This window comes from Virgibacillus dokdonensis (assembly GCF_900166595.1).
GTDB classification, from domain to species: domain Bacteria; phylum Bacillota; class Bacilli; order Bacillales; family Amphibacillaceae; genus Virgibacillus; species Virgibacillus dokdonensis.
Window position 1 is genome coordinate 1 of record NZ_LT745763.1, and the last position, 461,373, is coordinate 461,373.

The 461,373-nt window shown below is 37.4% G+C and carries 403 protein-coding genes, 13 pseudogenes, 2 CRISPR repeat arrays, 2 riboswitches and 1 other annotated feature (1 of these 421 only partly in view); of the genes and pseudogenes, 261 read left to right on the top strand and 155 right to left on the bottom strand.

Annotated elements, in window-relative coordinates; genetic code table 11:
• Positions 1–3 precede the first annotated feature (3 nt).
• Positions 4–572: direct repeats of the CRISPR family, unit length 32 nt; unit sequence ATTTCAATCCACGCACCTATACAAGGTGCGAC.
• A gap of 463 nt (positions 573–1,035) precedes the next feature.
• Genes B2C77_RS01860 through cas2 form a run of 7 tightly spaced genes read left to right on the top strand, consistent with a single transcriptional unit; the run spans position 1,036 to position 8,916 of the window.
• Entirely contained in the window at positions 1,036–3,465 is a 2,430-nt protein-coding gene (locus B2C77_RS01860) for a CRISPR-associated helicase/endonuclease Cas3 (protein ID WP_077702148.1), read from the top strand.
• Positions 3,466–3,507: 42 nt separating this feature from the next.
• Entirely contained in the window at positions 3,508–4,218 is a 711-nt protein-coding gene (gene cas5c / locus B2C77_RS01865) for a type I-C CRISPR-associated protein Cas5c (RefSeq protein WP_077702149.1), read from the top strand.
• Positions 4,219–6,102, top strand: a complete 1,884-nt coding sequence (gene cas8c, locus B2C77_RS01870; RefSeq protein WP_077702150.1) for a type I-C CRISPR-associated protein Cas8c/Csd1 — start codon at positions 4,219–4,221, stop codon at positions 6,100–6,102.
• On the top strand, positions 6,099–6,944 hold the full coding sequence (cas7c, locus tag B2C77_RS01875) for a type I-C CRISPR-associated protein Cas7/Csd2 (RefSeq protein WP_077702151.1): 846 nt from the start codon (positions 6,099–6,101) through the stop codon (positions 6,942–6,944). Before cas8c ends, cas7c begins: the two co-directional genes overlap by 4 nt.
• Complete coding sequence (gene cas4 / locus B2C77_RS01880; protein ID WP_077702152.1) at positions 6,934–7,590, top strand: CRISPR-associated protein Cas4; 657 nt, start codon at positions 6,934–6,936, stop codon at positions 7,588–7,590. The genes cas7c and cas4 overlap by 11 nt, the downstream gene beginning before the upstream one ends.
• Entirely contained in the window at positions 7,587–8,618 is a 1,032-nt protein-coding gene (gene cas1c / locus B2C77_RS01885; RefSeq protein WP_077702153.1) for a type I-C CRISPR-associated endonuclease Cas1c, read from the top strand. Before cas4 ends, cas1c begins: the two co-directional genes overlap by 4 nt.
• A 7-nt stretch (positions 8,619–8,625) precedes the next feature.
• Positions 8,626–8,916, top strand: coding sequence for a CRISPR-associated endonuclease Cas2 (cas2, locus tag B2C77_RS01890; RefSeq protein WP_077702154.1), 291 nt, complete (start codon positions 8,626–8,628; stop codon positions 8,914–8,916).
• A gap of 169 nt (positions 8,917–9,085) precedes the next feature.
• Positions 9,086–10,655: direct repeats of the CRISPR family, unit length 32 nt; unit sequence GTCGCACCTTTCATAGGTGCGTGGATTGAAAT.
• Between the two features lie 126 nt (positions 10,656–10,781).
• Here the strand turns inward: cas2 and B2C77_RS01895 are convergent.
• Entirely contained in the window at positions 10,782–11,342 is a 561-nt protein-coding gene (locus B2C77_RS01895; protein WP_077702155.1) for a TetR/AcrR family transcriptional regulator, read from the bottom strand.
• A 182-nt stretch (positions 11,343–11,524) separates the two neighbouring features.
• Between B2C77_RS01895 and B2C77_RS01900 the strand changes: the two genes are divergently transcribed.
• Positions 11,525–12,451 carry a DsbA family protein gene (locus B2C77_RS01900; RefSeq protein WP_077702156.1) on the top strand — a complete coding sequence of 309 codons (927 nt, stop codon included), beginning with the start codon at positions 11,525–11,527 and terminating at the stop codon, positions 12,449–12,451.
• Positions 12,452–12,518: 67 nt separating this feature from the next.
• Here the strand turns inward: B2C77_RS01900 and B2C77_RS01905 are convergent, their stop codons facing one another.
• Positions 12,519–13,412 (bottom strand): LysR family transcriptional regulator, encoded by an 894-nt coding sequence (locus tag B2C77_RS01905; protein ID WP_077702157.1) that lies wholly within the window; start codon positions 13,410–13,412, stop codon positions 12,519–12,521.
• 107 nt (positions 13,413–13,519) lie between these two features.
• Here B2C77_RS01905 and B2C77_RS01910 point away from each other — a divergent pair, with 107 nt between their 5' ends.
• The 3 genes from B2C77_RS01910 (at position 13,520) to B2C77_RS01920 (ending at position 15,795) form a co-directional block, all read left to right on the top strand.
• A complete protein-coding gene (locus tag B2C77_RS01910; protein ID WP_077702158.1) occupies positions 13,520–14,542 on the top strand; it encodes a YeiH family protein in 1,023 nt (340 codons plus the stop codon).
• A gap of 206 nt (positions 14,543–14,748) precedes the next feature.
• Complete coding sequence (locus B2C77_RS01915) at positions 14,749–15,315, top strand: maltose acetyltransferase domain-containing protein (RefSeq protein WP_077702159.1); 567 nt, start codon at positions 14,749–14,751, stop codon at positions 15,313–15,315.
• A 195-nt stretch (positions 15,316–15,510) separates the two neighbouring features.
• On the top strand, positions 15,511–15,795 hold the full coding sequence (locus B2C77_RS01920; RefSeq protein WP_077702160.1) for a phospholipase: 285 nt from the start codon (positions 15,511–15,513) through the stop codon (positions 15,793–15,795).
• A 332-nt stretch (positions 15,796–16,127) separates the two neighbouring features.
• Here B2C77_RS01920 and B2C77_RS01925 read toward each other — a convergent pair whose 3' ends face one another.
• Positions 16,128–16,841 (bottom strand): GntR family transcriptional regulator, encoded by a 714-nt coding sequence (locus B2C77_RS01925; RefSeq protein WP_237342818.1) that lies wholly within the window; start codon positions 16,839–16,841, stop codon positions 16,128–16,130.
• Positions 16,842–17,359: 518 nt separating this feature from the next.
• Here B2C77_RS01925 and B2C77_RS01930 point away from each other — a divergent pair.
• From B2C77_RS01930 to B2C77_RS01960, 7 genes are all read left to right on the top strand, one after another.
• Entirely contained in the window at positions 17,360–19,093 is a 1,734-nt protein-coding gene (locus B2C77_RS01930) for a class I mannose-6-phosphate isomerase (protein ID WP_438272972.1), read from the top strand.
• 602 nt (positions 19,094–19,695) lie between these two features.
• The gene (locus B2C77_RS01935) at positions 19,696–20,091 is read left to right on the top strand and encodes a PTS sugar transporter subunit IIA (protein WP_077702162.1); all 396 of its coding nucleotides are present in this window, start codon (positions 19,696–19,698) and stop codon (positions 20,089–20,091) included.
• Between the two features lie 16 nt (positions 20,092–20,107).
• On the top strand, positions 20,108–20,593 hold the full coding sequence (locus B2C77_RS01940; RefSeq protein WP_164085419.1) for a PTS sugar transporter subunit IIB: 486 nt from the start codon (positions 20,108–20,110) through the stop codon (positions 20,591–20,593).
• 25 nt (positions 20,594–20,618) lie between these two features.
• A complete protein-coding gene (locus B2C77_RS01945; protein ID WP_077702164.1) occupies positions 20,619–21,410 on the top strand; it encodes a PTS mannose/fructose/sorbose/N-acetylgalactosamine transporter subunit IIC in 792 nt (263 codons plus the stop codon).
• A 1-nt stretch (position 21,411) separates the two neighbouring features.
• Entirely contained in the window at positions 21,412–22,218 is an 807-nt protein-coding gene (locus B2C77_RS01950) for a PTS system mannose/fructose/sorbose family transporter subunit IID (protein WP_077702165.1), read from the top strand.
• Positions 22,219–22,764: 546 nt separating this feature from the next.
• On the top strand, positions 22,765–23,931 hold the full coding sequence (locus B2C77_RS01955; RefSeq protein ID WP_077702166.1) for a TraB/GumN family protein: 1,167 nt from the start codon (positions 22,765–22,767) through the stop codon (positions 23,929–23,931).
• A gap of 256 nt (positions 23,932–24,187) precedes the next feature.
• Positions 24,188–25,642: a DASS family sodium-coupled anion symporter gene (locus B2C77_RS01960; protein WP_077702167.1), complete on the top strand. Its 1,455-nt coding sequence runs from the start codon at positions 24,188–24,190 to the stop codon at positions 25,640–25,642.
• Positions 25,643–25,993: 351 nt separating this feature from the next.
• Here B2C77_RS01960 and B2C77_RS01965 read toward each other — a convergent pair whose 3' ends face one another.
• The 3 genes from B2C77_RS01965 to B2C77_RS01975 all read right to left on the bottom strand — a co-directional run bounded on the left by B2C77_RS01965 (position 25,994) and on the right by B2C77_RS01975 (position 28,327).
• Positions 25,994–26,710, bottom strand: coding sequence for a response regulator (locus B2C77_RS01965; RefSeq protein WP_077702168.1), 717 nt, complete (start codon positions 26,708–26,710; stop codon positions 25,994–25,996).
• Positions 26,682–27,365: an ATP-binding protein gene (locus tag B2C77_RS01970; RefSeq protein ID WP_141130656.1), complete on the bottom strand. Its 684-nt coding sequence runs from the start codon at positions 27,363–27,365 to the stop codon at positions 26,682–26,684. The genes B2C77_RS01965 and B2C77_RS01970 overlap by 29 nt, the downstream gene beginning before the upstream one ends.
• A 68-nt stretch (positions 27,366–27,433) precedes the next feature.
• Positions 27,434–28,327, bottom strand: coding sequence for a PAS domain-containing protein (locus B2C77_RS01975; protein ID WP_077702170.1), 894 nt, complete (start codon positions 28,325–28,327; stop codon positions 27,434–27,436).
• A gap of 528 nt (positions 28,328–28,855) precedes the next feature.
• Here B2C77_RS01975 and B2C77_RS01980 point away from each other — a divergent pair.
• The 13 genes from B2C77_RS01980 (at position 28,856) to B2C77_RS02040 (ending at position 41,104) form a co-directional block, all read left to right on the top strand.
• The gene (locus tag B2C77_RS01980) at positions 28,856–29,581 is read left to right on the top strand and encodes a GntR family transcriptional regulator (protein WP_077702171.1); all 726 of its coding nucleotides are present in this window, start codon (positions 28,856–28,858) and stop codon (positions 29,579–29,581) included.
• A gap of 588 nt (positions 29,582–30,169) precedes the next feature.
• Positions 30,170–30,592, top strand: coding sequence for a phosphonate C-P lyase system protein PhnG (gene phnG, locus B2C77_RS01985; protein WP_077702172.1), 423 nt, complete (start codon positions 30,170–30,172; stop codon positions 30,590–30,592).
• 131 nt (positions 30,593–30,723) lie between these two features.
• A complete protein-coding gene (phnH, locus tag B2C77_RS01990) occupies positions 30,724–31,323 on the top strand; it encodes a phosphonate C-P lyase system protein PhnH (RefSeq protein WP_077702173.1) in 600 nt (199 codons plus the stop codon).
• Complete coding sequence (locus B2C77_RS01995) at positions 31,324–32,442, top strand: carbon-phosphorus lyase complex subunit PhnI (protein ID WP_077702174.1); 1,119 nt, start codon at positions 31,324–31,326, stop codon at positions 32,440–32,442.
• Positions 32,432–33,298, top strand: a complete 867-nt coding sequence (locus tag B2C77_RS02000; protein ID WP_077702175.1) for an alpha-D-ribose 1-methylphosphonate 5-phosphate C-P-lyase PhnJ — start codon at positions 32,432–32,434, stop codon at positions 33,296–33,298. The genes B2C77_RS01995 and B2C77_RS02000 overlap by 11 nt, the downstream gene beginning before the upstream one ends.
• Positions 33,291–34,130, top strand: a complete 840-nt coding sequence (locus tag B2C77_RS02005) for an ATP-binding cassette domain-containing protein (RefSeq protein WP_077702176.1) — start codon at positions 33,291–33,293, stop codon at positions 34,128–34,130. Before B2C77_RS02000 ends, B2C77_RS02005 begins: the two co-directional genes overlap by 8 nt.
• A gap of 13 nt (positions 34,131–34,143) precedes the next feature.
• Positions 34,144–35,325 carry a phosphonate metabolism protein PhnM gene (gene phnM / locus B2C77_RS02010; protein WP_077702177.1) on the top strand — a complete coding sequence of 394 codons (1,182 nt, stop codon included), beginning with the start codon at positions 34,144–34,146 and terminating at the stop codon, positions 35,323–35,325.
• Between the two features lie 20 nt (positions 35,326–35,345).
• Entirely contained in the window at positions 35,346–36,068 is a 723-nt protein-coding gene (gene phnL / locus B2C77_RS02015; RefSeq protein ID WP_077702178.1) for a phosphonate C-P lyase system protein PhnL, read from the top strand.
• Entirely contained in the window at positions 36,058–36,873 is an 816-nt protein-coding gene (locus B2C77_RS02020) for a PHP domain-containing protein (protein WP_077702179.1), read from the top strand. The genes phnL and B2C77_RS02020 overlap by 11 nt, the downstream gene beginning before the upstream one ends.
• 490 nt (positions 36,874–37,363) lie before the next feature.
• Positions 37,364–38,407, top strand: a complete 1,044-nt coding sequence (locus tag B2C77_RS02025; protein ID WP_077702180.1) for a PhnD/SsuA/transferrin family substrate-binding protein — start codon at positions 37,364–37,366, stop codon at positions 38,405–38,407.
• Positions 38,408–38,684: 277 nt separating this feature from the next.
• The gene (phnC, locus tag B2C77_RS02030; RefSeq protein ID WP_077702181.1) at positions 38,685–39,449 is read left to right on the top strand and encodes a phosphonate ABC transporter ATP-binding protein; all 765 of its coding nucleotides are present in this window, start codon (positions 38,685–38,687) and stop codon (positions 39,447–39,449) included.
• Positions 39,450–39,461: 12 nt separating this feature from the next.
• On the top strand, positions 39,462–40,247 hold the full coding sequence (phnE, locus tag B2C77_RS02035) for a phosphonate ABC transporter, permease protein PhnE (RefSeq protein ID WP_077702182.1): 786 nt from the start codon (positions 39,462–39,464) through the stop codon (positions 40,245–40,247).
• A complete protein-coding gene (locus B2C77_RS02040) occupies positions 40,247–41,104 on the top strand; it encodes a PhnE/PtxC family ABC transporter permease (RefSeq protein ID WP_077702183.1) in 858 nt (285 codons plus the stop codon). The genes phnE (B2C77_RS02035) and B2C77_RS02040 overlap by 1 nt, the downstream gene beginning before the upstream one ends.
• 268 nt (positions 41,105–41,372) lie before the next feature.
• On the opposite strand, the gene B2C77_RS02045 is transcribed toward B2C77_RS02040, so the two are convergent.
• On the bottom strand, positions 41,373–42,548 hold the full coding sequence (locus B2C77_RS02045; RefSeq protein ID WP_077702184.1) for an IS4 family transposase: 1,176 nt from the start codon (positions 42,546–42,548) through the stop codon (positions 41,373–41,375).
• Positions 42,549–43,243: 695 nt separating this feature from the next.
• Here B2C77_RS02045 and B2C77_RS02050 point away from each other — a divergent pair.
• Complete coding sequence (locus B2C77_RS02050; RefSeq protein ID WP_077702185.1) at positions 43,244–45,139, top strand: PrkA family serine protein kinase; 1,896 nt, start codon at positions 43,244–43,246, stop codon at positions 45,137–45,139.
• Positions 45,140–45,448: 309 nt separating this feature from the next.
• Positions 45,449–46,615, top strand: a pseudogene (gene yhbH, locus B2C77_RS02055) (sporulation protein YhbH).
• 193 nt (positions 46,616–46,808) lie between these two features.
• Here yhbH and ymzB read toward each other — a convergent pair.
• The 5 genes from ymzB to B2C77_RS02080 all read right to left on the bottom strand — a co-directional run bounded on the left by ymzB (position 46,809) and on the right by B2C77_RS02080 (position 51,205).
• Entirely contained in the window at positions 46,809–47,159 is a 351-nt protein-coding gene (gene ymzB, locus B2C77_RS02060; protein ID WP_077702186.1) for a protein YmzB, read from the bottom strand.
• Positions 47,160–47,633: 474 nt separating this feature from the next.
• Positions 47,634–48,527, bottom strand: coding sequence for a metal ABC transporter permease (locus tag B2C77_RS02065; protein ID WP_077702187.1), 894 nt, complete (start codon positions 48,525–48,527; stop codon positions 47,634–47,636).
• Positions 48,524–49,393, bottom strand: coding sequence for a metal ABC transporter permease (locus B2C77_RS02070; protein ID WP_077702188.1), 870 nt, complete (start codon positions 49,391–49,393; stop codon positions 48,524–48,526). The genes B2C77_RS02065 and B2C77_RS02070 overlap by 4 nt, the downstream gene beginning before the upstream one ends.
• A gap of 3 nt (positions 49,394–49,396) precedes the next feature.
• The gene (locus B2C77_RS02075; protein ID WP_077702189.1) at positions 49,397–50,149 is read right to left on the bottom strand and encodes a metal ABC transporter ATP-binding protein; all 753 of its coding nucleotides are present in this window, start codon (positions 50,147–50,149) and stop codon (positions 49,397–49,399) included.
• Between the two features lie 120 nt (positions 50,150–50,269).
• Positions 50,270–51,205, bottom strand: a complete 936-nt coding sequence (locus tag B2C77_RS02080; protein WP_367946632.1) for a metal ABC transporter solute-binding protein, Zn/Mn family — start codon at positions 51,203–51,205, stop codon at positions 50,270–50,272.
• A gap of 461 nt (positions 51,206–51,666) precedes the next feature.
• Here B2C77_RS02080 and B2C77_RS02085 point away from each other — a divergent pair, with 461 nt between their 5' ends.
• Positions 51,667–53,073 carry a SpoVR family protein gene (locus tag B2C77_RS02085; RefSeq protein WP_077702191.1) on the top strand — a complete coding sequence of 469 codons (1,407 nt, stop codon included), beginning with the start codon at positions 51,667–51,669 and terminating at the stop codon, positions 53,071–53,073.
• A gap of 480 nt (positions 53,074–53,553) precedes the next feature.
• Complete coding sequence (locus B2C77_RS02090) at positions 53,554–54,129, top strand: YpjP family protein (protein ID WP_077702192.1); 576 nt, start codon at positions 53,554–53,556, stop codon at positions 54,127–54,129.
• 224 nt (positions 54,130–54,353) lie between these two features.
• Here B2C77_RS02090 and B2C77_RS02095 read toward each other — a convergent pair whose 3' ends face one another.
• Complete coding sequence (locus tag B2C77_RS02095) at positions 54,354–55,058, bottom strand: NAD-dependent protein deacylase (protein WP_077706797.1); 705 nt, start codon at positions 55,056–55,058, stop codon at positions 54,354–54,356.
• A gap of 118 nt (positions 55,059–55,176) precedes the next feature.
• Positions 55,177–56,232: a YkvI family membrane protein gene (locus B2C77_RS02100; protein WP_077702193.1), complete on the bottom strand. Its 1,056-nt coding sequence runs from the start codon at positions 56,230–56,232 to the stop codon at positions 55,177–55,179.
• Between the two features lie 814 nt (positions 56,233–57,046).
• On the opposite strand from B2C77_RS02100, the gene B2C77_RS02105 reads away from it, so the two are divergent.
• The 5 genes from B2C77_RS02105 to arsC all read left to right on the top strand — a co-directional run bounded on the left by B2C77_RS02105 (position 57,047) and on the right by arsC (position 60,851).
• Positions 57,047–58,297, top strand: coding sequence for a hemolysin family protein (locus tag B2C77_RS02105; protein WP_077702194.1), 1,251 nt, complete (start codon positions 57,047–57,049; stop codon positions 58,295–58,297).
• 89 nt (positions 58,298–58,386) lie between these two features.
• Entirely contained in the window at positions 58,387–58,647 is a 261-nt protein-coding gene (locus B2C77_RS02110; RefSeq protein ID WP_073008002.1) for a metal-sensitive transcriptional regulator, read from the top strand.
• 105 nt (positions 58,648–58,752) lie between these two features.
• A complete protein-coding gene (locus B2C77_RS02115) occupies positions 58,753–59,097 on the top strand; it encodes an ArsR/SmtB family transcription factor (RefSeq protein WP_077706798.1) in 345 nt (114 codons plus the stop codon).
• A 13-nt stretch (positions 59,098–59,110) separates the two neighbouring features.
• A complete protein-coding gene (locus B2C77_RS02120; RefSeq protein ID WP_077702195.1) occupies positions 59,111–60,409 on the top strand; it encodes an arsenic transporter in 1,299 nt (432 codons plus the stop codon).
• 13 nt (positions 60,410–60,422) lie between these two features.
• Positions 60,423–60,851 (top strand): arsenate reductase (thioredoxin), encoded by a 429-nt coding sequence (arsC, locus tag B2C77_RS02125; protein WP_077702196.1) that lies wholly within the window; start codon positions 60,423–60,425, stop codon positions 60,849–60,851.
• A gap of 228 nt (positions 60,852–61,079) precedes the next feature.
• Here the strand turns inward: arsC and B2C77_RS02130 are convergent, their stop codons facing one another.
• From B2C77_RS02130 to B2C77_RS02150, 5 genes are all read right to left on the bottom strand, one after another.
• Positions 61,080–62,171 carry a sensor histidine kinase gene (locus tag B2C77_RS02130; RefSeq protein ID WP_164085421.1) on the bottom strand — a complete coding sequence of 364 codons (1,092 nt, stop codon included), beginning with the start codon at positions 62,169–62,171 and terminating at the stop codon, positions 61,080–61,082.
• A complete protein-coding gene (locus B2C77_RS02135; protein ID WP_077702198.1) occupies positions 62,152–62,841 on the bottom strand; it encodes a response regulator transcription factor in 690 nt (229 codons plus the stop codon). Before B2C77_RS02135 ends, B2C77_RS02130 begins: the two co-directional genes overlap by 20 nt.
• A gap of 169 nt (positions 62,842–63,010) precedes the next feature.
• A complete protein-coding gene (locus tag B2C77_RS02140; RefSeq protein ID WP_077702199.1) occupies positions 63,011–63,616 on the bottom strand; it encodes a redoxin domain-containing protein in 606 nt (201 codons plus the stop codon).
• A gap of 12 nt (positions 63,617–63,628) precedes the next feature.
• Entirely contained in the window at positions 63,629–64,372 is a 744-nt protein-coding gene (locus tag B2C77_RS02145; RefSeq protein WP_077702200.1) for a cytochrome c biogenesis CcdA family protein, read from the bottom strand.
• Positions 64,369–65,016, bottom strand: a complete 648-nt coding sequence (locus B2C77_RS02150; RefSeq protein WP_077702201.1) for a hypothetical protein — start codon at positions 65,014–65,016, stop codon at positions 64,369–64,371. The genes B2C77_RS02145 and B2C77_RS02150 overlap by 4 nt, the downstream gene beginning before the upstream one ends.
• 245 nt (positions 65,017–65,261) lie before the next feature.
• Here B2C77_RS02150 and B2C77_RS02155 point away from each other — a divergent pair, with 245 nt between their 5' ends.
• The 4 genes from B2C77_RS02155 (at position 65,262) to B2C77_RS02170 (ending at position 68,122) form a co-directional block, all read left to right on the top strand.
• On the top strand, positions 65,262–65,543 hold the full coding sequence (locus tag B2C77_RS02155; protein ID WP_077702202.1) for a hypothetical protein: 282 nt from the start codon (positions 65,262–65,264) through the stop codon (positions 65,541–65,543).
• 461 nt (positions 65,544–66,004) lie between these two features.
• A complete protein-coding gene (locus tag B2C77_RS02160; RefSeq protein WP_077702203.1) occupies positions 66,005–66,886 on the top strand; it encodes a LysR family transcriptional regulator in 882 nt (293 codons plus the stop codon).
• Positions 66,887–67,210: 324 nt separating this feature from the next.
• A complete protein-coding gene (locus B2C77_RS02165; protein WP_077702204.1) occupies positions 67,211–67,729 on the top strand; it encodes an acyl-CoA thioesterase in 519 nt (172 codons plus the stop codon).
• 24 nt (positions 67,730–67,753) lie between these two features.
• On the top strand, positions 67,754–68,122 hold the full coding sequence (locus B2C77_RS02170) for a hypothetical protein (RefSeq protein WP_077702205.1): 369 nt from the start codon (positions 67,754–67,756) through the stop codon (positions 68,120–68,122).
• 17 nt (positions 68,123–68,139) lie between these two features.
• Here the strand turns inward: B2C77_RS02170 and B2C77_RS02175 are convergent, their stop codons facing one another.
• The 5 genes from B2C77_RS02175 to B2C77_RS02195 form a co-directional block, all read right to left on the bottom strand.
• Positions 68,140–69,495: a sodium/glutamate symporter gene (locus tag B2C77_RS02175; protein ID WP_077702206.1), complete on the bottom strand. Its 1,356-nt coding sequence runs from the start codon at positions 69,493–69,495 to the stop codon at positions 68,140–68,142.
• 362 nt (positions 69,496–69,857) lie between these two features.
• On the bottom strand, positions 69,858–71,207 hold the full coding sequence (locus tag B2C77_RS02180; protein ID WP_077702207.1) for a glycosyltransferase: 1,350 nt from the start codon (positions 71,205–71,207) through the stop codon (positions 69,858–69,860).
• Positions 71,208–71,526: 319 nt separating this feature from the next.
• Complete coding sequence (locus B2C77_RS02185; protein WP_077702208.1) at positions 71,527–72,237, bottom strand: GntR family transcriptional regulator; 711 nt, start codon at positions 72,235–72,237, stop codon at positions 71,527–71,529.
• A 71-nt stretch (positions 72,238–72,308) separates the two neighbouring features.
• Positions 72,309–73,049 carry an SIS domain-containing protein gene (locus B2C77_RS02190; protein WP_077702209.1) on the bottom strand — a complete coding sequence of 247 codons (741 nt, stop codon included), beginning with the start codon at positions 73,047–73,049 and terminating at the stop codon, positions 72,309–72,311.
• Positions 73,050–73,384: 335 nt separating this feature from the next.
• Positions 73,385–74,155, bottom strand: a complete 771-nt coding sequence (locus B2C77_RS02195; RefSeq protein ID WP_077702210.1) for a sporulation protein — start codon at positions 74,153–74,155, stop codon at positions 73,385–73,387.
• A gap of 265 nt (positions 74,156–74,420) precedes the next feature.
• On the opposite strand from B2C77_RS02195, the gene B2C77_RS02200 reads away from it, so the two are divergent.
• Positions 74,421–75,701: a glycosyltransferase gene (locus B2C77_RS02200; RefSeq protein WP_077702211.1), complete on the top strand. Its 1,281-nt coding sequence runs from the start codon at positions 74,421–74,423 to the stop codon at positions 75,699–75,701.
• Between the two features lie 83 nt (positions 75,702–75,784).
• Here the strand turns inward: B2C77_RS02200 and B2C77_RS02205 are convergent, their stop codons facing one another.
• The 8 genes and pseudogenes from B2C77_RS02205 to B2C77_RS02240 form a co-directional block, all read right to left on the bottom strand.
• The gene (locus tag B2C77_RS02205) at positions 75,785–76,606 is read right to left on the bottom strand and encodes a PRD domain-containing protein (RefSeq protein ID WP_077702212.1); all 822 of its coding nucleotides are present in this window, start codon (positions 76,604–76,606) and stop codon (positions 75,785–75,787) included.
• 373 nt (positions 76,607–76,979) lie between these two features.
• Positions 76,980–77,468, bottom strand: a complete 489-nt coding sequence (locus tag B2C77_RS02210) for a PTS sugar transporter subunit IIA (RefSeq protein ID WP_077702213.1) — start codon at positions 77,466–77,468, stop codon at positions 76,980–76,982.
• Between the two features lie 386 nt (positions 77,469–77,854).
• The gene (locus B2C77_RS02215; RefSeq protein WP_077702214.1) at positions 77,855–78,808 is read right to left on the bottom strand and encodes an ABC transporter permease; all 954 of its coding nucleotides are present in this window, start codon (positions 78,806–78,808) and stop codon (positions 77,855–77,857) included.
• Positions 78,801–79,715 (bottom strand): ABC transporter ATP-binding protein, encoded by a 915-nt coding sequence (locus tag B2C77_RS02220; RefSeq protein WP_077702215.1) that lies wholly within the window; start codon positions 79,713–79,715, stop codon positions 78,801–78,803. Before B2C77_RS02220 ends, B2C77_RS02215 begins: the two co-directional genes overlap by 8 nt.
• A gap of 546 nt (positions 79,716–80,261) precedes the next feature.
• Complete coding sequence (locus B2C77_RS02225) at positions 80,262–81,206, bottom strand: ABC transporter permease (RefSeq protein WP_367112758.1); 945 nt, start codon at positions 81,204–81,206, stop codon at positions 80,262–80,264.
• A gap of 1 nt (position 81,207) precedes the next feature.
• Positions 81,208–82,132 (bottom strand): annotated as a pseudogene (locus tag B2C77_RS02230) (ABC transporter ATP-binding protein).
• 834 nt (positions 82,133–82,966) lie between these two features.
• Positions 82,967–83,620: a lysoplasmalogenase gene (locus B2C77_RS02235; RefSeq protein WP_141130660.1), complete on the bottom strand. Its 654-nt coding sequence runs from the start codon at positions 83,618–83,620 to the stop codon at positions 82,967–82,969.
• A gap of 382 nt (positions 83,621–84,002) precedes the next feature.
• Positions 84,003–84,395 carry a hypothetical protein gene (locus tag B2C77_RS02240; RefSeq protein ID WP_077702217.1) on the bottom strand — a complete coding sequence of 131 codons (393 nt, stop codon included), beginning with the start codon at positions 84,393–84,395 and terminating at the stop codon, positions 84,003–84,005.
• A gap of 239 nt (positions 84,396–84,634) precedes the next feature.
• Here B2C77_RS02240 and B2C77_RS02245 point away from each other — a divergent pair, with 239 nt between their 5' ends.
• The 7 genes from B2C77_RS02245 to B2C77_RS02275 all read left to right on the top strand — a co-directional run bounded on the left by B2C77_RS02245 (position 84,635) and on the right by B2C77_RS02275 (position 90,958).
• Positions 84,635–85,654 carry a LacI family DNA-binding transcriptional regulator gene (locus tag B2C77_RS02245; RefSeq protein ID WP_077702218.1) on the top strand — a complete coding sequence of 340 codons (1,020 nt, stop codon included), beginning with the start codon at positions 84,635–84,637 and terminating at the stop codon, positions 85,652–85,654.
• A 2-nt stretch (positions 85,655–85,656) separates the two neighbouring features.
• Positions 85,657–86,214: a 6-phospho-3-hexuloisomerase gene (hxlB, locus tag B2C77_RS02250; RefSeq protein ID WP_077702219.1), complete on the top strand. Its 558-nt coding sequence runs from the start codon at positions 85,657–85,659 to the stop codon at positions 86,212–86,214.
• Positions 86,215–86,232: 18 nt separating this feature from the next.
• Entirely contained in the window at positions 86,233–86,859 is a 627-nt protein-coding gene (locus B2C77_RS02255) for a bifunctional 4-hydroxy-2-oxoglutarate aldolase/2-dehydro-3-deoxy-phosphogluconate aldolase (RefSeq protein WP_077702220.1), read from the top strand.
• Positions 86,860–86,920: 61 nt separating this feature from the next.
• The gene (gene rpiA, locus B2C77_RS02260) at positions 86,921–87,598 is read left to right on the top strand and encodes a ribose-5-phosphate isomerase RpiA (RefSeq protein ID WP_077702221.1); all 678 of its coding nucleotides are present in this window, start codon (positions 86,921–86,923) and stop codon (positions 87,596–87,598) included.
• A gap of 162 nt (positions 87,599–87,760) precedes the next feature.
• Positions 87,761–88,726, top strand: a complete 966-nt coding sequence (locus B2C77_RS02265) for a sugar kinase (protein ID WP_176087260.1) — start codon at positions 87,761–87,763, stop codon at positions 88,724–88,726.
• 356 nt (positions 88,727–89,082) lie between these two features.
• Positions 89,083–90,459, top strand: a complete 1,377-nt coding sequence (locus B2C77_RS02270) for a DUF2254 domain-containing protein (protein WP_077702223.1) — start codon at positions 89,083–89,085, stop codon at positions 90,457–90,459.
• Between the two features lie 73 nt (positions 90,460–90,532).
• On the top strand, positions 90,533–90,958 hold the full coding sequence (locus tag B2C77_RS02275; protein ID WP_077702224.1) for a pyridoxamine 5'-phosphate oxidase family protein: 426 nt from the start codon (positions 90,533–90,535) through the stop codon (positions 90,956–90,958).
• 302 nt (positions 90,959–91,260) lie between these two features.
• Here the strand turns inward: B2C77_RS02275 and B2C77_RS02280 are convergent, their stop codons facing one another.
• Both B2C77_RS02280 and B2C77_RS02285 read right to left on the bottom strand, forming a co-directional pair.
• A complete protein-coding gene (locus tag B2C77_RS02280) occupies positions 91,261–91,947 on the bottom strand; it encodes an ABC transporter ATP-binding protein (protein ID WP_073007915.1) in 687 nt (228 codons plus the stop codon).
• Positions 91,948–91,950: 3 nt separating this feature from the next.
• Positions 91,951–93,018 carry an ABC transporter permease gene (locus B2C77_RS02285; protein ID WP_077702225.1) on the bottom strand — a complete coding sequence of 356 codons (1,068 nt, stop codon included), beginning with the start codon at positions 93,016–93,018 and terminating at the stop codon, positions 91,951–91,953.
• A 249-nt stretch (positions 93,019–93,267) separates the two neighbouring features.
• On the opposite strand from B2C77_RS02285, the gene B2C77_RS02290 reads away from it, so the two are divergent.
• The 8 genes from B2C77_RS02290 to B2C77_RS02325 all read left to right on the top strand — a co-directional run bounded on the left by B2C77_RS02290 (position 93,268) and on the right by B2C77_RS02325 (position 101,266).
• Positions 93,268–93,969, top strand: a complete 702-nt coding sequence (locus B2C77_RS02290) for an HAD family hydrolase (RefSeq protein ID WP_077702226.1) — start codon at positions 93,268–93,270, stop codon at positions 93,967–93,969.
• Positions 93,970–94,227: 258 nt separating this feature from the next.
• The gene (locus tag B2C77_RS02295; protein WP_077702227.1) at positions 94,228–95,196 is read left to right on the top strand and encodes a ring-cleaving dioxygenase; all 969 of its coding nucleotides are present in this window, start codon (positions 94,228–94,230) and stop codon (positions 95,194–95,196) included.
• 371 nt (positions 95,197–95,567) lie between these two features.
• Complete coding sequence (locus B2C77_RS02300) at positions 95,568–96,347, top strand: MurR/RpiR family transcriptional regulator (protein WP_077702228.1); 780 nt, start codon at positions 95,568–95,570, stop codon at positions 96,345–96,347.
• Between the two features lie 230 nt (positions 96,348–96,577).
• Complete coding sequence (pfkB, locus tag B2C77_RS02305) at positions 96,578–97,495, top strand: 1-phosphofructokinase (RefSeq protein WP_077702229.1); 918 nt, start codon at positions 96,578–96,580, stop codon at positions 97,493–97,495.
• A 7-nt stretch (positions 97,496–97,502) separates the two neighbouring features.
• Positions 97,503–98,906: a PTS fructose transporter subunit IIC gene (locus B2C77_RS02310; RefSeq protein WP_077702230.1), complete on the top strand. Its 1,404-nt coding sequence runs from the start codon at positions 97,503–97,505 to the stop codon at positions 98,904–98,906.
• Positions 98,907–98,926: 20 nt separating this feature from the next.
• Positions 98,927–99,391, top strand: a complete 465-nt coding sequence (locus B2C77_RS02315) for a PTS sugar transporter subunit IIA (protein WP_254843920.1) — start codon at positions 98,927–98,929, stop codon at positions 99,389–99,391.
• A 1-nt stretch (position 99,392) separates the two neighbouring features.
• Entirely contained in the window at positions 99,393–100,265 is an 873-nt protein-coding gene (locus B2C77_RS02320; RefSeq protein ID WP_077702231.1) for a class II fructose-bisphosphate aldolase, read from the top strand.
• Between the two features lie 146 nt (positions 100,266–100,411).
• Positions 100,412–101,266 (top strand): Cof-type HAD-IIB family hydrolase, encoded by an 855-nt coding sequence (locus tag B2C77_RS02325; protein WP_077702232.1) that lies wholly within the window; start codon positions 100,412–100,414, stop codon positions 101,264–101,266.
• Between the two features lie 388 nt (positions 101,267–101,654).
• Here the strand turns inward: B2C77_RS02325 and B2C77_RS02330 are convergent, their stop codons facing one another.
• Positions 101,655–101,927 carry a YesK family protein gene (locus tag B2C77_RS02330; protein WP_077702233.1) on the bottom strand — a complete coding sequence of 91 codons (273 nt, stop codon included), beginning with the start codon at positions 101,925–101,927 and terminating at the stop codon, positions 101,655–101,657.
• A 381-nt stretch (positions 101,928–102,308) separates the two neighbouring features.
• Between B2C77_RS02330 and B2C77_RS22285 the strand changes: the two genes are divergently transcribed.
• Positions 102,309–102,443, top strand: coding sequence for a hypothetical protein (locus tag B2C77_RS22285; RefSeq protein WP_257790356.1), 135 nt, complete (start codon positions 102,309–102,311; stop codon positions 102,441–102,443).
• Positions 102,406–102,897, top strand: a pseudogene (locus tag B2C77_RS21930) (DUF3916 domain-containing protein). The gene B2C77_RS22285 and the pseudogene B2C77_RS21930 overlap by 38 nt, the downstream one beginning before the upstream one ends.
• A gap of 154 nt (positions 102,898–103,051) precedes the next feature.
• On the opposite strand, the gene B2C77_RS02340 reads toward B2C77_RS21930, so the two are convergent.
• The gene (locus B2C77_RS02340; protein WP_077702234.1) at positions 103,052–104,545 is read right to left on the bottom strand and encodes a potassium/proton antiporter; all 1,494 of its coding nucleotides are present in this window, start codon (positions 104,543–104,545) and stop codon (positions 103,052–103,054) included.
• Positions 104,546–104,782: 237 nt separating this feature from the next.
• Between B2C77_RS02340 and B2C77_RS21515 the strand changes: the two genes are divergently transcribed.
• Complete coding sequence (locus tag B2C77_RS21515; protein WP_162985912.1) at positions 104,783–104,920, top strand: hypothetical protein; 138 nt, start codon at positions 104,783–104,785, stop codon at positions 104,918–104,920.
• A 340-nt stretch (positions 104,921–105,260) separates the two neighbouring features.
• Positions 105,261–106,301: a zinc-dependent alcohol dehydrogenase family protein gene (locus B2C77_RS02345; RefSeq protein ID WP_077702235.1), complete on the top strand. Its 1,041-nt coding sequence runs from the start codon at positions 105,261–105,263 to the stop codon at positions 106,299–106,301.
• 696 nt (positions 106,302–106,997) lie between these two features.
• Here B2C77_RS02345 and B2C77_RS02350 read toward each other — a convergent pair.
• Entirely contained in the window at positions 106,998–108,113 is a 1,116-nt protein-coding gene (locus B2C77_RS02350) for an IS4 family transposase (protein WP_077702236.1), read from the bottom strand.
• 188 nt (positions 108,114–108,301) lie between these two features.
• On the opposite strand from B2C77_RS02350, the gene B2C77_RS02355 reads away from it, so the two are divergent.
• The gene (locus B2C77_RS02355; RefSeq protein ID WP_077702237.1) at positions 108,302–110,020 is read left to right on the top strand and encodes a methyl-accepting chemotaxis protein; all 1,719 of its coding nucleotides are present in this window, start codon (positions 108,302–108,304) and stop codon (positions 110,018–110,020) included.
• Positions 110,021–110,226: 206 nt separating this feature from the next.
• Here B2C77_RS02355 and pstB read toward each other — a convergent pair whose 3' ends face one another.
• The 4 genes from pstB to B2C77_RS02375 form a co-directional block, all read right to left on the bottom strand.
• Positions 110,227–111,084 (bottom strand): phosphate ABC transporter ATP-binding protein PstB, encoded by an 858-nt coding sequence (pstB, locus tag B2C77_RS02360; protein ID WP_077702238.1) that lies wholly within the window; start codon positions 111,082–111,084, stop codon positions 110,227–110,229.
• A gap of 90 nt (positions 111,085–111,174) precedes the next feature.
• Entirely contained in the window at positions 111,175–112,059 is an 885-nt protein-coding gene (gene pstA, locus B2C77_RS02365) for a phosphate ABC transporter permease PstA (protein ID WP_077702239.1), read from the bottom strand.
• Positions 112,060–112,965 (bottom strand): phosphate ABC transporter permease subunit PstC, encoded by a 906-nt coding sequence (gene pstC / locus B2C77_RS02370; protein ID WP_414930293.1) that lies wholly within the window; start codon positions 112,963–112,965, stop codon positions 112,060–112,062.
• Positions 112,966–113,192: 227 nt separating this feature from the next.
• On the bottom strand, positions 113,193–114,188 hold the full coding sequence (locus B2C77_RS02375) for a PstS family phosphate ABC transporter substrate-binding protein (protein ID WP_077702241.1): 996 nt from the start codon (positions 114,186–114,188) through the stop codon (positions 113,193–113,195).
• 266 nt (positions 114,189–114,454) lie between these two features.
• Between B2C77_RS02375 and B2C77_RS02380 the strand changes: the two genes are divergently transcribed.
• A complete protein-coding gene (locus tag B2C77_RS02380) occupies positions 114,455–115,141 on the top strand; it encodes an endonuclease III domain-containing protein (RefSeq protein WP_254843921.1) in 687 nt (228 codons plus the stop codon).
• A 164-nt stretch (positions 115,142–115,305) separates the two neighbouring features.
• Here B2C77_RS02380 and B2C77_RS02385 read toward each other — a convergent pair whose 3' ends face one another.
• From B2C77_RS02385 to B2C77_RS02395, 3 genes are read right to left on the bottom strand one after another with little or no spacing between them, the layout of a single operon-like run.
• Positions 115,306–116,031, bottom strand: coding sequence for a P-II family nitrogen regulator (locus tag B2C77_RS02385; RefSeq protein ID WP_254843922.1), 726 nt, complete (start codon positions 116,029–116,031; stop codon positions 115,306–115,308).
• Positions 115,991–116,761, bottom strand: a complete 771-nt coding sequence (locus B2C77_RS02390; protein WP_077702243.1) for a DUF1538 domain-containing protein — start codon at positions 116,759–116,761, stop codon at positions 115,991–115,993. The genes B2C77_RS02385 and B2C77_RS02390 overlap by 41 nt, the downstream gene beginning before the upstream one ends.
• A complete protein-coding gene (locus B2C77_RS02395) occupies positions 116,758–117,450 on the bottom strand; it encodes a DUF1538 domain-containing protein (protein ID WP_077702244.1) in 693 nt (230 codons plus the stop codon). Before B2C77_RS02395 ends, B2C77_RS02390 begins: the two co-directional genes overlap by 4 nt.
• Positions 117,451–118,383: 933 nt before the next feature.
• Between B2C77_RS02395 and B2C77_RS02400 the strand changes: the two genes are divergently transcribed.
• From B2C77_RS02400 to B2C77_RS02410, 3 genes are all read left to right on the top strand, one after another.
• On the top strand, positions 118,384–119,649 hold the full coding sequence (locus B2C77_RS02400) for an argininosuccinate synthase (RefSeq protein ID WP_077702245.1): 1,266 nt from the start codon (positions 118,384–118,386) through the stop codon (positions 119,647–119,649).
• Between the two features lie 333 nt (positions 119,650–119,982).
• A complete protein-coding gene (locus B2C77_RS02405; RefSeq protein ID WP_237342823.1) occupies positions 119,983–120,354 on the top strand; it encodes a CidA/LrgA family protein in 372 nt (123 codons plus the stop codon).
• A complete protein-coding gene (locus B2C77_RS02410; RefSeq protein ID WP_077702246.1) occupies positions 120,347–121,036 on the top strand; it encodes an LrgB family protein in 690 nt (229 codons plus the stop codon). The genes B2C77_RS02405 and B2C77_RS02410 overlap by 8 nt, the downstream gene beginning before the upstream one ends.
• Before the next feature lie 513 nt (positions 121,037–121,549).
• Here the strand turns inward: B2C77_RS02410 and B2C77_RS02415 are convergent.
• Positions 121,550–122,611 carry an NAD(P)/FAD-dependent oxidoreductase gene (locus B2C77_RS02415; protein ID WP_077702247.1) on the bottom strand — a complete coding sequence of 354 codons (1,062 nt, stop codon included), beginning with the start codon at positions 122,609–122,611 and terminating at the stop codon, positions 121,550–121,552.
• A 247-nt stretch (positions 122,612–122,858) separates the two neighbouring features.
• On the opposite strand from B2C77_RS02415, the gene B2C77_RS02420 reads away from it, so the two are divergent.
• The 4 genes from B2C77_RS02420 to B2C77_RS02435 all read left to right on the top strand — a co-directional run bounded on the left by B2C77_RS02420 (position 122,859) and on the right by B2C77_RS02435 (position 126,636).
• Positions 122,859–123,326 (top strand): PaaI family thioesterase, encoded by a 468-nt coding sequence (locus B2C77_RS02420; RefSeq protein WP_077702248.1) that lies wholly within the window; start codon positions 122,859–122,861, stop codon positions 123,324–123,326.
• A gap of 152 nt (positions 123,327–123,478) precedes the next feature.
• Positions 123,479–124,123, top strand: a complete 645-nt coding sequence (locus B2C77_RS02425) for a LytTR family DNA-binding domain-containing protein (RefSeq protein ID WP_077702249.1) — start codon at positions 123,479–123,481, stop codon at positions 124,121–124,123.
• 131 nt (positions 124,124–124,254) lie between these two features.
• Complete coding sequence (scpC, locus tag B2C77_RS02430) at positions 124,255–125,769, top strand: succinyl-CoA:acetate CoA-transferase ScpC (protein WP_077702250.1); 1,515 nt, start codon at positions 124,255–124,257, stop codon at positions 125,767–125,769.
• Positions 125,770–126,051: 282 nt separating this feature from the next.
• Positions 126,052–126,636, top strand: coding sequence for a D-glycero-alpha-D-manno-heptose-1,7-bisphosphate 7-phosphatase (locus B2C77_RS02435; protein ID WP_077702251.1), 585 nt, complete (start codon positions 126,052–126,054; stop codon positions 126,634–126,636).
• Positions 126,637–126,777: 141 nt separating this feature from the next.
• Here the strand turns inward: B2C77_RS02435 and htpX are convergent, their stop codons facing one another.
• Positions 126,778–127,653, bottom strand: coding sequence for a protease HtpX (gene htpX, locus B2C77_RS02440; RefSeq protein ID WP_077702252.1), 876 nt, complete (start codon positions 127,651–127,653; stop codon positions 126,778–126,780).
• 638 nt (positions 127,654–128,291) lie between these two features.
• Here htpX and B2C77_RS02445 point away from each other — a divergent pair.
• From B2C77_RS02445 to B2C77_RS02460, 4 genes and pseudogenes are all read left to right on the top strand, one after another.
• Positions 128,292–129,485: an IS256 family transposase gene (locus B2C77_RS02445; RefSeq protein WP_077701822.1), complete on the top strand. Its 1,194-nt coding sequence runs from the start codon at positions 128,292–128,294 to the stop codon at positions 129,483–129,485.
• A gap of 307 nt (positions 129,486–129,792) precedes the next feature.
• On the top strand, positions 129,793–130,395 hold the full coding sequence (wrbA, locus tag B2C77_RS02450) for an NAD(P)H:quinone oxidoreductase (RefSeq protein WP_077702253.1): 603 nt from the start codon (positions 129,793–129,795) through the stop codon (positions 130,393–130,395).
• Between the two features lie 220 nt (positions 130,396–130,615).
• Positions 130,616–130,795: pseudogene (locus B2C77_RS02455) on the top strand (IS1595 family transposase); the annotation flags it as partial.
• Positions 130,796–130,862: 67 nt separating this feature from the next.
• Positions 130,863–131,024: a Fe3+ hydroxamate ABC transporter substrate-binding protein gene (locus B2C77_RS02460; protein ID WP_077702254.1), complete on the top strand. Its 162-nt coding sequence runs from the start codon at positions 130,863–130,865 to the stop codon at positions 131,022–131,024.
• A gap of 671 nt (positions 131,025–131,695) precedes the next feature.
• On the opposite strand, the pseudogene B2C77_RS22455 reads toward B2C77_RS02460, so the two are convergent.
• The 3 genes and pseudogenes from B2C77_RS22455 to B2C77_RS02490 form a co-directional block, all read right to left on the bottom strand.
• Positions 131,696–131,892 (bottom strand): annotated as a pseudogene (locus B2C77_RS22455) (protein rep); the annotation flags it as partial.
• Between the two features lie 28 nt (positions 131,893–131,920).
• Complete coding sequence (locus B2C77_RS02475) at positions 131,921–132,172, bottom strand: phosphatase (RefSeq protein ID WP_162985911.1); 252 nt, start codon at positions 132,170–132,172, stop codon at positions 131,921–131,923.
• 991 nt (positions 132,173–133,163) lie between these two features.
• Positions 133,164–133,443, bottom strand: a pseudogene (locus B2C77_RS02490) (protein rep); the annotation flags it as partial.
• Between the two features lie 166 nt (positions 133,444–133,609).
• Between B2C77_RS02490 and B2C77_RS02495 the strand changes: the two are divergent.
• Positions 133,610–134,395, top strand: a complete 786-nt coding sequence (locus tag B2C77_RS02495; RefSeq protein ID WP_077702257.1) for an ion transporter — start codon at positions 133,610–133,612, stop codon at positions 134,393–134,395.
• Between the two features lie 304 nt (positions 134,396–134,699).
• Here the strand turns inward: B2C77_RS02495 and B2C77_RS02500 are convergent, their stop codons facing one another.
• Positions 134,700–135,722, bottom strand: a complete 1,023-nt coding sequence (locus B2C77_RS02500) for an LLM class flavin-dependent oxidoreductase (protein ID WP_077702258.1) — start codon at positions 135,720–135,722, stop codon at positions 134,700–134,702.
• 578 nt (positions 135,723–136,300) lie between these two features.
• Between B2C77_RS02500 and gltB the strand changes: the two genes are divergently transcribed.
• The 3 genes from gltB (at position 136,301) to rlmN (ending at position 144,077) form a co-directional block, all read left to right on the top strand.
• Complete coding sequence (gene gltB, locus B2C77_RS02505) at positions 136,301–140,902, top strand: glutamate synthase large subunit (protein WP_077702259.1); 4,602 nt, start codon at positions 136,301–136,303, stop codon at positions 140,900–140,902.
• 394 nt (positions 140,903–141,296) lie between these two features.
• Positions 141,297–142,784, top strand: coding sequence for a glutamate synthase subunit beta (locus tag B2C77_RS02510; protein WP_077702260.1), 1,488 nt, complete (start codon positions 141,297–141,299; stop codon positions 142,782–142,784).
• A gap of 225 nt (positions 142,785–143,009) precedes the next feature.
• Positions 143,010–144,077, top strand: a complete 1,068-nt coding sequence (gene rlmN / locus B2C77_RS02515) for a dual-specificity RNA methyltransferase RlmN (RefSeq protein ID WP_077702261.1) — start codon at positions 143,010–143,012, stop codon at positions 144,075–144,077.
• A gap of 160 nt (positions 144,078–144,237) precedes the next feature.
• Here the strand turns inward: rlmN and B2C77_RS02520 are convergent, their stop codons facing one another.
• The 3 genes from B2C77_RS02520 to B2C77_RS02530 form a co-directional block, all read right to left on the bottom strand.
• Positions 144,238–145,833 carry an IS1182 family transposase gene (locus B2C77_RS02520; RefSeq protein ID WP_077702262.1) on the bottom strand — a complete coding sequence of 532 codons (1,596 nt, stop codon included), beginning with the start codon at positions 145,831–145,833 and terminating at the stop codon, positions 144,238–144,240.
• A gap of 223 nt (positions 145,834–146,056) precedes the next feature.
• A complete protein-coding gene (locus tag B2C77_RS02525; protein ID WP_141130664.1) occupies positions 146,057–146,269 on the bottom strand; it encodes a hypothetical protein in 213 nt (70 codons plus the stop codon).
• A gap of 156 nt (positions 146,270–146,425) precedes the next feature.
• Complete coding sequence (locus tag B2C77_RS02530; RefSeq protein ID WP_077702264.1) at positions 146,426–146,818, bottom strand: thiol-disulfide oxidoreductase DCC family protein; 393 nt, start codon at positions 146,816–146,818, stop codon at positions 146,426–146,428.
• A 348-nt stretch (positions 146,819–147,166) separates the two neighbouring features.
• On the opposite strand from B2C77_RS02530, the gene B2C77_RS02535 reads away from it, so the two are divergent.
• Positions 147,167–149,212: a catalase gene (locus B2C77_RS02535; protein ID WP_077702265.1), complete on the top strand. Its 2,046-nt coding sequence runs from the start codon at positions 147,167–147,169 to the stop codon at positions 149,210–149,212.
• Positions 149,213–149,863: 651 nt separating this feature from the next.
• Here B2C77_RS02535 and fdhD read toward each other — a convergent pair.
• Complete coding sequence (gene fdhD / locus B2C77_RS02540; RefSeq protein ID WP_077702266.1) at positions 149,864–150,667, bottom strand: formate dehydrogenase accessory sulfurtransferase FdhD; 804 nt, start codon at positions 150,665–150,667, stop codon at positions 149,864–149,866.
• A 124-nt stretch (positions 150,668–150,791) separates the two neighbouring features.
• Positions 150,792–153,143, bottom strand: a complete 2,352-nt coding sequence (locus tag B2C77_RS02545; protein WP_077702267.1) for an FdhF/YdeP family oxidoreductase — start codon at positions 153,141–153,143, stop codon at positions 150,792–150,794.
• A gap of 175 nt (positions 153,144–153,318) precedes the next feature.
• Here B2C77_RS02545 and B2C77_RS02550 point away from each other — a divergent pair, with 175 nt between their 5' ends.
• The 4 genes from B2C77_RS02550 (at position 153,319) to B2C77_RS02565 (ending at position 158,626) form a co-directional block, all read left to right on the top strand.
• Complete coding sequence (locus B2C77_RS02550; protein ID WP_077702268.1) at positions 153,319–153,954, top strand: DUF421 domain-containing protein; 636 nt, start codon at positions 153,319–153,321, stop codon at positions 153,952–153,954.
• Between the two features lie 985 nt (positions 153,955–154,939).
• Positions 154,940–157,171, top strand: coding sequence for a ribonucleoside-diphosphate reductase subunit alpha (locus B2C77_RS02555; protein WP_077702269.1), 2,232 nt, complete (start codon positions 154,940–154,942; stop codon positions 157,169–157,171).
• Positions 157,156–157,638, top strand: coding sequence for a flavodoxin (locus tag B2C77_RS02560; RefSeq protein ID WP_077706802.1), 483 nt, complete (start codon positions 157,156–157,158; stop codon positions 157,636–157,638). The genes B2C77_RS02555 and B2C77_RS02560 overlap by 16 nt, the downstream gene beginning before the upstream one ends.
• Positions 157,583–158,626, top strand: coding sequence for a ribonucleotide-diphosphate reductase subunit beta (locus tag B2C77_RS02565; protein ID WP_077702270.1), 1,044 nt, complete (start codon positions 157,583–157,585; stop codon positions 158,624–158,626). Before B2C77_RS02560 ends, B2C77_RS02565 begins: the two co-directional genes overlap by 56 nt.
• Positions 158,627–158,870: 244 nt before the next feature.
• Here the strand turns inward: B2C77_RS02565 and B2C77_RS02570 are convergent, their stop codons facing one another.
• From B2C77_RS02570 to B2C77_RS02585, 4 genes are read right to left on the bottom strand one after another with little or no spacing between them, the layout of a single operon-like run.
• Entirely contained in the window at positions 158,871–161,318 is a 2,448-nt protein-coding gene (locus B2C77_RS02570) for an ABC transporter permease (protein ID WP_077702271.1), read from the bottom strand.
• The gene (locus B2C77_RS02575; protein ID WP_077702272.1) at positions 161,311–161,973 is read right to left on the bottom strand and encodes an ABC transporter ATP-binding protein; all 663 of its coding nucleotides are present in this window, start codon (positions 161,971–161,973) and stop codon (positions 161,311–161,313) included. The genes B2C77_RS02570 and B2C77_RS02575 overlap by 8 nt, the downstream gene beginning before the upstream one ends.
• Positions 161,974–162,016: 43 nt before the next feature.
• A complete protein-coding gene (locus B2C77_RS02580) occupies positions 162,017–162,631 on the bottom strand; it encodes a VanZ family protein (RefSeq protein ID WP_077702273.1) in 615 nt (204 codons plus the stop codon).
• A 1-nt stretch (position 162,632) separates the two neighbouring features.
• Entirely contained in the window at positions 162,633–163,040 is a 408-nt protein-coding gene (locus tag B2C77_RS02585; RefSeq protein ID WP_077702274.1) for a hypothetical protein, read from the bottom strand.
• Between the two features lie 875 nt (positions 163,041–163,915).
• Here B2C77_RS02585 and B2C77_RS02590 point away from each other — a divergent pair.
• On the top strand, positions 163,916–164,950 hold the full coding sequence (locus B2C77_RS02590) for a MerR family transcriptional regulator (protein ID WP_077702275.1): 1,035 nt from the start codon (positions 163,916–163,918) through the stop codon (positions 164,948–164,950).
• A 121-nt stretch (positions 164,951–165,071) separates the two neighbouring features.
• Here the strand turns inward: B2C77_RS02590 and B2C77_RS02595 are convergent, their stop codons facing one another.
• Together B2C77_RS02595 and B2C77_RS02600 are read right to left on the bottom strand one after the other, a co-directional pair.
• Positions 165,072–165,986: an N-acetylmuramoyl-L-alanine amidase family protein gene (locus B2C77_RS02595; RefSeq protein ID WP_176087262.1), complete on the bottom strand. Its 915-nt coding sequence runs from the start codon at positions 165,984–165,986 to the stop codon at positions 165,072–165,074.
• Positions 165,987–166,829: 843 nt separating this feature from the next.
• On the bottom strand, positions 166,830–167,360 hold the full coding sequence (locus B2C77_RS02600) for a flavodoxin family protein (RefSeq protein ID WP_077702277.1): 531 nt from the start codon (positions 167,358–167,360) through the stop codon (positions 166,830–166,832).
• 332 nt (positions 167,361–167,692) lie between these two features.
• Here B2C77_RS02600 and B2C77_RS02605 point away from each other — a divergent pair, with 332 nt between their 5' ends.
• Both B2C77_RS02605 and B2C77_RS21520 read left to right on the top strand, forming a co-directional pair.
• Positions 167,693–167,998, top strand: a complete 306-nt coding sequence (locus B2C77_RS02605; RefSeq protein ID WP_077702278.1) for a DUF4306 domain-containing protein — start codon at positions 167,693–167,695, stop codon at positions 167,996–167,998.
• A gap of 22 nt (positions 167,999–168,020) precedes the next feature.
• Positions 168,021–168,182: a hypothetical protein gene (locus B2C77_RS21520; protein WP_164085428.1), complete on the top strand. Its 162-nt coding sequence runs from the start codon at positions 168,021–168,023 to the stop codon at positions 168,180–168,182.
• A gap of 446 nt (positions 168,183–168,628) precedes the next feature.
• Here the strand turns inward: B2C77_RS21520 and B2C77_RS02610 are convergent, their stop codons facing one another.
• From B2C77_RS02610 to B2C77_RS02630, 5 genes are all read right to left on the bottom strand, one after another.
• Positions 168,629–169,870, bottom strand: a complete 1,242-nt coding sequence (locus B2C77_RS02610; RefSeq protein WP_077702279.1) for an ABC transporter permease — start codon at positions 169,868–169,870, stop codon at positions 168,629–168,631.
• On the bottom strand, positions 169,863–170,795 hold the full coding sequence (locus B2C77_RS02615; protein WP_077702280.1) for an ABC transporter ATP-binding protein: 933 nt from the start codon (positions 170,793–170,795) through the stop codon (positions 169,863–169,865). The genes B2C77_RS02610 and B2C77_RS02615 overlap by 8 nt, the downstream gene beginning before the upstream one ends.
• Before the next feature lie 96 nt (positions 170,796–170,891).
• Positions 170,892–171,746 carry an ATP-binding cassette domain-containing protein gene (locus tag B2C77_RS02620; protein ID WP_077702281.1) on the bottom strand — a complete coding sequence of 285 codons (855 nt, stop codon included), beginning with the start codon at positions 171,744–171,746 and terminating at the stop codon, positions 170,892–170,894.
• Positions 171,743–172,138 (bottom strand): GntR family transcriptional regulator, encoded by a 396-nt coding sequence (locus B2C77_RS02625; protein ID WP_077702282.1) that lies wholly within the window; start codon positions 172,136–172,138, stop codon positions 171,743–171,745. The genes B2C77_RS02620 and B2C77_RS02625 overlap by 4 nt, the downstream gene beginning before the upstream one ends.
• A 61-nt stretch (positions 172,139–172,199) precedes the next feature.
• Complete coding sequence (locus tag B2C77_RS02630) at positions 172,200–172,904, bottom strand: hypothetical protein (RefSeq protein ID WP_077702283.1); 705 nt, start codon at positions 172,902–172,904, stop codon at positions 172,200–172,202.
• Positions 172,905–173,424: 520 nt separating this feature from the next.
• Between B2C77_RS02630 and B2C77_RS02635 the strand changes: the two genes are divergently transcribed.
• Positions 173,425–173,955 carry a DoxX family protein gene (locus tag B2C77_RS02635; protein ID WP_438272973.1) on the top strand — a complete coding sequence of 177 codons (531 nt, stop codon included), beginning with the start codon at positions 173,425–173,427 and terminating at the stop codon, positions 173,953–173,955.
• A 248-nt stretch (positions 173,956–174,203) separates the two neighbouring features.
• Positions 174,204–174,605: a nucleoside triphosphate pyrophosphohydrolase gene (locus B2C77_RS02640; RefSeq protein ID WP_331804664.1), complete on the top strand. Its 402-nt coding sequence runs from the start codon at positions 174,204–174,206 to the stop codon at positions 174,603–174,605.
• Positions 174,606–174,777: 172 nt separating this feature from the next.
• On the opposite strand, the gene B2C77_RS02645 is transcribed toward B2C77_RS02640, so the two are convergent.
• The gene (locus B2C77_RS02645) at positions 174,778–175,155 is read right to left on the bottom strand and encodes a PH domain-containing protein (protein WP_073006819.1); all 378 of its coding nucleotides are present in this window, start codon (positions 175,153–175,155) and stop codon (positions 174,778–174,780) included.
• A gap of 216 nt (positions 175,156–175,371) precedes the next feature.
• Between B2C77_RS02645 and B2C77_RS02650 the strand changes: the two genes are divergently transcribed.
• On the top strand, positions 175,372–175,974 hold the full coding sequence (locus B2C77_RS02650; protein WP_077702284.1) for a superoxide dismutase family protein: 603 nt from the start codon (positions 175,372–175,374) through the stop codon (positions 175,972–175,974).
• A 588-nt stretch (positions 175,975–176,562) separates the two neighbouring features.
• Here the strand turns inward: B2C77_RS02650 and gntK are convergent.
• Positions 176,563–178,116, bottom strand: a complete 1,554-nt coding sequence (gene gntK / locus B2C77_RS02655; RefSeq protein ID WP_077702285.1) for a gluconokinase — start codon at positions 178,114–178,116, stop codon at positions 176,563–176,565.
• A 151-nt stretch (positions 178,117–178,267) separates the two neighbouring features.
• A complete protein-coding gene (gene gnd / locus B2C77_RS02660; protein ID WP_077702286.1) occupies positions 178,268–179,167 on the bottom strand; it encodes a phosphogluconate dehydrogenase (NAD(+)-dependent, decarboxylating) in 900 nt (299 codons plus the stop codon).
• Between the two features lie 379 nt (positions 179,168–179,546).
• Here gnd and B2C77_RS02665 point away from each other — a divergent pair, with 379 nt between their 5' ends.
• The 6 genes from B2C77_RS02665 to B2C77_RS02685 all read left to right on the top strand — a co-directional run bounded on the left by B2C77_RS02665 (position 179,547) and on the right by B2C77_RS02685 (position 186,391).
• The gene (locus B2C77_RS02665) at positions 179,547–180,401 is read left to right on the top strand and encodes a MurR/RpiR family transcriptional regulator (protein ID WP_077702287.1); all 855 of its coding nucleotides are present in this window, start codon (positions 179,547–179,549) and stop codon (positions 180,399–180,401) included.
• Positions 180,402–180,781: 380 nt separating this feature from the next.
• On the top strand, positions 180,782–181,537 hold the full coding sequence (locus B2C77_RS02670) for a MurR/RpiR family transcriptional regulator (RefSeq protein ID WP_101933282.1): 756 nt from the start codon (positions 180,782–180,784) through the stop codon (positions 181,535–181,537).
• Positions 181,538–181,679: 142 nt separating this feature from the next.
• On the top strand, positions 181,680–183,281 hold the full coding sequence (locus B2C77_RS02675) for a PTS transporter subunit EIIC (protein ID WP_077702288.1): 1,602 nt from the start codon (positions 181,680–181,682) through the stop codon (positions 183,279–183,281).
• A 21-nt stretch (positions 183,282–183,302) separates the two neighbouring features.
• The gene (locus tag B2C77_RS02680) at positions 183,303–184,628 is read left to right on the top strand and encodes a 6-phospho-alpha-glucosidase (RefSeq protein ID WP_077702289.1); all 1,326 of its coding nucleotides are present in this window, start codon (positions 183,303–183,305) and stop codon (positions 184,626–184,628) included.
• A gap of 256 nt (positions 184,629–184,884) precedes the next feature.
• Entirely contained in the window at positions 184,885–185,055 is a 171-nt protein-coding gene (locus tag B2C77_RS21300; protein ID WP_123059367.1) for an HAD family hydrolase, read from the top strand.
• Between the two features lie 142 nt (positions 185,056–185,197).
• Positions 185,198–186,391 carry an MFS transporter gene (locus tag B2C77_RS02685; RefSeq protein ID WP_077702290.1) on the top strand — a complete coding sequence of 398 codons (1,194 nt, stop codon included), beginning with the start codon at positions 185,198–185,200 and terminating at the stop codon, positions 186,389–186,391.
• 372 nt (positions 186,392–186,763) lie between these two features.
• On the opposite strand, the gene B2C77_RS02690 is transcribed toward B2C77_RS02685, so the two are convergent.
• Positions 186,764–188,632: an FtsX-like permease family protein gene (locus tag B2C77_RS02690; protein ID WP_077702291.1), complete on the bottom strand. Its 1,869-nt coding sequence runs from the start codon at positions 188,630–188,632 to the stop codon at positions 186,764–186,766.
• An 18-nt stretch (positions 188,633–188,650) separates the two neighbouring features.
• Positions 188,651–189,415, bottom strand: a complete 765-nt coding sequence (locus B2C77_RS02695) for an ABC transporter ATP-binding protein (RefSeq protein ID WP_077702292.1) — start codon at positions 189,413–189,415, stop codon at positions 188,651–188,653.
• Positions 189,416–189,698: 283 nt separating this feature from the next.
• Here B2C77_RS02695 and B2C77_RS02700 point away from each other — a divergent pair, with 283 nt between their 5' ends.
• Positions 189,699–192,863, top strand: a complete 3,165-nt coding sequence (locus B2C77_RS02700; RefSeq protein ID WP_077702293.1) for a DEAD/DEAH box helicase — start codon at positions 189,699–189,701, stop codon at positions 192,861–192,863.
• A gap of 397 nt (positions 192,864–193,260) precedes the next feature.
• On the opposite strand, the gene B2C77_RS02705 is transcribed toward B2C77_RS02700, so the two are convergent.
• Together B2C77_RS02705 and B2C77_RS02710 are read right to left on the bottom strand one after the other, a co-directional pair.
• On the bottom strand, positions 193,261–194,541 hold the full coding sequence (locus tag B2C77_RS02705) for a hypothetical protein (RefSeq protein WP_077702294.1): 1,281 nt from the start codon (positions 194,539–194,541) through the stop codon (positions 193,261–193,263).
• A 588-nt stretch (positions 194,542–195,129) separates the two neighbouring features.
• Positions 195,130–196,359: an IS4 family transposase gene (locus B2C77_RS02710; RefSeq protein ID WP_077702295.1), complete on the bottom strand. Its 1,230-nt coding sequence runs from the start codon at positions 196,357–196,359 to the stop codon at positions 195,130–195,132.
• 489 nt (positions 196,360–196,848) lie between these two features.
• Here B2C77_RS02710 and B2C77_RS02715 point away from each other — a divergent pair, with 489 nt between their 5' ends.
• The 9 genes from B2C77_RS02715 to B2C77_RS02755 all read left to right on the top strand — a co-directional run bounded on the left by B2C77_RS02715 (position 196,849) and on the right by B2C77_RS02755 (position 206,415).
• Positions 196,849–197,883, top strand: a complete 1,035-nt coding sequence (locus B2C77_RS02715) for an NAD(P)H-dependent flavin oxidoreductase (protein WP_077702296.1) — start codon at positions 196,849–196,851, stop codon at positions 197,881–197,883.
• 287 nt (positions 197,884–198,170) lie between these two features.
• The gene (locus tag B2C77_RS02720) at positions 198,171–199,172 is read left to right on the top strand and encodes a TAXI family TRAP transporter solute-binding subunit (protein ID WP_077702297.1); all 1,002 of its coding nucleotides are present in this window, start codon (positions 198,171–198,173) and stop codon (positions 199,170–199,172) included.
• 204 nt (positions 199,173–199,376) lie between these two features.
• Positions 199,377–199,913 (top strand): DUF1850 domain-containing protein, encoded by a 537-nt coding sequence (locus tag B2C77_RS02725; RefSeq protein WP_077702298.1) that lies wholly within the window; start codon positions 199,377–199,379, stop codon positions 199,911–199,913.
• Positions 199,906–201,906, top strand: coding sequence for a TRAP transporter permease (locus tag B2C77_RS02730; protein ID WP_077702299.1), 2,001 nt, complete (start codon positions 199,906–199,908; stop codon positions 201,904–201,906). Before B2C77_RS02725 ends, B2C77_RS02730 begins: the two co-directional genes overlap by 8 nt.
• Before the next feature lie 409 nt (positions 201,907–202,315).
• Entirely contained in the window at positions 202,316–203,491 is a 1,176-nt protein-coding gene (locus B2C77_RS02735; protein ID WP_077702300.1) for an amino acid deaminase/aldolase, read from the top strand.
• Positions 203,491–204,834, top strand: a complete 1,344-nt coding sequence (locus tag B2C77_RS02740; RefSeq protein ID WP_077702301.1) for a D-arabinono-1,4-lactone oxidase — start codon at positions 203,491–203,493, stop codon at positions 204,832–204,834. Before B2C77_RS02735 ends, B2C77_RS02740 begins: the two co-directional genes overlap by 1 nt.
• Positions 204,835–204,941: 107 nt before the next feature.
• Positions 204,942–205,364: a hypothetical protein gene (locus tag B2C77_RS02745; RefSeq protein ID WP_077702302.1), complete on the top strand. Its 423-nt coding sequence runs from the start codon at positions 204,942–204,944 to the stop codon at positions 205,362–205,364.
• Between the two features lie 3 nt (positions 205,365–205,367).
• Entirely contained in the window at positions 205,368–205,997 is a 630-nt protein-coding gene (locus B2C77_RS02750) for a lysozyme family protein (protein ID WP_367946633.1), read from the top strand.
• 37 nt (positions 205,998–206,034) lie between these two features.
• Positions 206,035–206,415: a RidA family protein gene (locus B2C77_RS02755; RefSeq protein ID WP_077702303.1), complete on the top strand. Its 381-nt coding sequence runs from the start codon at positions 206,035–206,037 to the stop codon at positions 206,413–206,415.
• Between the two features lie 168 nt (positions 206,416–206,583).
• On the opposite strand, the gene B2C77_RS02760 is transcribed toward B2C77_RS02755, so the two are convergent.
• The 3 genes from B2C77_RS02760 to B2C77_RS02770 form a co-directional block, all read right to left on the bottom strand.
• On the bottom strand, positions 206,584–206,829 hold the full coding sequence (locus tag B2C77_RS02760) for a YuzB family protein (RefSeq protein ID WP_073006865.1): 246 nt from the start codon (positions 206,827–206,829) through the stop codon (positions 206,584–206,586).
• Between the two features lie 77 nt (positions 206,830–206,906).
• Positions 206,907–208,268, bottom strand: a complete 1,362-nt coding sequence (locus tag B2C77_RS02765; protein ID WP_077702304.1) for an MATE family efflux transporter — start codon at positions 208,266–208,268, stop codon at positions 206,907–206,909.
• A 538-nt stretch (positions 208,269–208,806) separates the two neighbouring features.
• Positions 208,807–210,018, bottom strand: a complete 1,212-nt coding sequence (locus B2C77_RS02770) for an MFS transporter (protein ID WP_141130666.1) — start codon at positions 210,016–210,018, stop codon at positions 208,807–208,809.
• 287 nt (positions 210,019–210,305) lie between these two features.
• Here B2C77_RS02770 and B2C77_RS02775 point away from each other — a divergent pair, with 287 nt between their 5' ends.
• The 6 genes from B2C77_RS02775 to B2C77_RS02800 all read left to right on the top strand — a co-directional run bounded on the left by B2C77_RS02775 (position 210,306) and on the right by B2C77_RS02800 (position 216,974).
• Positions 210,306–211,232 (top strand): DUF1002 domain-containing protein, encoded by a 927-nt coding sequence (locus tag B2C77_RS02775; RefSeq protein ID WP_077702306.1) that lies wholly within the window; start codon positions 210,306–210,308, stop codon positions 211,230–211,232.
• 562 nt (positions 211,233–211,794) lie between these two features.
• Positions 211,795–212,628, top strand: a complete 834-nt coding sequence (locus B2C77_RS02780; protein ID WP_077702307.1) for a 3D domain-containing protein — start codon at positions 211,795–211,797, stop codon at positions 212,626–212,628.
• 964 nt (positions 212,629–213,592) lie between these two features.
• The gene (locus tag B2C77_RS02785; RefSeq protein WP_077702308.1) at positions 213,593–214,495 is read left to right on the top strand and encodes an ABC transporter ATP-binding protein; all 903 of its coding nucleotides are present in this window, start codon (positions 213,593–213,595) and stop codon (positions 214,493–214,495) included.
• Positions 214,488–215,231, top strand: a complete 744-nt coding sequence (locus tag B2C77_RS02790) for an ABC transporter permease (protein WP_077702309.1) — start codon at positions 214,488–214,490, stop codon at positions 215,229–215,231. Before B2C77_RS02785 ends, B2C77_RS02790 begins: the two co-directional genes overlap by 8 nt.
• 5 nt (positions 215,232–215,236) lie before the next feature.
• A complete protein-coding gene (locus B2C77_RS02795; protein WP_077706806.1) occupies positions 215,237–216,379 on the top strand; it encodes a sensor histidine kinase in 1,143 nt (380 codons plus the stop codon).
• The gene (locus B2C77_RS02800; RefSeq protein WP_077702310.1) at positions 216,372–216,974 is read left to right on the top strand and encodes a response regulator transcription factor; all 603 of its coding nucleotides are present in this window, start codon (positions 216,372–216,374) and stop codon (positions 216,972–216,974) included. Before B2C77_RS02795 ends, B2C77_RS02800 begins: the two co-directional genes overlap by 8 nt.
• Positions 216,975–217,080: 106 nt before the next feature.
• Here B2C77_RS02800 and B2C77_RS22290 read toward each other — a convergent pair whose 3' ends face one another.
• On the bottom strand, positions 217,081–217,215 hold the full coding sequence (locus B2C77_RS22290; protein WP_257790354.1) for a hypothetical protein: 135 nt from the start codon (positions 217,213–217,215) through the stop codon (positions 217,081–217,083).
• A 492-nt stretch (positions 217,216–217,707) separates the two neighbouring features.
• Between B2C77_RS22290 and B2C77_RS02805 the strand changes: the two genes are divergently transcribed.
• Positions 217,708–218,898 carry a glycine C-acetyltransferase gene (locus B2C77_RS02805; protein ID WP_077702311.1) on the top strand — a complete coding sequence of 397 codons (1,191 nt, stop codon included), beginning with the start codon at positions 217,708–217,710 and terminating at the stop codon, positions 218,896–218,898.
• Between the two features lie 99 nt (positions 218,899–218,997).
• Positions 218,998–219,945, top strand: coding sequence for an L-threonine 3-dehydrogenase (locus B2C77_RS02810; protein ID WP_077702312.1), 948 nt, complete (start codon positions 218,998–219,000; stop codon positions 219,943–219,945).
• A 309-nt stretch (positions 219,946–220,254) separates the two neighbouring features.
• Here B2C77_RS02810 and B2C77_RS02815 read toward each other — a convergent pair whose 3' ends face one another.
• Positions 220,255–221,877, bottom strand: coding sequence for an ABC-F family ATP-binding cassette domain-containing protein (locus B2C77_RS02815; protein ID WP_077702313.1), 1,623 nt, complete (start codon positions 221,875–221,877; stop codon positions 220,255–220,257).
• A gap of 850 nt (positions 221,878–222,727) precedes the next feature.
• Here B2C77_RS02815 and B2C77_RS02820 point away from each other — a divergent pair.
• Entirely contained in the window at positions 222,728–223,336 is a 609-nt protein-coding gene (locus B2C77_RS02820) for a hypothetical protein (protein WP_077702314.1), read from the top strand.
• 109 nt (positions 223,337–223,445) lie between these two features.
• On the opposite strand, the gene B2C77_RS02825 is transcribed toward B2C77_RS02820, so the two are convergent.
• The 4 genes from B2C77_RS02825 to rarD all read right to left on the bottom strand — a co-directional run bounded on the left by B2C77_RS02825 (position 223,446) and on the right by rarD (position 228,955).
• A complete protein-coding gene (locus tag B2C77_RS02825; protein ID WP_077702315.1) occupies positions 223,446–224,066 on the bottom strand; it encodes a YpmS family protein in 621 nt (206 codons plus the stop codon).
• Between the two features lie 5 nt (positions 224,067–224,071).
• Positions 224,072–224,941 carry an SGNH/GDSL hydrolase family protein gene (locus B2C77_RS02830; RefSeq protein ID WP_077702316.1) on the bottom strand — a complete coding sequence of 290 codons (870 nt, stop codon included), beginning with the start codon at positions 224,939–224,941 and terminating at the stop codon, positions 224,072–224,074.
• An 836-nt stretch (positions 224,942–225,777) separates the two neighbouring features.
• Complete coding sequence (locus B2C77_RS02835) at positions 225,778–227,529, bottom strand: PLP-dependent aspartate aminotransferase family protein (RefSeq protein ID WP_077702317.1); 1,752 nt, start codon at positions 227,527–227,529, stop codon at positions 225,778–225,780.
• Between the two features lie 289 nt (positions 227,530–227,818).
• Positions 227,819–227,938: riboswitch (SAM riboswitch) on the bottom strand.
• Between the two features lie 105 nt (positions 227,939–228,043).
• Positions 228,044–228,955, bottom strand: coding sequence for an EamA family transporter RarD (gene rarD, locus B2C77_RS02840; RefSeq protein WP_077702318.1), 912 nt, complete (start codon positions 228,953–228,955; stop codon positions 228,044–228,046).
• Between the two features lie 524 nt (positions 228,956–229,479).
• On the opposite strand from rarD, the gene cls reads away from it, so the two are divergent.
• From cls to B2C77_RS02855, 3 genes are all read left to right on the top strand, one after another.
• Positions 229,480–230,928, top strand: a complete 1,449-nt coding sequence (gene cls / locus B2C77_RS02845; protein ID WP_414930254.1) for a cardiolipin synthase — start codon at positions 229,480–229,482, stop codon at positions 230,926–230,928.
• 189 nt (positions 230,929–231,117) lie between these two features.
• The gene (locus tag B2C77_RS02850) at positions 231,118–231,642 is read left to right on the top strand and encodes an acyl-CoA thioesterase (protein ID WP_176087263.1); all 525 of its coding nucleotides are present in this window, start codon (positions 231,118–231,120) and stop codon (positions 231,640–231,642) included.
• Positions 231,643–232,020: 378 nt separating this feature from the next.
• Entirely contained in the window at positions 232,021–233,433 is a 1,413-nt protein-coding gene (locus B2C77_RS02855) for an alanine/glycine:cation symporter family protein (protein WP_414930256.1), read from the top strand.
• An 82-nt stretch (positions 233,434–233,515) separates the two neighbouring features.
• Here the strand turns inward: B2C77_RS02855 and B2C77_RS02860 are convergent, their stop codons facing one another.
• Complete coding sequence (locus B2C77_RS02860; RefSeq protein WP_077702321.1) at positions 233,516–233,845, bottom strand: winged helix-turn-helix transcriptional regulator; 330 nt, start codon at positions 233,843–233,845, stop codon at positions 233,516–233,518.
• Between the two features lie 452 nt (positions 233,846–234,297).
• Here B2C77_RS02860 and B2C77_RS02865 point away from each other — a divergent pair, with 452 nt between their 5' ends.
• Positions 234,298–235,536 (top strand): aminopeptidase, encoded by a 1,239-nt coding sequence (locus B2C77_RS02865; protein ID WP_077702322.1) that lies wholly within the window; start codon positions 234,298–234,300, stop codon positions 235,534–235,536.
• A 432-nt stretch (positions 235,537–235,968) separates the two neighbouring features.
• On the opposite strand, the gene recQ is transcribed toward B2C77_RS02865, so the two are convergent.
• Positions 235,969–238,104, bottom strand: coding sequence for a DNA helicase RecQ (gene recQ / locus B2C77_RS02870; RefSeq protein ID WP_141130668.1), 2,136 nt, complete (start codon positions 238,102–238,104; stop codon positions 235,969–235,971).
• Positions 238,105–238,368: 264 nt separating this feature from the next.
• Between recQ and B2C77_RS02875 the strand changes: the two genes are divergently transcribed.
• Entirely contained in the window at positions 238,369–238,932 is a 564-nt protein-coding gene (locus B2C77_RS02875) for a hypothetical protein (protein WP_077702324.1), read from the top strand.
• 181 nt (positions 238,933–239,113) lie between these two features.
• Here B2C77_RS02875 and B2C77_RS02880 read toward each other — a convergent pair whose 3' ends face one another.
• Together B2C77_RS02880 and brnQ are read right to left on the bottom strand one after the other, a co-directional pair.
• Positions 239,114–240,229, bottom strand: coding sequence for an IS4 family transposase (locus B2C77_RS02880; RefSeq protein ID WP_077702325.1), 1,116 nt, complete (start codon positions 240,227–240,229; stop codon positions 239,114–239,116).
• 170 nt (positions 240,230–240,399) lie between these two features.
• Positions 240,400–241,698, bottom strand: a complete 1,299-nt coding sequence (brnQ, locus tag B2C77_RS02885) for a branched-chain amino acid transport system II carrier protein (protein WP_077702326.1) — start codon at positions 241,696–241,698, stop codon at positions 240,400–240,402.
• Positions 241,699–242,863: 1,165 nt separating this feature from the next.
• Here brnQ and B2C77_RS02890 point away from each other — a divergent pair.
• Positions 242,864–244,723 (top strand): cation:proton antiporter, encoded by a 1,860-nt coding sequence (locus B2C77_RS02890; protein WP_077702327.1) that lies wholly within the window; start codon positions 242,864–242,866, stop codon positions 244,721–244,723.
• 264 nt (positions 244,724–244,987) lie between these two features.
• Here the strand turns inward: B2C77_RS02890 and B2C77_RS02895 are convergent, their stop codons facing one another.
• Positions 244,988–245,170 carry an SE1832 family protein gene (locus B2C77_RS02895; protein WP_077702328.1) on the bottom strand — a complete coding sequence of 61 codons (183 nt, stop codon included), beginning with the start codon at positions 245,168–245,170 and terminating at the stop codon, positions 244,988–244,990.
• 95 nt (positions 245,171–245,265) lie between these two features.
• Here B2C77_RS02895 and B2C77_RS02900 point away from each other — a divergent pair, with 95 nt between their 5' ends.
• Positions 245,266–246,102 carry a GNAT family N-acetyltransferase gene (locus tag B2C77_RS02900; RefSeq protein ID WP_077702329.1) on the top strand — a complete coding sequence of 279 codons (837 nt, stop codon included), beginning with the start codon at positions 245,266–245,268 and terminating at the stop codon, positions 246,100–246,102.
• Positions 246,103–246,320: 218 nt separating this feature from the next.
• Here the strand turns inward: B2C77_RS02900 and B2C77_RS02905 are convergent, their stop codons facing one another.
• Entirely contained in the window at positions 246,321–247,409 is a 1,089-nt protein-coding gene (locus tag B2C77_RS02905; RefSeq protein WP_331804731.1) for an AI-2E family transporter, read from the bottom strand.
• 319 nt (positions 247,410–247,728) lie between these two features.
• Between B2C77_RS02905 and B2C77_RS02910 the strand changes: the two genes are divergently transcribed.
• The gene (locus tag B2C77_RS02910; RefSeq protein WP_077702331.1) at positions 247,729–249,462 is read left to right on the top strand and encodes a phospho-sugar mutase; all 1,734 of its coding nucleotides are present in this window, start codon (positions 247,729–247,731) and stop codon (positions 249,460–249,462) included.
• Positions 249,463–249,841: 379 nt separating this feature from the next.
• Entirely contained in the window at positions 249,842–250,630 is a 789-nt protein-coding gene (locus tag B2C77_RS02915; RefSeq protein ID WP_077702332.1) for a TerC family protein, read from the top strand.
• 140 nt (positions 250,631–250,770) lie between these two features.
• Here B2C77_RS02915 and B2C77_RS21525 read toward each other — a convergent pair whose 3' ends face one another.
• Complete coding sequence (locus B2C77_RS21525; protein ID WP_176087264.1) at positions 250,771–250,935, bottom strand: hypothetical protein; 165 nt, start codon at positions 250,933–250,935, stop codon at positions 250,771–250,773.
• Positions 250,936–251,197: 262 nt separating this feature from the next.
• Positions 251,198–251,908: a Na-translocating system protein MpsC family protein gene (locus B2C77_RS02920; RefSeq protein WP_077702333.1), complete on the bottom strand. Its 711-nt coding sequence runs from the start codon at positions 251,906–251,908 to the stop codon at positions 251,198–251,200.
• A gap of 262 nt (positions 251,909–252,170) precedes the next feature.
• Between B2C77_RS02920 and chrA the strand changes: the two genes are divergently transcribed.
• The 3 genes from chrA to B2C77_RS02935 all read left to right on the top strand — a co-directional run bounded on the left by chrA (position 252,171) and on the right by B2C77_RS02935 (position 257,183).
• Entirely contained in the window at positions 252,171–253,349 is a 1,179-nt protein-coding gene (gene chrA, locus B2C77_RS02925) for a chromate efflux transporter (RefSeq protein ID WP_077702334.1), read from the top strand.
• Positions 253,350–254,038: 689 nt separating this feature from the next.
• Entirely contained in the window at positions 254,039–255,430 is a 1,392-nt protein-coding gene (locus B2C77_RS02930; protein ID WP_077702335.1) for an L-cystine transporter, read from the top strand.
• A gap of 646 nt (positions 255,431–256,076) precedes the next feature.
• Complete coding sequence (locus B2C77_RS02935) at positions 256,077–257,183, top strand: ion channel (RefSeq protein ID WP_254843926.1); 1,107 nt, start codon at positions 256,077–256,079, stop codon at positions 257,181–257,183.
• A 132-nt stretch (positions 257,184–257,315) separates the two neighbouring features.
• Here the strand turns inward: B2C77_RS02935 and ligD are convergent, their stop codons facing one another.
• Positions 257,316–259,115, bottom strand: a complete 1,800-nt coding sequence (gene ligD / locus B2C77_RS02940; protein ID WP_077702336.1) for a DNA ligase D — start codon at positions 259,113–259,115, stop codon at positions 257,316–257,318.
• 278 nt (positions 259,116–259,393) lie between these two features.
• Here ligD and ku point away from each other — a divergent pair, with 278 nt between their 5' ends.
• From ku to B2C77_RS03040, 21 genes and pseudogenes are all read left to right on the top strand, one after another.
• A complete protein-coding gene (gene ku / locus B2C77_RS02950; protein ID WP_077702338.1) occupies positions 259,394–260,245 on the top strand; it encodes a non-homologous end joining protein Ku in 852 nt (283 codons plus the stop codon).
• Positions 260,246–260,484: 239 nt separating this feature from the next.
• Entirely contained in the window at positions 260,485–260,643 is a 159-nt protein-coding gene (locus B2C77_RS21530) for a hypothetical protein (RefSeq protein WP_164085434.1), read from the top strand.
• Between the two features lie 112 nt (positions 260,644–260,755).
• A complete protein-coding gene (locus tag B2C77_RS02955) occupies positions 260,756–261,229 on the top strand; it encodes a GreA/GreB family elongation factor (RefSeq protein WP_077702339.1) in 474 nt (157 codons plus the stop codon).
• A gap of 278 nt (positions 261,230–261,507) precedes the next feature.
• Positions 261,508–262,623, top strand: coding sequence for an IS4 family transposase (locus tag B2C77_RS02960; protein WP_077702340.1), 1,116 nt, complete (start codon positions 261,508–261,510; stop codon positions 262,621–262,623).
• A gap of 750 nt (positions 262,624–263,373) precedes the next feature.
• Positions 263,374–263,793: a DUF5391 family protein gene (locus B2C77_RS02965; RefSeq protein WP_077702341.1), complete on the top strand. Its 420-nt coding sequence runs from the start codon at positions 263,374–263,376 to the stop codon at positions 263,791–263,793.
• Between the two features lie 163 nt (positions 263,794–263,956).
• Positions 263,957–264,847, top strand: coding sequence for a LysR family transcriptional regulator (locus tag B2C77_RS02970; RefSeq protein ID WP_077702342.1), 891 nt, complete (start codon positions 263,957–263,959; stop codon positions 264,845–264,847).
• Between the two features lie 561 nt (positions 264,848–265,408).
• Positions 265,409–266,137, top strand: coding sequence for a 3-oxoacyl-ACP reductase FabG (gene fabG, locus B2C77_RS02975; RefSeq protein ID WP_237342827.1), 729 nt, complete (start codon positions 265,409–265,411; stop codon positions 266,135–266,137).
• 17 nt (positions 266,138–266,154) lie between these two features.
• Complete coding sequence (locus B2C77_RS02980; RefSeq protein ID WP_077702343.1) at positions 266,155–267,366, top strand: acetyl-CoA C-acetyltransferase; 1,212 nt, start codon at positions 266,155–266,157, stop codon at positions 267,364–267,366.
• A 335-nt stretch (positions 267,367–267,701) separates the two neighbouring features.
• Positions 267,702–269,336, top strand: a complete 1,635-nt coding sequence (locus B2C77_RS02985) for an acyl CoA:acetate/3-ketoacid CoA transferase (RefSeq protein WP_077702344.1) — start codon at positions 267,702–267,704, stop codon at positions 269,334–269,336.
• A 17-nt stretch (positions 269,337–269,353) separates the two neighbouring features.
• Complete coding sequence (locus tag B2C77_RS02990) at positions 269,354–270,574, top strand: MFS transporter (protein WP_077702345.1); 1,221 nt, start codon at positions 269,354–269,356, stop codon at positions 270,572–270,574.
• 32 nt (positions 270,575–270,606) lie between these two features.
• Positions 270,607–271,719 carry an alpha/beta fold hydrolase gene (locus B2C77_RS02995; RefSeq protein ID WP_077706810.1) on the top strand — a complete coding sequence of 371 codons (1,113 nt, stop codon included), beginning with the start codon at positions 270,607–270,609 and terminating at the stop codon, positions 271,717–271,719.
• Between the two features lie 243 nt (positions 271,720–271,962).
• Positions 271,963–272,670, top strand: a pseudogene (locus tag B2C77_RS21935) (site-specific integrase); the annotation flags it as partial.
• Between the two features lie 103 nt (positions 272,671–272,773).
• Positions 272,774–273,319, top strand: a complete 546-nt coding sequence (locus tag B2C77_RS03000; protein ID WP_077702346.1) for a sigma-70 family RNA polymerase sigma factor — start codon at positions 272,774–272,776, stop codon at positions 273,317–273,319.
• Positions 273,288–274,304: a DUF4179 domain-containing protein gene (locus B2C77_RS03005; RefSeq protein ID WP_077702347.1), complete on the top strand. Its 1,017-nt coding sequence runs from the start codon at positions 273,288–273,290 to the stop codon at positions 274,302–274,304. The genes B2C77_RS03000 and B2C77_RS03005 overlap by 32 nt, the downstream gene beginning before the upstream one ends.
• A 262-nt stretch (positions 274,305–274,566) precedes the next feature.
• Complete coding sequence (gene moaA / locus B2C77_RS03010; protein ID WP_077702348.1) at positions 274,567–275,613, top strand: GTP 3',8-cyclase MoaA; 1,047 nt, start codon at positions 274,567–274,569, stop codon at positions 275,611–275,613.
• 118 nt (positions 275,614–275,731) lie between these two features.
• Positions 275,732–275,965, top strand: coding sequence for a molybdopterin converting factor subunit 1 (moaD, locus tag B2C77_RS03015; protein ID WP_073006949.1), 234 nt, complete (start codon positions 275,732–275,734; stop codon positions 275,963–275,965).
• Positions 275,966–276,235: 270 nt separating this feature from the next.
• On the top strand, positions 276,236–276,829 hold the full coding sequence (gene mobA, locus B2C77_RS03020) for a molybdenum cofactor guanylyltransferase (RefSeq protein ID WP_077702349.1): 594 nt from the start codon (positions 276,236–276,238) through the stop codon (positions 276,827–276,829).
• 13 nt (positions 276,830–276,842) lie between these two features.
• On the top strand, positions 276,843–277,355 hold the full coding sequence (locus B2C77_RS03025; RefSeq protein ID WP_077701818.1) for a MogA/MoaB family molybdenum cofactor biosynthesis protein: 513 nt from the start codon (positions 276,843–276,845) through the stop codon (positions 277,353–277,355).
• Positions 277,356–277,472: 117 nt separating this feature from the next.
• Positions 277,473–278,279: a molybdate ABC transporter substrate-binding protein gene (modA, locus tag B2C77_RS03030; RefSeq protein WP_077702350.1), complete on the top strand. Its 807-nt coding sequence runs from the start codon at positions 277,473–277,475 to the stop codon at positions 278,277–278,279.
• Positions 278,276–278,944, top strand: coding sequence for a molybdate ABC transporter permease subunit (gene modB, locus B2C77_RS03035; RefSeq protein ID WP_073006960.1), 669 nt, complete (start codon positions 278,276–278,278; stop codon positions 278,942–278,944). The genes modA (B2C77_RS03030) and modB (B2C77_RS03035) overlap by 4 nt, the downstream gene beginning before the upstream one ends.
• 302 nt (positions 278,945–279,246) lie before the next feature.
• Positions 279,247–280,414 (top strand): annotated as a pseudogene (locus B2C77_RS03040) (IS256 family transposase).
• A 331-nt stretch (positions 280,415–280,745) separates the two neighbouring features.
• Here the strand turns inward: B2C77_RS03040 and B2C77_RS03045 are convergent.
• The gene (locus B2C77_RS03045; protein WP_077702351.1) at positions 280,746–281,306 is read right to left on the bottom strand and encodes a flavoprotein; all 561 of its coding nucleotides are present in this window, start codon (positions 281,304–281,306) and stop codon (positions 280,746–280,748) included.
• On the bottom strand, positions 281,296–282,486 hold the full coding sequence (locus B2C77_RS03050) for a radical SAM/SPASM domain-containing protein (protein WP_254843927.1): 1,191 nt from the start codon (positions 282,484–282,486) through the stop codon (positions 281,296–281,298). The genes B2C77_RS03045 and B2C77_RS03050 overlap by 11 nt, the downstream gene beginning before the upstream one ends.
• Before the next feature lie 504 nt (positions 282,487–282,990).
• Here B2C77_RS03050 and B2C77_RS03055 point away from each other — a divergent pair.
• Positions 282,991–284,241 carry an MFS transporter gene (locus B2C77_RS03055; protein WP_077702353.1) on the top strand — a complete coding sequence of 417 codons (1,251 nt, stop codon included), beginning with the start codon at positions 282,991–282,993 and terminating at the stop codon, positions 284,239–284,241.
• A 45-nt stretch (positions 284,242–284,286) separates the two neighbouring features.
• On the opposite strand, the gene B2C77_RS03060 is transcribed toward B2C77_RS03055, so the two are convergent.
• Complete coding sequence (locus tag B2C77_RS03060; protein ID WP_077702354.1) at positions 284,287–284,829, bottom strand: winged helix-turn-helix domain-containing protein; 543 nt, start codon at positions 284,827–284,829, stop codon at positions 284,287–284,289.
• A 370-nt stretch (positions 284,830–285,199) separates the two neighbouring features.
• On the opposite strand from B2C77_RS03060, the gene B2C77_RS03065 reads away from it, so the two are divergent.
• Complete coding sequence (locus B2C77_RS03065; RefSeq protein WP_077702355.1) at positions 285,200–286,810, top strand: IS1182 family transposase; 1,611 nt, start codon at positions 285,200–285,202, stop codon at positions 286,808–286,810.
• Positions 286,811–287,066: 256 nt separating this feature from the next.
• Here B2C77_RS03065 and B2C77_RS21535 read toward each other — a convergent pair whose 3' ends face one another.
• Complete coding sequence (locus tag B2C77_RS21535) at positions 287,067–287,210, bottom strand: hypothetical protein (protein WP_176087265.1); 144 nt, start codon at positions 287,208–287,210, stop codon at positions 287,067–287,069.
• Between B2C77_RS21535 and mobA (B2C77_RS22460) the strand changes: the two genes are divergently transcribed.
• The 14 genes and pseudogenes from mobA (B2C77_RS22460) (at position 287,211) to B2C77_RS03130 (ending at position 298,845) form a co-directional block, all read left to right on the top strand.
• A complete protein-coding gene (mobA, locus tag B2C77_RS22460; protein WP_367946634.1) occupies positions 287,211–287,561 on the top strand; it encodes a molybdenum cofactor guanylyltransferase in 351 nt (116 codons plus the stop codon). It abuts the gene before it with no gap.
• A gap of 176 nt (positions 287,562–287,737) precedes the next feature.
• Positions 287,738–288,055: pseudogene (locus B2C77_RS22625) on the top strand (transposase); the annotation flags it as partial.
• Positions 288,056–288,097: 42 nt separating this feature from the next.
• Positions 288,098–288,412 (top strand): transposase, encoded by a 315-nt coding sequence (locus B2C77_RS22630; RefSeq protein ID WP_438272974.1) that lies wholly within the window; start codon positions 288,098–288,100, stop codon positions 288,410–288,412.
• A gap of 117 nt (positions 288,413–288,529) precedes the next feature.
• Complete coding sequence (gene modA / locus B2C77_RS03080; RefSeq protein WP_077702358.1) at positions 288,530–289,336, top strand: molybdate ABC transporter substrate-binding protein; 807 nt, start codon at positions 288,530–288,532, stop codon at positions 289,334–289,336.
• Entirely contained in the window at positions 289,333–290,001 is a 669-nt protein-coding gene (modB, locus tag B2C77_RS03085; RefSeq protein WP_077702359.1) for a molybdate ABC transporter permease subunit, read from the top strand. The genes modA (B2C77_RS03080) and modB (B2C77_RS03085) overlap by 4 nt, the downstream gene beginning before the upstream one ends.
• A 268-nt stretch (positions 290,002–290,269) precedes the next feature.
• Complete coding sequence (locus B2C77_RS03090; RefSeq protein ID WP_077702360.1) at positions 290,270–291,337, top strand: amidase; 1,068 nt, start codon at positions 290,270–290,272, stop codon at positions 291,335–291,337.
• 29 nt (positions 291,338–291,366) lie between these two features.
• Positions 291,367–292,299: a GntR family transcriptional regulator YhfZ gene (yhfZ, locus tag B2C77_RS03095; protein ID WP_077702361.1), complete on the top strand. Its 933-nt coding sequence runs from the start codon at positions 291,367–291,369 to the stop codon at positions 292,297–292,299.
• Between the two features lie 28 nt (positions 292,300–292,327).
• Complete coding sequence (locus B2C77_RS03100) at positions 292,328–292,705, top strand: PRD domain-containing protein (RefSeq protein WP_077702362.1); 378 nt, start codon at positions 292,328–292,330, stop codon at positions 292,703–292,705.
• A 1-nt stretch (position 292,706) separates the two neighbouring features.
• Entirely contained in the window at positions 292,707–293,063 is a 357-nt protein-coding gene (locus B2C77_RS03105) for a DUF2620 domain-containing protein (protein ID WP_077702363.1), read from the top strand.
• Between the two features lie 22 nt (positions 293,064–293,085).
• Complete coding sequence (locus B2C77_RS03110) at positions 293,086–294,378, top strand: YhfT family protein (RefSeq protein ID WP_077702364.1); 1,293 nt, start codon at positions 293,086–293,088, stop codon at positions 294,376–294,378.
• Positions 294,379–294,405: 27 nt separating this feature from the next.
• Complete coding sequence (locus tag B2C77_RS03115) at positions 294,406–295,323, top strand: phosphotriesterase family protein (RefSeq protein WP_077702365.1); 918 nt, start codon at positions 294,406–294,408, stop codon at positions 295,321–295,323.
• Positions 295,323–296,447, top strand: coding sequence for an aminotransferase class V-fold PLP-dependent enzyme (locus B2C77_RS03120; protein ID WP_414930255.1), 1,125 nt, complete (start codon positions 295,323–295,325; stop codon positions 296,445–296,447). The genes B2C77_RS03115 and B2C77_RS03120 overlap by 1 nt, the downstream gene beginning before the upstream one ends.
• A 33-nt stretch (positions 296,448–296,480) precedes the next feature.
• A complete protein-coding gene (locus tag B2C77_RS03125; protein WP_077702367.1) occupies positions 296,481–297,641 on the top strand; it encodes a YhfX family PLP-dependent enzyme in 1,161 nt (386 codons plus the stop codon).
• A gap of 4 nt (positions 297,642–297,645) precedes the next feature.
• A complete protein-coding gene (locus B2C77_RS03130) occupies positions 297,646–298,845 on the top strand; it encodes a phosphopentomutase (protein WP_077702368.1) in 1,200 nt (399 codons plus the stop codon).
• A gap of 404 nt (positions 298,846–299,249) precedes the next feature.
• On the opposite strand, the gene moaC is transcribed toward B2C77_RS03130, so the two are convergent.
• Positions 299,250–299,744: a cyclic pyranopterin monophosphate synthase MoaC gene (gene moaC, locus B2C77_RS03135; RefSeq protein ID WP_077702369.1), complete on the bottom strand. Its 495-nt coding sequence runs from the start codon at positions 299,742–299,744 to the stop codon at positions 299,250–299,252.
• Between the two features lie 149 nt (positions 299,745–299,893).
• Between moaC and B2C77_RS03140 the strand changes: the two genes are divergently transcribed.
• From B2C77_RS03140 to B2C77_RS03160, 6 genes are all read left to right on the top strand, one after another.
• Entirely contained in the window at positions 299,894–300,421 is a 528-nt protein-coding gene (locus B2C77_RS03140; RefSeq protein WP_077702370.1) for a MerR family transcriptional regulator, read from the top strand.
• Complete coding sequence (locus B2C77_RS22295) at positions 300,418–300,546, top strand: hypothetical protein (protein ID WP_296361115.1); 129 nt, start codon at positions 300,418–300,420, stop codon at positions 300,544–300,546. The genes B2C77_RS03140 and B2C77_RS22295 overlap by 4 nt, the downstream gene beginning before the upstream one ends.
• A 116-nt stretch (positions 300,547–300,662) precedes the next feature.
• Positions 300,663–301,199: a hypothetical protein gene (locus B2C77_RS03145; RefSeq protein ID WP_176087267.1), complete on the top strand. Its 537-nt coding sequence runs from the start codon at positions 300,663–300,665 to the stop codon at positions 301,197–301,199.
• Positions 301,171–301,599 (top strand): N-acetyltransferase, encoded by a 429-nt coding sequence (locus tag B2C77_RS03150; protein ID WP_073006983.1) that lies wholly within the window; start codon positions 301,171–301,173, stop codon positions 301,597–301,599. Before B2C77_RS03145 ends, B2C77_RS03150 begins: the two co-directional genes overlap by 29 nt.
• 390 nt (positions 301,600–301,989) lie before the next feature.
• Positions 301,990–302,739, top strand: coding sequence for a MerR family transcriptional regulator (locus B2C77_RS03155; RefSeq protein ID WP_077702372.1), 750 nt, complete (start codon positions 301,990–301,992; stop codon positions 302,737–302,739).
• A gap of 160 nt (positions 302,740–302,899) precedes the next feature.
• Positions 302,900–303,406: a hypothetical protein gene (locus B2C77_RS03160; RefSeq protein ID WP_367946635.1), complete on the top strand. Its 507-nt coding sequence runs from the start codon at positions 302,900–302,902 to the stop codon at positions 303,404–303,406.
• Positions 303,407–303,780: 374 nt separating this feature from the next.
• Here B2C77_RS03160 and B2C77_RS03165 read toward each other — a convergent pair whose 3' ends face one another.
• From B2C77_RS03165 to B2C77_RS03180, 4 genes are all read right to left on the bottom strand, one after another.
• The gene (locus B2C77_RS03165; protein ID WP_077702374.1) at positions 303,781–304,371 is read right to left on the bottom strand and encodes a cupin domain-containing protein; all 591 of its coding nucleotides are present in this window, start codon (positions 304,369–304,371) and stop codon (positions 303,781–303,783) included.
• A gap of 415 nt (positions 304,372–304,786) precedes the next feature.
• On the bottom strand, positions 304,787–306,316 hold the full coding sequence (gene ahpF / locus B2C77_RS03170; RefSeq protein WP_077702375.1) for an alkyl hydroperoxide reductase subunit F: 1,530 nt from the start codon (positions 306,314–306,316) through the stop codon (positions 304,787–304,789).
• A 12-nt stretch (positions 306,317–306,328) separates the two neighbouring features.
• Entirely contained in the window at positions 306,329–306,892 is a 564-nt protein-coding gene (ahpC, locus tag B2C77_RS03175; protein ID WP_077702376.1) for an alkyl hydroperoxide reductase subunit C, read from the bottom strand.
• A gap of 507 nt (positions 306,893–307,399) precedes the next feature.
• Positions 307,400–308,881 carry an alanine/glycine:cation symporter family protein gene (locus B2C77_RS03180; RefSeq protein WP_077702377.1) on the bottom strand — a complete coding sequence of 494 codons (1,482 nt, stop codon included), beginning with the start codon at positions 308,879–308,881 and terminating at the stop codon, positions 307,400–307,402.
• 279 nt (positions 308,882–309,160) lie between these two features.
• Between B2C77_RS03180 and B2C77_RS03185 the strand changes: the two genes are divergently transcribed.
• The gene (locus B2C77_RS03185; RefSeq protein WP_077702378.1) at positions 309,161–310,810 is read left to right on the top strand and encodes a M20/M25/M40 family metallo-hydrolase; all 1,650 of its coding nucleotides are present in this window, start codon (positions 309,161–309,163) and stop codon (positions 310,808–310,810) included.
• An 86-nt stretch (positions 310,811–310,896) separates the two neighbouring features.
• Here the strand turns inward: B2C77_RS03185 and B2C77_RS03190 are convergent, their stop codons facing one another.
• From B2C77_RS03190 to B2C77_RS03225, 8 genes are all read right to left on the bottom strand, one after another.
• Positions 310,897–312,051 carry an iron-containing alcohol dehydrogenase gene (locus B2C77_RS03190; protein WP_077702379.1) on the bottom strand — a complete coding sequence of 385 codons (1,155 nt, stop codon included), beginning with the start codon at positions 312,049–312,051 and terminating at the stop codon, positions 310,897–310,899.
• Positions 312,052–312,503: 452 nt separating this feature from the next.
• Complete coding sequence (locus B2C77_RS03195) at positions 312,504–313,904, bottom strand: glycoside hydrolase family 1 protein (RefSeq protein WP_077702380.1); 1,401 nt, start codon at positions 313,902–313,904, stop codon at positions 312,504–312,506.
• Between the two features lie 15 nt (positions 313,905–313,919).
• Complete coding sequence (locus B2C77_RS03200) at positions 313,920–314,816, bottom strand: ROK family protein (protein WP_077702381.1); 897 nt, start codon at positions 314,814–314,816, stop codon at positions 313,920–313,922.
• Positions 314,817–315,018: 202 nt separating this feature from the next.
• A complete protein-coding gene (locus B2C77_RS03205) occupies positions 315,019–315,861 on the bottom strand; it encodes a MurR/RpiR family transcriptional regulator (protein ID WP_077702382.1) in 843 nt (280 codons plus the stop codon).
• A gap of 472 nt (positions 315,862–316,333) precedes the next feature.
• A complete protein-coding gene (locus B2C77_RS03210) occupies positions 316,334–318,982 on the bottom strand; it encodes a glycoside hydrolase family 38 N-terminal domain-containing protein (protein ID WP_077702383.1) in 2,649 nt (882 codons plus the stop codon).
• Between the two features lie 20 nt (positions 318,983–319,002).
• The gene (locus B2C77_RS03215) at positions 319,003–319,467 is read right to left on the bottom strand and encodes a PTS sugar transporter subunit IIA (RefSeq protein ID WP_077702384.1); all 465 of its coding nucleotides are present in this window, start codon (positions 319,465–319,467) and stop codon (positions 319,003–319,005) included.
• A gap of 3 nt (positions 319,468–319,470) precedes the next feature.
• Positions 319,471–320,937: a PTS fructose transporter subunit IIC gene (locus B2C77_RS03220; protein ID WP_077702385.1), complete on the bottom strand. Its 1,467-nt coding sequence runs from the start codon at positions 320,935–320,937 to the stop codon at positions 319,471–319,473.
• Positions 320,938–322,074: 1,137 nt separating this feature from the next.
• Positions 322,075–322,821 carry a phosphatase PAP2 family protein gene (locus B2C77_RS03225; RefSeq protein WP_077702386.1) on the bottom strand — a complete coding sequence of 249 codons (747 nt, stop codon included), beginning with the start codon at positions 322,819–322,821 and terminating at the stop codon, positions 322,075–322,077.
• A 98-nt stretch (positions 322,822–322,919) separates the two neighbouring features.
• Between B2C77_RS03225 and B2C77_RS03230 the strand changes: the two genes are divergently transcribed.
• From B2C77_RS03230 to ftsW, 3 genes are all read left to right on the top strand, one after another.
• Positions 322,920–323,558 carry a DUF1232 domain-containing protein gene (locus B2C77_RS03230; RefSeq protein WP_077702387.1) on the top strand — a complete coding sequence of 213 codons (639 nt, stop codon included), beginning with the start codon at positions 322,920–322,922 and terminating at the stop codon, positions 323,556–323,558.
• Between the two features lie 19 nt (positions 323,559–323,577).
• Positions 323,578–324,738, top strand: a complete 1,161-nt coding sequence (gene rodA, locus B2C77_RS03235; protein WP_077702388.1) for a rod shape-determining protein RodA — start codon at positions 323,578–323,580, stop codon at positions 324,736–324,738.
• Between the two features lie 175 nt (positions 324,739–324,913).
• Positions 324,914–326,074, top strand: a complete 1,161-nt coding sequence (gene ftsW / locus B2C77_RS03240) for a putative lipid II flippase FtsW (RefSeq protein WP_077702389.1) — start codon at positions 324,914–324,916, stop codon at positions 326,072–326,074.
• On the opposite strand, the gene B2C77_RS21940 is transcribed toward ftsW, so the two are convergent.
• Positions 326,071–326,412, bottom strand: a complete 342-nt coding sequence (locus B2C77_RS21940; RefSeq protein WP_237342828.1) for an ankyrin repeat domain-containing protein — start codon at positions 326,410–326,412, stop codon at positions 326,071–326,073. The two genes, ftsW and B2C77_RS21940, sit on opposite strands and share 4 nt — an antisense overlap.
• A gap of 243 nt (positions 326,413–326,655) precedes the next feature.
• Between B2C77_RS21940 and B2C77_RS03250 the strand changes: the two genes are divergently transcribed.
• The gene (locus B2C77_RS03250) at positions 326,656–327,111 is read left to right on the top strand and encodes a GNAT family N-acetyltransferase (RefSeq protein ID WP_077702390.1); all 456 of its coding nucleotides are present in this window, start codon (positions 326,656–326,658) and stop codon (positions 327,109–327,111) included.
• Positions 327,112–327,201: 90 nt separating this feature from the next.
• Entirely contained in the window at positions 327,202–327,681 is a 480-nt protein-coding gene (locus B2C77_RS03255) for a nucleoside deaminase (RefSeq protein ID WP_331804776.1), read from the top strand.
• 204 nt (positions 327,682–327,885) lie between these two features.
• On the opposite strand, the gene B2C77_RS03260 is transcribed toward B2C77_RS03255, so the two are convergent.
• The 9 genes and pseudogenes from B2C77_RS03260 to B2C77_RS03300 all read right to left on the bottom strand — a co-directional run bounded on the left by B2C77_RS03260 (position 327,886) and on the right by B2C77_RS03300 (position 336,308).
• Complete coding sequence (locus B2C77_RS03260; protein ID WP_077702392.1) at positions 327,886–328,737, bottom strand: class II fructose-bisphosphate aldolase; 852 nt, start codon at positions 328,735–328,737, stop codon at positions 327,886–327,888.
• Between the two features lie 88 nt (positions 328,738–328,825).
• Positions 328,826–329,359 carry a YjbQ family protein gene (locus B2C77_RS03265; protein ID WP_077702393.1) on the bottom strand — a complete coding sequence of 178 codons (534 nt, stop codon included), beginning with the start codon at positions 329,357–329,359 and terminating at the stop codon, positions 328,826–328,828.
• Between the two features lie 16 nt (positions 329,360–329,375).
• Positions 329,376–330,050, bottom strand: a complete 675-nt coding sequence (locus B2C77_RS03270; RefSeq protein WP_077702394.1) for a triose-phosphate isomerase — start codon at positions 330,048–330,050, stop codon at positions 329,376–329,378.
• 43 nt (positions 330,051–330,093) lie between these two features.
• On the bottom strand, positions 330,094–330,381 hold the full coding sequence (locus B2C77_RS03275; protein WP_077702395.1) for a PTS sugar transporter subunit IIB: 288 nt from the start codon (positions 330,379–330,381) through the stop codon (positions 330,094–330,096).
• 71 nt (positions 330,382–330,452) lie between these two features.
• Positions 330,453–331,790: a PTS galactitol transporter subunit IIC gene (locus tag B2C77_RS03280; protein ID WP_206193306.1), complete on the bottom strand. Its 1,338-nt coding sequence runs from the start codon at positions 331,788–331,790 to the stop codon at positions 330,453–330,455.
• Between the two features lie 16 nt (positions 331,791–331,806).
• Positions 331,807–332,274, bottom strand: a complete 468-nt coding sequence (locus B2C77_RS03285; protein ID WP_077702396.1) for a PTS sugar transporter subunit IIA — start codon at positions 332,272–332,274, stop codon at positions 331,807–331,809.
• A 22-nt stretch (positions 332,275–332,296) separates the two neighbouring features.
• Positions 332,297–332,728 carry a PTS sugar transporter subunit IIA gene (locus B2C77_RS03290; RefSeq protein ID WP_141130671.1) on the bottom strand — a complete coding sequence of 144 codons (432 nt, stop codon included), beginning with the start codon at positions 332,726–332,728 and terminating at the stop codon, positions 332,297–332,299.
• 5 nt (positions 332,729–332,733) lie between these two features.
• On the bottom strand, positions 332,734–334,212 hold the full coding sequence (locus B2C77_RS03295; RefSeq protein WP_077702398.1) for a BglG family transcription antiterminator: 1,479 nt from the start codon (positions 334,210–334,212) through the stop codon (positions 332,734–332,736).
• Positions 334,213–334,706: 494 nt separating this feature from the next.
• A pseudogene (locus tag B2C77_RS03300) lies at positions 334,707–336,308 on the bottom strand (fatty acyl-CoA synthetase).
• Between the two features lie 397 nt (positions 336,309–336,705).
• Between B2C77_RS03300 and B2C77_RS03305 the strand changes: the two are divergent.
• The 4 genes from B2C77_RS03305 to B2C77_RS03320 all read left to right on the top strand — a co-directional run bounded on the left by B2C77_RS03305 (position 336,706) and on the right by B2C77_RS03320 (position 339,583).
• On the top strand, positions 336,706–337,131 hold the full coding sequence (locus tag B2C77_RS03305) for a hypothetical protein (protein ID WP_077702399.1): 426 nt from the start codon (positions 336,706–336,708) through the stop codon (positions 337,129–337,131).
• A gap of 52 nt (positions 337,132–337,183) precedes the next feature.
• A complete protein-coding gene (locus tag B2C77_RS03310) occupies positions 337,184–337,966 on the top strand; it encodes a hypothetical protein (protein WP_077702400.1) in 783 nt (260 codons plus the stop codon).
• A gap of 111 nt (positions 337,967–338,077) precedes the next feature.
• A complete protein-coding gene (locus B2C77_RS03315) occupies positions 338,078–338,482 on the top strand; it encodes a hypothetical protein (RefSeq protein WP_141130672.1) in 405 nt (134 codons plus the stop codon).
• Positions 338,483–339,019: 537 nt separating this feature from the next.
• Entirely contained in the window at positions 339,020–339,583 is a 564-nt protein-coding gene (locus tag B2C77_RS03320; RefSeq protein ID WP_077702402.1) for a sigma-70 family RNA polymerase sigma factor, read from the top strand.
• Between the two features lie 328 nt (positions 339,584–339,911).
• Here the strand turns inward: B2C77_RS03320 and B2C77_RS03325 are convergent, their stop codons facing one another.
• Positions 339,912–340,256, bottom strand: a complete 345-nt coding sequence (locus tag B2C77_RS03325) for a helix-turn-helix domain-containing protein (RefSeq protein WP_077702403.1) — start codon at positions 340,254–340,256, stop codon at positions 339,912–339,914.
• A gap of 213 nt (positions 340,257–340,469) precedes the next feature.
• The gene (locus B2C77_RS22300) at positions 340,470–340,598 is read right to left on the bottom strand and encodes a hypothetical protein (protein ID WP_257790355.1); all 129 of its coding nucleotides are present in this window, start codon (positions 340,596–340,598) and stop codon (positions 340,470–340,472) included.
• Between the two features lie 313 nt (positions 340,599–340,911).
• On the opposite strand from B2C77_RS22300, the gene B2C77_RS03330 reads away from it, so the two are divergent.
• From B2C77_RS03330 to B2C77_RS03340, 3 genes are all read left to right on the top strand, one after another.
• Positions 340,912–341,247, top strand: coding sequence for an immunity protein CdiI family protein (locus B2C77_RS03330; protein ID WP_077702404.1), 336 nt, complete (start codon positions 340,912–340,914; stop codon positions 341,245–341,247).
• 24 nt (positions 341,248–341,271) lie between these two features.
• Positions 341,272–341,880, top strand: a complete 609-nt coding sequence (locus B2C77_RS03335; RefSeq protein WP_077702405.1) for a hypothetical protein — start codon at positions 341,272–341,274, stop codon at positions 341,878–341,880.
• A 114-nt stretch (positions 341,881–341,994) separates the two neighbouring features.
• The gene (locus tag B2C77_RS03340) at positions 341,995–342,507 is read left to right on the top strand and encodes a hypothetical protein (protein WP_077702406.1); all 513 of its coding nucleotides are present in this window, start codon (positions 341,995–341,997) and stop codon (positions 342,505–342,507) included.
• Between the two features lie 61 nt (positions 342,508–342,568).
• Here B2C77_RS03340 and ucpA read toward each other — a convergent pair whose 3' ends face one another.
• Positions 342,569–343,351, bottom strand: a complete 783-nt coding sequence (ucpA, locus tag B2C77_RS03345) for an SDR family oxidoreductase UcpA (RefSeq protein WP_237342855.1) — start codon at positions 343,349–343,351, stop codon at positions 342,569–342,571.
• Between the two features lie 555 nt (positions 343,352–343,906).
• Between ucpA and cyoE the strand changes: the two genes are divergently transcribed.
• The 4 genes from cyoE to B2C77_RS03365 all read left to right on the top strand — a co-directional run bounded on the left by cyoE (position 343,907) and on the right by B2C77_RS03365 (position 350,288).
• Entirely contained in the window at positions 343,907–344,827 is a 921-nt protein-coding gene (gene cyoE / locus B2C77_RS03350) for a heme o synthase (protein ID WP_077702408.1), read from the top strand.
• Between the two features lie 425 nt (positions 344,828–345,252).
• On the top strand, positions 345,253–346,590 hold the full coding sequence (locus B2C77_RS03355) for a hemolysin family protein (protein ID WP_077702409.1): 1,338 nt from the start codon (positions 345,253–345,255) through the stop codon (positions 346,588–346,590).
• 52 nt (positions 346,591–346,642) lie between these two features.
• On the top strand, positions 346,643–349,279 hold the full coding sequence (locus B2C77_RS03360; RefSeq protein WP_077702410.1) for a cation-translocating P-type ATPase: 2,637 nt from the start codon (positions 346,643–346,645) through the stop codon (positions 349,277–349,279).
• A 226-nt stretch (positions 349,280–349,505) separates the two neighbouring features.
• Positions 349,506–350,288: an MBL fold metallo-hydrolase gene (locus tag B2C77_RS03365; RefSeq protein ID WP_077702411.1), complete on the top strand. Its 783-nt coding sequence runs from the start codon at positions 349,506–349,508 to the stop codon at positions 350,286–350,288.
• Positions 350,289–351,096: 808 nt separating this feature from the next.
• Here the strand turns inward: B2C77_RS03365 and B2C77_RS22465 are convergent.
• Positions 351,097–351,195, bottom strand: a complete 99-nt coding sequence (locus tag B2C77_RS22465) for a putative holin-like toxin (protein WP_367946636.1) — start codon at positions 351,193–351,195, stop codon at positions 351,097–351,099.
• Positions 351,196–351,363: 168 nt separating this feature from the next.
• Here B2C77_RS22465 and B2C77_RS03370 point away from each other — a divergent pair, with 168 nt between their 5' ends.
• From B2C77_RS03370 to B2C77_RS03400, 7 genes are all read left to right on the top strand, one after another.
• Positions 351,364–352,143 carry a class I SAM-dependent methyltransferase gene (locus tag B2C77_RS03370; protein ID WP_077702412.1) on the top strand — a complete coding sequence of 260 codons (780 nt, stop codon included), beginning with the start codon at positions 351,364–351,366 and terminating at the stop codon, positions 352,141–352,143.
• A 560-nt stretch (positions 352,144–352,703) separates the two neighbouring features.
• Positions 352,704–354,581: an anaerobic ribonucleoside triphosphate reductase gene (locus B2C77_RS03375; protein WP_077702413.1), complete on the top strand. Its 1,878-nt coding sequence runs from the start codon at positions 352,704–352,706 to the stop codon at positions 354,579–354,581.
• The gene (nrdG, locus tag B2C77_RS03380; RefSeq protein ID WP_077702414.1) at positions 354,581–355,063 is read left to right on the top strand and encodes an anaerobic ribonucleoside-triphosphate reductase activating protein; all 483 of its coding nucleotides are present in this window, start codon (positions 354,581–354,583) and stop codon (positions 355,061–355,063) included. The genes B2C77_RS03375 and nrdG overlap by 1 nt, the downstream gene beginning before the upstream one ends.
• Before the next feature lie 459 nt (positions 355,064–355,522).
• Positions 355,523–355,708: a hypothetical protein gene (locus B2C77_RS03385; protein WP_073007055.1), complete on the top strand. Its 186-nt coding sequence runs from the start codon at positions 355,523–355,525 to the stop codon at positions 355,706–355,708.
• Positions 355,709–355,718: 10 nt separating this feature from the next.
• On the top strand, positions 355,719–355,973 hold the full coding sequence (locus tag B2C77_RS03390) for a spore coat protein (RefSeq protein ID WP_077702415.1): 255 nt from the start codon (positions 355,719–355,721) through the stop codon (positions 355,971–355,973).
• A gap of 245 nt (positions 355,974–356,218) precedes the next feature.
• A complete protein-coding gene (locus B2C77_RS03395) occupies positions 356,219–357,076 on the top strand; it encodes a DUF72 domain-containing protein (protein WP_077702416.1) in 858 nt (285 codons plus the stop codon).
• Positions 357,077–357,181: 105 nt separating this feature from the next.
• Positions 357,182–357,754, top strand: coding sequence for a P-loop NTPase family protein (locus tag B2C77_RS03400; protein WP_077702417.1), 573 nt, complete (start codon positions 357,182–357,184; stop codon positions 357,752–357,754).
• Here B2C77_RS03400 and B2C77_RS03405 read toward each other — a convergent pair.
• The 4 genes and pseudogenes from B2C77_RS03405 to B2C77_RS03420 form a co-directional block, all read right to left on the bottom strand.
• Complete coding sequence (locus B2C77_RS03405) at positions 357,683–358,414, bottom strand: TspO/MBR family protein (protein ID WP_077702418.1); 732 nt, start codon at positions 358,412–358,414, stop codon at positions 357,683–357,685. The genes B2C77_RS03400 and B2C77_RS03405 overlap by 72 nt on opposite strands.
• Positions 358,415–358,698: 284 nt before the next feature.
• A pseudogene (locus B2C77_RS21945) lies at positions 358,699–358,824 on the bottom strand (carbohydrate ABC transporter permease); the annotation flags it as partial.
• Between the two features lie 81 nt (positions 358,825–358,905).
• On the bottom strand, positions 358,906–360,585 hold the full coding sequence (locus tag B2C77_RS03415; protein ID WP_077702419.1) for a glycoside hydrolase family 13 protein: 1,680 nt from the start codon (positions 360,583–360,585) through the stop codon (positions 358,906–358,908).
• A gap of 336 nt (positions 360,586–360,921) precedes the next feature.
• Entirely contained in the window at positions 360,922–361,947 is a 1,026-nt protein-coding gene (locus B2C77_RS03420; protein WP_077702420.1) for a substrate-binding domain-containing protein, read from the bottom strand.
• 379 nt (positions 361,948–362,326) lie between these two features.
• Between B2C77_RS03420 and B2C77_RS03425 the strand changes: the two genes are divergently transcribed.
• From B2C77_RS03425 to thrS, 3 genes are all read left to right on the top strand, one after another.
• Entirely contained in the window at positions 362,327–363,037 is a 711-nt protein-coding gene (locus tag B2C77_RS03425) for a hypothetical protein (protein WP_077702421.1), read from the top strand.
• A gap of 339 nt (positions 363,038–363,376) precedes the next feature.
• Positions 363,377–364,102, top strand: a complete 726-nt coding sequence (locus B2C77_RS03430; RefSeq protein WP_077702422.1) for a hypothetical protein — start codon at positions 363,377–363,379, stop codon at positions 364,100–364,102.
• Positions 364,103–364,328: 226 nt separating this feature from the next.
• Positions 364,329–364,552, top strand: a binding site (T-box leader).
• Between the two features lie 236 nt (positions 364,553–364,788).
• Complete coding sequence (gene thrS, locus B2C77_RS03435; RefSeq protein ID WP_141130673.1) at positions 364,789–366,705, top strand: threonine--tRNA ligase; 1,917 nt, start codon at positions 364,789–364,791, stop codon at positions 366,703–366,705.
• 551 nt (positions 366,706–367,256) lie between these two features.
• Here the strand turns inward: thrS and B2C77_RS03440 are convergent.
• From B2C77_RS03440 to B2C77_RS03460, 5 genes are all read right to left on the bottom strand, one after another.
• The gene (locus tag B2C77_RS03440) at positions 367,257–368,807 is read right to left on the bottom strand and encodes a polyamine aminopropyltransferase (protein ID WP_077702424.1); all 1,551 of its coding nucleotides are present in this window, start codon (positions 368,805–368,807) and stop codon (positions 367,257–367,259) included.
• 170 nt (positions 368,808–368,977) lie between these two features.
• On the bottom strand, positions 368,978–369,373 hold the full coding sequence (locus tag B2C77_RS03445; RefSeq protein WP_077702425.1) for a DUF350 domain-containing protein: 396 nt from the start codon (positions 369,371–369,373) through the stop codon (positions 368,978–368,980).
• 310 nt (positions 369,374–369,683) lie between these two features.
• Positions 369,684–370,283: a DUF4247 domain-containing protein gene (locus tag B2C77_RS03450; protein WP_077702426.1), complete on the bottom strand. Its 600-nt coding sequence runs from the start codon at positions 370,281–370,283 to the stop codon at positions 369,684–369,686.
• 139 nt (positions 370,284–370,422) lie between these two features.
• On the bottom strand, positions 370,423–371,091 hold the full coding sequence (locus B2C77_RS03455; protein WP_073007083.1) for a PspA/IM30 family protein: 669 nt from the start codon (positions 371,089–371,091) through the stop codon (positions 370,423–370,425).
• Positions 371,092–371,124: 33 nt separating this feature from the next.
• Positions 371,125–371,634, bottom strand: a complete 510-nt coding sequence (locus B2C77_RS03460) for a DUF4178 domain-containing protein (protein ID WP_077702427.1) — start codon at positions 371,632–371,634, stop codon at positions 371,125–371,127.
• 305 nt (positions 371,635–371,939) lie between these two features.
• On the opposite strand from B2C77_RS03460, the gene B2C77_RS03465 reads away from it, so the two are divergent.
• Together B2C77_RS03465 and B2C77_RS03470 are read left to right on the top strand one after the other, a co-directional pair.
• A complete protein-coding gene (locus B2C77_RS03465; RefSeq protein WP_077702428.1) occupies positions 371,940–372,584 on the top strand; it encodes a pentapeptide repeat-containing protein in 645 nt (214 codons plus the stop codon).
• A gap of 22 nt (positions 372,585–372,606) precedes the next feature.
• Positions 372,607–372,918, top strand: coding sequence for a CHY zinc finger protein (locus B2C77_RS03470; RefSeq protein WP_077702429.1), 312 nt, complete (start codon positions 372,607–372,609; stop codon positions 372,916–372,918).
• Positions 372,919–373,148: 230 nt separating this feature from the next.
• Here B2C77_RS03470 and B2C77_RS03475 read toward each other — a convergent pair whose 3' ends face one another.
• The 5 genes from B2C77_RS03475 to B2C77_RS03495 all read right to left on the bottom strand — a co-directional run bounded on the left by B2C77_RS03475 (position 373,149) and on the right by B2C77_RS03495 (position 378,515).
• On the bottom strand, positions 373,149–373,934 hold the full coding sequence (locus B2C77_RS03475; RefSeq protein WP_077702430.1) for an energy-coupling factor transporter transmembrane component T family protein: 786 nt from the start codon (positions 373,932–373,934) through the stop codon (positions 373,149–373,151).
• Positions 373,915–375,567, bottom strand: a complete 1,653-nt coding sequence (locus B2C77_RS03480) for an ABC transporter ATP-binding protein (protein ID WP_077702431.1) — start codon at positions 375,565–375,567, stop codon at positions 373,915–373,917. The genes B2C77_RS03475 and B2C77_RS03480 overlap by 20 nt, the downstream gene beginning before the upstream one ends.
• Positions 375,564–376,145 (bottom strand): ECF transporter S component, encoded by a 582-nt coding sequence (locus tag B2C77_RS03485; RefSeq protein ID WP_077702432.1) that lies wholly within the window; start codon positions 376,143–376,145, stop codon positions 375,564–375,566. Before B2C77_RS03485 ends, B2C77_RS03480 begins: the two co-directional genes overlap by 4 nt.
• Positions 376,138–376,755: a YkoF family thiamine/hydroxymethylpyrimidine-binding protein gene (locus B2C77_RS03490; RefSeq protein WP_077702433.1), complete on the bottom strand. Its 618-nt coding sequence runs from the start codon at positions 376,753–376,755 to the stop codon at positions 376,138–376,140. Before B2C77_RS03490 ends, B2C77_RS03485 begins: the two co-directional genes overlap by 8 nt.
• A 530-nt stretch (positions 376,756–377,285) precedes the next feature.
• Positions 377,286–378,515 (bottom strand): IS4 family transposase, encoded by a 1,230-nt coding sequence (locus B2C77_RS03495; RefSeq protein ID WP_077702295.1) that lies wholly within the window; start codon positions 378,513–378,515, stop codon positions 377,286–377,288.
• Between the two features lie 236 nt (positions 378,516–378,751).
• Positions 378,752–378,854: riboswitch (TPP riboswitch) on the bottom strand.
• Positions 378,855–379,228: 374 nt separating this feature from the next.
• Here B2C77_RS03495 and lhgO point away from each other — a divergent pair.
• The 17 genes and pseudogenes from lhgO (at position 379,229) to nhaC (ending at position 397,196) form a co-directional block, all read left to right on the top strand.
• Positions 379,229–380,416, top strand: a complete 1,188-nt coding sequence (lhgO, locus tag B2C77_RS03500; RefSeq protein ID WP_077702434.1) for an L-2-hydroxyglutarate dehydrogenase — start codon at positions 379,229–379,231, stop codon at positions 380,414–380,416.
• Between the two features lie 87 nt (positions 380,417–380,503).
• Positions 380,504–380,716: a response regulator gene (locus tag B2C77_RS21310; protein ID WP_141130674.1), complete on the top strand. Its 213-nt coding sequence runs from the start codon at positions 380,504–380,506 to the stop codon at positions 380,714–380,716.
• Positions 380,686–381,216 (top strand): response regulator, encoded by a 531-nt coding sequence (locus tag B2C77_RS03505; protein ID WP_254843928.1) that lies wholly within the window; start codon positions 380,686–380,688, stop codon positions 381,214–381,216. Before B2C77_RS21310 ends, B2C77_RS03505 begins: the two co-directional genes overlap by 31 nt.
• A gap of 421 nt (positions 381,217–381,637) precedes the next feature.
• A complete protein-coding gene (locus tag B2C77_RS03510) occupies positions 381,638–382,633 on the top strand; it encodes a TAXI family TRAP transporter solute-binding subunit (RefSeq protein WP_077702436.1) in 996 nt (331 codons plus the stop codon).
• A gap of 1 nt (position 382,634) precedes the next feature.
• On the top strand, positions 382,635–383,102 hold the full coding sequence (locus B2C77_RS03515; RefSeq protein WP_077702437.1) for a DUF1850 domain-containing protein: 468 nt from the start codon (positions 382,635–382,637) through the stop codon (positions 383,100–383,102).
• A gap of 125 nt (positions 383,103–383,227) precedes the next feature.
• Positions 383,228–385,378, top strand: coding sequence for a TRAP transporter permease (locus B2C77_RS03520; RefSeq protein WP_077702438.1), 2,151 nt, complete (start codon positions 383,228–383,230; stop codon positions 385,376–385,378).
• Between the two features lie 215 nt (positions 385,379–385,593).
• Positions 385,594–385,968 carry a hypothetical protein gene (locus B2C77_RS03525; protein ID WP_077702439.1) on the top strand — a complete coding sequence of 125 codons (375 nt, stop codon included), beginning with the start codon at positions 385,594–385,596 and terminating at the stop codon, positions 385,966–385,968.
• Positions 385,914–386,714 carry a membrane protein insertase YidC gene (yidC, locus tag B2C77_RS03530; RefSeq protein WP_077702440.1) on the top strand — a complete coding sequence of 267 codons (801 nt, stop codon included), beginning with the start codon at positions 385,914–385,916 and terminating at the stop codon, positions 386,712–386,714. The genes B2C77_RS03525 and yidC overlap by 55 nt, the downstream gene beginning before the upstream one ends.
• Before the next feature lie 858 nt (positions 386,715–387,572).
• Positions 387,573–388,070 carry a GNAT family N-acetyltransferase gene (locus tag B2C77_RS03535; RefSeq protein WP_077702441.1) on the top strand — a complete coding sequence of 166 codons (498 nt, stop codon included), beginning with the start codon at positions 387,573–387,575 and terminating at the stop codon, positions 388,068–388,070.
• Positions 388,071–388,154: 84 nt separating this feature from the next.
• Complete coding sequence (locus B2C77_RS03540; RefSeq protein WP_077702442.1) at positions 388,155–388,526, top strand: hypothetical protein; 372 nt, start codon at positions 388,155–388,157, stop codon at positions 388,524–388,526.
• A 679-nt stretch (positions 388,527–389,205) separates the two neighbouring features.
• Positions 389,206–390,552: an aminotransferase family protein gene (locus B2C77_RS03545; protein WP_077702443.1), complete on the top strand. Its 1,347-nt coding sequence runs from the start codon at positions 389,206–389,208 to the stop codon at positions 390,550–390,552.
• Between the two features lie 490 nt (positions 390,553–391,042).
• Positions 391,043–392,452 carry an APC family permease gene (locus B2C77_RS03550; RefSeq protein WP_077702444.1) on the top strand — a complete coding sequence of 470 codons (1,410 nt, stop codon included), beginning with the start codon at positions 391,043–391,045 and terminating at the stop codon, positions 392,450–392,452.
• 377 nt (positions 392,453–392,829) lie between these two features.
• Positions 392,830–392,928 (top strand): annotated as a pseudogene (locus B2C77_RS22305) (GntR family transcriptional regulator); the annotation flags it as partial.
• Positions 392,902–393,399: a GntR family transcriptional regulator gene (locus B2C77_RS03555; RefSeq protein ID WP_303046192.1), complete on the top strand. Its 498-nt coding sequence runs from the start codon at positions 392,902–392,904 to the stop codon at positions 393,397–393,399. The pseudogene B2C77_RS22305 and the gene B2C77_RS03555, both read left to right, overlap by 27 nt.
• A gap of 345 nt (positions 393,400–393,744) precedes the next feature.
• Positions 393,745–394,242, top strand: a complete 498-nt coding sequence (locus B2C77_RS03560) for a thioesterase family protein (protein WP_367946637.1) — start codon at positions 393,745–393,747, stop codon at positions 394,240–394,242.
• 15 nt (positions 394,243–394,257) lie between these two features.
• Positions 394,258–395,385, top strand: coding sequence for a Leu/Phe/Val dehydrogenase (locus B2C77_RS03565; protein ID WP_077702447.1), 1,128 nt, complete (start codon positions 394,258–394,260; stop codon positions 395,383–395,385).
• A gap of 389 nt (positions 395,386–395,774) precedes the next feature.
• On the top strand, positions 395,775–397,196 hold the full coding sequence (gene nhaC / locus B2C77_RS03570; RefSeq protein ID WP_077706813.1) for a Na+/H+ antiporter NhaC: 1,422 nt from the start codon (positions 395,775–395,777) through the stop codon (positions 397,194–397,196).
• Between the two features lie 702 nt (positions 397,197–397,898).
• Here nhaC and B2C77_RS03575 read toward each other — a convergent pair.
• Positions 397,899–399,443 (bottom strand): ABC-F family ATP-binding cassette domain-containing protein, encoded by a 1,545-nt coding sequence (locus tag B2C77_RS03575; protein ID WP_077702448.1) that lies wholly within the window; start codon positions 399,441–399,443, stop codon positions 397,899–397,901.
• A gap of 609 nt (positions 399,444–400,052) precedes the next feature.
• Between B2C77_RS03575 and B2C77_RS03580 the strand changes: the two genes are divergently transcribed.
• The 5 genes from B2C77_RS03580 (at position 400,053) to qoxD (ending at position 404,796) form a co-directional block, all read left to right on the top strand.
• The gene (locus B2C77_RS03580) at positions 400,053–400,559 is read left to right on the top strand and encodes an SdpI family protein (protein ID WP_077702449.1); all 507 of its coding nucleotides are present in this window, start codon (positions 400,053–400,055) and stop codon (positions 400,557–400,559) included.
• A gap of 395 nt (positions 400,560–400,954) precedes the next feature.
• On the top strand, positions 400,955–401,920 hold the full coding sequence (gene qoxA / locus B2C77_RS03585; RefSeq protein WP_077702450.1) for a cytochrome aa3 quinol oxidase subunit II: 966 nt from the start codon (positions 400,955–400,957) through the stop codon (positions 401,918–401,920).
• A gap of 47 nt (positions 401,921–401,967) precedes the next feature.
• Positions 401,968–403,914, top strand: a complete 1,947-nt coding sequence (gene qoxB / locus B2C77_RS03590) for a cytochrome aa3 quinol oxidase subunit I (protein WP_077702451.1) — start codon at positions 401,968–401,970, stop codon at positions 403,912–403,914.
• Positions 403,914–404,510, top strand: coding sequence for a cytochrome aa3 quinol oxidase subunit III (gene qoxC, locus B2C77_RS03595; protein ID WP_077702452.1), 597 nt, complete (start codon positions 403,914–403,916; stop codon positions 404,508–404,510). The genes qoxB and qoxC overlap by 1 nt, the downstream gene beginning before the upstream one ends.
• 1 nt (position 404,511) lies before the next feature.
• Positions 404,512–404,796: a cytochrome aa3 quinol oxidase subunit IV gene (gene qoxD / locus B2C77_RS03600; protein ID WP_077702453.1), complete on the top strand. Its 285-nt coding sequence runs from the start codon at positions 404,512–404,514 to the stop codon at positions 404,794–404,796.
• 77 nt (positions 404,797–404,873) lie between these two features.
• Here qoxD and B2C77_RS21545 read toward each other — a convergent pair whose 3' ends face one another.
• Both B2C77_RS21545 and B2C77_RS03605 read right to left on the bottom strand, forming a co-directional pair.
• Entirely contained in the window at positions 404,874–405,020 is a 147-nt protein-coding gene (locus B2C77_RS21545; protein WP_170861730.1) for a hypothetical protein, read from the bottom strand.
• A gap of 19 nt (positions 405,021–405,039) precedes the next feature.
• Positions 405,040–406,299 (bottom strand): helix-turn-helix domain-containing protein, encoded by a 1,260-nt coding sequence (locus B2C77_RS03605; RefSeq protein ID WP_077702454.1) that lies wholly within the window; start codon positions 406,297–406,299, stop codon positions 405,040–405,042.
• Positions 406,300–407,276: 977 nt separating this feature from the next.
• On the opposite strand from B2C77_RS03605, the gene typA reads away from it, so the two are divergent.
• Complete coding sequence (gene typA / locus B2C77_RS03610; protein ID WP_077702455.1) at positions 407,277–409,097, top strand: translational GTPase TypA; 1,821 nt, start codon at positions 407,277–407,279, stop codon at positions 409,095–409,097.
• 325 nt (positions 409,098–409,422) lie between these two features.
• Positions 409,423–409,695: a YkvA family protein gene (locus tag B2C77_RS03615; RefSeq protein ID WP_077702456.1), complete on the top strand. Its 273-nt coding sequence runs from the start codon at positions 409,423–409,425 to the stop codon at positions 409,693–409,695.
• 384 nt (positions 409,696–410,079) lie between these two features.
• On the opposite strand, the gene B2C77_RS03620 is transcribed toward B2C77_RS03615, so the two are convergent.
• Positions 410,080–410,259, bottom strand: coding sequence for a hypothetical protein (locus tag B2C77_RS03620; RefSeq protein WP_073007230.1), 180 nt, complete (start codon positions 410,257–410,259; stop codon positions 410,080–410,082).
• 531 nt (positions 410,260–410,790) lie between these two features.
• Here B2C77_RS03620 and B2C77_RS21315 point away from each other — a divergent pair.
• Together B2C77_RS21315 and B2C77_RS03625 are read left to right on the top strand one after the other, a co-directional pair.
• Positions 410,791–411,051: a hypothetical protein gene (locus B2C77_RS21315; protein ID WP_141130675.1), complete on the top strand. Its 261-nt coding sequence runs from the start codon at positions 410,791–410,793 to the stop codon at positions 411,049–411,051.
• Positions 411,048–412,316 carry an IS1182 family transposase gene (locus B2C77_RS03625; RefSeq protein ID WP_254844028.1) on the top strand — a complete coding sequence of 423 codons (1,269 nt, stop codon included), beginning with the start codon at positions 411,048–411,050 and terminating at the stop codon, positions 412,314–412,316. Before B2C77_RS21315 ends, B2C77_RS03625 begins: the two co-directional genes overlap by 4 nt.
• A 232-nt stretch (positions 412,317–412,548) precedes the next feature.
• Here B2C77_RS03625 and B2C77_RS03635 read toward each other — a convergent pair whose 3' ends face one another.
• The 3 genes from B2C77_RS03635 to B2C77_RS03645 all read right to left on the bottom strand — a co-directional run bounded on the left by B2C77_RS03635 (position 412,549) and on the right by B2C77_RS03645 (position 414,700).
• Entirely contained in the window at positions 412,549–413,502 is a 954-nt protein-coding gene (locus B2C77_RS03635; RefSeq protein ID WP_331805576.1) for an ABC transporter permease, read from the bottom strand.
• A 1-nt stretch (position 413,503) separates the two neighbouring features.
• A complete protein-coding gene (locus tag B2C77_RS03640; RefSeq protein ID WP_077702459.1) occupies positions 413,504–414,421 on the bottom strand; it encodes an ABC transporter ATP-binding protein in 918 nt (305 codons plus the stop codon).
• 120 nt (positions 414,422–414,541) lie between these two features.
• The gene (locus B2C77_RS03645; RefSeq protein WP_077702460.1) at positions 414,542–414,700 is read right to left on the bottom strand and encodes a YfhE family protein; all 159 of its coding nucleotides are present in this window, start codon (positions 414,698–414,700) and stop codon (positions 414,542–414,544) included.
• A gap of 213 nt (positions 414,701–414,913) precedes the next feature.
• Between B2C77_RS03645 and B2C77_RS03650 the strand changes: the two genes are divergently transcribed.
• The 4 genes and pseudogenes from B2C77_RS03650 (at position 414,914) to B2C77_RS03660 (ending at position 418,496) form a co-directional block, all read left to right on the top strand.
• The gene (locus B2C77_RS03650) at positions 414,914–416,053 is read left to right on the top strand and encodes a CapA family protein (RefSeq protein ID WP_077702461.1); all 1,140 of its coding nucleotides are present in this window, start codon (positions 414,914–414,916) and stop codon (positions 416,051–416,053) included.
• Positions 416,054–416,368: 315 nt separating this feature from the next.
• Positions 416,369–416,611 (top strand): annotated as a pseudogene (locus B2C77_RS21320) (transposase); the annotation flags it as partial.
• A 683-nt stretch (positions 416,612–417,294) separates the two neighbouring features.
• A complete protein-coding gene (locus tag B2C77_RS03655; protein ID WP_077702462.1) occupies positions 417,295–418,107 on the top strand; it encodes a DUF368 domain-containing protein in 813 nt (270 codons plus the stop codon).
• A 68-nt stretch (positions 418,108–418,175) separates the two neighbouring features.
• Entirely contained in the window at positions 418,176–418,496 is a 321-nt protein-coding gene (locus B2C77_RS03660) for a thioredoxin family protein (RefSeq protein ID WP_077702463.1), read from the top strand.
• A 401-nt stretch (positions 418,497–418,897) separates the two neighbouring features.
• On the opposite strand, the gene B2C77_RS03665 is transcribed toward B2C77_RS03660, so the two are convergent.
• On the bottom strand, positions 418,898–419,524 hold the full coding sequence (locus B2C77_RS03665; RefSeq protein ID WP_077702464.1) for a VOC family protein: 627 nt from the start codon (positions 419,522–419,524) through the stop codon (positions 418,898–418,900).
• A 224-nt stretch (positions 419,525–419,748) separates the two neighbouring features.
• Between B2C77_RS03665 and B2C77_RS03670 the strand changes: the two genes are divergently transcribed.
• The 5 genes from B2C77_RS03670 to B2C77_RS03690 all read left to right on the top strand — a co-directional run bounded on the left by B2C77_RS03670 (position 419,749) and on the right by B2C77_RS03690 (position 424,332).
• Positions 419,749–420,312 (top strand): GNAT family N-acetyltransferase, encoded by a 564-nt coding sequence (locus tag B2C77_RS03670; protein ID WP_077702465.1) that lies wholly within the window; start codon positions 419,749–419,751, stop codon positions 420,310–420,312.
• Between the two features lie 123 nt (positions 420,313–420,435).
• Complete coding sequence (locus B2C77_RS03675; protein ID WP_077702466.1) at positions 420,436–421,128, top strand: response regulator transcription factor; 693 nt, start codon at positions 420,436–420,438, stop codon at positions 421,126–421,128.
• Entirely contained in the window at positions 421,125–422,477 is a 1,353-nt protein-coding gene (locus tag B2C77_RS03680; RefSeq protein ID WP_077702467.1) for a sensor histidine kinase, read from the top strand. The genes B2C77_RS03675 and B2C77_RS03680 overlap by 4 nt, the downstream gene beginning before the upstream one ends.
• Before the next feature lie 101 nt (positions 422,478–422,578).
• Complete coding sequence (locus B2C77_RS03685) at positions 422,579–423,181, top strand: PepSY domain-containing protein (RefSeq protein ID WP_077702468.1); 603 nt, start codon at positions 422,579–422,581, stop codon at positions 423,179–423,181.
• A gap of 602 nt (positions 423,182–423,783) precedes the next feature.
• Positions 423,784–424,332 (top strand): PepSY domain-containing protein, encoded by a 549-nt coding sequence (locus tag B2C77_RS03690; RefSeq protein WP_164085441.1) that lies wholly within the window; start codon positions 423,784–423,786, stop codon positions 424,330–424,332.
• A gap of 246 nt (positions 424,333–424,578) precedes the next feature.
• On the opposite strand, the gene B2C77_RS03695 is transcribed toward B2C77_RS03690, so the two are convergent.
• The 5 genes from B2C77_RS03695 to B2C77_RS03715 all read right to left on the bottom strand — a co-directional run bounded on the left by B2C77_RS03695 (position 424,579) and on the right by B2C77_RS03715 (position 430,076).
• Positions 424,579–426,159 carry a bifunctional metallophosphatase/5'-nucleotidase gene (locus B2C77_RS03695; RefSeq protein WP_077702470.1) on the bottom strand — a complete coding sequence of 527 codons (1,581 nt, stop codon included), beginning with the start codon at positions 426,157–426,159 and terminating at the stop codon, positions 424,579–424,581.
• A gap of 434 nt (positions 426,160–426,593) precedes the next feature.
• Positions 426,594–427,394, bottom strand: a complete 801-nt coding sequence (gene phnE / locus B2C77_RS03700; protein ID WP_077702471.1) for a phosphonate ABC transporter, permease protein PhnE — start codon at positions 427,392–427,394, stop codon at positions 426,594–426,596.
• Positions 427,394–428,185, bottom strand: coding sequence for a phosphonate ABC transporter, permease protein PhnE (phnE, locus tag B2C77_RS03705; RefSeq protein WP_077706814.1), 792 nt, complete (start codon positions 428,183–428,185; stop codon positions 427,394–427,396). Before phnE (B2C77_RS03705) ends, phnE (B2C77_RS03700) begins: the two co-directional genes overlap by 1 nt.
• A gap of 20 nt (positions 428,186–428,205) precedes the next feature.
• Positions 428,206–428,982, bottom strand: coding sequence for a phosphonate ABC transporter ATP-binding protein (gene phnC, locus B2C77_RS03710; protein ID WP_077702472.1), 777 nt, complete (start codon positions 428,980–428,982; stop codon positions 428,206–428,208).
• 137 nt (positions 428,983–429,119) lie between these two features.
• Positions 429,120–430,076 (bottom strand): phosphate/phosphite/phosphonate ABC transporter substrate-binding protein, encoded by a 957-nt coding sequence (locus B2C77_RS03715; protein ID WP_077702473.1) that lies wholly within the window; start codon positions 430,074–430,076, stop codon positions 429,120–429,122.
• 532 nt (positions 430,077–430,608) lie between these two features.
• Here B2C77_RS03715 and B2C77_RS03720 point away from each other — a divergent pair.
• The 7 genes from B2C77_RS03720 to B2C77_RS03750 all read left to right on the top strand — a co-directional run bounded on the left by B2C77_RS03720 (position 430,609) and on the right by B2C77_RS03750 (position 436,297).
• Positions 430,609–431,502, top strand: coding sequence for a diacylglycerol/lipid kinase family protein (locus B2C77_RS03720; RefSeq protein WP_077702474.1), 894 nt, complete (start codon positions 430,609–430,611; stop codon positions 431,500–431,502).
• Between the two features lie 174 nt (positions 431,503–431,676).
• The gene (locus B2C77_RS03725; protein ID WP_237342692.1) at positions 431,677–432,372 is read left to right on the top strand and encodes an ABC transporter ATP-binding protein; all 696 of its coding nucleotides are present in this window, start codon (positions 431,677–431,679) and stop codon (positions 432,370–432,372) included.
• Positions 432,369–433,784, top strand: coding sequence for a hypothetical protein (locus tag B2C77_RS03730; RefSeq protein WP_077702475.1), 1,416 nt, complete (start codon positions 432,369–432,371; stop codon positions 433,782–433,784). Before B2C77_RS03725 ends, B2C77_RS03730 begins: the two co-directional genes overlap by 4 nt.
• A 1-nt stretch (position 433,785) precedes the next feature.
• The gene (locus tag B2C77_RS03735; protein ID WP_269467138.1) at positions 433,786–434,244 is read left to right on the top strand and encodes a MarR family winged helix-turn-helix transcriptional regulator; all 459 of its coding nucleotides are present in this window, start codon (positions 433,786–433,788) and stop codon (positions 434,242–434,244) included.
• Between the two features lie 136 nt (positions 434,245–434,380).
• Entirely contained in the window at positions 434,381–434,698 is a 318-nt protein-coding gene (locus B2C77_RS03740; protein ID WP_077702476.1) for a glutaredoxin family protein, read from the top strand.
• A 47-nt stretch (positions 434,699–434,745) separates the two neighbouring features.
• Positions 434,746–435,258: a hypothetical protein gene (locus B2C77_RS03745; protein ID WP_077702477.1), complete on the top strand. Its 513-nt coding sequence runs from the start codon at positions 434,746–434,748 to the stop codon at positions 435,256–435,258.
• Positions 435,259–435,586: 328 nt separating this feature from the next.
• Positions 435,587–436,297 carry an alpha/beta hydrolase gene (locus B2C77_RS03750; protein WP_077702478.1) on the top strand — a complete coding sequence of 237 codons (711 nt, stop codon included), beginning with the start codon at positions 435,587–435,589 and terminating at the stop codon, positions 436,295–436,297.
• A gap of 511 nt (positions 436,298–436,808) precedes the next feature.
• Here B2C77_RS03750 and B2C77_RS03755 read toward each other — a convergent pair.
• Positions 436,809–437,663: a DegV family protein gene (locus B2C77_RS03755; RefSeq protein WP_077702479.1), complete on the bottom strand. Its 855-nt coding sequence runs from the start codon at positions 437,661–437,663 to the stop codon at positions 436,809–436,811.
• Between the two features lie 116 nt (positions 437,664–437,779).
• Complete coding sequence (locus tag B2C77_RS03760) at positions 437,780–438,697, bottom strand: DMT family transporter (protein WP_077702480.1); 918 nt, start codon at positions 438,695–438,697, stop codon at positions 437,780–437,782.
• A gap of 501 nt (positions 438,698–439,198) precedes the next feature.
• On the opposite strand from B2C77_RS03760, the gene cshA reads away from it, so the two are divergent.
• The 3 genes from cshA to B2C77_RS03775 all read left to right on the top strand — a co-directional run bounded on the left by cshA (position 439,199) and on the right by B2C77_RS03775 (position 442,849).
• Positions 439,199–440,662 (top strand): degradosome RNA helicase CshA, encoded by a 1,464-nt coding sequence (cshA, locus tag B2C77_RS03765; protein ID WP_077702481.1) that lies wholly within the window; start codon positions 439,199–439,201, stop codon positions 440,660–440,662.
• Between the two features lie 245 nt (positions 440,663–440,907).
• The gene (locus B2C77_RS03770; RefSeq protein WP_077702482.1) at positions 440,908–441,387 is read left to right on the top strand and encodes a PH domain-containing protein; all 480 of its coding nucleotides are present in this window, start codon (positions 440,908–440,910) and stop codon (positions 441,385–441,387) included.
• Positions 441,380–442,849, top strand: coding sequence for a PH domain-containing protein (locus B2C77_RS03775; protein ID WP_077702483.1), 1,470 nt, complete (start codon positions 441,380–441,382; stop codon positions 442,847–442,849). Before B2C77_RS03770 ends, B2C77_RS03775 begins: the two co-directional genes overlap by 8 nt.
• A gap of 120 nt (positions 442,850–442,969) precedes the next feature.
• On the opposite strand, the gene bla is transcribed toward B2C77_RS03775, so the two are convergent.
• Together bla and B2C77_RS03785 are read right to left on the bottom strand one after the other, a co-directional pair.
• Positions 442,970–443,863 (bottom strand): class A beta-lactamase, encoded by an 894-nt coding sequence (gene bla / locus B2C77_RS03780; protein ID WP_077702484.1) that lies wholly within the window; start codon positions 443,861–443,863, stop codon positions 442,970–442,972.
• A gap of 159 nt (positions 443,864–444,022) precedes the next feature.
• Positions 444,023–444,793, bottom strand: coding sequence for a rhomboid family intramembrane serine protease (locus tag B2C77_RS03785; protein WP_077702485.1), 771 nt, complete (start codon positions 444,791–444,793; stop codon positions 444,023–444,025).
• 284 nt (positions 444,794–445,077) lie between these two features.
• Here B2C77_RS03785 and acpS point away from each other — a divergent pair, with 284 nt between their 5' ends.
• The 14 genes from acpS (at position 445,078) to B2C77_RS03855 (ending at position 456,554) form a co-directional block, all read left to right on the top strand.
• Positions 445,078–445,440, top strand: coding sequence for a holo-ACP synthase (gene acpS, locus B2C77_RS03790; protein WP_077702486.1), 363 nt, complete (start codon positions 445,078–445,080; stop codon positions 445,438–445,440).
• 129 nt (positions 445,441–445,569) lie between these two features.
• Positions 445,570–447,090: a bifunctional ADP-dependent NAD(P)H-hydrate dehydratase/NAD(P)H-hydrate epimerase gene (locus B2C77_RS03795; protein ID WP_077702487.1), complete on the top strand. Its 1,521-nt coding sequence runs from the start codon at positions 445,570–445,572 to the stop codon at positions 447,088–447,090.
• Positions 447,091–447,261: 171 nt separating this feature from the next.
• On the top strand, positions 447,262–448,272 hold the full coding sequence (locus tag B2C77_RS03800; RefSeq protein WP_077702488.1) for a LolA family protein: 1,011 nt from the start codon (positions 447,262–447,264) through the stop codon (positions 448,270–448,272).
• A 432-nt stretch (positions 448,273–448,704) separates the two neighbouring features.
• Positions 448,705–449,823, top strand: coding sequence for an alanine racemase (alr, locus tag B2C77_RS03805; RefSeq protein ID WP_331805574.1), 1,119 nt, complete (start codon positions 448,705–448,707; stop codon positions 449,821–449,823).
• A gap of 443 nt (positions 449,824–450,266) precedes the next feature.
• Positions 450,267–450,551, top strand: a complete 285-nt coding sequence (locus tag B2C77_RS03810) for a CopG family ribbon-helix-helix protein (RefSeq protein WP_077706817.1) — start codon at positions 450,267–450,269, stop codon at positions 450,549–450,551.
• A 4-nt stretch (positions 450,552–450,555) separates the two neighbouring features.
• Entirely contained in the window at positions 450,556–450,915 is a 360-nt protein-coding gene (locus B2C77_RS03815) for a type II toxin-antitoxin system PemK/MazF family toxin (RefSeq protein WP_073013075.1), read from the top strand.
• Positions 450,916–451,248: 333 nt separating this feature from the next.
• Complete coding sequence (rsbRA, locus tag B2C77_RS03820; RefSeq protein WP_077702490.1) at positions 451,249–452,118, top strand: RsbT co-antagonist protein RsbRA; 870 nt, start codon at positions 451,249–451,251, stop codon at positions 452,116–452,118.
• Between the two features lie 5 nt (positions 452,119–452,123).
• Positions 452,124–452,480 (top strand): STAS domain-containing protein, encoded by a 357-nt coding sequence (locus tag B2C77_RS03825; protein ID WP_073013079.1) that lies wholly within the window; start codon positions 452,124–452,126, stop codon positions 452,478–452,480.
• Positions 452,481–452,483: 3 nt separating this feature from the next.
• Positions 452,484–452,885 (top strand): anti-sigma regulatory factor, encoded by a 402-nt coding sequence (locus B2C77_RS03830; protein WP_073013081.1) that lies wholly within the window; start codon positions 452,484–452,486, stop codon positions 452,883–452,885.
• Between the two features lie 210 nt (positions 452,886–453,095).
• Positions 453,096–454,109, top strand: coding sequence for a PP2C family protein-serine/threonine phosphatase (locus tag B2C77_RS03835; protein ID WP_077702491.1), 1,014 nt, complete (start codon positions 453,096–453,098; stop codon positions 454,107–454,109).
• Positions 454,110–454,377: 268 nt separating this feature from the next.
• Complete coding sequence (locus B2C77_RS03840; protein WP_077702492.1) at positions 454,378–454,713, top strand: STAS domain-containing protein; 336 nt, start codon at positions 454,378–454,380, stop codon at positions 454,711–454,713.
• Positions 454,713–455,195, top strand: a complete 483-nt coding sequence (rsbW, locus tag B2C77_RS03845; protein WP_077702493.1) for an anti-sigma B factor RsbW — start codon at positions 454,713–454,715, stop codon at positions 455,193–455,195. Before B2C77_RS03840 ends, rsbW begins: the two co-directional genes overlap by 1 nt.
• Entirely contained in the window at positions 455,167–455,958 is a 792-nt protein-coding gene (sigB, locus tag B2C77_RS03850) for an RNA polymerase sigma factor SigB (protein ID WP_077702494.1), read from the top strand. Before rsbW ends, sigB begins: the two co-directional genes overlap by 29 nt.
• Positions 455,959–455,960: 2 nt before the next feature.
• Positions 455,961–456,554, top strand: a complete 594-nt coding sequence (locus tag B2C77_RS03855) for a SpoIIE family protein phosphatase (RefSeq protein WP_077702495.1) — start codon at positions 455,961–455,963, stop codon at positions 456,552–456,554.
• A gap of 197 nt (positions 456,555–456,751) precedes the next feature.
• Here B2C77_RS03855 and B2C77_RS03860 read toward each other — a convergent pair whose 3' ends face one another.
• On the bottom strand, positions 456,752–457,981 hold the full coding sequence (locus B2C77_RS03860) for an IS4 family transposase (protein WP_077702295.1): 1,230 nt from the start codon (positions 457,979–457,981) through the stop codon (positions 456,752–456,754).
• Between the two features lie 621 nt (positions 457,982–458,602).
• On the opposite strand from B2C77_RS03860, the gene B2C77_RS03865 reads away from it, so the two are divergent.
• Positions 458,603–460,759: a Tex family protein gene (locus B2C77_RS03865; RefSeq protein ID WP_077706818.1), complete on the top strand. Its 2,157-nt coding sequence runs from the start codon at positions 458,603–458,605 to the stop codon at positions 460,757–460,759.
• A 183-nt stretch (positions 460,760–460,942) separates the two neighbouring features.
• Here the strand turns inward: B2C77_RS03865 and B2C77_RS03870 are convergent, their stop codons facing one another.
• On the bottom strand, positions 460,943–461,373 hold the final stretch of the coding sequence (locus B2C77_RS03870; protein ID WP_077706819.1) for a catalase. The gene runs 1,015 nt beyond the window's last position; 431 of the gene's 1,446 nt are visible here — the last part of the coding sequence; the start codon falls outside the window, past its right edge; it ends in the stop codon at positions 460,943–460,945.

Here is a 461,373-nt window from a genome sequence, read left to right on the forward strand (position 1 = left end):
AAAATTTCAATCCACGCACCTATACAAGGTGCGACGTTGCAAAAAACTACACTAAATTATTTAAACAAATTTCAATCCACGCACCTATACAAGGTGCGACTACAGCTTCGTAAATACCAACTTCAGAAATAACCATTTCAATCCACGCACCTATACAAGGTGCGACGGGGGTGACTGCTATTGGGTTAATAAATTGGATGTTTGATTTCAATCCACGCACCTATACAAGGTGCGACGTACCTTTGTAATTCTTTTGGTAGTTTTGATTGTTTATTTCAATCCACGCACCTATACAAGGTGCGACGATATTAAATGGCTTGTCGAACAAGCAGAGCGTTTAATTTCAATCCACGCACCTATACAAGGTGCGACAGGCGGAGGCGATAGAGTTCGGAAGGCAGTTGGTAATTTCAATCCACGCACCTATACAAGGTGCGACCGGCGACGGTTGGGCACATCCGAAGGGTTACGTAATATTTCAATCCACGCACCTATACAAGGTGCGACGAGATACGCCAAGAAAGGCGTAGATTAAAGAACATTTCAATCCACGCACCTATACAAGGTGCGACTGCGATTTCCTCCTATAAAATCCAATTTTATGGAATTAATTAGGTTTTTATAAGTGTAAATCAAGTAAGTAAAGGCTTGTATTGCAATTTTTTGTTATATATAATCCATATTTTTCTATTTCATTGGTGCGAATCCCCCGGGGATTTCATGTGCACTTGGGGTTCGCACTAAAAGTATAAAAGCCCTTCTACTAATTATTGTAGTATATTGTGGCTAAATTTCAATATTTTTATCATTTCACTATGTATAAAATTTTTTGGTTTTACAGTATTAGGAGAACAATGTTTTCTCCATAAGACTTAACGATAAGTCAAATTTCTCTAATGTAGCTAGAAAAATTAAAAATATATACTTATTCATCCGTAGTCAATAGAAAAGGTTTATGGTACAATTTACCCAAGAACAACATGGCATTATTTTCCTATCTAACCTTATAAAATATACACGATAGGCTGTGATTACATGAATTTTATTGCACATATTCGACAAAGTGACAACGAAGTTCAAACTGTAAAGGATCACTTGTTAGAAGTCCAAGCATTGGCAGAAAAGTATGGTGAGCCGATAGGGATGAAACATTTGTGTGGGCTTGCAGGATTGCTTCATGACTTTGGCAAGTATAGCCAGGAATTTCTTCATTATATTCATGCTGCTGTATATCATCCGAAAGATGCCCCTAAACGAGGCAGTGTTGACCATTCCACGGCTGGTGCAAAACTACTATATACATTATTACACACAAAAGATATGACACCTAATAAGGCGCTAGTGGCTGAGGTTGTCGGTAATGCTATTATATCCCATCACTCTTATCTACATGATTTTTTAACCCCTGAACTAGAGTCAAAATATTTAACTCGCGTTCGTGATAAGCCTTTGCATGAGTTTGATCAAATGAAAGAGAACTTTTTCGAAAATATTATGAATAAGAATGAACTTGACCAATACATAGAAAAAGCAACCCAAGAATTACTTCCATTTATTCAAAGCGTTCCTAGGAAAGATACAGAAAAACAGTTCATGTTTGTTACAAAGTTTGTGTTTAGTGCACTTATTGATGCAGATCGTACGAATACGAGGTTATTTGAAGAAGATGAAACACCATCGAATCCTGATCATAAGGCATTGTTTGAAACGTATTACGAACGATTACATGAAAAAATAACGGCATTTCAAAACCATCCAAATGCAAATACACCCATTAATCGCTTGCGTTCAAAAATGTCAGAGCAATGCGAAGTAGCTGCGGAAAAAGAGTCTGGTATTTATACGCTGTCTATTCCTACAGGTGGAGGGAAAACATTAGCTAGTTTGCGATATGGATTAAAGCATGCTTTGTTACATCATAAAAAGCGAATTATCTATGTCGTTCCATATACCACCATTATTGAACAAAATGCGGAAGAAGTACGAAGTATATTAAAAGATACAGAAAACATTTTAGAGCATCATTCTAATGTTATCTTAGATGATGATGATAATGATGAGCATCTAGACGGTACGATGACAGAAAAACAGAAGTTGAAACTAGCTAAAGATAATTGGGATGCGCCAATTATTTTTACAACGATGGTACAGTTTTTAAATGTATTTTACGCAAAAGGAAGTCGTAATATTCGTCGCTTACATCATTTGAGTGAAGCAATTATCGTCTTTGATGAAGTGCAAAAAGTGCCTGTCAAATGTATTTCGTTATTTAATGAAGCGCTTAATTTCTTAAAAAATAATTGTAAATCAAGTATCTTGCTTTGCACAGCAACGCAACCAGCGTTAGATTTTGTGCAAAATAAACTAGAAATTAAGACAGATGCGGAAATCGTTGAAAATTTAACGGATGTGGTTGACGCTTTTAAACGAGTGGAAATTATAGACAAAGCAACCGATAGAGCGGTATTAACGAGTGATTTAGTCTCATTTATTGATCAACAGTTAGAACGTGTTCAAAGTGTACTCGTTGTGTTAAACACGAAAAAAGTTGTGAAAACGCTTTATGAAGAGTTGCAACAAAATAGAGGTGATGACACCAAGATTTATCATTTAAGTACGTCCATGTGTGCGGCACATCGAAATGATATTTTAAGCAAATTAAGACAGGACTTGGATAATAATATTCCGGTTATTTGTATTAGCACCCAGCTAATTGAGGCTGGCGTAGATATTAGTTTTGATTGTGTTATCCGATCTTTAGCTGGTTTAGATTCGATTGCTCAAGCTGCAGGACGTTGTAATCGACATGGGGAAAAGGATATGCAGGAAGTATACGTGATAGATCATCAAGAAGAACAGCTAAAGCATTTAAAAGAGATTGAAATTGGGAAACAAATTACGAGGCGCATTTTAATTGATATGAAGCGAAACCAAAATGAGCATGGGGGCAATATCCTCTCGCCACAAGCGATGGAATGCTATTTTCAGGAGCTTTACTTAGCTTTTGCTAATGATTTGAATTATTTCATCCCAGCTTTAAAGAAAGACATGATGGAATTATTAACTGCTCCAAAAAATGAATTTAGCTATGTACAGGCATACCGAAGTAAGTATAGTGCTGAGGTGCCGTTATTTATTACAAATAGCTACCGAACAGCTGCCGAACATTTCCATGTTATCGATAACGTGACAACTTCTGTTATTGTTCCTTATGAGCATGGGGGGAAAGAATTGATAACAGAATTGAGTGGCAATATATCAATGGAAGATTTAGGACGCATTATGCGATATGCACAGCATTATACGATTAACCTTTACAAATATGAGCTTGATTTAGTCATGAAAAATAACGGTTTAGTTTCTTTCTTTGATGGGAAAATCTATGCATTAGCAGATGGTGCCTATAGTAGTGAATTTGGATTTGATGTAGAAGGCGATAGTTCGGATGAAGTGTATATGTTTTAAAGGAGCAAATATTACAAATCCACTTTGAAAGGGGGTGAACGAATGCGAAATGCAATTGAATTTGAAGTGTGGGGAGACTATGCCCTGTTTACCGACCCGCTTACGAAGATAGGTGGGGAAAAATTGACGTATCAAGTACCTACATACCAAGCGTTAAAAGGAATTGTGGAGTCCGTCTACTGGAAGCCGACAATCGTTATGGTCGTAGATGCTGTACGAATTATGAACCCAATTCAAATGGAATCAAAAGGCATTCGCCCAATTGAATATAAAGGTGGAAATACGTTAGCTAACTATACGTACTTAAAACAGCCAAGATATCAAGTCAGGGCGCATTTTGAGTTTAACCTTCATCGTCCTGATATGGCTTTTGATCGAAATGAGAACAAGCATTATAGCATTATGAAACGTGCTTTAAAAGCTGGCGGAAGAAGAGATGTATTCCTTGGTGCTAGAGAATGTCAAGCGTATGTTGAACCGTGCGTGTTTGGTGAAGGAGAAGGATTTTACGACAATTATGAGGAAATTCATTTTGGGACCATGGTGCATGGAGTGAATTACCCAGATGAGACAGGGGATAACCAAATGGAAGTTCGCCTTTGGAATGCTGTGATGAAGCATGGCGTCATCACATTTCCACGACCTGAGGAATGTAGTCTCACTCGTCCAATAAAAAAGATGAAAGCAAAGCAATTCAATGAAACCAATGTACAATCGGCTAATGCATTACTTGATGAGATAGGAGGTGAGTAAATGAGTTGGCTACACCAATTATATGAGACGTATGAAGCGAATTTGGATCGTGTCGGTGAAATTGAAAAAACAAGAGGCAATAAAAGTTATACATTACTACCGATTTCTCATACGACACAAAATGCGCATATTGAAGTCACTGTAACTGAAGATGGGGAGTTTCATTCAGCCACTGTTTTAGATAAAGTGAATACATTAATTCCTACTACGGAAAGCTCTGCAAGTAGGTCAGGCTCTAAAGTAGCACCCTATCCACTTCACGATAAATTAAGCTATGTTGCTGGTGATTTTGTAAAGTACGGTGGAAAAATAAAAAAAGAAGAGCCATTTGCTAGTTACATAGAACAACTAGAAGAATGGGTGACATCACCGTACGGCCATCCAAAAGTAAAAAGTATCTTTACATACTTACAAAAGAAACAACTCATTAAAGATTTAGTGGCAGCAAATATCCTTTTTTTAGATGAACAAGGTCAGTTGATCGGGAAATGGAATAAGAAGTATGAATCCTTACACGGAGAAAAGCCGGCTGTTTTCTCTGCTATTACGGGCGGACAAGAGAGCGCCTTTGTTCGATTTAATGTATACTCGCCAACCAAACACTTAACCAATGTGTGGGAAGATAAAGAAATCTATGAATCCTTTATTCATTATTATAATAATTTAGTTGTCGAAAAGGATATTTGTTTTGTAACCGGAACATGGCAGGCAAGTACGGAAAGACACGCCAATAAAATAAGGCATGCTGCAGATAAAGCGAAATTAATATCTGCAAACGATACAAGTGGATTTACGTTTAGAGGTCGATTTAATAAAAGTTTGGAAGCGGCAAGCATTAGCTATGACGTGTCGCAAAAAGCGCATAATGCTTTGAAGTGGTTAATTCTACGCCAAGGCTACATGCTCGATGAACGTGTTTTTCTAGTTTGGGGAAACGATCAATTGCAAACTGTCATGCCAATTGATGATACGTTTTCGATTCATCCAACTGCAGCGGTTGTAGAGGAAAGCAAAACAAACACATTAGATCATTTTGCCAATGAAGTTGCTAAAGCATTTGCAGGCTACAAACATGATTTATCGATTACATCCAATGTAACGATATTAATTGTCGATTCGGCTACGACTGGGAGATTAGGAGTCTTATACTATCGAAATATGAATAAAGAATTTTATTTACAGAGATTAGAACATTGGCATTCTACGTGTGTTTGGGAGCATCGGTATCGCAAAAATGAGGATGGCAAGTTTGTGACATTTTTTGGAGCGCCAGCAACGAAAGACATTGCATTCGCTGCTTATGGTTCACGAGCAAGTGATAAATTCGTGAAAGATTTAATGTCAAGAATGCTACCGTGTATTGTTGATAACAGAGAAATACCGACAGATATAGTAAATAGTACATTTTACCGAGCGTCTAACCCAGTCGCGATGGAAAAATGGGAGTGGGAAAAAACGTTAAGTATCGCATGTGCATTAATTAATAAAAGGGAGGGAATGGATGTGGCTTTAGATCGTGAATTGGATGATCGTGATTATTTATTTGGCCGATTATTAGCGTTAGCGGATGTACTAGAAAGAAGGGCATTGGATCAAGATGAGACACGTGCTACGAATGCGATTCGTTATATGAATGCTTTTTCTAAACATCCTGCTCGTACTTGGAAGACGCTTCAGGAAAGTATACAGCCATATCAAGCTAGACTTGGAAAGCGAGGTAATTATCTGGCTAGTTTAATTGATGAGGTTGGCTCGAAATTAACGATAGAAAATTTCAACGACAAACCGTTGTCAGGAAAATATTTATTAGGGTTTTATAGCCAACGTAGGGATTTGTACCAAAAAAAGACAGTAGAAAATAATAGCGAGGAGAATGGGAAATGACGATATTAGATCATAAAATAGATTTTGCGGTAGTTTTATCTGTAAACAATGCGAACCCAAATGGAGATCCATTAAATGGTAATAGACCTAGGCAAAACTACGATGGGCATGGAGAAATCTCCGATGTTGCCATTAAGCGTAAAATTAGAAATCGCTTTTTAGATATGGGTGAGAAAGTATTTGTGCAATCGAATGATTATAAAGTAGATCAATATAAAAGTCTAAAAGACCGTGCTGATGCTCATGAAGAGCTTAATAAAGCTTCTAAAGCAAAAGATAATGAAACGTTTGCTAGATTAGCGTGTGAAGAGTGGATTGATGTACGTAGTTTTGGACAAGTGTTTGCTTTTAAAGGTTCTGATGTATCTGTTGGTGTTCGAGGACCAGTATCTGTTCATACCGCAACAAGTAAAGACCCCGTTGATATAACAAGTATGCAAATTACAAAAAGTGTCAATTCCGTTACTGGGGATAAAAAAGGGTCAGATACGATGGGGATGAAGCATCGCGTGGATTTTGGGTTATACGTTTTTTATGGAAGTATCAATACGCAATTAGCAGAAAAAACAGGTTTTTCCACAAAAGATGCTGAGAAGCTAAAGCAAGCGTTAATTAATTTGTTCGAAAATGATGCGTCATCAGCAAGGCCAGATGGAAGTATGGAAGTTCACCACGTTTATTGGTGGGAGCATCATTCTAAGTTAGGACAATACTCATCAGCTAAAGTACACAGAACAGTAAAAATTAAATCAGATAAGGAATCTCCTAAGAGCTATGATGACTATTCCATCACTGTTGAAGAATTGGACGGGCTACCTGTAGAGGTATTGGATGGCAAATAAAGAAGAAGACTTTTTAATGCTTTCTGGGATTCAACATTTCGAGTTTTGTCGTCGTCAATGGGCGCTAATCCATATTGAGCAACAATGGGAAGAAAACGTGAAAACAATTGAAGGACATTACTTACATCGCAAAGCGGACGAGCCGATGATACGTGAAAAGAGGGGCAATAAATTAATTATCAGAGCTTTGCCAGTAAAGTCGAAAACGTTAAAAATAAACGGGATTTGCGATGTAGTTGAATTTATACAAGATGAAAGGGGTATTGACATTCACGGGGAAGAAGGAAGTTATCTTCCCTTCCCTGTGGAATATAAACGAGGACGACCGAAAAGAGATGATGCGGACATCTTACAATTAACTGCTCAAGCGATATGTTTAGAAGAGATGCTACTCTGCCAAATAGAAAAAGGGTTTATGTATTATCATGAGATCAAGCACAGGGTGGAAGTTCCTTTTACCGATTATCTTAGACAAAGAGTAAAAGACATTACGGCTGAGATGCATGATTATTATCAGAGACGGCATACGCCAAAAGTGAAGACAGGTTCCTTTTGCAAAAGCTGTTCCCTGCAGCATATATGTTTGCCAAAGCTCATGAATAAACGATCGGTAAAAAGTTATATTGAAGGGAAAATAAATGAATGAGGAAGCTTCTTAACACGCTTTTTATTACGCAATCAGATGTTTATTTATCTCTGGATGGAGACAATATTGTCTTATTAAAGGAACAAGAAAAATTAGCGAGATTGCCACTTCATAATTTAGAATCCATTGTATCGTTTGGGTATACAGGTGCAAGTCCTGCATTAATGGGTTACTGTGCAAAACGTAACATCTCGATCGTTTTCATGACCATGAATGGAAGTTTTCTTGCTAGAGTAATTGGGGAGAGTAAAGGAAATGTTGTTTTAAGAAAACGTCAATATCAGCTTTCTGAAGACGAAGACCAATCAGCTATTATAGCTCGCAACTTTATTGTAGGAAAAATTTTCAATCATAAGTGGATGATTGAACGAATGACTCGGGATTACCCTTTGCGAATTGATGTAGCTGCGTTTAAAGAAGTGTCAGTCCAATTATCAAATGTGATGCAAGAAGTAAGAGCTTGCCGTGATTTAGAAAGCTTAAGAGGATGGGAAGGGCAGGCTGCGTATAGTTATAATAAGGTTTTTGATCAAATGATACTGCAGCAGAAAGAAGTCTTTTTCTTTCATTCTCGTTCACGAAGACCGCCTTTAGATAAGGTGAATGCCATGCTGTCATTTGCATATACACTACTTGCGAATGATATGGCAGCAGCACTGGAATCCGTTGGTCTTGATGCATATGTTGGATTTTTACATCGTGATCGTCCGGGAAGAGCTTCATTAGCCTTGGATGTTATGGAAGAGTTAAGGGGAATTTATGCCGATCGGTTTGTTGTTTCAATGGTTAATAAGAAAACAATCAAAGAGGAAGATTTTCTACGTAAGGAGAATGGTGCGGTTATTATGACGGATGATGGAAGGAAAAAGTTTCTATCAGCTTGGCAAACGAAAAAGCAAGAGAAGATGACGCATCCTTATTTAGGAGAAAAAATAACATGGGGATTGGTTCCTTATGCGCAATCACTATTGTTAGCACGCTATCTACGGGGAGACTTAGACGAGTATCCACCATTTTTGTGGAAGTAGGGATAAAATGTTAGTATTGGTTACATATGATGTTAACACGTCAAGTGATGGTGGACAAAAACGATTACGAAAAGTAGCTAAAGTATGTCAAAATTATGGTCAGCGTGTTCAGCATTCTGTTTTTGAATGTATTGTTGACGATACACAATTTGCGACATTAAAAATTAAACTTAGAGAAGTAATTGATGAGGAAAGAGATAGCTTGCGTTTTTATCGGTTAGGGAACAATTATAAAACGAAGGTAGAACATGTTGGGGCAAAAGAAACTATTCATTTAGAAGATCCATTAATTTTTTAGTGCGAACCCCAAGTGCACATGAAATCCCCGGGGGATTCGCACCAATAAAAGTGGAAAATATGGTTTGTTTTTAACAAAATTTAGCTGTTTTAGATGTAAATCACCTAATTCCCTATTATAAAAACCCATTTAATTCCATAAACAAGGAATTTTATAGGAAGAAATCGCAGTCGCACCTTTCATAGGTGCGTGGATTGAAATAACGAAATAAGTCGCTGACCATCCATCATAACCAAGTCGCACCTTTCATAGGTGCGTGGATTGAAATCATTGCTTCCTCGAGAGTATTTAATGTGTTTAGTGTCGCACCTTTCATAGGTGCGTGGATTGAAATGCTTGCCCTTTCGTCTAGTAAATCCTCTGGCAACCGTCGCACCTTTCATAGGTGCGTGGATTGAAATCCTAGCCTATGATCTAAAATTTGATAAATTATATGTCGCACCTTTCATAGGTGCGTGGATTGAAATTCACCGAAAATTGGAACGGCCATGAAATAAGGTTGTCGCACCTTTCATAGGTGCGTGGATTGAAATAAAAATTGGTACATTAGGCCAATGTTTTTTTAGTACGTCGCACCTTTCATAGGTGCGTGGATTGAAATTCACTGACGAATTATTACAACAAACGGAAGAAGTAGTCGCACCTTTCATAGGTGCGTGGATTGAAATCTTTTTAAACCAACTCATTACATCATCCAGTAAAGTGTCGCACCTTTCATAGGTGCGTGGATTGAAATCGACACTAATAGATTTGGAGTTGGGTCGACAGTGGGGTCGCACCTTTCATAGGTGCGTGGATTGAAATTGCGAGTATTACCTTCGGCTTTTTAGCGTCTGCAGTCGCACCTTTCATAGGTGCGTGGATTGAAATCTTAGTGATTTTAATTACCTAATTAAAAGTAAGTTGTCGCACCTTTCATAGGTGCGTGGATTGAAATAACGAATTAAAAGCGCTGATACAAGCGGATGCAGTCGCACCTTTCATAGGTGCGTGGATTGAAATCCCGAATCTCTCTTTGTAACTGTAAGAAAAACCGTCGCACCTTTCATAGGTGCGTGGATTGAAATTGTAATTTCCGCAGGCTCATCATCGTCGGCTTGCGTGTCGCACCTTTCATAGGTGCGTGGATTGAAATCATTAATAATTATACATCAGAATTGATACTTAATCGTCGCACCTTTCATAGGTGCGTGGATTGAAATCGACCGTTCGAGGTTTTTTATTTGAGACGCTCTTATCGGGTCGCACCTTTCATAGGTGCGTGGATTGAAATAATTCAAACATATATACCCCATTAAACATAAAGGCGTCGCACCTTTCATAGGTGCGTGGATTGAAATGCCGACCCCCTGAACGGCAAGCGCCCCAATTAAGTCGCACCTTTCATAGGTGCGTGGATTGAAATCTTGCAGACTTTCGCTTAAAAGGTCTGTCCATGGTGTCGCACCTTTCATAGGTGCGTGGATTGAAATCTCGACTACCCTCCCCTACTTATAAAAGACGAAAGGTCGCACCTTTCATAGGTGCGTGGATTGAAATTTTTTGGTTGATAATTGCTTTTGCTGTTGCTATTGTCGCACCTTTCATAGGTGCGTGGGTTGAAATCAAACGGTTATATAAACAATGAAAGAAATATTGTAGTCGCACCTTTCATAGGTGCGTGGATTGAAATGGCACTCTCGGAGCAGCTATCGCATTTACGGCTAAGTCGCACCTTTCATAGGTGCGTGGATTGAAATCGACAACTCGATCATTTTATCCTCAGTTAAAACAGGTCGCACCTTTCATAGGTGCGACAAATATCTTCACAGCATTCATTCAACCCGTTCCGCTATTTTTAGGAGATGAACCATATATTTTCCATCTTATTGCTTTTTGTTAACCCCATGGAGAATGTAAGGAATGATTGGTTGAATAAATGCTTTTCTCGATTGCTGACTGTTTGTTCGCCATTCAACAGAAACACCATACATACCCCAGCTTAGCATGATGGCTGTGTTTTTTAAGGCGGAACTTTCAGAAATGGAGTGCTGCTTTAATAATATGGGATAAAATATGTTCGTTAACTTATCTATAATGATACGAGATATGGTATCCTCATAGCCTGATTGGCAGCGGTGAGCCAATGAATCCCAAAAGTTAGTAATAGCAATAAAAGTACTAATAATCATATCTTCATTGATTTCTTCATAATCACTTAAATCAAAAGTTATATTTGTTATTAATCCCTCTTCTAAAGCCTGCTCCAACAGATCAAACTTATCTTCAAAATGATAATAAAAAGTAGCTCGATTAATAGTTGCTTCATTCGTAATATCCGTAACTGTGATATCTTTAAATTCTTTTTTATTAGAAAGCGTGATGAAAGAATCCATAATTAATTTTCGTGTCCGACGCATTCGAGGATCTGTGTTTGGATTACTCATATATTTTTCCTCCTCTTTTTCAACGATTTATTAATAGTGTTGGATAAGCAACATATCCAACGAAATATCGATACTAATGAATTAAATTATGTACTACAATACGAATAGAAAGCAACTAACGTACCTTCAAGAGTTGAGGAAAATGTTCATAGATAGTTTTTTAAACGAGGAGGTTTTCAAATATGTCAAACAAGGATCAAATGATCTGTGATTTGGAGACGGGCGTGTGCGGTGAGGTTGAAGACAAAGAAATGGAAATGATGGATTTCGACCAACCGGATAATTCAATAGATTTGTACTATGTGACGGATCCTATCTGTTCACACTGTTGGGCATTAGAACCTGTTCTTCGCAGATTTGTGAAGCAATATGGTTCGTATGTTAATGTTCGAGTTGTAATGGGAGGGTTATTGGAAAAATGGGAAGGGTTTGGCGACCATAAGAATGGCATTTCTAAGCCGGAAGATGTAGCTTTACATTGGAAAGAAGTTGGTGAGCATAGTCGAATGCCAATTGACGGTACACTTTGGTACGATAACCCTGTTCAATCTTCCTACCCTCCTTCCCGTGTGTATAAAGTCATTCAAAAACAGAGTGAAGCATTAGCGGAAGTATATCTGCGTCGAATTCGAGAAGCTGTATTTGCGTTTAATCAAACGGTTTCTGAACGCTCTGTGCTTGTTGACATTGTAAATAGAATGGGATTGGATGGAGTAACAATCGTTGATGAAGCTGGGTCTGCTCGTGCGCAACAGTTATTGAATGAAGATTTTCAGCTTGCAGCAAGGTTAGGTGTCAGAGGTTTCCCTACAATCATTATGATGAATGAAGAAAATAAAGGAGTTAAAATAGTAGGTGTTAGAGAGCTGAATAACTATATTGCTGGATTACAGAAAGTGATAGGTGTGGAGGATTTAAAAGCAGAGAGCCGACCTTCCCTACCCACTTTGTTGCAGGAGGAAAGGCTCTTATTCGCGAAGGAAGTTGAGGAAATGTATGATTTATCTCCGACTGATTTCCCTGATTTTGTAAAAAAAGAGCTGCCTACAAATCAATATCACATGAAAGAAGTTTTAGGGGAGACGTATTTATCCAGTATAGAATCATAGATGCCTTTGTGGATGCTAGTGTTGCAGTAGGAGGTAGCAAGACATTCCTACTGCATGCTGTTTTGCGTTATTTAGCATAAGGCCATTTCTGTTGCAACATATTGATAAAAGTGACTACGTTTCGCTTGTTTTTCATAATAGGTGAATAAACATAGGAAAATGTCCGTCTGAAATGCATGTCTTCCATCTGCAAAATGGCGAGTTGTTTTAATTGAACATCCCGCTCAATCACACTGTAAGAAAGTAAAGAAAGTCCCATCCCATTAATAACACTTTCCTTTACCCCTTGATTACTACCAATGGTAATAATGGATTTCACTTTTAATCCGTTGGAGCGAATGACATGCTCTAAATACTCGCGTGTCCCCGACCCTTTTTCACGGGAAATCCATGCTTGGCTTTGCAAATCTGAAGTAGTTACTTCCGCCTTATTTGCTAATTTATGCTGATGAGGTGCAACAACCCATAATTCATCTTCCATAAACGGGCATACAGCTAGTTCTTTATCACTCGTTTGTCCTTCAATAAGTCCAATATCCACCTGAAAATGTTTTGTTTGCTGGACAATTTCCTCTGTATTTCCAATAACTACTTCCAATTCAAGCTCGGGGTAAGCTGTATGTACATCTGCAAGTAAAGCTGGCAATATATACTCCCCGATCGTAAAGCTGGCACCTATCTTTAACCTACCTTTTACGATTTCTTGTTGTTCTAATATATCACGTTTGGTTTGTTCATAAATCTTCAAAATTTGTTTGGCGCGTTCATACAGGATTTCCCCTGTTGGTGATAGTTGCAATGATTTTCGGGAACGAACTACTAATTCTGTTGCTAGTTCACGTTCCAGATTCTTTATATGTAAGCTGACACTCGGCTGCGATATGTGTAAGACTTCCGCTGTTTTGGTGAAATTTTTAACTTCTGCCAAAGTAATGAAAGTACGTAAAGCATCATAATACATGTAGCCATCCCCTTTTTTATTAAGAAAGATAATAATAACAATTATTTATATGTATTTTACTAATAATATTTCGTTCGGTAAAGTAAAAGGGAGAGAGATAAAAGGATGTGAATGTGGTGGAGAATAAAGAAAAGAGAACGGGACGTCTTGCATTTATTCAAGGAATAGGCATTACATTAATCATTGCTATTATAGCTAACTATGTTGCGAAACTGCCTTTTTTATCGATTATGGGTCAGCTTGTTATTGCTATTATTATAGGTATGCTATGGAAGCAGATAGTTGGTGTTCCAAGTCATCTCCAAAAAGGAGTTACATTTTCTAATAAAAAGCTACTCCGTTTCGGGATTATTTTATTAGGTATGCGACTCAACCTAGTAGATATCTATGAAGCGGGAATAAGTGTATTTATGATTGCAGCTATTTGTTTGGTATTTACTTTAATTGTTGTCTACGGATTAACAAGGTGGTTTGGAGTAGGCAAACGACTAGGGATTTTAACAGCATGTGGGACAGCGATTTGTGGTGCTGCAGCAGTGGTTGCGGTTGCACCACAAGTAAAGGCAAAAGATGATGAGACAGCTGTTGGTGCAGCTACAGTTGCAGTGTTAGGAACACTGTTTACGTTAATTTACAGTGTAATTTATACGATGTTACATTTATCGCCGACTGGATACGGCATTTTTACAGGTGCTACACTGCACGAAATAGCACATGTGATAGCGGCGGCTGATGTTGCCGGAAGTGAAGCTGTAGATTTAGCTGTTATTGTTAAATTAACGAGAGTGGCATTATTAGTTCCGGTTGTGATTGTCGTAGGTTACTTGTTTCAGCGAAGCGGGGAAGAAACGGGTAAAAAAGTATCGATGTCCATTATTCCTTGGTTTATCTTAGGTTTTCTTGCAATGAGTGGATTTAATACACTTGGCATTGTATCACAATCTGTTGCGGATTTGATTGTTGCTACTGCCTATTTGCTTATTGCCATGGCGATGGCAGGTCTTGGCTTGAATGTTGATTTAAAGACGTTTCGAAGACTTGGAATGAAGTCTTTTGCAGCGGGGGTTGTTGGATCTGTTTTGCTTGTAGTATTAGGGTACTCACTCGTCATGCTATTTCAACTAAATTAAAACATGTGTTCAGTCGTAAAAATATATCTTTTTAACGTCTCATGAAGTTGGTATCTATTATATCGTATGTGAATCATGGTTGAGTAGAAAAAATAGGCTTGTTGCCAAGTTTTATAGCGAAAAAACACTGTCGTTTTTTTATACGATAAACCTTTAGACTTTCCTATAGTATAATAAAAGCAAAAGACAGCGAGGAGCTACCATAAATGACATCAGAAAAACAAAAAATGATTAAAGGTGAATTATACAATCCAGCTGATCCAATACTTGCCCATGATCGAGAAATTTGCCGAATGAAAACGCGGCTGTTTAATCAAACAATAGAAACGGAGCTAGCAAAACGTAAGGAGTTGTTACAAGATTTATTTGGTTCTACGGGAAATGAACTCTATATCGAGCCAACATTTCGTTGTGATTACGGGTATAACATTCATGTAGGCAATCATTTTTACGCTAATTTTGATTGTGTCATGTTAGATGTTTGTGAGATTAAGATTGGCGATAACTGTATGCTGGCTCCAGGAGTACATATTTATACAGCGACACATCCCTTAAAAGCGGATGAAAGAAATGCCGGGAAGGAGTATGGAAAGCCTGTAACAATTGGCGACAATGTTTGGATTGGTGGGCGTGCTATTATTAATCCAGGCATAAGTATTGGCACTAATGCTGTCGTTGCCTCAGGTTCAGTCGTAGTAAAAGATGTTCTCGCAAATACGGTTGTTGGTGGAAATCCAGCTAGAGTGTTAAAGCAAATGGATAATAATTCATAGGATGTTACAGGCGCTATTATGAAAACATTATAGCGCCTTATCGTATAAGATTTATGCATAAAGAGTCAACAATTTTAATAAAAAAAGGTGTTAATGATGCTCTTTTTAATTAAAAAGTACAGGGCATTCGCAGCGGCTAATTGATGCACACGGGAATATAGTATTGTAAAAGCTTTTAGGGAGGGGGTTTTTACAATGCGGAGACAGCGTAAGGCAGCCTTCTGTTTTCCGGGCGGATACCGCTGGTGTGGTCCTGGATGCAGTGGTCCGGGTGAACCCATCAATGATGTAGATGCAATTTGCAAGGAACATGATTTGTGTTATAGACGTACTGGAGATCACTGTAAATGCGATCAAGCATTTCTTGAGCGGATGCAGTTGAAAATCGATCCTACAACTGTAAAGGGAAGGCATGCTCGTACCATGTATCATTACATGAGATACCAAAGCTTATTTACGTGTGGGTTTAGAAAAATGTAATATGGTCTCAGTTAATAACCATGAAATGTTTAAAGCCCCTATAAAAGAGTAGACTGTTCTATGAGAAGTTTCATCGCGCATGGGATGTTTTTTCAAAAAAGGGTTATTTTGTTAGTTAACTAGCTGAAAACATCCGCATTATCTTAAGATCAGTCACTCTTTCGGAATACTACAAAACTGTTTCTATCACCCGTTTTAAGGTTGTATCAACCTGCCGCTATCTCGTCTGAAATAATGTTATCTTGCTTTAGGCATACCCACTTTAAATATAAGGAAAATGTTCTTAGTCATGAATTATAATCTCATTCGAGGGTGGTTGAACTCTATAACTTTTAATTAAAGTCCAAGTAATATTTATAGGATTTCCCGATATAGTAGTTTATTGTGTATTCATAAAAATTTTTGGGTTTACATGAAGTGAAACGTGTTCGTTTTAAAACAGGTTCATGTTTGGTGATACTTAATGCTGTACGTACTTCATAATTAGGTAGAACCGCTTCTACAACTTCACTATTATCTTTCACTTGAATTCCGTGTTGATGAAGGTAAGAGTAAAAAGAATCATAATAATCATTGGGATCTAAAGAGAAATTTTCATCCTTTTTAAAGTATGATACGGAATAAACAAAGGCTTGTTTCGAATCTCCTCGTATCCTTTTTAAGATCATTACTTTATCGCCGATATTAGTGTTTAAGTACATGGCAAGCTTTTTATCAGCATCGGTTATCTCTAATTTGACATCCATTGTCCGTGCTTTTTCACCTAATTCTCTCATCTCTTCTGTGAAGCTTTTTACAACGGTGAAATTATCTGAAGGTTCAACGAAATCGGTTACAAAGGTTCCCTTAGCTCTTTGGCGACGAAGCAAATCTTCTTTCACCAATTCATCGATTGCCTTTCTTATTGTAATTCTACTCACATCATATATTTTACACAATTCCACTTCGGTTGGGATTTTATTCCCTTCTTTCCATTTCCCCATTTTAATATTATCTCGCAAACGATCTGCAATTTGAACATATAATGGGATTGCATTACTAGCCAAAATGTTTCCTCCTATCTATATGAAGTATTGTTATAACATTATATCATATCGAGTGGTATAGTTCATACAAAATACATAAGAGAACGGAATTAATTACCAAAAACATAAATGTTTAATTGCATTGTCCAACAATGGGAACAGTTGAGCAAAACGAATAGATTTGTTGTATAGAATTCAACAACAGATAGCTTACAATGGAAATTACTCTTATTTTGGAACCTCCTCGTTTAGGGACATGCGGTCATCATAAGGCGAAGTAGCTTTCAACGCCATGAAGGTAAGGTCGTGTCCCATCCCAGACACAGATTATGTGCATTTCCTTTGTTTTTAGATTCATTTTCCTCTGTATTTCTGCGCTTTAATATATTTTCTTTTCCCAGCTTGAAGATATGAATAATTTAGGTAAGGTTTACAAAAAAATATAATATCTATTGCAACCTATATTTAAGTCTGATATTATTTACATTAATGTTATATGGTTATAACATTATTACAATAAAGTAAAGAAGGGAGCAGTTATTATGGCTTATGATTTATATCCTCAAATTGATATGAAGGGAGGTATTGATCTATATACTGGATATGATGAAATATGGAAAAAAGTAGATGATGCAATAAAACAAAGAAAAGCTAATGTTATTACAATAGAATGTTATCCAGGAACCTTGGAAGAAGAATTGGAGCAGTTAATAAATCAGCTAAAACCAGACCTAATCATTCACGCTGATGAAATCTTTTTATCCAGTGAGGAAATTACTGCTAAAATACAAGATCATTTAACAGACGATCGTGTATTTGGAGTTATGAGCAATCATGCTTTAGCTGACTTTATAGACGAAGAAAAATTTGATAAAACATTGGCTAAAATTAATCATGCTAGAGATAAAAAAATTGTTATATATGGAGTGGGCGCATCGTTAGTAGCTCCTTCTGATTTATTGCTTTATACAAACTTAGCAAGATGGGAAATTCAATTAAGATATAGAGCTAAGAAAGTTTGTAATTGGAAGGCCAATAACTGGGAGGAGGAAACGCTTCGTAAGGTAAAACGTGCTTACTATTTTGACTGGAGAATTGCGGACAAGTTAAAGAAGAGTCTATTTGATAAAGTTGACTTTATGTTAGATGTTAACAAAGAGAACCAGCCTAAAATGATAGCAGGACATGATTATCAGATGGCTTTGTCACAGGTGGTTCAAAGACCATTTCGCTTAGTTCCTTATTTTGATTCTGGGGTTTGGGGTGGCAAATGGATGCAAGAAAAATTTAATGTAGCAAAAGACAAAATAAATTTGGCATGGTGCTTCGATTGTGTTCCTGAAGAGAACAGTATATATCTTGGCATAAACGGAGAAAAGTTTGAAATACCCGCTAATGATATCGTTTACCAGCGTCCAGTTTCGTTACTAGGTGAAAAAGTATATGGAAGGTATGGAACAAGCTTTCCAATTCGATTTGATTATTTGGATACAATGGGTGGCGACAACTTAAGTTTGCAAGTGCATCCAAAGGTAGAATATGCTCAAGAAACATTTGGGCTGCACTATACTCAAGATGAAAGCTATTACATTTTAGAGGCTGAGGAAGATGCTGTTATATATTTAGGTGTAAAAAACGGAGTTGAAAAACAGTCTCTAGTAGATGCCTTAAAATCGTCACAGGAAGAAGGTAATCGATTTCCGGATGAAGATTTTATTTATCGTAAAAAGATAAAGAAACATGACCATTATTCTATACCAGCTGGAACAATTCACTGTAGCGGTAAGAATAGTGTTGTTTTAGAAATTAGCTCTACCCCTAATCGTTTTACTTTTAAACTATGGGATTGGGAGAGAGTGGATTTAGATGGCAAGCCGAGACCGATTCATTTAGAGCATGGTGAGAAAAATATTGATATCTCTAGAGATGAAGACTGGGTTGAGAAGGAAGTAAGTAACCAAGTAGTTAAAATCGCAGAGGGCGATGGTTGGACAGAAGAAAAAACAGGGCTTCATATAAGAGAACCTATTGAGACCAGACGTCATTGGTTTTCATCAGAAGTGATGCATGAAACGCAAGACAGCGTCAATGTATTAACGCTTGTTGAAGGTGAGGAAATTATTGTTACAAGTGTTAATGCATCATTTGAACCTTTTGTTATTCATTACGGTGAGACATTTATTGTTCCTGAATGTGTGAAGCAGTATAAAATTTCTCCTCATGGTCCAAGTGTGGGAAGCACAGTAGGAACAATAAAAGCGTTTATTAGGTGAAAATGGTATGAATTTTATCGCTTTTTGTAAGTACTTTTAGTTACAGCGTCTACATGCCAATTCATTTACATCGCCTAGATTATATCGATACGAAATATTCAGTAGGAGGTGGGTGAAATCTCCTACTGAATGGAGGTAGCACTTCGTTTATAGGGTTTTGAATCGTGATTTCGATGGTACGTTGCGTTTCGTCTTATCTATGTTGTGCAAACTAAATGGGCAAAGTGAAGGTAAGGTCGGATATAGAAAAAATAGTCACACTGTATAAGTTGTTGCATATCTTTGTGACACAAAGACAAGCTATATAAAGAAGTATCAAACGTAGTTGTAACAATACTGTAACAAAAAACAATAGAAAGCGTTTTAAAATAATGTTATTATAACTTTATAAAGTTATAACAATATGATGAAAGGAGGTTAAGTATAAAGCGCTACATTTTGTTACACGGCGAAGGGAATGGAAATATCATTGCTTCCTGTGTAAGAACGCATAACAAAAGCAATAATTATCGTAAAAACTTGGATTATGCGAAAAGCTATTGTTTTCTTATCTCTAGACCATAATCTATAACGTTCTTAATAGTGAAAAAGGAAGTGATTAAGTGATAGGAGTATTAGTAACTTCTCATGGGCCTTTTTGCGAGGCTTTAATTAAAACAGGCGAAATGATTACAGGACAACAGGATAATGTCAGTCACATCTCGCTAGATGATAAAGGTGTTAGTGATTTCGCTGCGAGGCTGGAAGAGAAATTAAATGTGATGACTGAAGAATATGATGAGGTCGTTATTTTATGTGATATAAAAGGCGGAACTCCTTGTAATGAAAGCATAAAATATGCGTTAACTTATAAAAATAATCTTGCTATTATAGCAGGAGTAAATTTACCAACCTATTTAGAAATTATAAATGGTACAGGCTTTATGAAAAGCATCTCTGAATTAACAGATTTTGTGAAACAAACTTGCTTCAAAACAATTGAAATTATTGAGATATAGAATGGAGTAGATGAAAATGGCAATTACATTAGTTAGGATTGATGATCGAGTTATACATGGGCAAATAGTAGCTAGATGGTCTAGATTTAAGCCTTGTAATGGAATTCTAATAGTTAATGATAGCATTGCTCAAGACCCGATCCAAAAAAAGATATTTACAAATGCAGCCCCAGCAGAAATTAAAGTTGGCGTTTTTACCGTGAATGAGAGCATAGAGAAAATTAAAAAAGCTAGAGAATCAAAAAAGAATTATTTTTTAATTGTTAAAACACCTGTAACATTGCGAGAAATTGTAGAATCAGGTGGTGATTTTGGGACTGATATTAATGTTGGCCCGATTAGTGCAATAGCTGGTGGGAAAACGGTAGCAAAAAATGTAACCATATCAGAAGAAGATAAGTCTGCTTTTGACTTTTTAGAGAATCATGGAAAGACCATTCAATTTCAGTTAATCCCCGATGAAAAAGCTGTTAAATGGTCAAAAGTTAAACAGAACTTCTAATTTTTAAACGGAAGGAAAGATGAATATGGATCTACTATTGTTAATCCAAGGACTGTTGATAGGTATCTTTTGTTATTTAGGGTCTGTTTCGTCTCCTTGGTTAATGGGTGTTACTGGTGGTTATTATGTATTAGGAAGACCATTAGTAGCTGGTTTGATTATTGGTCTTATTTTAGGAGATGTTACCACTGGAATTATTCTAGGTGTAGCTGTTCAGGCTGCTTTTATAGCAACCATTAGTACAGGAGGTACACAAAATTCAGAAATAACTTATGCCGCATATGGTGGGATAGCCCTTGGTCTTTTATCAAACGCAGATACTGGCGTTGCTGTTACGTTGTCAGTCGGTATTGGAACGCTAGGGTTAATCCTGCACAATTTAATGATGATTGTAAATTCAGTGTGGAATAAAAGAACGGAAAAAGCGGCCGCTGAAGGCAATGCAACCAAGATTATATATAACAACGCCGTATATCCACAATTGTTGAACTTTGTCCTTAGGGTAGTACCTATAACACTTGCTGTTTATTTTGGACAAGGATTTATAACAAGAGTTTTAGATATTATCCCAAAAGATGTAACTCAAATTATGACCGTATTGGGTGGACTACTTCCTGCTTTAGGAATAGCTTTATTAATGAATCTGCTTATAAAAGAAAACAAACAATTGATTTTCTTTCTCACAGGATTTGTCATTATCGTTTTCTTTACGGATAGTATGATTGCGCTAACAGTGTTTGGTGTATTAATAGCTTATATCGTTTTCCTTAGCTTAGGTCAATCACAAATTGAAACAGATGATGATGGGGTGATATAAAATGCCGAAATTAGATAAAAAAGATTTAAAAAGAGGTTGGAGAAGCTGGGCTATGTTCCATTTATCTTCTATGAGTTTTGAAAAATTAGAAGCAAATGGTTTTGCACATTCCATGATACCGATTTTAAAGAAATTATATAAAGATGATCCAGAAGCTTATAAGCAAGCTTTGGAACGACATACGGCTTTTTACAATACCGAACCACAAGTAGGAAGTTTAGTGAATGGTGTTGTAGCATCAATTGAAGAAGAAAGGGCTAACGGCAAAGAAGTTAACGATGAGATGATTCATAGTGTCAAAACTGGATTAATGGGCCCAATTGCTGGAATGGGTGATTCAATTATTCAGGGTATTATCATTCCAATATTACTTTCTATAGGAATGGGGATTTCGGCTAATGGAAATCCGGTAGGGGTTTTTGTTTACATTGTAGGGTATCTATCTATCATTTTAACCGTATCGTATTTATTATATATGCGTGGTTATAAAATGGGAGTTCAAGCTGTTGATGAATTATTAGGAGCCAACTCAGAAAGATTAAGAAGCGCATTCACTTTACTGGGTGTCATGGTGGTAGGTGGTTTAGCTGCCTCTTTTGTAAAATTAAATACCATTTTACAGATTCCAAATGGTGAGGAAGTATTAGAATTCCAAAAAACGCTAGATGGATTTTTCCCTAAGTTGTTACCTCTTATTGCCGTTTTGGTTTGCTGGTATTTGATCTCTAAGAGAAAATGGAGTGCAACAAAAGTACTGTTATTTTTAATCGTAATATCCATCGTTGGTGTGTTGTTGAATGTATTTTAGGACTTCTCGTTTTAAATAGGGACTCGAATCTCTTTATGTAAAAATATTTGGCTACAACTAGTCCCTTATGTCACTTTTTAATGTAGCGATGTAGCATGAAAAAGACGAATTAGTCTGTCTGTTATTTGTGAGGACTGCAAACCATTTTATACCTTTTATACAGTCCCTTATTTGGAAAAAGGTTAAAAAAATTGTTGCCTTTAGCTCTCAGTGGATATACACTTCGTTGCTAAAGACGGAAATCTTAACTTCTTCGGCAATAGTAAGTTGCTTACTTTGTACTATAAAAACCATCATGGAGGTTAAGTGTATATCCACTGTTTATTGCATATACGTAGCTAGCTAAGTTGTTTTCTGTTTTGATTTTATATTCAGTTAAATGCGACAAAAAATGTCCTTTCTCTAATAAACTGCGAATTTTAAGCATTATGATGCAAACTTTTCGAAATTTTTTGGGCTAGATCGTTTTCCCTTGAACTTCCAATAGAGGTATAATTCACGTATAATAAAATTAGTTTACATGTTGGGAGTAAAGGAAGGGAATATATGACAGAGGACAATATAACACGGATATATTTGAACAATAAGGAATATATTCTAATTGGAACGGCTCATGTTTCTAAACATAGTGCGGAACAAGTAAAAGAAGTAATTGAAGCCGAAAAACCAGATACAGTATGTGTAGAGCTTGATGAACAACGGTATCAATCCATCAAAGATGATAACAAGTGGAAAAACATGGATATATTTAAAGTGATAAAAGAGAAGAAAGCTTCTTTATTGTTAATGAATTTAGCGATCTCTTCTTTTCAAAAACGAATGGCAAAGCAGTTTGGTATTAACCCCGGTCAAGAAATGATTCAAGGGATTGATTCTGCACAAGAAGCAAATGCAGAACTTGTGTTAGCAGATCGTAATATACAAATCACCTTTGCAAGAATATGGAATAATATTGGATTAAAAGGAAAAGCGATGTTGTTAACGCAAGTGATTGCGAGCATTTTTAGTAAAGAGACAATTTCTGAGGAAGAATTAGAAAAAATGAAGCAACAAGACACGATTCATACGGTGTTGCAAGAGTTTACAGACACTTTCCCAAAGCTAAAGAAACCGCTCATCGATGAAAGAGATCAATATTTAGCTCAAAAAATTAAAGATGCACCCGGGGAAAAGGTCGTTGCTGTGCTTGGTGCCGCTCATGTGCCGGGGATAAAGGAACAAATACAAAAGGATCATAATTTAAATAAACTACGAGAGTTGCCTCCAAAATCAAAACTGCCTAAAATTATCGGTTGGTCAATCCCGATCCTTATTTTGGCAATTATTGCGTATACGTTTTATGCTAATCCACAAGCTGGTTGGGAACAAACAGTAAGCTGGGTCATTTGGAATGGCGGATTATCAGCATTCGGTGCATTAATTGCGTTAGGGCATCCGCTTACTATTTTAACGGCATTACTCGTTGCTCCGATCACTTCTTTAAACCCATTACTTGCAGCGGGATGGTTTGCTGGCTTCGTGCAAGCATATGTAAGAAGACCGCATGTTCGTGATTTTGAGAATTTATCTGAAGATGTATTTACGGTTAAGGGGTTTTGGCGCAATAAAGTGACGAGGGTGTTACTTATTGTAGTACTAGCAAATCTCGGTAGCTCTTTAGGTACATTTATTGGTGGTGTTGACGTCATTCGTGTGTTTTTGGAAAATTTATAACTATAGCTCTTACCTAAAAGTACGTTTAGCTGAATGATTATTAATTAAGATTCAGTCAATATAGCAAGGATTATAATAGTGTTCCTAATAACCTAACAGTGAGTTTATGTTGCTGTTAGGTTATTTGCGCTAGATAAAAGTTTGAATAGAATGTGAATTACGTAACTAATTAAAGTGTTTCGCAACAAATGTCATCGCTTACATGTGGGTGAAATGTCTTACAATAAAGGTGAGAAAGGAGAAGGGAGAGGGTATTATGAACCGGAAAAATTGGATTGGTATTGGTTTAGCTTTTCTTGTCTTATTTATTATTTTATTATTACCAAACCCTGATTCACTTCCACTTGTCGGGCAAAGGGTGCTTGCAGTTTTGGCGTTTGCGGTCGTTTTGTGGGTGACAGAAGCAGTGCCTTATCCGGTAAGTGCAGTAATGATTATCAGTTGGTTAGCTATCTTAGTTGGCCTATCTCCTACCATTGAAGACCCCACCATCATGTACGGGACAAAAGAAGCATTAGGAATGGCAATTGGAGGTTTTAGCTCAACAGCTGTAGGGCTGGTTGCAGGAGCTCTATTTTTGGCGGCTGCTATGGAGATTACAGGACTACACAAGAGAATTGCGTTGTTTATTATGTCAAAAATAGGCACGAAACCAAACCGTTTAGTAATGGGAACGATTACTGTAAGCTTTGTACTTGCACTATTTGTTCCAAGTGCGACAGCGCGAGCAGGTACCATTATTCCAATATTATTAGGAATCGTTGCCGCATTTGGTTTAACAAAGCAGAGTAAGCTTGCGGCATTATTAGTTATTACTGCTGTTCAGTCCATTTCCATCTGGAATGTTGGAATTAAAACAGCTGCTGCGCAAAATATGGTAGCGTTAGGATTTATGCAATCGGAATTTGGTATGGATGTAGCTTGGGGGAAATGGTTCATGTATGCTGCTCCATGGTCAATATTGATGTCTGTCATGTTGTTTTTCGTCATGACAAAGCTGATCAAACCAGAAGAAACGAACCTTGCTGGTGGCGATAGCATTCAATCTCAGCTTCAAGCGTTAGGGAAAATGAAGCCAAATGAGTGGCGATTAATATCTATTTCCGTTGCATTGTTGTTCTTATGGTCTACGGAAGGCATCTTTCATCCGCTGGATTCCACCACAGTTACCATTATTGCTGTTGCGATCATGCTACTTCCTAAAGTAGGTATCTTTACGTGGAAAGAAGTGCAAGCAAAGATTCCTTGGGGAACGTTGGTCGTATTCGCAACCGGAATATCACTCGGAATGGTGTTATTAAGTACAGAAGCAGCTACATGGTTATCTTCTAACACATTTGAAGCAATGGGGTTAGCTGGCATGTCAATTGTAGCTATTGTAGCTATCTTAGCATTATTTAATATTCTCATTCATTTAGGATTTGCGAGTGCAACCAGTTTGGCATCTGCGTTAATCCCGATTGTTATTGCGCTAGTAACAGGCATGGAATCGACATCATTCAATGGACCTGGACTTGTGCTCATCATGCAATTCGTAATTAGTTTCGGTTTCTTACTTCCTGTGAACGCACCACAAAATATGCTTGCATATGGAACAGAAACATTTACAGCAAAACAATTATTAAAATCTGGTATACCAATAACGGTAATCGGTTATCTTTTCATTATCTTATTTAGTGCAACGTATTGGCAATGGGTCGGATTATTGTAAAGAATAGGAAGTGTTTCTGAAGGTGTAACGAACCGGTATATTTCACGTAACTATAGGAAAGTATAATAGTTTAAAGGTTTGTAGTATAAGAAAAACAAAGTCTTTCGCCACAAGACTTTGTTTTCCTGCTAAAATAAACCTCCAACAGAAATCCTATGCTTGCGTAACATGTTTAGCCTAAGCTCAGCTCCAACAGTTTACAATACTTGAAGGGATCGTTCTCCTTCATTTATTGAAGGATTCAATTTTGTTGCTTAGCTTTGGTGTCCTCGTATTATACGAAGGGGGTGTTTTAGTTTTATCCTCATCTTATGTTGCTTTATTACAGGATTGTTCTCTTATGATATAAACTTATTCTAAGTATGTTGCAATCAAAGCTTGTCGATGTGGCAAGCATTTATACATGGTTAATGGTCGTCCGACATTGCCATAGGAAATATATGATGTAATAACATGTTGCTGTTTCAAAAAAGATAGATATTTACGGATAGAAATTCGTGACATGCCAATTTTATTAGCTAATTGTTCGGTTGAAAATCCTTTATCGCCAAAATTTTGCGTACAATCCCATATTTGCGACAGCGTTTCTGGAGCTAACCCTTTTGGTAACGCAGGCTGTTCAATATCTCTTTCAGGCAAATCCCCTCCAAGTAATTGATCTAATTCCGATTGGCTCAGTTGCTTTTTTTCTTTTACGATTCGTTGTTTTTCTTGATAGCTTAAGAGCGCATGCTGAAATCGCTCAAACTGAAAAGGTTTAATAATGTAATCAGACACTCCATTTTGTAAAGCATACTGAATGCTATCCGTATCCGATGCTGCTGAAATGATAATCACATCAATGCCTTTTTCATATTTACGAATATAGCTCAATAATTCAAGCCCTGTTTGTTGCGGCATATAAATATCGAGCAAAATGAGATCTATCGGTTGCTGTTTAATAAAGTCCCTCGCTTCAGCTACAGATGTGACCTGCCCTTCAAGGTGAAACCCTTCTATTTGTTTTAAGTACATAGCGTTAATATGAGATACCATAGCATCATCTTCTACGATTAGTACGTTGATCATTGTCATCCCCCACCATTGGTATTGCTAGTGTAATGTTAAATACAGTTCCGTTTCCTGCCGTAGTTGAAACGTTTATCTTGCCTTGAAGTTTTTGCACAGTTTGATATGTAAGAAACAGTCCATAGCCTCGATCCCCTCCTTTCGTGGAAAACTTTTTATCAAAAAGATTGTCGAGATGATCCTTTGCTATTCCTGGTCCATTATCTTCTATTTTAATATGAATGGTTTGATCTATGGAATAAAGGAAAAGTTTAACGGTTTTATGTTTGTTATTGGATGCTAAAACAGCTTCAAAACCATTTTCGATTAAACTTCCTAAAATAGTAATTAATTCATGGATGATTGGTGCAGTAAATTCCTTTTTTAGAAAGCTGCTTTCTTCCAATTCAAAGGTGATATTACTTTCTCTAGCTTTACTCATTTTTCCGATTAAAAAGCCTGCTAATGCTGGATGTTTCAATCGTTGCGAAATATAGCCAACTTCTTCATCAAATTGATCTACCATACTAGGAATCATCGTTTCTAATTCTTTATATTCTTTTAAATGAAGCATGCCTAAAATAACATGTAATTTGTTCTTGAATTCATGGGATTGCGCTCGTAAAGCCTCTGTATAGTTTTTAATTCCTACCATCTCATCCAATAGTTTCTGCACCTCTGTTTTATCCCGAAAAGTAGCGATGCCGCCAACGATTTTGTCGTCAATATAAATGGGAGAGCAGTTTAATAATATTTTTTTCCGTAAAAGAGGGCTTCTCCATTCTCGGAAGCTATTCCTGTCTGAATGGTCTGTTGCAATGTAGGCATGTAATTTCTTACAGGTCGACCGATTAATTCCAATTCTTTTGTTAACGCCATAAGTTTTAACGCTTGTTGGTTAACGCGTGTAATTTCACCAGACTGATTGACTACTAAAATCCCTTCTTTGACAGACTCTAACATCGTGTCACGTTCCTTCGTTAACTGAGCAATTTCTACAGGTTCCATTCCGAACAATATTTTTTTAACGTATTTACTAATGAAGTAGGCGCCAATTACACCGAGCAGGAGTTGGAAAATAGCTCCTAATAAAATCATGCGCTGCCCTTCTTCAATTTGATCTTCCACTTTATCCATTGATAATCCGGCTACAACTACGCCAATTTGTTTGTTTTGTTCATTCTTAATTGGCGTAAACACACGCATACCTAGCCCGAGCGGTCCCTTTTCAATGGAAGTATATTCTTTTCCTCCAAGTGAAGATTTAGCGTCTTCTCGGTTGTAAAAAGATTTTCCAACTTCAGACGGAATAGGGTGGGATAAGCGAATTAGATTCATATCTAGAACGACAAGAAAACCGATATTTGATAACGCTTTTAATTCATTCGCATATTCCTGAATGTTAGCTCGTTGCTTTTCGTTTTGCAAACCCTCTATCACAAGGTCAGACTGTGCAACGAGGCGGGATATAGTGTATAACCTTTGGGAAATCGTATCTTTTGTATTTTCTGTGATATACTTACTAAAAAACCCGTTCATGATAATGACAGACAATGAAACAATGAAAATAATTAACAATGTAATCGAGGTTTGCAGCTTCATGGCTCTGCCTTGTTTGATGGGAGATCGTTTTTTCATTCGTTTTCCCTCGCAGTAAAATGGCTCTTTTCATCATTATATAGGACTTTATATGCAGTGGCACATGAATTGATTTTATCCTGTAAGGTACCTTCAGCATGTCGAAGAAAGAAACAGTAGCTAATACCTTTGTGCAAAGATAAGAAAGTATAAAATTTGTTGCTTTGGGATACGGATTCAACGAAATAGCCACGTCTGGCTCCAGCGCCCAGCAACTAGGCGACTTCACGAAAGCGCCCTAAGCTAAGTCATCATCGGTTCGTTCTAAATAGGAAGGCCGACTAAAGACGGGCTTGCCGGAGGGCGCCGGCATACTCCTGTTGCAGGAGCATGATTCCTAAAACTTTCGTTGATTCGTTCCAGTCGCTACGTTGCTAAACGGGCGCCCCGAGCCTTTGTTCGTTGCCTAACAATGAATGTGGAAGAACAAGGGTTCCGCTAATGGAAAGAGTCGATGCAAAACATAATGAACGAGACAACATGACAGGATTACAAATATGTTGATATAGTTGGTAGGGAGGTATTTACATGCCGATAGATAAAGAAACGCAAATTATTGACGATATAATGGAGAAAATTATTACGAAGGCGATGAAGCCTGGTGAAAAGCTTCTATCAGAAAATAAACTTGCAGATCAGTATAACGTGCCACGCATTACTGCTAGAAATGCATTAACAACATTGGAGGCTCGTGGATATATTTATTCTGTGCAAGGTAAGGGGCGTTTTTTAAAAGAAACTGCCAAACCAATTCAATTACATTTGACAGGAAACAGCAGTTTTACCGAAAAGATGCAGCGTGCTGGTTATCGATTGACAACGAAAAATATGTATTGCACAAAAATCAGCTATGATAGTAAAGTGTACGACGCGTTACGGGCTAGCAGGGAAGCAGAGATTTATAAAATTGGGCGACTTCGATTAATTGATGACGAACCGATAGCTATTCATCAATCATACGTTAATCAGCAGCAATTTCCAAACATTGCTCAAGAAGGACCGCAAATATTATCCATGTTTGCTTACTATCGGCAATTGGGATATGAAGCATTTACAAGTAAGCAGTCTTTATTAAGTATTACGTTTCCAACTTCCTATGAACAAAAATTGTTTTCATGCGGTAGTATGGTCCCTCTTATTGTACTAGAAACCGATTGCATTGATGTAGAAACACAAAAAGTATTGGAATATACGAAAATACTGTATCGTAGTGATAAATTTAAATATGATATTACAATGAATGAAAGTCGGTGAGGCATGTTAGAGGGGCCTTATCGACTTTTTAGTTGTCTAGGAAATTATAAAATTTTGCAGCTGTAGATAAACTTACTAAGTTATTTAGCCACGTCCGGCTCCAGCGCCAATCAACTAGGCGACTTTACTCCATTGCCCTACGATAAGTCATCATCGGTTCGTTCTAAATAGGAAGGCCGACTAAAGACGGGCTTGCCGGAGCATGATACCTAAAACTTTAGTTGATTCGTTCCACTCGCTACGTTGCTAACCGGGCGCTTGCGCCTTCGTTCTTGGTTTATAGGGGTTTACTGGAAAATAGATGAAGTTCACAAAAAATTCGCTTAAGTTTAAAATTTTACCTAGCTCTAGGTAAGCACATGTGCGTAATAGTACGCTTTTATCTCAATTTGCCCCTACTCTAATAAATTGGAAATGCCTAACTGAACAAGTCTAAGTGGGCGATAACAGCAGTAAATCGTCAACAAGTCGTTTATTAAATGGTATCGCCTTTCAATTATAAACCACCCTTTACAAATACTTTACGATATCTTAAAACACAGCAACTTGGCAACAAGTTAATATGAACTTGTAAAGGAGGTTATCTGAATGAGAAGGCGAAGAAGATCAGAGATTCTTGTGCAAGCAAATCCCAACCTGGCGGCAAGTCTGGCAAACGATATTAAGCAGACGTATACCTACAAGGAAATCGTTGCCCCAAGACATGGATTAACAATGGTGAAAATGCGGGAAAGCGCACAGAAATCCTTATTCTATATAGGTGAAGTACTCGTTACGGAAGCAAAAGTAGAAATTCAAGGGGAAATCGGCATCGGCATTATACAAGGTATGCACGATGAGGTAGCAACTCAATTAGCTATTATTGATGCAGCTTACAATGCACAGTTACCTGAAACGCTGTCTTGGACGGACACTTTAGAGGCCGCTGAAGCAGAAATAAACCGTAAAAAAATAAGACAACAAGCAGAATTAATGGAAACCAAAGTAAACTTTGAAACGATGGATGTTTAACATTTTCTTGGCATGATCAAGAAATGTAGATAAAGTTTTTCTGAAAAATACACGAGCAATAGAGAATGCAACCTATGGCAAGGAATTGTTTGTTAAAAATGTTAAAAATATAAGAGCAGGAGAGAGATTGTATGCCGATAGATCAAGTTCATGACTTACAAAAGGTGTATCGCAAATTATTAGATCGTATGGCTCGTCCAGGAAAGCTAGCTAATTTACAAGCTTTTCAAGAGAAAGTGGACTATGAGGTAGCGTGTTATGATGCAACGTTGCTCATTGCGATGACGTTATTGGATGGAGAAGTGTCATTTCATGTGATTTCTGAGAATAAGCAGCTCGTCGAAGAAAAAATCGCTGCCTATACTTTAGCCAGACATGCATCTATGGAAGAAGCCGATTTTATTATTGTGTTACAGGACGCTACCGAGGCTTCCATTATTGAAGGAATGGCTACTTGTAAAACAGGGAATTTAGTTGATCCGCAGTATTCTGCTACATGGGTAATGGAAAGTCAAACGCCGTTGTCTAATCAACCGCAACTACTATTAACAGGTCCTGGAATTCAGAGGCAAACAGATTTACATACAAGTTTCGTGCCAAGCATTTGGCAAGCTAGGAGTGAAGCAGTGCAAGAATATCCTTTAGGCATCGATCTTATGTTCACGGATGACATCATGCAGATTGCTTGTGTTCCTAGGACAACAACGGTTTCTGTACAGGAGGTGGAGTAGATGGGTTATGTAGCGGTCAAAGGTGGAACAAAGGCAATTGAAGCTTCTATTGAAAGGTTAACGTACGATCGTTTACAAGAAAGAGAAGTTGTTGAAGTGAAAACGATCATGGCAACAATGCGTGCCCTTGTCGATCAGGTAATGTCAGAAAGTAGCTTGTATTCTCCATTTCTTGCAGCGCTAGCTATTAAGCAAGCAGAAGGTAGTATGGAAGAGGCTGTATTCATTATGCGCGCACATCGTTCAACATTACCGAGACTGCATTATAGTAAGATTGTAGAATCCGAGTCTATGTGCGTAGAACGCCGTATTTCCGCCAGTTTTAAGGACATTCCTGGTGGGCAAATATTAGGCTCTACGACAGACTACACGCACCGTTTACTTGACTTTTCGTTAGCTTCAGAAACAAAGCTAGGAATTGATCAATGGATGAAAAACTATTTGGATAAACTGGAGCAAGTAGTATCTCCACACGATGAAGTATTGTTTTTTCCGAAAGTAGTCAATTATTTACGCCAAGAGGGACTATTTGGAGGTCATGAATTAGATGATACACCTCCGACGGATATTACAAAAGAAAACCTATCTTTTCCAGCTTCGCGCAGTGCTCGATTACAAACATTAACACGTGGGCAAACAGGTGCCGTGACAGCTCTTGGGTATGCCTCTTTACGCGGATACGGTCAGGTGCATCCAACGGTCGGTGAAGTCCGTGTTGGCATGCTTCCGATCTATGTCGGGCATCCGAATGAGCCTGAACAGACAGAGGAAGATAGCTATTATATTGGTGAAATCAAAGTTTCCGAAGTCGAATCGTTTGTCCCTGTCTCTGTCAAAAATGAACAAAATGAAGAGGAACTTGATTTTGAAATTGGTTACGGGGTTTGTTACGGACAAAATGAAACAAAAGCAATTGCGATGAGTATTCTTGACCAATGTTTAGAGCACCCTGAAGCTAGTTTCCCGACACATGATGAAGAGTTCGTTCTATTACATATCGATTCGGTAGAAGCAACAGGGTTCATATCGCATTTGAAACTCCCACATTATGTCACTTTCCAATCGAAGCTGGATAGTGTACGTGAGGTTAAAAGAAAGGGAGAGAGTGATGAAGAATAAAACACATTTTGCGTTTTTTGATGAAGGGTCAAAGAAGGAAATTCGCCGCACGACGTTAAAAGCAGTCGCGATCCCTGGCTATCAAGTCCCATTCGCTTCAAGAGAAATGCCAATTGCAAGAGGTTGGGGAACAGGTGGATTACAGTTAACGTTATCGTTAATTGGTAGAGAAGATAGTTTAAAAGTAATTGACCAAGGTGCAGATGAGTCAGTGAATGCCGTTAGTATAAAAAAGTTAGTCCAACAAACTACCGGTGTGGAACTAACCGACCAGACAGAGGACGCTTCCTTAATCCAATCCAGACATCGGATTCCAGAAGTTCCACTAACCGAGGAGCAAATTTTAGTATTACAAGTCCCAACGCCAGAACCGTTACGTGATGTAGAAGCTAGTGAGTATGTAACCAAACGATTACATGCAGAAGAAGAATATAGCGGCGCGTGGCTCTTATTATTTGAGCAAATTATGAAATACGGTAAAACAGCAACAGGTGCCGATCATCCTGTCTATGTAAATGGACGCTACGTGATGGCGCCAAGTCCCATCCCAAGGTTCGATAATCCGAAAATGCATACATCGAAAGCTTTGATTTTGTTAGGGGCAGGAAGAGAGAAGAAAATCTATGCTGTGCCACCTTATACGGATGTAGCGTCACTTGCTTTTGAAGATTATCCGTTTACCGTGGAAACATTTTCAGATCAGGCATGTCATTTATGCGGTGCAAATGATGTGTTCCTTGATGAATTGGTCGATGAAACAACAGGAAAAGCTTATTATCAGTGTAATGATACGAGCTACTGTATAGATAGATTGAACAGCCAAGAGCAAGTGGAGGTGGAACATCATCATGCATGAAGAACCAATATTGCAAGTTCGGAACTTAAATAAACAGTTTGGTAACGGGTGTACCCATTGTCGTAATAAAGTAGACCGACAGTTGGAGAAAAATTATTGCCCTATTTGTGGAACAGTTTATGCATGTCAGGATGTATCTTTGGACTTGTTTCCAGGAGAAATACTTGGCATTGTTGGCGAAAGTGGTAGTGGGAAATCAACAATGATGCAATGCCTTTACTTTGATGCGCCCGTTACTTCTGGGGAAGCTTTTATCTATAATGGCGAATTAAATGGGCAAAATGTCTTTCAATTATCCCCACAGAAGCAACGGTATATTCGTAATCATAAATACGGAATGGTCTATCAAAATCCAGTCAATGGGTTGAAGATGAACTTTTCTTCAATTGGAAATATTGCCGAAAAACTGATTGCAGCGGGAAATCGTCATGTCTCATCCATGGAAAGTACGGGAAACAAACTGCTTGAACATGTGCAAATTCCGTTGTTTCGCTCGAAGGAAGAGCCGCAAAACTTTTCTGGAGGAATGCAACAGCGGGTGCAAATAGCAAAAGCATTATCGAATAATCCGCCGATTCTATTTTTAGATGAAGTAACGACAGGGCTTGATTTGTCTGTACAGGCAAATGTGCTTGATTTGATTAAACAGATTCAGAGAGAGTGGGGAATTAGTATGATTGTCGTTTCCCATGATCTGGCTGTTATTCGGATGCTAGCAGATCGAACGATGGTGATGCTGAATGGTTCCGTCATTGAAGAAGGGTTAACGGATCAAATCTTAGAAGATCCACAACATGCTTATACGCAACGTTTAGTTTACTCGTTATTATAGGAGGTCACCTATTGTGTATGTCATTCATAATGGAAACGTCATTACCGAAGAAACAATCTTGGAAAATTATGCCGTCGTGGTAGAAGGGGATATGATTCAAGCGATCATTCCTGAAGCAGAAGTCGATAACTACGCCCATGCTGAAAAAGTAAATGCCAATGGGGGTTTTATTTCTCCAGGATTTATTGATATTCATTCCGATTATATTGAAAGTCTTGCTTCGCCAAGGCCGACCAGTATGATGGATTTTAATATTAGTTTAAGAGAAGCAGAGAAGATTTTGGTTGGGCATGGTATTACAACGATGTTCCATTCGCTATCGTTTTATAGAGAAGATGCGTTTGACCATAAACCCATCCGACAGCCTGAAAATGTCCAACGCATGGTAGATGCCATTGCAAACACGCATCATGAACTACATTTAATCCGTCATCGCCTACATGCGCGGTTTGAAATTGACAATATTATGGAAGTCGATCAGTTAATCCGCAATATGGAAGCAAATAAGGTCCACTTGCTATCGTTTATGGATCATACACCTGGGCAAGGACAATACCGTGATTTAGAAGTGTATAGGGAAACATTGCAAGGCTATCGTGATTTATCTGACGAGGCTGTACAGACCATTATTCAAGAACGACAAAACGTCGAGTGTATGACCATTGAACGCATGCAGGAGGTTGCCAAGTTGGCTATTTCCAAAGGGATAGCAGTGGCTTCACATGATGATGATAATGTGGATAAGCTACATCTTGTGCAATCATTTGGCACAACGATTAGCGAATTTCCAATTACGATGGAAATTGCGAAAAAGGCGAGGAAACTGGGACTGAAGACAATAGCTGGTGCTCCTAACGTATTACTTGGCGGTTCGCATTCCGGCAATTTGTCAGCTGCTGAAGCAATTAAAGAAGATTGTATTGATATTTTATGCAGCGATTATTACCCGGCAGCCTTACTGCACGCTATCTTTTCTTTAAGTGATAACGACGGAAATGATTTGCATGACATGTTTATGAAAGTAACGTTGAATCCTGCTAAAGCTGTACGAATGGATAATGAAATTGGTTCCATTAAACCGGGGAAAAAAGCAGATATGCTAGTGATTGAACGAATGGATGATGGTTATCCAATGTTAACAGCGACGATGGTAAACGGCGCCTTAATCACGACAACAAATTATCGAATGAATTAATGTAAAGGAGGCTTTTGGCAATGGCAATGCTGCAAGTAAAAGATTTTGGCAAACGATTTACAATTCATCACTTGGGAAAAACGAGGCAAGCAGTGGAACATATTCATTTTTCACTGGAGCAGGGAGAATTTCTTGGGATTGTTGGTAAAAGTGGTAGTGGTAAGTCAACGATCTTAAAAAGCATATATCGTACTTACCGTCCTGATGAGGGAAGCATAATTTATGATTCGGCACGCTATGGGTTCATTGATTTAACGAATGCAACAGAGCGAGAAATTCTTTACTTACGTAAGCATGAAATCGGCTATGTGTCGCAATTTTTAAATGTAATGCCACGGACAACATCAAGGGAGCTTGTGGAGAAAGCACTGTTGGAAATGGGAGCAACAGAACAGGCAGCTAAAATAGAAGCAGAAAAGGCGTTAACGCATTTTGAGCTAGATCCCAAACTTTGGGACCATTATCCAAATACATTTTCTGGTGGAGAAAAGCTGCGGCTGAATATTGCCATGGCAACCGTGAAGAAGCCTCGCTTGTTATTACTTGATGAGCCAACAGCCAGTTTGGATCAGCAATCGAAAATAAAAGTACGTGAAATCATTGAAAAATTGAAAGCAAGTGGAACGACGTTAGTTGGTATTTTTCACGACATCGAATTTATGGATGGCTTATGTGATCATGTGTTTGATATGCAATTCAGTCAAGATAAATCTGTGAAAGAAGGCGTTATTCATGAAAGCTGACCTGCATGTGCATAGCACGTATTCCGATGGCTCGGATCACGTAGAAAGGGTGTTGGAGCAGGCAGCGAAAAATGGCGTTTCGCAAATGAGCTTTGTGGATCACGATAGCATCGATGGTTTAAACGAAAAACAAGCTTTAGGGAATACATATGGCATTGAAGTCATTCCCGGAATTGAAATCTCAGCCTATGATTTTAAACGAGATCGTAAAGTGCATATCCTTGGCTATGATTTTTACCAAGATGCCAAGAACATGGAAGCACTCTGTAAAACGGTGCGCAATAGAAGGCAGGCGCATACACTTTGGCAAATCGAGCAGATAAATCAACAGGCATATCAAATTGACCCGCAAACCGTGATCAAAATAGCACGACCGAGTAGAACGATTTACAAGCAGCATGTGATGCAGCAAATCACATCAGCCGCTTATGAATCTGAGCCTTATCAAGCGTTATACCGCAAACTTTTTAAAGGGGAAGGTCCAGCATCTGGTGATATCGAATATGTAGACGCGTTTCTTGCTGTAGAAGCAATTGTAGCTGACGGTGGTATCGCTGTTGTTGCCCATCCTGGGCAACTCGATTCTTATGAGCTTATCCCCGAACTTGTCGAGGTTGGCTTGGGCGGTATTGAACGCAATCATCCTGATCACACAGCAGAAGACCACCAACGCATTGAACATTTAGCGCACACATATGATTTGATCATGACTGGCGGGACGGACTATCATGGTAGTTTTGGCATGCCGATAGAGGTAGGGGAAATTACAAGTCCTTCTTTTCTGAGTCGTACGTTAATAGATTGACTTTCTTCAAAAAGAGCAAGAAATGACCCATATGTTTGGTGGTTTGTTTTAAACGAAAAAGAAAAGCTGGCTTATCGCTGAGACTTTATGACGAGGCAGTCGTTTATCCCGATATAAGCTGCTGTAAGCCTTCCATTTCAAGAATTGGAGATGTGAGCGCTGAACAAGTCTAAGTGGGAGTAACAGGGCCTAAATTATTAATTCATTCAGAGGCTTTTAGGTCATACCCTTGCTTTGCTAGCCAAACAATGGGGGAAAAGGAAGTCTCGCTGATTGATATTTTACTTTATCTTATAATGTAAATAATATTAATTTATTAAATTTTATGTAAATATATTGTAAATATAAACTCTATTCAGTCAAGTTATGTTTTAATAGTAGAGGAAAAGAAGGCAAGCTACCCATTAGGGAGGGAATATTCACTTATTCGTGCATACGAAATCGAAAAATTGCTTTATCAACTAATCTATGAATAAGAAGGAGCGTTAACATGAAAAAGACGTTAACTAGATTTGGTGTTTTGCTTTTATTAGCTATATTTGCTGTTGGTTGTTCGGAAGGAAACGCTAGTACGGAAGAGGGAAAAGCAGAAGTAGATAATGTGATTGATGTTGTATGGTATCCAAATGAGTCAGGAGAAGATTTGAAATCCTCTCGTGATGAAATTGGCAAAGTAATTGCTGATGCTACTGGAAAAGAAGTAGAGCACCACTTAACAACAGATTATGCGATTGCAATTGAGACGTTAGTGAATAATAACGCGGATGTAGCATTCATGGGTGCACAAGGTTATATTGAAGCGAATGAAAATAACGATGCAGTGCAGCCTATCGTCGTTCCAACTGGTCCTTCTGGTACGTTAGACGATGCTGTTTACCATAGCTGGTTAGCTGTTAATGTGGATGATCAAGAAAATTATAAACAAGATGGTGAATATTCTCTAGATACAATAGCAGATAAGAAATTTTCTTTCGTTTCTAACAGCTCCACTTCTGGTTTTAAAGTACCATCAGCTGGGATTCTTTCCCACTTCACAGAGCAAGAGGAGTACAAAGATTTAACCGAAGAAGATTTAATGGAAGGTGGCCCTCTATTCTCACAAGTACTGTTTGGTAACTCCCACCAAGGTTCGGCAGTCAATTTATTAGATGGGAATGCCGATGTAGCAGCGTTTTGTGATACATGTGTAGAAAACTATGTAGAAGTAGCTGAAGGAGAAGAAAATGAAGTCGGCTCTATTTATAAAGTGAAAGACGACGCAGAACAACCTTTTAATAAAGTAGTAGGAAAAGAATTTACGTTAATGAGTGTAACACCAGTGCTTAATGCGCCATTTGCCGCAAATATGGATACATTAGGTGAAGAAGATTTTAAAAAGCTTCAAGAAGCATTGACCTCCGATGAAGTTGCGAGTAATGAAGGTATTTTTGTTCCAGAAGACGCTGAGCAATCGGCATTATTCTTTAAAACAGATAAAGAACGCTTTGCACCAGCAGAAGATGATTGGTTTGACCCTATTCGTGAACTTCAATAAGCAAGTCTTTAATCAAGTGGGGGGGGGTTATGCTTATCCCCCACTGATTGTTAGTATACCAAGGGCATAACTTAACAACCTCTTACAAAAAAAGAGGATGTAGATGCTGTTGCCTCACTTATACGCATCTTTACACAATAGGAATGTTGAAAATTTTAGGGTCGTATAAGAGCATAATTTCGGTCTAAGACGTGACGATAAGCCAAGTTTTTCTAAACATGTTTAGCAAAAAGAAGCGGAGGGATTCTCTGCTCACATTATAGGAGGGAGCCTATTCATGGCACTTTTACAAATTGCAAGACTAAGTAAGTCGTACGATAACGAGACGAAGGTATTAAAAGATATTTCTTTTACCGTAAAAGCTGGAGAATTTGTTTCTATTATCGGTCCATCTGGTGCAGGGAAATCTACTTTATTACGTTGTGTGAATCAAATGGTACCTATTAGTAGCGGGGAAGTGATCTTTGATAATGCTCCTGTGACACAATTGAACAAACGTGCACTACGCCAATTGCGTACAAACATTGGAATGGTGTTTCAACATTATAATTTAGTTCCACGTTTAACAGTAATTGAAAATGTGCTGCATGGACGCTTAGGCTATAAGACGACTTTGCAAGGCATAATGAGCCGTTTTACAGAAAAAGAAAAAGAGCAAGCTTTTTATCTGCTTCGCAAGCTTGGCATTGAAGAACATGCGTATAAGCGTTGTGATCAGTTAAGTGGAGGACAGCAGCAACGAGTTGGCATTGCCCGTGCATTGATTCAAGGTCCGAAACTTGTCCTTTGTGATGAGCCGATTGCGTCACTTGATCCAAACTCTTCTAAAATTATTATGGATCATTTAAAGTCCATTACTTCCGAGCTAGGCATCACTTGTCTTGTCAATTTGCATCAAGTGGAAGTCGCACAACAATATTCAGATCGCATTATCGGTCTAAATCAGGGAGAAGTTGTATTTGATGGAACCAATTATCAGCTGACCGAGGAGAAAACGAATCGTATTTATGGAACGGAAATGCGAGAATTAATAACAGTGTGAGGGGAAATGGTCGTGAGTGAAAAGGTAATGCAAAAACGAAAATGGCAAATGACGATAGCATTAATCATTATTATTGCCATTACGTATTTATCTGCAGCAATAACGAAATTTAATTTCATAGATGGGTTAGTAGCTTTTCCAGAAGCAATTGGTTGGATGTTTTCGAATCTACTTATAACGCAAGAATCGTTAGAGAAGCTACCGACTGTTTTAGATAAGCTTGTGGAGACCATTTTCATGTCAATTGCAGCAACGACAACGGCTGCAGTTGTTTCCATTTTCCTTGGTATTATGGGATCAAAAACAACGAGCATCAATGGCTTTTTAAGTACATTTGCCCGGTTTATTGCTTCCGTATCACGTAATATACCTGTTGTTGCTTGGGCGCTTATTTTATTACTTTCCTTTGGTCAAAATTCATTAACGGGGTATTTAGCGTTATTTGTAGGAACAGTTGGCTTTTTAACGAGAGCTTTTATTGAGTCCATTGATGAAGCAAGTCATAGTGCGGTGGAGGCTTTAACAGCTACAGGTGCCACTTATTTTCATATTGTAAATAAAGCCGTCATCCCACAAAGCTTACCGCAAATGATCAGTTGGATATTATTTATGATTGAAACGAATATTCGTAGTGCCACCTTAGTAGGTATTTTAACAGGGACAGGTATTGGCTATACATTTGATATGTATTATAAATCGATGAATTACAATGTCGTTGCTCTCGTTACCTTTAGCATTGTAATCGCCGTAATTATCATTGAGTTGATGTCAAACTATATACGGAAGGTGATTATGTAATGGAAACAGTAGCGAACCCTACGTATATGAAGCGAAAGAGAAATGGACGTATTTCTATTAAAGCTGGAAGTAAATCGGAACGCGTTATCCGTCTGACAATGATGTTGCTTTTTGTTTTAACCGTTACTGCATTTCTGCTTTTTGATTACACAGGGTTGGAGTTATGGACCGCCATTGTAGAAACGGGACAAAACTTAAAAGTGATGTTTTTTGAACCAGCGCTAAATCATTTTACTTGGGCAGAAGCGCTTTATCAAGTTGGGGTTACCCTTGGTCTTGCTGTTTTGTCTACGATTATTGGTGCTGTTATTGCGTTCTTTTTAGCGCTTATGGCTGCAACTAATTTATCGAAGGAATGGGTGACGAAGGTTGTTCGTGTTATTGTCGCCTTTATTCGAGCGGTTCCAACTGTATTATGGGTACTTATTTTCGCCATTGCTGCTGGACTCGGAAGTGAAGCTGCCGTTTTAGGAATGTTGTTTCATTCCATTGCGTATCTTGTAAAAGCTTTTTCAGAGGCGTTTGAAGAAGTGGATAAAGGTATTTTAGAAGCATTAAGAGCGACAGGTTCAAGCTGGTGGCATGTTGTAATACACGGCATTATGCCTTCCACGTTTACATATATATTATCTTGGACTTTCCTCCGCTTTGAAATCAATTTTGCTGTCGCAGTTGCTATGGGAGCTGCTGCCGGAGCTGGCGGTATCGGCTTTGAATTATTTATGGCTTCAGGATTCTATTTTGATCTTAGCGAAGTTGGATTTATTACATACGCTATCCTGATCATTGCGATTATTTTAGAAGTGTTTTCCACCCAATTAAAAAATCGCTATTTCCCATCTAGCGTAAGGAAGTAACTATTTTTTACCGACGGAGGCCTTCCGTCGGTTTTTACTTGTCTAGGAAATTACACTAGCGTTGCATAAAAAGTAATGCTTCAAGTCAAGCGTTAATTTTCCATTTGAGACATATGTAACAGAATTTTCTGATATATGTTATTTGTACACAATGAAAAAAAGACAACAGGCATGAGAGGTAGCCCTTCATCCATTTTTTGAATAGTATATACTTTTAAACGAATGGATCGTATGTTAAATCATCTAAGTGTAACACGTCTCCTGTCTCCTATTGTGCTAGGGTCTCTGCAAAAATTCGCTCATTGTCCCACCTTCGTCGTCCACTGGACTCTCGCTCTGGTTCTTTACGTACTTTCAAAATAAAGGTTGCCATGGATTGATCGTAACCATCCTTTATCCAACGCAACATTTCCAGCAAGGTTCCTTTGAAACCTATTTTATTTTTCATTAGGATGATCAGGCAAAAGGTAATCATTGCAAGATAGACTTGATTATAAACGGCATTTTCACTCTTACCATATAATGTTGTAATGACCAAGTGTTGCTTGATCCATTTGAAAAACAACTCTATTTTCCAGCGGTTTCGGTAGATATAGCTGATTTCTTGCGCACTGCGCTTGGCGTCGTTACACACAATCCGAATAGGCTTGCCATTACTATCTGTTGTCTCTATCAATTGTAATGGATGTTTCATGTTTCCGATTGTCACCATGGCATGGCGTGTGATGGGAGAAGATGGATCCACGAGTAACTCTTCCACGACGTGTACCACTGTATTGGCTTTGATACGCGTTGCAAATTTTATTCCTTTTTCCGAATAGGCATCGAACTTCGCAAAGTTGAAGTACCCGCGATCGAATACATGAAGCACATCTAACTGATAAACAATTAATTCATCCAGCTGTGTCTCATCCGCTGGTCGGGCTGGCGTTAGAATCATCTTATCTAGCGAGAGCGTATCATTGCACAACCTAATTGAAGTGTGCATTTTAATCCCGGCTTTTGTTTCTCGAAAATCAGCCCATTCATAGCCACTAAGACACATGGAAATAGTCGATGAATCAATCAAATGCAGCTGAAGCAATGCCTTTCCTGCTTTCACAGGTCCTAGTGTATACTGTACCTTTTGAATGAGATGACGAAGAATAGCTTCTGGTATTTCATGTGGGATTTGTCTATTCTTACGCGAGAGTTGTGACTTACTGATACTGTCTATACCTACTAATCGCTGCACCGTTTTTTTGCGTGAAACAGACTGACTGATTACTGCAAGATTTTCTGATTTTTTAAGTTGTGCGTAAATAAATAAGCGAATATAGGCAATGGTATCTAGCTTTTTCACATACTTGTCTACCCCTTCTATATCAATCATTTTTTGAATAACTTTTGTATCTAATGGATGAATGTATTCCTTGAATACCATTTTTATGGTATGATTGTCCATGAAAGACTCCTTATAATTTGGGATTTGGACAGGACTACCATACCCTAATTATAAGGTTTTTTTATGCGTTTTTGTATTGATAATTCCTATTATTCTTAGTATTGACACGAGTTGTTTTTTCTTGACTACTTTATAAAAAGTTTATGCAACGCTAGTGAGGAAATTATAAAATTTTGCAGCTGTGGATAAACTTACTAAGTTATTTATCCACGTCCGGCTCCAGCGCCCAGCAACTAGGCGACTTCACGAATCGCCCTACGATAAGTCATCATTGATTCGTGCAACACCGCCTCACCATAATTCCTAAAACTTTAGTTGCTTCGTTCCACTCGCTACGTTGCTAACCGGGCGCTTGCGCCTTTGTTCTGCAGGCATAAGCACATTCTCTAGGGTGGCGAATCGAGTCACGAAGGCAGTAACTGTTTACTCCTTGGACTGGATAATAAGGCTGACTTTTTACACTATAAGAAAGTATAACGTTTTTAGTGTTTATAGCATCCACAAGAATTGGCGACAAGAAACCGATGAAACACAAGCTGGGCGGTTCTTCTAAAACAGGCAAAGAAGGGGGCGTACGATTACACAGCATGAGCTAATTTACGCTTCCTGTCATCCGATGCAATTTAATAGGCAAGGAATCATAAAGTATTTGCCTGCATAGGCTATAGTAATTGAGCACTGGATGGAGGAATGACATGGATATTCTTAACAAAGTAAAGCAGTATCGAGAAGAAGAACAGCAGTTAAAGTGGGAAGGGACATTTGGGGAGTATTTAGACATCATTAAACAACGTCCAGAAGTAGCGCAAACTGCTCATTCACGAATTTATAATATGATTAAAAGTGCAGGTATTACGGAACGAGATGGCAAAAGAATGTATGAATTTTTTGGTGAAGAAATATTTGGTTTGGAAGAAGCAATTGAGCGGCTTGTAGAAGAATATTTTCACCCTGCAGCGAAACGGCTCGATGTACGTAAACGTATTTTATTATTAATGGGACCCGTAAGTGGTGGAAAATCAACGATAGTTACCATGCTAAAACGCGGATTGGAAAAGTATTCGCGTACGGATGAGGGAGCGGTTTATGCAATAAAAGGTTGCCCCATGCAGGAAGATCCTCTCCATCTAATTCCACCGCATTTACGCCAAGAATTTTTTGAGGAATATGGGATACGCATTGAAGGAAGTTTATCACCGCTAAATACGATGCGATTGGAAAAGGAGTATAATGGAAAAATAGAGGATGTACGCGTAGAACGTATTTTTTTCTCTGAGGATAAACGAGTAGGAATTGGTACGTTTAGCCCGTCTGATCCAAAGTCACAAGACATTGCAGATTTAACTGGAAGCATTGATTTTTCTACCATTGCAGAATACGGTTCAGAATCAGATCCACGAGCTTATCGATTCGATGGGGAATTGAACAAAGCGAATCGAGGGATGATGGAATTTCAAGAAATGCTCAAGTGTGATGAGAAATTTTTATGGCATTTATTATCCTTGACGCAGGAAGGGAATTTTAAAGCGGGTAGGTTTGCGCTTATCAGTGCAGATGAATTAATTGTCGCCCATACAAATGAAGCGGAATATCGCTCTTTTATTGCGAACCAAAAAAATGAAGCCTTGCATTCACGAATTATCGTGATGCCGATACCGTACAATTTAAAAGTTAGCGAAGAAGAAAGGATTTATCAAAAAATGATTCATGAAAGCGATATGGCTCATGTCCATATTGCGCCACATGCATTAAGAGTAGCTGCTATTTTTTCTATTTTAACGAGATTGGAAGATTCAAAGAAACCAGGTGTTGATTTAATTAAAAAAATGCGTCTGTATGACGGTGAAAGTGTAGAAGGATATAATCAAGCAGATGTGGATGAGCTAAAGGATGAATTTCCGGTCGAAGGGATGAATGGGATTGATCCCCGTTATGTTATCAATCGTATTTCCTCTACAATTATTCGTAAAGAAGTCCCAGCAATTAATGCTTTAGATGTGCTCCGTTCCTTAAAAGAAGGACTTAGTCAGCACCCTTCTATTTCGGATGATGATAAGGAAACGTATATGAATTATATTTCGGTTGCTAGAAAGGAATACGATGAAATAGCTAAGAAGGAAGTGCAAAAAGCGTTTGTATATTCCTATGAAGAGTCAGCAAAAACATTAATGGATAACTATTTAGATAATGTAGAAGCGTACTGCAATAAAAATAAGTTAAAAGATCCGTTGACTGGGGAAGAGATGAATCCGGATGAAAAGTTAATGCGTTCTATTGAGGAACAGATTGGCATTTCAGAGAATGCTAAAAAGACGTTTCGTGAAGAGATCCTCATTCGGATATCGGCGTTTGCCCGCAAAGGAAAGCGGTTCGATTACAACTCTCATGAGCGATTACGTGAAGCGATTCAGAAAAAATTGTTTGCTGATTTAAAAGATGTTGTAAAAATAACGACGTCTTCTAAAACACCAGACGAATCGCAGCTGAAGAAGATTAATGAAGTCATTGCTCGTCTAATCGATGAATACGGCTATAATTCCGTATCAGCTAATGAGTTGCTTCGTTATGTAGGCAGTTTGTTGAATAGGTAGTGGTCGATGAATAAAGGCATCCTCTTTTACCAAACGAAGAGGGTGCTTTTGTTATATGGAGCTTTATATTATTCGATACACAATGATTTTTCGATAAGCTACTTTTTCTAATATAGGAACGTATAAAAGTGTAAAGGTTTATAGTATAAGAAAAACTACTCATAAGACTTGATGACAAGCCAAGTTTTTCTAATAAGCTTTATAAAATAAATTATGTCCAAACAGTCAAAATAATGCAATAATATTCCTCTTCATGCATAGGATATAGAAACGTATTACTAGTTTGAATAATACGAAGGAGGGGATGCGATGCATGAGGAAAAAGGAAATTTTGTCGTTTCAAAGGAAAATTGGTCCCTCCATCGCAAAGGTTACCAAGACCAAACGCGTCATATGGATAAGGTGAAGGAAGCGATAAAAAATAACTTGCCTGATTTAGTAAGCGAAGAAAATATTATTATGTCTGATGGGAAACAAGTAATGAAAATCCCAATTCGTTCATTAGATGAGTATAAAATTCGTTATAACTACGATAAAACGAAACAAGTAGGACAGGGAAAAGGGGATAGTAAAGTTGGTGATATTATTGCAAGGGCACCTGGAGGCGATGGTCAGGCCGATGGGAAAGGAAAAAAGGCGGGCGATCAGCCAGGGACAGATTACTATGAAGCAGAAGTATCCTTAGAAGAAATTGAGCACGCCTTATTTCAACAGTTGGAGCTCCCCAATCTACAAGAAAAGGAACAAGCTGAGATCATAACGGAAAAAACAGAATTTAATGATGTACGTAAGAAAGGGTTAATGGGAAATATAGATAAGAAGCGCACTATTTTAACGGCGATCAAGCGTAATGCTACAGAAGGAAGACCAGGAATTACGCCAATATATGAGGATGATTTGTGATTTAAAACATGGAATGATATAACAAAACCAGAGTCTAAAGCGGTCGTTTTAGCTATGATGGATACAAGTGCTTCGATGGGGATTTTTGAAAAGTATGTAGCCAGAAGTTTCTTCTTTTGGATGACGAGGTTTTTACGTACAAAATATGAAACAGTGGATATTGAATTTATTGCCCATCATACAGAAGCAAAAGTTGTGTCAGAGGCAGATTTTTTTTCCAAAGGAGAGAGCGGTGGCACCATATGTTCTTCTGCTTATTTAAAAGCATTGGAACTTATCAAAAAAACGTATTCTCCTTCACGCTATAATATATATCCTGTTCATTTTTCAGATGGAGAGAATATGACCTCTGATAATCCGTTATGTATCGAGCTAGTAGGAGAGTTAATGCGTTTTTCAAGTATGTTTGGCTACGGAGAGGTGAACACTTTTCACAGGAAATCGACGTTAATGCGTACGTTTGATCAATTGGATAACCCGAAATTTCGCTATTATATCGTAAAAGAGAAAAAAGATATTTATGGGGCACTAAAGGCATTTTTTACCCAACAAGTTGTAACAGCACAAACGTAAGGAAAACCAATTGGATATTGTGTTGCATTCCCAGTGCATAAACGGTGGTTGCTGTTTGTGCACTGGTTTTTATTTCCTATCTTCCTGTTGTTAGAAAACTTGCTGTTAAGCACATTGTATCTGTATGTTGCAAGATAAATGGAAAAAAACAGTGTCTCTAAACTACCTATTTGTCTTGCTAACTTCCAAAGACTTACTGGAAAATTTCAATTGTATAGATAGCCCGATCCGTCACCAAAGCAAAGCGCTCGCCGTCAAATTGGTATAATGATGAGTCCTCTAAAGGAATTTCATATGTGAATTTAGGGAGTGCTTGATAGGATTTAGAATCAGTTTCAACTTTGCCGGCACCATTTAGTTGTAATGTATGTAGAGGTTCATAATCATCTAGTCGACGTGCATGTGTTTCATACGTGATTGCGGATAAGTCAATAATTGCCTCATCATAATCATTTAACTCTTGTTTGGAAACTTTTATCTGTTTTCCATTCCATTTTTGTAAAAGTTTATTAAATGCTTCAATATCTAAAAATTGCTTTGTCATATTCCATTCCTCCTACTACGATATTTCCCCCTTCCATGGAAAATCATACGTTAACATCTGTGTTTTCGGTGAAGTTCATTAGAAAAACTTGGCTTATCGCCAAGTCCTATAGGCGAGAGGCGTATTCTTATACTATAAATCAAATATTTTTATACTTTCCCATAGTATAAAGAAAACGCCGAAGCTCACAATTTCGGCGTTATAATAACGAGGGCTCAAGCATTAGAGAAATAAAGACAAAGCAATTCGTGTTAAAAATATGAAATTGTATGAGAAACCGTCATAGTCCCATTGCATTTGCCAGTAGCTTTCCCAAAGCACATGCTAGTGGGGTTATTCATGCAAAACGACAACGTTTTTCGCTATAAAGACGTGGCAAAAATTTTTTCTAGTAAAAGGCCTTTACGTCATCCACTTTGAGATCGTAATACTCTGTGAGGGAGATAAGGATTCCCCCACAGAATAACAACGCTTTTATGTGGATGATTGGACCGTTTTTTCACCAGTTGCGCCTCGGAACTTTTTTGTCAAAACGCCTTGTTTTGGACTAAAGAGGAAAGCAGCTATAAAGAATATCCCTGTTGCTACGGCCATCGAACCAGCAATGGAAACATTCCACTGGATGGCAAAGCCATAGCCTAGGGCAGCAGATAAAATGCCAATACCGCCACTTAAAATTAATAATACGAAAAATCGATCTGTTAAAAGATAAGCAGTTGCGCCAGGGACAATGAGCATGGCGACAACTAATATAGCACCTACACTATCAAATGAAGCGACGGTTGATAAGGACACCATGGTCATTAGTAGATAATGAATGATCACTACTGGTACACCAATTAAAGTTGCAAATTGCGGGTCGAAGGTAGACATTTTAATCTCTTTATAAAATAGTGTAATTAAAATAAGATTAATCGCTAATACAGCACCAAGCATCCAAACGGCAGTAGGTCCATAACTCACCCCGTTGATGGTTAACGTATTCCATGGAACAAAAGCAATTTCACCCATTAAAGCATGCTGTACATCTAAATGGACTTGGTCGCCAATAAAAGAAATAAGGACAACCCCTAATGCAAACAAGGAAGTGAAAACAATTCCTATTGCTGCATCCGATTGAACACCAGATGAATGAAGCATTTCCACAAAAACAGCTGTTAGAATACCAACAATGCCTGCACCGATAAGCATGGGAACCCCACTTAAAGATTGGGTAACAAAGAAAGCCCCAACAATACCTAGTAAAACGGTATGACTAATGGCATCAGCGATCATTGCCATTTTCCGTAAAACAAGAAGCGCCCCTGTAATACCACAGGTAAGTCCGACAAGACAGCCGGTTAAGAGAATCCAAAAAGTATAGCTCATGCATTTCTTCCTCCTTTCAGCAATAAACCCTTCTTCGTCCCAAACAGTAAGGAAAAGAGGAAAATAACGGAGGCACTTAATACGATAATTGGCCCGGTAGGTAAGTTTTGTATTGCTGTACTTAAGACAGCCCCACTTACACCAGAGATAGCCCCAAATACGCCCGCTAAAATGGTCATCCAACCGAGCTGATCTGTCCAGTAACGTGCAGAAATAGGCGGCGTAATTAATAACGCTGCAATGAGTACAACGCCGACCATTTGAATACCAATTACAACGACTGCGACAACAAGAAATAACATGACGGCATTGAAAAAGGTAACTGGTAAACCTAATCCTTTAGCAAATTGTGGATCAAAGATACTAATCTTAAATTCTTTGAAAAATAGTGCTGTTAGAATGATTAAGCATAATGCTCCAGCTGCAATTAATTGCACATCCCCTTTAACGAGAGAAGCGGCTTGCCCGAAAATAAAGGAATCAAGTCCAGCTTGATTACCAGTTGCATTTTGTTGAATATAGGTTAATAGAACAATGCCAAGCCCGAAGAATACAGATAATGTGATGCCGATAGCTGCATCTGTTTTAATCCGTGTCCATTTCACAATGGTTTGTATAGACTGTGTTGCTATTAAGCTCGTAACAGCAGCACCTGCTAGTAAATAGGGAACGGATTTTACCTGAAACAGAATATAAACGATACAAACACCAGGCAGTGCAGCATGAGCCATCGCATCACTAATTAAACTTTGTTTTTTTAATAAAACGAAACTGCCGATAACCCCACTTGCAAAACCTAGCAATAAACTTCCAACTAATACCCATTGTAAGTTGGCACTTGATAAAAGAGCACTAAATTGTTCCATTGTTTATGTACTCCCCTTTGCCGCCGCGGAGCCTTGTTGTAAGAAAGCAATTTTACCTCCATATGCTTCTTCTAAGTTAGCAAGTGTGAATACTCGATTCGTTTCTCCATACGCGATTGGTGTTTTATTTAGTAGCAGGACATGGTCAAAATAATCATCTACTGTTTGTAAGTCATGGTGCACAACGAGAACGGTTTTTCCATCGCTTTTCCATTCTTTCATTAATTGAATAATTGCTTTTTCGGTTGACGCATCGACACCTGCAAAAGGTTCATCCATGAAATATATTTTTGCATCTTGTGCCATTGCGCGGGCTAAAAATACACGTTGTTGCTGACCACCAGAAAGTTGGCTGATTTGGCGAGAGGCATAATCTTGCATGCCTACCCGTTGCAGACAATGTTTTGCCCATGTTACTTCCTTTTTGCTTGCTCGCTTAAACATACCAATATGATTGTACCTGCCCATTAACACTACATCTAGAGCATTGGTTGGAAAATCCCAATCTACTTCGCTACGTTGAGGTACATAACCAATTATTTTTCTTTGGCTACGTAAGGGCTTTTTAAATACTTCTACCGTCCCTGATACAGTAGGTAATAGTTGTAAAATAGACTTGATTAATGTTGATTTACCAGCTCCATTAGGGCCAATGATGCCAGTCATCGACCCTTCAGGGACAGAAAAAGAAACATTTTCTAATGCGAGTTGTTTATCATATGATACAGACATATTGTTCACCTTCAAGGCATTCATTTTGTCGTTCCTCCTTTTATTCTGCATCGAAGGGGCTTGTAATTTTGTTTCACAGAAAGCTAGCGGTTCACTGTGAGAAAACAGCCCCAACATGCTTTTTATCCTATACGGAAGTGCGTTTTATTTTAAGGCTTCCACAATGGTGTCAATATTGTGCCTAAACATGCCAATATAAGTTCCTTCTTCTGTGCCTGCTTCACCCATTGCATCAGAATAAAGTTCACCACCAATGGAAACGTCATGTCCTTTTTCTTTTGCTCCTTCTACAACGGCGTTAATCGATCGCTCGGACACACTGCTTTCCACAAATACACCTTTAATGTTTCGTTCTACTAACACATCAATGATTCTTTGAATATCGTTCACACCATAATCGGATTCAGTACTTAGTCCTTGTAATCCCATTACTTCAAACTCGAACGCTTTGCCGAAGTAATTAAACGCATCGTGGGCAGTTACAAGTACACGGCTTTCTTCTGGAATTTCATTGAAGCGTTCCTTTGCATAAGCATGCAGTTCATCTAACTCTATCATATACGCTTTTGTGTTTTTTTCGTAAGTCTCTTTGTTGTCTGGATCTAATTTGCTGAGTCCATCGCGAATGGACTCAGCTGCATATTTCCATAATTCAATATCAAACCAAACATGGGGATCACTTACTTCAGGGCTTTCTGGATCTGCAAGCAGCTTGTCCTCTGGTATACTTTCTGCCACAGGGATGGTTGGTTTATCTTGGCGCATTTCTTCAAAAATTTCACCCATTTGCCCCTCTAAATGAAGCCCATTGTAAAAAATAATTTCTGCTTCGGTCATTTGTTGAATATCTCCCTGTACCGCATTATAAAGATGCGGATCCGTTCCTGGTCCCATAATGCTATAAACATCTACATGATCACCGCCAATATTCTCAACAACATCTCCAATTTGTGCGATAGTAGCAACTACTTTAACAGGTTTTTCACTTGAGCCACTGGTCTCCTTGGCACTTGATCCGCAACCTGCAAGAAATGCGATAAGTAGGATCGTAAAACTGATAAAGCCTATTTTCCTCATCATTTGTTCTCCTCTCTAATTATGTTTACCTAACGCAAAATAACTTAAAAAAAATGACTAACAAGTAGATGTTAGCTCCTTTAAAAATTATTTATATTTAGTCAAATTGTTTCCTTAGTGCAAATTATATGGTAAAGGTTTAAAAAATGCAATAGTTTTATCCATTTAAATTGAAATCAGCGATGAATAAGCTTACTTCTTACTATAGAAAACGATTGGATTACCAACTAGGATGAAAACGAGGTGAACAAATATGGTGTTTTCTAGATTAAACGAGCGAAGTCATCAATTTCTTTTTCATTCATAAACTATAAAGTAAACGTGTAATCTGTAGAGGTTTCTTTCTTTTGGCATGATTGTACGTACTCGCAACGCTGTAGCCTAAAGTCACATAAGAAAAGCGGGATGAAGGTGAAGTCTACAGTATTTTCTACCGGGCTAAAAAGTGAATTGGAGGGATTTGCTTGACAGATACGAAAGAACTGAATCATGCAATTGCAGAAATTACCGAAATAGCCTCTGGGTTTGGTCTCGATTTTTATCCAATGCGTTATGAAATCTGTCCTGCTGATATTATTTATACGTTTGGAGCATATGGAATGCCGACACGATACAGTCATTGGAGTTTTGGAAAACAGTTTCATCGAATGAAATTGCAATATGACTTAGGATTAAGCCAAATTTATGAATTGGTAATTAACTCGGATCCATGCTATGCTTTTTTATTAGATACGAATAGCCTCATTCAAAATAAATTAATTATTGCTCATGTTTTAGCGCATAGTGATTTCTTTAAAAACAATATCCGGTTTTCGAATACACGGCGTGATATGGTAGAGAGCATGACAGCAACAGCTGAGCGAATTGCTCATTATGAGATGGTGTATGGAAAGAAGGAAGTGGAGCAGTTTTTAGATGCGGTTTTAGCTATCCAAGAGCATATTGATCCGGCACTCTTTCGTTCAAGGCTAAGCTATGAAGAGATGGAAGCGTTGGAAAAAGATTCTCCCAAACGGAAAACGCCTTATGATGATTTGTGGGATTTAGACGCAGAAGCTACGAAGAAACCAGCGATTGAAAAATACAAAAAGAAATTCCCGCCACAACCAGAAAAAGATCTGTTATTATTTTTAGAATCCTATAGTAAAGAGTTATCTGATTGGCAGCGCGATATTCTAACCATGATGCGGGAAGAAATGCTCTATTTTTGGCCGCAGATGGAAACGAAAATCATGAATGAAGGCTGGGCTTCGTATTGGCACCAACGAATTTTAAGAGAAATGGATTTAAGCAGCGAGGAGACGATTGAGTTTGCTTCGTTGCATGCAGGGGTGGTCCAGCCTTCTACACGTCAATTAAATCCTTATTATTTAGGATTAAAAGTATTAGAAGATATTGAAGAACGCTACAATCAACCTACAGAGGAAATGAAGCTACGAGGAGTAAAACCCCATTCCGGAATAGAAAAATTGTTTGAAGTGAGGGAGCTAGAGTCGGATATTTCTTTTTTACGTAATTACTTGACGAAGGATCTCGTGCAGCGAGAGGACTTATATTTGTTTGAAAGAAAGGGAAGGAATTATCAAATCACGAATAAAGATTATGAAAACATTCGTAATCAGCTTGTAGCAATGCGGGTGAATGGTGGGTTTCCGTATATTACTGTAGAAGACGGTGATTATTTACGCAATGGTGAGTTATATTTGAAGCATCATTATGAAGGGACAGAGTTAGATATTTCCTATTTAGAACATGTATTGCCATATATTTATCAGTTATGGGGACGTACGGTATGCCTAGAAACGATGATTGATGAGAAGGCAATCGTCTATTCCTATGATGGAAGGAAAACCGTCCATCGATCTTTGTAGATAAGCCAATAACTGTGTTGTTGCACGCATGTTATAATTGGACGTTTATCCTTAGGAGAACGTTCTAAAAAATAAGCTATGCAATTCAGAAGAGAGGCCTCAAATAGGAGAGGGCGTCTCAGATAGATAGGCAGAAATGTGTATGATCCCATACCATTATTGCAAAAAGATTAATTATTCTTTACAAGATAAGAAAGTATAAAATTTGATGCTATGGCGTAACCAAATAACTGAATGGGCCCCGTCCGGCTTCAGCGTCCAGCAACTAGGCGACTTCACGAAATCGCCCTACGATAAGTCATCATCGGTTCGTTCCTCACCGTGATTTCTAAAACTTGCGTTGATTCGTTCCACTCGCTACGTTGCTAAACGGGCGCTTGCGCCTTTGTTCCAAACGGTTGCGGTTACAAAAATAGTATAGACAAATGATCAGAAAATGGTAAAATTTAAGTAGCAGGTAGAGAGAGGAGGGATCCTAAGTTGAAGCAGTGGATGAAAAAAATAGCGGTTATGGCAATTGCCTTTGTAACACTAGGCATGTATGTACCTACTTCGCTAACGCAAGAATCGGTGGAGGCAAAACCTCGAATGAATTCGGATTCCGATGTTAGTGAGCAGTCAAGCACTGTTGTCTTAGAAGAAACTCCTCCTTTCGTCGATCCAATGGTAGAATTATCGGAAAAAGCGAAGGAACAAGTGTTGCGTAAAATGGGGCCTAGAATATCAGAACGTGTGGCGGATGAGTTCACTACTGTTATTCTCCCTAAAATAGAGCAAGTTATGGAAACGGTAATGCTAGATGAAAATGGTGACCCGATATCTCATTATGGGATTACGGAAGACCCTTCTAGCGGATATGGCGAGCGAATTTTCCATGTTTATGATTATCATAAACAGGAAAATGTAGTGAAGTTTCATGTGAGGAGAGTTCATCGACCATTAGAAGGGCATTGGTTTAACTTTCATTATCATTTAAATACAGATCAATTTGAAACACATTATGAAATTGGAGAGATTTTTTGGGATAAAAATACGCCACCAAAATGGATGACGTAACACATAAAGAGTCGATGCAATCACTTGTTAAACAAGCGATTGCATCGACTCTTCTATTTATACTATAGGAAACCAGCAGCGTTTATGTTGATGAGGTATAATTTACACTATAGAAAAGTAGAATGCTTTTAAGGTTTTTCTCGTATTAAGGTACTTTTAATACAATAAGCTACTTTTGGAAGTGCGCTGATTATCCTTATAGGAATAAACACTTTATCGTGAGCTTATTGGTTTATTTCTTGTAGTACTTCACCAATGGGACGATTATGAATGAGTTGATCGGCATAGCGGTCTAATTCTGTCGGCTCTCGATTGACAATAACTAACTTAGCGCCATTTTCTTTGGCAATCAGCGGAAATTGATTGGCGGGGGTTACGCTTAAAGAAGAACCAAGTACAATAAATAAATCCGCTTTTTCTGTTTCTTCTAACGCAAATTGAAAGGCGTCCATCGGTAAGGTTTCCCCGAACAGAACAATGGAAGGTCGAAGAACCCCTTGGCAAGAACAGTAGTAATCTTTATTTACATATTCCTCACTACTATATTCTTTTCCACAAGATTGACAGTGTAGCTTTTGCAGCGTTCCATGTAGTTCAGCGACCCGCTTATTCCCAGCTTGTTGATGAAAGCCATCTACGTTCTGGGTAATGATTGATTTAATACATCCTTGTTTTTCCCAATCGGCTAAAATATAGTGCCCTTTATGCGGCTGATATGTTTTAACACCTACTACTCGTTCTCGGTAAAATGCAATAAATGCTTCGACGTTAGAGTTTAGTGCATCAGTGGAGGCAATCTTACTAGGGTCTTTTTGTCTCCATAGACCTTTGTTAGCAGAGCGGAAATCAGGTAACCCACTTTCTGTTGACATGCCAGCTCCTGTGAATACAACCGTGTATTTCGCTTCTTGTAACCATTCTTTAAGCAACATGCTTCCCCTCCAAGTTTATTCTTTTACACGAACTATTATACTAGAATAACGGCTCAACGCCCAACATTCTTAATAATTAACGATACTATGGTTATACATGTCAGAATAAGCTTTTCTACTTTTTAGCATGCGATCGTAATCGAAATGGTGCAATAATCAGTACAACAATTAAAAATAAACCCATATATCCAATAAAAGGATAAAAAAACGATACTAATTTGGTAAAACCTACAAAGCTAAGTGCAAATGCAAGCAAAATAGTGACGATACTAAAGCGACGAAAGGCTGGTGTTCCACTTGGTTTAAATCGCGCGCTAAAAGAAAAGAACATACTAACTGCCGTGTTAAAAATCATCCCAAACAGAATTACAGAGTACACCATTCCTAAAATAGGAGACATCTCGTCCGCAATTTTTAAAATGGGCATTTCATAATTAGCTACAAGCTCCATATTGGAAAAGATAGCTAAGTGGTTAAACAGTATTAATATTCCAATACCTAAACCACCTAACAAACCGCCAATAGTGGCTTTGCTTCTATTAGGTTCAGCTCCTCCCATCACTAGCGCCATAGATGCACCTAAAGCAATGTTATAGGAAACGTAATTGACAGCAGAAAGCAACCAATTTGATACAGCTGAAGTTTGTTCTAAAGCAATAGGCTCCATTTTTGCGAAGGACTGGTTCATGGTTAATAAGCTATAAATAGAAATAAGCATTACCATGAAGATGAGGAATGGAGCAATACTAGCAATAATTTGCACAACGCGATGAATATCGAGCATGACAGTAAGCATAACGATTATAGTCATGGTTGTAATCCCAACAAATGCAGGTAGTCCAAATTGTTGGTTGAAAATGGAGCCAGCACCAGCGATCATAACAACACCGACGCCGAATAATGTTAACACAATAATATAATCGACGATCACACCTAAATGTCGACCGCTAATAAAATAGATAACATCCCGATGAGAGGTGGTTTGTGTTTGGCTCCCTAAACGAGTTAATATCATACCTAAATAAGTAAATAAAGCCGTTGAAACAATAACACCAATTGTTCCAATGTAACCGAAGCTAGTAAAGTATTGTAATATCTCTTGCCCAGAGGCAAATCCAGCCCCCACAATGATACCAATAAATGCACTGGCTATTTGTAATATTTTCTTCATGGAAACGCCTCCGTATAAGCAATCCTATATGCTATCATGATGATATTTTACATCCCGATAAGGGCTGTAAAATATGTGCAGATTTATACCGGATATAAGGTGCTGTAAGACTCCCACACTTCAAAAATTGGAAGATGAGACCTGAACACGTCGAAGTGGGAAATAACAGCAACTAAATCCTCTTTTTCGTGGTCTAGGAAATTATAAAATTTAGCAGCTGTGGATAAACTTACTAAGTTATTTAGCCACGTCCGGCTCCAGCGCCCAGCAACTAGGGGACTTCACGAATTGCCCTACGATAAGTCATCATCGGTTCGTTCCTCACCGTGATTCCTTTATCTCAGTTGATTCGTTCCACTCGCTACGTTGCTAACCGGGCGCTTGCGCCTTTGTTCTAAGAGGCCTTTAGGTCATACCCTTGGGCTATTAAACAATCCTTGTGGAATAAAAGAAAAAGTCCACGGATTGAAGTTTCACTGTATGCTTTTGAAGTAGTAAGCCATCCGTGTGAGGAAGACTGATCTTTTACTAAATGAAGCTTGCTGCTTTGAAACAGAATTTCCCCTATTTTTCCCCAAATCAAAAAATGGCGCTTCATTATCATATCACATTTTTTACTGCAAATAGAAATTGTATTAGCTCATTTTTTTCTAAGAATAGTAGGTTTGTTATACTTTATTCCATAAAAAGGAAAAACAATCGCCTCTTCATGATAGTATGACTTTATATTCCGTGAAAATCCATGTATGATAGAAAGAAGATATACAAACGCTAGTAAATGAGTTATTTGGTATACATAAGGGGGCATATAAAGGTGATCATTGCGATCATTGCTTTATTATTCGTATCATTTTTCTTCTCTGGTAGTGAGACAGCTTTAACTGCCACAAATAAAATGAAATTACAAACAAAAGCAAGTCATGATGATAAACGGGCAGATAAATTGCTTCAATTAGTTTCAAAGCCCGAGCAATTTATTACGTCAATATTAATTGGGAATAATATCGCAAATATTCTTTTGCCTACATTGGTAACCATAGTCGCAATGGAATACGGAGTAAATGTCGGGCTAGCATCCGCTATATTGACTATTACGATCATCATCTTTGCAGAGGTAATACCAAAATCTGTGGCAGCTGCGTTTCCTGATCGGATCGCCTACATTGTTTATCCCGTAATTCGAGCTGTTGTTTTCATTTTTCGACCGTTAACGATGTTGTTAAATGCAATCACAGGCTTCATTATTAAATATTTATCAAAAGGTCAAGAATCTGATGCATCGGTATCTCGAGATGAAATCAGAGCAATGGTTGATATTGCGCGTACAGAAGGGATATTCAAGCAGGATGAATCACATCGGATTAAAGGTGTGCTTGAGTTTAGTAATTTAAATGTAAAGGACGCCTTAAAAACGCCAAGAGTTGATATTGTAGCACTACCTAGCGATTCGGATTTTGAGGAAGTACGTAACATAGCAATTCAAAACCCTTTTACACGATATCCTATTTATGAAGAGGATATGGATACGATAATAGGTGTCTTTCATTCAAAATATTTGTTGTCATGGTCAATGGAACCAGATAAAGCACTCGAATCTTTTAGTGATATGAATCCATTGATCGTGTTTGAATTCCACTCTGTAGATTGGGTTTTTCGCAAAATGATTCAAGAAAAAAAGCATATGGCAATTGTGTTAGATGAATATGGTGGTACAGAAGGTATTATTACACATGAAGATATTATTGAACTTTTAATTGGATTAGAAATAGAGGATGAAACCGACCGAGGTAATGAACCACTTGTAGAAAAAGTGACAGATACGGAAATTATTTGTAATGGCAAAATTTCCTTGCATCGACTAAATACTATTTTTCACATAAACATTATAGATGACGAGGATGTCTTGGCTGGTTACTTGTTAAAAAAAATGCATCGTTTTCCTCATGAAGGAGAAGAATTTCAAGATGACCAATTAACGTATCGCATCTTAGAAGTTGACGAACGTATGATTAAACGGGTACAAATATTGAAAAACGCGAAAATAGATGAAGAAAGTCAAACATAACTAGAAAGCTTTTATTCGTTCTTTAGCAAAATTAGAAAAACTTGCTTGCTGGTAATTACACTGCAAACTATCGTGGAGGAGGAACAAAAGTGGAATACGATACAAAAGTTATTAATCGAATGAAACGAATAGAGGGACAAATCAGAGGATTGCAACGAATGATGGAGCAAAACAAGGATTGTCGTGAGGTTGTTGCACAAATGTCAGCAGCTAGAAATGCTATCGATCGCACAGCGGCATTAATTGTTAGCCAAAATTTAGAGCGTTGTATCCGTGAAGAACAAGAAAAAGGTGGCAACACCGACGAATTAATTCAGGAAGCAGTGCAGTTACTTGTGAAAAGTAGATAAAACAAATAAGCTAATATCAAAAGGGGATGTAAATCACTTCCTCCTTTGATTGCATTCTATATATAAGTGTATTATTATATACTTATTAGAGGTGGTGAAATGAAGTTGGATAAACCAATCTGGGATCTAGAGCGTGCCTCGGTGGTGTTTAAATTGTTAGCAGATCGCACAAGGTTGACGATAATGAAAATTTTAGAGTACCAAGAGTGTTGTGTGTGTGAACTTGTAGAAATATTTCAAGTAAGTCAGCCTTCAATTAGTCAACATTTACGCAAGTTAAGAGATGCTGGTTTAGTACAAGAAGAAAAAAGAGGGCAGTGGACGTATTATGCTTTGAATGAAGAAAGTAACGATTTTCCTATGGTACAGACTATTTTGAAACAACTCCCTGATCAAGGAACGAAACTGAAAGCAGTGCAACAAAAAGGGGATTTGCACTGTTCGTCATAGGAGGTAATTTATTTTGTCATCATCGATTTTACTAGCATTGAGTCTATTTATCGTTACTTTAGTATTTGTCATTTGGCAGCCTAAAGGGCTGTCTATAGGTTGGTCTGCATGTGGCGGAGCGGTATTAGCCTTAGTCTTAGGAGTAGTAGATCTACAAGATGTACTTGAAGTAACGAATATTGTTTGGAATGCAACGTTTGCCTTTATTGCAATTATTCTAATCTCTCTTGTTCTAGATGAAATTGGGCTATTTGAATGGGCCTCCTTACATATGGCTAAAATGGCTAAGGGGAATGGCGTAAAAATGTTTGTCTACGTTAGCATTTTAGGATCTATTGTTGCGGCATTATTTGCTAATGACGGTGCTGCTTTGATACTAACACCGATTGTATTAGCGATGGTACGTCACTTGCATTTTCAAGAAAAAATGATTTTTCCATTTGTTATAGCGAGTGGATTTATTGCAGATACGACATCATTGCCATTTGTCGTTAGTAATTTAGTCAACATTGTATCTGCTGACTTTTTTGATATTGGTTTTGTAGCGTATGCGTTTAGGATGTGGTTACCAAATCTCGTTTCACTTATTGCAACTATCAGCATACTATTTGTTTATTTTCGAAAAAGTATTCCTCGTACTTATTCGCTTGATCAACTGAAGCAACCAAAAGAGGCAATTCAAGACAAGAGATTGTTTCGCCTATCTTGGTATGTGCTGACAGTACTATTAATTGGTTATTTCGCAAGCGAGTTTATTGGCATTCCTGTTTCTATTGTAGCTGGGGCAATTGCTATCATTTTTCTTATATTGGCTCGTAAAAGTAAAGCGATTCATACAGCAGCCATCGTAAAGAGTGCACCATGGAATATCGTATTTTTTTCTATTGGGATGTACGTTGTTGTATATGGCCTGCGAAATGCCGGGCTCACCGATCTGTTAGCAAAAGTGATACAAGTAAGTGCAGATCAAGGGTTATTTGTAGCAACAATGACGATGGGGGGAATAGCGGCCGTCTTATCGTCCATCATGAATAATATGCCGACAGTCATGATTGATGCGCTTGCCATAGCGGAGACGAATACATCTGGTGTGATTCGTGAAGCTTTAGTCTACGCTAATGTTATTGGTTCTGATCTGGGTCCAAAGATTACCCCAATTGGTTCTTTAGCAACATTGTTATGGCTTCATGTGTTGGCACAAAAAGGGATAAAAATTTCATGGGGTACGTATTTAAAGACGGGAATCGTATTAACCATTCCTATCCTACTCATAACATTAACAGGACTTTATGTAAGTCTATTACTATGGTAAGGAGTTCGATATAATGAAGAAAAAATTGGTATATTTTTTATGTACAGGAAACAGTTGCAGAAGCCAAATGGCGGAAGGATGGGCGAAATATTACCTTGATGAGAAAGAATGGGAAGTAAAAAGTGCTGGAATTGAGGCACATGGGCTAAATCCGAAAGCTGTAAAAGCAATGCAAGAAGTAGGGATTGATATTTCTTCCCAAACTTCAGATGTTATTGATTTAGATCTCATTCATCGTGCCTATTTTGTTGTCACGCTATGCGGCGATGCCAAAGATAATTGCCCAACAATACCGCCACATGTGACACATGCGCATTGGGGATTTGATGACCCAGCAAAGGCAGAAGGAAGCGAAACAGAGAAAGGCTTCGTTTTCCAACGAGTGCGAGATGAAATAGGCGCCCGTATCAAACAATTTGCGAAAATAGAAGCAAACGATTAGGTTACATTCATTGATAAATTCTAGAACGATACATTAGAAAATAGGGAATGCGGGATGAAATGAGGAACGGCAATGGTGAAGGGCGTAAGGAGAAAGGTGTTGTACAGTTTATTTGTTTTAGCGCATTACCTAACAAAACGAAGGCTTAGGCATGAAGAAGTAGTAATAGCCTTCGTTTTGCACTATAGGAAAGTATAAAAGTTTATAGAATAAGAAAAACTCCTCTATTTAAGCATGGATTGGAAGCTTAACCGTAAAAATATTTCGATCCTTCACTGTATCTATTTGAATACTCCCACCATGCTGGTCGATAATTTCTTTCGTAATGGCAAGTCCTAATCCAGCTCCGCCTGTGTCTCTACTGCGGGAGGATTCAAGACGATAAAATCGTTGGAAAATCAATTCTCTTTCTTTGTTTGGGATTGGTTCACTAGGTCCGGAAACAGCAATATAATAGCCGTTATTTTGTTTTTGTCCGGTAATACGAATAGATCCTTTCCCCTTATAGTATTGAATCGCATTGTCTAAGAGATTACTTATGACTTGCTGCATTCCTTCTGCGTGGACATATACATCTGCTACTTCCGCTTGTAGTTCCAATTTGATCCCCGTTTGTTTTAGTGTCCAATGGAACATAGAAACACACTGCTCCAGAAGTGGTTTTACTGCCTGCATTTCTTTTCGGTTGTATGTGCTTGCATTCGTATAGTCCCATTGCTTTAACTGATCAAATTGGTCTAGCATCGAAGTAAGGCGTTGTGATTCTTGATAAAGCGCTACAAATAACGCTTGATTTCCCTCTATATCACCTGACTTCAATGCAGACAGATACCCATTAAGATTAGATAACGGTGTACGAAATTCATGGGAAATGTCGGAAACAAGCTTTTTTCGATCTGTTTCATTACGGTTCAGTTGCTCCATGAGTTGATTGTATTGCTGTACAAGTTGCCCGATTTCATCATTTCGGTAAACGGGAATAGGGTCTGGATATTTTCCGATTTGTAGCAATTGGGTTGCTTCCATTAATTCATGAATAGGCTGCAGTAATCTTTTAGATAAATAATAATATAAAATAGAAGCGACAACGATGGCGATGATAACAAATATCCAAACATAATTTAACAACGTTTGGTTAAATTGCTGTTGTCGTAGTTCATCGAGGTTTCCTACCCCAGCAGCTAAAAAACAAGCCGTATTATATAAAGCCCAACCGCTAATCCATAAAGCGACCCCTATGACAAAGAAATGTAAAAAAGTTAATCGCCATAGAAAGCTGACAGGCGCCAAGTTTATGAGTTTACGATGAATTTTGGACAAATTTATACCCCATTCCACGAACGGTTTGAATCCGTTTTGGCTTCGCTGGTTCTTCTTCAATTTTTTCCCGCAGTTTCTTAATATGTGCATCAATGGTTCGGTCTAATACCGTACTCTCTGCGTTAGGGTAGAGTTCTGTAACAAGTTGCTCTCGCGATAAAACATTATTTGGATGTTGCATAAACAGATAGAGAAGATTAAACTCAAAATTAGTTAGCTGTATGGACTTATTATGAAGCCATACCTCTCCTTTTCGCGGCTTAATGCAAAGTCCATCATAGACTATTTTTTGGCAGTAACTCCCTGTACGTCGCAATACTGCTTCTACATGTGCTATCAGTTCATTCGCATCAAATGGCTTTGTCATATAGTCGTCTGCCCCAATTTTTAGTCCTGTTATTCTATCTTCAATACTCGTCTTAGCAGAAAGCATAATAATAGAAACTTCGCCGTTTTCTTGTTGTTTTACCCATTCACAAAACTCCTCACCACTTACTTTCGGAAGCATTAAATCGAGGATGATGAGGCATGGGAGGTGCTTTATAAATACAGCTTTCGCTTCCTCTCCATCTGAAGCTTCTACAACACAGTATCCATTTTTTTCTAAATAAATGCGCACTAAATTACGTATCATTCTATCATCTTCAACGATCATAATTGTTTGCTTCATGATCTCACCTCAACCTTAGTGTAACGCAGTTGATGGAAAAAGTGATACTAGAAAGCTGCCGTTAGAGAAAGAAATTACTTTGAAGTGATCTTGATTTGATTCGTTCCAGTCGCTACGTTGCTAACCGGGCGCCCCGAGCCTTTGTTCTATTTGTTTCGTACAGCTTTCTTTACTCCATTTTTTCAAACTCTTGTACCATTAGATCATAGTTCATAGCTCCAAATGCTTTGTATTGAATAATACCATTACTGTCGACCATAAAAGTAGTCGGGATAGGCTGAATTTGGTAGGTATTTGCAACTTCTGTATTTTCGTCTTTTAAAATGGGAAACGTAAGTTCAAAATCAGTGACGAAGTTCTGGATCGTCATTAAATCACTTTCTGTTTCTGTTAAGTTAACAGCTAAAATATTTATATCCTTATTTTCATAGAATTTTTGCATATCTGGCATCTCTGCTCGACAAGGCGGACACCACGTAGCCCAGAAGTTCACCATCACACGTTCACCGCGTAATTCGGATAATTGAATCGATTCTCCGTCCATTGTAGACAAATTGAAATCAGGAGCGAGATTACCGACCTCTAAGCCAACTTCACTGGAATCCCCTGTTTTTTCCGTTTCACTTGTTTGATTTTCTTGTGTCGTGATTTGATTGCCACTTCCAGCAGGGGGCGCATCTACTTGTTCTGCAGTATCGTTGGATGACAATACAAAATCGTATAACGCCCACGAGAACATGCCCATTATAATAATAATCAAAATTGCTTTTTTCATAAATCTTTCCTCCTATCCTAAGTTGGTTAACCAAGTATCTTGAACGAGGTTTAATAAAAACGCAGAAATTCGTGGCATGAAGCCTGTAAATAGTAGAATACCCATGAGAATCATGATAACTCCACCGATTTTCATAATAATTCCACTATATCTAACGATCCATCTTGTAGAACCAAGAAAGAAAGTAAGGATAAGAAAAGGAAGTGCAAATCCGATGACATAAAATATCGTGTACCAAGCTCCCTGTGTCGGGTTAGCTGCTGCGACAATTAAAATGGACGCAAAAATAGGACCAATACATGGCGTCCAACCTGCTGCAAACCCCATCCCTACAAACACTGTACCTAAATATCCTACCGGTTTACTTGCAAAGCGAAATCGTTTCTCTTTCATAAAGGAAGTGATTTTTAACCAGCCACCAACAAATAAGCCCATGACAATAATGAAAATGCCGGCAATTCGCTGAATGAAATCTCCAGACTCTCCAGCTAAAAGCCCTTGAATCCATTGCCCCAAGAAAGAAACACCAATACCGAGACTAATAAATATGAGAGATACGCCAAACAAAAAGAAAATCGCATGAATAAGTAGCTTACTTCTAATCTTTACATTGTTATTCGTTTCTAATTCTTTCACACTCATTCCAGTTATGTAGGATAGATAGGCTGGAAAGATAGGTAATGTGCAAGGAGAAAGAAAAGAAAGCATTCCTGCTCCTAACGCTAACCATATTGTTAAATCTGCTGCTGCTGTCATGAAGACACCTTCTTTCGTTTAAATAAAAAAATACAGATATGAATCAACCCAACCATGACAAAGAAAAGTGGGTGGATCATATAATTGAAAATTGTAGTAAATGGTAGTATATAGCTAAGAATAAGTTTCCCAATCGTCCAAATGACGGTTAAGTATAGGAAAAGCATAGTGCTTTGCATTCTATCTTTAACCAATAGATAGATGAGTAAAAGAAGCAACATAAGGATAAAATTACCCCACGCTAAGGAATTATCTTGCCAAACGATATCGATAAATTGGTAAGTAAAAGAAGCTACCAATATGACAGGAATGGCGTTTATTAGTAAGTTTTGCAACTGCAATCCACTTTTTTTAACTTGGTACGTCATTTGTATGGTTAATAAAAGTAATGCAAGATAAAAAGCTTGGGCATCACTTGGATATGCTAAAACGGCAATTGGGTCAGAGAGAAATAATGGCAATTGTAAAATAATTTTAGCCACCCAAATGAATAAAATGAGATTAATTAAATAGGAAATGATGTGTTCTACATTTTTTCGTTTATCCTTACTCGACAGGTTGCTACTTAGGTAGTACGCTAGTAATCCAATAGAAAAGCTGATGACATTGGCTGCAAGGCTCATTAACACCGTAGTTGATGGCATATGTTTTCCTCCAAATTTCAAACGAATCTGATGATAGTATAAGTAAGAAATGTGAAAGTTTGATGAAAGAGAAAAAGAAAAAATAGATGTTTCGTTAAAAGGTATCGCTTTATATATTATTGGAATTTGATACAGATGAAGTAATAATACATTAGAAAGCTGAAAAAGAATGAATTATGTTACTATTATATTAGTTATGATATAACATAATGCTTTACACAGCTTATTAAAAGGAGCCTGATTTGATGACCCTTATTGCAAAGCAAGCCTACTTTAAAATGGAAAGAGTAGTATCAAGTCTACAGCAAGAGGATATCAAGCAGGAACGGATGTTATATTTGTATACGAATAAGGTCGTTACACAAAGGCGCGAGTTTCCTATCGACAATGTGTTAGATTTTTCCTATCGTCCTGTGTCTAACCAAGGGGGAATTTTATATTTACACTCATTACAAGGTGTATACACATATACAGTGGATTCATCTCCAGAAGAATTTATTCAAATCTTTCAGGAGTATTTTAAATAATATAGGGTAATGCCTTAGGTAGGAGAAAGGTTTACTTTACATGTTTACGTGATACGAATACAGCGAGGAGGTTGAGTAGCTCGATGGATTGCTTTTCTACAATAGAACAGGGTTGTTTAGTATAAGGAAATCACAGCTTTCTCCATATTAAATTGGTTATATGCTGGGCTGTTATAAAATGGGGGATTACATATAAGTGGGCGAACGATAGTATAAGAAACACTACAGCTTTCTCCATAGGAATTGGTGACAAGCCAAGTTTTTCTAATTATATTATCGATGGATTGTTCGTAGCAGAAAAGGATCTAAACGAACCAGGCATTAATTGTTGTTATTTAGCCTTTATACTCATAGATTTGGCTTTTCCTTGTGTAGGCTGACAGCAGTTTAGATGTCTAGGTGAGTAGGTTTAAGAACTTCCTTTAACTAGCAATTATTCATTAAGGGAGCGGGGCAGAAAAGTGGAGATCAAACATCTACAGTATTTTATGGAGGTAACGAAGACCGGAAGCTTCACGCAGGCTGCGAATCAACTATATATAACGCAACCTGCGATCAGTCGAATTATTAAATCGCTCGAAGAAGAGCTTGGAACGACGTTGTTCATTCGTTCTAGAAAGAAGCTTGTGCTAACGGAGGAAGGGCAGGTCGTGTATCAGCACGCGAAAAGTATAGAAGCTGAATATCAAACGTTATTATCGAATTTAGGTCAATTTAAGCAACTGAAAAAAGGACATATGCGAATTGGCCTTCCTTCGATTACAAATGGGTTTTTCTTTTCGCAATTAATTGCACCATTTCATCGCCAATACCCAGATATAACGTTTCAGTTAGAGGAAGATGGTTCAAAACGAATTGAAGAAAAAGTGCATCAAGGTGAATTGGACTTGGGGGTTGTTGTTTTGCCGGCAACTTACGGAGATTTTGCTTGCCATACTTTTATACATGAAGGGCTAAAGTTAGTTGTTCCAACGAGTCATAGGTTCGCTCGACGAAAAAGTATGACGTTACATGAACTAGAAGAAGAAGCGTTTATTATGTTTAATAAAGACTTTGCCCTACGTGACAGTATCGTAAAGGCTTGCCAAGAAGCAGGGTTTAAGCCAAAAATTATATTAGAAACATCGCAGCTGGATTTTATCGAGGAAATGGTAGCTTCGAATATCGGCGTTGCTATACTACCAGATAGCACATGTCAGGAGCTGACGAGAGAAGTCACTTCTGTACCAGTAACGAACCCTGCAATGGAATGGAAGCTAGCTTTAATTTGGAGGCGAGATTCTAATTTGTCTTATGTTATAAAGGAATTTATCCATTTTGCTGAAGAAAAATTGCACTATTAAGTATTAGGTTTATAAGCAAAACGAAGGCGTTTCAGCGCGACATAGACTTGGTGATAAGCCAAGTCTTTTTACATGTGGTCTAGTTTTTGTCTCCAAAATGCAGTTCTTTTATTAAGTTGGAAACGGAAAATTTTACCGAAAAGAACATCCTTACAGTGTTGCTTAAAAATGTGGAATTAATTACAGAGAAGCGTATATCTTCTGTTTGTAAAGCGTTTACATAACAGTTTGTTATGTGATGTATGGGATATTGGCATTTTACGCTTACGGTCAACGGGAATTATAATAGATGAGAAGCTGAAATTGAATAGATAAGGTGATACAATGCATGCGAAAAGAAGCAAGGATACACGGATCATTCAAAATGACCAAGTGTTAATTAATGACTTAAACAATTATCACACGTTGTTTGGCGGAGTGTTAATGAAGAAATTAGATGCATGTGCCACCTTGTCAGCAAGGAGACATGCAAGAGTCAAAGAATGTGTGACAGCATCTACGGACTCTGTTAATTTTAACTCGCCTATTCGTCAAAGCGATTCTGTCTGTATAGAATCCTTTGTAGCCTATACAGGAAAAAGCTCCATGGAAATCTTCTGTAAAGTCATTGCTGAAGATATGATTACTGCTGAACGTCGAATAGCGGCTACAGCGTTTTTAACGTTTGTTGCTTTAGATGAAAATAAAAAGCCGATCGAAGTTCCAAAAGTAATTCCAGAAACAGAAGAGGAAAAGTTTCTTTATGAGACTGGTGAAGAAAGAGCCAAAATTCGTCGATTAAAACGACAACAAAATAAGGATTTAGTTGCTAAACTTTCTATTAAAAAACCTTGGGATGAATAAAGGGAAGAAAAGGAGAGGTTTTCAATGATCATTACTTCTAGCTATGAGGAATTATTAGATGCGAAACGTGCAATCGCGTCATTTAGAGCAACTAAACCAGAAGAATATAAGCAATTCAAACGAATCATTCAATTTACGAGACAGCTACAGTTTAATTTTCAATATATGGGTTGTCTCATCATGGACGAGGATCCAAGTAAGTATCGACCACAAGTTAATGATGATTATATATTAAATGTGTATAAACGGGAGATTAACAAATTAAAAGAAGACCCGAAATCACAAGATATTAAGGCACTCTTAGGCGCTTATAAACAAATCGGTTATGGAAAGATATGTGAATTAATTTTAGGTAAACAACCCATTTCTTTAGTCGGCCCAGCCGTTGTATAGATGAAAAACACGCCAGTTTAGCTAGGCGTGTTTTCATGTTTACTTTGTCCCCACCAGCCTGCATACTTGTAAATGGCAATAATTACTGCAGCTCCAAGTAGGAGTACAAGAGGGATAACCCAAGTAAATCCGAGTCCAAATAAGATTGGAGCAAAGGTTACGATGATAATATCAACAGGGGCGACACCAATATAAGCAAGAGCATAATCTTCTGGAGTACGACTCTTAAGTTCAGGGTCGACAATACGTAATAGAGCTAGTCCCATAGCGACAGTGCCAGTACTCCATCCCCAACCAAAAATAGATTTTTCTAACCAAAAATCTTTAAATATATTGGGGCCAACAAAATGGAATAATACATATGCCCAAATTGTTCCGAAGGCGAATAAGAAAAGTAGCGGTAAAGCGTAGTCGATAACGACAGTGATGTTAATTGATGCAATACCGAAAGCGACGAGAAAATCTGTAGCTGTTCCGCCAATTCGCTCCATTACACGTTGGTCAATATATTCATCTGATTTTACTCTCCGGCTAATTGCTTGAAACAATAAACCCAGAACAAAGGCAACACTGAATAGTGGCACGGAAACAGATGGTATTAAATCTGACAGAATATTTGTAATCCAATAGGATACACCAATGACAAAGGCGATAATCGCCAAGTGTAGTACAAGGGGGTCGATAGAACTGGATGACACAGTTTCTTGTCCCATATGGAAACGTTTGGATTTAGGTATAAGCCCAGATTTTAACTCAGTAGGAAGGTCCTTAAAGCTCGTAATAAATTTCGTTTTTCCTTTTTCAGTACTATGCTTAATAAGAAATAGTCCACCTAATACTGCAATGAGAATGCCTACGGTTGCAGAGGTCATCGCTAAATCCATTGCTTCTTTCCAGCCAGCATGAGCTAATCCTTCGCCAATTGCTGCTGCTGTACCATGTCCACCTAAAAACCCTGCACCTAAGACGAGACCGAACCCGCTAGGTAAGTCTGAAAAGATGGGATTTAAAATAAGCAATGCAAAAAGAACACCAATCCCCCACATGGATAGGGTAAGGATCATGGAATAAGAGAACATATTGCGAACGCGGTGAAACACTTCAGATAAGTGTACTTTTGCTGCGCCAATTGGGATAGCAGCAAAAATGACAGCAATGAGTAACCCAGGATAAGCGCTAAATTGATTGGAGAAAGGTAATATACCAAAGCCACTTGGACCAAATGCAAGTCCGAGAAATCCTGCAATCATACTAGCAGGTAGAAATAAAGCTTGAATCCATTTTACTTTTGCTCGTAAAATAGTTCCGACCAAAAGTAATCCAGAAATAATGCTAAGATCAATCATGAAAGACCAAATTGTGAAATTTTCCAATAAAATTCCCCCTTATCGAAATTTTTGTAAAATAATAATTAGAGTTTGTTGCGAAATGTGTACGAAATTAATGATGACTTACTAATAATGCGAGGTTTTCAAGCGTGCAGGCAACTCATTATATCATAAAATGACATGTTATGGGCCTTTTCGATAAATGATGTAATGTTGTTAATAATAGGGGAAATTTGATAAAAGCATCGGTTTTTGTAAAATGCTGTATAAGGAGCAATTTTCTGTCGGTAAATGAATTCTGGAGATAAGGTACGGACTTCCATAAATTATAATCGAGAATTTTACAAGCCGTTTAGGGGAAAGATCCCTTAACGGCTTCTTGAAAATGCACTTGTTAATGGTTGATTCTACCAGCCGTATCTCTTTGCATCCCATCTATTTTCAATGATTTCTTGTTTCTTTATGACTAAGGTTTCATGGGCGACGTCTTTTTCTACATTAAGCCCAGGATATAAAGCGGAATTACTGCCAACTTTGACACCTGGAAAGAAAACGTTATTAATACCTGTGCGAGTATAATCTCCTATAAAAATCGCATTTGAATTCTCCGGCGTGTAAATCCGACCTGTCATGTTGTGCGGCTGTTTTGTATCATTAAATCTTAAAATCCCAGCTACGCACGCTGCTGCAATGTCGACATATCGTCCGATGACACCAAACATCTCGCTATAATGAACAGCAGAAACGCCTTTCATAGAAACCCCTTTAAATTCTGCATTATGTCCAAATTTATTCTCTTTGCCGATGACAGTTGGTCCTTCCATTTTTGCGTGGTCCTTCACATAAGAATGGTCGCCAATGAGTATGTTTCCATTTAAAATGGCTCCATTATCAATGACCACATGATCGCCTACGATGAGGTTCCCATTTACGACCACATTTTTCCCTACATAAGAGTGGTCGCCAATTTTTATAACACCATGAATAGAAGCTGTTTTATCTATTTTTGCACTTGGGCTAATATCATTTTCTGTCATTTGCTTAACCAGCAAATCCAAATGATACACATTAGCATTTAAAATGTCCCAAGAAAACCTCAGTTGAAAAACTTCATTCTCGGCAAGCTTACATTTTATTTGTGATCCATCATCCAAATACTGATTCAATCCGTTTTCAATGAAAAACGAATCTGGAATCATGGAACCAGAAATTCTTTTTTCGAAGCCATCTGAACTATGAATGATATATTGTAATGCGGCTTTACTTAAACAATACACCCCTGCTACTTGATGTGTAACATAACGATCCCTAGGATGTCCTAAGAAATATTGAATGTCATCATTTTCTACGTTGGCGCAGATGGCTTCTGTGCTTTCTTTCTTCTCTGTTAATAATACGGAATCTTCGGCATGATGATGTAGTATTTTCTTGAGATCTTCGTTAACAAAGACATAGTCTGATTTTACAATGACCGTTTTTTCATCTAAGCTTGGATAGATTCCAGCTAAGAAGCTTCGGAAATCGTTAAAATTACCATGCAGCTGAATACCCGAATATTTCCATAATAGATGGGTGACTTGCTTTGGTTGATGTCCTAAAAACACATGTATATCCTTGGGGTTTATGCCATTTTTTATAAAAAAATCAACCTGATGAATAATATTAGAAACATTTAAAACTTCTAAACAAGCGGGTTGCCATTTATCGTAAGGGAATAGTTTTTCCTCATAATCGCTACATAGCAGTATCACTTTCATATGGAACTCTCCTTTGGAATTAGGCTTGATACCCAAAATGTGTGGTTCGCTTTCACTCTTGCATTATAGGAAAATATAAAATTAGATGCTTGTGTATAACAACATAACGGAATAGCCACGTCCGGCTCCAGCGCCCAGCAACTAGGTAGGCGACTTCGCGAAGTCATCATAAGGTTCGTGACTAAGAGGAAGGACGACTAAAAACGAGCTTCCCGCCCTACGTTGGCATACTCCTGTTTTAGTGGCATAATTCCTAAATCTTTCGTTGATGCTTTCCACTCGCTATGTTGTTAAACGGGCGCCGAGCCTTTGTTTTGTACTAGCGATACACGGTATGCATGAGATGAAATGAATCTGTTTGGTACAATGCGAAGCCGAGATTAAAAGGCTTTCCATTTTTTAAATAGGCAATGTTTTTTATGTCAATAAGCGGTGAGCCAATCGGAACGTTTAAATGCTGCGCAGAGGCTTTATCAGCTAATAGAGCTGAAATCCTTTGATCGACATATTCGTATTCGATTCCTTTTTCTTTTAAATGTTCATAAATGGATTGCTTACAAATGTCTTCGGTTAATTCTCCGACTAAGTGGTAATCAAAATACTCTAACTCGTAAGACACTGCTACATTATTCGCATAGCGAATTCGTTCGACAAGCCACAACGGATCACCTACATGCATTTGCATATCTGTAGCTTGATCTTCCTCCGCAGCTACTTTAGCAAGCCGCAACAAGTTAGTTGAAGGAGTTAGCCCTCTGTTTTTTGCTTCAGAAGTAAAGCCTATTCCTGGCTTAAAACCTAAATATTTAGGTAGGGGGTTTACAAATGTTCCAACTCCTTTTTTCTTAGATAACACTTTTTCATTCACTAATTCTTCCAATGCTTTTCTTACCGTTATTCTAGAGACGTTAAGCTTTTCTGCTAATTCTAATTCTGATTCAATTAATTGATGCGGCTGATAAATTCTTTTTTCAATTTGCTCTAAAATATACTGTTTTACGATTTGGTATTTCGCTACATTCGATTTCATATCATTGCATTCCTTTTCAATAATCTAATAGCTTCATTGTATCATGCATAAGAAATGGATTATAAAATGCACTATTTCCAATATCCATAGTAGGTATCAAAGATTTTTTCATTGTATTTATCAGCGCCATCTACGTTTGAGCTTTTAAAAACAGGTACTTCTAAACCAGCTTCTTTTAACTTGTAAATAACGCCTATAATGATTGCTTGGGCAATCCCGATACTTGTAAAATCAGATGTTGGTCCTAACCCCGTATGAACACCTTCCATCATGTACGCTGCATCCCCTTTAGGAGCGTGATTATCGATGGTTACATCTGCAATGTCGTACATTTTTTTATTTGAAGCATGTCTGGAGGATACATTGGTGGAATGATCCATGGATGTTAGAGCAACTACACTGGCGCCTAGTTTTTTTGCTTCTAAACACATTTCTACAGGAACATTATTTCTGCCAGAATTTGAAACGACCATTAACGTATCTTTGCCATCCACCTTGTATAAGTTCAACATACTTTTTGCATATCCATCCAGTCTTTCTAAATACGTACTTTTATTTGGCATCTCATGTAACATAAGTTCTGGAGGCAACATACCTTTTACATATGCTAATCCACCAGCTCGAATATATATTTCTTCAGCTACCATATGGGAATGACCTGAACCAAATACATAAAATCGAGCACCTTGTTTACAGCTTTGGAAGATCAGGTCGGCTGCTTTTTCTATAGCGTCAACCTCATTTTCTTCTACAGATTTCCAAGTGTCTGTTAAATAATTTAGATAGCGAACAATTTCTTCTTTTGTCTGCATGCCTATTCCTCCTTTGATGTTATGTGTACATGTTATAACATGTGTTTAATACATGTCAAGTTAATTGGTGATTTTCTTAACATAACCGTGTATAGCTTTAAGAAAGCAAGTATTGTGTTTATTCCGCACATTATGTACTGTATGGATTGCCATTGATTGTATGATTTGACATGAGGCTTATTCAAAGCTACAACCAGTTATAGCAGCGAAGAAACAAAACTAATTTAAAAAAAGAGCTTCGAATCCTTTGTCTAAGAGGATTTAAAGCTCTCTAATACCTTTATTTAAGTTGTCCATTGTTTATTTCGATATAAGTTGTTGTAGCACTAGCATTACTAGAGATTTTTCTCAATAAGAGCCTCTAGTTTCTCTGGCAAATCATCCACATCATCAAATCCATAGCGTAGTACAACGTTGCTTTCATCTAAATCAAAATTTTCTGCGAGCGGATGATCATCGTTTCTCATTTTTCGATCAACTTCGATAACGGCTACAACCTCTGATTCGTAGACAAAAAATAAAGCTTCTAATTCATCAAGTTTCCGTTTATATTTCCCTTCCTCTGGCTTAAATTCAAATTCTTGAACTATCGGAAACTCCTTTCTTAATCCAAAGGAGATGGGGGTGAACTCACATTCTACTTCTTTTAATTCCAATCCGAAGCTGTCTGCGGCATCAAGGAAAGCGTCAACTAATGGGTGTGGATCAACGTGGATGTGGTCTTTATCTCTTGGATCAAGCGCTTTTTTAATATCCATGCCTGTTTCCAACCAAACCCTTGTTTTTCCTAAAGTTGCTGGTGTACGTACAGGTAGTTGGAAGCTAAAAGGGATCGACTTCTTTTCGCCTTCTTGAATAACAAATTCGTCTGTAAGCTTAAAGCGTCCCAGTACATGCCGCACATTATCATCTTCATTATCCCCTATTTCTGACGTATAATTTGTTGCAACGGTTACATAAACTTGGTCAATTCGCTGTTCCGAATTGCCTCCTTCTATGTCTAAGACACCTTCCACCGTTTCCCCAGGTTTAAAGTCCTCAGTGTCTATTTTAGCATCAACTTGTGCAGAACCAATACCAATAGAATGAAACAATTTTTTAAACATATGTATACTCCTCTCTGTTCTTTTGTAGAATAAGAAATGTGGCTTGTCGCTATCAATACTTGGCGACAAGCCGATTTTATTGAATATTAAAAACACTGGATTTTTTATCCTTTCCTACAGTATAAATGAAAAATCGATATATTTATAGGAAAGTTTACAAATTTTCGTTTTAAGTTTTGTTTGATTTGGTAGAATATTGACAAATCAATTTTTAGTTGGTAATATTTGGTTGTATGAAATTTGCTCGATATAAGGGAGTGCAAATATGAATAAGTATAAAAAAGGCGCTTTTCAAGGTATCATTGTTTTAAACGAAAAATACTTTCCCTCTACTTGGAATTTTACTGCAAAAGTAGGGGCTACCTCGTTTACAATGAATGTGATGGATTGCTTATACAAAAATAATAGGTATGCTGGATTGATTTTATATAAAAGAGATGAGTCTTTAACCTACCCTGTACTTGAGGAAAAATACATTAAAAATCACATTGTAATTACAATGAAGTTTAATTTTAATATAGAAACGTTTTTAATAAAAAATGTTTTAGAAGCGGCAATTTCTAGAATAATGTTGATGTCATCACCATTTTCCCTTCCTATCGTATACTACCAAACGGATACACTATTAAAATATCATCCTCAACATGTACCATGCTGCGTCACACATCACGGGCCTTTTGTAGAAGATTTTATCAATCATTATTCAGCCTCAGAATCATATATAGCGTTTGAGTCCAAAGAAAAGGCTTGTCATCTAACTAGGCAACAAAAAGAAGGCTTGTTAGCTCTTAACAGAAAAGAAAATGTATTTGTTTTGCAGCATTCAGAACTTCAAAAAAACTTTATTATGAAAAAAGGGATTGACGAGAAAAACATCTTTAAGATAGTTCCCCCTATTGCTTTACCAAACGTTAAAGAGATAACTTTAATGGATAAAATCTTTAAATTTATTTCAGTCAAGAAAAATGAAATGCTAATCATATCGACTGTTGCAAGAATTGATTACTTTAAGAATTTGGAGTTTTTAATTACGTCTTTGGTAAAATCTCTAGATAGTGGTATACCTATTAAGGTTTTGATAGCTGGTGATCCAAAAGATAAAGGAGAGAGAAGAGTAGCATTAATAAATTTAATACCTGAACACTTGAAACAACATTTTCTTATCATTCAAACTTTGCCACAAAATGAATTGTACAGTTTGTTTAAATTAGTCCGTAATAAAGCAACTTTTTTGTGTACTTCTAGATATGAAACACTAGGAATAACGCCATTAGAAGCTGCTATGATGGGTGTTTATACAATTACTCCTAATTCTAGCTTAGTAGAGGCCTCGATGTATTTTTCTGATGAGGATAAATTTGATTACAGACCAAATCAATTAGAAAGTATTTTAAGAAGAATCTATAAGGAAAAACGATATGTCCGTAATTTACAAGCAGATCATCTGAAAAAAATATTTTCAGATGAAAATTTTGTGGAATCACTGCTAAGTTCATTCCAATTAATTGAACAAAGATTTACTATGAAGCAAGAACTGATCAATTAATAAACAAAGTATAAAATTTTGATGAAAAATTTAAATAGATCAGAACTCAAAATCCTAGAAGGTTCCCTAAAAGCAAAGTTATGTTATTGGAATTTTTTCAACCGCTCGATGTGTAATGCAATGTAGCCAAGTTCTTCCTCGGGTAATTCAATTCCATGGTTTGTGGCTACTTTTTTTGCTACGTTCATCGCACTACGATAAGAGCGTTTGAATTTCTTTTTAATCATCTCGAGCATCTCTTCATCTAATGAGTGGGCTTCATAATGATGGACTCGATTTAAGGCAAAACGTAAATGCGTCATTAACCGTTCAAATGCGAGGCTGTTTTCGTTAAAGGTAATATTTAAGTTGTGTTGAATGCTATCAATCATATCTTTGACAATTGCCGTTTGTTTTACTGTTTCATGTAAATCACCTCCTTTAATCTTCATTGTGTGGACATGGAGTGCTATAAATGCGGCTTCATCCATTGGTAGCTCAATCTGCAACTTCTCTTTTACATGTTCAATGGCCCAAATTCCAATATTAAATTCTTCACGATACATCATCTTTATTTCTTGCAATAGTTTATTTTGTAAGTATATTCCCTCTCTCGTACGTTCAATGGCAAAAGAAAGATGATCTGTTAAAGCTAACACAATATGCTCATTTAGACTTGTTCCTAATTGCTGTTCAGCATAAGCGATAATTTCTTCAGAGATAAGTAGATGTTCTTCCGGTATACGCATAATTAATTCTTGTAATTTTTCATTTTCTTTAACAACAAACAGTTTTTCAATCTTGGATGGATTAACAATATCTTTCTTTTGTTTATTAAAAGCGACCCCAGCGCCAATTGCTATTTTTTCTTGATTGCCATCTGTTACTATTACAGCATTATTATTAAGTATCTTTGTGATTCTCACCGGAAGACATCTCCTTTAAAAGACAGGTCGTTTTTCTAATATGATAAGAAAGTATAAAGTTTGTTGCTTTGGGATACCGATTTAACGGAATACCACGTCCGGCTCCAACGCTTAGCAACTAGGCGGCTTCACGAAATCGCCCTATGATACGTCACCGTCGGTTCGTGCTAAAGAGGGAAGCCGACTAAAAAACGGGCTTGCCTTAGGGCGTCGGCATACTCCTGATTTAGTGACAGGCTTCCTTAAACTTTAGTTGATTCGCTCCAGTCGCTACGTTGCTAAACGGACGCTTGCGCCTTTGTTATATGATTTATGCAACCTAGGACATAGAGAGCGAAGCTAGGCTGTAGTTACAGTACTCTTGTTTTGTATGTTAGGAAGTAACCGTTATTAGAGCGGTTTCTTGTGCTATACTTTTCGTTTCATCTGTATAGCTAAGCTGTTTACTTCCATCCGTATTATTTGTAATGATAATAGGTGTCACTGTGCTGGATGCATGTTCTTTAATATAAGCTAAATCAATATCCATTAGCAGATCGCCTAGTTTTACTGTATCACCTGCTTGAACTTTAACATCAAATCCTTTTCCTTTCAGTGCTACAGTTTCTAAACCGACATGGATCAAAATTTCAGTACCATCGTCGCCAACAAGGCCAATGGCGTGCTTTGTATCTGGAATTTGTACCACTTTTCCATTTATTGGAGAGACAAGTTTGCCATCGTTTGGCATGATAGCGATACCTTCCCCCATCATTTTTTGACTAAAGACAGGATCGGGAACTTCTTCGAGTGGAAGAATATCACCATTTAATGGGGCATAAATAATTTGTTCTTTAGATTTTTTAAACAGTTTTTTAAACATAAGCTTAACTCCTTCTTCTATAAGTTGTTATGGTGGAATGTTGCATCTATGGTAAAAAGTATAAAACGTTTCGCAAAAAATTGGAAACAGGATTCATGTATTATGTTAACCGGATCACAAAGCAAGTCATTTTCGAATGCACGATACGTTATATTATTCGTAAAAAAGACATGGCAGTATCAAGAGTCCTGAATGGTAGGTTACTCTATCATACCACCATGCCTAATCCTGTTAGTAACATGTGATCCGAATGTTTATTTGATAACGCAATCATATCATTAAACGCGATAAATATCAACTTTCTTTAGATGTACTTTCAACTTCTTATAAAAACCTTACATTCGAAAGAACAATTCTTCCTACGAATGTAAGGTTATTGTGAGCTATTATTGTCCAGCTACATCGCGTTTTGTAAATATAATCCAGGACATTGCTAAGAAGACGACGTAATAAATAGCTAACATCGTAATGGAAAATTCTAAGGTCAGTCCTTTAACCATAGGTGTCTTACCGTCCGCAAATTGACTTAAATCGAGATTAGCGAACAGAATGTATTTGGCCCATTCTTTCTTTGCTAGGAAACCAATAAATGTATTTCCACCCATCATTAAGAAAATGGAAATACCGATTGCTAGAGAGCTGTTACGAAATACAGCTGAAATCATAAACGCTAGAGTTGCCATCATGATAAGTGGCACTAATTGATACCCATATTGCGTGAAAGTCTCTTCTAATAGCGACACAGAAGTAAATCCATCTGCTGCTTGTTTAACAATTTCAGGGTTCATATCTCCAACACCAAAGAAGATAGCCCCAACAATCCAAGATATAATAAGTAAAAAGATGGTTGTATATAAGCCAAATAGGAGTGTTGCTAAATACTTGGATAATAATATTCCGCTTCTACTAATAGGGCGAATAAGTAGTAATTTAATTGAACCCCAGCGGAATTCATTGGCGATAATGCCACCTGCTACAATAATAGTTAATAAGCTAACTAACATCATTAATCCCGAATTTTCCCCCACAAAATTCCATACACCATAAGGAGCGGGCTGTATATCGTTTTCTAAATAATAATTGTTTTTGGCAATTGTTTCTGGGTTCATAGATGCTGCATATTCATCTTTTTCCATTTCTTTTTGCAGATCTTTGTTTTCTTCTTGAAGCACTTCACGCCAGTCGTCACCTTGGTAATCCTCATTTAAATCAGAGAATTTATCGGTTAAAAAAGCACCAGCAATGATAATTCCAAATAATATGATATACATAATCCAAGTCGATTTTCGAATATATATTTTTGCTTGTTCATTCTGGATTAATTTAAAAAGTCTACTCAATGGTGTTCTCTCCAATCAGTTCAAAGAATTGGTCCTCTAAGGTTCCATTTACAACATTCGCCTCATAAATGGAGCAGTTGTTTTCTACTAAGCTTTTAATAACTGCTGGCATCTGCTCTTTTTTACAATGAAAAGATAGTATTCCATCTTGTTCTACTACTTGTAAAGCGAATTCTTCTTGGATTAATTGTTTTGCCTTCGTAGTTGGTGTAACCGTTAATTGGTGAACGAGATTCTCATTATCTTGAGCGCCAACTTGCTGTAGTGTAACCATTTCGCCATTTTTAATCACACCGATGCGGTCACACATTTGTTCAATTTCGGAAAGTAGGTGACTAGATACAATAACAGCCACATTTTCTTCTTGGGCAAGATGGCGAATATGCGCGCGCATTTCTCTAATTCCAGCAGGGTCTAAGCCATTTGTCGGTTCATCTAAAATTAAAATAGACGGCTTGTGTAAGAGAGCTTGCGCGATTCCAAGACGTTGGCGCATTCCTAAAGAATATCTACCAACCTTTTCTTTGATTGCTTTTTCCATACCCATTAACTTAACTACTTCAAGCATACGCTCTTCCGTTACACCTGGCATCATACGCGCATAATGTTTTAAATTTTGCCACCCTGTCATAAATGGATACATTTCCGGATTTTCAACAATGGCACCGACTTCACGTACAGCCTGTTTAAAATCTTTTTTTATACTATGTCCTTGAATGAGTACATCGCCTTCAGATATATTAATCAACCCAACCATCATGCGAATGGTCGTTGTTTTTCCAGCTCCGTTTGGTCCAATAAATCCAAATACTTCACCTCGATTTATTGAAAAGGATAGGCCCTTAATGATGTCTTTGTTGCCAATTGATTTTTTCAGATTGACTAACTCCATTGCTGCTACAGTCATTTCTTTAACCTCCGTTAATTCATATATAATAGAAAAACTTAGCCTGTATTACCAAGTCTTTATGGCGAAAGGAATGGTTTTTCCTATATTTTCACAACAGTTATTGCTTTTTACTTGTTACGTTTGTCCATTTTTTAGCGATAAAAACAATCATCATAATTGCTAAACCTGCAAAAAATACAAAAGGGGTCATAATCAATTTCTTCATCTGCTTATCATCCTTTCAGAAGAATGTCGTATCAACTAGTGAGTAAGCTAATAGTACCATAAGTACCAGGGAATTTTTACATGTTTTTTCTTACATCTACCTTTCATTATTGTCATGTAAACGATTCATTTATTTGTAACACGTAGATTTGTTCCAAAAAAGAAAGAGGGAAAGAACGGATAGTGTACACAATGACTACTTTCAAACAAAAATAAGGAGGGGGCATCCCCTCCGTTTACAGGTACTATAGGAAAGTATAAAGTTTTAAGGTTTATAGTATAAGAGAAACTACAGCTTTCGTTATAAGACTTGGCGACAAGCCAAATTTTTCTAAAAAACTATTGTCCTGCAACGTCGCGTTTTATAAATACGACCCATGAAGTTACGATAAAAATAACATAATAGACGATTAAAACGGTAACTGAAAATCCTAATGTCATATCTTCTGTAAGGGGGGAGTTGCCGGCTATATATTGTCTCAAATCAGTGTTGGCAAACAAGATGTATCTTACCCAGTCCTTATCGGCAAGCATTTGAACAATAGAAGCCCCACCCATGAGTAAAAACAATGCAATTCCAATTGCTAATGAGCTATTACGAAACACTGTCGAAATCATAAATGCTAACGTAGTCATCATAACAAGATCGACGAGTTGAAAACTGTAATTCATAAATATATCTTTGATGACCGGAATGGACGTGAAGCCGTCTTTAGCGCTTATTACAAGCCTTGTGTCTATGTCGTTCACCCCAAAGAAAATGGCACCAATGAGCCATGCGGTTATAAATAGAAATGCTACAGTATATAAAGCGAATAACAATACAGCTATATATTTAGAGAGCAATATACCACTTCGCTTTATCGGACGAATAAGTAATAGTTTAATGGTACCCCAACGAAATTCGTTAGCAACAATTCCAGCAGCGACAATAATAGCTAATAAACTGACAAACGTGAGCAATTCTGCATTTTCCCCTGTAAATTTCCAAGCATCATATGCGGGTGGTTGCATATTGTTCTCTAAATAATAGTTGTTTTTTTCAATAATATAAGGATTATTGCTTCTTGCAAATTCGTCTTCTTGCATCTCCTGTTCTAAGTTTTGATTTTTTTCCTGCAAGACTTGTTGCCAGTTGTCAACTTGGTATTCTTCGTTTGGTGGACCATAATAATGGACACTAAATGCGAATGTGAAAATTAACCCCGCTAAGATAAGATACATAAGCCAGGTTGATTTTTTTGTATATATTTTTATTTGTTCATTATGGATAAGTTTTAACATGCTACTCAATGGTATTCTCTCCAATCAGTTCAAAGAATTGATCCTCTAATGAATTATGTGCTGTTGTAAGTTCATAGATAGCGCAATGGTTTTCAACCAGCTTGCTAATGATGTTTGGAACGGATTCTTTTTGGCAACGAAATGATAGACGCCCATCCAACGCTGTTACCTCTAATTGAAGATGTTCATGTAATATTTGTTTTGCTCGGTTCATAGGAGTTACTTGTAAATGATGGAGCGGATTATCATTTTCTGTTTCTCCAACTTGTTGAAGCGTTATAAGCTCTCCATTTTTAATAATTCCAATGCGATCACACATTTGTTCAATTTCGGAAAGTAAATGACTGGAAATAATAATAGCAACGTTTTGTTCTTTAGCTAAATGACGAATATGGTCACGCATTTCACGAAATTTCACGAATTCCAGCAGGGTCTAAACCGTTCGTAGGTTCATCCAGTATTAAAACGGATGGTTTATGTAGGAGGGCTTGAGCTATCCCTAAACGTTGGCGCATTCCTAATGAATACTTCCCTACTTTTTCGTGAATGGCTTTTTCAAGCCCCATTAATTCAATTACTTCTTGCATACGTTCTTTCGTTACTCTTGGCATCATACGGGCATAATGTTTTACGTTTTGCCATCCACTCATGAATGGGTACATTTCTGGGTTTTCCACAATAGCTCCAACTTCGTTAATAGCGTCTTTGAAATTTGTTTTGGAACTTTTCCCTTGAATGAGTACATCACCTTCTGTAATGCTAATTAAACCGACGATCATACGTATTGTTGTCGTTTTCCCAGCGCCATTTGGTCCAATGAAACCAAATACTTCTCCAGGTTCAATCGATAAGGAAAGGTCTTTAATAATTTCCTTTTTGCCGATGGTTTTTTTCAAATGAACTAATTCTAATGCTGCGCTTGTCATTATGTTACCTCCATAGTTGTTAGGTTGTTCGAATAAGATTCCTATTTTGCCGTTTTGGTTTGAAAATAGTGAGCACTATCGCCGATAAGCATGCCGCAACAAAACCAGATGTAATAAGCGCTTTTTTCATGACTTCACCTCCTTGGCTTATGTATTTCTACTAAGATTTTTTGACTGTCTAGGAAATTACTTAATTTTGCATCTGTGGATAAACTTACTAAGTTATTTAGCCACGTCCGGCTCCAGCGCCCAGCAACTAGGCGACTTCACGAAATCGCCCTACGATAAGTCATCATCGGTTCGTTCTAAATAGGAAGGCCGACTAAAGACGGGCTTGTCGGAGGGCGCCGGCATACTCCTGTTGCAGGAGCATGATTCCTAAAACTTTAGTTGATTCGTTCCAGTCGCTACGTTGCTAAACGGGCGCCCCGAGCCTTTGTTCCTTCATCATTCACGACTAGGGGCTATAGTTATGATTGTATACTTGTTATACATAGGAAGTAACAGGCTAAAGAAATAATATGGAGTACGACTTAAGGCGTATTTATGTCTAAAACAATTTGCTATTTGTCGTAAATAGGGGATTAAACAACTTGGTGAGAGCAAAGTTTTATGGGGAAAGCCTTTGTTTTTCAGTACTTTAAGTCTTATAGTGAAAAAAGCTTGCAGGAAAACAAATCGTGTTTTCTGCAAGCTTGAACAAATTACGCTTGTTTATAAAGCGAATCTTCAATCAGTGGAGTTTTTTTCATTTCCTATCAATAGGTAGTACATATCTAAGGGTCTGATTCAAAGGGGGTTTAAATGATTGTGATGTATAAGGCAATCCCTTGTTTACCAGACAGTTCGTGGATGCTTTTTACCAAAGTTCCTCAGACTGTGAGCAATGAAAAATTGGGCGGTGTAATACGTAATCATAACGAATATATGTTCATTGTTAATTGGCGAAACAAACATGTTCCATGCCAAAATAGAGTCAGAAATAACGAATAGAATACTGCCAATACTAGCAAAAATATTTCCTGACATAATGGCAAACCATGCCATGCTAGCGATTGCCGTCATGTAAATGATTACAGGTATTACGAGGTAGGTGTTTTCTGAGCGTGCTACGGCCTGAATCAAGTCACTACCAATGATCCAAGCATAAATCCCTATAGGAATAACAGAGGCGACACGCCAAATGGAAAATTTCCATTGATAGATAAAGCCAGATAGATAGAATAAGTGTCCAATCAAAAAGGATGTGAGACCAACGATGAACCAGTGTATGGTTCCGTCCCCAATAGAGCAAAAAAATAGACCAATAAGAATGAGCCAATGTGATTTGGTTTTCTGCTTAGGCAGGGAGTAAAAAGCATAAAAAATAATGAGTGCCATTGGGATTAACTTGAAAAACAGTTTGAAAACAAGAGGTTCCTCCGGGATGATAAAAATATATAAAACACCCATTACTAGAATAAGGATAGGTAAACGATTTATTTGCAAAAAATCACCTTCTTTCAAATTAAGATAGCATTCAATGTAGATCGAGTATGATTCGTTTCATATGCAGGCTGATTAGCTTATTGTCTATGCAGTATAGTTGTATGGAAAGCATCTAAACTTGCTTATGATTCTATCATACAACAGAATTTTAGTGGAGCAAATGAAATGAAAGGATATGTCATATATCTTGCGTATAGACTGGTGTAAGGTTGCTATGCGATCAAAATTCTATTAAAAAGCTTTCCTTTTGAGCGTAGGAATAAAAGAGGGAAATAACCAACTAAAGAGTTAACGTATAAACCAAGCTTTTCTAATGATAAAACAGTGAAACCACGGGCACTTTTCCGTCTGGTTTCACTGTTCATGTTATTGAAGCTCTCTTTTAACGAAGCTTTTTAACAGTGATAGCTTGGTTTACCTTTGTATGTTTACAATCTTCAAATGCTTCGCCATCTACTAATTCTAGTTTGATAGCAGCTTCTAGCTTATCGGTATCTGGTCGTTTTTCTATAATAATAAAATCTGCTAACTGCATATCCTCCAATTTACTTACGGTACAAACTTGTTCGTATTGTGTTGAAGTACGAATTTGTCGCTGAGCTAAATAGTCCCCTCGCTTCATTTCTCCTTTTTGATTTTCTCCAACAGAAGCATCTAGAGCCTGATGGAAATGCTTTTTCAACTCTTTCATCTCATACTCTATTTCCTTTTTCTCCTGTTGAAGCACATAATAACGTCTGATTTCCTCTTCTGTAATTCCAATTGAATCTTCCATACCAACAGCTCCCTTATTAAAGAGTAATTTAAAATGGACATACGGTTTTTGTTAAAACGAATAAGTTGAGCCACTTGCTCTCAGTAGGATAGTTTATTACTTATATCTATGAGCTTGCTCGTGTGATTATGTGTTTTTGAAGGTTCATCATAACGCCACTTGTAAACGATTTAAAATTCATATATAATACAACTAAATCGGTTTAGTAAATCGATTTAGTTCAAAAGGAGAGGTGCTTTATGAAAAAAGTAACTATCACCGATGTAGCTACTTATGCTGGTGTTTCAAAAAGCACTGTGTCGCAATTTTTGAATAAACGTTTTGATTATATGAGTGTAAAAACGAAAGAGCGTGTAGACGCTGCAATCAAAGAATTAGGATATCAACCTAATATTATTGCTCGGAGTTTAAAGCAGAGATCCACGAAAACAATTGGTGTAATTGTTGCAAATATATTACATGATTTTTCTACGCGTGTTATCAGAGCGATTGAAGATTACTGTCATACAGAAGATTACCACGTCATTGTTTGTAATGCGGATGATAACCCAGAAAAAGAAAAGCGGTATATTGACATGCTTCGAGCTAAACAAGTGGACGGCATTATTTTATTTCCGACTAGTAAAAATAAAGCGTTCTACCAAGATTTAATGAAAGATGAGTACCCGTTTGTATTTATGGATCGTCTTGTTCCAGGTGTTGAAACAGATGCGGTTTTATTAAACAATCATCAGGCTGCTCAATTAGCTGTGGATCAATTCGTTGCTAATGGTTATCAAAAAATAGCTGTTCTGGCACCGCCATTGTTTGATCCGATAACGCCTCGATTAGAGCGAATAGAAGGGTATCAAGATAGCCTTGAAAAGAACTATATTCGTCCAAATCCTTTATATGCGATTAACAGTGCATTGGAAAAAGTGGAAGAACAAATTAAAAAACTGCTTCTTTTGCCAGATCCTCCTGAAGCAATACTTGCTTTAAACGATCGAGTGCTTTATCAATTGTTGCAATATGTAAAAGATCAGCAAATTCAAGTGCCCCAGCAATTAGCCATTATTGGCATTGATGATGTCACATTTGCTTCGCTCTACACGCCCTCATTAACTACGGTTGCACAGCCAGCATTTGATATGGGGAAGAAGGCTGCGGAGTTATTATTTGAACAATTTGATCATGGGGCGAGCAAAAAACAGGTGTATCGCTTTGCTCCTGAAATTATAATCAGAGAATCATGTGAGAGGAAGGGGAATGAAATATAGCAATGAGAAAAACACTAGATACGATTACCATGGAGGTAAGTAAAGTAATACAAGCGGTTGATTCAGATGAGGCAGTTGCGTTAGCAGAACAACTGAAACGAGCAAATTCCATTTTTGTAGCCGGTACTGGTCGATCAGGGTTGATTGGTAAAGCCTTTGCCATTCGTATGATGCACAGTGGATATTCTGTTTATGTTGTTGGGGAAACAATTACACCGAATATGGAAGCGGAGGATGTGTTGTTAATCATTTCTGGTTCTGGAAACACAGGAACATTAGCTTACTTTGCAGAAAAAGCTACGGCCATTGGCGCTACCATAGCATTAGTAACAACAAATAAGCAATCTGTCATTGCGCAATACAGTGATTGTATCGTAGAGATTCCCGCTGCCACCAAAAAGCGATTACCGAATGAGCCTGCTACAATCCAACCATTAGGAAGCCAATTTGATCAATCAGCACATGTAGTGTTAGATGCTGTTATTGCTCATGTGATTCAACAACAGCAATGGAATAATCCAAACCAAGTGTTAGCCAAGAAACACACAAATTTAGAATGAAAATAGGAGTGTACTTTCATGAAACCGATAGATATTATTAAAGCGACAAAAGTAGTAGCAGTGATCAGAAAAGCGAATGAAGAAAATATGGTTCCTATATTAAAAGCGTTATCTGCAGGAGGTGTGAAGGCTGTTGAAATTACAGCGGAAACACCCAATGTTGCAAACATTATTGCAGTAGCAAAGGAAGCAATGGGTGAGGAGAGTTGTATTGGTGCTGGTACGGTTCTAGATTCGGAAACAGCTAGAGCAGTTATGCTAGCAGGAGCAGATTTTATCGTCTCTCCATCGTTGAGTATAGAAACGCTTAAGCTCACCAACCGCTACGGTATGCTATATATTCCAGGAGTGTTAACGCCTACCGAAATCGTGACTGCTTATGAGTATGGAGCAAGTATGGTAAAAATTTTCCCAGCGTCAACAGTCGGCCCTTCCTATATGAAAAATATTTTAGGACCACTTCCACATGTGGAGGCAATGGTTACAGGAGGGATAACGTTAGAGAATATGAATGATTATTTACAGCAAGGTGCGAAAGCTGTAGGTATTGGCAGTAACTTAGTGAATGTCACCAAGTTAACAACAGAAGCTGATTATGAGAAATTAGAGGAAGAAGCGAGATCGTATATTCAAGCCATAAGTTAAAGTTTTGTTTAATGGGATAAAGGTATGCAATAAAAACAATACTTTAAAGGAGTGTCTGTACATGACTCATCATAATAGTGGTAAACAGATAGTGGCACATGCAGCTCTTTCATATGTGCAATCTGGTATGACGTTAGGCCTTGGAACGGGTTCAACGGTTCATTACTTTTTAGAAGAATTAAAAAGATGTGTGCGTGAAGGGTTGCATATTCAGGGTATTCCGACATCCAAACAGACAGAAAAGCTAGCCGAAGCATATGGAATTCCATTAACTAATTTTTCAAAGGTGACAAAAATAGACGTATCTATTGATGGTGCGGATGAAGTCGATCCTGATTTTCAACTAATGAAAGGTGGCGGAGGTTCTTTAGTTCGAGAAAAAATTGTCGCCGAGGCGGCGGATAAACGATTAATCATTGTTGACAATACAAAAAGAGTTGACAAATTAGGGAGATTCCCTCTACCTGTTGAAGTGGTTCCATTTGGTTGGCAAAAAACAGCAGCTTATTTAGAGCGTTTTGGTTGTACGCCTGTATTACGAAAAGTGAACGACCAGCCATTTGTATCTGATAATGGAAATTATATTCTAGATTGTGCTTTTGGCTCCATCGAGCATCCTAAGACATTACATGAACAACTAAAACAGTTGGTTGGGGTGGTGGAGACAGGTTTATTTATTGATATGACCGATATAGTTTTAACGGCTAAAAACGGCGTCGTAAAAAGACAAATAAAGTGATAGCTGTTGTACAAACTCTTTTTACACTAGTATAAGAAAAACTACTGCTTCCGCCATAAAGATTTGGCGGTAAGCTCAGTTTCCTTGTAACGCACGTTTTGAACAACCTCTAAAACGAAAAGAAAATGTGGGAAACATGTTGGAAAAATAGGACAACTAGACATGGAGGGAAAAGATGTGCTCGATATTATTACATTAGGAGAAGCAATGATTGTTTTTAACCCGGGAAGTACAGGGCCATTACAATTTGTTAATACATTTGAAAAGAGAGTTGGCGGTGCAGAGTTGAACCTTGCTATTGGCTGTTCGAGATTGGGGATGAAGACTGGATATATAAGCAGGCTAGGGAACGATGAATTCGGACGTTACATACGCCACTTTATCCGTGGAGAAGGTATAGACACCTCCCAAGTGGAGCTTGTTAACGATTACCCTACGTCCTTAAATTTTAAAGAGAGAATGGAAGACGGCAATACACGTACATTTTATTATCGTAACCAATCGCCGATGAAAGCTTTAACGGTGGCTGATTTAGATGAAAACTATTTTAAACATGCGAGAGTGCTTCACTTAACTGGTATTTACCCAGCTATTGAGGACAGTAATATTCCAGTAATGGAAAAAGCGATTGAACTGGCAAAAAAGCATGATGTAAAAGTATCGTTTGATCCTAATATTCGGCTTCGCATGTGGACAAAGGAAAAGGCACGTGCTGTTCTTGAGAAGATCTTGCCAAAAGTAGATATTTTACTAACAGGTGATGATGAAATGGAAGTTATTATGGGAGAAAAAAACCCACAAAAAATTATAAACCAAGCAAGGGAGTTAGGAATTTCATTCGTCGCGGTAAAGCTAGGCGAAAAAGGATCTGTTGGTTATTATCAAGGTCAAACTGTCGAAGCCGAGCCTGTAAAAGCTTCGACGGTCGTGGATACAGTCGGAGCAGGCGATGGTTTTAATGCCGGTGTACTTTACGGACTTTCGCAGAATTGGGATTTAAACAAAATTATGCAAGTGGCCAATACGGTCGGTTCCATGGTAGTTCGTGTTGTAGGTGACAACGAAGGGTTACCATATTATGAACAAGTGCAGCAACGTCTTGGTGAAATAGAACGAATTGAAAGGTAAAAAGGAAGGAAGACTCACTGTTGTGGTACTTTTAACGTAAAAGAATAAAGGTTTTTTCTCTCTGTTGTTTTATTCCTTCATGTAGAGGAAAAACATGTGAACAATAACAGCATAAAGATAAGGCGCTTCATAAGCTCCTAAGTTGATACCCATAAAACTAACTCATGGGTGTCTTTTTTATATTATAAAAATTAGAATTTTTGTATTTTATGTAAGTGAAGCTACTTAACGCCATATTGACTTGGCGATAGCCAAATTTTCTAATTATAGGAAAAGTCTATAAGTGTAATTGCTAAAAAAATGGGGTAGTAAAACGAATATACTGTTTGAAATTTAGTTTGTAGGGGAGAAATTGTATGTTAGTGAAATGGCTACCACCATCATTAAGTAAGTATTTAAAAATGTCGAAAGAAGAAAGAAAATATGAACTTCGCCTAACATTATGGCGAACACCGTTGTTATATATTATATGGACGTTTTTTCTAGTTGCTATCACTGTTTATATGGATGTAGGGATAGGCATAGCTAAATATACTTTTGACGGTTTTCAAGCTACTTTTGAAACGACGAGGGCATTAATAAGCGCATTAATTGGTGGCGTTCTAACACTTAGTGCGTTTACGCTAAACTCGTTACTCGTTGTACTCACCACATTTAGTGGTCAGTTTTCTCCAAGGATGTTGCAAAATTTTGTCAAAGATAAGCAGACGCAGCATATTTTAGGAATCTTTAATGGCAGTTTTGTTTACGTGTTAATCTTGTTTCTAGCAATTAGTAGTAATCCCGTTGACTATTATGTAGCTGTACCGTTTGCTACTGTAGCCATTGCTTTTTTTGCAGCAGTAACATTTATCTATTTTATAAATCATGCTACTACATGGATGCAAGTGCATAATATTACCGACACGATGAAGCAAGTTACAGTAGAAATGTTAGAAGGAGATTTTACGAAAGACTTACAGCAAATGCGAACGGAAAATCCTGGTGACTTATTGCAAGGGTGGCAAAAAGAAAAATGTAGTGTATTAGCGCCTATATCTGGCTATATACAGCTGATTCTCTTTAAAGACTTACTACAAAAAGCGAAACAAGACAATATTATTGTGAAAATGGAAGTAGGTATTGGAAACTATGCTTTACAAGGAAATCAGCTTTTTACTTATTGGGGGCCAGGCGCTCATCAAGTGAACGAGCAAGAATACTTAGATTTTATTCGTTTAGGCCATAAGGAAACAGAAATTCAAGACTTAAAATACGGTCTAAATAAGCTAGCAGAAATTGCGATTAAAGCAATGGGAAATGATGATCCTAAAACAGCTGCGAATACGATTTATCAAGTGGCCGACTTGCTGTTAGCTTTGGAGAATAAAGCTACCTTTTCCCCCTATTTAGTCGATGAAGAAGGTCAAGTGCGCTTCATATTAGGTGTGGATGATTTCGAATACCACCTCTATCAGGGGTTGGGATTAATTAGACATTATGCACAAAAGAACTATCCGATTATTACAAACATCATTGAAGCGTTAACGAGATTGGCTGGCGCGGTGGATCAAAAATATCATAAGGTGATTTGGAATTTTGCTACGAATACGATTGATCATATTTATACAGAGTTTATTTTTGATCTTGATCGTAAATTATTGCTACGCAATCTTCAAGAGCTTGCACGTATTACGGGCCATGCGTCTAACTATAACTACATCGAACGTCACTTAAAAGGCGATAAGCAATGATTTGCGATGTTTAAGAAGGCAATATAAAGGAATAATACGTATAAATCATGTTATAAGAAAGGAGCATGTTTACGTGAAGCAAGAACATGTACGAGCACAAGTTGAACAAATTTTGGAAAGTGATCTTGTTGGTCCGATGGCTACAGTAAAAGGGAAAATGCCGCACTCTAGGTATATGACGTTTTATCATGATAACTTAACATTGTATACACTAACTAGCAAGCAAACGGACAAAGTAGATGATATTGAACAAAACCCGTATACCCATATTATTCTTGGTTATGAAGGAGAAGGGTTTGGTGACGCTTATGTGGAGTATGAAGGCAAGGTAAATGTCAACGATTCTCCTGAACTAAAGAAGAAATTATGGAGTGACCATGCAAATATATATTTTGATGGACCAGATGACCCAAATTTAACGGTGCTGGAAATAAAGCCATTGCATATCCGTCTCATGAATAAAAAAGGCCAAGAAACGCCACAGGAATTAGAGATATAGGAGTAATCAAGCCAGCTGTATGGGAATAAGCAGCTGGCTTTTTATCAATCAGAGATAGTACAAGGAAAAGCTACAGTTTAGGCCAAGTTTTTTTGGCATAGGCTGTAGCTTTTCTATGGTCTAGGATATTATAAAATTTTGCAGCTGTAGATAAACTTACTAAGTTATTTAGCCACGTCCGGCTCCAGCGCCTTTGTTCTACTATAGAAATTTATAAAAGTTTAAAGGTTTATAGTATAAGAAAAACGATGCCATTCGCCATAAGACTTGGCGACAAGCCACGTTTTTCTAATAATGAAGTCCTATGATTGTGCTTGCTCGGTTTGTAAAGCAAGCCTTCCATCTGTAATTTGATACACTTTATCACAATAATCAATTAATCGTGTATCATGCGTAACAACGATAGTAGTTTTGTTGCTCTTCGTCGTTATTTCTTGTAGCATTTCCATCACTTCAAACGCCCGATCGGAGTCGAGGGAGGCGGTTGGCTCATCGGCTAAAATGATACTAGGGTCTGTGTAGAGTGCCTTGGCAATAGCGACACGTTGTTTTTCTCCTCCTGACAAGTCGGACGGAAAGCTATTTAATAACTTATGAATACCTAATGTTTGATATAGTTCCTGCAATTTTTCAGAAGGCAAGTTATGCTTCTTTACTTTATCTAATAAACGCATTTGTTGCTTCACATTCAAAAATGGAACTAAATTAGATGATTGCAGGACGAACCCAATTTCTTTTAAGCGAATGGCTGATCGCTGTTTCTCTTTTAATTTAGTAATATCTGTACCATTCATAAATACTTGACCACTGGTAGGAGTTTGTAGACCACCGGCTATTGTCAAAAAGGTGCTTTTTCCCGATCCAGATGGTCCAATGACAGCAATTAATTCCCCCTGTTGAGAGGAGAAATCAGTTGGCTTTAGAGCTTCTACTTCTGTATGTCCCGAACCGAAAATTTTACGCACTTGTTTCATTTCAAGAACTGCCATGCTTTAACCTCCAATCGCTTTTAGTGGATCGATCTTTACAATCGTTTGAATAGAGAATAGCGCTCCTAATACAGATACAAAAACAAGTACAATACCATAGAGGAGTAAATCCAAATAATTAAAGGCGATAGGAACGATATCTGGTAAAAAGAACCCTGTAACCATCGTTAACAGAAATCCGAGAACCACACCTGCAGCTGCCAATAAAAAAGTTTGGGCAATAACCGAGTTTGCTAAGTATTTACTCGATATTCCTTGTGCTTTCATAACTCCGAATATACTTATCTTCTGAATGGTAAGTACATAGAGGAAAATAGCTAATACGACTGCAGAGATAACAAATAAGAAGTAAATCATAAAGTTTAAGGTTAATTTTTGTTCTGAATAACCAGGGAGATTTTCGATAAATGTTGTCGTATCTACAACTTCTAATGCTTCTTTAACGTCTATATTGGATAAATCATCTGTTCGAATGACAAAGGCATTTATTTGTTCTTTGTACATTTCTGCTGCTTCTCCGTAGCGCACTTTGTGTACGGTTTGTAAGTCAGTGTAAAGTACCGGTGCAGCAATGAATTTTGCATTATCAGTAAAACCGACAATGGTTAACTTTTCCTCAGTGGAAGCCAATTGCAACTCATCACCGAGTTCAAATCCTTCTTCTTTTAAAGACGCATCAGCAACCACTTCATTATCATTTTGAAACGTCTCGCCCTCTGTTATGTCAGGCATAATGAACTCATCTGCATGAATGCCGAAGAGAGCTACATTCGATTTATTATCCCCTGAAGTAGCGATGGAGCTAATTTGGGCTAAACTAGCAAATTCATCTGCACCTTCCCCATCATAATCCTCCAGTGATAAGCTAGATTGAGGCAGGTTAACATCGGATTCTTCTGTCAAAATGACGCCTTGTGCTTCCCATTTATCAACCGCTGCTTTGTTCATGTCTTCCAACCCGTTTGCCAGCCCTGATAATAAGAAAACAAGGTAGGAAACGAGCAATAATACACCAACAATTAAAGTGAAGCGTAATTTGTTGTTCTTCATCTCATTCCAGGCTAAAAACATGGCTCTCCCTCCCAATCACATGCTAAAAAATTGTATACTCCATTATTGTATAGGAATGTTTTGACAAAACAAAACAGTTAGCTTAGGCTTAATTTGCTAAGAGAGCCAATTCATTATCATGATTGGTGAAATATAGCGTAAAATAATAACATGCTATACTTCATAGAACACCATGGTTGTTCTTCGGAAGCCTTAGATCAATCTCAATTAGTGAAATATAACACAATAAATGGTTAGGGAGAGAAAACATTGAGAACAATTGCTTTTGATTTAGACGATACATTATACGATCGAACTGAGCCATTAAAGCAGACCTTTGCCAGCTTTACGCCTACAAAGGAGCTGCGCTTCAACGAAATTTTACCTATCTATCATAAATATAGTGATATCGCTTTTGAAAAGGTCACGAACCAGCAATGGACATTGGAAGAGTCCTATGTTTATCGTATACGCAAGACGCTTCAAGAACAAAATATCGGCATTAGTGAGCAAGATGCACTCGCTTTTCAAGCAATGTATACAAAAAATCAAGACCGTATTCAGTTAAGACCTCATATAGAAGAGATTATACAGTATTTGCAAAACAAGGAAATACAAACAATTATTATTACCAATGGACCATCGACGAATCAACGTAAAAAAGTACGCCAATTAGGGTTGGAAGCTTATTTATCTGCAAATGAAATTATTGTATCCGAGGAAGAGGGGGTTGCTAAGCCAGACGTAGCAATTTTTAAGGTTGCCGAGAAAAGGTTTGGCTTCGCTAAAAATGAAGTATGGTATGTTGGTGATAGCTTCCCTATGGATATAATCGGGGCTAGTCAAGCTGGTTGGAAGGCGATTTGGCTAAATCCAAGTCGTCAGGAGCCAGTAATTAATTCGAATCCAGCAGAAAAAACAGTGTACTCCACGGAAGCGTTGAAAGAGTATTTATTTCAAATTATATATTGAAGATTTGAGATCATTTCATTGCTGACTTCTAATATGAGGGAGAGTAAATGAAAGAGGAACAGTGATAGGCTGTTCCTTTTTTTATACCTATTTAAAGTGGACAGTTTTAGGGTTAATAGTATAGGGGAAGCTTGGATTATTACTAATTTTTTCTAGGAACCTAATTGTTATGCATGAGTAGACAGAATAAACTACATATGGTACATTTATTATTAATTAATAATACTTTAATTCATAATAAAAGGAGGAGGATGTTACATGGAAGGTTTAAAGGGGATTCATCATGTTACGGCGATTACGAGCAGTGCTGAGAAAAACTATGAATTTTTTACGTATGTCCTCGGCATGCGTTTAGTTAAAAAGACTGTAAATCAAGATGATATTCAAACATACCATTTGTTTTTTGCTGATGATAAGGGAAGCCCAGGGACAGATATGACCTTTTTTGATTTTCCTGGTATTCCAAAAGGTTCACATGGTACAAACGAAATCTATCAGACATCTTTTCGGGTTCCTTCAGATGAAGCACTTACGTATTGGGTTGATCGATTCGATTGTTTGGACGTGAAGCATGCTGGAATTCAAGAGCAATTTGGCAAAAAGATAGTACCTTTCGTAGACTTTGATGATCAGCGATACCAATTAATTTCTGATGAAAATAATGTAGGAGTTGAAGCTGGTATACCTTGGCAAAAAGGCCCAATTCCGTTAGATTATGCAATTACTGGTTTGGGCCCGATTATTATTCGAGTTGCTGACTTTACGGATTTTAAAGAAATGTTGGAGAAGGTATTGCAATTCACATATATACAGGAAGAAAATGAGCTTCATTTGTTTGAAGTAGGTCAAGGAGGAAATGGCGCGCAGGTTATTGTAGAGCATAACAAAACGATGCCAAATGCGCGTCAAGGCTACGGAACGGTTCATCATGTTGCATTCCGAGTAGAGGACCGATCGGTATTAGATGCATGGACAAACCGAATGGAAGGCTTTGGGTTTGCTACGTCAGGTAATGTAAATAGGTATTACTTCGAATCGTTATATTTTAGAATTACGAATCAAATCTTATTTGAACTAGCAACGGAGGAACCAGGATTTATGGTTGATGAACCCTATGAAACGTTAGGTGAAAAATTAGCTTTACCACCATTTCTAGAGGAGAAGCGGGAACAAATTGAAAAAATGGTTCGACCAATAGATACGGTGAGAAGTACGATTCAATTTTAGTCTTATGGTGAAAGCCTATTTTAAACCGATAACAAAGAATTTGACGAGGTTTAAATTATCCATGTGCTTCCTTTATGAAAATTAGTGGGGGAAAGAACCCCCGCTAATTGGAAATGCATGTTATAGAATGCCCCCTTAACTAGCCCACCTTGACGATCGCCTCCTAAGGGAATACGATATAGCTAGTTACTTCATTTTAGTATAGGTATAAACAAAGCTCGACGTTTTCACTATAGATTCTTTTATGTTATGAAGGGTTAGTTTATGGTGTAAACTACATAAAGCTTTTCGTTATGCAGATACGGAGGAAATGCAAGTTTTTAACTTTAAAATAGATAAACTATTATTTAAGTTATGGTTTGGAGGTTATTATGGATAAACCTTTATTTAATATTCCCCATCAGACGTATTCCATGCTTAGTCAAAGTGAACGCTATTTATTGGAGTTTATTCATGAGCATATGGATGAAATTGCTGACATGTCCATTGTTACACTTAGTGAACAGGCTAACGTTTCCACCGCTACGATTGTAAGATTAATGAAAAAAATGGGCTATAACGGCTATACTTCATTTAAGTATCGTTTAAAGCAAGATAAGCAAATGTTAGATACCAATGATTCTCTCGGTGATATTGACGTTGATATTAAGCAGGTCATTAAGAAAAATGAAGAAGAAGTGCTGCGAACCATACAATTGCAAAGCATTGGTCAAATGGAAGACGTCGTTCAAAAAATATACAATGCGAAGCGCATTTATATTTTTAGTCGTGGCTTTTCTGAAATGATTGCTAAAGAAATGATGATTAAACTACAGGCTTTAGACAAAATTTGTGAAACCCATGAAGATCCGAATATTATTCGCGTAAAATCACGTAAAGTGACGAAGGATGATATTGCCATTTTTGTGTCGTTAAATGGAGAAACTGTTGAACTTGTTGAAGCTTGTCAAAACTTAAATATTCGACAAGTAACGACAATTACTCTAACGACAAAAATTGATTCCTCTTTAAGTCATTTATCAGATATGACATTATTAGGGTACAAGACGGAACATTCGCTGTTTCCTGAATATGAAGTCCGTTCTCGCCTGTCCCTCAATGTAATTGCCCGCATATTACTCGATTCTTATGTTATTCGAACAAGAAAATAAAAAGTAAATAGCCATTAAGAAAAGCTCCTTTCCAAAAAAGGAAGCTTTTTTTTGCACGATAGGCGTTCATTGTATCAGTAAAACGACGGTGTTCTCTGCCATAAAGGTTTGCTTTTTCTAAAAGATGAGACTACCAGAAGGCCGCAATGTGGATGTTTACATAAACTGAAAACATTTACATAGAAAACTGTGTAATACTTAAATTAACAACAAAGAAAGAAGGTGAGGCTGTGATCTATACATGCACAATGAATACAGCAATTGATTTATACGTTGCAATGGAAGCGCTAAATCCAAATGCTGTTAATCGAACACACGATGAAGATTACCAGCCGAATGGCAAAGGCGTTAATGTTTCTGTGATGTTGAATAAAATGGGGATACCTAATACCGCATTAGGGTTTATTGGTGGTTTTACGGGACATTTTATTAAAGAAGAGCTCGAAAAACTTGGCATTGCAACAGATTTTATTGAAGTCGCAGGTAATACGCGCATTAACGTTTTTATTAATGCTGATGAGGAGTACAAAATTGTTAATCAAGGTCCAAGTATTCCGCAAGAAGCAATGCACCAGCTATTGGATAAAATAGCGAACATCCCAACTGGAAGTACGCTCATTGTATCGGGTAGTCTTCCAAAAGGTGTTGATGACCAAGTATTAATTACAATTGCTCAAATATGCGATCGAAATCATGTGAAATTAGTTCTTGATTCTAGCTCCACGGTTGTGTTAGAGACACTTGCCTATGAGCCCTATTTATTAAAGCCTAATGAAGACGAGTTAGCCCATCTGTTTGGCGAACAATCTTTGTCAGAAGAACAGATCATTGCATATGGTAAGGAATTAATTGAACGAGGTGCAAGGCATGTCATTATATCAAGGGGAGAAGAAGGTGCAGTCTATTTAGATGGGCAACAAGTTCTTAAGGCAAGCTCTCCAAAAGGAAAGGTTGTTAATACAGCATGTGCTGGGGATGCTTTACTCGCTTCGTATATTGCCAAAACGATTGAAAAAGAATCGATTGCAGAAGCACTGATATATGCAATAGCAACAGGAGCATCGACCGCATTTTCCAAGGGGTTAAGTGATTTATCAGATATTCTTGAGTTAAAGCATCAAGTCCATATTACAAATTTAAGGAGGTAAAAACAGCATGAAAAAGAAAATTGTTGCTGCCACAGGTTGTCCAACTGGAATTGCCCATACGTTTATGGCTGCAGAAGCTTTGCAAAAAGCTGCTGAAAAACTAGGTGTAGAAATAAAAGTGGAAACACATGGTCAAGTAGGAATTGAAAATGCATTGACAGCACAAGAAGTTAAAGAAGCTGATGGTGTCATTATCGCTGCGGATAAGGATGTACAAGCAGACCGATTTCATGGCAAGCCGTTGATCGATGTCTCTGTTGCCAAAGGTATTAAAGAGCCTGAGCATCTAATTGAACAAATTTTGCAAGGAAAAGCGTCTGTTTATTATGCTTCCGATTATGATGGAGCAAAACAAGAAACAGATCAAGAAAGCACAACGAAAGGAAATAATAGTAAATGGGTCCACACTGTTTATAAACATTTAATGAATGGTGTTTCTCACATGCTTCCATTTGTTGTCGGGGGCGGGGTGCTGATTGCAATATCGTTTTTATTCGGCATCTATTCTGCCGATCCAGATCATGAACAATATAACGAATTTGCAGCATTGCTGAAAGAAGTTGGTGGCTTAGGTTTTAGTCTAATGGTGCCAATCTTAGCAGCTTTTATTGCAGAATCGATTGCCAAGCGTCCTGGTATGGTAGTTGGGTTTATCGGTGGTTTATTAGCAAGTCAAGGTGGAGCTGGGTTTTTAGGAGGAATTTTAGCAGGATTTATTGCAGGTTATATTATTATCCTTTTACAAAAACTATTAAAAGGTCTACCGCGCTCTTTAGATGGACTAAAATCAATCTTTTTGTATCCAGTACTTGGGATCTTTTTAATCGGTATTATTATGAAACCAATTATTATCCCAGTTACAGGTTTAAATGAAGGATTAATGGACTTTCTAGCATCTGTTCAATCAACAAATCCATTATTACTAGGTTTAATTGTAGGGGCTATGTGTGGATTTGATATGGGTGGGCCATTTAACAAGGCGGCATATGTAACAGGAACGATGCTACTTGCAGAAGGCAACTTATATTTCATGGCTGGTGTTTCAGCAGCTTGTATTGCACCACCATTAATTATCGCGTTTGCTACGGTTATCTTTCCAAAATACTTTACGAAAGAAGAGCGAAATGCTGGGGCGGTTAACTTTATCTTAGGATCTACCCATATTACAGAAGGAGCGATCCCGTTTGCAGCTAAGAACCCGATTGTTGTTCTACCAATTATTATGCTAGGTTCTAGTATTGCTGCCATCCTAACGTATTTATTTAAAGTGCAAGTTCCTGCGCCACATGGAGGATTTCTCGTTTTACCTGTTGTAACAGGAGCCTTTCAATGGGTTTTAGCCATTCTTATCGGCTCTTTGGTTGGTGCATTAATCTACGGTTTTTCACGTAAAAAAGCAGCCCAGAAATAAAAGAAGGAGGAAGAAGCTAGATGAAAAAAATGATTCAACCAGCATATATTCGGCTACAAGCAACAGCGACTTCACAGCAAGGTGTATTTCAAACGATTGCTGATATAGCAGTTGCCAATGGTATTGCAAGTTCGCAGGAAGCGATTGTAGAAGGCTTGAAGGCGCGTGAAAAGGAAAGTACAACTGGTTTTCAAGAAGGATTTGCGATTCCGCATACGCAAGCTGAGGAAGTCAGTCAACCTGCAATTATTATTGTGCGGACAGAGACAGGGGTTGATTGGGAATCCTTTGATGGCAAGCCTGCCTTCTTCTTTCTTTCGCTGCTTATTCCTAAGTCGGAAGCAGGTACAACACATTTACAAGCATTATCCGCCTTATCTAGAGCATTAATAAATGAAGATATTAGACAAGCTATGCTGCGTGCGACAACGTCAACAGAACTCGCTACGATTATTAGTCAAGCTATTTCAGGAGAGGACGATTAATATGCCACTTATATCAACGACACCGATGTTAGAACAAGCAAAACGTGAAAAATATGGAATTGTCGCTTTTAATGTTCATTCACTAGATAGTATTTATTGGGTTCTAGAAGCGGCTGCAGAAATGAAATCCCCCGTGATTTTACAAACAACGGTAGGAACGGTGAAATCATTAGGAGCAGAAAATATTGTGAAAGTCGCAACAGCAGCTGCCGATTTTTATCAAGTACCAACAGGTTTGCATTTAGATCATTGTACGGATGATGAAGTGATTAAAAAAGCAATTCGGGCGGGGTACACATCTGTTATGATCGATGCTTCCAAACACCCCTTCGCAGAAAATGTACAACAAACGAAGCAAGTGATGGATTTAGCAGCTAGCTTAGGTATCAATGTAGAAGCGGAGTTAGGAAAAGTAGGAGGGGTGGAAGAAGAGATCGTTGTTTCAGAGAAAGACGCTCAAAAAGCGGTTCCTGAGGAATGTAAAGAATTTGTTGCTTTGACTGGTGTACCAACGCTTGCCCCAGCTATTGGAACGGCTCATGGAATTTATAAAGGGGAACCGAATATTGACTTTGATCGCATTGAAGAAATAAGTAAGCTTGTAGATATCCCGCTTGTACTACATGGAGGATCAGCTGTACCAGAGGAAGATGTTCGTAAGTGTGTCGCTTTAGGCATGTCTAAGGTAAATGTTTCTACAGAGTTAAAAAATGCTTATTCTGTAGCAATTCGAGAGCATTTTGCTGCCCAGCCTAATAGCTTAGATCCACGAGCTTATTTGCAAACAGCAAAAGAAGCTGCAAAGGAAATGGTCATCTCTAAAATTAAAATAGTAGGTAGTGAAGGAAGGATTTCTCCACTCGCAATCAAGTAAGTTTTTACTAAATAATAGCTATTATTTTAACGAAACTAAAATTTAAATGGTCTTTCTCAAGCATGGAGAAAGGCCTTTTGGTACAATAATATAGTAGTAAGGTTCGAAAAAGAATTTACTATCAATTATATAGAGGGGGAAACTCCATGAAATTAATCGCCATTGATTTGGACGGAACGTTACTGACTGACGAGGGAACCATTAGTACGTCGAATCGTTCCGCTATTTTAGACGCCCAACAAAAAGGGCATATTGTATGTATCGCATCTGGTCGTTCACTTCCAGATACAAAGGAAATTTTGCGTCTTGCTAAATTAGATTGTCCAATTATTGCAGGTAACGGTGCGACATCATTTCATTGTGGAGAACATGTGCATAAGTTATATTTGGATAAGGAAGTAGCTAAACGCATCATGCCGACATTAAGAGATTTACATGTCTACTATGAAGTGTATGTAGATGAAGGAGTTTTAGTTGAAACAGGAATGGAAGATTTATTATGGTTAGAGATGGAACAAGCAGGTCATAACGAGTCATATACTTCCGAATCATTGCAACGTACGATAGCTATTCAACATAGCCAGCATGGGTTACAATTCATTGATAAATATGAAACAGTAGCACCAGACTATGTCGGGATTTACAAAATCTTTGTCTTATCTTTTCTTAAAGAGAAGCGTGACCAGTTAAAAAAGGTGTTGGAATTAGAAGGGGATGTATCGATCACATCGTCAGGGAGGGAAAAACTTGAAATTGCTCACCATCGAGCAAGTAAAGGTTATGCATTAGAACGAATGGCAAATCATTTCAATATACCGATGGAAAACACAGTGGCTATTGGAGATAATTTTAATGACGTATCCATGTTTGAAAAAGCAGGGATAAGCATTAGCATGGGAAACGCAGAAGAAGAAGTGAAACAACTATCAACCTATACAACGTCCAATTATGATGAGGAAGGTGTAGCAAAAGCTATTCGACGCTATGTAACTAGTTTATAAAAGTTCTTTTCGCTTTTCTGATCATTGCTCTTTTATTGGAAAAAAGTAACTGCTCGAAGTTCTCAAAGCAGTAGGTGATTACTTTTATATCCTTATGCGAGCTACACCCTTGAAAGGTAGTTGTGCTAACCGTTTGGCGCACCACGTCAAGCGGTTTTTATTATTATTCATCTACCTACTTATAATATAGACGATCTTTTGAAATGAAAACAGGTATTATTCTTAATGTAATCGATGAATGTGCCCTTACTAGCTGAAAATCGCCCACCGCACGGGAAAAATCGCTAGCTCATGCATGGAAATCGCTCACTGCGCCGGAAGAACCGTTCGTCAACTTACAAGGCAAAATCAGAAGCTGGCGACGAGTCCATATAGGCGTTCTGTTTTATCATTGCTTTTGTTTCACGAAGAAACTGCATATAGCACCAACATTGGCACCAACTAATATAGAAATAGAGAACATGCCTATCCCCAGACCTTCCCATCTACCAACAGTAAATATACTGAACAAAAGCATAAGAAAACTAACGAAACTTATTAAGGTTGTTAGTAAAAAGAGGACAGTGCGACGTATATAACGAGCTAAAACAATAATGATAGTTGCCGTTATAATACCAGCGAGGATAATAGGCCACCAAGCTTCCAGTATATTCCTGTACATAGCTGTATTCCTCCTATACTCAAAATGTATATTTTTGCTTGCCTAGGCATGTATACATTTGCTTAAATGGTGCTTATTTATACATGTGCATGCATTATTACAAATTGACATGGGATCTCTGCTAGCAGATCTGATAGCAAAAACAAAAAGCTAGCGTACAAGGGATGGCTGACTGAACAAGGACATCTTGCTTCCCGCTCCAAGTAAAGTTGTAATATACACTGGAAATCATTAGCATGTATACCTGTTAAATTCAACCTGTCCTCCATAGGGATAATGTAACGATTTATTCGTGTTATAATATTTAGTGCTTTGTATGAATAGACCAGCATCAGTTTAGCTTATGAGCATGCCGAGCAGCATATGCATGGAGGGAAAAGTATGGAGAAGAAAAAAGTTCGCGGGATGAAACGCAAATGCAACATGATGATTAGAAGAATGGAGGTACATACATTAGCGTTTCCATGGTTACTGGCAGATGAAATTGCCGGTTGCAGAAAACTTTATCAATGCTAGTAAACTCCCCAATAAAGTAAAAAGAATGTGTATGCAAATGCTTTTGGATAGAGCAAAACATCTTATGGAATTAAAGCCCAATGATAAAGAAAAATACCGAGTAGTGGTGCTGGTCAATTTATCAAGTTTATGGGATTCGGAAATCATTGTATTTAAAGGTAATACCTATTTTACACTATAGGAAAGTATAAAAGTTTTAAGGGTTATAGTATAAGAAAAACTATGCCATTCGCCATAAGGCTTGGCGATAAGCCAAGTTTTTCTAAACCAATGCTTTCATCGAAATAGTAAATATCAAAAATGGTTGCATTTGCCTACTGGGAGAAGCATTTGTTCTGCGTGGGAGTTGTCTGTTCCTGATAATTTGCAAGAAATAGGATTTAGGGAAATAATTCATGATGAATGTGGTTTGCAATCTGAAAGTGAAATTTGGTTTATCGGGGAATTAACGTAATTACAACCTTATATTACATGTAGCTGGAGCTTGCTGATGGGATTGCTTTAGCAAGTTTTTTCCAATAAACATCTCAATGAAAGTTGTCATAAAGTAATACTTATTTTACTCCTTTGTACTAGCGAAAATCAGGCAACGTAGAATCGTTACCTGATTAACCTTCTGCCTCTTTTTTTACTGCTTTTTTCGACACCGTTTTTTTATCGTGGTTACCAAGTAGTACATTTTTGGCTTTGATTCTATTTTTACGGTTGCTTAATACATATAAGGTATCATCTTCTAAAATGACGGTGTCACCCGTAGGCGTTATAATTTGCTTATCACGAATAATGCCAATAATCAATGTGTCATCAGGTAGTTCAATCTCATTTAATGTTTGATGGATAGCAGGTGACTTAGAAAAAATATGCACTTCCATAATCTCTGCTTCCGTATTACCCAAATGTATTAGTTCCATGGTTGGTTTAGTTGGATCATTTTTTTCACCTGTAAATCCAAGCTTTGAAGCAAGCCAAGACAATGTGCTACCTTGTACGAGTGCGGATATAAGGACAACGAAAAAGACAGCATTAAAAATCAGATCGCTATTCTCCACCCCGGCAATAACTGGATACGTCGCTAATACGATAGGTACGGCACCTTTAAGACCAGCCCAAGAGATAAACAATCGCTCTTTCATATTATATTTCATAAAAAACATTGAAATAAAAACAGCAATAGGTCGAGCGATGAACATAAGAATAAGGGTTAACAGCACGCCTTGCCAAAATATGGCAGGTAATGCCTGAGGGAAAACGAGCAAACCAAGCAAAATAAACATAAGAATTTGCATCATCCAAGCAAAACCTTCACTGAATCGTAAAATGGAGAAACGATACATCAGGTCACTATTTCCGACAAATACAGCCATGACATATACAGCAAGTAATCCACTTCCCCCAAAGAAATCCGCGAAAAAATAAGTCGCGGTAGCCATCCCAATTGCAAGTGCCGGATATAGTCCAGAAGTATCCAAATTAATATTATTAATGATAAGGACAGTAAGTTTTCCGAGTAATAGCCCAAGCAGGAGTCCTAAACCCATTTGTAAAAAGAAACTGCCGATCGTAGTCCAAATAGATGCGTCAGGAACCTGAATTAATTCAATAAACGCAACCGTTAGAAATACAGCCATCGGATCATTTGACCCTGATTCAGCTTCTAGTGTAGAAGTCAGCTTTGCTTTTATGTTTTTATTGCCAAGTACGGAAAAAACAGCAGCTGCATCTGTTGAGCCAACGATAGCCCCAAACAGCATGCCTTCTAGTACAGTAAGGTCAAGAATGTACATGGCAGCAAATCCAGTCACAACGGTTGTTAATAAAACACCTAACGTTGCAAGTGATCCGGCTGCACCGAGAACAGGTCGAATCTGCTCCCATTTTGTTTGCGTACCACCTTCGAATAAAATGATAATTAACGCCATAATTCCGATGAGTTGCATAAGCTGCGCATTTTCAAAGAAGATAAATTCATTTAAACCCATCCCGATTATGAGGAAAAGAACGAGAGCGGGAAGTCCAAGTTTAGAGGAGAACTTCGTTGCCAAAACGCCGACAATGAGCATAGCGGAAAATAAAAAAATAAGCATTTGCAATGATAAGTCCATGTTGAACAATCCTTCCAAAAAGAACAATCTAATTCTATTATATCGTTATTACCCTATTTTGAACAAAAATGAGCGCTTGAAATATAAATAAAAGTTCAAAGGATAGAGTGGAGGATAAAAGAAAAAGTTACGAGTAAAGACGCATTTCGTATATAAAAGCCGTATGTATAATTTTAAGGAATAGACTAAAATTAAGACGGAGCTACAACGTTTAGCTATTAAGAGGAGGGTTCTCAATTGGCAGATAAGCAACGACAATTTAAAGAAACGAAAAACCATGGTGAGCATCGCAATGGGCGAAAAAGTCCTTATAAAAATAGTCGTACACATGGTAGTGGGCAGCCAGATGAATATGTTACAGATAGGAAAAAATAATATAGTTTGTGCAAGACAATTACACGTGTGTAGCTATCTATGATGTTAGCTAAAAGCATAAAAGATGCTGTGAAAAGAAATCTAACAGAAACGAGCGTGTTTCTTTAGAGCGAAGTGAGCTCCTTTTGTGCTTAAAATATGCACAGGAATAAACTTCTTTCGTCCGTAATTTAATATGGTACTAAAAGCCCCCACTTTCACCAACACAAAGTTGAAGAGGGGGATGAAGGAAACGAACTTCCCTTATTATATGAAGTATCGAAATATTATTGCAAATAACGACATAATGGCTTACAATTTAATTGTGAACAAGTTCACCAAAAGAGGAGGAAGGCATAAAATGAAAGCACTTACTTATTTTGGACCAGGAAAGAAAGATTTTATCGACAAACCAAAGCCAAAGGTAGATAAAGCAACAGATGCATTGATTAGAGTGTCGAAAACAACGATTTGTGGTACAGATTTGCATATCTTAAAAGGTGATGTTCCAGCGGTAACAGAAGGTAGAATTTTGGGGCATGAAGGTGTAGGTGTTGTTGAAGAAGTTGGCGAAGGTGTGAAAAACTTTAAAAAAGGGGATAAAGTTATTATCTCTTGTGTCACTTCTTGTGGGAAATGTGAAAATTGTAAGCGGGCGCTTTATGCGCATTGTGAAGATGGAGGCTGGATCTTAGGTCACCTCATTGATGGAACGCAAGCTGAATATGTACGTATTCCGCATGCAGATAATAGCTTATATCATATTCCTGATGGTGCAGATGAAGAAGCGTTAGTAATGTTAAGTGATATCCTTCCGACTGGATTTGAAATTGGTGTACTTTACGGACAGGTACAGCCTGGACAAACTGTAGTAATTATCGGAGCTGGTCCAGTCGGTATGGCAGCTTTGCTTACTGCGCAATTTTATTCGCCGGCAGAAATTATTATGGTGGATTTAGACGATCATCGTTTGGAAGTTGCTAAGAAATTTGGCGCTACAAAAACGGTTAATAGCTCAGATGGAAAAGCAGTAGAAAAAATTATGGATTTAACAGATGGAAAAGGTGTAGATGTGGCAATGGAAGTTGTAGGTATACCCGCTACGTTTGAAATTTGCCAACAAATTATTAAACCTGGAGGTGCCATCCCAGTATTAGGAGTGCACGGTAAAGCTGTTGATTTCCATCTTGAAAAATTGTGGATTAAAAACATTCGTTTAACGACAGGTTTAGTAAGCACGAGCACTACGCCAATGCTGTTAAAAACGGTGCAATCAAATAAATTACAGCCAGAAAAACTGATAACACATCGTTTTACGTTTGACGAGATGCTAAAAGCATATGAAGTATTTGAGAATTCAGCGAAAACAGAAGCATTAAAATTGATTATTTCCAATGAATAAATGGATAGAAAAGGGGCAAGCGACTTGCTTGGCCTTTTTCAAAAGATAAGAAAGTATAAAATTTGATGCTATGGCGTAACCAAATAACTGAATGGGCCCCGTCCGGCTCCAGCGCCCAGCAACTAGGCGACTTCACTCCATTGCCCTAAGCTAAGTCATCATCGGTTCGTACTAAATAGGAAGGCCGACTAAAGACGGGCTTGCCGGAGGGCGCCGGCATACTCCTGTTGCAGGAGCATGATTCCTAAAACTTTAGTTGATTCGTTCCACTCGCTACGTTGCTAAACGGGCACTTGCGCCTTTGTTCTTCGAATCATACTTACAAGAGTGGGCATTTTTATAGGACTATATACCATTCGTTTACATGCTTAAAAAGCCAAGTGGTGTTAAAAGGCTGTGTACAATAGATAAACTTATCTACAGAGAATTACCTAAACTTCTGTATAATGTCTATTTCTTTATGAATGGAGTTATCTTTCAGAAAAGACAATAAGGCGACATTTTCCACCAAACGTCACCAATTTTTTACATTAAATTAATATTTAGTTGCACTAGCGTTGCATAAAATTGGTTTGAAAATTCAGTAATCATTTGCACAAGATTTTTTGCCAATAAGACATTACCTAAGCAAAGGTGGGCTGTCCATTTGGAAAAATTATACAATTAAACTATTAGCAACAACGACAGTGTATGTATTTACGGAATAGATCTATCGTCAAATCTGCGGATCCAGATGTACGCAGGTTTCCACAGCACTTTATTTAACCAGCGGCTAATTCGGAGTAAGGACTTCTTACTCCTCATCTCTAACTGGATAAGTACATGTAAACAGTAAGCAATGAGCGCAAGGAAGATTTGATTTTGAATGGCAGTTTCGCTCATACCATAAAAGTGTTTGATCTCTACATGCTGTTTGAGCCATTTGAAAAATAGCTCTATGGCCCACCGTTGACGGTAAATTTCACTAATCTCTTCGGAATTTAGATCGAAACGGTTAGTAATTAATCGCAAAATGTTCCCCTTTGTATCCACTACTTCAAGTAGACGGAATACATTCTCTGTGCGATTTTGCGTCGAACCGATGTAAACCATCTTGTCGGATAAAGCTGTAGCATCTTTAGGTACAGAAAATGATTCTACTTCACGAATGACGGCGTTTTTCTTTAGTCTGGACACGAAAAAGTAGCCTTCATCCGTCATTCGGTCAAATCGTTCATAGTCAACATATCCACGGTCAAACACATACATGGCTTCTTTGTCATCTACGAGAACTTCCAGTTGATTTCTGTCATGTTCTTTGGCTGTTGTAATCACAGTTTTTTCAGGATAGACGGTGCCCTTATCCATAAATACAAGTCGTAAATGTAGCTTAACTCCTGCTTTTGTTTTACGGAATTTCGCCCACTTATGATTCGTTAAGTTTAATGGAAGCGTGCTAGAATCAATGATTTTTAATGGCATGGATTTCCCATTTTTAAATTGGAGACCTTTGATTTTGTATGCAAGATCAAAGAATAAATGGGAAAGGATGGCTGGATTCATTTCATTGTTCTTCCTTGAAAGTTGCGATGGGCTAATCGATTCAAACCCCAATACTTTCTGAAGTTCACCATCTATTAGTGCATCGCTCATCTCTTCCAAGCTCTCAAATCCTTGTAATTGAGCAAGCAACAGCAACTTTATATACGCTTCCGTTGTCAGTTTTTTTGTGTAGTAATCTTGTTTATTTTCTTCTACTTGTTCATATAGTTTTTTCGTATTTATAGGTGAAACCCATTTACCAAATGATGATTTTAGTGTATTCTTGTCCATGCAGTTATCCTTTACTTTTGGATTTGGACAGGAACCACCTGTACTTCCATTGTAAAGGATTTTTTTGTTGTATGAACACTAATTTTTGAACATTTTTAGTATTTTTAATCATCAGATTTAATTAATGCAACGCTAGTGATTTAGTTGCTATAATGAAGTAAAATAGGTATAAAGTAGGGGGATTTTCGTTGCGTATACAGAAGCCGACTTGGTTCACGCGTTTTTTTTCATTTACAAAAAGTATGCAAATAAAATTTAGCTTGTGGAGCAGATTACTCATCCTGTTTATTGTGTTATTACTTCTTTCTGTCATGGCTGTAGGTGTTAGTTCATACATACAAGCAAAGAAAATGACCACATCAGCAATTGAAAATCGGCTAGAACGTGAAACCGAATTAATGGGTTACATTGCAGAGAATTTAAAATTTTTGTATGTCAGTGATGATACGTATTTTCATCAGCAATTGAATGCAAATGTTAGAGAGCAAAAAAATAAGCTAGCTAAAGAAGGGATACCGTCCGAATATTTTTACGTACAGTCTGGAGAAGTTGTTCCCCTTCAGGAAAGTGAGGGAGAGATTCCGCCAATATCGAATGCATTGGTAAATGAATTAGTAGAACAAAAGGATGGTCTATTGCATAAGACCATTGACGGAAAAGAATATACGTTAACGTTTCAAGAAATGAAAGAGGTAAAAGGATTATATGTGTTGGTTGTCCCTACTTCTTCGTATATGGGGCCAGTAAAAGGAATGGCTATGGATACAATGATTATAAGTTTGATTAGTGCTGTTATTGCCAGTATTGTCATTGCCTTGTTTGTCCGTAGCTTAACAAAACCACTTAGTGTATTACGAGAAACGATGCGAGAGGTACGTTCGGGGGAAATGAAAGAACCGAAGCAGTTGCAAACGACGTTGCCAGAGTTCATTTCGCTACATAAGAGTTATACGACAATGATTCATTTTATGCGCAATTTGCTTAAAAATATGAAAGAAACAACGAATGATTTAAATGAGGCTGGATTAGAATTACAAGCGTCAGCTGCAGAAAGTTTACATTCTGGTGAGCAATTAAAGCAAGCCATTCACGTCGTTAAGGATGGTGCTGATCAGACGGCGGCAAGCTCAGAAGAAAGTATGACGCGTTTCCATGATATGAAGGAAAATGTGGAACGGACAATAGCACAAATGGAACAATCGTATCAAAGCTCACAAGCGATGAACAAATCGGCAGAAACGGGCGAACAGCAGATTAAAAAGCTAATTGATACCATTACTTCCTACGAGGTCGATTTTACCCAATTGACAAACACGATACATCATGTTCGTAATAATTCTAAAGCAATTACAAAATTAGTAGATATCATTCAAAAGATTGCTGAGCAGACGAAATTATTGGCATTAAATGCAGGAATTGAAGCAGCTCGTGCAGGAGAATCTGGAAAAGGGTTCACTGTTGTTGCTAAAGAAGTTCGTAAGCTAGCAGAGCAGTCTTCTGAGGCGGCTGTGGAGATAACGACTACCATCAATCGTATGGAAGAGAATACGACATCTGCTGTGAAGGAATTTGATCATATGCTTGCGAAAACGAATGCAACATTATCCATGTCAAAAGCAGCAAAAACATCATTTGATAACTTACTGTATGAAATTGAACAGGTTGGAAACCAATTTCATAGGATGAAAGAAGAAGTACAAGCAGTAGGGTCTGTATTACCGCAACTAGAGCAGGCAACGCTCAACTATGCTTCTGTAGCCCAGGAAAATTTGGCAAGTGCAGAGCAAATGCTTACCACGAGTGATGCACAAATAACACAATTGAAAACAAACCAAGAAGTAGGGGAGCGTTTAACAGCTATAGCCGAAGACCTCTCACAACATACAAAGCAATTTCATATTGAATAAAACGTAAAAATCCTGATCCATTTCGGAACAGGATTTTTTATTTTTGCACTATAGGGAAGTATAAAAGTTTAAAGGTTTATAGTATAAGAAAAACTACGCCCTTCGCCATAAGACTTGGCGGTAAGCCAAGTTTTTCTAATGAAAGCTATTATAATCAGTGAGGATGAAAGCCCCCAATGATTTAAAGAAGCAATTTTTCCTCCATTTTAACCAAAGCGACCGGAAATATAGTCTTCCGTTCTGTTGTCTGATGGGTTCGTGAAAATTTTATCTGTTTCATCATATTCCACCACTTCTCCATTTAGGAAAAATGCTGTGCGGTCGGAAATACGTGCAGCCTGCTGCATGTTATGAGTAACAATAACAATAGAATAATCTTTCTTCAACTCTTGAATGAGCTCTTCTACACGTAGCGTAGATTTTGGGTCAAGTGCTGAAGTCGGCTCATCCATTAAGATAACATCAGGTTCAATCGCTAAACAACGAGCAATACAAATCCGTTGTTGCTGCCCGCCAGAGAGACCATAGGCATTTTCTTTTAAACGGTCTTTTACTTCTTCCCAAATGGAAGCACCACGTAAGCTTTTTTCTACAATTTCATCAAGAATTTTTTTGTTGCGAATACCATGGATTTTTGGCCCATAGGCAATATTTTCATAGATGGATTTAGGAAAAGGATTTGGTTTTTGAAATACCATGCCAACTTTTGTACGTAAATCCTCTACTTTAAATGATTTATCTAAAATGCTCTTATCTTTATACGTAATGACACCAGAAGTTTTAACGCTTGGTACAAGTTCTACCATACGGTTTAACGTTTTTAAATACGTAGACTTTCCACACCCAGATGGACCAATAATTGCCGTTACTTCTTTCTCGTAAATAGACAAATTAATGTCTTTTAGCGCATGTGTATCGCCATACCATAAGTTTAAATCTTTCGTATCGTACACAATTTTTTTATGCACGTTCTGTTTCGTTGTCGCAGCTACTTCTGAAGTTGCTTCTTCTTCTGAAATTACTTGTCGCTTCACTTTGATATTGGGCTTCGTTAACGTAGCCATTTCATTCACTCCTCTTACTACTAAAAAGTATGAAATTTTAGGATTCGTAAGCATCATAAAAAATACTGTGTTGCAATATGCCGAGTTTTTCTAAAAACGTTTTTGGAACTTATTGCGGATAAAAATAGCTGTTGCATTTAAAAGAAACAGTAATACGAGCAAAATAATAATTGTTGCCGCAGCTAAGTTTGCATATTCTTCAACTAAAGAAGAGTCAATCGTCCAATAATAAATTTGCATTGGGAGCACCGTGAATTTATCCATAATTCCACCCGGAAAAGGGATAAGTAAAGCAGGTATACCGATAACAACAAGCGGTGCTGTTTCGCCAATTGCTCGAGATAAAGACAATATCGACCCTGTTAAAATACCAGGTAATGCTGCAGGGAGAATGATATTTTTAACCGTTTGCCATTTCGTAGCTCCCATGCCATAAGAGGCTTCACTTAAGTGTTGCGGTACGGCTCGAATGGATTCTTGTGAAGCGACGATGATAATCGGAAGGACAAGTAATGACATGGTTAGTCCACCAGCCAATACGACATTTCCGAAATTAAGGGCACGGACAAAGATAGTCATTCCGAGAATTCCATAAACAATGGATGGAACACCAGCTAAATTAGCGATATTTGTTTGAACAAAACCTTGAAAACGTCCTTTTTTTGCATACAACTCCAAATAGATAGCTGTCCCAACGCCAAGTATTAGCGTAACTGGAATGACGACGAGCATGAGCCAAAATGTTCCTAAGATAGCACCCATAATACCAGCCCGGTCAGGGGAAGTAGATAACTTATTTGTTAAAAAATCCATATTAATCCAGCTGGCGCCTTGCATAATGACACGAATAATTAGCACAGCTAAAACAATTAAGCCAAAAATCGTTGCGAGAAAAAATATAAATTTAAGGATGTTGTTTTTAATCAGACGACTGTTCATATTTTTTTGGACTTGATTCGTATCGACATATTTCATTTAATATTCCTCCCTGAACTTACGAGAGACATATCTTGCAAGTAGGTTCATAAGCAGTGTGAATACAAATAATGTCATAGCAACTGCGTATAAGCTGTAATAAATCGTTGATCCAGCTGGCGCTTCACCGCCAGAAACCTCGACAATATATGCAGTCATTGTCTGCATAGATTGTGTAATATCAAAGGTGAAGTTTTTCGAGCTTCCGCTAGCTATGGTTACAATCATTGTTTCACCAATCGCACGTGAAATACCAAGGACAAAAGATGCGATGATTCCAGAAAGCGCAGCAGGAATGACGACGCGAAACGTAACTTCTAACTTTGTTGCTCCTAATGCGAGCGCACCTTCACGCATAGCGTTGGGAACAGATGTCATTGCATCTTCTGAGAGTGATGCAATCATAGGAATAATCATGACACCCATTACGAGTCCAGGGCTTAAAATATTTGTCGCTTCTACACTTGGAAAAACCTCGCGAATAAGCGGTGTAACAAATGTAAAGGCAAAGAAACCATAAACGATGGTAGGAATTCCAGCAAGAATTTCTAACATTGGTTTTAATGTTCTTCTTACTCGTTCTGAGGCATATTCACTTAAGAAAACAGCTGTCATAATACCAATTGGTCCAGCAACGAGCATGGCAATAATAGAAGAAATGATGGTACCGTTAATAAGTGGTAGTACCCCAAATTCTGGGTTTTGACTTAAGGGTTTTAAGGCGGTTCCTGTAAAGAAATCCATAACGGGAACACGCTTAAAAAATTCAATCGTTTCTATTAATAATGTATAAACAATTCCAATGGTCGTGAAGATAGAAACTGCTGCAATCAAGAATAGGAGGACAGGAATGACTTTTTCCGTTATGCTTGTTAGGTTTTTCCCGTTTTTCTTCTTCGCAATCATGTCTTGAATACTTGGTTTGTCTTGATTGTCTATCTTGTTGTCCAGTGCCATTAGGGGGCCCCCTTTCTAGAGCAAAAACTCACAAGAAGATGAGAGCGTACATTGCCCTCATCTTCAGGTAGTCAAATAATGGTTTGATTGGATAAATGTTTTTATTATGACAGTCTTGTGAGATTAAGAGCGAAACCATTAGGAGAAATGTCATCTCTCCTAATGGTTGTCGTACTTTATTTTAGTGCTTCTAATTCACTTACTAGAGTTTTTGCTTCTTCTTCAGGAATTGGCGCAAAGCCAGTTTCTCCAGCAAATTCATTTACATTGTTCATAATATATAAGGCATAATCAAGTACTTGCGGCTTTTCTTTTGCATTATCAACGTTCAAGTAAGTAAATACTGGGCGAGTGTAGCCAGCATAGTCACCATCTTCAGCAATCGTGTCTAGAGATGGCTCTACAGCACCATCGCCAAAGTCAATGCCTACAGCTTGTACTTTATCTTTGTTGTTGTCATAGTATCCGAAACCGAAGAATCCAATGGCGTTTTTATCTTCAGCTACAAGTGTTACAAGTGTTGAGTAATCTTGTTGTAAGTTAATATCACTTACTAGATCTTGTTCTTCTAAAATATTTTCATAGAAAAACTCGTATGTTCCGTGGTTTTCGTTTGGTCCATAAGTTTGAATCTTTTCTTCTGGCCAATCAGGGTTTACATCTGACCAGTTTGTATATTCTCCAAGGAAAATCCCTTTGACTTGATCTTCCGTTAATTCTGTCGCCCAATCGTTGTCAGGGTGAGTAACAATTGTTAAACCGTCTAAAGCTACTTTTAATTCTTTGATTTCCATTCCAAGTTCTTCAGCTTTCGCTTTCTCTTCGTCTTTAATTACACGAGAAGCATCGTTAAAGTCTGTTCCATCTTCAGCTAGGAATTTTTCGAATCCTGCACTTGTACCAGCACGGCTAACTTCAACAGATACATCTGGTTTTTCTCCCATGTATTCTTCAGCAAGTTTAGCCATTAAAGGAAAAACCGTTCCAGATCCATCAATTACGACGCTGCCTTCTACTTTTTCAGAATCACTATCACCTTCTGAGCCAGTATTTTCAGATGATTCCTCTTCGTTATTGTTTTTGTTATCTCCTTCAGAATCCGATCCACATGCTGCAATTACTACTGCAAGAGCAGCGATTAGAAGGAACATAAGATACTTCTTGAACTTCATCAAAATTGCCTCCCCTATTTTGAGTAAATATAAAGTTGAGGTTTATCCCTCTCATTTGCTAGTATAGTAGGCAAGTGTTAAAAGAGTATGTTATGAATGTAAAGGTTTTGTAAATTTTTGTGGAATTCCTGTTTTTTTGAACGTAAAAAGAGATATAGAGGAATCTGTATAAAAACAGAGAAAGGTTAACGTAGCTTGATATATCAAGCTTTAAGTAGGAAAGAAGGTAAGGAATGCGCCATTGTAAAAAAACTATTTTCCTCTATATGAAAGATTTATTAACGAAATGTAAAAATAAAGTGGAGGGCTTAGTTATGGGAGCGATTCAGCAAATATATAATAAATTGTATCATTGTTACGGCTCGCAAGGATGGTGGCCTGCGGATACGGTGTTTGAAATGATGATAGGAGCAATTCTTGTTCAGCGAACAAATTGGAGTAATGTAGAGAAGGCGTTGTGTCAGCTCACCCCTTATTTATCACCAGAGCAATTAGAAGCGTTACCCATGGAAGAATTAGAGGTAGCAATTCGTTCAAGTGGTTTTTATAGACAAAAGGCAAAGCGAATAAAAGCTTTTCTTCATTGGTACAAAGAATATGATTATCAACTTGCTCATTTGCGACATGTAGAAACAGAAACGTTGCGAGCGGAGTTATTAAGTATACATGGTATTGGCGCTGAAACAGCTAATGTCTTATTACTTTACGCATTTCAACGTCCTGTTTTTGTTGTTGATGCTTATGCTCGTAGGATTTTTGCTCGATTTGGTTTGGACATGCCGGAAAAGGAGCAAGTGTTTCGGCTTCAGGTGGAGACGGAATGCGTATTAGATACAGAGGGCTTTAAGGAATTTCATGCTCTAATCGTGCAGCATGCGAAAGAGCATTGTAAAATGAAGCCGATTTGTTCAGGCTGTCCGTTGGTTGACGAATGTGAGCGAAGAGGTGTGTAGCTAGAAAGCCTTTTCACCCACTTGTTTATAGTATAAGCAAAACGACGGCTTTTTTCGCCTTAAAGATTTGGCGATAAGCCAAGTTTATCTACAGAGGCTTTTAGATAATGCTTTAGCGGTACTAACAATGAGTGGGGGGAGACATAGATCCCCCCACTCCATTTTTATTTACCATACAATTTTTCGTTAACCATTTGATTCAACACATGATTAATACCAATTGTTTGGTCAACATCAATGACAAAAGCAATCCCTTTGCCGGCTGTATTTAATTCTGCTTCCTCTTCTATCGCTTTTAAAACAGCATTTGTCTTATCTTTACTAATTAAAGTGAGGACGACTTCTTTCTCTGGTTCAATGAGAATATTAAACAGCTTTGCTTTTTCATGAATGCCAGTTCCTCGTCCGTTTAGAATGGTCCCACCTTCAGCGCCAGCTTTTTTAGAAGCGTCGACTACTTTTTCACTATTTCCTTTATTGACAACGGTAATAATTAGATCATACATGATTTTTTCTTCCATTTTCAGCTCCACATCTCCTTCGTGCGGTTCATTATCATTGTCTTCTAAACCCAATAAATGCTGTGTACCGGTAATTTTCTTTGTGTCAATGACAAACCCGATCCCTTGTCTTGGTTTGTTTAAATGGACGGAATCAATAATTGCCTGCATAACCTCGGGATAAATTTCTTCTTCAACGAGAGTTAAGATGATTTCCCTTTCTCGTTCAATGGGAATGCCGAGAAACCGTTCTTTCTCATTTGTTCGATAACCTCTTCCGAATAGAGTCGTTCCGCCGCGGGCACCAGCTTCCTTAGAAGCACGTATGACCTTCTTGGCTTGTTCTTTTTTAACGATCGTAACGATGAGTTTTTGTTTCGGTTTCTTCATGGACATACTGCTCCTTCTCCTTTCTGCTATATAAGATACCTAATGTGAGAACAGATAAAATAGGAGCCAAAGCTACAAGTGCAACCATACCAAACCCATCAAGCAATGGATCTCGTCCCTCGGTGACGGAAGCAATCCCAACAAACATTGCTAGAATAAATGTTGCAGTCATTGGGCCTGTAGCAACCCCTCCGGAATCAAACGCAATCGATGTAAATGTTTTCGATGCGTATTTTACCATAACTAGCGCCAGAATATAACCAGGCAAGATAAAAAACCAAATCGAGAAACCAGCAAGAATACGAACCATGGACAAAGCAACAGATAAGCCAACACCAATAGAAACAGTATAGAGTAGAACCTTCTCAGGTATGTATCCACTAGAAGCTTTTTCTACTTGTTGAATGAGTACACGGACTGCTGGCTCGGCATAAGTGGCAAAAAAGCCGAGCACAAAGCCAATCGGGATCAAAATCCATGTATGATCAATGGAGCCGAGGCTCTTTCCGAATTCTTCTCCAATCGGTAAAAATCCAATATGAACGCCTTGGAGGAAAAAAGAAAGTCCAAGAAATGTTAGTAAGATCCCTAACGTAATATCTAGTAACTTACGCACGCCGAGCTTTAAGAAAAACAATTGAAAGATAGCAAATAATACAATTAACGGCAAAAGCGCGATGGCGACTTCACTCATTGTTTGTCCAAACCCTTGAAAGACTTTTATATTCATCCGTAAATCACTCCTAAAATTAACACCGAAAGAATAGGACCAAGAGAAGCTAAAGCAATGAGACCAAAGCCGTCCTGAGAGGCTGACCTTCCTCGTAAAACAGAAGCGACTCCGACTCCAAGCGCCATAATAAACGGCACCGTTAATGGACCAGTTGTAACGCCACCAGCGTCAAAGGATATTGGCACAAAGCTAGAAGGGGTAAAAGCCGCTAGAATAAATATTAGTCCATAACCACCAGCAAGGATATATGTAATAGGTATGGAAAAAATAATTCGCATAAGTGATAAACCGACAAATATTCCTACACCTAACGCTACAGCTAGGATAAGAACTGTTTTAGAAATTTCTCCGTTCGAAACTTGGTCCACCTGTGTAGATAAAACACGCACATCAGGCTCAGCAATCGTAACGACACTGCCTAATAAAACCCCAAAAAAGAGAATGAGCCATACCATTTTTGTTTTTGATAAGGCAGAGCCAATCATTTCACCAACAGGAAGCATGCCAATATTAACGCCTAATAGAAAAAGAATCAATCCTATTCCTACCATGAAAACCCCAATTAAAAATTGTATGAATGTCTCTATAGGCAACCATATGAGTGTGAACTGTAGAAGGGTAATTACGATTGTAATCGGTAGAATTGACTGAACAACCTCAACAATCGTCTCTTTTATATTGTCCATTAACTTCCTCCTTCATGAATGGATCTGTATTAGTGTAGACTTTTAAATTTATGCCTTTTAATGATTACAAAAATATACTAACTATGTACGTGATTCGTATCGAATGTCTAATCCTTAAGGAAAGAAATGTTGTACAGTGGGTTTTTTATATGAAATCCCGATTGATGGTGCTGGAAGACTTCGCTTAAATACTAGTTGAAATGGGTAGATAACAGTACCTATATCCCTTTTTTACACTATAGGAAAGTATAAAAGTTGATAGTATAAGAAAAACTATGCCATTCGCCATAAGACTTGGCGACAAGCCAAGTTTTTCTAATACGATCAGAAAGTATAAATATTAGATGCTTTGCTTTGGGATAAGGAAATAACAGAATAAGCCAAGTCCGGCTTAAGCGCCCAGCAACTAGGCGACTTCACTTCATTGCCCTAAGCAAGTCATCATCGGTTCGTACTAAATAGGAAGGCCGACTAAAGACGGGCTTGCCGGGGCGCCGGCATACTCCTGTTGCAGGAGCATGATTCCTAAAATTTTCGTTGATTCGTTCCACTCGCTACGTTGCTAAACGGGCGCCCCGAGCCTTTGTTCCACTTTAGGAAAGAATAGAATTTATCGTCTGCGAAAAACAATAGATTTTACTATAAAGACTTAGCAGTAAGCCAATCTTTGCTAAGTTTATTCGTGGGGAATTAAAGCGTTTATTTTACACTATAGGAAGTAAAAATATTAAGGTTTATAGATTCGTCTATTAAGATTTGGTGATAAGTCGTTTTTCTAATATATATATAAATTATACCATTATCATGAACTAGTAAAAATAAGAATGCATCGTAATTGTAAAAATATTTCATAATAAACGTAGTTTGCTATTGAATATTTATTCGTTGTAGTGCATAATGTTACAATAATAGATTATAAAAGGAGTGACCGTTTTGGGGAAAGAGAGGATTGTTTTAGCTTATTCTGGTGGGTTAGATACATCTGTAGCTGTCCGCTGGCTACAGGATAAATACAATTATGATGTAATAGCTGTTGCCCTTGATGTGGGGGAAGGGAAAGACCTTGATTTTATTAAAAATAAAGCATTACAAGTAGGCGCTGTGAAATCGTATGTCATTGATGCCAAAGCTTTGTTTGCAAATGAATTTGTCCTTCCAGCACTGCAGTCGAATTTATTATATGAAGGAAAATATCCGTTGATTTCTGCTTTATCACGCCCGCTTATTGCTAAGATTTTAGTTCATATTGCAAAAGAAGAAGGCGCTGTTGCAGTTGCGCATGGATGTACAGGAAAAGGAAATGATCAAGTACGGTTTGATGTTGCCTTTACGGCGTTAGATCCTAGTTTAGACATTGTCGCACCTGTAAGGGAATGGGCAATGTCAAGAGAAGAAGAAATTGCTTATGCGAAAGAACATCAAATCCCAGTACCAATTGATTTAGATAATCCGTTTAGTATTGACCAAAATCTTTGGGGGCGAAGTAATGAATGCGGTATTTTAGAAGACCCATGGGCGGAAGCTCCGAAAGAAGCGTATGATTTAACAATAGATCCAGAGGAAGCACCTGATAAACCGCAGATTGTGGAAATTGCTTTTGAACAAGGAAAACCTGTCGCTATTGACGGAGAAAAATTATCATTAGAAGCGCTTATTTTACAATTAAATCAAGTTGCAGGAAAGCATGGAGTTGGTAGAATTGATCATGTAGAGAACCGCCTTGTTGGTATTAAATCACGCGAGATATACGAAGCGCCAGCAGCAGTTACGTTAATTGCTGCACATCAAGAGTTGGAGGCGTTGACGCTAACGAGAGAGGTGGCTCAATTTAAACCGCTCATGGAGCAAAAACTAGCACAAGTGGTGTATGATGGTCTTTGGTATTCACCTTTGACGAAAGCTTTAATAGCATTTATTACAGAAACACAGAAGGATGTATCAGGTATCGTAAAGGTGAAGCTGTACAAGGGGCAGGCACAAGTAGTAGGTAGAAAATCGAAACAATCGTTATATGATTTTGATTTGGCAACATATAATGCTGAAGATTCGTTTGATCATGAAGCAGCACTAGGATTTATTAAATTATGGGGGCTTCCGACAAAAGTTCATGCAACCGTTAATCAAACGCATCGTTCTGTAGAAGAATCCGTAAAAGAAGCGATTTTAGACGTGAAAGAAAAAGAAAACTTACCGCTATAAAAGACATTCCGCAAAAAATTCTAATCTCTAACTAAGAATGAAATAGGATGCATTGCCAAGGCAGAAAAAAATGTTGCCTTGGCAATTTTGTTTCAGAGGTGTTGTAAGTCTCCCATTTAAAAAATTGATGATGGTGAGTTGACAAGTTTAAGTAGGGGGATAAAAGAAAACCCCTACTGTTTGAAGATGAACAGCAAAGATTTCATTAAATTTTACTTTTTACAGCGCTTACCCTAAACTTTTTGCTCACAGAAGCCCATTCACTTACCAACGATAAAAAAATACTGCTATAATATAGAGTATTCGTTTTAAAATGGCAAGGAGGAAGGAAACGTGGAAAAAGCAGGAAAAATGATCGTGCATATTGTTTTATTGTATATCATTTTTCAATTTGGTAATTGGATACAACGCACGTTGCATTTATTTATCCCAGGAAGTGTGATTGGGATGATGGTATTGTTTATATTATTAAGTACGAAACTTATCCGAGTCTCGTGGATTGAAGAAGGTGCCAATTACATTGTTGCTAATTTAGCCTTCTTTTTTATTCCTGTAACAGTAGGAATTATAGATTACTATGATCTGTTTTTAGGGAAAGGTGCTTTATTAATCTTGATTGTCTTAGTAAGCACCATGTTAGTAATGGGCGGTTCAGGCTTTTTTAGTCAGTGGCTAATGCGTAGAAAGGGATGGGAACATGAGTGAGTTTGTAATTGCTATCTCAGCTATTATTGGAACGTTTTTCATTTATCATCTTGCACTGAGGATACATAATACATGGAAGTATTCTTTAACCGCTCCTGTTCTAGTAGCTACTATTCTCATCATCAGTGTTCTAATCATTTTTCGTATCCCTTATGAGACGTATATGGTTGGGGGAAAATGGATTAATGAATTACTCGGACCTGCAGTAGTTGCGCTTGCTTATCCGTTATATAAAAATAAAGATACATTAAAGCAGGTAGCTGCTCCTATATTAGCAGGTACGCTACTAGGCGGAGTTGTTGGAATAACTACAGGTCTATTGCTTGCCCAATGGGCAGGTTTTGAGTCCGCGATCGTATATTCGTTAACGCCAAAATCAGTAACAACACCTGTGGCTATGGCTGTAACGGATACGATTGGTGGAGTAATGCCACTTGCTGCTATATTTGTCATGATTGCTGGTATTGGTGGTGTACTTATGCACCATTATGTATTTCGCTTATTTCAAGTCAACCACTATTTAGGAAGAGGTGTGGGCATGGGGAGTGCTTCTCATGCCATTGGTACAGCTACTTCCATGGAGGTAAGCCAATTAGAAGGAGCAGTCAGTACCATCTCTATGGTGATTAGTGCTGTAGTAGTGTCTATTATCACACCAAGTCTCGTACAGCTTATGATGTAACGATGAAATTGGACTTTATGTAAGGTTAAGTGATCAACGGGGAGGGCTCTAACTCCCCGTTTTTTTATGGTCTAGGAAATTATAAAATTTTGCAGCTGTGGATAAACGTACTAAGTTATTTAGCCACGTCCGGCTCCAGCGCCCAGCAACTAGGCGACTTCACGAATCGCCCTACGATAAGTGATCATTGATTCACCATGATTCCTAAAAGTTTAGTTGCTTCGTTCCACTCGCTACGTTGCTAACCGGGCGCCCCGAGCCTTTGTTCCACTATAAGAAAGTATAAAAATTATTATTGATTATAGTATAAGAATAAACGAAGGCTTCAGCTATGGGACTTGGCGGCAAGCCAAGTTTTTCTAATATTATAGGAAAGTAAAAAGCTTAAAGGTTTATCGTATAAGAAAAACTACAGCTTTCGCCATAAGACTTGACGATAAGCTAAGTTCTTCTTATACTCCTTAGTTGCCATGAACTAAAAAAACCGCAATGTAGTTCTATCATCTAGTAAAATTAGTGCCGCTTACTTAACCAAAGTACACCTGATTTTGCAATACGCGGCAATAGACCAGTCAATGATTTCTGCATCATATTGCCAAAGCCATCTGATTTTCCAAGTGATCCTAATGTTCCTTTTAATCTAATTTCTTTTGGTTTCTTCGGTTGTTTTCCTTGCAATACAGCTAACAACACTTCCGCTACGCGTTCGCCTTGTTGGCCAGCAAGCTGACCGCTCGGTGAAAATTCGGAAGAAGCGCAGTCACCTACTACGTATATATTTGTATTCTCTGGCACTTGGAAATACTCATTGACAATAATTTTTTCTTGTTCATCTTTAGCAAATGAAAGTTCTCGCACTAAATAATTTGGTCTCACGCCAGCTGTCCAAATAGTAACGTCATTAACATAGCAAACACCGTTATTGCAAACGCCATCCTTTTCCACATACTCTACGTTTGCATGATGTAACACGTCAACATCATTTGCAACAAACCATTCCGCTACATATTGTTGAATTTTAGGATCAAATGCTTTTAATACGGTTGCACCACGATCAAGTAAACGAATATTTAAGTCAGGTCTGCTCTCTCTAATTTCTGAGGCTACTTCAATACCACTTAATCCAGCACCTACAATAGACACCTTCCCATATGCTTTTAAATCACAAACAGCAACCCCTGTTTTTCTTGCATTGGAAAATGTCTGTACACTGTGCGTGAACTCTTTGGCGCCTTCAATACCATGATAGTTATCTTCACAACCTAATCCGATGATGAGGTAATCGTACTTGATAACCTCACTTTTATTGGAGAAAGTAATTATTGCATTGGATGTATCCACTTTTTTAATTTCTCCATACACATAACGAACACGTTCATCGTCAGGAAAATGGAGGCGTACGTCTTTATCTGCAGACGTCCCAGCTGCAATTGTATAAAATTCTGTTTTCACAGAATGATAAGGATTCCTGTCGACAAGTGTAATTTCTACATCTTCTGGCAACTGATGGTCAAGTAAACTTAATAGCGCTTTCAGACCGCCATATCCCCCGCCTAATATGACTAGCTTTTTCATGCCACAAAACCCCATCTCTAAATTTTCTTTTGAATAATTATGAAACATAGCTCCAACTTATTATTTTAACGAAGGAAATTTATTTGAACAACCCCTTCTATGCTTATTCTAGCGAACATTATAACCAATGTCATCACTAGAAATCTTATAAGTTTATGTTTTAAGATTAGTAATTTTATAAAAAATAATCTAATTAACGAGTTACTATATGAAGCTGTGATATACTAGGCAAAAAGGAGGGGAAGAAATGGAGGAACAGGCAATTCAAGATATTTATCCAGAAGATTATGCTTGGTGCTATGGGTGTGGAAGACTTAATGAATATGGGCTACAATTAAAAACAGTATGGGATGGTGAACAAACGGTAACTACATATACTCCACGTAAAGAACATACGGCGATTCCGGGCTTTGTATATGGGGGCTTACTTGCTTCATTAATTGACTGTCACGGTACTGGCTCCGCTTCCATGGTGTTGCATAAGAAAAATGGGTATGTCATTGGGGATGGGGCAGAGCCACCTCGCTTTGTTACTGCATCCTTGCATGTAGATTTTATGAAACCAACGCCACATGGTACGCCACTGAAAGCAATTGGTATGGTAGAGGAGATCCATCCGAAAAAGTTTAAAATTATGACGGAAGTTTATGCGGATAAAATTTGTTGCGCCAAGGCAGAAGTAGTCGCAGTAGTCATGCCAGAAACATTTACATGATAAAAATCGTCATGACGCTAGACCGGAACCATCTCTTTATTTCTACGCAGAATTTGATAGACAAAAGCTTTCATAATAAAAAATAACTTTTGCCATAACCAGCTGTAACGAATTGAAATAATGAATGACTTCGCAAAGGGGTATCTAGAAAAATGCAACGACTTACGACGAGTTCTTTATTGGATGTAATTGGGGAGTTGTTTTCTGATGAAGTTTCTATTGCTGTTACTTCGACGACAGCGTATATCTACTATCGTCCAAGCTTACGAGTTGATTTGAAAATTCGTCCCGGTGACCCAATTAAGGAAGGAACGCTAGCAGATAAAGCAATTGTCTCCGAACAAAAGGTATCCGAGTTTATTGATCGGCAAATATATGGTGTTCCTTACCATGGAATGGCTGTACCATTTCACTATAACAATGAACTAGAAGGTTGTGTAATGGCGATTTATCCAGCGCTAACAGAAGGTAAGTCTGTTATTACAGTGAAAACATCAGATGGTTGGAAGCCGCTTTCGTTTCATGATGTCCTTTACTTGGAAGTAAAGGAAAGGAAGACATGGGTGGTTACGAAAGAATTTACAGGTATACATCGGAAAGCACTTCAGGAATTTGAATATATGTTACCGAGGGAATATTTTATCCGTTGTCATCGGTCATTTATTGTGAACGTAAACCATATTACACATATTTATCCTGATACACATTCTACTTTTTTGTTAGCTATGGATAACGGAGATCAACTTCCTGTAAGTCAATCGTATTCCAGTTATTTCCGAAAATTATTAGGCTTTTAGGTCTGTGTTTTAAACAATATATATTCTGCTTCAATCCGATTCTATCTATTTCTGTCATAGATCCGCAAATAAGAAAGCGCTTCATATAAAATAGATTGTATATTCTTAATAAAATGGAAAGGGGTCTAGGGATGGGGAGAAAATTGGATAGAATCGGCGATGCTCGTTTACATGACCGAGTAGTGACTGCGGAAGAAGCAGCATCTTGGATTCAAGATGGTATGACGCTAGGCTTAAGCGGCTTTACCCGGGCAGGGGATGTAAAAGCTGTGCCGACAGCGCTTATTCACCGAGCTGAAGCGGGTGAAAAACTGAAAGTCAATGTGTTTACAGGCGCCTCTTTAGGCTCTGATATTGACAAAATGATGGCAGATGCAGGTATTATTCATAAACGCTTGCCATTTCAGGCTGATCCGACGATGCGAAAGAAAATAAATGCTGGGGAACATTTATTTGTTGATCATCATCTTTCGCATACGGCGGAAATGGTAAGAGCAAATGTGTTAGAAAAGGTGGATTACGCCATTTTGGAAGCGATTTCTATAACGGATGACGGGCAGGTCATACCAACTACTTCGATTGGAAATTCGCTTGTCTTTGCGGAACATGCAAAGTCAATAATCATTGAAATCAATACGTCACAATCACAATTATTGGAAGGCGTGCATGATTTATATAGTCCTAATCAACAGGGGGAACGAGAGCCTATACCGCTCCAAAAAGTTGCAGATCGGATTGGAACAATCGGTATTCCGATTGATATAGAGAAGGTTCGAGGAATTGTATTTACAAACCAGCCAGATTCTCCATCGACGATTGTACAGCCAGATCATGAAACAGAAATAATGGCTAGTCATTTACTGGATTTTTTACGAAAAGAAATTGCCGAGGGGCGTTTAACAGAACAATTGGCTCCTTTACAATCAGGAATTGGTTCCGTTGCAAATGCGGTGCTTCACGGTATGCTCCAGTCGGAATTTAAAAATTTAGAAGTGTATTCGGAAGTGTTGCAGGATGCTGTATTTGATTTAATAGATGCTGGAAAAGTAAGCGTTGCTTCTTGTTGCTCCATAACATTATCAGAGCAAAAAATGCAGAATGTTTTTAGCAGGTTTGATGCCTACCGTGATAAAATCATTATGCGTCCGCAAGAAATTTCCAATCATCCGGAAATTATTCGTCGCCTAGGTATTATTGCAATTAATACGGCTTTAGAAGCTGATATATACGGAAATGTAAATTCGACACATGTATGTGGAACGAAGATGATGAATGGAATTGGCGGTTCCGGTGATTTTGCTAGAAATGCTAGGTTATCCATTTTTGTCACGAAGTCCAATGCAAAAGCAGGCGATATTTCTAGTATTGTGCCATTTGTATCGCATGTGGATCATACAGAGCATGATGTGGATGTACTTGTTACGGAGCAAGGCTATGCAGATTTAAGAGGTTTAGCTCCGCGAGAGAGGGTTCCATTAATCGTTGAAAATTGCGCACATCCGATGTATAAAGAGCAATTATGGGAATACTACAGAGACGCTTTACAAGGTGGGGGACAGACACCGCATAATTTGGAAAAAGCGTTTAGTTGGCATATTAATTTTGCGAAAAATGGGACGATGAGTGAACTAATCGAACAAAAATAATTTTTTAATAAGCGCATGAAAACAAAGGGGTTCCAAATAATATAATTATAAGCTTCATTTCTTTATTAGAGAGATGAAGCTTTTTATTTGCGTTAAGAAGGTATGGAATTTTAATGTTTAAACTTTTGCATATAGATTTGACTAGACGGGTGAAGTGCAGCCATTTGCGTTTTGTAAAGCGCAGTTAAGTGAATGGCAGTAGTTCTTAAAATTTAGATCCTATCGTTGTATAGAAAATATAAGTCGTCTATTATGGAAGCTTTACTACATGGAGGTAAAAATATGCAATCATCAGCAGTGTTTCTTGACCGTGACGGTGTTATTAATGAAGTATTGTCAGATCGTGTTAAGTTTGTTAATCAGCCAGAAGATTTTTTCCTGTTGCCTAGTGTTGGAGAAGCAATAAAACAGTTTAACATGCTCGGTTATGCTGTATTTGTTGTAACGAATCAGGGTGGTATTGGCTTAGGTTATATGACGGAGGATGATTTAACGAACGTTCATCAAAGAATGACAGAAGAATTGGCAATTCACGGTGCAGTAATTGATGCTATTGCGTATTGCCCGCATAAACCACATGCGGGATGTGCTTGCAGAAAGCCACATCCGACTATGATTGAACGATTAGCTAAGAAGTATCAGATTGATTTACCGGCTAGTTATATGATTGGCGACCGGCATGTTGATATGGAAACGGGGAAAAAAGCTGGTTTAACCTCCATACTGGTCGGGGGAAGAGAAGAGGATATGCGAGATGCGGATATGGTGTTTCCGAATTTATCGTATGTTGCTACCTATTTAACAGGATTTCAGGTCAGGTATAAAGGAAAAAAGGCAAGTTCTGCACGGAATGAATTAAAAAAGTAAAACACATCAAACCTTTTTAAGCATGTATAAAAAGAGGCAACCTCCATTTATCAGGGCTCGAGGTTGCCTTGCATTTTCGTTTAACACATTTCAATACAAGAATAGCATGATCGGTGCGATTCTTCTCAGACGTACTTAAGTTTAAGATAAGCGAGCAATTCGTTCATCTAAGCTTGGGTGTGTTGAAAATATAGACGCTTTCTTATTACCGTTAATTTTTAATGTAGCAATAGCTTGTTCTTCCTGACGTACACGATTGGAATACAACTTTAATGCTTCTAATGAATGACGCATTTTATCTTTTCCTGCTAAGTCAGCCCCACCTTTGTCAGCATGAAATTCTCTGTGTCTGGAATAAGCAAATACAAGGAGACTACCAAGTGCAGAAAAGATGATCTGGAAGAAGATAATCGCTAGAAAATGCACAATAGGCGCTATTTCTTCTTTTACAAAACGAGTCACAATGAAAGCCGCGATGCGCGCAAGGAAGACGACAAAGGTATTTACAACCCCTTGCAGTAATGTCATTGTTACCATATCGCCATTGGCAATGTGTGCAACTTCATGGGCAATCACCCCTTCAATAGCGTCATCATCCATTTCCTGTAATAAACCACTTGATACAGCAACAAGTGACCGTTTCTTAGTAGGCCCTGTAGCAAACGCATTTACTTCTCTTGCTTGATAAATCCCTACTTCAGGCATGTGCATTATTCCGGCAGCACGCGATAGACGATGTACTTTATCAACAATTTGTCGCTCTTGCGCGTTCAAATTGCCATTAGGATCTAGCACCTGTACACCCATCATTTTTTTGGCCATCCAACGAGACAACCCTAATGAGATAAAAGATCCTGTGAAACCAATAATGGCACTGAAAATGAGTAATGTACCAAGTTGTAATTGCCCATTCTCACCAATATAATTCCATGTTCCAGGTATTAGCATAAAAATAATACTAATCGTTAACAGCACTAAAACGTTTGTTAATAAAAAATAGAAAATTCTTTTTCCCATCCACAATGCTCCCTTTTTTATGAGATTAATGTTTTTAGACACTTGTCACAATGCTATTATAGATTGTTTTTTTAAAGGTAACAACAAATAGTAAGTAAAAATTTAGCGTTATAGGCAAACCACCAGCCGTCGTGCGGAGCGTGAGTCTCCCTCCGTTATGAAAGCTACTTGTCCCTATGTAAGTTTTTACATAAGTATCAGATGCTTTCAGAAAACGATGACTTTTGTCATAAAGATCGTTTATTTGACAAACGTATTTGAATAGGGTATTTTAGTTACATAAAGTAACCTAGTTATAAAGTGAACCTTTAATGTAGGCGAGTGTTTTCTCCTCTATTCGTTCCTTGTTGAAATAGGAAGTATATAGTAGACGTTCCGTATGCGCGCTTACCATGAAAAAGATAGGGATACAATAACTACGTTGCTTTGTAATAAATTGCAGCAGGAATGGAAAGTTTAGAACTAGATAAGGATCATATTTCTCTATTTTGATAAAACTTCTATCCAATCTAGCAAGAAGAGAGTGTAAAATATTTTGTGTAAATAGAAATACCAATTAAACAAGTTCATAGAAAAAGGAAGACCCTTTTTGTAGAATAAAGTTAGCACACAAAATTCACAGAAAAGAGGTCTTCCCTATGAACCATCTTACTACAGATTTAATTGAAGCACTAGCAAAAAAACAAGATATTGAAGAAGTTTTTCGCCGTCATCTAGAAGAAGCTATTAACCAATTACTAAAGCATGAATTAACTGTATTTCTGGATTACGAACCGTATGAACGCAAGGGAGTTCATTCAGGTAACTCTCGTAATGGGTTTTATGACCGTACTTTTAAGACGGAGTACGGTGAGCTACAACTTCGTATACCAAGGGATAGGAACGGAGAATTTCAACAACAAACAGTGGCTCCATATAAGCGTTCTAATGACACGCTGGAACAGTTTGTTATTCACCTTTATGAAAAGGGAATCACAACAGATGAAATCGCACATCTAATCGAACGAATGTACGGACATCATTACACCAAACAGACCGTATCTAACTTAACAAAATTGGTAGCAGAAGATGTACAAGCATTTCATGAACGTAAATTAGAAAACCGTTACGCATGCATTTACTTAGATGCTACTCAAATCCCTATCCGTCGTAACACGGTAGAGAAAGAGTCTGTATATATTGCAATTGGGATCACGGAAGACGGCATAAAAGAAGTATTAGACTTTACTATTGCACCAACAGAATCCGCACACGTATGGGAAGAATTGATGCAGGAACTATATCAGCGTGGTGTTGCAGACGTTCTGCTCTTCATCTCAGACGGTCTAACTGGCATGACAGATGCTATTCACCGTGTCTATCCTAAAGCAAAGCATCAGGTGTGCTGTGTCCATGTTGCCCGCAATATTGCTAAGAAGGTTCGTGTCAAAGACCGTGCAGAGATACTTAGTGACTTTAAAACGGTTTATCATGCCATAGACAAAAAAGAAGCCCTACAAGCGTTAGAACAGTTTCAAAGCAAATGGGAAAAGACATATCCACGTGTCATTGACGCAGTTGTAAAAAATGAACAATTATTAACATTTTATGAGTTCCCTGCCTCTATTCGACGGAGTATCTATTCGACAAATTTAATTGAAGCCTTCAATAAAGAAATAAAGAGATACGTCAAACGAAAAGAGCAGTTTCCAAACAAGGAGGCTTTAGAACGTTTTCTTGTCACGCGATTTCTAGAGTATAATCATAAATTCAGCATGCGCTGCCATCGAGGCTTTGATCAGGCAAAATCTGAATTAGTTGCCTTGTTCGAATCTCTGGAAAATGGGACTTAGAACCCGCCATCCTTGACCTTGTTTACGGTCGTGGTGTATATCTACTGGCGGGTGCAGAAAATATAGCCACATAAGGCTCCACCCGCTTTTTTATGGTACCACGACCGTACTCTTCTATACTCTCGCTGGCAGGGTCCCCTATGCCCAACACAGCGAATCACAAAGAAGAGGCACAAGGTCAAGGACAAGCAGCTAACGCTGTGGCTATAGAGATTTCCTGATTATTTATTCAGAGTTAACATCTACAAAAGGGGATTTACACAAAATTATTGACACACCCAGCAAGAAAAATAAAGGAGACAATATTATGGAAAAAGTAAAATTAGCAGTCATTTATTACAGTTCTACAGGAATTAACTATCAACTAGCGAACTGGGCAAAAGAAGCAGCAAGTGAAGCAGGTGCAGAAGTAAGGCTTGTAAAGGTTCCAGAGCTTGCACCAAAAGAGGCAATCGCAGCTAATCCAGCATGGCAAGCCCATGTTGAGGAAACAAAAAATATATCCGAAGCTACTTCAGACGATATTGAATGGGCAGATGCCATTATTTTCTCTACACCAACGCGGTTTGGTAATGTCGCTTCACAGATGAAGCAATTTGTAGATATGCAAGGTGGCCTTTGGGCAGCTGGTAAAACAGCTAATAAAGTTGTAAGTGCAATGGCTTCTGCTTCTAATCCACATGGTGGGCATGAAGCGACCGTTTTATCTTTATATACATCCATGATGCACTGGGGTGCAATCATTGTATCACCAGGATATACAAATGAAGTTGCTTTTACATCAGGGGGAAATCCGTATGGTGTTAGCGTAACACAAGGACAAGACGGAAAAATGGTAGAAGATGTTGAAGAAGCTGTGAAGCATCAAGCAAGACGTACGATTGATGTAGCTAAAAAAATGAAAGCTTAAGGTAAAAAAAAGCAGCTGTTTAAACAGATACTATACCCCTATTTTTACGACTGATTCATTCTTTATTGGGTCAGTCGTTTTTTTACACTATAGGAAAGTATAAAAGTTTAAAGGTTTATAGTATAAGAAAAACTATGCCATTCGCCATAAGACTTGGCGACAAGCCAAGTTTTTCTAATAATGGCTCTGTTAAAGGTAAATGTTGATGTTTGAAACTTAAGGTGTGCCTACTAAATATCTAGACAACATCTTACTTGGTTTTTAAATTATTGGTAGCCGTAGCAATGAAAGCACTAAACACAATATGAAAGAGTTCCTTTTGTCATCATTTGTATTTGAAATGAAGGATACTTGTGATAGTTTGCGGCTTTCAAAATTCACTATGACATTTAGCCTTTGAAGGAACTTTTATTAAAACTTAATCGTAATAAGAATAAATAAACAAAATTTGATTAGGGGTGATATAAATGTTTGGAGAAGAACCTAAGTGTACTAAATGCGGTAAACAAATCAAAGGTGACGATGTTGTTTTTATAAAAATGCGCTACCCAAAGCGTAAAGGGATGACAGAAATAAAAGCGTATTTAAAAAACGAAGGAAGTTTCATATGTGGAGAATGTTTCCATTAAAAATCAAACTAATTTGATGAAATTGACATATGTAAAACAGGAATGGGGCTCATATAAAACAGATTTTCCTATATTCCTATTTAAAACAACATGCAACATGAACAAAGTCACTATAAATAAGCAACTACGAATAGTATTCAAGCTTTATAAAACCCTTATGCAATTATCTCTTCCTTTTTTGAGTAAGTAATATTCCTTCCATGTTTCATATATTAATTGAATAAACTTGTTATACTTCCCTAAGACGAATATAGTAAAAGCAAAAACGATGGCGTTCTTCCGCTGTAAGAATTGGGGATAAAACAAGGTTTGTTAACAACAAATATAATATTGATAAATAATTTTATATGTTTTTGTAATCAATGATTAATTTAACTATAATTGGATGAATTATGTTTCATTTTCTTTGAAAGGGGAGGTATATGATAAATTTTATAAAGTTGAATCTAGTAAGTATTATATATGCGTTTATAGCACTTATTCCCATTCAACTTATTGGTAACGTCTATCGAATAAATCGGCTTACAGGTTGGAAGATAGCGACAATAAATACAATTACTGCTGTCGTAATCATCATTGAATTTATAGTTGGTACAATTTTGATACTCATCAGCTTTTTCATCGTTATCGGTATGAATCAAATCTCCTTCTTCCAAATCAGATAAACTTATTAAATTCTTTTCTTCATCATCAGTCATGAAATCCGTATCTTTTACTGGATACTTTGCAATTTCATCAATCGCATACTGTATGTCCGAATTTTGTTCATTTTTTTGCTTTATAATCTGTGTTTTCACGTTAGGGTCATAATCCAATTTCATCGCTTCGCCAGAATTCAATTCCATTGGTTTTGATTCACATAGTTTTTGGCTTCGCTCAAAACGCAAAAACTACTATTAATTTTCCCCTTTTATTCTTAACGATAAAACAATAAATATAACACCTAAAATTCCCGATAAAATAGATATTATAATAGGTGTATTTCCAATTTCTTTTAAAGCAGTTCCAAAAATACCATATTCCGAATCCCAACCCACACCCTCTGTAGTTAAGGTTTCTGAATAAATAGAAGCCGAAATTAGCATTGAACCATAAATAATAGCACTAACTAAAATTAATATTCCACCTATATATGTTTTTTTCATCATATACCCTCCTCGTATAGATGTTTAGGCATTACTTTCGCCTTCTCAATCTTGAGTCATTCATAAAAATTGTTCTGCTAGTGCACCCGTTACTTTTCACTACAGGCGGACGCTTTCCGCGGGCATGGCTTGAGCCCTCCTCGCTCACAAAAACCGTTCGCTGTGGGGTCTCAAGACTCATGCTTTCCCCGCTGGAGTCGCCGCCTTCCGTTCCAAGTAACTTGGTTTGGAATTCATGAATGTGTAAAGACCTTAAATAATATGTCAAATACCTTAGACGTTCCGTGATGTTCCTAGATAATGGTTTTAGGATCATTTGAGGCAATTCTTTTTCCTCCTGCGGGCATAATAACCGCATTACTAAGACTGTTTCCCAGTGTGCGTTTCGACCTTCATATTTATTTATCAAATGTTGTTATTTTTTTAATTCCTTTATTACATCGATAGGATGTATGGAATATTCCTCTTTACCTACACCTTGTTCATTTGTATAAGGCATACATAGTTTAGCAAACTTTTCTTCATCTTCTACTAAAGCAACATAAGTTGTATATCCTTCAAAATCTGATGGAAAAAGATCTGCTTCTCCAATTTTATTATTTAAAGCTTCATCAATTGCATTTTTTAACTCGAGTAAACCTTATGATTCCATGTACCAAGAAATTTGAGCATATATATTACAAATACCCAAATGGTCTACATCAGAAGAAGACATTAAAACTCACCTCTTATACTTTTATATCATAATATCAAATATTGATAAAAAAGTAATTAAAATTTTTAAAAAAACTTGTTGTTTTAAAAGAAAATCTAAAACTATAAATAAATTCCTGACCTTTTTAATTCTTTATAGCATTTTTCGCAAACTTGACTATGCCTATATTCCATATTTCCAATAATTTTCGATTCACGCCTTTATGATTTTCCGAACCGTATCATGAAATCTTTTACAACTAGGGCAATAATAATATTTTTCACTAGCATTCATCAATTTTTATTCCCCTTTTATAAAATAATTTTTCCGTTCCCAATTCCACATGGCAATAATAGAATATCATCTTCATCAGCTTCTTCATCGTTATCTGTATGAATCAAATTGCCATCTTCTGCATCATCAAGATTTAATTTTTTATGTATTTCTTTCAATAACCTGCCATAAGAAATCAATCTTTTTCGGTATAAGCCTTCTTCCAAATCATGAAATCCGTATCTTTTACTGGATACTTTGCAGTTTCATCAATCGCAGACTGTATGTTCGACTTTTGTTCGTTTTTTTGCTATTGGACTATTAATGTTATTTCCCTTTTATATATATAGTATTAATTTCATAAGCTTAGCTCTCAAAAAGATTGAAATTGGATGTTCCCTGTTGATAAGTGACAAATCTACAGAAAATAGGTAAAATGACAACAGAACATAATGGGGGGGACGTGGTAGCATATGACAGCGATACAACAAAGATGCTCGGCTCTTTCAAACAGCCCAGTATTTATGAATATCATCATTAGCTTAATTATTATAAATGCTATATTAATAGGGCTAGAAACGTATCCGCAGATTGCGAATACATACGGACATTGGCTAATGGTCATTGATGCAACTTTGCTGTGGATATTTACCGTGGAAATCGTCATTCGTTTAATTGGAAGCACTTCTATCAAAGCTTTTTTCACAGATCCTTGGAGTGTTTTTGATTTTGTCATTGTACTAAGTGGGCATCTACTAGTAGGCTCCTATGTAACAGTACTAAGGATTTTGCGAGTGCTTCGCGTTTTACGTGCAATTTCCATTATTCCTTCATTGCGAAAAATGGTCAACGCCTTGTTACTAACCATACCATCAATGGGAACGATTTTACTGTTATTAGGATTATTTTTCTATGTGTATGGCGTAATTGGAACGTTACTCTACCATTCTATCGCTCCAGAATATTTTGGCACCCTGCATCAATCACTGTTAACTTTGTTTCAAGTTATTACCTTAGAATCTTGGGCAAGTGGTGTGATGCGACCTATTTTAGCAGAAGATCCATCTTCTTGGTGGTATTTTGTGACGTTCATTTTAATTGGTGCTTTCGTTATTGTAAACTTATTTGTCGGTGTTGTGGTAAACAATGTGGAAGAAGCAAATAGGGAAGAATCACCTTCCCCAACGGATATAAAGCTCGCAGAATTACAAGAAGAGCTGGCAGAAATTAAACAGCTATTACGTAAGCAAAAGGATTAAAGCAGTATGTAAGAACAAAGGCTTGGGGCGCCCGTTTAGCTACGTAGCGAGTGGAAGGAAACAACGAAAGTTTTAGGAATCATGCCACTACATCAGGGGTATGCCGACGCCCTAAGGCAAGCCCGTTTTTTAGTCGGCCTCCCTATTTAGCACGAACCGCAATTCGAAGTCGCCTAGTTGCTGGGCGATGGAGCCGGAAGTGGCTATTCCGTTAAATCGGTATCCCAAAGCAACCATTTTTATACTTTTTTATCTTATGGAAAAAGCGATCCAAGCAAGTTGCTGGACCGCTCTTTCCGTGTCGCTAGCTATTTGTTTCGTCCATTAATTCGCTAATTATTTCAAAGGAACGCAAGCGATCCTCTAAATGGTAGATTTGTGAACTAATAATCATTTCATCCGCTTCTGTTTTCTCCAAGAAATGCTCTAGCCCTTGTTTAACGGTTTCTTTGCTACCAATAATGGTTGTTGTTGGATCAAGTGTTTGTTTAATAGCTTGCAATTCGAATTCAGAGAAATGTGCTTCCACATTTTCTATTGGTGCTTTAAGCTTCGTCGGTTGTCCACGACGTAAATGCAAGAACTGTTGTTGCAACGAGGTAGCAATATAATTTGCTTTTTCATCTGTATCTGCTGCAATAACGTTCACACCTACCATGGCATGAGGCTTCTGAAGTTGTTCCGATGCTTGGAATTGCTCCCTGTATAGTCGTAAAGCTGGTATGGTATATGCGGGAGCAAAGTGACTAGCAAACGAGAAAGACAATCCCTTTTGTGCAGCTAATCTGGCGCTAAAGTCACTGGAGCCTAATAGCCAAATAGGAATATTCAAACCTTGACCAGGCACAGCTTTCACTTTAGATATTGGTTCTTTGGCAAAATAGTCCTGTAATTCATTTACTTGCATCGGAAAATCTTCCACACGCATGTTTAACGTTCTACGCAAAGCATATGACGTTGCTTGGTCTGTTCCAGGCGCTCGCCCTAGCCCTAGATCGATTCTACCTGGGTAAAGCGACTCTAACGTTCCAAACTGTTCAGCAATGACGAGTGTCGCATGATTAGGCAACATAACTCCGCCTGCACCCACCCGAATATGGTTCGTTTTTTCGGCAATATGTCCGATTAGAACAGAGGTTGCTGAACTCGCGATACCAGGCATATTATGATGCTCCGCTAACCAATAACGGTTAAATCCGAGCGCTTCTACATGCTTTGCTAATTCCACACTATGTTGAAAAGATTCCCTTGGATTACTACCTTCATTTACCGGAGCTAAATCTAACACCGATAGTGGAATGCGATGAAAGGTTTTTTGTTTAGACATGATACCATTCCCTTCATTCTTCTTAATAAGCAATGATAAGTGCTTTTTTGCTTACCGTCCAATGATCGGCTTATAGCACGACGATTATTGATGCTGCTTACCACTTGCTGGCAGAATTAAAGAATAGCTTTCGTAAAAAATATTTTATATGATAGAAATCTATCATGGTATGGTGGAAAAAGCGCTTAACCTCATGCATTCATCATGCATGATAATTTTATAAAGATTGATATGACAGCGTTTTCAATTAGTAAAATTAAATCAATTTGTATTAAAATAACTTATCAGAATTTTGAGTTAAACGTTCGTTTATGATATAGTAATATTACTACACTTTTTTTGTCTTAGGAAAAAGGCATATCGCCTACCGTATAAGAAACCGCCGTGGCTCGCATTGAGAGAACTGCCATATGCTTTGAAAAGCACTTGCAGGAGCGTTAATTATACAAAAGAATAGCTTTCACTCCATTGGGTGATAAGCGAGTTTTTTTAAAAGTAGGCAACGATTGCAGGGTGATTTTTCGAAATCATCAAACAAGGAAACCGACATAACAGATGTCAAGAAAGGGGACAGTTGGATGACAAAAAAGGATTACCCGAAAGTGCAAGGATTGTATCATCCTGACTTTGAACATGAAGCCTGTGGCATTGGGATGATTGCCAATATTAACGGAAAGAAAACACATAATATTGTGCAAAATGCCATCAATCTATTGTGTAATATGGAACACAGAGGCGGCCAATCTGCCGATACGAGTACTGGTGATGGAGCAGGAATTTTAACACAAATACCAGATCGCTTCTTTCAAAAGCAATGTGCCAAAGAAGGGATAAAACTCCCTGCTCAAGGGGAGTACGGTGTAGGAATGCTCTTTCTTCCTAAGGATCATGAAGTTCGTTTGCAAACAAAAGCAATGTTTGAACAGATTATACGTGAAGAAGGTCAGCATTTTCTTGGCTGGAGACCTGTACCGACGAATGAATCATTTATAGGCAAATTGGCAATGAAGAAAAAGCCGACAATACGGCAAATCTTCATTCAAAAAGCAACAGATATACAAGATCAACAAGCTTTTGAACGTAAATTATATGTGATTCGTAAACGAATGGAACAAGCCGCATCACTCCCCCCAGAGCTTGAAGATGTGTATATTTGTAGTCTCTCAACAACGACCATTGTTTATAAGGGGATGCTTATCCCCGAACAGTTAGATGCGTTTTATATTGATTTAAACCACCCAGATTTTAAATCAGCACTTGCTTTAGTGCATTCCAGATTTAGTACGAATACTTTTCCAAGCTGGAAAAGATCCCACCCAAATCGATACACGATTCATAATGGCGAATTTAATACATTACGTGGCAATGTCAATTGGATGCGAGCACGAGAAAAATTATGTTCTTCTCCTTATTTTTCCGAAGTAGATATGCAAAAGATGCTTCCCGTTATTGATTATGATGGCAGTGATTCATCTATATTCGATAATACGTTTGAATTTTTGCATTTATCAGGAAGGTCTTTAGCACATACTGCCATGATGATGATACCTGAATCATGGGCAAATGATACGACGATGCGTGCGGAACGGCGCGACTTTTATGATTACCACAGTTCATTAATGGAGCCTTGGGATGGGCCAGCAGCACTTGTTTTTTCCGATGGTAGACAAATAGGAGCTTGTTTAGATCGTAATGGTTTGCGCCCTGCTCGGTATTATGTTACGAAAGACGGCATGATTGTGCTTGGGTCTGAGGTAGGCGCATTAGATATTTTTGCCGATGATATTCTTTATAAACGGCGACTGGAGCCAGGTCGTATGTTATTAGTGGATTTGGAGAAAGGGATTATTGTCCCAGATGATGATATTAAGTTACAAGTTGCTACGGAACAGCCTTATAAAGCATGGTTACAAAATAAAGTGGCACTCGAAGATATCCCAGATATACAAGCGCAATCGGTAAGACAAGAAGAAAATGTGTTTGTTCAGCAACAAGCCTTTGGTTATACAAGAGAGGATCTACAAAAAATAATGAAACCCTTGGTGAAGGATGGGAAAGATCCAATTGGTTCCATGGGATATGATTCGCCACTAGCCGTATTATCGAAAAAACCTCAATTATTATACAACTATTTTAAACAACTTTTTGCCCAAGTGACCAATCCACCAATCGACGCTATTCGAGAGAAATTAATTACTATGAAAGAAACGAGTATTGGAGCAGAAGGGAATCTAGTGCGACCAACAGCAGATAGCTGTCGGCAAATACGATTACAAACCCCTATTCTAATGTGTAAGGAATTAGATAAAATACGTTATCAACAGTTAGAAGGGTTAAAGGCAACCACGTTGTCTATTCATTTTCGTGTGCATGCAACAGAAAATAAATTAGAAACAGCATTGCAGCATCTGTTTGCAGAAGCTGACCAAGCTGTAGAGAACGGAGCGGTACTGATAATTTTGTCAGATCGTGGCATCGATCAGCAGAAGGCAGCCATTCCTGCTCTATTAGCTGTGTCAGGATTGCATCATCATTTTATTCGCAAAGGGATGCGAACAAAGATTAGCTTATTGGTTGAAACAGGGGAAGCGCGTGAAGTTCATCATTTTGCTACATTGCTTGGTTATGGTGCTGAAGCAATTACGCCTTATTTAGCCCACCAAACGATAGAAGCAATGGTTGCATCGGAGGAAATTACTACATTTTCAGCGGTGAAGGCAATTCAAACATATAACCAATCTGTGACAAATGGAATTATTAAAGTGCTGTCGAAAATGGGGATTTCAACGATTCAAAGTTACTGTGGGGCGCAAATTTTTGAAGCAATAGGCATAAATAAAGACGTTATTGACAACTATTTTACACATACAGCTTCTAGATTGGGTGGAATTGGGTTAGATATAATCGAACAAGAAACGCGTATGCGACATGAGCGAGCATTTAATCCGACGCGTGGGGGAAATAGCACTCTGGAATCAGGGGATGAATATCAATACCGCAAAGATGGGGAGGACCATCAATACAATCCTCAAACGATTCATACTTTGCAGCATGCTTGTCGTACTGGAAATTATGAATTGTTTCAGGAGTATTCAAAGCTATTGACTGACGAAAGAAAGAATTTGCAGTCGTTACGTGGGTTGTTAACCTTTAAGAAACGCAAGTCAATCCCAATAGAAGAAGTAGAATCTGTTGCCTCTATATGTGCGAGATTTAAGACAGGCGCTATGTCATTTGGTTCGATTAGTAAAGAAGCGCATGAAACGTTAGCAATTGCTATGAACCGGATAGGAGGGCGGAGTAATAGTGGAGAAGGTGGCGAATCGCCTGATCGCTTTACCCGTGATGCCAACGGTGACTTACGACGCAGTGCAATTAAACAAGTTGCTTCAGGAAGGTTTGGTGTTAACAGTCATTATCTTGTCCATGCAGATGAAATCCAAATTAAGGTTGCACAAGGAGCAAAGCCTGGAGAAGGAGGACAGCTACCAGCCAATAAGGTGTATCCATGGGTGGCAGAAGTTCGCGGATCTACTCCAGGGGTTGAACTTATTTCCCCGCCTCCACATCACGACATTTATTCCATCGAAGATTTGGCGGAGCTTATTTACAATTTAAAAAATGCAAATCCAAAGGCCCGTATTAGCGTGAAACTTGTTGCCGCGGTGGGGGTTGGAACAATTGCTGCTGGCGTCGCTAAAGGGCGTGCTGACCTTGTATTAATTAGTGGTTATGATGGTGGTACAGGTGCTGCTCCAAGAACGAGTATGAAGCACACTGGACTACCATGGGAAATTGGTTTAGCAGAGACGCATCAAACATTATTATTAAACGGACTAAGAGACCGAATTGTTGTCGAAACAGATGGAAAGATGATGACAGGACGAGACGTTGTCATCGCTAGTCTGTTAGGGGCAGAAGAATATGGGTTTTCCACAGCACCTTTAGTGGCGCTTGGTTGTGTAATGATGCGGGTCTGTCACTTAGATACTTGTCCAGTGGGTATAGCAACCCAAAATCCAGAGTTACGGAAGAAATTTACGGGAGACCCTGATCACGTCGTCAATTTTATGACATTTATTGCCCAGGAAGCACGTGAAATGATGGCATCTTTAGGCTTTCGAACCATTAATGAAATGATTGGTAGAACGGATGTTTTAGAAGTCAACGAAAGTATTGCGCATTGGAAGGCAAAAGGGATTGATTTATCAGCGCTTCTTTATCAGCCAGATGTACCGGACTCCGTAGGGCGCTATGCAACGATGGACCAACAGCATGGCATTGAAAAAACATTGGATTTCCAGGAGTTAATTCCAAATTGTCGCGAGGCTTTGGAACACAAGCAGCCTGTCGAATTTACAACAGCCATTCGGAATATAAACAGAGTGACGGGTACATTATTAGGAAGTGAAGTGACGCAGCGTTACGGAGAAGAAGGTTTGCCGGAAGATACCATTAAACTGAATTTTTGCGGATCTGCTGGACAAAGCTTTGGTGCTTTTATTCCACCAGGTATGACTTTGCGGTTAATTGGAGATGCCAATGATTTTGTTGGAAAAGGGTTATCTGGCGGTAAACTAATTGTGCATCCTGACCCAATTGTTACCTTTGCTCCCGAAAAGAACACGATTATTGGAAACGTAGCATTTTACGGCGCATCTCGTGGAGAAGCTTTTATTCGTGGTATTGCTGGTGAACGGTTTGCCGTTAGAAATAGCGGTGCTACTTTAGTTGTTGAAGGTGTCGGTGATCATGGTTGTGAATATATGACTGGTGGAACCGTGGTCGTTCTTGGTAAGACAGGACGAAATTTTGCAGCTGGTATGTCTGGTGGAACGGCTTATGTACTAGATGAAGAAGGAACATTTCGTTCTCATATAAATGGTGAGTTAGTTGCCATACAATCGTTAACGGACGAGCGAGAGATTGGTCAGCTCGCGCAATTAATAAAACAGCATGTCACAGCAACGAATAGTAGTCATGCGGAGCGTATTTTAAACTATTGGGATAAATATGTACATCAATTTGTGAAAGTTGTTCCTATTGCTTATGTGCAAATGCAAGAAAAAATTCAAGCTTTAAAAGATCAAGGATATAGCAAATTTGATGCAGAAATGGCTGCGTTTCAAGCAAGTAAGCAAGGAGAGAAAGTGAAAAAACCAGTAGGTGTGCTGCATTAGATTTTTTATCCGAAATATAAACCCCACTTTAAAAATTAGCGTTGTGCGTTGTACAAGTCAAGAGGGAGATAACAGCGCCCGATCCTGATTTGCTCGTATAAAAAAGCAGTGGGGATAACTCCCCAAACTGTTTGCAGATCTATATGTCTAATTGCATGTGACATATTATTGAAAATCCTTACGAATGCATGAATGCCAAACCCCGTTACTTGGAACGAAGGGAGATACTCCAGTGGGAAAGGCTTAAGTCTTAAGCCCCTGTAAGGAGCGTTTTTGGCGACGCCGCCTGCAGTAGAAAGTAATGGGTGCACTAGCAGATACAATGTTTATGAATAAGTCAGAATGAGAAAGTGAAAAAAGTATTGCCTAAACATACTATAGGAGGAGGTTTTTGATGGGGAAACAGACTGGATTCATGGAATATACAAGACAAACGAGAAATGGGCGAGATGCAAAAGAACGGACGAAAGACTGGTTCGATTACACCATTCCTTTAAGTGAAACAGAAGTGCAAAAGCAAGGTGCGCGCTGTATGGACTGTGGTGTGCCAACATGCCATGTAGGTATGGAAATAGAGGGCGTTACTTCCGGTTGCCCTGTATATCATTTTATTCCCGAATGGAACGAATTGGTTTATGAAGGACGATGGCAGGAAGCGTTAGCGCGTGAACATGAGCAAAATAATTTTCCTGAATTCACCGGTATTGCTTGCCCCGCCCCTTGTGAAGGAGCTTGTGTGCTAGGAATTAATGAGCCACCTGTGGCAATTCGAACAGTAGAGCGTTCCATTATTGAAAAAGGATTTGCAGAAGGGTGGGTAGTGCCGAATATACCAACGAAGCGGACGGGGAAAAAAGTTGCTGTTGTAGGTTCAGGACCTACAGGTTTAGCTGCTGCTGCACAGTTAAATAAAGCAGGGCATCTTGTGACGGTGTTTGAACGTGATGATCGAATTGGTGGCCTGCTCACATATGGGATTCCAGAAATGAAGCTCTCGTATGATATTGTCATGCGACGTGTAAATATTTTAAAACAAGAGGGGATCACCTTTGTTACCAATACGGAGATAGGTAAAGACTTGACATATGAGGAATTAAACAGTGCATTCGATGCCATCATCCTTTGTGGGGGCGCCACAGTGCACAGGAATATTCAAGTAGAGGGAAGTAAGCTGAAAGGTATTTATCGGGCGATGGACTTTCTTCATGCGAACACGAAAAGTTTATTAGATTCCAATTTACAGGATGAAAATTATATTTCTGCACGTGACAAAGATGTCATCGTTATTGGGGGTGGTGATACAGGAACCGATTGTTTGGCAACCGCAGTGCGTCATCATTGTAAAAGTCTTACACAATTTGATATTTATGATAAAAAAGGACTTACACGTGATAGCGACACAAATCCATGGCCACAATATCCTAAAATACATCGTGTAGAATATGGGCATAAAGAAGCCGCTAGTGTGTTTGGTGATGATCCGAGAGCCTATGCGGTCATGACGAAGAGGTTTGTCGGTGATGGTAAAGGTCATGTGAAAGAGGTTCATACGGTTGCTGTGAAACTTCGCTATGATGCAGAAGGAAATAAAATTCGCGAAGAAATTCCGGGAACAGAAAAAGTTTGGCCTGCGGATTTAGTTCTTATTGCCATTGGTTTTAAAGGTCCAGAGCAAGGCTTGCTTGAGCAAATAGGCGTAAAGACGACAGAAAAATCCACTGTAGCCGCAGAGCATGATGATTATCGGACGAATGTAGAAGGTGTGTTTGCCGCAGGAGATATGCGTCGAGGGCAGAGTCTCATTGTTTGGGCAATTAACGAAGGACGTGGTGTAGCAAGAGAATGTGATCGTTACTTAATGGGAGAAACCGTGTTGCCTTAATTCTTCAGCTTGGTTATCCATAAAGGGGAATCGCCCTTCTTCATTAAAGTGTGCTATTTACCCTCGTTTTTAGGAAAAAGATGTTATAAATGCTAAAAGTAAAAACGTAGAGATTTGCAACAAATTCTATCATGAAGTAAGATAATATGGTGAATCATTATTATGATGATAGACGGAAGATCGGATACTCTGGAAATGAGATTATCTAGAAATGAGGGTAAATGCATGAGTAAATCATCCATTTATGGATTAACATATGAACAGCTGAAGGATTGGCTCATGGAACATGGGCAGCAACGATTTCGTGTCGATCAGGTGTGGAACTGGCTGTATAAGAAACGTATTCATCAATTTTCGGACATGAAAAATGTGAACAAACAGACGATCGCGCTGTTGGAAGAGCATTTTGTACTAGGAACGTTAGAAGAAGAAATAAAGCAGGAATCAAAAGACGGCACGATTAAATTTTTGTTTCGTTTAGCAGATGGTAACTTAATTGAAACGGTGTTAATGCGGTTTAATTATGGTTTATCTGTTTGTGTAACCACACAGGTAGGCTGTAATATTGGCTGTAGCTTCTGTGCAAGTGGGTTATTAAGCAAAAGCCGCGACTTAACAAGTGGGGAAATCGTCGAACAGATTATGATGGTGCAAAAGCATTTAGATACGCGGGAAAAAGATGAAAGAGTAAGCCATATTGTTGTCATGGGTATCGGTGAACCGTTGGATAATTTTACTCATTTGATGGATTTCATATATGTTGTCAATGATGATAAAGGTTTAAACATTGGAGCTAGACATATTACCGTATCGACAAGCGGGCTCGCTCATAAAATTTATCAATTTGCCGATACAGGTGTGCAAGTAAATTTAGCGATTTCCCTTCATGCACCAAACAATGAATTGCGCCGCAATATTATGAAGATTAATAAGGCGTTTCCTATTGAAAAGCTGATGAAGTCTGTTGATTACTATTTGGAAAAGACGAATCGTCGTATTACGTATGAATATATTATGCTGAAAGATGTTAATGATCATGAGGAAGAAGCGATACAGTTGGCTAAGTTATTGAAGAATCACCGTAAATTAGCCTATGTGAATTTGATTCCTTACAATCCGGTAGACGAGCACAGTCATTATCAACGTAGTGATTCGGAAACCATTCAAGCGTTTTTTGAAACATTAAAGGATCAAGGTATTCATTGTGGCGTACGTTGGGAAAATGGAGCCGATATTGACGCTGCTTGTGGTCAATTAAGAAGTAAACAAATCAAAAAAGAAACAGCAAAATAAACAAAGGAGCTGTCGCAAAATGCATATTATGCATTTGCTGACAGCTCCTTTTTATATATGAGATTGCTCGTTTTAAGATGCATTATTTTATTTATGGTGATAAAAGGAAATTTAATCGGTTTTTGACGCACTTAAATAAGCCTCGCCTTTTTTTATTTTTTTAAGCTGTCTTTAATGGATGATAATAGAGGTTTAGGCGATTAGCTTGGATTTTCGTATGTATTTTATTGAGATTATAACCAAATGCCAGGATTAAAAGTTCGTTTCGTACATTACCTGTTCCTCGCGTACGAAATTTCTTCAAATGATAATCTTCCTTCAGTACGCCGAACGTTCCTTCCACTTGAATGGAACGATTCATACGGTACAGTGTGCCTGTTTCTGTTAGAATATTTTCTTGCGCTGTTTCCCGGTATGCCAGAAATTCCTTAGCTACATGCAGTTGGCGATTCCCTTTCGCTTTTGTACATTTTTCTTTGAGCGGACAACCTGTACAATCTTCACATTCGTAGACGGTTACCTTAGATTGATAGCCAGTCTGCGAGGTTCGCGTGTAGTTTCTAATGGCATGCAGCTGCTGGTTATTGACACAGGTATAGGTATCTGTGCTTTTATCATAAGCCATGTTTTCTCGGTGTCTGATGTCCTTTTTGAAAGAAGCTTTTTTCTTGCGTTCATGATTTTGCGGCTTGATATAGGCCGTCTGTTTTTGCTTCTTTAAATACACGTAATTTTCTTCGCTTTCATATCCAGAATCTGCGACGATGTTGCGATAGGTAAAGGGAAGATGTTCCTTTACGTATTGAAGCATTGGAATCAATGTTGTTGTGTCGTTTCGATCGGAAAACGCATTGATCCCAACGATAAATTCCGCATCCACGGCAGCTTGGACATTATAAGCTGGTTTGAGTTGACCATTCCTCATAGGATCATCTTTCATTCGCATAAACGTGGCATTATGGTCTGTTTTAGAATAACTGTTTCGTTTCTCTCCCATAATCTGATTGGAAGTATCGTAGTGTTCTTTACGTTGAAGCATTTCCTTTACTTGTTCATGATAACGTTGAAGGACCGTTTTTCTTTTCCCTTTTCCATAAACGAACGTGATGTTTTCTTTCGCTTTTACTTTCTCCAGGAAAACAAGCACTTTTTTCAAATCTTCTAAAAAAGTCTCGTAAGGACTGGTGAAAATCTGACAGTATGTTGTATTGATCTGTTCCAGCAGGGCTTGCCATTTGGTATACATCTTAGCTTCATGTTTGGTGATTGCCTTTTTCCATACGAAAGAATACCGGTTGGCATACGCTTCGATATAGATGGTTTCACCGGTAATCGCCTCTTGTTGATAAAGCCACACGACTTGTTGAAAGAAGAGCTGTTCCATCACCGTATCGGTCAGATATTTTTGCTTGAAACGACTGATAGTAGAATGATCAGGAGCTGCATACCCTTGAAGAAGCCAACGGAAATTGATATCCCGACGACATGCTTTTTCTATCCCTCGGGAAGAGTAGATTTTTTGCGAGGCTGTGTAGGTAATGACCTTAAATAGAATGACTGGATCGACTGCTGGTTTTCTCCCTTTGGAAGCGTATGCCTGTAGTAGTTCTCTATAATCCATCCTTTCACATAAGAGGCAGTGGAGCCGGACCGAATCATCCATAGGAATCATTTCTTCTACATCCATCGATAAATATAATTGATAATTTGCTGCAGTTTGCGTATACTGGGCTTGTATTATTCTTTTATTTGTCATAAATCAATAATACATGAGAGCAGACCCTTTGTGGTCTGTTTTTTTGTGTATACACAAAAAAGCTGTTACACAATCAATTACCTGATTGTGCAACAGCCCCTTTGTTTTGCTTTAGAATAAAGAGAAGGTGGGTTTGCCACCTTCTTAAATATTTACGTTAACATGTTTTCAATTTCTTTATCTTTCAGAAGTTCATAGGCTCCTTCTGATGTGTTGGAGCAAACTACAACAGAAGCTTTTGTGGTGGGATAATGGACAGCACGGAAAAAACTCCTGGGTCATATCCCATCTGAATATACTTAACTATTTCCTTTTGATCATCTAATTCCATATAGCCACAGTAACCATAGTATATATTTTGTTTCGCGCTAACGACCTCACGTGGTATTAAAAATAATGGCGTCATCACTTTCGACAGAATTTGATAGTGTGTCAAAGCTTGCCAACATAAAACCATATCTTCTGCTAAACGTTACGTATATTGTAATGGAATATTTACAGTCAAGCAATTCAATTATAAATTTTCAAACTAAATACTTTGCACGTCATGCACAAATGGTAGTTACATCTTGTGCAATGATTCCCTAATTTACTACAGAAATCGTTTTCTAACATGTGGTGGTGGAAGTTCGCAGCTATCTTTTTTTCCAAACCAACGATAGCGGTTATTAGCAATGCGGTCGTAAAAGAAGTCGCGAATGGGCTTAGGCAGAACAATAAAGACATATAGGAATTTCCAACCGCCTAATAACTCTTTGCAAATACGTAGTGCAGCTGTTGATTTATTGTAGTACTTAGTGTTATCGATCAATATTAAACTGCTTAAATCATTAGGAATGTTATATTTTTGTACCAATTTCTGACCGGCGTCGCCTTGTAAGGAAGCAAATAAAAATTGTTCTTGTTTATCGCGTTGTAAAATAAATTGCACGCTTTGATCACAGAAATGACAGACACCGTCAAAGAGAATGATTTTTTTGCTCATCGTACGCCAACCTCCTTTCTATGGATCTAGTTTGTAAACAATTTGTTTCAAAACAAGAAAAGATGAGGACTTGCTCTGTTAGGATTAGAAAAACTTGGCTTACCGCTACATCTTTATGGTGGAAGCCTTAGTTTCTTATACGATAAACCCAAAAATCAAGTTTATCGTATAAAGCCCCCTTTTACAGATTGTTGCTCTATTCTAACATTCACTGACTGTATGCGACTAGTTATGTCTACTATAACATGACGAAGTAACATTTTTCGTTTTATTTGATTTTTATACGGGAACAGTCTCTCTACAAGCATATTGAAAAGTATACCAAACGAATGGAGGAGGGGCATAAGTATGTCAGACCATAAACAAGGTCAAACAAAACAAGAACAATTAGATGCTTACCGTGTTGATGATAAAGGGAAAAAGATGACCACGAACCAAGGATTAAACGTATCCGAGGATGAGTTCTCATTAAAAGCCGGAGTACGTGGACCGACCATTATGGAAGACTTTCATTTTCGGGAAAAAATGACCCATTTTGATCATGAGCGTATACCTGAACGGGTGGTACATGCAAGAGGATATGCAGCACATGGCGTTTTTGAAGTGTATGAATCAATGGAGCAATATACAAAAGCCGATTTCTTAAAAGAAAAAGGGAAACAAACACCCGTATTTGTAAGATTTTCAACGGTTGCTGGATCAAAAGGGTCTGGAGAACTAGCTCGCGATGTAAGGGGAATTGCTACGAAATTTTATACGGAAGAAGGAAATTATGATTTAGTGGGAAATAATATGCCTGTTTTTTTTATCCAAGATGCCATTAAATTTCCTGATTTAATTCATGCTGTGAAGCCCGAGCCACATACGGGTATACCGCAAGCCGCTTCTGCCCATGATACGTTTTGGGATTTTGTAGCAAATAATCAAGAAACAGCACATATGGTGATGTGGCAAATGTCAGATCGAGCCATTCCACGTAGTTTTCGCATGATGGAAGGGTTTGGCGTGCACACATTTCGGTTTGTAAATGAGATGGGAGAAGCTACGTTTGTGAAATTTCATTGGAAGCCAAAGCTAGGCGTGCATTCAACTGTCTGGGATGAAGCACAAAAAATAAATGGGAAAAATCCAGATTTCCATCGTCAAGATTTGTATGAGGCGATTGAAAACGGAGCTTACCCTGAATTTGAGTTAGGTGTGCAACTAATTTCAGAAGAAGACGCCAATGCATTCGATTACGATATATTAGACCCAACTAAAATTTGGCCAGAAGAGGAAGTTCCAGTTAAAATTATTGGCAAAATGACCTTAAATCGAAATGTAGATAATGTTTTTGCTGAAACGGAGCAAGTAGCGTTTCACCCAGGTCATGTAGTTCCTGGCATTGATTTTACGAATGATCCTTTATTACAAGGACGATTGTTCTCCTATACCGATACACAATTAATTCGACTCGGAGGACCTAATTTTCATGAGCTACCAATTAATCGCCCCGTTTGCCCGTTCCACAATAATCAACGGGATGGCTATGGTAGGCATACGATTAATGTAGGGCAAGTGAGTTATCATAAAAACGCACTAGCGGAAAACACGCCAGAACCTGCTTCTCCAGAAGAAGGCGGATATGAGCACTACCAAGAAAAAGTGGAAGGGAGAAAGATTCGTGCAAGAAGTGAAAGCTTCAAGGATCATTTTTCTCAAGCTGCTCTGTTTTGGAATAGTATGAGTGAGATAGAAAAACAACATATTATAGACGCTTTCAGTTTTGAATTAGGAAAGGTAGAAAGTAAAGAAGTACAACAACAAGTAATAAATATGTTTGCCCATGTTAGTTTAGAGATGGTACAAGAAATTGCTGCAAACATTGGTGTCACCGCTCCAAAAGAAGGTGGTTCGCCGGTAAGTAAAGTTTCACCTGCTCTCAGTCAAGAAAACACAACGAAAACAGCAGTAACACGAAATGTAGCTGTTCTTTTAGATAATGGCTTCCATACCGACAGTGTAATTTCTGTTATACATGGATTGAAAAAACAAGGAATTCGTCCTTTCGTAGTTGCGAATAAGCGTGGGGCGATTGTTGGGGAGGATAGCAACACCGTTGAAGCAAATGCTAGCTTTTTAACCGTAGATTCTGTTCTTTTTGATGCGGTTTATGTAGCTGGAAGTAAACAAATGAGTGACCGCTTCTACCAACAAGCGACGCATTTTATTCAAGAAGCATTCCACCATTGCAAGCCAATAGGAGCAGGTAGTGACGGGGTTTCTTTAATAGAAGATTGTCGTATACATCAGGCAAAAGGTGTGATTACGGCGTCTGATGTGGACAACTTTGTGGATACATTTAGCGATGCAGTGGCACAACATCGGTTCTGGGATAGAGAGGTTCAAGTATAAAGTTCATTATAATTTCGCTTGAGTTTCATGAAAAGTTGCTGAAGTTCACAATGAACCATAAGTTGCTACATCTTCAACCAATAAAAAACAGTAGCGTTTTATCATTGCTACTGTTTTTTTAAAAGATAAGAAAGTATAAAATTTGTTGCTTTGGCATACGATTCAACGGAATAGCCACGTCCGGCTCCAGCGCCCAGCAACTAGGCGACTTCACGAAATCGCCCTACGATAAGTCATCATCGGTTTGTTCCTCATCGTGATTCCTTTATCTCAGTTGATTCGTTCCACTCGCTACGTTGCTAAACGGGCGCTTGCGCCTTTGTTCTTGGTTTGGCTTGTTTTGACAGGGTGTTTCTATTTTTCATTTGATACAAAAGTATAAAATTAGATGCTTAGGGATAAGTGAATAACGGAATAGAGACGTTTCAGCATGGAGGCGCCTTCACTTCATTGCCCTAAGCTAAGTCATCATCGGTTCGTCGCTAAAAGGAAGGCCGACGATAAACGGGCTTGCCGCCCGACGTCGATTCCCCCTGTTTTAGTGGCATAATTCCTTGATCTTAGTTAATGCTTTGCACCTAAACGGGCGCTCGAGCTTTTTGTCTTTGCATACGTCATTCATGTATTCGATAACGCGTGTCATATTACTTGTTACTTCTGAGCGTAGACGATTTCTTCTACGCGGCTACTGTGTGTATACACATTCATAGACCCTTTTCTAGCAAAGCCAATGACTGTAATCCCTAAGTCTTCGGCTAACTGTAAAGCAAGTTTAGTAGGAGCGGACTTAGATATAAGAATACTCACACGCATTTTGGAAATTTTTAACAATACCTCAGAAGAGATGCGCCCACTGAATACTATAACTTTATCGTTTATGTTCAAATGGTTCATTAACATATGACCGTACAACTTATCAAGCGCATTATGGCGACCAATGTCTGTACGAACGAGTTCGACACCATTAACAGAAGCTAAAGCTGCATTATGCACGCCACCTGTTTGATGAAACTGCATGGAAGCTTGTTGTAATTGTTCCATAAGTTGTAAACATTGCTTACAAGAGATGCGTAGGTTGGACATCATCGTTTTGGCTGTTTTTACATCATTCTTAAAATAAAATTGCCGACTTTTCCCGCAACAAGAGCCAATAATACGTTTGGAATGATCGAATTGATACATATCAGGAAGTTTGTTGATTTCCAAGTAAGCAAATCCTGTTTTTACATCTACATTCATACGTTGGATGGCATGATATTGCAAAATCACTCCTTCTGAAGCAAGAAAGCCGACGATCAGTTCTTCGACGTGTTCTGGAGAGCAAACCATGGTAGCGAATTCTTCACCGTTAATCATAATCGTGATCGGATATTCCTCCGCCACGGATGTTAACTCTTTTGTAGCTGCTCCGTCATGAAAACGAATAATTTCCCAATCTGCTAAATTATCAGACATATAATCCCCCTTTTTATCATTCCGAATATACGGTAAGATTCCCGCTTCTTATAAAGACTTGCAATGCCAAATCTTTATGGCGATGAAACAAGGGTTTTGTTATTGGCGACAAGCCATATCCTTTCTAATGACTATCTATTTCCAGTTCTTCTACGCGCTTCTCTGCGTACTTCACATCTTTTTGTGCATAATACGTAACTGCTTTTTCTAAAATGACTGCTGTATTATATTCAGGGATACCTGCATATTGTTCGTAAATGCCTTTTGGAATAAGGACATTCCCTTCTGGCCAATGTACTTCTAGATTGCCCGTTTTGACAGGGGCGAATTTAGCGCGGCCAGCATATAAACCGTGCTGGTTATAAACGACTACGTTTTCTCCATCTTGAATATCAAGTGTGTCTGCATCTTGTTTACTCACTAAAATATCATCTCGGTGTGCATTGTTAAACGGATCCGTTTCACTATAAATCATCGAGTTGAACTGTTTTCCTCGACGAGTCGTAACGTAAAAATGCCCTTCTGGCTTTCTTAATTCTGGAATATCCATCGCGATAAGATTCCCCTTGCCATCTGTAGTCGGGCAAACGCCATCTTCACAGAGCCAAGCCCCTCCCCATTGGAAAAGATCGCCTTTTTCATTTAAATGCTGTATGCCATCATAGTTTGGGGCGGCTTTGGCAATTTCTTCACGGATCGCACGTGCATCTTTAAAATGAATAATGTCTTTTGCTTCAGGTCTTACTCGCTTTGCTACATCCACATAAACCTCCCATTCAGAACGAGCCTCTTCTATACGTGGACCCTTAATTTCTGGGGAGAAATAGACCATTCTTTCCGTAGAGGTAGACGTCCCACCTCCAGGTTGCTCATAGCGTGTCATCGCTGGCAAAACGATGACTGCTTCCTTTGCATCTACAAGTGTAGACGTATTGAAGATAATATCTTGATGCACTCGAAGTTCAACTTGTTCTAAGCATGATTGAATATAATCAGGATTTGGCATTGTTTCAAGAAAATTCCCTCCCGACATATAGTAGAGCTTTAATTTTCGTTCATGTTCCTCTGGTAAGTGAGCGTGCTCTAGAGATTCGCCGACAATGTCTCCTTGCCAAGTGGGAATATCAAAATTCCATACTTTTTCTACACGTTCCCGTTGCTCATCATTCATGCTTCCTCCTGGTAAAGAGAAGGGGTCTGCTCCCATTTCACCAGAGCCTTGCACACCAGAATGTCCTCTTATAGGCATTAAGCCGCAATGTTCACGTCCAAGAAACCCGCGTAACAAAGCTAGATTGGCAACTTGTGAGATGTTATCGGTTCCAAAACGATGTTGGGTCAGACCCATAGACCAGACAAACACAGCAGATTTTGAATTTGCTAGGAGCGACGCTAATTCTATCATTCTTTGTTTAGAGATGCCGGACGATTGCTCTAATTGTTCCCACGTATGAGCTTCTACCTTTCTTTGTAAAGCGTCCAAACCATTGACATGTGCCTGAATAAATGCATGGTCCAACGCTGATCCTGGCTTTTCATTCTCCATTTCAAACCAATGCTTCATAATGCCGTGCATAAAGGCAATATCACCACCAATATTTACTTGGTAAACATCATCAGCTATTTTCGTTCCAAATAAAGCGGACTCTCCAATAGAAGGGATCCAATATTCGTCCATGGATGGTTCGTGGTAAGGGTTGATAACAATGATCTTTGTTCCTTGCTTTTTAGCGGCATACATATATTTAGTAGAAACGGGTTGGTTATTTGCTGCAACAGAACCCCAAAATAGTAGAACTTCTGTACCGATCCAATCTTTATAATTGCAAGTTGAGGCGCCAACCCCTACAGAACGAGTCAATGCTGTTTTAGATGGCGAGTGGCATATTCTAGATGCATTATCAATATTATTCGTTCCAAGAAACCGAGCGACTTTTCCGAGTACATAATAGGTTTCATTCGTAATGCCACGTGAGGTGGAGTAAAAGGAAAGCTGTTTTGGATGAAGGGCACGCATTTTTTTAGCAATATAGTCTAGTGCTTCGTTCCAGGAAATACGTTGAAACTTTTGATCATATGGCTTGCGAATAAGCGGATAAGGGATGCGACCGAGCTGACGTAGTTCTGTGCTGTTCATTTTTCGCAATTCATCTATATCAGCATGCAAGATAGCTTTGTTTATAGCTGGCATCGTATTTAAACGAAGAACGTTTAGACGTGTCGTGCAAAGATGTGGTCCAGTTAACGTCTGATCTTTGAGTCCTTGTACGCCAAGTGCGCAACCGTCGCATACTCCTTGTGTAAGGATACGAGTGGCATAAGGAAGTCTGTCTTTATTTTCCCAAGCAACCTTTATTGTGTCGCGAATATGATGCGGTTTTACTTTTCCTAAACCAAATGGAACCTTGCTTACCCAAAGCGATGGATCAGGCTTTTTGGACAACTTAATTGGGCCAGTGTGCTTTGTTTTCCCCATTATTTCCCCCTCCAATAATCTACAGTTGATTTTACTTGGTTTCATCCTACCATGAAAGCGGATACAATACAATTCAATTTAGCTATCTATTTTTTCACTGAAAGTGGTAGCATTGCGCATAAAATTTCTCTTTTTCTAAACACTAATCATAGAAACTAAAATGGAGGTAAAGCAGATGGAATGGTCATGGGTTTGGAAAGCTGTGCTTATTATCATTGGGGGAACCTTACTGCTAAGGCTTGCTGGTAGAAAATCAATATCCCAAATGACATTGGCGCAAACGGTTATTATGATTGGCATAGGTTCTTTATTGATTCAGCCATTAGCTGGCAAAAATATATGGACAACACTTGGTGTAGGTACCGTTCTTGTATTGACATTAATTGTCATGGAGTTCGCACAAATTAAATCTGATTCCTTTGAAGGGATTATAACAGGGAAATCAAAAGTCCTCATTCACAATGGTGTCATTCAATATGACCAACTAAAAAAATTACGTCTAACAACAGATCAGCTAGAAATGAATTTACGACAGAAAAATATATCGCGAATAGAAGATGTGGAATGGGCAACGTTAGAAGCAAACGGACAAATTGGGTATGCGCTAAAGCCGGAAGCACAACCAGCCACAAAAGGAGATATACAACAACTTTATACAGAGATAAAAAACGTCCAACATCATTTGTTAGCGCAAAGCAGAACGCTGGGGAGTGGGGCTGGTGAAAAGTTTCAATCCCCTTCCAATTTATTTCAAGAAGTAGCGGATAAAGGGCATGACAGTAATACAACTCCTCCTCATCAATTTGATTAAAAGAGATAGTGGTTAAAATAACGCTTCATAGGGAATAGTCTTTATAAGTTCAGATCGTTAATAAGCATTCGATTTCACAATATGCCCCAAGATGGTTTGCAGAGAACAAAGTAACAAGTATTTTCTTATATAATAGGAAAGGATAGCATTTTGTTCATCTTCCATTGCATGTAATGGGAGACAAGAGCATCTCAATGACCTAGCTCTTAAGAGAAGCCCCTACCCGGTTACGAGTAATCCATTTGGGGGAACGCCGTCGGTGATTGAAGTTTACTTTATAGAGTGAAAAAACAGCTTTTTTTCAGCAGTATGTTGGCGATACGTTAAGTTTTAATAACTTTAATAACAAACCATTTTATTTCGTGTTAAAAAAGTATATAATATAATTTGTGTGTTTTTGGAGAAACGAAAATAGGTCATGGAAAAAGTCCTTATATGATGATATATGGCACCAAGACACTCCTTTTCGTAAGAGCATATCTTTAGGCTATTCATCATTAGTGGCATTGATAGAAAAATTCTACTGATAGAAGATGCACTTTCTATTATTCATCTATTAACGCATTATTTCCTTGCAAATTTGTAAAATAAAATTTAGCTTTTTCTATTTGTTTTTTACGCGGATTATACAGCCTTTAAGAAGATGTACAAGATTTTATTTAGCAGTAATAGATTGCAATATGCTATTTAATATGCTAAGCTTGTAAACACAATATATCGTAATAAATAACCTTTATGACTACTATATATTGTGTTTTGTTTTGAGTTAAGGCTATTATTATGAGAAAATTAAGACGTTTGAATGTACGATAGCATGATGAATCAATCTCTAGCATTGTAAAGTACATAAGGAGTTTTAAATGAACATATAAAAGACAAGCTTGGCGTAATCGCCGAGTTTTCTAATGCCTATTTACTGTTCGTAAATAGTAGCCATATATTATAGCCCTTTAAAGGGTTTAATTATATTGAGGGAGGATTATAAATGATCATCGACATCGCTACTACAAGAGATAGACTTGTAGAAATCATTGATCTTGCGCAACAGGGGCTAGCTGTTGAAACGAAAGCTTATAAGGAAAAGGCATTTAAAACGATTCAGGAAGATACTCCGATCGACAAAGCTTTAGATATTCTTGTTCAAATCGCATTGGAGAATATTGATGAATCTGCTCCTGATTGGACCTATGTAGCGAGCCGAATTTATTTACAGCAGCTTTACCATCAAGCCCGCCACAATCGCCATTACGATGATGGTAAATATGGTGATTTTTATGAATTAATTACCATGCTGACGGATGAAAATATTTACGAAAATAATCTGTTAGAAAAGTATTCAAAAGCGGAAATTGATTACTTTGCCGAACAAATCGATCCTGCAAGGGACTTGTACTTCACCTACTTAGGGCTTCATACATTAGCGACACGTTATTTAGCAACAGATCACGATAAAAAGGTGTTTGAGCTACCGCAGGAACGTTGGATGGTTATTGCCATGACGCTTATGCAATATGAAGATAAAGCAAAGCGGACAGAGCATGTGTTAGAAGCTTATTGGGCACTAAGTAACTTATATATGACAGTCGCAACACCGACCCTTGCTAATGCTGGAAAAACGCATGGTCAACTATCTAGTTGTTTTATTGATACCGTCGATGATAGCCTTCAATCCATTTACGATAGCAATACCGATATTGCTAAGTTGTCTAAAAATGGTGGTGGGATCGGTGTTTATATGGGGAAAATCCGTAGCCGTGGAAGTTCCATTAAAGGATTTAAAGGGATGTCAAGTGGTGTTGTACCATGGATTAAACAATTGAATAATACAGCGGTAAATGTCGATCAATTAGGAACGAGAAAAGGTGCAATTGCTGTTTATTTAGATGTTTGGCACCGTGATATAGAGGCGTTTCTTGACTTGAAATTAAATAATGGTGATGAGCGTATGCGGGCACACGATATTTTCACAGGTGTCACCTTACCTGATTTATTTATGGAACAAGTAGAAAAACGTGGCAATTGGTACCTATTTGACCCCCATGAAGTGCGACAAGTGATGGGGTATTCATTAGAAGATTTCTATGACGAGGAAAAAGGGAATGGAACTTTTCGACAAAAATATATGGAGTGCGTAAACTCCGAACAATTGTCAAAACGTGAAATTCCAGCGATTGATATTATGAAGCGAGTTATGAAATCACAATTAGAATCGGGTACACCATTTATGTTTTATCGTGATGAAGTGAATCGACAAAATAGTAATAGTCACCAAGGATTGATTTATTGCTCTAACCTTTGTACGGAAATTACACAAAATCAATCGCCTTCTGAATTTGTAGAAGAATTTTTGGAAAACGAAAATACCATTGTAAAGAAATATAAATCTGGGGATTATGTCGTCTGTAATTTAAGTTCGATCAACCTTGGAAAAGCTGTTCCAGATGAAATTCTAGATCGGTTAATTAAAATTCAAGTACGCATGCTAGATAACGTTATTGATATTAACACATTGCCAATTATGCAAGCTCAACTAACGAATAAAAAGTACCGAGCTATTGGATTAGGAACGTTTGGCTGGCATCATCTGCTAGCTCGTAACAATATGAAGTGGGAAACGGAAGAAGCGGTGGACTATGCAGACGAATTGTATGAACGTATTGCTTTTCTTACCATTCAGGCAAGTATGGAATTAAGTAAAGAAAAAGGCAGTTACCCGGCATTTGCAGGTAGTAAGTGGAGTTCAGGTGAATACTTTGAGCAAAAAGGCTATGTCAAAACAGATTGGCTTACTTTAAAAGAAGACGTTAAACAGCACGGTATTCGAAACGGTTATTTAATGGCAGTGGCACCGAACTCAACAACAGCAATGATCGCTGGGTCTACAGCTAGTATTGATCCGATTTTTAAAACATTTTATTACGAAGAAAAGAAAGACTTTAAAATTCCAGTTACAGCACCAGACTTAACGCACAAGACATATGATGTATATCGTCGCTCTGCATACATTGTAGATCAACGCTGGTCTGTGAAGCAAAACGCTGCTAGACAGAAGCATATTGATCAAAGTCTCTCCTTTAACTTCTATGTACCAAATACGATTCGAGCATCTATTTTGCTCGATTTACATTTGCAAGCATGGCAGGAAGGATTAAAAACAACGTATTATGTACGCTCTACTTCCAATGAAGTAGAAGAATGTGAATGGTGTCAAAGTTGAGGACGCTAATCGCTTACTTGACCTACAGCGGTAATACCCAAGAAGTTGCAACACTTATCCAAGAAAACTTACAAATAAAAGGAGTGGAGACGGCGGTTCATCGTATTGGTATTGATCCGCCTGTTGATCCCGCTGTGTACGATATTATCTTCTTAGGTACATTTACTTGGGATCGGGGAAGCACACCCGATGAAGTGAAAGACTTTATTCTAGAAGTTGGGTATAAACCGGATAATGTCGCTATATTTGGTACAGGTGATACACAATTTGGAGGCGATGATTTATTTTGTCGTGCTGTTGATAAGTTGGTCAAATTTTATCATAGCCCTTGGCGCGGACTGAAGATAGAACAGTCTCCAAGAGGCAAGCAAGAACAATTTGTAAAGGACTGGGTGGAAGGAGTATTAGACCATGGCAAAAATCATGCTGGAAAAAGCAAAGACGTTAGAACCATTAAATCCAAATAAGTCCACAGGTGTATTTGGAGGACAATCCAGTGGTATCTTAAATTGGAATGATATTGCTTATCCACACTGGTATAAAATGTATAAACGGTTAGTAGGAAATTATTGGCAAGCAGATGAAGTGAATATGCAAAGTGATATTAAGCAATTCCCTTCATTGACAGCAGAAGAACAGGACGCGTATTTAAAAATTATTGGTTTGCTATCTACGTTAGATGCACCGCAAACACGAACGGCTTTACTCATTTCTTTGTACGCAACAGATCCATCTGTGCAATCCATTATGGCGGTCATTGCACAGCAGGAAGCAGTGCATAATGAAAGCTATTCTTACGTGTTGTCTTCCGTTGTCTCGTTAGATGAGCAGAATAAGTCTTTTCAACTCGGTAGAACGGATGCAGTTTTGTTGAAGCGAAACGAGAATTTAACGAAGCAGTATAACGCTTTTGTGGAAGAGCCGACAATCGAAAATATTTTAAAGACATTAGTATATACAGCTCTTTTAGAAGGTATGTTCTTCTATTCTGGGTTTGCGTTTTTCTATAATTTGGCACGCCATAATAAAATGGTCGGCACGTCAACCATGATTAGTTATATTAATCGCGATGAGCTTGAGCACGGTCGCTTCATATCTGAACTATTTCGTGCTACGCTTGCCGAAAATCCAGAATATAATAAGGATACATTTATTCAATGGGTATACGATCATTTTCAAGAATCGGTTGAATTAGAAATCGAATGGTCCAAGTACGTGCTTGGCAATGTAGAAGGAATTGACCTTGACGAAATGGCTGGATACATTAAATATCGTGCGAACAAGATGCTTCGTATGATGGGATTACATGATGTATATCCAGATTATACTGAAAATCCGATGAAGTGGATTCGCGCCTACGTAGATAACTTTGATGGCACGAAAACAGATTTTTTTGAACAGAAATCTAGACAATATACGAAAACAAGTGATTTGAATGGTTTTGATGATTTATAAGCATGGTAACTAAATAGGCAGGAGTACAAGCACAGGCACTTAAGAGGTGGAGACCTTCTCTTTTTAACTGCCTGTGTTTTTGTTTTTTTGTATATAACCGATTAGAAAGTTGCATGAACTCCCTCGGCTCACTTTTCCTTTGGAAAATATTATTACATACATAATAAGACCTCGTATTCGAAAAGTATACTTACGAATACGAGTAGCTTAGTAAAAACTTATTGTTTTCCTTAATAATGTATTTTTATTCTTTCTCCCGGATCATAGAATATATGGATTCTTTATTGATTAAAGTCCCTAAAAATAGAGAACCTATGGTCAACAAAGCAAACAGCACCAATGTTGATATAATAAAGTAGTATAGATATTGATAAGTTGGGTAGATATGATTTATTTTTAATAAAACAATCAAATATATGGATAAGCTTAATAATGTTGCTATTATAAGATAAACTAACAATTCAAGCTGGAGCGAACGTAAGACCTTCTTTTCTGTGTAGCCTAACGATAGGTATATTCCCCATCTTCTTTTTTGAGTCATGTATTTACTAAATACAACTACCACAAGGGTGAGGATGGATAGGACTGCTGACACTGCAAAAGCTAATTTTCCATAAAAACCTACTAAGTTAGATATTTTTGTATCATTCATCATAAACTCTGGTATGTTTTGGTACATACTACCAGGAATAGTTGCTGTTAACTCTAAAAGAAACGATTCAATGCTTTCTTTTTTTTCTGCGCTTAAATTGTCTTCTACATAAATGGAAAGGTCTTTATATCCTTGAAACATATGATTACTTAGTGCTGTTTCTTCACTCATGACTATTGTTAGCTGATTATCTTCTTCAATAGATAAAGAATCATCAATTTTTATACGAAAAGGATAGTTATTGTATTGCAAAATCTCATATTTCCATTCTCTAGTATGCAAACTATTAGAGTCGAAAAACTTTTGAATAAAATTAATGTTTTCGTTATCTAAACTGTTTTCTTTTCTATTTTCATCTATAGTACCTGGATTGTGTATGATTACTTTTCCAATAAAATCAGTATAATTAAGCTGCTTATATACAGTATCAAATTCCTGTTTATCTAATAAAATATATTTTACGTTTGGAATCAATGAATTTCCATTATAAGATCCCTCTTCTTCTGTATCTTGCTCATTTATCCAATCTTGGAGATTGGAAGTGATAAGATTTGGATTTAATGAGGGATGAACATCCATCATGAAAGGCTCTTTTTCTACAAATTTTATACCGTCTATACTTTTCAATTCTTTAACTTTTTCTGGCTTGAATGTTATTCCTGGCTCACTTAATACATTTAAACCGTCCATAACATCATAAGTAAAACCTTCTTGAGAGCTTATATAATAGGCCTGTTGTGAGTCCCATACACCTGCTGATTCTTTTTGAAGGAATATTGAAAAATTGAGAGTTAGGGTAGCTATACACAAAACTATAACTGTAAAAATGAATTGTTTTGGGTGCGGCATTACTTGAATAGCAAATTGTTTTAATTTAATATTTTTTATGTTTTGAATATATTTCCAAATATAGGAATGTGATGCTGAAATTCCTCTTAAAACATTATTAATACTTGTATGCTTTACTCGTTCAATTGATAAAATTGAATTAATAATAAGAATTACAAATAGAATAATAAGGAATATTCCTACAAAAGATAAACTTAATAAATGGAATTGACCTTGTCCATATGTGTGTTTAATAATTAATATATGCAAAATAGCTTGTAAAGGGATAGATAATGTTAGCCCCAAGATGAAGATAATGGCACACTGATTGATACAAATTTTATAAAGGTTTACATTTAATGCTCCAGTTGCTTTCATAGCTGCAAATTTTTTACTTTGATCTAGATTATAATAGGAGAATAAATTTAAAATGCAAAAGGTAGCTGAAATTAAACAAAGAATTTGAAATACAAATGAAAGTATTGAAATGGTTTCATAATCTATAAGCCCTTTGTAATATAGGCCCTCATTAAAAATACCTTCACTTTCTTCGTATTGATTAATTAGCTCGTAAGCATCTTCTTCCACTGACTTTTTACTTCCCTCAAATAAAAAAAGGAAATTATTAATTTTAGAACTTAACTCTGTATCTTTATGAGGAATAAATATATTTGGAAAATCATTTAGGCCTTTTTCAACATCATAGGGAACTGTCCATTTTGAGGAATAGTTTTGAATAACCCCTGTTAATGTTACAACTTTTTGTGCATCCTCAAATTGAAGTTTTTTTTGCTCTCCTATCTTCCAGTCTTCATCAATCAGTTTTAAATAGGCTTCTTCTATGGCAACTTCGCCTTTACTTTTTGGATAAACTCCCTCAATTAACTTAATTCTACCCATATTTATAGCATCTGTATCCATCCAGCCGACGGTGGCTTTTACATCTTCTTTAATGTCAATTGTTGTCTCTATATGGTATTGACCAACTTTGTTTGTTTTTTTGGATAGTTCCTCTTTATTTGCATTTATATTAATTAATGCTCCAGTGTGCTCTCCGTAAATACTATAAGAATTCTCAATTAAATTATATTTGATAGATTCTGATGCAGTATGTATAGAAGAAATAGCAGAGATCATTAACGCTAAAGAAAGACTCATTGTTAACAACCATTTCTTCCTGGAGAGCAAGAGCTTTGAACTCAGCTTAAACATTCTCGTATTCCACCTTGAGGTGTCCATCTTTAATTGTGAATAAACTATGTGGCAACTTTATTAGATTTTTTTCATGTGTTACCACTACTAAAGATAGCTTTTGTGTATGTGTTAGACTTGTCAACAAACTGATGATAATATCAGTAGTTTCTGAATCTAAATTTCCAGTTGGTTCATCTGCAAAAATAACTTTTGGTGAGGTAATCAACGCTCTGGCAATAGCAACACGCTGTTGTTCTCCACCAGAAAGAAAACCAGGTTTCTTATCTAAGTGCCTTTCAATCCCTAAGCTAGTAGTAAGTTCTCTTAAATTCCATTTTGATTTTTTTTGAATAAAATTTAACGGTAATTCAATATTTTCTCTTACTGTTAATTCGGGAATTAATTGAAAGGACTGGAAAACAAAACCAAACAGTTCTCCACGTATTCTGGAACGTTTTTTGTCTGTCATATCGTAAAGAGATTCATTTTCTACATAAACTTTTCCCGTACTCGGTTCTTCCATTCCGCCAAGTAAACTGAGAAAAGTTGATTTTCCTGAACCACTTTTACCCTGGATTACATATATGGAGCCTTCTCGGATAGAGAAAGTTGTTGATTTAACTACTGAGTAACCGTTATATGTTTTGCTTATATCTCTTGCTTGTAAGATCAATCTATTTCCCTCCTAGTTAACCCTTAGTAAATAGTTTATGTTGTTAAGTGTTTTTTACTTTTATAAATAATTGAATTAGATAAAGCAAGTAGTATCCGATAACAATACCAAGAGCGTTTAAGATAAGATCATCAATATCAATTGTTCTTGTACTAATGTCTACTAGATGCAATACTAGTTGACCTGTTTCAATAACTAAGGGAAACATTAGTGCAATTAATAAAAGTTTATTGAATGATACCCTTCTGTATATGATATAGATTAAGAACCCTATCGGGACTGTGAGTAAAATGTTACCAGCGATATTAATAAAAGCTGTAGAAAATGCTAATGTACCTGTTGAAACCTCTACAAAGTATTGAAAAATAGTTTTGAAGGGTATTAGATTTATAGGTAAATATTCAAGTAATAGAGTTGGAGTCATCCAAACGACATAAAATAAGATTATAAAATATGTAATGTATCCCAAGATAGTTAATTCTATCATTATACGTAGTTTGTATTTTCTGTAAAACAAAAACCTTGAAATACCATAGATAAGCCAAGTAGGTAATACAAATAGTAATAGTACGTGCGGTAACCAAGTCATCATTATAAATTGCTCCTCTACTATTATTTTGAAATGAAACAAGCTCCTTGAAAGGAGCCTGTCCATCATATTATTGCTTTATAGTCCCTTTACCTTTTACTCGATCACCATAGGCGCCGGCTTTTGTTTTAGTTACGCGAACGTTGTAATTATTATTTTTAACTGTACCAAAATTTCTTGAGAATCTTTTTCCATTAGCAGTGATATTGCTAGTACTATAGCTTTTTAAGAATCTCACTAGAGATACTTTAAAAGCGGATTTAGAAGCTTTTACTTTTCCACTTGCCCAATAGGTGTTACCACTACCTGTTGTAGAAGTACTTTTATTCTTCAAAGCGTGATTAGTTGAACCTGTTACTTGATGTGAGATGTTAAAAGAATAAGACTTACTATAAGCTGATCCAACTATTGGAAAGCTCAAACTTATAATTAGTGCTGTGATAAACAAAATTTTTCCGAACTTTCTATTTTTTTTCATAATAATTAAAATCCCCCTAAAATTAAAATCAGTTCTCCTACTCTTACCGTTTGTTTAACTATATTTTATGTGTATTTAGCCGCACCTTCGAAGTATACACCTATTATATAAGAATTCCCCCCTTTCCTCCAAAATAATACCCCAAAATATTCCATTCGTCAACTTATTATGATAATTTTCGCAAAAAAATTAATAGTCGTTTATAAATTTTTATACTGGACTGGATTATCCTTTAAAATACACTATTCGTGTATCACCTAAAATAGTGAAATTGAAATGATGTTTAGGCAACACACCCATTTTCTATGTTTCATTTCAGAGCCGACTTAAATTTATCCAAATTGGACAAGTTTAAAACAAAAGTTAAATCGCGTTGATACCATCACTGTACAACAAGAAGCAGGGGAGGTTTCTTATCTTTCTTGTTCTTTTCAAAATCCACCTACAAAAGATTATTAAGCTTTTACTTTAATTCACAATGGTACTCGAATCTTCGAAGGTTTGAATACTTATAAAGATTCTACGTTACTCTAATGGAGGTATTTGTATAGAAGTTACTTAGATACTCGCATCGTTAAATACTGGTGTTTATAATTTGAATTTTGGTTAGACCGTTTAATTATAGTGCAAGGGATAAATAATATTGGGAGAGTGGGAAAGACTCTAACACATTCTATATTCGTTGAAACATATCCATTTAGCTATAAAAGAGGGAGAAGGTCTACCATACTTATATGAAACAGTAGGAAAATGTAAGAACACTATTAGTTGCAATCACTACTGTATGAACCTCTATTTTGACGTTTTCTATAGTATAAAAACCCTTTACATTCACGTAACGGAAACGTTTATGATAAAAGTAGGAGGGATAAGCAATGTATATTCAAGAAGTTGCCAAGCGGTTAAATACAACAGCAAGAACCATTCGATTTTATGAGGAAAAGGGTCTCCTATCACCTAGTAAGCAAGCGAATCAATATCGAACGTTTACAGATGAAGAAGTAGTAAGGATTAGCACGATATTAGCATTACGTGAATTTGGCGTTGGTATTAAAGAAATAAAGCAGTTACTTGATGATCAAAAACAATATCGTATCCATGATTATTTGAATCTGCAACGTGCTGTGCTTTTTGAAAAATGGTTAGAAATGAAAGATATGATTCACACGCTAGATCAGTTGTTAGAAGGAAATAACGATCAGTCGATTTCTACTAAAGATTTAATTGCTCTATCAAAGCATTTAAGAAAGCTAAAACATTTGCGCCAATCTTGGCAGGACAAATGGGATTTTGATGCACAAGCTTCGGATTATGATCAAAGTCTGAGAATAAGTGGTTATCGATTTAATGTCCATCAAGACTATGAAACGGCCTTGGAGAAAGTGGTTGATACAATGCCTCTAGAAACAGGACAAACTTGTTTAGATATTGGCATTGGCACAGGAAATTTAGGGGCTAAATTTTTAGCGAAAGGAGTTCATATTATTGGTGTAGACCAATCGGATAACATGTTGCAGGCATGTAAGCAAAAGCACCCAGAAATTGAAGTGCGTAAAGGCCATTTTCTGGCTTTGCCAATTTTAGATCAACAAGTTGATGGAATTGTCTCCAGTTATGCGTTACATCATATTACAGATGAACAAAAACTGCTTGCATTAGCTGAAATGGATAGAGTTCTACGTCCAAACGGTGCTATCTGTATTGTAGACTTAATGTTTCAAGATGACGCGCATCGAGGCGAAGTAATGCAATATTTAAAAGAAAGTGGAAATACAGAGGCTATCTATGCGATTGAGGATGAGTTTTATGCAAATGGTTCTACCCTGTTAAATTGGCTACAGGAACATGATTACCATGTTAAAACGCATATTTTTAATCCGATACTAAGTATGGTTTACGCATTCAAATAGGTTAAAAGGCGTAAACTTTGGGATACAATGACAACTTTTTCAAACGGATCATAAAGAAACATTGGCATCGTAGCAACGTTATACAGAAATAAGCTGCCTACATCAGAGGCAGCTTATTATTTTAGTTTGCAAAATAATTTTTTAACCCAATCGTAATTCCGTTGGCAACTTGATGTTGAAAACTGTTAGAACGAATGGTAGCAAAATCGTTATAATTAGTAAGAAATCCTAGCTCTAATAATATAGAAGGAGCATGATTATTCCTTAATACATAATAGTTATTTGGCATCATTCCTCTATCACGCAATGTGACAGCAGAAGCAAGACCTTGGTGAACATTCTCTGCTAGTTTCTGGTCTTTGGAAGAATAATAGAATGTATTTATGCCGTCTGCACTGGAGTTCGGAAATGCATTATAATGAACACTAATAAATGCATGGGTGGTATAAGCATCGCTAATTCGAATACGATCAGCTAAAGAAACATACGTATCACTTGACCGAGTTAACAATACATTTGCACCAGCTGCTCGTAATTGTTCTGCAATTTGCTTGGAAGTTTCAAGTGTTAAAAATTTCTCTCGTACACCGTTTATTCCAATAGAACCAGGATCGTAACCACCGTGTCCAGGGTCTAACATGATATTGTATCCATTTAAGGAATGACTAGTATTGCTGGTTTGAACTTGTGGCTGTGCTTGAGAGGAACTGCTTCCTTCATTGGGCGTTGCTTGTACTTGTACCTGTACAGGTTTATCCTGTTTAGCAGGAATCAAATAATGTTTAGCAACCCATGCTTCTTTCCCACCAAAATAAGTCTGTACCCAGCCGTGTTGTTCACCGAATTCGACTAATTGGTCCCCAGCTTGTAATTGCCCAACAATTTCCGAGTCTATAGATGGGCTGCTTCGCACATTTAATAGAGCTTGTCCAACGTCATACACATCCCCATTAGCTGCATGGCTATTGTTAGGCAGCAAAAATAGAGAAGTTAGCACAATTGCTAAAGATGTTAGTGCATAATAGAAGTTTTTCAAATTAAGCACGGCCTCCTTCAATAAGATATAATTTTGCTTTATATAAATTCGTATTGAAACAGTTGCTTTTGGGGGCAGCTGATAGAATACGAGATAAAAGCTATATTTAAAAAATATTACTGAAACGATTGGTGCTATGTTCATTGATAAGGAAAAACGTATTAATAAAGGTAACAAATATAGATAGTAGAATAATAGATTAAACAATCATTAAACATTTAGAAAGATACCTTTTATCCGGCAACAATTTTACGTTACTTTGTGTATGATCGGTAAGGATAATTTTCAGGGTTATAAATCAAGTTTTTTAATGTTATAGCAACGCCTCATCCATTGTATCATAGAAGGGTGGTAGTAAATACCCATTTTATTGTTTCGAATACACTCTATAATAAGTATTCGGTTATACTTTTTTATCGGTACGGTTATCTTAAGTTTAAAGTAATTTTACGAGCTTTTTAATAGTATAACCAGAATAATAGATTTAAAACGATGGATTAAAAAACTGATTCCTTTTTACTAGAAAGAGATAAGCTTTTAGCGGATTTAATAGGGTAGGAGAGGAAAATAGTACATACGGCTTATTTCGTTAGGGAAACTTGGCATATCGACAAGTCTTTATGGCGAAACCTTTGTGTTTCTGTAGTGTAAAAGAAAACAGCTGCAATTTGTGCAGCTGTTACCAATTGAGAAATTATAAGAGATACGTAATAAAAGAGTCTCAGCATATACATGTGCATCCCCTTTTTACTTAGAGAGCGTTATTTTCTATCAAAATGCTTGTAAGTAAGTGTTTTTATACAAAGACTACAGTTGTAATATAAGTGGGGCTGTAAAATAGGATTAATCGAATAATTGAGAGGCTGCTTGAAGGGTTTGCTTATTAATAGCCATTTCTCCTGGTTTACGTGATTGACCGATTACATAGTTTTCTAGAGTCATGCCAAAAAACTGGCAAATATACTGAAATTGTTGAACGAGGGGCAATCCTTTTATATGTGGTTGATCGCCACCAACAAGAATAAGGTATACTTTTTTATCTTTTAACGTTTGGCGAAAATGCGGGTAATTGGGATCTCGTAAAACTTGCGACCAACGATCAATGAATGTTTTTAGTGGTCCGGACATGCCATACCAATAAATAGGGGTAGCGAAAACGACGGTCTCGTGTTTTAATAGTTGGTCAATTAAAAATAAATGGTCATCCAGTATGTGGGGAAATCCTTCTGTTGCGTGTCGCTTATCTACAATCGGTTCTATGTTGTAGTCGCGCAAATAAATATGTGTTGCTGTGTCTTGAGGGATAGCGTGATGGGTTAAAAATTCTGTATTCCCATTTGTCCTTGTTGAACCATGAAAGACTACTATACTCATGTTGTTCTTCCTCCTTGAATGAAAGTGCCAAATTAGTAAATAGTACCTTGTAAAATTGTATTCTAAAGATGAGCGTTTAGAAGTAACTTGCTAAGATGATTTTTGCATGAATATTCGTATGTCATACTATAATAAAATTAAGGGGAACCTTTTTGCGAGGTTGTTCGTATTAAACAATAGATAAATTGCCACTCTGTTTTGTGCCATGGATAGCAAGTCGTGCATGGGAATAAGCAGGAAAATCTGGTTTGACTTAGGTGAATAAATTAATTGTTCATAAAAAACCCTTGGCGCGTTGCGTGTAACATATAGAAGGCATAGGTGAAGCCATCATGAAAAAGACGGTCATTCTTTTTTTAATAGTACTTTTTATATCCGTATATACTTGTTTCCTAACATATTGGTCTGGGTCTTATGTAGTTCTAGATCCAAATTGGCAGGAACAAACTGTTTTAACCCCAGAATCTGTACAAGACCCACGTGATATTTATGTTATTGATAAATGGATATATGCTTTTAAAATGTATCCAGTTAGAAGTATTACATTTTTGTTGTCTGCTTCTGGTGTAATTGGTTTTTGTACGTATTTCGTTCGCAAATTTATACGTAAGCGCAAAAATGGTAATACGTTATTTTAAAGGATATGGAGGGATAATGTAATTGAAGAAAAAACGTCGTACATCAAAACGCCAAGAGAACGATGGTGGGTGGTGGTTCTGGATTATTGACTTCCTCTTAAGTTTTATCGATTTATTAATTATTTTACCAATTAAATGGTTAGGTAGATTAATGGCGGGGTTATTTAAATCTTGGTGGTATTAAAGTAGTAATTTGTATGAGTATGATAGGAAAATATCGTGTTATAAGGCTTATGTATAAGAAAACGCCTAAGCTCTCATTGGTAAAATCGCTATATATTATGAAGCGTACTTGCAGATGTGATTTTTTTGAAAAGACACACCAGTTTTCGCCATATATACTTGGCGAGAACTGGTGTGTTTCTTAGATTAAGCTTACTAGTAAGGATTTATAGACAACTGTCGTATATAAACGTTAAAAGTTACGTTTTTCCAACTGTGCAAGCCCCCACAACATCGCTATGCTAAAATACGATTTTTGTCGCTCGTATAGTTTTGCACTTCCTACGAAGAAAAAATGCTCTTCTGCGGGGCGTTCACTCGTACTATTCCCCCGCAGAAGTGTACATATTTAACAACGATCGATAGGGTCAAGCTACTTTTATTCTTTCCTGTAGAACTACTTCTCTGTTACATTCTTATCCATTTCCAAATCTCTCCTGGAGTAGCATTTTTACCGTACATTAATATGCCTACTTTAAAGATTTTTCCAGCAAGTCTTACGAAAATCCAAATACTAATGATTAAAATAGCGAGTGAAATGATAATTTCGAGCCAGGGCCATTCTTCTAAGTTGCTTAGGCGAAGTAAGAGAACACCTGGCGCCGTGAAAGGAATGTACGTACCAAGTTGAGCCATGAATCCACTTGGATCACTAAGAACAGGTCCGATAAAGATAAACGGTAAAAACGGAAGCATCATCACCATACCTTGAAAATTTCCTGCTGTCGTCATATCGGTCATCGTTGCGCCGACGCCGACAAAGATAGAAGCAAACAATAGATAGCCTAAAATGGCAATCATGAGATATAAAGCTAATTCTGGAACGAACAAATAATCTAAAAACGCAATGTCCAATCGCCATGATAAAACAGGAAGGACGATGACCAAAGAGACAAAAGATTGTACAATGCCTAAAACAAAATAGCCAATAATTTTTCCTTGCATGAGATCATTCGGTGTGAGTGAGGATAAAATAATTTCCGCAATTTTATCTTTTTTCTCTTGTGAAGCGCTTTGAAAAATTGCCATACCAGTAAATACGATGGATAACATAATAAAACCAGCAAATGCCCCAGGTACAATGCGCTCTAATGAAGCTATTTCAGATTCTTCAGCTGCTTTATTGGCATCTTTTGTATCGGTTTCATTACTAGCTGAAACGTCTGCTATCTGAATACCACGGGAGACAACCGCTAACTGTTCATTGGACAAGCCAAGTTCCTTTAATTGCCACGCTTGAATAGGGGAGGATAATATTTGGGCTTGATTAATAAAAGAGGCATCCATTTCCTCCGAAGTGTAAGCAGGGATAGTTCCTTTTATTAAACTTTCCTCGTCGATAAATAAGTAGGCTGTCTGTTCCGTATTTTCAACTTCCTTTTTGGCTTCTTCTTCCGTTACATCCGTTTGCATGACTTGCCAGGATATATTACTTGCTGCAACTGTCTGCTCTATTTCAGAAAAAACTCCTAGCTCATCATGAATAAATACGGTCTTCATCTCTGTTTCTTCATCGTCACCGCCAATCAGTTCGCCTAAGAACATAAATCCAATAATGAAGAGGGGCGTTAAAAACATTCCAATAATAAAGGTCTTGTTGCGGAGGTTTCGTTTGATCTCCCATTTAGCCACTTTCAATGAATTACGCATATGCTTCACCGACTTCCTGCATGAGCTGTTTACCTGTTGCAATATCAATAAAAATTTCATGTAGTGAAATGCGATCTAACCGTAGCTCTTGCACATCCAATGTAGCAGGAAGCTGCTTGAGCCATTGCACTGGATCAATATCTTTATATAAGTAGACAATACTATGCGCATTTTCTTGTTCTACGCGTTGTACATGTGGCAACTGTTCAAGTTCTTCTTTTTTATTTGTACCATGAATCGTGCATTTAAAGTTGGCAAACTCTTTTTTTACTTCATCCATATGTCCATAAATTACTTTTTTCCCCCGATGTATCAAAAATAGGCGATCTGCCATTTCTTCGACAAGATTCATTTGATGAGAGGACAGTAGGATAGCTGTGCCGTTATTGGCAAGCTGACGAATTTCCTGTTTAAATAATTCTTGGCTTACAGGATCTAACCCAGAAAATGGCTCATCAAGAATGAGTAATTCGGGCTCGTGAAGAATGGACGCAATAAATTGCACCTTTTGTCCCATCCCTTTAGAAAGCTCATCGACATTCACTTTTTCCTTCCCTTCTAAGTCAAACTTCTTTAAATAATCTAAAGCTCGTTGTTTTGCTTGATCTAGCGGGTAGTCTTTTAATTCAGCTAAATAGAGTAAAATATCCATTACTTTGACATTTTTATATAACCCACGCTCCTCTGGTAAGTAACCGATTTTATGCCGTGGTATCGAGTTGTTTGTATAATTGGAAAAGGTAATCCTTCCTGCATCAGGATATAAAATACCCATAATGTTACGAATCGTAGTTGATTTTCCAGCACCATTCGGTCCGAGAATAGCCATGATTTCACCTTGGTGTACGTCAAAAGAAATATTGTCGATGACTTGTTTGTCTTTAAAAGCTTTGTTTAAATTTTCAACTGTTAAAATTGCGCTCAAAATAGTTGTCTCCTTCCCTTTTCTTCATTATTTATTCCATTCTGTAAGGCTCCTGCTAAAACTATTGCAGATTTTACGATGGAGATAATAGGTGTTTTATCTCCTTTCTATAAGCAGTGTAAGGATTTCTTCCAAATCTAGAGATTCCTGCTGTGTCCAATTGATTTGTTCTTGTTGTAAGAAGGCTTCCGTCTGTTCTGGAGCGTTTGAGACAAGATAGCGTGTTGAGCGATCGATCTCCCCTGGAATACCTTCCTCTGGAAGATGTTCGCCAATCCAATATCGGCGGTGTCTATGAATTAGTGATTCTTTTTCAAATTTGTTCAACAGCTTTCCATTCTTTAATACGACTATATAATCAGAAAGTTTCATAATGTCAGCGGATTGATGACTCGCCATGAAGATAGCGCGGTCTCCTTGCTCCATCCATTCTACAAGTAAATCCATTAGCTTCTGCTTTGCCGGAATATCCAAGAAAGAAGTGGGTTCATCAAGAAGCAACAATGGTGTATTTCTTGGTAAAGCAAGTGCTAGCTGGAGTTTTTGTTGGTTTCCTTGGGATAGTTTTGCAAATTGTTCATCTAATGGAATTTGCAATAAATCTACCATCTTCTGAAATAGCGCTTCATTCCAATGCGGATATAGAGAGGAAATAAAGTCTTTTAATTTGATTCCAGTGAAAGGTTCCCAACCAATGATGGTTTGTGCTTGGTACGTAATATGTTGTTTCCAGCTTTCATCGGAACCGTTTGTTTCTATATCCAATAGTTGAATGCTACCTGTATTACGTTTCACTAAATTCATAATGAGTTTAAATAGTGTGCTTTTTCCAGCCCCGTTCGCTCCAACCATTGTTGTTATCGTTCCAGGCTCTATCATTAAGTGAATCGGTCCTAGGTGTAAGGTGTCTATGTTTTTTTCTACATCCATTATCTTGAAAAGCGATGTCATGTTTGGTTTCCTCCTTTTTTATGAATGATTTCTAAGCACATTTTTTTTAGTTGTTCGGCTGTATAATCATATTTAAATGCAATTTCAACAGCTGCTTCAATTGCTTGGTATACTTCATCAACTTTCATTTGCTGCTTCATATCATGGTCTATGTCAGCAACAAATGTCCCTTTTCCTTGCGTTGTTTGAATAAAGCCTTGATATTCTAAATTTTGATATGCACGACGAATCGTAATGACGCTCGTCTCTAAGTCTTTTGCCAGCGAACGAATGGATGGAAGTGGTAATCCTTTTGTAAGTTGTCCGCTAGCAATGAGCGTTTTCATTTGGTTTTCGATTTGATGATAAATTGGTTCTCGAGATGTTTTGGAAAGATGAATAGGTAATTCCACAAAACCAGCTCCTTTCTGCTAGCATTAGGCATATATCGTATAGGTCGTGTGAGGATCGCAATTAGAAGTAATCCCGCTTATTCATAATTTGTTTCATATATAGTTGATGCGCTTTGACAGCTGCAAAGCCAATAATGAGTGAAACTGCGGAACTGAGTACGGGCCAGTTTCTAGCAATAATCATGGATAATTCCACAACACCATGGTCAAAGATGAGGTGAGAAATAGATAATATAAATAGGAAAATGAAAAGAAAAATGAAAGTCATAGCTGCTGTGAACAACCAATTTGCTGGATATACTTCACTTATTGGTGTAAGCGTCCCTATATAAAGATTGACAGATAACCAAATGATTGCAAACGCGATGTAAGCTGGTATGGATAATAAATGAGCGATAGGTGATGCAACATAAAAGATAATTAGAAACGCAAATTGTACTGGAAAGGAGAAACAAAAATGAATGATGAAGCGACTTTTAATTAAGATCTCCTGTTTAATTGGTAATGGTAATTGCATCATCAAAAGAGGATAGACATTGGCTTGTTTTAAATGCCAATAATTTGGATTTCCAACATTGATACCTAAAGTAAAAAAAAGAATAAAAAATAAGTCATAACTTATAACGCTATTATCGAGATAATGCTGAAAATTGGAAATGGTAAAAGGGAAGAAACCAAGTACGATTAAACAACCAAATGCAATCTTCCTCGTAGAAATGCTTAATTCCAACTTAGCAACTTGCCAAGCTTGCTTCCATTTTTGCATATAAACAACCTCCTGAAAACTAAACTGTAGTACTGTGTATGTTCACATAAACAGTACTACAGGTAATAAGAGGATGTCAAGGGACTTAAGGTGCAAAATTTACGTAATTGTTGAAGTGGGGATAAAGAGGTAAGATAGAAACTTTAGCTTGAACGGAAACTGTAGAGAGAGGGAAGTTTAGGAAATGGAAAAAAACGAGCAAATATTGTCAATATACATTAATTATAAATGGAAGTATAAATTCATGGAGCGAATGTAACCCATGAAGATAATACTGTTTATAGCAAAGCGGTCAGAACATGGAAGGCGTGCAGGTAATATACAACTACGATTGGCGAAGGTATCAAAAACATGGTACACATCGTTTAATAGAAAGTGACGAAAAAAAGTCAAGTAATAATGTTTCGTATAAACTAAAATATGACCATATTGTGAAATATTGAACAATAAACCCATAAATAAAAACATGTATGGTATACTCTAAATGTAGTAAAGAAATACTACAACGAATTGTGAAATGATGAACAAAAGGGAGATGGTACACGTGATCATGAATTTTATCCAAAGAAGTAGTATAGCCGCAGGTATTTTAGCACTTATTCGTATTTATATTGGTTATGAATGGGTTGTTGCTGGTTATGGTAAAATTACGGGCGGTCAATTTGACGCTTCTGGATATTTACAAGGGGCGATTGCAAGTGCTGGAGGAGAGCATCCGGCAGTACAAGGCTGGTGGGCAGTATTTTTAGAAAAAGTAGCCTTGCCGAATGCAGACATATTTACTTTCCTCGTTATGTGGGGGGAATTGTTAGTTGGTATCGCACTTATATTAGGCATATTCACCAACTTTTCAGCATTGATGGGTATTACAATGAACTTCGCTTTCTTGTTTAGCGGCACAGTTAGTACAAATGCGCAAATGGTATTACTTACGGTATTCTTGTTAGTTGCTGGTTACAATGCTGGAAAATTTGGTTTAGATAGATGGGTTATTCCATATGTAAAAGGTGTTTTTACTAAAAAAGAAAGAGAAAGTCTAAAGGTTGCTTAATGGCACAACAAATCATAGCACCTTCTTACAGCTTGACGATAGCTGTAAGAAGGTGTTTTTTGCACTATAAAACCCGATTGGTAGTAAAAGTAAAACGAATGGTTTAACCATAAAGAGTTGGTGATCAGCAAGTTTTTTAAATGTTTCTGAAGTTATTGTTAAAGGAGTCGCGAAAATCGTAGAAGGAAATATTTTACTGTGCTATTCTATATATAAAGCTTTTCTACACAAAGTATGGAGGGGGAAGTATGCCAAAATTTCATAAACTTGTTCGTGATAAAATTCCAGAAATAATTGCGAGCAAGGGGCAAAAGGCAATTACAACAACACTTCATACAGAAGAATACCTGGTTGAATTAAAGAAAAAAGTGCTAGAAGAATGGGATGAATATTTACAGGCTGAGGATGATGTTTCAGCGCTAGAGGAATTAGCTGATCTTTTAGAAGTCATTCACGCATTAGCAAAAACGCATGGAGCGTCGCTGCAAACAGTCGAAACTTTGCGTAAGAAGAAGAGTGAAGAGAGAGAGGTTTTGATAGGCGTGTGTTTTTACACTGTAGAAAAGATGACATTTAGAATTATTAGTTTAAGAAAAATTATAATAAGACCCAATAGGGCTGAAGGCAGACTATGTTTCTTTTCACAATAACTAGAGAAGAAAGCTCCCACATATTTTTTCGTGATAGGAACTTTCCCCTTAAAGAACTCGTTGTGTGATTCGTCAAGTCGTATACATTTGCCGACAATTTCAGCATAGAATTACTTATATGTATGAAACATCTTCATACATATGGAAGTTTTACGATTTTAATAGATTTGCTTTAGTTACATACATAATTAGCTAAAACGGACTGTACGTTATAAATATTGAGTTGCTTATTGAATGTTTTTTGAATCGGTTCAGAGCTACCAGAAACCCATAGCTTAAGTTCTGCATCTAAATCAAATGTTCCAGCTGTTTCAATGGAGAAGTGCGTAATGTTTTTGTAAGGAATAGAATGGTATTCCATTTTCTTTCCAGTAACACCTTGCTTATCAAGAAGAATTAGTCGTTTATTGGTAAATAACATCATGTCGCGGATCAGTTTGTATGCGTGCTCCACATTCTCTCCTGTAGATAATAGATCACTTATTTCTTCCTCTGCTTTCTTTGTGTCCATTTCCGATGCATTACCCATCATACCATCAAACAATCCCATTTAATATTCCTCCTTGTGAATAAATAAAAAAATCAGATATTAAAGCGTATGTTTAATCCAATGACAACAAAATATATGCATTATTCAAAAGGTGTTTGCATTCAAATTGAACATATATCTACATTGTACATGAGTATTTCCTATAATGGAAGGAAACCCACGTTTAAAGATTTCCAGAATCGAGCAAGATGATAAAAAATGGAAAGGGGTAGAAAGATGAATAAAAAGACCATTTTGATTTTGTTTACCATGATATGTATTATCATTTTATCAGCTTGTAATACAACCGATGAAGAACAAACAAAAGAAAAACAACAGTCGAACGAATCAGTAGAAACAGTTGGCAATATGGAGGAAGATGCTTCGAAGCAAATTTTTGTTTCATTAAAGGATCGCAAGCAACAGGAAGTAGCTACAGCAACATTAACTCAGGAAGAAGATGGCGTACGTATTCAATTATCAGGACAAAATTTCACACCTGGAAAGCATGGTTTTCATATCCATGAGACAGGTGCATGCGAAGGACCTGATTTTAGTTCTGCTGGTGGACATTTCAATCCCACAAACGTGAGTCATGGAAATGTTGAGGATGGTCCGCATGCAGGTGATTTGCCTAACATTGAAGTGAAGGAAGATGGTACTGTGCAAGCTGACATCTTAGCTGAAATGGTTACGCTTGAAAAAGGAAAGCCAAATTCATTACTAAAAGAGGATGGAACAGCCCTTGTCATTCATTCGGATGAAGATGATTACAAGTCACAGCCTGCAGGGAATGCAGGAGAACGCATTGCTTGTGGTGTGATTCAAGAAGGGGAATGAAAAGGACAGGCGAGCGATTATAGCTCGCTTATTTTAAGAGATAAGAAAGTATAAAAATTTGATGCTATGGGATGACCAAATAACCGAATGAGCCACGTCCGGCTCCATCGCCCAGCAACTAGGCGACTTCACGAATCGCCTTACGATAAGTCATCATCGGTTCGTACTAAATAGGAAGGCCGACTAAAGACGGGCTTGCCGGAGGGCGCCGGCATACTTCTGTTGCAGGAGCATGATTCCTAAAACTTTGTTGATTCGCTCCACTCGCTACGTTGCTAAACGGGCGCTTCCGCCTTTGTTCTACTATAGTAAAAGAAAAACTCGGCTTACACAAAAAAATGTAGCAATAAGCCGAGTTTTTCCCATGAGAAAAGATATATAAAATAAGTGGTTTGTGATTCATGCCGTAACCAAATAAGTAAGCGCTCAGCAGTTAGGTGACTTCACTTCATTTAAGCTAAGTCATTATCCGTTCGTCGCTAAGAGAAAGGTCGACTAAAAACGGGGCTTGCCGCCCGACGTCGGCACTCCCTTGTTTTAGTGGCATGATTCCTAAAAGTTTCGTTGCTAACAGGACGCTCCAAGCCTTTATTCTGCATTGTTTACATGCTTGCGTTGGAAATTTGCAATATTTTCATACTCTGCTTTCAAAACTTGAGGTAGACGTATGAAAAGCGGAAGTAGCTCATCGTAAACAGCACTTGCAGCTTCATTTGGTTGATGGGTATGTGTAGCGCCAATCATTTCGGAAACAACTGAAAAGTCATCAATCTCATTTGTAGCGTACATGCCTAATACGATTGCGCCGAGGCAAGAACTTTCATAGCTTTCTGGTATGACAACAGGTTTATGGAAGACATCGGCCATCAGTTGACGCCACATGGCTGATCGAGCAAAGCCACCCGTCGCTTGGATTTGTTTTGGCTCTCCTGTCAATGCAGTGACTGCAAGTAAAACGGTACGTAAGTTAAACATAACACCCTCTAGTACGGCGCGTACCATATGTTGTTTTTGATGATGAATGCTTAATCCGAAGAAAGAAGCACGTGCATTAGCATCCCAAAGTGGTGCACGCTCCCCCGTCATAAATGGGTGAAATAAAAGCCCGTCAGAACCTGGTGCTACACCTTCAGCCATTTTCGTTAGTACATCATAGGGGTCCATACCTAATCGTTTGGCTGTTTCTACTTCAGAAGCTGCAAATTCATCCCGTACCCAACGTAGAATCATTCCTCCATTATTAACGGGTCCGCCAACAACCCAATGCTTTTCTGTTAATGCATAGCAAAAAGTTCTACCCAGTGGATCTGTTTTTGGTTTGTCGGTGACTGTACGTATCGCACCGCTTGTTCCAATCGTAACGGCAGTAACGCCAGATTCAATCGCGTTGACACCAAGATTGGAAAGTACACCATCACTTGCTCCGATGAGAAACGGCGTGTTTACGTCTATTCCCATTTCTTTACAAATAACTTCGTCTACACCAGTAAATGTCTTTGTAGTAGGCACGAGTGTGGACAGGTTTTCTGGGGTTATCCCTGCTACTTGTAATGCTTCCTCATCCCAATCTAATGCTTCTAGGTTCAATAAACCGGTTGCCGAAGCAATGGAGTAGTCAATCACATAGGAATGGAATAAACGAGAAAATATATATTCTTTAATCGAGATGAATTTATGCGCTCGTTGGAACAGTGCTGGTTCTTCTGTTCGTAACCATAATAGTTTGGCTAACGGCGACATGGGATGTATCGGCGTTCCTGTTCTTAAATAGATTTCATGCCCATTTTTCTTATCGTTTATCTCTTTAGCATATGGAGCACTTCTTGTGTCCGCCCATGTAATGCTATTTGTTAATAAATTTCCTACCTCATCTACAGCAATTAAACTATGCATGGCAGAACTAAAAGCAACAAATTTTAAAGCTTTTGGGTGAATCCTACTTGTTTGCATGGTTTCTTTAATTGTTGTTACCACAGCTTGGAAAATTTCGTTAGGATCTTGTTCGGCTACTAAAGGATTTGGTGTATGTAACGGGTAATGTACGGCACTTTTGCTAATTGCTTTTCCGTTCTTTGTAAACAAAACCGCTTTTGTACTCGTGGTTCCAATATCAACGCCTAAATAATAAGCTGATGCGGTCATCCATATTCCTCCTTGCACTACGTATACCTTTATTTTACCAGATGTTTGATGGGAAACATGTATTTGAAAGATCTCACTCGTTAATGATTCATTTTATCGTTAAGCAAAAAAGGGGAAGCTTGGTTTTACCGTTTATGCTTCCCTACGTAAACTAGTCGTTTTTAACCACAGCGTGGCCGCCAAATTCATTCCGTAGTGCTGCTACCACTTTGCCTGTAAACGTATCATCTTCAAGGGAGCGATAACGCATCATTAAGGAAAGTGCAATAACTGGTGCTGCTACTTGGTAATCTAGAGCTGTTTCTACCGTCCATTTTCCTTCACCCGAAGATTGCATAATACCACGTATTTGATCCAATTGAGCATCTTTGGAGAATGCTTGTTGTGTTAGTTCCATTAACCAAGAACGAATGACCGAACCATGGTTAAATACCTTAGCAACTTTTTCGTAGTCATAGTCAAATTCACTTTTATGAAGAATATCAAATCCTTCTGCGATGGCTTGCATCATACCATATTCCATGCCATTGTGAACCATTTTTAAGAAATGGCCACTGCCTGCTTTCCCAGTGTATAAGTAGCCGTTTTCTGTGGAAATATCTTTAAATAGTGGTTCAATTTGTTTAAATGCTTCAGCATCTCCACCTATCATCGTACAAGCGCCGTTTCTAGCGCCATCTGTTCCTCCACTTGTACCGCAGTCAAAGAAGAAGATGCCTTTATCGTCTAACATTTCTTTTCGTTTACATGTATCTTTATAGTTGGAGTTACCGCCATCAATTAAAATATCACCAGTTTCAAGTAATGTTGTCATTTTTTGTACGACATTTTCTGTCACTTCTCCAGCTGGAACCATTAACCATATAATGCGCGGACTAGGTAATTGTTCTACAAGATGTTCGATGGAGGATGTTGCTTCGTAATTTGCATGTGTGATTGAAGTCCTTTGTGCTTCGTTCGTGTCAAAGCCAAGTACATAATGTTGATGGTCGAGTAAATTAAGTGCTAAATTATATCCCATTTTTCCTAAGCCAATCATACCAATATTCATTTCCGTCACCTCGAGTTGAATTAATATCATTTTGTTAAATTATGAACATAATAATTATTGCATGATGGGAAAGTATAAAAAATCACATGATAAAATGTGCATGTTAGTCTTTATAGTATAAAAGACCACCATGGCTTGCATGGGAGAGTTCACCATATACAATTTCGCAAGCACGTTTTTACTATGAAGACAGCGTTTTCCCATAAGATTTGTCGATAAACCAAGTTTTTTAGCAGTAAATAATTCATCGACTTGCATTCATTATATCAAATTTTTTTCCGTATACAACAATTATCGCGAAATTTTTTTTCGTGTATAATAGTTTAAGAAAACGAAATAGTATAAAAATCTTTTTGTGAGATAAAAGGAGAACATAAATATGGATCAAGTCAACCAACACGGTTTAGCGCGTATTCGTAGCAATTATAGCCGCTTAAGTGAGAAAGAGAAGAAAATAGCTGATTATATTTTGCAACATCCGAAAACAATTATTCATCATACAATTAACCAGATTGCAGATGAATTGGAGGTTGCGGATTCAACGGTGTTTCGTTTTTGTCAGCGCGTGGGTTTTAAAGGATACCAAGCTTTAAAAATTGCACTTGCTGCTGAAATGGCGACACCCGTCACAGATATTCACGAAAAAATCCAAGCTGGCGATGACGTAGGAACGGTTAGTGAAAAAGTTTTTCGTTCGAATATGAATACACTAGAGGATACGTTAAAAGTAATTGATCAAAAAGCCTTACATGAAGCTGTTGCAGCATTAATTGTAGCTGAAAAAGTAGAGTTTTTTGGGATAGGTGGGTCAGCCATTGTATCCATCGACGCTTATCATAAATTTCTTCGTAGTGGAATGCAAGTGCACGCAAATTTGGATGCGCATATGCAGCTAATGGCAGCATCACAATTGCGTGCTAAAGATGTGGCTGTTATTATTTCCCACTCTGGTTCTACAAAAGATATTATGGATATACTACATGTTTTAAGGGATAAAAATGTCACGATTATTGCGATAACAAACTTTGCTAAATCCACGCTGAGCAAGCAAGCAGATATTTTACTTTATACCGTCTCAGATGAGACAGAATTTCGACCTGAAGCATTATCGTCACGAATTGCAGAGCTGACATTAATTGACGCATTATATACAAATGTAATGCTTGCCAAAGGAGAATCCGCTCAACAGGCACTACAAGATATGCGCAAGGCAATTGCTTTAAAACGTTTATAAGGTGACGTGAGTTTCCTGATGTCAGCGACTTTCGATGATAGTGGGCGAATTTTTAGCAGGTATGAGCGGGATTTTGACAAGAGTGAGCGAAACACCAGCAAGGGCGAGTGATTTTTCGTGGTCTAGGAAATTATAAAATTTTGCAGCTGTGGATAAACGTACTAAGTTATTTAGCCACGTCCGGCTCTAGCGCCCAGCAACTAGGCGACTTCACGAATCGCCTTACGATAAGTCATCATTGGTTCGTCAACACCACCTCACCATGATTCCTAAAACTTTAGTCGTTTCGTTCCACTCGCTACGTTGCTAACCGGGCGCCCCGAGCCTTTGTTCCTTACAGATATGATATAAAGGTCAGTTAGTGAGAAGGGGGATGTACATTGATTGATATTAGTAAGTTAATTCAAGGGAAAAATGTAACAGAATTAGATATTCAATTGTTGAGCTATATTGTCGAAAATATGGATCATGTCTTGAAACAAGGAGTTCGTCACATTGCCAAAGTGAATTATACTTCTCCAGCAACCATTATTCGTTTGTCCAAGAAGCTTGGATATACAGGATTTGTAGATATGTATTATCACCTTTTACCGCTGGTGAAAGAGGTAGATGAAAAGAAGGGAAATGTAGAAGATGATTTCCCAGATATTACTACAAAGGAATTTTTCGATTGCAATGGGATGGAAACAATTCATCAATTTATCCATAAAGTCATGCAGATGGAGCAAACCTATATCTTTTTATACGCAACTGGCTTTTCGGCTATAGCTGCTGAATATTTATACAAAAAGTTATTAGTATTAGGGAAGAAAACGATATTAGCTAGTGGTATGGATTCAATAGGTGTATTTGAAAATAATTTGGATCATATTGGTGCACTTGTTGTGATTTCTAAATCGGGTGAAACACAGCAAGTCATTGATAAGCTAGTTGCTGCTAAGGAGCATAACATATTTACTGTTTCCTTCACCAAAGAAATAGAAAATCGAATCGCCAACATATCGGATTTAAACTTTAAAATCATGGATAATAATAAGCTAGATGATCGAAATATGTTGCCTAATATTTTTTTCCCTCGATTATTAATGGCTTTTGAGCTTATTTTAAAGGAATACTTAAAAACAAATGCTAGGTAGGTAATATATACTTTGTGAAACGTGTTTCAATCGATGAAACACGTTTTTTCAGCTACAAAAATTATATACAAGAAACCGTTTACGGGATAAACTAACTTATGTCATCGACAATATACGACAAATTTACTGGGGGTGTTTTAAATTGAAGCAGAAGATGATGGAAGCAATGCAACGTTTTTCCAAAGCAATGTTTATTCCAGTACTTATTTTACCCATTGCAGGTATTCTCATAGCTCTTGGTAATGTATTTACAAACCCACGATTACTTGAAATAATTCCGTTTTTAGATAATCCTGTCACAACTGGGTTTGGTTCCATTTTATCGGGTTCATTAGTTTCGATTTTAAGTAATTTAGGTTTAATTTTTGCTGTTGGTATAACTGTAGGCTTAGCAAAGAAAGAAAAGTCCGTAGCAGGATTTACCGCATTATTAGGATATTTAGTATTTGTGAATGCAATGAATAAATTTATGGAGCTAAGTGGTTTGCTTCTCGAAGCTGATTCCTTGCAAGGAACTGGACAAACATTGGTGTTAGGAGTCCAGATATTAGATATGGGAGTTTTCCTAGGGATTATGCTCGGTCTTGTAACCGCATTTATTCATAATAAATTTATTGATACAGAATTTAATGGTGCCTTTCAAATATATGGTGGTTCCCGGTTTGTGTTTATCGTTTTAATTCCGGTTACCGTATTAATGGCAGTGCTTCTCACTTATATTTGGCCTATTTTTCAAAATGGAATCAACAATCTTGGCACATTGATTCAACACAGTGGGAATTTTGGTTTGTTTTTATACGGCATGTTAGAAAGGTTACTTATTCCAACTGGTTTACATCACTTAGTATATACGCCATTTCTGTACACCTCACTTGGTGGCGTAGCTGAAGTTGGCGGCCAGGTTTTAGAAGGGGCTCGTAATATTTACTACGCGGAAATTGCTGATCCAGCGGTAGCCCGTTTATCAGAAAGTGTTATCTGGGATGCACGTGGCATTGCGAAAATGTTTGGTTTAATTGGAGCATGTTTAGCGATGTACCATACAGCCAAACCAGAAAATAAAGTAAAAGTAAAAGCAATTTTAATTCCAGCTGCATTTACTTCTTTTATTGCCGGAGTTACAGAGCCAATTGAGTTCTCCTTTATGTTTGTGGCACCAATTCTATTTGTTGTCCATGCTGCTTTAAGTGGTTTAAGCATGGTGGCTTTAAATTTATTAGATGTTCGTGCAATTGGACCAAATGGCATGATTGATTTTCTATTGTTTAATGTCCCACTTGGCTTTGAGAAAACAAGTTGGCCGATGTATATCTTCGTCGGAATCCTATTCTTTGTTATCTATTATGTAGTATTTCGTTTCTTAATTACCAAATTTAATTTCAAAACAGTAGGACGTGAAGATGCAGGCAAAGAAGCAAAATTGTACTCGAAACAAGATTACAAAGAAAAGAAGCGTAAAGGTAAAGCAAAAGACGATACAAATACGGCGAACACCGATATGGCAAGCTTGATTGTAGAGGCTCTTGGCGGGGCAGAAAATATTGATACCATAACAAACTGTTATACGAGATTGCGACTCACATTGCGCCAACCAAACTTAGTTGATGAAGAAACATTAAAAACAAAGACAGGAGCAAGTGGTGTCATTGTTAAAGATAAAAACGTTCAGGTAGTGTACGGTTTACAAGTAACGACTGTGCGTAAATCTGTGGATGATTATTTAGGTAGAGAACAAACAGAATAGATAAAAGAGAGGAAGAGAACAATGAAAGAATTTTCGATTGTAATAGCAGGTGGCGGAAGTACCTACACGCCAGGAATTGTAATGATGCTTTTGGATAATTTAGATCGTTTTCCTATTCGTACATTAAAATTATATGATAATGATGCAGAGAGACAGGCGGTATTAGGGGAAGCATTGGCAATTACTTTAAAGGAAAAGGCGCCTGATATGGAGTATATTTATACTACTGATCCAGAAGAAGCATTTACAGACGTCGATTTTTGTTTTGCACATATACGAACTGGTAAATATAAAATGCGTGAATTAGATGAGAAAATCCCGTTAAAGCACGGTGTGGTTGGTCAAGAAACGTGTGGACCAGGCGGAATTGCCTATGGGATGAGAAGCATTAAAGATATGATAGAACTTATCGACCTAATGGAGCAATATTCGCCAAACTGCTGGATGTTAAATTACTCTAACCCAGCAGCAATTGTCGCAGAAGCTTGTCGTGTATTACGTCCAAATTCTCGCGTATTAAATATTTGTGATATGCCAGTAGGAACGGTACGAAGAATGTCACAAATTATTGGTAAAACACCACAAGACCTTGACGTTCGTTATTTCGGTTTAAATCATTTTGGTTGGTGGACGAGTATCAAAGATAAAGAGGGAAATGAATACTTACCACAAATTAGAGATTATGTAGAAGAACATGGGTACTTGACTCAAGTCGAGGTTGATACACAGCATATGGACCCAAGCTGGCAGGAGACGCATAAGAAGGCAAAAGATTTACTCGCCGTTGATCCGAGATTTCTACCGAATACGTATTTAAAATATTATTTCTATCCTGACTATGTTGTGAACCATTCCAACCCAACATATACGAGGGCAAATGAAGTTATGGATGGCAGGGAAAAAGAAGTCTTTTCTACGGCAAGAGAAATTATTGCAAAAGGTACATCCTCAGGAAGTGAATTTTCTATAGGTAGTCATGCTTCATTTATTGTCGATCTTGCGCGAGCTATCGCATTTAATACGTATGAAAGAATGGTTATGATTGTAGAAAACAATGGAGCTATAGCCAACTTCGATAACGATGCAATGGTTGAAGTCCCATGTCTCATTGGATCAGATGGGGTGGAACCCTTAAATCAAGGAAAGATTCCAGATTTTGAACGAGCGTTAATGTATCAACAGGTGACAGTAGAAAAATTAGTTGTCCAAGCGTATATAGAAGGTAGTTATCAAAAACTATGGCAAGCACTAACACTTTCTAAAACAGTACCAAGTGCAAAAGTAGCTAAAGAAATTTTAGACGATCTTATCGAAGCTAATCGAGAATTTTGGCCAGAGTTAAAATAAGTTTTCATGAATTTTAGTTAGAGGGTACTGTCATGTAAAGCACCCACTCATTCAATATGCACTATATAAACAGAAGAGTAAGTGAACAACCCTTGCTTGATAGCTGCCATTTTTGAGCTGTCTATGAAGCAAGGGTTGTTTAATAAATGCGTTTTTTAATGTGAAAATTGCTGGAGATGGTGTAAGCCAACCAAAGCCACATCCAGAAGGAATTCATAAGGCATTAGAAAAGATGTAAATACAACTTAATGCGGCAATGTTTGTCGGAGATAGTGAAGCAGATATTCAAGCTGGTTTAGAAGCAAATGTGCATACGGTCGGAGTCAAATGGTTTCTAACGTACCAGACAGATACATTCATTAGACAACCAGATACACAATGTCACTCCATCGCTGGTTTTATGGCGTATATAAAAGAGACGCAATGATACAAAAGCACCAGACTTTAGGTGAAAAGGGAGCTGGATAAAATTTTCTAAGCGGAATAGATTGCTTTCTTTCTTTACTTCTGTATAATATATTTCGAGTATCGAAGAAAAAGGTCGGACAGCTTAGAAAGGAGAGCGATGTATGCCAGCACAACCTATGGCAGAGACAAAACAGGAAAAAATTTGGACACGTGACTTTATCCTTATTTGTCTCGCTAATTTTTGTATATTTTTAGGCTTTCAGATGACGCTACCTACGTTACCTTTATTTGTAAAAGAACTTGGTGGCAGTGATCAATTGATCGGAATTATTGTTGGAATATTTACATTTTCAGCATTGGTAATGCGTCCTTATGCAGGGCATGCATTGGAGTCAAAAGGTAGACAATTTGTATATATGTTCGGATTACTTATCTTTGTTGTATCTGTGGGCTCATTTGCACTCGTTTCCAGTATTGCCCTACTACTATTACTCCGCATCGTACAAGGAGTAGGATGGGGCTTTTCAACGACAGCTACTGGAACCATTGCGACGGATTTAATACCTCCCTCGCGTCGTGGAGAAGGGATGGGCTATTTCGGACTAGCTGGTAATTTAGCATTAGCTTTTGGCCCGTCTTTAGGTCTAGCGCTTGTTGGTCAAATGAGCTTTTCTAGCTTTTTCCTCATATGTGCTTCCGCTGGACTTGTTGCATTACTTCTATCTAGTAAAATTAAATATAAAAAAGTAGAACAATTGCAGCATAAGACAGTAGCTTTGAAGTTTGATTTTTTTGAGAAAACGGCTATTCATCCGTCATTATTACTGTTTTTTGTAACGTTTACGTTTGGAGGAATTGCAACCTTTCTACCTTTACATGCTGCAGAACAGGAAGTTGCTGGAATTGAAGGCTATTTTTTAATGTATGCTGTTTTCCTGATGATTTCCCGTACATTTGCTGGGAAAATTTATGATCAGAAAGGGCATTTATTTGTTTTCCTTCCTGGGACAGTGCTTATTTTTGGCGCTATGATTTTGTTAGCTTGGCTGCCTAACACAGCTATGTTACTTATTGCAGCTAGTTTATATGGACTTGGATTCGGAATGATTCAACCTGCCTTACAAGCATGGGCGGTTGAAAAAGCTCCCGGAAATCGAAAAGGGATGACGAATGCCACTTTTTTCTCCTTTTTTGATTTAGGTGTTGGTATGGGAGCCATTATCTTCGGACAAATTGCCTTCTTATTTAATTATGGTGTGATTTATGTTGTAGCTGCAGGATCTGTGTTACTATCCATGTTATTGTATTTGTATCTCGTATTCATTGCTGTACGTCGTAAGCAAGATGTGCGTTAGGCAAATCTAATCCCCATACGATTAGGACCTTTAGCTCATACCTTTCGTGTATGAAACGATTTGTTTGGGCTAAGTTCCCATGTATGGAAGATTTTTTCATCTTCCTATCTCAAAAAGGAACCCAGCTGGTTTAAGGCTAGGTTCCTTATTATATTGGTCTAGGAAATTATAAAATTTTGCAGCTGTGGATAAACGTACTAAGTTATTTAGCCACGTCCGGCTCCAGCGCCCAGCAACTAGGCGACTTCGCGAATCGCCCTACGATAAGTCATCATTGGTTCGTCAACACCGTCTCACCATGATTCCTTTATTTCAGTCGCTTCGTTCCACTCGCTACGTTGCTAACCGGGCGCTTGCGCCTTTGTTCTTCAATTAATGATGTTTTGGTAATACAATCCGTTTATATAATTGGACTGTAATCACGTAATATAAACCATAGATGACTAAGAAAATAATAATTGGTAGCCATACTTTTGTATAAGGTTCCACTAAGATAAAAGAGAACATTTGCATACCAATTAAGACGTGTACAAGCCCGATAATGGCTGGGAACAAAAATAGTAGAAATAATTCACGGTATATGGATCGTTGCAATAATGACTTACGAACACCGATTTTACGTAACATGTGATAGCGCTCGATATCTGCTCCGGCACTTGATAGCAGTTTAAACATAAGCACACTCGCCATCATCATTAAAAAGGCAATACCGAGAAAAATTCCCATAAAGACGGTGCCGCTGGAAAAACTTTTTAAACTGACATAATTATTATATTTTCCCCCCGCATTATCGACAGGTTTACCTACATAACTTTCCGCAACTTCTTGTTGTCTTTCTTCCAGTTGCTTGAATGACGATAAATGCTTGGAAAAGTCGTCTGCTTTAACTACTATGACCTGTTTTTCTTTCGCATCTACGTTCTCATAATGGCTTTGATCAACGACATAAACCGTTGTCTCGCCAAACATAGTATCGCTTGCATTTAATTCAAGAGAGATAGCATCCAACCATTTATCTGGAAGTTCTTCCCCTTCTTTGCCATCCATTGTATACAGAGAAGCAGGTAGTTTTTCTTCCACACGTAATATTTGAATATCAGATATAGCTTCCATTGTACTATCGAAATGAGGAACTAGAGGTGGTTTCTCTAACAGGCTGTCTTTAAGAAAGAACACTCCGTCATTCGTCAATTTATACTCGTACGTATTTTTTTCACTGACGTCCATTGCTCCGATGGTTTTTAAATCTTCCTTGGTTGGTTCATAGATTGCTGCATCATTTGCTTGAAAGCTAGAGGCTTGAAGCTCTATATTATGATAGAACGAAAGCCCGGCTGTCATTGCACCTAATCCAAGTGCAATTAACATGGCTACTGTTCCTAATACTTTGGTTAAGTTAAGCATTCGAAATCGTAATTGCCCTAGTGTAAATGAGTTAATGCCTGTTTCATTTAACATGCGGTTTTGTTTTAACTTTTTCACAAAGTATGGCAAAAAAGAAATAAAGATGAAATATGTTCCTGGCACGATCGTGATGGTAGCTAGGATAACTCCGAGATATTGCAATTCAGCAATATTAATCATGGTGTAGTAGCCAATCACCATTAAAATAATAGAAAGTAACACACCAAAAAAGGTTTTCAAACCGCTTGTTTTAATAACGTCTTCTTGTTTGTCCGCTTGTAATAAATCTAGCACCTTTTTCTTGCCAATTTGCCAAGCATTTACAACCGATGTTAATAAAAACAAAATAATATAAAAGATAACGGTTGTAATGATCGAAGAAGTATAAATCGCTTTAAAGCCCGTGGCTTCCGCTGAGAAATCAAGCATATCCATAAGTACATCGGCAATAATCGCTGTTAACCCCATGCCGATCACAATACCGATGACTAGCGAGACTAGTCCGATAAACAGCGTCTCCATAAACATGAGTTGCGTAATTTTACTTTTTTTTGCCCCCAGAGTTAGATACATAGCCATTTCTTTTTGTCGCAATGTTTGAATAAACGAGGTGGCATAAAAAATATAGAAAACCGTAATAAATCCGAGAATAAATGTCCCAACATGGAACACAAACATGGTTGCACTAATCATGGCATTTGCTTCCACAAAAGCTTCATTTTGAGCTAATGTTTGAAACATATAAAAAATCGCAATGGAAATCGTTAATCCAAATAATAGTACTAAATAGTCTTTAAACATTTTTCGCATACTGGATAGAGATAATTTAACTAACACGAGATCACCTTCTTTCTATTACCATTCATTTGGTTTGTTAATTTCAGAAAGGACATCAAGAATATCTTGATGGAATTCATTCCGTCTATGAGTACGATGTATTTCTTTATATAGCTGACCATCTTGAATGAATAAGATACGCTGACAATAACTTGCGCTTAATGGATCATGAGTTACGAGCATAATGGATGTGCCGAGATTTTCATTCATATGAACGAATGTTTCCATTAAGCTTCTTGCGTTTTTAGAATCCAATGCGCCAGTAGGCTCGTCTGCAAGAATGAGTGCAGGTTCATGTACAAGCGCGCGAGCTGCTGCAACCCTTTGCTTTTGCCCTCCGGATATGGTTACAGGATATTTCGGAAGAATCTCCTCAATGCCGAGATTTTTGGCCACTTTTAGTACGCTTGGTTTAATGTTTTTCACTGCAACACCTTGTAAAGATAAAGGTAAAGCAATATTTTCATAAACAGTAAGGTTTTCTAATAGATTAAAATCTTGAAAAATAAAGCCGAGTTGCTTGGAGCGAAAGTCTGCTAAATGATTTTGCTTCATGTTCGTAACATCCGTACCGGCAATTTTTACAGAGCCACTAGATGCTTGATCCAAAGTAGAGATTACGTTTAACAGTGTCGTTTTTCCGGCGCCAGAAGCCCCCATAATACCGACAAATTCACCCTGTTTCATTTCAAATGAAATATCTATTAAGGCGTGATATTGTGTTTCTTTCCTTTTTCCGTACACTTTATTTAAATGGTTTACTTGTAAGACAGATTGTGCCATCGTTCTACCTCCAACAATATATTTTCTATCATTAGCTTACCGTTGGGTGGAAAATATAGGTATCGAACTTCCTTTCAACCAGCTTACATTTTTGTAAGTAAAGCTTCATAAAGAAGGAAGATTATTTTAAAAACAGGGTGAATTTGTTTATACTATAGGAAAGTATAAGGTTTTGTGGATTATAGTATAAGAAAAACGAAGGCTTCCGCTAGGAGACTTGGTAGCAAGCCAAGTTTTTCTAACAATAGAAACATAAGAATTGGCAAAGGAAGGTATCTTTATTTTGAAAACAATTCGTGATATTAATGTGGAAAGCTTATTTCCATCCGCCATATATAAACGAGGTTTGAAATATTACAAGCTAGGCCGTGTCAGTGATCCATTATTTGATAGGAATCATCAAGAATGGTCAGCGATCGTAGAAGGCACGGAGAAATATGCCGTTGAAATTCACGCGAAAAATTTTGCTAACGGCTCAATAGGTACGTATTGTAATTGTCCCGCATTTGATACGTATGGTACGTGTAAGCATATCGCTGCGGTATTAATTAAAATTGTTAATCAAAAGAATGATCCTGCAGATCAATTTTCAGCCTATAACTATCGTTTAACGCAAAACTTTATGGCTGCATTAAATAGTCTTCCGCCAACAGAGCAAATGAAAGCACCCGCACCGAGTCAAGTTGAACTCAAAGTGGAGTATATTTGCAAATTAGATAATCAGGATCAATTGCAATTAGAATTGAAAATTGGTGAAAAACGCTGTTATATCATAAAAGATGCTGCTTCCATGCTGGAACATATCATGGAAAAAAGGGAATACTCGTTAACAAAGCGTTTTTCTTATGTTCCGGAACTGCATTGTTTTGCCCAAGCAGATATGGATATTCTTGTTCAGTTACATGCTATTTTGCAGAATGAGCGTATTTACCGTACGGATGATCGTTTTTTCTATAAAGATAGCAAACGTTATATCATTATACCTCCACTGCAGGCGAAAACGTTGCTGGAGAAGCTCGTATCACGATCTTTCTTTGTAGAGACGATGAAGGAAACGTACTCCATTGTAACTGTGGAAAAAGAGGTCATGCCGTTTGACTTTTCTTTGTCAGCGCATAATCGAGATGAATTATTATTGAAAATGGAACCACTACATGATGTATTCTTTCTTCCTTACTATGATCTTTTGTTTGCCGATGGCGTGTTTTATATTCCTAGCGAATATCAAGCCCCCATTATGAATCAGCTTCGGCGCTTTCAAAATCATCATTGGCGGTTACCTGTTGCCAAAAATCAAGCGGACGAATTTGTGTCTACGGTTATTCCATCGTTGCAGAAGGTAGGTAACGTTTCTATAGCGGAGAATGTTGCTAAAGACATTGTGCAATATCCACTTGAAGCAAAGCTCTATTTAGAAGTGAAGGAAGCTTTTATAGTCGGGAAATTGGAATACCATTATGGGTCTGAACAAATAGATCCCTTTGGCAAGCGTGAAGCGAATGAAGTTATTATCATTCGTGATGTGGAAAAAGAACAACAAATTATGCAACTCATTGAATATGCAGATTTTCATTATAACGGAAAAGAACTTTATATTCCTATAGATGATGAAGAAGCGATGTATGATTTCATTTATTATACAATTCCAAAGCTGGATGAGTATGTAGAATTGTTTTTAACATCGGATATTCGTAACTTGATAGTAGAACAGGAGCCTACAGCCTATGCGAATGTAGAAGTAGATCATGCATCCAATTTATTAGATATTGGGTTTGATATTGAAGGTGTAGATGAGTCGGAAATTAAGCAAATTCTATCAGCTGTGGTCGAAAAGAAACGGTATTACCGTCTAGATAGTGGGGCATTGGTATCTTTGGAGAATGATACATTTTTATCTGTGCAACAGTTTTTTGATGATATGAATATCGATAAAGCTGCTATCACAGATGGAAATATGCAAGTACCCGTCTATCGTGGCGTACAAATTGATGAGCTTTTACAAACCGATAAAAATTATGATCGCTCATTCCGCAAGCTCTTGCATCATTTAAAATCACCGGAAGAGCAAGTGTATCCACTTCCCGATAAGCTTCAAGCAGAGCTGAGAAATTATCAAGAGGCTGGTTACCAATGGTTTAAGTCGTTAAGTGAATATCATCTAGGGGGAATCTTAGCAGATGATATGGGACTGGGAAAGACGCTACAAAGTATTGCGTACATTGCATCAGAACCAAGCACACAGCCGCATTTAATTATTGCTCCATCTTCTGTCGTATATAACTGGAAAAATGAATTTGCTAAATTTGCTCCAGGTTTGCAGGTGGCTATTTTAACAGGTACACCACAAGAACGGAAACAGAAGTTTGCTGATTCAAAGCAGATGGACGTTTGGATTACGTCTTATGCTACAGCTCGGCAGGATGTAGAGCTGTACAAAGAAATCCGTTTTCAAACACTTATTCTTGATGAAGCACAATATATTAAAAACTACGCAACGAAAACATCAAAGGCAATTCGCAGCCTGCAAGCGGGCCGTCGTTTTGCGTTAAGTGGTACACCAATTGAAAATTCCATTGATGAATTATGGGCTATATTTCAAGTGATTCTACCGGGATTAATGCCAAATCATAAAACGTTTAAACAACTCCCTTATGAGAAAATCGCGCTAATGACAAGGCCGTTTATTTTACGACGGTTGAAGGGTGATGTTCTACATGAACTCCCGGAAAAAATTGAAACAGTGCATAGCTCGGAATTAACAAAGCAGCAAAAGGATTTATATATTGGCTACCATCGTCAGTTGCAACAAGAAGCGGCGCAATCCATGAGTGAAAATGGCTTTCAAAAAAGTCGGATGAAAATTTTAGCTGGCCTTACGCGCTTACGACAGATATGCTGTCATCCATCGTTGTTTATTGAGAACTATGAAGGAGACTCAGGCAAGCTGGAGCATTTAATGGAAACGGTCCGAAATGCGCAGGAAAGCAGCAAACGGATGTTGATCTTCTCTCAGTTTACATCCATGCATGAGATTATTAAGGATGAGTTAGAGAAAGAGCAAATTGGCTATTTTTATTTACATGGACAAACACCGTCACAGGAAAGAGTAGAAATGAGTGAACGGTTTAATAATGGGGAAAATGATGTGTTTTTAATTTCCTTAAAAGCTGGAGGTACTGGTTTGAATTTAACCGGGGCAGATACGGTTATTTTGTATGATTTATGGTGGAATCCGGCAGTAGAGGATCAGGCTACTGGTCGGGCGCATCGTTTTGGTCAAAAAAATGTCGTGCAAGTTATTCGTTTAATTACGGAAGGAACCATTGAAGAGAAAATATATGAGTTACAGCAGAAAAAACGCGAATTAATTGATCAAGTCATTCAACCAGGTGATGCCATGTTCAATAGCTTAAATGAAGATGACGTTCGTGATCTTTTAAATATATAATTTGGTAGAGAAGATTATCTCTCTAGAAAGAAGTAAAGATTAGAAAAAACTTAGTTTGTTTGCAGAGCCAAGTTTTTCTTAAAGGATAAGAGAGTATAAAATTTGATGCTATGGCGTAACCAAATAACCGAATGGGCCCCGTCCGGCTTCAGCGCCCAGCAACTAGGCGACTTCACGAAATCGCCCTACGATAAGTCATCATCGGTTCGTTCCAGTCGCTACGTTGCTAAACGGGCGCCCCGAGCCTTTGTTCTAGGATAAATTATCGTGTCAAAAATGGCACACCTCATAAGAGCACTCTTACTATCGGTGGATGTAGTTTGTTTAAACTTTCCCTTTATCACGCACCCCAAAGGAATCGCTAGAAGCGTAACTTTTGGGTGCATTTCTTATTCGTTTATATGTTCAAATTGAAAAGTTTTCTTGGTCTCCCTCTTACATACGGTTTTTCCTCTCCGGCTACTTTAATAACTTTGCCTGATAAAAGTTTATTAATCGTACGCTCAGCACTTCGTTTCGTAACTTGATAATGCGAAGCGAAATCGTGCGAAGAGAACGGCTCATTATTGCGTAATGTTATGAATTGAATGAAATTATAAGAAATTTCATTGTTTAATCGCGCTTTATGAATCAGTGCTTGATATAGTTTCGATGTATCAAATGTTTTCGTCTCACCTATAGGGCCAATCATCACTTTGTTTTCATTTACTAAAAAACATTTACTTTCCTGTGTATCCAAACAGGCTTTTAAAGCTGCTTTTGCATTCTCCTTTGCGGTGTTTGCTGTCAGCCCGATACCAAACGCAATAGCGACAGGGAGTTGTGACCGTCGTTCAATGACATGAAGTAAAGGAAAGTCACGGTAATGCTGTCTTATGTACTCCAGCATAGCATTTGTTCCGAATAGCATCATATGATTGTGTTTATTTGTAACCACACATGCATGGTTTTCTTGGGCAAATTCATGAATGATTTTTTTTAATTGTTCGTTACTGTCAAAAGATTGTACTTTAGCTTCTTTTGACTTTAACTGAATATATCCTATGACAACTTGGGTCGTATTCGCTTGATAATCCCGAAGTTTTACTACTTGTTTTATTTCCTCCATAGCTATTTCCATATTTAATGTAGGTGTGTGCATCTTTTGAACGGGGATATTTTTTTGTTTTAACGTATCTTTTACTTCTTCAAATGATGTCACGACATAATCTATTTTTTCCTCTTTCCATAGCTTCTCGTGATAATCAATAATGGGTTGCAAATGATGTAACATGGATTCCTTCGTTTGTAATAAATAGATATCATTGTCTTGCAAATGTAATTCTGAAAACACTTTATAGACTGGTTTATCATTGCAAACATCTATAGAAATACGCTTCCAAACTTGTTCGTCATTCTTTTTCAACAAACATAATGTTGTTAAGAGCATGTATTCATCTAGAGGAAGATGGATACATGGAGGCTCCTTCTTTCCAACTTTACTTTTTACATACAAATAGGAAACTTGTTCCGTGAAAAAGAAAATATCACAAACATACGCCTTTTCGACTAAGTGGATCATTTCTTTCAAACTGACATAAGGAAAGAACATAAAATCAAGTTCTTTATCGACAGGTACTACTTTTTTAACTCGGTCTAGCATTGCTCTTGGGCTAAATACCGCTACTTTCATCTTCATTCTTATCGCTCCTATTTCCGTTATAATCATCCTAATCATAGGTGTGGAACTAATTTACGCTAGTGCATTAAAGTGAATGGGTGAGGAGTTCTTATGAGATAGTCAAAGATGGATGTGTGTTGTAAAAATAATAGGTAATAGTCATATGGTATTGAATTTTCTAATAATTGTCAAGATGATTTCCTAATTAAAATGGAATATTTTTGGAATTACCATATTTCATGTAGGTGGATTAGCTGTTATATCCATGTTTAGCGTATAAGCTAAGCAAAGGCTATTGCAATGGAGGCTTGGCGGTAGATTAGTTTTTCTTACAATGTAGGAAAGTATAAAAAATGTAATGGTTTATAGTATAAGAAAAACGACAGCGTTTTTTCGCCATAAGACTTGGCTACAAGCAAAGTTTTTCTAATTGTCTAGGAAATTACACTAGCGTTGCATAAAAAGTAATGCTTCAAGTCAAGCGTTAATTTTCCATTTGAGACATAGGTAACAGAATTTTCTGATATATGTTATTTGTACACAATGAAAAAAAGACAACAGGCATGAGAGGTAGCCCTTCATCCATTTTTTGAATAGTATATACTTTTAAACGAATGGATCGTATGTTAAATCATCTAAGTGTAACACGTCTCCTGTCTCATATTGTGCTAGGGTCTCTGCAAAAATTCGCTCATTGTCCCACCTTCGTCGTCCACTGGACTCTCGCTCTGGTTCTTTACGTACTTTCAAAATAAAGGTTGCCATGGATTGATCGTAACCATCCTTTATCCAACGCAACATTTCCAGCAAGGTTCCTTTGAAACCTATTTTATTTTTCATTAGGATGATCAGGCAAAAGGTAATCATTGCAAGATAGACTTGATTATAAACGGCATTTTCACTCTTACCATATAATGTTGTAATGACCAAGTGTTGCTTGATCCATTTGAAAAACAACTCTATTTTCCAGCGGTTTCGGTAGATATCGCTGATTTCTTGCGCACTGCGCTTGGCGTCGTTACACACAATCCGAATAGGCTTGCCATTACTATCTGTTGTCTCTATCAATTGTAATGGATGTTTCATGTTTCCGATTGTCACCATGGCATGGCGTGTGATGGGAGAAGATGGATCCACGAGTAACTCTTCCACGACGTGTACCACTGTATTGGCTTTGATACGCGTTGCAAATTTTATTCCTTTTTCCGAATAGGCATCGAACTTCGCAAAGTTGAAGTACCCGCGATCGAATACATGAAGCACATCTAACTGATAAACAATTAATTCATCCAGCTGTGTCTCATCCGCTGGTCGGGCTGGCGTTAGAATCATCTTATCTAGCGAGAGCGTATCATTGCACAACCTAATTGAAGTGTGCATTTTAATCCCGGCTTTTGTTTCTCGAAAATCAGCCCATTCATAGCCACTAAGACACATGGAAATAGTCGATGAATCAATCAAATGCAGCTGAAGCAATGCCTTTCCTGCTTTCACAGGTCCTAGTGTATACTGTACCTTTTGAATGAGATGACGAAGAATAGCTTCTGGTATTTCATGTGGGATTTGTCTATTCTTACGCGAGAGTTGTGACTTACTGATACTGTCTATACCTACTAATCGCTGCACCGTTTTTTTGCGTGAAACAGACTGACTGATTACTGCAAGATTTTCTGATTTTTTAAGTTGTGCGTAAATAAATAAGCGAATATAGGCAATGGTATCTAGCTTTTTCACATACTTGTCTACCCCTTCTATATCAATCATTTTTTGAATAACTTTTGTATCTAATGGATGAATGTATTCCTTGAATACCATTTTTATGGTATGATTGTCCATGAAAGACTCCTTATAATATGATTGTCCATGAAAGACTCCTTATAATTTGGGATTTGGACAGGACTACCATACCCTAATTATAAGGTTTTTTTATGCGTTTTTGTATTGATAATTCCTATTATTCTTAGTATTGACACAAGTTGTTTTTTCTTGACTACTTTATAAAAAGTTTATGCAACGCTAGTGAGGAAATTATAAAATTTTGCAGCTGTGGATAAACTAACTAAGTTATTTAGCCACGTCCGGCTCCAGCGCCCAGCAACTAGGCGACTTCACGAAATCGCCTTACGATAAGTCATCATCGGTTCGTTCCTCACCGTAATTCCTAAAACTTTAGTTGATTCGTTCCACTCGCTACGTTGCTAACCGGGCGCCCCGAGCCTTTGTTCTCCATAACTATGGTGCAAGAATTGGAGCACTATAGTATGCTTGATATAGTGCAAGCCAAGTTTTCGAATAAAAAAGGTATTTTATGGGAGGGAGTTAGGTATGAACCGTTTTTTAGAAAAGACGAAAGTGAAGCTACCGATAATACAAGCAGGGATGGCTGGCGGAATTACCACCCCTGAGCTTGTTGCAACCGTGGCTAACGAAGGGGCACTGGGGACGATAGGGGCAGGCTATATGAATCCAGAAGCATTGAAAAAGTCCATTCAGCAAGTAAAACAATTAACGAAGCAACCGTTTGCTGTCAATTTATTTGCAACGAATTTACAAGCTACATCAAATGACTTAGAGCCAATGCAATCAGCGTTAAATGTGTTTCGAAATCGTTTAGGAATAGAATCTGGAAGCAGTCAAGTTCAAGTAGATGATTACTTAGAGGAAAATATGGAGGTTTTGCTTGAAGAAAAAATTCCCATTATAAGTACTGCTTTTGGTATGCTTTCAGACGAGCATATTATGAAATTGAAAACGAATCCAGTTACGTTATTGGGAATGGCAACGAATGTGGAAGAAGCAAAACAGTTAGAGGAGGCTGGATACGATATTATCGTTGCCCAAGGAAGTGAAGCTGGCGGACATCGAGGCACATTTCAAATTGCCGACTATCCAGAGGGGTGTAATATTGGCTTAGTCGCTTTGCTAAGCTCTATAAAACAACAAATAAAACTCCCGGTTGTTGCTACAGGTGGAATTGCCAGTAAAGAACAAGTACAAGGACTATTCAAAATGGGAGCGGAAGCAGTGCAAATTGGCACACGTTTTCTCCTAGCTAAAGAAGCCGGGACAGCACCTTCTTATAAAGCAGCCCTTCTTTCTGCAAATGGAGAGGACACGATGATTACTACCTTTTTCTCTGGTAGACCAGCAAGGGGAGTTGCCAACACATTTACTAGAGAGTTAGAGAAAAAACAAATGAAAGCATTGCCGTTTCCGATTCAAAATGCGTGTACAAAGGATATACGAAAAGCGGCTAAAGAACAAAATAATGCCGCTTATCAGTCATTATGGGCTGGGCAAGGCGTTGGTCAATTGAACCAAGAAGAAACCGTGAAAGATATTTTGGTTTCTTTGCACTAAAGTAAAACATTTACGGTTCATTGTATAAGAAAAACTCCGGCTTTTGTCCTAAAAGTTTGGAAAAGCAGCGTTGTTTATTCAAACGAACTAGTGAAATAGAACAGAATAGATGGTTTCGTGCTCCCGCAGTTTTAAAATAGTGGGAGTTTTTATCGTTTCCATCTATTTTCTAAAACGAAACTTAAAAGTTAATTTTACTTTTATTAGTTCTATTGCTAATAGTTTGACAATAAATTGTATAAAAAGTTAAAATATATTTTATACAAGGTTTATAAGGGGGAGTATGTGTGAAACGTACAAAGTGGATTTTGTTAACGGTTACCTTATTTATCTTTGCATTATTACTAACTGCATGTGGAGGGGAAAGCGACAAAGATAATGCAAATGAAGGGGATAACGAAGATGGGGAAAAGCCAGAATTTTTAAGCTTACTTACAGGAGGAACAAGTGGCACATATTATCCTTTAGGTGGAGAGATGGCAACAATTATAAAGGCCGAGACGGGAATTCAAACAGATGCTCAATCGTCTAATGCTTCTGCTGATAATGTAGCTGCTTTAAGAGATGGCGATGCCCAACTAGGATTTGTCCAAACAGATGTGATTTCGAATGCTGTTGAAGGAATCAATTCATTTGAAGGAGAGCCTGTTGATAATGTGCAAGCAATCGGTTCTCTTTATCCAGAAACCATTCAAATTGTAACGACGAAAGATTCAGGTATTACTTCTGTCGAGGACTTAGCTGGGAAAGCAGTATCTGTTGGTGCGCCTGGATCTGGAACATTTGTAAATGCCGAGCAGATTTTAGAAGTTCATGGTATGTCAATGGATGATATTGAAGAACAAAATCTTGATTTTGGAGAGTCTACAGGTGGAATTCAAGACGGAAACATTGATGCAGCATTTATAACAGCGGGAACGCCGACTGGGGCTGTTGATGGATTAAAAGCTCAAGTAGATGTGAACATCGTTCCGATAGCTGAAGATAAAATAGATGCCTTAGTAGGAGACTATCCATATTATGCAAGTGATACGATCAAAGCTGGAACATACGGCTTAGAAGAAGATGTCCAGACAGTAGCCGTTTTAGCAATGCTTGCTGTAACAGATAGTCTTTCTGAAGATGTGGTTTACGATATTACAAAAGCAATTTATGAAAACACGGACAAAATTGCTCATGATAAGAGTGAGTTTATAACCAAAGAATCCGCTCTTGATGGTATTGGAATTGATTTACATCCAGGAGCTCAAAAATATTTTGACGAAGAAGGAATATCTGCTTCTGAATAGATTTGTGCGGGATAGGACCGGCAGTAAAATGAGTTTGCCGAATTTTGCTGCCGGTTTTTCTGTTTTTAGAGGATAGAAAATTAAAAAGACAGCACTTTTTCGCTGTGGATGCGTTGAGAATAGTCGATCGATTTTTCTATTGCTATAGGAAAAATTTAACAATATAACCATCGTAGCATTAAATAAAAATTAGGTGAATATCATATGAGTGCTTTAAACCGAAAACAATGGTGTTTTATAACCATTATAATTCTTAGTTTGTCCTGCTTAATTGCCTTTTTTGCCCCTTTTAAAACGGCACTTATTTTTTATAAAGAAAATACAGAGCAAATAGCCATGTTTCTTCCTTTGGATGAGGGAGATGCTTTTCAACATATTTTTACGCATTCTATTCATTTAACGGATGTCGTAGAAAAATATGAAGTTACACATAAGAACACCATACAGCAAACGGAAATAATCTATGAAGAATTCGCTATTGGTATGCCAGCTAATGCGCAGGAAGGGGAAGCATTTACGTATGAAGATGGCAAATATCATATAAAAAACATAAATCAAACGTTTGATCAAATTAAACTTCGGAATGGAAAGGTTGTTTCTGAAAATAGACTCGTTTGGGGAAACAACGCACAATATCAAGTTTATTTAAATGATTATGTGCAACCAGGAGCGTGGTTTACGTTACAAATTGACGACGTAACGCTGTGGCAATACTTGAAAGGAGTGAGAGTACATGAGTGATGAAAAAGATCAGCTAACGAAACAAGAACAAGAAGCATTACTGAAAAAGTACGATACAGAAGCGAATACGCGAAAGCTTGCAGGCATAGCTGCAGGAATTGTTTTTTTTGGCTTACTGGCGTTTTCCGTTTTTCAATTATACACAGGAGCATTTGGGCAAAAAACAGCCTACATTCAACGAACCGTTCACTTAGGGTTTGCACTCTCCTTAATATTTTTATTATTTCCAGCTAGAAGAACAGGAATCAAGTCTCGGGTTGCTTGGTATGATTATATTTTGGTCGTATTATCCATTATTGTTTGTGGGTACTGGCCTGTATATTATGAAACAGTTGTACAGCAAATTGGCGGTATTACAGAAGTGCAAATGGTTATTGGGGGAATTGCTATTTTACTTGTTATGGAAGCAACAAGAAGAGCAGTAGGGCTACCCATTACTATTATAGCTAGTCTGTTTTTAATTTATGCGCTATTTGGTAGGCAAATGCCTGGTATGTTGGCGCATCAGGGGTTAAGTTTGGAACAGCTTATCGACACCATGTTTTTTACAACAGAAGGGATTTTAGGTACACCATTGCAAGTTTCCTCTACTTATATTTTCCTCTTTTTATTGTTTGGTGCTTTTTTAGTACAAACAGGGGTTGGTAATTATTTTAACGATCTAGCTATCTCGCTTGCCGGAAAACGGACTGGAGGACCAGCGAAGGTAGCCATTTTTTCCAGTGCCTTAAATGGAACCATATCGGGAAGTTCTGTAGCAAATACGGTTACGACGGGTTCATATACCATACCGATGATGAAAAGATTAGGCTATAAACCAAATTTTGCTGGTGCTGTGGAAGCGGCTTCGTCCACAGGTGGGCAAATTATGCCCCCCATCATGGGTGCTGCAGCGTTTTTAATGATTGAATTTGCAGGGGTAGGCTATTGGCAAATTGCCCAAGCTGCGTTAATTCCAGCTATTTTATATTTTTCGGGTATTTGGATTATGACCCATTTAGAAGCAAAAAGAATGGGTTTGTACGGGCTACCCAAAGATCAAATCCCACCTAAGAAAGAAGTACTTAAAAAAATTCACTTACTTCTACCGATCATAGCGATTGTTTGGCTACTATTTGAAGGAGTTAGCATTGAGCGAACAGCGCTCTATGGCATTGGGATTACGATAGTTGTTAGTATATTTATGAAGGAAACACGTATAACACCACGTAAATTCATTACCGCTCTAACATCAGGTGCTCGTACCGCTTTAGGTGTAGCTGCAGCTACAGCGTGCGCCGGTATTATTGTAGGTGTTGTGACAAAGACAGGCCTAGGATTAAAGTTAGGAAATAGTTTGGTAGATATTGCTGGTTCTATAGCTACATCGGCGGATATGCAATTATTGTTAACGTTATTTTTCACCATGATTACGTCGATCATTCTAGGGATGGGTTCGCCTACGACAGCGAATTATATTATTACATCCACGATAGCCCTACCAGCTATTTTAGCCTTAAATGATCATTTAGATGTAGCTATTCCACTACTTGCGGGGCATATGTTTGTGTTTTATTTCGGTATTGTAGCTGATATTACCCCACCAGTTGCACTCGCTGCTTTTGCAGCTACAGGTATCTCAGGCGGTGAACCAATTCGCACGGGGATAAATGCTGCTAAGCTGGCTATTGCTGCTTTTATTATTCCGTATATGTTTGTATTACAGCCAGAACTCTTAATGATTGATACATCGATTGGTGAGGTCGGATGGATATTATTTACAGCCATTACGGGTATGATTGCAATTGGCGCAGGTTTGATTGGTTTTTGGTATGTAAAGCTTCACTGGTCTGTACGTATTTTAACAATAGCAATTGGGCTGTTATTAATTTATCCAGAAGGAAATACGGATGTATATGGATTGGCCGCCTTTATTCTTATGTTAGCTATCCAGTTGTATATGAATCGTGCAAAGGGATCGGGAGAGAAGATGGAAAAAACGGCAAGTGGGTAAGTAAAGTTGTTACTATAAAAAAATTAAATAGGGTTGTGGAACGACGAGGTGCTCGTTCATTATAGCTTGTTTTTTAGCATATAAGGTGCTGCAATATTCCCGCTTTCAAACAAAGCTAAGGCGGTGATAATAGCACCTAAATGGCTAATATAATTAAGAACTTCAGGTCACCCCTTACACTATAGGAAGGTATAAACGTTTAAAGGTTTATAGAATAAGAAAAAACTACGCCATTCGCCATAAGACTTGGCAACAAGCCGAGTTTTTCTAATGTTACTAGAAAATGAAGGAATAAATAACGTCTGTTGAAGAAGATTTACTTAGATAGTAAGGATAAGCTGAAAAAACTCTAACATGTGAATAAGGATGTCAGAGTTTTTTCATTATCCAAAGAAAGCGGGGGAATAAATTGCACAAGCAAGGTTCTCATTTAAAATCACAGCCGAGATTAGTTCTTCATTTAGATCAGTTTGACCATAATTGTAACGCTATTGCACGACAGGCAAATGACAAGACGATACGAATTGCCACGAAGTCTATTCGTTCTATCCCTGTGCTAAAGCGAATTTTAGCTTCAAGCAACGTATTTCAAGGTTTAATGTGCTATAACGCTCAAGAGGCTTTATTTTTACACAATAAAGGATTTGATAACATATTAATCGGCTATCCTTCGGTCGATAGAGAAGCGCTGAAACAGATAGCGGAAGTTAATAAAAATGGTGCGCATATTATTTGTATGGTTGATCATTTGCAACAAGTGGATATGGTACAGCAAATAGCTAAACAGGAAAAAGGTTTTATTCCTCTATGCTTGGATATCGATATGAGTACGAGATATGGTGGAAAGCTTCACTTCGGAGTGCGTCGTTCGCCGTTGCATAAACTTAGTGATGTATTAGCTATAGCTGATTATATTAAAAAACAATCTCATTTGCGACTAATAGGAGCAATGGGATATGAAGCACAAATTGCTGGCGTCCAAGATAACTTGCCCCATCATTTAGTAGTAAATAAATGGATGCAAGTTTTAAAGAAACAATCCATTCCTTCTGTGAAGAAGCGGCGAGGTGAGCTTGTTGCAGCTTTAAAAGCGCGTGGCTTCTCACTTCTGTTGGTTAATGGTGGAGGGACAGGGAGTCTCTCTACTACGGTGAAAGAAGATGCAGTTTCAGAAGTTACGGTTGGTTCAGGATTTTATTCCCCTCAGCTGTTTGACTATTATAAACAACCGTTAGAAACAAAGCCAGCGATGTTTTTTACGCTTCCCATTGTCCGCAAGGCGGCAAAAAATATTTATACATGTCATGGAGGGGGATATATCGCCTCTGGCAAATCAGGTGATGATAAAATGCCAGTGCCAGTTTACCCTGCTGGAAGTAGGTTGATATCAGTAGAGGGAGCAGGTGAAGTACAGACTCCTGTCTTCATCCCAAAACAATCTAAAGAGATAGGAGATATAATCGTTTTTTGGGCGGCAAAAGCTGGAGAAATCTGTGAACGTTTTAATGATATTCTCTGTATATCAGAGGGAAAAGTAGTCGGCTACATGCCAACCTATCGTGGGGAAGAGGAGTGCTTTTATTAATGAAAGAGGCATATTGGAAAAATTGGGCAGAGACTGTATACTTTGAACCACATCAAGTAGCCTACCCAACATCTATTAATGAAGTGTGTCAACTTGTTAAAAAAGCTAATGTAAAAAAGCAGCAAGTACGAGTAATTGGTGCAGGTCATTCGTTTACTCCTATTTTTGTGAGTGAAGATTATCTTCTTTCTTTGGACAAATTATCTGGCATAGTCTCTATGGATGGGCAGAAACAAACTGCCGTTGTATTAGCTGGGACACGTTTATATGATTTGGCAAAGCACCTTGCGGCTAAAGGTTTTTCACAGGAGAACTTAGGGGATATTAACATGCAAAGTTTAGCAGGTGCCATATTAACAGGGACCCATGGGACAGGCATTCAATTCGGTAGCCTTGCTACACAAGTAGTGGAATTAAAAATGGTTAACGCTGAGGGTGAACTCTTAACTATAAATGCAGAAAGTGAAGTACCATTACAGGCTGCTGCAGTTTCTTTAGGATTATTAGGTATAGTAGTCGAGGTGACCATTCGGATCATTCCTTCTCCTACGTATCGTTTCGAAAGCAAGAAAATGCATTTCCAAGATGTACTTCAAAACATGGATCATTTCATAGCAGAAAATAGGCATTTTGAATGTTACCTGTTTCCATATTCTGATACTGTCCAAATTAAAATGATGAATCTATCTGATCAAAAACCGCAATCAATTAGAAGGCATCAATTAGAGGCATTAGTAGTTGAAAACTATGTTTATCAGTTTCTTTCGGAAGTAGCAAGAGTAGTACCGCCAACAACATATTGGATTAGTCGTTTATCCGCCAAAGCTATTGGCTCTTCCGTCATTCATGCGAAAAGCTGTGATCTTTTCGCTACAGCTCGTAACGTCCGCTTTCGTGAAATGGAGTATAGTATTCCATTGGAAAATGTACGAGAAGCATTAATCGCTATACGAACGAAAATGGCGAAGGAAGGTTACCAAGTGCATTTTCCAATTGAGGTCAGGATGGTAAAAGGAGACGATTTATGGCTAAGTACGGCATACGAGAGGGATTACGCTTATATTGCTATCCATATGTATCGTGGAATGCCGTATGAAAAGTATTTTCAAGATATGGATTCTGTTTTACAGGTGTACGAGGCAAGACCACATTGGGGAAAAATGCACAATATGAATATGGATCAATTACAGAGATTATATCCTAAACTGGAGGCGTTTTTATGGCTACGCGAGCAACTAGATCCGACAGGGCTGTTTTTAAATGCCTACTTTGAAAAGTTGTTCGCAATAAGTAATAAAGGTAATGTGGAGAGGCTGCAAAACAGTGTGACTTTCACATCATAGATTTTTGTTTTAGAATAATAGATAGATATTTATCTAGCGCAATTAAAATTGGCCAGCAAAACAAATGGGAAATAACGGTAAAACATAATTTTCAAGGGGTTTAAGCAATGAGACGATTAAAAATAATATGGATTGGGGGTATCTCTGGTGTCGTTCTAGGTGTTTTTTTAAAGCTAACGGAGCAGATAACATCCAACCGAGTGTACACACTATTGCTCAGCGTCGATTATATCCCAATACTAAAAGATTTGCCGTTAAATGAATTTGGTGAATTTATGCTGCATATGATTGTTTCGGTAATTCTAGTGCCAGTGATCTATGTAGCCTTAAAACAGATTGGGCACGAACAAAACCCTTTCGCCTATACGTTGCTTAGTAGTTTAATAGGTGCTGTTATTTATATAACGACAAGCTTTTCTGAACGTACACCAGACTTACTTGACGGAACCTCGTTTTTGCTTTGGGTTATCGGGCATGTATTATTTGGATGGGTGACAGGTTTCCTTATAGCAAAGATAGTAAAGGACTAGATGATGATGAAGAACAACAGGAGATTGTCAAAAGCAGTTAAACGAACGGTGTTTGTAGGAGTCGGCTTATTCCTTTTATTTATCGGTATATCATTGTTCTTTCAACGATTTATGTTAACACAACCTGATTCACAGACAGGTCCGATAATTAGTGAACAAGTTTTAGATTACCGCCCTTTAGTAGTAAAATATGCTAAAAAGTATGAAGTGGAAGAGCATGTTGATACGCTTCTCGCTATGATGATGCAAGAATCTAGCGGGCAAGGGGATGATCCAATGCAATCATCAGAAAGTTATTGCGGAGAACGTGGATGTATTCAAGATCCGGAAGTATCTATTAAACAAGGAGTCTATTATTTTTCACAAACATTGAAAGCAGCAGGTGGCGATGTATTAACGGCTATCCAATCGTACAATTTTGGAAAAGGATTCGTCGATTATATTCGCGAGCAAGGGGACGACTTTTCACAAGAAGCAGCCATTCAATTTTCGCAAAAAATGTATGCAGCAGATCCTGACAAAGAGAAATACCGCTGTTTACGTGACGGGGCGCAAGAACTTGATGCTTGCTATGGCGATATTTATTATGTTAAATCTGTGATGGCATATAAAGATAAATTAAAAGAAGATTAAATTTCTATGGTATGATGAAATGAAGGAGGAGATTCAAATGAATAAGGCAATTCATACAGAAAAGGCACCCGCTGCGTTAGGTCCATACTCACAGGCTATTGTAGCAGGTGATTTCCTTTATGTATCTGGGCAAATTGGGATTAATCCAGAAACAGGGGAGATGGCAGAAGGAATTCATGAGCAGACAAAACAAGTTTTAGAAAATATTCAAGCTATTTTAAAAGAGGCGGGAACAGATTTAGCTAAAGCAGTTAAATTCTCCATTTATTTACAATCAATGCAAAATTTTGCTGCCGTCAATGAAATCTATGGAGGCTATTTACAAGAGCCATATCCGGCAAGATCAACAATGGAAGTGGGCAAATTACCAAAAGACGCGCTCGTTGAAATGGATGTTATTATCCATTTAAAAGCGTAAAAGTGGACTCTGAAAACATACATATAACAATTTGACTTCTTTTTAACTATGGGAAAGAGTAACTTTTAGGACGGAGAGTATTAGCAAGAGGACGGACTTTGCCATAAAGTTTTGGCGATAAACCAAGTTTTATGGAGTTAGCTTTGCAGAATAGAGAAGAGTTAGCTGTTATTCGTATACAGCTAGCTCTTCTTTAATGGCAGTTCTTATTTTCTCTAAGCATTCTTCTGGCGTGTTTCCGAAAATGCGTCGATTGTTAACGAGTGCATATGGTTTTACTCTGCATAATCCGCAAAAAGATAGACAATCATTCATGAGCACAGCTACTTCAGGAAATTCTTTTTCTAAGATTTCCTCTATATGAATAGAAGTGATTGCATTTCCGTCACAGACCTCGACTACGACAATACCCATTGCTATCACTTTCTTTCTTATTTTAATATCCTCATAAGGAGGTGCTTTGTTAGTTGTAGCATAGATTCACGAAGAAATCAATGATGTGATTTCGTTTCTGATTTTACAAAACTCATGGATACCCAATTACGGTTTCGCCAACGTCTTAGCATAAATAATCCTCGCATCCATTCATCAGCAATAAAGGAAATCCAAATACCAATAAGACCCAAATTTAAATAAATAGCGAAGAACCATGCAAAAGTAACTCCAATGCCCCACATCACAGCAACGCCAATATAAACTGGAAACTTTACATCGCCAGCTGCTCGTAAAGAGCTGATCATGATTAAATTAAATGCTCTTCCGGGTTCCAGTACAACTGTCATTAGCAATAAGCCTGCCCCTGTTTCCAATATCGTCGTATCATCTGTAAAAATCCCTAGTAACTGACTGGAGTAAAAATATACAACCGTAGCCATTGATAAGGAAATAACAATTGATATTTTTAGGCTTTTCATGACACGCTTATATGCTGCTTCTATGTCTCCTGCGCCAACTAAATGTCCAACTAAAATTTGTGTACCTTGACCAATAGCGATGGAAAATAAGAAAATAAACATCATAATATTTTGCGCATAAACCTTCGTCGTTATTGCAATTGTGCCAAGCTGGGCTACAAAATAAGTAATTACCATTTGGCTGGCGTTATAAGAGATTTGTTCACCTGCAGATGGAATGCCAATTTGCAATAATCGTTTTACATAGCTTTTCGGAAAACGGAAAAAGTATGCTACTTGAATTTCCCCTTGGTTTCGTTTTAGAAATAAGTAAAATAGGACAATAACACCTATAAAACGGCTAATCGCAGTAGAGTAGGCAACCCCTTCTACCCCTAAAACAGGAAAGCCGAATGGTCCAAAAATGACAAAATAATTTCCAATGACATTCAATATATTCATGCCGATGGTGACATTCATGGTATCTTTCGTATATCCGTAGCTACGTAAAATAGCGCCTAGAGTCATAATTAATGCTTGTATAAAGATGAGCCCACCTACAATTTGCATGTATCCAGATGCTTCGTTCATGATTTCTTGAGGGAGATCCATTAATTGAAGAATATATTGTGCACCGAAAAATAACACGACGCTTAAAAATAGGGAGAATAACAGGTTTAGATTAATAGATAAAACAGAAATCTCTCCAGCCTGTTGGTTGTTTCTAGCACCTAGGTTTTGCGCAATTAGAATGGCTGCTCCTTGTGCTACAAAGCCAAACATGACAATGACTACCGACAGTACTTGGTTAGAGACACCAACAGCTGCAACGGCCTTATCGGAATATTGACTTAACATTAATGTATCCGCATTTCCCATTAACATATGTAGGAAAATTTCAATGAAAATCGGCCATGTTAACCCAAATAATGTGATCCTTTTCACTTTTTCTGAAGCCATGGGATCCCAACTTTCTAATCAATCATAGAGTTAGTTTATCTTCTTTTATGAGGAAATGGAAGCAAGAAGAAGCCTTGTTTGCGTGATTGTCAAAAACTCCTGCTTAAAAGGAATGGTAAGACTTTTAAATGGAAAAAATTCATTTTCAAATAGTAGAAAATTTTAGCTTAATCGTCCAATCTTTATGGCGAAAAACGATGTCTTTTACGATAAGCCCTGAAATTTTATACCTTTTTAAAAGATAAGAAAGTATAAAATTTGATGCAATGGCGTAACCAAATAACCGAATGGGCCCCGTCCGGCTCCAGCGCCCAGCAACTAGGCGACTTCACGAAATCGCCCTACGATAAGTCATCATCGGTTCGTGTTAAAAAGGAAGGCCGACTAAAAACGGGCTTGCCGCCCATCGTCGGCATACCCCTGTTGCAGGGGCATGATTCCTAAAACTTCAGTTGATTCGTTCCACTCGCTACGTTGCTAAACGGGCGATTGCGCCTTTGTTCTAGAGTAAAAAACCGAGAACAGTCTTCGTTCTCGGTTACCCTCTTTTCGCAAATAAGGAGTGAGTTTGTGGATGTTTAGAAGCGTATTCGTGTTTATACCAAAAATAGAGCATGATAGCTCCACTGACTAATAGCAGTATACTCGTGAACAGAAATACTGCAGAAAACCCGAAAAATCCAGCAATTACGCCGCCTAATGCTGGACCGATAATATTGCCTAAAAAGCGTAGGCTTGTATTGTAGCCAAGTACTTCTCCTTGCATGGATAGCGGGGCAGTTTGTCTAATATAAGCGATACGTACAGGGATAATTCCGCCTATGGCAATACCGAGTAAAAAGCGTAAAATAACGAGTTGCCATATATTGGTTACCCAAGCTCCGGGTAGATAAACAATTCCAGCCATAAATAATAATGCGATGAGTACTTTAATATAACCAATTTTGTCCCCTAGTCTGCCAAGCCTTCTTGACATTAGTAGATTACCAAGTCCAGCCGCAGAGAATGCTACTCCAGAGAAAAAAGCAATACTTGCTGGTCCGTGAATTTCTTGAACAAACAAGGAAAGGATTGGTTGTACGCTAAAGTGAGCGATCTGAACTAAAGCTGAGATTAGCATGACAATGAGTAAGACTGGGCGAGAAACGATATGCTGAAGGACTTGCTTTTTTGTATATGATTTTTCGTCTCTTTCCCCATCAGCGAGATTTGCTTTTATTTCTTTCACGCCAAAGAACACAATGACGGCCGAAAAGAAAATGGTGATGGATACCCATTTAAATGTATTAGCATAGCCAAATGCATCAGCAAGTGTTCCACCTAAAAGGGGGCCCATTAATGTTCCTGTAATGCTACCAGTTTGTAGTGTTCCAAGTACTTTTCCAGCGATGTGCTTTGGCGTCTGCGTGGAAATAAATGCTTGGGACATGGGAATAAAACCTGTAGCGACACCCATCAATAGGCGAAGTAAGAATAGTTGCCATACGGAAGTAGCGAAACCCATTAAAAATATAGATAGCCCCATTCCTGTTGCAGAGAAGATAAGCAACTTTTTCCGTCCGTATTTATCACCAATCCTCCCCCAGATTGGCGAAAAGATAAACGCGGTGACAAAGGTGATCGCAAAGGTCCAGCCTGACCAATTCTGGACATAAGCGTCAGAGAAGTTTCCCATGGAGTCAATGTACAAAGAAATAAATGGGATTACCATTGTCATACTTCCAGCCACAAAAAAATTAGCAAACCACATGATTGCTAAGTTCCGTTTTATTATAGGATGATTGTCAATGATGGCAATACCCTTCTTTCCGTTAAATATTTCGTCACCCTAAATATTATCGCAAATACAGAGAAAAGAAAAGGAATCTGCTCACTATAGAATGGTGATATGTTCCATTGTAGATGTGGAGGGTATATAGGTCTGTGGTAGTAAATGTAGTAAAAAGATATTCATTCTTTTGCAAAACAGGTATAATAATATTTAGTTCATAGAAGACATAAACTATAGCAAGAACAAATAAAGGGAGAAATGAAATGATGACCAAAAAAATAAGTAAACTTCTCATCATTACACTAATCGCAGTGTTCATGCTTGGGACGAACCTATCTGTTTCTGCTGACAGTGGAGCAAGTGATACGAGTAGTATTAATGAAAAATTAGGTCCACCTATCGTCGTATATGGCGCGCAACTCTCTGACAACCAGCGAGCAGAAGTGAAGGATTTATTAAATGTTAAAGACCAAGATCAAGTGGATGAATATGATGTGTCTGGACAAGACGCAGCGAAATATATTAATGGCAACCCAAATTCAAATATGTATTCCAGCGCTAAAATTACTCGTCAGGAAGCTGGAAACGGTCTAACAATTAATATTGTAACCCCTGATAATATTACAGAAGTAACCAAAGAAATGTATGCAAATGCATTGTTAACTGCAGGCGTCGAGAATGCGACAGTGGATGTTGCTTCTCCTGTAAAGGTGAGTGGACACTCTGCTTTGACAGGAATATATAAAGCTTATGACGTCGAAGGAGAACAGCTTGATAAAGAACGTATGGAGTTAGCGAATGAGGAGCTTGACGTAGCCACACAGTTAGCGAATAAGGAAGGCATGAATCAGGAAAAAGTTAGTCAATTACTTACAGATATTAAAAAGACGATTGCTGAGCAAAACCCGGCAACGAAAGAAGAAGTGGAGCAAATTGTTCAAGAGCAATTGGATAAATTGGAAATAACGTTAAGTGATAAAGACCGCCAATTATTAATTGATTTAATTGATAAGATGCGTGACCTAAACATTAATTTTGACCAAGTAAAAAACCAATTAGACGATATTACATCTGCCATTAAAGATAAAGCAGATGAACTTGGTTTAGATGAAGGTTTTTGGGAAAAGGTCGGGAACTTCTTCCGTGAACTTTTCGAGGCAATTAGTAACTTCTTTAAAGGGTTATTTAGTTAGTAGGAATATATTAGATTGGCAAGCATACCTTTATGCATAAGGGTATGCTTTTTTGTGCTATAAGAAAGTATAAGATTTTTTTGGTTGATAGTATAAGAAAAATAAAGGCATTTGCGAAGAATATGCGATAAGCCAAGTCTTTCTAATACGATAAAATTTTAAGCTTATAGTATATGGGAAACGACATTTTTTTCACCCGTATGGACTGGTGAGGAACTGGTTTTTTCTCATTCATTGAAGTATAGCCCGGACCCTGATATTTGCCTATCTGCGTGTGCTTTGCTTGTGGTTTTAAGTACAAAAAAACGAAATATTGTTTATGGCATTCATAGATTTTGGCTATCTTCACGCCATAAAAGTTATATTACATAGGTGTGCTTCTATGACTATCGTAATACAATATAGTAGATTGATAGTACTTTTATATCAAATTCATTACAACTGTAATAAAACAACCTCATTTCGGTAATCCTTGTAATGCGCTTTTAAACGTACTGTAACTGCACGGCTATAGCCCATGTGTTAGGATAGGCTATGTCAGATATTTAAGGAGGGAAAACGAATGAAAAAGATTGTGGCTTCATTCGCTACTGGTATGATTATTGCTGGCACTGCTGCTACTACAGTATCAGCAGAAGAGTACGACGTGAAACAAGGAGATAACCTTTGGAATATTGCAAATGAATACAACACAACTGTAGAACAGTTAGTTGATGTAAATGAATTAAAAACGACTACCATTCAACCAAAACAAACTCTTATTATAAATAAACAAGCAAAAATGAAATATAAAATTCAACAAGGAGATACACTAAGCGGGATCGGTCATAAGTACGGTGTATCTGTAGAAGATATTAAGGAATGGAATAATCTAGATTCCGATTTAATTGTCGCTGGTCAGAATTTAACGTTAGAAGGCGTAACAGTTTCCAATGACAAGCCAGCAAAAGAAGAACCACAAGCACAACCAAAACAAACGCAAAAAGAACAGCAACCAGTTACAAAAACGAAAGCACCTGCAAAAGAGGAGCAAGCAACACCAGCTCCTTCTAAACCAGCAACGAGCCAAAAGGCGCCTGAGCAAACAAAGCAGGAAAAGCCTCAAGGTCAATCATTTTCTGTAACAGCAACAGCTTATACAGCAAGTTGTGATGGATGCTCTGGTGTAACAGCAACAGGTGTTAATTTAAATAATAATCCGAATGCAAAAGTCATTGCGGTTGATCCAAATGTCATTCCATTAGGCTCCAAAGTGTATGTAGAAGGCTATGGCTATGCAACTGCTGCTGATACTGGTGGTGCTATTAAAGGAAATAAAATTGACGTACATGTTCCAAATAAAGGCGATGCTATGAATTGGGGCGTCAGAACAGTTAATGTAACAGTTGTAGAATAATAGATTTCTAACACATAAATATTGCAATGCTAAATCGAGTGAGATGTTCATCTTGCTCGATTTTTTTCGTGGTCTAGGAAATTATAAAATTTTGCAGCTGTGGATAAACTTACTAAGTTATTTAGCCACGTCCAGCTCCAGCGCCCAGCAACTAGGCGACTTCACGAATCGCCCAGCGATAAGTCATCATCGGTTCGTTCTAAATAGGAAGGCCGACTAAAGACGGGCTTGCCGGAGGGCGCCGGCATACTCCTGTTGCAGGAGCATGATTCCTAAAACTTTCGTTGATTCGCTCCACTCGCTACGTTGCTAACCGGGCGCCCCGAGCCTTTGTTGTTTGTTTAAGGAAAACGATCGCATTTTTACATGACTAGCCTGAAAATGTAAAGTGCATGATGCAGATTTTTAACGGTAAATGATCGTTGTGACAATTGTCATGTTGCATTAATGACAACGCATACTACTTATTTTTCTATGGATACCGTAGACTAAAAAAAGAACAAGTCGTTTGTAAACCTATTCCCATATTTATGGGTCTTTAAACAAAAGATGGTCGCATTTTCCATAAAAGCTTAGCGATAAGTTACGTTTTTCTAAAAATAAGTGTATGCAAGGGGAGAGGAATATGTTTCTAGAAGCAAAATCGATCTCTAAATCGTACGGAAACAAACAAGCATTGCAAGACGTCTAATATATTTGACATATTATTGAAGGTCTTTACTCATTCATGAATTCCAAAGCAAGTTACTTGGAACGGAGGGCGGCGACTCCAGCGGGAACAACATGAGTCTTGAGACCCCACAGCGAACGGTTTTTGTGAGCGAGGAAGCTCAAGCAGCCCTGAGGAAAGCGTCCGCCTCCAGTGGAAAGTAACGGGTGCGCTAGCAGATACAATTCTTATGAATTAGTCAGGTTGAGAAGGCGAAAAAGTAATGCCTAAACATACTATACGAGGAGGTATTTCATGGAAGACACGATTGTTTATGCACACAAGTTAAGTAAAACATTTAAGCAGAAAGAAGCGGTACGCAATGTATCGTTTTCTATCGCTAAAGGGGAAGTCGTTGCTATGCTAGGCCCAAACGGTGCGGGGAAGACGACAACACTTTCGCTTGTTTTAGGTTTATTAAAGCCGACAAAAGGTAAGGTGCAAGTTTTTCAGCAACCCCCACAAAGTATGCACGTTCGGGAGCGAATTGGTGTGATGTTACAAGAAGTAAGAATGATGGATGGCTTAAAAACGAAAGAAATGTTGCAATTATTTCGCTCCTATTATCCAAACCCTTTAGCCCTTTCTGAGATGATTGCGCTAACTGGGTTAGCTAATGCAGATTTGACTACAAAAGTAGAAAAGCTTTCTGGAGGGCAACGAAGAAGAGTGAACTTTGCTGTTTGTTTAGCAGGAGATCCAGACTTCATCGTTTTAGATGAACCGACAGCAGGGATGGATACGACTTCGAGAGTGAAATTTTGGAAAACGATTCATCAATTGGCGGAACGAGGAAAGACAATTTTGTTCTCTACACATTATCTTCAGGAAGCAGATGATACGGCAAAGCGAATTATTTTGCTACATCAAGGACAGAAAATTGCTGATGGAGCTACCGAAGAGATAAAGCATCAATTATCGAGGCAATATGTCTCTTTTCGTCTAAATGGAAAATTAAATCGAGCAAAGCTTAATGTGCCAGATGTGTTAGCAATAGAAGAACGAGAAGAACGAATTTATTTAGAAACGAAAAATACCGATGCGTTAATTTCCTATATTATGCAGCATTTTTCAAATGCCTATGATCTGCGAATAGATAAAGGCAGTATGGATGATGTATTTGAAACTTTAGTACAAGGGAGCAGAGAAAATGAATAAAATACTATATTCATGTATTGCGGAAGTAAAACGTGCCATTCGCAACCCATATTATGTACTTTGGTCGCTCCTTATACCAGTTTGTTTTTATGTTATTTTTACGAAGGTGTTTACATTTAATGACAATGCTGCAGATCAAGCATTATGGGAAGCGCATTATTTAATGTCGATGGCTGCTTTTAGTGTGATGGGCTCTAGTGTAATGACCGTAGGCATTCGTCTTGTGCAAGATAAACAGCAAGGGTTTATCACGTTTCTAAAAGTAACCCCATTACCCGAATATGTCTATATCATTAGCCAAATGGTAGGGCAAAGTGTTATTCATATTTTATCCATCTTGGTTATATTTTTTGCAGGTGCCCTCCTTAACGATGTGTCGCTAACGGCTATGCAATGGGTGCTTAGTGGTGTATGGATTTTATTCGGTTCTCTCGTTTTTTTAGCTTTAGGTACACTTGTTGGGACAATGAATAAAGTGGAAACAGCAAGTGGCGTAAGCAATATTTTATTTTTAGGACTGGCATTACTAGGTGGCATGTGGATGCCTCTAAATGCAATGCCTACGCTTTTCCAAGATATTGCTACATGGTTACCTTCCTATCATTATGCGAATGGACCATGGGAAATTATTCGTGGAAATAGTCCAGCGTGGAATAATATATTTATGCTTATCGTGTTTTTATGTTTGTTTATGGTATTATCAGTTTATATAAGACGGAAGCAAGAAGGGCTGTAATGTATATGACGGCACAAACCAAATGGGAACTATTTCCAAAAAAGTATGGATTTTTCCCTTATATATTTCTCATTTATTTATTCATACCTGCAACGTTACTAATGAAAGAAGACGGAATAAAGCAAGTAGTTGGTTACTTGCTTTTACTGCTGTTTTTAATTAGTTACCGTCAACTTTATCATGAAGAAGGGACGGGCAGATTTGCTTTTTGGCTTGGTCTGCAAATGATCATTATTGGTTATCAGAGCATGGTTTACGATTATAATTTCCTATATCTTGGGTTTTTCACGGCTAATTTTATTGGTTGGTATGCGGATAAAAAACAATTTCAAGCAGCTTGGTTTGCTTTAATGGGAACGTTGCCACTTCCTATTTTGTATCACGTGATATTTACAGGTGACTTTTCGAAGGAGCAGTTTTATATGATTCCATTTTTAATTGTTATTTTAGTTTCTCCTTTTGGAATTCGGTCTATGATTAAAAATATGGAATTGGAAAAAGAGTTAGATGAAGCAAATGCAAAAATCAAAGAGTTGGTTAAACGAGAAGAAAGAACACGAATTGCGCAAGACCTTCATGATACGCTTGGCCATACGCTGTCACTAATCACATTAAAAAGCCAATTAGTGGAACGATTAATTACGAAGGATGCTAAACGTGCCATAGAGGAAGTGAGCGAAATTGAAACCACATCTAGATCAGCGCTCGATCAAGTTCGAGAATTGGTAACGGATATGAAAGCGCAAACGTTAGCCGAAGAAGTAGTACAAGCGGAGCAGCTATTAAAAGCAGCAAATATGAACGTACAGATAAATTTTCCATTTGAAATGCATGTTGATTCATCCCTCACAGAGCATATGCTTAGTCTTTGTTTAAAAGAAGCAGTAACAAACGTTGTTAAGCATAGTCGAGCGAGTAAATGTTGGTTGCTCTATCGAGAAGAAGAGCAAGCGATCATTATACAAGTGAAAGATAATGGCATTGGTATAGATAATCAGAGCGTGGAAGGGAATGGGCTTGTAGGGATGAAAGAAAGACTAGCCTTAGTAGATGGCTCGCTATCTGTAAGTAAGAATAGTGGAACAACGGTAGAAATGAAAGTTCCCAAGGTGAAAAAACCAGAGAAAGAAGGGGAAATCCATGCTTAAAATTGTAATAGCAGAAGACCAAAAAATGTTGTTAGGTGCAATCGGTTCTTTATTGAATTTAGAAGTGGATATGGAGGTGATCGGTCAAGCAGTGAATGGCGATGAGGTATGGAGACTCATCCAAGAAAAGCAACCAGATGTTTGTTTGTTGGATATTGAAATGCCTGGGAAAAGTGGTTTGGAGGTAGCGGGGCTGTTAAATAAACTAAAGCAACGCCCACGGATCATTGTCTTAACAACGTTTGCAAAACCAGGTTATTTTGAAAAAGCGGTCAAAGCTGGCGTAGATGGTTATTTATTAAAGGATCGTTCTATTGAAGAACTAACAGCAGCTATTCGTAAAGTAGTGCATGGTGAAAAGGTGTATAGTCAAGAACTCATGGTCGACTACATGTGCGATCCTAACCCTTTAAGTGAGCGAGAACAAGAAATTTTGCGACTAGTAGCTGAAGGAAAAACGACCAAAGAGTTAACAAATATTTTATATTTGTCTTATGGTACGATTCGTAACTATTTGTCTGAAATCATGCAAAAATTAGAAGCGAAAAATCGTTTAGAAGCGGTTGATATCGCTCGAAATAAAGGGTGGATTTGAGCGGCGTATTTCCAGCTTAAACATAATAAACGACGTTTTTCTTTCTAAAGGGTTGTAGGCTGAACCATTTTCTTCGATTATTCATTTCTCACGGAAAGAAATTGGATCAGCTCTCTTGAACTTTTATGCTGTTAGGGTTTTCGTTAATGATCTCATTTGAATTACTGTTTATTTCTATATATCCAAATATTCCAAAAGTAATAATAAGTACAGCACATAGAACAACTAATAATTTCTTCATAATCCTTCCCTCCTCATATGCTTTCTATGACTTCTACACTCAGTATAAATAACCTGCTACTGTGTAGCCATTGTTTTTGGTGACATTTTAACAGGTGAATCTTACAAAGTTGCAAGTTTTATCCCCCATTTTTGTATCCTAATACCAGTTTTACAGTCATTTTACGATTAAACATTTTGTTGTACTTGTGTTAAACTGAAAGGGGAATAGTAAGATTATCGTGCGCATAAATTGCCCTAAGATTCTGCTTTATAGGAACGATAGTAGCAACATTTTACTTCAATTTGTTCCACTATTGGTTTATCGTATAGCAAAACGACGTTGTTTCATCGTCATATAGATTTGGCGATAGCCTAGTTCTTTAAAAATGGGGTTTAGATGATGTTGCTGTAGCGAGGTAAGCATCCATATGCGTATGAAATGGTGAAATATGGATGATGGGTTTAAGGAAGTATAAACGAACACAAACTTACATAAAAGGAGGACAAAAAAATGACGAGTAAAGCGTTAAATTCTTTTTTAAATGACAATATTGCTGATTTGAAAGAACGAGGCTTGTATAATGAAATTGATCCTGTTCAAGGTCCAAATGGTCCAGAAATAAAAATTGGTGACAGGACGTTAATTAACCTTTCGTCAAACAACTATTTAGGATTAGCGACAGAGGATAGATTGAAGCAAGTTGCCAAGCAAGCGGTCGATTCACATGGTGTTGGTGCAGGTGCTGTACGTACTATCAACGGAACGCTTGATCTCCATCTTGAATTAGAGAAAAAGCTTGCGGCATTTAAAGGCACGGAAGCGGTTATTTCCTATCAATCTGGGTTTAACTGTAATATGGCAGCTATATCTGCGGTAATGGATAAGCATGATGCCATTTTATCGGATGAATTAAATCATGCTTCCATCATTGATGGGTGTCGTTTATCTAGAGCGAAAATTATTCGTTTTAATCATTCCGATATGGATGATTTGCGAAAAAAGGCGAAAGAAGCTGTCGAATCTGGTCAATACAATAAAATCATGGTCATTACCGATGGTGTGTTTTCGATGGATGGGGATATTGCGAAACTTCCAGAAATTGTTGACATTGCCGAGGAATTCGACCTGATTACGTATGTGGATGATGCTCACGGTTCTGGTGTTCTTGGTAAAGGGGCAGGCACAGTAAAACATTTTGGATTGCAGGATAAAGTAGATTTTCAAATGGGTACATTGTCGAAAGCAATCGGCGTGATTGGTGGGTACGTAGCAGGCAAAGCAAATCTTATTGATTGGTTAAAAGTTCGTTCTCGTCCGTTCTTGTTCTCCACAGCTGTTTCACCTGCGGATGCGGCAGCAAGTACGAAAGCTGTTGAAATCCTTATGGAAAGCACAGAGCTAAATGAAAAGTTATGGGAAAATGGAAATTATTTAAAAGCTGGCTTAAAGCAACTAGGCTTTGATATTGGTAATAGCGAAACACCAATTACTCCTTGTATTATTGGTGATGAGAATGCGACACAAACATTTAGCAGGCGCTTAAATGAAGAAGGCGTCTACGCGAAGTCCATTGTTTTCCCAACCGTACCACGCGGAACAGGTCGTGTACGCAATATGCCAGCAGCCGCACATACGAAAGAAATGCTAGATAAGGCTATTGCGATATATGAAAAAGTAGGTAAGGAACTTGGCGTTATTTAACACGATAGGAAAGATAAGAAAAACGAAGGCTTCCACCATATGACTTGGCGATAAGCCAAGTTTTTCTAAGAAAGAATAGCACTAGAGAGGATTTCACGGATGAAAAAAATATTAGTAACCGGAGCTTTGGGTCAAATAGGGTCAGAGCTTGTTATAAAGTTAAGAGAAATTTACGGTACGGATCAAGTAATAGCGACAGATATTCGCAAGGCGGAAGGACGTATTGCAGAAGGCCCGTTTGAAGTTGTTGATGTAACAAATGCAAAGCAACTTTCTGACGTTACAAAGAAGTATCAAGTAGATACAATGATGCATTTGGCAGCTTTATTATCAGCTAAAGCGGAAGAAAATCCGAAGCTAGCTTGGGATATTAATATGGGCGGTTTAGTTAATGCGCTTGAAATAGCTCGGGAATTAGATTTGCAATTTTTCACCCCAAGTTCCATTGGAGCTTTTGGTCCAACAACACCGAAAGATAACACACCACAGGATACATTGCAACGCCCGACGACAATGTATGGGGTGAATAAAGTATCTGGCGAGCTGTTAGCTGATTATTACCACACTCGTTTTGGAGTGGATACTCGTGGTGTACGTTTCCCTGGTTTAATTTCTCATGTTACATTACCAGGCGGTGGAACGACGGATTATGCTGTTGAAATGTATTATGAAGCAGTAGAGAAGGGGAACTATACCTCCTATATAGGCAAGGGTACGTACATGGATATGATGTATATGCCAGATGCGATCCATGCCATTATCCAATTGATGGAATGTGATACAAATAAACTACAACATCGTAATGCTTTTAATATTTCAGCTTTCTCCGCAGCACCGGAGGACTTTGCTACATCGATCCAAAAGCATATTCCTTCTTTCTCATTAAAATACGATGTTGACCCGTTTCGACAAGCAATTGCAGACAGTTGGCCAAATAATTTAGATTCCGCCTGTGCTATTGATGAATGGGGCTTTAAAGTGGAATATGATTTAGACAAGCTGACAACGGATATGTTAAGTAAAATTAAACAGAAACAAGCACATTAGAAAAAAACTTGGCTTATCGCTATGCGATAAGCCAAGTTTTTCTAACCGTCTAGGAAATTATAAATTTTGCAGCTGTGGATAACTTACTAAGTTATTTAGCCACGTCCGGCTCCAGCGCCCATCAACTAGGCGACTTCACGAATCGCCCTACGATAAGTCATCATTGGTTCGTGCAACACCGTCTCACCATGATTCCTAAAACTTTAGTTGCTTCGTTCCACTCGCTACGTTGCTAACCGGGCGCTTGCGCCTTTGTCCCCGTCTTATCGTACTATAACGGATTCTATCTACAATGTTTCTTTCCTTTGGCTACTTGTTGTACATAGTAGCAATTTTCGCTTGCAATTCTTTATCTTGTACGTACTCATCATAGCTCATCTCTTTATCAATCAAACCATTCGGTGTAATTTCAATGAGGCGATTGGCAATACTTTGAATGAATTGATGGTCATGAGATGTAAATAAAATGGAACCTTTAAATTTGATAAGTCCATTATTTAAAGCAGTAATGGATTCTAAATCAAGATGGTTTGTCGGCTCATCCAAAAGAAGTACGTTGGCGTTGCTCAACATCATTTTGGATAGCATACAGCGTACTTTTTCTCCTCCAGATAAAACATTTGCTTTTTTCAACGCTTGTTCCCCGGAAAATAGCATTCTCCCTAAAAAGCCACGTAAGAAAGTTTCTGTTTCATCTTCTGGTGAATATTGTCTTAACCAGTCTACTAAAGGTAAGTCACTATTTTCGAAGTAAGCACTATTATCTTTTGGGAAGTAAGATTGGGATGTTGTGACCCCCCATTTATACGTTCCCGCATCTGGTTCCATTTCCCCCATCAAAATTTTAAATAGTGTCGTTTTTGCTACATCATCGCCACCAACAAAGGCGATTTTGTCATCTTTATTCATCGTAAAACTAACATTATTCAATAATTTTTCACCATTAATGGTTTTTGTTAATCCTTGAACAGTTAGTAGATCATTTCCAATTTCCCGTTCTGGGGTAAAGGCAATATATGGGTATTTTCTTGAAGATGGTTTTATATCATCCAGCGTAATGCTGTCTAACAATTTCTTTCTTGATGTCGCTTGTTTAGATTTGGAAGCGTTAGCGCTAAAGCGTGCAATAAATGATTGTAACTCTTTAATCTTTTCTTCTTTCTTTTTGTTTGCTTCCTGTGCCATTTTCGTTGCTAGCTGACTAGATTCATACCAAAAGTCATAGTTACCGATATAAATTTCAATTTTTCCATAATCAACATCCGCAATATGTGTACATACTTTATTTAAGAAGTGGCGATCATGGGAAACCACAATGACGGTATTTTCAAAATGAATGAGAAATTCTTCTAGCCATTGAATGGCATGAATGTCTAACCCGTTTGTTGGCTCGTCTAATAATAAGATATCCGGATTGCCAAATAGCGCTTGGGCAAGTAACACTTTCACTTTTTCGTCTGCATGTAGCTCAGCCATTTGTTTATCATGGTGTGACTCATCGATGCCAAGTCCTTTTAATAGAACAGCTGCATCAGATTCAGCTTCCCAGCCATTCATTTCAGCGAATTCGCCTTCTAGTTCAGCAGCACGCATGCCGTCTTCTTCCGTAAAATCGCCTTTCATATAAATAGCGTCTTTTTCCTGTTTCACAGCGTAAAGCTTTTCATGCCCCATAAGCACCGTGTCGATAACGTTATAGTCCTCGTAAGCGAAATGATCCTGCTTTAGAACAGCAAGGCGTTCGCCTGGAGATAAGGAGACATGACCCGTTTGTGGCTCTATTTCACCAGATAATATCTTAAGGAAAGTGGACTTACCAGCTCCATTTGCACCAATTAATCCATAACAATTACCTGGAGTAAACTTTAAGTTCACATCTTCAAATAATTTTTTATCGCCATATCGTAAACTCACATTCGATACATTAATCATTCGGTTTAATTTCCTCCAATAAAATAAAAGTAATCAACGTTAGCTTACGTTATTTCAAGTAATTCGTCAATGTTTGGCTTCATGAATAACAATCGCTTTTAGTACTACAAGGACAAATGAACAGGATAAATAAAATAAAGCTGAACTATCCTTGTTTTCATTTGGGCGCTTTCTGAGGGAATGTATTCACTTCTCAAAATTAAGCGATGGCTTGATAAAATAGTTTGCCGACAAGCTTGTGTTTTCTATGCTAAAAATATACTTGTGCAAATGCGTTTTTTTTGTAATAGTATAAGAAAGGTGAGGTATGAATTGCTCTTTTAAAAGATCTGCGGTGGGTAGATATGTCAAGAATAAGAAGCGTCCAAGTTAATTCCAGTAATAGTATGAGCAGGTAAGCAGTCGCTTTATCAACTTCATGCGGCAAACGCATGAGCTTGGTGTTTTTTGGCGAGTAAGGAGGCTTAAACATCCCTGAGGAAAGTGTCCGTCTGTAATGAAAAGCCGCGGGTTCAAGCGCATATACAATTTCGATCAGGAATACAATGAAATGGTAGAAATAATAGCGAATATTAACGCTTAAATATGCTATGTGAGGAGTTTTTAGAGAGAATGTGCTTTAAGGTGTTTGACTCCTATTTAAAAAGTTCAAACTAACAATCTTACATGCTGTTTCTTTTAAAGCATCTTACCAAAACCTTATTGCAGTAATCAATAGTAAAAATCCCTATGTTAGAAAGTCTTATCATCTACAGGAGTAATTTTGAAATACACAGGGGTGCTAACAACATGACGTGCTAACCTATTTAATTTAGCTCTTTTACAGCATAGATGGAAGGGGATATGTGTATTGGGGGAAAAATTCATTTATCTTCTCTTCACAGATACGGGCACGAATTTAGCGAAAGCTATTCATTTCTTTACAAAACAGTCCTTGAACCACGTTTCCATCGGATTTGATGAGGATTTGCAGAGATTGTATAGCTTTGGTCGGAAGCGGCCCAAAAATCCTTTTATTGGGGGGTTTGTTCAAGAAGACATTCATAGTGATTTTTTAAAGAATGCAGCTTGTGCAGTTTATCGTTTTACCGTATCTGAAGAAGAGCGTGAGCAAATCTTGCAGCATATTGAGCGAATTGAATGTGACAAAGATCGCTACCGTTACAATTTTATCGGTTTAATCGGTATCTTGTTGCAAATAGAAATTAATCGGAAGTGTGCATTCTTCTGCTCGCAATTTGTAGCAACTGTATTAAATGATGTCGAACATTTTCAACTTAAAAAGCCGACTTGCTTTGTGACCCCTGAAGATATAAGAAGTCATGAGGGAATGCAGTTAATATACAAAGGAAGGCTCGGCGACTATCCATACCGTAATAAAACAGCAATGTGTGATTCAAAAGAAGAAGCGCAGGTTATGTCATCATATATTATTTATTCTCATATGAACGAACAATAACTCGTAGCGAGGAGGAAGCTCTTATTGAGGTTATTCCTCATCCTACGAGCAATTTTTTAATACTATTTTCACAAGCTAATATAAGCGAAGCTAGATATTCTAGCTTCGCTTAATTAATACCTAATGTTTGATATGGTATACGAAATTTAAACGATAAATTATTTGCCTGTAAGTCAATATGTTCGACGGCGACCTGAAAATTACTTTTTAACTCGATATCCGTCACAGCTACATATATTTCTTCTTCTTTTGGATTAACAGTAACCCATTCTGGCATCGGGAGGTATTTATCCATGTATTCCATAATTTTTTTGTTCGGTAGTTTTAATAAGCCGATAGAAATGGACTTCTGTTTCAAAATAATATCTCCATTTTCTTGTACAAAAGGTTCTAAATGAACAGATAATGGAACGGTTGAGGAAAAAACAGGTAACTCACCAATTAAGTGTACATCGTCTCCTAGTTCAATACGATATTCATGATCTGTCCCTGCAAGTAATTGGTCAATATACGTATTGGCCAAATCGTTTAAATTTTTTTTAGTCGTACGAACAATAAATTCTGAATTTGCATCTGTTTCTTCAGTAGCTTTTTCTGGGTATTCAGCTTGTGGAACTGGCCAAAAAATAAGTGTGAGCAATACAAAAAGCAGGATCATGTTAAAGGAAAGTAACCCGATAAATAGCCTTTTCCACTTTTTACTTTTGGTATGTTCCGTTCTATTCCCCATGCTGTTCATCCTCTTTCTTGTTCATTCTTTAGCACCTCAAATATACGTTCAGCAATCCGCTCATAGCCTAACTGATTTGGATGAAAATTATCTTCTGCAAACAAATTTTCATCTGTGTTTGAAAATAAATCACTAATTGGTATAAAGGAGCTGTTTTCATACGTAGTTATTATCTCTTTACCAGTTTTATTCCAATTGTCTGCAATTAGCTTCAGTTCTTTAATGTCCTTAAAATACTGCCCAAAAGGGTTGTAAAAACCGAGTAAGTAAATTTTCGTATCTGCATTTACCGTTCGGATGTTGGTTAAGATTTTATGAAGTCGTTTTTCATAGTCTACCCGAGCTTTTTCAAATGCCTCCATTTGGAGATTTGTAATATTTTCTTTTAATACACGCATCACATCATTAGCGCCAATTGTTATAAATACAATGTCCGCTTGCTTTATGGAAGCAATAATATCGTCTTGCTGCAGTCTTTTAAGTAGTTGGTCTGAGCGATTGCCTCGTACACCAAAATTATCAAAAGAAGCTTCTGTGTTTGCTTGAGTCATTATTTGTTCAAGGGCTCCGACATAGCCTCCTTGTTTTGTTTCATCGCCAACACCTTGTGTCAACGAATCACCAATTGCCGTGATATGTCTTGATTGATAAAAATGCTTCGTAACCTGTTGCTCTTTATGAGTAAAAAGCTTTGGCGATGGTTTTTGCTCATGCTTTTTGATGTTGGCCGTTTTTTCTTTTGTTGCTGCATCCTGTTGCTTTATATCCTTTTCAGCAAGATTTGCTTGATCTGCTTCATGTATGAAAATATAGAGCGTGGCTCCTACGATGAGTAACAGGAGAGTTACTCCGGTTATTAATTTCTTTTTTTGCATCGTTATCAACACCTAAGTGGATTAGTTTTAAACATCGGGCTTGTTAAAAGTTTTATGGTAACTATACTAACTTAATGAGGACTTTGTTTGTATGATTAGAGTATTGGCTGCTTGTAGTATACAGCATATGTATACTACAAGCATTTGCTTACACTATAGGGCAGTATAATATTTTGAAGTTTATCCCGACTATAAGATACTATAAAACTCGCGTTGTTCTGAGCTAACAGCATCCCAACTTTTAAAATAAGTAGGGGATGAAAGAAAATTCCACTGATTAGAAATTCACTTTATATCATAAGTTGAATTTTTCCAATTAGACGTATCAAATCTTCTATTTCTACTGACTACTTTCATAGCTTGCCGATTTTGGCTACCTTCATTCATTTTATCATTAGAAAAACTTGGCTTGTCGTAGGAAGAAAGCCTTTATTTTTCTTAAGAGATAAGAAAGTATAAAATTAGGGGCTAATGAGGGGCTTATGTATAACCAAATAACCTAATAAGCCAGCACCCAGCAACTAGGCGACTTCACCAAATCGCCTTACGATAAGTCATCATCTGTTCGTGCTAAATAGGAAGGTCGACTAAAACGGGCTTGCCTTAGTGCGTCGGCATACCCCTGTTTTAGTGGCATGACTCCTAAAACTTTCGTTGATTTGTTCCACTCGCTACGTTGCTAAACGAGCGCCCTGCCTTTGTTCTACTATAAACCAAAAAAATCTAATAGTAAAAAAGATCGCCTTCAATTACAAGGCGATCAGAAAGGGAAGGTTAGTTATAATTTTTCCAATTATACAAACAAATAAACCTGTTATAAAAAAGGTAATGGTATGCTATGCAAATACAGGTGCCTCCGTAGCATTGTTTCGAAGCAATAACGCTTCTTCATAAGGGTTTTTTTGTGTAATAACAGTAATGCCAGTTGCTTTAGCATGTTCTATCGTAGCAGCTGTTTCATTTGTTTTTTCCACCCATAAAAGCTTACAGTCTTTATTTACGAGCTGCTCTAACAGTGGAGCTGGTAATGTAGGCTGCAGTGACCAAGTAGCGTCCACTACTGGGATGTCCGTTAATTCTTTATACTGTGGTAAAGGGATAGTTAGGTTAGTACTTCCCACAACAGCTATATCGAATCCGAACGCTTGTAATTGGAAGACTTTTTTTCGGTCTGTTTCATTTGCTGTTTCTAAACCGTATACGGCAAGGCATTTTTTGCGCACATTTCCACCGTCTCTTAAAAAAGAAGAATGAAGCAGCCAATGGATAGCCTGTTGTTCACCAATAGCGATGGTTGCTTGTTCCCCTGTAGCTTTTGCTATTGCGTTGTCCAAAGTAATGAGTAGATCATGAACAGACTCTAAGCCAACCGATAAACGAATGGTTTCTTCTGTTGTCCCACTTGCGGCTAATTCCTCCGTTGTTAGCTGTTGATGTGTGGTAGATGCAGGGTGAATAATGAGCGATTTAGCATCACCTACATTTGCTACATGCGACCATAATTCAATTTGATCAATTAATTGTCTTCCAGCTTCCCTTCCACCTTGAATACCGAACGTTATAATTGACCCGGCAGTACCCTCACGAAAGTATTTTTTTGTTAATGGATAGGAAGGATGATTGGACAAGCCAGGATAATTAACCCAATCAATTGCTGGATGATCTGTTAAAAAAGCAGCAATTTTTTGTGCGTTCTTCGTATGTTGTTGCATGCGTAAATGTAACGTTTCTAACCCTTGAAGCAACAAAAATGCGCTATGTGGGCTTAAACAAGCTCCAATATCACGAATTAATTGTACACGTAGTTTTGTAGCGAAAGCGGCAGGTCCAACATCAGCAAATCGCAAGCCGTTGTAACTTGCATCAGGTTCGGTAAAACCTGGGAATCTATCGTGATTCCAATCAAACCTTCCTCCGTCTACAACCACCCCGCCAATCGTTGTTCCGTGACCACCGATCCATTTTGTTGCAGAATGGACAATAATATCTGCTCCCCATGCGAATGGTTTAACGAGGTAAGGGGCAAAGGTATTATCGATAATTATAGGGATATGGTGTGCATGTGCTATTGCTGCGATCGTTTCAATATCAAAAACATGCAGGCTGGGATTGGTGATCGTTTCCCCAAAAATAGCTTTTGTTTTCTCAGTAATTGCAGCCTCTACTTCATTTGGATTGGAACCATCTATGAATTTTACATGAATTCCGTAACGAGGAAGTATATTAGCAAATAAATTGTATGTGCCACCGTAAAGATTGCTATCGGTAATAATTTCGTCCCCAGCACTTGCTACATTTAAAATAGCGAAAGTGATTGCGGCCATTCCAGAAGATGTAGCTACTGCAGCGACACCATCTTCTAGTTGGGCAACACGTTGTTCAAACGTATCTACAGTTGGATTACCAATTCGGGAGTATATATTTCCAGGTTCTTTTAAACCGAATAAGTTTTGTGCGTGTTCTGTATCGTTAAATACATAAGAGGTCGTTTGGTAAATAGGGACTGCTCTAGCTCCTGTTTCTGAATCGGGGGTTTGCCCACCGTGAAGTAATGCAGTTTCTGGATTTTGCGTAAAAAAATGACTCATTATTTTTCCTCCTTTGATTAAATGTAAAAATGGGTTTGCTATTCGACTAATTGAAAAAGAGAGTGCATGGATAAGAACCATGCATCTTGTGTTGCACTATAGAAAAGTATAAAATTTTTTGGGTTTATAGTATAAGAAAAATGACAGCGTTTTTTCGCCATAAGACTTGGCGATAAGCGAAGTTTTTCTACTATTGGTTAGAAGTAAGTAGTTTGCAAGGAAGAAATGAAAACAAAAAATAAAAAACCCTCTTCTTAAGAAGAGGGTTTAAAATATACATTCCGTCCTCCTCTTATCTTCCAAACCTTATAATAGGTTTGTAGGATTTAGCACCGTAAAAAGCAAAGTTGGTTGCTTTCAGGTTGCCGGGCTTCACAGGGCCTATTCCCTCCACCGCTCATAATAAGAGATGTTATTTAAATTACTGAATATTATATAAGGTTCAAATGAATTTGTCAACGGTGATTTTTGTTATTAGAGCTTGCTTGTTCAACTGTTTGTTTTTAATAAAGCGTTAGTTTGCTTTTTTAAATTGCTTTTTTGTAGGCTTTTGGTAACTAGCTAACAGATAGTTAATCAGTGCGAACCATATGAATAAAAATGCGATGAAGTGAGCAGAAGTGAATGGCTCTTTATATAAAAAAACTCCTATTAACAACATAAGCGTTGGTGCAAGGTATTGCAAAAAGCCGACCAAGGATAAAGAAATGCGTTTCGCTCCACTTGCAAATAGTAATAACGGTATTGCTGTAACTACGCCAGCACCTATTAGTAGCATGTTTGTCGTTGATAGAATGGTGCTCCATTGAAAAGTGTTTTGCGGAAGAAACAATAAGAATAGAAGAGCGACTGGAGAAATTAACATCGTTTCGATTGTCAGTCCAATCATAGGACCAATATCTATCTTTTTCTTTAACAAACCGTACAACCCAAAGCTCGTTGCAAGCAATAAAGATATCCAAGGAAATACGCCATAACTTATTGTCAAATAAAGGACGCCAATAGCTGCCATGATAAAGGAAATGGTCTGTCTAAAGGTAAAAGATTCCTTCAGTACAAGGATACCAAGCAAAATACTGATTAAAGGGTTAATATAATATCCTAAACTTGCTTGAATAACATGATCATTGTGCACCGCCCAAATAAATGTCAGCCAATTGAGACTAATAACAGTAGTTGCCATAAAAACGCCTATGAATTTTCGTCTGTTTTGCATTAATGCCTTCCATTCGCGAAGCAATTCATGCCATTTCCCAACAATAAGTACAATGATAATCATAAAAATAGCCGACCATATAATTCGATGTGCCAGCGTTTCGCCAGGTGAAACGCTCTCTAGAAATTTCCAATAAATGGGAAGAACTCCCCATAAAGCATAAGCTCCTAAGGTATGTATGATACCCGTTTTATCTTGTGTAACGGTCATGTTCTCCCTTCTTTCATGTAAAATAATATGGTGAGTAAGAGATAAAAAAAGAAAATTCACGTTTATATATTGATGAAAGCACTGTGCAGTTAAGCTTTTTAATACAAAGAAAGCATGTAACCTCTCCAGATGGATGTCAATATAATATAGTCATTCTAAATCTCTTTTGCAAGAAAAGCAAGAATAGTAAGTAAAAGGCCTTTTCCAGATTCCGAGGAAAGGTTTTTTTGTACTATAGGAAAGTATAAAGGTTTAAAGTATAAGAAAAACGACAGCGTTTTTTCGCCATAATATTTGGCGACAAGCCAAGCTTTTCTAAATACATAGAAAAACATTAAAATGAAGGTTAATTTTATAAATAAAACAAAGGCTTTGGCCGTAAAGACTTTGTAAATCTATGTTTTGTTTATACATGAAAAGGGGATTTTAAAATACAATAGATAAAAAATGAATAACATGGTATGCTATAGTATTATGGAAGAGTGTAAAAAAAATGGAGTAAGGTTGGGGAAGGGGGGAAAGTGATGCAAATAGATCTATCTTCTTATTTGCTAAGCTTTGTTTTAATTTTAAATATTGCCTTAGGAATTTCTATTATCTTTCTTGAACGAAAAGATCCAACCTCAACTTGGGCTTGGCTAATGGTGCTATTGTTTATCCCAATTGCAGGGTTTATCCTGTATTTGATTTTTGGGAAACCAATTAGCAGAAGGCGTATTTTCACTTGGGATACCAAAAGTAGATTAGGGGTAAAAGCAGCCGTACAATCGCAGTTGCGTGCGCTTGAAGAAGGAACTTTTGAATTTAAAAACAAAGACATCGCTAAATATGAAGACCTCTATTATTTACATTTACGCAACGACGATGCAATTTTCACTCATAATAATGAAGTAAAGATTTTTACAGATGGTAAGGAGAAATTTGAAGCCTTAATCAAAGATTTAGAACGGGCTACAGATCATATTCATTTGTTGTATTATATTGTTCGTAGTGACCAGCTCGGCCAAAGAATTGCAGATGTGTTAATAAAAAAAGCAGAAGAAGGTCTAGAAGTACGTATGTTGTTTGATGATATGGGGTCACGATCTTTAAGTCGAAAGTATATAAAGAAACTTCTTAATGCCGGTGTAGAAGTAGAAGCTTTTTTTCCTCCTAAGATACCTAAGATTAATTTTAAAATAAATTACCGAAACCATCGTAAATTAGCCATTATTGACGGAAAGGTAGGGTATATTGGTGGCTTTAATATTGGTGATGAATATTTAGGGATGAATAAAAAATTTGGGTATTGGCGTGACACGCATTTGTGTATTTACGGAGATGCTGTACGCCAAATGCAAACACGTTTTATATTAGATTGGAACCAAGCTTCTCGTAACGACATCTTATATGAAGACCGTTATTATAGTGCTAACCCAGTAGGTCATGTTGGTGTACAAATTGTCTCCAGTGGACCTGATTCGGATTGGGAGCAAATAAAAAATGGCTACATTAAAATGATCATGACTGCAAAAGACTATGTTTATATTCAAACTCCTTATTTTATTCCTGATGAAAGCTTACGTGATGCACTGCGAATTGCTTCACTGTCTGGGGTCAATGTTCGAATCATGATTCCTAATAAACCAGATCATCCTTTCGTATATTGGGCAACATTATCACATATAGGGGATCTATTAGAAGCAGGAGCAGAAGTATTTATTTATCAAAATGGCTTTCTGCACGCCAAAACCATCGTAGTAGATGGTAAAATCGCTTCTGTTGGAACAGCAAATATTGATGTTCGTAGCTTCCGCTTAAACTTTGAAGTGAATGCTTTTTTATATGATAATGATTTGACGCAACAATTAGTATCGAAATTTGAAGAAGACATGTTACTATCGACACAAATGACAGAAGGTTTATATCGCCAGCGGTCGTTAGGAATTCGATTTAAAGAGTCTGTTTCACGACTTCTTTCGCCAGTATTATAAAGCAAGCCTTTCATCTGTATAAGCACTAATTGTTAGTAGGCCAATAATATGTGACCTAAAGGTCTCTAACGAAAAAAGGATTTTGTGCTGTTATCTCGCACGAAGTCTTGTCCAGCTCCATCTTCCAATTCTTGAAGTAAGTCTTACAGCACCCTAAGTATCGGATAAATGATAAGAAGGAGGGGTAAAGTGGAAAAAAGAACTTGTACACATTCTTTGGCAGTCAAAACATCGTATGTGTTGCCACCAGATACGAATACGTATGGTACGTTATTTGGCGGTAAGCTCATGGCTTATATGGATGATGTTGCTGCTATAGCCGCATCACGACATGCTCGTATGCCCGTTGTTACAGCTTCTACCGATTCGGTTGACTTTTTAGCTCCAGTAAAAGAAGGCCATTCTATCTGTGTGGAAGCTTTCGTTACCTGGACGCACAACACGTCGATGGAAGTATTTGTGAAAGCAGTAACGGAAGATTTACGAACTGGACAGCGGCAGGTTTGTTCAACTGCTTTTTTAACATTTGTAGCGATAGATGAAGAGGGAAAACCTAAACCTGTGCCAAGTGTCGTTCCAGAGTCCGAACATGAACAGAAACTGCATGCATCAGCAGCAGATCGCGCCAAACATAGAAAAGAGCGGAGAAAGCAGGCAAAAGAATTTGCTGAAATTTTTGGCACAGATTACCCATGGAATCGTTCGAGAAATTAATGTAAAATGATACAATAACAAGCAAATGGAAGCTGAAGCTCTTTGGGTGGAAAAGGGTCTTCCACGACATCTTTGGCTTAGTTAGGCGGAAGAATTAAATGAAAGATTTTTTTATGATGACTGTAATGCGATGTACAACCTTATATGTAAAAGGGAATCTTTTTCAAAGACGTCCGCCTGCTGAGTCAGGCTGTTTTAATTTGCGCAGTAACCAATAATAAGGAGAGATTAGCTATATTGTCAAAAAGAGTTGGCGATAAGCGAAGTTTTTCTAAAGGGGAGATGAATAGGGGAATATTTCAATTTATTTAAAAAGTTTGTTGTTTTATGATGTGTGGAATGACATCATAAACAAGAGGAGGAATAATCGTGTTATTTTTGGAAAATTTGATTGGTGATGTAAATAATGTTTTATGGACATACGTCTTAATTGCTGTATTACTTGGATTAGGCTTATGGTTTACGATTAAAACAGGTTTTGTGCAATTCAGATACTTACCTGAGATGTTTCGAGTTATTGCAGATAAACGAACCATTAGTGCTGCAGGTAAAAAAGGGACTTCTTCATTTCAAGCTTTTGCCATTAGTGCAGCATCGAGAGTGGGGACTGGGAACATGGCTGGCGTAGCTGCAGCTATAGCAGCTGGAGGCCCGGGAGCGGTTTTATGGATGTGGATCATCGCTTTACTTGGTTCAGCCTCTGGTTTTGTAGAAAGTACATTAGCGCAAGTATATAAAGTTCCTCATGAAGATCAATATCGCGGTGGACCTGCATATTATATGGAAAAAGGACTAAAAAGTCGTTGGCTTGCAGTGTTATTTGCGATTACAATTACGTTTACGTACGGATTGGTGTTTAACTCTGTTCAATCAAATACTATTAGTTTGGCGTTTGAAAATCAATTTGCCATTGATAGTGAAGTTATTGCTATTATTTTATTTGTTTTTACTGCAATAGTTATTTTTGGTGGATTAAAGAGCATTGCGAATGTAACACAAATCATCGTACCTGTAATGGCTATTTTATATATTTTATTAGCTATTTATATTTTAATTACAAATATTACTGCAATCCCAGATATGTTAACGTATATCGTCTCCAATGCTTTTGGAATTCGTGAAGTAGCTGGTGGTGGTTTTGGTGCAGCTATTATGATGGGGATTAAACGTGGTTTGTTCTCTAATGAAGCAGGTATGGGTAGTGCCCCAAATGCTGCAGCGACTGCTGAAGTTACCCATCCTGCTAAGCAAGGGCTTATTCAGGCATTAGGGGTATTTTTTGATACGATTTTAATTTGTAGTGCCACTGCGTTTGTGATTATTACAGCAGGTGGTTTTGAAGGAAGTAAGGCTGACGGTATACAGTTGACGCAAAATGCGTTCACTTTCCATATAGGAGATTGGGCTGGCGGTTTTATTGCCATAGCTATACTATTGTTCGCTTATAGTTCCATTTTAGGGAATTATTACTATGGGGAAACAAATATAACGTACATCCGGGATAGTAAAGTAGGTTTATTTTTATATCGAATCGGAGCGCTATTAATGGTGGCGTTTGGTGCAATAGCTTCGTTTGACTTTGTTTGGTCATTAGCTGATTTAACGATGGCAATTATGGCTTTAATTAACTTGTATGCGATAGCCAGATTGTTTAAAATCGCTAATCAAGTGCTTCAAGATTATCGTAGACAACGGAAAGCAGGAAAAGATCCTGTCTTTTACCGCGATGTGTTAGATGATCAGGAAGGTATTGAATATTGGGATCGAGAACAAGCAGAGCATTCTAAATAAACAAACACAAAAAACAAGAGCGCGTCCTATGTATAGGAGGCGCTCTTGTTCATGCGTCAATATTCGGGAAAAAGATCTTTGTTTAACATTCCTCACTTGTCTCATCATCGGAAATATGTTCTTCTGCCCACTTTTGAATTTCTTTAATGACTGGTGCGAGTGCTTTTCCTTTCTCGGATAAAGAATATTCAATGCGAACAGGGAATTCCGAGTAGACATCTCTTGTAACAATACCTTCTTTTTCCAACATTTTTAGTCGATCTGAAAGTAAACGTCCACTTATTGGTAAATCAGCTTCCATTTCCGAAAATCGCTTTGTACCTTTAAGTAAATCAAACAGAATGAGTCCTACCCATCTTGTGCTTAATAAGCCCATTGCTTTTTCAAAACGAGGGCATAGATTCGTATCCATAGATCATCACCTCAATTGGTATCCATTCCCATAGATAAACAGTTATTACGAAAAGTAACTTGTTTCTAGGGTATCATATTTTAGATGTTGCGTAAAGTTTGCTAAGAAGCACGTTTGTGTTAAGTTTTTCTCTACATAAGTATAGCCCAAACATCCAACCTCTTTACGTCCACTTTTACTGTTTTAAAAGGAACAATTGGTTATAAATACATAGCTAGTGATCGCTGCTGCGGGGTCATCCCATTGCGCTTTCCCATCGAAGTCTTCGTGTTTTTCCTACGCTAACATGTTATTTTATTTTTTTTGAATAGAAATAGGCTCTAATGTCCTCCTCGTGAAATATTTTACACATACAAGAAGTACTTTCTCTTTGTAAATGTTCGGCTTTGGTATTTTCATTGTATTTGTGGAATAATAAAGGATATACACTAATTATTTTTTGGAGGTTAACAATGGTTACTGAACAAGTACAAAAAAAATATGCTACATTAGCACTTCGTACAGGTGTTAATTTACAAAAAGGGCAAGCTTTAATGATTAATGCACCAATAGAAGGGGCGGACTTCACAAAAATTGTAGTCCGCAAAGCCTATGAAATGGGAGCGAAAAACGTACATATTAATTGGGTAGACGACGAACTAACACGGCTTAAGTTCGAATATGCTCCCGATGAAGTCATTGCCCATTTCCCAGAATGGAGAGTCATGCTTCATGAAAGTTTTGCTGAGGATGGAGCAGCAGTTTTAAACATTCGTTCAACGAATCCAGACTTATTGCAAGGAATTGACTCAGCTAAAGTGGCAAAAGCAAATAAAGCAGGCGCAGAAGCCATGAAAAATTTTCGCAAATATACGATGAATGATAAGATTGCGTGGTCCATTATTTCGATCCCTACAGGGGACTGGGCGCAAAAGATTTTTCCTAATAAATCAAGAGAAGCTGCTATAGAGAGCCTTTGGGAGGCGATTGTGAAAATTGTTCGTGTAGATAAGGAAGATCCTATAGCTGCTTGGGAGGAGCATAATGCTTCTTTACGTGTGGCAAGAGAGGTTTTAAACGATAAAAACTATAAGAAGCTTATTTTTAAAGCACCAGGTACAAATTTGGAAATGGAGCTTCCAGAAGGACATATCTGGAAAGGCGGCTCTGCCCAAACGGAGGGTGGTATAACGTTTAATCCGAATATGCCAACAGAAGAAGTGTTTAGCTTGCCGCATAAATATCGCGTGAACGGTACTGTTTCAAGTACGAAGCCGTTGAATTATGGCGGAAGCTTGATTGATCGATTCAAATTAACATTTAAAGATGGAGAAGTTGTTGATTTTACCGCTGAACAAGGTCAAGATACATTAGAGCATTTACTAAATATTGACGAAGGCTCTAAACGTCTTGGTGAAGTGGCTCTTGTTCCTCATGAATCACCAGTATCACAGTCTGGGCTCATTTTTTACAATACGTTATTTGATGAAAATGCTTCTTGTCATATCGCATTAGGAAAAGCTTATCCAACGAACTTGGAAGGCGGAGCGCAAATGAATGAGGAGGAATTAGATCAACATGGCGTTAATGATAGCTTAAGTCACGTTGACTTTATGATTGGTTCGGATCAACTTGATATCGATGGCGTATTTGCCGATGGCACAACTGAGCCGGTGTTTCGGAACGGAACATGGGCGTGGAAAAAGAAGTAATAAGCTGATTGCTTGTTTGGAAATAAGAAATAAAGCAAAACATCCATCTCGAGTGTGTAAGTCGAGATGGATGTTTTGGTTTACACTATAGGAAAGTATAAAAGTTTAAAGATTTATCGTATAAGAAAACGACAGCATTTTTCTGCCATAAGACTTGGTAACTTCAGCTCCATTGCCCTACGATAAGTCATCATCGGATCGTGTTAAATAGGAAGGCCGACTAAAACAGGGGTATAATTCTTTTATCTCTGTTGATTCCATTCGCTACGTTGCTAAACGGGATCTTGCGCCTTTGCTCCCAAGCATCAGTTTTTTAGGTTTATCGTATTGGCAGATTTTATTATAAAGGTTTTGGCGGTAGCTTTAAGCCATGCCTTTAGATTACTAACGATTTGTGGAGAAGAAGGGACTTCTCGCTGATTAAGATTTCCTTTATAAATGACCGTGCTTCGTTAAAACAGCTTTGATTTTTGTATACCCAATTGTGTCTGGTAAAGAATCTTTTAATGGTTTTAGTTTTGGTTCGTCCAATTCTTCACGAGCAGCCAAAACAGCTTCTTCTTCCTGTGAGGTGAAAAATATTTCCCAAGCGATAGGATATCCGTCTTTAAAAGCTTTAAATAAATGGTTTTCTATGGTTTGTACAGATAGATCGCGCATAGTAGCGATGTCTTGAATTGCTTTTCCCGACCGAAATAGCTGATAACTTATGATGTGACTTGGCTGGTCTTCCTGTTTAGGGTTCGATTTTTTTATAGGTCTTGATTCTTGAATGGGAATTACCTTTTGAACATCAGGGTGTTCTTCTCGCCATTTTTGAATAACGGTTAGAAACGCTTCTCCATACTGGTCAAACTTCCTTTCGCCAACTCCTTTAACCAGTAACATTTCTTCTTTGGTAGTTGGAAAATACCTACTTAAATCCTTTAGTGTTGCATCGGAAAACAGAATGTAAGGTGGCACGTTTTGTTCTTCCGCTAGCTGCTTTCTTAATTGTCGTAGTGAAGTGAATAAATCTTCATGATAATCTGCTACGTCATTTGTTGGCATAGGAGCAGTAAACATCCAAACGGTTCTTTTCCCTTTTAATATATCAACGGATTGTTGGTTCAACTTTAGTGTTGGAAACTTCCCTTCTTCGGTTGCTAGCAATTGTTCAGCAACTAAAAACTGGATCCATTCTGTCAGTTCTCTTTCGGTATAGGCGGACAGAATACCGTATGTAGATAAAGTATGTAGGCGGAATTGCCTGATTTTCCTATCTTTAGACCCTTTTAACACTTTAGCTGTCATACCTACGCCAAATTTTTCGCCCATTCGTTTTACACAGGAGAGGATTTTTTGTGCCTCTTCTGTCATATCCACTTTCTCTTGTCGTTTTACACAATTGCTACAGCGTCCGCATCTTTTTTTCAATGAAGCGTGAAAATAACCTAAAATATAATCGGTTAAGCAACTATGTGTATGACAGTAATTAATCATTGCTTGTAATTTACGGTATTCTGCTTGCTTCACAGATTCTTCCATATTGGATTGTTCAATTAAAAATTTTTGTAGTTGAATATCCTGCGGAGAAAATAACAGGATACAATCACTTTTCTCCCCGTCTCTGCCAGCTCTACCTGCTTCTTGGTAATACGATTCAATATTCATTGGCATGGCGTAATGAATCACAAAGCGAACATTAGATTTATCAATTCCCATACCGAACGCATTCGTTGCTACCATAAGTTGTTTTTCATCATGAATAAAGGCAGCTTGGGCTCTCTTTCTATCCATTTCTGATAATCCTGCATGATATTTTGCCACAGAATACCCTTGCGTTTCAAGCTGATCATAGAGAGAATCCGTTTGTTTTCTTGTAGCTGCATAAATAATCCCAGATTCTTCTTTTCGTTCTTGTAAGAAAGATTGAATGTAAGCGCGCTTATCTCTTCCTTTAATGACATGAAAAGCGAGGTTTTCTCTTTCAAAACCTGTGTTAACAACATTTTCAATATGTAGTTGCTGCTGAATATCTTCAATTACTTCTGTAGTGGCTGTTGCTGTTAGAGCCATCATCACAGGTCTTTTTGGTAACTGTTGCAATTGGGGAATAATGGAGCGATAGCTAGGTCGAAAATCATGCCCCCATTGTGATATACAGTGTGCTTCATCAAAAGCAATTAAGGATATGCGTATGCGGTGCAATACACGCATAAAAAAGCTAGATTCAAATCGTTCTGGAGCTACATAGACAAACTTGTATCTCCCTAGCGAAATGTCTCGTAGACGCGTTTGCTGCTGTTCTGGAGACAAGGAACTATTGATATATGTAGCGGCAACCCCTAAAGCTTGTAAAGCATCCACTTGATCCTTCATTAAAGAAATAAGTGGGGAGATAATAATTGCTGTTCCCTCTAAGGCTAGTCCGGGTATTTGATAGCATAACGACTTTCCGCCTCCTGTAGGCATAACAGCAAGAATGTTGTTTCCATTTATGATAAAGTCAATAGCTTCCTTTTGACCTGGTCGAAATTGTTGGTAACCAAAATAGGTTTGTAATAGTTTTTCTTCACGTAAACCCAATGTCATTTTCCTCCTTTACCCCATCCATCTTAACATATTTTACAACATGATTACGTATTTATGGCTAGGTGAAAATATATGGGAATAGAGTATTTTCTGATTTATCGTTACATAAATTGTGTTAAAATTAAAAAATATATGATCGAACTGTAATTTCGAATGGAAAAGGGGGTATATTGCAAAATTTGATATTTAGTTTAACTTTTATACACTATATTTAAGTTGAAATAAGTATCCTAAAGAACTTTAAATACGGAGGTTTTTATGAGGAAAATGGAATTAAATTATATTTTAAATCACGGAGATATTCAAAAGTTAGCTGAAAATTATAACGAGAACAGTACGAGGGCTAAGCGAGCTAAAAAATGGATGGTCATAGGCGCTTTAGTTCTTTCCCTTATTTTAAGTGCTTTTCCTACTCTCGTAATGGGCAGAGGATTTGATTTTTATTTAGTTTTAGTTCTTATTAGCTTTATCATAACTTCTATCCTTTCTTTGCAGCAGCAAAAAAAGGATCTTATAACAAGTACAAATAGACGTTTAACAAAAGAAAATATAGGACTATTAGGTGAATATCTTACAACTATCTCTGAAGACGGGATTCATGCTACTTTATTTCCCAATGATCCAAAAAAAGAAAGAAATATAACAAATAGTTGGGAAGAAATAGACTATTACAGTAAAGAAAGAAATCTATTTTTTGTTTATGTTGATCGTATTAATTTTGTTTACGTTATCAAGGCTGAAGAAGCTGCAAGAGTAGATCAGTTTTTAAATAAAAAATTACCTGTCAGAAAAAATAAAAGTGGTTCTAATCATAAAAGCTAAATAATTGGAACCACTTTTTTTATTTACCTCATAGCACTAGCATTGCATAAATATGGTTTGAAAATTCAGTAAACATCTTTGCAGGATTTTTTGCCAAAAAGACAAAGGCTAAACAAAGGTGGTCTGTCCATTTAGAAAAATTATACAATTAAACTATTAGCAACAGCGACACTGTATGTATTTACGGAATAGATCTATCGTCAAATCTGCGAATCCAGATGTACGCAGGTTTCCACAGCGCTTTATTTAACCAGCGGCTAATTCGGAGTAAGGACTTCTTACTCCTCATCTCTAACTGGATAAGTACATGTAAACAGTAAGCAATGAGCGCAAGGAAGATTTGATTTTGAATGGCAGTTTCGCTCATGCCATAAAAGTGTTTGATCTCTACATGCTGTTTGAGCCATTTGAAAAATAGCTCTATGGCCCACCGTTGACGGTAAATTTCACTAATCTCTTCGGAATTTAGATCGAAACGGTTAGTAATTAATCGTAGAATGTTTCCCTTTGTATCCACTACTTCAAGTAGGCGGAATACATTCTCTGTACGATTTTGCGTCGAACCGATGTAAACCATCTTGTCGGATAAAACCGTAGAATCTTTAGGTATAGAAAATGATTCTACTTCACGAGTGATGGCGTTTTTCTTCAGTCTTGATACGAAAAAATAGCCTTCATCTGTCATTCGATCAAATCGTTCATAATCAACGTATCCACGGTCAAACACATACATGGCTTCTTTGTCGTCTACGAGAACTTCCAGTTGATTTCTGTCATGTTCTTTGGCTGTTGTAATCACTGCTTTTTCAGGATAGACGGTATCTTTATTCATAAATATAAGTCGTAAATGTAGCTTAACTCCTGCTTTTGTTTTACGGAACTTTGCCCACTTATGATTCGTTAAGTTTAATGGAAGCGTGCTAGAATCAATGATTTTCAATGGCATGTATTTCCCGTTTTTAAATTGGATACCTTTTATTTTGTAAACAAGGTCCAAGAATAAATGGGAAAGGATCATTGGATTCATTTCATTATTCTTCCTTGATAGCTGAGATGTACTAATCGATTCAAACCCCAGTGCTTTCTGAAGTCCATCATCTATTAGGGCATCGCTCATTTCTTCCAAGCTCTCGAATCCTTGCAGTTGGGCAAGTAACATGAGCTTTATATACCCTGCAGTTGTTAGCTTTTTTGTGTAGTAATCTTGTTTATTTTCTTCTACTTGTTCAAATAGTTTTTTCGTATTTATAGGTGAAACCCATTTACCAAATGATGATTTTAGTGTATTCTTGTCTATACGGATTATCCTTTACTTTTGGATTTGGACAGGAACCACCTGTACTTCCATTGTAAAGGATTTTTTTGTATCATGAACACGTAATTATTGAACATTTTCAGTATTTTGAATCATCAGGTTTAATTAATGCAATGCTAGTGACCTCATAGACTAATATAAAAATTTTTCATTCAAACAGACGCTTCACGCTTTTGTATTTTGGATAGAACCCAACCAATGAATCCACCGATGATTGCAGGAAGCAACCAACCTAATCCGATATTAGAAAACGGAAGCATTGTCATATATTCCGAGATAAATGACATTTTCACTCCTAATTCTAGTATTCCGTCATACAAGCTGACGATAGCAGTAAAGAGGATGGCTCCTCGATAAACAGCTTGCTTATTTTTAAACAGTGGCTGCATAAAGGTAAGTAGAATAAGCACAATAGCAATTGGATATAAGCAAACAAGTACTGGTACAGAAAAACGAATGATTGTATTTAGTCCTTGGTTGGCAATGAGATAACTTGCGAATGTAATAATGACCGCAAGCCACTTATAGGGTACTGGACTGATTTTTGCGAAAAATTGCGAAGCGGCTACAACGAGTCCTACAGATGTTGTAAAACAGGCTAATGTTACGATAATTCCTAGTAACAATGTACCTGACGTGTTAAATATTTGCGTAGCTGCTTCTGACAATATCTCGCCGCCATTTACAAACGAGCTACCATTCGGCATTCTCGCACTAATCCAACCGAGAGAAGCGTAGACGATAGCTAGTCCAACTCCTGCTATTGTTCCGGATTTTAACGTTGCTTTTATAATGTCCGCTTTTGCGGATAATCCACGCTCTTTAAAAGTTTGCACAACAATAATACCAAAGGCTAATGCAGCGATTGCATCCATTGTTAAATATCCTTCAACAAAACCTGTGAAAAATGGATTTTGGGCATAATCTCCAGAAGCTGTTGGTAGTGGCTGATTAAATAAAATAAGTCCTCCAATGACTAGCGCTGCGATGGAAAGCAATAGGATTGGTGTTAGTAGCTGACCGATGCGATCCACCATTTTGGACGGGTTTAAACTGACGAAAAGAACAGCTAAGAAGAATATGCTCGTAAATAGCAATAAAGCTGCGGAAGAAGTATTTTGTAATAGCGGCTCAACGCTCATTTCATAACCAACAGTAGCCGCTCTTGGTATGCCAAAAAATGGTCCGATTGCTAAATAAACAAGACAGGTGAAAATAAGTCCAAACAAAGGATGAACATGATTTCCAAGTTCTCTAGCATCATTTTTTACATAAGAAATTGCTGTAACTGCTAAAATTGGTATGCCAATGCCAGTAATGATAAATCCTATAATAGCTGGAAAAAAAGACGAGCCTGAAGAAACTCCTAAAATAGGAGGATAGATTAAGTTACCAGCGCCGAAAAACAAAGCAAATAGCATAAAACCAATAATAAATGTATCACGTTTCATGATTGTTCCCTCCGTATTAAAAGGCAATGCTTTTCCAGGATGATTAACAAGCGTTGTATTTTAACTATTTTGAAAGTATAAAATTTTAAAATGAACAGTATAAAATAATAGCTTTTACAACTAGTTAATAAGCCGAGTTTTTTAGAGAATTAGAATTAACTGACAATAATAAATAATACCTTGTCTATGTTTTCTAAGTAAAAATTGGCTCTATAATCTGAAAATTTCGCCTTTTGATGTCGCTTTTTTGAAAATAGTACAAAGCAGTCATTATAGTAACAGGTAGTTGTTTTCTATGTCAATAAAACAGTATAAAAACTTGTCTTATCTTCACGCCTCTATGATGAAAGCCTTCGTTTTACCCATACTTTAACCTTGAAATTTTAGATACTTTCCCACAATGTCCATAAAAATGAAGGGGTAACTCATGGAAGCAGTATTATGCATACTTCTTTCATACAAAAAACGTAAAAGAAAAAAAGTTTGCAATAATTTATTTTAAATCTTATTTGATAAAAATTGTTTACATTATTGCTTTTCACCTTTAAAATGTTTTTATCTTGTGTTTAACTTATAACGTAGGTTCGGCACGAAAGATTTAAACTATTAGGAAAGTATAATAGTTTAAAGGTTTATAGTATAAGCAAAACGACAGCTTCCCCAATAAAGCTTTGGTGGTAAGCCAAGTTTTTCTAAAAGGATAAGAAAGTATAAAAATTAGATGCTTTGGTATAAGAAAATAAGCCACGTCCGGCTTAAGCGCGCAGCAACTAGGCGACTTCACGAAATCGCCCTAAGCTAAGTCATCATCGGTTCGTACTAAATAGGAAGGCCGACTAAAGACGGGCTTGCCGGAGGGCGCCGGCATACTCCTGTTGCAGGAGCATGATTCCTAAAACTTTAGTTGCTTGGTTCCACTCGCGCTACGTTGCTAAACGGGCGCTTGAGCTTTTGTTCTGCTATTATGGCTTAGCTTATCATGAGTGAGTTTAGTTTTAACCGTTTCTTTAAGGGAAATGAGTTTACAAATCAATTTTAAAGCAGTTTATTCTTCTGCTCCTTCAATTTTAACAGTAATTATTATAGTCATTACAATTGGAGGGGCAGTTCTATACCTCCAAGAAAAGGAGTCATACCAATTTTATTTTAACCGAGGAGGTATAACATGGTACCATCTTTACTATTTGAAATCATGCTAATCGGTCTTTTAGGGATCGGATCACAATGGGTCGCTTGGCGTTATCGAATGCCTGCGATTGTCGTTATGTCCATAACAGGGTTGTTGGCAGGTCCTATTTTTGGTTTTTTGAATCCCGAAGAAGACTTTGGCAGTTTATATAGTCCGATTATTTCTGTAGCTGTAGCCATTATTCTATTTGAAGGAAGCTTAAATTTAAGTTTTAAAGAATTACGAGGGCTAGGTAAACCAGTCTTTCGTATTTCAACGGTTGGTGCATTTATCGCCTGGATTCTGGGCTCGTTAACAGCACACTATATTGCAGGACTCTCATGGGCAGTAGCTTTTGTAATTGGTGGCTTGTTTATCGTTACTGGTCCAACGGTTATTATGCCGCTTTTACGCCAATCGAAGTTAAAAGCACGACCTGCAAAAATTTTAAAATGGGAAGGGATTATTGTCGATCCAATCGGCGCATTGCTTGCCGTATTCGCTTTTGAAATTATTACCTTCCTAACTGCATCAGAGCCTGATGTAGCTCAACTTCTTCTATTCTTTGCCGCCTCTATCTTTGCTGCGATTTTTGGTTGGGCTTGTGGAAGGGGTATTGGCTGGATGTTTGAAACCGGTCATATACCAGAATTTTTAAAGTCACCTGCTGTTGTCATTGTCGTTATTATGTGTTTTACAGTAGCTGATGAAATTGTTCATGAAACAGGGTTATTATCTGTTACAGCGATGGGGATAACACTGGTGAATATGGGGATTAGCTCTATTTCTGATATGCGTCACTTCAAGGAAAATATATCGATTCTGCTTATTTCAACGATCTTCATTATGTTAACAGCTTCTTTGCAATTAGAAACGCTGTTGCACATATTTAGCCCAAATATCATCGGCTATGTTCTGCTTATGATGTTTCTTGTCCGACCATTATCGATTTTTCTTTCCACGATAGGAACGAGCTTAACGTTTAATGAAAAAGCGCTCGTTGGTTGGATTGCTCCAAGAGGGATAGTAGCATTAACAGTGTCTGGTTATTTTGCTGGTGTTTTATCAGAACAAGGATATGAAGATGCGCAAATCTTAACGACGTTAACCTTTGGGCTTGTGTTCTTTACCGTTGTGGCACACGGATTTTCTATTGGCTGGTTGTCGAAGAAGCTACATTTGTCTATGGAAGGAAGACCAGGAGCAATGATTGTTGGGGCAAATCGATTTACGGTGGAACTAGCTAAATCTCTTTCAAAAGCAGATTTTCCAGTTATTATTGTAGACTCTTCATGGGAGAAGCTAAGAACTGTAAGAGAAGCAGGGATTAATTTTTATCATGGTAATATCCTATCTGAACAAACCGAGTATAATTTAGATACGATTCCATATGAATATTTGTTGGCAGCAACGGACGATCATGCCTTTAATTCATTAGTTTGTACGACATTTATGCCAGAGTATGGAAGGACAAATGTGTTTAAAATTAGTCCATTCGACCAATTTAATGGCGATTCTGTTGATGTTGTGTCAAGAGTGGGCGGAAGAATTTTGTTTGATAAGAAATTTACAATGGAAGACTTGCTTGATAAATTAGATCATCATTATGTATTTAGACAGACAACGTTAACCAGTCAATATAATTACAAACAATATTTAGCCGATAAAGATGATGCAACAGTGTTCCTATATTTAATCAAACCTTCTGGACAACTAAAGTTTTATTCTGAAGAAATGAGGACGGTACCTGCTGTAGGAGACCGGATTGTTAGCTTAACCCCACCAAATAAAGAAAAAGCAAAAATACAAGCAAAGCTGGAAACACAGCGCAATGGTCAATCCAAAGAAAACAGGTAATAAAATACTCGAATGCTTAAAAGTGGGAACGAATTACTCATGTGTCAAGTGAGTATTGTTATGAAAACATATCCTAAAGAAAAACGATAGCTTGTCGCCGAGCATGAACAGCGAATGTTATCGTTTTTCTTATTTGCACGATAGGAGAGTATAAATTCTTAAGGGTTTATAGTATAAAAAAACTCGGCTATCGTCACAAAGACTTTGACAGCTGAGTTTTTCTAAAATTACGTCTATTGTATAAACCGTATACAAAGTTAGCTGTTATCTATTTAATGCGTCCAACTGACGATGTACTTCGGCAATTTCTCCTTCTAAACGAATTAATTGTTCCTCGGCAGAAGATACTCTGCCACGCACATACTCCAGTTTATCTAAATCCCCCTGAATTCGCACGTAGTCCGATTTTAATTCATCCAGCTTATCTTGTAATTGTTTTTCGTTCATTTCCCTATCCCTCCTTACTATGAGTGTAACGAAAAAAGCCTTTACAAAACAGTATAAACTATATATCGTTTAAAAAAAGCAAAGGGGGAGGCAAGGTGAAAGTCCAGTTCGCAAAATCAGTAGAGGCTTATGTAGATTTCGTTGAGAAGAAGCTTTTAGAAAAAGAAGCATGCAATAATTTAATCCTTGGTATATTAGAGCGTCTAAAACAGAATAACGAAGGTGCCTATTATTTAGGGTGGGTAGAAAAGGATAAAGAGCTTCTTTTTCCTTTTATGCAAACAGCCCCAAATAATTGGGTGCTCCCAGATTTGGTGCAATTTGTTGGAGAAGAGGTGATCCGTGCTGCTGTAAAGCAGATTTGGGATCAAGGTATGGAAGTGCCAGGGGTGATAGGACCAAAACAGTACGCTACTATCTTTGCAAAAGAATGGCAAGATATTACAGGTAATCAACCTGTAGTTCATATGCAAGAGTGGATTTACCAGTTAGATGCGGTTAATCAAGTGCAGCAGCATGGTGAATTGGTATTCGCTCAAGAGAAAGATTTGTCATTACTAATTCATTGGTTACAACAATTTGGAGAGGAAGCTGGTGTGAAAATTACAGAAAAACAGGCAGAAGCAATTGCGCGGCGTAATATAAATCAACATTCTGCTTTCTTATGGCAAGTCGGAAAACATTACGTATCCATGGCAAACCGATCAAGAACAACAAAGAACGGAGCCACAATTAATGCTGTGTTTACTCCTGATCAACATAAAGAAAAAGGGTATGCTACGAGTTTAGTTGCTACATTGAGTCAACAATTACTTGATAGTGGATATCAGTTTTGTAGCTTATACACCGATACATCCAACCCTATCTCCAATCATGTATATCAAAAAATTGGTTATTATAAAGTTGGCTCAGCAATCGTTTATAGTTTTTGAAATGAATAAATGTTGTAAAGTCGCTGAACTTCATCCCATTTCGCTTGAGTTTCATGAGAAGTTGCTGAAGTTCACAATAAAGTCGCTGAAGTTCACAAGAGTTGCTACACCTTAAACCAATAAAAAACAGTAGCGTTTGAAAGTCGCTACTGTTTTTTACACATTTGTTTGTTTTTACTCCAGATGAGATTTTGCCAAAAAACTGCGTGATAGTCGTTTTAAATGAGCGCGTCGTCTTTATTCTTTTTGGAGTCCACATACGTTTGATAAAAATGGACAAAAATTGTTTTAATGAGCGCATAGAAAGGAACTGCGAACAGGATACCTAAGAAGCCAGCTATGCTCCCAGCAGCTAGGATAACGGTAATAACGGTTAATGGATGTAAGTCTAATGCCCGACCCATCACGTTTGGTGAAATTAAGTTACTTTCAATTTGCTGAGCGGCGATCATAACGAGTGATACCCAAACGACCATAAATGGCTCTTGAAAGGCGCCGACAATCAATGCTGGAATAACAGCAATAAACGGACCAGCAAATGGAATGACGTTCATTACCATGGCAAATAAGGCGAGCGTTAATGAGTAATTTAATCCAATAATTAAGTAACCAATAAACAATAATACTCCTACAGAGAAACTAACAATTAATTGACCCTGAATGAAAGAAGTTAACGTAGCATCAAGTTTAGATAGCAGTGCGCGAATGTTGGCAGCTTTTTTCTTGGAAAAAATTTGCGTTATGAATGGTACAAGTTTTTCTCCATCCTTAAGCATAAAGAATAGAAAAAACGGAACAAGCACAATTGACGTAACAAAGCCGATAATTTGCCCAATAAAGCCAAACAAATAATTGATAACACTATCAATATGTGATTGTAAATTATTGGTGAAATCATTAATGGCTTTATCTATTTGCTCTGGAATAGCCGTTTGGTTGGCTTGCCATAAGGAAATCATATCTTGTGCCCAATTTACCATTTTCGGAACATTATCAATTAAATTACGGAATTGCTGCTGGGCGATTGGCGCAATATACATATATACAAATACACCGAGAAGGATGATTACAACAAAGACAAGAACGATAGAAATAATCCGATTAATCTTCAAACGCTCAAAAAAATACATTAACGGTTTTGTTAAATAGTAAAGGATACCCGCACCGATAATAGGCACTGCCACAGCGCCAACTATTTTCACAAAGGGAAAGAAGATAAATTTTGTTACTGAGATTAATAGAATGAGTGTAAAAGCTAAAATAAAAAACATAAAAAATTGAAACCAGCGTTTGTTTACCACATACATCCCTACTTTCGAGTGTTCATAGATCTTATTTTTTATTTTACTGGTTTATGTTAAAAATAGAAAGAATATATTCAACGATATCTTATATTCTACTAAAACCTATTACTAAGTTTATCCATTTTACAACCGATGTAAACAAAAAAGGGTAGGCATAGTATAATTAGAGAAAATATGCTAAAATTCGTATAGTATGAAAGTAGCAAATAAATAGTGCTAATGTTTTAATATACGATTATTTATAATAGTAAACGAGGAAGTCCAATGTTCGCAAAATGGTAAGGGAGCGCCCTCGTATAGAAAAAACTTGGAGGATAAGCAAATGATGAGCTGGAAGCATATCTTTGAAAAGTGGGATTCGTTTGAAGACTTAGAACCTAATTTAATACAGGAATTGAAGGAATTAAAATCAGACCCTGTTGCATTGGAGGATGCTTTTTATAAAGAACTGACCTTTGGTACTGGTGGCATGCGTGGAGTTATTGGAGCAGGAATAAATCGAATGAACGTCTATACTATCCGAAAAGCTGTGAATGGCTTAGCGAATTATTTGCTCGACCATACAGTAAATGTGAAAGATCGTGGCGTTGTCATCGCTTATGATTCGAGACATATGTCGAAAGAATTTGCTTTAGAGACCGCTAAAGTATTAGGATCGTTTGGTATAACATCCTATGTGTTTTCGTCTTTAAGACCTACGCCTTTACTTTCATTTGCTGTACGCTATTTAGGTACAGTTTCAGGTGTTATGATTACGGCTAGTCACAATCCGCCTGAATATAATGGTTTTAAAGTTTATAATGAATATGGTGGGCAGATTACTCCAAACCAAGCTTCAGAAATTGTTACTTGTATTAATAAGGTAGAGGATGAATTATCTGTTCCTTATTTGGAAAAAAAGGAGCTAGAAGAAAAAGAACTCTTAAACTGGATAAAAGATGAAATCGATAATGCTTATTTAGATAAATTGCAAGGAATATCGAAAATGCCTGCAGATAAAATAGAGATAGAAAAGGAAATGCCAATTGTTTTCACTCCTTTGCACGGAACAGCCGCTGAGCTTGTACCTAAAGGGTTGAAACAGTTGAATTTCAAGCATGTTCATGTGGTAAAGGAACAGGCTGTTGCTGATCCTGAATTTTCTACGGTTGCATCACCAAACCCAGAGGAACATCAAGCATTTACGATGGCCATAGAACAAGGGAAGCAAATCGATGCTACTCTATTACTTGCTACGGATCCTGATGCAGATCGTTTAGGTGTTGCGGTAAAAAATAGTGCGGGAAGTTATCAGGTTCTGACCGGAAACCAGCTAGGCGCTTTAATGTTAGATTATATTCTAGCCCATAGTGACGAAGCATTATTAAGAAGCGGACGAATGATTAAAACCGTTGTCACATCAGAGTTAGGCAGAGCTGTTGCCGATTATTATGGTATTCAGACATTGAATACATTAACAGGATTTAAGTTTATCGGTGAGAAAATTAGACAGTTTGATCGTACCGGTGAAACGTTTGTGTTTGGTTATGAAGAGAGCTATGGGTATTTAATTAGCAGTTTTGCTAGGGACAAAGACGCAGTGCAAGCTTCAGTAATGGCTTGTGAAATGGCCTATTATTGGCAACAACAAGGTAAAACATTATTAGATGCTTTATACGACCTATTTGCTCGTCATGGATACTATTTTGAACACATGCAATCGATTACTCTAAAAGGAAAAGAAGGCTCAGAAAAAATTGGTGTTATTATGGATGATGTTCGCAGAAAGCCTGCAGAGCAAATTGGTGGGTTGAAAGTAGTGCAAATGGAAGATTATTTAGTTAGTAAAAGAACGCTTAGAGACGGGAATGTTGAAACAATCGAGCTACCGAAAGAGAATATGGTGAAATATAAGTTGGAGCAGGATTGTTGGATTTGTTTACGCCCATCTGGAACGGAACCAAAAATTAAATGTTATTTTGGTGTTCGCGGTACGAGTGAAGAGGATAGTAAAAATAAATTAGCCACTCTACAGGAATCGATGAATCAAATTTTACAAGGAACGATAGAAGTATAGCATATAAAGTGGTTGACATTTTTCTCTGAAACATGTTTAATAAAATAGTAATTTTGTTCCTATAATCAAATGTCGTAAAAACAATATCTTCTATACCATAGGAAATTAGTTTTTTGGACATGCTTTTTATAAAGGGGAGTAGCTGTACAATTTTAGTCGTCATTACGAGATCATTCTCCGGCTGAATTGGCAACGATCGTTGTTAGCGAGACCTTTACCAAACTTGGTAAGGGTCTATTTCTTTTTTATGATTCTTACCAATTGGTAGGAATCTTTTTTCATTGTTAAGAAGACCTGCTGCATTGTTTTGTAAAACTTTGGAAGCTGTTTTCTAAACAGAAAAATTTCGATCGCCATAAGCGAAAGGAGAAGATAAGGAATGGGCGTTGATTTACTCATCGAATATTTATGGGTTTTAGTGGTGCTTATCGGTTTAGAGGGATTGTTAGCGGCAGATAATGCACTTGTACTAGCAATTATGGTCCGGCATTTGCCAGAAAAACAGCGTAAAAGAGCATTGTTTTATGGATTAGCAGGTGCTTTTGTTCTGCGATTTGGGTCATTATTTGTTATCTCGTTTTTAGTAGATGTTTGGCAGGTACAAGCTCTTGGTGCGCTGTACTTACTATTTATATCTGGAAAACATTTATATGATCGATTTAAACCGAGAAAAGAAGTGGAAGAAGGAGCGAATGTAACAGAAAAAAAGGGAAGCGGCTTTTGGATGACCGTGTTAAAAGTAGAGTTTGCTGACCTTGCATTTGCAGTTGACTCTATTTTAGCTGCTGTAGCATTAGCAGTTGCATTGCCAGCAACTGGGTTAGGCCATATAGGAAGCCTCGATACGGGACAGTTTTTAGTCGTGTTTGCTGGTGGAATGATCGGTCTCATTGTTATGCGATTTGCTGCAAATATATTTGTAGAATTGTTAAATAAACGACCTGGGCTTGAAGTAGCGGCTTTCGTTATTGTTGGTTGGGTTGGCGTGAAGCTAAGTTTAATTGTACTTGCTCATGAGGATATTGCATTCATACCACATGATTTTCCGCATTCTACGTTATGGAAGATCATCTTCTATGTAGTGCTTGTGGGAATTGCTGTCACTGGTTGGTTCTCATCCAGTAAGAATGAAATAGATGACGTAAAAGTAAACAAAATAGAAGGTTAACCTAATTATGAAAGTTTAGCCATTTAGCCTATGCTTCCATTCCATTCATTTTGAATGGAATGGAAGCATTTTAAGTCTATGGTTATTATGCAAAGTAAACTTCAATCAGAAGGGGTTTTTAAAAGATAAATTCTAAACAGTTATTGTTTCTCAATCTTTAAATTATAGTTATCAGGCAAAATTAATACATCTTTTGCTTCTAGAAGATATTTTTCTGCTTCTTGGTAAGTTTCAAAAATCATCTCCTGCTCATTCATAGCTATAATTGCCCGTACATTATTGCTAATTGCAACGATTCGATACATGTGATCTCTCCTTTTTCTTGTTGAAAGCTTCAACTCACCTTAGCTCCTCTGATATAAATAGGCAGTAATCGATTTTTATACACTATAGGAAAAGTACAGAATGATATGTTTTATCACTTAAGGACTTGGCGACAAGCCAATTTTTTCTAAAAATCTTACATATATATAGGACTTGTGAATGAAATTTTTAATAAAAAAGCCGAAAAGGGTTCATCCTTTTCGGCTTATGTCTTAGCGCTATTGTCCAGACATTCCTACCAATTTATTTTTCGGCATGTAGTATGAGTACGACATAACCGATGTCTTGTTGAAAATCCCAATCTACAAACAGATCTTCAATCCTTTGCTTTAAAATGGATTCTAAATACGACCTGTCGATAATGCTTTTCTCTAATTTTCTTTTAGAAAGCCTTAATTGCTCTTCAAAGCCAGAAGAAATAAGTTCTTTTTCAATGCTGACGAGAATGTCCTCTCGCTTTGATATAATAGTTCGTTCATTTAATCGAACAGAAGCTATATTACGAGGAGCTTTTTGTGCTTTTTCAGTAAATCGTTTCATTTCTTGATGAATTTTTGTTTCCTGTTCGCTAGAAAGTGCGCTCAAGTTCTTTGTTAATTGTGTTGCCTTTAATTCAGCAAATATAACACCTGTCGTATTTGCTAAGTTCCAATCATAATAAATCTGATGAACCTGGATCGCAAACTCGTTACTCCACATCGTTTTTAGTTCAGGCATACATTTTTCCATGACAATATCTCGTGTTTCTTCTATTTTCAAAGCTTGTTTTTGCTTAAGTAAGACATTTTCCATCGGTGTAATAAAGTCTTTCAAATAAATGATTAAATAAGAATGGGCTATAGATACATATAATGCTCCAGGCCCTTTACCAAAATAGCTTCTTAATAGTTTACCAGTTGCACTAGCAATGGAAGCTTCGGTTGATTTGGCTTTCGCTTTCACGTTTTCATTCATCCTTTTTTGAAGGAATACACCTAGTATTGCATTCCCTTTTTTTAGTATATCATTACCCCATAAACAGTGACAAGAAACATCCCTATTACAGTTATGTAAAAAACATTAACATACGATGCAATTTATGATACATTATCAGTACTATTCGTAGAAGCTCTTATTTCTAGATTGTGAGCGACTTTGCTTGATTTGTTCACCGAACAAGACCGTGGGGAGGAAAGTCCCCCTTGATAGATATAGATTTACTTATTGGGAGGCGATTATGACTAAGAATCAATCCTTATTAGACATATTACGAACTTCATTAAAGTTGGGGTTAACATCGTTTGGTGGCCCAGTGGCTCATTTAGGGTATCTTAAAACGGAGTATATTGATAAGCGTAAATGGTTAGATGATAAAACATATGCCGATATTATTGCTTTGTGCCAATTTTTACCGGGGCCTGCTAGCTCACAAGTAGGAATAGCTATTGGTATGTTACGAGGTGGATTTTTAGGTGGTGTTGTCTCCTGGTTTGGTTTCACATTACCTTCTGTGTTTGTGCTCGTGTTGTTTGCTCTATTCTATCAATCTTTCACACTTGGTGATGCGAATTGGATTGCTAGTTTAAAAATTGTCGCTGTTGCCGTAGTAGCTCATGCCGTACTTGGTTTGGGTAAAAAGCTGGCACCAGATAAACCGCGGATTGCAATTGCGTTGGTAGCAGCACTGATTATGCTTCTTTTCCCATCTGCATTCGTACAAATTGCCATTATTTTAATGGGGGCAGGTATTGGTTACTTTTTGTATAAGAATAAAGCACAACCGAAGCTTTCTTCTTTTGCTGTCTCGATTTCGAAAAAACAAGGAATACTTGCACTATCCATATTAGTGGCAATGTTGATTGGACTTCCCATTTTAGCAAGTGTGTTTCCTTATATGTATATACAGATTGCAGATACGTTCTTTCGTGTCGGTTCGTTAGTGTTTGGCGGTGGACATGTTGTGCTACCGATGCTAGAACAGGAAATTGTTCCGACAGGATTTGTAACGAGCGATGAATTTTTAGCTGGTTATGGGATGGCACAAGCAGTTCCTGGGCCATTATTTACGTTTAGTTCTTATGTAGGAACAATGATGAATGGAATAATTGGTGCTGTCATTGCTACGGTTGCTATTTTTTTACCTTCCTTTTTACTTATTGTAGGTACATTGCCATTTTTAAGTGAACTACGTAAACGTTCTAGCTTTCAAGGTGTTTTAACGGGAGTGAATGCAAGCGTTGTTGGCTTATTAGTTGCTGCTTTCTATGACCCTGTTTTTACAAGTTCTATTTTAAACGGAGCCGATTTTGGCTTGGCGGTTATTTTATTTGCATTATTGCATTTCTGGAAGGTTCCGGCTTGGCTCATTGTTATTATGGGAGTTATTGGTGGAGAGATTGTCCATTTAATCGGGTGACATCTAATTTAAAAACGGGTAAGCAGACAATTTTCAATATAAAAATTGGAAATTGTCTTTTTTGCACTATAGGAAAGTATAAAACTTTAAGGATTATAGTATAAGAAAAACAAAGGCTTTCCTTATAAGACTTTGCACTAGCCATGTTTTTCAAATACTTTAGAATGTTACAGGTGTATAAACCAAACTAGAAATTTGAATAAGCCAAGGTTATCTAATATTATAGGAAAATGTAAATAGTATAAAAATCCTTTTTAGGCGTTAAGCAGAAGTTTTTTACATTATAGGAAAGTAGTTTATAGTATAAATAAAATGACGGCACCTTCATAGAGATTGGCAATAGACCAACTTTCTAAACTTACTTTTGAATTTGTATAATCTTCGAGACTTCATGCCATGCTTAAAATAGCCTTTCACAGTGAGATGATGAAGATCATATGTCATAGAATTTTAGTGTTTATCGTATAAGCAGAATGGCGGTTTTCACTGTAAAAATATAGCGTTATTTAAACGAGTAAAGGAAGCAATATAATATGAAATTATTTTCTTGACAGGCATGCGGAAAAAATGTAATCTAAGTAAAGTCTTAGTATTTTTATCGGATTAATATAATATGCATGTATCATGTTGGGTTAAAAGCGCATAAAATAAGTTCAACTAGATGCAAACAATAAAAAGGAGGTAAGCTAATGGGCATGTATACGATACTGAATGTGGCAATATTAGCTGTACTTATAGGAATTCTTATTTGGATGCAAAAGAAACACTTTTCGTTTACAAAGCGTGTTTTTACAGGCTTAGGTGCCGGAATTATTTTAGGAGCCATTCTTCAATGGGCTTATGGGGCTGGGTCTGATGTATTAATAGAGACAACGGATTGGTACAGTATTGTTGGAAGTGGGTATATTCGCTTTCTAATGATGATTGTTATTCCACTTGTGTTAGTTTCCATCATTCAATCCATTATTAACTTAGAAAAATCGGCCGAATTAGGAAAAATGGCTAGTTGGATCATTGGAATTTTAATCTCAACAACGATGATTGCAGCTTTAGTTGGCATCGTTACGGCTACGGTGTTTGATTTAAATGCTGAACAAATTGAAGCAGGGCAAGCAGAGAACGAACGAGGAACGATACTAGAATCAACCTTAGAAGAGGTGGAAGAGCAAACAGCTGCACAAAAAATTGTTAGTTTTATTCCATCAAATATCTTCTTGGATATGACAGGAGATCGGTCTACGTCTGTTATCGCTGTCGTTATTTTCTCGGTTATTGTAGGCATTGCTGTTTTGGGAGTAAGAAGAAAAAACCCTGAACAGGCGGAAATGTTTACCAAAATGATTAATGCGTTGTATGCAGTAGTTATGCGGATAGTGACACTTATCCTTCGATTAACACCATATGGAATTTTAGCTTTAATGGCAAACACAGTGGCGAGTACTGATTTTGCAGGTATATTAGAATTAGGAAAGTTTGTAGCTGCTTCTTATGTTGCGATAATAACTATGTTTGTAATTCATTTAATTCTTGTCGGTTTATTTGGTCTAAATCCGTTCATGTATTTACGTAAAGCTATTCCAGTGCTTGGCTTTGCATTTACATCCCGTTCTAGTGCTGGAACAATTCCGTTGAACATCCAAGCTCAACAGCATGCTTTAGGTGTTGATCAAGGAGTAGCGAATATGTCAGCATCCTTTGGTGCAACAATGGGGCAAAATGGGTGTGCGGGTATTTATCCAGCGATGCTTGCGGTAATGATCGCTCCAACAATGGGAATTGATCCACTATCACCAGGCTTTATTTTACAGCTTGTGTTAATTATCGGCGTCAGCTCATTTGGAATAGCAGGAGTAGGCGGTGGAGCAACTTTTGCAGCGTTAATCGTTTTATCTTCTATGAACATGCCGGTTGCTTTAGCTGGGTTATTAATTTCCATCGAAGCATTTATCGATATGGGTAGAACGGCGTTGAATGTCAATGGTTCTATGGTAACTGGAACAATTACAGCAAGAATTTTAAATAAGCTCAACGTAAAAACGTTTCAAGATAAAACGGCAATACAAGAAGCAACGGACATCTAGAAGGAATAACAGATGAATAAAGGATAAAGTAGTAATCCATGATATGCTAATATAGTGATAAACTTTAGGTAGATCAGGATGAAAACTGCGCTTCAGCAATCCTTCGAGATAACCGGTAAAGTAGAGGTTAAACAACGCATGTATTTAGAATGGAAATGGTGCTTACTTCTTTAGTTTGGAAGTAAGTGCCATTTTTCGCTTTAAATTATAGGAAAGCATAGAAGTTGTATAGTTTAAGAAAAACTACAGCTTTTACCATAAGACTTGTCGACAAGCCAAGTTTTTTTCTAATAGGGAAGTATCTCACCTTGCAGTTCATGAGCCGATATTTATTATATAGTGAATCTTCATGGAACAAATCGATATATGTAGCTGTTATTATTTGCTCGCATTTTTCGTTTCTTGAAGTTGGATACACGTCTCTATAACCAGTATCGAAGTTTTTTCAGACACAATCCCATGTTTGTACATTTTATCCTATTAGAAACTTGTCGTGGTCGCATGGAGATAGCTAACGTTTTTAAGAAACGCACTTGCAAGCAAATTTTTGCATGCAAAAGCGTCGTTTTTCCATCCCTATTTCGCAACAATTCGAACATATAATTTTAAAAGGGGCGTTATAGATTTATTGCCGTATGTATGCCGGATGCAGTTAAAATATGTTACTATTTTAATAGCTTTATTATTGGAAAAAGTGAAAGAGGAGGAGCATATGATATTTTTTAAACAATTATTTGTTAAAGTTATCAAATTAAATAATTGGTTTTTGCTTTTTGCTACACTTACTTTAGTGTTTGCCAGCAGTTATTTTATTTATTACTTAGAACCTGATACATTTGCTAGTCCGTTTGAAGGGCTTTGGTGGACGATGACAACTGTCACAACAGTTGGATATGGGGATATCTCACCAACGACTGTAGGCGGGAAGCTTTTTGCCATGTTCCTATATATTGTAGGGATTGGTTTAATGACTATTTTTATTGGCAAAGCGATTGATTTTTTGAGCATTCGAAAGCGGTTGAAGGAGGAAGGTAAATTGACGATTACTACAGAGGATCATATCATTCTCATTAATTGGACGAAGAAAGCAAGCATTACATTAGATGAGATTTTACATACATTTGATGATGTTCGCATTGTAATCATTGATGAGAAAATCGAAAAAACACCATTGATTCATGAACAGGTAGAGTTTGTTTACGGTAATCCAGCGAATCGAGATGTACTATTAAAGGCAAATTTGCTTAAAAGTAAATCTGTGATGGTTTTTGCTTCTGAAGATGGGGTAGCAACATCTCAAGCTGATGGTCAAACATTACTCATTGCAACAACCTTAGAAAGTATTGGCAAGGAGTTTTCACAGAATATTTATACGATCTGCGAGGTGTTGGAATCTACACATATTCCAGCCTTTAAGCATGCAGCTGTTGAAGAATTTATTACGGCGAATGATACAGCAGCACACTTGGCAGCACGTTCGATTTTATTTAATGGATCAAGCGAGATTATTCGTCAACTAACGAGTCATCGAGGTTATGATCTCTATTCCATAGGTAAAAAAGCAGAATGGGATACATATGAGCATGCTCGGACAGAATTAGCATCGCAAGGGGCTATTTTACTTTCTAATCGTAATGATTTATCAATTATTAACCAATTAAAAGATTCGATCCCCCAAGGCGCAAAATTGTTTATTATTTGTGATGAAGATGCATATGCTAATTTGCTTCATCAAGGTGTTCCAACTAGTTAATGTTTTTGCATTTCAGGAGAAATTTGTTTAAGCAACACTTGACGTATCGCCAAGTGCCGCTTGTTGTATCCTAGTTAAGAAAAACCGAAAATGATTCCTTATGAAGAAGTCTATTTCCGTGATTGGTACGTTCTAAGTTCCTAAAAAAGTCAAAATTTCTGTGAGATTTTGGCTTTTTTTAACTGCTTTATAAGCTCGCCATGGACATCCGCGTTGTTTGACAAGCTCCACAGCATTTTTTATCGTAAAGCTTTTTGGGGAAAGGTCGTTCGTTATTTCCTCCCAGTATAAAGGCATTGCGATGGTAGCTTCTGCGTTTTTTCTCGGTGAATACGGTGCTATAATCGTTTTCCCTTTGCCATGCTGTACATAGTCAATATAGAGCCTACCTTTTCGTTTTTCCTTAAGACGCTCGGTCGTGAACAGTGCTGGAAACGCATTTTCTAACGTACGTGCTATCGCTTCCGTAAACAAAGCAGTCTGTTTATAAGTCATGCTACCAGAGGGGATAGGGATGTAGATTTGCAACCCTTTATTACCAGACGTTTTAACAAAGGAAGTTAGCTGTAACTCATCAAAAACATGCTTCATGTTTAAAGCTGCATGGATAGCTAAATCAAAACGGTCTCTATTTGGCGGGTCTAAATCAAAGACGATTTCTTCTGGTGTACGTGCTGTAAGGCTTTGAAATGGTGTATGGAATTCGATTGTTCCGTGATTGGTTAACCAAATAAGATCTTTTAAAGTCTCGCAAGTAATGATTTCTTTTCCTTGATGTGTTTGTCTTGCCATGAATGGAGGCGCGTAGCTTGGTAAATGCTTTTGGAAGAAATGTTCTCCTTCTATCCCATCAGGTGCACGGATAATGGTGAGCGCCCGTTGCTGTAAAAATGGCAACATATATGGTGCTATTTGGCGTATATGAAGTAATAAGTCTGCTTTTGTATAGTTTAGCCCTTCCCAAAATAGTTTGTCCGCATTTGTTATGTCAATTTCCTTTGGAAACATAGCTTGAGCAAATTCAAGCTTCTTCCACGTCATTTCTTCTGGACGTGCATGGGCAAGTATTTTCTGAAATGCTGGTTCACGTAGTTCTTGTTTGTATAAATCAAGGCTATGGATCGTAGCACAAATGGCAGGTGGGAGTGTATACGTTTTGTTTTCGAGTTTTCCTTTTGTTTGAAACAATTGTTTTACAATCGAAAAATCTTTTTGCGATAAACCATGCTTACATTTACCAATCGAAATAATGTGATTATTTTTATACACGCCAACTTGGAAATAATCATTATCCCCATCATACGCAGTTAAAAACCCACTTATTGAGCGCCAATTTTTAATTTTATACCAGTCCTGGTGCTGCTTTCCTTGCTTATATGTGCTATGTTTGCGTTTGGCAATCATTCCTTCTCCTAAGTGTGTGAAAATTTTCTCCCAAAGCTGATCCGGATCACTATAGCTAGGCACATACATTATTTTGTCTTTAAATAGTTGGTGGGATAGCAGCGTTTTTAAAATATTTTTGCGTTCCTCTAATGGAGTGGATAACAAAGCATTTCCCTGTTCCTGTAAAATATCAAAAGCCATTAAACAAGCAGAGCGTTCTTTGGATGCGCTTTGAATACTAGCTTCTGCTTGCATCCGTGCGCGTTTTTGCATCCAATCAAAATTAGCTTGATATGGCTGGTTTATGATGACAAGCTCACCATCTAACATCAGTGGTAAATGAGATTCCACTTGGCCTTGGACTTGTAAACAAGCTGTAATGATTTCTGGAAATTGCTTGCTTAAATCATTATGATTTTTACTTCGCAATTGAATACTATCTTTTCGCCATTGTAGTGTACAACGGTAACCATCATACTTTACCTCATATAACCATGCATTACCTCGGGGAATATCTCTTGTAGGTATGGGTTTCATGACTTTCATGCTTATTCTCCTCGTATATGAATTTCGTTTATTAACGGGTGAATATTCTCTTTGCGTAATTGACATAGGAAAGACGTTTTTTTCCGTGTTGGCGATAAGCCAAGTTTTTTTAAAAATCCAGACGATTGCTTACATTCACGTTAAAAAGGCAATGTTAATAAGTCTATATCTTCTATTATAGTTCGTCTTCCCTCTCTTAGTTTTTGCCAAAGTGTATATAATACTCAGATGGATAAAAATGAATTGCTTTGGAAAACTAAACCTAAGGAGGAATGAGAATGCATACGATGTGGAAAGGAACGATTAGCTTTGGGCTTGTAAATATTCCTGTGAAAATGCATGCGGCAACTGAAAATAAAGATATTAAATTAAGGCAATTGCATAAGGAATGTCAATCACCGATTAAATATGAACGGTCATGTCCTGTATGCGACCGGCCAGTAGAAAATGAAGAAATTGTGAAAGCATATGAATATGCAAAGAATAAATTCGTTGTGTTAGATGAGGAAGAGTTAGAAGCATTAAAGCAAGAACAGGCGGATAAAGCGGTCGAAATCATGGACTTTGTGCAGTTGGCTGAAGTAGATCCAATTTATTATGAGAAAAGTTATTTTTTATCGCCGAATGAAGGCGGAGCGAAAGCCTACGGACTTTTACGAAAGGCTTTGAAAGAGACTGGAAAAATCGGCATTGCGAAAATGATGATTCGTTCTAAAGAACAATTGGCAATTATTCGTGTCTATGAGGACACACTAGTTGTGGAAACCATACATTATCCAGATGAAGTGCGTCGTATTGAAGATGTGCCTAACATACCAAAGGAAGTGGAAACAGATCCTCAAGCATTAGATACAGCAAAGATGCTCATTGATCAGTTATCAACGACGTTTGAACCGACAAAATACAAAGACGAGTATCGCCATGCATTGCTAGACTTAATTGAACAAAAGAAAGCTAACGAGCAAACGGCGACAGCACAAGATAAGCCTTCCCCTGATGCAGCTACAAACTTGATGGATGCTTTACAAGCTTCGTTAGAGCGTGCAAAACAAGAAAAGCCGAAACCAAAACAACCATCGCTCACCAAAGAAAAGGAAAAAAAGATAAAGAAGAAGAAAACGGGAACATAATGACGGGGTACGCAGGCGGCTTGGACAAGCCGCCTGCACTCGCTCTAGCTGAAAAGTCTCCCTAACCAAGCAAGAATTGGCTCATCCCGAGCAGAAATTCGCCCGCTCCAAGTAGTAATTCGCTCACCCCTGTGATCAAAAGTTAATCCTATAGTTCTATGTTAGGAATATATGGGAAATGTTAGAATAATGATAAAAGGGCACGCTTTATCATTATTTATTTTTTATAGGGGGTATGGATGGCTAAACAATTTGTAGCGATGTTGGGAGGGGTTATATTTACAATGGTCATTATTTCTATAATCGTTGATGAGTTATTATGGGGCAGTTTAATCGGTTTTGCAGTTGGTGTGGGTCTAATGTATCTCTTTTTAAAAATAATGAAGAGAAAATCGTAAGCGGCTTGTATGCTTCTCATAAACTGAGCTCAGTTGTTCGCTCGTTTTCCTAAAATTATAGTATGCTTGGGTTTAAGGGAATTGAATTGCTACTATCGTGGGGGAAAATGATATGAAAAAAACAATACCTGTAACAAAAGCAGGTTATGAAGAACTACAAGAGAAATTGAATACATTAAAGGAAGAGAAATTGGTTGAGGCAAATAAACAAGTGAAGGCAGGAAGGGCATTTTGCGATTTTCATGAAGATCCTGAATTCGATAGATCTTTAGATGAGTTAAACAAAATACAGGAGCAAATCTCAGAATTAGAATCTATTCTTGCTCGTGCAGAAATAATTGGAGAAGCAAATAGCGACGTGGTTCAACATGGGGCGTTGGTGACATTTAAAGAATACCCAGATGGCGAAGAAGAAGCTTTTCAGGTTGTTAGTGCTGCAGAAGCAGATGCGCAAAAATTACAGATCTCTGATAATTCCCCAATGGGGAGAGCATTGCTTGGAAGGAAAGTAAATGAGGAAGTGTCTGTAGAAACCCCTGCTGGAACGGTGAAGTTGCTTATAACCAAAGTGCAATACAAGGTGTAAAACTGTTGCAAAAGTGACCTGTAAATATAGTACCTAAAGATGTATAAACAAGCAACGATGGTTAACTCCTCAGATATGCTGGCAGTCTATTAAAAGTGAGAAACTACCATTTTCGTTATAATAGTTTTTATATATTTGTTCACTAGCGTTGCATTAATTAAATCTGATGATTAAAAATACTAAAAATGTTCAAAAATTAGTGTTCATACAACAAAAAAATCCTTTACAATGGAAGTACAGGTGGTTCCTGTCCAAATCCAAAAGTAAAGGATAACTGCATGGACAAGAATACACTAAAATCATCATTTGGTAAATGGGTTTCACCTATAAATACGAAAAAACTATATGAACAAGTAGAAGAAAATAAACAAGATTACTACACAAAAAAACTGACAACGGAAGCGTATATAAAGTTGCTGTTACTTGCTCAATTACAAGGATTTGAGAGCTTGGAAGAGATGAGCGATGCACTAATAGATGGTGAACTTCAGAAAGTATTGGGGTTTGAATCGATTAGCCCATCGCAACTTTCAAGGAAGAACAATGAAATGAATCCAGCCATCCTTTCCCATTTATTCTTTGATCTTGCATACAAAATCAAAGGTCTCCAATTTAAAAATGGGAAATACATGCCATTAAAAATCATTGATTCTAGCACGCTTCCATTAAACTTAACGAATCATAAGTGGGCGAAATTCCGTAAAACAAAAGCAGGAGTTAAGCTACATTTACGACTTGTATTTATGGATAAGGGCACCGTCTATCCTGAAAAAACTGTGATTACAACAGCCAAAGAACATGACAGAAATCAACTGGAAGTTCTCGTAGATGACAAAGAAGCCATGTATGTGTTTGACCGTGGATATGTTGACTATGAACGATTTGACCGAATGACGGATGAAGGCTACTTTTTCGTGTCCAGACTAAAGAAAAACGCCGTCATTCGTGAAGTAGAATCATTTTCTGTACCTAAAGATGCTACAGCTTTATCCGACAAGATGGTTTACATCGGTTCGACGCAAAATCGCACAGAGAATGTATTCCGTCTACTTGAAGTAGTGGATACAAAGGGGAACATTTTGCGATTAATTACTAACCGTTTCGATCTAAATTCCGAAGAGATTAGTGAAATTTACCGTCAACGGTGGGCCATAGAGCTATTTTTCAAATGGCTCAAACAGCATGTAGAGATCAAACACTTTTATGGTATGAGCGAAACTGCCATTCAAAATCAAATCTTCCTTGCGCTCATTGCTTACTGTTTACATGTACTTATCCAGTTAGAGATGAGGAGTAAGAAGTCCTTACTCCGAATTAGCCGCTGGTTAAATAAAGTGCTGTGGAAACCTGCGTACATCTGGATCCGCAGATTTGACGATAGATCTATTCCGTAAATACATACACTGTCGTTGTTGCTAACAGTTTAATTGTATAATTTTTCCAAATGGACAGCCCACCTTTGCTTAGGTAATGTCTTATTGGCAAAAAATCTTGTGCAAATGATTACTGAATTTTCAAACTAATTTTATGCAACGCTAGTGATATTTGTTGAAAAATTAATCTTTTTTAAGGGTCTTTACGTTTTCTGATTCTACTATAGAAAAGCATAGGATTTTTTTGTTCAAAGATAAGAAAGTATAAAATTTGATGCTATGACGTAACCAAACAACCAAACGGGCTCCGTCCGGCTTCAGCGCCCAGCAACTAGGCGACTTCACGAAATCGCCCTACGATAAGTCATCATCGGTTCGTACTAAATAGGAAGGCCGACTAAAGACGGGCTTGCCGGAGGGCGCCGGCATACTCCTGTTGCAGGAGCATGATTCCTAAAACTTTCGTTGATTCGCTCCACTCGCTACGTTGCTAACCGGGCGCCCCGAGCATTTGTTCTACTATAGGAAAGTATAAAAGTATAAAGGTCTATAGTATAAGAAAAACTACGCCATTCGCCATAAGACTTGGCGACAAGCCAAGTTTTTCTAAAAACAAAGTCTTTCTAATGTACTATGAGTTAATCTTCTTTTAGTGGCTTAAAAACATAGTTGAACATAAGTAAACGTTCAATGCACTGGAAAGGATAAGAGTTACTGAAAAGGTTCAGTAACTGGCTTTGCTAATTATAACAATAGATAGGAAGCGTTTTTATGAAGAACAAAAAATATATCATCGCTTTAACGGTTTTATCGGCATTTTTATTTAGTGCGTTAATTATCGCAGGTTCGTTGTCGCCTTTATCGGAAATGGGGGACAATGTAAATCAATTTAACTCAGTAGGCATGTGGCTTTCTATTGCTATGATACTTTTTTTCTACCTTATTCCAGTAATACTATATGCAATCGGATTAAATTGGATCAAGATAATAATGGCTATATTTTGTGTCATCGGCATTGTTATATTGCTATCAACAATTGTTATCGTACTTATAATTGGATTAGTCAATCATAACATGTTGCAACTAAGTAGTGTTCTTATTGTGAGTATCCTAGGTGTTATCATAAACATTGTGTGGCTTATTGTTGCGTTTTGGAAAAATCGAGGTAAGGCTTCGGGCTTGTCTTCTTGATAAATAAGTAAAGGTGATTTTTATTCCGGATATAATTCATTGTGCTTTTATTGCTAAATTTTAAAGACAGATACATGCTAGAATAAGTTAAAATATTATCAAGTATTCTCATTTAGTGTCGTCTGCTTTAAATTTTGGTTAAACAGAGGAGAAGATAATATTAATGGATATTCGTGAGTTAAAATATTTTATAGAAATTGTAAAAAAGAAGAACTTTACGTTAGCTGCAAAAAATCTTCATATATCCCAACCAGCCTTGAGCAAAACAATGAAAAACTTGGAGTCTGAATTAGAAGTACAGTTGTTAGATCGATCAGATAAAGAAATAAAACTAACTGAAATCGGCCAACTATTTTTTGTCCAGGCGGAAGCTGTTTTAAATGCTTTTGATTCTTTGAAGGCATCTCTTTATGACCAAAGCAAGTTGAATAAAGGAGAAGTGATTGTCGGGCTACCACCCGTAATAGGATCTAGTATATTTGTCAAAGTGTTAACAACATTTAAAGAAAGTTTTCCTGATATCAAATTGCATATTATAGAAAATGGCGCGAAGATGGTCGAGCATAATTTATATAACGGCAAAATTGATCTAGGGGTAGTGATAGCCCCTGTGGACGAAAACCAGTTTGAATATATACCAATTATGGAGGATGAAAGTGTTTTAGTTGTCCATCATCATCATCCTTTGGCGCAGAGAGAAGCTGTTTCAATTGCAGACTTAAAAGAAGAAGAATTCCTTCTTTTGGATAAAACGTTTATGCTCCATCACCATGTTGTTCAGTATTGTCAGGACGCAGGGTTTAAGCCTAATATTTTATTTGAAAGCTCACAGTGGGATTTTCTTGTGGAACTTGTTGCGCAAAATCAAGGGGTTACTATCCTCCCTCGACCAATTTTGTCGCGGGTGGAAAACAGACAAATACACATTATACCTATCCGTCCTAATTGTTTAAAGTGGAAAGTGGGATTCCTCTTAAATAGAGAGCAATATGTTACACATGTAATGAAAGTTTTTATTGATCATACTGTTCGTACAGTTGCAACATGTGAATGAAATAGTATAGTAATTGCGTATAAAAGAGCAGTTTAAAAAGTCTAAGATTTGCTTCCTACCACAGTGCTGTCATACTGTGGTTTTTTACGTACTAAAAAATATTATCATTCTCATTCAGGTTCTCCATTGTTTTATATGAAAATATATCATTAAGCTAAGGAGAGTACCTTTGGATAAATACAGCGGTACATTATTTTAGTGTTTATGGTATAAGCAAAAAAAGGTTGCCTTCTTCTCAAGGCTTAGCTCAATAATCTAAGCTTTTTTTATACTATAGGAACTACAGCTTTTGCCATAAGACTTGGCAATAAGCCTAGTTTTTCTAAAGATGGACAGTGTGGTTATTTCTACCTGTCATAGGAAAAACATTACTGTCTATAACTATTAGTTATTACTCCAAGAACTTTTATGTATTATACAACGGATTTATTTAGGATTATGATTATAAATAGTTCATATCAATTAATTGTAAACGCGTTCAAAACGGAAATCTTGTTGTTTTTTATAACTATTAATTATAGTTGGGTATGAAAAGTGAAAGTAGAAAGGAAGAGGTGTTATATGATGAAACAATTAAAAGACAAAGTAGTCGTGGTAACTGGGGGAGCACAAGGATTAGGTAAGGCGATGTGTGAGCGATTTGCTTATGAAGGAGCTGAAGTTGTTTATTCGTTAGATTTACAAAAAGGAAATCTCACAGCAGATAATGTAAGACATCAGGAGTTAGATGTTACAAACATAGCGGAGATTGACTCTTTTATTCAATCGGTCAAAGAAGCGTACGGTCGCATCGATGTTTTAGTCAATAATGCAGGGGTCACTCGTGATGCATTGACACAGAAAATGGATGATAATAAATGGGAATCAGTGATGGATATCAACTTAAAGGGTGTTTTTCATATGACGAAGGCGATCGCTCCCATTATGATGGAGAACGGGTCTGGTTCTATTATTAATATTTCGTCCATTGTAGGTCTTTATGGAAATATTGGCCAAGCAAACTATGCTGCTACGAAGGCAGGAGTCATAGGGATGAGCTATACATGGGCAAAAGAATTTACGCGTAAAGGTGCTGCTGTACGTACGAATGTAATTGCTCCCGGCTTTATTGAAACGGATATGATGAAAGCGGTTCCGGAAAAGGTGTTGCAGCCGCTTCGTGATCAAACACCATTAAAAAGATTAGGACTTCCTGAGGAAGTGGCGAATGCGGCGTTATTCTTAGCGAGTGATGAGTCGAGTTATGTAAATGGTCATGTGCTTTCCGTAGATGGTGGATTAAGGCTGTAAAATAGGAGGTTTACGTAATGACAAAAGTATATGTAATAGATGCTAGACGAAGTGCGATTGGATCTTTTTTAGGTACAATTGCTTCTGTACCGCCCAGTGATTTAGCTGCTCAAGTAATGAAAAGTATCATTCAGTACCATCAACTAAATGGTAGTGAAATAGACGAGGTAATTATTGGAAATGTATTATCTGCGGGGCAGGGGCAAAACATTGCTAGACAAGCAAGTATAAAAGCTGGATTACCTGAATCCGTTCCGGCTTACACAATGAATATGGTTTGTGGCAGTGGCATGAAATCTTTAATGACTGCTTATAGTAGCATTTTAACTAATATGGCTGATCTTATGTTAGTTGGTGGCGTTGAAGTGATGTCACAGGCTCCTTTCGTAACAACGGCAGAAGTTAGAACTGGTAAGAAGCTTGGGAACCTTCAATTGCATGACAGTATGGTTCAAGATGGTTTAACCGATGCATTTCATCATTATCATATGGGGATAACTGCTGAGAATATTGCTGAAAGATATCATATAACCAGAGAAGAGCAGGACAGATTTGCTCTAACATCGCAGCAACGAGCTATCAAAGCAAATGATAGTGGTCGTTTTGAAGCTGAAATTGTACCTGTGGAGTTTATGGATCGTAAAAAGCATCTTATGACATTTAAAGAAGATGAATATCCCAATTACTCTACTACTCTTGATAAGCTTGCCCGTTTAAGACCAGCGTTTAAGAAGGATGGGACGGTTACTGCTGGAAATGCTTCTGGCATTAATGATGGAGCAGCTATACTCTTAGTAGCTTCTGAAGCTGCAGTAATGAAATATCAGCTTGAGCCAATTGCTGAGATTGTTGCGGTTGGACAAGGTGGAATAGACCCAGCTGTTATGGGGTTAGGTCCTGTAAAAGCGATTCAACATCTATTTAGTAAAACAGATGTGAATCCAGAACAGGTGGAGCTAATAGAGTTAAATGAAGCATTTGCTTCTCAATCTATCGGAGTAATCAAGGAGCTTCAGGAAATGTATGGTTGGACGAAAGAATGGATCGAATCAACTGTAAATGTTAATGGTGGAGCTATCGCGCTAGGTCATCCTTTAGGGGCTTCCGGTGCGCGGATTATTACTACACTTGTACATGAAATGCAAAAGCGAACGATAACATATGGGCTCGCATCTCTTTGTATTGGTGGAGGAATGGGTACAGCTACATTATTAAAATCTATAGAGTAGTCCGTATCTGAAATTGGGTGTTGAGATTGTGTGAGATTGTCCTGCATTAAAGTGCTGTAAGTTTCCTGGTTTAAATGAAGGGGTCACATACACGTTTTTTAGTACAGATAACAGCACCTAAATACCCAATTTGACTTAGAGGCCTTTAGGTGCTGTCTAAGTAGTATGAACAATTAGTGGGAGAAAAAAGCCCAGTGTAGATTTATTTTATAACACATAAGCGTGAAGCAGGAACAGTTTCTCGTAAATCATCGAGAACAGTTGTGAAAGCGCATTCTGTTTTGCTCTGGCGAATAGTTTCCAGACTTGAAATAGTTTCAAGTTATGTGAAGATCATGAAACATAAAGGTGTGAAAGAGATGAAAGATAACTTACAATTTATGTCTGCTCAAGAAGCGGTACATTTGATTAACACAGGTGATAGAGTTGGAATAGGGGGATTTATTGGTACAGGAGTTGCTGAGGAAATTCATATGGCAATTGAAAATAAATACATCGAAACGAATACACCACAGAACCTAACGTTAATCTATGCCGCTGGTATAGGGGATGGAAATGGTGCATCCAAGGGGCTTAATCACTACGCTCATGAAGGATTAATTAAACGAGTAATAGGGGGGCATTGGGGAATGGCTCCTCGTCTCGCTCCACTCGTCGAAGAGAATAAGTTAGAAGCATATAATTTGCCGCAAGGGGTTATTACACAGCTCATTCGTGAAAGTGCAGCAGGTCATCCGCGTTTAATCTCTCATGTCGGCTTAGGGACTTTTGTTGATCCTGATTGGGATGGCGGTAAGTTAAATGCAGTTACCACGGAGGATATTGTTGAAAAAATTCAATTTGATGGTCAAGATTATTTAGCGTATAAAACACTGCCGATAGATGTTGCTATTTTAAAAGGTACAACCGCTGATGAAAAAGGAAATATAAGTTTAGAAGATGAACCACTAACTTTAAATGTTCTATCCTTTGCTATGAATGCCAGAAACAACGGCGGAAAAGTAATTGTTCAAGTTGAAAAGGTTGTACGGGAATCTTCACTAAATCCTAAAAATGTTCACATTCCTCATGTCTTAGTTGATGCTATCGTCGTTGTAGAAAATAAAGAAAACCATATGCAAACATTCGGCACACAATACAATGAAGCTTTTATACGTAGTGATTTGGTAGTTAATGATAAAAAATCTATCTATCCATTAAATATACGCAAAGTAATCGCAAGACGCAGTGCGAAGACCTTAACCCAATCAATGAAAGTAATTAATTATGGGATTGGTGTTCCAGAAGTGGTAGCTAATGTATTAAGTGAAGAAGGACAGGAAGACCATTTTATCCCCACGATTGAACCAGGCATATTTGGAGGAACTCCAGTTGGCGGACTTGATTTTGGATGCTCCATAAACCCGGACGCGATTATTGATGAATCGTATATGTTTGATTACTACGATGGAGGAGGACTAGATATAGCCTTTTTAGGATTAGCTCAATGTGATGATAAAGGTAATGTAAACGTTTCAAAATTCGGACCTAAAATTGCAGGCTGTGGTGGATTTATTAACATTACACAAAATGCCAAAAAGCTTGTCTTTTGTGGGACATTTACAGCTGGCGGGTTAAAAATGGAAGTATGTGATGGAAGGTTAGTAATCTTACAGGAAGGAAAAGTGAAAAAATTCACCAGCGATGTAGAGCAAATTACCTTCAGTGGAAAAGTAGCGAAACAAAATGAAAAACCTGTTTTGTATGTAACGGAGAGAGCTGTGTTTGAATTACGTAAAAATGGATTGACATTAATAGAAATAGCTCCAGGAATCGATTTAGAAAGAGATGTTTTGGCACAAATGGAATTTACACCACTGATTAGTAAGGACTTAACATTAATGGATAAAGCAATTTTTAAAGAAGGTCCTATGGGGCTCATATATAATCGGAGTGAGCAGGATATGGGTAGTGATTTTCTCACAAAATAATGATTGGGGATAGCACGATGAATGAAGCGATTCAGAAAAATGGCGTTAGGGCATATATCATGGAAACGATTATGTTTTTTACGTATGCATTTTTTGCGGTTAGCTGGATTGCGGGGACGACACTGACCTCGCAAATTATGGAGCATTTTAAGTTGACAGATTTTGCTTCCGCGACATTTATTTCAAATGCAATTACGGTTGCTAAAATTATAGGTAATCTACTAGCAGCATGGTTTTTGGTTAAACTACAACCGAAAAAAGCAATTGCTTTTGCTTCGTTGTTAATTGTACTCGGAAGTGGTTTAGGTGTGTTCGTAACGGAATATTGGATGTTTGTTGTAACAAGGTTTATTACTGGTTTTGGGGGAGCCCTATATATTGTATATTTTGGACCAATTGTTATTCGTTATTTTGATCCAAAACGACGCTCTACTATTAATGGGATTAATGCAGCAGCTTATAATGTGGGAAGTATTATTGCTATGGTTGTTGTAACACCTGTTTTTACGTGGCTAGTAACTTGGCAAAATAGTATCCTGTTTTTTACAGCCTGTAGCCTTGTGTTATTCGTATTATGGCTCATATTTGGGGAAGATTTTGAACTAAATCAAACCTCTAACGATCAAAAAACGGTGAAAGCATACACATTTAAAGATGGTTTAAAGGATAAGTTTAATTATGTCTTTCCGTTTACTTATGCTGGCTTGTTATTGTTATATATCGTTATTCTTACAATTTTCCCAGTTTCAGATAGTGCTGCGATCAATCCAAAAACGCTGAGTACAGTAGTAGCGATCGCCGGAGTAGTCGGAACGATATTTGGAATTATGGTAACGAAGCGATTTGCTCGCCGTTTGCCAGTACTTCGTTGGTCAGGGCTAGCGATGACGGTATCAGCTGTAATCATGGTCATGACAACATCGGGTGCATTGGCGTTAGCTATGGCAGCACTGGTCGGATTCTTCATGTTCTTGCCAATGACAGCGTTGGTTACGATTCCACAAGAGCTTCCTGATATGACACCAAGCAAATTAACGTTAATCATGGGATTCTTCTGGTCGTTTGCTTATATGTTTGAAACGGTTGCCTATTATTTTGTGGGAGTGTTAATTGATGTATCTGGCTTCCAGGCTGGATTATATTGTGCGATTCTATTAAGCTTATCATTTTTTATTGGTTCCTTCTTACTACCAGAAACAGGAGGGAAGACAGAAGATCAAAAGCAAGCAATCAGCTAAAGAAATGATGAAAGGGAGGCTTTACGATGGATATGAATCATGTTGAAAAAAAGCAATTTTCGTTAGACAGTTATACATTGGAATGCGGGAAAGCGATCCCTGTAACTTTAGGGTATGAGACATACGGGGAATTAAACAAAGACAAATCAAATGTAGTGGTAGTGGCACATTATTTTAGCGCTTCTAGCCATGCGGCAGGAAAGTATTCTCCTGAGGATGAGACAAGCGGCTATTGGGACTCTTTGATCGGCCCAGGTAAAGCAGTTGATACGAATAAATTCTTTGTTATTAGTACAGATAATTTGGCGAATGTACAAGCTTATCATCCGAAGGTAATTACAACAGGCCCAAGAACAATTAACCCAGAGACAGGGCAAATATGGGGGATGGATTTTCCGCCATTTACATTTCGTGATATGGCGGGTATACAGCATGATTTTATTACGAAGCAGCTAGGTATTAAGAAACTACATGCTGTCATGGGGGCTTCAGCTGGCGGGTTTATTTCATTAAATTGGGCAGTCCACTATCCAGACATGGTAGAACGTGTAATTGGAGTAATAACAAATCCACAAAATCCAGTCATAACATCGTTTAATGTGCTACAACATGCCATGCGAGCAATTGAACTAGATTCGAACTGGAACAATGGTAATTATGTGGACGATCAAGGACCTGAAGAAGGCTTGCACTTAGCTATTCAAATGATGAATGCAGGTGCGTTTACACCAGAGCTGTATGAAGATACATATCAGCGAAATAGTGATGAACAAGCTCCTTACGAATATTTTCATATGAAAACAGGTTACGAGCAACAGTTGTATGACGCTGTGAAAGCGGGAATGCCAGTTATGGATGCTAGTCATTGGTATTATACTTGTCGAGCAACGATGATGCATGATATCGCCCACGGTATAGGCTCATTAGAAGAAGCGTTAGACAGAATACAGGCTAACGTGTTAATGATTTCTTGCACGCGTGATTTACTACAGCCGACCATTTATAATCGTCGTATGGTTGATACGTTGTTGAAGTTAGGCAAAGAAGCAGAATTAGTAGAAATAGAGAGCTTAAAAGGGCATATGGCAGGCGTATTAGATGGGCATTTGTTCAGTGATGATATCCGAAAGATGCTACAAAAATAGCGTTGTAAGTGCATGAACGAAGTATAACCTTGCCTTAAAGAAAAATGCTTTGAGCTTTCTCTTTCTAAAATGGGGTATGGATTATACAGAATACATGAATGTATAATTTGTTCAATGGTTTGTAGACTATTCTTGGAGTAATAGAAAGAGTAGAGGGTGAAATTAAATAGACTAAACTAAAAAGAGGATATTTTTTCAATATATAAGTATATATCCTCTTTTCTATACATATTAGATTTGCACAACAATCCCGAAGGATATAAATTCGTTTGCTATCGTGGTAAACGAAAAGGTAAATCTGTTTGATCAGGGTTTTATACGAGAGAACCTAAATAAATTTGCAATACAAAAAAGTATTACTGACGAAAATTTAATTTGTTTTATTTCAAAACACACCAGTTCCTACATACCTACATACTTATGGAATAAAAATGTTGAACGGTGGTGTGGATATTCTTACAGTACAACAGTTATTAGCTCTTGCATCCCCCGAAATGACATTAAGATATGCCAAGCTAGCTATTAGATAATACGAAAAGACTAGCGTTTGTAACAGTTATAAAGCAAGGTGTTTTTAGCTTTGACTTCAATGGTGAAGTTCAAGAAATGAAAGCAGGAGAAGACATTCATAACAGATGCGTTGTGGCAAAATCACAAGCTTAAATGCGATGGACAACCCTTATAGAACTTGTCACGCTTTTTAAATGGAAACTTTTCTCATATGGAAGCCCCACCTTGTCTAATTTGTGGTTATAATCCCCCATATAAAGACCTAGTGGTAGGCTTTTCTGAGTTAGATAGACAAAAGAACATTACACTAGAACATTCACAAAGACAACTGAAATAGTAAAACAACGGATTGAGGAAATGTTGCAGAGAATAATCAAAAAATTTTTACAACCTTATCAAAACATGTATCCAACATGTCATATTAGAAGAGTCGTTATGTGACGCTCTTTTTTTATGTTGACGGAACCATTGTTTTTTTAGGATAAAAAAGTTGAAACTTTTATATAATAATTTCACTCTAATAGGTGGAGAGGAGGTCAAATTGATGAATGAACTTACACTTGTTAAAAAGGCGATAAAGGGAAACAGGGAATGTCTAGAGGAATTACTTGTTTTGCACGGCGATCAACTGTATCGCACTGCTTACTTATATGTTCGGAATCGCGAAGATGCTTTAGATGTTGTCCAGGAGACATCTTACAAAGCTTTTTTATCAATTGGTCAATTAAAAAATGAAAAATACTTTTTAACTTGGCTAACAAAAATACTTATAAATTGTTCGTATGATGTATTGAAAAAGAGCAAGAAAGAATTACCTCTGAGTAATATGATCGAACTTACTACGGATGAACGGGAAAAAAGAGAGGAGAATCTGGACTTATTAGAGGCAATTAATAGGTTGAACGAAAAGCACAAAAATGCGATTATTCTTTTTTACTTTCAAGATCTCTCTATAAGTGAGGTAGCTAAGGTAATGAAAATACCTGAAAATACGGTAAAAACCTTTTTGAGCAGGGGGAAAGCTCGATTAAAAAAATTGTTAGGAGGAATGAACTATAATGGAGAAAAAATCACTTCAAAAAGTATATAAAGAGATTGAAGTACCTAGAGATAGTGTTTTAGATGCAATAAGGGCTGGGAAGGAACGTGCTAATCATAATGTACCTAAAAATAAAAATAATACAAGGAAAATTATATGGTCTATAGTTGCAGCTGCAACTTTATTTATTTCTTCCAGTTTCGTTTCTCCCTTTCTATCACACGTAATGGCAGAGGTGCCATTGGTTGGGAATGTGTATAATGCCTTCAATGACGCTGTAGGTCGAAATTTACAAACTCAAGATTTGATAACAGAATTGAATCAAACATCCAGTTATAAAGGTATAGATGTATCTGTTACAAGAGCCTATTATGATGGAGCAGTCATAGGAGTTACTTTTTCTGTTAAAGGTAGTCTGAAAACAGAAGAAGATGGTCAAGTTCAAGGGTTTTATGAAATATATGATGGTAAGGATGGCATTTCCGATAGTAAAGAACTAGTGTATTTGCAGCCAACTGAGAATGGCTATACAGGACATATACAATTTAGCTACCCAAAAAATGAATTACCTTCAGAAACTACTTTTCCATTAGAATTTAAGAGGATAGGTGGTACGGAGGGAAGTTGGCGGTTTGACGTCCCGATAAACCAGTTACCATATGAGATAGTAAATGTTGATAAAGGAACTAAAAAAGAGAATTCAGAAATAAATGTTCATTTCGATTCAATTACAGAAGGCAAAGCATCTACTGCTATTAATTATACCGCTAATTTTCCAATTCAAGGAAAACATAATCAGGTACGTCTAGAGGTTTATGATGATCAAGGTAAAGAACTCTTTATCTCCACGGACGGAATTGATCTAGAAACTACCAAAAAAGACGATAGGATTATTGTTAAAGGCAGAAGTATTATTCCACAGCCAATAAAGGGGAAAACTAATTATATTAAAATTCACCCAAAAGTGGCTTTGACTGGTGAAGATCCAAATGAACCGTTAGAATTAGACCCAATAATAATCGACTTTGATAAATAATGATACCTTTTCAATTTTAATGAATTATAGCTTATTAAGAAATCGGGTGCGATTCTGGAACAAGACTAAGAAGGATGATACATATGATACATGACTAATATGTATCATCTGTTATTTTATATGACTTTTTACAGTTTAGGTCTTGATACTACCTCCACGCTTTGTGCTTTCTTTACCCCTCTGAATTGCTTTTGTGCTAAACAACTTCTTTATTCTAATAATTCACGATTTTGTAAGGTTTTTAAAGATTAATTCTGTTAGAATGGACGTAAGAAGAAAGGGAAAAGGAGGGGGTTGCTTGTCTGAAATGAAAGATAAATTTGGACGTCCTTTACATGACTTGCGAATTTCTGTGACAGATCGTTGTAATTTTCGTTGTAGATATTGTATGCCAAAGGAAATGTTTGGCAACGATTTTTCGTTTATGAAAAGAGAGCAGTTGCTTTCATTTGAAGAGATAGAGCGAGTGGCGAAAATTTTTGTTTCATTAGGAATAAGGAAAATTCGCTTAACGGGCGGAGAGCCTTTGTTGCGTAAAGATTTACCAGTGTTAATTGATAAGCTAATGTCTATTCATGGATTAGAAGATGTTGCATTGACAACGAACGCCTCATTATTGGAGCGAATGGCTCCTCGTTTGAAGGAGGCAGGTTTGCATAGGGTGAATGTGAGCTTAGATGCCATAAACGACGATGTTTTTATGACAATTAATGATGCCGCTTACAAAACGGAAATGATTTTAAGGGGGATTGATAAGGCTAAAGAAGTCGGGTTAGGCGTTAAGGTCAATATGGTAGTAAAAAAAGGAATGAATGATCATCAAGTAATTCCAATGGCTACTTATTTTAAGAAACGTGGAATTACGTTGAGATTTATTGAATTTATGGACGTTGGTACAGCGAACGGTTGGAACTTTCGTCAAGTGATGACAAAAAAAGAACTTTATGATGAATTATTCAAGCATTTTGCTTTAGAAGCCGTAAACCCTGCTTACGTTGGTGAAGTTGCGAAAAGGTATCGTTATGTCGGAACGAATACAGAAGTTGGCTTTATTACCTCTGTTTCCGAGTCTTTTTGTTCTACTTGCACAAGAGCAAGAGTTGCGGCTGATGGGAAGCTATATACATGCCTCTTTGCATCTAATGGGTTAGATTTAAAAAGTATACTACGTTCTAATTCTGGTGATGAAGCTGTGCGTGCAGCGATTGTATCGACGTGGCAGAACAGAACGGATCGGTACTCGGATGAACGAACAGAAGAGTCGGCAAAGAATAAGACAAAAATTGAAATGTCTTATATAGGTGGCTAAGTTTCAAGCAATAGATGCGTAGATAAATAGAGTGAATCGATGCAAATTCACTTTGCTAAGGACTAATCAAACGATAAACATTATATTTCAAGTGTTTTTAATAGAAGGAGGGGTATGCATGGTAGAGGTTTTATTATTTGCACAGCTTCGAGAAGACATAGGAACAGACCGTTTACAAGTAGAGGCTGAAGAAATGACTATTCATGAATTGAAAAAGCAACTTCAGGAAAGCTATTCGTTATCGCAAATGGAAACAATGATGACAGCAATTAATGAGGAATATGTAATGGATTCAGAAGTGATAAAAGCTGGGGATACAATTGCTTTTATTCCTCCTGTAAGCGGAGGGTAATTTTTTCTTGAATATAAAGTGCAGCAAGACTACCACTTTAATAATCGGAAAATGCAAGTCTAAGCGGAGATAACAACACCTAAATAATCTTTGAAAGATCTATGGGTTATATCAATGGGATACTAAACAATCCATGTGGGATAAAATCCTCACTGTATCTCTATTGGTGACCTCTTGAAATTTCCACCAATAAAGTCGTCGGTCTTTCACTTTACAGTGTGATGGGTGATTTCTTATTACTTTAAATAGCTCTAAAAAAGGAGGGCTTCCATGAAACAGGATATAACTGGAGCCGTCATTGCGGGAGGGGCGTCAAGAAGATTTGGCTCCCCAAAAGCATTTGCTAAAAAAGACGGAAAAGCTTTTTATCAAATTTCCATCGCTGTATTGCGTCCGTTGGTTTACAAGATTTTTTTGGTAACTAGTCCCGCTTTAGCGGCTTGCTTTAGGCATGATGATACGGATGTGAAAATCATAGAGGATATACCGCATTATCAAGGGGATGGTCCGCTTGCAGGAATTTATTCCGCAATGACTTCTTGTGAAACAGAGTGGTTGCTCACCTTGCCTGTCGATGTGCCGTTTATGAAGTCAGAAGTACTAGAGGTTTTGTTGCGGGAGATGGGAGATGAGGTAGACGCAGTTATTCCCATAGTAGATGAAAAAATGCAAGTCCTTGTAGGGTTATTTCGTTGTACTATAAAAGACAAGATCAAAACGCAGCTTAATCAGGAAGAACGGAAGGTTGATCACTTATTGGAAAAAATAGCTACACGTTATGTGAAAATAGATGATACCAAAGCATTTTTTAATATAAATCGACAGTCCGAATATCACAAATATGTGGCTAATATAGAACATTAAGGGGGCTACACGATTGTTACAAGACCATCGAAAGACATCACCAAAGGCTGTAACATGTGCTATTTTAACCATCAGTGATACAAGAAATAAGGAAACCGATAAAAGTGGAAGATTCATTCAATCCTTTTTGGGAGAGGAAGGTCATACTGTTTCTGCTTACGATGTAATCCCAGATGAAAAATGCATGATTGAAATGCATATAAACAGCTATGGAACAGACATAGAAGCTGTGATTATAAATGGAGGTACAGGCATTTCCAAACGCGATGTCACCATTGAAGCTGTCAAGCCATTATTAGATAAAGAATTACCTGGCTTTGGTGAGTTATTTCGTATGCTTAGTTACCAATTGGACATCGGTTCAGCAAGCATGCTATCAAGAGCAGTCGCCGGCGTTTCGCAAAATCGTGTTATTTTTGCCATACCAGGTTCTAGTGGGGCGGTAAAACTAGCGATGGAAAAGTTAATCTTGCCTGAATTGGGACATCTTGTCATGGAAGTTAGCAAAGATTTAGAGCAAGGTTAAACAGGAAAATGATGAAAGAGGCTCGTATTATAAGACGTAAGCTTGAAGAGAGTCAATCACTTTTATTGAATGAAATAAAGTGGCAACAATAAGATACGTATAAAAGGATGGAGCAATGTGAAAAAACAAACCATACTCATACTTGTAGCTGTGCTCATCATTATAACTGCTTGTGGAAATGCATCTAACTCTAACTCAAATGCCAAAGGCTCCATAGAACTTACGATTTCTGCGGCTTCCAGCATGATGGACGTATTAACAGAAATAAAAGAAAACTTTGAGAAGGAAAACCCGAATATGGAAGTAACATTTAATTTTGGAGGGACAGGGGCGCTACGGAAGCAAGTAGAACAAGGAGCACCTATTGATGTCTTTTTTTCTGCTTCTAAAAAAGATTACGATCTGTTATTAGAGGGAGGGTATATTGAACAAGGCGAGGAATTGTTACATAATCAATTAGTTGCTATCCAGCCAAAAGATGGTTCTGTTTCAACGCTACAAAATGTTGTTAACACGAATCAAAAATTTGCTCTTGGTACACCGGAATCCGTACCAGCAGGCTTCTATGCGCAAGAAGCATTACAAAAAATGGGTTTTTGGGATGAGTTGCAAGGGCAAATGGTATTTGCTAAAGACGTATCTCATGTCTTGCAATTAGTAAAAGATAAAGCGGTGTCTGCTGGTATAGTCTATAGCAGTGATCTCCATCGTGTGAACGAAGTAGATATTATAGAGAAAATAGATGGCGCATTACATACCCCAATATCCTATTATGTAGCGGTCATTGAAAATGGTAATGAACGTTCTCAAGAAAAGCAAGCAGCGGCAGAACAGTTTTATAACTATGCGCAAAATGAAACGAGTAAAGCGCTATTTGAAGCTTACGGATTTGTCATTCGTGATAAGCTGGTGGAGGATACATGATGTGGTCTTGGCACCCTGTTCAACTTTCGTTAGTCGTAGCCAGTATCGCAACAGGGATTGTATTTGTATTTGCTATGATTGTGGCGTATTGGATGACCGAAAAAAATGTGAAAGGACGCGCCATTTTAGAGACGGTTGTCTTCCTTCCTCTTGTTTTGCCGCCAACCGTCATTGGTTTTTTATTAATTATTATTTTTGGTAATAACAGCTTTGTTGGGCAAGCTATCTCCTGGCTAACCGGACAACCCCTGTTATTTACCGTCACTGCAGCAGTTATAGCTGCAAGTGTAGTTGCTTTCCCGCTTATGTATCAATCACTGAAAACCGGTTTTCAAATGGTTGATGATACTATTCGTGGTGCGGCCAAAGTAGATGGAGCATCTAATTGGAAGCTGCTATTTCTAATTACCATTCCGTTATCCTATCGGTCAATTGCCACGGGGTTTATTTTAAGTTTTACACGGGCGTTTGGTGAATTTGGAGCAACCTTAATGTTTGCCGGGAATATTCCAGGAAAGACGCAAACCATTCCAACCGCCATTTATCTTGCTATTGAATCTGGGCAAACAAAAATTGCTACCTATTATGCGCTCATTAGCATTGGTTTTTCGTTTGTGTTGTTGTTTATGATGAACAGATTGACGAGGGTGGACGTTAAAAAATAGGAGGGTTGGGAGAAATCATTAAGTTTTAGCTCTAATAACCAACGATCTATTATTATCAGTTATGGCTTATAAATTGAAAAATTGATAAGTAGTTTGTTAAGCATTCGTAATGTATATGTTGAAATTATGTATTCAATTATTTAAAGGTTGCTATTTTTAATAGTAATATGCATAGCAGGTCGCGAGAGTGTAAAATATTTTGTGTAAATAGAAATACCAATTAAACATGTTCATAGAAAAAGGAAGACCCTTTTTGTAGAATAAAGTTAGCACACAAAATTCACAGAAAAGAGGTCTTCCCTATGAACCATCTTACTACAGATTTAATTGAAGCACTAGCAAAAAAACAAGATATTGAACAAGTTTTTCGTCGTCATTTAGAAGAAGCTATTAACCAACTACTAAAACATGAATTAACTGTATTCCTGGATTACGAACCGTATGAACGCAAAGGAGTTCATTCAGGTAACTCTCGTAATAGATTTTATGACCGTACTTTTAAGACGGAGTACGGTGAGCTACAACTTCGTATACCAAGGGATAGGAACTGCGAATTTCAACAACAAACAGTGGCTCCATATAAGCGTTCCAACGACACGCTGGAACAGTTTGTTATTTATCTTTATGAAAAGGGAATTACAACAGATGAAATCGCACATCTAATCGAACGAATGTACGGACATCATTACACCAAACAGACCGTGTCTAACTTAACAAAATTGGTAGCAGAAGATGTACAAGCATTTCATGAACGTAAATTAGAAAAGCGTTACGCATGCATTTACTTAGATGCTACTCAAATCCCTATTCGTCGTAACACTGTAGAGAAAGAGTCTGTATATATTGCAATTGGGATCACGGAAGACGGCATAAAAGAAGTATTAGATTTTACTATTGCACCAACAGAATCCGCACATATATGGGAAGAATTGATGCAGGAACTATATCAGCGCGGTGTTGAAGACGTTCTACTCTTCGTCTCAGACGGTTTAACTGGCATGACAGATGCCATTCACCGTGTCTATCCCAAAGCAAAGCATCAGATGTGCTGTGTCCATGTTGCCCGTAATATTGCTAAGAAGGTTCGTGTCAAAAACCGTTCAGAGATACTTGGTGACTTTAAAACTGTTTATCATGCCATAGACAAAAAAGAAACCCTGCAAGCGTTAGAACAGTTTCAAAGCAAATGGGAAAAGACATATCCACGTGTCATTGACGCAGTTGTAAAAAATGAACAATTATTAATATTTTATGAGTTCCCTGCCTCTATTCAACGGAGTATCTATTCGACAAATTTAATTGAAGCCTTCAATAAAGAAATAAGAGCAGTTTCCAAACGAGGAGGCTTTGGAACGTTTTCTTGTCACGCGATTTCTAGAGTATAATCATAAATTCAGCATGCGCTGCCATCGAGGTTTTGATCAGGCAAAATCTGAATTAGTTGCCATGTTTGAAACTCTGGAGAATTGACTTAGAACCCGCCATCCTTGACCTTGTTTACGGTCGTGGTGTATATCTGCGGCGGATGCAGAAAATATAAAACATAAGGGCTCCACCCGCTTTTTTATGGTACCACGACCGTACTCTTCTATGCTCTCGCTGGCAGGGCCCCCTATACCCAACACAGCGAATCACAAAGAAGAGGCACAAGGTCAAGGACAAGCAGCTAACGCTGTGGCTATAGAGACTTTCTGATTATGTATTCAGAGCTAACATCTACAAAAGGGGATTTACACAAAATTATTGGTACACCCTACTTTGGTCATATATCATGATTGGTTCCCATTTATAAAACATTATTCTAACTATTAACTAAATCAGAGTTTTCTTGCTCTCTCAGATAATACATTAATTGGTTTGGAGATGGTAAAGCGGCCTCTGACAATACTGTGTCACCTGATGATGCCTCAAATCCCGAAGCATATGTGTTTATAAACACATGGCCATCCTCTTTTAGGCTATTTACATTTCGTTGGGTACTTTTGTTTTCCCACATTGTCTGATTCATACTTGGCCCTATAAAAATGGGTTTACTATAATTCAACACACATAAGGAAAGCAAATCATCAGCTACTCCATTCGCCATCTTTGATAAGAAATTTGCGGAAGCTGGAAGGATTACTAAATGGTCAGCATCCTTAACTAAATTAACGTGAGGTACTTTGTTTGAACTTAAATCAAACGCATCTGTATAAACCCCATCTGCCAGTGGTCTGAGTCCATTTGGATTGAGAAAATTAGATGCAGATTTAGTTAGCACAACCTCTACACGATATAAACTTAGAAGTTCATAAATATAATTAGTTACATTTATAGCTGCTATGCTTCCAGTGATACCGAATACAATTTTTTTATCCTTCATAAACCAAATCCTCCTCAATAATGTCTAAATATCTTTTGATATTTCTTTTAACAGGAGGACAAGGAGTTTTATTTGCCTCAATTCTTTCTAATGGACAAGCATTGCCCTGGCATGATGGTCTAAAATAACAGCTTGTACATGCTGAATCCTCGTTTGCCCCTCCTGATAACCATAAAAACAGACGATCCTCGTAAATCTCCATCTCTCCGTCTTCGTAAATATTCCCGACATGATTTAATGGATTATTAAATGCAACTGTACACTTATAAACCATTCCATCAGAACCAATTACAAATGAGCCTGGAAGAGCAGCATAGCACTCGCTCCCTCCCGGTTGAAGGGTCTGTTTGTAGAAACTAAAGTCAAATCCTTTGTCTTGAGCGTGGGAATAAAAAGGAAATAATTCTTTCGTATCACAAAGGTGGATATCACCGCTCTGTTCCCCTTTTAGATTTTTAACCGAAACAAAGTGCATTTGAAACCTTTCATCTGCGGAAAATTCCTTACTTATGTAATCTATATACTCGTACATGACAGGAAAGGTCCCTTCGCTAATATTTGAGCGAATCATAATTTGAAAATTATTTTCTTCGAACATATCTCTAATGTTCATCAAGTTCAGAACAATCTTGTCAAAAGTTTTTTCTCCGTTTTTACCCACTCTAAATTGATCATGAGTTTCCTTCGTACCATCGAGTGTGATTTGATAACCTAGTACTTTATATCTTAGTAACTCGGTAAATACTTCTGTAGTTAAGTTATACCCATTCGTAGTAATACCAGCCATATATTCGACACCTTTACTATCGCAAATTTCAATTAATTCTTTCGACAATTTTTGAATGACATTGAGTGATATTAAAGGCTCTCCACCAAACCATGAGACAACTAATGCTTCGTATTTATGAATGTTATTTTTCACATAGTTAATTATCCCTGTTATGGTTTTCTCGTTCATTTCACTTTTTTCAAAGTCCTCATAGCAATACCCGCAACGAAAGTTGCAATCTTCATTCGGCATTATGATTAAGTTTAGCGTTCTATCTTCCGATAAACTGCTAACCTTTTGTGCTGTGGCTTTTCTGAATTCATCTATATCACTATTAATCAAGAACTTTTTGTCCACCAAAAAATCAACCAAACGATTTGTTTCACTGTAACTAATTTCTTTAGATCTCAAAGTATGTAATAAATCATTGGTGTCCCTTCGTGTAAACTTAACTATCCTACCAGTAAGACTATTATATAATTTAATGTTTTCCGTACCTCTTTGTATGACATTAAATCTTGATGGTTTCAATGTTAGGTTTTTAACTTTGTTTATTTGCGTTGTATCCCTATGGAACAATTAAAAGCCTCCCTTGTGGGATGACCATGTAAAAACACGGCCATCCATTTACAATCATAAATTCATGTAAAATACCTATTAAACTTGTCCTATCACACTTCAGGTTAAAAATTAGCAAAAAACATTGATAATTTTTGGTGGTCGACTCATACTTATTCACCTCATATTCATTAACAATTTTTTACCATTCAAATAATTTATACATTAAAATAAGTTAAATGTCAATATAATTAGCAAATAAGCAAATATTTTTTAAAATAATTATTGACTTTTATTCTAATTTGTTATTAAATAATTTTAACGTTAAAAAAATTTAAATGGAGCTGGTGCTAAGTTATGAAAACTCGAAATTTTATTTTATTGATATCGGGAAGGATTGTCACCAATATAGGGGATAGTTTATATGCGGTAGCCTCAATGTGGTTGGTTTATGAACTGACAAAGAATAATTTTTTCACGGGCTTAGCGGGATTTCTGACTGCAGCACCTATTGCCCTACAATTTTTTATTGGTCCTATAATTGACCGAATAGAACACAGATCAATCTTAATTTATTCTCAAATGCTTCAGGCTGTTTTATTAGCAGTCATTCCACTCGCTTATTATTTTGATGTTCTATATGCGTGGATTGTATTAACAATTTGTCCTTTAGCCTCTATAATACAGCAATTTGTTTACCCTACTCATTTTTCAATTTTACCAAAGATTGTTGATAAAGACTCTTTAACAAAGGCGAATTCCTTTATGACCTCCACCTATCAATTATTAGATTTAATTTTAATGGGAGTTTCAGGTGTTATAATCGCAATAATGGGTGCTGTGGCTGTTTACATGTTGGATGCTATAGCATTTCTTATAGCTATGACTTTATTTTACTATCTCAAATTCCCTGGAACAAAAAATGTTAATGTGGAAGCCGAAAGTAAATTTTCTTTGAAAGAAGAATGGGATACCTACAAATTAGATTTAAAAGAGGGTTACTGGTTCATAAGGAGATCATTTATACCAAAATTTCTTTTAGCAGCAATAATAGCGAATTTCGTTATTGGTGGGGTCTCTGCAATTTTACCTGATTATGCTGCAAATCGAGGTGGTAGTCATATATACGGTTGGTATTTAGGGGCTATGTCGGGTGGTCTTTTAGCCGGTTCCCTTTTAGCCAATGTTTTTAATAAGATTCCCTTAGGAAGAGTAACAATCATTAGCTTTTTTATTTCAGGGTTGAGTTGGATTTTTTCTGGGGTAACAAATATAACTATATTATCCATTCTTTTATTTGGAATAAGCTACATTTCAATAGGTTTGACGAATGTGCTTTTCCTCTCCTCGTTGCAAAATATTTTACCAAGTGAGGTTTTAGGAAGAGTTTTTTCTTTCGTTGCTGGTGCAACAATGATTGCTTCTCCTTTAGGTTCACTAATTGGTGGTTCTATTGCCACTTTTACAGGAAGTTTTGTTGTGTTTATGTCTGGAAGTTTAGGAATATTATTTGTATCTTTATACTGGATAATAATTCCAAAATTGAGAAACTTACCGAGTCCCGCCGACTTTGGAGAGGATGGCACTCTAATGGCAAAGCAAAGTTGACGTAACTTGTCCTGCCATTAGAATAGAACGAGGGATGTTGTAACTTTACTGATCAAGATAACTCATAATTATATAGTTTACATTGTATATTTCATCTTTTTCAGAATGTTTTTTCTTTCTTGATACAATATCCCTAATTTTTTCATTTACCTCTCTCCATTCCTCTCTCGTTAATTGAACACTAACTATGCTCGCTTCAGAAGAAACTATTTCATCAGTTTTATCTAAAAGATCAGATTCGATTCGAGAAATTGCCACATCAGAAAAGGCTTTTAATTGAAACAGTATGTATTCCGAGTTTTGATTGGCGTTTTCATGTGAAAAGGTATACTCACCTAACATGCTTGCAGCCGCCTCAGCTAAATAATATTTTTGAGTTAAATTATTCACTTTCTTTTCGTCGACAACTTTTATAAGCCCCAGTTCTTCTAACTGGTTTACATGATAATAAAGTTTTGATGGCTTTTCATTTAATAATGTAGCTATTTCTTTTACGGTCTTTTCTTTATCTTTGATTACTTGTAAGATTCGAGTTCTTTGATAATTGAACAATGATTTTGCAATTTTCGTTTCTTTATCAGTAGTCATCCAATATTCCCTCTTTCTATATCTTAATTAAATGTGGTAAAGAATTCTTTATTGTTTTAGACATTTAATGGTTCAGGGGTATCCCTAAACTATCAACAAATTAATGAAAATTCAATCAGAGTTAATGTTTCCTGTGTACCATTATAACTCAAATATCAACGTTTGACATTTCCCAATAAAATTGATTAATTTAGTTTTTCATAATCACTCTATTTGTTACAATTAGTAATTACACATAACTATAAACTTATTTTATCCTTCGGCCAATAAGGGGCTGTTGCACAATCAGGTAATTGATTGTGTAACAGCTTTTTTGTGTATACACAAAAAAACAGACCACAAAGGGTCTGCTCTCATGTATTATTAATTTATGACAAATAAAAGAATAATACAAACCCAGTATACGCAAACTGCAGCAAATTATCAATTATATTTACCGATGGATGTAGAAGAAATGATTCCTATGGATGATTCGGTCCGGCTCCACTGCCTCTTATGTGAAAGGATGGATTATAGAGAACTACTACAGGCATACGCTTCCAAAGGGAGAAAACCAGCAGTCGATTCAGTCATTCTATTTAAGGTCATTACCTACGCAGCCTCGCAAAAAATCTACTCTTCCCGAGGGATAGAAAAAGCATGTCGTCGGGATATCAATTTCCGTTGGCTTCTTCAAGGGTATGCAGCTCCTGATCATTCTACTATCAGTCGTTTCAAGCAAAAATATCTGACCGATACGGTGATGGAACAGCTCTTCTTTCAACAAGTCGTGTGGCTTTATCAACAAGAAGCGATTACCGGTGAAACCATCTATATCGATGGCACCAAAATCGAAGCGTATGCCAATCGGTATTCTTTCGTATGGAAAAAGGCAATCACCAAACATGAAGCCAAGATGTATACCAAATGGCAAGCCCTGCTGGAACAGATCAATACAACATACTGTCAGATTTTCACCAGTCCTTACGAGACCTTTTTAGAAGATTTGAAAAAAGTGCTTGTTTTCCTGGAGAAAGTAAAAGCGAAAGAAAACATCACGTTCGTTTATGGAAAGGGGAAAAGAAAAACGGTCCTTCAACGTTATCATGAACAAGTAAAGGAAATGCTTCAACGTAAAGAACACTACGATACTTCCAATCAGATTATGGGAGAGAAACGAAACAGTTATTCTAAAACAGACCATAATGCCACGTTTATGCGAATGAAAGATGATCCTATGAGGAATGGTCAACTCAAACCAGCTTATAATGTCCAAGCTGCCGTGGATGCGGAATTTATCGTTGGGATCAATGCGTTTTCCGATCGAAACGACACAACAACATTGATTCCAATGCTTCAATACGTAAAGGAACATCTTCCCTTTACCTATCGCAACATCGTCGCAGATTCTGGATATGAAAGCGAAGAAAATTACGTGTATTTAAAGAAGCAAAAACAGACGGCCTATATCAAGCCGCAAAATCATGAACGCAAGAAAAAAGCTTCTTTCAAAAAGGACATCAGACACCGAGAAAACATGGCTTATGATAAAAGCACAGATACCTATACCTGTGCCAATAACCAGCAGCTGCATGCCATTAGAAACTACACGCGAACCTCGCAGACTGGCTATCAATCTAAGGTAACCGTCTACGAATGTGAAGATTGTACAGGTTGTCCGCTCAAAGAAAAATGTACAAAAGCGAAAGGGAATCGCCAACTGCATGTAGCCAAGGAATTTCTGGCATACCGGGAAACAGCGCAAGAAAATATTCTAACAGAAACAGGCACACTGTACCGTATGAATCGTTCCATTCAAGTGGAAGGAACGTTCGGCGTACTGAAGGAAGATTATCATTTGAAGAAATTTCGTACGCGAGGAATAGGTAATGTACGAAACGAACTTTTAATCCTGGCATTTGGTTATAACCTCAATAAAATACATACGAAAATTCAAGCTAATCGCCTAAACCTCTATTATCATCCATTAAAGACAGCTTAAAAAAATAAAAATAGGCGAGGCTTATTTAAGTGCGTCAAAAACCGATTAAATTTCCCTTTATCACCATAAATAAAATAATGCATCTTAAAACGAGCAATCTCATATATAAAAAGGAGCTGTCAGCAAATGCATAATATGCATTTTGCGACAGCTCCTCTTCACAATTACTTCTAATTCTATACCCTCTCTTACACAAATACTTCTAAAGTGATGTTGTCTTCATCAAGTCACATCATTCAATTCTCCAATGTAATATTTAAGCCTTAAATAAAAGAACATTTCCATCAAATTTTTCATGGAGCTTTCGCGCAACAATATACACGCAAAGCTCTTTCAAGAGGCCGCAAACTATCACATTCGATTCTTTCTCTATCCGTTTTGTAATCACTGGATTAAACATGTGTGCAGCCTCCAATGTAGTTATCTGTACTTAGATTTACCTTATTATCAAGGGGATGGTCCGCTTGCAGGAATTTATTCCGCAATGACTTCTTGTGAAACAGAGTGGTTGCTCACCTTGCCTGTCGATGTGCCGTTTATGAAGTCAGAAGTACTAGAGGTTTTGTTGCGGGAGATGGGAGATGAGGTAGACGCAGTTATTCCCATAGTAGATGAAAAANATATTCTTTCGTATGGAAAAAGGCAATCACCAAACATGAAGCCAAGATGTATACCAAATGGCAAGCCCTGCTGGAACAGATTAATACAACATACTGTCAGATTTTCACCAGTCCTTACGAGACTTTTTTAGAAGATTTGAAAAAAGTGCTTGTTTTCCTGGAGAAAGTAAAAGCGAAAGAAAACATCACGTTCGTTTATGGAAAAGGGAAAAGAAAAACGGTCCTTCAACGTTATCATGAACAAGTAAAGGAAATGCTTCAACGTAAAGAACACTACGATACTTCCAATCAGATTATGGGAGAGAAACGAAACAGTTATTCTAAAACAGACCGTAATGCCACGTTTATGCGAATGAAAGATGATCATATGAGGAATGGTCAACTCAAACCAGCTTATAATGTCCAAGCTGCCGTGGATGCGGAATTTATCGTTGGGATCAATGCGTTTTCCGATCGAAACGACACAACAACATTGATTCCAATGCTTCAATACGTAAAGGAACATCTTCCCTTTACCTATCGCAACATCGTCGCAGATTCTGGATATGAAAGCGAAGAAAATTACGTGTATTTAAAGAAGCAAAAACAGACGGCCTATATCAAGCCGCAAAATCATGAACGCAAGAAAAAAGCTTCTTTCAAAAAGGACATCAGACACCGAGAAAACATGGCTTATGATAAAAGCACAGATACCTATACCTGTGCCAATAACCAGCAGCTGCATGCCATTAGAAACTACACGCGAACCTCGCAGACTGGCTATCAATCTCAGGTAACCGTCTACGAATGTGAAGATTGTACAGGTTGTCCGCTCAAAGAAAAATGTACAAAAGCGAAAGGGAATCGCCAACTGNTGCAAAATCGTGTTATTTTTGCCATACCAGGTTCTAGTGGGGCGGTAAAACTAGCGATGGAAAAGTTAATCTCGCCTGAATTGGGACATCTTGTCATGGAAGTTAGCAAAGATTTAGAGCAAGGTTAAACAGGAAAATGAGGAAAGAGGCTCGTATTATAAGACGTAAGCTTGAAGAGAGTCAATCACTTTTATTGAATGAAATAAAGTGGCAACAATAAGATACGTATAAAAGGATGGAGCAATGTGAAAAAACAAACCATACTCATACTTGTAGCTGTGCTCATCATTATAACTGCTTGTGGAAATGCATCTAACTCTAACTCAAATCCCAAAGGCTCCATAGAACTTACGATTTCTGCGGCTTCCAGCATGATGGACGTATTAACAGAAATAAAAGAAAACTTTGAGAAGGAAAACCCGAATATGGAAGTAACATTTAATTTTGGAGGGACAGGGGCGCTACGGAAGCAAGTAGAACAAGGAGCACCTATTGATGTCTTTTTTTCTGCTTCTAAAAAAGATTACGATCTGTTATTAGAGGGAGGGTATATTGAACAAGGCGAGGAATTGTTACATAATCAATTAGTTGCTATCCAGCCAAAAGATGGTTCTGTTTCAACGCTACAAAATGTTGTTAACACGAATCAAAAATTTGCTCTTGGTACACCGGAATCCGTACCAGCAGGCTTCTATGCGCAAGAAGCATTACAAAAAATGGGTTTTTGGGATGAGTTGCAAGGGCAAATGGTATTTGCTAAAGATGTATCTCATGTCTTGCAATTAGTAAAAGATAAAGCGGTGTCCGCTGGTATAGTCTATAGCAGTGATCTCCATCGTGTGAACGAAGTAGATATTATAGAGAAAATAGATGGCGCATTACATACCCCAATATCCTATTATGTAGCGGTCATTGAAAATGGTAATGAACGTTCTCAAGAAAAGCAAGCAGCGGCAGAACAGTTTTATAACTATGCGCAAAATGAAACGAGTAAAGCGCTATTTGAAGCTTACGGATTTGTCATTCGTGATAAGCTGGTGGAGGATACATGATGTGGTCTTGGCACCCTGTTCAACTTTCGTTAGTCGTAGCCAGTATCGCAACAGGGATTGTATTTGTATTTGCTATGATTGTGGCGTATTGGATGACCGAAAAAAATGTGAAAGGACGCGCCATTTTAGAGACGGTTGTCTTCCTCCCTCTTGTTTTGCCACCAACCGTCATTGGTTTTTTATTAATTATTATTTTTGGCAATAACAGCTTTGTTGGGCAAGCTATCTCCTGGCTAACCGGACAACCCCTGTTATTTACCGTCACTGCAGCGGTTATAGCTGCAAGTGTAGTTGCTTTCCCACTTATGTATCAATCACTGAAAACCGGTTTTCAAATGGTTGATGATACTATTCGTGGTGCGGCCAAAGTAGATGGAGCATCTAATGGAAAGCTGCTATTTCTAATTACCATTCCGTTATCCTATCGGTCTATTGCCACTGGATTTATTTTAAGTTTTACACGGGCGTTTGGTGAGTTTGGAGCAACTTTAATGTTTGCTGGAAATATTCCAGGAAAGACGCAAACCATTCCAACAGCCATTTATCTTGCTATTGAATCTGGGCAAACAACAATTGCTACCTATTATTCGCTCATCAGCATTAGTTTTTCGTTTGTGTTGTTGTTTATGATGAACAGATTGACGAGGGTGGACGTAAAAAAATAGGAAGGCGGGGGGAAATCTTAAGACAGTATACCACAGTGATGAAAGGAAAAATTAAATTAGCAGAATAGATAGCCACTTTATCGTGAAAAGGTGGCTTTTAATGTATTTATAATAGTTGTTTTTTGTTTCATTTACCTGCAAATATAAATTTAATTTAAAAATTAAGTTGAAATTAGGATATGAAAGCGTTATAATTACAACATACAATATTTTGTATATTGTATGTTGTAATTAAGTGATCCATACATTAAAGATTGGAAGTTATAAAATGGTAGCAAAAAATAGGCTTGCTTTGGCAGAAAGAGAGTTAGGAAGATCTGTGGTAGCTATTAATTATGAGTGGAGAACAGAGCGAATGAGTAAAGGTCAAGATGCTTTGTTTTTTGGAGTGAAGGACACGAATCAGATACCAAATGATGTAATAGATAAGCTGAATAGTGATCAAAATATGATTTGGCTAACAGTGGATAAAGCGGCAAGCAAGGGAAGAGCGATAGATACGGATTTGCATAACCCAATAACTTACCGATTAATGACAGGTTCTTCTAGCGGCGGACCAATTAACATTTTAAAAGGAATAAATGATTTCGCAATTGGAACAGATGGTGGAGGTTCCATCCTTGGTCCCGCAATGAGTTGTCAACTTCCTTCTGTGATAGGTTCAGGGATAGGGTTACATGTAAAGCAAAAAAAGACATCAACTGATGGAATAGATTTTACTGGAAGTGTTGGCGTAATTGCCAAAGATATGTGTACATTAGCTTCAATTATAGAAACTTTAATTAACGAGGAACTTGAGCTAGTGGAAGAACCGAAGTTGAAAATCGCCATTCCAAAAAAAGGAACGATTACATGCCCAGATCAAATGGATATGCATGAAAAAGTTATATATTACTTATCAAAAATGGATTGTTCGCATATTTCCTTCTTAGAAGTAGACATGACAGGGATTGATAATCGAGCTAGAGGTATAAACATTATTCAAGAAATTTTAGGTAAAAACGAAGCCGATTTAATTTTAACCTGTGAAGGTCCGATTGATGTGTATGGTTATGGTGAAACAATCCCGCAACAGTTTGGGCAAGTTGGTCAAGAGTTAACGAAACATCATGGAAAATATCTTCTACGTTCAGCAAACATGTGCAACACAACAGCTATTACGGTTCCAACTGAAAACCTTGCAACCGGATTAGTCATCGTTGCTAAAGAGGGGATTGGAAACTGCAAAAATGCGTTTAATTTAGCCAAAAAGTTAGAAAAGGGGATCAACCTTCCAGATGTTTGGAAACGTTATTTTCTTGATAATGAACAGGAATTTAATGGTTTTCAGCTATAAAAAGGTAGATTGATGGAAAGGAGTAAAAAATGAGTAGAATTTGGGAAAGTTTATTTTCGAAAAATGGTTTAGCAGCAAAAGGCATTGCTAAAGAACTCATTGATGTCAATGAGGGGGACAGAATTCCTAGAGTAGAAGATTTTGTTCAGAAATTATCTTTTGGCCGGGGAACTATTCAAGGTGGATTAAATGTATTGGAGAGGTTGCATGCAATTACGTTGGAATCTAGAGGGCATTTAGGAACCTTTTTAATGAATAAAGATATTCACATATTAAAAGAAATTGCAGGAATTGGTTCTTTAATGGGCGCAATGCCATTACCTTATTCCACACGTTATGAAGGCTTAGCAACAGGATTAATTGAGGTATCAGATGTGATGCATAAACGTTTGGATTTGGCATACATGAGAGGATCTAAGCAGCGTTTGGAAGGGTTAAAGTCACGTAGATATGACTTCGTTGTCATGTCTAAGTTAGCTGCTGAAGAAGAAATGAAGCATAATGATAACCTACAAGTAGCTATTAATTTTGGACCCAAAACATACGTAACGGCACATGAAATTTTTTTAGCAGACCCTTCCAACAATCAAATCAAAGATGGCATGCGGGTTGGAATAGACTTTTCATCTATTGATCAATCCAAGATTACTCTATTGGAATGTGACAAGATTAATGTGGAATTAGTACCAACTAATTACATGCAACTATTTGAGAATCTGCAAAATGGGAGTTTGGATGCGGCAGTATGGAATGCAGATGAAAGGAGAATAAACAAAACGTTCAAAAAAGTAGGCTTTCGAACAAAAGAAGCAAATATGCTTTCGGAAAAAGCTTCCACATCCGTTATTTTAATTGAAAAAGATCGAACTGACGTACATGATTTTCTCTTAGGATTGGAAACAAGAAAAATTATTGAAATACAAGAGCTAGTAGTTAATAAGAAAAAACTACCACATTACTAAATTTATTAAGGTAAGGGGATAGCGTGATATGAACGTACAAGATCTCAAAGACAGATTAAACTTGTTGTTGGAAAAATGCTTAATAAAACAAAAGGAATATGATATTGCTACTATTGCATTTGAAAGGTTATTAAAAGTGCTTAACAAGCATGATATCGAGCAAGCAGAGATGCTTTTTACTCATTTACCGATGGCTTTAAATCGTATTGAAAAAGGAGAAGAAGTAGAAAAACCTGCAGTTGAGTTAATGGAAGAGGTAAAAAATTCCATTTATTTCCCGATGGCAAAGGAGCACGTTTTCTATATTGAAAACAGATGGGGGGCGCCTTTGCCAGAAGGAGAGAAGGAGTTTTTATATATGCATTACACAAATGTAATTAATTTAAATTCACAAGGAGGACAATAAAATGAAAATTGTTATTGGTGGTCAAGTAGAAAAAAAGACAATAGAGTCATTAATAAAGGAAATGGATTCATCTATTGAAACGGTAATTAAATCAGATTTAGATGCTGCAATGGCTATAAAGTCAAACCAAGCAGATTATTATGTGGGAGCTTGTCATACTGGTGGTGGCGGTGCATTGGCTATGGCTATTGCCTTACTTGGAAGAGATCAATGTGAAACAGTTTCCATGCCTGGTAGGAAGCCAAATAATGATAATATTATCGAAGCGGTTAACAGCGGTAGAAAAGCATTTGGTTTTACTGCAGATCATGTCGATGCTGCGGTACCAATGATTATTAATGCATTAAAAAATAAATAGTAAAGGAGGTGCTTTGTAAGCTATGGAGACTTTATTTATTGTGTTAATTGGAGCGATGGCGGCCATTTTAGCAAACCAAAATATTGCAGTGTTTAACGATGGTTTGAGACCAGTCGTCGGAGAACATATTGAAGGAAGGCTAAAGCGTAGAGAGTTAGGAGTAACGGCTTTTGCAATGAGCTTTGGATTAGTCATTGGGTTTGGTATCCCTTTTACATTATCAGCTAGTATTATTTTGATTCATAGCATTTTACTAGGTACAGATATTATCGGTTTAATCACACCAAAGAATAAATGGGGAACCCCTTTAGCAGCCGCCGTTGGAGGATTATACGGATGGGCATTATTAGCAGGTTTAGAAAGTTTTGTAAAGCTATTTGATTATTTACCCGTTAATTTTTTAGAACCATTAGGAGAAGTTGGAACTCCTGTTGTAGTAACGTTCATGGCTTTTCCAGCTTTAGCAGTTGCTATGCAATTTAGTATTAAAAAAGGTATTCTAACATTTGTTTTAGCAGCTTTGGTACGGCAGCTTACCGTATTTGTCAATGAGAATGGATTCCTTTCCATTGGTGAAAATGTTATTCAATTAAATCAAGAAGGTATGGCACTCATTGTTGGAATGATCTTTCTATTTTTCTATGCAATGAAAGAAAAAGGGGATGAAGGATCTTCTGTTGATTTGGCTGCCATGTTTAGTGAAAAGGTTAAATCTATTAAAAATAATGTCATATATTTTGTCATTATAGGGGCTCTCATTGCAGGAGCGACAAATTTATTAATCATGGCTGGTGATCCAATTTCTCTCAATCTAATTGCAGAAGGAAAAATTACAGATGCTGGGATTGCAGCTGCAGCTAGAGCAATTGGATTTATTCCACTAGTAGCTAGTACTGCGATTGCGACAGGTGTTTATAGTCCGGTTGGGTTTACATTAATTTTTGTTGTCGGCTTATTTTCGCCAAATGTTTGGGTTGCTGTAATTATTGGTGGAATAATCAGTTTTCTAGAAGTTATGTTACTAAGTTCAATTGCAAGATTTTTAGACAAATATCCTGGTGTGAGAAACTCTGGTGAAAATATTCGTAGTGCTATGACCAAACTATTAGAAGTCGCTTTATTAATTGGTGGTGCGAATGCATCTAATATGATTGCACCTGGGTTCGGCTTCTTCTTTATTGCTGGTTTTTATCTATTAAATGAAGTAGCTGGTCGTCCGATTGTCCGTATGGCAGTAGGTCCTGTTGGCGCAATTGCAGTAGGTATTATCGCTAACATCCTAGTCGCTTTAGGCTTAATGAGTATTCCGCAATAAAATGAATGAAACCACAGGAGTGATGATATGATACAAACTGTAAGAGGTAGGATTACTACAGATGACTTTGGGGTATGCGCAGCACATGAACATTTATCCATTGATCTATCAAAAGTGAAAAATGATCCAGACACTATATTAGATGATGAAGAAGGTATGATTTCTGAGTTGAATCATTTTTATCGTGCGGGTGGCAGATCACTAATAGAATTAACAAATGATGGAATGGGTAGAAATGTTTCACGTTTAAAAACGTTAAGTGAGAAATCAAATGTTCACATTGTAACTTGTACAGGATTTTATAAGAATCCCTTTATTCCTGATTTTGCTAACAGCTGGGACCGTCATCAGTTTGCAGCGCATTTTATTCGTGAAATAGAAGAGGGAATAGGAGATAGCGGAATATTTCCGGGGATAATAGGTGAAGTTGGAACAAGCTTAAATGAGATGAAGCCAGTAGAAAAAGAATTAATTATTGGTGCTGGAAAAGCAGCTTTAGAAACGGGATTAACGGTTAGTACACATACGACGTTAGGAACAATGGGTCGTGAGCAAGTAGAAATGCTTTTTAACGTTGGCTTGGATAAAGATCAAATTATTATTGGTCACCAAGACCTCAATCCGAATAAAAATGAAGTGCTAGAGGTGCTTCGTTCTGGAGTTTATATTGGATTTGATACAATTGGAAAAAATAACTATAGGCCAGATGAAGAACGTTTATCGTATTTGATCGATTTTATTGAACGAGGTTTTCAAAAACAAATTTTACTTTCCGCTGATTTAACTAGGAAATCTCATTGGAAAAAGCATGGTGGTCTTGGATATGATTTAGTACTTAATAAGTTTGTACCAATTCTACGGGAGCAGGGCGTCTCTAATCATGTTATAGATGATTTGTTGATTCATAATCCTGCGAACGCCTTATCGATAAAGGAGCGTTTATAGTGGCTTATGATAAATCAAAATTAAAGTATGCCGATTCTGTTATTCCAACTTTAACCGTTAAAGAAGCGCAACAATTACAGTTTAAATTAGTTGATTGTATGAGTGAGCATTTTTCTGGCGATCAGTTTTTATCAATGGGAGATTTAGGAGTTGCTCCACAATATAAAAAACCAGAACAGACAAAAAGGGTTGAACGAACACTTGCTACATTTTTTGGCGCAGAGAATGCTTCGCTAGTGCGAGGGGCTGGTACTGGAGCAATTCGTACTATACTAAGTACATTGATGTCAACAGGAGATCAAATGTTCATTCACGATGCCCCAATATATACAACGACTCAGGATACCATTCAAATGCTGGGAATTAAAACAAAGAAAGTAAATTATAATGATGTGGAAGCTGTTAAAAGAGCAGTAACAGCAGAGGATAATTGTAAAGTTTTTTATGTTCAACATGCACGCCAAACACCTACTGATATCTATGATTTAAAGACAGTTATTCAAATTGTTAAACAGGCACGACCAGATATCGCCATTGTTGTTGATGACAATTATTGTGCTATGAAGGCGTATGGGATTGGTGTTGAGTTTGGGGCGGATTATTCCACTTTTTCAGGATTTAAAGTACTTGGACCAGAAGGAATTGGGATAATTGTTGGTAAGAATGAAGCAATCAACTTGCTTCAAGAAAGAAATTATTCAGGCGGTGGCCAGATTCAAGGATATGAAGCAATGGAACTGTTGCGCATGATGACCTTTGCGCCTGTAGCTCTTGCTACGCAAAATGAACAGGTGGAAGATGTTTGTAAGCACTTAAATGAAGGTATAATTGAAGGAATCGATCATGCATATATGGTAAATGCACAATCAAAAGTGATTATTGTAGAACTGCGACAGCCGATTGCTCAAGAAGTTATTAAAGTGAGCAATCAATTGGGGGCAGCAACACACCCGGTGGGGGCAGAGTCTAAGTATGAAATTATACCAATGATCTATCGTGTTTCAGGCAGTTTTATTGCCGCTGAGCCAAAGTTAAAAGAGTATGGCTTACGAATTAACCCAATGAAATCTGGATCTTCAACTGTTTTAAGAATTTTAGATAAAGCAATAAAATCAGTACAATAAATACAGTTTTCAACAGAAAGCAGGAGGATGCCCATGTTTTTGGACGTAACCAAACGTAGAAATCCACAACTAATAAAGACTGGTGTTACTTTTCATCAATCTGGGGAAATCCCGCCGAACACATATATAATAGATGTGGACATACTAAAAGAGAATACAAGAATGATGGCAAAAACAGCTAATGATCATCATTTTAACCTTTATTTTATGACAAAACAACTTGGACGAATTCCCGAGTTGGCGAAAATTTTTACAGACAATGGTATTGAAAAAGCTGTTGCCGTAGATTTTGATGAAGGTAAAGTTTTGGCTGAAAACGGAGTAGCTATTGGAAATATTGGTCATCTAGTCCAACCAGGGAAAATGCAGTGGAATGAAGTATTAAGCTGGGAGCCAGAGGTAGTTACGATATTTTCCTATGAAAGAGCCAAGCAATTATCAGAAAGTGCAGTGAAGCTTGGAATGAAGCAAAATATCTTACTCAAGGTCTATGGTTCAAATGATAAAATGTATAGTGCCCAGGAAGGCGGAATCCCCTTAGAGTACCTTTCTAAGACAGTTGCCGAAATTCAAAAATTATCAGGTGTAAATATTGTTGGCGTTACTACGTTTCCCAACTTGGAAATAAACCAAACAGAGACGAAAATGATTCCTACAACTAATATGCATACACTAATGCAGGCGAGAGACATTTTAGAGAATGAAGGAATTGAAATAAAGCAAGTCAATGGCCCAGGGGGAACTAGCTGTAAAACAATACCACAGCTAGCCCTACAAGGTGTTACACACGGCGAGCCGGGGCATGGGTTAACAGGTACAACCCCATTACATGCGTATTGTGATTTACCTGAAAAGCCAGCTATTATTTATGTTTCTGAGGTATCGCATAGGTTCAAAGAGCAATATCAAGTAATAGCGGGAGGGTATTATGGACGTTCTAATATGGAAGGCTGTTTTGTAGGACATGAGGAACAAAGTATATTGAAACGATACGTTCGTGCTTATAACAACAGCCCAGAATCTATCGACTACTATGGTTCTATAGATAAATCGGATAACTTTCAAATAGAAATTGGAGATACAGCTATTTTTGCCTTTCGCACCCAAATATTTGTAACACGAGCACATGTAGCACTGATAGAAGGAATACAAACTGGTAATCCGAGACTTATTCATTTAGAAAGGAAGTGGTGACATCATGCCTAAAATGATGTTACTTGTCATTGATAGTTTTGGTATAGGAGCGATGGATGATTGTGCTGCATATGTACCTTCTGATTGTAATGCGAACACTTATAAACATATTCGAGAGGCAAAACAATGCGAACTGGATATACCGAAGATGTACGAGATGGGCTTAGGAACACTTGTAGATGGTAGACCTGTGCCAGAAAATGCGTATGGCTACTCCAAATTGGCGCACCATGGAGCAGATACCTATCTAGGGCATCAAGAGATTGCTGGAAGCTGTCCGAAAAAGTCTTATAAAAGATTAATGAAAGATATTCATGCTCAACTAAAGCAAGCTCTGGAAGAAAAAGGATATAAGGTCACATATCCGATTGATTCTTGTCCTATTCTTCTAGTTGACAACGCCGTAGTTGTTGGGGATAACTTAGAGTCTGAGGTTGGTAACATTATTAATGTGACAGCAGATTTTAAAAAAATGCCGTTCAACAAAGTAAAAAAACTAGGAGAAGTCATTCGTGCCAATGTAGATACAACGAGAGTTATTGCATTCGGTGGTCCATACACTTCCATTGACCATATATTGTCTTGTGTGAAGGAAAAAAATAAAGGGCAGTGGGGTGTGGACACACCTAAGGCGAAAGTTTATGGAGAAGGGTACGATGTTTATCATATGGGGTATGGTGTAGAAATTAACAAACAATTCCCTATGATTGCTGCAAAACATGGGCTAAAAGTTTATCGATTAGGAAAAACGGCGGATGTCTTGCATGGTGAAGGCCCCGCTGAGCCTATTGTGAATACAACCCAATTATTAAAAAAAGTTGACGAAGCGTACCAAAAAGAAAAAAATGATGCTGCATTTTTGGTGAATGTGCAAGAAACGGATTTAGCAGGGCATGCCGAGAATGTAGATTGGTATTGTGAATTGTTAAATGAAACGGATCAGTGGTTACAAAAGTTCATTCCTAAACTGGCTGAAGATGATATTTTAATTATTATGGCTGACCATGGGAACGATCCAACCATCGGACATTCTAATCATACACGAGAGTATGTTCCAATTATGGTGGTAGGAAAAAAGGTGAAAAAAGTGAGTATTGGTATGAGGGAAACTATGTCTGATGTTGGTGCAACCTTCTGTGATTTTTTTCATTTACCTGCTACAGCAGAAGGTGTAAGCTTTCTTCATGAGATTATAGAAGAGTAATATTCGCCTGATTTTATTAATCATATTCTTAGAAAAGCTTGGCTTGTCACCAAGTCTTATGGCGCAAAAGCGTCGTCGTTTTTCTATAGTTTAAGATAGAACAAAGCGCTTAAAACGTAGGCTTATCCTGTGTATACTGTCTTGTGTGCACAGGATTTTTTTAATTTGTGGTATTGAATTGTAAATGAATAGGTAAAGCAGTTTTTATAAGAAGTATAGTATTGAATTTCAACATGATTTTAAGACTACTTAAATAGTAAACCTTTGTTTTTGTGATACTATCGGAGGCGAAATGAATGGTATAAAAATAGCAGGGTACACCCCCTGCTATTTAAAGAAAATCACGCTGTCATGTTGTCAAATGAAAGATTTAAGGGGCGAGTTTATTAGAAAATAGCTAAAAGCTAGTTTGTCTCCCGATGGTAATCACCGTTTTTTCCTCCGCTTTTCTCTTGTAAAAAAGTTGGTCCAATCGTCATTCCTTTGTCGATTGCCTTACACATGTCATATACCGTCAAAGCTGCTGTGGCAGCTGCAGTTAATGCTTCCATTTCTACTCCAGTAGACCCGACTGTTTTCACTTCAGCTTCAATCACTAACTGATACATATCGTACGCCTCTAGTTCCACCCAAGTAAAGGAAAGATCTACACTGCTAATGGGAATCGGGTGGCACATGGGAATAATGGATGATGTTTGCTTGGCGCCCATAATACCAGCTATTTGAGCAACACCTAGCACATCGCCCTTTTTGTTTTTTTGTTCAACAATATTTGCATAAACTAATTTATTCATGTTGACACTTGATCGGGCAATGGCTTTTCGCTCACTTTCATGTTTGTCGGATATATCAACCATTTTAGCCCTGCCATGTTCATTAAAATGGGAGAAATCTGCCATGCTGTCACCTGCTTTCTTTATTCAGAAGAGAGATTCTATAACTCTATTTTACCATTGGATAGCGGTTAAACAAAATAAGTTTTCCTTGCCTATGACGTTACGTCATAAGTTAAACTAAGGGAGAGAGGAACAAGGGGAGGAGATTGGGCATGACTGAAACATATTTTACAGTGAAACAGTTCGCAAATATGATTGGTATAACGGAGCGTACGTTACAATACTATGATCGAAAAGGAGTATTAAAGCCAACCAGTTACACGGATCACGGCCATCGTTTGTATACGCATGAGGATATATTTACCGCACAAAAAATCATTACATTCAAATATTTAGGGTTTTCGTTAAAAGAGATTAAAGCACACCTTTATGAGAGCGCTGCGAAAAACATGCAGGAAACGTTAAAAGAGCAAAAAAAATTACTTGAAGAAAAACGAGATCACCTTATTCATGTCATTCGCACTATTTCAAGAGTAGAGAAGATGGCAGACATGAGCGAAATAAATAAAGATTTGTTATTAGCAATTATTCATGCAACGCAGGCAGAAGAAGATGTGGAGCAATGGCTAGCGAATCATTTGTCTCCATCTTCCATGGAGAAAATTTTCATTCGCCATTTGTCCGAAGAAGAAAGATTTGATATAGAACGCAAGGTGATGGTATATGTACATCATTTATGAATGCGTTAGAAATAGAAGGCGATGCTCTATATCACTTTACTCTTCTACCAAAAGAAGTAGAGTCGTTTATCAGTCAAGTTATTGATGTCTATATGGAACAGATGGAGTTCGAGGAGGAATGTTAAAGCAGATAGGCTTGATGTATATGCGTTTGTGGTATTATGGCGCAGTCGTTTGGTTGAAAAAGCATCCAGCACCTGCTAGGGATGAAAATGTGTATACGTATCATCAAACGTAACAAATGATGGTAATTACAATAGTTTTTAGTATGCTAACGGTTTTAGAAGGAGGTTTGTTGCATTTCCTCCTGCATTTTTGGAATGAAATCATTGCTCGGATTACCACCATCATACATGTACATGCGCTCGTTTATTTCATGGCACTGTTTCAATCAGCGAAACGTAAGCCCCATGTAATAGAGGGGAATAAGGTTAACATACAATTTGGCTTTCAAAGTAATCTAGAATTAGATATTCGTAATATAAGCGAGATTGTAGCTGCGCAACCTATTTCTTTTGAAACGAAAATACCAAAGCATACTTATGTTTCGCTCATGCAGTGGGATGATCCACATTATGAGTTCATACTTAAACAACCTGTGCCATTGAAAAAGATCTTTGGCAAAACAAGATCTATCACATCTGTTGTGTTAAGAGCTGATGATATGGAAGGGATGATTGCTAGAATAAAAGATTTCCCATATAATATAGACGAGCAGTTGCTCAAGGAAGATGAAAAGGTGAAAAAACATGAACATAAGGAAGTATCATCCAGATGAACTGGATCAATTAGTGGATATTTGGTATCAAGGCTCCCTATATGCGCACAACTTTATCGAGCAAGCGTACTGGGAGTCACAACGAAAAGCGATGAAGGAAACGTATTTGCCAATGGCGGAAACGCATGTTATTTTGGCGGACAGCGAGATAGTAGGTTTTATTGCAATGGTTGACAATTATTTAGCAGCTGTATTTGTGAAAGTTGCTTGTCAAGGAAAAGGCTACGGTAAAGAACTATTGCAATTTGTTAAAGCAAACCGCAATCACATACAATTAAAAGTCTATCAGAAAAACAAGCAGGCGGTCGGTTTTTACCTCAAACAGGCTTTTGCAATTTGTGAAGAATTGGTAGATGAACCTACAGGGGAAAAGGAATATTTGCTGGAATGGAAAAAATAATTGCTTGCATTTCTTTGTTCGGAAGGAAGCGATTTAAAGCGTGAAGAAGTTAACAACTTTAAAGGAACTTTTTCTTCGTTGACTATTTTTCTGAATGTGTAACATAAATGGGATATGGATGTGAAGCGTTTCAGCGTCAGTTTCATCTATTAGCGGAAGGAAAGAAAGGGTACCATGAGGTATCCTTTTTTTACACTATAGGAAAATATAAAGTCTATAGGTTTATAGTATAAGAAAAACTACGCCATTCGCCATAAGACTTGGCGACAAGCCAAGTTTTTCTAAAATGAAATAATAAATTCCCCTAAAAATGGTGAAATGCTTGAAAGTGACGTTACGTCATTTTGTATAATTACTATAACGTAGGAAAAGTGTGGGGGAGAGTTTGCAGTGATTTCTATAAAAGAAATAACCAAACAGACGGGAATAACGGTACGAACGATGCGATACTATGACCAAATCAATTTACTTTCACCAGCCGACAAGACGGAAGGCGGGCATAGACTGTATGGAGAGAAAGAGCTAATAAAATTACAAGAAATTCAGTTTTTGAAAACGTTAGGATTTAGTCTGCAAGCTATTAAGGATATACTGGAGAATGAAAACCATGATTGGTTTAGTGGTTTGCAAAATCAATTGAATTATATTTTAAAAGAAAAAGAAAAGCTAGGGGAAATGGAAAGCATCCTACGTGGGTTGTTACATGAAATGGTACTGGAAGATCAAATTGACTTGCTTCAATTACAAAAACTCATTCAAATTTACCAGAAAGATTTTCATAAAAGGGAAGCGTATTTAAAACAAATGTTTGATCAAGAAGAAAGAAAGCTGTTGGATATGCTCCCAAATATTAATCACGGTGATCCAGATACAATGGAATGGATCGCGCTAATGGCCCAATTAAAACAGCATATGCTAAAAGGAGTCTCTGCACCAGAAGTGCAACGAATTATTAGACGGATGGATGAAAAAACGGTGGAGGTTTACGGTGATTGTCCAGAATTTATAGATAAGTTATGGGAAATAAGAAAATCACCTGAAAAATCACAGGAAGCTGGTTTTTATCCATTGGATCAAGAACTATTAGAGTTTGTAGAAAAAGCGTTTGTTATTTATCAAAACAATAGAAAGGAAGCTTGATTACATCATGTCATAAGGGGTTGATCATCTGAGTTTTTTCGTAACGTACAGCTGGGAAATATTTATCGTCGCCGAAGTGTTATCCCTCATTTCATTACTACTATTTGGCCTGTTCCGATACTTTTTCAATAAAACGAAAACGAGCGCATTATTTATCTGCTTGTTTTTCATACTATTAGTTGCAGAAGCCTTATTGGGTATGTATGTATATCAGCATACGGGAGAGATTTCAAATTTTCTTATCGTAATTACGATTTTTGTCATCTATGCTTGTACATTTGGTATCTTTGATTTCATAAGGTTAGACCGTTGGATGCGGAATAAGATTGGAAATTGGCGTGGCGTAGAATTGCTAACGGATAAAGATTATACCATTATGGACAGAAATAAAAATCCTAAATACATTGCCAAGAAGTATCGTATCTCTTCTATGATTCATATTGTAGTGTTTATCCTAGGGCAAACCATTTTCTGGTCATTAGGAACAGATAGTTGGCAGGAATTGAAAGCATATCTGACTGATTTATCATGGGTAGAGCAAGGGGATTTTACACAGTCACCATACACGAATAAGACGTTTCTTTCTATTGGAATGCTATGGGGGATTGTATTTGTAGTCGATCTCATTTATTCGTGGTCTTACACGCTTTTTCCAAGTAAAAGGTGAGTTTTTCTTTCTGTTGAAGCGATCATAAGCGGGTAAAGGAATCTGTCTTCTAGGAGTGGGCTTTAACTTATATAGAAAAGTGGTGGAGATCTAAGCTACTAAAGATACGTGGTCATGAACAGATGTTGCGGTCTTTTTAAATAAAAGATTTGTGGGAAGCGGGAAGCATTATTCAACATTTAAACATAGGCAACCTAATAAGAAAAACAGTATAAAAAAGGTCTAAGTTTTATAATAATATGCGACTTAGACCTTGAAAGAATAAAAATATCTTTTAAGAACATGCTGTCGTGGAATAAAGCCTTCCCACTCCGTTTGCGCAAATTCTGTTCGTAAAGTTAAATTCCATGGAATAGTATCAAGCTCATACGATTTTAATGATAATGCCCTTCCATCTCCATGGCCTCTTCCTGTGTTCGATGTACCGTTCCAAATGGGTGGTTTGGCGGTCCGTAAATGGAATAAAGCTTCAATGGTTTATCGCCTGTATTTGTTATATTATGCCATGTGCCAGCAGGAACCATAATGGCATAGTCGTCATAGACGTTACGCTGAAAAGTTAGATTATCTTTGGTATTACCCATTTGTGTTATTCCTTCACCTTCTTCAATGCGTAAAAACTGGTCTACGTTTGGGTGAACCTCTAATCCAACATCGCCACCTACAGGAATACTCATGACGGTAACTTGTAAATGATCTCCCGTCCAAATGGCTGTACGAAATGTTTCATTTTCCTCTGTAGCTTCCTCAATATTTACCACATATGGCTTTCCGCCGTAGTCTTTCAAGTGTGAACGATCGTCTGTTTGGTAAAAGGGATTTTGATAACTGGGATAGGCATAAGCATAATTTTGATAAGCTAGAGGTGTGCCATCCATATTTGCATGCATAGGTGCATACCTACTATAGTAATTTGGATTGTTCGTATAGTAAGGATAAGGGTATACATACGGATAATAATACATGTTGTTCCATCCTTTCTATTCATAATTACCATATCCTATGCAGAAGGGTGGGCGAATGTACATATTTGACACTATAGGAAAGTAAAAATTTTTTAAGCTTTATGGTATAAACGAAACGACGACGGTTTATCGCCAAAAGGACTGGCGATAGCTAAATTTTTCTAAAAGGATAAGAAAGTATGATATTGTTGCTGGGATACCGATTTAACGGAATAGCCACGTCCGGCTCCAGCGTCCAGGGACTAGGCGACTTCATGAAATCGTGATAAGTCACCATTCACAAGTTTTGTATCAATGCAGCGGAGGCGATCTGTGAAGCACGCAAATCATGCGCTGTTGGAATCTCTTGCTGCATAAAAAAGTCGCTATACTACCCCCTTATAGGTAGTATAACGACTTTGTCACAAAGGTATATTCAATTACGGATCAAGTAGTCAAATGCGCCTAAAGCAGCAGTTGCGCCTGACCCCATAGAAATGATAATTTGGTTATAAGCACTGTCGGTACAATCTCCTGCGGCAAACAAGCCGGGAACGTTTGTTTGTCCTTGTTTGTCTACAAGGATTTCACCCATGCGGTTGCGTTCTACAGTGCCTTCAAGCCATTCTGTATTTGGAACGAGTCCAATTTGTACGAATACACCTTGAAGTTCAATATGTTTTTCTTCTTTTGTTTCACGATCGATATAGGTAATCCCATTTACACTGTCAGTACCAGTGATTTCTTTTGTTTGGGCATTTTTAATGACTGTTACGTTTGGTAAGCTGTACAAGCGTTTTTGTAGCACTTCGTCAGCTTTTAGTTCTGGCGCGAATTCAAGTACCGTGACATGCTTCACAATTCCAGCGAGGTCGATAGCTGCTTCAATTCCAGAATTACCTCCGCCGATAACAGCGACATCTTTTCCTTCGAATAATGGACCGTCACAGTGTGGACAATATGCTACACCGTTGTTTTTAAATTCTTGTTCGCCAGGAACGCCGATGTTTCGCCAACGAGCGCCTGTAGAAATGATGACACTTTTACTTTTTAGTACAGCGCCATTTTCCAGTTCAAGCTCAAACATATCTTTCTTTTCGAGGTTTTTGGCGCGTTGAGAGTTCATGACATCAATGTTGTAATCATTGACATGTTCTTCTAGGTTAGCAACTAGCTTGGGCCCTTCTGTGCGCTTGACGCTAATAAAGTTTTCGATACTAAGTGTATCTTGAACTTGACCGCCAAAGCGTTCAGCAACGATACCAGTGCGGATTCCTTTACGAGCAGCATATATAGCTGAGCTAGCACCTGCTGGACCACCGCCGACGACAAGAACGTCAAAGGGCTCTTTTTCAGAAAGCTCAGAGGCATCTACACCATGTCCGATTTTTTCTAGTAACTCTTCAAGGGTGATTCGCCCACCATTAAAGAATTCTCCATTTAAATAGACAGCCGGAACTGCCATAATGTTCTTGCTTTCTACTTCGTCTTTAAACGCTGCACCGTCAATCATCGTATGCGAAATATTTGGGTTGAGTACGCTCATCATATTTAACGCTTGAACCACGTCAGGACAGTTGTTACAGCTTAGACTAACATATGTTTCAAAGTGATATTCTTCTGTAATGCTTTTAATTTGGTCAATCATTTTTTGATCTAATTTTGGCGGTCTGCCACTCACCTGTAAGAGAGCTAAGACGAGTGAATTAAATTCATGCCCAAGTGGAAGACCAGCAAACGCAATGCCTGAATCCTCCCCGACACGATTAATACTAAAGCTTGGTGTTTTCGCTAGCTTTGTATGTTCAACTGTTATTTTATTGGACATATTAGCTAGCTCATCCGTAAGAGCTAGCATGTCCTTTGATATTTTATCGTCTCCAGTGCTTACTTTAAGCACTAGGTCGTTTTCTAATAGTTCAAGATATTGTTGTAATTGTGACTTGATCTCTGGGTCTAGTACCATTTATAGCACTCCTTAGATTTTACCTACTAGGTCAAGGCTTGGTTTAAGTGTTTCTTCGCCTTCTTTCCATTTTGCAGGACATACTTCACCTGGATTGTTACGTACATATTGTGCAGCTTTGATTTTATCAGCTAATGAGCTAGCATCACGGCCGATACCATCCGCATTGATTTCTACAGTTTGGATAACGCCATCTGGATCAATGATGAATGTTCCACGATCAGCAAGACCAGATTCTTCATTTAACACATCAAACATACGAGTAAGTGTTTGTGCAGGATCGCCAATCATTCCGTATTCAATTTTATTAATTTTATCAGACGCATCGTGCCAACCTTTGTGTACGAAGTGTGTGTCTGTAGAGCAAGAATACACTTCAGCACCTAATTTTTTCAAATTTTCATATTCGTTTTGTAAATCTTCTAGTTCTGTTGGGCATACGAATGAGAAGTCTGCTGGGTAAAAGCAAAGCACTGTCCATTGCCCTTTGAAATTTTCCTCTGTAACATCGATAAATTCACCTTGCTTAAAGGCTTTTGCAGAGAATGGTTGTACTTCGGTTCCTATTAAAGACATAATTATCTTCCTCCTAGAAGTATTTTGATGTATGAGCTAAAAAGCAAAAGCTTTAGCTATAATAATTCTAATTACACATCTATTATTAATTAGTAGTTGTTTTTTGTCAAGCATTTACCTTTTTTACTGAAAATGACTGTGTTTGCTAGGTAAGCTGTGGTTACATCCATACATAAATTAAGTAATAAATGTATGAAAAAGTAATTGAAAATGATACTCAATGATGATGGAAAATGTAGGATAGTTATAAAGAGATGTTATATTTTTAGCGCAAATGAAACGTTTATTTTAGAAATTTGTAAAGTCGCTGAAGTTCAAAATTATCCACGAGTCGCTACACCTTAAACCAATAAAAAAACAGTAGCGTTTTATAATTGCTACTGTTTTTTGGTTGGGCTTGCCGCACGACGTCGGCATACCCTGTTTTAGTGGCATGATTCCTAAATCTTTCGTTGATGCTTTCTACTCGCTGTGTTGCTAAAGGGGCGCCCCGAGCCTTTGTCCACGCTAAGGCACTTTTTTAAAAGTAGAAGGGGGTGGATGCTCATCTTCATAAAATAGATGTACAGTTGGGTCGATTTTCCCAATTCCTAAATACCTTGCCTTATAGTCGTGGAGCAAGGTAAAGAATTTTTTGCTTAAGATTAAAATCACCGTAACATTGATAAACGTAGGAATAGCAGAAGCTATATCGGCAAAATACCAGACCGTTTGACCTGTTAAACCATAGCTTACGGCGTAGATGACTAAAGCCGTTCCTGGTATAGGGTAAAACCAATTGTAAAACGTCAACACACCTCTTTTAAAAGCGCGCTTTTGATTTCGTAATAGGTGGCGCAGTAGCACTTCATAATATACGAACCAACCTGTTAAGGTTGTTAATCCAAATAAGAAGATCGAAATGGTGATGACAACTCTTCCAGTGTCGCCTATTCCCATTTCAAATGCCGATAATGTTAATGCAGCACCTGACATGCCGGAAGACCATTTACCTGTAATAATGATGACAAAAGCAGTGAGGGAACAAACCACAATCGTATCAACCAATACTTCAAACGCGCCCCAAAGCCCTTGTTTAACGGGATGATTTACTTTAGCAGTTGAATGAACCATCGGGGAAGTCCCCCAACCAGCTTCATTACTATAGACGGATCTTGCCATCCCCATACTAATTGCTTGTGTTACTGCTGCGCCAGTAAACCCGCCTACAGCGGCTGTCCCACCAAACGCGCTTTGAAATATAATGGAAAACACGTCGCCAATTTGGGTGACATGGCTCAAAATAATATACAAACCAGACAGAATGTAAAATAACACCATAATGGGAACTAATTTTGCTGCAAACTTCCCAATATGCTTTAAACCACCATAGATGACGTAATATGTAATTACCATAAGTGTTAAGGAGACAGGGATCATGCCAATATCAAATGTAGAACTTACTGCTTCGGAGATCGTGTAGTTTTGCAGTGTAAAAAAGAAGGTGCCAAAAATACCGCAACCAAACAGAATGGCAGGGATCATCCAGTAGCGGAAATTCTTCTCTTCTCCAAGTCCTTTTTCCATATAATAGGTTGGACCGCCATACGGTTCGCCGTTTTCATCTGTGCTGCGATAATGAACAGACAAGGTTACTTCAACGGTTTTTATAATCATACCAAATAGGGCACAAATCCAAAGCCAAAATACAGCACCTGGCCCGCCAACGGCAATTGCAGTGGAGGCTCCGCCAATATTGGCAACACCAACAGAACCGCCAATAGCTGTACTAACAGCTTCAAAGGAGGAAATAATCCCTTTGGAGGACGTATCATCATTAGTGGCCTTCTTTTTAAAGATACTTAGCAATGTTTTTTTAAGAATATGTGGCAAATAAAGAAATTGAAAAAATTTACTCCGAACGGAAAAATACACGCCCGTAAAGAGAATAGCAATAAGAAGAGGCAGTCCCCAAAGAAACTCTGAAATAGATTGCAGAATAACTTGCATACGTTTGCTCCTTTTCATTTTTTGCTTAAGTAGAGATAAAAGTTAAAGTTGTTAATTTTTTAATAATAACAAAAATTACCTTGATATTCAAATTGGTTTAACACCCAAAAGTGTTTGATGTTCCAAAAACAACAATATGGTGCAGTAGCATCATCTTTTTACAAGAGAGGCTCAAATTTACTGGTGGCAGCGATCTTAAAATTGCTGCCAAAAAGATATAAAAAATTGTTATCATAATAGTGTTACTTTTTGTACAATAGTGTTAAGGAGGTTGATATGATGTTACATTCCAGAGAGGAAATATTGCATATAACCAAACAATTAGTACACATGGAAAGCGTGGTAAATACAGATGGGGAAAAAACGATAGCATCTTCATTGTATTCCATTATTTCCAATTATCCCTATTTCAGAGGGCATGCTGATCAAGTGCTTTTACAGCCGACAGCAAATGATCATATGGAAAGATATAATGTGCTTGCGTTCGTAAAAGGGACAAAAGGAAACAGTAATCGAACGGTCATTCTTATGGGACATATGGATACGGTTGACACATTTGATTTTCAACATTTACAGCATGTAGCTTGTTCTCCAGAGGAGTTGATGGAACATCTAAAAGGGGAGCAATTGCCTTCTACGGTAAAAGCAGACTTAGAATCAGGGGATTGGTTGTTTGGTCGTGGAGCTTTAGATATGAAAAGCGGTCTTGCTAGTCATTTATATTTGTTGAAATATTATGCCAACCATCCCGAGGAACTGAAGGGGAATTTGCTATTTTTAGCAGCTTGCGATGAAGAAGATAGTTCACATGGTATTTTATCGGCGATACCGCTATTAAAATCATGGAAAAGGGAAAAAGGTTTTGAATATGTAGCTGCCATTAATTCTGACTTTGTTGCTCCAGCATTTGCAGGAGATGAAAATCGCTACATATATAAAGGTACAGTAGGGAAATTGCTTCCGACATTTCTTGTTCAAGGAGCAGAAACACATGTTGGCTCGTGCTTCGAAGGGTTTGATCCGAATTTTATAGCAGCTGAGTTAACAAATCAAATCAATTATAACCCACATCTTTGTGATGATGCACATGGAGAAGTGACGCATCCACCTGTTTCTTTAAAGCAAACCGATTTGAAGCCAGCTTATACAACACAAACTGCTTTGGCGGCTTACGTATACTATAATTTTTTTACCCATTCCTGGTCGCCGGCAGAAGTTCTGGAAACATTGAAAGGGGAGGCTTACATTGCTTTTGAGCGGGCTATTGAAAAATTGCAACAGCGCTATCAGCAATTTGGTCAGCTTCGAGGAAAATCGCCTGCACCGCTTGGATGGAAGCCAAGAGTACTAACGTATGAAGAAATGGAAAATAGGTTAAAAAAGGAGCATGGTGAGCCTTTTATACAGCATATCCAAGCGTTTAAAGATTTTCTTTTGCAACAAGAAAATCTGGATACCCGTTTATTTTCTGTTTATATCGTGGAAGAGGCTTGGAAATGGATGACAGATAAAACACCAGCAATTATTTTATTTTATGCTTCTCTTTACTCACCAAGAGTGGACTTATCGGAGGACAATGAAAAAGAAGCGACACTCATCAAAGCTTTGGAGAAGGCGGTCACCGAATTACAACCAAACTATTCGCATCCTTTAGTAACAAGAAATTTTTTTCCACATATTTCAGATATGAGCTTTGTGGCGATTAGAGATTCACAAGCAGATATTCAAGCTGTTATCCAGAACAGCCCAAGTTGGGGTAGCAAACATTTTGTCCCTTATGAGGATATACGGGAATTAAATATACCTGTAATCAACATCGGCCCGTACGGTATGGATGCGCATAAGCGTTTGGAACGAGTAGAGATGACATATTCTTTTGAAATCGTGCCAAACTTAACAAAGCGTGTGATTGAATTATTGGGAATGTGACGTAGAAAAACTACCTGCTGAGAAGCAGGTAGTGGGAGTTAGTTTGTATTTGTTTCATATTTTTAAAAATTTTTTTAAAATGCTACTTACATCGCTTTGCGAATGATTGCTTGAACTTCTTCTAATTTTGGCTTTCTAGGGTTGGTTGCAGCCGTAGCGTCCTTCATAGCGTTTTCTGCTAGGGTAGGGATGTCTTCTTCTTTTGCACCAAGTTCTTTAAAGCCAGATGGAATATTTAAGTCTCTCGATAAACGCTCAATGGCAGCAATTGCTTTTTCAGCTGCTTCACGTTTGCTTAATCCGTCTACATTTTCACCTAAATAGGCTGCCATTTTAGCAAAACGATCTTCGCGACCTACAAGGTTGTAATGGCACACATGTGGTAAAAGGATGGCGTTACATACACCGTGTGGCAAGTTATAGAACCCGCCCATTTGGTGAGCAATTGCATGCACATACCCTAACGAAGCGTTGTTAAATGCCATGCCGGCTAAGAATTGTGCGTAAACCATTTTTTCACGTGCTTCGATATCTTGTCCATTGGCAAATGCTCGTGGTAAATATTCAGGAATAAGTTCAAATACTTTTTCAGCAGCTGAATCTGTCATTGGAGTTGCCGCTGTTGATACGTAAGCTTCTACAGCATGAGTTAAAGCGTCTAATCCTGTAGCAGCAGTTAGTGCTGGTGGTAGACCAACCATTAAATCTGGATCGTTAATGGATACTAAAGGCGTTACATGCTTATCAATAATAGCCATTTTTACATGACGCTTTACATCAGTTATTATTGTAAACTTCGTCATTTCACTTGCTGTTCCAGCTGTTGTGTTAATGGCGATTAATGGAACTAATGGGTTCTCTGATTTATCTACACCCTCATAATCGTGGATCGTTCCACCGTTAGATACAACAAGTCCAATACCTTTAGCGGCGTCATGTGAAGATCCTCCTCCTAATGATACAAGAGAGTCACAATTGGCAGCTTTATATGCTTCTACACCATCTGCTACGTTTTTGTCTGTAGGGTTTGGCTCAGCTTTTGGATAAACTTCTACTTCTAGCCCAGCTTCTTTAATGATGTTCGCAATTTTGTCTGCGATACCTAATTTAAATAGTCCCTCATCTGTTACTAATAAGGCTTTCTTCGCATTTACATCTTTTAAACGGGAACCAGTTTCTTGAATGCTTCCTGAACCAAATAAGTTAATGGAAGGCATTGAAAATTGACTTTGCGCTGTCATGTTCTTCATCTCCTTATTGAAACTATTTTTGTAATTAGCAGAAAAGTCCTATATATAATCTGCTATATATTTCCTCTTCTCCTTCAATATAGCATAATGGAAATAATATTCAACAAAAAAGATCAAAAAACGACAAATATCCACAAAATTATTACATATGTGAATATATGAAGGTAAAAACACCCGTATACTCCTAATTGCTCGTAATTTCACAAGTGAATGTTATTTTTTCACAAATAATAAAATAAAATAAATTTATTTAAAGGGGGAAGGTCGCTTTAGGCTACGGTATTTTATTGTAGGAAAATTGTCTTGCATGGAGGAAATTAGCATTATATTAATAAGCAACATATAGATATATTATCCAATATGTTTTGAAGCCATCTTCAATAGATGAATATCAAGTTTAGAAAGCCATGAGACAATGCCCCACGGCTTAAAACTTTAACACCTTATGCTTCTGTAAAAAAGCCATTGTTAGTAGCGACATCTTTAAACCAATAACCGCTTTTCTTAATGGAACGTTTCGCGTTATTATTTAAATCAACGGAAACTAAGCCGTAGCGATTTTTATAGGCATTCATCCAAGACCAATTATCCATAAATGTCCATACGTGATACCCTTTAACGTTAGCTCCTTCTTCTAATGCCTTGTGGCCCCATTTTAAATGATCTTTGTAAAAATCAATTCGATAATCATCTTGAATGATTCCAGAATCATCTTTAAATCGCTGCTCATTTTCTACGCCCATACCATTTTCAGAAATGAAGCACTCTACATTATTATAGTTATCTTTTAAGTTGATTAAAATATCATAAATTCCTTTTTCATATATTTCCCAACCACGATAGGGGTTCATTTTTCTGCCCGGCATGTCATAAGCGTCAAAAAAATGCTCAGGCATTATAGGGGCGTCTGGGTGAGCGGCATATTCTTTTGCTTTTACTCGACGGGGCTGATAATAGTTTACCCCTAAAAGGTCAATCGTATAATTTGAGAAAATGACGCGATCCTCCGTTTGAGTGACTGGTAACAGGTCATGTTTTTCCAGTAATTGGATAAGTTCTTTCGGGAATTCACCTTTTACAGAGACATCTAAAAAAGAGCGGTTAAAAAATAAATCTGCAATTTTCGCAGCTTTTACGTCAGCTGCGTGACTGCTTCTTGGATAAGATGGGGTTACATTTAAAATGATACCTATCTTTCCTTGTTGCCTTTCTTCTTTATAGGCTTGGATCGCTTTGGCACTAGCTAAAGCAGAATGATATCCTACTTGAACAGCTCGTTTGAAATCAACGACATTTGGATAGTGCATATCATATAGATAGCCAGCCTCTACGGGAACAATGGGTTCATTCTGTGTAAACCATTTGCTCACTTTAGGACCAAATAATTGGAAACAAGTACGAGCATATGCTTGAAAGGCTTCGACAACATCGCGGTTTTCCCAGCCACCTATCTGTTGCATAGCTAGCGGCATATCAAAATGATAGAGGTTTACAAAAGGCTCAATCCCTGCATTGATTAGCTCATCCAGTACGTGATGGTAAAAATTCACCGCTGCTGGATTCACCTCTCCTGTACCATTTGGCATAAGACGTGACCAGGAGATAGACATACGAAAGGAATTATGACCTAACTTTTTCATTAAGGCAATATCTGTTTGATAGGCTTCATAAAAACGGGACGCTTCACTGGGACCGACTTGTTGAAAAAAACGATTCGGTTCTTGTTCATACCAATAATCCCAAATATTTTTTCCTTTACCGTCAATTGCTGCAGCACCTTCTGTTTGCGTAGCTGAAGCAGCGCTTCCCCACCAAAAGTCGTTAGGAAATGTGTATTGTGACATAGTTACCACCTTTTCTTATGATTTAGATTGAAGGAAATGATAGGTTGCCCCGATAAGATTTGCCTGTTGTAAAAAAGTACAAGTAGTTACTTTTCCGTGCGGGTTGCCTATTCCCATTGATTGTTGAACATCCTGTATGCTAGTAGAAAGGGAAGACATAAAATCTTGCCTTGCACTAATACCCCCACCGATTAAAATAAGTTCAGGATCATACATATGCTGTAAGTTGTATATGCCTGTTGCTAAAACAAAATAAAATTCCTCGATAGCTTGCTGACAAATCTCATCTCCATTGTTAGCCATGGAAAAAATTTGTTCTCCAGATAACGAGTTTGCTGAAATCCCTTTTTGTTCAGCGACTTTTCGTACGATGGCAGAAGTAGATCCCATCTGACTCCAATAATCGATTCGTTTGGTTTTTGGATCTGCAAACAAAATAGCGTAGCCGAACTCTCCACCATAAAGATGCGCACCACGATATAATGCACCGTTTGAAATGATAGCTCCACCAATACCTGTACCAATGACAATGACCAATGCATCTTGTAGTCCAACAGCGCCGCCTTTCCATAACTCCGCAAGTGCTGCACAGTTTGCGTCATTTTCCACTGCGACTGGCATGTCTGTTGCTTCATGCAGTACCTTCTTTAAAGCGATGTCGTGTAAATAAGGGATGGCACTCGTCCCTTGTACTTCACCATCAGCCGTAATCGTTCCTGGACAACTAATCGCTAGTCCTTTAATTTCTTTCTTTTGTTTTACTTGCTGCACTGTTTGTTGGATAAAATCCAATAAATCTTGTAAATGATCGGGAGTTGGGATTTTGTCTTCTAAAGAAATGTTTGCTTCTTCATCTATTACTGCGTATTTGATATACGTTCCGCCAAAGTCAAATGCAAGGTAGTGTTTCATTGTATAGCCCCTTTTCTTTTACCTTGTAGCTCATTAGATCTTGTGTTTTTTATACAATTGTAAAGTAGAAAATGCTTAGCTGTTATAGCACTATAGGAAAGCATCAGATTTTTTGGTAAAAAGTTTCTTTTCAAAAACCTCGTTGAAACACAGTAGTAGGCTTATCTAGTGGCGACGAACTTTAAGCCCTGAGCATTTATGTTTAGAATCGCTTATTCTTCATGTTGTGACCTTGTCTATAAGCGTGTTCCGTATGAATCCATTTGCTTATATTTTCTCTGTACATGCTAATGTACTGCGAATAAATCATATCAATAATAATGAGCAGCGGGATCTGTACAGAGATTTGTCCAACTTCATTTGTGTTTTGTAAACTTGAAGTCAGTAAAGTAACATTTGCCAGTTCTTTTATTTCTTCTGAATGATTTGAAGTGATGATAACAATCGATGTCCCTTGTTGTTTAAGCTGTTGTAGGGAGTCAAGAACATATTGGTTTTCTGCTCGTAACGACAAATAAATAACTAAATTATCTTCATTTAAAAGGGAAGAGACCATCTCGATGGAATTATGATCTTGCACTACTTCAATAAATTTACCAATCCTAGTAAATCGAAATTTGAAATCAGCTCCAGCAATTGCGCTTAATCCTAATCCGTACACATGAATGATCTTATGATTGTAAATATAATCGCATACCGTTTTAATATCTTGTATATCTAGATTTTCATCAATCGTATTAATCAATTCTTTATAACGAAATTTAAGATTATGTGTCACATTGTTTTTATCAATAGTATGCTCTTCTAACGCATTTCGATAGGCATAGATAAATTCCTTATAGTTTTCAAAGCCTATTTTTTGACAAAACCTTGTAATAGAAGCAGTAGATACATTTATTTTTTTTGCAATTGCCGACTGTTTGAGAGGAGGATTTCCCTCTAAAAAATAAGCAGCAATTTGTTCATCTACTACTGTAAACTTCAATCTAGAACTTTCAATTAATAAAAATAGATCACTGTTAATCAACCGTACCACCCGCTTCATTTAGACCTTAATATCATGTGTTGATTCCATTATAATATATTCTTACGACCTAGCGTCTATAAAGTAATTCGTCTACACGCTTTTTTTAAGGGATAAGAAAGTATAAAAATTTGATGCTATGGGATAACCAAATAACCGAATGAGCCACGTCCGGCTCCATCGCCCAGCAACTAGGCGACTTCACGAATCGCCTTAAGCTAAGTCATCATCGGTTCGTTCTAAATAGGAAGGCCGACTAAAGACGGGCTTGCCGCCCAACGCCGGCATACTCCTGTTGCAGGAGCATAATTCCTAAAACTTCAGTTGATTCGCTCCACTCGCTACGTTGCTAAACGGGCGCCCCGAGCCTTTGTTAAGAAAAAATAAAGCGGTTGAGCACGTTCATTCGTTTGTATATTCAGAGGGGGAAGAAATAGCCCCCTCTCTGAATAGATGGTAAAAAGGTCCGCACAAGCTAGATAGTTCTATATGATTATTTAAATTCGATATATATTGTTTTAACTTCTTTTGGCTTAAAGCTTCCTAAATGAATGGTTTGGCTACTTCTTTGGTTGGATTTATCCAGTTTCTCTTCCATCGTTGTAAACTGCCAAAAGTGGACGTTTTCTTTGCAGGTTAGCTCGCCACCATCTTCCATAGCTTGGTTTGTCGGATTGAAAAAGCGTAAGATCATTCCTTTACTTTGACGTGCTTTTTTACATGAACTAAATACAACTTGTTTCACATTTGTCGCATCCACCAAAGAATAGGTTTCTGGTACTTGAAAAGGGAGTGGTTGCATCACAAAGTATTTTAGCGTATTCGTAAATTGGTTTAAGCTTTGCTGTTGATAGTAAGGAATCGACATGGCATATTTTTGGTAATCTGCAAATGCGCAAGCTTGATTACATGTACGCCCAATGCGAACAGAGACCTTAAATGTTAATGATTTAAGCAATTGGCTATCAGGTGTTTCGATATATTTGAACTGATTACCAGAAGCCACCCCTGGTCGCCGTTTCAAATCTGGTTTACCAAGATAGCCTACTGCACGAAATAGCGTGAGTGCTATATCTTTTTCTTTAGAACCGATAATTTCGTATTCTTTGATCCCTTTTGTAAAGGCGGTCACGCTTTTTTGTTGGTCATGCAATTGAACAAAGCTAAGCATCGGATAAATACCTGTTGGCTCTTCTTTCCAGCCCTTTTCCTGCCAATGTTTGAAGTTAGGGTCAGTTACAGGACGAGATATAGTCCCGAAAGGTGTATCAGCAATACTTTCCTCTGTATTTACTCCACCATTTATTAGTAAGCGCATGCGATGATCCATTGCTTGATTATTTATTTTCAAATGAATATCTACAGCCTGCTTATGCGCTTCTAACCCAATAGTGCAGGTGTAAGGAATCAATGCCGTAGCAGTTCCTTGTTCGCGTTCGTGCTGGTTTTTAGGGACAACAAAATTTCCGTTAAGCTTCAGTGTGCTTTTCCAAGTTCCTGGATTGCTAGAAACACTAGCTGTGTCAAATTTAAATTGTAATTTCCAGTCATTTTCTGGTTGCGAGTAGTCGTAGTTATCTCCGTCATCACCAGCATCTTCAACAAGTAAGAAATTAGGATATAAGGTGTTACTTTCTTTGTCGAGAACTTGAACACTGCCATTCTTAACTTGTACTTGATAATATTCATTTTCAATTGTATTTGGAGTGACCTCTTGCTTCTCGGAAGCAGGAACTGTTTCCATACGATCTTCTTTCAATACAATATCAAGCACTTCATAGCCAAGCGGTTGTAATTTTACAGGCAAGGCAATTTCGATTTCGTAATAATACGATGCAGGAGCAGGATCGATTGTTTTACGAATCGGTGCATTGGAATGCTTCGTTATATTTCGGATGTCATAATCCAATTTTTGTTCTCCATGATATATAGAAAAGCTCGTCTCTGGTAATGATAAAGCAATGGTAATAACTTGCTCTCTTATTATTGGTAACGTGTTAAAGATAGTTACTTGATTATTTTTTACATTATTCCTTGATTCACTGATTTTTCGTGTTAAGTAATCGACGACAGAATAGGAAAGTTGGTCAGCTTCAATAAAGCGTTGTAAAATGGCTTGGTTTGTTTTATCGCTATTACAGCCACCAGCACTATCATGAGCGTGGTTACGTAATGTTAATTTCCAAATTTTATCTATAAGCGCTTGTTTATATGGAATTCCTAGCTGGTCTGCTAGGCTCATTAATGGCTCAATTTGAAAAATTAACCGACGTTCTATTTTATCGTTCAAATATTTGTGATCATAGCGAGATGAGTAAATAGAACGATGAATTTTAGAAACTTCCGCATTCAATAATTCTCCTTGGACATTTGGTAAATCCTTCGCTTCTTTCTCGATGCCTGCAAAGAGGTGATCGTAGTTACTTTCGATGAAGTGATCATCTGTAAGCTGTTCGTTATAGTGAGCAATCCGTTCTTTTAAATTAAAATCGACATATCGTTGATCCCCACCCACCGGTAGAGCAATATGAGATGAAGTGGTATTCTGTTTTATTTGCTCTAATAAAGGCTTTGCATAGTCTACTTCAATGAGTTGTACACCGACAAAGTAACCATCTTTTATATTGTAGGTTAATAGATTAGATCCATCCTCTGACTGCCAGTAGAATTCTCTCGTGTTTAATTGGTCAGAGGACAATCCGCGCCAAAAGACAGCTTTATCAATCGCAAATTGTGAAAAAATCTTTGGCATATCCATGGATTGTCCGAACGCATCTGGGATATACCCTAATCGATCTGCTCCGCCTAATGCATCTCCAGATTCAATACCAAGCTGCAAATTGCGGACGAGCGATTCACCACGAATAATCATTTGATCGGATTGTGTGTACCAAGGACCAACTTTTAATTTTCCAGCTGCGATGAGTGATTGTAATATTTGTTGTTTATCTGGGTGTACCTCCAGGTAATCTTCCACTATACTCATTTGTCCGTCCAGCATATAGTAGTCGAGGACACCATCTTCTAACGCTTTGATTACCTCATCTATATGGTAACAAAGCTGGATAAATGATTCGCTACTTGTAAAATACCACTCATAGTCCCAATGTGTATGAGCGATCACATGAATTTTCTTTTTCATTTCAACAACACCCTAATCTGTTAGTCACTTTGAGCAAGTAATTTATTTTGAATAATCGCATGCAATTCCTCAGCTGTTGCAGCTTCCATAATCGATTTTGTAAATGCTTCATCAATTAATGCCCGAGAAATTGTACTGAGTAATGTGAGATGCTCTTGATTTTTCCCTTCAGGAATAGCAAGGGCGAACGTCATATGAACAGGTTGATGATCCATCGATTCCCACTCAATTGGGTTCGTAAATTTCACTAACATCAGTGCAGGTTTCTTCACTGTTTTATGCTTACAGTGAGGAATAGCAATGGAGCTCTTAAAACCTGTCGTAACCTCTTGCTCACGTTTTTTTAGCCCTTTATAATATGCTTTAGCCGATTTAACAATCTCTTTTTCTTTTGCAAAGTCAGCAATAAATTGTAAAGCTTCATCTTTTGTCGTTACGGAAGAATCAAAAGTAATATGTTGTATATCTAAGATCGATGTCACCATGATTTATTCCACCTTTTTCTTTGTAAATCCAATAATAACGGCTGTAACGAGTACCCCTGTCATGACACTGAAAATCCATGTAACAAAAGGAATAGGCTGTTCAATATATCCGACAAATGTACCAAGTGGAGAGCCGATACCGCCGTAAAATTTGGCGCCTAATCCCGCTGCAAGTCCTCCAGCAACTGCTGAACCAGCAACAAAGGCAGGGATCATTCGAATTGGGTCTTGTGCCGCAAAAGGTATAGCACCCTCTGTTACACCAACCATCCCCATACCAAATGCACTATGTGCAGATACTTTTTCGGTTGGTGAAAATTTCTTTTTAAAGAGTATAGAGGCAAGCCATATTCCAAGTGGAGCAACAGAAATCGCTGCTTGAGTTGCTGTCTGTGGTACAAAGTTAGCACCTTCAATGCCATATTTAGCAACGGTGTCCGTAAAGACTGCTGTACCAAAAACAAGTGCTGTTTTATTAATTGGTCCACCAAGGTCAAAGCCGACCATTGCGCCAATAATAATACCTACAATTACTGGTGCTGCCGCATAATTTTCATTTAAAGTCGTTAACCCTTCATATAAGAAGTCCATCATAGAGGCCATTGGATTTCCAATCACGTATAGGACAAAAATAGAAATAATTAATGTACTTACTAATGGTAGTAGCATGATTGGTACGATAGGCTGAATGATTTTTGGATAAGGAATTTTTTTAAGCCCTTTGACAAGATACCCAGCTGCAAAGGCAACTAGAATAGCTGCTAAAAATCCTCCTCCAGCTTCAGCGCCAAGCATTTCTGCATCATTGGCAATATAGGTTCCAATCATGGCTGCTGCAATTGCTGGTTTTCCGGCGATAGAGTTCGCAACAAATCCAGCAAACAAAGGGATCATTAATAGGAAACCGACTTGCCCAACACTGAACAAGTTGGACATTAAATCGCCCATAAATGTAGAAGTATCAAAACCCCAGTTGACAATTCTTCCTGCATCATCTTTTTGGAATGCGTATACATTGGCAATAGCTAAAATAAGTCCGGAAGCAATAACCATTGGGATCATGTAGGAAATACCTGCCATAATATGCTGGAAGAAACCGCCTTCTTCTGTTTTGCCCATCTTTGCTACTCCCGCTTTTGTTCCCTTTTCACCGTAAATAGGAGCCTCATTTAAAGCCTTTTCAATTAAAGCCTCAGGATTTTTAATTGCTTCTGCTGCTCGTACTCTTAATACACGCTTACCTGCAAAACGTGTCATATCGATATTAATTTCTACAGCTAGTATTACTACGTCAGCTGCTTCAATTTCCTGAGCAGTTAGTTTGTTTTCGACACCGATGGAACCTTGTGTTTCCACTTTGATGTCGTAACCTTTAGCAACGCCAGCCTTTTCTAAAGATTCGGCGGCCATATACGTATGGGCTATTCCGGCTGAACAAGCTGTAACACCAACAATTTTCTTTTTAGACATAGTAGCTCACCTTTCTGTGGTTGTATTCATTAAATAAAGATGGGAAAGGAATACACTTAGTCATGCTCCCTTTCATTGTTTTTCATGTATCTAGATACAATAAGAAACATGTAGGATGAATCATCTTGGCTAATTAGCTATGGTTTCATTATATGTGTGTCTTTGTGTAATGTATATATCTACAAGTAATTCTGTATAAAGTATCTTTTTTATGCGTTTTCATGAAAATACTTTCAAAGTAAGTAGCTTTTATAGTTTTTAATATGGATAAGTATAAAGTTTTAGGGTTTATATTGAAGTGGATTCTTACATTGAATGATTTGAAAGAATCCCTCTTGGGGATAGCACTTCTTTTATTTTTTGCACCTTAGTTTTTATTGAATACCACTTGGAAGAAGCAAATTGGAAGTAATTTAATCTGGAATTATTCATAGGAATAATTTGCTAACTAACTAACGAACGCTTATAAATTAAGGAATAAAATACTTGGTTAAATCAGATAACTTCGAAATTTAAGCTGTGTATCAATCCTTTTCTGGAAGATACGACAACGAGTCAAAATTTTATAGTTAGAGTTAGCTAGCGGAGGAAAAACACGGATACTCCGGCGAGAAAGCACACCACGTAGGAAAAAAGTGAACTGCTTTTTTTGAGGAGGCTGAGCACTAGCCTGCGGAAAGCGTAGTGTTTTTACGTAGTGGGGCGGAATTAAAATTTGATAAAGAGTCATGATTTTTGTCTTATTTTGATTCATTCATACCGTTTATATTTTTTCTGCAATGATTTTAAAGGTATAAATCATTTAGGTAAAATTATTCTATCTTTTCAGAATATACTGTCTAAATCTATAGTGGTTTGTTATACTAAAGGAAATTATCATCGCTCACGAACCATTTGTGTTAGTGACTCTAAGGTGGTATGTTCAAGTGTTGGCTTGGCGTTAATCCCAATTTTATTACAGTATATATCAATCAATTGTCTAGATATTAGCTTTTAGGTAATTAAGTAAAAGGAAATTGTCAATAATCAGTAAATAATTCACTACTGTAAACGAAAGCGGCTGATTCACTGGAATGCCAATTCCAATTCTTCAGTAATAAAGGAATTGACTCTATACTTCCATCTTTCTAAATAAACTCAAACTTCCTTTCCCTCACCGCCTGATTGGGAAAAACAGGAACTTCCCCCCTCTGTCCTACTTATGCTTCGATCCTGAATGTTAAACCGAAGCAGTACTTGTTGCAGCGGCTCCAGAACGCGCTTATAAATACCTACGGAAATAAAGACAGTTGCCATCCCATATAAGAAGCCTCCAATTACATCGGTTGGAAAATGTACACCAAGATAAATTCTCGTCATTAAAATAAAACCAATTAATACGAGTACAGCCAACCCGACTGCCGTTTTTTTCCAGTATTTATTTGTAAGAAGAATGAGCACCAGTCCAAGAATTCCATAAAAAATGGTCGCCGACGTTGCATGGCCGCTTGGGAAGCTCTCTGTTGTTTTTTCAATCAATGGAAGAATGTTCGGTCGTGCTCGGCCCATTACCTTTTTAATCAGCTTTGTGCCAATTGCCGCAAAGCAAAGAACAGTTCCACCAAGCCAAAAGCCAGCCAAATACCATCTCTTAATAAAAAGAAAAATAACAAATGCTATTGTTAATGCGATACTCAGTCTTATGTTGCCAATCTCCGATAATATTGAGAGGAAGGCTGTTTTTGTATCGGTGACATTAGTTTGGATCACTTCAATTATTGCCAAATCAATATTTTCTATTGACGTGCTTTCTTGAAAGACTCCTAAACTAACAATCCCAAAAAGAATCATAAAAATAATACCAACGAAAATAAATAACCATGAAAAATCTTTTTTAACCTTCAATTTGTAATCCTACTTTCCGCTCCAGTTGTTGACATTTTGTCACCAACTATGTATATTACTATATAAATTCACTCTAAACAAGGCAGGTTATAAATACAATGAAGGATCATGAGACATTTCGCAACTTCTTAAATCGTTTAATAGATGAGAGATCTTTATCTTTAAGAAAGTTAGGTAAAATCTCAGGGATTGATCATGCTACCCTTTCAAAAATTATAAATGGAAAGCGGGAGGCAAACTTAATCCATTTACAAAAGCTTTCTGTAAGTCTTGATATCGAATTAACAACATTTATGCATGCTGCAGGTTATATAACTGAACCTAAACAGAAGGAAGACTCAGATATTCAAAATTCAGTGGATTTAATACAAAAATTAATAAAAACAACCAACAACTATGATGAGGATTTTACATTTGAGAAAGTGAAACAAGAAATTGCCAAATATCAGGATTACAGTCAGACAACGGATGGTAGAAATAAGATTTTGCAGGAATTTGAGAATAAAATTGAAAAAACAGACAGCAAGGGACCCTGCATATCACAATTACGAACCATGTTTTTTCGTTTTTCTGCTAAAAAAGGTACAGTCCGTGAGATTGCTTTAATGGGAGCAGCTCTAATTTATTTTATTATAACAACTGATTTATTACCAGATTACCTGCTTCCAATTGGCTTTTTGGATGATGCAGTTATTGTGCAGGCAGTTTTACAGTATATGGACAGCAAAAAGTTCTAATATGATGAAGGATGAGATTATGGAATCAAATACATATAAGATTGATTACTTCATTCTCTTTTTAGTCTTTTGTTTGTTTATTTACAGTCTGCTTGCAGTATTTAGTGGTTCTGGCCAATACGCTCAAGGGACTCCCTTTTATTTCGTTACGAGGCAATTTATATGTTACCTTATTGGAGTCGGATTAATGCTTCTTGTAACAAGGTTTGATTTTAAATTATTGGAAAAATGGGCACTGCCTATATATATTACGGGAGTTGTACTTCTTCTACTTGTCCATTTTGGGGGAACAGAAAAAAATGGTTCCAAGCGTTGGATCGACCTTGTAGTAATCGAAATTCAACCCTCTGAGTTTATGAAAATATTCCTCATTATTTACCTGGCATTTATTTTAAGAAGAGCGGGGAAGTCTCCATTAACTTTCAAGAGTAGTATTCCTATTGTTTTAAAAGTCACTTTTTATTCTCTTATTCCATTTCTACTTATATTAGTTCAGCCAGACTTGGGTTCGGCCCTCGTTATTCTAGGGATAACGATTACTTTAATTTTTAATTCTAGTATCTCTTCAAAAATGCTCGTCTTTATCATTTCTGGTATTACAACGGCGCTAGGGTGTTTAGCTTATTTATTTTATTTTCAGCACGAGTTATTCACAAAAGTTCTAAAGCCACATCAATTATCACGAATATATGGTTGGCTTGATCCTGAACAATATGCTTCAGATTATGGTTATCAATTGCAGCAAGCAACGATAGGAATAGGCTCAGGACAAATGTCCGGAAGAGGGTTTACTCAAGGAGTGCAAGTACAAAGTGGTAAAATTCCAGAAGCGCATACAGACTTTATTTTTGCGGTAATCGGTGAAGAGTTTGGTTTTATAGGAACAGTCTTATTATTATTAATTTACTTTTTGTTAATCTATCGAATTATCCAAATTGCCTTACAAACTACTAATCTATTCGGTGTTTATATTTGTGTAGGAACTGTTGGCTTGATTAGCTTACAAGTCTTTCAAAATATTGGAATGACGATTGGTTTAATGCCGATTACTGGATTGGCGTTGCCGTTTATTAGCTATGGTGGCAGTGCACTTCTAACTAATTTCGTTGCTTTAGGACTAGTATTCAGTGTGCAAAAGCATTCTAAGCAATTTATGTTTAGCGACAATAAAGTTACTTAGAAAAGGCTCATAGTCCCCCTGTGCATATACATACTATTTTTGCTCAATATTTGCCTGATGCACAAGGCGGGAGAAGCGATTATTATTTCAAGTCTAGGCTCTTTTAGCTGACTAATTCTGATTTCGTGCTCTTTTTCAACCTGCACATGTTGTTACCTGAAAGGATGGTATTTCTATGGATATCTTGCTCCTGATACAAAAGAAATTAAAAAATGTTGATTTTCCATTATTGGTTATCATTCTTTTGCTTGCTGGCTTTGGTTTAATGATGATTTATAGCAGCAGTAGTACGTTATCTTACTTAAATTATGATACAACCAATCATTTTTTTATAAAACAGCTTCAATGGTTGCTTTTAAGTATCATCCTTTTATTGATTACTATCTTTATTCCGTATCAGCTGTATAGTAAATTCAGTCCGTTCTTTGTTTTAACAACGATTATTTTATTAGTTTTGGTATTACTTCCGGGTATTGGTGTGGAAAGGAACAACTCGCAGCGATGGATCCAATTAGGCCCTTTATTGTTTCAGCCAACGGAATTAATCAAATTATTGATGCTGATTTATTTCGCATTCTTTTACTCGAAGAAACAAGATATTATTAATCAATTTAATCGTGGAGTTCTTCCACCCTTACTCGTTTTGGCGATTGTTTTTTTACTCATCTTACGGCAGCCTGATCTGGGATCTGCTGCATTAATATTGTTTGCTTGTGGCATTATTGTGCTCTCGTCTGGGGTGGCATGGAGACATCTATTGATGCTTGTAAGTGTTGGAATACTTAGCGTTATTTACTTTGCCCTTTCCTCTCCTTATCGTTTGGAGAGGCTGACTTCATTCATCGACCCCTTTAGAGATCCTGTCGGGGATGGTTATCAATTAGTCAATAGTTATATTGCCATTGGTACAGGCGGAATCACAGGGAATGGATTAGGGAGAAGTATTCAAAAGCTCGGGTTTCTCCCTGAAGCGCATACAGACTTTATAATGGCAATTGTAGTAGAGGAGCTCGGTTTAATGGGTCTTCTCTTTGTTATTGGTGCCTATATTTTTATTATGTTTAGAGGAGTAGCAATTGCTAAAGCTTGCGATAATATGTTTCCTAAATTACTAGCTATGGGAATAACCTTTCAAATCATGCTTCAGGTCATTTTCAATTTAGGTGCAGTATCCGGGCTGCTTCCAATTACAGGTATCCCTCTTCCTTTAATTAGCTATGGGGGCTCTTCCACAATCGTTACGATGACCTCCTTTGGAATATTGCTGCAGATTTCTGCCCAGGCTAATTTCAAGCCGAAAGTCAGTAAAAATCAGCTGCCGGAATACCAATTTTAGACAAGTAGTACATTATCCAACCGATTGTCCTGCTTGTTTATGTCTGCACCTTTCTCAATGAGCAATCTGACTGTTTCTACTTCATTGCTATATGTGGCAGCAAGTACAGCTGTTGTTCCTTGATCGTCGGTTGCATTTATACTTGCGCCTTCATCAAGCAATTTCTTTACTTTTGCTTTTTCCCCTCGTTCCGCAGCTTGAATTAGTTCTTGATTCAAAGCGCTCTCCTCCTTACTATTCATTTGTTTGTTATCTACATTTGATGCATGATTGTTCTCGCATCCAGCCATGGCAAGCAAGATAACCGATAGTATTACTAAAAAAAACCGTAATGGCATGACGTTCAACCGACCTCCTAATACATCAAGTTTATCTCATGTTGATGGCGCTCTGTATGTCATAGAACGTATGTGGTAGGGAAGTATAAGGGAAATTGAAAAGGATCTTGTTTTCTATTTAACCCTGCTAAAAGTTTACCATGAAATCAATTGTCAGAAAATGAAATGTTTTTCTACTTTCACTTGTGTTATAGTGAGTTCAAAGATGAGTAATTCCAAAAAAAGTTAAAGGAGAATAGGAAGATGAAGGTTAGACCATTACGAGTGAATGAAGCACCACCATTAGATTTATTATTAGAAGCAGATCCGCAATTAGACTTGGTAAAAGCATATCTTCTCAGGGGGGATTGCTATATTGCAGAAGTTCATGAAAAAAGAATCGGTGTATATGTTTTACTTCCAACTAGACCAAGTACCGTTGAGTTGGTGAACATATCTGTAGCGGAATCTGAGCAGGGAAAAGGATATGGAAAGAAGCTTGTTGGGGATGCTATTCAAAAAGCGAAAGCAAAGCGATATAAAACATTGGAAATTGGTACAGGCAATTCTAGTATAGATCAGTTAGCCATGTATCAAAAATGTGGCTTTCGAATAACTGGTGTAGACAAAGATTTTTTTGTACGTCATTACTCTGAACCTATTTCTGAAAATGGCATTTCGTGTGTTGATATGGTGCGTCTATCTATGGATCTTGCATGAAGTAACATAGGTATAAAGCTTGGATGATGGCGCTGTATCTGTTTAACTATCTTTTTACATTATTAAGAAGATAGCTTGTAAAAACATTTCATGATGACAATGGAGGTGCAGGAAATGGATGTGTTTATGGAACGTGCGGTAGAGTTAGCAGTGTCAAATGTGAAGCATGGTGGACAGCCGTTTGGTGCGGTATTGGTCAAAGATGGGGAAGTGGTTGCTGAGGGGGTAAATGAGCTTCACCACACCTATGATATTAGTGCTCATGCGGAACTCGTAGCGATTCGACAAGTGCAGCAAAAATTACAAACGAATGACTTGTCCGGTTACACCATGTATGCAAGTGGTGAGCCTTGTCCCATGTGTTTAACAGCAATGTATTTTGCATCCATTGACCAGGTGTATTACGGTGCATCAGTTGAAGATGCGGCTGAAATAGGTTTAACAACGTCAAAAAGAATATATGAAGACTTGCGAAAATCGAAGACAGAACGATCATTACCTACCACTCAAATGCCACTACGTGAAGGGCAAAAGGATCCAATGAAGCTTTGGGAAGAGGGGAACAGATAACATCGTTCTATTAGAGTGCTGCCATTTAAAGCATAGATTGTGTGATGCTTTTCATATACATACATTTTGCGTGTGTGTGAACATATATTTCGTACTATGTATAGCCACTAATTGAAGGTTCTCTTTATCTACAAGAATGGTGTTACCAAAGAAATATTTGCAACCTATAAAAACTGTAAGTTGCAAATATTTCTTATCTTAATCTCATTCTGTTATACTTTTAAAAACATCTATTATTTGTTGAAAGTCTTTTTCCATAGCATCTTGAGCATAGCGTGATATCTCGGAAAATAAAACGGCATCATTATTATTGATACAATTTTTAGTTGCATCCGCGCCTACTTTAGCTCCATAAGTATAATAATTAATCTTTTTTACGCCATTTTTAATAGATAGTTTATATTCTTTTGAACTTAGACCAGATCCACCATGCATTACTAACGGTAAGTTAGTTAATGTTGCAATTTCTTTGATTCTTTTATAATCTAAATTTGGTTTATGTCTATAGAATCCATGAACTGTGCCAAATGAAGCTGCAAGTGCGTCTATGTTTGTTTCTTTCACAAATTTATATGCTAACTGTGGGTCTGTATAATTATCTTCTTCGTTAACTTCTTGTGTGTGTTCGCCAATTTCATTGCCTATCATAATTCCTAATTCACCTTCTACACTTGCTCCAAATTCATTTGCTAACCTTACTGCCTTTCTCGTTTTTTGTACGTTTTCTTCATAAGGTAATCTTGAGCCATCATACATGATGGATGTAAAGCCGAGCTGCAAGCCTTTTTCTAAATAATTTATAGATTCACCATGATCAATATGCGCACAAATTGGTATGCTTGCATGTTTGGCCAGTGTGATCATAGCAGGTCCAATTGTTTCTATCTGATTAATGTACTCATGGCTTTGGGCATGCTGTATGATAATAGGAGTAGTATTTTTCTCTGCTGCGCTTATTGCAGCAACTAAACTTTCAAATGTTGGTGTGTTTATTGCGGCAATACCACAGTTTCTTTTTTCTGCTACCTCCATGACTTCTTTTAACGTAACTAACATGAAATCTAATCTCCTTTAATATGGGGTGAATGAATACAGCTTTATTACTAGGCAGGTTGCTCAAATCCGGTTCAATTGTGTAGCAATTTCATTGACCAATAATTTGAACCTTACATTGCCTATTTCTCACTCGATTTTGGTCCCAGTCTACAAAATAAATGTAACCTACTTTACCAATTTGCAGTTCCTTGTTTTCGATGATAAAGGTCTCACTGGAGCCGATGAAAGTTCCTTTAATATGTGCCTCCGTATTTAATAGGGATCTTTTATCTGGTACTAAATCTGTTCCTTCTGTACGCATTTTTTCTTTTGGGAGTTCTACTCCGAATTTTGTATGTTCAGGTCCAGGGTGGTAATACTGTCCCTCAGATAGGCATCTAGGTACCACTTTTTCTAAAACATTATTTAAATCAACTTGAAGGTATTCATCACCTGCGTAGTTTTTATCATGCGAATATTCTTCAAAGAAAACAGAACAAGTTGTATGTGGTGAAGCCACTACACATAAACCATCTTTCACTGTACTTTGTTCAACAATTTCTCTGATTTTTTCCGTAATATCATGATAGGATACCCGATTTCCTGCTGAAGTAATGGTTAACGTTTGGTTATAAATAATCATTTTTTGTTCCTCCGTTTCAAATTAAGCAACTTATCATTTCTTCTAATTTAGTTTCCCAGTTGGGTGCATTAATAATGCCGCTTGTTCCACCAGTGCCGTCTGCTCCTTCTTGCAGAACCTGTCTTACGTCTTCTCCCGTACTTACACCTGCTGCCTGTAAAACCAATATCTCTGAATTGATCTCTTTAATTGCAGTTGTAGTTTCTTTTCGATAAGATGATTCACTCGTTGCCCCACTTCCAATTAATTCCGTTGGTTCACAAATAATCATATGAGGTTCTAATTCTGCAACTGCTTTACATTGTTTTACTGTGTCAGCACAAGCAATTGTTATCATGCCTAATTCGTTAGCTCTTCGAATCGTTTTATCCAATTCGGATAGCGTGAGTGGATTCTCTGCATGATTTAAGACAACCGCTTTTACTCCCTTATCTTTTAAAGCATCAGGTAGAACATGCCCCATGCCTCTTCCTGGAACTAAATGGTCCATGTGTTGAGCGGTAACGATTACATGTTTGGTTTCTTCGATTACCTTTTGCAAATCTATTAATTGACCTGTAAATAAAACGTCGATAGCATATTTTTCTGCTAATCTATCTGTAATTTTTGCCAGTTTTAACAAATCACTTCCGTAAAGATAGGATTTAGGATTTACAATAAAAACGGGTTTTTTAATATGGGAGGTAAACATGTAAACAATTCCTTTCTACTTTTCAATAATTGATGTAAACAGGTTATTTGGTTAGTTTTTCTTTTAATTGAAGAAACACTTCCTCTTTCCTTACACCAGTCAATAAAGGTACTCCATTAATTACCTTCTCTTTTAGATTATCAGGGACAATGGTTGTGCTTATTACTACATCATAATTATCTAGGTTATTTACTTCGTCTGAGATTTTACTTTGGAATAAAGTTACTTGATTATCTAATTGGTTATCCTGAAGCCATTCTTTTATTTTCCCTGTAACAACAGTTGATGTAGCGACACCAGTTCCACATATAATTAGTAGTTTCTTTTTCATTTCAATTCCCCCAGTAGTTTAAGATATTTTTTCTAATTACATAACTACACGTTTGCAATAGCTGATATTTTTTATTTCTTTCTGGCTTGCATCTTACCTTGGTAAATCAATGCGCATAATACAATAATAAAAACGAAGCCTATTCCTAACCAAGCTAAGTTTTCTGCTAGACCACCAAATAAAAAAGTTGTCCATGCACCACCATCACTTAATACGCTAATAGAGGAATTTCCTCCTAAGTCGAAATTGGATGCTATTGCAGACTTGGTTATTAAAGGAGTTGCCCAAGATGCAACATATAGTGCTGTGGCGATGTATATTGCTCCTCCTATTACGGTACGAAGTATGTCTCCTCGAAATACAGCAGCCATTAAACAAATCATAAAAGGAACGGTAGCTAAATCTCCTAAAGGTAGTACCGTATTTCCTGGTAAAATAACTGCTAGTAGAAGTGCGATTGGCACTAGTAATAGAGAAGCAGATAAAACAGATGATTGTCCCACAGCTAATGCACTATCCATTCCGATAAATAATTCTTTACCAGGAAACCTTTTCTGAACCCAACTACTTGCGGCTTCAGAGATAGGGGTAAGCCCTTCCATTAATAAGGAAACCATTCTTGGCATTAACAACATCACAGCACCTGTTGCAACACCTAGGTTTAAAGTGTTATTCATATCATAACTAGCTAATAATCCGATAATTACTCCAATGATAAATCCTAAAACTGTTGTATCTCCGAAAACTCCAAATCTTTTCTGTACGGATTCAGCGCTAATATTTATCTTATTTAAACCAGGTATTCGATCAAAAACCCAGTTTAATGGTAGAGCTAAAAGAAAACCTGGTGTAGAAGCCCCATGTGGGAATGACATATTTGGTAGCTGATAGTATTCTTCAACATACTTTGCGCTTTTATCTGCCAAGAAGTAGAGAAGCATGGAATGTGTAATCATCGTAAAAACACCTAAAGCAAAGCTTGCTGTTGCTGCATACACGATGGATCCGGAAAATGCGATGTGCCAAAAGTTCCAAATATCTACATTTAATGTTCTTGTTAATCCAAATACAAGTAAAATAACATTTACTAAGATCCCTACAATGATTGCCATACTACCCAAAAGGGTGCCGTATGCAATTGCCGATGCTGCGGGCCATCCTACATCAATTGTTTGCAAAGATAGATTGTAATTATCAACCATTGCTTCAGCAGCTGGACCTAAATTATTGGTTAAAAGACCAATTACTAAGTTCAATCCTATAAAGCCAATTCCAATGGTTAAAGCAGATTTAAAAGCCTTCCCTGGCTTTATTCCTAAAATCAAGCCAAAAACGAAGAAAATAATTGGGAGCATGACACTGGCTCCTAAATCAACAAACCACTGCATGACCTCTTGAAAGACTTGCATGGGAAATCCTCCTTTTTTAAATTGCCTTATTCAAGCCGGCGTTTTTCATTATGCTTTTAAATTCAATAAGTGATGTGCATTCTTTTAATTGTTTTACCAAACTTTCATTTTGGAAAAGGTTAACAAGCTTTTGTAGCATAGACAATTGCTGATCAGATTGTTTTAACGCTAGCATAAAAATGAGTGATACTTCTATTTCATTATCTTTGTTTGCCATTTCTTTGAATGTTACAGGTTGTTTTAAAGACATAAATCCGATTTGTGCTTGTTTTACTTTTTCAGAATCAGTATGAGGTATTGCAATCCCCGTATCATTTATCCATAAACCTGTTGGAAAGCTTAATTCTCTAGAGATAATGGATTCATAAAAGTCTTGCGTAACGAGATCGTTTTCAATAAATTTTTCTGACAAATGGCTTAGAACTTGTTCTTTGGAATGTCCTTCAAAATTAAACTTAATTATCTCTTTATTAAAAAACATCATTAAAAATCCTTCTTTCCTAAAGTTAATCGTTCTCAAATAGCATAACGATCTTCTCCTTATCGTTAGTATTTTTTAACTTGTTTACGAAGTTTTCATCTCCAATTGCTTGTATATATCTTTTATAATTTTCTTTTTCTATTTGATTTATGTTTGGATGGATGGAAAATAATGCTATAACATGTACGACGTATCCATCCCAATTGATTGGTAGTCTACTTTTTAAGATAACCAAGCAATTTGTCTTCACACTTTTTGATTCCCCGTGTGGGATTGCTACATTATTTCCTATATATGTTGAACCTGCCTTTTCTCTTTCAATAACTTTTTTAACAAAGTCTTTTTTATTATTGATATAATTCTTTCTATACAATAATGAAGTTATTTTTGTTATTATACGTTCCTTATTGTTCATGTTTTCACAAAAAATGATTAAATCCTTGTTTAATGTAAGCATGTAAATCACGTTTGCCTTTCTTTTTTTATGAACGTATTTACTATCTCTTTATCTCTATCACCAAAAACAGGGCTTACTAATAATATAGGCACTTCTTTTGTGAACGATTCCAAAATTACGGTGGTAAGAACGAAATCAATAGCATTATATTTATGAAATTGATTCATAAAATCTGTAGTTGAAAGAACATCCACTATTTCTATATTTGGAAATGCTTTTTTGACCTTTACTTTGAGTAATTCAGAAGTGCCGATGCCGCTAGTGCAAATAATTATTATCCTCTTTGTATCAAACATTTGCTCCAGATATTTTGCAAAGTATATCGTCAAATAGCCGTTCTCATGTTCGGTAATTTTCCCCAAATTAAATGTTTGTTCTGCATTTTGTGATATCATTGTAATGATATGAAATAGTTCTTCGTACTCTACCTTAATTTCTTCTAATAAGTTGTTCTTTATATGAATATTATTGTTTATGCGATTAATCATTGGCCTTATGTGATTGATTAATTCTTCCCATACCATTTCTTTATTAAAGTTCTTGCATAACGCTTTACCGCTTTCTTTTATATAAAATTCGGTTATTTCTTTCTCTAGGCCGTGTTTAACCTGTTCAACTTCTTTTTTGCTATTGTTTACTAATCGTGATGATAATAAATATTGGAACAGGTACCACACTTCCGTATCTGGTAAGTTTTTATTTAAGTAATTGGAAAAGTGATTAATAATATTTTTGGCTTGCTGAAAAATGTCCTTGTTTTCTTGAATCAAATTGGTGTATGGCTGTTTAAGTTTATCAACTACTTTGCTCACATCTACTTTCCCACTTCTAAATCTATTGATTAATATGTATAGATGAGAAAAGATATTGATATTATATGGATAAGGAATGGTGATATTTAGTTGACTTTCCAATCTATTCATATTATCAATAATAAATTCCGTGTCATTATGATTAAGCTCTTCTTTAGATAATAGATTATCTAAATTAAAAATATTAATCGTGTTAATTAATACTTTCCTAATATCTACTTCATTTCCGATTATAGAAATATATTTTCCATTTCTGTCAATGTTTAAGTTGTGTTTTTTTAACCTCTTATTGAGTATTGTTATATCCGTATATATAACGGTTTCACTGACGAAATATTTATCATAAAAATCTGTTGTTCTAATTGGATTTGGTGCTTTGAACAGTAAATCTATGAGAATTTGACTCCTTCGCTCTACAGGAGTATAATTCTTCAGAAAACTTTCCTTAGCTGATTTTTTCCTTATATATTCCTCATAGTTAAGTCTAAACCCTTCGCCAAGCTTGGATTCAATTAATGGTTTAGAAGCAGGATTTTCATTTAGTTTATTTATCGTTCGATAAACGGTCTTTTTAGAAACGTCTAATTGCTTAGCAATTTTTGATGCAGGAACATAGAACTTATATTGCAGTAATATATCAATAATACTTTGTTCTCTCTCATTGAAATGCATCTTAAATGATCTACCCTCCCTTCTTTATGTTTATTCTATCACATAGAAGTGCGCCATTTTTTCTTTTAAGTGTCCATTGTAACGGACATTTAGCTTAGTTCCAACGCCAATTTTGCATGTAATATTTACCTATATCTACAGTCCAATTACGAAAAGCTTTTAGTTAATTTTACCTTTTAGGAAAAGTATTTTTAAATTTTTAGAGAGGGAGTAACGTTAGCAAGAAGGATAATACATAGACAAATAGAATATAAAAGGAATTAGAAAATAAACTGTTCGTAATAGAGAAGGTACCACGGAGAAACTTTAATAGATTTATATATGGAAAGTGAAAAAATAAGAAGCGGGTTATTAGGGCAATGTATACCATTGTATGCCCTATAACTAAGAAACAGTCCACGTTCAGTCGTTATAGGATGAGATCTGAACAAAGGCTAAGCGATAAATAACAGCACCTAAAAAACAAGGAGTGGGCGATAAAAGAACCCCCTCCATCATGAAGGATTCACATTCCCCCTATCCTCATATTGCTCACGTAAAGCTCGCTTGAGTACTTTACCGCTAGGATTTTTCGGGAGCGTATTTGAAAAAATAATATATTTAGGAACTTTGAATTTGGATAGTCTATCTTTACAAAATGTTTTCACTTCTTCCTCTATTAATGGTGTGTCTTGTTTGGGGACAATAATAGCTGTAACAGCTTCAATCCAATAAGGGTCTGGTATACTAATGACAGCAACCTCCGACACGCCTGCTAACTGATAAATGATTTCCTCTACTTCACGACTAGATACGTTTACTCCTCCAGTATTAATCATATCCTTTTTACGATCAACAACGGTTATATAGCCGTCCTCATCCATCACACCTAAATCTCCGCTATGGAACCAACCATTGCGAAACGCTTCTGCTGTTTTGTCTGGATCATGAAGGTAACCTTTCATGGCATGTGGAGTGCGATGTACGATTTCACCTACTTTTCCACGAGCTAGCTCAACATCATTTTCATCCACAATTTTTGTTTGTACATTTAACGATGGGATTCCTGCAGAGCCGAGCTTTCGTAGCTGATCCTCCGGTTTTAGAACGGTAGCAAGTGGAGCAACTTCTGTTTGCCCGTAAAAGTTCCAAAAACCTGCATTGGGTAGGCGTTCTGTTAACTCTTTAAGTATTTCTCTAGGCATAATTGCTGCGCCATAATAGCATTTCTGTAAACTGGATAAATCTCTCTTTGCAAAATCGGGGTGACGCAATAAAGCAATCCATATGGTTGGCGGACAGAAAAGTTGCGTAACTTTTTTCTCTTCGACTGTTTTTAGCATCGTTTCTGGATTAGCCCCATCAAGAATGATTCCACTAGCACCAACATAAATGCTAGGGCCTAAAAACACATGAAGTTGAGCGCTGTGATATAGCGGCAGCGCATGAATTATAATATCTTCTGGCTGCATGTCGCCATCTACAATACAACTTACATATTCACTGATAATGCTTTTGTGAGTGAGCATAACGCCTTTGGGTCGTGATTATGTGCCACTCGTATATAAAACATGACATAGATCATCTTCTTCCACATCAACATCAACGAGAGATGTAGGTTGATCTTGTCTCACAACATCTAATCGTTTCCATTTCTCATTGGTCGCTTTGCTATTTGCCTCCATGACATACCAATATAAAATATCCATATTTAATACTGCTTCATCCAGTAAATGTATATACTCTTCAGCAACGATGAGCCCTGTAACTGCAGCATGATCCACAATATAGGTGATGTCTTCTATATGCAACATATAATTGATTGGAATCATGACAGCCCCTATTCGAGCTAGAGCAAAGTTTACAATGACAAACTCTAAGCTGTTTTTGGACATAACAGAAATCCGATCTCCTTTTTTCATTCCGTCTGCTAAGAAAGCATGTGCAGTTTGATTTACGCAATGATCCAAGTCCTTATACGTTACTTCGTTATTTTTGTAAGCGATTGCAATTTGGTTAGGCTTCCGTTCGCTTGTTCGGGAGAGTATATCTCCTAATGTATTTCTTCTGGCGCGTTGCAACACTTTAATGAAATCACGATTTGCTTCTACGTTCATGGACACACTCCTTTATAATTTTGTGAACAATATTCTTTTAATTATTTTAATTCAGATAATTATTAAAAGCAAGCTTGGTGGAGGAGAGTTTAAATCGATCTTGCTCTTTGCAACGAGTCATTATTTATTGTGAAGTAGGCTAAAAGTTTGATAGATAATAGACAAATAATAAGAGAATTTATCATGAATTATGATGAAAATTCTGATTAATGTATGAAAAACTGCCTACAATCCTAAATTTCTTGTAGATTCGTGTATGATTGCAAAACTATTAACCTATATTAAAAATGATATAATATTCTGATTTTAAAATAGAATCACTCTGCTATGATAGTCCCAATGGGAGAAATGAGGATTATGTCATAGTTAAAAGTCGTACTACGAAGGGTGATTTAAATTGAAAAAACGGTTGTTTTTGAGCGTTAGTTTGTTACTAGTAGTCATTGGTACAAGCTTGCAAGTGAATAGGATTGCAGCAGATAAACAAAGTTGGAGCCTACAGCAAGTCCACAAGATAGAATCGGTTTCCAACTGGATGAACACGTATATGAATCAAATAGAAAAAGATGCATTAGAGCATCAAGAACTGCAACGGATAGAACAGAAAAAGAAATTAAAACAGACAGGAGAGCAAGCTCGTAGAAAAGGAAAATCGAAAATAGAAGACTATCAGAATAGTTATTCGGAGCGCTTCGTAAAGGCGAAGGAAACGTTTCGCATAGTAGATAAATTTCAGCATTATTCTAATGAAAAGAAAGCAGACATTCACGAGCAACTGAATGAAGGGGTAAAAGCAGAAATTTTATCATGGGTAGATGAATAGGACTTTACTTATTAGTCCTTTCAAATAATAGAACAAAGGGGAGTAAGTGCTTATGAAGTGGGGATTAAAAACAATGAAAGGGAAAGTGGTTGCTGGAATGGTAGGAGTAGGTATTTTGACGGGATCAGGTGTTGTATTAGCCGGTTCAGGGGCAGGGGATCATTTACGTGAATGGTATGAAGGTATGTTTGGGGATTCTGTTGCTACCATAGAAGATGACGTTACGACATATGGGGAAAGTAAACTGCCAGAGTTAGAGGCGGAATATGAACAGTTAAAAAACGATGCGTCGCTGGATATTGATTTAATGAGAGAAAGGCTAACAAGCGAATCATTAGAAGAAATTGTTGCAGCGAAAATAGAGCATCTTGAGTCTCTTGATGGTGAATCTAGGGAAATTTTAGATCAAATGGGTTTGGAATTTTATAATGTGTTTTTGGATGGCTATGGAGAAATTCAACGTTTAAGTGACGAAGGGTTAAATTATGCTTCCGAAGACTTAACGAATTATACTGGTGAATTAGGGCAAGAGGCGAGAAATCAAATAACGAGTGATTTGACTGCTGCCAAACAGGAAGCGGTAACAGATTTGGAAACGGCGATTCAAAATGCTCAAGACCAAATAGAGGCAGAACTTCGTAATCAGGAAGAAATAACGACACGTAACTTAAAAAATCAAATTGATTGGGCAGTAGAAGATGTAAGGCAGGTAGTAACGGCATTGCTTGCAAATTTAATGGAAGAGCAACAGATGATTATAACCCAAACTGCGCAAATATTAGAAGATGAAGCAAAAGAAGCGCTTGATGATGTTGTTTCCGGTATCAATGAATAGTAGGAACTTCTGCGTAGGAAGGAGAAATAGCTTTTGGGCAACAGAAAAGAAACCTACAGGCGAAGAAGGTGCTACAATCTTAAGAAAATAATCATTGTTTTTTTGCTATGTATGTTAATAGCAGCTGGAAGTTTCTATCCTGTTTTTGCTGATGAAGATATAGGTGGTATGGTAACGGATTGGTTGCAGCAGAAAACAGATGATGCGATACAAAAAGTGGATGAGGCTATTTTAGAAGAAGAGAAGGAACAAACAGAACGTTTGCGAAAAGCGTTACGAGTGAAAAAGCAGGAAGCAGAACAAGAACTAAATCACACAGCAGATCAAGAGATCACAGCCCGAACGGAGGAGCTAGAGCGTTATGCTGATGAACTAATAAAATCACTGAATAGGAAACAAACAGAGAAAGATCAGGCAGCAATAAAGAAAGAGTTCGAAGCAATTGTAAAAGAAGCAAAAGGGAAGATGGAGGATGTCTCTGTCTTACATGACGAACACGAGGAGTTCGGTAAGTGAAAATTTTTATCCTACGAAAACTACTTCCGCTATAAATGTGGAGGTAGTTTTTTTGTACGATAGAAAAATATAAGAGTTTAAAGGTTTATAGTATAAGAAATTATAAGAAAAGCTACAGCTTTCGCTATAAAGATTTGGCGCTAAGCTATGTTTTTCGATGAAATCATGAAAGTTACGGACACTGCAAAATTATATTTCAATTCGTAAAAGCAGTAAAACCATACTGAAAGAGTGCCAGAGAAGTATAAAAACCGAGGCCCCCTTTACAAATGAGAACATTTGTTCTATTATTGTATCAAGTTGAAAAAATTGGAACCAATACTACTTTTATCAGACTGGATTCGAATATAAGTATAAAGTGAACCTTCAATCTGTGTGGGTGATTCTCTCATCTTCTACTAATTGTTAGGTGAATGAACTGGCAAATTAGGTTTTGTTATCTTTGACTTAGACTTGTCCAACTCGCATCTAATTCTTGAAGTAATCGTCTTACAGTACCTTATATACGTCATAAATAATGTTTTGAGGGGGGATTTCATGGAGAAGCAGAAAAAAGCTGTGTCAATGACATTTGAAGAAATTGTAGAACAAAACGAGCGTAGGATATATTACCATTTGCATAAATTAAACATCCGTGATCCGCATCGTGAATTTTACCAAGAGGGATTGGTGGCGATGTGGAATGCGTATGAAAAATATCAGCCAGATAAAGGTCCTCTTGCTACGTATTTCAATTATACGATTCGTAATCGGTTAATTGACGTCGTAAGAAAGGAAGCAAAGGAAAAGGAAAAAGTGGATGCGTATAAGCAATTTCAAGGGGTAAAGGAAAAGACCGGTAATTATTACAAATCTGGTGGAAATGCCTATCCGATAAAATATGCAGAGAGCCCTAATTTGGAAGCCGAGGAACTTCTACAAGTTGCAAAGGCGATTTTAAGTAAGAATCAATGGACATGGTTGAAACTTTTCATTATAGAAGATATGACGACAAAGGCCATCGCTGAAAGAGAGGGCGTATCTGTAGATGCAGTAAAAAGCTGGGGGAAAGAAGCGAGGAAGAAGTTACAAAAGCTGTATTCTTGCGGAGAGGGTATATGAAGCCTCAGATGACTTGTTAGAAAAGTTTCGTTATGCTAGAATCCCACCCTTATATCATAAGGTGGAGGGCTTGTGTCTTTAGACGTGGGAGTCAGTCTCAATCTTTACCGTATTCACTACAGGATGAGAGACACATGAATGAATAGTAGGCGTATTTCACTAAATAAATTTTGTATGTGAAAAGAATATAAAAAAAGCGCCGTTGCATATGCGCTCATATTTGTTACACTATAGAAATTTTAAGCTTTATCGTATAAGAAAACTACTCTCCTACCATAAGAATTGGCGATAAGCTCTGTTTTTTTAAGTAGCTAAACGTCCTTATTATCTAACTTTTAAATAGCTTTTTCAACGATTGTATGGTATCAGTAAAAAAGATTATGGTAATAAGACCAGTAAACAAGAATGTATTTGTTAAAGGATCATCGAAAATTAAAACGCCTACTAGTATTAGAATCATTCCTATATAAAAACCAGGGTCAGAGAATTGGTCAAATAATTCATCATCGTCAATGCTAATCGTTTTTTGCATTTGTTCATCTCCACGAATCAACTCATCAATCGTTATGTTAAACAGATCACTAATACGTATTAAATTTTGGATGTCAGGGTAGCTTTTATTCGTTTCCCATTTATAGACGGCTTGGCGAGAAACATGTAACTCTTTAGCCAATTTTTCTAATTGTCTAGGAAATTATAAAATTTTGCAGCTGTGGATAAACTAACTAAGTTATTTAGCCACGTCCGGCTCCAGCGCCCAGCAACTAGGCGACTTCACGAAATCGCCTTACGATAAGTCATCATCGGTTCGTTCTAAATAGGAAGGCCGACTAAAGACGGGCTTGCCGCCCAACGCCGGCATACTCCTGTTGCAGGAGCATGATTCCTAAAACTTTAGTTGATTCGTTCCACTCGCTACGTTGCTAACCGGGCGCTTGCGCCTTTGTTCTGACCAATCTCGTTCCATCCTACATTTTTTTAATTTCTCTCCAAAAGCATTTGCTTGTTCTTCCATGTCCATTCACCTCTCTTACTTTTAGTGTAAGGGATGAAGTGATAATAAGGAAGGAACTTATGGTTGAAAACTGTTAACTTATAGTTTACAGATGGAAAGAGCACTACTTTAAGCTACAGAGGTAAGAGAAAAGTGATTTTTATATCATGGTCGTTTTCACTTGCGTTCATGTTCGTATGCATGTTTGATATGAAGTTCTATAATGAAATAGCATGTTAGGCTGCCTATCATCACATTTTTTACTAATAATTCATTTCCTTCGTAGTGACTAATCCGTTATAATTTAGGAGAACAAGTTTTGCAGGAGGTTAACATGTTGGAATGTTGTTGTAAATCTGGAGAGACAAGAGAGTTATTATTAGAGGCGGATATGGCAGACCCTATTTGGTGTAAGAGTTGTCGCTGTAATTTAGATATGGGGGATTTACCTCTTTCTAAGGAGTTAAAAAACGAATTAGAAACATGGGCTTCCAATTATGGAACGTGGATAAATTGGGAAAAAGATACATTACTACCGCATGCTGAAAAACAAGTAATGATGTATAATAAAACAGGATATCGCTTATTGCGTAAACTACAATCTGAGCTACCTTCTCATTATTCCATTCAATTTATCCCTTCGACGGTAGAAGAATATGAAACCCTATAAAAGTTTGCAAAGGGGATTGTTTTCATGGAAACATTATTAATGATTTTCGTATTATTAGCGCTTGTCTATTATATTTTTCGGATTATCCAAGTGACTGTGAAATTAAAACAAGAGCATGTTTTTCCATTAACGAAAGAAGAAAGAAGAACGATTCGGAAGCATCCGCGAAAAATAACTGCTCCACCAACTGTTGAAGGACAGAAATTAGGTTTATTAGCTAATCTGGCGTTCATGTTTTTTATCGCTTCCATGTTTAGCATTGTTTATATTACAGATGTATTCTCCTGGCATCAATATTTATTTATGTTATTTTTTTTAATGTATGCTTATTTCATGTTGCCATTAAATTTGGTTGCGGTGAAACAGGATGGCATATTAATTGGTACACGTTTTCTTTCATGGAAGCATATTCATTCTATAAAAGCCGTAGCAATAGATAAAAATCACAAGTTTTATGGCCATTCTTCAGATGCTAATATAGGTTTCGTGGTGAAAATAAAATATACATTTGGTTTTACTTCCTTTGTCGTTACATCGGAAAAAACGTTGAAACAATTATTAAAACTTTGCCAAGAGCACGTTACAGTAGAAGATGAGATGCACACATCTGTAAGTGAATCTAAAATAAAGTGACCCGCTGCTTATACCTTTACTTTTCAGCACGATATGTAAGGGTATATCTACTATGTATTGTGCTATACTACTGGATTTATCTATGATGCATCATTCAAGGCTTGGAGGAATTGTATGAACATAGCTATCTCCATAGTTGGAGCTATATTTATACTGTCTTTTCTGCTTTTTTCTGTTTGGATATTTATTGCTGAGAGAAAAGATGTAAGTTCCGAAAAAAAGAATGTTTTTATCATTTCTTTCGTTTCATTTTGTTTAGCGCTCATTGTAACGCTCGTCTTTGGAGCTGGTATATTTATATTACTTGGCTCGATTAAAATGACAAATACATTTTTTGATTTGGATTTAACTATAAAGCAAGTTGGGTTTATATTTATCGGGTATCTTCTCTTTCTATTTACGATTGACAATGTAATAAAATTAGTAGTTAAAGCGATCGTTGGGAAAAATTTAGCTAATCCCTTACTTCTTCTACTTATTCGTATTTTCACTTTGCATATAATTGGTCTTTTTATTGGCATTCATCAAACGAGTAGCTTCCTGATTGCTACTGTAGTCGCTCTGTTTATTTTCTTGATAGAAATTTATGTTATTTTATGCGAACAGGATAAGAACGAAGCTATCTAATACTCTATGCAAATAGCCATGTAGGAAAGTGTTTTTCCTTACATGGCCTATAAGTGAAAAGTTAGCTCCCGACGGAAACAGTTTCTGGTAATGTGCTACCGCCATCAATAACAATTTGTGTACCTGTGATGTAGCTGGATTCATCAGAAGCTAAGAACGCTGCAAGTTCACCGACTTCTTCAATTTTACCAAGACGTCCTAAAGGAACCCCGCTTGCTATTCCGTCAATGACTTCTTGCGGATTATCTGGATTCGTTTCTTTTGCCATTTGTTCTGCCATAGGAGTTAACACATAGCCTGGTAAGATAGCATTCACAGTAATATTATCAGGAGCTACTTCTCTAGCTAATGATTTTGTGAAACCAAGAATGGCTGCCTTCGTTGTTGCGTATGCGGTTTCGCCAGGATCAGCTACCATCGTTCCTGTTACAGAGGAAAGATTGACAATTCTACCTTGCTTAGCTTTTTTCATATGCGGCAAAACAGCTTTTGTTACATTCCAAACGCCGTTAATATTAATGTTGAAATGAAAATCTCTTGTTTCATCGTCCATATCTTCAAAATTTGCTAATCGAACAACGCCTGCATTGTTAATGAGAGCATCTATACGCTCATATTTTTCTATAACTTTATCAATTCCGGCTTTTACATCTTCGTTATTTGTAACATCCACTTCTAAAGCCATCGTTTCAAAGCCACGTTCTGTTAATTCTTTCGCAGTATCATGCACTTGCTTGGAGACATCTAACAAAATAGTAGTAGCGCCATGTTTGGCTAGAACTTCAGCAATACCCTTTCCATTCCCCATTGCTGCACCTGTAACAATTGCTATTTTACCTTCCATTTTCTTCAAAATAATTACCTCCTCATTAGGATGATGCGTTAATACCTTTAGTATAGCAAATATTAGGATGGGCATATGGGCTTAATTCTTAAATATTTGTTAACGTTTCCTTATTATTCATATGGAATGAGAAGATGTTATGATGAACAATTAGAATCAATGAAGGGGTTCACATATCTTTCACATGCTTAATAGTAATTGTTATCGTATAATAGTATTGGGGCATTAGATTTAATTTATGCGTTTGAACTTTGGAGGAGACCTTAATTTGGGTGCGTGAACGTGCATTTCAATCTGTAAGGATGCATGAAAACCCTATACAAAGACTTGTAAGCCTACAATGATCAATATATAGGGAAATGCGTCGTTTTTTCCTATGAAACGTCATGTTCTATGTTTAAGAGAGCCAACATGGTTTGAAATTAGTAAACAGGTAACATATATTATTTGTACTATAGGAGAATTTTTTTTAGGCTTTATAATGAAGCAAAACGACAGCCATTGTCATAATGGCTTGGCGATAGCCAAGTTTTTCTAAAGGGGAAGAGAGTTATCATGATTTTGGAAAATAAGCAGGAAAGACCAAGGCGAAATTGGGCAAACATTTTGTCAAAAACGATTAAAACGGGGATTATTCGCTCAAATCTGATCCCGATGTTTGCTGGTTTTACTTTGGCTTTATATACGTATCAAATTAGTTTTATGGAAAAGTTGCCGGATGTTATTTTTGCTTTGCTTGGTGCAGCCTTAGTTATTGGAGCTGCGGGTGCTTTTAACAATTTATATGATCGAGATATTGATGCAATTATGGAAAGAACCAAGCGAAGACCTACTGTAACAGGGGAAATAAAACCAGCTATTGTACTGTTGCTGAGCGTAATTATGGCGATCAGCGGGATTGCATTATTAGCGTTAACAACGTGGTTAGCTGCACTATTAGCTTTCTTGGGGCTGTTTTTTTATGTCGTTCCATATACGATGTGGAGCAAACGAAAAACGGTATATAATACAGAAATAGGCAGTATTTCCGGTGGGATGCCTCCACTCATTGGATGGGCAGCTGTCTATCCAGATATTACCCATCCCGCCATCATCGGTTTATTTATTGTAATGATTATTTGGCAAATGCCGCATTTTTATGCAATAGCCATTCGAAATCATAAACAATATAAAGCTGCAAAAATTCCTATGCTTCCTGTTGTAAAGGGTGTGCAACGCACCTACATTCAAACGAACGTTTATTTAATTATTATGATTGTAATTAGTTTCTTATTTGGTACATTAAGTATCGGGCTAATGTTAGTAGCACTTTTGTTAAGTGTAGGTTGGTTGACACTTAGTGTGTATCGCTATAACAAAGTGGATTCAGAGAAGTGGGCAACTTCCATGTTTCTGTACTCCTTAATCCATATGACAGTGCTTTTTTCTACCATTATTATTTATTCATTAATGGGAATTGTGTTTGAGCTCTATTAAATGTTTGAGATTCGATGAAGGAAAAAGGGCGGTTCATATCTATTATAAATGATGTGGTTTCTAGTATAAAAGCAATGATGCATAAAGACATGATTAAAAATCGACTGATTTTAAAAGGTTAGTTGTTTATACCTCTGTTGTACAGTTACGTGTTAGTAAGCAGATGACAAGTCACTGTATCACTATTTCCAAGCGAGTATGATCTTCAGCTTGGATTTTTTGTACGATCGGAAACAATTGAATGATAAAGTCCACGATGTCATATGAAATTTTATCGAAGGATTGGAAATAAAAGCTTAATTACAGGTAATAATGGGAATATGTACTATACTATGGCAAAATATAAATAAAGACATTGCACGACACTTTTAGTATAGATAGCTGCTTTCCCCAAAGAAGGCAGATGAAAAAGGAAAGGTGTAGAAATGGATAATTTGGCTGTATCGATCATTATTCTTCTGGTTTTAATTATTGCAAATGGTATCTTTGCAATGACAGAAATTGGAATTGTTACATCAAGGAAAATAAGATTAGAACAAAAAGTAAAGGAGGGAAATAGCAAAGCTAAAACAGCCCTTTATTTGGCCGAAAACTCTAGTGAGCTTCTATCTACCATTCAGATAGGGATTACATTGATTGGAATTATATCTGGTGCCTTTGGTGGTGCTGCCATTGCGGATGATGTGAGTGTTTATTTGAGCGAAATTCCTTTTTTAGCACCTTGGAGCAGGGAGATTAGTATGGTACTTGTCGTTACATTGACAACTTTTTTAACGCTCGTTATCGGTGAACTAACACCAAAGCAAATTGGCTTAACAAATCCGGAGAAAGTAGCACTTGCTGTGGCAAAACCGATGTATTTCTTTTCAAAAGTTGCCAAACCGTTAATCTGGATACTAGATCAGTCCACAAAACTCGCCCTCAAGACACTCGGAATTAAAACAACCAATGAACCAGACGTAACAGAAGAAGAAATTCAACAAATGATTGAGCAAGGTGTTCATAGTGGTAGTATTGAGGAAATTGAGCACGAGATGGTCGATCAAATTTTTTATATGGGCGATCAGCGTCTGAGTGATATATTAACACCGCGAACGCAATTAACTTGGATAGATATAGAAAGTAGTTTTGAAGAAAATATGGAAATCATTAGTCAAAGTGAGTTTTCACGCTTTCCTGTTGGAAAAGGGAGCTTAGACCACTTTTTAGGTATTATACATACGAAAAAAGTGTTTTCAAAATTACAATCAGCAGAAGCATTCTCGATTGATGACTGTATTGAAAAAGCGTTGATTCTACCGGAACATGTAAAAGTCTTTAAGGCTTTGGAAACGTTAAAAGAATCAGGATATCATCAGGCTGTTGTTGTAGATGAGTATGGAGGTGTCGAAGGTTTTGTAACGTTAAATGATATTATGCAAGTTATTGTTGGTGAAATACAGACAGAAGGAGGTAGGGAAAGGGCTACAATCATGCAGCGTGATAATGATTCATGGCTTGCAGACGGTCAAGTTCCATTTGATACATTTTTGCGTTATTTCGATTTAGAAGATGAAATGGATGATGATGTTATGAAAGATACATCCTTCCAAACACTAGGTGGTTTTATCACGAGCGAAATAGGTAATACTCCAATAGAAGGGAATAGTGTTTTTATAGCTAATTTGAAATTAGAAGTAGTCGATATGGATAGCGTACTTGTCGATAAACTCTTAATTACTCGACTAGAAGAAACAGAAGTAAAAGAAGAAGATAACGTATAATACATTTTTGACAATATAACTGCAAAACTGAACAAGCAAGGAGAATTTGGAGATGGAATATTACCAAAGGCAAACAGAAGATGTTCTAAAAGCAGTAGCGTCCACGGAACAAGGTTTATCTCAACAAGAAGCGAATGCACGCCTGAAACGGGACGGATATAATGAAATAGAAGATAAAGAGAAAGTTCCTACGTGGAAATTATTTTTAGAAACCTTTAAAGATCCAATGGTTATTGTATTATTAGCAGCAGCTGGTGTGCAAATGTTACTGGGAGAATGGGTGGAGTCACTCATTATTTTCCTTGTATTATTAATTAATTCTGTCATTAGTGTTGTGCAAACACGTAAGGCGGAAAGTTCCTTAGAAGCGCTCCGAGATATGTCTGCGCCTGAAGCAAAAGTCATACGAGATGGTACGAAGCAGACGATTGCTGCTAAAGAACTCGTCCAGGGAGATATTGTTTATTTAGAAGCGGGGGATTACGTTCCTGCTGATGGCCGGGTGTTGGAAAGTGGCTCTTTGAAAGTAAATGAAGGAATGCTCACAGGTGAGTCAGAGGCTGTTGATAAATCGACCGAAGCAATTGAAGAAGAAGCTGCACTTGGTGATCGTAGTAACATGGTGTTTAGCAGTTCTTTAGTTGTATATGGTCGGGGTTCTTTTGTCGTAACTGGTACGGGGACGAAAACCGAGGTTGGTAAAATTGCCGATATGCTTTCTACGGCAGAGCAAAAAGAAACGCCACTACAACAGAAATTAAATGGCTTTAGCAAGAAGTTAGGTATTGGTATATTAATTCTTTGTATTGTTATTTTTGCTGTCCAAGCTGCGCGTATTTGGTTTGGTGATAGTGATGTAGATACAACAACTGCATTATTAAATGCTTTAATGTTTTCCGTAGCGATTGCTGTGGCTGCGATTCCAGAAGCACTCCAATCGATTGTTACCATTGTCTTGTCAGTTGGAACAAATAAAATGGCAAAACAGCATGCGATCATTCGTAAACTTCCTGCTGTTGAAACATTAGGCTCCACCAGTATTATTTGCACGGACAAAACAGGGACATTGACGCAAAATAAAATGACGGTTACCGATCATTATTTACCTTTTAATAAGCATGAACGTTTGCCTGAAGATCCAAATGATTGGTACGAAGCAGAACGTTTACTAGTTTATATTGCTGCGCTATGTAATGATTCGTATATTAATCAGGACAAGCAGGAGGTTGGTGATCCAACTGAAATAGCTTTAATTAACTTTGCAAATCAACATGCACACAATTACGAAGAGCTGCGAGAAAGGTTTCCACGAACAGCAGAGTTACCATTTGATTCAGATCGAAAATTGATGTCAACTGTAAACACAATGGATGGGGCAAATCTGCTCTTGGCAAAGGGCGGCCCTGATGTCATGTTTCAGCGGGCTGGCTATGTGTTCGTAAATGGCGAAGAACAGCCAATAACAGATGATTTACGCGAACGATTTGAAGGGGCAAATGAAGAGTTTTCTAATCAGGCGTTACGTGTGCTAGCCTATGGGTATAAACGTTTACCTGATACAAAAACCGAAGTCACTCATGATGATGAGTATGATTTTGTGCTTGTCGGTTTAACGGCAATGATGGACCCACCTCGAGAAGCTGTATATAGTTCCATTGAAGAATCCAAAGCTGCAGGTATTCGAACAATAATGATTACTGGTGACCATAAAACTACAGCACAAGCAATTGGACGAGATATCGGTTTAATGGGTGACGATGATATAGCCATTACGGGCAAAGAGCTCGACAACATGTCGGATGACGAGCTAGAAGGAAAAATTGAACACATTTCTGTATATGCTCGCGTGTCGCCAGAGAATAAGATTAGAATTGTACGTGCATGGCAGCGGAAAGGTGCTGTTACTGCAATGACAGGTGACGGTGTCAATGATGCGCCAGCTTTAAAACAAGCCGATATTGGCGTAGCTATGGGAAGTGGTACGGATGTTTCAAAAGATGCTGCGGCAATGATTTTAACGGATGATAATTTCGTATCTATTGTTAATGCTGTACAGGTGGGAAGAACGGTGTTTGATAACATTAAAAAGGCAATTGGTTATTTATTTGCTGGTAATTTAGGAGCGATTATTGCCATTTTGTATGCCGTCATTTTTAACTTACCAAACCCATTTACAGCTTTACAATTGTTATTTATCAATTTAGTAAACGACTCCTTGCCAGCAATCGCTTTAGGTGTGGAAAAATCAGAACCAAATGTAATGAAACGTAAGCCACGACCGACAGATGAAGGTATATTTGCTGGAGGAACATTGCAAACTGTAATAACGAGAGGAATATTGATTGCTGTCGCAGTTGTTATTTCCTTCTATATAGGATTAGATCATTCGAATGAAATGGGCGTTGCTATGGCGTTTACTACATTAATCATTTCTCGTACGTTGCAAACTTTTCCAGCTCGTTCCAATACGGAGACGTCAATAAAAATGGGCTTTTTCTCCAATAAATATGTAATTGGCGCTGTATTGTTAGGTTTTGTTTTGTATGGAATAACAGTGCTTCCTTTTGCAAGAGATGTATTTAACATCCCTGATGCATTTGGCTTTAGTGATTGGGCCATCGCTACAGGGTTAGCAGCCGCTGCAGTAATTTGTATGGAAATAGCGAAAAAAATGTTTAGAAGAGCTTAAGATTTCGGTGAAAACAGCTATGCTTGCTAGTCTGATCACTGTAAAGAGAGATAAAAACAGCTGGGGTATGAAAAAATATGTCAGCTGTTTTTTTATGATGCTCATAGTATAATGGATCCATAGTTTTCATAAACAAGCTAAGTAAAAGCTTGCGTGCAATAATAAGAATTTAGCGTTTGGGTTTATAAACTATATTATTGGATAGACAAGAAAAAGGGGGATACCATTGATACAGGATGATTGGTTTACCGTACAAAAAATAGCTGACAATACATTTGCCATTAGTGAATACGGCCATTGGGAAAAAGTTCACTCTTTTTTAGTCATAGGTGAGCATAAGGCTGCTTTAATCGACACGGGTTTAGGAATTGATAATATAAAAAGAATAACTGATCAATTGACAAGGAAACCAATTGAAGTAGTTACAACGCATGTTCATACAGATCATATTGGGAGCCACGGAGAATATGATACAATTCATGTTCATGAAGCAGATCAAGACTGGCTCATACATGGAATTGAGGGGTTGACATTAGCACAAATAAGAAAAGATATAGCAAGGGATATAACCCTTCCAACCCCGGCAACGTTTCACCCAGATACCTATAAACCATTTCAAGGCTATCCTACCAATGTCCTGAAGGATGGAGACATGATAGAATTGGGGAATAGACAATTAATTATCTATCATACTCCTGGCCATTCGCCTGGTCATATCGCCTTGTATGATATAAAACAAGGATTTTTATTTACGGGAGATTTACTTTACGATCAAACACCTATCTATGCTTTTTATCCGTCCACTAACCCAGTTGATTTAGTTCTGTCTTTAGAAAAAATATCGAATATAAATGGAGTAAAGAAAGTATTTGGCTCACATAATACACTCGGGCTAGACGCATCAATTTTACAAGAAGTGAAGCAAGCAGTTACGTATTTGCGAGAGAACAGCCTTGTAAAGTTTGGAACTGGTATACATGAGTTTAACGGTTTCCGCATACAATTTTAATAAGATCGCTCATCAACAGAGGAAATCGCTCGCACTCGTCGGAAGATCGCTCATCAACGTGAAAAAATCGCTCGCACTCGTCGCAAAATAGCTCATCAACGCGAAGAAATCGCTCGCTCACATCGGAAGATAGCTCATAAACGCGAAGAAATCGCTCGCACTCGTCGGAAGATCGCTCATCAACGCAAGAAATCGCTCGCACTCGTCGGAAGATCGCTCATCAACGCAAGAAATCGCTCGCACACATCGAAAGATAGCTCATCAACGCGAAGAAATCGCTCGCACACATCGAAAGATAGCTCATCAACGCGAAGAAATCGCTCGCACTTGTCGGAAGATCGCTCATCAACGCAAGAAATCGCTCGCACTTGTCGGAAGATCGCTCATCAACGCAAGAAATCGCTCGCACTCGTCGGAAGATAGCTCATCAACGCGAAGAAATCGCTCGCACACATCGAAAGATAGCTCATCAACGCAAGAAATCGCTCGCACTCGTCGCAAAATCGCTCATCAACGCAAGAAATCGCTCGCTCACATCGGAAGATAGCTCATCAATGCAACTAATCCACCCGCTCTCAAAAGCCTCGCCGCAAAAAAACAATTGCCTACTGCATAACAAGAGTTGCGCATAGTTTTGGAACGAATATGCGGTTTTCATTTGATGTATTATCAGGTATACTGTATATAGATAGTCAAACGAATAAAACCGCTTGGTGCTGGAACACCAAACGGTTTGTGCATAGCCCTTAAAGGGGGCGACTCACATTTTGAGAAAAGTAACCATGAAATGCTCGTCAGGCTAGGGTGGTTACTTTTTTTGTGACAGAATTGCTACTATGAGCGTTCCGAACGAGATCATTAAGACCAATCCTTCGAAAACTGTCATATAGGCCTCACCCCCTTTCATAAAGGGATGAGCCACCACCCATGAAAGCCTTATGCACTTAGTCGCATTATATCATACAATGGTTTTATAACTAAAGGGTCAGAAGGCTTAGTTAGTTGAGTGTTGGCACCGTTGATCGATCGTTTCAAGTGCTCTATAGATAAATGTTTAGAATGGGGAGAGGAAAAGGTGGATATTGGGGAGCAAAATCGTCTTGCGTGGGACAAGAAAGTGGAAGACAGGGCAGTTTATACGCAGGAAGCATCTAGCGATGTAATTAAAAAAAGTAAAGCGGGAAATTGGGAAATAACCGTCACGACGAATAGACCTGTTCCGAGAAGCTGGTTTCCTGTATCTCTTACAGGGAAGAAAATCTTGTGCTTAGCTTCTGGTGGGGGACAGCAAGGGCCTATTTTAGCTACAACTGGAGCTGACGTAACAGTATTTGATATATCTAAACGACAACTGGAAAAAGATTTGCTCGTCGCTGAACGTGAAGGATTAAATCTAAAAACTGTACAAGGTGACATGGCGGATTTATCTTGTTTTCAGGATGAAACGTTTGATATCATTGTTCATCCTGTTGCAAATTTGTTTGTGAAAGATATTTCCCATGTTTGGCATGAAGCGGCTCGGGTGTTAAAAACGAACGGTACACTTATTTCTGGTTTTACGAATCCTGTGTTATTTATTTTTGATGATGAAGAAGATAGAAAAGGAAATTTAGTTGTAAAGCATACAATTCCTTTTCATTCTTTACAAGACCTTTGTGAAGAAGAAGTAGAGACGTATTTAAAAGCAAATCACACGATTGAATTTGGTCATACTTTAGAAGATCAAATTCAAGGGCAGGTGGATGCAGGCTTTGTGATTGCAGGTTTTTTTGAAGACGATTTTGGGGGCAATAGACCGTTGGATCAACATTTAAAATGCTTTATCGCAACAAAAGCAATAAAGGCATCTATTTAGGAAGGTTTGCGCTGGACAAGCACTATAGCATTAAAAGCCTTTTTATACTATAAAAAAGTATAAGGTTTTTTGGTTTATCGTAATAAACAAAACTAGAGCTATAGACTTGCCAACAAGCCAAGTTTTTCTAATGAAAAAGTAAACAATATCCTTTTAGAAAATGTCAAGTTGATTTTAAGGCAAAACCCGAACGTTGCTTTTTTTACATCAAAAAGTCATAAAATATCCATTTGAAATTTAATATGAAGTGATCTATTATATAACTATATATAGTGTTTGCTTTATTTTCCCGACACTATATATAGTTATTTATGTATGTAAATGCCTTATGCTTTTAATTCAATATCCAAAACTCTAAACATTATCTTATTACATAAATAGAAAAAAAGCATATTTCGTTCGCAAGGTGACCTTTTTATTTTCTAAGAAGGTTTACCAATCGCAAAATAATTTCACGGGAAAATAACACCTACACCCTTATTTAGAGGGTTCAGGTTGTGCCGTTATAGGTAGTAGGAAAGAGTAATTCCTACAATGGAAAGAATGGAGGAAGAAGAAAAATGATCGAAACAAAAACCACTCCCAAAAACATAGGTGAAGACTTAGTGCTGGCTTTTCAAGACATTGTGTCAAGCTCTAACCAAGATTTAATTCAAGAAAATGCCAATGTTGATGGCAGATCACCATGTGGACAGATGAATAAATTTGCCAATGAGAGTGCTAAATTCTATGCAAAGCAACAAATGTTAAGCGAAGAAGCTAACCAAGCTGTAGCAGAAAACTATATTCATATTCATGATTTAGACTATATGCCGACAGGAACGGCTACTTGTTGTCAAATTCCTTTAGGAAAATTATTGGAAAAAGGATTCAACACGGGACATGGTCATATGCGCTCGCCGCAAACGATTCTAAGTGCGATGGCGCTAGCGGCGATTATTTTTCAAAGTAATCAAAATCAACAACACGGAGGACAAAGTTTTCCGGCATTTGATTATGATTTAGCACCGTTTGTTAAACGTTCCTATGAAAAACGTTTACGTAAATTAAAACAATACCCGCTTGCACTTTCTAAGCAACAATTGGAGGAATTAGCGTGGTCGGAGACAGATCATGAATGCTACCAAGCATGCGAGGCGTTTATTCATAATTTAAACAGCCTTCATTCTCGAAGTGGTGGTCAAGTTCCGTTTACGTCCATTAATTATGGTACAGATACAAGCAGAGAAGGTAGAATGATTGTAAAAAATTTATTGTTAGCTACGCAAGCAGGTTTAGGTAAGGGAGAAACGCCAATCTTTCCTATTCAAATTTTTAAAATGAAAAAAGGCGTTAATTTCTATAAGGAAGATCCAAACCATGATTTGTATCAACTAGCGCTTAAAACGACAGCAAAACGACTGTTCCCTAATTTTAGCTTTATTGATGCACCTTTTAATTTACACTATTATGAACCTGATAACCCATACTCAGAAGTAGCTTATATGGGATGTCGCACACGAATAATGGCTAATCGTCACGGAAAAGAAAATAGTCTTGGCAGAGGCAACTTGTCATTTACAAGTATCAACTTAGTGAAATTAGCACTTACTACACAATCTTTTGAAGCTTTTATACAAAAATTAGATGAATACGCAGATATTGTTATACGTCAATTGTATGATCGTTATTTATTTCAGGCGCGTAAACTTGTGAAAGATTTCACCTTTTTGCATGGGCAAGGAGTATGGGAAGGAAGTTCACAATTAGGCCCTGAGGATAGATTAGAAAAAGTGTTAAAACAAGGAAGCTTAAGCGTTGGTTTTATCGGCTTAGCAGAATGCTTAGTAGCCTTAACAGGCAAGCACCACGGTGAATCTGATGAAGCACAGAGTACTGGGGAAGAGATTGTTGCGTTTTTACGTAGCAAATGTGATCAGGCTTGTGAACAATATGATTTAAATTATTCCTTAATAGCAACCCCTGCTGAAGGTTTAAGCGGTCGGTTTACCAAGCAAGATCAAAAGGAATTTGGCAGAATTCCAGGCGTTACTGACAGAGATTATTATACAAATTCGTTTCATATCCCAGTATACTATCCAATTTGTGCTATGGAAAAAATAAAACGAGAAGCAATATATCATCCATATACGAATGCTGGCCATATTACGTACATTGAAGTAGACGGGGATGTAAGTAAAAATTTAAAGGCGATGGATACACTTGTAAAAACAATGGCAGAAAGCGGTATTGGTTATGGAAGTGTGAATCATCCAGTAGATCGTTGTAAAAACTGTGGTTATACAGGGATGATAGATAATGAATGCCCTAAATGCCAAATAACAGATGAAAAACAAATCGATCGAATTCGCCGGATCACAGGTTATCTTGTAGGAACGATGGATAAATGGAATACGGCAAAAGCCTCCGAAGAACATGATCGGGTGCGGCATGTGTAATGGATACAGCAAGCGTGTTATCCATTTATCATGATTCGGTTGTGGATGGGGAAGGACTACGTGCTGTTATCTTTTTTGCGGGTTGCCCTCATTTCTGCAAGGGATGCCATAACCCGAAGTCATGGAATTTGCGAAATGGCAAAGAAATGCATGTAAATCAAATTGTGGAAGAAGCGCTGAACCCATTAAATGATATTACATTAAGTGGTGGCGATCCGTTTTACCAAGCAGAGGCTGTAGCTAAAGTAGCTAAACAACTTAAAGAGCATGGTAAAAACATATGGGCTTATACGGGATGGACATTAGAACAGTTATTAGAGAATAAAGATCCGCACCAATTAGAGTTACTGCAATATGTGGACGTACTTGTAGATGGTCCATTTATTCTAGCAGAACGTGATTTAACGTTAACGTTTCGTGGAAGTCGAAATCAACGGATCATTGATATGAAAACAATGCAGGATTATACGATGGATGACTAATATATAGTGCGCTTTTTACACTATAGAAACATATAATGCTTCAAGATGTATTCTAAGAAAACTACGCTTGCGCCATAAAGATTTGACGGTAAGCCGAGTTGCTCTAAATTGTATGAAAAAACCAGGCTAGTGCGAATCAGCACTAGCCTGATTTCGTGATTTAATTTATCCAGATTAAAAGTTAAGTTTTTAGTCCCAGTGCTTTGAATATATTTATATAAAATGTTGAGGTTTGTAGGTGTTGGTAAGGATCTCATTTCTATAATTGGAAGATGCTAGCTGGAAAACGTCTAAGTTGGAGATAACAGCACCTGCACCTAACAATCAGTGGGGGTAAGAGAGAATGATTGAAGATGAACTTCAAATTAAAAGCAAATCGACAGCATTCATTCATACTATGTATATCCTTTCTAAAAATGCATAAAATATGCTTGAACTTTTCTGAAAGGAGTTTGTGCCATGAATCAGTTAACGCAAACCGAATTAGAGAACTTGCGTAAGATTATTGGAGGTCATGGGATGATTGCTAATAAATTGGAAACTTACGCACAATCCGCAACAGATCAAGAGCTGAAATCTATTTTGCTTCAAGATGCACAGGCTGCTAGACAAGCGCAGCAACAGTTATTACCATTTTTACAATAGGAGGGTTCTCATGTTACAAGATAAAGACATTGTGAATGATTATCTAAATGGATTAAATGCCAGTTTAAAGAGCTATGCCGATTATATAGCTCAAGCCAATAATGCACAGCTAAGACAAACGCTCATTAATTTGCGTAATGGGGATGAAGCTCGCCAACGATCGCTTTATAGTTATGCCTCGCAAAAGGGATTTTATAAGCCAGCCATGCCCGCATCGCAACAAGAAGTACAACAAGTGAAAACGGAATTATCTTCCGGTCAATAAAAGCACTCACTTCAATAACATGTATACGTTTGGATGTAAGTACTTTTCTTATTTCATGGAGCCCCGCCCATTGTAAGCCATGGCGGTAGCATTCTTGCATGCTTTACTGATTCTCTCAAGCTATGCAGATGCAATTAAAAATGATTCAAAGTCTTAAGTACAATATTCTTCAATAGAAGTTAGTCATATTTTCTTTATGTAAAAACCTTCCTATGCTATGATATTTTTAAATAGGAGGGTTTTTCTTGATCTATATTGGATTGACAGGGTGGGGAGATCATTACTCCTTATATGCTGAGCAAATTAAAGCAAAAGATAAATTAGCAGAATATAGTAGCCATTTTCTTGTTGTTGAAGTGGATGCATCATTTTACGCAATTCAGCCAGTGAAGAATGCAGAAAAATGGGTAAGAGAAACACCTGCTAATTTCCAATTTGTCGTAAAAGCGTACCAAGGGATGACGGGACATAAACGGAAAGAAGAGGATTCGCCTTTTGAGACGAAAAAAGAGATGTTTAACTCATTTATAGCATCGTTACAGCCGTATCAAGAGGCGAATAAGTTAGCAATGGTTTTATTTCAATTTCCACCTTGGTTTGATTGTACGAAACAAAATGTGACCTACTTGCGCTACTGCAAGCGAATGATGGGAGATATCCCCGTTGCTTTAGAATTTAGAAATCAAACTTGGTTCAGTGATCGTTTTCGCCAAAGCACATTGTCATTCATGAAACAAGAAGGTTGGATTCATTCGATTGTAGATGAACCACAGGCAGGAGAAGGTTCTATCCCGACGGTTCCAGTAGTAACCAATGAAGCGCAGACGCTTATCCGTTTTCATGGTAGAAATGCTGTTGGTTGGAATAAACCGACGAGTATTGATACAAATTGGCGTGATGTGCGTTATTTATATAAGTATAATCAAGAAGAGCTTATAGAATGGAAAAAAGTGATACGGAGATTAGAAAAAGAAACGAAGGACATTGTTGTGTTATTTAACAACAACTCAGGTGGTGATGCTGCCGAAAACGCCAAGCAATTTCAAGAACTTTTAGGCATTGAATATGAAGGACTCGCTCCGAAGCAATTGGGATTGTTTTGAGCCTAAATAAGCGCCTTCACTAAAAGATACTATTTTTGCACTATAAGAAAGTAAAAGTTTTTTAGTTTATAGTATTTGATTTGTCAAATTAAGCGAGGGTTTTATATGAAAAAGGAGTTCCTAAATAGAATACATATTATTGGTTCTGTAGGAAGTGGCAAAACAACGTTAGCGAAGGCGCTTTCCGCAAGTTTACATATCCCCTATTATGAATTGGATAATGTAGTTCGAAAAAGGTCAGATTCTGGTGATATAAAACGGACTGTATCTGAAAGGGATACGTACTTAAAACGAGTTATTCATTTAGATAGGTGGATTATTGAAGGGGTTCACCATACATGGGTCTCTCCGTGTTTTCAGCATGCGGATTTGATTCTATTTTTAGATACGAATTATTCGGTAAGGAGATTTCGAATAATAAAGCGATTTATTTTGCAAAAACTTGGTAGAGAAAAAGCGAACTATAAACCATCGATAAACATTTTAAAAGCTTTGTTGAAATACAATAAGGTTTTTGAAGAAAAAAGCAAGGATGAAATATTTGCTATGTTAGCTCCTTATAAAAGGAAGTTAATCATCCTCCATGATACAAAGAATATACAACGTTCATTTAACGAATTTTTTCATCTTCCTAATAGCAATGAACACGAAGCAAACAACAAGCACAAGGCAACATAGGACTAAAGTAAACTGTAATAGTTGTTGTTGATCTTTTACGTAAATGGCGATAAATGTCCATATATAAACAAGTGGTAAGACAAGGTCTTGATTACGAAGGGTAATTCGAGCCGCTATTCCTGTCACAACCAAAATGACAATGACCGTCCAAACGGACTCACTTAACCCTAAAAATGAAGTTATTCCTTCACTTTTTGCATAAGTGAATAGGTTAACTACACTAGCTAAGGATACCCATCCAAAATAAATCGAAAATGGAATGCGGTCAAGTAAGCCACTGAAAGAAATTGTCCATACGACACGGTACATCCAAATAAGCGTACCTAATAATAAGAGGATAACAATCGTTGATAGTAGTATGTTGTCACGAGTGAATGTTAAAATCCACAAACTATTTAAAACAAAATTAATGGGAAGAACAAATTGAAACTCTTTGTATAAGGCAGCTTTGTCCCATTGAATAAAGAATCCTCGAATGATCCAAATAAACAAAAATAAGTAGATAACACCCCAAATAGCAAAGGCATATCCAGCTGGCTGAATAAGCGTTTCATACTGATTGGCTATTTGTCCTACATTGCTCCCAGCGAAATAATTAATCCCAATCATCATAGCAAAGAAAATAAGATACATCATTATAATAAATTTCGAAGCTTTCATGGTATAACTTCCTCCTTAAGGTCATCATATACCAATGTATTTCCTTTTATGCTATCGCTGTAAACAAAATCAAAAAAATCAAAAAAAGTGCGTTGTCTTGTCCCGAATCATGTTAAGTATAATTAAAGCTCCTGACATTTTTTATAAAGGATTAGAAAAACTTGGCTTACCGTCAAATCTTTATGGCAGAAAAACGCTGTCGTTTTTCTTATACGAAAAACCATAGAAATTTTATGCTTTTCTATAGTATAAAAAACAGTGGGGAAAAACCCCACTGTTTCAACTTATTTCACCGCACCACGTGTTACATTACCAATGATCCATTTTTGAGCAATGAGATAAACAATGATCATTGGCAATAAGGCAAGTAAATAAGAAGCAAATGCTAAGTTATAGTTTGTGCTAAATTCGCTACAGCCGACGAGTAAGAGGACTGCAGCGAGTGAGATGGCTAGAGAAGCAGATTATTCTCATTAAAAATCCCCTTCTTTTTATGCAAGCCTGTATATAAAGGCTTCATATGGATGAAGAGTAAATTGACGAACGGAATGCATCGTTTTCGTAGGCTCGTTCGTGATTAAGATTTCTTTGCTTTCTGGTACGTTTGATAGTTCACATGTCTGTTGCTGATCTGTAAAGTTACATACGACGAGCAGGGTGTCTTCTTGATGTGTTCTCGTGTAAGCAAATATTTCTTCGTTATCTTCAAGTAATAAATCAAATTTTCCGTAGATGATCGTCGGTTCTTGTTTCCGCAAGGCAATTAATTGCTGATAATAATAGAATATAGAGTTAGGATCAGTAAGGGCTGCTTCTGTATTTATTGTCGTGTAATTTGGATTTACGTTTAACCAAGGTTGTCCTGTTGTAAACCCTGCATGTGGCTTGTCATTCCATTGCATTGGTGTTCTAGCGTTATCACGACCGATAGCATAAATAGCTTGCATTAAGTCTTCTTTATGATGCCCTTGTGCCAAGCGTTCATGATACCAATTAATAAGTTCAATATCTTCATAATCATCAATGGAAGGGAATTGGACGTTTGTCATACCAATTTCCTCTCCCTGGTAAATATAAGGTGTTCCTTTCATGCCATGAAGGAGAGTGGCGAGCATTTTAGCTGATTTCTCACGGTATTCTTTATCATTGCCAAAGCGGGAAACTACCCTTGGTTGGTCATGGTTATTCCAATACAAGCTATTCCAGCCTTCATGTTCTAGACCGTACTGCCATTTACTTAAAATTTCTTTTAGATCGGTAAGCTTCCAAGGCATGTTGGACCATTTTCCATCTGGTCCATTCCAAAGCCCCATATGTTCAAAATGGAATACCATATTCAATTCTTCACGTTCTTCCCCAGTGTAAAGCTTCGCATCCTCGACGGTTACACCTGGCATTTCTCCAACTGTTAAAATATCATAATCAGCGAGCACTTTTTGATTCATTTCCTGTAAAAATTCATGAATACGCGGTCCATTCATATGAAATTCAAATGCGGAAACAAGTTCTTTACCTGGATCTGGTTCGCGTTCAGGCATGGTTTGATCTTTCGATATTAAGTTGATCACATCCATACGAAAACCATCTATTCCTTTATCTAACCACCAGCGCATCATTTGGTACACGTCGTTACGGACATCTGGGTTTTCCCAATTTAAATCAGGTTGCTTTTCGCTGAACATATGCAGAAAATATTCATCCGTTGCCTCATCATATTTCCATGCAGAGCCGCTGAATGCGGATTCCCAATTCGTCGGTGGTTGCCCATTTTCTTTTCCTTTTTTCCAAATATAATAATCTCTTTTTGGATGATTTTTACTTGATCTTGACTCGACAAACCAAGCATGTTCATCGGATGTGTGATTCACTACAAGATCCATTACGATTTTAAGTCCGCGTTTATGTGCTTCTTCAAGCAATGTATCAAAGTCTTCCATCGTTCCGAATTCATCCATGATTTTTTGGTAATCACGAATATCATAACCATTATCATCATTTGGGGAATCGTACACAGGGGATAGCCAAATGACATCGATTCCAAGTTTTCTCAAGTAGTCTAGTTTTTGAATAATTCCTTGTATATCTCCAATTCCATCACCGTTGCTATCATGAAAGCTACGTGGATAGATTTGATAAACGACGCTTTCTTTCCACCAATTATTTTGTGTCATGAAAACCTTCCTTTTCTGTTAAGGTTAAACGTTTACTCTACTGCTAGAAAACTTGGCTTGTCGCCAAACCTTATGCGAAAGCCTTCGTTAAAAAGAAAAGATGAGCTTGTTATATTTAAAGATAGAGTAGCTTGTGTAGGTATAATAATTGAATAGCCACGTCCGGCGCATTCGCCCAGCAACTAGGCGACTTCACTCCATTACACATAAGTCATCATCGGTTCATTGCTAAGGGGGAGGCTGACTAAAAACGGGTATGCCGAACGACGTCGGCATACCACTTGTTTCGTGGCATGAACCGACATCTTTCATTGGTTCGTTACAGTCGCTACGTTGCTAAACTACGCCTCGAGCCTTTGTCTTTTTCACCGATTCTCTTTCAATTATTTTGTGTTTCATGATGATCGAATCTGTTTTTTCTCCTATAATACACTGGCATAACAACTCTCCAGCACGATACCCCATCACGTCAAACTCCTGAGAGACAGTAGTTAATGAAGGAACAGTCATCGCAGCTAACTTGGTATTATCATAGCCAATAACGGATACATCTTCAGGGACACGTATTCCTTGTGCATTTGCTTCAGAAATAACACCAGCCGCCATTTCATCACTTGCTGCAACAATTGCAGTTATCTCTGGGTGGTTTTTCATGATGGAACGAAATGCATGTTTGCCATCTTCAAAATAGAAGGCGTTACTCCAACTAATCTGTGATGATTTACAAGGGAGATTTGCGTCGGTTAATGCTTGCTTAAAGCCCTCCATCCGAGGCGTACCTGCAATTGAATCATGAGGCGGACCACTAACCATAGCGAGTTTTGTATGCCCATGCTTAATTAAGTAATTCGTAGCATCGTAGGTAGCTTTTAGATCATCGACTTTTATTTCCGGTATGTTCTCTAGATCAGATATTCCCGATAAAGTGACAAAAGGAACACTCATTTGCTTAACATTTTTTTGGAAATTTTTCGTCAGCCTTTCACTTGCAAATATAACGCCCTCCACCTGTTTTTCATAGAGCAATTGTAAATAGTGCTTTGTTTTATCAGGATCAGACAATGTATTACAGACAAATACACTCTTCCCGTAAACTTGCGCAGCCGCCTCTATTCCATGTAGCATTTCTGCACTGACCATTCCAGACACCGCAGGAAACAGCACTCCTATTGTTCCGCTTTCATTGTTAATCAAGCTACGGGCAATGGCATTTGGGAAGTATCCCATCTGTTCAATCGTTTGCATTACATGCTGCTTTGTTTTATCAGAGTAGCCCTTTCCCGTATTATTTAAAATCCGAGATACTGTCGCAATAGACACATTGGCTTCTCTAGCAACATCTTTTATCGTTGATTTTTTCATGCTTATCTTCCTTATAGAGTAAACGTTTACTTCATTTTAGCGGATGCTAGCGTGGCTGTCAATAAGAATTAGATGCAACGGAGAAAATTGCTAGTTCCAGCTTGGAAGTCGCTCATGATTGCTGTAAAAACGCTCGCTCACGCCCGGAAATCGCTCATCCCCGTACAGAAAGTCTCAAATTCATAGACTTAGTCTTACCTTATACATGTCTTACATCGTATCCTTGAAAAAGTTTTGCAAAATGTTCGTTGCAAAGCTTCCTTTATAACCCAATCTGTATTAGATGATTAACATAATGTCCAATCACTCCATATGTATTGTTAATAATTTAATCTTGTAAAGAATAATATATTTTCCTTAAGAAAGGAGGAGGGATGTAATGTCCTCTAAAAAACGTTTGGGTAGTGTTGAAATGACTGGTAACCAATGCAAAAAACAAAAACCTAATAAGTATGATTGCTATAAAGATGATTGTTGCAAACAAGCAACTTGTAATTGTGATTTTAAAAAGCAAGAACTTAAGGCAACTAAGCTAGATAGTGATTGTTTTTTAGTCAATTCTTTGGTAGGTACGAAAACGGTTCAAAAGGTAGCGGAAATATCTCTACCACTCACCTTGTTTGAAGGAGTAAGTACGACAAATATTCTCTCTATTAATGTTGTACCTAATTTAAGTGCAATTATACAAAATGTTACAGTGATCAAAGATAAAGTCGTTAATATTGGAATAGTACCTGCAGATATTAGTATAACAACTATAGGTGGGGATGTAGTCGGTATTGTTGGTGGCGTAGCAAATATTCCATTTCAAGCGCATACCGATTTTCCAGGCGCTTGTCCGGAAGATATGGTAGAGGAATCTCCATTAGAAATCGAAGGAATTTTCAGTCAAGAAGGTATATCATTGGTTGCCACAACTGGAGAAGCACTCATTACTGGCATTTTAGTAAAAATTATATTACGCACAACTATTACAGTTACTCGTCCAGTGATTAAGGATGCTGAAGGTAAGTTTTGTGATGTAAATCCGAATCGTTGTAAAGCAGAAGATGGACCTCCATCATTTACTTTCTTGTCTAATAATGAATAGTTATAATTTATTCCTACCGTTGAATCGGCACACTGTTTAAAAGTGCTGCCGATTTTATTTTAATATGTTTTTTTAAAGTACATTCCGAGGTATAACTGCATTTAAATCATGAGGTCACCCACTCACCATTACTAGCTTATATGCCTATGTTTTATTAAGTAATTTGTATCTTTGAAAAAGCTTTGCAAGATGTCGTCGTAAAGTTTCCTTATATCCTAATTTATAATTAGAGTATTAACATAATGTTTCAAAAGTCCAATCACTCGGTAAATTTTTTTAATAGTATAATCTTGTAAAGAATATTATATATATTTTCCTTAAGAAAGGAGGGAGGATGTAATGTCCTCTAAAAAACGTTTCAATAGTGTTGTAATGGTTGGAAACCAATGTAAAAAACACAAACCTAATAATAAAAAGCATGATTGCTATAAAGATGATTTTAAATATGATTGTTGCAAACAAGCAAGTTGTAATTGTAATTTTAAAAAGCCACAACTTAAAGCAACGAAGCTAGACAGCGATTGCTTTCTAATCAATTCTTTGGTAGGTACGAAAACCGTTCAAAAGGTAGCGGAAATATCTCTGCCACTTACCTTATTTCCTGGAGTAGATTTGAGCAATTTGCTCTCTATTAATGTTGTGCCAAATCTAGACGCAGTTACACAAAACGCTACCGTCATCAAAGATAAAGTCGTTAACATCGGATTATTACCTACAAACATTAGTGTAACAGCTGTAGGTGGGGATGTAGTTGATATTGGCGTAGTAGATATTCCATTTCAAGCGCATACCGATTTCCCAGGCGCTTGTCCAGAAGATATGGTTCAGGAAACGCCATTAGAAGTTGAAGGGATTTTCAATCAAGAAGGTATATCATTGGTGGATACAACTGGCACTGAGATTGTTGATGGTATTTTAGTTAAAGTTGTGTTGCGCACTACAATTACAGTTACCCGGCAAGTGATTAAGGATGCTGAGGGCAATTTTTGTGATCTAAATCAGAATCGTTGTGAAACAACTGGTAATCTACCATCATTTACTTTCCCACCATCGGGCAATGGGTAACTAAGGTGGTCGATAACCGTTAAATCGGCACACTTCCTAAAAGTGCTGCCGATTTGTTTTAAGACGTGTTTAAAGAGTACATAATTAGCCGCCTCACCCCAGCTAGAAAGTCTCCTATGTTGTCATCTTTACTCTATTATTTCGAGCTTTATTAATGTGATTTTTCCAACATTGCCTATTGCATTATTTTACGTTTTGGTGTAGCATTATTAAAAATTAAGTGATTATAAAAGCAATGAAGAGGATATGCATTATTTTTACAGCTAGCAGAGAGGGAAGAGAAGGTGAGAGCTTCCTAGTCATGGAAAATAGTGTACCGCCTCATAAGCTGTGTTGGGGAAATACGAGTAACCAACGCCGTATTGCTACGTTACAGCATATGGAGTCAAGCAGAAGAGATCGTTGCTTGGAAAATTAGGTGGAACCACGGATAACACATTCGTCCTTATATAGAGGATGCGTGTGTTTTTTATTTGCACTATAGGAAGTATGAAATTTTGTGGTTTACTGCACAAGACAAACACATAAGCTTTCGCCATAAAAATGGAAAAAATTAGACTTCATTACATTGCTAATCTTGAAGCTAAAAGAGATGGTAGCTACGTTTTTTAGGTGGAAAAGCACTTATATAGATGCCCGCACAGGGTTAATGTAAAATGTTCATTCATTCAAGGAGGTTGCTGATCTTGAAATCGCATATTCAAGTACAATTAAAAGATGGAAAAGTAAAAGAATGCACACAAGGTATTACTGTGAAGGAGGTTGCTACATCGATTGGTTCCAGTTTAGGTAAAAGAACAGTTGGAGCTAAAGTAAATGGAATGATGGTAGATGTTAGCTATGAATTGATGAACGATGCTACCGTTGAATTTTATACGTTGGAAACAAAAGAAGGTGTTGAGGTATTACGACACACTACAGCACATGTGCTAGCACAAGCGGTGAAAAGATTGTATCCAAACGTAAAGCTCGGCATTGGACCAGCGATCGAGCACGGTTTTTATTATGATTTTAGGTTAGAAGAGACGTGGAACGAAAATAATTTACAACGAATTGAAGCGGAAATGCGCTCGATTATACATGAAAATTTACCAATAGAAAAAGAAATAATAACTTATGAGGAGGCAATGGATCTATTTACAAAGCGAAATGAACCATTAAAGTTGGAGCTTTTAGAAGATATGAAAGAGCTTGAAGCGCTCACCATTTACCGTCAAGGAGAGTTTGTTGATCTTTGCCGTGGTCCTCATCTGCCAAGTACAGGGTATATAAAGGCATTTCAACTATCACATGTTTCTGGAGCATACTGGCGTGGTGATAGTAATCAAATGATGCTTCAGCGAATATATGGTTATGCGTTTCCGAAGCAAATTCAATTGAAAGCACATCTTGACTTTTTAGAGGAGGCTAGGAAACGGGATCATCGTAAATTAGGCAAACAATTACAGTTGTTTATGTTTTCCGATGAAGCGCCTGGGATGCCATTTTATTTACCTAAGGGACAAATCATTCGCAATGAATTAGAAAAATTTTCTCGAGAGGTGCAGTCACAAGCGAATTATGATGAGGTACGGACACCATTAATGATGAACCAGCGTTTGTGGGAACAGTCTGGACACTGGGATCATTATCATGAAAATATGTATTTTACGGAAGTGGATAAGACAAAGTTTGCGATGAAGCCAATGAATTGTCCTGGCCATATGTTAATGTACAAGAATAATCTATATTCTTATCGAGACTTACCAATACGGATTTCCGAATTTGGTCAAGTACATCGTCATGAATACAGTGGAGCTTTAAATGGGATGCTTCGGGTTCGTACTTTCTGTCAAGATGATGCGCATATTTTTGTTAGAAAAGACCAAATAGAAGCGGAAATTGCGCAAGTGTTTCAGTTGATTGATCAGGTTTATCAAACATTTGGTTTCACATATGATGTCGAGCTTTCTACCCGTCCAGAAAAGTCAATGGGAGAGGATCATCTATGGCAGTCTTCTGAACAAGCATTGCAAAATGTATTACAAGAATTAGAGGCTCCTTATCAGTTAAATGAGGGGGATGGCGCATTTTACGGACCTAAAATTGATTTTCATATTAAAGATGCACTTGGTCGCAGTCATCAATGTGCGACAATCCAACTCGATTTTCAAATGCCAGAGAACTTTGATCTATCCTATATTGATGAACGTAACGAAAAAGTACGTCCTGTTGTGATCCATCGTGCTATTTATGGTTCCCTCGATCGCTTTTTTGGCATTTTAGTGGAACATTTTGCGGGGGTGTTTCCAGTCTGGTTAGCGCTAGTTCAAGTGCAAATTATTCCTGTTTCCAAAGTGCATGAAGCCTATTGCAAGTCAGTAGCCATCAAATTGAAGCAACAGGGTATTAGAGTAGAGATAGATAATCGGGATGAAAAATTAGGATATAAAATAAGAGAAGCACAAATGCAAAAGGTGCCATATACGCTTGTGTTAGGCGATGATGAAGTAGAAAAAGGAAGTGTAAACATTCGAAAGTATGGCAGTAAAGCTTCTGAAAGTGAACCGTTAGCTCGCTTTTTAGCTCGGATTAAACAACAGGTGGAGAAGAGATCGTTATAGTGAAAATTTAATGCTGAAAGGCTACGCTTTATTTGCACTATAGGAAAGTATAAAAGTTTAAAGGTTTATAGTATAAGAAAAACTACGCCTTTCGCCATAAGACTTGGCGACAAGCCAAGATTTTCTAAAAAGATAAGAAAGTATAAAATTTGATGCTATGACGTAACCAAACAACCGAACGGGCTCCGTCCGGCTTCAGCGCCCAGCAACTAAGCGACTTCACTCCATTGCCCTAAGATAAGTCATCATCGGTTCGTTCTAAATAGGAAGGCCGACTAAAGACGGGCTTGCCGGAGGGCGCCGGCATACTCCTGTTGCAGGAGCATGATTCCTAAAACTTTCGTTGATTCGCTCCACTTGCTACGTTGCTAACCGGGCGCCCCGAGCCTTTGTTCTTTTTGAATCCATGATTCCGCATGTTCCCAGCATACGTTGACCTAGAGTTCAAAAAAAGAAAAACGAGCAACGGTCTGTAAGTAGAAAAAACCGTAACTGTAACCGAAGAAAATAACAAAAGAAACGAGCAGTTTTTACAAATAACTGCTCGTTTGTTAATAATTTTGCCATGCTTTTTCATATTTTTCGATGAGGGTAGGGCGGATTAATGTATTAACGTCTAACGAAATGTTATTTCCTTTTTCATCAACGATCTGTGCATCAATATCTTTCCCAAATGTAGTTAAACTAGCGAGAACATCAGAAGTTAGAAAATTCGTATCGACAGGAATTTCTACTTCATCAATTGTGAATTTTTCTCTTTTTGCTAGGACAAACCCCCAATCACCGAAGCTAGGAACGTCGACATGGAGATTGTCTGTGTACAGATCAGCTGCTTGGATCGTTTTGTCAATCGACCAATACACTTCCGTTGCAAAGGTTGGGCTAGTCGCTTGCACCATAATCGCTCCACCTGGCCGTAAATGATTGCGAAGCAGCTGATAAAATTCAAGGGTGTACAACTTATTGAGCGATTCATTGTTTGGATCAGGCATATCGACAAGAATGACATCGTACAAATCCTTATGCTCTTGCAAGTATCTAAAAGCATCAGCGTTAACGGTTTGCACACGATCGTCGGCAAACGCGTTATCGTTCAGTTCGGTTATTTCATGGTTCTCTTTGCCAAGCTTTGTTACACTAGGATCGAGGTCGACAAGTGTCATCGATTTGACAGCGTCGTATTTTTGAATCTCGCGTAAAGCAAGTCCATCTCCTCCGCCTAAAACGAGGACATTGTCATTCGATGAAGCTGTTGCCATCGTTGGATGCACAAGTACTTCATGGTAACGATATTCGTCTTCTGAGCTGAATTGCAATTGTCCATCAAGAAATAATCGTAAATCTCCTTGTTCTTTCGTTAAAATAACTTGCTGGTAGCTACTTTGCTCGTTATATATAATAGGATCATTGTATAGCTTTTGTTCAAATAAGAAAGCTGTTTTTTCGCCAAATAATACGCCCATAACTAAAACGAGGAAAATGCATATTCCCGCAATAAAATGACGCTTAAATGTTTTTATTTCTGCTTTAAAATAGACTAAAATCCATAAAGCAACGATGACATTAATGAGCGCTACAATAAAGGCTGTTTTCACAAGTCCAAATTGTGGTCTAAATAAGTAGACAAACAATAAGCCTCCGATTAAACCACCGGCATAGTCAGAGAAAAGGACACGTGCCGTACTCTTTTGTAGTGTAACGCCAATGTCGTTTGCTTTGCGAATTAAAATAGGAAGTTCGACTCCCGTTAATGCACCAACAACTAATGTAATAAAGTAGAGAAAGAAAGCGTCCATTCCTGAGCTTAAGAATGCAGTAACGCCAAATAAGATAAAAGTGGAGAACCCACCGATAATGCCAATGGTATATTCAATCCATACAAACGAGAGGACTAAGTTTTTGGTGACACGTTCACTAAGGGAGGCACCAATACCCATTCCAGTTAAGAACAAGGAAATGGTTAGCGTATATTGTTTTACGCCATCACCTAAAAGATAGGAACCTGCCGCCCCGAATAAAACTTCAAAAATAATGCCGCATATGGATACGATACCAGATGCCCAATAGATTGCTTTGCTTTGTTTTATGCTTAACTGATTCACGGTAAGTCTCCTCGTATTAACAACTTTTTACTCATATCAAATGAAATCGTCTTTTCTTAGTTTAAAAGAAAAGGCAATCGACTAAAAGGAGTCGATTGCAACGAAAAATACGCAACTTGATATTAAAAAATCAATAGCAAGTCAGCCTTCTATAAAGAGTGCTACATATCTTATGTAATCGATGCGCCAATTACAAATCCAAGACCGATGGAAACAGACATGCTAATAATTCCTACCGCAATATTTCCCTTTTGTAGCTGTTCTTCCACAGAGAATGTACGTGTAAATAATTGAAATAATAAGTACGCAATCATTTGCAAGACGATCCCGACAGCGCCCCAAATCAATGTTTCAACAACATCGGCGCTGTTATAAATGGAGAATGCTAGCACAATACAAATCCCGACAATCTTACCACCGATGGATAAAGCAACGGCATGATTTCCTTTTAGAACCTCATCCCAGTCTTTATATTTTTGTGTAAGTAATTCAAAAATAACTAAGCCAACAAGAACAATGGCAATGGAAACGAAAAAGTATATTAACGTAGATACAAATGGCTCCATGATGTTCATCCTTTCTTTACTTATACTCTCCTGAGAGTATAAAGTTTTATAGTTTTATAAGAAAACGTGTTTCTTTCTAGGCTTTATTCTAATGGTAGTAAAGTGGAAAGTAATAGAGCGTTAAAATGAATAGTGTTTAAAACATGAGTTGTTTTAAAAGCCGTCATCGTACTTTCATTGTACTATAGGAAAGTATAAACGTTTTAAGGGTTATAGTATAAGAAAAACTATGCCATTCGCCATAAGACTTGGCGACAAGCCAAGTTTTTCTAATGTGCGGTAGGCTAGATGCTGTCATATAGCGCATTGTTTACTTACCAGCACCTGGACCTCCGCCACGAACCGATGAAGAGCGAATGGATTTAGAGTCACTTGATTTTTTGTAGGAACCGCCAGAGGAATGGTAGCCACCATAACAGTCTCCGGAATTTTTACATTTGCTTTGGCGTTTCTTTCCCCAATCATCAACGTCTAAAACTTCATCCAATAACCAAAGGGCAAAAAGCCCATTAAAAAAGCTTGGATTGTAATTATCCCGTACAAATTGCTGTTCTGCAATTTCAACAGTAGAATTATCTGGATCTTCTTCGTCTTCTGTGACGATGACAAACAAGTTATTGTATATAAGTGCTTGTTTGTTATCGCTTCTTTCACTTACCTTTTCAGGTTCTTCATGCTCCCGTAGTTCGTCAACGACATGATCTATGTCTTGGTTTTCAGCTATGTATATTTCCGATATGTCAGAGGAGTCCTCTTGGCTTGCTATGACATCTTGAAAGGTATAATTTTCATCAATAAATGCTGCAATATCATGCTCAAATAACGTTCCCTCGGAAGTACTAGCTTGGCTGCCACATGCAGCTAAGAAGAGCAGTGAAGATAGCAAGATAAAGAAAAGTGATCGTTTCATATTCTCACCTTCTTCTTTTGAGAATCTAAGTAAGGAATGGCGCTCAACAAGCACTGTCCCTGAGCGCCTATCTTATCTTATTCGTTCCTGTTATATAGAATGTGTGTGAATGTAAATGTTACCTTATTTCTTTCACCAATTATTCTTTGTTAAGCTTTTTCTTAAGGGCAGCTAGTTCATCATCAACGTCGCTTTTCTCTAACTCTTCAAACTCGTCGTCAAGGCTACGACTGGAGCTTTGCATATCTTCGCTTGTTTCTGCTTCCGCTTCGAATTTTAGAACTTTCTCTTCCATACGCTCAAAGCCTTGTTTGGATTCGTCACTACCAATACCTGATAACGTACGATTCATTTTTGTTCTTGTTTTTGCCGATTCAGCACGTGCTTTCAAGGAATCTTTTTTCAATTTCATTTCTTGATATTCAGCTTTCATTTCATCTAGCTTCTGACGTAATGTAGTAGAATCTTGTTTCGCACGTTCGTATGATTCTTTTAAGGAATCAGCTGTTTGTTGATGCAGTTTTTTATCTTCTAGCGCGCGTTTAGCAAGGTCGTCATTCCCTGCTTCAACAGCTTTCATCGCTTGGTCTTCACGTTTTTCTACCATTTTCTTCGCATCTTCATATTTTCGCTGCATCATTTTTTCATTCGCAATTTGTTTCGCAACGGCTGATTCAGCCTCGCGAATATCTTCTTCCATATCGCGCATAAATTGATCCAGCATCTTAACAGGATCTTCGGCTTTATCCAAAGCTGCATTCAATTCAGACTCTACAACAGTTTTCATACGTTTAAAAAATTTAAACATACTTCATTCCTCCATTTATTTAATAATATTTTATTAACTACTAGCAATAATTTTTAACTCATACTCTTCAATTTCATACCCAATGCTTGCCTCAATTTCATTGCCCCATTTTTCTAAAGAAAGTGACTTTTCGTCGGAGTCATCATAGAAATCGTAATATTCACAAGTTAATCCAGTTAAGTTCTCACTACGACCAATTCCTACTACGCGAGCTTTTCCTGATTCATCCAAGTAAAACGTAGTCCCTTCGTAGGGGATTTCTTTAGGGATTGGTTCTTGAACGGGGAGTTTAATTTTTTCGTATATACCAAGATTCAATTCGTCATCCATTTCTACACTTAACCACAATGTTTTATCCGTACCTTGTAATTGATAGGCAAACCACTTGAAACCATGGTCATCGTAGCTGATTTTCCCTACAACTGTATAGTCTTCTAAGTCAAATGTAACAATATCATTTATTTGCAAATTAAACATATTTCTTTGCTCAACAGGTTTATCTGTTTCTTTTTTATTACCGAATAAACGCCCAAATATACTCATGTGCTCACCTCAACTTTTCTTAGCGTATCTTCATTATACTAGTACGAATAAAAAATGTATAAGTTTCACGTTTAAAAAAATTATTTAATTTTTTTTAAGCTACGTGTTGTAAATTAAAAACAGCACCGATAAGTATATGGGAACAAAGTGTAGTTGCTGTCTGTTGAATTCTATTAGGAACATAGTAAAGTTATGATAAAATAACCTATAGTAAAGAGATATATGGTCTACGATGAGTGTCAATAAATTAATATGAAAGTTAAAAAAATAATGAAGGAAAAACATCATATAGGAGGTGACTGCAGTTGAAACCCAAACAACGCCTTATTCAAAAGCCAGACTTACCAGAAGAACTATTAATAAGGAGCTTGAACGAACTTACTGACAATAGCTTTATTGAAATGGCTAAATATGATCATACTTCTAGCTCATTTACTGCATCACATGTGGGATTTGAGGATGTTTTTTTTACAAATGTAAACATGTCACAATCGAAATTCCCTTTTTCATCTTGGACGAATGTGCTTTTTGATACATGTGATTTGTCGCAATTAGATTTTCAAGGGGCTCGTTTTCGTCGTGTTGAATTTCGCAATTGCAAATTAGCTGGTGTGAATTTTAGTCAAACAGATATGCAAGATGTACGATTTATAGCATGTGAAGCACCTTATACGTTGTTTGGAAATGCTATTTTACGTGATGGTGAACTAGTAGACTGCCTTTTAAAAGGCAGTCAGTTTATCGATACGAAACTTGACTATGCACAGTTAGACAATGTTGTGTTGGATGATGTGTCGTTTGATTTTACTTCTTTAAAAGGAATGGATCTTCGTAGTTGCTCCTTTACAAACATTCATTTATCGGAAAAGGAATTACGTGGGGCGATCATATCCCCAGAGCAAGCCATCTCTTTTATTCATTTATTCGGCGTGACGGTCAAGCAAACATAATTTGGTGGGAGGGGAAGATCGTATGTTACCTGTTTTTGGACAAGTTGTAGATGAAGAAACGCGATGTGTGCATTATCATTCAAACAAAGATGTTATTGCGATCAAATTTAAGTGTTGTCAGAAATATTATCCTTGCTATAAATGCCATCTAGAAGCGGAAAATCATGAAATAAAAGTATGGCCCAAACATCAATTTGATCACAATGCTATCTTATGCGGCGTTTGCAAAACAGAATTTACCATAGAGCAATATTTACAGATGAATCAATGCAAAAATTGTGGCTCGTTATTTAATGAAGGTTGCAGCTTACATCATCATTTGTATTTTGCTTAGAATTTCTTTGCTACGATGCGATTTTTGTGTAATACTTCTAGAAAAAATGGCTCAACTATTTGTGTTAAAGCATTACGATTAAAAGCACTTGCAGGTGGATTATTTATTCTTCACCATAAGAGACTTGGCCAAGCCTACCTAACGTATTATGCTTTTGATTAGTGTAAACGAAAGAAGAAGCAATGACCTTTGAAAAGTTGAAATTCTCCACAAGAGTAACTTGCACATAATCAAAATTGTCCTTTGTACCAGCTGAAATACCCTAATTTAATTGAAACTATTACAATGATGATGAGTAGTATGATCATACTACTTAAAAATAGCCAATCGATAAAAGTAACGCGGAACTGGCGGTAAAAAATACGCTCCTTTTCCCCGCTGAAGCCTTTTGATTCCATTGCTACAGCGGTTCGTTCTGCTTTGCGAATGGCTCCGGCAAGTAATGGTATTGCGTACCGTTTGTATTGCTGTATGGACTCCTTTATCCCCGATGCTCGATGGACACCCCGTACTTGATGAGCTGCGCGTATTTGCTGCAATTCTTCGCGCATTAAAGGAAGGAATCGGTATCCTGCTAGTATGCCGTAAGCAAGTTTAGGTGGTAATTTACATTGTTGCATTAAGCTAAGAATAAAATGAACCATATTTGTAGTGAAAATGAACATAAATGATAAGGCGGCAAATGTTAGCATACGTAAAGTTAAAGATAAGGCGACGGTGACATTTTCTTTTGGCAATTCCCAAAAGAGAAACTGTGTCGTCACCTCAGGGTTCGTTGGCTCATCTGCAAAGGCGATCGATGTCCAAAGCATCCCAATGGATAAAAGGCAAATGATAAGATAATAACCGATATATAGCTTCCAATTCACTTTTCCAAACAAAAAGGTGAACAGAATAACTACGATACCATAAATAAGTGGCGTGAATGGATCAAATACAAAGGTTAAAAGACAAACAACGATTACCACGGCAATTGCTTTTATACTAGGGTTTAAATTATTTAGTAATGCAGACATGAGAACCCTCCATATGCCGTTTTAATTTGATTCGTGTAGGGTAATCTAAATTCCATTTACTTAACTGTGGCCGCTCCCACAGTTGCGTAGGCGTTTCATCTGCTACGATTTCCCCGTTTTTTAATACGACAACCCGATTGGCATATTTGTCGACAAGGTCCATATCATGCGTAACCATGATAATGGTCGTCCCATTTTTATAGCGGGCTGCTAATAAATGCATCAGTTCACGTGTAGATGCAGCATCTTGTCCAAATGTTGGCTCATCTAAAAATAAAATGTTTTGCTCATCTACGATCATGGTAGCAACACTTAGACGACGTTTTTGCCCTTGGCTTAGTGTATAGGGATGTCTATTTTCCATCCCTTGTAGCTGACAACTTGCTAATGTTTGATGCACTTTTTCTTGAACTGTTGCTTCAGGATATGCTCTTAAACGTAACGTATATGCAATTTCATCAAAAACACGGTCTGTGATAAATTGGTGTTCGGGATTTTGAAATACGTAGCCAATTTGTTGCTGTAATTCTTTTTGCTTCCATTGATCAATGGACCGATTGTTTACATATATATTTCCTGCTGAAGGGAACTCTATCCCTGCTAACAAACGAGTGAGTGATGTTTTCCCGCTTCCATTTGCCCCTGTAACCGCAATAAAGGATGGGCCTGCCCAAGAGAAAGTAATGTCACGTAGAATTTTTTGTTTCTTTTTCGAAAGCTTTACGTTGTGAACTTCTATGATAGGTTCCAATGCGCAACTTTTTTTGGCAGTCGTTTCTAAAAACGTTTGATCCAAATAGGACATATGCGTTGTAAAATCTTCGTATGTGAAAGGGATTTTTGAAAAAACTGCTTGATTATTGTGACACGCTTGTAATGCGAGTTCCGTAATGGACGGAAGTGCAATGCCTTCTAATTGAAAAAGGTCCGCATGTTTTGTAATCGCTTCTGTTAAAGAACCATCAAATATACCATGTCCTGCTTTGGATAAAATAAAGGTTCTCTCTATGAAAGAGACCCACCCGTCCAATTGATGCTCAATAACAATGAGCCCAATTTTTTTATCTTCCTGAATATGTTTCATCGTTTGAATGAATGCCTGTTTTGCTAGTGGATCTAAATTAGCACTTGGCTCGTCTAAAATTATAAAGTCGGGTTCAAGTGCTAGGATACACGCTAGCGCGAGCTTTTGCTTTTGTCCTCCAGATAGAGAATGAATGTTTGCTTCTTTATAAGCGGTTAAGCCTACCATCTGCAATACTTCGTCTATCTTTGTGGCGATTTTATCTTTCGGTGTGTCGATGTTCTCCAATCCAAAAGCGATCTCATCTTCTACCGTCAACATACAAAATTGACTTTCAGGATCTTGGAAGACGACACCGACATGTTTACTCATTTCTCCAGGTTTCGTATCTTGAATCGAAGTCCCAAAGATATGGATATCTCCTGCTATTTCCCCATCAAGTTCGCGAGGGTAAATCCCGTTTAAGCAACAAGTTAGTGTGCTTTTTCCACTGCCGCTTGGTCCGAGTAGAAGCATCGTTTCGCCAGAACGCAAATCAAAGGATAGCTTGTTGATAGTAGGGTGTTCATGCTCGTTAAACCAAAGTGTGAGTTCGCGCACTTGAATCATGATACGGACCTCGCTTTATCTATTTTCTTTCCAAGGGCAAAACTAGATAATACACCTGTCTTAGCTAGTGAGTCACTAATTGCTTTTCCAAGTACACCGGAAATAATCGCGCCACTGATCATTCTAACGATGAGCATGCTAATCACATAAGGTGTGCTTAAAGCAGCATATCCGCCACGAAAATAGCCCCAAACAAAACTAAAAATTGCTGCCCCAACTCCTGCAAGCATTAATACCCATAAGGAATAGCGTTTATATCTTGTCGCAGCAAAAGCAGTCTCTGCACCAAGCCCTTGGATAATTCCAGTAATAATAATTATTGGCCCCATCGCATTGCCTAAGAGCATTTCAACCGTAGCGGCAATTGTTTCGGATAGAAAAGCCGCTCCTGGTTTACGTAATATATAGGCCGCAATAATGGATACGATAAACCAAATCCCAAAAATAAAGTCATAACCAATGGGGCCCATAAATGATACAAGTAGCTTTCCTACTGGGAGGAAAGCTAAATAGACAATCCCAAATACGACCGATAAAACAGCCATAACAATAATTTCTTTTAAACGCCAGTTAGTCATCGCTGTTCACATCCTTTTTAGAAGGACTGTTAGCTGATATTGTCGTCGTCATAACGGTGTGAGAAGACCCACTATGTTCCATGTTGACAAAGACTTGTTCCAAGCCATTAAATACATCCTTACCATCTCCATCTAATCGTGTGGCGTAATGAATGGAGGATACGCGGATGTTTTGCTTTTTCATGGCTTCAATTTGGTCGTAAATGAGATTCATATAGTCGCCGCCACCTAATGGATAGAGAGAAAACTTTCCGGCTACCTCTTGTTTGATCTTATTGCTCTCTGCTTCGTTTAATCGTCGATCATCTTCAGCTAAAAATACATCCCCATCAGAATCTCCCGGACAACCGATAGAATAGGTACCACTAAATACGACATGGTAACCTGTTTGTGTGGCATGAAGAAATAAAGCCTTTGTGACATCAAATACATGGGTGATTTTCCCTCTCACACATGTGCCTATGTCCGTTGTTTTCACCCAAACTTTAGATGTGTCTACTTCTTTTAATGCTGTTGTAATAACATCCACAAAATGATCTGTCATCGGATAAATGGCAAAATCACAGCCAGCTATTCTACTGTTGTGGCAAGTATGAAATGGATTATTCAATTTTCTTCCTCCTTCTATGAATCATAGTTTTATAAATGTACCGCGATGAAATTGTGCTACAAGAGCAAAGGAACTCGTTTTGAACTTTTATAAACAAGTTTTCACATAGAACAAAGGCTCGGGGCGCCCGATTAGCAACGTAGCGAGTGGAACGAATCAACGAAAGTTTTAGGAATCATGCTCCTGCAACAGGAGTATGTCGGCGCCCTCCGGCAAGCCCGTCTTTAGTCGGCCTTCCTATTTAGAACGAACCGATGATGACTTATCGTAAGGCGATTTCGTGAAGTCGCCTAGTTGCTGGGCGCTGGAGCCGGACGTGGCTAAATAACTTAGTTAGTTTATCCACAGCTGCAAAATTTTATAATTTCCCACTAGCGTTGCATAAAAAGTAATGCTTCAAGTCAAGCGTTAATTTTCCATTTGAGACATAGGTAACAGAATTTTCTGATATATGTTATTTGTACACAATGAAAAAAAGACAACAGGCATGAGAGGTAGCCCTTCATCCATTTTTTGAATAGTATATACTTTTAAACGAATGGATCGTATGTTAAATCATCTAAGTGTAACACGTCTCCTGTCTCATATTGTGCTAGGGTCTCTGCAAAAATTCGCTCATTGTCCCACCTTCGTCGTCCACTGGACTCTCGCTCTGGTTCTTTACGCACTTTCAAAATAAAGGTTGCCATGGATTGATCGTAACCATCCTTTATCCAACGCAACATTTCCAGCAAGGTTCCTTTGAAACCTATTTTATTTTTCATTAGGATGATCAGGCAAAAGGTAATCATTGCAAGATAGACTTGATTATAAACGGCATTTTCACTCTTACCATATAATGTTGTAATGACCAAGTGTTGCTTGATCCATTTGAAAAACAACTCTATTTTCCAGCGGTTTCGGTAGATATCGCTGATTTCTTGCGCACTGCGCTTGGCGTCGTTACACACAATCCGAATAGGCTTGCCATTACTATCTGTTGTCTCTATCAATTGTAATGGATGTTTCATGTTTCCGATTGTCACCATGGCATGGCGTGTGATGGGAGAAGATGGATCCACGAGTAACTCTTCCACGACGTGTACCACTGTATTGGCTTTGATACGCGTTGCAAATTTTATTCCTTTTTCCGAATAGGCATCGAACTTCGCAAAGTTGAAGTACCCGCGATCGAATACATGAAGCACATCTAACTGATAAACAATTAATTCATCCAGCTGTGTCTCATCCGCTGGTCGGGCTGGCGTTAGAATCATCTTATCTAGCGAGAGCGTATCATTGCACAACCTAATTGAAGTGTGCATTTTAATCCCGGCTTTTGTTTCTCGAAAATCAGCCCATTCATAGCCACTAAGACACATGGAAATAGTCGATGAATCAATCAAATGCAGCTGAAGCAATGCCTTTCCTGCTTTCACAGGTCCTAGTGTATACTGTACCTTTTGAATGAGATGACGAAGAATAGCTTCTGGTATTTCATGTGGGATTTGTCTATTCTTACGCGAGAGTTGTGACTTACTGATACTGTCTATACCTACTAATCGCTGCACCGTTTTTTTGCGTGAAACAGACTGACTGATTACTGCAAGATTTTCTGATTTTTTAAGTTGTGCGTAAATAAATAAGCGAATATAGGCAATGGTATCTAGCTTTTTCACATACTTGTCTACCCCTTCTATATCAATCATTTTTTGAATAACTTTTGTATCTAATGGATGAATGTATTCCTTGAATACCATTTTTATGGTATGATTGTCCATGAAAGACTCCTTATAATTTGGGATTTGGACAGGACTACCATTCCCTTATTATAAGGTTTTTTTATGCGTTTTTGTATTGATAATTCCTATTATTCTTAGTATTGACACAAGGTGTTTTTTCTTGACTACTTTATAAAAAATTTATGCAACGCTAGTGATAATTTCCTAGACCACAAAAAAGACTGCTTTCGTGAAGAAGGCAGTCTTTACCAAATAGACTATGTATGTTGTACTCTCTGGTTTTGACTGCACTTCCCCACGCTAGTATTATCCAGATCGGGTAATAAGGGTCAGAAATTATCCTCTCAGCCATCTAAAATAGCTCCCCTAGTGCAAATAGTTATGCGGTTTTATAGTTTGTTATAGTGAATTATAGTATAGAACGTCAAAGTTCACAACCAATTCGTTTGAAGCTTATAACTAAATTGCACAGTAAATACCATTTCCCTATCGAAAATAGCAGTATATATGCTTTTGTTTAAATTTGTTTTCGAAAAGGTTATTCGGTCCATTTCATACTAAATAGTATATGGAGATTCGAAAAATATATGTTGATTGTGAAATTGCACAGTTGTTTGTGCTTTAGCTTTATTTCAAGTTGTTAAGTTCAGTTTAAAAACTCGTTTAATTCGAAATAATTATTTAATTAAGATAATATGTTGAATATACAGATTGGAGAGACCTAACTGAAGGAAGGAAAGGGGAATTCGTGCATGTATGATTACATTATTATTGGTGGAGGTATTGTAGGTTTAGCAACTGCATGGCAGCTGAAAACAAAGCATCCGCATTCATCCATTGCCGTATTGGAGAAAGAAGAAGCATGGGCAGCTCATCAAACAGGGAGAAACAGTGGGGTCATTCATAGTGGTATTTATTATAAACCTGGTAGCTTAAAGGCCCAATTAGCGGTGAGGGGTAGAAATTCTATGATTGCATTTTGTCAAAAATATGAGGTGGAGCATGAAGTTTGTGGCAAAATCATTGTAGCTACAAGAAAGCGAGAACTACCGTTTATGGATCAACTGTATCACCGAGGTTGTAAAAATGGTTTACAAATAACAAAATTACAAAGAGAGGAAGTTATTGATCATGAGCCATATGTTCAAGCAGAAGGAGGATTGTATATACCGACAACAGGTATTGTGGATTATCAACAGGTGGCTTATAAATTAGTAGAGTTACTCGCAAACCAAGGAGTTGAGTTGTTTTTAAATACACAAGCACATCAAATGAATGAGAAAGGATTTGAAGTAACGATAGATACGAATCATCAATCTTTGATCGCTAGAAAGGTTATCAATTGTGCGGGATTGCATAGCGACCAATTGGTTAAACAGTCGGGTATTTTAGCGGATGTAAAGATTATCCCTTTTCGTGGGGAGTATTTTACATTAAAAGCAACGAAACATTATGTAGTAAAAAATTTGGTCTATCCAGTACCAGACCCAAAGTATCCATTTTTAGGCGTACATTTGACGAGAGGAATTCATGGTGAAGTGCATGCAGGTCCTAATGCAGTATGGAGTCTTAAAAAAGAAGGATACAATAAGTGGGACATAGATAGGAAAGAAGCACTAGCTACTTTGTTATTTCCAGGATTTTGGCGATTAGCAAAGGCAAATATAAAGGTGGGCGCAATGGAAATGTCGCGTTCTTTGTATAAAGCATTATTTGTAAAAAGTTTGCAGCGTTTTATTCCAGAAATCCAAACAGAAGATGTGATAAAAGCTCCATCTGGTGTACGCGCACAAGCTATGCTTCGAGATGGAACACTACTTGATGACTTTTTTATTATACCCGGAAAAAATGTGCTCCACGTTTGCAATGCACCTTCGCCCGCTGCAACAGCTTCGCTAGAGATTGGTAGGATGATAGCTGAACGGGCATCATTATCATAAGTTTTTTTCGCTATAGGAAAGCTTCATTTTACAATTTTATCACAAGGGGCCGAATTCGGGATCAAGTCCGAAGAGAGGGGGATACGAATGTGTAAAAATACAGAGGTAAAAGTTGTTATCATTGAAGATGATCCCATGGTGCAGGAAGTAAACAAAAAGATGGTAGAAAAAGTAAACGATTTCATCGTTGTCGCTACTGCAAGAGATGGAAAAACAGGTGTCGAGCATTGTCAAATCTATCAGCCCAATCTATATTACTCGATATTTATATGCCTGAACAAGATGGAATTCAAACGATAAAGGCGCTTCGACATCACAATATAAATGTGGAAGTAATTGTCATCTCTGCTGCAGAAGATAGGGAAATGGTTCGCAATATGATGCAGCATGGGGCGTTTGATTATCTTATAAAGCCATTTAAGTATAGTCGTTTAGTAGAGGCATTAAACAAGTATCGAGATTATCATTTTCATTTCTATGGCAACGATAGAGTTGACCAAGAAATGATTGACTTGTGGATCAATAAGCGGTCAGAAGCAAACCATAAAGCGAATGCGCTTCCAAAAGGATTGAATAAGCAAACATTACAGCAAATTACCAACTTATTAGAACGCAAAAATAGTTCTATTTCAGCTGATGAAGCAGCTTCCTGTATAGGAATTTCCCGAGTTACCGCAAGAAGGTATTTAGATTATTTAGAAAAAGGGGGTGCAGTTGAAATTGTCTTACAGTATGGAACTGTAGGCAGACCTGTAAATCGTTATCAGCTCATGCGTAAAGTGAATAAAAACAGCTCTTAATCCATCATATAATTATAGGTTTCACCCTCTTTTTTTAAAAGAATAAGAAAGTATAAAATTTATTGTTGGGTACCGATTTAGCGGAATAGCGACGTCCGGCTCCAGCACCCAGCAACTAGGCGACTTCACAAAATCGCCCTACGATCAGTCACCAGCGGTTCGTGCTAAATAGGAAGGCCGACTAAAAACGGCTTGCCTTAGGGCGTCGGCATATCCCTGTTTTAGTGCCAGGCTTCCTAAAACTTTAGTTGATTTGTTCCAGTCGCTACGTTTCTAAACGGGTTCTTGCGCCTTTGTTCAGTGTAATTAGGAGTAAATATTTTGAACAAAATGTCCAAAACGTACATTATGTTCAAAATATTTATCATTTTACTTGGAAGCGTTATCATTTGAACCATAACAATGGAGGGGGAGAGGAGTTATGCAGAAATATATATTCCTTATTATGGTCATTATAGGGCTGTTTTATTTAGCAGCTTGTAGTGGAGGTGATAAAGCAAATAATCATTCAGCGGCTAGCAATGGAGAGGCACAAGCAATTGTTTTTGGAACAGGTGGCACATCCGGAACCTATTATCCGATAGGAGGTGCTTTGAAGCCAGTTTTTGAAGAAAGTGAATTTGTAAATAATGTAACTGTTGAATCTACAGGTGCCTCTGTTGCTAACGTTCAAAATATGCAGAATGGATTGAATCAAATGAGCATTATCATGAGCGATGTTGGGTTTGATGCAATAGAGGGAACAGGTCAATTTGATGGAAACTCTGTAGATGTGCAAGCACTGGCGGGTATGTATCAAAATGTTGTTCAAATTGTTGCTACTACTGATAGCGGGATTGAGAATGTGGAAGATTTGGAAGGGAAACGTGTTGGTGTTGGTAAAGTAGGATCTGGTGTGGAACAAAGCGCACAGAAGGTACTAGAAGTACTGGGGTTATCCTATGATAATCTTTCTAAAGTTACACATACAGGTTACGCTGATAGTGTACAGGAAATGAAAAATGGAAATTTAGATGCAGCGTTTTTCACTTCTGGTATCCCGAATAGTAATATTACAGATTTAATGCAACAAAATGATGTGGTGTTTGTAGAAATAAAAGCAGATATAGCAAATACTTTGATGGAAAAGTATCCGTTTTATAAATCGTTTACGATCCCAGCGAATGATGAGACGATGTACAATCTAGCGGAGGAAGTGACAACGGTTGGTATTCAGAACTTAATCGCAGTATCTCCTGACTTAAATGAAGATATTGTATATGATTTAACAAAACGCTATTATGATTATTTAGGGAGTGAAGAGATCTCTATTCATGCTTTGAAATATTTAGAGAGAGATCAAATAGCAACGGATTTAGTAGTACCATTGCACCCCGGAGCGAAAAAGTTTTATCAAGAGCAGGGATTGGTAGACTAATGTGAGGATACGTTATGTCCGCCGTGTTTTGCTTATTTTATGTTTCTTGGTTGTCAGTTTTATTGGGATGCTCTTTTTTCCAACGCGAGCCATTGTTGTTTTACAAAATGATGCTATTATTTATGCATTTCCTGAAAGTGAGGGTACGTTTGCGTTGGAATGGGTGCACTCCGTTGAAAAAGAAAAATGGATAGAAAAATTTCGAGTGAATAATTGTCAAATTTTTTTACAATCCACAAAGTTTAAAACGTTTGGAGCAGGGGTGCCTGCAATAACAGAACAAGTAATCAAACAGAAAAACGGCTGGTTAGTTGTAGATTTACATCGAGAAATTGGGAGTGAGCTAGTGGTTCGCACTACAGAAATAAACCATTATAAGTTTATCTTTAAAGGGAAGTATTATCCAATGGCAGCAAGTGATGCTCCTTATGTTATTAAAACGGAACGTGTTCCTTTTTTTGCACTATAGGAAAGTATTTTTGGTGTTTATATTATAAGATAATTGACGGCGTTTTTCGCGATAGATTTAGCGACAAGCCAAGTTCTTCTAATATTTAGTAGTCTGTCCCCAATAAAGAATGGTGAGGTGAAAAAATGAGCGGTGGAGATAAGCTACGGGATTACGAGAGAGAAAGTAACGTACGTACGCATTTACCTAGAGGTGTTCGGATACTATTTGTTGGAATAGCTGTAGCCTTAGGGATTTTTCATCTTTACACATCCTATGCAGGTGCGCTTGTTGATATAAAACAACGTAGTATTCATCTATACACACTAATGATGCTAGCATTTTTATTGTATCCTATAACAAAGAAGAAAAAAAGAAACAAAATACCAATATATGATTATATGTTAGCAGGTGCATCGCTCGTTTTAGGAATCTATATGTTGGTGTCAGCAACTACGATTATTGAGTCAGGCGGGCAAATTAATCATATAGACGTGTATGTAGGAATGGTCGTTATTATCGTATTATTTGAAATAACGAGGAGAGTAACCGGATGGGGGCTAACATTATTAGCTTTCGGTTTTCTTGTTTATGGATTCTATGTCAAACTCTCTATCTACCCTCAATTGACGTGGGACATTATTATAAATGCTTCAAGTGGGATTATATTCCATCTTGTTTACATTACAGAAGGAGTGTTAGGTACTGCGATAGGTGTATCAGCTAGCTATATTATATTATTTATTCTGTTTGGCGCATTTTTAAGCAAATCAGGTATGGGGCAATTATTTAACGATATAGCCATGGCTGTAGCGGGTCATACCAAAGGTGGACCAGCTAAAGTTGCTGTTTTAGCTAGTGGTTTTCTAGGCTCGATTAACGGATCAGCTATTGCAAATGTTGTAACAACAGGCGCCTTTACCATCCCACTTATGAAAAAAGTTGGCTATCATAAAAATTTTGCTGGAGCTGTAGAGTCTGCTTCTAGTGTAGGTGGACAAATTTTGCCGCCAATTATGGGGGCGGCCGCCTTTATTATGGCAGAAAATCTAGGGATTCCGTACACTACTGTCATTCTAGCGGGAATTATTCCAGCATTGCTATTTTATTTTGGAGTTTTATTACAAGTTCATATTAGAGCTTCAAAACTTAAGCTAAAAGGGTTAGACAAAAATGAGTTACCCACTGTGAAGACAGTTTTAATGAAGCGCGGACATCTTTTGATTCCAATGATCATTCTTTTGTATTTATTATTTAGTGGGAAGACACCTTTTTATGCAGCTTTTTGGTCAATTATAGCTACAGTTCTCATTACCGGGACTGGGAGAATGTTATTTATTAGCGGTGCTGTTTCACTTTTTCTCTTGTTTGAACCGCAAATTGTTGCAGTTTTGGTAGGTGCGAGTATACCAGAATTACGTGACAATTGGTTCGAGTTGGGAAGCATTATTATCATTCCATTGGTGATCAATTTGATACGTAAGCAGGCACAAGTAAAAGCGGAAGAAATTCATGTGAGGGATTTTGTAGATGCATTAGAAAATGGTGTTAGAACAACAATTCCAGTAGCCGTAGCATGTGGAGCTGTTGGCATAATTGTAGGTATAAGCTCTTTAACAGGTGTGGCCTTGGAAATTGCAAGTTCTATTGTTAGTATTGGGGATTTGATCCAAAGTCCACTTTTTCAACTGCTTATTACATTATTTTTAACTATGATAGCTTCTATTATATTGGGAATGGGTCTTCCAAGTATACCAACGTATATTATTACGAGTACCATGGCCGCTCCTATTCTGTTACAATTACCATATTTCCGTGAATTGACTGGTGCAGGTGAATCAGCCGTTTTTGTTGCCCACATGTTTGTTTTTTATTTTGGAATATTTGCAAATATTACCCCTCCAGTGGCATTGGCTGCATTTGCAGGTGCAGGAATAAGTGGTGGAGAGCCGATGAGAACAGGGTTTCAAGCAATGAAACTAGCCATAGCAGGTTTTATTGTACCGTTTATGTTTGTTTTTTCTAATCAAATGTTAATGATGGATGCAACTATTGGGAATATATTCGTTATAATGGCGACCTCATTAACAGGGGTATTCTTACTATCTGTAGCTGTAGAAGGTTATTTTAAGCGCCCGCTTGCTTGGTATATTCGAATTATTGCTACGATAGGAGCTTTATTATTAATATATCCAGGATTGTGGACAGATATGGCTGGGCTCGTTGCTTTGCTTTTTGTACTAGTAATAAGTTTAAAGAGGAATAATGGACTCCCGGCGTCAGAAAATGTGAGTTAGAAAGTTTCGATTTATTGGTTTCTCTCAAAATCCACATGTTGAATTCATACTTTAATTATTCATCTAAAGCGACATGTAATGTTCTCCCACTATAGGAGAGGATAAAATTTTTGGTTTAGACTTGGCGACAAGCCAAATTTTTCTAATAATCAAAGGTGCTTGCATCTTATGTTATAATAGGAGAAGTTAAAGGCAGATAAGGAGGTGAATATAAAATGATTGATTTGCTAAATGAACTGATGAATGATGCTTCTCCCGTTTATTTTTATTTAAGCATCCTTTTTACGTTGTCATCAGCCTATTCGTTTACAGCTATTCAGCCTAGACATATAATGGAATCTCGCTATCTACAAATAAGAGAATACCATAATGAACGCTATCGTTTATTACCAATCCAAGAGTTATTTGGCATGTGTGATGAAATTTTCCAATGGGTTGTAAAAAAAGCGAACCGAATTACTTCTCCAGATGATGATGCAGATCACTCTTTCTTCTCGTTAAAAAGCCAAAATGTATTACAACGAGGAGGAAAAAAATGCACAATCATTTTATATTCACATTTTTCAAGAAATACGGAGTTATTAGTTTAGGTTTGCTATTTTTGCTGACGGGGTGTCAGGCAGACGGTGGGATGATGGGTTTTCAAAATCCATTTCCGCAAATGATAAAATATGTTGCTAGTTTGTTTGGGAATGATTATGGCTTATCCATTGTGTTAATAACCATACTCATTCGCTTGTTGCTCATGCCACTTGCATTTAGTCAAATGAAAAAAGGGGCAAAAATGAAAACAAAGATGAAAGAAATGAAACCAGAAATGGACGCTCTTTCACAAAAATATAAAAATAAAAAGGATGCTAGCGCAAAAGCAGCTATGCAAAAAGAAATGATGCAGTTGTACCAAAAGCACGAATTTAACCCAATTAGTTCGATGGGATGTTTGCCAATAATGCTCCAATTCCCTGTCGTCATTGCGTTTTATCATGCTATTCGAAACTCGCAAGAAATAGCGACACACTCCTTTTTATGGTTTAATTTGGGAGAAGTGGATATTATTTTGCCATTTATCGCAGCAGCTGTATATTTCTTGCAATCCCGTTTTTCATTAATTGGTATGGATGAGAAACAAAAGAAACAAATGGCGATCATGGGGTTGATTTCCCCGATTATGATTGGCTTTATTTCCTTTAGTACAGCAGCAGCATTGCCTTTGTATTGGACAGTTAGTGGTACAGTTCTTGTTATACAAACTTTAGTTGCTAAAAAGCTATATTATCGTGAGCATTTAAGCAATAAAGGCAATGCAATGGAGAAGTTAGAAACGACATCATCGTAGTTGCTTACAGTAAGTTGTTTATATTATTGATGGTTGCTTGAAATAGCTAATTGCTTTAAAGTAGTTTGTTTCTTTTTCGTTTTATTATAGGGAAGCATACAATATTTTGCGGCTTCCATTGGATTAAAATATAACAAAGGGTCAGGGCGCCCGTTAGCAACGTAGCGAGTGGAACGAATCAACAAAAGTTTTAGGAAGCCTGGCACTAAAACAGGGATATGCCGACGCCCTAAGGCAAGCCGTTTTTAGTCGCCTTCCTATTTAGAACGAACCGATGATGACTTCGCTTAGGGCAATGGAGTGAAGTCGCCTAGTTGCTGGGCGCTGGAGCCGGACGTGGCTAAATAACTTAGTGAGTTTATCCACAGCTGCTAAATTTTATAATTTCCTAGACCATAAAAAAAGACCAAATCGCTTCTTGATTTGGTCTTTTAAAATGCCAATAATTGTAAATTTGCTTAAGTTCATCATTCTTTCGCTTGAGTTTCATGAAAAGTCGTTGAAGTTCACAAGATAGTTACTCGAAGTTCACAATGAAGTCGCTGAAGTTCACAATGATGTACGTTGCTACGTGCCGAATTTAATGAGCTTATAAACATCATTACGCTCGAACCCGAACTAGTATTTTTTATTTGCAAAACATTTTCTCTAAGAGTAACGAGTAGGATTAGACAATTTTTAAAAATGATGGTGCACTTTTGGAATAACGTTTCAGTTGGACCTACCAATTTCTTATACCGTTCTATTGGTTAAGAGGCCTACATTGTATTTCATATGAAACTTATATAGATTTTCAATAAATTAAATGTATGCTATTATTATGAAAAATTATTTTTTATTTAGGAAGGAGCACGTCTATTGGGATTATCAGTAAGAAAGGCGAATACAACAGATATAGACGATATAAAACAAATCTTAATGGAAGCTGCACGTTGGATTGAAAGACAAGGAATTAATCAGTGGGAATTCCTGTTAGCAGACGATCAAGATGAAGAAATAAAAGCAAATATAGAGGAAGGGACAATGTATGTAGCAGAAATGAATCATAAAATTGTTGCTACATTTTACCTTGGTTTTACTCAAACCGAATTTGATATAAAGGTATGGGGAGAAAGAAAGGATAACGCCTGTTATTTACATCGGTTGGCTGTTCATCAAGATTATCGCGGAAAACAAATCGGAAAACAAGTTATAGATTGGATAGTGTCCCATTTAGATAAAGAGACTGTGCTTAGATTGGATTGCGTTGCGGAGAATCCGGGGTTAAATCGGTTCTATCAACAATACGGCTTCAACTTTGTAGGAAAAGAAAAAGAAGGGGAAAAGGAGTTCTCTTTATATGAAAAATTGATATAATATTGGTGTGTAATTTTTAATTCTTCTATTAACAGTTTAATAGGTAGCGTTGTGCCAATTTCTACAAAAACATGGAGGTGTGACATGAACATAAATGCTGTAAATAGGTCATTAATGTTTTGGGATAATGGAATAAAAAATAAAGAAGAGACATTGTATTCGAAAGATGGAAATAATGAAAAAGAGAAAAGGGATGGAAAGGTAGAAGTTGTAACAGTTAACGAACGCACAAAAACGTATTTGGTGTTAGCTGACGGTAAGAGGATTTTAATTGCAGATGAAGTAAGTAAAGATCAGTTGCAACAAAATGTTAGTTCGCAAGAGCAAAAGGAAAGTAACGCTTCTGAAACAATGGAATTTTTAAACCATCTATTGGGGGTAGGGTCTTCAAGTTTCGTAGGCTTCCGGGTCAGTAATCTTCAAGAAGAAAAAAGTTATGGACGAGAAGAGAATTGAAGCCATTGGTTGGTATAGAAAGCTATTTATGGATGTTTGTTTTAAACGTAATAAACTCTTATCAGCACTTGGGTAGTTATGTTTTTGATCAAAGACATCTCTAAAAGACGATATGGGAGTGTACACATGCGATGTGTACGTTTGATTTCTGTGAGAGGCGTGGTCAGTTATTGACGACGCCGACTAGTTTGGGTGCTTATAAATTATCAACAAACTGCCAAGTGACTTACGAGAAATAAAAAATTATCATTGCATCTTGATTGAATTTTCGGTAAAATTAAATTATTAAAATTGAATACTATGTATAAAAGGCTAAATGAAAATTAAGTCAAAAAAGTTGACGAAGCAAAGTAAGACTCTAGACCTTTTGACATGGATAAGCTGCTAAATCTAATCGACTTTACTGTTGAAGTAAAGCGGATCATTAGGTAGAAACCAGTTATAGGGACAAAGTACAATTTCGTACCATTTGTCTTTATGGCTGGTTTTTTTGCACGATAGGGAAGTGAAAATTTGGGCTTTATCGTATAAGTAAAACGACGGCCACTGCCATACAGACTTGGCAATACCCGAGTTTTTCTAATTTTTATTCTCTGTGCATTAGTAAGAAAAGGTATGGAGAAATAGGGCATTCCATATAAATGGAATATACTAAAATATTTTAGAGGGGGAATGAACAATGCGTAGTTTGACCGAGTTGGATAAGAAGCATTTCATCCATCCAACATCATCGATACAAGAGCAACAACAGAAGGGTGCGAAGGTAATAATGAAAGAAGGGGACGGTATTTATTTAACAGATGTTACTGGTAAAACATATATCGATGGTGTTTCTTCTCTATGGAATGTAAATGTCGGACATGGAAGAGTAGAATTGGCAGAAGCTGCTGCTCAACAAATGAAAAAAATGGCATTTAGTTCTGCTTTCTCCACGTTTAGTCATGAGCCAGCAATCAGGCTCGCTGAGAAAATTGCTTCTATAACTCCAGAAGGATTGAATGCGGTGTTTTTCACATCAGGAGGCTCTGAATCAAATGACTCAGCGGTGAAGCTTGTGCGTCATTATTGGAAAATACAAGGAAAACCAAACAAGCGAAAAATTATTTCTCTGAAACGCAGTTATCATGGTGTGGCTGCTGCTTCTACAAGTGTAACGGGAATTCCAGAATTTTGGGGAATGGCTGGTCATATGATGACAGACTTTCTTCATGTCGACACCCATTATAATAATACGACAGAACAAGCCGTTCAGTCACTTTGTCAAGCGATTGAGGAAGCAGGTCCAGAAACAATTGCAGCTTTTTTTGCGGAACCTGTTCAAGGAGCAGGAGGAGTTATTATACCGCCTGAGGACTACTTCCTTAGAATAAGAGAAGTTTGCAATGCTTATGGCATTCTATTTGTAGCAGATGAAGTGATTACGGGTTTTGGAAGAACAGGGAAGATGTTTGGGATCGAGAATTGGGATGTTATTCCGGATGTCATGACTTTTGCTAAAGGAGTGACAAGCGGTTACTTCCCTCTTGGAGGGGTTGTTGTCTCCGATCCCATACATGAAGTGTTAAAGGAAAAATCTGTTGGTACGCTATTTCATGGTTTTACTTATAGTGGACACCCAACTGCTGCCGCGGTCGCATTAAAAAATATATCAATAATAAAAGAAGAACGTTTGGTAGAGAATTCAAAACGAATGGGAGACGCGCTTTTACATGGATTAAAAAAGGTGAAAAATCGTCTGGAAATTGTAGGGGACGTCCGATTTGTTGGATTACTAGGTGCAGTTGAGCTGATGCAAAATCCGGCTACGAATAAGCCCTTTTCCTCCAATCTACAGGTGGCTCCTAAAGTAATAGAAGCGCTACATGAACTTGGGGTTATTTGTCGCAGTGTTACGTATGACCATACGAATATCATTTGCCTTGCCCCTCCGCTAATTATAAATCAGAAGCAGGTGGATAAATTAGTAGAAGCTATCTATGAAGCCATTTTGAAAGTACAGCAACAGCTTGGAATAAAAGCGGAGTAATTTTCCTCTAAATTTTTAATGACAAGGATGGAATACCGAATACTTTTATCCCTCATATAAGGTGCTGTAAGACTCCTGCTTTAAGCTTGGAAGATATAAGTTGAACCATGGGAGATAACAGCACCTAAATCCTATTTTTCATACGAGGTCATCAGGTCAATCCCTTGGGGTACGAAACAATAAGAGGTGAGATAAAAGAAAATCCCCTTTAATTGGAGATTCCCTTTTTTGCCTTCATCCTTGTCATTCTATGTCGGTTCATCTGTTTCATACGATAAATAACTTCTTGTGACAAGACATTAGAATATCCAAAAATTCGTAGATAATATTCGGAAATTTCCCTATTTACAAAACCACATGTAAATTTTTTCGAACACGATAGGTTAAAGCTTATGTAGAAGTAAATGGTGGCTTACGTTATAAAGTTTCGGTGGCGATAAGTCAGCTTTTTCTAATGCTATAGACCTTGAATGAAAGAGGAGGAAGTGTATTGAATGATTCGGATAAGCTTTTAAAGATACTTAGTAATAAAGATGTGCTGGCACTTGCTTTTGGAGCAATGATTGGCTGGGGATGGGTTGTTACCTCGGGACTATGGATTACAGAAGCGGGCTCTTTTGGGGCTATTCTGGCATTTGCAATTGGTGGTTTACTGGTTGTGTTTGTAGGTTTAACATACGCTGAATTAGCTTCTGCTCTTCCACTTGTTGGTGGGGAGCATGTATACACATTTAAAGCAATGGGGAGAGGGGCTTCCTTTGTAGCGACATGGTCAATTATTCTTGGCTATGTATCCGTGGTAGCTTTTGAAGCTGTTGCGTTGCCAACTGTATTTGAATATATGGTGCCTGATTATAGTCAGGGATATTTATATACCATAGCAGGATGGGATGTTACAGTAACCTGGGTAGGGGTCGGCATGATTGGTTCTCTAACAATAGCTTGGATTAACTATCATGGTATTAAGTTAACAACTGTTATTTCTGTAATTTTAACCGCTTTCATTCTTGCGGCAGGAATCATGTTAATTACCGGAAGTACATTTGGTGGAAATATGGACAATATGCAGCCACTCATTAAAGCAGGTACAACGGGTATATTTACTGTAATTATTATGACGCCTTTTATGTTTGTAGGCTTCGATGTAATACCTCAAGCAGCGGAAGAGATTAATTTGCCACAGCGGAAAATTGGTCAACTTCTTATCGTATCGGTTATTTTAGCAGTTATCTGGTATATTGCCATTATTTTTGGAGTATCACGTATTTTAAACCCTGAAGAACTCGCTGCGTCAAATTTAGTAACAGCTGACGCCATGGCAAAAGCGTTTGGAGATAGTAATTTAATGGGGAATGTTCTCGTACTCGGTGGCATTGGAGGTATTTTGACAAGCTGGCTTGGCTTTTATGTGGGAGGGAGTCGAGCCATTTATGCGTTAGCAAATGCTGGAATGCTACCAAAGGCTTTGGGAAAATTACATCCGAAATACAAAACACCTTATCGAGCAATTATATTAATTGCAATACTTTCAACAGCAGCACCATTACTTGGCAGACCCTCCCTTGTCTGGTTAGTTAATTCAGGTGGGTTAGGGCTTGTGGTTGCATGGCTAATGGTGTCCATTTCATTTATTTTGCTAAGAAAAAGAGAGCCACATATGAATCGGCCTTTTAAACTACCTGGTGGAACTTTCATTGGCTGGATTGCTGTACTTATGTCTATTGGTGTGGTTATACTTTATATGCCTGGCATGCCATCTTCTTTAGCATGGCCGTATGAGTGGTTTATTATTGGGGCATGGACCATTTTAGGATGTATTTTGTATACTTATTCAATAAAGAAGTATGGGAAGTCATATGCTAACGAATATATGAAGAAAGAGTTAGATCGGATAGCTTAGTTTACTTTTTACATGATAAGAAGGGCTTACGAGCTAACATGAATAATGAAAGTGCGTTTACAACCTACGAGAATTTCGTAGATAAGTGATTTTGTATATTATAATAAAGTATAGACTTTAGCTGAAAACGAAGGCTGGCGCCAAGTCTCCATGGTGAAAGCCTTCGTTTTGCTCATGTTGTTCATTTTGTAGAAAAATGGAGGTAACAAAATAGCGTAGTTTTGGTACAATGGTTATATTCAGAAATTATAGAAAAAACAAACTAGATAAAGGAACAAGGGGGGACTTACATGCGTATTGTCAAACCAGAATCACTTCATCTACAAACGTATGCTATCTTGAAAGAAGAAATATTAGAATGAGCGTATCGACCAGGGGAGCGTGTTGTGGAAGCCAAAATTGCTAATCAATTAGGAATAAGCAGAGGGCCGGTAAGAGAGGCTTTTCGTATGCTGATTCAAGATGGGTTATTAATCTACAATGATGGTTTTGTAAGGGTTTACCATCCGGCAGTACAGGATGTCATTGATGTATTTCAATGTAGAGAAAGTCTGGAGGCGCTAGCGATTAATCTTGCTATAGAACATATTACATATGAAGATAAACAGAAGTTACAAAACAACCTGGAATTGACGTATGAGGCTTATGAGCAAAAACAAACAATGGAATTGAGCAAATTAGATCAAGCATTTCATGATATTATCATTCAAGCTTCAAAAAATAAACAGCTCATGGAGTTACTTGAAAACATAAGGACAAAAATTCATTATATGCGGATTACAATGATAAAGGGAGAATTCTACCCTTCTTTTGTAAAAGAGCATGAAAAGCTAGTTGGCTTTTTATTAGAAGGTAAGGTGGAAGAAGCGACAAATTCCATGAAGGTGCATATCCAAAAAGGCTTAAGAGGAGTATTGATGTATATTGGTAAAGTTCAGTCCAGATGAGAGAAACAACATCTGGATTTTTATTTTTTAAAAGATAAGAAATCATAAAATGAGGTGCTAATGGACAGTCGCGTCCGGCTCCAGCGCCCAGCAACTAGCCGACTTCACGAAGCAATAAAATATAGTGGGAAGAGTACCTATAGTTTACAGTCCTCTGTTGACTAAGATAATAAATTATATTAAAATATAACAAAATACTTAATATGCTGAAAATTTGGAATCAAAACACTGTCACTTCTAATGAGGTATATAAAATGAATCTGCCATCAGTAGGGGTTACCTTTCTTCCCCCTACTAATTGTTTGTACTTTAGGAAAAGGCCTAAAGACTGCAAAAGATTTGGAAATGAAGTGCTGTTACCTTAACTTATCCAGCTCACTTGTTCCAAATCTTGTAGCGGGAGCCTTGCAGTACTTTATATCTGGGGAAAAAGTGAGGTGTAGTGAAGTGAAAGAAGGTTTGTATATTGGCCAATCGAAGCAGATGACGGTAGAAGTCAAAGAGGAAATGGTAGCCCAATTCAATGGAGAAGTAATTCATCCTGTGTATTCAACAGCCTCTATGGTTTATCACATGGAATGGGTGTCAAGGCAATTACTAATTCCTTATTTAGAACAGGATGAAGAAGGAATGGGCGCTGCAGTAAGCGTTGAGCATATTGCTCCTTCGGGTGTAGGTACTACTATTCATTTAGAGGCTACTGTTATAGAGGTGAGTAAAAGAGAGCTACTGACAAAGGTTTACGTAACAAATGAGCATGGAAGGATTGGCAAAGGAAAGGTAAAACAAGTAGTCTTACCGAAAGAAGTTATTCAAGAAAAAGTGCGTATCGCAACGAAGTGAGAGGGGGATTTAGAATTGAAGCAAGTAGAACAATTGCAAGAGGTAGACCTGTTTCAAAAGATAGCGAATCACGAGCAAGTTGTTTTTTGTAATGATCGTCAGTCTGGGTTAAAAGCAATTATAGCTATACATAATACGACGCTAGGACCTGCTCTAGGCGGCACACGTATGTATCCTTATTCAAGTGTTCAAGAAGCTTTGGAAGATGCCCTTCTTTTATCGGAAGGGATGACAGCGAAATGTGCAATAAGTGACGTAGATTTTGGAGGAGGTAAGGCGGTCATCATTGGTGATCCGAATAAAGATAAATCGCCTGCTATGTTTCGAGCACTCGGTCAGTTTGTAGATTCATTAAATGGCAGATTTATCACCGGAACAGATATGGGAACAAGTATGAACGATTTTATTCATGCAGCCAAGGAAACGAAATTCATTAATGGTATTCCAGAATCATTTGGAGGAAGTGGTGATTCATCCATACCAACTGCCAAAGGCATCCTATATGCTTTAAAAGCGACAAACCAGTTTTTGTTTCATAACGATTCTCTTGATAGGGTGTATGCCATACAAGGTTTGGGAAAGGTTGGAAGAAAAGTTGCTGTACATTTGTTAGAAGCTGGTGCATTTGTATATGTTACGGATGCTAATGAAAGCGTTATCAAAAGTTTTTTAAATGAAGTAAGAGATAAGCAACATTGTATTCAAGTTGTTAGTGCAGAAGAAATATATCGAGTAAATGCTGATATCTTTATGCCGTGTGCGATAGGGGGGATTATTAATGAAGAAACAATTCAATTGCTCAACGTAAAGGCTGTGGTTGGATCAGCTAACAACCAGTTAGCATGTGACAAATATGCAGCGTCTTTGACTGAAAAAGAGATTCTATATGCGCCTGATTATATTGTTAATGCAGGAGGACTTATTCAAATTGCTGATGAGCTATATGGGGTGAATAAAGAACGTGTACTGAAAAAGGTAGCTTCTATATATGATACAATACTTCAATTATTTAAGGATGCCCAAGATGCTAATATTACTACGGTAGAAGCGGCGCGTAGGGAATGCGAGAGAATGTTAGATGAGCAGCAGCACCGAAATAATTTTTATAGTCGTAGCCGAAGACCCAAATGGGATATAAAGTAACATTTCAATTCGTGGATAGTTGTCACTTATCTCTTTATACTATATGGAAATAACTTACATTTTTCACAGGAAAGGGAACTTAGTCGCAGTTGTTCCCACCTAAATTTGTTTAGCGCACATCTTCAAACTTTAAAGCGAGTTACGCACAAGCTTATATGTAAAAAGCAATGGGAGTAAAAATAACACCTAAATCCCAATTTGTTTAAAGGCCTTTAGGTCATACTCTTGGGCTACTAAAAATCAACAAAATTCTTCACTGATTGAGATTCACTTTATTATTTCATAAAGCATGGAGTAAGTTAACGAGGTAAAACGCTGATGGAATATTGGATGCTTTACTTCTTGTTTTTTACTTTCATCAAATTATTATAAGGGAAGGGAACGAAGATATGTACCGTATAAAAGCTGTCCAATCGCCTTCGCTTCGAGAATCTCTATTTGTAACAGTGCTTATTATATGTATCATTAGTTTGAGTATCATTTTTGTAGAGGCAGCACCACATGTTCCGCTAATTATTTCTTTGCTAGTTCTTTGTGTTTATGGGATATTCAAGCGGGTTCCATACAGGCTTTTGGAGCGGGGAATTGCAGAAGGAGCCAAATCTGGAATGGGAGCAGTTTTTATTTTTTTCTTTATTGGAATATTAATTGCTGCCTGGATGGCAGGTGGAACGATTCCGACTATGATGTACGCAGGATTCCAGTTGGTGACACCAAATTTTTACTTTGTCATTGTCTTTATTGTCACTGCTCTTATTGGGCTTGTCGTCGGTAGTTCTTTAACAACGATTGCTACAGTAGGTGTTGCCTTTATTGGTATTTCTGGTGCAGTTGATGCTTCTTTAGCTATTACTGCAGGGGCAATTGTTTCTGGAGCATTTTTTGGAGATAAAATGTCACCATTATCAGATACAACGAATATGGCATCATCCACATTGCAGGTAGATTTATTTGAACATATAAAGAATATGATGGGAACAACGATTCCCGCATTTATCATTACGTTACTTATTTTTTTCTTTATATCGCCTAATCTAATAGATGCCAACTTCGAAAGAATGGCTAATTTCCAAACAGGGTTATTAAAGACTGGTTTAATTCATTGGGAAAACGCTGTGATTCCATTTCTCGTGTTACTCATTTTTTCGATTAAAAAGGTGCCAGCTATTATAACATTGGCAGCGGGGGCCATAACCGCTATAGGTATTATGTATCTTCATCAATCCCTATCTATAGGTCAGCTTTTTGGTACACTTATGGATGGATTTCATTCCGACACAGGGGTTGAGGCTATTGACGCTTTGTTAACGCGCGGTGGAATCAATGGCATGTTATTTACTATTAGTCTTGTGTTACTTGCCCTAAGTATGGGTGGGTTACTGTTTACACTCGGAATAATTCCTCGCTTACTTGTATCCATTGATCATCTTTTAAATAGAGTGTTTTCCGTTGTCTTGGCTTCTGCTACAACGGCAATTGGAATTAATGTTTTAATTGGTGAACAGTATTTATCCATTTTGTTAACGGGTGAGACATACCAACCTCGCTATGCTAAGGTAGGCTTGGAAAACAAAAATTTATCTAGAGTTTCTGAAGATGCTGGAACAGTGATTAACCCCCTCGTACCATGGAGCGTGTGTGGCGTTTTTATTACGTCCGTGTTGGGCGTATCTACTTTGGCTTACTTACCATTTGCATTTTTCTGTTTACTTTCTCCGTTATTAACGATTTTATATGGATTTACCGGTTGGACATTAACCTATACGAAGCAAAATAAAAATTTCACCAATGAAGCCATAGTAGGAGAGTAGAGGGGAATTTCTATTTTTTACACTAGGTTTTATAGTAGATGGAAAACGAGGGCTTTTTCCATAAAGAAGTGGCGATAAGTCTTCATTTTTCTAAAAAATAATGTCGTATTTCCTGGGAAATATTTTGTAGAATAATAAGTTTTTTTACACTGTAAGAAATTGTAAAAGTTTAAAGGTTTATAGTAGAAGAAAAACAAAGGCTTCTCGCCATAAGACTTGGCGAGAAGCCAAGTTTTTCTAAAATAATAAGAAAGTATAAAATTTGTTGCTTTTGGATACCGATTTAACGTAATAGCCACGTCCAGCTCCATTGCTCAGCAACTAGGCGACTTCACTCCAATGCCCTAAGCTAAGTCATCATCGGTTCGTGCCTCACCGTGATTCCTTTATCTCATTTGTTCGTTCCACTCGTTACGTTGCTAAACGGGCGCTTGCGCCTTTGTTCAATATAAGGTGCTACAAGGCGCCCACTTCCAGTATTGGAAATTAAATTCGTCAACTAACTGCGCGTCTACAGCACCTAGATACTATTTTGTTGAAGAGCTATAGGTTATACACTTGAGCTAAGGAAAGGTAAAAATTGAAAGTATTCCCATCGTAAAAACTGCAGCGTGTGCAAAACGAGGTAATTAGTCAAGTTTTTATGGATGGTGTAGCAAGCACCCCATGGACGCTCGTTACACCAATTGTCATGTAAAGATATTATTTCCAATCTTCCATGTTCCAAATGTTAGTGATCCAATTTTCATAAAATTCCCGTTCATGGGAAACAAGTATTAATGTTCCGGTATATTGTTGTAAAGCTCCCATAAGAGCGTCTTTTGTCGCAACATCTAAGTGGTTGGTCGGTTCATCTAAAATTAGCACATTGCTTTTAGCAAGCATTAGCTTGCATAACCTTACTTTTGATTGTTCTCCACCGCTAAGAGAGTGCAGCTTTTGAAAAATATGTTCTGAGCGAAGTCCGCAACGCGCTAACGTTTTTCTTATTTCTTTTTGGGTCAAATCAGGATACGCGTTCCAGACTTCTTCTAAGGCCGTATGTTTTCCGACCGCTGGCATCTCTTGTTCAAAATAAGCTGGTCGTACGCGATCGCCAATGCTTACATTTCCATTTAGGGGTTGTAGCTTTCCTAGTAATGTCTTTAAAGTGGTCGTTTTTCCTATTCCATTATGACCTGTTAAGGCGATTTTTTCACCACGTTGTAATTTTACATTTACATCAGAAAACAAGGCTGTTTCATAACCGATAGTTAAGTCTTTTGTTTCCAGTACGATGTTTGCCGGTTGTGCTGAAACGGAAAAGTTGAAAATAGGTTTTGGGTTATGGCTTGGCTTTTCCACACGTTCCATTTTGTTTAACTTCTTTTCTCTACTTTTCGCTTGTTTGGCGGTAGAGGCACGCGCTTTGTTTTTTTGAATATAGGTTTCTAATTTGCTAATTTCTTCTTGTTGTTTTTGATATTCAAGATAAATTTGTCTTCTCCGTAGTTCATATGCTTGAAGAAATTGCTCATAATTTCCCGGATATCTTGTTAATTGCTTGTGCTCAAGGTGGTAAATACATTGCACGACTTTGTTCATAAAACCTGTGTCATGTGTAATGAGAATAAAAGCATGCGGATACGTTTGTAAATAGGATGTGAGCCATGCAATATGAGCAGTATCTAAGTAGTTTGTCGGCTCATCTAATAATAAAATATCAGGCTCTTCTAGCAGTAACTTGCCCAACAATAGTTTTGTTCGTTGTCCGCCACTTAATTGACTTACGTCTGTTTCTAGCCCAAGTTGTGAAATTCCAAGTCCTGCCGCTACTTCTTCTATTTTAGCGGGAATTTGATAGAAGTCATGTTGATCTAATTTTGCTTGAAGTTTGCTATAGTGATGCAATAATTCATCTAGGTTTTCTGGTTTGGCAGAAGCCATCTTCCCTGTAATAGCTAGCATTTCTTCTTCGGCTAAAAATAAATCTTGAAAAGCTGTTTGTAAAAACTGTCTGATTGATTGACCGCTATTTAGATGGATATGCTGTTCTAAGCTTCCAACATGGGCTTTAGGGTGCCATTGTACAGTTCCTTCATCTGGGATTATATATGCAGTAAGAATATGAAACAGGGTTGATTTCCCAGCTCCGTTAGGTCCAACAAGCCCAATATGCTCTCCTTTTAGTAATCGAAAAGATATATCTTTTAATACGGTTTTGTCACCATAACTATGGGTTAGGTTTTGCACGTCTAATAAACTCATGATCATTTCTCCTTTTTGCTAATAGTTATCAAATAAATTGCTTGCAAGTACAAGGAGATAATACGCGAACGAAATGGATGATAAGAAGCTCCATTAGAGCACGTGCTTATGCTATTTATAGCATATAAAAAAGCAGAGCGCACGGCCCTGCTCAAAACTGATGAAATGAGTATATACGTATCTTTCATCATATTATATAATGAGTTCAGGTAATTATCCGCTGCTTGTAACTTGCAAGGCTTGTTTTGAAAAAAGGGCATACTTCTCCCGTCGTTAAGCACAAGCAATTTGAAGCACAGCAGATAATAACATAGATAACCTTCACTCCTTTGATTTGAAATTTAAAAATTGTACTATTAATATAGCACACTGTTATTAAATAATGCAACGATTCTTAAAATCCTTATGTGTCATTTTTGATGGTGAACCAAACTGTACTAATGGAGCGCATGCAAATTTTTTACTATTAGGTACTTATAAGAGTATAAAGGTTTATAGTAGAAGAAAAATAAAGGCTTTCGCCATAAGACTTGGCGACGAGTAAGTTTTTCTAACATATTTAGTGCTAAGTGAAACTATTATAAGAAATGCGGAAAGGAGGGAGAAGTGATGAAAAATTCTTCCAAGCGACCACAAATGAAAATTCCTAAGACAAGAGGAGAGCGAATTTGGAATGCTATTGGTTATACGATTTTTTTAGGAACAATCATCTTTGTTATATGGGTATGGAAATATATACCAAATGAAGTACCAGCTCATTTTAATAGCGCTGGTGAAATCACACGATGGGGTTCAAAGTGGGAATTGCTTATTATACTTATACCTGGTATTTTTACTGCGACATTTATGGGGGTGATGGAGAGGTACCCTGAATCACATAATTATCCAAAGCGTTTTAATGAAGCAAATGCCAAAGCTTTTTATTTGCATAGTAGAAAAATGATGAATCAATTAAAGAACATTTGTCTGATTATTTTTTCAATCATTACATTGGAAAGTATTTTTATAGCAATGAACTGGTGGGAAGGTTTAGATGCTTGGATGTTACCACTTCTTATTACATTCACTTTTTTCCCGTTAATTTTAAGCTTCATGAAACGAAGGAAAATTAAATAGTAGTGAAGGATAGCATTCATGTAAACTTTCTAAGTCTAGATCATTCTAGGCTTATTTTTAATGGTTATTATCTAATCTTGTGACTAGTTAATCGTTTTGTGTTTAAAATTGGCTTTCAGCAATAACGCGTACATTTGTGAATTTATGATCAAAATAATCCATTTTGTTGCTTTGAATGACACAATTAATAATAAACGCTATTAATATACGAAAATTATACATTAAATTTTCGTTAATTTGTAACACAATTCGTGAACATTTTTTGACAGTTTAAGTATGGGGTTGTGCTCAAAAATATGTGGGATTATGATAATTAAACGGTAATTTGTTTAAAAGCAAAATACTAATTCTAAAATATATCACAACAACATGAATCTAGGGGGAGGGGTATCTTTATGAAATTGAAATGGGCCATATTAGGAGCTCTATTCACATTAACAGCAGTACTAACTGGCTGTGAACCGTTAACGGTGCTTGATCCAAAAGGTCCACAAGCACAAACGCAAGCAGATGTGATTTGGATCTCTATTGCTATTATGGCATTTATCGTTATTACTGTATTTGTAATGCTAGTATATATACTTATCAAATATCGAGGTTCGAAACAAGCCGATTCCTATGAGCCTCCACATATTGAAGGAAATAAAATAGTAGAAAGTATTGTAGTAGGAATACCAATTATTATTGTGGCTGTGCTTTCTATTATTTCTGTACAAAGCACGTATGAGGTAGAGGCTAAGCCAGAAGGGTATGGAGATAAAGAACCATTAGTTGTTTATGCATCCTCTTCTGACTGGAAATGGCATTTCAGCTACCCAGAACAAGATATTGAAACAGTCAACTATCTTTATGTGCCAACAGATAGACCGCTAGAATTTAAGTTATATTCTTATGGACCAATAACAAGTTTTTGGATTCCGCAACTAGGCGGGCAAAAATATGCGATGTCAGATATGATTACGACATTACATTTAGCAGCTGATGTTCCTGGTGAATTTATGGGACGTAACTCCAATTTTAGTGGGGAAGGATTTGCTGAGAACACGTTTAATGTAACGGCAATGCCGCAACAAGAGTTTGATGATTGGGTAAAAGAAGTAAAGCAAACGGCTAAACCACTAACAGAAGAAAAATTCGATGAGTTATTGGAACCTGGCCATTTAGGACAATTAACATTTACTGGAACTCATCTTGGCTTTATGCCACCACCTAAAGGGCATCATGAGGGTCATGGAGCAGGTGGAGAGGATCATAGCGAGCATTCATCACATGAGAGCGAAAACGCAGAGCATTCCGAACATGATAATAATAACAATGAGCATGATCATGAATCAGATGAAGCGGCAAGTCACAACGAGTAAGCATTCCGTCGTTTTACAACAGGATTTTCCAGGAGGGAGAAGAGAGAATGGAGTTTTTTGAACGATTTGCCATACCGCATCCCAGTCCTGCCATATATGCATCTATGGTTGCTATCGCTTTAACGACCATTGCGGTCGTTGTAGGGTTAACCTATTTTAAAAAATGGGGTTATTTATGGCGCGAGTGGTTGACAACGGTGGACCATAAGAAAATAGGTATTATGTATATGATTTCTGCATTATTAATGCTATTTCGGGGTGGAGCAGATGCGTTAATGATGCGCGCACAAACGGCTGTACCTGAGAATACATTACTTGATGCACAGCACTATAATGAAATTTTTACAACACATGGTGTCGTGATGATTATTTTCATGGCGATGGCGTTTATTATTGCATTAATGAACTTTGTCATTCCATTGCAAATTGGTGCACGTGATGTAGCATTTCCACGCTTAAATGCACTTAGTTTTTGGCTTTACTTTATGGGGGCAATGCTCCTTAATATATCATTCGTTATTGGTGGGTCACCAAGTTCTGGTTGGACATCGTATTTTCCGCTTGCAGGAAATGAACTCAGTCCATCTGTAGGAACGAATTATTACATGCTTGCACTACAAATTTCGGGATTAGGTACGCTGATAACGGGGATTAATTTTATCGTAACGATTTTAAAAATGCGTGCTCCAGGTATGACATTAATGAAAATGCCAATGTTTACATGGGCTGGTTTAATTACAAACGTTATTATCGTATTTGCGTTCCCAGTATTAACGGTTGCTTTAGCAATGGGTACGATGGACCGTTTATTTGCAACTAATTTCTTTACTACGACAGACGGTGGTATGGATATGCTTTGGGCCAACCTGTTTTGGGTTTGGGGCCATCCAGAAGTATACATTTTAATACTACCTGCATTTGGTATATACAGTGAAATTATTCCAACGTTCGCTCGCAGGAATTTATATGGCTACACAACGATGGTTGTTTCCATGGTTGTTATATCTTTATTGTCCTTTGTCGTTTGGGTACACCACTTCTTTACGATGGGGCAAGGTGCGCTTGTAAATAGTATCTTCTCTATTACAACGATGGCGATTGCCGTACCGACAGGAATAAAAATATTTAACTGGCTGTTTACGATGTGGAAAGGGAAAATCCAGTTTACTGTTCCGATGCTGTATTCGTTAGGTTTTATTCCAATCTTTACGATTGGTGGGGTGACAGGAGTTATGCTAGGTATGGCTTCTGCGGATTATCAATATCATAATACGATGTTCTTAGTAGCCCACTTCCACTTAGTTATTATTCCAGGTGTCGTATTTGCTATGATCGCTGGTTTAACGTACTGGTGGCCGAAAATGTTTGGCTTTATGCTAAACGAACGAATTGGTAAATGGGGCTTCTGGTTTGTTGCTGGAGGTACAGTTCTAGCATTCTTCCCAATGTTTATCTCTGGTTTAGATGGGCAAGCACGTCGTATGTATACCTACTCGGAGGGAACAGGCTTTGGAATTTGGAATATGCTTTCCTTTGTGGGCGCCATCGGTTTAGCGATCGGTTTTGCGCTGCTTGTATACAATATCTACTATAGTACGAGATATGCGTCTAGGGACATTGGAGACGATCCATGGAATGCGCGTTCTTTAGAATGGGCAACACATAATCCAGTACCTGAATATAACTTTGCCATTACACCGCAAGTGAATTCTAGTGAGGCGTTCTGGGATGCGAAAAAACGTGGACATAAACTATTTAAAGCTGGCTACAAAGATATTCATATGCCAAACAATAGTGGTATTCCATTTATTATGAGTGTGTTTTTCTTCATCTTCGGTTTTGCGTTTATCTTTAGTATGTGGATTACGGTTATCGTTTCATTAATTGCTATTTTAGCTTGTATGACATACCGTTCCTTTGAAAAGGACGATGGTTATCATATTACTGCTGAAGAACTAAAGAAAGCAGAATCGGAATTGCGAGGTGCTAAATAATGCAAATAGATAAAACAAAACCACTGGAGTATAGCACAGAGCAAGGACGTTTAAATATTTTAGGCTTTTGGATATTTATTGGCGCTGAAGTGATGTTATTTGCTACCCTGTTTGCTTCTTACTTTACATTAGTAGATCGAACAGGAAGCGGTCCTTCAGGATCGGAAATTTTTGAATTAACGCCTGTTTTAATTGAAACGTTACTTTTATTAACAAGTAGTTTTACAATTGGTCTTGGCGTGCATGCAATGCGATTAGGTCGTACAAAGGCAATGCTGACCTTTTTCATCATCACGTTGGTATTAGGTCTTGCTTTTCTAGGTGTCGAGATTTATGAATTTGTGCATTACGTACATGTTGGTGCAGGTTTACAAACGAGTGCGTTTACTTCTATTTTATTAACGACACTAGGGACACATGGACTACACGTAACCTTTGGCCTGTTCTGGGGTGTTATGATCGTTATGCAAGTGATGAAACGTGGGTTAACACCAGCAACAGCGAATAAATCATTCATTTTCTCCCTTTATTGGCACTTTTTAGATGTCGTTTGGATTTTCATCTTCAGCTTCATCTACTTGAAAGGAATGATGTAAAATGAAGGAATTATTTCCAGCTAAACACGTATCGGGTTTTGTGTTCTCGCTCATTCTTACAGGTGTCGCCTTACTTGTTTATTTCATGGATATGTCATTTGCTGTAGGGATGACCATCCTTGTCATTACCGCATTTGCCCAAGCAACGTTGCAGTTAGTTGTTTTTATGCACGCTGGGGAATCATCTGATAAAAGATCGATTTATATTAGTGTCATATACGGAATTATTATAGCGATAGCTACAGTTTTAGGTACGCTATTAGCAATGATTTGGGGTTATGTATAAAATAGAAGAAGAGCTATCCAGATGTTGGGTAGCTCTTTTTGCTCAACATGTATAAAAGTGACTACAGGCTGAATTTTCTAGATCTCACTTGTGTTGTCGATGGATGTAGCTATAGGGACATTTCCAAACCCTGCTAGTTTGTCGTCCTTTTGCACATTATTAGTAAACAAAATGCCACCAATTAGAAGTGCTCCACAAGTAAATGAGACAATTAATTTTTTCATACTATTCCTCCTTACAATTTTAATAATTGATCATAACACTATTAGCTAACTTATAATACTGTGTAGATTTTTTATACTTCCCTATCTTTTCAAAATGCGATGCTACTAATGTTGCATAAAATATTAAGTATTGATAGAATTTTTTTTGCTTTAAATATGGTAAAAATACATCTTCTAATACTATGGTAAGTTTGTTCAACTCTCCATTTAGCAAGTGTGTATATACTTGAAGGGTGTAATGATAAAATTTATAGTATTCTTCGTCTTGAGCTAGATGTAGCGCTTCTCTCCCAAGTTGCAAATATTTTTTCGTTTGTTCGTATTCCTTATTTTGGTAGAAGTTTTTTATTAAACTGGTAATCACTTCTAATTTAATTTTATAATCTGTATCTGTAGTGTTTAGGGCGATTAAATAGTTTTCAATAGATTGTTTTGAATCTCCAATGCTAAAATAAAACATACCTAGATTAAGATAGGCTAACTGGATCACTTCTTTATTGTTGCTTAATTTACCTAGATACAACGCCTGATTATAATTTGTTAATGCAAGTTCATTCATTTTAATTCGTTGGTATGAAATCCCTAGCAAGATATGACATTGCGCACAACGTACAAAATTGTACTCTTGTTGAAACACGACCATAGCTTTGTTAGCATAATTAATCGTTTCTAATCCATTGGATAATTTGCAATATTCAATAGATATCGCATAATGCAAATCAGCAACTTCACTTTCGTTAATATCAGATAATTGAATCGCTTTCTCTGCTTGTTGATAGCAATGTAAAGATTGTTGAAATTTTTCTTTAAAGGAGTAGTAATTCCCTTTGAATTTATTCCAGTAATATTTATGCGTAGCATTAAATGCGTCGGCCATTTCGTGCAGTTCATTCATCTTATGTAAAGCACGTTTTAAGTCGCGTAAGACTACATAATAACGAATTTGATGAATTTCAAACATGATGGTTTGGTCGTTGATACTACGATTCATTACTTCTTGCAATTCTTCAAATTTAGCTATCATTTCTTGTTTATCATAACGGTCATAGAGGATGTCATACCATTGCTTACATTTTTCTTCTAATTGTACATCTGGCGTTTCGACAAGCTCAATGTCTAGACGATTGCAGAGCGATTGAATGATTTCTGGATTAGCTTTTGCTTTTTGATTTTCTATTTTTGATAAATAGGATAAAGAAACAATACCTGCTGATAATTCTTCTTGTGTCATATTACGTTTCGTTCGCTGCAATTTAATAATAGAACCTATGTCTAACAAATAGATAGTCACCTCCTAGATATGGCTTATATTAACTCCTATTATACTAGTAATTTATAATAATTTGTATTGAGAAAAAAGTGTGATTTTTATAGCGTATATACTTTAAATAAGGTTTTTTTATACTACATTTTCTTTTATAGGGAAAATGTGGGTTGTTGTTTACATAAATGGGGATTTCATCTGTATTTTTGAGAATGATAGTACAAATATATTCGTCCAAAGTTATTTACAAATTTAAAGAAAAGAAGAGAATTATGTCGTTTTTTAAAATGAAAAGATAACTAACTGGGAATGATCACTTATTTAGATGAAGTCATCTTCGTAAAATAAACGCATTTTCTTATGGAATTATTCGTTATAAATGACCACAAGTATGTGTGAAATATATCTCGAGGAAGATATTAGGGCTAATTTCTAGTCCAAAAAGAGAAGGTACTCTATTATAAAATAACATGTTAGCGTAGTGATTTTCCGCAGTGGTCACTAGCTACATTTCGCTTACATGTTTTTTAAAACAAATGTTGCATTAAAAACCAATAAAAGTCTACATAAATAGAGTTCTGGAAATAATGAGGTGATAACTATGTTGAGAAAAACTTGACACATACCTCAAATTTTACTTTACATAAGAATTTATGATATAATTGAATAGTTTTTCTGATATGTGCGAAATATAGTATGATTCAAGAATATATATGCATGAAGAAAGGCGCCGTCATATGGTAAGTGAAAGCTCAAAAAGTTTCGGGAAAATATTACAAATGCAAGTTGTTCTTATTGCCGCTTAAAGCATAAACAAAACATGTTCGGCTTTCTAGTATAAGCAAAACGATGGCGTTTATCGCTAGAAAGACTTGGCGATAGCCAAGCTTTTCTAATACAATATGAATCCTCATATTCTTCTTTTCTTACTTTTTGAGTGTTACACTATGACAAAAGCATTAAATATTCCTACAAAATAGAGGAGCGTACGTATGCAATTAAGAGAAGATATTCGTAACATAGCGATCATAGCTCATGTGGATCATGGTAAAACAACGTTAGTAGACCAGTTATTAAAGTATTCTGGTACTTTCCGTGAGAATGAGCATGTGGATGAACGAGCGATGGATTCTGGAGACATTGAACGAGAACGAGGAATAACGATACTGGCTAAAAATACAGCCATTAAATATAAAGATACGGCAATTAATATTTTAGACACGCCAGGTCACGCTGATTTTGGTGGTGAAGTGGAACGGATCATGAAAATGGTGGACGGGGTAGCATTAGTGGTTGATGCTTATGAAGGTACGATGCCACAAACACGCTTTGTACTAAAGAAAGCACTGGAACAGAAGTTGACCCCGATGGTTGTGTTAAATAAAATTGACCGTCCAAATGCGAGACCAACGGAAGTAGTAGACGAAGTATTAGATTTATTTATTGAATTAGGAGCAGATGATGAGCAGCTTGAGTTCCCGGTTGTCTATGCTTCCGCGTTAAATGGTACCTCAGGGTATGAAGCTGATGAGCAGGAAGAAACAATGGATCCGGTTTTTGAAACGATACTCGACCATATTCCTGCACCAATTGATAATCGTGATGAGCCATTACAATTCCAAATTACATTGCTTGATTACAATGACTATGTAGGTAGAATAGGAATTGGTAGAGTTGTACGAGGAACGATAAAAGTTGGTCAACAAGTTGTAATTCTGAAAAAAGATGGCACGCAAAAATCGTTTCGAATTACCAAACTGTTTGGATTTATTGGCTTGAAACGGATTGAAATTCAAGAAGCCTTATCCGGAGACGTTGTAGCAGTTGCTGGGCTAGAAGATATTAATGTAGGAGAAACGGTTTGCCCGCAAGATCATCCAGAAAGTTTGCCATGGTTGCGCATTGACGAACCAACCTTGCAAATGACGTTTCTTGTAAACAATAGTCCATTTGCTGGCAAAGAAGGGAAATACGTTACTGCAAGAAAAATTGAAGAACGCTTGTTAAAACAATTAGAAACGGATGTAAGTCTGCGTGTCGATCCAACGGATACACCAGATGCATGGACTGTATCGGGACGTGGGGAACTGCATTTGTCTATTTTAATCGAGAATATGCGCCGTGAAGGTTTTGAACTGCAGCTATCTAAACCAAAAGTAATTATTAAAGAAGTGGATGGCGTGCAATGTGAACCCGTTGAACGTGTACAAGTGGATGTGCCTGAAGAATATACAGGCCCAATTATGGAATCACTCGGTTCCAGAAAAGGCGAAATGCTCGATATGGCAAACCAAGGAAATGGACAAGTACGCTTGGAATTTAAAGTGCCTTCTCGTGGACTGTTGGGCTATGCGACTGAGTTTATGTCACAAACACGTGGTTATGGTATTTTGAACCATACGTTTGAAGGTTATGAGCCTGTTATTAAAGGGCAAGTAGGTGGAAGAAGAGAAGGTGTACTTGTTGCTTTAGAAAATGGAAAAGCCTCCACTTATGGGATTATGCAGTTAGAAGATCGGGGTGTTATTTTCGTCACACCTGGAACAGAAGTATATGCAGGTATGATTGTAGGGGAACACAATCGTGACAATGATTTAACTGTAAATATCACAAAAGAAAAGCATTTAACCAATGTCCGTTCTGCGACGAAAGATCAAACTGCGACGATTCGTAAATCACGTAATATGTCATTGGAAGAAGCCTTGCAATATTTAAATGAAGATGAGTATTGTGAAGTAACGCCTGAATCCATTCGACTACGGAAAAAGATTCTTAATAAAAATGAACGTGAAAAAGCAGCGAGAAGAAAATAAATAAATGGTTTTAACGACCGTTTTCTGGAACAGATACATGTAATACTTCTAAAACACCGAAAAAGAGGACTTTTTCGGTGTTTTTTGACACTATAGAACCCTGTAAAGCAGCTGATCGCAGGAGCTTTAACATTTAACCAAGAGTAAAATGTGCCATATGTAGAAGTGGTATGTTAAAAAAAGTGTATGTTATCATGAGTAAAGAAATCTTTATCGAACTTACATTATTCTTTTGTAACTTCAGCTACCTATTTTGTTCTCCATAAACAAAACAACTAATCAGCTGAAGTTGTAATGCCTAAATAGGACACGAGGAGTTAAGAACATGCAAAGATTATGGAAGCGCGTTCGTTTTTTGTTTACGTTTCACCGATCCATTCCTTTCTTTAAGGATTTTTTTGCGTCGAAAGAGGTAAGTTTGACTAAAAAAATTTTCTTTGTATTGCTGATCTTAGGATATTTTATTTTTCCATTTGATATTATCCCTGATTTTATCCTAGCATTTGGGATTATTGATGATGTGTCCATTGCTATATTTTTATTGCAATGGATGGTAAAAATGGCACCAGCAGCAATGAAGGAAAAATACTCTTTTTAAAGTAGCAAAACAGTCACAGCCCTTATTTTAGATGAGAGACGCGGAGCATCCGTTTAGTAGTTTAGCGAATGGAACGAATCAACGTAGAGATGAAGGAATTATGGGAGGTAATGAACCGATGATGACCTATCGTAGAGCAATGAAGTGAAGTCACCTAGTTGCTAAGCGATGGTGCCGGACGTAAGTCTTCGGTTATTTCGTTAGCCACAAGCACCTGACTTTATACTTTTGTATAAAAACCGCCTTATTTTCATATTAGACGGTGACTTGAAGGGTCATACTTAATGGTTTCTTAAACGATAAACCTGTAAAAGAAGCAGACATCTTGGTTAGAAATATCTGCTTTTCGTTTATCTAAAAAGGTTTGTCAGTAAGCGATAGAATTTATTCGTTACTTTCTTCATCATCGTCAGGAATGTATTTAGTAAAATAAGCAGCACAAATAAGGAAGACAAAAGTAAGCCCCCAGGAAACAACACCACTCCATTGGGTATTTATTCTTAATCCAACTACTAAGATAACTGCACTTAAACCAACAAAAAAAACTGTTAAGTAACGTTTCACGAACAACACCTCAATTACAAACTTCAACCTACCTTATCCTATGGAAAAGTATAAATTTCTAATCTTCATGGAATAGGTAAGATGGCAGCTTTTCCATAACCATTTGACGCTAAACCAAATTTATAAACAATCAGTGGGGATGAAAGAAAATCATTCCTGATTGAAGATTCACTTTATATGTACATTGTAGCATGTGAAATTGAAAAATGAACCTAAAATATCATGCAGAAGCGTGTCAATGTTCCACTTGAAGTGGATGCGTTTATTTCGCACTATAGGAAGTATATCGTTTTTAGGGTTTATCGTATAAGCAAAACGACGGCATGTCATCGTCAACAAAATTGACGTAAATCCCAGTAAGATATAAGGTGCTGTAAGACGAACGCTTTAACTATGGAACTCCGAGATAGTAAGCAGTATTTCCTAAAAATGAGGCTGTTGCACAATCAGGTAATTGATTGTGTAACAGCTTTTTTGTGTATACACAAAAAAACAGACCACAAAGGGCCTGTTCTCATGTATTATTAATTTATGACCAATAAACAAATAACACAAACCCAGTATACGCAAACTGCAGCAAATTATCAATTATATTTACCGATGGATGTAGAAGAAATGATTCCTATGGATGATTCGGTCCGGCTCCACTGCCTCTTATGTGAAAGGATGGATTATAGAGAACTACTACAGGCATACGCTTCCAAAGGGAGAAAACCAGCAGTCGATCCAGTCATTCTATTTAAGGTCATTACTACGCAGCCTCGCAAAAAATCTACTCTTCCCGAGGGATAGAAAAAGCATGTCGTCGGGATATCAATTTCCGTTGGCTTCTTCAAGGGTATGCAGCTCCTGATCATTCTACTATCAGTCGTTTCAAGCAAAAATATCTGACCGATACGGTGATGGAACAGCTCTTCTTTCAACAAGTCGTGTGGCTTTATCAACAAGAAGCGATTACCGGTGAAACCATCTATATCGATGGCACCAAAATCGAAGCGTATGCCAATCGGTATTCTTTCGTATGGAAAAAGGCAATCACCAAACATGAAGCCAAGATGTATACCAAATGGCAAGCCCTGCTGGAACAGATCAATACAACATACTGTCAGATTTTCACCAGTCCTTACGAGACCTTTTTAGAAGATTTGAAAAAAGTGCTTGTTTTCCTGGAGAAAGTAAAAGCGAAAGAAAACATCACGTTCGTTTATGGAAAGGGGAAAAGAAAAACGGTCCTTCAACGTTATCATGAACAAGTAAAGGAAATGCTTCAACGTAAAGAACACTACGATACTTCCAATCAGATTATGGGAGAGAAACGAAACAGTTATTCTAAAACAGACCATAATGCCACGTTTATGCGAATGAAAGATGATCCTATGAGGAATGGTCAACTCAAACCAGCTTATAATGTCCAAGCTGCCGTGGATGCGGAATTTATCGTTGGGATCAATGCGTTTTCCGATCGAAACGACACAACAACATTGATTCCAATGCTTCAATACGTAAAGGAACATCTTCCCTTTACCTATCGCAACATCGTCGCAGATTCTGGATATGAAAGCGAAGAAAATTACGTGTATTTAAAGAAGCAAAAACAGACAGCCTATATCAAGCCGCAAAATCATGAACGCAAGAAAAAAGCTTCTTTCAAAAAGGACATCAGACACCGAGAAAACATGGCTTATGATAAAAGCACAGATACCTATACCTGTGCCAATAACCAGCAGCTGCATGCCATTAGAAACTACACGCGAACCTCGCAGACTGGCTATCAATCTCAGGTAACCGTCTACGAATGTGAAGATTGTACAGGTTGTCCGCTCAAAGAAAAATGTACAAAAGCGAAAGGGAATCGCCAACTGCATGTAGCCAAGGAATTTCTGGCATACCGGGAAACAGCGCAAGAAAATATTCTAACAGAAACAGGCACACTGTACCGTATGAATCGTTCCATTCAAGTGGAAGGAACGTTCGGCGTACTGAAGGAAGATTATCATTTGAAGAAATTTCGTACGCGAGGAACAGGTAATGTACGAAACGAACTTTTNATTTTTTAGAAGATTTGAAAAAAGTGCTTGTTTTCCTGGAGAAAGTAAAAGCGGAAGAAAACATCACGTTCGTTTATGGAAAAGGGAAAAGAAAAACGGTCCTTCAACGTTATCATGAACAAGTAAAGGAAATGCTTCAACGTAAAGAACACTACGATACTTCCAATCAGATTATGGNAATATGCATTTTGCGACAGCTCCATACACTTGATTCAAACATCTACATACAGTGTAATAGGAGTTATTGACCAGCAACGTCGCGCTTTGTAAAAACAATCCATGACAGTAACATGAAAATGGCATAGTATACGACTAATACGGCTATAGAAAAGCCCATCGTATTATCTTCAAGCATGAGGAAGTTTCCATCCATATATTGGCTTAAGTCTGTGTGCGCGAACAAAATATATTTCGCCCATTCTTTATCAGCGAAGAAAGTAACAATGGAGCTTGCCCCCATCATAAGGAAGATAGCAATACCTATTGCCAATGAACTATTACGGAAAACAGCAGAGATCATAAACGCAAACGTAGCCATCATTACCAGATTCACAAGTTTGAAACCAAAGCTAGTAAATATATTAGCTACTAGCGATACGGTTTTAAAACCATCTTCTCCTTCTACCACAATAGAAGGGTTCCAGTCGCCAATTCCAAAGAAGATTGCTCCAAAAATCCACATGAGTACGAGTGCGAATAGTGCTGTATAAAGGGCGAATAGTAAGACGGTAATATATTTGGATAATAGGATGCCACTTCTCCTGATGGGACGAATTAATAATAATTTAATCGTGCCCCAGCGAAATTCGTTAGCAACAATTCCAGCAGCAATGATAATCGTTAATAAACTAACAATCGATAGCAAAGATATATTTTCATTAACAAATGTCCAAGCTGTATATGGAGCTGGTTGAATATCATTTTCCAAGTAATAATTATTTTTGGTAATGGTGGAATTATTGTAGTCTTCCACACTTCCCATACCTTCTAGTTCTTCCATATCTTTTTGTAATTGTTCATTTTCTTGTTTTAACTCTTCACGCCAATTTTCATCGTCATACTCGCTTTTTAGCCCATCTAAACTATTGGTTAATAGAGCTGAACCCAATATAAGAACGGCTAAAATAATATACATGATCCAAGTTGATTTACGAATAAAAATTTTCCCTTGTTCATTTTGAATTAGTTTTAACATTCTACTCAATCGTATTCTCTCCAATCAGTTCAAAGAATTGATCTTCTAGTGTGCCTTTTGCAACATTGACTTGATAAATGTCACAATCATTTTCTACTAATCTTTTAACAACTTCTGGAACTTGCTCTTTTTTACAGCGAAAAGATAAATTACCATCAAGTTCAACGGATTCCAGCTGGAAAGCTTCATTTAAGGTTTTCATTGCCTTATCCATTGGAGTAACTTCAATATGATGAATTACTTCTTCTTTGTCTGTTTCCTCACCGACGTTTTGAATTTTAATGATCTCTCCGTTTTTAATGACACCGATACGATCACACATTTGTTCAATCTCAGAAAGCAAGTGACTAGAGATAATAATTGCCACGTTCTCTTCTTGGGCAAGTTTACGTATATGATCTCGTATTTCTCTGATGCCGGCTGGATCTAATCCGTTTGTTGGCTCATCCAAAATGAGTACGGACGGATTATGTAAAAGCGCTTGCGCTATTCCCAGTCGTTGGCGCATTCCTAAAGAATATCTACCGACCTTTTCATTAATTGCTTTTTCAAGACCGATGAATTTGACTACTTCATGTATCCGTTCTTTTGTTACGCCTGGCATCATCCGAGCATAGTGTTTTAAGTTTTGCCAACCAGTTAAAAACGGGTACATTTCCGGATTTTCAACGATGGCACCGACTTCTCGTACGGCATCTTTAAAATTGGATTTTATGCTGTTTCCTTGGATCAGGACGTCGCCCTCTGTAATACTCATTAATCCAACCATCATACGGATTGTGGTCGTTTTACCAGCCCCATTTGGTCCGATGAAGCCAAATACTTCCCCCTTTGGAATGGAAAAGGATAAGCCTTTAATAATTTCTTTTTTGCCAATTGTCTTTTTCAAATTGACTAATTCCATTGCAGCTGAAGACATTATGTAACCTCCAATTTATTTAGTTAATAGTACGTACGATAGAAGTGACAAATTTGTTTCAAAAAATCCCCAGTTTGTTCAAAATATTATTTGAACAAACTGGGGAACGTGATAAAAAGCTTAATCTTTTAGTTCGGGATTATTGTACTTTGCTTCTTTTACGCGCGTCTGACGATACCCACCAGCGATATCAGCTTGTTTGAAGTCTTTGCTGTAGTGAACTTCTTGCGCATCTGTTAGCTGTTTATTTTTAGTTGGTTGATATTGCGTTTTTCGCATGTAAAAATCCTTTCTATAAACATTTCTTATGGCTTATTTGAGTAAAATAATTAGTTTTGCTATTGTTACTCATATGTTAACCATTCCCTAATTACAAAAAATCAAACATAGAAAAGAAATTTGCGTTATAATGTGGTAGGATAATGTGCTCATACAAAAATGATGAAATGGAAGAAAAATAAAACAACTAGAGCATGCAAAGGAGCATATAAAATGAAACGAAAAGGCATTATTTTCATAGCTGTTTTTCTAATTGCGTTTAGTTTACTTGCAGGATGTAACGATACTACGGCTAGTGAATCTAAAGGGCATGAAAAAAAGGCGGCAAAAGTAGATAAAAAACACCCCCCGAAACAAGAGATTTCTATTGCTGCAATTGGAGATATGCTAATTCATAGTCAAGTGTATGAAGATGCAAAAACGGAGACAGGATATGATTTTACACCAATGCTAAAAGAAGTAAAACCGTACCTTGAGGATGCTACGATAACCATTGCAAACCAAGAAACGATGATTGGCGGAGAAGCGATTGGCTTATCTTCTTATCCAACATTTAATAGCCCGTTTGAGGTAGGGGATGCTTTAAAAGATGCTGGCGTTGATGTTGTAACATTAGCGAACAACCATACCCTTGACAAAGGGGAAAAAGCTATTCAACGTGCTATCGAGCATTGGGAAAAAATTGATTTGATGTATACAGGTGCTTATAAAAATGAAGAGGATCAATCTAAACTGCGAATCCTCGAAACTGCAGAAGGCATCGATGTAGCTTTTCTTGCTTATACGTATGGAACGAATGGAATTCCTGTTCCTGAAGGGAAAGACTATCTAGTAAATGTAATAAATAAAGAGCAGATGGCAAAGGAAATAGAAAAAGCGAAGCAACAAGCTGATGCCGTCATACTAAATTTACACTTTGGAACGGAATATCAAATGCTACCAAATGAAAATCAAAAGGATCTAGCACAATTTGCTGCTGACCAAGGAGTGCATGCAGTCATTGGTCACCACCCGCATGTGTTGCAGCCTGTTGAATGGGTTGAAGGAAAAAACGGCAATAAAACGTTTGTTGCGTATTCATTAAGTAACTTTTTATCTGGACAGGACGAGCTGTATCGTCGATTTGGCGGAATTTTGAAGTTTACTTTAACGAAAAGTGAGAATGAAGAAATAGAGCTTCATACACCCGCATTTTTACCGACCTTTGTTCGTTACAAGGATGAAGCGGACTATCAAGTGGTACCAATGAAACAGGTGACAGATAAAGAATTAGAAGGTGCGAAAAACTATTATAAAGAGATAACGGGTCATATGCGGAAGTGGTTGCCAGAGTTAGAGATTATTGAACCGTAAACGTGCTGAAGGAAGAGGTGGGGGTTTTTTGCAAACATATCCTTGGTTTTTCTTGGATAGTGGTTGATTGTAAATGAGTAACTTGACACGGCTTGAAATAGTGTTTCTTTTGGGAGTGTCGGTTTGACCCTGACTACCAGTACTTATCTTTTATTAGTAAGATAATCAATTAATCATAAATATACAGAAATATCAACGTTTCTCACATTGTGGGAGACGTTTTCTTAACGGTTTCGTAAATCTTTCAGCCCGGTTAAATAAAAACGGCTCATAAGTTTAGTTTCCCGACCACCAAATCACAACATAGAAGGGGGTATGTCCGATAAAGACAGGAATAGTTTAGCACATACAACATGGAATTGTATGGAAAGTATAAAAAAGATTTTTGGGCAGATAATTCGAGATGTGAACGAAAAGGTGTAGTTACTCATGATGCAAATACTTGTTCATCACATTCATATGTTGGTAAGTATACCACCTAAATGAAGTGTATCCCAATTTATGGGTTATTTAAAAGGTAAAAATATCCACATGATTTTCGATCATCAAGCCAATCTTTTAATAACATAATATTCTGATATGTTATTTTTGATCTACTATCCATGGGAATAATTGTTATGTTCAGGTATAAAGAATTGTCAGTCTTCATTAACATATCATTTATTTTATTCGCAGTGTATATCGTATTTTACTTATTTCTATTTATTAAGAATGAATTAACTGGTAAGGAAATTCATTAAATAGGTTTATTTGAAAGCGAAAAAGAGGCCACTTTATAAAGTAGCCCCTTTTTCGCTTTTAAGCAACTATAAAAATAACTAGAATAACCCTGGAAGTGGATTCAAGATAGTTATAAACTTCATTGTCGTCATCTAATACTTTATATAAAATATTGATTTGTAGTAGAGTCTTCAATAAAATGATCTTTATTTTATAATGTTGCTCACTTCCATCTTCAAAATAAATAAATTATTACAAATGTGCCTTACAAAGTAGCTTATACGAATATTTTACAAACTTCAACTATAAAATACAACCGATATTTGATATGATTATTTTACCCGTGTTTGCATGAACGAGTAACTTGAAAAATAAACTAGTATATGCAAAAAGCAAAACGAATAGGTTTTTACGGGATAAATTTGAAATAGATTGTATTATAAAAAGGTTTATATACTGCTTGCTTGCATTTGCAAGTTTAGTAGGAAAATTGATGAACTATGGAAAGGTGATTAAACAGTATGGAATGGAAGAATATTTACCGAGGTATGATAATGGGAGCCAGTGATGTTATCCCAGGGGTAAGCGGGGGGACCATGGCTGTATTATTAGGTATATATGATCGACTCATTGCAGCGATTAATGGATTTTTAAGTAAGAATTGGAAACAACAATTAGGATTTTTAGTTCCACTAGGAATGGGTGTTGCCATTGCAATATTAACATTAAGCCATGTGATTAATTGGTTGTTTAAACATTACGCCGGACCGACACAGTTCTTTTTTTTAGGGCTAATTCTTGGTATATTGCCATACTTGTTTTATAAAGCAAATGCTAGAAAAACATTTAAAGGAAACCATATTTTGTTATTGCTAATAGGAATGGTTCTTGTTGGGTCTATGATGTTCTTAAATACAGGAGAGCAAACGATTATTACAAACTTGACTACTTCAACGTATCTATTGTTGTTTGCTTCTGGAATTATTGCCAGCAGTGCTATGATTTTACCAGGAATTAGCGGCTCATTTTTATTATTAATTTTTGGTGTCTATCGAACTATTACAAATGCAATTACGGAATTTAAACTCGACGTGTTGGTTGTTACTGGTTTAGGGGTTTTAATTGGACTCGTCTTCATGAGTAAAATGGTCAATTACTTTTTCAAAAGATATACGATCGCTACGTATGCTATCATCATTGGTATGGTAATTGGTTCCATTTTTGTCGTATTTCCAGGTTGGCCTGCTTCAATAAATTTAGGTTTGCTTAGCATCGGTGCTTTTGCAGCAGGTCTTACTGCGGCTTATGTATTAGGAAGAGTCGAGTATGTGTAAGCAGATTATAAGACAAATAACCGAAGAGACGCTACAATGAACATTAGCTACGGAAGGGGGATGAAAGAATGGAACGTTTAACAACGGAAGCAGCTTTTCAAGACACAATTAAAAGTGACAAGCCTATCATTATTAAATTTTACGCCGATTGGTGTCCAGACTGTAAACGATTGGACATGTTTATTGGTGATATAATGGACGAATTTAATCAATATACATGGTATGAGATAAACAGTGATGAAGTGGAAGGTATTGCTCAAAAATACGATGTGATGGGCATTCCAAGCATCCTTATTTTTCAAAATGGCGAGAAAAAGGCTCATCAGCATAGCGCCTATACGAAAACACCGGAATCGGTTAGAGAATTTCTTGAGCAACAATTAGGTTAATACCAAACGCGTGGGGCACCCGTTCAGCAACGTAGTGAATGGAATACATTAACGAAAGATAAAGAAATTATGTCACTAAAATAGGGGTATGCCGACGATGGGAAGCAAGCCCGTTTTTAGGGACCTTCCTCTTAGCCACGAACCAATGATAACTTTGCTTAGGGCATGAGGTGAAGTGTCCTAGTTCTGGGCGCTGTAGCCAGACGTGGCTATTTTGATTTTATAATTTCCCATACAATAAAAAAGAGGCTATTGCTCCAGGCGATAAGCCTCTTTTTCTATGTGAAGGATCGCATTGCTCAAAGCTACGATCTTTATTAGGAGAAAGTAGTTGTAGAAAAGCATTTTCATAGAAACCGATAATTCCCCAAATGATAACTTCTAAAGCCGTGCAATACGAGTTAATGCAACGTAAAAGACCAAGTGCTTTGGGGTTCTTCTATATATAATGTTGTATTGGCTAATAATAACTTCGATTTGGCGGGAAGTTTATAGTACGTAGAAAGAAGCTTATTCATTAGATTTATGTTTACCTGTTCAATAATTTGTTCGTTTATAAAAGAAGTAGGATGTGATTTCTCATAACCTTTTTCCCATTCAATAAGAAAGGGCATTGGATCATCTGCTTGAGGAAATAACATTTTCCAAGTTAAGGGTGTGCCATCCGATTTCTCTCGCCTTCCTGGTATAGGCCCAATTGCAGGAATAGATGCTTGTTGGAAATAGGCATGGAAATCTTCCATGTCATTCGTTCTGAATGCGATTTGCACCACTCCTTCTTTATCTTGTTCTAGCTCTTGGACAAGTTGTACGATTAACGGATTACTCGCTTTTTTTGCTCGTTGTTCATCAAAAACGCCAAGCCATTCTATGTAGCAATCATTGGCAAAATAAGCTAAGTAATTATGTGTCCCCCAATTTTTATGCTCTCCTCCTGGAACAATTTCTACATGATATTTGCTAGAAAAATCCTTTGCTGCTTGCTTGGGATTCTTTGCACCAATAACGATATGATCTAATGCCAGCATAATGATACCCCTTTTCTTAACTTGATTAGTTTTTAAAGCTGATTCAGTTACACAAAAGGAAGAATCGTCGTAATTTTAAGGATTCTTAGTCCCACACGTATCTTTACATAACATTTCTTCATGCTTTGTACGATTTTCCATATTATCCAAGAAAACAGTCTTTTGAATATTCTGCTACAACTAAGTATAATAGAAAAAAATGAACTTTGGAAGGAAGATGGAAAATGAGTAACCCAGTATTAAAAGAATTCCCGCATGAAATCCATACAGAGAGACTACTTATTCGTTTGCCTCTTCCAGGAGATGGAAAAGCTGTTTATGAAGCCGTTCAATATAGTAGACGAGAATTAAAGCAATGGCTTCCTTTTGCTCAAAAAGAGCAAACATTAGAAGAAACCGAGGTAAATGTACGGGAAGCACAAATTCAATTTTTACAACGAGAAGATTTACGTTTTCATATTTTCGATAAACATACGAAAGTGTTTTTAGGTTGTACGGGGTTACATCGAATAGATTGGAGCATTCCTAAATTTGAAATTGGTTATTGGGTTGACACTAGACATCAAGGGAAGGGGATTATTTCAGAGGCGGTTAAAGCTTTAATGACTTTTGCTTTTGAAGAATTAGGTGCAAATCGAGTGGAAATACGTTGTGATGAAAAAAACGAGCGTAGTCGGGCAATTCCTGAAAAGCTAGGTTTCTCATTAGAAGGAATTCATTATCATAATGCAAGAAGTGTGGACGGCATAAACTTATGCAATACTTGTGTGTATGCTAAATTAGAATAGAAACAGACAGATTGGTAAAGATTTGATATGTTAAAAGAGACATCAATCATTCAAATTATTCTGCGGGATGCATTGCGTACACTTTTTAAATATAGATAGAAATCATACAAAGCAGGTGGAGAAATGGAACAACCACGTATATTAATTGTAGAAGATGAACAGAAATTAAGTAGAGTGCTGCAATTAGAATTAGAATATGAAAATTACAAAACAGAAGCGGTATTTGATGGAAAAGAAGCGTTAGCAAAGATGGAACAGCAGAAGTGGGATTTAGTGTTGTTGGATATTATGCTTCCAGAATGGAGTGGGTTAGAAGTATTGCGTAGAGTGAGAAAATTTGACCAAACAACACCAATCCTTTTGTTAACGGCTCGCGATCAAGTACATGATAAAGTGAGTGGTCTAGATTTGGGGGCAAATGACTATATTACGAAACCTTTTCAGATTGAAGAACTATTAGCAAGAATTCGTGTACATTTACGGAATCCGATAAAAAAACAAACAGAGGATGAACAGGTTGGAGTTGGAGATTTACTTGTACATGTAAAGAGCAGAGAAGTCACTCGTGGAGAGAACCAAATTGAATTAACACCACGCGAGTTTGATTTATTAGTCTGCTTATTAAAGAATAAAAATATTGTCCTAACGCGTGAGCAGCTGATCGAACAAGTTTGGGGCTTTGATTACTATGGAGATACCAATGTCGTCGATGTTTATATTCGCTATTTACGGCAAAAAATAGATAAAGGCTTTGACCAAGCTTATATTCAAACCGTTCGCGGAGTTGGCTATACGATAAAGGATATGGAAACATGACATTAAAAACAAAAATTCAACTATTCACAGGCATTTTTATGCTTATTCTTACTCTGATTATAAACACTGCTATTTATATGTTGTTTTATAAAGTTTCTGCAGATGGTGACTTACAAAATTTAGCTGATCAGACGGAGCAATTAGTAATAGCCATGAAAGAACAGCCAGATGTTATTTCTAACAAATTATTTCGCTCGTTTGCACCGGCTGAAGGAATGATTCGGGTAGTCGATCAAGATGGAACCATATTTATTTCTGCTCAACAATCAGTACAATATGATATTCCACTTGACTTTAGCTCCAATGAGTCACAGGCTATCGTGAAGCAAGGGAGTGAGCCTGATGTTGCTGTTATCTCCAAACCAATTATTTGGGGAGCAGGGGAACGCGCAGGGGAAGTAGTAACACTTCAGGTTTCCACGCAGTTAACGCATTTGAATAGTACGATGCGGACGTTATTTACGGTTCTTTTAATTGCTACGGTCTTCATGTTAGTGCCTATCATTATCGGTGGGAATGTACTCAGTCGATTTTTATTAAATCCGATTAAATCTTTAATTCAAACGATGCGGGAGAACATACAAGAAGCTACTTGGAAGAAGATTGATGTTCAAAATCGCTCCAAAGATGAATTGTATGAAATGGAAAAAACATTTAATGCAATGATTGACCATCTAAAAGATAACTTTGAGAAACAGGAGACATTTGTATCGGATGCTTCTCATGAACTAAAAACACCTATTTCCATTGTGAAAAGCTATGCACAGTTAGTGAAAAGAAGGGGAACGGACAATCAACAGCTCGTTCAAGAATCGATGGAGGCAATCGATTCTGAAGCAGATCGAATGGGAAAGCTAGTTGAACAAATGCTAGCATTAGCAAAAAACAAACATCATGCAGCTAAGGAACAAGTGCATATAGTTGCGTTATTAGAAGAGACAGTAACTACTCTCCAAATAGCATATACGAGGGAGATTACCTTTAAGAAGGATGTAAGTGATGAAGTTGTGCTAACAGGAAACAGGGATCAATTGGAGCAAGTATTTTATATCTTGATTGATAATGCTTTGAAATATAGTGAAGATAAGGTTGAGATAGGTATAGAATTGGAACATAAACAGGTGCTTATTAAAGTTCGTGACTATGGTTCAGGTATTCCAGAGGCAGAACAAGCACGCATTTTTGATCGGTTTTATCGTGTGGATAAAGCGAGAAGCAGAGATACTGGCGGGACGGGGCTTGGTTTATCTATAGCTGCTGCCATTGTAAAAGAGCATCAAGGCGAAATTACGGTGCAAAGTAAGGTTGGGGAAGGTGCTACGTTTGTTGTCACTTTTCCCATTGTCTAAAACTTAATCTCCACATGCAATCTCAGCAAATTTTAATGTTACTAACAGGAGTTTCTCAGCTTAATGAATTATTCTAAAGAAAAGGCTGAAGGAGGGTGGCTATGAAAAGAAAAAAGATGTGGGTTATTATAGCCAGTGCAATAGCAGTAGTTGGCATTGGTTTTACTGTTGTTTATTTTGGAGGTACTGCTTCCAAAGCGGCTATTACGAAGGTGGAAGCAGAGAAAATTATTTCAAGCCAATACCCTGGATCGATAGAAGGAGATATTCAAAAAGAAGAAAATAACGACTACTATGTTGCAAGTATAGAGAATGAAGGAAAACAGTATGAAATAAAGATTCATGAAAAAACTGGAGAAGTTATCCAATTAAACGAAGTATCTGCTGAAAATAAAGCCGATCACAATGCCTCTGAGCAAAAAGAAAATAACGTTACAAAAGGAACAGAAAATAGTGAGCAGGGGAGTGAACCAGACAAAAAGCAAGATAATAATGCTGGACAAAATGTTGTCATAAGTGAAGAAAAGGCGAAAGAATTAGCTTTAGAGGAATTTGCTGGTACGTTTGATGAAATAGAACTAGATGAAGAAGATGGACGCTTTGTCTATGAAGTAAAAATTGTTCATGGGGAAGATGAAGCAGAAATCACGATTGATGCATTTACAGGGGAAATCTTGTTTACAGAAATAGAAAGAGAAGATTAACTTATATGGTTAGGGCATTAGCGTGAACGAGGTATTCAAAAAACGCAAAGTGAAAATGTATTAACAGATTATATATGAAAGAAATCGTTCACAGTTCCAGCTATAGTCGGTAGATACCTATTCTTTTGACAAGGAATTGGGGTTATCAAATTTTAAAAAGAAAAATAGCCCTTACCCATTTTTATGGTGGTGGTAACCATCATCTTAGAGAGAACAGGGGGCTATTTTTTTGTGTTTACACTATAGGAAAGTATAAAAGTATAAAGGTTTATAGTATAAGAAAAACTATGCCATTCGCCATAAGACTTGGCGACAAGCCAAGTTTTTCTAAAAATAGCAACAACAACTCAAATAACACGAATTTTCTACTATTCCTTAGTCGGACCGACTACGATTCCATATATCCAGCTTGTCTTTGCAAAGCCCTTTATTCATGAAGAACATTCGATACGCAATTCAAAAAGTAATCTAGTGGTCTTTAGCACGACAATCAAATTCACTAGTAACTAATTCTTTTCTTAGTAAATTCTAATCTTGTTCACAAGGTTCTCTTATTCCTTATGGTTATGATAGAACTAACAACAAACAAGGAGTGGATAAGAATGAAAAAGAAATTAGGGATTATTATCGGAACAATAGCTGGTGCTGCGATTTTGGGTACTGGAGTATATTATTCTAATGCAGATGAAGCAACCCCAAAGCTGGATGGAGATAAAATTAAGAGTATGGTGCAAGAACAATACGATGGTCAAATCACTGAATTTGAATTAGAGACGGATCGCCATAAAGCAGTGTATGAAGTGGAAGTAACAAACAAAAATGTGGAATATGATTTAGAGCTTGATGGGGACAGCGGAGAAGTGTTGAAAGAAAACAAAAAGGAAATCAATCAAACGAAAAATGGGAATAGCGAACAAGCGCAAATAAATGCAGTTAAAGAAGAGTTGATATCTATGGAAGAAGCGAAAAGCATTGCCAAGAAACAATTTGATGGCAAAGTAATGAGCATGGAACTAGATGAAGATGATAACCAATTTATTTATGAAATAGAGCTTAGAAATGGAAAGAAAGAAGCGGAATTTGAGATTCATGCTGAAAATGGAGAAATTCTGAAGCAAGAAATTGAAATAGAGGATGATCATGACTATTAGGATACATGTCTAGTCGGTAAATGGAACAAGAAAGCGACCGAAATTCGTGTGCGATCGTTACACTTATGCCAAAGCTTTAACTTGGCTTGAAATGTTCATATCCCTAAAGAAGGTGCTGTATGACACCCGCGTTTCTAGACAACGCTAAGAGGTAGATAACAGCACCTAAACTTTTAAAAGAAGTCTTAATGTATACAAAACGACACATAATGAGTAGCGTCATAGGAAAAGATCTGTTGAAAGTGTCTACGCTTCAGCTGTTACCTTGAAATTATCTGTTACAGTAGCGTCTACCGTTTGATTTTTTTCAAAATACGCTCGGATTAATTCTACAGCATCTTTTTGAATTTCTTTCACTACAGGTTTATTTTTAAACATGGAGTAATCACCGCCACCACTTGCTCTGTAGTTATTTAATACGACATGATAGTTCTCTTTTTCGGTAATGGGCTTACCATGATAGCATAATTTCTCCACTCTATTTCCAATAGGTTTGGCTACATTTATCGTGTAGGTAACCCCCTCCCACATATCATAGTTATAATGCTGCGGTTTTGGTTTTTCAAAAGCTGGATTCACCACAATGGCACCATTTTCATTAAGCGTGAAATAAGCAGCACTTTTTTCCAATGCGGCTCGAATATCCGCACCCTGCAATTCCAAAACGACTAACGTATTCGGATACATATAATTGGCGACAACATCACGCATGGTAACGGTTTGGCTAAAACCTTTCGAGTCATTGTTTAACAAGGCGGTTACAGAAATATCTGCACCACTTGCTTCCATTTGTACTTTTTGAATAAATTCAATAAACGGATGTTTACGAGTCCGAGCTTGCAATGGATCATCAATGGTCATATCCCCTTTAATATAGCCAACAGGCTGATCAAGCCATTGTTGGGTGGAGGCTTCTACTTCTTTCGTTAAATGGACAATCTCTTGATCGGGAGGAGTTTGAGCTAAATTATGCAAGCTTGCTTTCTTATCAATAATTTGCCACCCTGCAGCAGATTTTGTAAATTGAGTATCCACTTTACCATAGAGAGTGGCGTTATTTCCAGGCTGAATAACTAATACATCATGAACGGTGCCTGTAAGCTGGCGGTGTTGATGGCCTGTTAACAGAACATCAATACCTTTAATTTGACATATGGCATAGCCTTGATTTTCTCCAGTTAGTGTTTCTGTAGCCTCTCCTGTATGAATATCACGTTCAAATCCGCCATGGTAAGAAACAACGAGTAAATCAGGCTGCTCCTTTTTATGGATAGAAGGAACCCATGTTTTTACTGTCTCATATGCATCTCTAAAGTGAATGTCTGCAATATGTTCTGGAGATTCCCAATTTGGTATGTAATGCGTTGTAACCCCTAAAATGGCAACTTTAATTCCGTCCTTTAGCGTCTTTATCATATATGGAGGACCGTATTTTGGCTCTTTTGTTTCTGCATCTAACACATTTGCAGCGAGCCAAGGAAAATCGGATTGCTTCATTGCAGCTTGTAAGATAGATTGACCAAAATTAAATTCATGATTGCCAATCACAGAAGCGTCAATGTTAATTTTGTTCATGGCCTGAATGATCGGGTTTACTTCATGAGGGTGTTCTTTCACATAATGCGTCATTAAAGGAGTGCCTTGAATAAGGTCTCCATTATCAAGGACGATGACGTTATCATGCGTACTACGAATTTGTTTAACTGCAGTTGCATATCTTGCTAGTCCATTTGCAGATTCTTCATTTGTGCCATAATTAATCGGCATAATGTGGCCGTGAATATCACTTGTATAAATAAGGCTTACGTTGACAGACGTATTGTTCAAAGGTAAGCATCCTTTCCATGTAACTTATAGGAATAAAATTTTTGGGTTTATCGTATAAGAAAAATGATAGCTTGCGCCATAGAACTTGGCGACAAGCCAAGTTTTTCTAACAAGATAAGCAAGTATAAAATCAGGGGCTTATGTATACAAAATAACCCAATAAGCCATGTCTGGCTCCAGCTCCCAGCAACTAGGCGACTTCACGAATCGTCTTACGATAAGTCATCATTGGTTCGTCCTAAATAGGAAGGCCGACTAAAGACGGGCTTGCCGGAGGGCGCCGGCATACTCCTGTTGCAGGAGCATGATTCCTAAAACTTTAGTTGATTCGTTCCAGTCGCTACGTTGCTAAACATGCGCCCTGAGCCTTTCTTTTCTTCATGTAACTATGGGAAATAGCCCCACAAGGAATCTGTGGGACTGTATAGAAATAACTATACTATTTTCCGACGAATTCGCGCGGAAAGAAAGTCAATCACCGTAACAACGATAATAATGGCTAGTAAAATTAATCCCATTTCATTCCAATTTCTGTTGCTGGAAGCAAATATAATCATTGTTCCAATACCTCCAGCTCCAACAATACCTAAAATGGATGAAGCTCTAATATCGACTTCGAATCGATAAATGGCATAGGATAAAAATTCCGGAACAATTTGTGGTATAACTCCGTAAAATAAAATTTGAATTTTATTTGCCCCATTTGCCTCCATTGCTTCAATGACTTGCATATCAATGGATTCAATTACTTCAGAGTAAAGCTTACCGAGCATACCTGTTGAACCAATTGCGATAGCTAACACACCAGCAAAAGCGTTAGGACCGACCGCTACAACGAACAATATTGCCAAAATAATATCAGGGAATGCACGCACGGCTGACAATATCCATTTTCCAATGGTAGTTAAGATTTTACTCTTAGTCATATTTTGAGCTGCTAAAAATCCTAATGGAATAGCTAAAACTGCGGCCATCAAGGAGCCGGCAAAAGCAATCAATATGGTCTCCCATATTTTTGCAGCAACTTCGCTTGTTGCAGACCAATCAGGTTGAAACAGTTTTGGGATAACCCGTGAGAAGTTATTTACCATTCGCTCAAAAGCTCTTCCCCAATCGATATCGATACCAAGAAAAGTCCAAACATATAGCGCTACGATAGCTAAGAAAATAACGATTCGTCTTACTATTTTAAAGGTTGATTTTGGTTGTTTAGGAGGTAAAGAATACGCAGCCATTAGATCAAAGCCTCCCTTAGTTTATTGCTAATAAATTCAATGATAATAACGACAATAAAAATTAAAATAATAATCGCCATGGCATTAGGATAATTATAAAAACCGAGTTGTTGATCCAGAACTAAGCCAATTCCTCCTGCACCTACTAATCCTAAAACGACGGAAGCGCGGATGTTAATTTCGAATACATAGAGTACGAAGGAAGTGAATTGTGGTAAAACTTGTGGAACAAGCCCAAAATAAATAACTTGAAAAACATTCCCGCCTGAAGCACGCATGGCTTCTAGTGGATTCATATCAACAGATTCGATCGTTTCACTAATCAATTTAGCTAGTATGCCTAAAGAAAAGATAAATAATGCTAAAATTCCTGGTAACAGGCCGACACCGAATAAACCAACAAAAATAACGGCTAGCACTAAGTCTGGGATCGTGCGCAGAATATTTAAAAATGTTCTTGTAATGAGATATAACGGTTTAAAAGTCGTTATATTTTGGGCAGATAATAGTGCTAAAGGTACAGTCAGGATTGCTGCTAATGTGGTAGCTATAATTGCCATTTGGATAGTTTGCGCCATTTCTCCCCAAACCTTTGGAATAACTTCTAGATTAGGTGGAAAAAACTTTTCAATAACGACGTACATATTGCCTAGTGCATTGCCGAAGCCACCGACCATTTCCCGTTGCGTCCAAAATATACTAAACAAATAAAAACCAATGACGATAAAAAAGATGATCGTGATTTGTAGTTTTGTTTTTACAGGATAAATGGAGGGTGTTTTCTCTGTCATTTCTTGTTTTGATTGTTTGGTCACGATTTGTTCGCCCCCCCACGTAAGTCATCCTCACGTATCGAACGTCCATAAATTTCTTCAAATGTTTTCTCCGTAACTTCCGATGCAGGACCGTCAAAAACGATTTCGCCAGCACGCATACCAATAATTCGATCGGCATACTCCATTGCCATATCGATAAAGTGGAGGTTCACAATCGTTGTAATATTATCTTCTTTATTGATTTTCTTTAAATATGTCATGACTTGATGGGAAGTGGGCGGATCTAAAGAAGCAACAGGCTCGTCCGCTAAAATATACTTTGGCTGTTGTGTAAGTACACGTGCAATACTTACTCGTTGTTGTTGTCCGCCACTTAATTCGTCTGCGCGATTATAAATTTTTTCTCCGATATTAACACGTTGCAAACTTTCATATGCTAAGCTTATATCCTCTTTTTTATATAAGTTTAAAATGGATCTTAACGTTCCAGTATGACCTAAACGACCAGCTAGAACATTTCTAAGAACGTTAGTTCGGTTTACGAGGTTATAATTTTGAAAAATCATGCCGATTTTAGTGCGCAGCTTTCTTAGGTCGCTACCTTTATAATCTAGTATATTTTCATTGTCTATCGATAAAGCGCCACTAGTAGGTGTAACGAGACGATTTATACTGCGAATGAATGTTGACTTTCCAGCACCAGATAGGCCTACAATTACGACAAATTCTCCATCTTTAATGGTTGCATTAATATTTTTTAAACCCACTGTTCCATTTGGGTACACAAGCCCAACGTCTTTAAATTCTATCATTTATGTATTGCCCCCATCATAGAAAGATTGTTTTAAAACTGGAAAAAAAGGGAGAGTTTCCATCTCCCTTTTTTCCACATAATGTAATTAGTATGATTTTGAGCATACTGCTGTATTCTTCAGAGGATCAAAGAAATTTATAGCTCGATATCATCTTTAAATTTTTGATATGTCTCTTTAACGATCTCGTATTCTTCGTCGGAAGCTTCGTCAATCGCATCCCAATTGTATACTTCATTCATGATTTTAATCATTTCTTCATCTTCATTGAAAGATAGGAATGCTTTTTTAATTTTTGTCACTAATTCTTCATCTAATTCTTTCGTTACAGAGATGGTGTCATTTGGGATTTCGTCCGTATATTCGATGACTTTTAATTTATCCATGACATCAGGGTATTCTTCTTCTAATTCCGTGCGAACATCGTCAAATGTAGTAGCTACATCAGCATCTCCTTCGTAAACAGAGATAGCTGCATTATCGTGTGCTCCAGCAGCAATCGTGTTACCGAAGAAATCACTTTCTAATTCTGTTCCAGAAGCATAGTCAAATTCTTGCATCATTTGGTATGCTGGGAAAAGGTAACCAGAAGTAGAGCCTTTATCTGCATATGTCCATACTTTACCTTCTAAGTCTGCTAAAGACTCAATGTCAGAATCTGCTCGTACGACGTATTGTGCTTTGTATGTACCAGAACCATGACGAACAGATTTAAGAATAACATTTACATCGTATTGCTCATTAGCAAGTACGTAACCGAAAGCAGGAATAAAGCCAATTTGTACTTGGTTTGAACCCATTGCCTCTACAAGGGCATTATAGTTGGTCATTACTTTCCCTTCAACATCAATTCCTAATTCTTCCCCTAAACGATCAGCTAGAGGCTTTACTGTATCTGCGATTGTATCAGAATCTTGAGAAGGAACAAATCCCATGACTAGTTTATCTGGGGTTTCTCCTTTTTCTTCTTCTTTCGCATTATCGTTGCCTTCTCCGCTTGCGTTATCTTCTCCATCTGAATCATCTGACCCGCCACAGGCTGCAAGTACGAATGCTAAGGCAAGGACGATAAAAAGACTATACCACTTTTTCATTTTGACCCTCCTAAAATTTATCTACTGAATAAAAATGCTTATACCTTTATTAAATACTATTTACGAAAAAATTTCTAGATGTATTTTATTTTCTTTACAAGAAATTAATATAGATGGCTAAGTTTATTTGTGCATAGGAAACGGGAGCAAATTTCTTCCTTATTGTCAGCCGTTTATCCCAGAGATAAGGTGTTGTAAGACTACTTCAAGAATGTGAGATAGGAGCTGAACAATTCTAAGTGAGAGATAATAGCATCTAAATTCCCTTTTTCGTAAGCGGCTTTTAGGTCATACCCTTGGATGCTCACAATGAGTGAGGATGAAAGGCATCCACTTTATGTTTTTTTATGCGAGCTTAGGGGAATAGCTAGTAAAAAACAATTTGGGCGTTGTAGTTTTTAGATCAGCGAATTTTTTAAGTAGAACCATCTATGTTTCATGGTATTGCTGTCTTGAAAAGCGAGAATAATGAGTCAGCTTATAAAACATAGCAAAATGGATTAATAGGAAATGCATGAAGGGAAGTTGCTTCATGAGAAAATATGAAACTGCGGTACTTTTATATAATGGAAATGCAGATGAAGAAGAAATGAGAACAAAATTAACGCAAATCGTTGCAAATTTATCTTTAGCAATTAAACAATTGCATTTGTTACAGACAGATTCCATTGAAGATGTGAAAGAGGCTTGTGTACGATATGCCGCTAAAGTGGATGTATTACTTGTTTTAGGAGGAGATGGCACAGTACATGCATGTATTAACGCTATCTCTCCTTTAAAGAAGCGCCCTATTATTGGTATATTGCCTGGGGGAACGTGTAATGATTTTAGTCGTGTACTTCATATGCCACAACAATTAGGGGAAGCTGCCTCCTCCATTGTAGACGGAGAGGTTGTGGAGATCGATGTAGGAAAGGCTGATGACAGATACTTTCTTAATTTTTGGGGGATTGGCTTAATTGCTGAAACATCCCAAAATATTGATCCTAATCAAAAGAAAAACTTCGGTGTACTTAGTTATTTTATGAGTACATTAAAAAGCCTTTCCCAAGCAGAAAGTTTTTCCTATCAAATAACTACAGATGAGCAGAATTTTGCAGGGGAAGCTGTAATGATTGTTGCATTAAACGGAAGGTTTTTGGGTACGCAAGAAGTCCCGATTTCAAGTTTACAACCTGACGATGGAAAACTAGATATCCTCATTGTAAAAAATTCCAACCTTGCTTTTTTTCGTGATTTATTGGCTATGAACGATCCGAACAAAAAACTAAAGGAATTAAATGAAATGATGTATGTGCAAACGACTTATTTGCAAGTAACTACTGAAAACAAGAAAGAAATCGATATGGATGGGGAAATCATAGCTACTACACCGTCAGAAGTGGAAATTATTCCAAAACATTTACAAATGATACGAGCAAAATGACTGCTCGTCATATGAACGAAAGTATAAAGTTTTGAACTTGTTCCCCTAGGAGTTAGAAGTAAATACTAACTTCTAGGGGATGTTGCTTGTAATGAAAAATGAAGCTTTTTGAATCTTTTTTCGAACCATTTTCGTACAATAGTGTAAGGCAATGCTGTAAAGGGAGGATTTCCGTTGAAAACGTTAGAGGTTGTTGAACTTTCGGTAGAAATAGATCAGAATTTGCTGATTGATCATGCGTCATTTATGTTAGAGGAAGGGACGATCACAGCGCTTGTAGGGCATAATGGGGCAGGGAAATCAACGCTTTTAAAAGCCATTGTCGGGATGCTTTCTAAAAGCCAAGGGAAAATTATATTTAATGAAATGTACCATCAGGATGATGATTTTTTAACATGTAAGCTATTACTTGCTTATTTGCCGGAGGAACCGATGTTGTTGACGGAATTAACTGTGATGCAACATTTCCAACTTTACGGCATGAGTTATGAACTGGCTAAAAATGAAATGAACCAACGAATAAAAGAGATGGTAAAAGGATTTGAATTATCCGATAAACTAAATGAATATCCTGAGTCATTGTCTAAAGGAATGAGACAAAAGGTGCAAACCATTTGTGCGCTACTTCCTGATACACCGTTGTTACTTATTGATGAACCTTTTATGGGTTTAGATATTTATGCAATTGATTATTTTGAGCAATTAATGAAAGAGAAGGTGGCAAGAGGAACGACGATTCTTGTTACAACACACCAATTAGACCGCATGAAAGGAATGGCGGATAATTATATTATGTTGCAACAAGGTAAAATACATAGCCAAGGACCAATTGATCAATTTGTTACGATTGATAGGAGAATGGATGAATGATACGTCGACCATCCCTATTAAAAAGCTTCTTTTTCATAAGAGTCCATCGCTTTAAGAAAAAGCGAAAGTTAAACAAGCAGGCGTCCCAATTACTTTTTGATAAGACAACGACGGTATATCTTGTTTTATTACTTGCCTATACGTTTGCAAGTATGTTTATCTTTAGCGATACAGCGGTTATGTATAAGGACTATTTTATTTTATTAGAGCAGCAGGCGGAAGATGTGATATGGGTATTGACTATTGTTTTACCAGTTCGTTCTATGTTTCATGCATTCCGAGAACCAGGGGTTTTATATTCCAGTGCAGAATATCAATTAGCTTTATTACCATATCCAAGAGGGAGTATTTGGCTTTTAACGTTGCTAGAAAGATGGCTAAAGAGGCTACTTATATATAGCTTAATAGCGGGTGTTGCCCTGCTAATAACGCCACTTAGCCTATTATTCATTTTTACGTTTGTGGTAACTTTCATCATGTTTGATATCATCATGGCTATACCACAATGGAAATTATTTCAGCAGCACTTCGCTAAAAAAATGATGCTGTTTTTATTAGCTATAGTATTGGTAGGCGTCGCAAGTCTTTTGACCCCATTGCTAGAGCCAAAATTAATTGCCTCCCTACTCATTAGTTGCATTGTATTGGTGAATTTGTTCTTGTTGCCGCATGTATTTTCACATATTAATTGGTCGAAAGTAACGGAAATTAATGATTACACTATTTGGCGTATGCCGTTATTGGCTTTTGCTTCAAATACGAAATTTAAACGTCCGAAACGATATACTTTGTTTCAAAATAGTAGTAAGAACAAATTGCCATTTACTACGGAGGGTCAAATTTATAATCGGCTATGGAAATTATATTTCATAAAACAACAAGCGATTATCTTTCGTGCTTTAGGAACATTATTTGTACTTATTACAGTTCTCTTTTTCATGCCAGTATGGTTGTTCTATATCGGTATTGCAGTCATGTTATATGTTTATATTTCAATTGCAGTTAGTTTTTATGCAGATCGATTTAGCAACGATGTCATTGAAATATTACCATGGTCCACGAAAAATTACACAAATTATTTTTCACAATGGATGCGATTAGGCGCTATACTCTTATTTATTCCAGTACTATTTTTTTATTTTATGCACCTTAGTTGGTGGACCCCACTCCATATTTTGCTGTTTTGGACGACGTATCGTTATGTGAAAGAAGTAAAGCTAATGAAAATGGCCCAATCACTGACCAGAAAAAAAGCTGTTTTACAAGTAGAAGAAACGCTAGGGACGGTCGCTATGGTATGTTTAAGTTTAAGTGGAATTTATCCTTTTCTGACGATAAGTTCACTTGTGCTTTTGTTTCTGCTTTATAGAAGAAGCGGCAAGCGCCATCTTTTCATGACAAGGGGAGGATAATTTGACGAAGAGTAATGCTTTAAAGGAAAAACAGAACAATAGCTCGCTTAAGTTATTGGTTGTATTATCAAAAGCATATCGGAGTTTAATGGAACAAGTGGAGGATGATATTCACCAAAGAGGTTTAAATTTAACCGATTTTGCAGTAATGGAGTTGCTTTATCATAAAGGACCACATACTTTGAAAGCGATAGGGGAAAAAATATTATTAACAAGTGGGAGTATTACGTATGTTGTCAATAAATTAGAAAATAGACGTTATATCTTACGAATACCTAATGAAAATGACCGACGTGTAACATTTGCTGCCATTACGGAAAAAGGGGAAAGGTTAATGGAGGAGATTTTTCCCGGTCATTGGGCAAGAATTGAAGAAATTACAAGTGGACTAGATGAGACAGAAAAGCAACTGGCCATTGACTTGTTGCGAAAGCTCGGTACTGCAAATAAGGTGAAATAAAAGGGAGAAAATATGTCAAAAGCATGACGTTCAGTAATATTTATGTCATGAGATTGGCATATTTTTGTTTGTAATTATTTGTAGTAGGGAATAGATGAGTGTATAAGATAAATGGTCCTAAGAAGGGGTTTTTACAATGGAAAAACCTGATGTGATTGTATATATTAGTACGAACTGTAAAGCATGTGAAGAAGTAATAGAATTCTTACAAGAATGGACGATTATGTATCAAACGAAAAATGTAAATGAAAATCCATCGAATATGAAAGAATTACAGAGTTTTGGAGTATTTGGTACCCCCACAATATTTATTGCTGGTAAAGAAGAACCAATATTAGGATTTCAAAAAAATAAATTAAAGTATTGTTTAGGTATCATAAATAAAGAAATAACGCATTATAGTTCTTTGTTTGATGGGTATATAGAAGAAAAAAACAACGATCACAGGTTTTAGTAAAATAGCATACGCTGTAAAAAAAGGTGTAGAGGGTGTGGATTCTTATGTATTATCGGCCTTATTTTAATTATAGAGAAGTTTATGATGAACGTCCTGATCCTTTTGCTACAGCGAATATGGGAGCGTCCATCCATTCTCAACCGTATTTGTCTCCACCATACCAATCTCCCTATGATTCCTTTGCTAAGCCTCAACAGCCAATGAGCTGGCCTGAAAGTAAATTTCAAACATCCCAACAACATATGTACCATGGATGGAATGGGCAACCTTCACCACAAGGTATGCACCAAGGTTTAAACGGGCAACCTTCGCCACAAGGTATGCAGGAAGGTTTAAATGGGCAACCTCCGCTACAGAGTATGCAACAAATGGGTATGCAAAGCTCACAAAATATGGAGCAAGAGGCGAATATGCAACAAACACAACAATCAACTGCTCCTGGGCAATCTTTTGATTTGGATAAAATGTTATCAACAGTAGGTCAGTTGGCTAATACGTATCATCAAGTCTCTCCCATCGTTAAGCAATTTGGATCACTTATCAAAACCTTTAGATAAAAGAGCTGGTGGCCAACATCATCAGCTTTTTTATTCGTCTAGGAAATTATAAAATTTAGCAGCTGTGGATAAACTTACTAAGTTATTTAACCACGTCCGGCTCCAGCGCCCAGCAACTAGGCGACTTCACGAAATCGTTCTACGATAAGTCATCATCGGTTCGTTCCTCACCGTGATTCCTAAAACTTTAGTTGATTCGTTCCACTCGCTACGTTGCTAAACGGGCGCCCCGAGCCTTTGTTCCTTTAAAAATTTCCAATAATCATCAAGCATGTTTTTGGTAAGAAAAGGGGAAACAAAGAATAGAACAGAAAGGAGAAACGTAAAGATGGTAGCCTGTTTAATTATTCACGGATATACTGGGGGTCCTTATGAAGTAGAACCACTTGCGGATTATTTAACAAAACAAACCAATTGGCATATTGCTGTCCCCACGTTACCAGGCCATGGTCGAAACTTGAACTTACAGCATGTATCTCATGACGAATGGCTCGAAGCTGCAGAACAAGCACTGCTGCAACTACAAAAAAGGTATGATACCGTTTATCTTATCGGTTTTTCCATGGGAGGGATGATTGCGGCTTACTTAGCAGCGAAGTATCAAATCGAGAAGCTAGTGCTTCTAGCTACTTCTGGAAAATATTTGTCATTAAAGCAGATTGGAAAAGACGTAGGCGGCTTCCTTACAGATGCTGTGACAGGGAAATTAGGAGAGAATAAACTGTTTCTGCACTATAAAAGAAAACTAGGGACAGTACCTTTTCGCGCTAATATTGAATTTTTAAAGTTAGTTCGGTTTACTAGAAGGTACTTAAATAAAATAAAATCGCCAGTATTAATTGCTCAAGGGCAGCAAGACGGAATGGTACCATATAAAACAGCCTATTACTTAAATAAAGAAATTACATCGGAGCAAAAGGAAGTGGTCTTTTTCGAGCGTTCTAAGCACTTAATCTGTTTAGGAGATGACAAAGATACATTAAACAAAATCGTACATGCCTTCTTGCAGTCATCAAGATCACCTACATTTACCTATTAGGAAAGGGCTTTGTGGTCAATTGTGCATTTTTCATTGCATCCATGTAAGGGATGACGGCTTCCTATAATATACTCTAGAGCCTGTTTAATGGGACAAACAGAGTCTAGAGTATAAACTTATTAAACAGTAGTGGGCTCTCATGCTTTCCTTGAGAGATAAGAAAGTATAAAATTTGTTGCTTTGGGATACCGATTTTAACGGAATAGCCACGTCCGGCTTAAGCGCCCAGCAACGAGGCGACTTCACTCCATTGCCCTAAGCTAAGTCATCATCAGTTCGTGCTAAATAGGAAGGCCGACTAAAAACGGGCTTGCCTTAGTGCGTCAGCATACCCCTGTTTTAGTGGCATGATTCTTAAAACTTCAGTTGATTCGTTCCAGCCGCTACGTTGCTAAACGGGCGCCCTGAGCCTTTGTTCCACTATAGGAAAGTATAAAATTTTGAGGATTATAGTATAAGAAAAACTAAGGCTTCCGCTATGAGACTTGGCGGCAAGCCAAGTTTTTCTAACCTAATGCTTGAAAAAAGAAATAACGAGAGCACCTTCTCCACCATATGTGGATATTAACGGACCAGTTTCCATGATGAGTGCATCTTTAAATGGATAAGCCTCTCTTATTTCATTTAGCACTTTCTTAGCACGTCCTTCTGCATTACAGTGCGATAAGGAAATCACTTTATCCTCCACATTTTTTGTATATTCACCAATTTGATCGATAAATCGGCGAATGGATTTTTTATCTCCTCTCACTTTTTCCGTCACTTCAATAGCTCCGTCTTCACTTGCACGCATTAGTAGTTTAATATTTAATGTTTTAGCAATTTTACCTTTTACCTTATCAAGACGTCCGCCTTGAATAAGGTTTTCCAACGTCTTTAATACAAATAATGTAGCAGTTTGTTCTGCTCGTTCCTCTAGGTGCTCCACTAATTGGGAAAAGGAATAGCCTGCTTCTATTTTGGAAATAGCTTCATGAAGCAACAGAGCGATCCCGCAAGAAGCGGTTTTTGTATTAATAACGGCAATCTTACGTTCGGGGTCTTCTTCAAGCAACAATTTCATACCAGCAACTGCGTTTTCATAGGTGCTGCTTAACCCTTTCGTCAAACTAAGCATTAAAATAGGAACATCTTGGTCAATTTGTTTGTAAGCTGTGTAAAAATCATGTGGGCTTGGTGCTGAAGATCTAGGTAATTCATTGGTTTCAGCCATTTTTCGATAAAAGGATGGGGTGTCTAAATCCACTCCGCTTTTATATTGTCCATCACTAAAATGTAAATAGAGTGGCACTTGAATAATATTTGTTTTGGTTAATAAACGCTCAGGTATATCCGCTCCACCATCGGTCATTAATTGCATGTTCATAAGGTTTCATCCTTCCCTTTTTTCTGTGTTGTTCTTACACTATAAGAATATTGCATTCTATAATTTGTGATTAAAAAACAAGAGCATCCATTTTAAAGACGATAAGGCAAGTTTTTCTAATCATCTTGTTGCTTCTTTTTAGAGATAGTTAAATTTGTTTTCCTGTTCGTGCTTAATATAAATAAAAATAACCCAAATAGGACAATGGTTCCTCCTAATAGTTGCGAAGCGGTAACTTTTTCGCCTAAAATAATATATGCTAAAATGGAAGCGCCGATTGGCTCAAAGACAATGCCCATCGAGATCGTAGAGGTGCTTAGCCATTTTAATGCCCAATTAAATAACGTATGTCCAAAAAAGGTTGGTATAATCGCTAGAGCGATAAAAATCCACCAATGGTCCATTGGATAACCAGTAAATGCGTTTCCAACTAATAAGTTATAAATGATCAAAGTAATAGAGCTTACACCATACACAACAAATGTATAGGTCATTAAAGAAAGATTTCTGCGTACGCGCTGTCCAAGTAAAAAATATCCTGTTACAGTGATCGCTCCTAATAATGCCAAGATATCACCAAATAGCGCCATTCCACTTATTTGGAAATCACCCCAGCTAATGATGATACTACCAATTAAAGCGATTAGCATACTAATAATTGCTCCGTAAGAAAACCGCTCCTTAAAGAAAATATATGTTCCCAAGAAAGCAAAAATAGGTTGGAGCGTTACTAAAACAACAGAACTAGCTACCGATGTGTAGTTCAAAGATTCGAACCATAATATAAAATGGAAGGCTAAAAACACCCCCGCAAGAATAGATAAGAGCCAATCTTTACGCTCAATATGCTTTATTTCATGGCGGTATTTTGCCAATATGATCGGAGCCATAAGAAGTACTGCAATCAATAAACGGTAATTTGCTATCATAGCAGCAGGGGCTTGATCGGCTAATTTAACGAATACTGCTGAAGTAGAAACAGATAAGACACCAATTCCTACAGCGATATATGGGTTAAATGGAGGAAGTCGCATTCTAACCCTCCTTGCTTCATTTTGTTGATTTACGTTATGCTGTATATCTCATATATTCTATCATGGTATTTACAAAAAATCATTTATCAAATTAGTATCCTTGATAAAAATATGTTATGATATTCTTTGCATGAGTTCACGTGAGGCCTCTTACCAATCTGGTGAAGCCTTTTTGTACTTTAGGTAGTATAAAAACGCATTTTGTATAAAAAGAATGGCGTTTCATAACCAGAGAAACAATTTATGTTTTTCGTTGCTTTTGAGCAATCTATAAAAAATGTGAATGGAAGATGGAAGTATAATTGTAGGCAAAATGTTACCTTGCGTTCGGGCGTTTGAAACGGAAGAACAATGTTTTACGTATAGACGCAACTTTTTGTGCATTCTACATTATATGAACATTGTTTAATCTGTGATTAAGATCTGAACAGGACTAAAGTATATAGAAGCGACCAAGGCCTCTTACAATAAAATCTTAACATTAAAGGAGTAGAGGAATAGGTGACAACATTTAAAGAGCTGGGTGTGTCTAGCCCGATTATGAAAGCATTAGAAAGAATGGGATTTGAAGAAGCAACGCCAATTCAAGCAGAGACTATCCCACTAGCTTTAGAAGGCAATGATGTAATTGGACAAGCGCAAACAGGTACAGGAAAAACAGCTGCTTTTGGTATTCCTATGATTGAAAAATTAGATGCAAGAGCACGTAAAATTCAAGGTCTCGTTGTTGCTCCAACGAGAGAATTAGCGATTCAAGTAGCCGAGGAATTAAATCGTCTTGGCAAGGTTAAAAAAGTTCGTGCTTTCGCCGTTTATGGTGGGCAACAAATGGAGAGACAAATTCGTTCGCTTAAAGATGGTCCACAAATTGTAGTTGCAACTCCTGGAAGGCTATTGGATCATATGCGTCGCAAAACAATTCGGACGGAACATATTCACACAACTGTATTAGATGAAGCCGATGAAATGTTAAATATGGGATTTATCGATGATATTCGTGAGATTCTTAAAGCAATTCCAGAGGAAAGACAGACATTGCTATTCTCTGCAACAATGCCTAAGGAAATTCGCGATATTGCGACGAATTTAATGAAAAGCCCAAAAGAAATTAAAGTAAAATCAAAAGAAATGACGGTCGAAAATATTGATCAGTATTTCATTGAAATACCGGAAAGATATAAATTTGATACGTTAAATAACCATTTGGACATTCATTCTCCTGATTTAGCCATTGTCTTTAGCCGCACGAAAAAGCGTGTAGATGAAATAACGGAAGGTTTGCAAGCTAGAGGTTACCGTGCTGAAGGTATCCATGGCGATTTAACACAAGGAAAAAGGATGTCCGTATTAAATAAATTTAAAAATGGTCGCGTAGATGTGCTTGTTGCAACGGATGTAGCCGCAAGAGGACTTGATATTTCAGGTGTTACGCATGTTTATAATTTTGACATCCCTCAGGATCCAGAAAGCTATGTGCACCGTATTGGTCGAACAGGGCGTGCTGGTCGAACAGGCGAAGCTATCTCTTTCATTACTCCAAGAGAAATGGCGCATTTGAAATTAATTGAAAAAGTAACAAAGAGTAAAATGAAGCGTCTTACACCGCCAACGAACCATGATGCACGAAAAGGACAACAGCAAGTTACGATAAGCAAAATTGTTGAAACGATTGAAACAAAAGATCTAAACGATTATCATCAAGCAGCCAATCAATTATTGGAAGATCAGGATGCTGTCTCTGTCATTGCTGCAGCTCTTAAGTTAATGACAAAAGAGCGAAAGGATACGCCGGTGAAGATTTCTTCTGTTGCGCCAATAAGCGTAAAGAAAGCAAATAACCAGAATGACAATCGCCGTTCCAATAATAAACGTTTCCAAGGTAAACGTGGACAAAATAATCGTGGTGGACAAGGTAGTCGTAATCGAAAAGGTAATTTTCAAAAACGCAGAAACCGTGATAAGTAAGGATAAAAGAGGTTTGAGCATAAACAAAGCGAATACTATCTAACAGAAGCCGAACAATTGTAATTTGATTGTTCGGCTTCTGCACTATATGGGTTTAAGGTTATCGTATAAGAAAACACCAATTAAATGGAAAAATAAAATGCCTAATTTAAGAAAAAGTGGTATCTTTAGAAACCATTTCCTCTTAAAAACCGTATGAATCGATGAAAGTTTCTTAAAATGAATGTAAAGAAAGGAGAAATGTGATGCGACACCCCCCAAAACAACAAATAGAGAAAGAAGCCATCAAAGTATGGCGGATAACAGCAGCTATTTATAATGGTATACTTTGTTTATTGGCAATTGCAGCTTTGGTTGTTAGTATTATTTTTGAATGGCCAGTTTGGTATAGTATGGTAGCTGTAGCTGTAACCATTATTTTAGCGTATGTATTTATTTTTATATTACCAAAGCTTCGCTGGAGACGATGGCGTTATGAATTATTTGAACAGGAAATCTATATTCAATACGGTATTTTAATTATGTCAAGAACGCTTGTACCAATGGTGCGTGTACAGCATGTAGATACACAGCAGGGTCCAATTTTAAAGCGGTATGATCTGGCAACTGTAACGATCTCCACGGCAGCAACGACACATGAAATTCCTGCGTTAAATGAAGAGGATGCTTCTTTGTTGCGTGATCGTATTTCTGAGCTTGCAAGGGTGGATGAAGAAGATGTCTAAGCCAAAACGAATGCATCTAGCATTTATCTTATTTCATGTTATTCGATCACTGAGAGAAACGATTTTACCGTTTATTGCAGCAATCATTGCCATTCCTAAAGAGCATTTCTTTTTTGTGATTATAGGTCTTATAGCGCTTGCGTTATTGTTTACCATTTTTAGTACGCTCTCATGGTGGCGTTTTACTTATGAGGTTACGAATGACGAACTACGGATTGAATCAGGAATATTCATTCGTAAAAAAAGATACATTTCAAAAGGGCGTATTCAGTCGATTGATATATCCGCAAATGTTTTGCATCGAATTTTTAAATTAGCAAAGGTGCAAATTGAAACAGCTGGTTCTGGCGCTGAAGGTACATTGACAGCTATCAAGTTATCGGAAGCAGAAGATCTACGAACAGAATTGAAAGGTTACCAAACAAACGATGCCGACTTAGAAAAGACAGAAGAACCTATGAAAACACCGGATGTGCCTTTTTTCCAAATATCTAATAAACGATTGTTCTTGGCAGGTAGTACATCTGGAAGTATCGGAGTATTAGCAGGTTTATTTGCTTTTGCCGTTTCAGAAATGGAACAATTTATTCCTGATAATTTTTATGATAATACGGTAGAGTGGGTAGTGGGATTAAGTATTGCATTTTTAATAATTGTTATTGTAGGTATTTTATTATTATTATGGTTATTAGGTATTGCAGGTACAATGATTAAGTTTTGGAATTTTCGAATCGAAAGACATGAAAAAGAATTATTTATAACTAGGGGGCTACTTGAAAAAAAGCAAACAACCATTCCGCTAAATCGCATACAAGCTATCGGTATAGAGGAGAGTATTATTCGGCAACCGATCGGCTATGCAAAAGTTTTTGCAGAAGTAGCAGCTGGTAGTGCAGAGGAAGCCAATGAGTTTTCTTCCGTTTTATTCCCAATGTTAAAGGAATCCGAAGTAGAAGAATTTCTAAAAACAATCTTGCCAACGCATGCCCATGTAGATGGAGCTTGGCATGCGATTCCAAAAAGAGGCTTAACCTATTATTTGCTCCGATCCCTTATTCCCGTCTGCTTAATTAGTGTTCCAGTATATATATTCTTCCCTGGATTTATGTGGGCTGTAGCAATTGTGCTACTTTTAGCCTTTACATTAGGTTATCTTAGCTTTCGGGATACTGGATTTCAACTAGAAAAAAAGAGGATGCTACTTCAATATCGACAAATAAGTAAAAAAACGATGATTATTTTTCATAGACGTATTCAATCTATGGAAAAAAAGCAACATGCTCTCCATCGAAAACAGGATGTAGCTACACTAAGTGTTTCAATACTTGGTACGAATAGCGTCGGGGCGCATTATTATTTAAAAGAATTGGCAGAAGCTGATGCGGATAAATTAGCAAATTGGTATTCGCACAGAAAGCGTGTAGAAGACATGCCTTATAGCAAGGATGAAAAGGAAAAGTGAATGTTTAGGAAAAAATTACTGTAATTGTATGGCGTGTAGAAAATGAAATGCATGTCAATACAATACTAAATTGGTAAACAAATAACCGTAATTTTGTTTTGCTAACTTCAAGTTATAAAATTACTTTATCATGCTGATTACTTTTTTAGTCGCTTCGGCAATAAGCTTATCATCTGCTTTAGCATTTTTTTCCTCTTTGCTAGACAGAATAGCAAGTATTATAGGTGCTTTATTTGGCGGCCAAATAATAGCTATGTCATTACGAACTCCATAGGGTGCGGCTCCTGATTTATCGCCAACTTCCCACCCTCTGGGGGACCCTGCTCGGATTAAATGATTCCCAGTTGTATTGCGTTTCAGCCAATCCACTAACAAATCTTGTTTTTCTTTCGGTAGTACATTTCCAATTGTGAAAGCTTTCAGGCTTGTGGCGAGCGCTTTTGGTGTACTTGTGTCCTTTATTTCTCCTGGATTTACCAGGTTTAATTCTGGTTCCATTCTTTCCGGGTTTGTCACATTATCTCCAATGTCTCCAAGCGCTTTCTTAAACCCATTTGGGCCACCTATTCGATTTAAAATGTGATTAGCAGCAGTATTATCACTATATCTTATAGAAGCATCACTAAGTTCTTTCCATGACATATGTTTATTTACATGGTTTTCAGTAATTGGATTATAATTAACCAAATCTCCTTCTTTAATTAATACCGTTTCTTTTAGTTGTTTCAAAGTTAATTTTTGCAATAGCACGCCTACAGCTAGTGCTTTATGAGTAGAAGCATAAGCGAATCGATCTTCAGCTTGATACGACACAGTTTTACCATTACTAGTATCTACCGCATATATCCCTAGTTTTGCATTATATTCTTTTTCTAAGAGGCGGAATTCACTTTCGTCATTCATTGCTACAGTTTCTGCAGTCGACTTTTTACTAGGGGGTTGTTCCTCTTTTTCTTCACAGCCAACAAATGCAAAAATCAGCAAAACGCTGATTATTTTCATGTACCTTAGCATTTTATCAAAACCTTTCCATTCTTCATTTTTCCATGCTTGTTTTTATTGCAAAAGAAGATGTATCGTTACTTGCTTTAAAATAAATTGGATTACCAATAATAAACTAAAACCACATTATATAAAAATTTATTTTCTTATGTTTGAAGGGGGACCATGCAATTAGAATAAACGACTAAATAAGCCAAGTAACACGAGAACGCCGAAGATAATCCAACCAATATTTTTTGTAAAAGACCGCGGAAGGCGCTTTTTATTCCAGCGATTAGGGTCAAACTGAATATCATCATCATTTCTGTAACGATTACGTCTTGCCATGGCTGCCCATGGATTATAGCTATTAGCCCCTGCTAAAACAATCGGTGCAATGATAACCCCACCAAGGAAACCGAAGATATGCCCGGAAACATTGATGCCTGGATTGAAGAAGGTCATAATCAGACCAATAATGCATATCGTCGTTACGATTTGAGAGCTTATCTGATCGATGAGATGTTTGCGAAACAAAACCATGAATATATATATCCCAAACAAGCCAAAAATTGCCCCTGAAGCTCCTATATGGAAGTAAAATAAATCTTCTACTAAATATGTTCCAAGGTTCCCAAATATACCTGCAAAAAGGTAGCCAATAATAAATTTTGTCCTCCCAAGCATTTGCTCTAAAGCAGGTCCAAATAGCACAAGGGAGAAGGAATTAAACAAGGCATGCATTAAATCGGCATGAAGAAATATCGGTGTAATAAGCCTCCAATATTCCCCTTGCTCAATACCATAATTACTCCCTTCGCCTAATTGATACAGCCAAATGCCAAATGGTAATTGTAAGAAATTAATTACGAGCCATAAAGCTAAGTGAATGATTACAAGGGTGGAAACGATGGGATACGATTGTATAAATTCTTTTAAGCTTCTTTCATGTCTTATAAACATTAGATTCCTCCGTGGAATAATTTTTGAAAATGCGTGCTAGGGTGTATGATAAATGTAGTGCTTCCTTTTAAATTGTACCCATACGCACTTATAATTAATTTTATCCTACTAAATGCTATTTAAAAAGTCGAATAAAAATGACAAATGAAAGGTTATCCAATCCGTTTTTAACCTGTACTAATATACGCCGCTATGATATGTCAAGCATATTTTAAAGCAGTAAAACAAATCAACGATAATGGACGAAAAACTACCGTCTAAATATACGATACGAGGAGAAGGCGATGATTAAAGGAATTGGAATAGATATTATTGAATTGGAGCGCATTCGACAGAGCTTACTGAACAATGCTCGCTTTGTGGAGCGAATTTTAACGCCTCAAGAAAGAGAAGGTTACAGACAATTAACAAATGAAAAACGGAAGATCGAATACGTTGCTGGAAGATTTGCAGCAAAAGAGGCATTTGCTAAAGCGGCAGGTACTGGTATTGGTAAACTCGCTTTTCAAGATATGACAGTAAGCAAAACGAAAGATGGAGCTCCTGTATTACATGTAGTAGGATTTGAAGAAGAAAACATATTTCTATCGATCTCTCATGCAGAGCATTATGCCGTAGCACAAGTTATTTTGGAAGCACGATTTTAAAATGCCAAGCATTACGTGAAAGTTAAAACGTTGTTGTTTATCTTAAAAACTTATCGCACGTCACATGTAACACATGCATAATCACAAGGTTTGTCTCATATATTTTAGTGCGGGTAGGAGGGAACAAAATTGTTTATTGTCACCGCGAAAGAAATGTACGATATGGATCGTTTAGCTATGCAGGAAATTGGTTTAGAAGGAAAATTGCTGATGGAAAATGCCGGACGAGCTGTTGCTTTTAAAGTAATGGAGCAAATTTCGGTAAAAGAAAAAATTTGTATCCTGGCAGGAGCAGGTAATAATGGTGGGGACGGTTTTGTCATTGCACGTACGTTACTCGACGAAGGCTACCAAGTCGAAGTATTTCAAGTAGTTGCAAATGAAAAAATTACTGGTGATGCGTATGATCATAAGGTGATTTATGAAAAGTGTGGAGGGAATGTTACTCACTACAATGGGGAATCTATCCAGATGTTGAAAGAGGTGGATGTTCTTATTGATGCCATGATTGGTATTGGGATGAAAGGGGAGGTGCGTGAACCGTTAGCTACTCTTATTTCTCTTATTAATGAACAAGAAACCTATGTCATTTCTGTAGATATTCCTTCTGGCGTCCCTGCGGATGAAGGCGAGAATTCTATTTACGCTGTACAAGCTGATTACACGGTTATCATTGGCGCCCCGAAGGAAAGCGCCTTTCTCCCAAATACTGCTCCGTTCTACGGAGAATGGGACGTTGTCTCTATCGGTCTGCCGACATTTATGTTCCATCGACTTACAAACAAAACAGTGTGGCAGCTAGAAAATGTGGAAAAGACGTTACCAAAGCGCGAATTATTTGACCACAAAGGCAATCATGGAAAAGGTCTGATTATCGGTGGGTGTAAGGAAATGCCAGGTGCCTTATCGATGTCAGTACAAGCCGCATTAAAATCGGGAGCCGGTTTAATAACGGGTGCTAGTGCTTTACCTGTGATTCAAATGATTGCCGGAAACAGTGTGGAAGCTATGTATATACCTTTAATGGATACAAATGGCTATCTTAATAATCATTCAGAAATCTCATTTGGTGCTTATGATGCCGCAGCAATCGGTATGGGTTTAGGGAGGAAAAAAATAACAAAGGATTTTGTAGCCCATGTTATGAAAACAGCGACTTGTCCTATTATCATTGATGGGGACGGACTTTACCATTTGTCACAGTTATTGCCTGATTTAAATGCCAGAGCTTATTCAACCGTTATTACCCCACACCCTGGGGAAATGGCTATGCTATTGGGAATCACAATTCGTGAAGTATTACAAAAGCCATTTCAATATGCCAAGGAATTTGCGCAAACATATAGTGTGTATGTTGTGTTAAAAGGTAGATATACCATTATTACCGCACCAGATGGTGTACAAAGGCTAAATCCAACAGGTAACGCAGGTCTTAGCAAAGGTGGCAGTGGCGATGTGTTAACAGGGATAATGTTAGCGATGGTGATGCAAAAGCAAAGTTTGTTAGATGCTTTATGCAATGCTTGTTTCATTCATGGTATGTCAGCCGATTTACTTGTCCAAGATCAGCATTCTGAACATGATTTGCTTGCTAGTGATGTAATCAATGGAATAACACGTGTATATCGTGCGATTTTAAGTAGTGGTTGATAAGGGTTCCCTTTGTTTTACGTTAGAAAAGGACAAAAGAGATGGTCGGAAGGTAGAAAACGAACTTCTTTTTCTGTCCTACGTATAAGTACAACGAGGCAGTCGCCTGCGTCTAAAGGCTTGTCACTAGCTAAGTTTGCTTGAATTAACTGAGACAAGGGAGATATGTACATGAAGATGAAAATCATTGGGGTGCTCTTGTTTGCCGGCCTCGTAATCGTATTAGCTGCTTGTGGTGAAAAATCCCAAGAAGATGTTGTAGCCGATTTGCAGGAAAAAGCTGAGAAGATGGACGGGTATAAAGCAAAAGCGGAAATGAATATGAATACAGGTAAGGAACAGCAAACGTTTCAAATTGATATTTGGCATAAAAAAGAAGATATGTATCGTGTCGGATTATCCAATAAGTCTGATGAAAAGGGCAATCAAATCATTTTAAAAAATGAAGATGGGGTTTTTGTACTCACCCCAGCTTTAAATAAGAGTTTTAAATTTCAGTCCGAATGGCCACAAAATAGCAGCCAGCCTTATTTATATCAATCTTTGGTTCAGGATATTGAAAAAGATAAGGAAGCGGAATTTGAAATCACTGATGCCCATTACGTGTTTAAGACAAAAACAAATTATCAGAGCAATAACAATTTACCGTATCAAGAAATTTATTTAGATAAAAAATCGTTGCAACCTGTACAAGTAAAGGTGTTGGATAAAGATAAAAATGCATTAGTTGAAGTTAGCTTTTCCAACTTTGATAGTAAAGCAAGCTTCCAAGAAGATGATTTTTCTATGAAGAAGAATATGGGTGGGGAAGAAGCAAAAGAAACCGCCGCTGTAAATGAAGAAGAAGCATTAACGGTGTTTTATCCATCTTACATGGCAGGAGCGGAACTAAAGGAAAAAAAAGAAACATCTACCGATACAGGTGAGCGGGTCATCTTAACCTTTGAAGGGGAAAAGAATTTCACCTTGGTGCAAGAAAAAGCAAATGCGCAAACAACCATGGCTAACCCAAAGGAAGCAGAAGGAGAGATTGTGAATTTAGGTTTTACGGTTGGAGCTATGACGGATAATTCCATGGAGTGGACGCATAATGGCGTTGATTTTATGTTGGCTAGTGAAGAGTTAACAAAGGAGGAACTTATTGAAGTTGCAAAATCTGTCCAAAGCAAAGAAGTGAAGTGACCTAGGTTACGAGCAGACTCTATCATGCGGGTCTGCTTTTTTCTGTTAGGTTCTTTGTTTGTAGAACGTGATAGAAAAAAGCAGGTTAGTAAGCGGTAGTTTCGTAGTAGCCGTTCTATTTTTAAGTGCAAATATAGCGCAGTTCATACTGTTAAGCTAACGTAGTGTTTTTCCACAGCGGTCACTATCTACATTTCGCTTGTGCGTTTCTTATACTATAAACCAATAAAAATCTTATCCTTTCCTAATAGTGCAAAACAATTGACATAAGATGGACATAAATAGTGTGCTGGAAATATAGAGGTTATAACTATGCATGGAAAAACTTAACGCATACAACAGAGCGACTAGCATTGACAGTGCTTTGTTAACAAGAAATAATAGATGTATCAATCTTTAACCAAGCTATTTGCAAGAAAGGGAGTATTCATTTTGGACATACATCGAAATACATGGATAGAAATAGATTTGGATGCAATTGCATATAATATAAAACAAATACAGAAAAAACTACCAAAAGAAACAAAGGTAATGGCTGTAGTAAAAGCGAATGGGTATGGACATGGAAGCGTACAAATTGCTAAGCAAGCGTTGCAAGCAGGGTCAGATTATTTAGCTGTAGCACTATTAGAAGAAGCGATCAAGTTACGTGAAGCATCAATAAAAGCACCGATTCTCGTATTAGGTTGGGTTCCACCTGAATCAGCAATCGTTGCAGCAAGGTATGGGATTACACTAACCGTTTTTCAACAGGAGTGGTTAGAACAAATAAAAGGCTATACATTCTCTCCTCCTCTGCATTTGCATTTAAAAGTGGATACTGGAATGGGGCGAATAGGAATAAGAACAGAGCAAGAATTGAAAGACATTTCACAAGCATTAAATGAAAATAACAGCATATATTTAACTGGGGTGTTTACACACTTTTCTACAGCTGATGAATCAGAGTCAACGTATTTTGATGAGCAACGAACGCGCTTCAAAAATACCCTTTCGCAACTGAAAGAACTACGGATGGAGAAAATTAACGTTCACATTGGTAACAGTGCTAGTGCTATACGACTTCCAGAAGCCATGTATGATTTTGTTCGTTTTGGAATTTCCATGTATGGGTTATATCCTTCACAAGAAATAAAAGTAAAGGGGGAGATAGAATTAAAGCAAGCTTTTTCTTTGCATAGTAGGCTTGTTCATGTCAAAAAAATAAACCCAGGCGACTGTGTTAGCTATGGGTGTACGTATCAGGCAGAAGCAGAAGAGTGGATTGGTACGCTTCCTATTGGATATGGAGACGGTTGGCTAAGAAAGATGCAAGGTTTTTCCGTTCTTGTAGATGGAAAGCGAATGCCTATTGTTGGGAGAATTTGTATGGACCAAACGATGATCAAATTAGATCAAGCCTATCCAATAGGGACGAAGGTGACGCTGATTGGTTGTCAAAATGATGCATGTATTTCCATGGATGAAGTGTCTAATTATGCTGAGACCATTAATTATGAGATTCCTTGTATATTGAATGATCGTATTCCTCGTATTTACAAAGAACAATGAATATGTAATGTAATGCGGAGCTATTTCGAAATATAAGGATCAAAGTATACGAAATTTGTTGAAGTTATTATCTTTTTTAACGTTGTAGGAGAATTTATTGGCTAAGGAAATTACAGTTTTCGCCATAAAGTTTTGGCGATAAAGCTCGTTTTTCTTATACTACTAGGAAAGTATAAAGTTTTCAGAGTGTATAGTATGAGCAAAGCGACGGCGCTATTCCGCCATAAGAATTGGCGGGAAGCCAAGTTTTTCTAAATAATAGACATAAAATTTCTTCTAAATGTTATTCTATTTGTATACCACAAGGAAAGTAAAATGAAACGACAAAACAAGCGATTTTTTGGGGAATTTTTATAGAACCCTTTGCAAACAGGCGAATTCAATGATATTATAAAATTAACTTTTACAAAGTTCGTTCAACAGTTGGCGGAGGTGTGATGGTTTTGTCAGAAAGCTTGCAAGAAGTATTAGTGAAAATACCAAAAAACCTGTTAAATGAGGTGGATGGTCTGATGAAATATGAGAATAGTGATTTAAGTGATTTCATATGTCAGGCAACTAGAAACTATCTTCAGCATAAAAGAGATGAGCATTTTCAACAATTTCGCGAAACCATGGAAAAGGGCTATGCAGAAATGGGTCGCATTAATTTGACAATTGCTTCTGAAGCTTTTCAAGCGGAAGAAGAAGCAAAAATCACCTTGGAACGCTCTGTGATCGGGGTGTAACCATTTGATCGTACAAAGAGGCGAAGTGTATTTCGCTGACCTTTCCCCTGTTGTTGGATCAGAGCAGGGAGGCGTCCGCCCGGTATTGATCCTGCAAAATGATATCGGGAATCGTTTCAGTCCTACCGTTATTGTGGCTGCAATTACAGCACAAATTCAAAAAGCTAAACTCCCTACACATGTGGAGATTGATGCAAAACAATATGGGTTTGACCGTGATTCCGTTATTTTGCTAGAGCAGATACGAACACTTGATAAACAAAGGCTAACAGATAAAATTACAAAGTTAGATAAAGAAAAGATGAAAATGATTAACCAAGCATTAGAAATCAGTTTAGGGCTGAAGGATATGTATGATCAATAAATCCTCTTGTTATTGAAACAAGAGGATTTTTTTAATAGGCTTTGTGTGGAATATTATTTCATGATCAATTTGTATCTATGTTACAATAAATGTTGATATCTGCAGAAAATTGTAGGCTTCTATTAGACATATGCAGGGTAGATACTGCGAGAAGGCATATGTTTTGTTGCACTATATGTAAGTATAAAAGTTTAAAGGTCTATAGTATAAGAAAAAGTAGCTTCTGCTATAAAGCTTTCGCGATAGGCCAATTTTTTCTAAAAAGAATAGAGGGCTTACACTTAAAAATATAACTATTTAACAATGTAGTATTACGTCGATGGGGGTAATGAAATGGATGAGAAGTTAAAAAATATGGCTATTGAAAACAGCGATTCGATTGTGCAACTTTGGATGGAAGAAATCAATTCCTTAAAGTTAGATAATTATACAGCAAGTATTTCTGATGAACTCTTTGAAAGTACGAATCGGCAATTCGTTAATGTTATCTTTCAAAGTATAAAAGATGGAGGTTCATCAAAAGCGGTTAAAGATTTTTCGGAAAGAATTATTAACCTTGGATGGCCTTTGGGGTATATTACCGATGGCTTACAGGTGTTTCGAAGAGTTACGGTAGATTACATTTTAAGCAAATATGAACAACTTAACTTTGAATTTATTTCCAATGTGCTAAAAAGTGTGGATGCTTGGGTAGAGCCTATTATCCGTCAACTTGTAAATGAGTATTCAGGAAGCTGGGAAAACACCGTTTCCTTACAACGAGTCGCTTTACAAGAATTATCTGCTCCATTAATACCTGTTATGGACGGAATTACGATTATGCCATTAATTGGAACAGTTGATACAGATCGTGCGAAATTAATCATGGAAAATCTATTAGACGGTGCGATTAAACATAACTCAGAAGTTGTTTTAATTGACATTACAGGTGTTCCTGTCGTCGATACGATGGTTGCTCATCATATTATCCAAGCAGCAGAAGCCGTCCGTTTGATTGGCGCAACATGTATTCTTGTAGGCATTAGACCAGAAATTGCCCAAACGATTGTTAATCTAGGCATTGATTTAAGTAAGTTCCCTACAAAGAGTTCCTTGAAGAAAGGGTTTCGTACAGCATTGGAAATTACAGACCGCCAAGTTGTTGATTTGGAAAATAGGGCGGATAGCATAGAACATATGATTCAATCGTTAAAAGGGGAGTGAAGATCGTGCGGATTCCTATTTTGAAACTTCACAACTATTTACTTATCTCCATACAAACAGAAATTGATGACCAAACAGCCATCCAATTTCAGGAGGATTTATTAGATAAAATTCATAAAAATGGTTCGACAGGAGTCGTTATTGATTTAACTTCTGTCGATATTATTGATTCATTTATTGCTAAAGTTTTAGGTGATGTCGTAACAATGTCAGATTTAATGGGGGCAAAGGTAGTTTTAACAGGGATTCAACCAGCTGTAGCGGTGACATTAATTGATCTAGGTATCCACCTGAAGAATGTACCTACGGCATTAAATTTAGAACAAGGCCTTATTAAACTCTACCAGGAATTGGGGGAATAGCCGATGAAGCCTCAATCTTGCGTGAATATAAAAAAAGAATGGGATATAGTGGCAGCAAGACAGTTAGGTAGAGATATTGCAAGGAAGATTGGCTTTGGCACTGTGGATCAAGCTCGTATAGCTACAACGATATCGGAATTATCCAGAAATATTTATTTGTATGCTGATCATGGACAAATCTGTTTTGAGGTAATTGATACATTTGATAATAAAGGGTTATGCATTATTGCTATTGATGTTGGTCCAGGTATTGAAGATATTGGACAGGTATTAGAAGATGGCTATTCTACGTCTGGAGGACTCGGAGCTGGTTTGCCTGGTGTCAAGAGGTTAATGGATGAGTTTGATATTCATTCGGAAGTTGGCAAAGGAACACGAATTAAGACGATTAAATGGCTAAGGTAAGTATGTATGAGGCTGTGGAAATGACAATGCGGGAAATGGAAACAGGGTAAATTAATATTAATTTGTCAAATTAAGCGAGACAACATGCCTTTTATTAAATCCTGACCTAGGGATAGTCGTTACACAAAGATAAATGACCAGAAGAAAGTATACTGAATTTCTTTTTCCCGTTACCCAGTGTCTTGGTAAAGGTGAATGAGGGGGAGAACGATGAGCAGTTTATTGAAATTAGACACAGAAGGATATAAAGCGTTAATGAAACGATATATTGAAACGAGAGATGAACAATCTTTATATGATATTGAGCAGGCGAGTAAGCTGTTTATTAAAAATAATATTCTTCCTGATGAAATTGTTAACATGCATATTCAGTCTCTCCAAGATTTGTATCCTAATTTAAGTGAAGACATTCAATATTCGATGAGTTTTTTGTTAGAGGCAATGATTGCATATGGGATTGCCCATCAAGAATACCAGCAGCTTAGGGAAAAGCAATCTGAGTTGAAGTCAGAAATATCAGTTGCAGCGAGCATGCAAGAAACCCTTTTAGAAACAAAAAAACCAACGATTGAAGGTTTGGATATCGGGGTTATTAGTGTCCCAGCACATCAAATGAATGGTGATTATCATCATTTTGTAAAAGGAAGAGATGGATCTTTAGGGATTGCTATAGCAGATGTAATCGGTAAAGGAATCCCGGCTGCTCTTTGTATGTCGATGATTAAGTATGCAATGGACAGTTATCCTGAGGATGCGATGACACCTAAAGCTATATTGGCGAATATGAACCGAGTGGTAGAAAGAAATGTAGATCCGAGTATGTTTATTACCATGTTTTATGCGCAATACCTTCCTTCTGATCATGCACTTCGTTACGCTTCAGCAGGGCATGAACCAGGGTTTTATTATAATTCCAGCCAAGACACCTTTGAAGAATTAACCACAAAAGGTCTGGTTCTAGGTGTTACACCAGACACTACTTATCCACAGTATGAATTAAAAATTGAGCCTAATGATATGGTTATTCTTTTAACCGACGGTGTAACGGAATGCAGAGATGGCGAACGCTTTATTGAGCGTCAAGAAGTACTGGACGTTATTAAGCAATATGCCCATTTACCAGTACAAAAGATCGTTGATCAAACGTTTAAATATTTTGAGCGATTACAGGATTTTGAACTAAGAGATGATTTCACATTACTTATTTTACGTAGGGAAGTTTAGTCATATGAAATGCTGGGTATTAGTAAATGGAATGTAGGATATTTAACGGTAAATGTAATGGTTTATCTAAGAAGTGTGAAATCATAAGCTCCTTCATTGATTTTGGGAGCTAGTCAATGAGATCTTTTGGGTTGTTAGAAAAACTTAGCTTGTCCCAAGTCTTATGGCGAACGCTGTCGTTTTTCTTATACTATAAACCTATAATCTTTTGTACTTTACTATCGTGAAAAAATTCCCTTTATTTAGCATATGATTTAGGAGGAAAAGTATGAACTTAACAATTAACGTGGTGAACGAACAACCAAGTAAATCTATTGTTTACTTAGCTGGCGAGATTGACGCTTATACTGCTCCAGATTTAAAAGAAGCTTTAATACCGCTTATGAGGCAAGAGGAACAAGTTGTTGAAGTAGATTTAGCGGAAGTGAACTATATGGACAGTACTGGTTTAGGAACTTTTATTAGTGCGTTAAAATCATCGAAAGAGTATAATAGCAAGCTTACATTGGTGAACATCCAAGACCGTGTACTACGGTTGTTTCAAATTACCGGATTAGACGAAATCATGGATATACGTGCTTCGATTCGAGGTGGAAGTGAATAATGAAGAATTTCGATTTTATTGAATTGAAAGTGCCGGCTAAAGCAGAGTATGTAGGTGTAGTGAGGCTAAGTATGTCAGGAATTGCTAATCGGATGGGATTTAGTTATGAAGATATTGAAGATTTGAAAATAGCTATATCGGAAGCCATTACAAATACGGTAACTCATGCCTATAACGAAGAAGATGAAGGTGAGGTAACCATTGGTTTTGGTGTATATGAAGATCGATTAGAAGTGATGGTTGCTGATCATGGCGGTAGTTTCGACTTAAATGAAGTAAAAGACGACATCGGGCCATATAAAGAGAACGAATCAATTGAAGAATTGAGAGAAGGGGGTTTTGGTCTGTTTTTAATTAATGCATTAATGGATAAAGTTCAAATCAATAATGAATATGGAGTCATTGTTTTAATGACAAAGTATATTCATGAATATGAAGCTGAGGTGGGCTTAGATGACGACCAAATCTCAACCACACAATAGCGGAAGAGATGAGGTTTACCAGTTAATTGAATCATTACAAAAAGAGCCTACGGATGAGTATTTACAGGAACAGCTTGTACTTAAATATAAGGATCTCGTGGAGTCTGTTGCACGTAAATATTCCAAAAATAGCGCCATTCATGAGGATCTTGTTCAAGTAGGTATGATCGGTTTGCTTGCTGCAGTACGTCGATATGATTCAACATTCGGTAAATCTTTTGAATCTTTTGCGATACCTACCATTATTGGGGAAATTAAGCGATTTATAAGAGACAAAACATGGAGTGTACACGTGCCTAGGCGGATTAAAGAATTAGGCCCTAAAATAAAAAAAGCTGTTGATACGTTAACAATGGAAAATCAATCTTCCCCTTCCATAAAGGAAATAGCTGACTTTCTACAAGTCTCTGAGGAAGATATTTTGGAAACAATGGAAATGGGAAAAAGCTATAAAGCTCTATCTGTAGACAGAAAGGTAGAAGCTGATTCAGACGGAAGCACAGTTGCTATATTAGATTTGGTTGGAAACGAGGAAGCTGGCTACGAACAGACGGACCAGAGGATGTTATTGGAGAAGATGCTTCCCATCTTGTCAGAACGTGAGCAAAAAATCTTACAATACACGTATTTCGAAAATAAGAGTCAAAAAGAAACTGGTGAATTGTTAGGTATATCGCAAATGCATGTTTCAAGGCTGCAGAGACGTTCGTTACGCAAATTACGAGAAGCTATTCAATCCGAGGATACGGAGGTCTTTGATTAAAAATGGGACAAGTAAAGGTGTCTGTATTTCAACAAGCGAAAACAGGCAATTACTACTGTGGTGATAGTTTTTTTTATGAAGAGACAAACCGTGAATTTGTTTGTGCTATTGCGGATGGGTTAGGCAGTGGAGAAATAGCAAAGGAATCATCTCAAGTTGTTATTGATATTATTCAAAATAATATTCATGCAAGTATTGAATCCATTATTAAAGAATGTAATCAACAATTGCAAGGAAAGCGCGGTGTAGTCATTGGCATTCTCAAACTGGATTTTCAAGCAGAGATGTATTCTTTTTCTTCTATTGGCAATATTGGTGTGTTAACAATAACTGACCATCAGCATAAAAAGCGTAATATACCCAATGCTGGCTATTTAGCTGGTTTCCATCGTCCGTTTAAAATTGTCCGGGAAAAACTCCTACCAGATATGGTGTTTATTATGTTTTCGGATGGAGTGACTGATCGCGATTTATCGCAAAAATATTTGCTGACGAAAAATGTCCAAGAAATTACCGAGACATTTAAATGTTTAGCTAGTGAAAATAGAAGTGATGATACAACATTAATAGCGATGCACTATAGAGGAACTGATTGAAAAATCAGTCCTTTTCGTTCTGGTCTAGGAAATTATCACTAGCGTTGCATAAAAAGTAATGCTTCAAGTCAAGCGTTAATTTTCCATTTGAGACATAGGTAACAGAATTTTCTGATATATGTTATTTGTACACAATGAAAAAAAGACAACAGGCATGAGAGGTAGCCCTTCATCCATTTTTTGAATAGTATATACTTTTAAACGAATGGATCGTATGTTAAATCATCTAAGTGTAACACGTCTCCTGTCTCATATTGTGCTAGGGTCTCTGCAAAAATTCGCTCATTGTCCCACCTTCGTCGTCCACTGGACTCTCGCTCTGGTTCTTTACGCACTTTCAAAATAAAGGTTGCCATGGATTGATCGTAACCATCCTTTATCCAACGCAACATTTCCAGCAAGGTTCCTTTGAAACCTATTTTATTTTTCATTAGGATGATCAGGCAAAAGGTAATCATTGCAAGATAGACTTGATTATAAACGGCATTTTCACTCTTACCATATAATGTTGTAATGACCAAGTGTTGCTTGATCCATTTGAAAAACAACTCTATTTTCCAGCGGTTTCGGTAGATATCGCTGATTTCTTGCGCACTGCGCTTGGCGTCGTTACACACAATCCGAATAGGCTTGCCATTACTATCTGTTGTCTCTATCAATTGTAATGGATGTTTCATGTTTCCGATTGTCACCATGGCATGGCGTGTGATGGGAGAAGATGGATCCACGAGTAACTCTTCCACGACGTGTACCACTGTATTGGCTTTGATACGCGTTGCAAATTTTATTCCTTTTTCCGAATAGGCATCGAACTTCGCAAAGTTGAAGTACCCGCGATCGAATACATGAAGCACATCTAACTGATAAACAATTAATTCATCCAGCTGTGTCTCATCCGCTGGTCGGGCTGGCGTTAGAATCATCTTATCTAGCGAGAGCGTATCATTGCACAACCTAATTGAAGTGTGCATTTTAATCCCGGCTTTTGTTTCTCGAAAATCAGCCCATTCATAGCCACTAAGACACATGGAAATAGTCGATGAATCAATCAAATGCAGCTGAAGCAATGCCTTTCCTGCTTTCACAGGTCCTAGTGTATACTGTACCTTTTGAATGAGATGACGAAGAATAGCTTCTGGTATTTCATGTGGGATTTGTCTATTCTTACGCGAGAGTTGTGACTTACTGATACTGTCTATACCTACTAATCGCTGCACCGTTTTTTTGCGTGAAACAGACTGACTGATTACTGCAAGATTTTCTGATTTTTTAAGTTGTGCGTAAATAAATAAGCGAATATAGGCAATGGTATCTAGCTTTTTCACATACTTGTCTACCCCTTCTATATCAATCATTTTTTGAATAACTTTTGTATCTAATGGATGAATGTATTCCTTGAATACCATTTTTATGGTATGATTGTCCATGAAAGACTCCTTATAATTTGGGATTTGGACAGGACTACCATTCCCTTATTATAAGGTTTTTTTATGCGTTTTTGTATTGATAATTCCTATTATTCTTAGTATTGACACAAGGTGTTTTTTCTTGACTACTTTATAAAAAATTTATGCAACGCTAGTGGGAAATTATAAAATTTTGCAGCTGTGGATAAACGTACTAAGTTATTTAACCACGTCCGGCTCCAGCGCCCAGCAACTAGGCGACTTCACGAATCGCCCTACGATAAGTCATCATTGGTTCGTCAACACCGTCTCACCATGATTCCTAAAACTTTAGTTGCTTCGTTCCACTTGCTACGTTGCTAACAGGGCGCCCCGAGCCTTTGTTCCACTATAGGAAAGTATAAAAGTTTAAATGTTTATAGTATAAGAAAAACTATGCCATTCACCATAAGACTTGGCGACAAGCCAAGTTTTTCTAATGAGGATATCAATCTTAAGGATGGGTGCGTCGAACATTTTTGTCATAGAGACATGTCCATAAGCTTCGTTCTTTTAACGTAGCCATAGCGATAGTAGGAAAGCAAATCATTTTTTGATAAAATAGACCACATGAGTAAAGGAGGAAAGCTTGTGGCAAATGAAATGAATCAAGAATTAAGTTTGTGGGTTGCGAATGAAACGAAAGTAAATGTACCCATTGTAAATAAAGTCATTGCTTTACTAGAAGATGGTAACACGGTTCCATTTATTGCCCGTTACCGAAAAGAAGCTACTGGTGGATTAGATGAAGTACAAATTAAATCTGTTCAAGATAAATGGAATTATGCCGTTCACTTAGCGGAAAGAAAGCAGGAAGTTTTACGTAGCATTGCTGATCAAGGGAAGTTAACAGATGAGCTACAGCAGGAAATAATAGCGGCAACGCAATTACAACGGGTGGAAGATTTATACCGTCCTTATAAACAAAAACACCGGACAAGAGCCACGATTGCCAAAGAAAAAGGATTGGAGCCGTTAGCTGAACTTGTTTGGAGGCAAGAAATTACAACGCTGGCTAATGAAGCAACGAACTATCTTTCAGAGGAACACGAGTTACATACCGTAGAAGATGCCTTAGCTGGCGTAAATGATATTATTGCCGAGTGGATAGCTGATGACCCTGGGTATAGAGAATATATGCGTGAAGAGACGATGAAACGAGGTATGGTCGCATCAGAAGTGAAAGATCGTGAAAAAGATGAAAAACAAGTATATGAAATGTATTATGATTTCCATGAGGCAGTTCGTTCTTTAGTATCACACCGGGTTCTCGCGCTTAATCGTGGTGAGAAAGAAGAAGTACTCAAAGTCACCATTCAACCTCCTACAGAACGGATTCTTGACTTTTTACAACAAAAAATAGTAACATCCTCTGCTCATGCTGATGTTTTGGAATTGTTACAACATGCGATTGAAGACAGTTATAAACGTTTAATTCAGCCTTCTTTAGAGCGTGAGATTCGAAACAACTTAACGGAAAAAGCAGAGCAGCAGGCAATAGAAGTGTTTTCCAAAAACTTAAAAAGCCTTTTACTCCAGCCGCCATTAAAAGGGAAAACAATACTGGGGGTAGATCCTGCATTTCGTACAGGTTGTAAGCTAGCCGTTGTGGATGAAACAGGCAAGGTACACCATGTTGGTGTTATGTATCCGACGGCACCAAGAAAAGATACGGCTGGTGCAAAAAAGATTGTTATGGATTTAATGAAGCAGTATTCAATTGAATTGATAGCGATTGGAAATGGCACAGCTTCTCGAGAGACAGAACAATTCATTGCCGATGTCATTCAAAATCAAAACCTATCGATTCCGTATATTATCGTGAATGAAGCAGGAGCAAGTGTGTATTCTGCATCGAAACTTGCGAGAGAAGAATTTCCTGAATTGCAAGTAGAAGAGAGAAGTGCAGTATCCATTGCGCGTCGTGTGCAAGATCCATTAGCAGAATTAGTAAAAATTGATCCAAAATCGATTGGTGTTGGACAATACCAGCATGATGTTAGTCAGAAAGCATTAAATGAATCGTTGACTTTTGTTGTAGAAACAGCAGTTAACCAAGTTGGTGTCAATGTGAATACCGCTTCTTCTTCTTTATTACAATATGTATCCGGATTAAGTAAGACTGTTGCTAATAACATCGTTAAGCGAAGAGAAGAAGAAGGAAAGTTTACGAACCGAAAACAATTAAAGAAAATCCCTCGTCTAGGAGCAAAAACATATGAACAAGGGATTGGTTTTTTACGGATCATGGATGGAGAACATGCTTTAGATCGAACCCCCATCCACCCAGAGAGTTATGCAGTAACGGAAAAGTTACTACATTTAATCGGTTGTTCCCTGGAAGATATTGGTGCAGATAAATTGAAAGAAGCTATTCAATCGATTAATACCAAAGAAGTTGCTAAACAATTAGAAGTAGGGGAATCGACGCTTCATGATATTGTCCAAGCGTTGACAAAGCCGGAGCGTGATCCACGTGATGATTTTCCACAACCAATTTTAAAGAAAAACGTATTATCGCTAGAAGACATTGAACATGGGATGGAATTACAAGGTACGGTACGAAATGTCGTCGATTTCGGCGTGTTTGTAGATATTGGCGTAAAGCAAGATGGGCTTGTTCATATTTCTAAAATGTCACATTCATTTGTGAAACATCCCATGGACATCGCCTCAGTAGGAGATGTTGTTACAGTGTGGGTAGAAGACATTGATGTGAATAAAGGAAGAATTGCATTATCCATGATTCAAGAGAAGTAATTATTGCGTAAAGATGTCGCTGCTGGAGAAAATATTCTCATACTCCTTTAGATAAGGTTACAAGGGAAAAATGTTTTCATTAAAAAATCCGAACTTTGATTTGGAAATCTGCTAGGAGGATTTCCAATTCGTTCGGATTTTTCTATACGTACATTTATTTAGTGAAAATAAATGAAAAGCTTATTAGGATTTTACACTTTCTGGAACTTGAAGTCCAAGCCCTTGTGCAATACGCTCGCCCCATTCAGCGTCAGCTTTATAGAAATGTTCAATTTGGCGAAGTTTTATTTTATCTCTTGTTACGGGTTTCATGTGATCAACAAATGCTTGAATTAAACGATCTTTTTCATCAGCAGACATTAAACGATATAAATCTCCAGCCTGTGTATAATGGTCATCACTGTCATACGGTACACTATCAGCTTCACCATAGACGTCAAATGGTTTTATTTTTGCTGTTGGATCCTCTACTGGACCATTTACACTATTCGGTTCATAGTTTGGTTTAGATCCGCCATTTCCATTAACTGCCATAAATCCATCTCTTTGGTAATGATTGACTTCTGCTTTTGGACGGTTAACCGGAATTTGGTGATGGTTTACACCAAGGCGAT

What these genes read in the sequence shown, in the direction of transcription:
- B2C77_RS01965 (WP_077702168.1), bottom strand. Translation starts at nt 26,710, where the DNA reads ATGATCAACGTACTAATCGTAGAAGATGATGCTATGGTATCTCATATT.
- B2C77_RS02750 (WP_367946633.1), top strand. Translation starts at nt 205,368, where the DNA reads ATGATGAAGAACAACAGGAGATTGTCAAAAGCAGTTAAACGAACGGTG.
- B2C77_RS02980 (WP_077702343.1), top strand. Translation starts at nt 266,155, where the DNA reads ATGACAAAAGTATATGTAATAGATGCTAGACGAAGTGCGATTGGATCT.
- ahpC (WP_077702376.1), bottom strand. Translation starts at nt 306,892, where the DNA reads ATGTCTTTAATAGGAACCGAAGTACAACCATTCTCTGCAAAAGCCTTT.
- B2C77_RS02310 (WP_077702230.1), top strand. Translation starts at nt 97,503, where the DNA reads ATGAAAAAGAAAATTGTTGCTGCCACAGGTTGTCCAACTGGAATTGCC.
- B2C77_RS03270 (WP_077702394.1), bottom strand. Translation starts at nt 330,050, where the DNA reads ATGTTTACCTCCCATATTAAAAAACCCGTTTTTATTGTAAATCCTAAA.
- B2C77_RS02560 (WP_077706802.1), top strand. Translation starts at nt 157,156, where the DNA reads ATGGTGTCAAAGTTGAGGACGCTAATCGCTTACTTGACCTACAGCGGT.
- B2C77_RS03645 (WP_077702460.1), bottom strand. Translation starts at nt 414,700, where the DNA reads ATGCGAAAAACGCAATATCAACCAACTAAAAATAAACAGCTAACAGAT.
- B2C77_RS02815 (WP_077702313.1), bottom strand. Translation starts at nt 221,877, where the DNA reads ATGATTAATGTATCGAATGTGAGTTTACGATATGGCGATAAAAAATTA.
- B2C77_RS22295 (WP_296361115.1), top strand. Translation starts at nt 300,418, where the DNA reads ATGAATGCGTTAGAAATAGAAGGCGATGCTCTATATCACTTTACTCTT.
- B2C77_RS02330 (WP_077702233.1), bottom strand. Translation starts at nt 101,927, where the DNA reads ATGTACAGGAATATACTGGAAGCTTGGTGGCCTATTATCCTCGCTGGT.
- B2C77_RS02445 (WP_077701822.1), top strand. Translation starts at nt 128,292, where the DNA reads ATGAACCATCTTACTACAGATTTAATTGAAGCACTAGCAAAAAAACAA.
- B2C77_RS02835 (WP_077702317.1), bottom strand. Translation starts at nt 227,529, where the DNA reads ATGAGTCATTTTTTTACGCAAAATCCAGAAACTGCATTACTTCACGGT.
- B2C77_RS03420 (WP_077702420.1), bottom strand. Translation starts at nt 361,947, where the DNA reads ATGAAAAAATCAACGATAAAAGATGTTGCTAGAGAAGCCAATGTGTCT.
- B2C77_RS02340 (WP_077702234.1), bottom strand. Translation starts at nt 104,545, where the DNA reads ATGGACTTATCATTGCAAATGCTTATTTTTTTATTTTCCGCTATGCTC.
- B2C77_RS02585 (WP_077702274.1), bottom strand. Translation starts at nt 163,040, where the DNA reads ATGAAAAAAAATAGAAAGTTCGGAAAAATTTTGTTTATCACAGCACTA.
- B2C77_RS03320 (WP_077702402.1), top strand. Translation starts at nt 339,020, where the DNA reads ATGGAGAAGCAGAAAAAAGCTGTGTCAATGACATTTGAAGAAATTGTA.
- B2C77_RS03675 (WP_077702466.1), top strand. Translation starts at nt 420,436, where the DNA reads ATGGAACAACCACGTATATTAATTGTAGAAGATGAACAGAAATTAAGT.
- B2C77_RS02390 (WP_077702243.1), bottom strand. Translation starts at nt 116,761, where the DNA reads ATGAATATAAAAGTCTTTCAAGGGTTTGGACAAACAATGAGTGAAGTC.
- B2C77_RS02410 (WP_077702246.1), top strand. Translation starts at nt 120,347, where the DNA reads ATGAGTGAGTTTGTAATTGCTATCTCAGCTATTATTGGAACGTTTTTC.
- B2C77_RS03310 (WP_077702400.1), top strand. Translation starts at nt 337,184, where the DNA reads ATGAAGTGGGGATTAAAAACAATGAAAGGGAAAGTGGTTGCTGGAATG.
- B2C77_RS03275 (WP_077702395.1), bottom strand. Translation starts at nt 330,381, where the DNA reads ATGAAAAAGAAACTACTAATTATATGTGGAACTGGTGTCGCTACATCA.
- moaA (WP_077702348.1), top strand. Translation starts at nt 274,567, where the DNA reads ATGGACGTAAGAAGAAAGGGAAAAGGAGGGGGTTGCTTGTCTGAAATG.
- B2C77_RS02620 (WP_077702281.1), bottom strand. Translation starts at nt 171,746, where the DNA reads ATGACATCGCTTTTCAAGATAATGGATGTAGAAAAAAACATAGACACC.
- B2C77_RS02320 (WP_077702231.1), top strand. Translation starts at nt 99,393, where the DNA reads ATGCCACTTATATCAACGACACCGATGTTAGAACAAGCAAAACGTGAA.
- B2C77_RS02325 (WP_077702232.1), top strand. Translation starts at nt 100,412, where the DNA reads ATGAAATTAATCGCCATTGATTTGGACGGAACGTTACTGACTGACGAG.
- B2C77_RS02810 (WP_077702312.1), top strand. Translation starts at nt 218,998, where the DNA reads ATGAAAAAAATATTAGTAACCGGAGCTTTGGGTCAAATAGGGTCAGAG.
- B2C77_RS03655 (WP_077702462.1), top strand. Translation starts at nt 417,295, where the DNA reads ATGGAATGGAAGAATATTTACCGAGGTATGATAATGGGAGCCAGTGAT.
- B2C77_RS22290 (WP_257790354.1), bottom strand. Translation starts at nt 217,215, where the DNA reads ATGAAGAAATTATTAGTTGTTCTATGTGCTGTACTTATTATTACTTTT.
- cas8c (WP_077702150.1), top strand. Translation starts at nt 4,219, where the DNA reads ATGAGTTGGCTACACCAATTATATGAGACGTATGAAGCGAATTTGGAT.
- B2C77_RS02825 (WP_077702315.1), bottom strand. Translation starts at nt 224,066, where the DNA reads ATGGGGAATAGAACGGAACATACCAAAAGTAAAAAGTGGAAAAGGCTA.
- B2C77_RS02435 (WP_077702251.1), top strand. Translation starts at nt 126,052, where the DNA reads ATGCAATCATCAGCAGTGTTTCTTGACCGTGACGGTGTTATTAATGAA.
- B2C77_RS03580 (WP_077702449.1), top strand. Translation starts at nt 400,053, where the DNA reads ATGAAAAATTCTTCCAAGCGACCACAAATGAAAATTCCTAAGACAAGA.
- arsC (WP_077702196.1), top strand. Translation starts at nt 60,423, where the DNA reads ATGAAGAAAAAATTGGTATATTTTTTATGTACAGGAAACAGTTGCAGA.
- B2C77_RS03105 (WP_077702363.1), top strand. Translation starts at nt 292,707, where the DNA reads ATGAAAATTGTTATTGGTGGTCAAGTAGAAAAAAAGACAATAGAGTCA.
- B2C77_RS01860 (WP_077702148.1), top strand. Translation starts at nt 1,036, where the DNA reads ATGAATTTTATTGCACATATTCGACAAAGTGACAACGAAGTTCAAACT.
- B2C77_RS02100 (WP_077702193.1), bottom strand. Translation starts at nt 56,232, where the DNA reads ATGAAGAAAATATTACAAATAGCCAGTGCATTTATTGGTATCATTGTG.
- B2C77_RS03180 (WP_077702377.1), bottom strand. Translation starts at nt 308,881, where the DNA reads ATGCAAGTTATTCTGCAATCTATTTCAGAGTTTCTTTGGGGACTGCCT.
- B2C77_RS02285 (WP_077702225.1), bottom strand. Translation starts at nt 93,018, where the DNA reads ATGTTTTTAGCCTGGAATGAGATGAAGAACAACAAATTACGCTTCACT.
- B2C77_RS02050 (WP_077702185.1), top strand. Translation starts at nt 43,244, where the DNA reads ATGGATATTCTTAACAAAGTAAAGCAGTATCGAGAAGAAGAACAGCAG.
- B2C77_RS02630 (WP_077702283.1), bottom strand. Translation starts at nt 172,904, where the DNA reads ATGCAAAAATGGAAGCAAGCTTGGCAAGTTGCTAAGTTGGAATTAAGC.
- B2C77_RS22300 (WP_257790355.1), bottom strand. Translation starts at nt 340,598, where the DNA reads ATGGAAGAACAAGCAAATGCTTTTGGAGAGAAATTAAAAAAATGTAGG.
- B2C77_RS21525 (WP_176087264.1), bottom strand. Translation starts at nt 250,935, where the DNA reads ATGTATCGAATCGTTGCAATTAGCAATAATGTACGGGCAATTATAGCT.
- B2C77_RS02960 (WP_077702340.1), top strand. Translation starts at nt 261,508, where the DNA reads ATGGACAAGAATACACTAAAATCATCATTTGGTAAATGGGTTTCACCT.
- B2C77_RS02190 (WP_077702209.1), bottom strand. Translation starts at nt 73,049, where the DNA reads ATGCAGACAAAAGAAGAAATTGTTCGCTATCTAAATTATTTAACAGAC.
- B2C77_RS03455 (WP_073007083.1), bottom strand. Translation starts at nt 371,091, where the DNA reads ATGTTTAAATTTTTTAAACGTATGAAAACTGTTGTAGAGTCTGAATTG.
- ku (WP_077702338.1), top strand. Translation starts at nt 259,394, where the DNA reads ATGCATACGATGTGGAAAGGAACGATTAGCTTTGGGCTTGTAAATATT.
- B2C77_RS01940 (WP_164085419.1), top strand. Translation starts at nt 20,108, where the DNA reads ATGGCAATTACATTAGTTAGGATTGATGATCGAGTTATACATGGGCAA.
- phnG (WP_077702172.1), top strand. Translation starts at nt 30,170, where the DNA reads ATGAGAAGGCGAAGAAGATCAGAGATTCTTGTGCAAGCAAATCCCAAC.
- B2C77_RS02195 (WP_077702210.1), bottom strand. Translation starts at nt 74,155, where the DNA reads ATGTTTAAAAAATTGTTTCATTCTATTGGTATTGGTTCTGCACAAGTT.
- B2C77_RS02790 (WP_077702309.1), top strand. Translation starts at nt 214,488, where the DNA reads ATGAATAAAATACTATATTCATGTATTGCGGAAGTAAAACGTGCCATT.
- phnE (WP_077706814.1), bottom strand. Translation starts at nt 428,185, where the DNA reads ATGACAGAGAAAACACCCTCCATTTATCCTGTAAAAACAAAACTACAA.
- B2C77_RS01955 (WP_077702166.1), top strand. Translation starts at nt 22,765, where the DNA reads ATGACAGAGGACAATATAACACGGATATATTTGAACAATAAGGAATAT.
- cyoE (WP_077702408.1), top strand. Translation starts at nt 343,907, where the DNA reads ATGATTTTGGAAAATAAGCAGGAAAGACCAAGGCGAAATTGGGCAAAC.
- B2C77_RS03730 (WP_077702475.1), top strand. Translation starts at nt 432,369, where the DNA reads ATGATACGTCGACCATCCCTATTAAAAAGCTTCTTTTTCATAAGAGTC.
- B2C77_RS03330 (WP_077702404.1), top strand. Translation starts at nt 340,912, where the DNA reads ATGTTGGAATGTTGTTGTAAATCTGGAGAGACAAGAGAGTTATTATTA.
- B2C77_RS21535 (WP_176087265.1), bottom strand. Translation starts at nt 287,210, where the DNA reads ATGTTTAATCCAGTGATTACAAAACGGATAGAGAAAGAATCGAATGTG.
- B2C77_RS03685 (WP_077702468.1), top strand. Translation starts at nt 422,579, where the DNA reads ATGAAAAGAAAAAAGATGTGGGTTATTATAGCCAGTGCAATAGCAGTA.
- B2C77_RS02155 (WP_077702202.1), top strand. Translation starts at nt 65,262, where the DNA reads ATGACCCTTATTGCAAAGCAAGCCTACTTTAAAATGGAAAGAGTAGTA.
- B2C77_RS02665 (WP_077702287.1), top strand. Translation starts at nt 179,547, where the DNA reads ATGGATCAAGTCAACCAACACGGTTTAGCGCGTATTCGTAGCAATTAT.
- B2C77_RS03505 (WP_254843928.1), top strand. Translation starts at nt 380,686, where the DNA reads ATGCCTGAACAAGATGGAATTCAAACGATAAAGGCGCTTCGACATCAC.
- B2C77_RS03130 (WP_077702368.1), top strand. Translation starts at nt 297,646, where the DNA reads ATGCCTAAAATGATGTTACTTGTCATTGATAGTTTTGGTATAGGAGCG.
- B2C77_RS03650 (WP_077702461.1), top strand. Translation starts at nt 414,914, where the DNA reads ATGAAACGAAAAGGCATTATTTTCATAGCTGTTTTTCTAATTGCGTTT.
- B2C77_RS02350 (WP_077702236.1), bottom strand. Translation starts at nt 108,113, where the DNA reads ATGGACAAGAATACACTAAAATCATCATTTGGTAAATGGGTTTCACCT.
- B2C77_RS02915 (WP_077702332.1), top strand. Translation starts at nt 249,842, where the DNA reads ATGGGCGTTGATTTACTCATCGAATATTTATGGGTTTTAGTGGTGCTT.
- B2C77_RS02755 (WP_077702303.1), top strand. Translation starts at nt 206,035, where the DNA reads ATGAATAAGGCAATTCATACAGAAAAGGCACCCGCTGCGTTAGGTCCA.
- B2C77_RS03125 (WP_077702367.1), top strand. Translation starts at nt 296,481, where the DNA reads ATGTTTTTGGACGTAACCAAACGTAGAAATCCACAACTAATAAAGACT.
- B2C77_RS03285 (WP_077702396.1), bottom strand. Translation starts at nt 332,274, where the DNA reads ATGATGTTTTTTAATAAAGAGATAATTAAGTTTAATTTTGAAGGACAT.
- B2C77_RS03355 (WP_077702409.1), top strand. Translation starts at nt 345,253, where the DNA reads ATGGATAATTTGGCTGTATCGATCATTATTCTTCTGGTTTTAATTATT.
- B2C77_RS01900 (WP_077702156.1), top strand. Translation starts at nt 11,525, where the DNA reads ATGTCAAACAAGGATCAAATGATCTGTGATTTGGAGACGGGCGTGTGC.
- B2C77_RS02780 (WP_077702307.1), top strand. Translation starts at nt 211,795, where the DNA reads ATGAAAAAGATTGTGGCTTCATTCGCTACTGGTATGATTATTGCTGGC.
- B2C77_RS02705 (WP_077702294.1), bottom strand. Translation starts at nt 194,541, where the DNA reads ATGAAGATGAAAGTAGCGGTATTTAGCCCAAGAGCAATGCTAGACCGA.
- B2C77_RS01915 (WP_077702159.1), top strand. Translation starts at nt 14,749, where the DNA reads ATGACATCAGAAAAACAAAAAATGATTAAAGGTGAATTATACAATCCA.
- B2C77_RS03295 (WP_077702398.1), bottom strand. Translation starts at nt 334,212, where the DNA reads ATGCATTTCAATGAGAGAGAACAAAGTATTATTGATATATTACTGCAA.
- B2C77_RS03660 (WP_077702463.1), top strand. Translation starts at nt 418,176, where the DNA reads ATGGAACGTTTAACAACGGAAGCAGCTTTTCAAGACACAATTAAAAGT.
- B2C77_RS02955 (WP_077702339.1), top strand. Translation starts at nt 260,756, where the DNA reads ATGAAAAAAACAATACCTGTAACAAAAGCAGGTTATGAAGAACTACAA.
- B2C77_RS02530 (WP_077702264.1), bottom strand. Translation starts at nt 146,818, where the DNA reads ATGAGCAAAAAAATCATTCTCTTTGACGGTGTCTGTCATTTCTGTGAT.
- B2C77_RS03250 (WP_077702390.1), top strand. Translation starts at nt 326,656, where the DNA reads ATGAAGGTTAGACCATTACGAGTGAATGAAGCACCACCATTAGATTTA.
- B2C77_RS02025 (WP_077702180.1), top strand. Translation starts at nt 37,364, where the DNA reads ATGAAAAAGACGTTAACTAGATTTGGTGTTTTGCTTTTATTAGCTATA.
- htpX (WP_077702252.1), bottom strand. Translation starts at nt 127,653, where the DNA reads ATGGGAAAAAGAATTTTCTATTTTTTATTAACAAACGTTTTAGTGCTG.
- chrA (WP_077702334.1), top strand. Translation starts at nt 252,171, where the DNA reads ATGACTAAGAATCAATCCTTATTAGACATATTACGAACTTCATTAAAG.
- B2C77_RS02380 (WP_254843921.1), top strand. Translation starts at nt 114,455, where the DNA reads ATGAAAGATTTATTAACGAAATGTAAAAATAAAGTGGAGGGCTTAGTT.
- B2C77_RS02935 (WP_254843926.1), top strand. Translation starts at nt 256,077, where the DNA reads ATGCAGTTAAAATATGTTACTATTTTAATAGCTTTATTATTGGAAAAA.
- B2C77_RS03460 (WP_077702427.1), bottom strand. Translation starts at nt 371,634, where the DNA reads ATGAGTATATTTGGGCGTTTATTCGGTAATAAAAAAGAAACAGATAAA.
- B2C77_RS02425 (WP_077702249.1), top strand. Translation starts at nt 123,479, where the DNA reads ATGCAACGACTTACGACGAGTTCTTTATTGGATGTAATTGGGGAGTTG.
- B2C77_RS02830 (WP_077702316.1), bottom strand. Translation starts at nt 224,941, where the DNA reads ATGCAAAAAAAGAAATTAATAACCGGAGTAACTCTCCTGTTACTCATC.
- B2C77_RS03315 (WP_141130672.1), top strand. Translation starts at nt 338,078, where the DNA reads ATGTTAATAGCAGCTGGAAGTTTCTATCCTGTTTTTGCTGATGAAGAT.
- B2C77_RS02500 (WP_077702258.1), bottom strand. Translation starts at nt 135,722, where the DNA reads ATGTCTAAACAAAAAACCTTTCATCGCATTCCACTATCGGTGTTAGAT.
- B2C77_RS03290 (WP_141130671.1), bottom strand. Translation starts at nt 332,728, where the DNA reads ATGCTTACATTAAACAAGGATTTAATCATTTTTTGTGAAAACATGAAC.
- B2C77_RS03425 (WP_077702421.1), top strand. Translation starts at nt 362,327, where the DNA reads ATGTCCTCTAAAAAACGTTTGGGTAGTGTTGAAATGACTGGTAACCAA.
- bla (WP_077702484.1), bottom strand. Translation starts at nt 443,863, where the DNA reads ATGCTAAGGTACATGAAAATAATCAGCGTTTTGCTGATTTTTGCATTT.
- B2C77_RS03785 (WP_077702485.1), bottom strand. Translation starts at nt 444,793, where the DNA reads ATGTTTATAAGACATGAAAGAAGCTTAAAAGAATTTATACAATCGTAT.
- B2C77_RS03195 (WP_077702380.1), bottom strand. Translation starts at nt 313,904, where the DNA reads ATGTCACAATACACATTTCCTAACGACTTTTGGTGGGGAAGCGCTGCT.
- B2C77_RS03200 (WP_077702381.1), bottom strand. Translation starts at nt 314,816, where the DNA reads ATGAAACACTACCTTGCATTTGACTTTGGCGGAACGTATATCAAATAC.
- B2C77_RS03145 (WP_176087267.1), top strand. Translation starts at nt 300,663, where the DNA reads ATGATGGTAATTACAATAGTTTTTAGTATGCTAACGGTTTTAGAAGGA.
- B2C77_RS02240 (WP_077702217.1), bottom strand. Translation starts at nt 84,395, where the DNA reads ATGGAAGATTCAATTGGAATTACAGAAGAGGAAATCAGACGTTATTAT.
- B2C77_RS03405 (WP_077702418.1), bottom strand. Translation starts at nt 358,414, where the DNA reads ATGAAAGCTTCGAAATTTATTATAATGATGTATCTTATTTTCTTTGCT.
- B2C77_RS02000 (WP_077702175.1), top strand. Translation starts at nt 32,432, where the DNA reads ATGAAGAATAAAACACATTTTGCGTTTTTTGATGAAGGGTCAAAGAAG.
- B2C77_RS03445 (WP_077702425.1), bottom strand. Translation starts at nt 369,373, where the DNA reads ATGGAGCCATTTGTATCTACGTTAATATACTTTTTCGTTTCCATTGCC.
- B2C77_RS03775 (WP_077702483.1), top strand. Translation starts at nt 441,380, where the DNA reads ATGTCTAAGCCAAAACGAATGCATCTAGCATTTATCTTATTTCATGTT.
- B2C77_RS03065 (WP_077702355.1), top strand. Translation starts at nt 285,200, where the DNA reads ATGACAAATAAAAGAATAATACAAACCCAGTATACGCAAACTGCAGCA.
- B2C77_RS03210 (WP_077702383.1), bottom strand. Translation starts at nt 318,982, where the DNA reads ATGAAAAAGAAAATTCATGTGATCGCTCATACACATTGGGACTATGAG.
- B2C77_RS02150 (WP_077702201.1), bottom strand. Translation starts at nt 65,016, where the DNA reads ATGCCATCAACTACGGTGTTAATGAGCCTTGCAGCCAATGTCATCAGC.
- B2C77_RS02165 (WP_077702204.1), top strand. Translation starts at nt 67,211, where the DNA reads ATGCATGCGAAAAGAAGCAAGGATACACGGATCATTCAAAATGACCAA.
- scpC (WP_077702250.1), top strand. Translation starts at nt 124,255, where the DNA reads ATGGGGAGAAAATTGGATAGAATCGGCGATGCTCGTTTACATGACCGA.
- B2C77_RS03510 (WP_077702436.1), top strand. Translation starts at nt 381,638, where the DNA reads ATGCAGAAATATATATTCCTTATTATGGTCATTATAGGGCTGTTTTAT.
- B2C77_RS03390 (WP_077702415.1), top strand. Translation starts at nt 355,719, where the DNA reads ATGTTACAAGATAAAGACATTGTGAATGATTATCTAAATGGATTAAAT.
- B2C77_RS02860 (WP_077702321.1), bottom strand. Translation starts at nt 233,845, where the DNA reads ATGGATACGAATCTATGCCCTCGTTTTGAAAAAGCAATGGGCTTATTA.
- moaC (WP_077702369.1), bottom strand. Translation starts at nt 299,744, where the DNA reads ATGGCAGATTTCTCCCATTTTAATGAACATGGCAGGGCTAAAATGGTT.
- B2C77_RS02065 (WP_077702187.1), bottom strand. Translation starts at nt 48,527, where the DNA reads ATGAGCTATACTTTTTGGATTCTCTTAACCGGCTGTCTTGTCGGACTT.
- B2C77_RS02600 (WP_077702277.1), bottom strand. Translation starts at nt 167,360, where the DNA reads ATGAGTATAGTAGTCTTTCATGGTTCAACAAGGACAAATGGGAATACA.
- B2C77_RS02385 (WP_254843922.1), bottom strand. Translation starts at nt 116,031, where the DNA reads ATGAAGAAACCGAAACAAAAACTCATCGTTACGATCGTTAAAAAAGAA.
- B2C77_RS03215 (WP_077702384.1), bottom strand. Translation starts at nt 319,467, where the DNA reads ATGGTGACATCGATCTTAGATATACAACATATTACTTTTGATTCTTCC.
- B2C77_RS03740 (WP_077702476.1), top strand. Translation starts at nt 434,381, where the DNA reads ATGGAAAAACCTGATGTGATTGTATATATTAGTACGAACTGTAAAGCA.
- B2C77_RS03340 (WP_077702406.1), top strand. Translation starts at nt 341,995, where the DNA reads ATGAACATAGCTATCTCCATAGTTGGAGCTATATTTATACTGTCTTTT.
- B2C77_RS03495 (WP_077702295.1), bottom strand. Translation starts at nt 378,515, where the DNA reads ATGGACAATCATACCATAAAAATGGTATTCAAGGAATACATTCATCCA.
- B2C77_RS02715 (WP_077702296.1), top strand. Translation starts at nt 196,849, where the DNA reads ATGAACCGTTTTTTAGAAAAGACGAAAGTGAAGCTACCGATAATACAA.
- modB (WP_073006960.1), top strand. Translation starts at nt 278,276, where the DNA reads ATGATGTGGTCTTGGCACCCTGTTCAACTTTCGTTAGTCGTAGCCAGT.
- rsbW (WP_077702493.1), top strand. Translation starts at nt 454,713, where the DNA reads ATGAAGAATTTCGATTTTATTGAATTGAAAGTGCCGGCTAAAGCAGAG.
- B2C77_RS02170 (WP_077702205.1), top strand. Translation starts at nt 67,754, where the DNA reads ATGATCATTACTTCTAGCTATGAGGAATTATTAGATGCGAAACGTGCA.
- cas5c (WP_077702149.1), top strand. Translation starts at nt 3,508, where the DNA reads ATGCGAAATGCAATTGAATTTGAAGTGTGGGGAGACTATGCCCTGTTT.
- rsbRA (WP_077702490.1), top strand. Translation starts at nt 451,249, where the DNA reads ATGGATGAGAAGTTAAAAAATATGGCTATTGAAAACAGCGATTCGATT.
- brnQ (WP_077702326.1), bottom strand. Translation starts at nt 241,698, where the DNA reads ATGAAACGTGATACATTTATTATTGGTTTTATGCTATTTGCTTTGTTT.
- B2C77_RS03450 (WP_077702426.1), bottom strand. Translation starts at nt 370,283, where the DNA reads ATGAAACGATCACTTTTCTTTATCTTGCTATCTTCACTGCTCTTCTTA.
- lhgO (WP_077702434.1), top strand. Translation starts at nt 379,229, where the DNA reads ATGTATGATTACATTATTATTGGTGGAGGTATTGTAGGTTTAGCAACT.
- B2C77_RS03615 (WP_077702456.1), top strand. Translation starts at nt 409,423, where the DNA reads ATGCAAAGATTATGGAAGCGCGTTCGTTTTTTGTTTACGTTTCACCGA.
- B2C77_RS02710 (WP_077702295.1), bottom strand. Translation starts at nt 196,359, where the DNA reads ATGGACAATCATACCATAAAAATGGTATTCAAGGAATACATTCATCCA.
- B2C77_RS02220 (WP_077702215.1), bottom strand. Translation starts at nt 79,715, where the DNA reads ATGACTGTAGCAGCAATGGAGTTAGTCAATCTGAAAAAATCAATTGGC.
- B2C77_RS03560 (WP_367946637.1), top strand. Translation starts at nt 393,745, where the DNA reads ATGAAGTGCTGTTACCTTAACTTATCCAGCTCACTTGTTCCAAATCTT.
- B2C77_RS02645 (WP_073006819.1), bottom strand. Translation starts at nt 175,155, where the DNA reads ATGGGATTGTTTGATGGTATGATGGGTAATGCATCGGAAATGGACACA.
- B2C77_RS03755 (WP_077702479.1), bottom strand. Translation starts at nt 437,663, where the DNA reads ATGAACATGCAATTAATGACCGATGGTGGAGCGGATATACCTGAGCGT.
- B2C77_RS03665 (WP_077702464.1), bottom strand. Translation starts at nt 419,524, where the DNA reads ATGCTGGCATTAGATCATATCGTTATTGGTGCAAAGAATCCCAAGCAA.
- B2C77_RS03485 (WP_077702432.1), bottom strand. Translation starts at nt 376,145, where the DNA reads ATGACTAACTGGCGTTTAAAAGAAATTATTGTTATGGCTGTTTTATCG.
- B2C77_RS02045 (WP_077702184.1), bottom strand. Translation starts at nt 42,548, where the DNA reads ATGGACAATCATACCATAAAAATGGTATTCAAGGAATACATTCATCCA.
- B2C77_RS02295 (WP_077702227.1), top strand. Translation starts at nt 94,228, where the DNA reads ATGGAAGGTTTAAAGGGGATTCATCATGTTACGGCGATTACGAGCAGT.
- cas2 (WP_077702154.1), top strand. Translation starts at nt 8,626, where the DNA reads ATGTTAGTATTGGTTACATATGATGTTAACACGTCAAGTGATGGTGGA.
- B2C77_RS03205 (WP_077702382.1), bottom strand. Translation starts at nt 315,861, where the DNA reads ATGAAGCGGGTGGTACGGTTGATTAACAGTGATCTATTTTTATTAATT.
- B2C77_RS02785 (WP_077702308.1), top strand. Translation starts at nt 213,593, where the DNA reads ATGGAAGACACGATTGTTTATGCACACAAGTTAAGTAAAACATTTAAG.
- B2C77_RS03555 (WP_303046192.1), top strand. Translation starts at nt 392,902, where the DNA reads ATGCTGATTCAAGATGGGTTATTAATCTACAATGATGGTTTTGTAAGG.
- B2C77_RS03000 (WP_077702346.1), top strand. Translation starts at nt 272,774, where the DNA reads ATGAATGAACTTACACTTGTTAAAAAGGCGATAAAGGGAAACAGGGAA.
- B2C77_RS02210 (WP_077702213.1), bottom strand. Translation starts at nt 77,468, where the DNA reads ATGTTTAAAAAACTGTTTAAAAAATCTAAAGAACAAATTATTTATGCC.
- yidC (WP_077702440.1), top strand. Translation starts at nt 385,914, where the DNA reads ATGCACAATCATTTTATATTCACATTTTTCAAGAAATACGGAGTTATT.
- B2C77_RS03800 (WP_077702488.1), top strand. Translation starts at nt 447,262, where the DNA reads ATGAAGATGAAAATCATTGGGGTGCTCTTGTTTGCCGGCCTCGTAATC.
- B2C77_RS02725 (WP_077702298.1), top strand. Translation starts at nt 199,377, where the DNA reads ATGAGTGCTTTAAACCGAAAACAATGGTGTTTTATAACCATTATAATT.
- B2C77_RS03165 (WP_077702374.1), bottom strand. Translation starts at nt 304,371, where the DNA reads ATGTATTATTATCCGTATGTATACCCTTATCCTTACTATACGAACAAT.
- B2C77_RS02075 (WP_077702189.1), bottom strand. Translation starts at nt 50,149, where the DNA reads ATGAATGCCTTGAAGGTGAACAATATGTCTGTATCATATGATAAACAA.
- B2C77_RS03265 (WP_077702393.1), bottom strand. Translation starts at nt 329,359, where the DNA reads ATGATTATTTATAACCAAACGTTAACCATTACTTCAGCAGGAAATCGG.
- B2C77_RS02245 (WP_077702218.1), top strand. Translation starts at nt 84,635, where the DNA reads ATGAAAAAAGTAACTATCACCGATGTAGCTACTTATGCTGGTGTTTCA.
- B2C77_RS21940 (WP_237342828.1), bottom strand. Translation starts at nt 326,412, where the DNA reads ATGCCATTACGGTTTTTTTTAGTAATACTATCGGTTATCTTGCTTGCC.
- fdhD (WP_077702266.1), bottom strand. Translation starts at nt 150,667, where the DNA reads ATGTCTGATAATTTAGCAGATTGGGAAATTATTCGTTTTCATGACGGA.
- B2C77_RS02550 (WP_077702268.1), top strand. Translation starts at nt 153,319, where the DNA reads ATGGAATGGTCATGGGTTTGGAAAGCTGTGCTTATTATCATTGGGGGA.
- B2C77_RS02650 (WP_077702284.1), top strand. Translation starts at nt 175,372, where the DNA reads ATGAATAAAAAGACCATTTTGATTTTGTTTACCATGATATGTATTATC.
- ahpF (WP_077702375.1), bottom strand. Translation starts at nt 306,316, where the DNA reads ATGGTACTAGACCCAGAGATCAAGTCACAATTACAACAATATCTTGAA.
- wrbA (WP_077702253.1), top strand. Translation starts at nt 129,793, where the DNA reads ATGGAAAAAGTAAAATTAGCAGTCATTTATTACAGTTCTACAGGAATT.
- sigB (WP_077702494.1), top strand. Translation starts at nt 455,167, where the DNA reads ATGACGACCAAATCTCAACCACACAATAGCGGAAGAGATGAGGTTTAC.
- B2C77_RS02420 (WP_077702248.1), top strand. Translation starts at nt 122,859, where the DNA reads ATGGAGGAACAGGCAATTCAAGATATTTATCCAGAAGATTATGCTTGG.
- B2C77_RS03220 (WP_077702385.1), bottom strand. Translation starts at nt 320,937, where the DNA reads ATGTCTAAAAAGAAAATTGTTGGTGTTACAGCTTGTTCAGCCGGAATA.
- B2C77_RS02685 (WP_077702290.1), top strand. Translation starts at nt 185,198, where the DNA reads ATGCCAGCACAACCTATGGCAGAGACAAAACAGGAAAAAATTTGGACA.
- B2C77_RS03110 (WP_077702364.1), top strand. Translation starts at nt 293,086, where the DNA reads ATGGAGACTTTATTTATTGTGTTAATTGGAGCGATGGCGGCCATTTTA.
- B2C77_RS02605 (WP_077702278.1), top strand. Translation starts at nt 167,693, where the DNA reads ATGAAAAAGACGGTCATTCTTTTTTTAATAGTACTTTTTATATCCGTA.
- B2C77_RS03635 (WP_331805576.1), bottom strand. Translation starts at nt 413,502, where the DNA reads ATGTTAAAACTAATTCAAAATGAACAAGGGAAAATTTTTATTCGTAAA.
- B2C77_RS03770 (WP_077702482.1), top strand. Translation starts at nt 440,908, where the DNA reads ATGCGACACCCCCCAAAACAACAAATAGAGAAAGAAGCCATCAAAGTA.
- B2C77_RS02995 (WP_077706810.1), top strand. Translation starts at nt 270,607, where the DNA reads ATGAATCATGTTGAAAAAAAGCAATTTTCGTTAGACAGTTATACATTG.
- rodA (WP_077702388.1), top strand. Translation starts at nt 323,578, where the DNA reads ATGGAATCAAATACATATAAGATTGATTACTTCATTCTCTTTTTAGTC.
- B2C77_RS02510 (WP_077702260.1), top strand. Translation starts at nt 141,297, where the DNA reads ATGGGGAAACAGACTGGATTCATGGAATATACAAGACAAACGAGAAAT.
- B2C77_RS03090 (WP_077702360.1), top strand. Translation starts at nt 290,270, where the DNA reads ATGGTAGCAAAAAATAGGCTTGCTTTGGCAGAAAGAGAGTTAGGAAGA.
- acpS (WP_077702486.1), top strand. Translation starts at nt 445,078, where the DNA reads ATGATTAAAGGAATTGGAATAGATATTATTGAATTGGAGCGCATTCGA.
- B2C77_RS03670 (WP_077702465.1), top strand. Translation starts at nt 419,749, where the DNA reads ATGAGTAACCCAGTATTAAAAGAATTCCCGCATGAAATCCATACAGAG.
- B2C77_RS03375 (WP_077702413.1), top strand. Translation starts at nt 352,704, where the DNA reads ATGATCGAAACAAAAACCACTCCCAAAAACATAGGTGAAGACTTAGTG.
- qoxA (WP_077702450.1), top strand. Translation starts at nt 400,955, where the DNA reads ATGAAATTGAAATGGGCCATATTAGGAGCTCTATTCACATTAACAGCA.
- B2C77_RS02920 (WP_077702333.1), bottom strand. Translation starts at nt 251,908, where the DNA reads ATGAATGAAAACGTGAAAGCGAAAGCCAAATCAACCGAAGCTTCCATT.
- pstB (WP_077702238.1), bottom strand. Translation starts at nt 111,084, where the DNA reads ATGGCTACGTTAACGAAGCCCAATATCAAAGTGAAGCGACAAGTAATT.
- B2C77_RS01995 (WP_077702174.1), top strand. Translation starts at nt 31,324, where the DNA reads ATGGGTTATGTAGCGGTCAAAGGTGGAACAAAGGCAATTGAAGCTTCT.
- B2C77_RS02080 (WP_367946632.1), bottom strand. Translation starts at nt 51,205, where the DNA reads ATGATGAGGAAAATAGGCTTTATCAGTTTTACGATCCTACTTATCGCA.
- B2C77_RS03385 (WP_073007055.1), top strand. Translation starts at nt 355,523, where the DNA reads ATGAATCAGTTAACGCAAACCGAATTAGAGAACTTGCGTAAGATTATT.
- B2C77_RS03115 (WP_077702365.1), top strand. Translation starts at nt 294,406, where the DNA reads ATGATACAAACTGTAAGAGGTAGGATTACTACAGATGACTTTGGGGTA.
- B2C77_RS02635 (WP_438272973.1), top strand. Translation starts at nt 173,425, where the DNA reads ATGAACAAAAGGGAGATGGTACACGTGATCATGAATTTTATCCAAAGA.
- ucpA (WP_237342855.1), bottom strand. Translation starts at nt 343,351, where the DNA reads ATGGAAGGTAAAATAGCAATTGTTACAGGTGCAGCAATGGGGAATGGA.
- phnC (WP_077702472.1), bottom strand. Translation starts at nt 428,982, where the DNA reads ATGATAGAATTTAAAGACGTTGGGCTTGTGTACCCAAATGGAACAGTG.
- pstC (WP_414930293.1), bottom strand. Translation starts at nt 112,965, where the DNA reads ATGATTGCGAAGAAGAAAAACGGGAAAAACCTAACAAGCATAACGGAA.
- rlmN (WP_077702261.1), top strand. Translation starts at nt 143,010, where the DNA reads ATGAGTAAATCATCCATTTATGGATTAACATATGAACAGCTGAAGGAT.
- B2C77_RS02020 (WP_077702179.1), top strand. Translation starts at nt 36,058, where the DNA reads ATGAAAGCTGACCTGCATGTGCATAGCACGTATTCCGATGGCTCGGAT.
- B2C77_RS03005 (WP_077702347.1), top strand. Translation starts at nt 273,288, where the DNA reads ATGGAGAAAAAATCACTTCAAAAAGTATATAAAGAGATTGAAGTACCT.
- B2C77_RS02270 (WP_077702223.1), top strand. Translation starts at nt 89,083, where the DNA reads ATGTTAGTGAAATGGCTACCACCATCATTAAGTAAGTATTTAAAAATG.
- cas1c (WP_077702153.1), top strand. Translation starts at nt 7,587, where the DNA reads ATGAGGAAGCTTCTTAACACGCTTTTTATTACGCAATCAGATGTTTAT.
- B2C77_RS02695 (WP_077702292.1), bottom strand. Translation starts at nt 189,415, where the DNA reads ATGGCACAATCTGTCTTACAAGTAAACCATTTAAATAAAGTGTACGGA.
- B2C77_RS02740 (WP_077702301.1), top strand. Translation starts at nt 203,491, where the DNA reads ATGAAAGAGGCATATTGGAAAAATTGGGCAGAGACTGTATACTTTGAA.
- B2C77_RS02965 (WP_077702341.1), top strand. Translation starts at nt 263,374, where the DNA reads ATGAAGAACAAAAAATATATCATCGCTTTAACGGTTTTATCGGCATTT.
- B2C77_RS02475 (WP_162985911.1), bottom strand. Translation starts at nt 132,172, where the DNA reads ATGATGAAAAAAACATATATAGGTGGAATATTAATTTTAGTTAGTGCT.
- phnH (WP_077702173.1), top strand. Translation starts at nt 30,724, where the DNA reads ATGCCGATAGATCAAGTTCATGACTTACAAAAGGTGTATCGCAAATTA.
- B2C77_RS21310 (WP_141130674.1), top strand. Translation starts at nt 380,504, where the DNA reads ATGTGTAAAAATACAGAGGTAAAAGTTGTTATCATTGAAGATGATCCC.
- B2C77_RS02300 (WP_077702228.1), top strand. Translation starts at nt 95,568, where the DNA reads ATGGATAAACCTTTATTTAATATTCCCCATCAGACGTATTCCATGCTT.
- B2C77_RS02345 (WP_077702235.1), top strand. Translation starts at nt 105,261, where the DNA reads ATGAAAGCACTTACTTATTTTGGACCAGGAAAGAAAGATTTTATCGAC.
- B2C77_RS02545 (WP_077702267.1), bottom strand. Translation starts at nt 153,143, where the DNA reads ATGGGGAAAACAAAGCACACTGGCCCAATTAAGTTGTCCAAAAAGCCT.
- B2C77_RS03060 (WP_077702354.1), bottom strand. Translation starts at nt 284,829, where the DNA reads ATGACTACTGATAAAGAAACGAAAATTGCAAAATCATTGTTCAATTAT.
- nrdG (WP_077702414.1), top strand. Translation starts at nt 354,581, where the DNA reads ATGGATACAGCAAGCGTGTTATCCATTTATCATGATTCGGTTGTGGAT.
- B2C77_RS03140 (WP_077702370.1), top strand. Translation starts at nt 299,894, where the DNA reads ATGACTGAAACATATTTTACAGTGAAACAGTTCGCAAATATGATTGGT.
- B2C77_RS02185 (WP_077702208.1), bottom strand. Translation starts at nt 72,237, where the DNA reads ATGAAATCGAATGTAGCGAAATACCAAATCGTAAAACAGTATATTTTA.
- pstA (WP_077702239.1), bottom strand. Translation starts at nt 112,059, where the DNA reads ATGAAATATGTCGATACGAATCAAGTCCAAAAAAATATGAACAGTCGT.
- B2C77_RS01960 (WP_077702167.1), top strand. Translation starts at nt 24,188, where the DNA reads ATGAACCGGAAAAATTGGATTGGTATTGGTTTAGCTTTTCTTGTCTTA.
- B2C77_RS02865 (WP_077702322.1), top strand. Translation starts at nt 234,298, where the DNA reads ATGGTTACTGAACAAGTACAAAAAAAATATGCTACATTAGCACTTCGT.
- B2C77_RS03720 (WP_077702474.1), top strand. Translation starts at nt 430,609, where the DNA reads ATGAGAAAATATGAAACTGCGGTACTTTTATATAATGGAAATGCAGAT.
- B2C77_RS03230 (WP_077702387.1), top strand. Translation starts at nt 322,920, where the DNA reads ATGAAGGATCATGAGACATTTCGCAACTTCTTAAATCGTTTAATAGAT.
- B2C77_RS02905 (WP_331804731.1), bottom strand. Translation starts at nt 247,409, where the DNA reads ATGTATGTGGTAAACAAACGCTGGTTTCAATTTTTTATGTTTTTTATT.
- qoxC (WP_077702452.1), top strand. Translation starts at nt 403,914, where the DNA reads ATGCAAATAGATAAAACAAAACCACTGGAGTATAGCACAGAGCAAGGA.
- yhfZ (WP_077702361.1), top strand. Translation starts at nt 291,367, where the DNA reads ATGAGTAGAATTTGGGAAAGTTTATTTTCGAAAAATGGTTTAGCAGCA.
- B2C77_RS02140 (WP_077702199.1), bottom strand. Translation starts at nt 63,616, where the DNA reads ATGAAAAAAGCAATTTTGATTATTATTATAATGGGCATGTTCTCGTGG.
- B2C77_RS02795 (WP_077706806.1), top strand. Translation starts at nt 215,237, where the DNA reads ATGACGGCACAAACCAAATGGGAACTATTTCCAAAAAAGTATGGATTT.
- B2C77_RS03260 (WP_077702392.1), bottom strand. Translation starts at nt 328,737, where the DNA reads ATGTTAGTTACGTTAAAAGAAGTCATGGAGGTAGCAGAAAAAAGAAAC.
- phnL (WP_077702178.1), top strand. Translation starts at nt 35,346, where the DNA reads ATGGCAATGCTGCAAGTAAAAGATTTTGGCAAACGATTTACAATTCAT.
- B2C77_RS03745 (WP_077702477.1), top strand. Translation starts at nt 434,746, where the DNA reads ATGTATTATCGGCCTTATTTTAATTATAGAGAAGTTTATGATGAACGT.
- B2C77_RS02375 (WP_077702241.1), bottom strand. Translation starts at nt 114,188, where the DNA reads ATGAAGTTCAAGAAGTATCTTATGTTCCTTCTAATCGCTGCTCTTGCA.
- mobA (WP_077702349.1), top strand. Translation starts at nt 276,236, where the DNA reads ATGAAACAGGATATAACTGGAGCCGTCATTGCGGGAGGGGCGTCAAGA.
- B2C77_RS02765 (WP_077702304.1), bottom strand. Translation starts at nt 208,268, where the DNA reads ATGGCTTCAGAAAAAGTGAAAAGGATCACATTATTTGGGTTAACATGG.
- B2C77_RS02640 (WP_331804664.1), top strand. Translation starts at nt 174,204, where the DNA reads ATGCCAAAATTTCATAAACTTGTTCGTGATAAAATTCCAGAAATAATT.
- B2C77_RS01905 (WP_077702157.1), bottom strand. Translation starts at nt 13,412, where the DNA reads ATGTATTATGATGCTTTACGTACTTTCATTACTTTGGCAGAAGTTAAA.
- B2C77_RS02910 (WP_077702331.1), top strand. Translation starts at nt 247,729, where the DNA reads ATGATGAGCTGGAAGCATATCTTTGAAAAGTGGGATTCGTTTGAAGAC.
- B2C77_RS02875 (WP_077702324.1), top strand. Translation starts at nt 238,369, where the DNA reads ATGAGGAAAATGGAATTAAATTATATTTTAAATCACGGAGATATTCAA.
- B2C77_RS02200 (WP_077702211.1), top strand. Translation starts at nt 74,421, where the DNA reads ATGAATAAGTATAAAAAAGGCGCTTTTCAAGGTATCATTGTTTTAAAC.
- gltB (WP_077702259.1), top strand. Translation starts at nt 136,301, where the DNA reads ATGACAAAAAAGGATTACCCGAAAGTGCAAGGATTGTATCATCCTGAC.
- B2C77_RS02990 (WP_077702345.1), top strand. Translation starts at nt 269,354, where the DNA reads ATGAATGAAGCGATTCAGAAAAATGGCGTTAGGGCATATATCATGGAA.
- B2C77_RS03055 (WP_077702353.1), top strand. Translation starts at nt 282,991, where the DNA reads ATGAAAACTCGAAATTTTATTTTATTGATATCGGGAAGGATTGTCACC.
- B2C77_RS03255 (WP_331804776.1), top strand. Translation starts at nt 327,202, where the DNA reads ATGATGACAATGGAGGTGCAGGAAATGGATGTGTTTATGGAACGTGCG.
- B2C77_RS03430 (WP_077702422.1), top strand. Translation starts at nt 363,377, where the DNA reads ATGTCCTCTAAAAAACGTTTCAATAGTGTTGTAATGGTTGGAAACCAA.
- B2C77_RS03690 (WP_164085441.1), top strand. Translation starts at nt 423,784, where the DNA reads ATGAAAAAGAAATTAGGGATTATTATCGGAACAATAGCTGGTGCTGCG.
- B2C77_RS01945 (WP_077702164.1), top strand. Translation starts at nt 20,619, where the DNA reads ATGGATCTACTATTGTTAATCCAAGGACTGTTGATAGGTATCTTTTGT.
- B2C77_RS02570 (WP_077702271.1), bottom strand. Translation starts at nt 161,318, where the DNA reads ATGTTTAAGCTGAGTTCAAAGCTCTTGCTCTCCAGGAAGAAATGGTTG.
- B2C77_RS03750 (WP_077702478.1), top strand. Translation starts at nt 435,587, where the DNA reads ATGGTAGCCTGTTTAATTATTCACGGATATACTGGGGGTCCTTATGAA.
- moaD (WP_073006949.1), top strand. Translation starts at nt 275,732, where the DNA reads ATGGTAGAGGTTTTATTATTTGCACAGCTTCGAGAAGACATAGGAACA.
- B2C77_RS02745 (WP_077702302.1), top strand. Translation starts at nt 204,942, where the DNA reads ATGAGACGATTAAAAATAATATGGATTGGGGGTATCTCTGGTGTCGTT.
- B2C77_RS02800 (WP_077702310.1), top strand. Translation starts at nt 216,372, where the DNA reads ATGCTTAAAATTGTAATAGCAGAAGACCAAAAAATGTTGTTAGGTGCA.
- B2C77_RS01895 (WP_077702155.1), bottom strand. Translation starts at nt 11,342, where the DNA reads ATGAGTAATCCAAACACAGATCCTCGAATGCGTCGGACACGAAAATTA.
- gntK (WP_077702285.1), bottom strand. Translation starts at nt 178,116, where the DNA reads ATGACCGCATCAGCTTATTATTTAGGCGTTGATATTGGAACCACGAGT.
- B2C77_RS03835 (WP_077702491.1), top strand. Translation starts at nt 453,096, where the DNA reads ATGAGCAGTTTATTGAAATTAGACACAGAAGGATATAAAGCGTTAATG.
- B2C77_RS02775 (WP_077702306.1), top strand. Translation starts at nt 210,306, where the DNA reads ATGACCAAAAAAATAAGTAAACTTCTCATCATTACACTAATCGCAGTG.
- B2C77_RS03540 (WP_077702442.1), top strand. Translation starts at nt 388,155, where the DNA reads ATGAACATAAATGCTGTAAATAGGTCATTAATGTTTTGGGATAATGGA.
- B2C77_RS03360 (WP_077702410.1), top strand. Translation starts at nt 346,643, where the DNA reads ATGGAATATTACCAAAGGCAAACAGAAGATGTTCTAAAAGCAGTAGCG.
- B2C77_RS03100 (WP_077702362.1), top strand. Translation starts at nt 292,328, where the DNA reads ATGAACGTACAAGATCTCAAAGACAGATTAAACTTGTTGTTGGAAAAA.
- B2C77_RS03760 (WP_077702480.1), bottom strand. Translation starts at nt 438,697, where the DNA reads ATGCGACTTCCTCCATTTAACCCATATATCGCTGTAGGAATTGGTGTC.
- qoxB (WP_077702451.1), top strand. Translation starts at nt 401,968, where the DNA reads ATGGAGTTTTTTGAACGATTTGCCATACCGCATCCCAGTCCTGCCATA.
- B2C77_RS03640 (WP_077702459.1), bottom strand. Translation starts at nt 414,421, where the DNA reads ATGTCTTCAGCTGCAATGGAATTAGTCAATTTGAAAAAGACAATTGGC.
- B2C77_RS03190 (WP_077702379.1), bottom strand. Translation starts at nt 312,051, where the DNA reads ATGACAGCGCAAAGTCAATTTTCAATGCCTTCCATTAACTTATTTGGT.
- B2C77_RS02280 (WP_073007915.1), bottom strand. Translation starts at nt 91,947, where the DNA reads ATGGCAGTTCTTGAAATGAAACAAGTGCGTAAAATTTTCGGTTCGGGA.
- B2C77_RS02590 (WP_077702275.1), top strand. Translation starts at nt 163,916, where the DNA reads ATGTATATTCAAGAAGTTGCCAAGCGGTTAAATACAACAGCAAGAACC.
- B2C77_RS03415 (WP_077702419.1), bottom strand. Translation starts at nt 360,585, where the DNA reads ATGACACAAAATAATTGGTGGAAAGAAAGCGTCGTTTATCAAATCTAT.
- B2C77_RS01950 (WP_077702165.1), top strand. Translation starts at nt 21,412, where the DNA reads ATGCCGAAATTAGATAAAAAAGATTTAAAAAGAGGTTGGAGAAGCTGG.
- B2C77_RS02265 (WP_176087260.1), top strand. Translation starts at nt 87,761, where the DNA reads ATGGAGGGAAAAGATGTGCTCGATATTATTACATTAGGAGAAGCAATG.
- B2C77_RS01920 (WP_077702160.1), top strand. Translation starts at nt 15,511, where the DNA reads ATGCGGAGACAGCGTAAGGCAGCCTTCTGTTTTCCGGGCGGATACCGC.
- B2C77_RS02770 (WP_141130666.1), bottom strand. Translation starts at nt 210,018, where the DNA reads ATGTGGTTTGCTAATTTTTTTGTGGCTGGAAGTATGACAATGGTAATC.
- B2C77_RS02760 (WP_073006865.1), bottom strand. Translation starts at nt 206,829, where the DNA reads ATGGGTATTGTCGTAGTCGAGGTCTGTGACGGAAATGCAATCACTTCT.
- cls (WP_414930254.1), top strand. Translation starts at nt 229,480, where the DNA reads ATGCAAATAGATCTATCTTCTTATTTGCTAAGCTTTGTTTTAATTTTA.
- B2C77_RS02460 (WP_077702254.1), top strand. Translation starts at nt 130,863, where the DNA reads ATGTTTGGAGAAGAACCTAAGTGTACTAAATGCGGTAAACAAATCAAA.
- B2C77_RS02225 (WP_367112758.1), bottom strand. Translation starts at nt 81,206, where the DNA reads ATGTTAAAACTTATCCATAATGAACAAATAAAAATATATACAAAAAAA.
- B2C77_RS02610 (WP_077702279.1), bottom strand. Translation starts at nt 169,870, where the DNA reads ATGCGTAATTCATTGAAAGTGGCTAAATGGGAGATCAAACGAAACCTC.
- B2C77_RS02315 (WP_254843920.1), top strand. Translation starts at nt 98,927, where the DNA reads ATGAAAAAAATGATTCAACCAGCATATATTCGGCTACAAGCAACAGCG.
- B2C77_RS02415 (WP_077702247.1), bottom strand. Translation starts at nt 122,611, where the DNA reads ATGAAAAAGCTAGTCATATTAGGCGGGGGATATGGCGGTCTGAAAGCG.
- B2C77_RS02895 (WP_077702328.1), bottom strand. Translation starts at nt 245,170, where the DNA reads ATGAACGAAAAACAATTACAAGATAAGCTGGATGAATTAAAATCGGAC.
- B2C77_RS03840 (WP_077702492.1), top strand. Translation starts at nt 454,378, where the DNA reads ATGAACTTAACAATTAACGTGGTGAACGAACAACCAAGTAAATCTATT.
- cas4 (WP_077702152.1), top strand. Translation starts at nt 6,934, where the DNA reads ATGGCAAATAAAGAAGAAGACTTTTTAATGCTTTCTGGGATTCAACAT.
- nhaC (WP_077706813.1), top strand. Translation starts at nt 395,775, where the DNA reads ATGTACCGTATAAAAGCTGTCCAATCGCCTTCGCTTCGAGAATCTCTA.
- B2C77_RS02255 (WP_077702220.1), top strand. Translation starts at nt 86,233, where the DNA reads ATGAAACCGATAGATATTATTAAAGCGACAAAAGTAGTAGCAGTGATC.
- cas7c (WP_077702151.1), top strand. Translation starts at nt 6,099, where the DNA reads ATGACGATATTAGATCATAAAATAGATTTTGCGGTAGTTTTATCTGTA.
- B2C77_RS03185 (WP_077702378.1), top strand. Translation starts at nt 309,161, where the DNA reads ATGTTACATTCCAGAGAGGAAATATTGCATATAACCAAACAATTAGTA.
- fabG (WP_237342827.1), top strand. Translation starts at nt 265,409, where the DNA reads ATGATGAAACAATTAAAAGACAAAGTAGTCGTGGTAACTGGGGGAGCA.
- qoxD (WP_077702453.1), top strand. Translation starts at nt 404,512, where the DNA reads ATGAAGGAATTATTTCCAGCTAAACACGTATCGGGTTTTGTGTTCTCG.
- B2C77_RS02005 (WP_077702176.1), top strand. Translation starts at nt 33,291, where the DNA reads ATGCATGAAGAACCAATATTGCAAGTTCGGAACTTAAATAAACAGTTT.
- B2C77_RS03150 (WP_073006983.1), top strand. Translation starts at nt 301,171, where the DNA reads ATGAACATAAGGAAGTATCATCCAGATGAACTGGATCAATTAGTGGAT.
- typA (WP_077702455.1), top strand. Translation starts at nt 407,277, where the DNA reads ATGCAATTAAGAGAAGATATTCGTAACATAGCGATCATAGCTCATGTG.
- B2C77_RS21315 (WP_141130675.1), top strand. Translation starts at nt 410,791, where the DNA reads ATGACCAATAAACAAATAACACAAACCCAGTATACGCAAACTGCAGCA.
- B2C77_RS03520 (WP_077702438.1), top strand. Translation starts at nt 383,228, where the DNA reads ATGAGCGGTGGAGATAAGCTACGGGATTACGAGAGAGAAAGTAACGTA.
- gnd (WP_077702286.1), bottom strand. Translation starts at nt 179,167, where the DNA reads ATGAATATTGGTATGATTGGCTTAGGAAAAATGGGATATAATTTAGCA.
- B2C77_RS02135 (WP_077702198.1), bottom strand. Translation starts at nt 62,841, where the DNA reads ATGAAGCAAACAATTATGATCGTTGAAGATGATAGAATGATACGTAAT.
- rarD (WP_077702318.1), bottom strand. Translation starts at nt 228,955, where the DNA reads ATGACCGTTACACAAGATAAAACGGGTATCATACATACCTTAGGAGCT.
- B2C77_RS03855 (WP_077702495.1), top strand. Translation starts at nt 455,961, where the DNA reads ATGGGACAAGTAAAGGTGTCTGTATTTCAACAAGCGAAAACAGGCAAT.
- B2C77_RS03575 (WP_077702448.1), bottom strand. Translation starts at nt 399,443, where the DNA reads ATGAGTTTATTAGACGTGCAAAACCTAACCCATAGTTATGGTGACAAA.
- B2C77_RS02395 (WP_077702244.1), bottom strand. Translation starts at nt 117,450, where the DNA reads ATGGACAATATAAAAGAGACGATTGTTGAGGTTGTTCAGTCAATTCTA.
- B2C77_RS02565 (WP_077702270.1), top strand. Translation starts at nt 157,583, where the DNA reads ATGGCAAAAATCATGCTGGAAAAAGCAAAGACGTTAGAACCATTAAAT.
- B2C77_RS22285 (WP_257790356.1), top strand. Translation starts at nt 102,309, where the DNA reads ATGGAGAAGAAAAAAGTTCGCGGGATGAAACGCAAATGCAACATGATG.
- B2C77_RS02580 (WP_077702273.1), bottom strand. Translation starts at nt 162,631, where the DNA reads ATGATGGACAGGCTCCTTTCAAGGAGCTTGTTTCATTTCAAAATAATA.
- phnC (WP_077702181.1), top strand. Translation starts at nt 38,685, where the DNA reads ATGGCACTTTTACAAATTGCAAGACTAAGTAAGTCGTACGATAACGAG.
- B2C77_RS02555 (WP_077702269.1), top strand. Translation starts at nt 154,940, where the DNA reads ATGATCATCGACATCGCTACTACAAGAGATAGACTTGTAGAAATCATT.
- B2C77_RS02890 (WP_077702327.1), top strand. Translation starts at nt 242,864, where the DNA reads ATGGTACCATCTTTACTATTTGAAATCATGCTAATCGGTCTTTTAGGG.
- B2C77_RS03045 (WP_077702351.1), bottom strand. Translation starts at nt 281,306, where the DNA reads ATGAAGGATAAAAAAATTGTATTCGGTATCACTGGAAGCATAGCAGCT.
- B2C77_RS03470 (WP_077702429.1), top strand. Translation starts at nt 372,607, where the DNA reads ATGTTACCTGTTTTTGGACAAGTTGTAGATGAAGAAACGCGATGTGTG.
- ligD (WP_077702336.1), bottom strand. Translation starts at nt 259,115, where the DNA reads ATGAAAGTCATGAAACCCATACCTACAAGAGATATTCCCCGAGGTAAT.
- B2C77_RS21545 (WP_170861730.1), bottom strand. Translation starts at nt 405,020, where the DNA reads ATGAAAAAATTAATTGTCTCATTTACTTGTGGAGCACTTCTAATTGGT.
- B2C77_RS02040 (WP_077702183.1), top strand. Translation starts at nt 40,247, where the DNA reads ATGGAAACAGTAGCGAACCCTACGTATATGAAGCGAAAGAGAAATGGA.
- B2C77_RS03475 (WP_077702430.1), bottom strand. Translation starts at nt 373,934, where the DNA reads ATGTCTGCATTACTAAATAATTTAAACCCTAGTATAAAAGCAATTGCC.
- rpiA (WP_077702221.1), top strand. Translation starts at nt 86,921, where the DNA reads ATGACTCATCATAATAGTGGTAAACAGATAGTGGCACATGCAGCTCTT.
- B2C77_RS03480 (WP_077702431.1), bottom strand. Translation starts at nt 375,567, where the DNA reads ATGATTCAAGTGCGCGAACTCACACTTTGGTTTAACGAGCATGAACAC.
- B2C77_RS03400 (WP_077702417.1), top strand. Translation starts at nt 357,182, where the DNA reads ATGAAAAAGGAGTTCCTAAATAGAATACATATTATTGGTTCTGTAGGA.
- B2C77_RS01975 (WP_077702170.1), bottom strand. Translation starts at nt 28,327, where the DNA reads ATGAAAAAACGATCTCCCATCAAACAAGGCAGAGCCATGAAGCTGCAA.
- B2C77_RS22465 (WP_367946636.1), bottom strand. Translation starts at nt 351,195, where the DNA reads ATGAAAGGGGGTGAGGCCTATATGACAGTTTTCGAAGGATTGGTCTTA.
- B2C77_RS01980 (WP_077702171.1), top strand. Translation starts at nt 28,856, where the DNA reads ATGCCGATAGATAAAGAAACGCAAATTATTGACGATATAATGGAGAAA.
- B2C77_RS02985 (WP_077702344.1), top strand. Translation starts at nt 267,702, where the DNA reads ATGAAACATAAAGGTGTGAAAGAGATGAAAGATAACTTACAATTTATG.
- B2C77_RS03545 (WP_077702443.1), top strand. Translation starts at nt 389,206, where the DNA reads ATGCGTAGTTTGACCGAGTTGGATAAGAAGCATTTCATCCATCCAACA.
- B2C77_RS03860 (WP_077702295.1), bottom strand. Translation starts at nt 457,981, where the DNA reads ATGGACAATCATACCATAAAAATGGTATTCAAGGAATACATTCATCCA.
- B2C77_RS03525 (WP_077702439.1), top strand. Translation starts at nt 385,594, where the DNA reads ATGATTGATTTGCTAAATGAACTGATGAATGATGCTTCTCCCGTTTAT.
- phnE (WP_077702471.1), bottom strand. Translation starts at nt 427,394, where the DNA reads ATGGCTGCGTATTCTTTACCTCCTAAACAACCAAAATCAACCTTTAAA.
- B2C77_RS02535 (WP_077702265.1), top strand. Translation starts at nt 147,167, where the DNA reads ATGTCAGACCATAAACAAGGTCAAACAAAACAAGAACAATTAGATGCT.
- B2C77_RS03280 (WP_206193306.1), bottom strand. Translation starts at nt 331,790, where the DNA reads ATGCAAGTCTTTCAAGAGGTCATGCAGTGGTTTGTTGATTTAGGAGCC.
- B2C77_RS02930 (WP_077702335.1), top strand. Translation starts at nt 254,039, where the DNA reads ATGGGCATGTATACGATACTGAATGTGGCAATATTAGCTGTACTTATA.
- B2C77_RS02145 (WP_077702200.1), bottom strand. Translation starts at nt 64,372, where the DNA reads ATGACAGCAGCAGCAGATTTAACAATATGGTTAGCGTTAGGAGCAGGA.
- B2C77_RS03865 (WP_077706818.1), top strand. Translation starts at nt 458,603, where the DNA reads ATGAATCAAGAATTAAGTTTGTGGGTTGCGAATGAAACGAAAGTAAAT.
- ymzB (WP_077702186.1), bottom strand. Translation starts at nt 47,159, where the DNA reads ATGACAAAGCAATTTTTAGATATTGAAGCATTTAATAAACTTTTACAA.
- ftsW (WP_077702389.1), top strand. Translation starts at nt 324,914, where the DNA reads ATGGATATCTTGCTCCTGATACAAAAGAAATTAAAAAATGTTGATTTT.
- B2C77_RS02730 (WP_077702299.1), top strand. Translation starts at nt 199,906, where the DNA reads ATGAGTGATGAAAAAGATCAGCTAACGAAACAAGAACAAGAAGCATTA.
- B2C77_RS21530 (WP_164085434.1), top strand. Translation starts at nt 260,485, where the DNA reads ATGGCTAAACAATTTGTAGCGATGTTGGGAGGGGTTATATTTACAATG.
- B2C77_RS02970 (WP_077702342.1), top strand. Translation starts at nt 263,957, where the DNA reads ATGGATATTCGTGAGTTAAAATATTTTATAGAAATTGTAAAAAAGAAG.
- B2C77_RS02805 (WP_077702311.1), top strand. Translation starts at nt 217,708, where the DNA reads ATGACGAGTAAAGCGTTAAATTCTTTTTTAAATGACAATATTGCTGAT.
- B2C77_RS03335 (WP_077702405.1), top strand. Translation starts at nt 341,272, where the DNA reads ATGGAAACATTATTAATGATTTTCGTATTATTAGCGCTTGTCTATTAT.
- B2C77_RS02680 (WP_077702289.1), top strand. Translation starts at nt 183,303, where the DNA reads ATGAAAGAATTTTCGATTGTAATAGCAGGTGGCGGAAGTACCTACACG.
- hxlB (WP_077702219.1), top strand. Translation starts at nt 85,657, where the DNA reads ATGAGAAAAACACTAGATACGATTACCATGGAGGTAAGTAAAGTAATA.
- B2C77_RS02070 (WP_077702188.1), bottom strand. Translation starts at nt 49,393, where the DNA reads ATGGAACAATTTAGTGCTCTTTTATCAAGTGCCAACTTACAATGGGTA.
- B2C77_RS02180 (WP_077702207.1), bottom strand. Translation starts at nt 71,207, where the DNA reads ATGAAAGTGATACTGCTATGTAGCGATTATGAGGAAAAACTATTCCCT.
- B2C77_RS02520 (WP_077702262.1), bottom strand. Translation starts at nt 145,833, where the DNA reads ATGACAAATAAAAGAATAATACAAGCCCAGTATACGCAAACTGCAGCA.
- B2C77_RS03830 (WP_073013081.1), top strand. Translation starts at nt 452,484, where the DNA reads ATGAAGCCTCAATCTTGCGTGAATATAAAAAAAGAATGGGATATAGTG.
- modB (WP_077702359.1), top strand. Translation starts at nt 289,333, where the DNA reads ATGATGTGGTCTTGGCACCCTGTTCAACTTTCGTTAGTCGTAGCCAGT.
- B2C77_RS02495 (WP_077702257.1), top strand. Translation starts at nt 133,610, where the DNA reads ATGACAGCGATACAACAAAGATGCTCGGCTCTTTCAAACAGCCCAGTA.
- B2C77_RS21300 (WP_123059367.1), top strand. Translation starts at nt 184,885, where the DNA reads ATGTTTGTCGGAGATAGTGAAGCAGATATTCAAGCTGGTTTAGAAGCA.
- B2C77_RS03715 (WP_077702473.1), bottom strand. Translation starts at nt 430,076, where the DNA reads ATGAAAAAGTGGTATAGTCTTTTTATCGTCCTTGCCTTAGCATTCGTA.
- B2C77_RS03680 (WP_077702467.1), top strand. Translation starts at nt 421,125, where the DNA reads ATGACATTAAAAACAAAAATTCAACTATTCACAGGCATTTTTATGCTT.